General features: G+C 54.7%; 405 protein-coding genes, 1 tRNA gene and 1 riboswitch (2 of these 407 running past the window's edge). Of the genes, 147 read left to right on the top strand and 259 right to left on the bottom strand.

The features are described 5' to 3' along the window. The 5 genes in view from nirD to EV681_RS05700 are tightly spaced (at most 37 nt apart) and all read right to left on the bottom strand, a layout consistent with a single transcriptional unit that may run on beyond the window. On the bottom strand, positions 1-322 hold the 5' portion of the coding sequence (gene nirD / locus EV681_RS05720) for a nitrite reductase small subunit NirD (protein WP_128395792.1). 26 nt of this gene lie to the left of the window's left edge; the window shows 322 of its 348 coding nt (coding positions 1-322); it begins with the start codon at positions 320-322; its stop codon lies off the left edge, out of view. Next, positions 315-2,747, bottom strand: a complete 2,433-nt coding sequence (nirB, locus tag EV681_RS05715) for a nitrite reductase large subunit NirB (protein ID WP_130303491.1) — start codon at positions 2,745-2,747, stop codon at positions 315-317. Before nirB ends, nirD begins: the two co-directional genes overlap by 8 nt. Before the next feature lie 37 nt (positions 2,748-2,784). Further along, on the bottom strand, positions 2,785-3,642 hold the full coding sequence (locus tag EV681_RS05710; RefSeq protein ID WP_128395790.1) for an ABC transporter ATP-binding protein: 858 nt from the start codon (positions 3,640-3,642) through the stop codon (positions 2,785-2,787). A 3-nt stretch (positions 3,643-3,645) separates the two neighbouring features. Continuing rightward, entirely contained in the window at positions 3,646-4,467 is an 822-nt protein-coding gene (ntrB, locus tag EV681_RS05705; RefSeq protein ID WP_128395789.1) for a nitrate ABC transporter permease, read from the bottom strand. Between the two features lie 15 nt (positions 4,468-4,482). After that, on the bottom strand, positions 4,483-5,703 hold the full coding sequence (locus EV681_RS05700) for a CmpA/NrtA family ABC transporter substrate-binding protein (protein ID WP_130304028.1): 1,221 nt from the start codon (positions 5,701-5,703) through the stop codon (positions 4,483-4,485). Positions 5,704-6,215: 512 nt separating this feature from the next. Here EV681_RS05700 and EV681_RS05695 point away from each other — a divergent pair. After that, the gene (locus tag EV681_RS05695) at positions 6,216-6,782 is read left to right on the top strand and encodes an ANTAR domain-containing response regulator (protein WP_128395788.1); all 567 of its coding nucleotides are present in this window, start codon (positions 6,216-6,218) and stop codon (positions 6,780-6,782) included. Positions 6,783-6,833: 51 nt separating this feature from the next. Here EV681_RS05695 and EV681_RS05690 read toward each other — a convergent pair whose 3' ends face one another. Further along, positions 6,834-8,834 (bottom strand): aconitase family protein, encoded by a 2,001-nt coding sequence (locus EV681_RS05690; RefSeq protein WP_130303490.1) that lies wholly within the window; start codon positions 8,832-8,834, stop codon positions 6,834-6,836. Positions 8,835-9,122: 288 nt separating this feature from the next. Here EV681_RS05690 and EV681_RS05685 point away from each other — a divergent pair, with 288 nt between their 5' ends. Next, a complete protein-coding gene (locus EV681_RS05685; RefSeq protein WP_128395786.1) occupies positions 9,123-9,917 on the top strand; it encodes a bestrophin-like domain in 795 nt (264 codons plus the stop codon). A gap of 106 nt (positions 9,918-10,023) precedes the next feature. Further along, positions 10,024-12,846, top strand: a complete 2,823-nt coding sequence (gene ppc, locus EV681_RS05680) for a phosphoenolpyruvate carboxylase (RefSeq protein ID WP_242612217.1) — start codon at positions 10,024-10,026, stop codon at positions 12,844-12,846. A 52-nt stretch (positions 12,847-12,898) separates the two neighbouring features. Here the strand turns inward: ppc and EV681_RS05675 are convergent, their stop codons facing one another. The 6 genes from EV681_RS05675 to ispB all read right to left on the bottom strand — a co-directional run bounded on the left by EV681_RS05675 (position 12,899) and on the right by ispB (position 19,128). Beyond that, complete coding sequence (locus EV681_RS05675; protein WP_207227010.1) at positions 12,899-13,621, bottom strand: flavin reductase family protein; 723 nt, start codon at positions 13,619-13,621, stop codon at positions 12,899-12,901. Between the two features lie 105 nt (positions 13,622-13,726). Next, positions 13,727-15,586, bottom strand: a complete 1,860-nt coding sequence (gene ilvD / locus EV681_RS05670) for a dihydroxy-acid dehydratase (protein ID WP_130303488.1) — start codon at positions 15,584-15,586, stop codon at positions 13,727-13,729. 40 nt (positions 15,587-15,626) lie between these two features. Further along, the gene (glnQ, locus tag EV681_RS05665) at positions 15,627-16,355 is read right to left on the bottom strand and encodes a glutamine ABC transporter ATP-binding protein GlnQ (protein ID WP_130303487.1); all 729 of its coding nucleotides are present in this window, start codon (positions 16,353-16,355) and stop codon (positions 15,627-15,629) included. Beyond that, complete coding sequence (gene glnP, locus EV681_RS05660; protein ID WP_128395782.1) at positions 16,352-17,062, bottom strand: glutamine ABC transporter permease GlnP; 711 nt, start codon at positions 17,060-17,062, stop codon at positions 16,352-16,354. Before glnP ends, glnQ begins: the two co-directional genes overlap by 4 nt. 136 nt (positions 17,063-17,198) lie before the next feature. Then, complete coding sequence (glnH, locus tag EV681_RS05655; RefSeq protein WP_128395781.1) at positions 17,199-17,960, bottom strand: glutamine ABC transporter substrate-binding protein GlnH; 762 nt, start codon at positions 17,958-17,960, stop codon at positions 17,199-17,201. 202 nt (positions 17,961-18,162) lie between these two features. Further along, positions 18,163-19,128: an octaprenyl diphosphate synthase gene (gene ispB, locus EV681_RS05650; RefSeq protein ID WP_128395780.1), complete on the bottom strand. Its 966-nt coding sequence runs from the start codon at positions 19,126-19,128 to the stop codon at positions 18,163-18,165. A gap of 140 nt (positions 19,129-19,268) precedes the next feature. Here ispB and EV681_RS05645 point away from each other — a divergent pair, with 140 nt between their 5' ends. Together EV681_RS05645 and EV681_RS05640 are read left to right on the top strand one after the other, a co-directional pair. Continuing rightward, the gene (locus EV681_RS05645) at positions 19,269-20,189 is read left to right on the top strand and encodes an ATP-binding protein (RefSeq protein WP_130303486.1); all 921 of its coding nucleotides are present in this window, start codon (positions 19,269-19,271) and stop codon (positions 20,187-20,189) included. Continuing rightward, entirely contained in the window at positions 20,186-21,160 is a 975-nt protein-coding gene (locus EV681_RS05640) for a Nudix family hydrolase (protein ID WP_128395778.1), read from the top strand. The genes EV681_RS05645 and EV681_RS05640 overlap by 4 nt, the downstream gene beginning before the upstream one ends. A 159-nt stretch (positions 21,161-21,319) precedes the next feature. Here EV681_RS05640 and epsC read toward each other — a convergent pair whose 3' ends face one another. The 8 genes from epsC to EV681_RS05600 all read right to left on the bottom strand — a co-directional run bounded on the left by epsC (position 21,320) and on the right by EV681_RS05600 (position 33,736). Beyond that, positions 21,320-22,279, bottom strand: coding sequence for a serine O-acetyltransferase EpsC (epsC, locus tag EV681_RS05635; protein ID WP_128395777.1), 960 nt, complete (start codon positions 22,277-22,279; stop codon positions 21,320-21,322). Between the two features lie 179 nt (positions 22,280-22,458). After that, positions 22,459-23,895: an efflux transporter outer membrane subunit gene (locus tag EV681_RS05630; RefSeq protein WP_130303485.1), complete on the bottom strand. Its 1,437-nt coding sequence runs from the start codon at positions 23,893-23,895 to the stop codon at positions 22,459-22,461. Between the two features lie 19 nt (positions 23,896-23,914). After that, positions 23,915-27,040, bottom strand: a complete 3,126-nt coding sequence (locus tag EV681_RS05625; RefSeq protein WP_130303484.1) for an efflux RND transporter permease subunit — start codon at positions 27,038-27,040, stop codon at positions 23,915-23,917. Continuing rightward, positions 27,037-30,129, bottom strand: a complete 3,093-nt coding sequence (locus EV681_RS05620) for a multidrug efflux RND transporter permease subunit (protein ID WP_128395774.1) — start codon at positions 30,127-30,129, stop codon at positions 27,037-27,039. The genes EV681_RS05625 and EV681_RS05620 overlap by 4 nt, the downstream gene beginning before the upstream one ends. After that, positions 30,126-31,343 (bottom strand): MdtA/MuxA family multidrug efflux RND transporter periplasmic adaptor subunit, encoded by a 1,218-nt coding sequence (locus tag EV681_RS05615; protein ID WP_128395773.1) that lies wholly within the window; start codon positions 31,341-31,343, stop codon positions 30,126-30,128. Before EV681_RS05615 ends, EV681_RS05620 begins: the two co-directional genes overlap by 4 nt. A 153-nt stretch (positions 31,344-31,496) precedes the next feature. Beyond that, positions 31,497-32,300 carry a cell division protein ZapD gene (gene zapD, locus EV681_RS05610; RefSeq protein ID WP_242612149.1) on the bottom strand — a complete coding sequence of 268 codons (804 nt, stop codon included), beginning with the start codon at positions 32,298-32,300 and terminating at the stop codon, positions 31,497-31,499. Between the two features lie 88 nt (positions 32,301-32,388). Further along, the gene (gene coaE / locus EV681_RS05605; protein WP_207227009.1) at positions 32,389-33,015 is read right to left on the bottom strand and encodes a dephospho-CoA kinase; all 627 of its coding nucleotides are present in this window, start codon (positions 33,013-33,015) and stop codon (positions 32,389-32,391) included. Next, the gene (locus EV681_RS05600) at positions 32,969-33,736 is read right to left on the bottom strand and encodes a prepilin peptidase (protein ID WP_130303482.1); all 768 of its coding nucleotides are present in this window, start codon (positions 33,734-33,736) and stop codon (positions 32,969-32,971) included. Before EV681_RS05600 ends, coaE begins: the two co-directional genes overlap by 47 nt. Positions 33,737-34,030: 294 nt before the next feature. Here EV681_RS05600 and EV681_RS05595 point away from each other — a divergent pair, with 294 nt between their 5' ends. Continuing rightward, positions 34,031-34,678, top strand: coding sequence for a hypothetical protein (locus tag EV681_RS05595; RefSeq protein ID WP_128395769.1), 648 nt, complete (start codon positions 34,031-34,033; stop codon positions 34,676-34,678). A 91-nt stretch (positions 34,679-34,769) separates the two neighbouring features. On the opposite strand, the gene EV681_RS05590 is transcribed toward EV681_RS05595, so the two are convergent. From EV681_RS05590 to EV681_RS05555, 8 genes are all read right to left on the bottom strand, one after another. Beyond that, a complete protein-coding gene (locus EV681_RS05590; protein ID WP_242612148.1) occupies positions 34,770-35,027 on the bottom strand; it encodes a response regulator transcription factor in 258 nt (85 codons plus the stop codon). A gap of 81 nt (positions 35,028-35,108) precedes the next feature. Next, the gene (gene panC / locus EV681_RS05585) at positions 35,109-35,963 is read right to left on the bottom strand and encodes a pantoate--beta-alanine ligase (RefSeq protein ID WP_128395768.1); all 855 of its coding nucleotides are present in this window, start codon (positions 35,961-35,963) and stop codon (positions 35,109-35,111) included. A gap of 18 nt (positions 35,964-35,981) precedes the next feature. Then, a complete protein-coding gene (locus EV681_RS05580; protein ID WP_130303481.1) occupies positions 35,982-36,854 on the bottom strand; it encodes a segregation and condensation protein A in 873 nt (290 codons plus the stop codon). An 8-nt stretch (positions 36,855-36,862) separates the two neighbouring features. Beyond that, positions 36,863-37,054: a DUF3460 family protein gene (locus EV681_RS05575; protein ID WP_128395766.1), complete on the bottom strand. Its 192-nt coding sequence runs from the start codon at positions 37,052-37,054 to the stop codon at positions 36,863-36,865. Positions 37,055-37,145: 91 nt separating this feature from the next. Beyond that, positions 37,146-37,865, bottom strand: a complete 720-nt coding sequence (locus tag EV681_RS05570; RefSeq protein WP_165393025.1) for an amino acid ABC transporter ATP-binding protein — start codon at positions 37,863-37,865, stop codon at positions 37,146-37,148. Positions 37,866-37,909: 44 nt separating this feature from the next. Further along, positions 37,910-39,019, bottom strand: a complete 1,110-nt coding sequence (locus EV681_RS05565; protein WP_130303480.1) for an amino acid ABC transporter permease — start codon at positions 39,017-39,019, stop codon at positions 37,910-37,912. 2 nt (positions 39,020-39,021) lie between these two features. Continuing rightward, on the bottom strand, positions 39,022-40,194 hold the full coding sequence (locus tag EV681_RS05560) for an amino acid ABC transporter permease (protein WP_128395763.1): 1,173 nt from the start codon (positions 40,192-40,194) through the stop codon (positions 39,022-39,024). A 98-nt stretch (positions 40,195-40,292) separates the two neighbouring features. Further along, positions 40,293-41,315 carry an amino acid ABC transporter substrate-binding protein gene (locus EV681_RS05555; protein ID WP_128395762.1) on the bottom strand — a complete coding sequence of 341 codons (1,023 nt, stop codon included), beginning with the start codon at positions 41,313-41,315 and terminating at the stop codon, positions 40,293-40,295. Between the two features lie 212 nt (positions 41,316-41,527). Between EV681_RS05555 and EV681_RS05550 the strand changes: the two genes are divergently transcribed. From EV681_RS05550 to mutY, 3 genes are read left to right on the top strand one after another with little or no spacing between them, the layout of a single operon-like run. Further along, positions 41,528-42,196 (top strand): cell division ATP-binding protein FtsE, encoded by a 669-nt coding sequence (locus tag EV681_RS05550; RefSeq protein WP_128395761.1) that lies wholly within the window; start codon positions 41,528-41,530, stop codon positions 42,194-42,196. Beyond that, a complete protein-coding gene (locus EV681_RS05545; RefSeq protein ID WP_128395760.1) occupies positions 42,193-43,101 on the top strand; it encodes a cell division protein FtsX in 909 nt (302 codons plus the stop codon). Before EV681_RS05550 ends, EV681_RS05545 begins: the two co-directional genes overlap by 4 nt. Positions 43,102-43,104: 3 nt before the next feature. Then, a complete protein-coding gene (mutY, locus tag EV681_RS05540; protein WP_130303479.1) occupies positions 43,105-44,211 on the top strand; it encodes an A/G-specific adenine glycosylase in 1,107 nt (368 codons plus the stop codon). Positions 44,212-44,247: 36 nt separating this feature from the next. Here the strand turns inward: mutY and rodA are convergent, their stop codons facing one another. The 5 genes from rodA to EV681_RS05515 all read right to left on the bottom strand — a co-directional run bounded on the left by rodA (position 44,248) and on the right by EV681_RS05515 (position 50,042). Next, positions 44,248-45,402, bottom strand: coding sequence for a rod shape-determining protein RodA (gene rodA / locus EV681_RS05535; RefSeq protein ID WP_128395758.1), 1,155 nt, complete (start codon positions 45,400-45,402; stop codon positions 44,248-44,250). Then, a complete protein-coding gene (mrdA, locus tag EV681_RS05530; protein ID WP_128395757.1) occupies positions 45,395-47,464 on the bottom strand; it encodes a penicillin-binding protein 2 in 2,070 nt (689 codons plus the stop codon). Before mrdA ends, rodA begins: the two co-directional genes overlap by 8 nt. A gap of 13 nt (positions 47,465-47,477) precedes the next feature. Beyond that, the gene (gene mreD / locus EV681_RS05525) at positions 47,478-48,014 is read right to left on the bottom strand and encodes a rod shape-determining protein MreD (protein ID WP_128395756.1); all 537 of its coding nucleotides are present in this window, start codon (positions 48,012-48,014) and stop codon (positions 47,478-47,480) included. Position 48,015: 1 nt separating this feature from the next. After that, positions 48,016-48,921, bottom strand: coding sequence for a rod shape-determining protein MreC (gene mreC, locus EV681_RS05520; protein ID WP_130303478.1), 906 nt, complete (start codon positions 48,919-48,921; stop codon positions 48,016-48,018). Positions 48,922-48,998: 77 nt separating this feature from the next. Beyond that, positions 48,999-50,042 (bottom strand): rod shape-determining protein, encoded by a 1,044-nt coding sequence (locus EV681_RS05515; protein WP_128395754.1) that lies wholly within the window; start codon positions 50,040-50,042, stop codon positions 48,999-49,001. 223 nt (positions 50,043-50,265) lie between these two features. On the opposite strand from EV681_RS05515, the gene gatC reads away from it, so the two are divergent. Genes gatC through gatB form a run of 3 tightly spaced genes read left to right on the top strand, consistent with a single transcriptional unit; the run spans position 50,266 to position 53,548 of the window. Further along, the gene (gatC, locus tag EV681_RS05510; RefSeq protein ID WP_128395753.1) at positions 50,266-50,574 is read left to right on the top strand and encodes an Asp-tRNA(Asn)/Glu-tRNA(Gln) amidotransferase subunit GatC; all 309 of its coding nucleotides are present in this window, start codon (positions 50,266-50,268) and stop codon (positions 50,572-50,574) included. A gap of 2 nt (positions 50,575-50,576) precedes the next feature. Then, complete coding sequence (gene gatA / locus EV681_RS05505; RefSeq protein WP_130303477.1) at positions 50,577-52,097, top strand: Asp-tRNA(Asn)/Glu-tRNA(Gln) amidotransferase subunit GatA; 1,521 nt, start codon at positions 50,577-50,579, stop codon at positions 52,095-52,097. Continuing rightward, entirely contained in the window at positions 52,094-53,548 is a 1,455-nt protein-coding gene (gatB, locus tag EV681_RS05500) for an Asp-tRNA(Asn)/Glu-tRNA(Gln) amidotransferase subunit GatB (protein WP_130303476.1), read from the top strand. The genes gatA and gatB overlap by 4 nt, the downstream gene beginning before the upstream one ends. Before the next feature lie 95 nt (positions 53,549-53,643). Here the strand turns inward: gatB and pyrE are convergent, their stop codons facing one another. Then, complete coding sequence (pyrE, locus tag EV681_RS05495; protein ID WP_130303475.1) at positions 53,644-54,315, bottom strand: orotate phosphoribosyltransferase; 672 nt, start codon at positions 54,313-54,315, stop codon at positions 53,644-53,646. A gap of 59 nt (positions 54,316-54,374) precedes the next feature. Next, the gene (locus tag EV681_RS05490; protein WP_128395749.1) at positions 54,375-55,256 is read right to left on the bottom strand and encodes a LysR family transcriptional regulator; all 882 of its coding nucleotides are present in this window, start codon (positions 55,254-55,256) and stop codon (positions 54,375-54,377) included. 280 nt (positions 55,257-55,536) lie between these two features. Between EV681_RS05490 and EV681_RS05485 the strand changes: the two genes are divergently transcribed. From EV681_RS05485 to EV681_RS05470, 4 genes are all read left to right on the top strand, one after another. Then, the gene (locus tag EV681_RS05485) at positions 55,537-55,929 is read left to right on the top strand and encodes a DoxX family protein (protein WP_128395748.1); all 393 of its coding nucleotides are present in this window, start codon (positions 55,537-55,539) and stop codon (positions 55,927-55,929) included. 272 nt (positions 55,930-56,201) lie between these two features. Then, positions 56,202-57,011: a DODA-type extradiol aromatic ring-opening family dioxygenase gene (locus tag EV681_RS05480; protein WP_128395747.1), complete on the top strand. Its 810-nt coding sequence runs from the start codon at positions 56,202-56,204 to the stop codon at positions 57,009-57,011. A gap of 150 nt (positions 57,012-57,161) precedes the next feature. Next, complete coding sequence (locus EV681_RS05475) at positions 57,162-58,022, top strand: DMT family transporter (protein WP_128395905.1); 861 nt, start codon at positions 57,162-57,164, stop codon at positions 58,020-58,022. Between the two features lie 359 nt (positions 58,023-58,381). Continuing rightward, the gene (locus EV681_RS05470; RefSeq protein WP_128395746.1) at positions 58,382-59,185 is read left to right on the top strand and encodes an exodeoxyribonuclease III; all 804 of its coding nucleotides are present in this window, start codon (positions 58,382-58,384) and stop codon (positions 59,183-59,185) included. 232 nt (positions 59,186-59,417) lie between these two features. Here the strand turns inward: EV681_RS05470 and EV681_RS05465 are convergent, their stop codons facing one another. The 6 genes from EV681_RS05465 to EV681_RS05440 form a co-directional block, all read right to left on the bottom strand. Further along, positions 59,418-60,692 carry a c-type cytochrome gene (locus EV681_RS05465; protein ID WP_130303474.1) on the bottom strand — a complete coding sequence of 425 codons (1,275 nt, stop codon included), beginning with the start codon at positions 60,690-60,692 and terminating at the stop codon, positions 59,418-59,420. Continuing rightward, positions 60,689-61,585, bottom strand: coding sequence for a c-type cytochrome (locus EV681_RS05460; RefSeq protein WP_128395744.1), 897 nt, complete (start codon positions 61,583-61,585; stop codon positions 60,689-60,691). Before EV681_RS05460 ends, EV681_RS05465 begins: the two co-directional genes overlap by 4 nt. 9 nt (positions 61,586-61,594) lie before the next feature. Continuing rightward, positions 61,595-62,866 (bottom strand): AmpG family muropeptide MFS transporter, encoded by a 1,272-nt coding sequence (locus EV681_RS05455; protein ID WP_128395743.1) that lies wholly within the window; start codon positions 62,864-62,866, stop codon positions 61,595-61,597. Then, positions 62,863-63,483, bottom strand: a complete 621-nt coding sequence (gene metW / locus EV681_RS05450; RefSeq protein ID WP_128395742.1) for a methionine biosynthesis protein MetW — start codon at positions 63,481-63,483, stop codon at positions 62,863-62,865. The genes EV681_RS05455 and metW overlap by 4 nt, the downstream gene beginning before the upstream one ends. After that, positions 63,480-64,676 (bottom strand): homoserine O-succinyltransferase MetX, encoded by a 1,197-nt coding sequence (gene metX, locus EV681_RS05445; protein WP_128395741.1) that lies wholly within the window; start codon positions 64,674-64,676, stop codon positions 63,480-63,482. Before metX ends, metW begins: the two co-directional genes overlap by 4 nt. Continuing rightward, a riboswitch (SAM riboswitch) is annotated at positions 64,666-64,744 on the bottom strand. It overlaps the preceding gene by 11 nt. A gap of 36 nt (positions 64,745-64,780) precedes the next feature. Then, positions 64,781-65,254, bottom strand: coding sequence for a hypothetical protein (locus EV681_RS05440; protein WP_128395740.1), 474 nt, complete (start codon positions 65,252-65,254; stop codon positions 64,781-64,783). A 124-nt stretch (positions 65,255-65,378) separates the two neighbouring features. On the opposite strand from EV681_RS05440, the gene gshA reads away from it, so the two are divergent. Beyond that, positions 65,379-66,947 (top strand): glutamate--cysteine ligase, encoded by a 1,569-nt coding sequence (gene gshA / locus EV681_RS05435; RefSeq protein ID WP_423191197.1) that lies wholly within the window; start codon positions 65,379-65,381, stop codon positions 66,945-66,947. Between the two features lie 12 nt (positions 66,948-66,959). Continuing rightward, positions 66,960-68,051, top strand: coding sequence for an aromatic ring-hydroxylating dioxygenase subunit alpha (locus EV681_RS05430; RefSeq protein ID WP_130303473.1), 1,092 nt, complete (start codon positions 66,960-66,962; stop codon positions 68,049-68,051). Positions 68,052-68,324: 273 nt separating this feature from the next. On the opposite strand, the gene EV681_RS05425 is transcribed toward EV681_RS05430, so the two are convergent. From EV681_RS05425 to EV681_RS05380, 10 genes are all read right to left on the bottom strand, one after another. After that, the gene (locus tag EV681_RS05425) at positions 68,325-69,776 is read right to left on the bottom strand and encodes a glycosyltransferase family 2 protein (RefSeq protein WP_128395737.1); all 1,452 of its coding nucleotides are present in this window, start codon (positions 69,774-69,776) and stop codon (positions 68,325-68,327) included. A 91-nt stretch (positions 69,777-69,867) separates the two neighbouring features. Next, on the bottom strand, positions 69,868-71,001 hold the full coding sequence (locus EV681_RS05420) for a glycosyltransferase family 2 protein (protein ID WP_128395736.1): 1,134 nt from the start codon (positions 70,999-71,001) through the stop codon (positions 69,868-69,870). 134 nt (positions 71,002-71,135) lie between these two features. Beyond that, entirely contained in the window at positions 71,136-72,470 is a 1,335-nt protein-coding gene (locus EV681_RS05415) for a PIG-L family deacetylase (protein WP_128395735.1), read from the bottom strand. Then, a complete protein-coding gene (locus tag EV681_RS05410; protein ID WP_128395734.1) occupies positions 72,464-73,648 on the bottom strand; it encodes an acyl-CoA dehydrogenase family protein in 1,185 nt (394 codons plus the stop codon). Before EV681_RS05410 ends, EV681_RS05415 begins: the two co-directional genes overlap by 7 nt. Continuing rightward, positions 73,635-74,729 carry a glycosyltransferase family 4 protein gene (locus tag EV681_RS05405; RefSeq protein WP_128395733.1) on the bottom strand — a complete coding sequence of 365 codons (1,095 nt, stop codon included), beginning with the start codon at positions 74,727-74,729 and terminating at the stop codon, positions 73,635-73,637. Before EV681_RS05405 ends, EV681_RS05410 begins: the two co-directional genes overlap by 14 nt. After that, the gene (locus EV681_RS05400) at positions 74,726-75,661 is read right to left on the bottom strand and encodes a glycosyltransferase family 2 protein (protein WP_128395732.1); all 936 of its coding nucleotides are present in this window, start codon (positions 75,659-75,661) and stop codon (positions 74,726-74,728) included. Before EV681_RS05400 ends, EV681_RS05405 begins: the two co-directional genes overlap by 4 nt. 272 nt (positions 75,662-75,933) lie before the next feature. Further along, positions 75,934-76,698: an ABC transporter ATP-binding protein gene (locus EV681_RS05395; protein ID WP_128395731.1), complete on the bottom strand. Its 765-nt coding sequence runs from the start codon at positions 76,696-76,698 to the stop codon at positions 75,934-75,936. Between the two features lie 12 nt (positions 76,699-76,710). Beyond that, on the bottom strand, positions 76,711-77,421 hold the full coding sequence (gene hisM, locus EV681_RS05390; RefSeq protein ID WP_128395730.1) for a histidine ABC transporter permease HisM: 711 nt from the start codon (positions 77,419-77,421) through the stop codon (positions 76,711-76,713). Continuing rightward, positions 77,418-78,104, bottom strand: coding sequence for an ABC transporter permease (locus EV681_RS05385; protein ID WP_128395729.1), 687 nt, complete (start codon positions 78,102-78,104; stop codon positions 77,418-77,420). The genes hisM and EV681_RS05385 overlap by 4 nt, the downstream gene beginning before the upstream one ends. A 178-nt stretch (positions 78,105-78,282) precedes the next feature. Next, the gene (locus EV681_RS05380) at positions 78,283-79,059 is read right to left on the bottom strand and encodes a lysine/arginine/ornithine ABC transporter substrate-binding protein (protein WP_128395728.1); all 777 of its coding nucleotides are present in this window, start codon (positions 79,057-79,059) and stop codon (positions 78,283-78,285) included. Positions 79,060-79,165: 106 nt separating this feature from the next. On the opposite strand from EV681_RS05380, the gene EV681_RS05375 reads away from it, so the two are divergent. Then, positions 79,166-80,383, top strand: a complete 1,218-nt coding sequence (locus EV681_RS05375) for a DUF2817 domain-containing protein (RefSeq protein ID WP_242612147.1) — start codon at positions 79,166-79,168, stop codon at positions 80,381-80,383. A 134-nt stretch (positions 80,384-80,517) separates the two neighbouring features. On the opposite strand, the gene EV681_RS05370 is transcribed toward EV681_RS05375, so the two are convergent. Beyond that, positions 80,518-81,864 carry a dicarboxylate/amino acid:cation symporter gene (locus EV681_RS05370; RefSeq protein WP_130303471.1) on the bottom strand — a complete coding sequence of 449 codons (1,347 nt, stop codon included), beginning with the start codon at positions 81,862-81,864 and terminating at the stop codon, positions 80,518-80,520. A gap of 307 nt (positions 81,865-82,171) precedes the next feature. On the opposite strand from EV681_RS05370, the gene EV681_RS05365 reads away from it, so the two are divergent. The 4 genes from EV681_RS05365 (at position 82,172) to EV681_RS05350 (ending at position 85,729) form a co-directional block, all read left to right on the top strand. Beyond that, complete coding sequence (locus tag EV681_RS05365) at positions 82,172-82,558, top strand: tautomerase family protein (protein WP_165392951.1); 387 nt, start codon at positions 82,172-82,174, stop codon at positions 82,556-82,558. 200 nt (positions 82,559-82,758) lie between these two features. Beyond that, on the top strand, positions 82,759-83,712 hold the full coding sequence (locus EV681_RS05360; RefSeq protein WP_128395724.1) for a Bug family tripartite tricarboxylate transporter substrate binding protein: 954 nt from the start codon (positions 82,759-82,761) through the stop codon (positions 83,710-83,712). Next, positions 83,702-84,238 carry a tripartite tricarboxylate transporter TctB family protein gene (locus EV681_RS05355; protein ID WP_128395723.1) on the top strand — a complete coding sequence of 179 codons (537 nt, stop codon included), beginning with the start codon at positions 83,702-83,704 and terminating at the stop codon, positions 84,236-84,238. The genes EV681_RS05360 and EV681_RS05355 overlap by 11 nt, the downstream gene beginning before the upstream one ends. Then, the gene (locus EV681_RS05350; RefSeq protein ID WP_128395722.1) at positions 84,239-85,729 is read left to right on the top strand and encodes a tripartite tricarboxylate transporter permease; all 1,491 of its coding nucleotides are present in this window, start codon (positions 84,239-84,241) and stop codon (positions 85,727-85,729) included. Positions 85,730-85,870: 141 nt separating this feature from the next. On the opposite strand, the gene EV681_RS05345 is transcribed toward EV681_RS05350, so the two are convergent. Next, positions 85,871-86,758: a LysR family transcriptional regulator gene (locus EV681_RS05345; RefSeq protein WP_128395721.1), complete on the bottom strand. Its 888-nt coding sequence runs from the start codon at positions 86,756-86,758 to the stop codon at positions 85,871-85,873. Between the two features lie 89 nt (positions 86,759-86,847). Between EV681_RS05345 and EV681_RS05340 the strand changes: the two genes are divergently transcribed. From EV681_RS05340 to EV681_RS05285, 13 genes are all read left to right on the top strand, one after another. Further along, positions 86,848-87,669, top strand: coding sequence for an amidohydrolase family protein (locus tag EV681_RS05340; protein WP_165392950.1), 822 nt, complete (start codon positions 86,848-86,850; stop codon positions 87,667-87,669). Continuing rightward, positions 87,666-88,619, top strand: coding sequence for a Bug family tripartite tricarboxylate transporter substrate binding protein (locus EV681_RS05335; protein ID WP_242612145.1), 954 nt, complete (start codon positions 87,666-87,668; stop codon positions 88,617-88,619). The genes EV681_RS05340 and EV681_RS05335 overlap by 4 nt, the downstream gene beginning before the upstream one ends. A gap of 242 nt (positions 88,620-88,861) precedes the next feature. Next, positions 88,862-88,996: a hypothetical protein gene (locus tag EV681_RS22760; protein WP_278044075.1), complete on the top strand. Its 135-nt coding sequence runs from the start codon at positions 88,862-88,864 to the stop codon at positions 88,994-88,996. 423 nt (positions 88,997-89,419) lie between these two features. After that, the gene (locus EV681_RS05330; protein WP_128395718.1) at positions 89,420-90,328 is read left to right on the top strand and encodes a LysR substrate-binding domain-containing protein; all 909 of its coding nucleotides are present in this window, start codon (positions 89,420-89,422) and stop codon (positions 90,326-90,328) included. 126 nt (positions 90,329-90,454) lie between these two features. Continuing rightward, the gene (locus tag EV681_RS05325) at positions 90,455-91,492 is read left to right on the top strand and encodes an ABC transporter substrate-binding protein (protein WP_128395717.1); all 1,038 of its coding nucleotides are present in this window, start codon (positions 90,455-90,457) and stop codon (positions 91,490-91,492) included. Beyond that, positions 91,493-92,551: an ABC transporter ATP-binding protein gene (locus tag EV681_RS05320; protein ID WP_130303469.1), complete on the top strand. Its 1,059-nt coding sequence runs from the start codon at positions 91,493-91,495 to the stop codon at positions 92,549-92,551. It begins immediately after the preceding gene. Between the two features lie 14 nt (positions 92,552-92,565). After that, the gene (locus tag EV681_RS05315) at positions 92,566-93,429 is read left to right on the top strand and encodes an ABC transporter permease (RefSeq protein ID WP_128395715.1); all 864 of its coding nucleotides are present in this window, start codon (positions 92,566-92,568) and stop codon (positions 93,427-93,429) included. Next, the gene (locus EV681_RS05310; RefSeq protein WP_128395714.1) at positions 93,426-94,220 is read left to right on the top strand and encodes an ABC transporter permease; all 795 of its coding nucleotides are present in this window, start codon (positions 93,426-93,428) and stop codon (positions 94,218-94,220) included. Before EV681_RS05315 ends, EV681_RS05310 begins: the two co-directional genes overlap by 4 nt. Position 94,221: 1 nt before the next feature. Beyond that, positions 94,222-95,343, top strand: a complete 1,122-nt coding sequence (locus EV681_RS05305; RefSeq protein ID WP_128395713.1) for an NAD(P)/FAD-dependent oxidoreductase — start codon at positions 94,222-94,224, stop codon at positions 95,341-95,343. Then, the gene (locus EV681_RS05300; protein ID WP_128395712.1) at positions 95,340-95,681 is read left to right on the top strand and encodes a (2Fe-2S)-binding protein; all 342 of its coding nucleotides are present in this window, start codon (positions 95,340-95,342) and stop codon (positions 95,679-95,681) included. The genes EV681_RS05305 and EV681_RS05300 overlap by 4 nt, the downstream gene beginning before the upstream one ends. Then, positions 95,678-97,063 (top strand): FAD/NAD(P)-dependent oxidoreductase, encoded by a 1,386-nt coding sequence (locus tag EV681_RS05295; protein WP_128395711.1) that lies wholly within the window; start codon positions 95,678-95,680, stop codon positions 97,061-97,063. Before EV681_RS05300 ends, EV681_RS05295 begins: the two co-directional genes overlap by 4 nt. 26 nt (positions 97,064-97,089) lie before the next feature. Next, entirely contained in the window at positions 97,090-97,443 is a 354-nt protein-coding gene (locus EV681_RS05290; RefSeq protein WP_128395710.1) for a RidA family protein, read from the top strand. Positions 97,444-97,464: 21 nt separating this feature from the next. Further along, positions 97,465-98,583, top strand: coding sequence for an NAD(P)/FAD-dependent oxidoreductase (locus EV681_RS05285; protein WP_130303468.1), 1,119 nt, complete (start codon positions 97,465-97,467; stop codon positions 98,581-98,583). Positions 98,584-98,622: 39 nt separating this feature from the next. Here the strand turns inward: EV681_RS05285 and EV681_RS05280 are convergent, their stop codons facing one another. After that, positions 98,623-100,956, bottom strand: a complete 2,334-nt coding sequence (locus EV681_RS05280) for an acyl-CoA dehydrogenase family protein (RefSeq protein ID WP_130303467.1) — start codon at positions 100,954-100,956, stop codon at positions 98,623-98,625. Positions 100,957-101,128: 172 nt separating this feature from the next. On the opposite strand from EV681_RS05280, the gene EV681_RS05275 reads away from it, so the two are divergent. The 5 genes from EV681_RS05275 to EV681_RS05255 are packed head-to-tail and all read left to right on the top strand — an operon-like array spanning position 101,129 to position 106,102. Next, positions 101,129-102,085: a Bug family tripartite tricarboxylate transporter substrate binding protein gene (locus EV681_RS05275; RefSeq protein ID WP_128395707.1), complete on the top strand. Its 957-nt coding sequence runs from the start codon at positions 101,129-101,131 to the stop codon at positions 102,083-102,085. Between the two features lies 1 nt (position 102,086). Next, the gene (locus EV681_RS05270) at positions 102,087-103,040 is read left to right on the top strand and encodes a LysR family transcriptional regulator (RefSeq protein ID WP_130303466.1); all 954 of its coding nucleotides are present in this window, start codon (positions 102,087-102,089) and stop codon (positions 103,038-103,040) included. 21 nt (positions 103,041-103,061) lie between these two features. Then, a complete protein-coding gene (locus EV681_RS05265; RefSeq protein WP_242612144.1) occupies positions 103,062-104,033 on the top strand; it encodes a Bug family tripartite tricarboxylate transporter substrate binding protein in 972 nt (323 codons plus the stop codon). A 52-nt stretch (positions 104,034-104,085) separates the two neighbouring features. After that, positions 104,086-105,306, top strand: coding sequence for a CaiB/BaiF CoA transferase family protein (locus tag EV681_RS05260; RefSeq protein ID WP_128395705.1), 1,221 nt, complete (start codon positions 104,086-104,088; stop codon positions 105,304-105,306). Positions 105,307-105,325: 19 nt separating this feature from the next. Beyond that, the gene (locus EV681_RS05255) at positions 105,326-106,102 is read left to right on the top strand and encodes an enoyl-CoA hydratase/isomerase family protein (RefSeq protein WP_128395704.1); all 777 of its coding nucleotides are present in this window, start codon (positions 105,326-105,328) and stop codon (positions 106,100-106,102) included. A gap of 48 nt (positions 106,103-106,150) precedes the next feature. Here EV681_RS05255 and EV681_RS05250 read toward each other — a convergent pair whose 3' ends face one another. The 7 genes from EV681_RS05250 to EV681_RS05220 all read right to left on the bottom strand — a co-directional run bounded on the left by EV681_RS05250 (position 106,151) and on the right by EV681_RS05220 (position 113,504). After that, positions 106,151-107,095, bottom strand: a complete 945-nt coding sequence (locus EV681_RS05250; protein ID WP_128395703.1) for a hydroxymethylglutaryl-CoA lyase — start codon at positions 107,093-107,095, stop codon at positions 106,151-106,153. After that, complete coding sequence (locus EV681_RS05245) at positions 107,092-108,723, bottom strand: AMP-binding protein (RefSeq protein WP_128395702.1); 1,632 nt, start codon at positions 108,721-108,723, stop codon at positions 107,092-107,094. Before EV681_RS05245 ends, EV681_RS05250 begins: the two co-directional genes overlap by 4 nt. A 2-nt stretch (positions 108,724-108,725) precedes the next feature. Further along, on the bottom strand, positions 108,726-109,484 hold the full coding sequence (locus tag EV681_RS05240) for an enoyl-CoA hydratase/isomerase family protein (protein ID WP_128395701.1): 759 nt from the start codon (positions 109,482-109,484) through the stop codon (positions 108,726-108,728). Positions 109,485-109,495: 11 nt separating this feature from the next. Then, on the bottom strand, positions 109,496-110,482 hold the full coding sequence (locus EV681_RS05235) for a Bug family tripartite tricarboxylate transporter substrate binding protein (RefSeq protein ID WP_130303465.1): 987 nt from the start codon (positions 110,480-110,482) through the stop codon (positions 109,496-109,498). Between the two features lie 95 nt (positions 110,483-110,577). Further along, entirely contained in the window at positions 110,578-111,774 is a 1,197-nt protein-coding gene (locus tag EV681_RS05230; RefSeq protein ID WP_130303464.1) for a CaiB/BaiF CoA transferase family protein, read from the bottom strand. An 11-nt stretch (positions 111,775-111,785) separates the two neighbouring features. Further along, on the bottom strand, positions 111,786-112,511 hold the full coding sequence (locus tag EV681_RS05225; protein WP_130303463.1) for an enoyl-CoA hydratase/isomerase family protein: 726 nt from the start codon (positions 112,509-112,511) through the stop codon (positions 111,786-111,788). 48 nt (positions 112,512-112,559) lie between these two features. Then, the gene (locus tag EV681_RS05220) at positions 112,560-113,504 is read right to left on the bottom strand and encodes an NAD(P)H-dependent flavin oxidoreductase (RefSeq protein WP_130303462.1); all 945 of its coding nucleotides are present in this window, start codon (positions 113,502-113,504) and stop codon (positions 112,560-112,562) included. A 225-nt stretch (positions 113,505-113,729) separates the two neighbouring features. Here EV681_RS05220 and EV681_RS05215 point away from each other — a divergent pair, with 225 nt between their 5' ends. Then, positions 113,730-114,227: a MarR family winged helix-turn-helix transcriptional regulator gene (locus EV681_RS05215; protein WP_165392949.1), complete on the top strand. Its 498-nt coding sequence runs from the start codon at positions 113,730-113,732 to the stop codon at positions 114,225-114,227. A gap of 269 nt (positions 114,228-114,496) precedes the next feature. After that, positions 114,497-115,738: a CaiB/BaiF CoA transferase family protein gene (locus EV681_RS05210; protein ID WP_128395695.1), complete on the top strand. Its 1,242-nt coding sequence runs from the start codon at positions 114,497-114,499 to the stop codon at positions 115,736-115,738. Between the two features lie 63 nt (positions 115,739-115,801). On the opposite strand, the gene EV681_RS05205 is transcribed toward EV681_RS05210, so the two are convergent. After that, a complete protein-coding gene (locus EV681_RS05205) occupies positions 115,802-116,794 on the bottom strand; it encodes a Bug family tripartite tricarboxylate transporter substrate binding protein (RefSeq protein WP_165392948.1) in 993 nt (330 codons plus the stop codon). A 234-nt stretch (positions 116,795-117,028) separates the two neighbouring features. Here EV681_RS05205 and EV681_RS05200 point away from each other — a divergent pair, with 234 nt between their 5' ends. Beyond that, on the top strand, positions 117,029-117,937 hold the full coding sequence (locus tag EV681_RS05200; RefSeq protein ID WP_128395694.1) for a LysR family transcriptional regulator: 909 nt from the start codon (positions 117,029-117,031) through the stop codon (positions 117,935-117,937). Here EV681_RS05200 and EV681_RS05195 read toward each other — a convergent pair. The 10 genes from EV681_RS05195 to EV681_RS05150 form a co-directional block, all read right to left on the bottom strand. Next, on the bottom strand, positions 117,927-118,649 hold the full coding sequence (locus EV681_RS05195) for an amino acid ABC transporter ATP-binding protein (protein ID WP_128395693.1): 723 nt from the start codon (positions 118,647-118,649) through the stop codon (positions 117,927-117,929). The genes EV681_RS05200 and EV681_RS05195 overlap by 11 nt on opposite strands. A gap of 9 nt (positions 118,650-118,658) precedes the next feature. Continuing rightward, on the bottom strand, positions 118,659-119,354 hold the full coding sequence (locus EV681_RS05190) for an amino acid ABC transporter permease (RefSeq protein ID WP_130303461.1): 696 nt from the start codon (positions 119,352-119,354) through the stop codon (positions 118,659-118,661). Positions 119,355-119,362: 8 nt separating this feature from the next. Further along, positions 119,363-120,067, bottom strand: coding sequence for an amino acid ABC transporter permease (locus EV681_RS05185; RefSeq protein WP_130303460.1), 705 nt, complete (start codon positions 120,065-120,067; stop codon positions 119,363-119,365). 18 nt (positions 120,068-120,085) lie between these two features. Beyond that, the gene (locus EV681_RS05180) at positions 120,086-120,910 is read right to left on the bottom strand and encodes an ABC transporter substrate-binding protein (protein WP_128395690.1); all 825 of its coding nucleotides are present in this window, start codon (positions 120,908-120,910) and stop codon (positions 120,086-120,088) included. 26 nt (positions 120,911-120,936) lie between these two features. Then, positions 120,937-122,160: an aminotransferase class I/II-fold pyridoxal phosphate-dependent enzyme gene (locus EV681_RS05175; RefSeq protein ID WP_130303459.1), complete on the bottom strand. Its 1,224-nt coding sequence runs from the start codon at positions 122,158-122,160 to the stop codon at positions 120,937-120,939. Between the two features lies 1 nt (position 122,161). Continuing rightward, entirely contained in the window at positions 122,162-122,836 is a 675-nt protein-coding gene (locus tag EV681_RS05170) for an RraA family protein (RefSeq protein WP_130303458.1), read from the bottom strand. A 247-nt stretch (positions 122,837-123,083) separates the two neighbouring features. Continuing rightward, on the bottom strand, positions 123,084-123,968 hold the full coding sequence (locus tag EV681_RS05165) for a LysR family transcriptional regulator (RefSeq protein ID WP_128395687.1): 885 nt from the start codon (positions 123,966-123,968) through the stop codon (positions 123,084-123,086). Positions 123,969-124,030: 62 nt separating this feature from the next. After that, a complete protein-coding gene (locus EV681_RS05160) occupies positions 124,031-125,005 on the bottom strand; it encodes a Bug family tripartite tricarboxylate transporter substrate binding protein (RefSeq protein WP_341273433.1) in 975 nt (324 codons plus the stop codon). After that, on the bottom strand, positions 125,002-125,343 hold the full coding sequence (locus EV681_RS05155; protein WP_128395686.1) for an AtuA-related protein: 342 nt from the start codon (positions 125,341-125,343) through the stop codon (positions 125,002-125,004). Before EV681_RS05155 ends, EV681_RS05160 begins: the two co-directional genes overlap by 4 nt. Further along, positions 125,340-126,734 carry an acyclic terpene utilization AtuA family protein gene (locus EV681_RS05150; RefSeq protein WP_242612143.1) on the bottom strand — a complete coding sequence of 465 codons (1,395 nt, stop codon included), beginning with the start codon at positions 126,732-126,734 and terminating at the stop codon, positions 125,340-125,342. Before EV681_RS05150 ends, EV681_RS05155 begins: the two co-directional genes overlap by 4 nt. Before the next feature lie 196 nt (positions 126,735-126,930). Between EV681_RS05150 and EV681_RS05145 the strand changes: the two genes are divergently transcribed. After that, positions 126,931-127,446 carry a hypothetical protein gene (locus EV681_RS05145; RefSeq protein WP_165392947.1) on the top strand — a complete coding sequence of 172 codons (516 nt, stop codon included), beginning with the start codon at positions 126,931-126,933 and terminating at the stop codon, positions 127,444-127,446. 87 nt (positions 127,447-127,533) lie between these two features. Here the strand turns inward: EV681_RS05145 and EV681_RS05140 are convergent, their stop codons facing one another. After that, positions 127,534-129,624: a catalase gene (locus EV681_RS05140; RefSeq protein ID WP_130303456.1), complete on the bottom strand. Its 2,091-nt coding sequence runs from the start codon at positions 129,622-129,624 to the stop codon at positions 127,534-127,536. A 297-nt stretch (positions 129,625-129,921) separates the two neighbouring features. Further along, positions 129,922-131,295, bottom strand: coding sequence for an aminotransferase-like domain-containing protein (locus EV681_RS05135; RefSeq protein WP_128395683.1), 1,374 nt, complete (start codon positions 131,293-131,295; stop codon positions 129,922-129,924). Positions 131,296-131,492: 197 nt separating this feature from the next. Between EV681_RS05135 and dctP (EV681_RS05130) the strand changes: the two genes are divergently transcribed. From dctP (EV681_RS05130) to EV681_RS05115, 4 genes are read left to right on the top strand one after another with little or no spacing between them, the layout of a single operon-like run. Further along, entirely contained in the window at positions 131,493-132,536 is a 1,044-nt protein-coding gene (dctP, locus tag EV681_RS05130) for a TRAP transporter substrate-binding protein DctP (RefSeq protein ID WP_130303455.1), read from the top strand. A 52-nt stretch (positions 132,537-132,588) separates the two neighbouring features. Continuing rightward, complete coding sequence (locus EV681_RS05125; protein WP_130303454.1) at positions 132,589-133,098, top strand: TRAP transporter small permease subunit; 510 nt, start codon at positions 132,589-132,591, stop codon at positions 133,096-133,098. Next, positions 133,095-134,408 (top strand): TRAP transporter large permease, encoded by a 1,314-nt coding sequence (locus tag EV681_RS05120; protein WP_130303453.1) that lies wholly within the window; start codon positions 133,095-133,097, stop codon positions 134,406-134,408. The genes EV681_RS05125 and EV681_RS05120 overlap by 4 nt, the downstream gene beginning before the upstream one ends. 29 nt (positions 134,409-134,437) lie before the next feature. Beyond that, entirely contained in the window at positions 134,438-135,709 is a 1,272-nt protein-coding gene (locus EV681_RS05115) for a hydroxymethylglutaryl-CoA reductase, degradative (protein WP_128395679.1), read from the top strand. 53 nt (positions 135,710-135,762) lie between these two features. Here EV681_RS05115 and EV681_RS05110 read toward each other — a convergent pair whose 3' ends face one another. The 13 genes from EV681_RS05110 to EV681_RS05050 all read right to left on the bottom strand — a co-directional run bounded on the left by EV681_RS05110 (position 135,763) and on the right by EV681_RS05050 (position 147,986). Beyond that, positions 135,763-136,560: a transporter substrate-binding domain-containing protein gene (locus EV681_RS05110; RefSeq protein WP_165392946.1), complete on the bottom strand. Its 798-nt coding sequence runs from the start codon at positions 136,558-136,560 to the stop codon at positions 135,763-135,765. A 44-nt stretch (positions 136,561-136,604) separates the two neighbouring features. Then, positions 136,605-137,333, bottom strand: coding sequence for an amino acid ABC transporter ATP-binding protein (locus EV681_RS05105; protein WP_128395678.1), 729 nt, complete (start codon positions 137,331-137,333; stop codon positions 136,605-136,607). After that, positions 137,317-137,967 carry an amino acid ABC transporter permease gene (locus tag EV681_RS05100; RefSeq protein ID WP_128395677.1) on the bottom strand — a complete coding sequence of 217 codons (651 nt, stop codon included), beginning with the start codon at positions 137,965-137,967 and terminating at the stop codon, positions 137,317-137,319. Before EV681_RS05100 ends, EV681_RS05105 begins: the two co-directional genes overlap by 17 nt. A 2-nt stretch (positions 137,968-137,969) precedes the next feature. Then, positions 137,970-138,737: an amino acid ABC transporter permease gene (locus EV681_RS05095; RefSeq protein ID WP_130303452.1), complete on the bottom strand. Its 768-nt coding sequence runs from the start codon at positions 138,735-138,737 to the stop codon at positions 137,970-137,972. A gap of 53 nt (positions 138,738-138,790) precedes the next feature. After that, positions 138,791-139,648 (bottom strand): NAD-dependent epimerase/dehydratase family protein, encoded by an 858-nt coding sequence (locus EV681_RS05090; protein WP_130303451.1) that lies wholly within the window; start codon positions 139,646-139,648, stop codon positions 138,791-138,793. Positions 139,649-139,733: 85 nt separating this feature from the next. After that, positions 139,734-140,552: an HpcH/HpaI aldolase/citrate lyase family protein gene (locus tag EV681_RS05085; protein WP_130303450.1), complete on the bottom strand. Its 819-nt coding sequence runs from the start codon at positions 140,550-140,552 to the stop codon at positions 139,734-139,736. Further along, entirely contained in the window at positions 140,549-141,799 is a 1,251-nt protein-coding gene (locus EV681_RS05080) for an MFS transporter (RefSeq protein ID WP_128395673.1), read from the bottom strand. Before EV681_RS05080 ends, EV681_RS05085 begins: the two co-directional genes overlap by 4 nt. 24 nt (positions 141,800-141,823) lie before the next feature. Next, the gene (locus EV681_RS05075) at positions 141,824-142,600 is read right to left on the bottom strand and encodes a GntR family transcriptional regulator (protein ID WP_130303449.1); all 777 of its coding nucleotides are present in this window, start codon (positions 142,598-142,600) and stop codon (positions 141,824-141,826) included. A 54-nt stretch (positions 142,601-142,654) separates the two neighbouring features. Next, a complete protein-coding gene (locus tag EV681_RS05070; protein WP_130303448.1) occupies positions 142,655-143,866 on the bottom strand; it encodes a CaiB/BaiF CoA transferase family protein in 1,212 nt (403 codons plus the stop codon). After that, positions 143,863-145,026: an acyl-CoA dehydrogenase family protein gene (locus EV681_RS05065; protein ID WP_130303447.1), complete on the bottom strand. Its 1,164-nt coding sequence runs from the start codon at positions 145,024-145,026 to the stop codon at positions 143,863-143,865. The genes EV681_RS05070 and EV681_RS05065 overlap by 4 nt, the downstream gene beginning before the upstream one ends. Further along, positions 145,026-146,414, bottom strand: coding sequence for an MmgE/PrpD family protein (locus EV681_RS05060; protein ID WP_130303446.1), 1,389 nt, complete (start codon positions 146,412-146,414; stop codon positions 145,026-145,028). The genes EV681_RS05065 and EV681_RS05060 overlap by 1 nt, the downstream gene beginning before the upstream one ends. 10 nt (positions 146,415-146,424) lie before the next feature. Next, positions 146,425-147,396 (bottom strand): Bug family tripartite tricarboxylate transporter substrate binding protein, encoded by a 972-nt coding sequence (locus EV681_RS05055; protein ID WP_130303445.1) that lies wholly within the window; start codon positions 147,394-147,396, stop codon positions 146,425-146,427. Between the two features lie 80 nt (positions 147,397-147,476). After that, complete coding sequence (locus EV681_RS05050; protein WP_128395667.1) at positions 147,477-147,986, bottom strand: MaoC family dehydratase; 510 nt, start codon at positions 147,984-147,986, stop codon at positions 147,477-147,479. Positions 147,987-148,329: 343 nt separating this feature from the next. Here EV681_RS05050 and EV681_RS05045 point away from each other — a divergent pair, with 343 nt between their 5' ends. Further along, positions 148,330-149,295 (top strand): Bug family tripartite tricarboxylate transporter substrate binding protein, encoded by a 966-nt coding sequence (locus EV681_RS05045; protein WP_130303444.1) that lies wholly within the window; start codon positions 148,330-148,332, stop codon positions 149,293-149,295. Positions 149,296-149,395: 100 nt separating this feature from the next. On the opposite strand, the gene EV681_RS05040 is transcribed toward EV681_RS05045, so the two are convergent. The 6 genes from EV681_RS05040 to EV681_RS05015 form a co-directional block, all read right to left on the bottom strand. Continuing rightward, positions 149,396-150,355, bottom strand: a complete 960-nt coding sequence (locus EV681_RS05040) for a Bug family tripartite tricarboxylate transporter substrate binding protein (protein ID WP_128395665.1) — start codon at positions 150,353-150,355, stop codon at positions 149,396-149,398. Positions 150,356-150,382: 27 nt separating this feature from the next. Then, positions 150,383-151,264, bottom strand: coding sequence for an isocitrate lyase/PEP mutase family protein (locus EV681_RS05035; protein ID WP_130303443.1), 882 nt, complete (start codon positions 151,262-151,264; stop codon positions 150,383-150,385). 33 nt (positions 151,265-151,297) lie between these two features. Then, entirely contained in the window at positions 151,298-151,960 is a 663-nt protein-coding gene (locus tag EV681_RS05030) for a GntR family transcriptional regulator (RefSeq protein WP_130303442.1), read from the bottom strand. Positions 151,961-152,147: 187 nt separating this feature from the next. Next, a complete protein-coding gene (locus tag EV681_RS05025) occupies positions 152,148-153,113 on the bottom strand; it encodes a Bug family tripartite tricarboxylate transporter substrate binding protein (protein ID WP_130303441.1) in 966 nt (321 codons plus the stop codon). A gap of 134 nt (positions 153,114-153,247) precedes the next feature. Beyond that, positions 153,248-154,015, bottom strand: coding sequence for an enoyl-CoA hydratase/isomerase family protein (locus EV681_RS05020; RefSeq protein ID WP_130303440.1), 768 nt, complete (start codon positions 154,013-154,015; stop codon positions 153,248-153,250). Positions 154,016-154,028: 13 nt separating this feature from the next. Continuing rightward, the gene (locus tag EV681_RS05015; RefSeq protein WP_130303439.1) at positions 154,029-155,237 is read right to left on the bottom strand and encodes a CaiB/BaiF CoA transferase family protein; all 1,209 of its coding nucleotides are present in this window, start codon (positions 155,235-155,237) and stop codon (positions 154,029-154,031) included. Positions 155,238-155,374: 137 nt separating this feature from the next. Between EV681_RS05015 and EV681_RS05010 the strand changes: the two genes are divergently transcribed. Genes EV681_RS05010 through EV681_RS05000 form a run of 3 tightly spaced genes read left to right on the top strand, consistent with a single transcriptional unit; the run spans position 155,375 to position 157,588 of the window. Further along, on the top strand, positions 155,375-156,295 hold the full coding sequence (locus EV681_RS05010) for a LysR substrate-binding domain-containing protein (RefSeq protein WP_128395659.1): 921 nt from the start codon (positions 155,375-155,377) through the stop codon (positions 156,293-156,295). Between the two features lie 56 nt (positions 156,296-156,351). Next, entirely contained in the window at positions 156,352-156,708 is a 357-nt protein-coding gene (locus tag EV681_RS05005) for a nucleotide pyrophosphohydrolase (protein WP_242612142.1), read from the top strand. After that, complete coding sequence (locus EV681_RS05000) at positions 156,689-157,588, top strand: aminoglycoside phosphotransferase family protein (RefSeq protein ID WP_242612141.1); 900 nt, start codon at positions 156,689-156,691, stop codon at positions 157,586-157,588. The genes EV681_RS05005 and EV681_RS05000 overlap by 20 nt, the downstream gene beginning before the upstream one ends. A 16-nt stretch (positions 157,589-157,604) precedes the next feature. On the opposite strand, the gene EV681_RS04995 is transcribed toward EV681_RS05000, so the two are convergent. From EV681_RS04995 to EV681_RS04970, 6 genes are all read right to left on the bottom strand, one after another. Continuing rightward, complete coding sequence (locus tag EV681_RS04995) at positions 157,605-157,811, bottom strand: dodecin (RefSeq protein WP_130303437.1); 207 nt, start codon at positions 157,809-157,811, stop codon at positions 157,605-157,607. A gap of 211 nt (positions 157,812-158,022) precedes the next feature. Next, positions 158,023-159,384, bottom strand: coding sequence for a four-carbon acid sugar kinase family protein (locus tag EV681_RS04990; RefSeq protein WP_130303436.1), 1,362 nt, complete (start codon positions 159,382-159,384; stop codon positions 158,023-158,025). Next, complete coding sequence (locus tag EV681_RS04985) at positions 159,381-160,655, bottom strand: ribulose-bisphosphate carboxylase large subunit family protein (RefSeq protein WP_130303435.1); 1,275 nt, start codon at positions 160,653-160,655, stop codon at positions 159,381-159,383. The genes EV681_RS04990 and EV681_RS04985 overlap by 4 nt, the downstream gene beginning before the upstream one ends. Continuing rightward, the gene (locus tag EV681_RS04980) at positions 160,652-161,191 is read right to left on the bottom strand and encodes a VOC family protein (RefSeq protein ID WP_128395654.1); all 540 of its coding nucleotides are present in this window, start codon (positions 161,189-161,191) and stop codon (positions 160,652-160,654) included. Before EV681_RS04980 ends, EV681_RS04985 begins: the two co-directional genes overlap by 4 nt. A 72-nt stretch (positions 161,192-161,263) precedes the next feature. Continuing rightward, positions 161,264-163,147: a TRAP transporter large permease gene (locus EV681_RS04975; protein WP_207227007.1), complete on the bottom strand. Its 1,884-nt coding sequence runs from the start codon at positions 163,145-163,147 to the stop codon at positions 161,264-161,266. Between the two features lie 19 nt (positions 163,148-163,166). Next, positions 163,167-164,186, bottom strand: a complete 1,020-nt coding sequence (locus tag EV681_RS04970; RefSeq protein ID WP_130303434.1) for a TRAP transporter substrate-binding protein — start codon at positions 164,184-164,186, stop codon at positions 163,167-163,169. A 110-nt stretch (positions 164,187-164,296) separates the two neighbouring features. On the opposite strand from EV681_RS04970, the gene EV681_RS04965 reads away from it, so the two are divergent. After that, positions 164,297-165,343, top strand: coding sequence for a LacI family DNA-binding transcriptional regulator (locus tag EV681_RS04965; protein ID WP_128395651.1), 1,047 nt, complete (start codon positions 164,297-164,299; stop codon positions 165,341-165,343). Positions 165,344-165,418: 75 nt separating this feature from the next. Here the strand turns inward: EV681_RS04965 and EV681_RS04960 are convergent, their stop codons facing one another. Together EV681_RS04960 and EV681_RS04955 are read right to left on the bottom strand one after the other, a co-directional pair. Then, the gene (locus EV681_RS04960) at positions 165,419-165,994 is read right to left on the bottom strand and encodes a carboxymuconolactone decarboxylase family protein (protein ID WP_128395650.1); all 576 of its coding nucleotides are present in this window, start codon (positions 165,992-165,994) and stop codon (positions 165,419-165,421) included. A gap of 177 nt (positions 165,995-166,171) precedes the next feature. Then, positions 166,172-167,062 carry a dienelactone hydrolase family protein gene (locus EV681_RS04955; protein ID WP_130303433.1) on the bottom strand — a complete coding sequence of 297 codons (891 nt, stop codon included), beginning with the start codon at positions 167,060-167,062 and terminating at the stop codon, positions 166,172-166,174. 186 nt (positions 167,063-167,248) lie between these two features. Here EV681_RS04955 and EV681_RS04950 point away from each other — a divergent pair, with 186 nt between their 5' ends. Both EV681_RS04950 and EV681_RS04945 read left to right on the top strand, forming a co-directional pair. Continuing rightward, a complete protein-coding gene (locus EV681_RS04950) occupies positions 167,249-168,301 on the top strand; it encodes an asparaginase (RefSeq protein ID WP_130303432.1) in 1,053 nt (350 codons plus the stop codon). A gap of 413 nt (positions 168,302-168,714) precedes the next feature. Continuing rightward, a complete protein-coding gene (locus EV681_RS04945) occupies positions 168,715-169,284 on the top strand; it encodes an AAA family ATPase (RefSeq protein ID WP_130303431.1) in 570 nt (189 codons plus the stop codon). A gap of 55 nt (positions 169,285-169,339) precedes the next feature. On the opposite strand, the gene EV681_RS04940 is transcribed toward EV681_RS04945, so the two are convergent. The 10 genes from EV681_RS04940 to EV681_RS04895 all read right to left on the bottom strand — a co-directional run bounded on the left by EV681_RS04940 (position 169,340) and on the right by EV681_RS04895 (position 182,460). Continuing rightward, complete coding sequence (locus EV681_RS04940) at positions 169,340-170,008, bottom strand: OmpW/AlkL family protein (RefSeq protein WP_128395646.1); 669 nt, start codon at positions 170,006-170,008, stop codon at positions 169,340-169,342. A 255-nt stretch (positions 170,009-170,263) separates the two neighbouring features. Continuing rightward, positions 170,264-171,796 (bottom strand): glycine betaine/L-proline transporter ProP, encoded by a 1,533-nt coding sequence (gene proP, locus EV681_RS04935; protein ID WP_128395645.1) that lies wholly within the window; start codon positions 171,794-171,796, stop codon positions 170,264-170,266. 689 nt (positions 171,797-172,485) lie between these two features. Further along, on the bottom strand, positions 172,486-173,676 hold the full coding sequence (locus tag EV681_RS04930; RefSeq protein ID WP_128395644.1) for a porin: 1,191 nt from the start codon (positions 173,674-173,676) through the stop codon (positions 172,486-172,488). 448 nt (positions 173,677-174,124) lie between these two features. Next, entirely contained in the window at positions 174,125-175,510 is a 1,386-nt protein-coding gene (locus tag EV681_RS04925; RefSeq protein ID WP_165392945.1) for an amidase, read from the bottom strand. A 10-nt stretch (positions 175,511-175,520) separates the two neighbouring features. Further along, positions 175,521-176,774: a Zn-dependent hydrolase gene (locus EV681_RS04920; RefSeq protein WP_130303429.1), complete on the bottom strand. Its 1,254-nt coding sequence runs from the start codon at positions 176,772-176,774 to the stop codon at positions 175,521-175,523. A gap of 42 nt (positions 176,775-176,816) precedes the next feature. Continuing rightward, entirely contained in the window at positions 176,817-177,824 is a 1,008-nt protein-coding gene (locus tag EV681_RS04915) for an ABC transporter ATP-binding protein (protein WP_130304022.1), read from the bottom strand. Between the two features lie 33 nt (positions 177,825-177,857). Then, positions 177,858-178,919, bottom strand: coding sequence for an ABC transporter ATP-binding protein (locus EV681_RS04910; protein WP_242612140.1), 1,062 nt, complete (start codon positions 178,917-178,919; stop codon positions 177,858-177,860). Positions 178,920-178,923: 4 nt separating this feature from the next. Continuing rightward, positions 178,924-179,820 (bottom strand): ABC transporter permease, encoded by an 897-nt coding sequence (locus EV681_RS04905; protein WP_130303427.1) that lies wholly within the window; start codon positions 179,818-179,820, stop codon positions 178,924-178,926. 4 nt (positions 179,821-179,824) lie between these two features. Continuing rightward, on the bottom strand, positions 179,825-180,772 hold the full coding sequence (locus EV681_RS04900) for an ABC transporter permease (RefSeq protein WP_128395639.1): 948 nt from the start codon (positions 180,770-180,772) through the stop codon (positions 179,825-179,827). A 62-nt stretch (positions 180,773-180,834) separates the two neighbouring features. Continuing rightward, positions 180,835-182,460: an ABC transporter substrate-binding protein gene (locus EV681_RS04895; protein WP_242612216.1), complete on the bottom strand. Its 1,626-nt coding sequence runs from the start codon at positions 182,458-182,460 to the stop codon at positions 180,835-180,837. A 439-nt stretch (positions 182,461-182,899) separates the two neighbouring features. On the opposite strand from EV681_RS04895, the gene EV681_RS04890 reads away from it, so the two are divergent. From EV681_RS04890 to EV681_RS04880, 3 genes are all read left to right on the top strand, one after another. Next, positions 182,900-183,526, top strand: a complete 627-nt coding sequence (locus EV681_RS04890) for a TetR/AcrR family transcriptional regulator (RefSeq protein ID WP_130303425.1) — start codon at positions 182,900-182,902, stop codon at positions 183,524-183,526. Between the two features lie 69 nt (positions 183,527-183,595). Next, on the top strand, positions 183,596-184,579 hold the full coding sequence (locus tag EV681_RS04885; RefSeq protein WP_130303424.1) for a Bug family tripartite tricarboxylate transporter substrate binding protein: 984 nt from the start codon (positions 183,596-183,598) through the stop codon (positions 184,577-184,579). A gap of 2 nt (positions 184,580-184,581) precedes the next feature. Next, positions 184,582-186,048 (top strand): carboxylesterase/lipase family protein, encoded by a 1,467-nt coding sequence (locus EV681_RS04880; RefSeq protein WP_130303423.1) that lies wholly within the window; start codon positions 184,582-184,584, stop codon positions 186,046-186,048. Between the two features lie 104 nt (positions 186,049-186,152). Here the strand turns inward: EV681_RS04880 and EV681_RS04875 are convergent, their stop codons facing one another. Beyond that, positions 186,153-187,100: a LysR family transcriptional regulator gene (locus EV681_RS04875; protein ID WP_130303422.1), complete on the bottom strand. Its 948-nt coding sequence runs from the start codon at positions 187,098-187,100 to the stop codon at positions 186,153-186,155. Between the two features lie 285 nt (positions 187,101-187,385). On the opposite strand from EV681_RS04875, the gene madL reads away from it, so the two are divergent. The 9 genes from madL to EV681_RS04830 all read left to right on the top strand — a co-directional run bounded on the left by madL (position 187,386) and on the right by EV681_RS04830 (position 194,659). Beyond that, positions 187,386-187,787, top strand: a complete 402-nt coding sequence (madL, locus tag EV681_RS04870) for a malonate transporter subunit MadL (RefSeq protein WP_128395633.1) — start codon at positions 187,386-187,388, stop codon at positions 187,785-187,787. Between the two features lie 14 nt (positions 187,788-187,801). Continuing rightward, entirely contained in the window at positions 187,802-188,563 is a 762-nt protein-coding gene (madM, locus tag EV681_RS04865) for a malonate transporter subunit MadM (RefSeq protein WP_130303421.1), read from the top strand. 21 nt (positions 188,564-188,584) lie between these two features. Then, positions 188,585-190,240, top strand: a complete 1,656-nt coding sequence (mdcA, locus tag EV681_RS04860) for a malonate decarboxylase subunit alpha (RefSeq protein ID WP_130303420.1) — start codon at positions 188,585-188,587, stop codon at positions 190,238-190,240. 5 nt (positions 190,241-190,245) lie between these two features. After that, a complete protein-coding gene (gene mdcC / locus EV681_RS04855; RefSeq protein WP_128395630.1) occupies positions 190,246-190,560 on the top strand; it encodes a malonate decarboxylase acyl carrier protein in 315 nt (104 codons plus the stop codon). After that, entirely contained in the window at positions 190,557-191,471 is a 915-nt protein-coding gene (locus EV681_RS04850; protein WP_130303419.1) for a biotin-independent malonate decarboxylase subunit beta, read from the top strand. Before mdcC ends, EV681_RS04850 begins: the two co-directional genes overlap by 4 nt. Further along, positions 191,468-192,178, top strand: coding sequence for a biotin-independent malonate decarboxylase subunit gamma (locus EV681_RS04845; protein ID WP_130303418.1), 711 nt, complete (start codon positions 191,468-191,470; stop codon positions 192,176-192,178). Before EV681_RS04850 ends, EV681_RS04845 begins: the two co-directional genes overlap by 4 nt. A 10-nt stretch (positions 192,179-192,188) precedes the next feature. Further along, positions 192,189-192,878 (top strand): malonate decarboxylase holo-[acyl-carrier-protein] synthase, encoded by a 690-nt coding sequence (gene mdcG, locus EV681_RS04840; protein WP_130303417.1) that lies wholly within the window; start codon positions 192,189-192,191, stop codon positions 192,876-192,878. Continuing rightward, positions 192,868-193,734 carry a triphosphoribosyl-dephospho-CoA synthase MdcB gene (mdcB, locus tag EV681_RS04835; RefSeq protein ID WP_130303416.1) on the top strand — a complete coding sequence of 289 codons (867 nt, stop codon included), beginning with the start codon at positions 192,868-192,870 and terminating at the stop codon, positions 193,732-193,734. Before mdcG ends, mdcB begins: the two co-directional genes overlap by 11 nt. Positions 193,735-193,831: 97 nt before the next feature. Further along, complete coding sequence (locus EV681_RS04830; protein WP_165392944.1) at positions 193,832-194,659, top strand: acyltransferase domain-containing protein; 828 nt, start codon at positions 193,832-193,834, stop codon at positions 194,657-194,659. Between the two features lie 245 nt (positions 194,660-194,904). Here EV681_RS04830 and EV681_RS04825 read toward each other — a convergent pair whose 3' ends face one another. The 3 genes from EV681_RS04825 to EV681_RS04815 all read right to left on the bottom strand — a co-directional run bounded on the left by EV681_RS04825 (position 194,905) and on the right by EV681_RS04815 (position 202,455). After that, on the bottom strand, positions 194,905-195,711 hold the full coding sequence (locus EV681_RS04825; RefSeq protein ID WP_128395624.1) for an OmpA family protein: 807 nt from the start codon (positions 195,709-195,711) through the stop codon (positions 194,905-194,907). A 75-nt stretch (positions 195,712-195,786) separates the two neighbouring features. Further along, on the bottom strand, positions 195,787-201,288 hold the full coding sequence (locus EV681_RS04820) for a YadA-like family protein (protein ID WP_165392943.1): 5,502 nt from the start codon (positions 201,286-201,288) through the stop codon (positions 195,787-195,789). Positions 201,289-201,663: 375 nt separating this feature from the next. After that, positions 201,664-202,455 carry a helix-turn-helix domain-containing protein gene (locus EV681_RS04815; protein ID WP_130303413.1) on the bottom strand — a complete coding sequence of 264 codons (792 nt, stop codon included), beginning with the start codon at positions 202,453-202,455 and terminating at the stop codon, positions 201,664-201,666. Positions 202,456-202,995: 540 nt separating this feature from the next. On the opposite strand from EV681_RS04815, the gene EV681_RS22895 reads away from it, so the two are divergent. After that, complete coding sequence (locus EV681_RS22895; protein WP_130303412.1) at positions 202,996-203,472, top strand: glutaredoxin; 477 nt, start codon at positions 202,996-202,998, stop codon at positions 203,470-203,472. A gap of 90 nt (positions 203,473-203,562) precedes the next feature. On the opposite strand, the gene EV681_RS04805 is transcribed toward EV681_RS22895, so the two are convergent. Genes EV681_RS04805 through EV681_RS04775 form a run of 7 tightly spaced genes read right to left on the bottom strand, consistent with a single transcriptional unit; the run spans position 203,563 to position 210,319 of the window. Continuing rightward, a complete protein-coding gene (locus tag EV681_RS04805) occupies positions 203,563-204,363 on the bottom strand; it encodes an ABC transporter permease (RefSeq protein ID WP_165392942.1) in 801 nt (266 codons plus the stop codon). Between the two features lie 9 nt (positions 204,364-204,372). Further along, positions 204,373-205,248, bottom strand: a complete 876-nt coding sequence (locus EV681_RS04800) for an ABC transporter permease (protein ID WP_130303410.1) — start codon at positions 205,246-205,248, stop codon at positions 204,373-204,375. Further along, entirely contained in the window at positions 205,241-206,287 is a 1,047-nt protein-coding gene (locus EV681_RS04795; RefSeq protein ID WP_130303409.1) for an ABC transporter ATP-binding protein, read from the bottom strand. The genes EV681_RS04800 and EV681_RS04795 overlap by 8 nt, the downstream gene beginning before the upstream one ends. After that, on the bottom strand, positions 206,284-207,366 hold the full coding sequence (locus EV681_RS04790; RefSeq protein WP_165392941.1) for an ABC transporter substrate-binding protein: 1,083 nt from the start codon (positions 207,364-207,366) through the stop codon (positions 206,284-206,286). Before EV681_RS04790 ends, EV681_RS04795 begins: the two co-directional genes overlap by 4 nt. 22 nt (positions 207,367-207,388) lie before the next feature. Beyond that, positions 207,389-208,627 (bottom strand): NAD(P)/FAD-dependent oxidoreductase, encoded by a 1,239-nt coding sequence (locus EV681_RS04785; protein WP_130303407.1) that lies wholly within the window; start codon positions 208,625-208,627, stop codon positions 207,389-207,391. After that, entirely contained in the window at positions 208,624-209,022 is a 399-nt protein-coding gene (locus EV681_RS04780) for a RidA family protein (RefSeq protein ID WP_130303406.1), read from the bottom strand. Before EV681_RS04780 ends, EV681_RS04785 begins: the two co-directional genes overlap by 4 nt. Position 209,023: 1 nt before the next feature. After that, complete coding sequence (locus EV681_RS04775; protein ID WP_165392940.1) at positions 209,024-210,319, bottom strand: NAD(P)/FAD-dependent oxidoreductase; 1,296 nt, start codon at positions 210,317-210,319, stop codon at positions 209,024-209,026. A gap of 154 nt (positions 210,320-210,473) precedes the next feature. On the opposite strand from EV681_RS04775, the gene EV681_RS04770 reads away from it, so the two are divergent. Together EV681_RS04770 and EV681_RS04765 are read left to right on the top strand one after the other, a co-directional pair. After that, on the top strand, positions 210,474-211,490 hold the full coding sequence (locus EV681_RS04770; protein WP_130303404.1) for a LysR family transcriptional regulator: 1,017 nt from the start codon (positions 210,474-210,476) through the stop codon (positions 211,488-211,490). A 271-nt stretch (positions 211,491-211,761) separates the two neighbouring features. Further along, positions 211,762-211,950 (top strand): hypothetical protein, encoded by a 189-nt coding sequence (locus EV681_RS04765; protein WP_128395621.1) that lies wholly within the window; start codon positions 211,762-211,764, stop codon positions 211,948-211,950. 156 nt (positions 211,951-212,106) lie between these two features. On the opposite strand, the gene EV681_RS04760 is transcribed toward EV681_RS04765, so the two are convergent. Beyond that, complete coding sequence (locus tag EV681_RS04760; RefSeq protein WP_130303403.1) at positions 212,107-212,967, bottom strand: LysR family transcriptional regulator; 861 nt, start codon at positions 212,965-212,967, stop codon at positions 212,107-212,109. Positions 212,968-213,144: 177 nt separating this feature from the next. On the opposite strand from EV681_RS04760, the gene EV681_RS04755 reads away from it, so the two are divergent. From EV681_RS04755 to EV681_RS04745, 3 genes are all read left to right on the top strand, one after another. After that, complete coding sequence (locus EV681_RS04755) at positions 213,145-214,272, top strand: mandelate racemase/muconate lactonizing enzyme family protein (RefSeq protein ID WP_128395619.1); 1,128 nt, start codon at positions 213,145-213,147, stop codon at positions 214,270-214,272. A 128-nt stretch (positions 214,273-214,400) separates the two neighbouring features. Then, on the top strand, positions 214,401-215,372 hold the full coding sequence (locus EV681_RS04750; protein ID WP_130303402.1) for a Bug family tripartite tricarboxylate transporter substrate binding protein: 972 nt from the start codon (positions 214,401-214,403) through the stop codon (positions 215,370-215,372). Positions 215,373-215,435: 63 nt separating this feature from the next. Beyond that, on the top strand, positions 215,436-216,353 hold the full coding sequence (locus EV681_RS04745; protein ID WP_128395617.1) for a dihydrodipicolinate synthase family protein: 918 nt from the start codon (positions 215,436-215,438) through the stop codon (positions 216,351-216,353). Positions 216,354-216,527: 174 nt separating this feature from the next. On the opposite strand, the gene EV681_RS04740 is transcribed toward EV681_RS04745, so the two are convergent. The 4 genes from EV681_RS04740 to EV681_RS04725 all read right to left on the bottom strand — a co-directional run bounded on the left by EV681_RS04740 (position 216,528) and on the right by EV681_RS04725 (position 221,420). Next, a complete protein-coding gene (locus EV681_RS04740; protein ID WP_128395616.1) occupies positions 216,528-218,369 on the bottom strand; it encodes an ABC transporter ATP-binding protein in 1,842 nt (613 codons plus the stop codon). A gap of 677 nt (positions 218,370-219,046) precedes the next feature. Beyond that, on the bottom strand, positions 219,047-219,463 hold the full coding sequence (locus tag EV681_RS04735) for a RidA family protein (protein ID WP_130303401.1): 417 nt from the start codon (positions 219,461-219,463) through the stop codon (positions 219,047-219,049). Beyond that, positions 219,450-220,610, bottom strand: a complete 1,161-nt coding sequence (locus EV681_RS04730) for an alanine racemase (RefSeq protein ID WP_130304021.1) — start codon at positions 220,608-220,610, stop codon at positions 219,450-219,452. The genes EV681_RS04735 and EV681_RS04730 overlap by 14 nt, the downstream gene beginning before the upstream one ends. 168 nt (positions 220,611-220,778) lie before the next feature. Next, positions 220,779-221,420, bottom strand: a complete 642-nt coding sequence (locus tag EV681_RS04725; protein WP_130303400.1) for an HAD family hydrolase — start codon at positions 221,418-221,420, stop codon at positions 220,779-220,781. A gap of 102 nt (positions 221,421-221,522) precedes the next feature. On the opposite strand from EV681_RS04725, the gene EV681_RS04720 reads away from it, so the two are divergent. Further along, positions 221,523-222,452: a LysR substrate-binding domain-containing protein gene (locus EV681_RS04720; RefSeq protein WP_130303399.1), complete on the top strand. Its 930-nt coding sequence runs from the start codon at positions 221,523-221,525 to the stop codon at positions 222,450-222,452. A 419-nt stretch (positions 222,453-222,871) separates the two neighbouring features. On the opposite strand, the gene EV681_RS04715 is transcribed toward EV681_RS04720, so the two are convergent. Next, positions 222,872-223,243, bottom strand: a complete 372-nt coding sequence (locus EV681_RS04715; RefSeq protein WP_128395612.1) for a winged helix-turn-helix transcriptional regulator — start codon at positions 223,241-223,243, stop codon at positions 222,872-222,874. A 134-nt stretch (positions 223,244-223,377) separates the two neighbouring features. Here EV681_RS04715 and EV681_RS04710 point away from each other — a divergent pair, with 134 nt between their 5' ends. Further along, the gene (locus EV681_RS04710; RefSeq protein WP_130303398.1) at positions 223,378-224,373 is read left to right on the top strand and encodes an NADPH:quinone reductase; all 996 of its coding nucleotides are present in this window, start codon (positions 223,378-223,380) and stop codon (positions 224,371-224,373) included. 547 nt (positions 224,374-224,920) lie between these two features. On the opposite strand, the gene EV681_RS04705 is transcribed toward EV681_RS04710, so the two are convergent. Continuing rightward, positions 224,921-224,995 (bottom strand) — tRNA-Arg (locus tag EV681_RS04705). A 265-nt stretch (positions 224,996-225,260) separates the two neighbouring features. Between EV681_RS04705 and EV681_RS04700 the strand changes: the two genes are divergently transcribed. Then, positions 225,261-226,334 (top strand): c-type cytochrome, encoded by a 1,074-nt coding sequence (locus EV681_RS04700; RefSeq protein WP_130303397.1) that lies wholly within the window; start codon positions 225,261-225,263, stop codon positions 226,332-226,334. A gap of 218 nt (positions 226,335-226,552) precedes the next feature. Here the strand turns inward: EV681_RS04700 and EV681_RS04695 are convergent, their stop codons facing one another. The 5 genes from EV681_RS04695 to EV681_RS04675 form a co-directional block, all read right to left on the bottom strand. Next, complete coding sequence (locus EV681_RS04695) at positions 226,553-227,776, bottom strand: CaiB/BaiF CoA transferase family protein (protein WP_130303396.1); 1,224 nt, start codon at positions 227,774-227,776, stop codon at positions 226,553-226,555. Positions 227,777-227,938: 162 nt separating this feature from the next. Beyond that, on the bottom strand, positions 227,939-230,002 hold the full coding sequence (locus EV681_RS04690) for a UvrD-helicase domain-containing protein (RefSeq protein WP_242612138.1): 2,064 nt from the start codon (positions 230,000-230,002) through the stop codon (positions 227,939-227,941). Positions 230,003-230,006: 4 nt separating this feature from the next. Beyond that, a complete protein-coding gene (locus EV681_RS04685) occupies positions 230,007-232,058 on the bottom strand; it encodes a primosomal protein N' (protein ID WP_130303395.1) in 2,052 nt (683 codons plus the stop codon). 346 nt (positions 232,059-232,404) lie between these two features. Continuing rightward, on the bottom strand, positions 232,405-233,478 hold the full coding sequence (gene hemE / locus EV681_RS04680) for a uroporphyrinogen decarboxylase (protein WP_128395607.1): 1,074 nt from the start codon (positions 233,476-233,478) through the stop codon (positions 232,405-232,407). A 126-nt stretch (positions 233,479-233,604) separates the two neighbouring features. Then, positions 233,605-234,597: a response regulator gene (locus EV681_RS04675; RefSeq protein ID WP_242612137.1), complete on the bottom strand. Its 993-nt coding sequence runs from the start codon at positions 234,595-234,597 to the stop codon at positions 233,605-233,607. 243 nt (positions 234,598-234,840) lie between these two features. Here EV681_RS04675 and EV681_RS04670 point away from each other — a divergent pair, with 243 nt between their 5' ends. After that, complete coding sequence (locus EV681_RS04670) at positions 234,841-235,071, top strand: hypothetical protein (protein ID WP_128395606.1); 231 nt, start codon at positions 234,841-234,843, stop codon at positions 235,069-235,071. Between the two features lie 716 nt (positions 235,072-235,787). Here EV681_RS04670 and EV681_RS04665 read toward each other — a convergent pair. Continuing rightward, positions 235,788-236,783 carry a Bug family tripartite tricarboxylate transporter substrate binding protein gene (locus tag EV681_RS04665; RefSeq protein ID WP_130303394.1) on the bottom strand — a complete coding sequence of 332 codons (996 nt, stop codon included), beginning with the start codon at positions 236,781-236,783 and terminating at the stop codon, positions 235,788-235,790. Positions 236,784-236,905: 122 nt separating this feature from the next. Between EV681_RS04665 and EV681_RS04660 the strand changes: the two genes are divergently transcribed. From EV681_RS04660 to EV681_RS04650, 3 genes are all read left to right on the top strand, one after another. Further along, positions 236,906-238,594, top strand: coding sequence for a thiamine pyrophosphate-binding protein (locus EV681_RS04660; RefSeq protein ID WP_130303393.1), 1,689 nt, complete (start codon positions 236,906-236,908; stop codon positions 238,592-238,594). Between the two features lie 298 nt (positions 238,595-238,892). Next, positions 238,893-240,356: an MFS transporter gene (locus tag EV681_RS04655; protein ID WP_130303392.1), complete on the top strand. Its 1,464-nt coding sequence runs from the start codon at positions 238,893-238,895 to the stop codon at positions 240,354-240,356. Positions 240,357-240,436: 80 nt separating this feature from the next. Next, positions 240,437-241,588 carry a M20 aminoacylase family protein gene (locus EV681_RS04650; protein ID WP_130303391.1) on the top strand — a complete coding sequence of 384 codons (1,152 nt, stop codon included), beginning with the start codon at positions 240,437-240,439 and terminating at the stop codon, positions 241,586-241,588. 91 nt (positions 241,589-241,679) lie between these two features. On the opposite strand, the gene EV681_RS04645 is transcribed toward EV681_RS04650, so the two are convergent. From EV681_RS04645 to EV681_RS04600, 10 genes are all read right to left on the bottom strand, one after another. Then, positions 241,680-242,108: a F0F1 ATP synthase subunit epsilon gene (locus EV681_RS04645; protein ID WP_014749581.1), complete on the bottom strand. Its 429-nt coding sequence runs from the start codon at positions 242,106-242,108 to the stop codon at positions 241,680-241,682. Between the two features lie 9 nt (positions 242,109-242,117). After that, on the bottom strand, positions 242,118-243,518 hold the full coding sequence (gene atpD, locus EV681_RS04640) for a F0F1 ATP synthase subunit beta (protein WP_128395601.1): 1,401 nt from the start codon (positions 243,516-243,518) through the stop codon (positions 242,118-242,120). 55 nt (positions 243,519-243,573) lie between these two features. Next, entirely contained in the window at positions 243,574-244,485 is a 912-nt protein-coding gene (gene atpG / locus EV681_RS04635; protein WP_128395600.1) for a F0F1 ATP synthase subunit gamma, read from the bottom strand. Between the two features lie 67 nt (positions 244,486-244,552). Then, positions 244,553-246,094 carry a F0F1 ATP synthase subunit alpha gene (gene atpA / locus EV681_RS04630; RefSeq protein WP_128395599.1) on the bottom strand — a complete coding sequence of 514 codons (1,542 nt, stop codon included), beginning with the start codon at positions 246,092-246,094 and terminating at the stop codon, positions 244,553-244,555. A 34-nt stretch (positions 246,095-246,128) separates the two neighbouring features. Continuing rightward, positions 246,129-246,671, bottom strand: a complete 543-nt coding sequence (locus tag EV681_RS04625; protein WP_128395598.1) for a F0F1 ATP synthase subunit delta — start codon at positions 246,669-246,671, stop codon at positions 246,129-246,131. Positions 246,672-246,683: 12 nt separating this feature from the next. Beyond that, complete coding sequence (locus EV681_RS04620) at positions 246,684-247,154, bottom strand: F0F1 ATP synthase subunit B (RefSeq protein WP_024005178.1); 471 nt, start codon at positions 247,152-247,154, stop codon at positions 246,684-246,686. 145 nt (positions 247,155-247,299) lie between these two features. Then, positions 247,300-247,542 (bottom strand): F0F1 ATP synthase subunit C, encoded by a 243-nt coding sequence (gene atpE / locus EV681_RS04615; protein ID WP_014749574.1) that lies wholly within the window; start codon positions 247,540-247,542, stop codon positions 247,300-247,302. Between the two features lie 128 nt (positions 247,543-247,670). Then, positions 247,671-248,558: a F0F1 ATP synthase subunit A gene (atpB, locus tag EV681_RS04610; RefSeq protein WP_128395597.1), complete on the bottom strand. Its 888-nt coding sequence runs from the start codon at positions 248,556-248,558 to the stop codon at positions 247,671-247,673. 65 nt (positions 248,559-248,623) lie between these two features. Next, a complete protein-coding gene (locus EV681_RS04605; RefSeq protein ID WP_128395596.1) occupies positions 248,624-249,070 on the bottom strand; it encodes an ATP synthase subunit I in 447 nt (148 codons plus the stop codon). 257 nt (positions 249,071-249,327) lie between these two features. Beyond that, positions 249,328-250,107, bottom strand: a complete 780-nt coding sequence (locus EV681_RS04600; protein ID WP_130303390.1) for an enoyl-CoA hydratase — start codon at positions 250,105-250,107, stop codon at positions 249,328-249,330. Between the two features lie 137 nt (positions 250,108-250,244). On the opposite strand from EV681_RS04600, the gene EV681_RS04595 reads away from it, so the two are divergent. After that, complete coding sequence (locus EV681_RS04595; RefSeq protein WP_130303389.1) at positions 250,245-252,026, top strand: M61 family metallopeptidase; 1,782 nt, start codon at positions 250,245-250,247, stop codon at positions 252,024-252,026. On the opposite strand, the gene EV681_RS04590 is transcribed toward EV681_RS04595, so the two are convergent. From EV681_RS04590 to gpmA, 4 genes are all read right to left on the bottom strand, one after another. Then, positions 252,023-252,778, bottom strand: a complete 756-nt coding sequence (locus tag EV681_RS04590; RefSeq protein ID WP_130303388.1) for a HesA/MoeB/ThiF family protein — start codon at positions 252,776-252,778, stop codon at positions 252,023-252,025. The two genes, EV681_RS04595 and EV681_RS04590, sit on opposite strands and share 4 nt — an antisense overlap. Before the next feature lie 3 nt (positions 252,779-252,781). Then, positions 252,782-254,455, bottom strand: a complete 1,674-nt coding sequence (locus EV681_RS04585; RefSeq protein WP_130303387.1) for a S41 family peptidase — start codon at positions 254,453-254,455, stop codon at positions 252,782-252,784. A gap of 29 nt (positions 254,456-254,484) precedes the next feature. Continuing rightward, positions 254,485-256,110 (bottom strand): murein hydrolase activator EnvC family protein, encoded by a 1,626-nt coding sequence (locus tag EV681_RS04580; protein ID WP_130303386.1) that lies wholly within the window; start codon positions 256,108-256,110, stop codon positions 254,485-254,487. A 62-nt stretch (positions 256,111-256,172) separates the two neighbouring features. Then, positions 256,173-256,925 carry a 2,3-diphosphoglycerate-dependent phosphoglycerate mutase gene (gpmA, locus tag EV681_RS04575; protein WP_128395590.1) on the bottom strand — a complete coding sequence of 251 codons (753 nt, stop codon included), beginning with the start codon at positions 256,923-256,925 and terminating at the stop codon, positions 256,173-256,175. A 180-nt stretch (positions 256,926-257,105) separates the two neighbouring features. Here gpmA and EV681_RS04570 point away from each other — a divergent pair, with 180 nt between their 5' ends. From EV681_RS04570 to EV681_RS04555, 4 genes are all read left to right on the top strand, one after another. Then, positions 257,106-257,522, top strand: coding sequence for a rhodanese-like domain-containing protein (locus EV681_RS04570; RefSeq protein WP_242612136.1), 417 nt, complete (start codon positions 257,106-257,108; stop codon positions 257,520-257,522). 72 nt (positions 257,523-257,594) lie between these two features. After that, positions 257,595-257,855, top strand: a complete 261-nt coding sequence (gene grxC, locus EV681_RS04565) for a glutaredoxin 3 (RefSeq protein WP_128395893.1) — start codon at positions 257,595-257,597, stop codon at positions 257,853-257,855. 39 nt (positions 257,856-257,894) lie between these two features. Beyond that, on the top strand, positions 257,895-258,431 hold the full coding sequence (gene secB / locus EV681_RS04560) for a protein-export chaperone SecB (RefSeq protein WP_128395588.1): 537 nt from the start codon (positions 257,895-257,897) through the stop codon (positions 258,429-258,431). A 6-nt stretch (positions 258,432-258,437) separates the two neighbouring features. After that, positions 258,438-259,478 (top strand): NAD(P)H-dependent glycerol-3-phosphate dehydrogenase, encoded by a 1,041-nt coding sequence (locus EV681_RS04555; protein ID WP_128395587.1) that lies wholly within the window; start codon positions 258,438-258,440, stop codon positions 259,476-259,478. A 75-nt stretch (positions 259,479-259,553) separates the two neighbouring features. On the opposite strand, the gene EV681_RS04550 is transcribed toward EV681_RS04555, so the two are convergent. Continuing rightward, positions 259,554-260,471, bottom strand: coding sequence for a methyltransferase domain-containing protein (locus EV681_RS04550; protein WP_130303385.1), 918 nt, complete (start codon positions 260,469-260,471; stop codon positions 259,554-259,556). A gap of 80 nt (positions 260,472-260,551) precedes the next feature. On the opposite strand from EV681_RS04550, the gene EV681_RS04545 reads away from it, so the two are divergent. The 6 genes from EV681_RS04545 to hutG all read left to right on the top strand — a co-directional run bounded on the left by EV681_RS04545 (position 260,552) and on the right by hutG (position 265,539). Next, on the top strand, positions 260,552-261,361 hold the full coding sequence (locus tag EV681_RS04545) for a ComF family protein (RefSeq protein WP_128395585.1): 810 nt from the start codon (positions 260,552-260,554) through the stop codon (positions 261,359-261,361). Between the two features lie 285 nt (positions 261,362-261,646). Next, positions 261,647-262,402: an IclR family transcriptional regulator gene (locus EV681_RS04540; RefSeq protein ID WP_130303384.1), complete on the top strand. Its 756-nt coding sequence runs from the start codon at positions 261,647-261,649 to the stop codon at positions 262,400-262,402. A 19-nt stretch (positions 262,403-262,421) separates the two neighbouring features. Then, positions 262,422-263,156, top strand: coding sequence for a transporter substrate-binding domain-containing protein (locus tag EV681_RS04535; RefSeq protein ID WP_130303383.1), 735 nt, complete (start codon positions 262,422-262,424; stop codon positions 263,154-263,156). Then, positions 263,153-263,821, top strand: a complete 669-nt coding sequence (locus tag EV681_RS04530) for an amino acid ABC transporter permease (RefSeq protein ID WP_128395582.1) — start codon at positions 263,153-263,155, stop codon at positions 263,819-263,821. The genes EV681_RS04535 and EV681_RS04530 overlap by 4 nt, the downstream gene beginning before the upstream one ends. Positions 263,822-263,829: 8 nt before the next feature. Beyond that, positions 263,830-264,573, top strand: coding sequence for an amino acid ABC transporter ATP-binding protein (locus EV681_RS04525; RefSeq protein ID WP_128395892.1), 744 nt, complete (start codon positions 263,830-263,832; stop codon positions 264,571-264,573). A gap of 15 nt (positions 264,574-264,588) precedes the next feature. Next, entirely contained in the window at positions 264,589-265,539 is a 951-nt protein-coding gene (gene hutG, locus EV681_RS04520; protein ID WP_130303382.1) for a formimidoylglutamase, read from the top strand. Positions 265,540-265,650: 111 nt separating this feature from the next. On the opposite strand, the gene EV681_RS04515 is transcribed toward hutG, so the two are convergent. The 7 genes from EV681_RS04515 to rsmB all read right to left on the bottom strand — a co-directional run bounded on the left by EV681_RS04515 (position 265,651) and on the right by rsmB (position 274,182). Continuing rightward, entirely contained in the window at positions 265,651-266,115 is a 465-nt protein-coding gene (locus tag EV681_RS04515; protein ID WP_128395580.1) for a tRNA (cytidine(34)-2'-O)-methyltransferase, read from the bottom strand. A 45-nt stretch (positions 266,116-266,160) separates the two neighbouring features. Further along, complete coding sequence (locus EV681_RS04510; RefSeq protein ID WP_130303381.1) at positions 266,161-267,630, bottom strand: TrkH family potassium uptake protein; 1,470 nt, start codon at positions 267,628-267,630, stop codon at positions 266,161-266,163. Positions 267,631-267,639: 9 nt separating this feature from the next. Then, complete coding sequence (trkA, locus tag EV681_RS04505) at positions 267,640-269,016, bottom strand: Trk system potassium transporter TrkA (protein ID WP_128396122.1); 1,377 nt, start codon at positions 269,014-269,016, stop codon at positions 267,640-267,642. After that, positions 269,013-269,729: a response regulator gene (locus tag EV681_RS04500; protein WP_128396121.1), complete on the bottom strand. Its 717-nt coding sequence runs from the start codon at positions 269,727-269,729 to the stop codon at positions 269,013-269,015. Before EV681_RS04500 ends, trkA begins: the two co-directional genes overlap by 4 nt. A 78-nt stretch (positions 269,730-269,807) precedes the next feature. Next, positions 269,808-272,087: a sensor histidine kinase gene (locus EV681_RS04495; RefSeq protein WP_165393021.1), complete on the bottom strand. Its 2,280-nt coding sequence runs from the start codon at positions 272,085-272,087 to the stop codon at positions 269,808-269,810. After that, positions 272,087-272,737, bottom strand: coding sequence for a DUF4390 domain-containing protein (locus EV681_RS04490; protein ID WP_128396119.1), 651 nt, complete (start codon positions 272,735-272,737; stop codon positions 272,087-272,089). The genes EV681_RS04495 and EV681_RS04490 overlap by 1 nt, the downstream gene beginning before the upstream one ends. 101 nt (positions 272,738-272,838) lie before the next feature. Next, complete coding sequence (gene rsmB / locus EV681_RS04485) at positions 272,839-274,182, bottom strand: 16S rRNA (cytosine(967)-C(5))-methyltransferase RsmB (protein ID WP_128396118.1); 1,344 nt, start codon at positions 274,180-274,182, stop codon at positions 272,839-272,841. A gap of 559 nt (positions 274,183-274,741) precedes the next feature. Between rsmB and rimO the strand changes: the two genes are divergently transcribed. Both rimO and EV681_RS04475 read left to right on the top strand, forming a co-directional pair. Beyond that, a complete protein-coding gene (gene rimO / locus EV681_RS04480) occupies positions 274,742-276,070 on the top strand; it encodes a 30S ribosomal protein S12 methylthiotransferase RimO (protein WP_128396117.1) in 1,329 nt (442 codons plus the stop codon). A 22-nt stretch (positions 276,071-276,092) separates the two neighbouring features. Further along, positions 276,093-276,722, top strand: a complete 630-nt coding sequence (locus EV681_RS04475) for an HAD-IA family hydrolase (RefSeq protein ID WP_423191196.1) — start codon at positions 276,093-276,095, stop codon at positions 276,720-276,722. Positions 276,723-276,850: 128 nt separating this feature from the next. Here the strand turns inward: EV681_RS04475 and fmt are convergent, their stop codons facing one another. Further along, entirely contained in the window at positions 276,851-277,810 is a 960-nt protein-coding gene (gene fmt / locus EV681_RS04470) for a methionyl-tRNA formyltransferase (protein WP_130304019.1), read from the bottom strand. A gap of 79 nt (positions 277,811-277,889) precedes the next feature. Between fmt and EV681_RS04465 the strand changes: the two genes are divergently transcribed. Further along, positions 277,890-278,867, top strand: coding sequence for a cation diffusion facilitator family transporter (locus EV681_RS04465; RefSeq protein WP_130303378.1), 978 nt, complete (start codon positions 277,890-277,892; stop codon positions 278,865-278,867). A 229-nt stretch (positions 278,868-279,096) separates the two neighbouring features. Here the strand turns inward: EV681_RS04465 and EV681_RS04460 are convergent, their stop codons facing one another. The 4 genes from EV681_RS04460 to dprA all read right to left on the bottom strand — a co-directional run bounded on the left by EV681_RS04460 (position 279,097) and on the right by dprA (position 282,525). After that, positions 279,097-279,576 (bottom strand): hypothetical protein, encoded by a 480-nt coding sequence (locus tag EV681_RS04460; RefSeq protein WP_128396114.1) that lies wholly within the window; start codon positions 279,574-279,576, stop codon positions 279,097-279,099. A gap of 8 nt (positions 279,577-279,584) precedes the next feature. Then, complete coding sequence (locus EV681_RS04455; protein ID WP_128396113.1) at positions 279,585-280,496, bottom strand: hydroxymethylglutaryl-CoA lyase; 912 nt, start codon at positions 280,494-280,496, stop codon at positions 279,585-279,587. Between the two features lie 12 nt (positions 280,497-280,508). Next, a complete protein-coding gene (locus EV681_RS04450) occupies positions 280,509-281,087 on the bottom strand; it encodes an NADPH-dependent FMN reductase (protein ID WP_128396112.1) in 579 nt (192 codons plus the stop codon). Positions 281,088-281,247: 160 nt separating this feature from the next. Then, on the bottom strand, positions 281,248-282,525 hold the full coding sequence (dprA, locus tag EV681_RS04445) for a DNA-processing protein DprA (protein WP_242612135.1): 1,278 nt from the start codon (positions 282,523-282,525) through the stop codon (positions 281,248-281,250). Positions 282,526-282,699: 174 nt separating this feature from the next. Between dprA and def the strand changes: the two genes are divergently transcribed. Continuing rightward, positions 282,700-283,212, top strand: coding sequence for a peptide deformylase (gene def, locus EV681_RS04440; protein ID WP_128396110.1), 513 nt, complete (start codon positions 282,700-282,702; stop codon positions 283,210-283,212). A 263-nt stretch (positions 283,213-283,475) separates the two neighbouring features. Further along, positions 283,476-284,189 carry a lipoyl protein ligase domain-containing protein gene (locus EV681_RS04435; RefSeq protein ID WP_128396109.1) on the top strand — a complete coding sequence of 238 codons (714 nt, stop codon included), beginning with the start codon at positions 283,476-283,478 and terminating at the stop codon, positions 284,187-284,189. Between the two features lie 13 nt (positions 284,190-284,202). On the opposite strand, the gene EV681_RS04430 is transcribed toward EV681_RS04435, so the two are convergent. The 7 genes from EV681_RS04430 to EV681_RS04400 form a co-directional block, all read right to left on the bottom strand. Continuing rightward, positions 284,203-285,501, bottom strand: coding sequence for a phenylacetate--CoA ligase family protein (locus EV681_RS04430; protein ID WP_128396108.1), 1,299 nt, complete (start codon positions 285,499-285,501; stop codon positions 284,203-284,205). A 9-nt stretch (positions 285,502-285,510) separates the two neighbouring features. Further along, positions 285,511-286,362, bottom strand: coding sequence for an ABC transporter ATP-binding protein (locus EV681_RS04425; RefSeq protein WP_128396107.1), 852 nt, complete (start codon positions 286,360-286,362; stop codon positions 285,511-285,513). Between the two features lie 82 nt (positions 286,363-286,444). Beyond that, positions 286,445-287,776, bottom strand: a complete 1,332-nt coding sequence (locus EV681_RS04420) for an ABC transporter substrate-binding protein (protein WP_128396106.1) — start codon at positions 287,774-287,776, stop codon at positions 286,445-286,447. Positions 287,777-287,849: 73 nt separating this feature from the next. After that, positions 287,850-288,914 (bottom strand): branched-chain amino acid ABC transporter permease, encoded by a 1,065-nt coding sequence (locus tag EV681_RS04415; protein ID WP_128396105.1) that lies wholly within the window; start codon positions 288,912-288,914, stop codon positions 287,850-287,852. A 17-nt stretch (positions 288,915-288,931) separates the two neighbouring features. After that, positions 288,932-289,861 (bottom strand): branched-chain amino acid ABC transporter permease, encoded by a 930-nt coding sequence (locus EV681_RS04410; protein ID WP_128396104.1) that lies wholly within the window; start codon positions 289,859-289,861, stop codon positions 288,932-288,934. Positions 289,862-289,866: 5 nt separating this feature from the next. Further along, positions 289,867-290,667: an ABC transporter ATP-binding protein gene (locus EV681_RS04405; RefSeq protein WP_165392939.1), complete on the bottom strand. Its 801-nt coding sequence runs from the start codon at positions 290,665-290,667 to the stop codon at positions 289,867-289,869. Then, complete coding sequence (locus tag EV681_RS04400) at positions 290,664-292,634, bottom strand: AMP-dependent synthetase/ligase (RefSeq protein ID WP_242612134.1); 1,971 nt, start codon at positions 292,632-292,634, stop codon at positions 290,664-290,666. The genes EV681_RS04405 and EV681_RS04400 overlap by 4 nt, the downstream gene beginning before the upstream one ends. A 173-nt stretch (positions 292,635-292,807) precedes the next feature. Between EV681_RS04400 and EV681_RS04395 the strand changes: the two genes are divergently transcribed. Further along, positions 292,808-293,476, top strand: coding sequence for a Crp/Fnr family transcriptional regulator (locus EV681_RS04395; protein WP_128396102.1), 669 nt, complete (start codon positions 292,808-292,810; stop codon positions 293,474-293,476). A gap of 75 nt (positions 293,477-293,551) precedes the next feature. On the opposite strand, the gene EV681_RS04390 is transcribed toward EV681_RS04395, so the two are convergent. From EV681_RS04390 to EV681_RS04380, 3 genes are all read right to left on the bottom strand, one after another. Next, positions 293,552-294,244 carry a YggS family pyridoxal phosphate-dependent enzyme gene (locus EV681_RS04390; protein WP_130303376.1) on the bottom strand — a complete coding sequence of 231 codons (693 nt, stop codon included), beginning with the start codon at positions 294,242-294,244 and terminating at the stop codon, positions 293,552-293,554. Between the two features lie 28 nt (positions 294,245-294,272). Further along, entirely contained in the window at positions 294,273-295,205 is a 933-nt protein-coding gene (locus tag EV681_RS04385) for a glycosyltransferase family 9 protein (protein ID WP_130303375.1), read from the bottom strand. A 169-nt stretch (positions 295,206-295,374) separates the two neighbouring features. Next, positions 295,375-296,652 (bottom strand): O-antigen ligase family protein, encoded by a 1,278-nt coding sequence (locus EV681_RS04380; protein WP_130303374.1) that lies wholly within the window; start codon positions 296,650-296,652, stop codon positions 295,375-295,377. Between the two features lie 218 nt (positions 296,653-296,870). Between EV681_RS04380 and EV681_RS04375 the strand changes: the two genes are divergently transcribed. Next, a complete protein-coding gene (locus EV681_RS04375; RefSeq protein WP_128396098.1) occupies positions 296,871-297,746 on the top strand; it encodes an acyl-CoA thioesterase in 876 nt (291 codons plus the stop codon). 266 nt (positions 297,747-298,012) lie between these two features. Here EV681_RS04375 and EV681_RS04370 read toward each other — a convergent pair whose 3' ends face one another. The 7 genes from EV681_RS04370 to EV681_RS04340 form a co-directional block, all read right to left on the bottom strand. Beyond that, the gene (locus EV681_RS04370) at positions 298,013-299,998 is read right to left on the bottom strand and encodes an acyltransferase family protein (RefSeq protein WP_128396097.1); all 1,986 of its coding nucleotides are present in this window, start codon (positions 299,996-299,998) and stop codon (positions 298,013-298,015) included. Between the two features lie 319 nt (positions 299,999-300,317). Then, entirely contained in the window at positions 300,318-302,663 is a 2,346-nt protein-coding gene (locus EV681_RS04365) for a glycosyltransferase (RefSeq protein WP_128396096.1), read from the bottom strand. 20 nt (positions 302,664-302,683) lie between these two features. Continuing rightward, positions 302,684-303,430 carry an ABC transporter ATP-binding protein gene (locus EV681_RS04360; RefSeq protein ID WP_128396095.1) on the bottom strand — a complete coding sequence of 249 codons (747 nt, stop codon included), beginning with the start codon at positions 303,428-303,430 and terminating at the stop codon, positions 302,684-302,686. Positions 303,431-303,432: 2 nt separating this feature from the next. Further along, positions 303,433-304,227, bottom strand: coding sequence for an ABC transporter permease (locus EV681_RS04355; RefSeq protein WP_128396094.1), 795 nt, complete (start codon positions 304,225-304,227; stop codon positions 303,433-303,435). Between the two features lie 367 nt (positions 304,228-304,594). Beyond that, positions 304,595-305,881, bottom strand: a complete 1,287-nt coding sequence (locus EV681_RS04350) for a hypothetical protein (protein ID WP_128396093.1) — start codon at positions 305,879-305,881, stop codon at positions 304,595-304,597. Beyond that, the gene (locus EV681_RS04345) at positions 305,856-306,269 is read right to left on the bottom strand and encodes a GtrA family protein (protein WP_128396092.1); all 414 of its coding nucleotides are present in this window, start codon (positions 306,267-306,269) and stop codon (positions 305,856-305,858) included. Before EV681_RS04345 ends, EV681_RS04350 begins: the two co-directional genes overlap by 26 nt. Next, a complete protein-coding gene (locus EV681_RS04340) occupies positions 306,266-307,213 on the bottom strand; it encodes a glycosyltransferase family 2 protein (protein ID WP_130304017.1) in 948 nt (315 codons plus the stop codon). Before EV681_RS04340 ends, EV681_RS04345 begins: the two co-directional genes overlap by 4 nt. A 264-nt stretch (positions 307,214-307,477) precedes the next feature. On the opposite strand from EV681_RS04340, the gene EV681_RS04335 reads away from it, so the two are divergent. Further along, a complete protein-coding gene (locus tag EV681_RS04335; protein WP_130303373.1) occupies positions 307,478-308,308 on the top strand; it encodes a glycosyltransferase in 831 nt (276 codons plus the stop codon). Between the two features lie 2 nt (positions 308,309-308,310). Here the strand turns inward: EV681_RS04335 and EV681_RS04330 are convergent, their stop codons facing one another. The 3 genes from EV681_RS04330 to EV681_RS22675 all read right to left on the bottom strand — a co-directional run bounded on the left by EV681_RS04330 (position 308,311) and on the right by EV681_RS22675 (position 313,041). Beyond that, positions 308,311-309,582 carry a polysaccharide pyruvyl transferase family protein gene (locus EV681_RS04330; protein WP_130303372.1) on the bottom strand — a complete coding sequence of 424 codons (1,272 nt, stop codon included), beginning with the start codon at positions 309,580-309,582 and terminating at the stop codon, positions 308,311-308,313. Continuing rightward, positions 309,575-311,659 carry a glycosyltransferase gene (locus tag EV681_RS04325; RefSeq protein ID WP_128396089.1) on the bottom strand — a complete coding sequence of 695 codons (2,085 nt, stop codon included), beginning with the start codon at positions 311,657-311,659 and terminating at the stop codon, positions 309,575-309,577. The genes EV681_RS04330 and EV681_RS04325 overlap by 8 nt, the downstream gene beginning before the upstream one ends. 107 nt (positions 311,660-311,766) lie before the next feature. Continuing rightward, positions 311,767-313,041 (bottom strand): sugar transferase, encoded by a 1,275-nt coding sequence (locus tag EV681_RS22675; RefSeq protein ID WP_130303371.1) that lies wholly within the window; start codon positions 313,039-313,041, stop codon positions 311,767-311,769. A 294-nt stretch (positions 313,042-313,335) separates the two neighbouring features. Between EV681_RS22675 and pgi the strand changes: the two genes are divergently transcribed. Together pgi and EV681_RS04310 are read left to right on the top strand one after the other, a co-directional pair. After that, positions 313,336-314,868, top strand: a complete 1,533-nt coding sequence (gene pgi / locus EV681_RS04315; RefSeq protein ID WP_130304016.1) for a glucose-6-phosphate isomerase — start codon at positions 313,336-313,338, stop codon at positions 314,866-314,868. Beyond that, entirely contained in the window at positions 314,865-315,974 is a 1,110-nt protein-coding gene (locus EV681_RS04310; RefSeq protein WP_130303370.1) for a glycosyltransferase, read from the top strand. Before pgi ends, EV681_RS04310 begins: the two co-directional genes overlap by 4 nt. Positions 315,975-316,027: 53 nt before the next feature. Here the strand turns inward: EV681_RS04310 and galE are convergent, their stop codons facing one another. The 14 genes from galE to EV681_RS04245 all read right to left on the bottom strand — a co-directional run bounded on the left by galE (position 316,028) and on the right by EV681_RS04245 (position 328,451). Then, a complete protein-coding gene (galE, locus tag EV681_RS04305; RefSeq protein WP_128396086.1) occupies positions 316,028-317,062 on the bottom strand; it encodes a UDP-glucose 4-epimerase GalE in 1,035 nt (344 codons plus the stop codon). A 353-nt stretch (positions 317,063-317,415) separates the two neighbouring features. Continuing rightward, positions 317,416-318,396 (bottom strand): lipoyl synthase, encoded by a 981-nt coding sequence (gene lipA, locus EV681_RS04300; RefSeq protein WP_128396085.1) that lies wholly within the window; start codon positions 318,394-318,396, stop codon positions 317,416-317,418. Between the two features lie 292 nt (positions 318,397-318,688). Next, a complete protein-coding gene (lipB, locus tag EV681_RS04295; RefSeq protein ID WP_130304015.1) occupies positions 318,689-319,315 on the bottom strand; it encodes a lipoyl(octanoyl) transferase LipB in 627 nt (208 codons plus the stop codon). After that, the gene (locus EV681_RS04290; RefSeq protein WP_128396139.1) at positions 319,315-319,590 is read right to left on the bottom strand and encodes a DUF493 family protein; all 276 of its coding nucleotides are present in this window, start codon (positions 319,588-319,590) and stop codon (positions 319,315-319,317) included. The genes lipB and EV681_RS04290 overlap by 1 nt, the downstream gene beginning before the upstream one ends. Next, positions 319,590-320,456: a D-amino acid aminotransferase gene (locus tag EV681_RS04285; RefSeq protein ID WP_130303369.1), complete on the bottom strand. Its 867-nt coding sequence runs from the start codon at positions 320,454-320,456 to the stop codon at positions 319,590-319,592. The genes EV681_RS04290 and EV681_RS04285 overlap by 1 nt, the downstream gene beginning before the upstream one ends. 18 nt (positions 320,457-320,474) lie before the next feature. After that, positions 320,475-321,782, bottom strand: coding sequence for a D-alanyl-D-alanine carboxypeptidase family protein (locus EV681_RS04280; RefSeq protein ID WP_128396083.1), 1,308 nt, complete (start codon positions 321,780-321,782; stop codon positions 320,475-320,477). Positions 321,783-321,867: 85 nt separating this feature from the next. After that, the gene (locus tag EV681_RS04275; RefSeq protein WP_128396082.1) at positions 321,868-322,539 is read right to left on the bottom strand and encodes an alpha/beta hydrolase; all 672 of its coding nucleotides are present in this window, start codon (positions 322,537-322,539) and stop codon (positions 321,868-321,870) included. After that, positions 322,539-322,700 carry a hypothetical protein gene (locus EV681_RS22480; RefSeq protein WP_165392938.1) on the bottom strand — a complete coding sequence of 54 codons (162 nt, stop codon included), beginning with the start codon at positions 322,698-322,700 and terminating at the stop codon, positions 322,539-322,541. The genes EV681_RS04275 and EV681_RS22480 overlap by 1 nt, the downstream gene beginning before the upstream one ends. Position 322,701: 1 nt before the next feature. Continuing rightward, the gene (locus tag EV681_RS04270; RefSeq protein WP_165392937.1) at positions 322,702-323,502 is read right to left on the bottom strand and encodes a type III pantothenate kinase; all 801 of its coding nucleotides are present in this window, start codon (positions 323,500-323,502) and stop codon (positions 322,702-322,704) included. A 4-nt stretch (positions 323,503-323,506) separates the two neighbouring features. Continuing rightward, positions 323,507-324,367, bottom strand: coding sequence for a biotin--[acetyl-CoA-carboxylase] ligase (locus tag EV681_RS04265; RefSeq protein ID WP_128396080.1), 861 nt, complete (start codon positions 324,365-324,367; stop codon positions 323,507-323,509). Positions 324,368-324,370: 3 nt separating this feature from the next. Next, positions 324,371-325,723 (bottom strand): 3-deoxy-D-manno-octulosonic acid transferase, encoded by a 1,353-nt coding sequence (locus EV681_RS04260; RefSeq protein ID WP_242612133.1) that lies wholly within the window; start codon positions 325,721-325,723, stop codon positions 324,371-324,373. 77 nt (positions 325,724-325,800) lie between these two features. Further along, complete coding sequence (waaC, locus tag EV681_RS04255; protein WP_128396078.1) at positions 325,801-326,754, bottom strand: lipopolysaccharide heptosyltransferase I; 954 nt, start codon at positions 326,752-326,754, stop codon at positions 325,801-325,803. Positions 326,755-326,990: 236 nt separating this feature from the next. Then, the gene (locus tag EV681_RS04250; protein WP_128396077.1) at positions 326,991-327,800 is read right to left on the bottom strand and encodes an endonuclease/exonuclease/phosphatase family protein; all 810 of its coding nucleotides are present in this window, start codon (positions 327,798-327,800) and stop codon (positions 326,991-326,993) included. Positions 327,801-327,809: 9 nt separating this feature from the next. Continuing rightward, positions 327,810-328,451 (bottom strand): site-2 protease family protein, encoded by a 642-nt coding sequence (locus EV681_RS04245; protein WP_242612132.1) that lies wholly within the window; start codon positions 328,449-328,451, stop codon positions 327,810-327,812. Between the two features lie 351 nt (positions 328,452-328,802). On the opposite strand from EV681_RS04245, the gene ypfJ reads away from it, so the two are divergent. Beyond that, positions 328,803-329,672, top strand: coding sequence for a KPN_02809 family neutral zinc metallopeptidase (gene ypfJ, locus EV681_RS04240; protein WP_130303366.1), 870 nt, complete (start codon positions 328,803-328,805; stop codon positions 329,670-329,672). A 59-nt stretch (positions 329,673-329,731) separates the two neighbouring features. Here the strand turns inward: ypfJ and EV681_RS04235 are convergent, their stop codons facing one another. The 6 genes from EV681_RS04235 to EV681_RS04210 form a co-directional block, all read right to left on the bottom strand. Further along, entirely contained in the window at positions 329,732-330,901 is a 1,170-nt protein-coding gene (locus EV681_RS04235; protein ID WP_128396074.1) for a patatin-like phospholipase family protein, read from the bottom strand. A gap of 8 nt (positions 330,902-330,909) precedes the next feature. Further along, a complete protein-coding gene (locus tag EV681_RS04230) occupies positions 330,910-331,707 on the bottom strand; it encodes a 3-hydroxybutyrate dehydrogenase (RefSeq protein ID WP_014749496.1) in 798 nt (265 codons plus the stop codon). 205 nt (positions 331,708-331,912) lie between these two features. Further along, complete coding sequence (gene aspS, locus EV681_RS04225; RefSeq protein WP_128396073.1) at positions 331,913-333,706, bottom strand: aspartate--tRNA ligase; 1,794 nt, start codon at positions 333,704-333,706, stop codon at positions 331,913-331,915. Between the two features lie 88 nt (positions 333,707-333,794). Beyond that, positions 333,795-334,094 carry an FmdB family zinc ribbon protein gene (locus EV681_RS04220; protein ID WP_128396072.1) on the bottom strand — a complete coding sequence of 100 codons (300 nt, stop codon included), beginning with the start codon at positions 334,092-334,094 and terminating at the stop codon, positions 333,795-333,797. Positions 334,095-334,218: 124 nt separating this feature from the next. Next, a complete protein-coding gene (locus EV681_RS04215; protein ID WP_128396071.1) occupies positions 334,219-335,520 on the bottom strand; it encodes a putative Na+/H+ antiporter in 1,302 nt (433 codons plus the stop codon). 112 nt (positions 335,521-335,632) lie between these two features. Further along, complete coding sequence (locus EV681_RS04210; protein WP_128396070.1) at positions 335,633-336,133, bottom strand: GAF domain-containing protein; 501 nt, start codon at positions 336,131-336,133, stop codon at positions 335,633-335,635. Positions 336,134-336,418: 285 nt separating this feature from the next. On the opposite strand from EV681_RS04210, the gene ubiA reads away from it, so the two are divergent. Both ubiA and putA read left to right on the top strand, forming a co-directional pair. Continuing rightward, positions 336,419-337,333: a 4-hydroxybenzoate octaprenyltransferase gene (gene ubiA / locus EV681_RS04205; RefSeq protein ID WP_128396069.1), complete on the top strand. Its 915-nt coding sequence runs from the start codon at positions 336,419-336,421 to the stop codon at positions 337,331-337,333. A 351-nt stretch (positions 337,334-337,684) separates the two neighbouring features. Beyond that, on the top strand, positions 337,685-341,509 hold the full coding sequence (gene putA / locus EV681_RS04200) for a trifunctional transcriptional regulator/proline dehydrogenase/L-glutamate gamma-semialdehyde dehydrogenase (protein ID WP_130303365.1): 3,825 nt from the start codon (positions 337,685-337,687) through the stop codon (positions 341,507-341,509). Between the two features lie 118 nt (positions 341,510-341,627). On the opposite strand, the gene dctP (EV681_RS04195) is transcribed toward putA, so the two are convergent. Genes dctP (EV681_RS04195) through tssJ form a run of 7 tightly spaced genes read right to left on the bottom strand, consistent with a single transcriptional unit; the run spans position 341,628 to position 353,353 of the window. After that, positions 341,628-342,833, bottom strand: coding sequence for a TRAP transporter substrate-binding protein DctP (gene dctP, locus EV681_RS04195; protein ID WP_130303364.1), 1,206 nt, complete (start codon positions 342,831-342,833; stop codon positions 341,628-341,630). A 41-nt stretch (positions 342,834-342,874) separates the two neighbouring features. Continuing rightward, a complete protein-coding gene (locus EV681_RS04190; RefSeq protein WP_130303363.1) occupies positions 342,875-345,742 on the bottom strand; it encodes a hypothetical protein in 2,868 nt (955 codons plus the stop codon). 49 nt (positions 345,743-345,791) lie between these two features. Beyond that, complete coding sequence (gene tagF, locus EV681_RS04185; RefSeq protein ID WP_128396065.1) at positions 345,792-346,535, bottom strand: type VI secretion system-associated protein TagF; 744 nt, start codon at positions 346,533-346,535, stop codon at positions 345,792-345,794. A gap of 2 nt (positions 346,536-346,537) precedes the next feature. Next, complete coding sequence (tssM, locus tag EV681_RS04180) at positions 346,538-350,149, bottom strand: type VI secretion system membrane subunit TssM (RefSeq protein WP_130303362.1); 3,612 nt, start codon at positions 350,147-350,149, stop codon at positions 346,538-346,540. Then, positions 350,146-351,459 carry a DotU family type VI secretion system protein gene (locus tag EV681_RS04175; RefSeq protein WP_128396063.1) on the bottom strand — a complete coding sequence of 438 codons (1,314 nt, stop codon included), beginning with the start codon at positions 351,457-351,459 and terminating at the stop codon, positions 350,146-350,148. Before EV681_RS04175 ends, tssM begins: the two co-directional genes overlap by 4 nt. 2 nt (positions 351,460-351,461) lie before the next feature. Next, a complete protein-coding gene (gene tssK / locus EV681_RS04170; protein ID WP_128396062.1) occupies positions 351,462-352,805 on the bottom strand; it encodes a type VI secretion system baseplate subunit TssK in 1,344 nt (447 codons plus the stop codon). A gap of 20 nt (positions 352,806-352,825) precedes the next feature. Continuing rightward, positions 352,826-353,353 carry a type VI secretion system lipoprotein TssJ gene (gene tssJ / locus EV681_RS04165; RefSeq protein WP_128396061.1) on the bottom strand — a complete coding sequence of 176 codons (528 nt, stop codon included), beginning with the start codon at positions 353,351-353,353 and terminating at the stop codon, positions 352,826-352,828. Positions 353,354-353,876: 523 nt separating this feature from the next. Here tssJ and EV681_RS04160 point away from each other — a divergent pair. Both EV681_RS04160 and EV681_RS04155 read left to right on the top strand, forming a co-directional pair. Beyond that, entirely contained in the window at positions 353,877-354,344 is a 468-nt protein-coding gene (locus EV681_RS04160) for a TssQ family T6SS-associated lipoprotein (RefSeq protein ID WP_128396060.1), read from the top strand. Positions 354,345-354,402: 58 nt separating this feature from the next. Next, positions 354,403-355,485, top strand: a complete 1,083-nt coding sequence (locus EV681_RS04155) for an FHA domain-containing protein (RefSeq protein WP_130303361.1) — start codon at positions 354,403-354,405, stop codon at positions 355,483-355,485. Between the two features lie 132 nt (positions 355,486-355,617). Here the strand turns inward: EV681_RS04155 and tssH are convergent, their stop codons facing one another. After that, a complete protein-coding gene (gene tssH, locus EV681_RS04150) occupies positions 355,618-358,245 on the bottom strand; it encodes a type VI secretion system ATPase TssH (RefSeq protein WP_130303360.1) in 2,628 nt (875 codons plus the stop codon). Between the two features lie 202 nt (positions 358,246-358,447). Beyond that, the gene (locus EV681_RS04145) at positions 358,448-359,176 is read right to left on the bottom strand and encodes a class I SAM-dependent methyltransferase (protein ID WP_130303359.1); all 729 of its coding nucleotides are present in this window, start codon (positions 359,174-359,176) and stop codon (positions 358,448-358,450) included. 426 nt (positions 359,177-359,602) lie between these two features. Between EV681_RS04145 and tssG the strand changes: the two genes are divergently transcribed. The 3 genes from tssG to EV681_RS04130 all read left to right on the top strand — a co-directional run bounded on the left by tssG (position 359,603) and on the right by EV681_RS04130 (position 363,786). Next, positions 359,603-360,637, top strand: a complete 1,035-nt coding sequence (gene tssG / locus EV681_RS04140; RefSeq protein ID WP_128396056.1) for a type VI secretion system baseplate subunit TssG — start codon at positions 359,603-359,605, stop codon at positions 360,635-360,637. A 388-nt stretch (positions 360,638-361,025) separates the two neighbouring features. Beyond that, positions 361,026-362,525, top strand: a complete 1,500-nt coding sequence (gene putP, locus EV681_RS04135; protein ID WP_128396055.1) for a sodium/proline symporter PutP — start codon at positions 361,026-361,028, stop codon at positions 362,523-362,525. Positions 362,526-362,838: 313 nt separating this feature from the next. Then, entirely contained in the window at positions 362,839-363,786 is a 948-nt protein-coding gene (locus EV681_RS04130; protein ID WP_130303358.1) for a LysR family transcriptional regulator, read from the top strand. A 217-nt stretch (positions 363,787-364,003) separates the two neighbouring features. Here EV681_RS04130 and EV681_RS04125 read toward each other — a convergent pair whose 3' ends face one another. Beyond that, entirely contained in the window at positions 364,004-364,984 is a 981-nt protein-coding gene (locus tag EV681_RS04125) for a DMT family transporter (protein WP_130303357.1), read from the bottom strand. A 458-nt stretch (positions 364,985-365,442) separates the two neighbouring features. Between EV681_RS04125 and EV681_RS04120 the strand changes: the two genes are divergently transcribed. Further along, a complete protein-coding gene (locus EV681_RS04120; RefSeq protein WP_130303356.1) occupies positions 365,443-366,801 on the top strand; it encodes a GntP family permease in 1,359 nt (452 codons plus the stop codon). Positions 366,802-367,126: 325 nt separating this feature from the next. Here EV681_RS04120 and EV681_RS04115 read toward each other — a convergent pair whose 3' ends face one another. The 7 genes from EV681_RS04115 to EV681_RS04085 all read right to left on the bottom strand — a co-directional run bounded on the left by EV681_RS04115 (position 367,127) and on the right by EV681_RS04085 (position 374,283). Then, positions 367,127-368,137 (bottom strand): aldo/keto reductase, encoded by a 1,011-nt coding sequence (locus tag EV681_RS04115; RefSeq protein ID WP_130303355.1) that lies wholly within the window; start codon positions 368,135-368,137, stop codon positions 367,127-367,129. A 40-nt stretch (positions 368,138-368,177) separates the two neighbouring features. Further along, positions 368,178-369,179, bottom strand: coding sequence for an asparaginase (locus EV681_RS04110; RefSeq protein WP_130303354.1), 1,002 nt, complete (start codon positions 369,177-369,179; stop codon positions 368,178-368,180). 421 nt (positions 369,180-369,600) lie between these two features. Further along, the gene (locus EV681_RS04105; RefSeq protein ID WP_130303353.1) at positions 369,601-370,692 is read right to left on the bottom strand and encodes a tartrate dehydrogenase; all 1,092 of its coding nucleotides are present in this window, start codon (positions 370,690-370,692) and stop codon (positions 369,601-369,603) included. Between the two features lie 82 nt (positions 370,693-370,774). Further along, positions 370,775-371,569 carry an ABC transporter permease gene (locus EV681_RS04100; protein ID WP_128396048.1) on the bottom strand — a complete coding sequence of 265 codons (795 nt, stop codon included), beginning with the start codon at positions 371,567-371,569 and terminating at the stop codon, positions 370,775-370,777. A 1-nt stretch (position 371,570) separates the two neighbouring features. Next, positions 371,571-372,380, bottom strand: coding sequence for an ABC transporter ATP-binding protein (locus EV681_RS04095; protein WP_128396047.1), 810 nt, complete (start codon positions 372,378-372,380; stop codon positions 371,571-371,573). A gap of 4 nt (positions 372,381-372,384) precedes the next feature. Next, on the bottom strand, positions 372,385-373,422 hold the full coding sequence (locus EV681_RS04090; protein WP_130303352.1) for an ABC transporter substrate-binding protein: 1,038 nt from the start codon (positions 373,420-373,422) through the stop codon (positions 372,385-372,387). A gap of 363 nt (positions 373,423-373,785) precedes the next feature. Then, on the bottom strand, positions 373,786-374,283 hold the full coding sequence (locus EV681_RS04085; RefSeq protein WP_130303351.1) for a DNA-deoxyinosine glycosylase: 498 nt from the start codon (positions 374,281-374,283) through the stop codon (positions 373,786-373,788). 128 nt (positions 374,284-374,411) lie between these two features. Here EV681_RS04085 and EV681_RS04080 point away from each other — a divergent pair, with 128 nt between their 5' ends. Then, positions 374,412-375,194, top strand: a complete 783-nt coding sequence (locus EV681_RS04080; protein ID WP_130303350.1) for a transporter substrate-binding domain-containing protein — start codon at positions 374,412-374,414, stop codon at positions 375,192-375,194. Positions 375,195-375,365: 171 nt separating this feature from the next. Here the strand turns inward: EV681_RS04080 and EV681_RS04075 are convergent, their stop codons facing one another. Beyond that, entirely contained in the window at positions 375,366-376,301 is a 936-nt protein-coding gene (locus tag EV681_RS04075) for a LysR family transcriptional regulator (RefSeq protein WP_128396043.1), read from the bottom strand. Between the two features lie 334 nt (positions 376,302-376,635). Here EV681_RS04075 and EV681_RS04070 point away from each other — a divergent pair, with 334 nt between their 5' ends. The 5 genes from EV681_RS04070 to EV681_RS04050 all read left to right on the top strand — a co-directional run bounded on the left by EV681_RS04070 (position 376,636) and on the right by EV681_RS04050 (position 385,149). Next, positions 376,636-377,634, top strand: coding sequence for a Bug family tripartite tricarboxylate transporter substrate binding protein (locus tag EV681_RS04070; RefSeq protein ID WP_130303349.1), 999 nt, complete (start codon positions 376,636-376,638; stop codon positions 377,632-377,634). 40 nt (positions 377,635-377,674) lie between these two features. Beyond that, complete coding sequence (locus EV681_RS04065; RefSeq protein ID WP_278044074.1) at positions 377,675-378,115, top strand: PaaI family thioesterase; 441 nt, start codon at positions 377,675-377,677, stop codon at positions 378,113-378,115. Between the two features lie 75 nt (positions 378,116-378,190). Beyond that, the gene (locus tag EV681_RS04060; protein ID WP_130303347.1) at positions 378,191-381,508 is read left to right on the top strand and encodes an acetyl-CoA carboxylase family protein; all 3,318 of its coding nucleotides are present in this window, start codon (positions 378,191-378,193) and stop codon (positions 381,506-381,508) included. Positions 381,509-381,521: 13 nt separating this feature from the next. Continuing rightward, complete coding sequence (locus EV681_RS04055) at positions 381,522-384,017, top strand: CaiB/BaiF CoA-transferase family protein (protein ID WP_242612131.1); 2,496 nt, start codon at positions 381,522-381,524, stop codon at positions 384,015-384,017. A gap of 124 nt (positions 384,018-384,141) precedes the next feature. Continuing rightward, positions 384,142-385,149, top strand: coding sequence for a tripartite tricarboxylate transporter substrate binding protein (locus tag EV681_RS04050; protein WP_130303346.1), 1,008 nt, complete (start codon positions 384,142-384,144; stop codon positions 385,147-385,149). A gap of 224 nt (positions 385,150-385,373) precedes the next feature. Here the strand turns inward: EV681_RS04050 and EV681_RS04045 are convergent, their stop codons facing one another. After that, entirely contained in the window at positions 385,374-385,772 is a 399-nt protein-coding gene (locus EV681_RS04045; protein ID WP_165392935.1) for a helix-turn-helix transcriptional regulator, read from the bottom strand. A 127-nt stretch (positions 385,773-385,899) separates the two neighbouring features. On the opposite strand from EV681_RS04045, the gene EV681_RS04040 reads away from it, so the two are divergent. The 21 genes from EV681_RS04040 to EV681_RS03940 all read left to right on the top strand — a co-directional run bounded on the left by EV681_RS04040 (position 385,900) and on the right by EV681_RS03940 (position 415,180). Further along, positions 385,900-387,057, top strand: coding sequence for a tyrosine-type recombinase/integrase (locus EV681_RS04040; protein ID WP_130303344.1), 1,158 nt, complete (start codon positions 385,900-385,902; stop codon positions 387,055-387,057). A gap of 10 nt (positions 387,058-387,067) precedes the next feature. After that, positions 387,068-388,678: a hypothetical protein gene (locus EV681_RS04035; RefSeq protein WP_130303343.1), complete on the top strand. Its 1,611-nt coding sequence runs from the start codon at positions 387,068-387,070 to the stop codon at positions 388,676-388,678. A 2-nt stretch (positions 388,679-388,680) separates the two neighbouring features. Beyond that, on the top strand, positions 388,681-390,519 hold the full coding sequence (locus EV681_RS04030) for a tyrosine-type recombinase/integrase (RefSeq protein WP_207227005.1): 1,839 nt from the start codon (positions 388,681-388,683) through the stop codon (positions 390,517-390,519). Then, a complete protein-coding gene (locus tag EV681_RS04025; RefSeq protein ID WP_207227004.1) occupies positions 390,509-390,922 on the top strand; it encodes a TetR family transcriptional regulator in 414 nt (137 codons plus the stop codon). Before EV681_RS04030 ends, EV681_RS04025 begins: the two co-directional genes overlap by 11 nt. Before the next feature lie 354 nt (positions 390,923-391,276). Beyond that, positions 391,277-391,555 (top strand): HigA family addiction module antitoxin, encoded by a 279-nt coding sequence (locus EV681_RS04020; protein ID WP_130303342.1) that lies wholly within the window; start codon positions 391,277-391,279, stop codon positions 391,553-391,555. A gap of 445 nt (positions 391,556-392,000) precedes the next feature. Then, positions 392,001-393,098: an ABC-three component system protein gene (locus tag EV681_RS04015; protein WP_130303341.1), complete on the top strand. Its 1,098-nt coding sequence runs from the start codon at positions 392,001-392,003 to the stop codon at positions 393,096-393,098. Then, positions 393,091-393,582, top strand: a complete 492-nt coding sequence (locus tag EV681_RS04010; RefSeq protein WP_130303340.1) for an ABC-three component system middle component 2 — start codon at positions 393,091-393,093, stop codon at positions 393,580-393,582. Before EV681_RS04015 ends, EV681_RS04010 begins: the two co-directional genes overlap by 8 nt. Continuing rightward, the gene (locus tag EV681_RS04005; RefSeq protein WP_130303339.1) at positions 393,579-395,405 is read left to right on the top strand and encodes an AAA family ATPase; all 1,827 of its coding nucleotides are present in this window, start codon (positions 393,579-393,581) and stop codon (positions 395,403-395,405) included. Before EV681_RS04010 ends, EV681_RS04005 begins: the two co-directional genes overlap by 4 nt. Before the next feature lie 1,418 nt (positions 395,406-396,823). Then, positions 396,824-397,183, top strand: a complete 360-nt coding sequence (locus EV681_RS04000) for a hypothetical protein (protein WP_130303338.1) — start codon at positions 396,824-396,826, stop codon at positions 397,181-397,183. Positions 397,184-398,254: 1,071 nt separating this feature from the next. Further along, the gene (locus EV681_RS03995; RefSeq protein ID WP_165392934.1) at positions 398,255-398,914 is read left to right on the top strand and encodes a purine nucleoside phosphorylase YfiH/LACC1 family protein; all 660 of its coding nucleotides are present in this window, start codon (positions 398,255-398,257) and stop codon (positions 398,912-398,914) included. Positions 398,915-398,948: 34 nt separating this feature from the next. After that, complete coding sequence (locus EV681_RS03990; RefSeq protein ID WP_130303336.1) at positions 398,949-399,191, top strand: phosphopantetheine-binding protein; 243 nt, start codon at positions 398,949-398,951, stop codon at positions 399,189-399,191. A 13-nt stretch (positions 399,192-399,204) separates the two neighbouring features. Next, positions 399,205-400,335 (top strand): MupA/Atu3671 family FMN-dependent luciferase-like monooxygenase, encoded by a 1,131-nt coding sequence (locus tag EV681_RS03985; RefSeq protein ID WP_130303335.1) that lies wholly within the window; start codon positions 399,205-399,207, stop codon positions 400,333-400,335. A gap of 3 nt (positions 400,336-400,338) precedes the next feature. Then, positions 400,339-402,018, top strand: a complete 1,680-nt coding sequence (locus tag EV681_RS03980; protein WP_130303334.1) for a condensation domain-containing protein — start codon at positions 400,339-400,341, stop codon at positions 402,016-402,018. After that, on the top strand, positions 402,008-402,892 hold the full coding sequence (locus tag EV681_RS03975) for a S66 peptidase family protein (protein WP_130303333.1): 885 nt from the start codon (positions 402,008-402,010) through the stop codon (positions 402,890-402,892). The genes EV681_RS03980 and EV681_RS03975 overlap by 11 nt, the downstream gene beginning before the upstream one ends. A 94-nt stretch (positions 402,893-402,986) precedes the next feature. Then, a complete protein-coding gene (locus EV681_RS03970; RefSeq protein ID WP_130303332.1) occupies positions 402,987-403,739 on the top strand; it encodes a thioesterase II family protein in 753 nt (250 codons plus the stop codon). A gap of 29 nt (positions 403,740-403,768) precedes the next feature. Next, the gene (locus EV681_RS03965; RefSeq protein ID WP_130303331.1) at positions 403,769-406,783 is read left to right on the top strand and encodes a non-ribosomal peptide synthetase; all 3,015 of its coding nucleotides are present in this window, start codon (positions 403,769-403,771) and stop codon (positions 406,781-406,783) included. Continuing rightward, positions 406,776-408,506, top strand: coding sequence for a non-ribosomal peptide synthetase (locus tag EV681_RS03960; RefSeq protein WP_130303330.1), 1,731 nt, complete (start codon positions 406,776-406,778; stop codon positions 408,504-408,506). The genes EV681_RS03965 and EV681_RS03960 overlap by 8 nt, the downstream gene beginning before the upstream one ends. Beyond that, a complete protein-coding gene (locus EV681_RS03955; protein WP_130303329.1) occupies positions 408,496-411,630 on the top strand; it encodes a non-ribosomal peptide synthetase in 3,135 nt (1,044 codons plus the stop codon). Before EV681_RS03960 ends, EV681_RS03955 begins: the two co-directional genes overlap by 11 nt. 58 nt (positions 411,631-411,688) lie before the next feature. Further along, positions 411,689-413,047, top strand: coding sequence for a beta-ketoacyl synthase N-terminal-like domain-containing protein (locus tag EV681_RS03950; protein ID WP_130303328.1), 1,359 nt, complete (start codon positions 411,689-411,691; stop codon positions 413,045-413,047). A gap of 59 nt (positions 413,048-413,106) precedes the next feature. Beyond that, a complete protein-coding gene (locus EV681_RS03945) occupies positions 413,107-414,354 on the top strand; it encodes an MFS transporter (protein WP_130303327.1) in 1,248 nt (415 codons plus the stop codon). Positions 414,355-414,475: 121 nt separating this feature from the next. Then, entirely contained in the window at positions 414,476-415,180 is a 705-nt protein-coding gene (locus EV681_RS03940; RefSeq protein ID WP_130303326.1) for a 4'-phosphopantetheinyl transferase family protein, read from the top strand. Positions 415,181-415,305: 125 nt separating this feature from the next. On the opposite strand, the gene EV681_RS03935 is transcribed toward EV681_RS03940, so the two are convergent. The 8 genes from EV681_RS03935 to EV681_RS03900 form a co-directional block, all read right to left on the bottom strand. Beyond that, on the bottom strand, positions 415,306-416,271 hold the full coding sequence (locus tag EV681_RS03935; RefSeq protein ID WP_165392933.1) for a purine nucleoside phosphorylase YfiH/LACC1 family protein: 966 nt from the start codon (positions 416,269-416,271) through the stop codon (positions 415,306-415,308). 965 nt (positions 416,272-417,236) lie between these two features. Then, positions 417,237-417,896 (bottom strand): hypothetical protein, encoded by a 660-nt coding sequence (locus EV681_RS03930; protein ID WP_130303324.1) that lies wholly within the window; start codon positions 417,894-417,896, stop codon positions 417,237-417,239. 269 nt (positions 417,897-418,165) lie between these two features. Continuing rightward, entirely contained in the window at positions 418,166-418,945 is a 780-nt protein-coding gene (locus EV681_RS03925; protein WP_130303323.1) for a 2-keto-4-pentenoate hydratase, read from the bottom strand. Positions 418,946-418,955: 10 nt separating this feature from the next. Continuing rightward, positions 418,956-420,272, bottom strand: coding sequence for a mechanosensitive ion channel family protein (locus EV681_RS03920; RefSeq protein ID WP_130303322.1), 1,317 nt, complete (start codon positions 420,270-420,272; stop codon positions 418,956-418,958). 389 nt (positions 420,273-420,661) lie between these two features. Next, positions 420,662-422,029 carry a 4Fe-4S binding protein gene (locus EV681_RS03915; RefSeq protein ID WP_130303321.1) on the bottom strand — a complete coding sequence of 456 codons (1,368 nt, stop codon included), beginning with the start codon at positions 422,027-422,029 and terminating at the stop codon, positions 420,662-420,664. Positions 422,030-422,147: 118 nt separating this feature from the next. Further along, positions 422,148-422,993 carry an FTR1 family iron permease gene (locus tag EV681_RS03910; protein WP_128396034.1) on the bottom strand — a complete coding sequence of 282 codons (846 nt, stop codon included), beginning with the start codon at positions 422,991-422,993 and terminating at the stop codon, positions 422,148-422,150. A gap of 24 nt (positions 422,994-423,017) precedes the next feature. Beyond that, positions 423,018-423,374: a cupredoxin domain-containing protein gene (locus EV681_RS03905; protein ID WP_128396033.1), complete on the bottom strand. Its 357-nt coding sequence runs from the start codon at positions 423,372-423,374 to the stop codon at positions 423,018-423,020. Positions 423,375-423,376: 2 nt separating this feature from the next. Beyond that, complete coding sequence (locus EV681_RS03900) at positions 423,377-423,916, bottom strand: iron transporter (protein WP_128396032.1); 540 nt, start codon at positions 423,914-423,916, stop codon at positions 423,377-423,379. 136 nt (positions 423,917-424,052) lie between these two features. On the opposite strand from EV681_RS03900, the gene EV681_RS22475 reads away from it, so the two are divergent. Next, positions 424,053-424,253: a hypothetical protein gene (locus tag EV681_RS22475; protein WP_165392932.1), complete on the top strand. Its 201-nt coding sequence runs from the start codon at positions 424,053-424,055 to the stop codon at positions 424,251-424,253. Positions 424,254-424,301: 48 nt separating this feature from the next. On the opposite strand, the gene phnP is transcribed toward EV681_RS22475, so the two are convergent. The 15 genes from phnP to EV681_RS03820 all read right to left on the bottom strand — a co-directional run bounded on the left by phnP (position 424,302) and on the right by EV681_RS03820 (position 437,963). Continuing rightward, positions 424,302-425,060, bottom strand: coding sequence for a phosphonate metabolism protein PhnP (gene phnP / locus EV681_RS03890; protein WP_130303320.1), 759 nt, complete (start codon positions 425,058-425,060; stop codon positions 424,302-424,304). Then, the gene (phnN, locus tag EV681_RS03885; protein WP_130303319.1) at positions 425,057-425,638 is read right to left on the bottom strand and encodes a phosphonate metabolism protein/1,5-bisphosphokinase (PRPP-forming) PhnN; all 582 of its coding nucleotides are present in this window, start codon (positions 425,636-425,638) and stop codon (positions 425,057-425,059) included. Before phnN ends, phnP begins: the two co-directional genes overlap by 4 nt. After that, on the bottom strand, positions 425,638-426,783 hold the full coding sequence (locus EV681_RS03880) for an alpha-D-ribose 1-methylphosphonate 5-triphosphate diphosphatase (protein WP_130303318.1): 1,146 nt from the start codon (positions 426,781-426,783) through the stop codon (positions 425,638-425,640). Before EV681_RS03880 ends, phnN begins: the two co-directional genes overlap by 1 nt. Further along, entirely contained in the window at positions 426,773-427,477 is a 705-nt protein-coding gene (gene phnL / locus EV681_RS03875; protein ID WP_128396028.1) for a phosphonate C-P lyase system protein PhnL, read from the bottom strand. The genes EV681_RS03880 and phnL overlap by 11 nt, the downstream gene beginning before the upstream one ends. Before the next feature lie 34 nt (positions 427,478-427,511). Continuing rightward, a complete protein-coding gene (phnK, locus tag EV681_RS03870; RefSeq protein WP_128396027.1) occupies positions 427,512-428,342 on the bottom strand; it encodes a phosphonate C-P lyase system protein PhnK in 831 nt (276 codons plus the stop codon). Then, positions 428,339-429,193: an alpha-D-ribose 1-methylphosphonate 5-phosphate C-P-lyase PhnJ gene (locus EV681_RS03865; RefSeq protein WP_130303317.1), complete on the bottom strand. Its 855-nt coding sequence runs from the start codon at positions 429,191-429,193 to the stop codon at positions 428,339-428,341. The genes phnK and EV681_RS03865 overlap by 4 nt, the downstream gene beginning before the upstream one ends. Next, the gene (locus EV681_RS03860; protein WP_130303316.1) at positions 429,190-430,443 is read right to left on the bottom strand and encodes a carbon-phosphorus lyase complex subunit; all 1,254 of its coding nucleotides are present in this window, start codon (positions 430,441-430,443) and stop codon (positions 429,190-429,192) included. The genes EV681_RS03865 and EV681_RS03860 overlap by 4 nt, the downstream gene beginning before the upstream one ends. A 9-nt stretch (positions 430,444-430,452) precedes the next feature. Then, entirely contained in the window at positions 430,453-431,037 is a 585-nt protein-coding gene (phnH, locus tag EV681_RS03855; RefSeq protein WP_130303315.1) for a phosphonate C-P lyase system protein PhnH, read from the bottom strand. Beyond that, positions 431,034-431,483 carry a phosphonate C-P lyase system protein PhnG gene (phnG, locus tag EV681_RS03850; RefSeq protein ID WP_128396023.1) on the bottom strand — a complete coding sequence of 150 codons (450 nt, stop codon included), beginning with the start codon at positions 431,481-431,483 and terminating at the stop codon, positions 431,034-431,036. Before phnG ends, phnH begins: the two co-directional genes overlap by 4 nt. Next, positions 431,480-432,199, bottom strand: coding sequence for a phosphonate metabolism transcriptional regulator PhnF (gene phnF / locus EV681_RS03845; RefSeq protein WP_128396137.1), 720 nt, complete (start codon positions 432,197-432,199; stop codon positions 431,480-431,482). The genes phnG and phnF overlap by 4 nt, the downstream gene beginning before the upstream one ends. A 33-nt stretch (positions 432,200-432,232) precedes the next feature. Beyond that, a complete protein-coding gene (phnE, locus tag EV681_RS03840) occupies positions 432,233-433,051 on the bottom strand; it encodes a phosphonate ABC transporter, permease protein PhnE (protein WP_207227002.1) in 819 nt (272 codons plus the stop codon). A gap of 57 nt (positions 433,052-433,108) precedes the next feature. Beyond that, complete coding sequence (gene phnD / locus EV681_RS03835) at positions 433,109-434,104, bottom strand: phosphonate ABC transporter substrate-binding protein (RefSeq protein WP_128396021.1); 996 nt, start codon at positions 434,102-434,104, stop codon at positions 433,109-433,111. 23 nt (positions 434,105-434,127) lie between these two features. Continuing rightward, on the bottom strand, positions 434,128-434,970 hold the full coding sequence (gene phnC, locus EV681_RS03830; RefSeq protein WP_128396020.1) for a phosphonate ABC transporter ATP-binding protein: 843 nt from the start codon (positions 434,968-434,970) through the stop codon (positions 434,128-434,130). Positions 434,971-435,593: 623 nt separating this feature from the next. Continuing rightward, the gene (locus tag EV681_RS03825) at positions 435,594-436,973 is read right to left on the bottom strand and encodes a YbfB/YjiJ family MFS transporter (protein ID WP_130304011.1); all 1,380 of its coding nucleotides are present in this window, start codon (positions 436,971-436,973) and stop codon (positions 435,594-435,596) included. An 18-nt stretch (positions 436,974-436,991) separates the two neighbouring features. Then, complete coding sequence (locus tag EV681_RS03820; protein WP_128396019.1) at positions 436,992-437,963, bottom strand: threo-3-hydroxy-L-aspartate ammonia-lyase; 972 nt, start codon at positions 437,961-437,963, stop codon at positions 436,992-436,994. A 139-nt stretch (positions 437,964-438,102) separates the two neighbouring features. Here EV681_RS03820 and EV681_RS03815 point away from each other — a divergent pair, with 139 nt between their 5' ends. Next, positions 438,103-439,344: an NAD(P)/FAD-dependent oxidoreductase gene (locus EV681_RS03815; RefSeq protein ID WP_242612128.1), complete on the top strand. Its 1,242-nt coding sequence runs from the start codon at positions 438,103-438,105 to the stop codon at positions 439,342-439,344. Positions 439,345-439,405: 61 nt separating this feature from the next. Here EV681_RS03815 and EV681_RS03810 read toward each other — a convergent pair whose 3' ends face one another. From EV681_RS03810 to EV681_RS03795, 4 genes are all read right to left on the bottom strand, one after another. Next, a complete protein-coding gene (locus EV681_RS03810) occupies positions 439,406-439,924 on the bottom strand; it encodes a class IV adenylate cyclase (RefSeq protein WP_130304010.1) in 519 nt (172 codons plus the stop codon). A gap of 210 nt (positions 439,925-440,134) precedes the next feature. Beyond that, the gene (locus EV681_RS03805; protein WP_128396016.1) at positions 440,135-441,118 is read right to left on the bottom strand and encodes a Bug family tripartite tricarboxylate transporter substrate binding protein; all 984 of its coding nucleotides are present in this window, start codon (positions 441,116-441,118) and stop codon (positions 440,135-440,137) included. A 10-nt stretch (positions 441,119-441,128) separates the two neighbouring features. Continuing rightward, a complete protein-coding gene (locus EV681_RS03800; RefSeq protein ID WP_130303312.1) occupies positions 441,129-442,082 on the bottom strand; it encodes an SMP-30/gluconolactonase/LRE family protein in 954 nt (317 codons plus the stop codon). Continuing rightward, the gene (locus EV681_RS03795; RefSeq protein WP_128396014.1) at positions 442,066-442,863 is read right to left on the bottom strand and encodes an SDR family NAD(P)-dependent oxidoreductase; all 798 of its coding nucleotides are present in this window, start codon (positions 442,861-442,863) and stop codon (positions 442,066-442,068) included. The genes EV681_RS03800 and EV681_RS03795 overlap by 17 nt, the downstream gene beginning before the upstream one ends. Before the next feature lie 112 nt (positions 442,864-442,975). Here EV681_RS03795 and EV681_RS03790 point away from each other — a divergent pair, with 112 nt between their 5' ends. Then, positions 442,976-443,881 (top strand): LysR family transcriptional regulator, encoded by a 906-nt coding sequence (locus tag EV681_RS03790; protein ID WP_128396013.1) that lies wholly within the window; start codon positions 442,976-442,978, stop codon positions 443,879-443,881. 492 nt (positions 443,882-444,373) lie between these two features. On the opposite strand, the gene gorA is transcribed toward EV681_RS03790, so the two are convergent. Next, positions 444,374-445,720, bottom strand: coding sequence for a glutathione-disulfide reductase (gene gorA / locus EV681_RS03785; RefSeq protein ID WP_130303311.1), 1,347 nt, complete (start codon positions 445,718-445,720; stop codon positions 444,374-444,376). Positions 445,721-445,965: 245 nt separating this feature from the next. On the opposite strand from gorA, the gene cuyB reads away from it, so the two are divergent. Both cuyB and EV681_RS03775 read left to right on the top strand, forming a co-directional pair. Next, positions 445,966-446,793 (top strand): cysteate racemase, encoded by an 828-nt coding sequence (cuyB, locus tag EV681_RS03780; protein WP_130303310.1) that lies wholly within the window; start codon positions 445,966-445,968, stop codon positions 446,791-446,793. A 2-nt stretch (positions 446,794-446,795) separates the two neighbouring features. Continuing rightward, the gene (locus tag EV681_RS03775) at positions 446,796-447,440 is read left to right on the top strand and encodes a VOC family protein (RefSeq protein ID WP_128396010.1); all 645 of its coding nucleotides are present in this window, start codon (positions 446,796-446,798) and stop codon (positions 447,438-447,440) included. 29 nt (positions 447,441-447,469) lie between these two features. On the opposite strand, the gene EV681_RS03770 is transcribed toward EV681_RS03775, so the two are convergent. From EV681_RS03770 to EV681_RS03735, 8 genes are all read right to left on the bottom strand, one after another. Continuing rightward, on the bottom strand, positions 447,470-448,294 hold the full coding sequence (locus tag EV681_RS03770; protein ID WP_130303309.1) for a M55 family metallopeptidase: 825 nt from the start codon (positions 448,292-448,294) through the stop codon (positions 447,470-447,472). Positions 448,295-448,386: 92 nt separating this feature from the next. Further along, positions 448,387-449,490, bottom strand: a complete 1,104-nt coding sequence (locus EV681_RS03765; protein WP_130303308.1) for a DmpA family aminopeptidase — start codon at positions 449,488-449,490, stop codon at positions 448,387-448,389. Positions 449,491-449,533: 43 nt separating this feature from the next. Next, positions 449,534-450,436 carry a glutathione ABC transporter permease GsiD gene (gsiD, locus tag EV681_RS03760; protein WP_128396007.1) on the bottom strand — a complete coding sequence of 301 codons (903 nt, stop codon included), beginning with the start codon at positions 450,434-450,436 and terminating at the stop codon, positions 449,534-449,536. A 10-nt stretch (positions 450,437-450,446) separates the two neighbouring features. Next, positions 450,447-451,367: a glutathione ABC transporter permease GsiC gene (gene gsiC, locus EV681_RS03755; RefSeq protein ID WP_130303307.1), complete on the bottom strand. Its 921-nt coding sequence runs from the start codon at positions 451,365-451,367 to the stop codon at positions 450,447-450,449. Between the two features lie 78 nt (positions 451,368-451,445). Further along, entirely contained in the window at positions 451,446-452,996 is a 1,551-nt protein-coding gene (gsiB, locus tag EV681_RS03750) for a glutathione ABC transporter substrate-binding protein GsiB (RefSeq protein WP_130303306.1), read from the bottom strand. 58 nt (positions 452,997-453,054) lie between these two features. Then, positions 453,055-454,929, bottom strand: coding sequence for a dipeptide ABC transporter ATP-binding protein (locus EV681_RS03745; protein ID WP_130304009.1), 1,875 nt, complete (start codon positions 454,927-454,929; stop codon positions 453,055-453,057). Between the two features lie 87 nt (positions 454,930-455,016). Continuing rightward, positions 455,017-455,991, bottom strand: coding sequence for an isoaspartyl peptidase/L-asparaginase family protein (locus EV681_RS03740; protein WP_130303305.1), 975 nt, complete (start codon positions 455,989-455,991; stop codon positions 455,017-455,019). After that, positions 455,988-456,857 carry a MurR/RpiR family transcriptional regulator gene (locus tag EV681_RS03735; RefSeq protein WP_128396003.1) on the bottom strand — a complete coding sequence of 290 codons (870 nt, stop codon included), beginning with the start codon at positions 456,855-456,857 and terminating at the stop codon, positions 455,988-455,990. The genes EV681_RS03740 and EV681_RS03735 overlap by 4 nt, the downstream gene beginning before the upstream one ends. Between EV681_RS03735 and EV681_RS03730 the strand changes: the two genes are divergently transcribed. From EV681_RS03730 to EV681_RS03720, 3 genes are all read left to right on the top strand, one after another. After that, entirely contained in the window at positions 456,856-457,179 is a 324-nt protein-coding gene (locus EV681_RS03730; RefSeq protein ID WP_130303304.1) for a hypothetical protein, read from the top strand. The two genes, EV681_RS03735 and EV681_RS03730, sit on opposite strands and share 2 nt — an antisense overlap. 21 nt (positions 457,180-457,200) lie before the next feature. Beyond that, positions 457,201-458,310 (top strand): NADH:flavin oxidoreductase/NADH oxidase, encoded by a 1,110-nt coding sequence (locus EV681_RS03725; RefSeq protein WP_130303303.1) that lies wholly within the window; start codon positions 457,201-457,203, stop codon positions 458,308-458,310. Between the two features lie 125 nt (positions 458,311-458,435). Further along, a complete protein-coding gene (locus EV681_RS03720) occupies positions 458,436-458,933 on the top strand; it encodes a C40 family peptidase (RefSeq protein ID WP_130303302.1) in 498 nt (165 codons plus the stop codon). Between the two features lie 164 nt (positions 458,934-459,097). Here the strand turns inward: EV681_RS03720 and EV681_RS03715 are convergent, their stop codons facing one another. Further along, the gene (locus EV681_RS03715; RefSeq protein ID WP_130303301.1) at positions 459,098-459,634 is read right to left on the bottom strand and encodes a VOC family protein; all 537 of its coding nucleotides are present in this window, start codon (positions 459,632-459,634) and stop codon (positions 459,098-459,100) included. Between the two features lie 371 nt (positions 459,635-460,005). Between EV681_RS03715 and EV681_RS03710 the strand changes: the two genes are divergently transcribed. After that, the gene (locus EV681_RS03710; RefSeq protein WP_128395998.1) at positions 460,006-460,449 is read left to right on the top strand and encodes a MarR family winged helix-turn-helix transcriptional regulator; all 444 of its coding nucleotides are present in this window, start codon (positions 460,006-460,008) and stop codon (positions 460,447-460,449) included. Between the two features lie 76 nt (positions 460,450-460,525). Here EV681_RS03710 and ppk2 read toward each other — a convergent pair whose 3' ends face one another. Then, positions 460,526-461,373, bottom strand: the 3' portion of a protein-coding gene (gene ppk2, locus EV681_RS03705) for a polyphosphate kinase 2 (protein ID WP_128395997.1). It continues 349 nt past the right edge of the window; only the last 848 of its 1,197 coding nucleotides appear in the window; its start codon lies off the right edge, out of view; the stop codon is at positions 460,526-460,528.

The raw sequence follows: 461,373 nt of genomic DNA, 5'->3' as shown, positions 1-461,373 counted from the left end.
AGACCCGGTCCTGATCGATTTTCACTGCAATCGTTCTGACGCACCCCTCGTCCGGCGCCTGTACTTGTCCGGTAGGCAGATCAATGACCATGCCATGCAGCGGGCAGGTAACCGAGGTGCCATGCACCAGTCCCGCAGACAGGGGGCCGCCTTTGTGGGGGCATTTGTCAACGATGGCGTAGACCGCGCCCTGGCCGCTACGGAACACGGCGATATCATCAAGGCCGTGCCGGCGAATGACACGCGCACCGCGCGCTGGAATCTCGTTGGTGGCGCACACAGGCGTCCATTTTTCACAGACTTTCATCGTGTCCTCACACATTCAGGGTTTCAAGTTCGGGCGCCGCAATCCGCTTCTCTACACGGTCCTGCCAGGGGTCCTGCTCGAAGGACAAGGCAAAGCGCAGCCGGTCATACAGCGCCGCGCGATTGTCGGCATTGCCGATAACCTGTTCTTTTGCATGCTCCAGACCAACCCGCGCCAGGTAATGGACAGTACGTTCCAGGTAATAGGCCTCTTCGCGATACAGCTGCAAAAAGGCGCCACAATACTGCAACACTTCTTCCTGGGTTTGCACCTTGACAAAAAATTGCGCGACTTCCGTTTTAATGCCACCGTTGCCGCCGACATAGATTTCCCAGCCGGAATCGACCGCAATAATGCCGACATCCTTGATTCCGGATTCGGAACAGTTGCGTGGGCAGCCGGACACAGCAAGTTTTACTTTGTGCGGGCTCCACATCCCTACCAGATCTTTTTCAAGTGCAATACCCATGCCGGTGGAATCCTGCGTGCCAAAGCGGCAGAATTCGCTGCCTACGCAGGTCTTCACGGTACGCAGGCTCTTGCCATACGCATGGCCTGAGGGCATGTCCAGGTCCTTCCAGACACCCGTCAGATCTTCCTTGCGCACCCCAAGCAAGTCAATCCGCTGTCCGCCGGTTACCTTGACCATGGGGATGGCGTATTTATCTGCCACATCTGCAATTTTTCTGAGCTCCGCAGAATTGGTTACCCCACCCCAAATGCGGGGTACGACGGAATAGGTGCCATCCTTCTGGATATTGGCATGCATGCGTTCGTTCACCAGACGCGAGGCGCCATCATCGACGGCTTCGCCCGGCCAGGTGGACAGCAGATAATAATTGAGCGCTGGCCGGCAGGTTGCGCAGCCATCAGGCGTTCGCCATTCCATGAAATGCATGGCATCTGCAATGGTGATCAGATGTTGCTGGCGAATCACCTTGCGCGCCTGTCCATGTGTCACATCAGTGCAGCCACAAATGGACCGTGCCGATTTTGGTTTTACATCGGCGGCGCCGCCGACACAATTGATCAGGATCTGCTCTACCAGCCCGGTGCATGATCCGCAGGAGCTGGCGGCCTTCGTATGTTTTTTGATGTCATCAACAGTAAACAGGCCCTGTTCGCGAATCGCCTTGACGATAGTGCCCTTGCACACGCCGTTACACCCGCAGACCTCTGCGCTGTCGGGCATGCCCGCCACCTTATTCTCGCCGGCGTGCCCGGTATCGCCTATCGCCCCTTCGCCAAACATCAACTGGTCGCGAATTTCATGAATCGATCTGCCTTCGCGAATCAACCGGAAGTACCAGGCACCATCTGCAGTGTCGCCATAAAGGCAGGCACCCACCAGCTTGTTGTCGTGCACCACCAGTTTTTTGTATATCCCGCCTTCGGGATCGGCCAGCGTAATGCAATCGGTTTGCGCATCACCCATGAAATCGCCGGCTGAGAACACGTCAATACCCGTCACTTTCAATTTGGTGGAGGTCACACTGCCCTCATAACGCGCGATGCCATACATGGCCAGATGATTGGCCGCCACCTTGGCCTGTTCAAAGAGCGGCGCAACCAGACCGTAGGCAGTGCCGCGATGGCTCACGCACTCGCCCACCGCATAAATACTCGGGTCATAAGTCTGCATGGTGTCGCTGACCACAATGCCGCGATCAACATGCAAGCCGGCGCTCGCAGCCAGTGCAACGTTGGGACGAATGCCAACGGCCATGACCACCAGATCGGCAGGCATCTGGTGACCGTTGGCAAAACGGATCGCCCCGACCCGCCCATTGCCATCATCCACGATTTCGCTGGTCTGATGCGCCATCAAAAATTGCAGGCCCCGCGCTTCCAGGCTGGCGCGCAGCATGTTGGCAGCCTGTGCATCAAGCTGGCGATCCAGCAGCGTGTCGCCCAGGTGCACCACCGTAACCGTCATGCCACGCACGGCCAGGCCATTGGCCGCCTCCAGTCCCAGCAGGCCACCGCCGATCACCACCGCATGGCGCCGTACCCCTGCGGCTTCAATCATCAGGTTCACATCGTTGATATCACGAAACGTCACGACGCCATCCAGCGTATGGCCTGGCACCGGCAGAATAAACGGATTGGAGCCGGTCGCCAGCAGCAGCCGGTCGTAAGGCACGACTGTGCCGTCCGTGGTGTGCACCTGCCGGCGTACCCGATCGACGGTGGTGACCGACTGGTTCATCATTAAATGGATATGATTGTTGTCATACCAGGACTGGTCGTTCAGGATAATGTCCTGGATGGTCTGTTCACCCGTCAGCACCGGCGACAGCAGTATCCGGTTGTAATTGGGATAGGCTTCGCTGCCAATAATGGTAATGTCATAAAGCTGATCGTCCAGTTTGAGCAACTCTTCGATGGTGCGAACACCAGCCATCCCGTTGCCGATCAGTACCAGTTTGCGTTTTTTCATGATATTGCCTGTCTTCATTTGTGATTGACCAGGGGTCTTAAGCGACGACTGCACTGTCCTGTTCCTGGGCAGCCTGCTCAGCCTCCACCAGCGCAAGACGGGTGCCCTGCTCGGGATTCGAATAGCGCTGATGCAAAAATTTCATCACCGCAGCGCGGTATTGCAAGTAGCGCGGATCGGCAGCCAGTGCCACACGGTCACGACGGGCCGGCAACTGAATCGCCAGGATCTGGCCTATCGTGGCCGCAGGTCCGTTGGTCAGCATCACAATCCGGTCCGACAGAAGCACGGCTTCGTCTACGTCGTGGGTCACCATCACAACGGTGCTTTGCGTGCGCTTGACAATGCGCAACAGGGCATCCTGCAAATGGGCGCGTGTCAGCGCATCCAGCGCGCCAAAGGGCTCGTCCATCAGCAAGACCTTGGGTTCGATGGCCAGCGCCCGCGCAATGCCGACGCGCTGCTTCATACCGCCTGATATTTCACGGGGATACTTGCTGCTGGCATGGGCCAGATCGACCAGCTCCAGGGCCGCTGCCGTGCGTTCACGCAGGCGCACTTTGGTTTCGCTGGCGCCGAAAACGCGTTCCACTGCCAGATAGACATTTTGAAAACAGGTGAACCACGGCAGCAGCGAATGATTCTGAAAGACCATGGCCCGATCCGGTCCGGGTCCGGCAATTTCGCGCTGATCACAAATGAGCACGCCGTTGCTGGGCTTGCTCAAACCGGCAATGAGGTTGAGCAGCGTGGATTTGCCACAACCCGAATGCCCGATCAGCGAGACAAACTCTCCCTTGCGGATCGCCAGATTGATGTCATTCAAAGCCGTGAACGGCCCGTGGGCAGTATCGAAAACCTGACTGACCGATTCAACTGCAACATATTTTTCCATGCGTTACTCCTCGGTAAAGGCAAAGCGCCTGGCCAGGGCCAGCAAAGCGGCATCAAGCAGCAGTCCGACCAGGCCGATAATGAAGATTGCAATAATGATGTGCTGCACATTCAGGTTGTTCCATTCATCCCAGAGCCAGAAGCCGATACCGGTTCCACCGGTCAGCATCTCTGCAGCCACGATCACCAGCCAGGCGGTACCGATAGACAGCCGCACGCCTGTCAGCACATAAGGCAGGACCGAGGGCAGCAGAATACTTGTCAGCACCTTGCGCTCAGACAGATTCAGTACCCTGGCAATGTTCAGATAATCAGCAGGCACCCGTGCCACGCCGTCTGCCGTATTGATGATCATCGGCCAGATGGAACAGATGAAGATGGCCCAGATTGCAGCCGGCTCGGCAGCCCTGAACATCAGCAGCCCCAGCGGCAGCCAGGCCAGCGGTGACACCGGGCGCAACAGACTGATCACCGGCGCCGTCATTTTGCGTATCGGCGCATAACGCCCGATAATGAAGCCGGCCGGAATGCCGACCAGCGCAGCCAGGCCAAACCCGACCCCGACACGCCATAGCGACGCCAGCACGTTCCAGCCGATCCCCACGTCGTTCGGGCCGTTACGGTAAAACGGATCCTGGAACAGCGTTATCGCCGCCTGCAAGGTGGCCAACGGTGTGGGGATACCGGGAATTTTGCCTGCAATCATCTCCCAGACAATGACAACTGTCATCAGTCCAATGAGGGGATAACCCAGTCGGCCCAGCCATGCCATGATCGGCAATCCGGCCCATGGCTGCGTGGTGACTGCCTTTGTTGCTGTGTTCATCCGTTTCTCCCGCAATTACACGTGAACGGCAAAGCCGTCGGCGTAAGCCGCCGGATCGCTGCCATCCCAAGGTACGCCATCCATCAGCGTTGAGGACCTGTTTTCGCTGGCAGGCAAAGGCGTACCACTGGCCTGGGCGGCGGCCTTGTAGATGTCGATGCGATTGATTTTTTTTGCCACTGCCAGATAATCGGGGTGCGATTTGAGCAGGCCCCAGCGCTTTTGCTGGGTCAGGAACCACATGCCGTCACTCAGATAAGGGAAGGTTGCCGCCCCGTCGCCATAAAACCGCATGGGATGCGCGCTGTCTGCGACCTTACCGATACCGTTGTCGTACTTGCCCAGCATGCGGCCAATAATCACGTCGGCCTGTGTGTTGACATAGGACTTGGCGGCAATGACCTTGGCCGTTTGCTCGATATTGGCCGGCGAGCTGTCGATCCACCTGGCGGCCTCAAGAATCGCTGCCGTCACCGCCCGGGCGGTATTGGGGTACTGGTCTGCAAACCTGGCCGTTGTGCCCAGCACTTTTTCCGGATGGTCCTGCCAGATTTCCTGTGTGGTCACGGCGGTAAAGCCAATTTTATCGATCACCGCCCGCGCGTTCCATGGTTCACCCACGCAGTACCCGTCCATATTGCCAATCATCATATTGGCCACCATTTGCGGGGGTGGCACTGTAATAACACGCACATCGTTAAATGGATGAATGTCATGTGCAGCCAGCCAATAATAGAGCCACATGGCATGCGTGCTGGTGGGAAAAGTTTGTGCGAAGGTCAGTTGCCGACCCAGCGTTGCCATGGCTTTTTTCAGTGATGCGCCATCCGTTACGCCGCGCTCGTGCAATGCCTTGGCAAGCGTAATGCCCTGCCCGTTCTGATTGAGCCCCATGAGCACGGCCATGTCGGTTTGAGGACCGCCAATCCCTACCTGCAGGCCGTAAATCATGCCGTACAATGCGTGCGCGCAATCCAGATTGCCATTGATCAGTTTGTCGCGCACTGCGGCCCAGGACGCTTCCTTGCTCGGAATAATCTTTATCCCGTATTTTTTATCGATACCCAGCTCGGCCGCCATGATGACCGACGCGCAGTCGGTCAGGGGGATGAAACCGATCTTGACTTCGGTCTTTTCAGGCGCGTCCGAGCCGGCGGCCCAGGCGCCGTTGCGCAAAAAAGGATCCGCCAGACCAAGTGCACCAATGCCTGCCGCCGAGCGTGCCACCGACAGCATCCATTGCCGTCGATACACGCTGCCCGGCGCAATTGCATCCTGTGCCGCGTGGCTGCGGGCCCGTATCCCGTCCGATTTGCCTGTTGCGTTCGTTTTCTTCCGACTGTTCATCATTACCCCAAATAAAAAGCGTCCTGCGGATACGTTTTGAAAACGTACCTGCAGGACGCCGTTGTCCTGAATGCTGTCATTGATTGATGACGACCGCCATTGGCCTTCACGACAACTTAAGCAAGTTGCATGCCAATATACATTCCACAGAGTGGCAGACCGCGTTGACAGACTGCAGCAGCGCGTATTTTTGTCTGTGGGCAGACTGATCGGCCACGCCGACGCCATCGAAGTTGGGCCTTAAGGCTGCCGCGGCGCACAATAACGGTGCATGGCCGGCTTGTTGCCGCCAATCGGCCACCTCACCGGGAGCAGGACGCACTCAAAACGGGCACCGTTTGTGGATGCTGTCGGCAAAAAGCGGCACGCCTTTTGCTTTATCTGAATCAAGAGGAAAGAAAATGCTGAATGTGATGTTGATCCGTGATGAACAGAACGATGCCCTGCGTGACAAACTGCAGGCTGCCGGCATTCACGTGGTGGCTGAAATATCGCCGCTGGCCGATTTTGCCGCGGCGCTGGCCGGCATCAAACCGGATGTCGTGCTGGTCAGCTCGGATGCCTCGTGTCGCGATACGCTGGAAGGGCTCTGCATGCGCTCGGATGACAGCGCACTGCCCGTGGTCATGTTTACCAATGACAATGATCGCAGCTTCATGCAGGCATCAATCAGGGCGGGCGTTGCCGCCTATGTCGTGGGCGAAGTTCCTTCGGCGCGCCTGCTGTCGCTGCTGGACGTCGCCATTGAACGCTTCGCGCTTGAACGCTCGCGCCGGCTGGAGCTCAATGACACCAGGCGACGGCTGGCCGAACGCCAGGATGTTGAAAAAGCCAAAGGCATTCTGATGAAAATGCATGGGGTAGACGAAGACCAGGCCTATCGCATGCTGCGCAAAAAGGCCATGCAAACCCAGCGCCGGATCGGCCAGATCGCAGCGGCGTTGATCGAGGCGCATACTTTTCTGTAGGCATATCAACGTTGCCGCTAGACGTATAGACGCCAGCCGCGGCAAATTCCCCTAAGACTGGATCCGGCCTGCCGTTATCTGCTTTTGCAACTGGAAAAACGAACAGATATGGCCCGCCAGCGCGCTGGCCATGACCGTGGCAGGGCTGCCCAGCCACACGTTACCCGGCCCGGAACGCCCCGGAAAATTGCGGTTGATCGCACTGATGGTGGTCTGGCCCGCGTCGGTCGAGGAACCAGGCCCACAGTTGGCGCAGGCCCCGCAAGACGGTTGCAATATTTTTGCGCCCATGCGTTCAAAGACCTGGTCATAGCCTTGTTGCACGCAATAGTCGCGAACCGCCGTGGTGCCGTACTGTAAATACAATTGTACATGTGGCGCCACATGCAGGCCTTGCTGCAAACCCCAGGCCAATACGGCGTAATACTGATCAAAATCTTCGCGCTTCCCGGCAGTACAGGAACCGCCATAGGCAATGTCAATCGCCACGGTTTCTTCCAAAGAGCCCACCGCCCGCCCGTTACCTGGGTCGCCAGGCGCAGCCACCAGTACGTCCAGCACTGAACAATCCACCGTAATCTGCTGTTCGTAGCTGGCGCCCGGGTCGCTACACATCCAGTCGTCCAGTTCAAAATCCACGCCCCGGCGCTCCCTTAGAAACTGCACGGTTCGGGCATCGGGGGCAACAATGCCGGTAAAGCCGCCCAGTTCTGCACACATGTTGGTCAGCGTCGCCCGTTCGTCCACAGACAGGCAGTCGATGACTTCGCCGGTAAACTCGAACACCCTGCCCACCCCCTTGCCGGCCCGTATTTGCGGCAGCGCCAGCAAATGCAGGACGATGTCCTTGGCCGCCACGCCGGCAGGCAGGGTGCCCTGCAAGCGAACCAGAATGCAAGGCGGCACCGTGATGCGTACGGCGCCAGTCATAAAGGCATTGGCCATATCCGTCGTACCCACCCCGAAGGCGACACAGCCCAGGGCCCCGCTATGCGGGGTATGCGAGTCTGTTCCAACCACCACCTGCCCGGGAAGGGCATAATGTTCGGCCATCATTGCGTGTGAAATACCTGCCACGTTGCTGCCTTTATCCTGCAGGGCTTCGTTCTCGGTCAACGTTCGGTGCCAGCGCAGGCCGGTTGCCTTGACAAAATCACGATGGGCCTGGCACATACGCAGCATATTGGGTACCAGCCCCTGACGCAGATGCGCTGGACTCTCGTGTATATAGGAAGTGTGATCCTCGAAGGCAATGATTTTTTCAGTATCAAACAAATGCAGCGGCGCGCCATAGCTCTGGTACAGCATATGCGCCGCCATGCCGGTGTAATACTCGTGGATGAAACGCCAGTCGGCACGCAGGAAGATCCCCGTGCCTGGCGTCAGGTCTGTTCCGGTCTGCTCCGTGCGCAAAACATGCCGCGCAATGATTTTTTCAAACAGCGTCTGCGGCTTGTCGCTGGCAGCAGCCTGCGGACGGCTCCTGGCAAGATAACGTTTGCCATAATTGAGCAGCCCGCCGCTACGCAGGATGGCCTGGGTCAGCACATCGCGTTCCTGCAGGATCTGTTCAAGCGTAATGCTGTGCCCGGCCCGCAACTGCGCCAGCAACGCAAAATTGGTGGATGTCAGCAACCCGATATTGTCGGCATTCTGCCGGTAGATCCGCTCAAAGCTGCGCGCAAATACCAGGCGCACGCCTGCATGCTGTTCGGCTGCCGGGCTATGCTCGCGCGAAGACCCCTTGCCATAACGGTTGCCCGCCACAACCACCTGGATACCAGCCTGTCTGACAGCATGTCTTGCGATGGGCGTGCGACCGCCTGCCTGTAATCCGGTATAGGCAAACTCACCAAGCGTGTCGTCATAGTGCGACATGATGGCCACCGGCGTGATTTCGTCGGTAGAAATATCGTCCCGTAACTGGATGTCGGCGTGCGCATCGGGCAGCACGGCAGCGCCCGGTTGCAGACAGGCTTCGATCACCTGCGGATCGTCGGCAAGATACAGAAATCGGTCAAAGGCAAGAGAGGCAATCGTAGACTCATTCATCACTGCAATTTCCAGAGGGTTACACACTATTGTTTCAACTGCCATTATCGCGCATCGCGCGGGCAATGTGAGGGCTGCCACGCCAAGGCTGCCGTTTTTATCCCTTCGCCACTGGCGCCCGCGGGAAATATCGTCAGCGCTTATTTTTCAATTGCAATTGACCCCATATTTGCCGCGTGCAGACAGCAGGTAGAATACACAAGGCCATAAAACCGGGTAGACCGTCTTTTATGACGCCTTACAGAATGGATTACATTATTTGCGCTGCTGCCGCCCGTGAGGAAAGTCATGCATTTTTACAATCTGCTGTTCGATATACCCATTTTTCTGGCCTGGGTGCTGTGCACTGTATTCTTTCTTGGCCTGTCAGGCCTCATTGTCCTGATTATTCGCCGACAGCGTAGCAACAGTACGTCCCCGCGCAGCAGCGCCCTGAGCCATACGCTTATTTCAGGTTTGCTGGTGCCCATTGGCCTGAATATGGCGTTCATGGCCAGTGACGTATGGAAGGAAAATGAAAAAGGACAGGCGGCCACCGAGCAGGAGGCCGGCGCGGTGCACGATGCGCTCAGGGTGCTCAAGCACATGCCCGAGCAGATCAATGCAGATCTGCGCGCCCGTCTGCTGGCCTATGTAAACGCCGCCGTTCAGGATGAATGGCCGCGCATGGGGCATGACCAGGTCAGCGAGCAGACCGAATCGGCACTGGATGTGCTGACCATCAATGCAGCCAAAACCGCCATCGAGGTCCGCGATGACCCTTATGTCAGCTCGCAGATGGCGCTACTCAATACGTATCTGAAGCAGGTCCGGGAAGCTCGTGATAATCGGCTCAATGTTGCTACCTATCACATCAACATGCAGAAGTGGCTGGTGCTGCTGATTCTTCTGACCGTCTGCATGTATGTGATATACGATATTCATTATCACACCCGTCATGAACTGCGCAAGGCCGTCGTGCTCATTTCAGTGAGTTTTGCCAGTATCTCGTTCCTTATTCTGGTCAACGACCGACCATTTACCGGCAGCAGCATCATTGAACCGGATCATCTGCGCCAAATCCAAAAATCGCAGTTGCAGTAAACTGAATACGGCACCGAAAAAACCTCCTACAATGAAAATAACTCAATCCCTTCAACCAACCGGAACAAGAGATAACGTGGACAACGCAAGCACAGACAAAAATGAAATGCAGCAGGACATCCGCCTGCTGGGCAGGATCCTTGGGGCCGCCATTCGCGAATCGGAAGGCCAGCCGATTTTTGACATCATTGAGACTGTGCGCCGCGCCGCGGTACGCTTCAAGCGTGAAGGCATTCAACAGGAACGCGATACGATGATCGAGAAGCTGACGGCCCTGTCCGATGACCAGGCCAACACCCTGTCGCGCGCCTTCAGTTATTTCCTGCACCTGGCCAACCTGGCCGAGGACCGCGATCAACAAAAGCGCCAGCGCTTGCGCTTACTGAGCAGCAACGACGCCCAGATTGGCACTCTGGGACATACACTGGCAGAACTGGAACGCCATGGTGTGCAGCGTAACCAGGTTCGCGATTTTCTGGCAAAAACCATGATTGTCCCGGTTCTGACGGCCCACCCGACGGAAGTACAACGCAAAAGCACACTGGATCTGCACCGACACATCAGTCAGTGCCTGGTGGCCATTGACAGCCGCTTGACCGAAGAAGAAAGCCATCAACTGGCGCTGGAGCTGACCGGCTATATCAAAACGCTTTGGCTCACACGCATGCTGCGTTTTAACAAGCTGACGGTCAATGACGAAATTGAAAATGCGGTGGCCTATTTCAGCACCACCTTCCTGAAAGCCATTCCGAATTTGTACACCACATTCGCACGCAATCTGGGTGCGCAACCGGACAATGCGGCACTGGTGTCGACCTTCCTGAAAATGGGTTCGTGGATTGGCGGCGATCGCGACGGCAATCCCAACGTGAACGCCGACACGCTCACGCACGCGATGAATCGCCATGCCACCACACTGTTCGAATACTATCTGGCGCAGGTGCATCTGCTGGGTTCCGAACTGTCGCTGAGCACCTCGTTGACGCAAGTCTCGCCAGAACTGGCCAGCCTGTCGGAGATCAGCCCGGATCAGTCACGCCACCGGCTGGATGAGCCCTATCGACGCGCACTGATCGGCGTGTACGCCCGCCTGGCAGCAACGGCAAAACACCTGACCGCCCACGATCTGGCCCTGCGCAATACAGTCGCGGCCGATCCTTATAATGAGCCGGCCGAATTTGCGGCAGATCTGGCGGTCATTGCCCGATCGCTCTGCGATAATCACGCCGGCGCCGTCGTGCCCTTGCGTTTGCAGGAGCTGCAACAGGCCGTCGCCGTGTTTGGATTTCACCTGGCAGCGCTTGATCTACGGCAAAGCTCGGATGTACACGAACGCATTCTGACCGAACTGTATCAGCGTGCGGCCATCAAGCACAACGGTCAGCCGGTTCAATATGACCAGCTTGATGAAGAACAGAAAATTGCCGTGCTGCTGGCCGAACTGGACGATAGCCGCCCCCTGGTCTCGCCCTGGCAGCAGTACAGTGAAGAAACCCGCAAGGAACTGGCTATTTTGCAGGCGGCCGCTTCCGTGCGGCGCCATTACGGACACAATGCAATTACCCAGTATATTGTGTCCCATACAGAAACGCTCAGCGATCTGCTGGAAGTGCTGGTCTTGCAGCAGGAAACCGGATTGATCTCGCAACAGCGCGACGACGCGGGTCAACGCTTGCCTGTTGCGCCCGGCGATGGCCTGATTGTCGTGCCGCTTTTTGAAACCATCCCCGACCTGGAGGCAGGGCCGGCCATTATGGACCGCTGGCTGTCGCTGCCGCAGGTGCGCGAGCGCGTCACCCATGCCCAGGACAATATCCAGGAAGTCATGCTGGGCTATTCAGACAGCAACAAGGATGGCGGCTACCTGACCTCCAACTGGTCTTTGTATAACGCCGAATTGCAACTGCTTGAGGTCTTCCGTCGTCATGATGTACGTTTGCGCCTGTTTCACGGCCGCGGCGGTTCTGTCGGCCGCGGTGGCGGCTCCAGCTTCGATGCAATCCTGGCGCAACCGCCAGGTACGGTCGACGGACAAATCCGGCTGACCGAACAGGGAGAGGTGATCCAGAGCAAATACAAAAATGCCGAAAGCGGACGCATCAATCTGGAATTGCTTGTTTCGGCAACGCTATTGAGCAGCCTGGCGCCACATGAGGAAACGCGCAAGGATGCCGACACGATGCAGCGCTATACACAGGCCATGGCCTGGCTGTCGGACGCCGCCCAGCATGCCTATCGTCGGCTGGTGTATGACACTCCGGGTTTTGTCGATTATTTTTTTGCAGCCACGCCCATCAATGAAATTGCCGGTTTAAATATCGGCTCGCGCCCGGCCTCGCGCAAAAAGGGACAGCGCATCGAAGATCTGCGCGCCATCCCCTGGGGCTTTTCCTGGGCGCAATGCCGGTTGATGATCACCGGCTGGTATGGCGTGGGCACGGCAATCGATACGTTCATCCGCCTGGGTACCGGCAAGGACGACGGCAGCACCCAGCAATCACGCACGCAATTGCTGCGCGACATGGCCGAGCACTGGCCGTTTTTCCAGACCGTGCTGTCCAATATGGAAATGGTCCTGGCCAAAACCGATATGGACATCGGACGCCAGTACAGCGAACTGGTTGCAGACCAGGAGATACGCCGCAGCATTTTCGGAATGATCGAACAGGAGTTCGGATTAACACGTGATGCCCTGTACAGCATCAAACAGCAGGATCTGCTGGCAGACAACCCCACCCTGAAAGCCGCTTTGCAAGAGCGCTTTGCCTATACCGATCCGTTGAACTATCTGCAGGTCGAGGTCATCCGGCGCCAGCGCGCGCTGGAGGATGCTCAGCAAGAGCCGTCCAAGCTCGAACAGATGCGCAGCCAGCGCACCATCCATCTGACCATCAACGGCATCGCCACTGGCCTGCGCAATTCGGGTTAGCCCAGGCAGGCGGCAGGCGCTACGGCGCCGCCGCTTACCTGCATCCGGATCGCTACAGTACTTTGGTAAACAGGCTGCGGCGGCTGATGACGTTGCCAGCCACCATGAAGACGCCATCACCGGTATAGTGCAGCGTTTCCGGGTGTGCCGGCCGGACGGCGACATGCGCCTTCACAATCTCGAAGATGAAGTAATTGTATTTTTCGACCAGCACATCGTCATGCAGCTTGCATTCGAAGGCGGCATGGCATTGCTCGATAATCGGCGCACTCACCCGTTCTGCCGGGCTGGCGGTCAGGCCAAATTCGGCAAATTTGTCCACCGCGCTGCCGCTGCAATTGCCAATGCGGCAGACAATATCAGTGAGCGCAGTGGTAGGCAAATTGATGACGCATTCCCCGCTGTTGCGGATCATATCGAAACTGTGATTGCCAGATGAAATCAAGCAGCCGAACAATGAGGGCGCAAACTCCAGAATGCAATGCCAGCCCATGGTCATGATATTGTGGTGACCCTGCCAGTGCGATGAGACCAGCACGATGGGCCCCGGTTCAAGGTAGCGCCGCGCCTGGCTCACCGGAAAGTCCCTTTTGCGTGGTTTGCTCAGGCGCCTCTTGATTGCCGGGCCGCCATGCGCGCTGTTGCCTGCATCCAGTGTCGCAGGCTCGGTTCTCTTGAGGCTGCGCCCGGACTGATCTGCAGCCGGCCTGCGTGACTGGCGCTTTGCCGTGCTATCGGCTTTCCCACTATCTGCTGCTTTGTCTGCCTTTGTCATACGTGTCTCTCCTGGTTTGTGAATACAACAGGAAAATGCGCAACAGCGGTGACGGCCTGTGCAAAGAAAAACGGCCGGATAAACCGGCCGCATGCTTGCTTCGCTTTATTTTATCAGCTGACTGATGTCGCGCACTGCACCGCGATCGGCTGAGGTAGCCATCGCAGCATAGGCTTTGAGCGCCTGTGATACGTAACGCTCACGATGTACCGGATGCCAGGCGCTTTGACCGCGATTTTCCATCTCGGCACGGCGACGCGTGAGTTCGGTTTCATCCACCGCCAGGTTGATTGTACGGTTTGGAATATCGATCTCGATCACATCATCGTCATGCACCAGGCCAATGGTGCCCCCTTCTGCCGCTTCCGGTGAGGCATGGCCGATGACCAGCCCCGAAGAGCCGCCCGAGAAACGGCCGTCTGTCAGCAACGCCGCCTTGGAGCCCAGCCCCTTGGATTTGAGGTATGACGTGGGGTACAGCATTTCCTGCATGCCCGGGCCCCCTTTGGGCCCTTCATAGCGAATAATGACAACGTGACCTTCTTTTACCTTGCCATCCAGGATACCTTCGGTCGCATCTTCCTGGCTTTCGAACACAATGGCCCGGCCGGTGAACTTCAGGATACTTTCATCCACACCTGCGGTTTTAACGATACAGCCATTTTCCGCCAGATTACCGTACAGCACCGCCAGACCGCCATCCTGCGAATAGGCATGGGCCTTGTCACGGATACAGCCTTCGGCACGGTCCAGATCCAGTTCGGCAAACTGCCGGTCCTGGCTGAAGGCCACCTGAGTGGGCACCCCGCCAGGAGAGGCTTTGAAGAACGTCTTGACCTCTTCCGTGGCATGACCGCTGTTAACATCCCACTGCTCAATGGCCTTGCCCAGCGTACCGCTGTGCGCGTTGCCAGCATTCAGATCCAGCAGGCCCGCGCGACCAAGTTCGCCCAAAATGGCGATCACGCCGCCGGCACGATGTACATCTTCGATATGGAATTTGTTGGTCGCAGGCGCCACTTTGCAGACACATGGTACATGGCGCGATATACGGTCAATGTCGGCCATCGTGAAATCAACCCCAGCTTCCTGAGCAGCAGCCAGCAAATGCAGCACCGTGTTGGTGGAACCGCCCATGGCCACATCCAGTGTCATGGCGTTTTCAAAGGCCGCCTTGGTTGCGATGGCACGCGGCAACACAGAGGCATCGTCCTGCTCATAGTAGCGCTTGCACAGTTCAACCACCAGATGGCCGGCGCGTTCAAAAAGTGCCCGACGACGGGCATGGGTAGCCACGATCGTACCGTTGCCCGGCAAAGATAAGCCCAGCACTTCGGTCAGGCAATTCATGGAATTGGCGGTAAACATGCCTGAACAGGAGCCACAGGTCGGACATGCATTGCGTTCAATTTCATCGGTTTCGGCATCCGACACGGTCGGATCGCCAGCCTTGATCATGGCGTCGACCAGATCCAGCTTGATCACCTTGTTGGTTTCCGGAGCAAGCACCTTACCGGCTTCCATCGGACCACCTGAAACGAAGACAACCGGAATGTTCAGCCGCATGGCAGCCATCAGCATGCCCGGCGTGATCTTGTCGCAGTTGGAAATGCAGACCATGGCATCGGCGCAATGCGCGTTAACCATATATTCGACCGAGTCGGCAATGAGTTCGCGCGATGGCAGCGAATACAGCATGCCGCCGTGACCCATGGCAATACCATCGTCAACCGCAATCGTATTGAACTCCTTGGCCACACCGCCCGCTGCCTCGATTTGCCGTGCCACCAGTTGCCCCATATCTTTCAGGTGCACGTGTCCCGGAACAAACTGGGTAAAAGAGTTAACCACGGCAACGATCGGCTTGCCGAAATCGCCGTCTTTCATGCCTGTGGCGCGCCACAAGGCACGCGCGCCAGCCATATTACGACCATGGGTCGAGGTTTTGGAACGATATTGGGGCATTTCTGACTACTTCCTGGAAAAAACGAGGGAACCTTGTAATTTACACCACATGTTGCAGAAAGTCTTTCAAACGCTGGCTTGGCGGTGAAGACAACAGCTCTTTCGGTTTGCCGTCGTGCGCAATTTTGCCGTTATCGATAAAAAGCAGGCGACTGCCGACCTTGCTGGCAAAATCCATTTCGTGCGTCACCACCACCATGGTCATGCCCTCTTCGGCCAGATCCTTCATCACTTTGAGCACCTCATGGCGCAGCTCCGGATCCAGAGCTGAGGTAGGCTCGTCAAACAGCATTAGCAGCGGTTTGACCGCCAAGGAACGCGCAATGGCCACCCGCTGCTGCTGGCCGCCGGACAGCTCGCTCGGATAATGGTTCATTCTTTCAGCCAGTCCGACCTTGTCCAGCAATGCGATGGCTTCGGTACGCGCCTGCTGCTTGGATACACCACGCGACTCCAGCGGACCGAACATGACGTTTTCCAGCGCCGTCAGTTGTGGAAAAAGATTGAACTGCTGAAACACCATACCTGCTTCGCGACGCAGCTCGCGCACCTCAGCCTGAGTGCCGCGCACACTGAGCTCGCCCACCCGGATATCGCCTTCCTGGATGGTTTCCAGGGCGTTGATGCAGCGCAAGAACGTGCTCTTTCCCGAACCGGAAGGCCCGACCACCACCACTACTTCGCCCTTTTCAATGCTCAGGCTGATGTCGTTCAAAATCGTATTGTCGCCAAACTTTTTGACGACGTTTTCAAATGTGACCATACTCATACGTTACGCATCCTGTGTTCCATGATTTTCAGGGCCAGTGCGATCAGCCCGTTCAGAATCAAGTAAATGACGGCGACAGCGCCCCAGATTTCGACCGCGCGAAAGTTGGCGGCCATGATTTCCTGGCCCTGACGGGTCAGCTCGGCCACGCCGATCACGATAAAGAGCGAGGAGTCCTTCAGACTGATAATGCACTGGTTGCCCAATGCGGGGATCATGCGGCGAAACGCGACCGGCCAGATAATCTTGAGCAGAATCCTGTGAAAGGACAGGCCCATGGATTGCCCGGCCTCGAACAGCCCCTTGGGAACCGACTGCAGCGCGCCGCGCACGATTTCTGCAATATACGCCCCGGAATTGATAATCAAGGTGGCAATGGCGGCAGACATGCCGTCCACGCGCAGGTCCATGAGCAACGGCAAGGCAAAATAGATGAACATCACCTGCACTACGATGGGCGTGCCCCGTACCACCAGTACATAAAGCTGAGCCAGCAGGCTCAGAAGCGGGCCAAGGATGCCGGCGACCGGATTGCGGCGAATGGTTTCAGCGCAAAACAGGGACGGGATGTAGGCCCTGATCACACCTGTGATAGCGCCGAGCAGCACCCCGCCAAAAAGCCCCCAGAATGTAATCTTGATTGTGACCCAGGTGCCCGCCATCAGGCTGGGCAGGGCGTCTTGAACAACGGAAAAGTCAAAATCCATGTGTGAGTCCTGTTTGAATATTGTGACCGCAAAAAGCAAAATCCGGTGACTGTATCCGCAGGGAAACAATCACCGGATCGCAATTTCGGCGATGCAGCACCCGCAATGCATTGTCATACATGGGGTGCGCAGGCAATTACTTCACTGCCTGACCAAACCATTTGGTGTAGATTTTGTCGTATTCGCCATTCTCTTTCAGTTTCTTGAGTGACGCGTTAACTTTCTCGACCAGGTCGCTGCCTTTGGAAAAGGCAATGCCATAGAAGTCGCCGCTTTGTACGGAGCCGGTCACCAGGACCTTGCCCTTGCCACCTGTATTGGCGTAATACTGTACGTTGGGGGTATCATGCACGACGGCATCGACGCGGCCGGTGGCCAGGTCAAGAAACGCGTTGTCGATATTGGGGAACAGTTTGACTTTGGCGTCCGGCACTTCCTTTTTCAGGAAATCAACCGTCGCAGTGCCTGTTTTTGCCGCTACTTCCTTGCCGGCCAGATCTTTGGCTGTCTTGATGGTGTCCTTGTTCTTGACCGATGTCAGGATGGCAATACCGCTTTCGTAATAAGGATCAGAGAAATCGATGACCTTTTTGCGCTCATCCTTGATGGTGATGCCAGCGAGCGCCACGTCGATATTCTTGGTCTGCAGACCGGGAATGATGCCGTTAAAATCCATGGGCTGCAGGCGGTATTTGACGCCCATATCCTTGGCCAGCGCTTCCCACAATTCAACGTCGAAACCCACATATTTGCCGTCCTGCTTAAATTCGAAGGGCACAAAAGCGGTATCGGTGGCAACCACAAGCTCTTTGTCCTGTGCTTGAGCAACGGTAGTTGCCGGCACAGCCAACGTGATGGCAAATCCCAGTAAGGCTGCTTTCAGTTTGCTCTTGATCATCTTGAACCTCTAAAAAATTATTTTTTAAATTCAGGCCGTACGCCGTTGGCTGGCCGTGAACACGGTTTTACCAGACAACTATAACCCAATTTTTTATCGGGCGCGCGCGGGCAGAATCGCGACTCAGGTAAACCCTGAGCGGCATAATTAATATCAAAATGCAGAATTATGGTGGCCGATGCGCAAATGGCATCGGCATGGGTCAGCGGTCGCGTTCGGTGGCGAACGTACAAAATGCCAGCAGCGATTCCTTAAACTCGGAGTCGGGGAATGCCTGCAGCGCAGTGCGCGCACGTTCAGCCTCTTCGCGGGCAACCTGGCGGGTGTATTCCAGGGCATCGGTGTCGTTGATGGCGCGGGCCACATCGGCAAAATCGGCCTCGCCCGTTTCAATCGCCTTGTGGATGAGGGAACGTTGCTGTGGCGTACCCACCTGCATGACGCGAATAAGCGGCAGCGTCGGCTTGCCTTCGCGCAGGTCGTCACCCACATTTTTACCCAGCGATTCTACGTCACCCGTGTAATCGAGCACGTCGTCAATCAGCTGAAACGCCGTGCCCACGTAGCGACCATAGTCGGCTGCCGCGCTTTCCTGCGCCGACGTTGCCCCGGCCAGCAAGGCGCCGGTCTGCATGGCGGCTTCGAAAAGCTTGGCCGTTTTGTAGCGGATCACCTGCAAGTAGCGTTCGACAGAGACGTCCGGATCATGCACATTGAGCAACTGCAGCACTTCACCTTCGGCAATCACGGTGGTGGCGGCTGACAGCACCTGCATGATTCGCATCGAGTCGAGCTCGACCATCATCTCGAATGACCGTGAGTACAGATAGTCGCCGACCAGCACGCTGGCGGCATTGCCGAATACGGCATTGGCGGTTTCGCGGCCGCGACGCATATCAGACTCGTCAACGACATCGTCGTGCAAGAGCGTGGAAGTGTGGATAAACTCAACCACTGCTGCCAGCGTGTGATGGGCCTGCCCCTGATAGCCAAAGGCACGGGCCGCCATAAGCACCAGTGCGGGCCGCATGCGTTTGCCCCCTGCCCCGATGATGTAGTCACCAATGGTACGGATAAGAACAACGTCAGAGTCGAGTTTGTTGCGGATTACGCCATCCACGGCGCGCATATCATCGTTGATGGGACGGATAATCTCTGGGAGGTTCAAGGCAGATCCTGAAGCAGAAAAGGGAATTAACTCACGGCAAGCTGTGATTATATTCCAGCCCGCAACAAGAAACAGACAAAGGCCTTTTTTTGATGATAATGTATGCATTTTGACCGCTATTGACCACATAGGACACGCAAGTGAGCAGCCCCGATTCCCGTCCCGACCTCTCCTCCCTGATCGAACGTGCCGACCAGGTCCTGCGCCAGTTGGCCGCCTGGCTCCCGCCGGCGCCCCCGCCGATAGACTGGAGCGCCCATGCCTTTCGCTGGCGCCGCAAGGGATCAACCGGCTGGCTTGAAGCGGTCAAGCATATCTCCACCATCCAGAAGGACGACCTGCTGCATATCGAACGGCAGCGGGACACGATCGATCGCAACACCCGCCACTTTCTGCAACAAAAACCGGCCAACAATGTGCTGATGACCGGCGCCCGCGGCACCGGCAAAAGTTCCCTGGTCAAGGCCATGCTGGCAGAATACGCAACGCAGGGCCTGCGCCTGGTAGAAATGGACAAATCCGACCTGGCCGACCTGACCGATCTGGTCGATATCGTTGCCGACCGTCCGGAAAGATTCATCATTTTCTGTGACGATCTGTCGTTCGAAGAAGGTGAAGCCGGCTACAAGGCCCTCAAATCGGTACTGGACGGCTCCATTGCCTCGGCCGGCGACAACGTGCTCATTTACGCAACGTCCAACCGCCGCCACCTGATGCCCGAATATATGAACGAAAACCTGTCCACCAAGCATCAGTCCGACGGGGAAATCCACCCGGGTGAAACCGTGGAAGAAAAGATCTCGCTGTCCGAGCGCTTCGGCATCTGGCTGTCGTTCTACCCTTTCCGCCAGGACGATTACCTGGATATAGTCGCGCATTGGCTGCGCGAGCTGGGCTGCCCGCCAGAGTCTATCGCCGCAAGCCGAACCGAAGCCTTGCAATGGACAATCGAACGCGGCTCGCGCTCCGGCCGCGTGGCCCGGCATTTTGCCCGCGACTGGGCGGCCAGGCAGATGACGGCGGAATCCGGCGCACAGGCTGACAGCGGAGCTGGTCAATGAGCGAAACAAAACCGTATATCAAAGTCGTGGTCGGTGTCATTCTGAATGAGCAAACCGGAGAGATTCTGCTGGGCCAGCGCCCCAAAGGCAAACCCTGGGAAGACTGGTGGGAGTTTCCCGGAGGCAAGATCGAAGAGGGTGAATCCCAGAAACAGGCGCTGGTGCGCGAACTCAAGGAAGAGCTCGGTATAGACGTACATACCTGCACCCCGTGGGTGACATTCACCTATGAGTACCCTAAAACCATTGTCAACCTGGCCTTCTGGCGGGTTACCGGCTGGCAAGGCACGCCCAGGTCGCTGGAAGAGCAGCAACTGGCCTGGACGACGCCCGACAATGCGGGCAAGCTGGGAGAGTTGCTGCCAGCCTCCCTGCCCCCGCTGCGCTGGCTGGCACTGCCGGAACACTATGCAATCTCGAACATTCAGACGCCTGAGAACAGCCAATCGTGGCTGGCTGGCCTGCAACAGCAACTGGATAATGGCTTGCGACTGGTGCAATTGCGTGAACCGGCCTGGCCCGATGGTCCTGCGGCAGCCAGCCTGAAAACCATATTCGAACGCGCCATCGACTGCTGTCATGCTGCCGGCGCCCGGGTGCTGGTCAACAGCGTGCATCCCAAAGCGTGGTGGAAGCTGGCTGACGGCGTGCAATTGAGAGCGCAGGACGCCCTGCTCGCAGAGGGCCGTCCGCTGCCCGAAGAAAAATACCTTGTCGGGGTCTCGGCGCATAATACGGCCGATGCACTGTATGCCCAGGTACTGGGCGCAGACTTTGTGGTGCTGGGGCATGTGCTGGAGACTCCGTCGCATCCGGATCAGCCGCCGCTGGGCTGGGACGGTTTTGCCAGCATCGCCAGCGAAGCGGGCCTGCCGGTGTACGCCATCGGCGGGCAATCGGCGGCAACCCTGGCGGTGGCGCGCGAACACGGCGCACACGGCATTGCTGCCATCCGTGGGCTGGTCGGTTGATAGCCGGTTAATGGCCAGCTCGTTTTAGCAGGCCCGCCGTTGCCCTGCCGCCCTCAGCAAACAAGATGACAGCGCACAGAAGCAAGCGCTGAAACACAAAAAAAGCCTGTATGACTTTGTTCATACAGGCTTGGCGCCGGCATTTAGCCGTGGCGCGGTTTAATCACAGTTGCCATTGAACAACGCTTCCTTGTTGCTGGCAGATGCCTGACGCACGAAACAGCCCGGGGCCACATCGTGTGTGAGCCACACGTTGCCGCCTACCACGGCGCCCTTGCCGATGGTCACCCGGCCCAGCACCGTTGCTCCGGCGTATATAACCACATCATCTTCCACGATCGGATGACGGGCAATACCCTTGCTCAGATCGCCATTGCTCTCGGTTGGAAAACTCTTGGCGCCCAGGGTCACGTTCTGATACAGCCGCACCCGTTCGCCGATAATCGCGGTTTCCCCAATGACCACGCCTGTTCCGTGGTCGATAAAGAACCCGGCGCCAATTTGCGCCCCCGGGTGAATGTCAATGCCGGTCTGGCCATGCGCCAGCTCAGCGGCAATGCGCGCCACCAGGGGAACCCCGAGCGTATACAGGCAATGGGCCAGCCGATGGTAAACCATGGCAAGCACTCCGGGATAGCACAACAATACCTCATCCACGCTCTTGGCAGCCGGGTCGCCGGAATAGGCCGCGTAGACATCGGTATCCAGCAAGCGGCGTACACCAGGTAACTTGCGGGCAAATTCCCGCACGATCCCGACGGCCTTCTCTTCCAGGCCCGCCGGATCAGCGCTGTCGTTGCGGTGCTGGTGGCGTACTTCAAGGCGCACCTGGGTCAGCAGCGTGTTTAACGCAACCCCGATGGTGTGGCCGACATAAAAATCTTCGTTTTCCTGCAACAGATCGTTCGGACCCAGACGCATGGGAAACAACGCGCCAATTACCAGCTCCAATGCCTCGTTGATGGTATGAGGCGACGGCAGATGGCGACCGCCCATTTCCTTGAGGCGGTTCTGGTCGGCGCGCCATTTGAAGCGTGCTTCGCGCAGGCCCATCACGATTTCATCGAGCGGGAACGTCTGGGGATTGACCGAGGAAGATTCACATTTGTAAATAGGCATAGCAGTAGAACCTGTATGAAAACCGGGATAAAAACAGCAATAAGAATATAACTATTTTTACCACACTATTTCGATCGTGCCGGAAGAACCCTTGTGCCATCAGGGCATTTACGATCACATCAGAAACCCTGATGATTTATCCGGTCACCCCGTTGTCGCTTATTGTCGTCCCGCTGCCGTTACGGCGCCGTCCGGGCTTGTAGTGCCTGCCTGTCCCAGCCTCCGCCAAGCGCGGCAATCAATTGCACACTGGCCTGCAGACGCTGGCTTTCCAGTTGCAGGGCAGTTTGCTCTGCCGAGTAGGCAGTTGACTGTACCTGGGCCACACTCAAATAATCGACCAGTCCGGCCAGATACTGGTTCTGGGTGATGGCCAGCGACTGGCGGGCGGCAGTGAGGGCGCGCATCTGTGCCGCCTGCTGGCGCTCCAGTACCCGCAGCGTGCTGATAGCGTCTTCCACTTCCTGCAGGCCGGTCAGCACGGTTTGACGATAGGTCGCCACTTCGGCACGATAGGATGCCCTGGAAGCATCCACCGCCCCGGCGCGCGCGCCGCCATCGAGCACAGTCATGGCCAGCGCAGGGCCGAGCGACCAGAACTGCAGCGGCGAGGCCAGCCACTGCGCCAATGTGGCCGTAGTATTGCCTACCGAGCCACCCAGAGTCAGATCAGGAAACCAGGCCGCCTGGGCCACGCCGATCTGCGCGTTGGCCGCGGCCACCCGTCTTTCGGCTGCCACGATGTCGGGACGCCGCAACAACAGCGTAGAGGGCACATCCACCGGAATGGAGGGGAAGTGAACGTCGTAGGCGGTCGCTTCGATGGCAAACGACGCGGGTGGCTGACCAATCAGCACCGCGATGGCATGCTCCAGCACATTGCGATCTGCTTCAATGGCAATGGCAGAAGCGCGCGCGCCCTCAAGCTGCGCCTGGGCGCTGACCACATCGGCGCGGGCAGCCACACCCTGATCATAACGATTCTGGTTGATCTGTACCGAGCGTTCGTAAGCGCGCACATTGGCCTGCAGCAGGCGCTTGCGTTCATCCAGCATGCGCAGGGCGAAATATTGCTGGGCCAGGGTCGATTGCATGCTCAGACGCGCGGCCGCTACCTCAGCCCTGCTGGCCTGCTCATCACTTCTGCTGCTCTCGTATTGCCGGCGCAGTTTGCCCCACAAGTCGGCTTCCCATTGCAGAGACACCGAACCGTTCACCGAATTGCCAATGCCGGCAGCCGATTTGGCCCGATCACCCGACAAGCTGAAACCGGTCGTGGGGAAAAATGACGAGCGTGACTGCGCTGTCGCTGCCACCGCCTGATCGTAACGCGCCACGGCCTGGGCCAGCGTCTGATTGGAAACATTCAGGCGTCCGACCAGCTCGCTCAGCAAAGGGTCCTGATAACGCTGCCACCAGCTATCGCTGGCCAGCGGAGCACCCGGCCGGGCCTGCACCCACCCTTGAGCCGATTTGAAACCGACCCCGGTGTCCTGTTGCGGAACAACGTAATCGGGGCCCACCGCACACGCTGCCAGCAGCAGCAAGGCAGCCGCCGCTACGCTCAGGCGCAATGGTCTGGTTAAGGGTGACACAGCATTTCTGGTGTTTTTCATAAGAGAGAATTCACGACTGTTATTGACCTGGACGGGGCGTCACTTCGCGCCCGCCGGCAGGTGTGCTTTTGTTTTTGCGACGCCGCTCGAAGGTGTGGCGCAGCCTATCAAGGTAAATATACACGACCGGCGTGGTAAACAAGGTCAGGATCTGGCTCAAAACCAGGCCGCCCACAATGGCAATCCCCAGTGGCTGGCGCATTTCGACGCCGGCGCCGGTCGCCAGAATCAGCGGCAAGGCGCCGAACATGGCCGCCATGGTGGTCATCATGATGGGTCGGAAGCGCACAATGCAGGCGTCATAAATGGCCTCTTCGGGCGGGACATCTTTTTCCCGCTCCAGCGCAAGCGCAAAGTCCACCATAATAATGGCATTTTTCTTGACGATGCCGATAAGCAGGAAAACGCCGATCAGGGCGATCACCGTAAATTCCATATCGACCATCAGCAGCGCCAGCAGCGCCCCCACACCGGCAGACGGCAGGGTCGACAGAATCGTTAGCGGATGCATATAGCTTTCGTAAAGCATCCCCAGAATCAGATACATCACTACCAGCGCCCCCAGGATCAGCAGCGGCTGCTGGGACGAAGACTGCTGAAACAGTTGTGCGTTGCCACCAAAGCCGGCCTGGATTTCATTGGCTGGCAGCCCAATGCGAGCCACCGCATTTTCAATCGCATTGCTGGCCTGTTCCAGCGACACGCCTTCGGCCAGGGAAAAGGAGACCGAATCGGACGCCATCAGCCCCTGGTGCGACACGGACAGGGGCGAGGTGCCGATTTCAAACGAGGCGAAGGCCGACAGCGGCACCAGCTTGCCATCCGAGGCAATGATCTGCACCGTCTTGAGCACTTCAGGATCCTGAGCGTATTTGACATCGATGCCCATGACCACCTGGTACTGGTTCAGCGCGCTGTAAATGGTGGAGACCTGCCGCTGGCTGAACAGATTATTGAGCACACCGGCAATCGTCGCCATTCCCACATTCAGGCGTGTGGCGCTTTCCCGGTTGATCACCAGTTCAATACGCCGCCCTTTTTCCTCGGCCTCGGACTGCACATCCACCAGTTCAGGCAACGTCGCCATGGCTTGTCGCACTTGCGGTACCCATTTGCGCAGCGTATCCAGATCGCCCGACAACAGATCGTACTGGTACGAGCCGGCTGAATCCCCACCCCGGCCGGCGCTAATATCCTGCTGCGGCACCAGCGAGAGGCGCGCGCCCGGAATCGTCGGCAGCGACTTGCGCATATCGTTGATAATTTCCGTTGCCGACTGCGACCGTTCGGCAAACGGCTTGAGCTGGATCAGAAAGAAACTGTTGTTGCTGCCGCCGCGCCCGCCCGAGTATCCCGAGACCGTGTCCACATTCGGGTTCTGTACAATCGCCTTGCGAAAGGCTTCCAGCTTGGGCACCGTGGCGGCAAACGACGTGCCCTGGTCCGCGCGAAAGAACCCCTGGATCATGCCCGTGTCCTGTTCGGGAAAGAACCCTTTGGGTACGGCAATATAAAGGTAGACGTTCAGGACCACGGTGGCCAGCAGCGTGAGCAGCGTCAGAAAGCGAAAGCGGATGGCAAAGCGCAACATGCGCCCGTAACCACTGACCAGCCGATCAAAAAACGAATCCCAGATCCGCTGCGCGCGACCTTTTTTCAGGTTCGGTTCATGCCTGAGCAACTGCGCGCACATCATGGGCGTGAGGGTGAGCGAGACAAGCAGCGACATGGCAATGGCGATCGACAAGGTCATGGCAAATTCGAGAAACAGTCTGCCGATCAGGCCACCCATGAATAGCAGCGGGATAAACACGGCCACCAGGGATACGCTCATGCTGACGACAGTAAAGCCCACTTCGCGCGCACCCACCAATGCCGCGCGCATGGGGTGCATGCCGCGCTCGATATAGCGCATGACGTTTTCCAGCACCACAATCGAGTCATCGACCACGAAACCGGTAGCGACGATCAGCGCCATCAGCGAGACCGTATTGAGCGAGTAGCCCAAAAAGTACATGAAGATAAATGTGCCCATCAGCGAGACAGGTACCGAGATGGCTGGTATCAGCGTGGCGCGTAACCTTTGCAGAAACAGCATGACCACCAGGATCACCAGCAGCACGGCGATAACCAGCGTAAGCTCGGCTTCGTGCAACGTCGCCCGAATGCTGGGCGTACGATCCTGAGCCACGTCCAGGTTAACTTGCGGCGGCAACAACTGGGTCAGGTCAGGCAACATGTCTTTGACCGCATCCACCGTCTCGATGATATTGGCATCGGCCTGCCGCCGCACCAGCAGCACCACGGCCTGTTTGGTATTGTAAAAACCCCTGTTGTACAGGCTTTCTGTCGAGTCATACACGTGCGCGACATCACGCAGGCGCACGGCAGTACCGTTTTTCCAGGAAACGATAAGATTCTCGAAATCTTTGGCATAACGCAATTGCCCGTTGGTTGCCAGTTGCCACTGATATTCGTTATTGTCCAGAAACCCCTTGGGCCGGACCGAATTGGTCGCGGCCAGCGCGTTGCGTACCGTATCCAGCGAAATGCCCATGTTGTTGAGCATATTGGGGTTCAAATCCACGCGCACGGCCGGCAGGGAACTGCCCCCCACGGTAACCTCCCCTACCCCGCGCACCTGCGCCAGTTTCTGCGCCAGGATCGTGGATGCAAGGTCATATAACTCGCCCTGTCCAAGCAGGTCCGAGGTCAGGGCCAGCACCATGACCGGTGTCGAAGACGGGTTGACATTACGGTAGGTGGGTGGCTGCTTCATGCTGCTGGGCAACAGTGGTCGTGCCGCATTGATGGCTGCCTGAACTTCCCGGGCAGCCGTGTGCACATCCTTGTCCAGGTCAAATATCATGAAAATGGTGGTGGAGCCCTCCGAACTGCTGGACTGCATCAGGTCTATGCCGGCAATATTGCCCAGCGAACGCTCCAGCGGCGTGGCCACGCTAGAGGCCATGGTTTCCGGGCTCGCGCCCGACAATGACGCGCGCACCACAATCACCGGCGAATCAAGTGTGGGCAGCGGCGACACCGGCAGCAGGAAAAAGGCGACCATGCCCATCACCGCAACCGCCAGCGCCAGAAGTGACGTTGCTACCGGTCTAAGGATGAACGGGCGGGACAAACTCATATTTCTGCCTGCGCTGCCACATCGGATGGCTTCGGTTTTTTAACCAGCCGGTCAAACATGAGGTAAATGACCGGAGTGGTAAACAGGGTCAGCAACTGGCTGCAGATCAGACCACCCACCATGGTCAACCCCAGAGGCTGGCGCAATTCGGCGCCAGTACCGGTAGAGAGCATAAGTGGAATCGCGCCAAACAGTGCCGCCAGCGTGGTCATGAGGATTGGCCGAAAGCGCAGCAGCGCGGCCTGATGAATCGCCTTGACTGGCGGCATGCCCTGGTGGCGCTCGGCATCCAGCGCGAAGTCGATCATCATGATGGCATTTTTCTTGACGATGCCGATCAAAAGAATAATTCCGATAATGCCGATCATGTCCAGCTCGTTGCCCGAAAGTATCAGCGCCAGCAGCGCGCCCACGGCAGCCGATGGCAGCGTTGACAGAATGGTCACCGGATGAATATAGCTTTCGTAAAGCACGCCAAGCACAATATACATGGTGAAGATGGCGGCCAGCAGTAACCATAACGTGCTCGACAGCGAAGATTCGAACGCCTGCGCCGCTCCCTGGAAACGCATTTCCACGGTCGGCGGCAAGGCAATATCGGCCTTGATCTGGTTAACACGTTGCACCGCTTCAGACAGCGATGCCCCCGGCGCCAGGTTGAAAGACACCAGGGCGGACGGGAACTGATCGACACGCATGATCTCCAGCAACTCCTGGCCGGGTAAAATCTGCGCCAGCTGTGTCAGGGCAATCGGCGCGCCGTCGGCGGTCTTGATATACACCTGATCAAGGTCCGCCGGATTATCGCGAAAATGCTCGGCCACTTCCATCACCACCCGGTACTGCGCCGACTGGGTAAAGATCGTGGAAACCAGACGCTGGCCAAAAGCGTTGTACAGTGCATCATCAATCTGCGTCATGGTAATGCCATAGCGCGCCGCCGCATCGCGGTCCACTTTGACCAGGGTCTGCAGGCCATTGAACTGAAAATTGTCCGTGACGCCAGCCAGCGTCTTGTCGGCCGCCAGATGTTCAACAAATATAGGAACCCATTCGCGCAACTGATCGGCATCCAGGCTGGACAGACTCAATTGATATTGCGTGCGCGACACTCTGGCATCAATGGTCAGGTCCTGTGAGGACTGCAAATAGACTTTCATGCCCTGCACCTTCGAAGCGCGCTCTTGCAGGCGTTGCATTACCTCTGTGATATTCTCACGATCGGCGGTGGGCTTGAGTTCAACCTGCATCCGTCCGGTATTAAGGGTGGCGTTAGAGCCGTCCACACCGATGAACGACGACACCGAAGCGACCGCCGGATCGGCCTTGATTGCCCGGGCAATCTGCACCTGACGTTCGGACATCATCTTAAACGACGACGATTGCGGCGCTTCGGTAATGACCTGAATCATGCCGGTATCCTGTTGCGGAAAGAACCCCTTGGGTATCCACATATACAGCAGGATCGTCAACACAAATGTGGCCAGTGCCACCAGCAGCGTCAATGTCTGGTGTCGCAGTACAACGGTAAGCATGCGATCATAGCCGTGAATGACGCGATCGATGGCGTCGCCCATTTTACGATGCAAGCGATTACCCTCGTACGCCGACTCGGGCTTGAGCATGCGGGCGCACATCATTGGCGTCAGCGTCAGGGAAATGACAAGTGAAATAATGATGGCAGTGGCCAGCGTAATGGCAAACTCACTGAACAGCCTGCCGATCACGTCGCCCATAAAAAGCAGCGGAATCAACACGGCAATGAGCGAGACGGTCAGCGAAATCAGGGTAAAGCCGATTTCGGCAGCCCCCTTGAGCGCGGCCTGCATGGGGGTTTCGCCATCCTCGATATGACGGGCGATATTCTCAATCATGACAATGGCGTCATCGACCACAAAGCCGGTGGCAATGGTCAGCGCCATCAGCGTCAGATTATTCAAGCTGAAGCCCAACAGATACATCACGCCGAAGGTGCCGACAATGGACAGCGGCACCACAATCGAAGGAATCACGGTGGCGCTGAAACTGCGCAAGAAGGCATAGGTCACCACGATCACCAGCAGGATCGCCATCAGCATTTCGTTCTGCACATGGCTGATCGATTCTCGAATGGTCTCGGTGCGATCAGCCACCGTATCGACTTGCAGCGAAGCCGGCAAGGCCTGTCGCAACTGCGGCAACAGCTTTTTCACGTTGTCGACCACATCGATCACATTGGCGCCAGGCTGACGCTGGATATTGAGCAAAATGGCCGGTTTATCGTTGATCCACGCGGCCTGGCGCACATCCTCGGCCGCTTCGATCGTGTTGGCCACATCCTTCAGGCGCAAGGGCGCGCCGTTGTTGTAGGCAAGGATCAGGTTGTTGTATTCGGCTGCAGTTTTGACCTGGCTATTGGCATAAATGGTCGTGCCGCGGCGCGGGCCGTCAATGTTGCCGGTAGGCTGGTTGACATTGGCCGCGGTAATGGCGGTGCGCACATCGCTTAACGCCAGGCCATTGGCCGCCAGCGCCGTAGGGTTCACCTGGATGCGCAACGCCGGCCGCTGCCCGCCCGCTATACTGACCAGACCCACACCCGATATCTGCGACAGTTTCTGCGCCATGCGGGTTTCGACCAGATCGCGCGCCTCATGCAAAGGCATGTTTTCAGACGAGATGGCCAGCGTAACCACGGGCCGGTCTGCCGGGTTGACCTTGTTATACACCGGCGGCATGGGCATATCCGAAGGCAGCAGGTTCGACGCGGCATTGATCGCCGCCTGCACCTCCTGTTCGGCCACGCTCATTTGCACATCCAGTCCGAACTGCAGCGTGACCACCGAGGCCCCACCCGAGCTGGACGAGGTCATCTGCAATAAGCCGGGCATCTGGCCAAACTGGCGCTCCAGCGGCGAGGTCACCAGCGACGCCATGGTGTCAGGTCCCGCACCCGGATACAGCGACACGACCTGAATGGTCGGATAGTCGACTTCAGGCAGCGCGGAAACCGGCAGCAGACGATAGGCGACCAGCCCGCCCAGAAAGATGGCAATCATCGCCAGCGTTGTCGCCACCGGCTTCAGAATGAACAGGCGTGAGATGTTCACTTGACGATCTCGACTTTGGCCCCGTTACGCAGACGGTCAACGCCTTCGGAGACGACCTGCTCGCCTTCGGCCAATCCCTTGATGATCTGGGTATAACCACTATCGACCACGCCCAGTTCGATCTGACGGGTCTCAACTGTATTGTCTTTTTTCACCACATAGACATACGGGCCACGGGAACTGTTCTGAATGGCATCGGACATGACCACCAGCGCGTCTGGCACCTCGCGCACCTTCAGTTCGGTATTCACAAACTGGTTCGGAAACAACGTTTCGTCTTCATTGGCAAAGGTGGCCTTGAGCCGGACCGTGCCGGTTGTCGTATCGACCGCGTTATCCATGGAGGCAAGTTCGCCTTCGGCCAGTTGCACCTTGTTGTCGCGATCGCGCAAAATGACCTTGAGTTTTTCGCCTTTGTAGAGCGGACCAGCCACATCAGGCAACCAGGACTCCGGCATGGAGAACACCACCGCAATGGGTTGCACCTGGGTAATCGTGACGATCCCATCGGTAGAACCAGCAGACACCAGATTGCCCACATCGACCGTGCGCAGGCCCAGGCGACCACTTATAGGCGCGCGCACTTTGGTGTAGGTCAGCGACAAACGGGCGTCATCGACGGCGGCCTTGTTGTTCTGTGCCTGCCCCTCATACTGACGCACCAGCGATTGCTGCGTATCGACCTGCTGGCGGGCAATCGAATCCTGCTTGAACAGGGTCTGATAGCGTTGCAAGTCACGTTTGGCATTGGCCAGCAGTGCAGCATTCTGTGCCTGCGTGCCCTGCGCCTGCTGCAGCGCCACTTCGAACGAGCGCGGATCTATCTGCACCAGCAGGTCGCCTTCATTGACCTTCTGGCCTTCGGTAAAGAGAATTTTCTGGATCGGGCCGTCAACCCGGCTGCGCACCGTTACTGTATTGAACGCGGTGACCGTACCCAGGCCGCTGACACTGACGGTCAGGGATTTTTTCATGGCAGGGACAACGCTGACCGGTGTGGCGACGGCAGCCGGGCCATTGCGCCCGCCTCTTGCACCACCGCGTGCGCCCTGTGCCGGCGCTGTTGCCGCCTGTCCACCGGCTGCCGATTTGTCTGCCGGCTCTTGAGTGGCGCTGTGCTGCCAATAGTAATAGCCCCCACCGGCAAGCACGAGGATAACGATCAGGAGCAACAGTTTACGGGACTTTCTATGGGTGCTTGTGGGAGCCGGCATGGATGTGACAACGCTTCTTATTCGTGAAGCCCCTATTTTTACCTATTTACACCAACGCGGCATCCCTTTTGCCGGTACCTGTAATAAATCGCAACAGACCAGTTGTAACAGGAAGAGGCTGGAAAACACGCCAGATCGCCGCGACCGCTGCGTTCAGACGTTGCAGAACGACATTTTGAACGCCGTTGGCGTTGTGATCAGTTGCGTTTTGTATTGATTGTCCAATTCGGAAAACCGTACCCATACCACATATTTGTTCGCGCTGATTTCCGGATAGATCAGGCGCTCGCCAGATACCCAGACGCGCACCATCTGATAGATTTTACCGCCGAGCATTTCCTGGAATACGCCGCCTTCCTGCGTACTGGCATCGACCGGGCTGCCTGATTCGCGCAGCATTTTGAGCACGACGCTGACGCCGTCGAAAAGCGGCATAAACGGTTCGACCCACTGGGTAATCGCGCGCTGGCGATTGTCTTCAGCCGACAGTTGCCAGGCATGATAAGACGGGATATCGATCTGCGAAGTGCCACCGGGCACCGCGAACCGGTTCTTCAGGCTCATGAGCCATTCGTTTTCGCGCGCTGCCTGGCCAATGCGACCCTTGCCCATGAGGGCAGCGGACACACGATTCAAATCGGCGATGGCTGAATCGAGCGCGTTCAGATCAATGTTCGGATGGTGGCGGTAATTTTCCAGGTTGGCTTTCTGCCGGTCAACGTCCTGCAGGATTCCCGAGCGCACTTCCGCACGGTCACATGTGTCCATAATTTCAAACAGCAAGGACAAGGCGACATGCTGATGCATGGGACTGGTACCGCTGATAAATGCAAACAGTCGCTTGAACAGGTATTCAAGTCGCATCAGGGATCGGATACGCTCATTGATGGGATATTCGTATAAAACCAATTGACTGACCCTTTTGTTTTTTGATATCACATTAAGCAGGTGCTGCATGCCTGCTCACTGCTGCGGTGGATTAGGAGGCGGTAAGCGCCCCTGGCGCAGCCAGGCTGCGACGATAGACACCCGCGTTGCCGTCCTGCTATTGTTCCTTCTGTTGCCCGATCAACTGCAGCCAGTTCTCGTGCACCTGCCGCACCCGCTCTTCGAGCATGGCAAGTGTAATACCGATACCGTTGAAAATCACATCATCGGCGGCGGCCAGCCGTTGCTGGCGTGACGCCTGGGTGCTCATGATTTGTCTGACGGCCTGTACCGAAAGACCGCTGCGTGCCTGCACGCGCGCGATCTGTTCTGTTTCTTCACAGTCTACCACACAGATCCGGTTCATTATCGGGCGATATCTGGCCAGCGACTCAACCAGCAGCGGAATATCATAGACCAGATAAAGCCCGGTGGCCGCCGCGGCAGCCCCCTGCATGGCCTGACCGATAAGCGGATGCAATATCTGCTCGAGCTGGTGGCGCTTGGCTGCATCCTGGAAAACCTGCTGGCGCATATAGCCGCGATCCATGGCGCCGTCCGCTTGCACTGCCCTGCTCCCAAATGCCCGGGCAATGGCGGGCATGGCCTGCCCCCCCGGTTGGGTCAAGGACCGCGCCAGCGCATCGGCATCAATCACGCTGGCGCCCCAGGCCACAAGCAACTGTGCCACGGTGGATTTACCCGAGCCGATCCCCCCTGTCAGACCTATCCTGTACAACGCCAACTCCCGTGAAAAACAAGGCCGGGCGCGCAGCGCCTGGCCTGATCATGCAATATGTGCTGCCGTTCTCTGCCTGCGGGCAGTCGCAGGATACATGCGCAGCAAGCGCACCCAACGCCAGACAAGGGCCAAAAGCAATTGTCCGCGGGAGCACGCCGGTAATACATCGTATTACCAGAATGTACACCAGTCCTGAAAAACAGGCCACCAATAACACGACCAGTAATTGATTGTAAGGAAACCAGAGGGCCAGCACGGCAATCAGCTTGACGTCGCCCGCAGCCAGCCCAGGCCTACCGCCACCGGCTTGAACGACCATGCAAAGCAGGACAACCATCACAGCGCCCAAAAAAACCGGCAGCGCAAAACGCAGCGCTGGCATTTGCGGCAGGCCGGCAACCAGCGCGATTATGCCATCGGCCAGCAGCAAAACCAGAAGGTAATCGGGCAACAAGCGCATCTGCATGTCGGCCAGGGTCAGCAACGCCATTAGATAGAAGAACACCAGCCAGTGCTGCGCCTGGCCACGGGTGAGCAGATGCACAAAGACCGGCACTGCAATGCCGGCCACAAGCAGGCGCATGTACGCAAAGTCCCTGCTGTCTGCCACAATACAGTCAGCCACGGCATCGTGCCCGTAGCGCCAGCGCAAACCGGCGCACAGCAGTGCATATGCAGGCCAAAGGCTGAACGCCACCAGAACGCTGAACAAAAATGTTGCCATACCGCCGCGCCTGGCAACGCTTATTGAATCACGCCGCCGGCGGCGCGCGGCCAGACGCGGGGATCATCGCAGCGCATGCGCCCCCTGGCGATAGGTCCAGGCAGGACCCCATCATTCACGATGTGGTCAGCCCCATCGGAAACCCGATGGGTCGATCCGAGCCGATGGCCTGGCCAGATATGGATAGTGCCGTGGTAATATGCCGCTAGTTCGGTGCCTGCCCAGGCCTGTGGCGTCGCCTTAGCTTTACCTCGAACCGGGACCCCGGTCCTGTTTAATAGGAAAAAAACTGTCATGTCTTCCGTTCCATTCCGTTTTGCGCCGGCGCTGCTGTCGGCTTCCCTTCTGATCATGCTGGCCGGCTGCAGCAGTCCTTCGCAACAGGCTGCAGTGCCACAGACAACGGCAAGCGATACTGCAGCAACAGAGCGTGAGACAAGGCCAGCGCCTGTCTATAATCGCGGCGGACAGATCCAGATTCCCTTTGGCACCTCAGAGCCTACCCAGGCCGAGCTTCGTGCCGAACGTCAACGGCAGTCCACGACCCGGGGTCTGATTCCGGAAGGCAGAACCTATCTGGGCTCCATCCCCTGCGAAACGGCAGCGTGTACGGTACAGCGCGTCACCCTGACCCTGCTGCCCGACGGACGCTGGCGCCGGATATCGCAGCCGCTGGTCCCATCATCGGGTGCGCCGCGGACAGACGTCGGCTGCTGGAGACCGGAACCGGGTGCGCAACCGCTGATTCATCTGTTACCGGCCAGCGCCAATGGCAGCGGCGCCAGTGTGGCGTCATTACGCATGCAAAACCCCGCCGTGCTCAATGTACAGACGCTAGGCGGCAAGGCAGTGACCAGACGCTATACGCTCAACATACAGGCCGATACGGAATCGACCCGCGCATTGCAGAACGACACTTCGTTTTTCTGCCCGGCGCAATAACAACCACGTCATTGACCACATCATTGACCACATAAGATGACAACATCAACGCCAGATGCCGCCTGTACCTTGTTCGGCACCCCTGGCGGGCTCAAACCTGATGATTGTCGGAAATATGTGGGTTCAGGCGGGTAAACACCTGCCGCGCAAGCTCTGTGGCGTTGCGTACATTCATTTTGCGAAAAATGCGGGCCCGGTGCGCTTCTATGGTCCGTTGCGACACGCCGAGCTCGGCGGCCGCGACCTTATTTGGCAAGCCGCGTGTGACAAAAAAGAAAACCTCTTTTTCACGCGGCGTCAGGCACTGTATGAGTACATCCAGCCCTGGCATATTTTCCCCTGTTCCCATCTTGATTCCTCGTATTGCTTGTGAAGAAGGGACAAATTATAGTGATTATGCCAGCGGCCAAGAACTGTCAGCGCTGACAGTCTATGGTAGATATGCGAATTCCAGATTATCAATCAAACGGGTTGCCCCCAGTTTCGCTGCGGTCAGTACCACCAGCGGTTCGTTGGCAATAATCTCCTGCTGCGTCGGCGGGTTCAGATCATGCTGGCGACGTACCGAAACATAATCCACCTCCCACCCCCGGTCAGCCAGCTGCTTGCGACCGAATGCTTCCAGCGATTCCACAGAGGTATCACCCGCTTGCAGTTGGTTGCGCACCGCCTGCAGGGTCTGATACAGAATCGGCGCCTCGGCGCGTTCACTATCCGACAGAAAGCGATTGCGCGAAGACAAGGCCAGCCCGCTGTCCTCGCGTACGGTTTCATGGGCATAAATGGTGACCGGCAGTTGAAACTGGCGACACATTTTGCGCACAATCATCAATTGCTGATAGTCTTTTTTACCGAATACGGCCACTTTGGGTTGCACACAGGAAAACAGCTTGAGCACGACGGTCGATACGCCGGTAAAAAACCCCGGGCGAAACTCGCCTTCCAGAATGTTGCCCAAGTCATCAGGCGGCTGAATCTTGAAGCTTTGCGGCTCGGGATACATTTCCTTGACGGCAGGTGCGAACAGTACATAGACATCCCGCCGCTCTTCCAGCTTGCGAATATCGTCTTCCAGGGTGCGCGGGTATTTGTCAAAATCCTCGTTGGGCCCGAACTGCAGGGGATTGACGAAAATACTGGCCACAACCGGATCACCATGCTGGCGAGCCATTTTCATCAGGGCCAGGTGACCCTCATGAAGATTTCCCATGGTAGGAACAAAAGAGGCGCGTAACTGCCCGCGCATCTGGTCTCTGAGTTCTTCAATGGTATGTACGACTTTCAATCTTGTTCCTTTGACAGGTCAGGCCACGGCCTGGCTGCTGTATGAGAGGCGAATATAAATGGGGGCGTAGGGTTCTGCCTGCGTGATTTCCAGGAGTGTTTCGCGGGCCAGCTCCAGCATAGCCAGGAAATGAACGACCACGACTGCCGCCGGATCGCCTCCCTCCACCCGCTCAATGAACAGGTCCCGAAACTCCATGAATCGCACGTCAGACAGGCGCCGCAGAATATGCGTCATGTGATCCCGCACCGACAGCTGCTCACGCGTAATGTGATGATGCGCGTTCAGTTTGGCCCGCTTCATGATATCCAGCCAGGCCAGCCGCAGATCTTCGGCATTGACTTCGGGCAGCGCTCTCTCGGTGCTCAGATCCATATAGGCGCGGGCGCGCTCGAAGTCGCGGCCCAGCTGTGGTAACTCATTGAGCTTGGCGGCTGCCAGCTTCATCTGCTCGTACTCCAGCAGACGACGCACCAGCTCAGCGCGAGGATCTTCAACCTCTTCGCCGGTATCTGATTTCTTGACCGGCAGCAGCATGCGCGACTTGATCTCGATCAGTAAAGCCGCCATGAGCAGATATTCACCGGCCAGCTCCAGATTATGCTGGCGGATCTGATCCACATAGTTCAGATATTGCCGGGTCACTTCCGACATGGGAATATCCAGCACATTGAAGTTCTGCTTGCGAATCAGATACAGCAACAGATCCAGCGGGCCCTCGAAGGCCTCCAGAAAGACCTCCAACGCGTCTGGCGGGATGTACAGGTCCTGCGGAATATTAAAGAGCGGCTCGCCGTACAGACGAGCCAGCGCGACCGAATCGATGGTGTCGGGTGTGGAATCCACTTCAGGAGAGACCAGCGCGTTGAGCTGATCGGCAGGCACCGTCATGCGGGTGTTCAGCTATTGTTCGAATAGACGTAGGGCTTCTGGGGCACTTTGGCCTTTTTGAACCCATCAAGCAGGTCGGCATCCAGTGTTTTATCCCACAGGAGCCCGCGACCCTGCCGCTGCCGCTCTTCGGTACCAGGGTGTTCGTCCTTGTATCGTTTGATGAACTTGGTGATATCGGATTCGAAATTTTCTGCCATGATTTTGTAACCGTTGGTGTAAATAGCCGTAAACGGCTGCGTGGTGCCGCCATTTTACACCGGAATCCAGACAGGCATCCCGGCCTGGGCATTAGTGCAGAATCTGTTCCAGGAAATGACGGGTGCGTTCGTGCTGGGGATGATCAAAAAACGCATCCGGCGTGTTCTGCTCCACAATACTGCCCTGGTCCATGAACACCACGCGATCGGCCACCTTGCGCGCAAAACCCATCTCATGCGTGACGCACAGCATGGTCACACCCGACTCCTCGGCAAGATTGACCATGACGTCCAGCACCTCCTTGACCATTTCCGGGTCCAGCGCAGAGGTCGGCTCATCAAACAGCAGCACCTTGGGGTTCATGCACAGCGAACGGGCGATGGCAACCCGCTGCTGCTGCCCTCCGGAGAGCTGGCCGGGAAACTTGCTGGCCTGATCCGGAATGCGCACGCGCTCAAGGTACTGCATGGCGCTGTCCCGGGCCTGTTGCTGAGACTGCTTGAGCACCCAAATGGGTCCTAGCGTCAGGTTTTCGAGCACAGTGAGATGCGGGAACAGATTAAAGTGTTGAAACACCATGCCCACGTTTTTGCGCACCTGTTCGATTTTTTTCAGATTGTCGGTCAGCTCTGTGCCGTCAACAATAATCTTGCCTTCCTGATGGGATTCCAGCGCGTTGAGGCAGCGGATCAGCGTGGATTTTCCGGAGCCCGACGGACCACAGATCACGATGCGCTCGCCTGCGGCGACGTCCAGATTGATGTCGCGCAGGACATGGAACTGGCCATACCACTTGTTGACGTTTTCCATAAGGATGATAGTTTCTGACACAGATAAACTCCAGGGTCTGGCGGCTAACGCGAATATCCCGTATCCAGCTGTGTTTCAAGCCGTTTTGAATAGCGGGACATGGCAAAGCAAAACAGGAAATAAATCAGGGAAATGAATAAGTAGGCTTCAATACTGAACCCCCGCCAAATAGGGTCCGACAGGGAAGCCTTGGCCGACAGCGTCAGATCGTAAATACCGATAACGACCACCAGCGACGTATCCTTGAACAGGGCGATAAAAATGCTCACCAATGGCGGAATCACGATCCGAAGCGCCTGTGGCAACACAATTTTGCGCATGGTCTGCCAATAGTTCAATCCGATAGACTGGGCGCCTTCAATCTGCCCCCGGGGGATTGCCTGCAATCCGCCGCGGACGGTCTCTGCCACATAGGCAGAGGCAAACATGATAATAGCGATCTGCGCACGCAACAGCTTGTCAAAAGACATCCCTTCGGGCAGAAACAGCGGCAACATGACAGACGACATAAACAGCAGACTGATCAGCGGCACGCCGCGGATAATTTCAATATACACGACGCACAACGCCTTGATGACCGGCATATCCGAGCGACGACCCAGCGCCAGCACCACGCCAATGGGAAAGGCAAACGCAATGCCGAAGGTCGACAGGATCAGCGTGAGCGGCAGGCCGCCCCAGCGGGTATTTTCTACATAAGTGAGGCCCGCAAGGCCGCCCCACATCAGGCAGGCAACCACCGTCAATCCGGCCGCCCAGATGGCAAACAGCCGCATATTCCAGAAGCGACGCATCGCGCTGCAGACAATGACCGCCAGCAGCACCAGCGTGGCCAGCACGGGGCGCCACTGCTCATCGTAAGGATAGGTGCCGAACAGGATAAGCCGATATTTTTCCCGAATAAAGGCCCAGCACGCGCCGCCAGGCCCGGCGCGACATTCCTGGGCGTTGCTGGCGGTGAAATTGGCTTTGAGCAGGGCCCATTCCACAAGAGGTGGCAGCCCCATCAGCAGCAGCCACGCGATGAGTATGGTAATCAGGATATTGAGCGGTGAGGAAAACAGGCGCTCCCGCAACCAGCCGATCATGCCGCTTTTGCTCTTGGGCGGCGGCAATGCCGCTGCCACATCCGGCTCCCGGTTCGTGATACTCATGGCTATCGCTCCACCAGCGCAATGCGCCGGTTATACCAATTCATGAACAGGGAAATGGACAGGCTGACGGTCAGATACGCCGCCATGACAATGAGAATGCCCTCTATGGCCTGTCCCGTCTGGTTCAGTGTTGTGTTAATGATTGACACAATATCCGGGTAACCGATCGCCACGGCCAGAGAACTGTTTTTCATCAGGTTCAGATAGGTGCTGGTCAGCGGTGGAATCATGATCCGCAACGCCTGTGGCAACACCACCAGCCGCAGTGCGCGACGACGGCTCAGACCCACGGAGCCGGCTGCTTCCCACTGCCCGCCGGGCACGGCCTGAATCCCGGAACGCACAATTTCCGCAACAAAGGCCGAGGTGTAGATAACCAGGCCGCTTAGCAGCGCCGTTAGTTCCGGGGAGATACTGGCGCCTCCGGCAAAGTTGAACCCCTTGAGCTCAGGAATGCTGAAGGCCAGTTGTCCGCCACCGAAAAAAAAGCCGGCCACTGGCAGCAGGATAAAAAGCGCAAGGCCTATCGGCCACAGCGCCGTTTGTGTGCCGGTTTGGATTTGTCTGCGGCGCAAATACCGGCCCGCCGCCAGCGTCAGCAGCAGCGCCACCACGGCGCCGGCCACAATCCATACCAGGCTCTCGCCTTGCGCTGCGGGAAACCGCAGGCCCCGGTTCGACAGAAATACACCCGGCACCGGATGCATGGCCTGGCGCGGACCGGGCAACGTTTCCACAATCAGCGCGTACCAGAAAAAAAGCTGAATCAACAACGGAATATTGCGCAGCACCTCAACATAGACAGCAGCCAGCTTTGCGATCAGCCAGTTTTTTGACAACCGGGCAACGCCGATCACCACGCCCAGGAGCGTGGCCAGCACGATGCCGGCAAGGGAGACATAAAGGGTATTGAGCAGGCCCACCAGAATGGCGCGCCAATACGTATCGGTCGGCGAATAATCAATCAGCGACTCGCCTATGGCAAACCCGGCCTCGCGCCCCAGAAAATCGAAGCCGCTGCGGATATTGCGCACCTGCAGATTATGCATGGTATTGGAAACCAGATACCAGACACCGGCGGCCACCAGCCCGAGCACGATTATCTGATAGACGATCGAGCGAAACGTTGGATCACTCCAGGAAAAGGCCAGGCCTTTGGATTTGTTTTTCTTCATGCGTTACAGTCTCAGTCGGGGCCGGCATCAGCCGGCTCCGGGCCCTGCGATCAGGTGCGAATCAAAGGTCGAAACCACATCGTACCTGTTTTTGGCGTTCAGCGAACCGGCATGGCGTAAAGAATGCCACCATTGTGCCAGGTGTTGTTCAGGCCACGTTCCAGTTTAAGCGCACTGTCGGCGCCCACATTGCGGGCAAAGTTCTCGCCATAATTGCCCAGCGTTTTAATGATGTTGTAGGCCCATTTTTCATCGACGCCCAGATTTTTTCCCATGCCGGGACTGGTGCCCAAAATACGCTGAATATTGGGATTGGGCGATTTGGTCATTTCGTCCACATTCTTGGACGTAATGCCATACTCTTCGGCTTCGATCATGGCGTTGAGGGTCCAGCGAATCACATTGAACCACTGCTCATCGCCCTGCCGCACCATCGGCCCCAGCGGCTCCTTGGAGAAATTCTCGGGCAGGATCTCGTATTCGTCGGGTTTTTCCATCGTGGTTCGCACCGAGGCCAGGCCGGACTTGTCAGTCGTCAGCGCATCGCAGCGCCCCGAGGCGAAGGTGCGAATGACTTCATCGAACTTGTCGATCACAACGGGCTTGAACTCCAGCTTATTGCTGCGAAACCAGTCAGTCAGGTTCAGCTCGGTGGTGGTGCCCGGTTGAACACAGATGGTCGCCCCGTTCAGTTCCTTGGCGCTTTTGACGCCCAGGTCTTTTTTCACCATCACACCCTGGCTGTCATAAAAATTGACGCCAACCCCCATCAGGCCCAGCGTCGTATCCCGGGTCAGCGTTTGCGTGGTGTTGCGGGTGAGCACGTCTATCTCCCCCGATTGCAGTGCCGTAAAGCGCTGCTGGGTACTCAGGGGCGTGAGTTTTATTTTGCTGGCATCGTTGAACATGGTGATGGCGATCGCCTTGCACAAATCGACATCCAGCCCCGATGCCTCACCCTTGCTGTCAATGATGGAAAAGCCCGGGATACCGGTGCTGATACCGCATTGAACAAAGCCCTTGGCCTTGACGGCATCGAAGGTTTTGCCCGCCTGGGCTGGCGCCGCGATTAACGTAAAAGCGCCTGCAGCCAGCAATGCCGCTGTCCTGATCATTTTCATATCCATCCCCTGGTTAGGTAACCGTCCCTCCGTTTATAAACCCGCCGTGTATTCGATGGGAAACGGCTGCTGTCGATTTTTTGTCTGACGGTTTTGTCTTGCGGTATCCTAGAGTATCCATTCACGCATTGACAATCGTAAATACCCTAATGCGCCTGCAATTACTCTAAAATGTGCATGAACAGAACCGAATTTTAAGTAACCGGATCCACATGATTCAATTCCAGCATGTCTTCAAATCTTACGGACAGGGCGCGAATATCCTGGCTGATATCAATTTCAGCATTACGCCGGGCGAATTCGTATTCGTCTCCGGCCCGTCCGGGGCAGGCAAATCCACGCTGCTCAAGCTGATCGGCGGGCTGGAAGCGCCAACGCGCGGTTCCATTATCGTCAAGGGCCAGCGCATGGACCAGATCGGCAACCGTGCAAGGCCCTATCTGCGTCGTGCCGTTGGCGTCATCCTGCAAAACATGCACCTGCTGTATGACAGAACTGCTTTCGAAAACGTCATGCTGCCGCTGGCGGTCATGGGCCTCAATTCAGACAAGGCGGCTGCGCGCGCGCGGGCGGCAATTGAAAAGGTGGGACTGTCCGGCAAGGAGAAACTCAATCCGATCGCGCTGTCAGGCGGCGAACAGCAGCGCCTGGCCATTGCCCGCGCCATCGTCAACAAGCCCGCCATTCTGATCGCCGACGAACCAACGGCCAACCTGGATCAGGCCAGCGCACAGAAAATTCTGGAAGTCTTTCGTGACTTCAATCGCGTCGGCGTGACCACACTTATTGCTTCACATGACCTGGAACTGCTGCGCCGGCACGCCAACCGTACCCTGCTGATCGAACCGGGCCGCTTCAAGGATCTGGGAACACACGCATGAAAACCTGGATAAGACATCATTTTTACGCCATGCACATCGCCATCCGGCGACTGCTGGCTACGCCCTTTTCATCACTGACCAATATCGCCGTGATCGCCCTTGTGCTGGCGCTACCGTTGCTGGCCAGCTCCATCCTGGTTTCAATGGAACCGGTTGCGCGTAATGTCTCGGTTAATCCGGCCATCACCCTGTTCATGAAAGCGCAGGTGCCACTGGCAGAGACCCGCGAGCTGGGTGAGCAGTTGCAACAGGAAAACCAGGCCTACATAGAAAAACTGGAAGTGATCGACAAAAACGACGCGCTGGCAGGATTGCGGGCATCGGAATCCTGGTCCAACGCCCTGAAGGTGCTGCCCCGTAACCCCCTGCCCAATTCAATTGTCGTGACCATTAAAGCGACCGGCGACCAGGCCAGCAAGGCCCAGGAACTGGCGCAAACATGGAGCAGCCTGGACAATGTAGACACGGTGCAGTTCGACAGCGCCTGGGTTCAGAAGCTGGACGCCATCCTTTCCTTTACCCGCGGCGTCCTGCTGCTACTGGCCATCGGTGTGGCCGTCGTAGTGGTGGGCACGGTATTTAATACCGTGCGCATGCAGGCCCTGGTACAAAGGGAAGAGATCGCCGTTGCGCGCCTGGTCGGCGCCACCGAGTCATTCGTGCGTCGTCCGTTCCTGTATCTGGGCGCCCTGACCGGCATGGTTGCCGGCGTCTTGTCGCTGTTACTGACCACCTTCGGCCTGGCTTCGCTCAATGGCGCCATCGCCCGGCTCTCGCAGAGCTACGGCACCGACTTCGTCATCCGGCTGCCCGATGTCACCTGGCTGGGCACCGCCATTGTGCTGGTGATGATTGTCGCCGCGCTGGCGGCCCAATGGTCCATGACCCGGCACTCGCGTTTCTGATCCATGTCATTTGCCGGTACCGTCATTGATTGGCAGCGTGAACGCGGCAGGCACGACCTGCCGTGGCAAGGTAGCCGCGATCCCTATCGCGTCTGGCTCTCGGAAATCATGCTGCAGCAAACGCAGGTAGCTACGGTGATTCCGTACTATGCGCGCTTCCTGTCCCGGTTTCCCACGCTCAGCGCGCTGGCCCGGGCCAGCCAGGAAGAGGTCATGCCCTATTGGGCGGGGCTGGGCTACTATGCCAGGGCACGCAATCTGCATCGCTGCGCCAGGGTCGTCATGGATGACTGGCAAGGATCTTTCCCGGAAAACGCCCAGGATATTGCCCAGCTGCCGGGCATTGGGCCGTCCACGGCCAACGCCATTGCCGCCTTCTGCTACAACGCACGCCAGCCTATCCTGGATGGCAATGTCAAGCGTGTTTTTTGCCGTTACTATGGCATCGAAGGCGATACACAGAAGAAAGCTACCGAAAGTATTCTGTGGGAACGGGCCTGGCAGCATCTTGAGCTCGCCCCGGACGATGTCGATATGGCCGCCTACACGCAAGGCCTGATGGATCTGGGCGCGACCTTGTGTACGCGCAGCAGGCCCGCCTGTGAACGTTGTCCGCTGGCTGCCGGTTGTGTGGCCAGGCGCGAAGGCCGGCAGGCGCAGCTACCCACGGCTCGTCAGCGCAAGGTGGTCCCGCAACGCCAGGTGTGCGTATTGATTCTGGAACATAAGAATCGGATCCTGATGTATCGTCGTGCAGACAAAGGGATCTGGGGAGGGTTGCTGACGCTGCCCGAATTTGCCGACCGCCGGGCCTGTACCACCTATCTGCAACAAGCGCTCGGCGAGCACGCATTGCCCGTGCCGCTGGCGGCATTCGAACACGTATTTACCCATTTTCGCCTGCATATCGAACCGGCGCTGCTGCACGCATCCGAGCTGCCCGCCGTGCTGCCGCCCGTCGGAGAAGATGCTGATCAGGCCAGCCGCTGGCAGTGGGTTACCCTGGACGCGCTAGCGGATACGGCGTTGCCTGCGCCCTTGCGCAAACTGCTGACCGGGTATTTTGACGGAAACAGCACTCGCGCAATCGACACGCCCCGCCTGTTCTGACCCGGCTGCAGGCGACCAGCAACGCACCAGCGGTGGTTATTCCTCGGCCCGCTCCGACTTGCGGCTGGGGACGTAATTGGAAATGCTCATCAACAGACCGCAGGCGAAACCCAGCGTGACCAGCGCCGTACCGCCATAACTCATGAAAGGCAGCGGCACGCCCACGACCGGCAATATTCCCATGACCATCCCCATGTTCACGAACACATACATGAACAACATCATGGTCATGGCGCCTGCCAGCAAACGGCCGAACTGGGTGCGCGCCCGGATCGTGATCAGAAAGCCGCGCAACAGCAGCAAGGTATACAGCAGCAACAGGGTCACGCCACCGTACAGCCCGAACTCTTCGGCAAAGACGGCAAAAATGAAATCGGTGGTCCGCTCGGGGATAAAGTCAAGATGCGTCTGGGTGCCCAGCATGTACCCCTTGCCATACAAACCGCCCGAACCAATCGCAATCATGCCCTGGATAGTGTGAAAGCCCTTACCCAGCGGATCACTGCCAGGATCAAGCAATGTGCATACCCGATGCTTCTGGTATTCGTGCAGGACAACCCAGTCAAAATCCGGGCCGCACAGCACCGGCTCGTAGTACAGGATCAGCGCGATAGTCACGACACCCAGCACAAACACCGGCACTATCAGCTTGAACGACAGGCCGGCAAAATAAATGATGAAAAAACCGGTGCTCAACACCAGCAGCCCGGTCCCCAGATCAGGTTGCCTGATGATGAGCATAAACGGCACCAGCAGCAGCAAGCCGGCAACCAGAAAATCCACCACCCGCAATTCGGAACGGTGTTTATCGAAATACCATGCAAGCATCAATGGCACGATGATTTTCATCATTTCCGATGGCTGAATGACCGTCACACCAATATTGAGCCATCGCGTCGCGCCCTTGTTGGTAATGCCGACCAGCAGCACGGCTATCAGCATCAGCACGCCAATGACGTACAGGGGAATGGCGAACTTCATAATGCGTGACGGCGGAATCATCGCCACGAACCACATGACACCAAAAGCCAGCAGAAAATTGCGTGCCTGGCTGGCAAAACGCCAGTCTGTCCCGCCAACGGCAGAGTGCATGACGGTCATGCCCAGCATGCAGAAAATGACCAGGATCAACAGCAGCGGCCAGTCAAAGGCGCGGAAGGCGCGCAGGATCCAGTCCATCAATTTATTCATTATTCTGCCTTTGTTCGCCGCCATTGCGACCACTGCCATTGCCTACCGGCGCAAGAATATCAGGCAAATGCTCCGGCGCCTTGTCTTCGGGGTTGGCCGGCACCTCTTGCGGCACCATCACATCAGGCGACGTATCTTCGGCAGGCTCGTCACTGTCCAGCTCCAGTACAGGCACCGAATCGACCTGGGCCGAACGCGTTGGCGAGAGCCAGTAATCAAAGACCTTGCGGGCGATGGGCGCAGCAATGCTGGCACCCCAGCCACCGTTCTCTACAATCAGCGCCACGGCGATTTTCGGCTCGTTGGCTGGCGCAAAACCCATATAGAGTGCGTGATCCCATAGGGTGCGCTTCAAATTGCGCGCATTGTATTTTGATCCCTTCAGACTGAACACCTGAGCGGTACCGGTCTTGCCGGCAGACTCATAGGCGGCGCCGGCAAAACTGCGCTTGGCCGTTCCGCGGCGGGTGACGTCCACCAGCGCGTCCTTGACCAGGCGAATCGACGATTGGCTCACCGGAATTTGATAGTCAGGTTGCTTGACCGTTGGCGTACGCGTCTTGCTGACGGTGTTTTCCATTTCGCTGACCAGATGCGGGCGAATATACTTGCCGTCTGCCGCCAGCGTGGACGTTGCCTGTGCCAGTTGCATAATAGTAAATGAATTGTACCCCTGGCCCACCGCGACCGAAATCGTCTCGCCAGGAATCCAGCGTTGCTGGCGCGGGTCCTTGAAGGCTTTTTTCTTCCACTCGCGCGAGGGCAAAATACCAATTTTCTCGTAATCCAGATCAATCCCGGTCTTGCGCCCGAACCCGAACATCAGGGAAAAATCGTGCAGCGCGTCCACCCCAATCAACGGGCCCAGGCTGAAGAAGTACGTATCGGAAGACACCACCAGCGCCCGGTGCATGTTGGTCGGTCCGTAAGCCGCGCCACCTGCATTGCGAAAACGCTGATTGCCATATTCGAAATAGCCGGGATCGGGAATACGGGCATTGGGATCGCGCACGCCCAGCTTGAGCGCGGCCAGCGCTACAAAAGGTTTGTAGGTCGATCCGATAGGAAACGTGCCTGACACCGGACGATCAATCAGGGGATGTTCGGGCGAGTCGGCCAGCCGACGCCAGTTTTCCACATCAATGCCGTCAATGAACAGATTCGGATCATACGATGGCGCCGACACATAGGCCAGAACCTGCCCGTTGCGCGGATCAATGGCTACCAGCGCACCGCGCTCTGGCACGCCCTCCTTGACAAAGCCTTTGTTGTACAGGTCTTCAACCATTTTCTGCAGGCCAATGTCAATCGACAGATGCAGCGTATCTCCTGGTATCGGATCAATACGCTCCAAAACCTGTACGGGTTTGCCTGATGCCGCTACCTCCACCTCTTCCCAGCCCGTCTTGCCATGGAGCACCGGCTCATAACTGGCTTCAATTCCCTTTTTGCCGATCACATCGGTGCCACGATAGTTGCCCTCGACGCCATCGCGCTCCAGACGCTCCTGGTCTTTTTCGGAAATACGGCCCACATAGCCCACCACGTGCGCGGCCGACTCGCCCTGCGGATACTCGCGCACCCAGCGCGCACGCAAATTGACATCCGGAAAGCGAAAGGAGTGGGCGGCAAAAACGGCCGCTTCATCATCAGTCAGGTTGCCGCGCAGCATGACCGAGGCGTAGCGCGTCGTCTGGCCCATACGCCGCTTGAAGCGGCGAATGTCCAGGGGCGTCAGCGGAATGACCTTGCTGATCTGGCTGATCAGTTCGTCCAGGTTTTTTACCTGAGCCGGTACGATTTCCAGCGTATAGTCCCGATAGCTGCGCGCCAGCACCGTCCCGTTGCGGTCAACAATATCGCCGCGCCGTGGCGCGATGGGCACCAGTGCAATACGATTGCGGTCTGCGCGTTCGGCCAGTCCCTGGTAGCGTTCAACCTGAAGCACCCACAACCGGTCAATCAGCAGCCCGAAGCAACCGAGCACGAACACCAGCGCAACCAGTACGCGCAACCGGATTTTCTTTCGTTGTATGGTGGAACGTTTGCGGAATTCGAACATAGCCCGTTTCCCGTCAGTTCAGCGTTTCGTTATCGTCTACCGGTCGCAGCGGCAGCTTAAGAATCAGATCAGCCACCACCCACATCAAACCTGTAATCAATCCCGAGAGCAGCCATGTCCAGCCACCCCAGGCACCCTGCAGCCACGCGTTGAGCAGATGGCCGGGAAATGGTGCCAGAAAAAAAACGGGAAGCATCTGCAGCATCTGGCTGATGAAACCGAACTGCACCATCCTGCGCCGAAACACCATGGCGCCGAAGATCACCAGCACATAGCTGAGCGCGTGCTCACCCATGACATTGGCATCATGCACGTCCATCAGCAAACCGAAGATCAGGGCACTGGTCAAGCCGACTCCGCGCACCTGCTGCACGCACCAGAAAGCCAGCACCAGAATCAGAATATCGGGCGCGCCCTCCCATTCGCGCCAGGGAAGCAGCGAAGCCAGCCAGGTCAACACAATGGTGATCCAGGCGTAAATAGGGCTCGAACCGTAGAAGTAATTTGTCCGTTGCAGTGGTTCAAGCGCGGTCAGGCTACGTTTGGTCATCTCAGTTCACCCTGCCTGGCTCGGTGCTCTTCGAAGCGTCGGTCAGCGACGCCGGAATATCCGGCAGGTTATCCGTGGGGACCAGCAACACGAGAAAATGACGATAGCGCTCTGGATGCGCCGAAGGCAATGCACGCGCGCGCATGAAGCCTTCTGCTGAATTGTTGTCGACTGCCGCAATTTTCCCGACAGACAGGCCTTGCGGGTAGATGCCACCGATACCGCTGGTCACCAGATCATCTCCGGGACGAATATCGGCACCCAGCCCCAGATAGCGCACGTCCAGCCGGCCCGCTTGTCCCGAGCCAAATGCGATAACCCGCAAGCCATTGCGCAGCACCATGACCGGTACTGAAATTTTATTGTCGGTAATCAGGGTTGCCTCCGAGGTCATGGGTGTTACGCGCCGGATCTGGCCGACCACCCCGCCCTCGTCAATGACCGGCATGCCCGGGCGAATACCGTCGTTGCTGCCCTTGGTAAGCACCAGGGTCTGGTTCAGCGGATTGACCGAGGTGTATAGAATCTCTACCGCCACCGAGGGCGTCTGCACCGTTGTCTTGACAGCGAGCAGGCGTCGCAACTGGGCGTTTTCCGCCGCCATCTGCGCGGCGTGCGTCGACAGCTGGGCCAGCTCAATGCGTTGCCGCTGGACCGCCGCGCTTTCCTGTTTGGCAATGGTAATGGCATTGGACCAGTCGTACACCTGCGTGACCGCATCGCGCGGCCACATGGCGGTTTTCTGGAACGGATAAAGCATCACGGACACCACTTTGCGCACCGGCTCGAGATAGCGGGTTTGCGAATCGGCGATCATCAGGCCCACGCAAAAAATAGCCAGAAAAAAAAGTCTGACCTCTGCAGCTGGCCCGTGAGTGAAAAAACGTAATGAACTGTTTTGCTGCATAGGGCAACCGTAAACGGGAACGATCAGGAAGACAGCAGAAAAAGATGCAACGGGCGCGCTGCATCCTTCAGACAGGGTTAGTCGTCAATAAAAATCTGGCCGAGCTTGTCAATATGTTCCAGCGCCTCGCCACACCCGCGCACCACGCAGGTCAGGGGATCATCGGCAACCACAACCGGGATGCCGGTTTCTTCCTGAAGCAGACGATCCAGATCCTTGAGCAGCGCACCACCACCGGTCAGGGCGATACCCTTGTCGGTAATGTCGGCGCCCAGTTCAGGCGGCGTCTGTTCCAGCGCAATTTTCACAGCGGAGACGATCTGATTGAGCGGCTCGGTGAGTGCTTCGAGAATTTCGTTGGAAGACACGGTAAAGCTGCGCGGCACGCCTTCGGACAGGTTACGACCCTTGACTTCCATTTCCCGCACTTCGGTGCCGGGAAACGCTGAACCAATAGTTTTTTTGATCGCTTCGGCGGTAGGCTCGCCAATCAGCATGCCATAGTTACGGCGGATATAGTTCATGATGGCTTCGTCGAACTTGTCGCCGCCAACGCGTACCGACCCCTTGTACACCATGCCGCCAAGGGAAATGACAGCAACTTCGGTCGTGCCGCCGCCGATGTCGACCACCATCGAACCACTGGCATCAGATACATTCAGGCCGGCGCCAATGGCTGCCGCCATGGGTTCTTCGACCAGGAAGACCTGACGGGCGCCTGCACCCTGGGCCGATTCGCGAATGACCCGGCGCTCCACCTGAGTAGAACCGCAAGGCACACATACGATAATGCGCGGGCTCATGGTAAACAGGCTGCGCGGATGCACGATGCGGATGAACTGGCGTAACATCTGTTCGGTCACGGAGTAGTCGGCAATAACACCGTCTTTCATGGGCCGGATGGCCTCTATGTTGCCGGGCACACGGCCCAGCATCTGTTTGGCGGCATGACCGACGGCCTGAATGATCTGGCGACCGTTGGAACCGCCTTCGGTACGAATGGCAACAACCGATGGCTCATCAAGCACAATGCCTTTGCCGCGCACATAGATCAGGGTGTTGGCCGTACCCAGGTCAATGGCCATATCGGTGGATAAAAAGCTTCTTAGAAATCCGAACATAATCGCTCAGTTTAAAATAGGGTCAGAGGAAGGTTTTGCGGAGCGCAAAAGGGCTCAACACACGGGTTTGAACGAGTGAACACGTAATCATAACGTATAATTACTTTTCGATTGCGTGATTTATTGTTTTTGCAGACTGTTTTTCCCAAACCGCTGACTATTTTCAGACAACCTTCACGCGATGTATCGAGCGACTCAATTAATTTCTGAAAAACAAGCGTTTATGGCCCTTACCGAAAACGATGTAAACCGCATTGCCCGCCTCTCCCGGCTCGAACTGGATCCGGCAGAACAGGCGCAGGCGCTCACCGATCTGAACAGCATTCTTGGTCTTATTGAAAAGCTTCAGGCTGTGGACACCCAGGGGGTCGAACCGCTGGCCCATCCGCTGTCGGCCATCCAGGACATTGCCCTGCGTCTGCGCGAAGACGCCGTCACCGAAATCCCCTCCGAGACCACCCGCGCCCGGCTCATGGCCAACGCCCCGGCCCAGGAAGAGGGTCTGTTTCTAGTTCCCAAAGTAATCGAGTAACCATGACCGATATTTCCAGTTTCAGTCTGTCCGGACTGCGCCAGGCGCTGGACGGCAAACAGGTCAGTGCCGTCGAGCTGGCAGAGGCCGCACTCAATCGCGCTGGCCAACACGCCAGCCTGAATGCATTTTTACACATTGATCCCGAACTGACGCTCGCCCAGGCGCGTGCCGCCGACGAGCGCATCGCACGGGGCGACGTGCACGCCCTCACCGGCATTCCGATAGCCCACAAGGATGTATTCGTGACGCGCCAATGGCGCACCACGGCCGGCAGCCTTATGCTCAAGGATTATGTCAGCCCGTTCGACGCCACCGTTGTCACACAGCTGGCTAACGCCGGTGCTGTCAATATCGGCAAGCTCAATTGCGACGAATTTGCCATGGGTTCCGGCAACGAAAACTCGGCTTTCGGCGTCTGCCGCAACCCTTGGGACCCGCAAGCAGTGCCCGGTGGTTCGTCGGGTGGCTCGGCAGTGGCTGTAGCGGCCGGCATCGTGCCGATCTCTACCGGCACCGACACCGGCGGCTCTGTGCGTCAGCCTGCAGCCCTTTGCGGTGTCAGTGGCATCAAGCCCACCTATGGCACGGTCTCCCGGTTCGGCATGGTTGCCTTTGGCTCCAGCCTGGATCAGGCCGGCCCGCTTGCCCGTCACGCCAAAGATCTGGTCACCGTGCTCGATACCATCAGCGGCTTCGACCCCATGGATTCGACCAGCTTGCAGGACTGCCTGGGTACGCCCAATATCGCTGGACGTGTGCAGCAGGCCTTTGACAAGGCTCGCGCCGGCTACAGCGAAGGCGGTGCCCGGCCACTGCAGGGGCTGCGCATCGGGGTCCCGCGCGAGTATTTCGGCGCTGGCCTGAACAGCGAGGTTGCCGCTGCCGTTGAAGCCGCGCTGGTCGAACTTGAAAAACTCGGTGCGGTCAGGGTGGACATTTCCCTACCCAACACTGAATTGGCCATTCCTGCCTATTACGTGATTGCCCCGGCCGAAGCATCCAGCAACCTGTCCCGCTACGATGGCGTGCGCTACGGGCATCGCGCCACGGCCTATCGCAATATTGATGAAATGATCAGCCGCTCACGCGCCGAAGGCTTCGGCGCCGAAGTCCAGCGACGCATTCTTATCGGCTCATACGTATTGTCTCAGGGCTACTATGATGCCTATTACCTGCAGGCGCAGCGCATCCGTCGATTGATCGTGGATGATTTTCACCAGGCGCTTACCACCCAGTGCGACATCATTGTCGGCCCGGTCACCCCCGATGTTGCCAAGAATATAGGTGACAACAACGAGGATCCGACCGCCGACTGGCTGGCCGATATATACACCCTGGGCGTCAGTCTGGCCGGCCTGCCTGCCATGTCGGTCCCTTGCGGTTTTGGTCGCAACGGCACGCGCCCGGTCGGCCTGCATATCATTGGCAATTATTTTGACGAAGGTCGCCTGCTGGCCGTAGCCGACTGCTTCCAGCAGCACACAGACTGGCACACACGCACACCGGATATCCAATCATGAAGTGGGAAATCGTTATCGGACTGGAAACCCATACCCAGTTATCAACCCAATCCAAAATTTTCTCGGGCAGCAGCACCGCCTTTGGCGCAGCGCCCAACACCCAGGCCAACTGCGTGGACCTGGCCCTGCCCGGCAGTCTGCCGGTCATGAACCGGGGCGCGGTCGATCGCGCCATCCGCTTCGGCCTGGCGGTCGGCGGCACCGTATCGCCTCGCTCCATCTTTGCGCGCAAAAACTATTTTTATCCCGACCTGCCGAAAAACTACCAAATTACCCAATTTGAAATTCCGGTCGTCGTGGGCGGCAAAATCCGCTTTTTTGTGGGCGATGAAGAAAAAACCGTCAACCTGACGCGGGCGCATCTGGAAGAAGACGCCGGCAAGTCGCTGCACGACACGTTCAAGGGCCCGCAAGGCGAGCCGGCCACCGGCATTGATCTGAACCGTACCGGCACGCCGTTACTGGAAATCGTAACCGAGCCGGAAATGCGTTCCGCTGCCGAAGCGGTCGAATATGCAAAAACTCTGCACGGCCTGGTGGTCTGGCTGGGCATATGCGACGGCAATATGCAGGAAGGCTCGTTCCGTTGCGACGCCAACGTCTCGGTGCGGCCGGTCGGACAGAAAGAATTTGGCACACGTACCGAAATTAAAAATGTCAACTCGTTCCGCTTCCTGGAACGTGCCATTCTGTTTGAGGCTCGCCGGCAGATCGACGTTCTGGAAGATGGCGGCACCATCATCCAGGAAACCCGGCTGTACGATGACGTGAAAGATGAGACACGCAGCATGCGGACCAAGGAAGACGCGCACGACTACCGTTATTTTCCTGACCCGGACCTGCCGCCACTGATTATCAGCAACGAATGGATCGAACAGGTCCGCGCCGACATGCCCGAGTTGCCCGTGTTGCGACGCGAGCGCTACGAAACCGAACTGGGTCTGCCCGCCTACGACGCAGCGCAGCTGACCGTCACGCGCGGCGTTTCCGACTTTTTCGAAGCGACCATGACACGCCTGCCTGCCGAACAGGCCAAGCTGGCATCCAACTGGATCATGGGAGAACTGGCTGCATCCCTGAACCGGGAAGAGCGCGAGATTGCCGACAGCCCGGTCACGCCCGAAGACCTGGCCAGACTGGTTCAGCGTATTGCCGACGGCACGCTATCGAACAAGGCCGGTCGCGAGGTGTTTACCGCCATGTGGGCCGGTGAACATGAGCGCGATGTCTATGCCATTATCGAGGCGCGCGGACTCAAACAGGTGAGCGACGCCGGGGCCATTGGCACACTGATCGATGACGTGCTTGCCGCCCATCCCGCCATCGTCGAAGAATACCGCGCCGGCAAACAGAAAGCCTTCAATTCATTGGTCGGTCAGATCATGAAAGCCGGCAAGGGCAAGGTCAATCCGGCCCAGGTCAACCAAATGCTCAAGGAAAAACTCGGCTGACCGTTGCCGTACCTGCTGCAGTCTGGTCCATCAACCGACCGCAGCAGGCATCTGCGGCAAGCACCGCACAAAGCCCAACGGGCTTATTGCTGCACTCAGGCAGCAATCCCGTATTTGTTCCGATAGGCAGACACCGCCGCCTGGTACTGGGCAAATGTTACATCCTCATCCAGCAATTGCATGATATCGTCCAGCGACGCGATGCTGATGACAGGCATCCCGTACTTCTGTTGTACATCCTGCACTGCAGAATGGGCCGACAACGCATCATCGGCGCCAGCGCGCTCCATCCGGTCAAGCGCAATAAGCACGGCTGCCGGCGTGGCGCCCGCAGCGCGAATAATTTCCACCGACTCGCGTACCGATGTACCGGCGGTAATCACATCATCAATGATCACGACACGTCCCTGCAGCGGCGCGCCCACCAGCGTACCGCCCTCGCCATGCGCCTTGGCTTCCTTACGATTAAAGGCAAACGGCACATCGGCCGCTTGCGGCCCCTGACCGGCCAGTGCGATGGCCGTGGCCGCCGCCAGCGGAATACCTTTGTAGGCGGGGCCAAACAACATATCGAAACCCTGTCCGGAATCGCGCAATGCCTGTGCATAGAACCGACCAAGCTCACCGACCGATCTGCCGGTATTGAACAGGCCGGCGTTGAAAAAATAGGGACTAAGGCGCCCGGACTTTACTTTGAACTGGCCAAAGCGCAAGACCCCTTCCTGCGAGGCGAATCGGACAAAATCAAGACGGTTCTGAGAAGACATGGTGTTCCTGCTAAGAGATCGATATGTTGTAGACCCCGCAATGATAAAGCAAGCGCGCCCTACGACGCCATGGCTGCCGAGAAAAAATCAATAAAGCTGCGCACTTTACCTGTCTGATACTGGCGACTGATGTAGCTGGCAAAAATATCCAGCGGTGGGCTGTCATGGTCGGGCAGCAGGCGCAGCAGGCTCCCCTGGCGCAGGTCATCCTCCACCAGCCAGGCCGGTAGCATGGCAATGCCCATCCCGGCCAACACCAGTTCGCGACTCAACGTCGTGTCGTTCAACTTCATCAGGCCATGCAGCCTGAACTTCATCAGGCCTGCAGGACCCTGCAACAAATAATCATTACGCTCGCGATAATTGGGCATGACCGCGCCGTATCGCTCAAGATCCTGGACCGACTGTGGCTTGCCCATGCGTCTGATGTAGTCCGGGCTGGACACCAGCATCAGCCGGACTGTTCCGATCTTGCGCACGATCAATTGCGGTTCCGGCTCATGCGTAACCCGTATTGCCAGATCCATTCCGGCCTCGGCAAGTTCGATCTTGCTGTTGGTCAGGTAAAGATCCAGCACCACCCTGGGATATCGCTTCTGGTATTGCACCAGCAATTGGGCAATACGGTTGCTGGCAAACCACACCGGCGCGGTGACCCGCAGGACACCACTGGGTTCGCCCTGGCGATCACCCAGCGCCGCTTCAGCCTGATCCAGCACGTCCAGGGCATCAACACATTTGTCATAGTACAGCTGGCCGGCCTCGGTCAGGCTCAGCCTGCGACTGGTGCGATGCAACAGACGTGCGCCCACCTGCTGCTCCAGATGCACAACATGTTTGCTGGCCATGGGATTGGATATTCCCAAATGACGGGCTGCAGCCACAAAACTGCCGGCACGCACCACTTCACAGAACACCTTGATACTCAGTAGCGTATCCATACGAAAACTCCCTCATATCCAGTCCAATTGCATATCCAAGAGCGCTCGATTGCGCTTTTCCGTCGCAAATATGCTGCATTTATCATTTACTATCAAGAAATGGTTTATTAATAATATCAGCATATATTTCCTGATTAAATACGATTACACTGTTTCATACATTATCCGATGCGGTACCCGCCCTGCGAGTTCATTGTTCAATTGTGATTTTTTGCAATTACCGATAAAGTCATATCAGGCATCCGCCGTATCGATTATTTACCTGACTTAAGGATTAATCATGAAAACAGACCATCTGGTTCCCTACGCCCTTGCCCTGCTCCGTATCGTGTCCGGCTACACCCTGGTGTTGCATGGCACCGCCAAGTACTTCCATGTCCCTCATATTGCAATGTTCGACAACCTGCAGGCATTGTCCATGCCCGGCATCGCCGGCATGATCGAACTGGTTGCCGGAATTTTACTGATTCTTGGTCTGTTCACCCGTTCCGCAGCGTTCATCGCTTCAGGCATGACGGCAGTTGCCTATTTCTACGCTCATGCACCTCAGGGCAATGCGCTGTTCCCGCTCATGAATGGCGGTGAAACCGCTGTGCTTTACTGCTTTATCTTCCTGTTCATCGCTGCGGCCGGCCCGGGCACGTTCAGTATCGATAGCAGCCGCAAAGCCTAAACGGCCTTCCGGTACCCATGCCCGGGCGCAGCCGGTTCCGACTGCGCCAGGCCTGCCGGCTCGTCAATGCCCATCAGCGCGCCGGGCAACTGCATCCGCTCCCCGCAAGGGGTAGCGCAGCAGGTTTTTCTTTCCACTTTTTGATTTTTCGCCCAATTTATCGGGCGTATATGCGCGCGGCCATATCCTGTCCAGTCCGACGCAGCAAGACATCCTGCAGAGCGCAAAGATGAGCGATCTGCCCGCCTGTCCATTTAAGCTTACGGAGAATGATGATGACAATGCCTGTTTATTTTATTTCGCACGGTGGCGGCCCCTGGCCCTGGGTTGAGCAATGGAAACCCATGTACACCAAGTTGCATGAATCGCTGCAGCGCCTGCCTGCACAGTTGCCGGCAACGCCAAAGGCGGTGTTGATGGTATCGGCCCACTGGATTACAGATGAAATCACCGTGAGTACCGCCGCACAACCGGGCATGCTATACGATTACTATGGCTTTCCTGAGCATACCTATACGGTGCAATATCCTGCGCCCGGCGACCCGACACTGGCCGCAAGCGTGCAGACCCTGCTGCAGGCTGGCGGCATCCCTGTTGCACAGGACGCCGAACGCGGCTTCGATCACGGCGCATTCGTACCCATGGCCGTAGCCTTTCCCCAGGCAACCATTCCCATGGTGCAGCTTTCCATCCGCAAGGATTATGATCCGGCATTTCATCTGCAATTGGGTCAGTTGCTGGCGCCGCTCAGAGAGGAAGGCGTGCTGATTATCGGCAGCGGTCTGAGCTATCACAATCTGCGCCTTCTGGATGAGCGTGGCGCGCAGCCATCGGCGCAGTTTGACGCCTGGCTGCAGCATACTATCGTTGACAGCAATCCCGAGCAACGCGCAACGGGCCTGCTGCATTGGGAACAGGCACCCTCGGCCAGATTGGCTCACGCCCACGAAGATCACCTGATTCCCCTGATGGTCGCCGTCGGCGCCGCACAGCAGGATCCGGCCACACTGTCATACCACGAAGCACATGCCTTTGGTTCCATCACGGCGTCCAGCTTTCGCTTCAGCCAGACAGCCGCTTAAGCAGACTGCATGACCGGGGGGCTGCGCGAGAGCCTTGATCAATGGCAACAAGCCGTTTCCCGGCCAATGAACAGGATCACGCACCAATCGCTTGCCAAATGCCTTGCCGATCTCCACAATACGGGTTTGCCTGAGCGAACGCCCCCTGACATGACACCGCGACAAAAAGGCCTGACCAGCGCGCACATCGCCGCCGTTTTTTTCGGACTTACCGGCGTATTGGGCCATGTGATTCACGCCAGCCCCATGACCATTACATTCGGTCGGGCCCTGTTTGCCGTGCTGGCGCTGTATGCCGTTGCATTGTGCCTTAAAACCTCGATCGTGCGCGGCCTTGACCGCCGCAGCTACGTGTCCCTGTTTTGTTCCGGGCTGGCATTGACAATTCACTGGGTGACCTTTTTCATGGCCGTCAAAACCGGCGGCATCGCCATTGCCACCCTGGGCTTTGCCAGTTTTCCCGCCTTTATTACGTTGCTGGAACGACTGGTACTCAAGGACCAGGTCAATCTCATGGACTGGCTCCTGGTGGCATTGGTGATCAGCGGGCTGATTCTGGTGACGCCCGCCATAGACCTGAACAATGCAGGTACCATCGGCCTGTTCTGGGGCGTAATCTCGGCCATTACTTTTGCCGCACTTGCCCTCATCAACCGCACGCTTGGCCGGCTCAACGCCATACAAATTGCCTTCTGGCAGAATCTGGTCGTACTGGTTCTTTGTCTGCCGCTGGGGCTGGGTGGCATGGCCATGCTGTCCGATAGCAGCCTGCTATGGCTGATCGTACTGGGCGTGATCTGCACAGCGCTCTCGCATTTTCTATTTGTCCACAGCCTGCGCAGCATTCCTGCCCGCAGTGCCGGTCTTATTATTGCGCTCGAACCCGTTTATGCCATCGCCTTTGCCATGGTATTGTTTAACGAACAGCCCACGCTGAAAATGGCGCTGGGCGCTGTACTGATCATTACAGCCGCGGTATGGCCACGCAAGCAGACCGGGCACGCTGCCTGACCTGCATGCCTGCCAACCGGGCCGTCGCCGCGGATCAGGACCGGCGGTACTGCCTTAACGCCAGCGCCCTGCTGATCCTGCCGGAACAATCGCCTCGCCCCATGAGCCACCATGGCAATACGGCGCAGTTATTACACATGTCATCAACGCCCCATGCCATCGACACATGGCTGCTCGCCCCCCTGCCAGAGTCGAAGCGCTGGTGACGACACCTCCCTGTTGCGGTGAACTTGACGATCAAGATCACTTGGGCGCCAATCCTCTGCTAGCGCAAACAATGACCGGCGATCAGCGATTGTGGCAATCCAGCCTCAGGCGCTACAATAAGGCTTGCGCTGATTCATCAAAAAGGACTCCCCGTGCTTCGTGTAACCTCACTCAATGTTAACGGCCTGCGTGCCGCCTTCCGCAAGGGGCTGGCCCAATGGATGGAAAATCATAATGCAGATGTCATCTGTCTGCAGGAAATCAAAATCCAGGACGCGGACCTCATCGACGATCTGCGTCACCCGCTCAATTACACCGGCTACTTCTGCCATGCAGAGAAAAAGGGCTACAGCGGCGTGGGTCTGTATCTGAAACACGATGCCAATGTCAGTGCAGGCATGGCCTGCGATGAATTCGATCGTGAAGGCAGGATCCTGCGTGCAGACTTCAAGGACCTGACTATCATCAGCGCCTATCTGCCTTCGGGCTCCAGCGGAGATGAGCGGCAGGCCGCCAAGTTCCGTTTTCTGGAGCATTTCGGGCCCTGGGTCGACGCCATGATGGAAGATCACCGGAAAACCGGCCATAACTACATTATCTGCGGCGACTGGAATATCGCGCACCGGGAAATCGACCTGAAGAACTGGAAAGGCAATCTTAAAAATTCCGGCTTCACGCCCGAAGAGCGCGCCTGGATTTCAGATGTGTTTGACCGCCGCGGCTTCGTGGATGTTTTTCGCAAGATCAACGAAGAGCCGGATCAGTACACCTGGTGGAGTAATCGCGGCCAGGCCTGGGCAAAGAACGTAGGCTGGCGTATCGATTACCAGATCGCCACGCCAGGCATTGCCGAAAAAGCCATCGCCACCTCCATTTACAAGGATGAGCGCTTCTCGGATCATGCGCCGCTCACCATCGATTATGACTGGAAGCTCGAACCGGTAGCGCGCGGCTGACCGGCAGGCCGCGAGCTGTCTTACCGGCCGCCGCCGTCAGGGCATTGATACGAACCCCCTGAACGGCAGCGCCAATTTACGCGGCGCCAACACCGGTTGCAACGGCGACCGGTGTTGTATGCCGACGTCAGCAACCCACCCTGCCATGGCGACCAATCCAGGTCCGGTTGCACACACGCGCCGACCTTCAATTTAACGTCTGTCAACGCATCATCGGCCAATCTTATCGACCTCAATCCATATTGCGCACGCGATTGACGTCGCGTTGATTGACGCCACCCGATTCATTACCCCAGGTATTGCGAATGTAAGTGGCCGCTGCCGCAATTTCCAGATCGCTCAGGAAATGACGGAATGGCGGCATGCCGTAAGGTTGCGGGGTTTGAGCCGTCGTGGGCGTAAACCCGCCGTCCATGATCACCCGCAACAGTCCCGTCACATCGCGCCCGCGCACCAGACTGTTGCCGTCAAGTGCAGGCCACGCCTGTGCCACGCCCTTGCCATCGGCCTGATGACAGGCAGCACAATACTGTCCATAGATTTTTTTACCCATGGAATACAGCGTATTGTTGACCTCCCCGCTGCGCTCGGTTTTCAGGCCAACAGCAGGCAATGACTTCAGATAAACAGCAATATCGGAAACATCCTGCTGATTCAGATATTGAACCCCACGCAAGGCTTCGCTCATCGGACCAACCACGGCCCCATGCGCGGAGGCACCGGTCAATAATAATTGGGCAATATCCTGAGCACTCCATGCTCCCAGGCCACCATCGGTATCGCCGGTCAGCGCGGGCGCATACCATATGCCATCTGTCATTTTGCCACCCTGCAGGAAACGGCTTTGGTCCATGCCTCCCAGGCTATCGCGTGGCGTATGGCATTCTGCACAATGCGCCACGCCCTCCACCAGATGTCTGCCGCGCACCAGCGCATCGTCCGACGGCTCGGTGCGCGCCACGGCATCAGCCGGGCGGAAATACAGCGCACGCCAGAACGCCAGTAGAAAACGCATATTGAACGGCGGCTGCAGCTCATGAGCGGGCGCCTGGCGATCGCTGCCCGGCAAGGTTTTCAGATAGCTGTAAATGGCATCGGTATCGGCGCGGCTCAGATGCGAATAACTCTGGTACGGAAAGGCCGGATACAGCAACGAGCCGTCCGGCGCCTTGCCATTGTGCAATGCATGCCAGAAATCGTCGGCCGTCCAGTTGCCGATACCGTGTTGCGCATCGGGCGTAATGTTCGGTGCGAAAAACGTACCAAACTCGGTCTTCAAGCCGCTGCCACCGGAAAATTCCGGTGTATCCACTGCCGTGTGGCACCCGACACAATTGCCGATCTGCGTCAGATATTTTCCCCGTGCAATCACCGCCGCCGGCGCGTCACCCTCAGGCAATGCGGATGCTACCTGTGGACCATCGCGTGAACCCAGCCAATACATGGTGCCGGCCACAACCAGGCCGATCACCACTACGGCAGCAAAAATTCTTGATAGCCATTTCATTGCTGCACTCCCGAGACGGTCTGGATCCCACAGGTCACCGGCGTTTTGGCCGATTCATTAATCGTCCCCGGCAAACGGGGATCCTGGCTGGCCAGCCATGCCGAGACCGCCTGTACCTCAGCCGAGGTCATCTTCCGGGCAATATCGCCCATGCAATCGGGGTCTACGGAATGACGGATGCCATACTGCCAGGCTCCCATCTGCGCCGTAATATACTCATTGGTCAGGCCGGTCAGTCCCGGGATGCCCGGCTGCATGCCCTTAAGATTGTCACCGTGGCAGGCCACGCAGGCAGGAATGTCGCGCTCGGCAGCACCATGGCGAACCAGCTGTTCACCCTGCTGCAAAATAAGCGGCGATACACGCGGCGCAGACACTGTTTCGTACTCGGGTGTCTGCTGGCTGAACCAGACTGCAATTTCATACAAATATTCATCAGACAGGGTAACCAGAAGCCGTTGCATCGGCAGGTATTCACGCCGCCCCTCGCGGAAACGAAGCAGCTGTTGATAAAGATATTGCGCCGGCTTGCCGGAGATACGGGGATAAAAGGCATCAGCCCCCTGCACCCCGGTGGCTCCATGGCACATGGTACAGGCTGCCAGCCTGGCTTCCAGAGAGCCGGGCGAGCCCACCGGAATGCGGTTTTCACCGTTGACCGGTTTGGCCGGCGCAGCTGGTGTCGCTTTGGGTGGTTTGGCCGGAACCTGGGCATCCGGTATCTGCCCGGGGTCGGCCTGCGTGCCGCGGGTGGTCGAGATGCTGTTGGTGGGCTGGCCACCCGCAGCAGGTTCCGGCTGGGCAGGCGTCTGTGCCACCGCCGAAGAAAGCACCAAAATGCTGCACCATGGCATTGCGGTTTTAAGCAAGCCCCTTAAAATCAAGTTCATCATTCGTCTCGTTCAAATGCCGGTCTCGGGTTCCGGTGATGGATCTTTTTCCAGCGCCTTTATCTCGGCACGCATAAACCACAGGACCAGCAGTCCCGGCAATGCAATAAAGAAGGTAAATACAAAAAAAGCAGGCCAGCCATAAGCCTCGACAATCGGCGGCGTGAGCGGCCCCGCGACAAATACGCGACCAACGGCCGACAAGGCGGACAACAACGCAAACTGGCTGGCGGTAAATTGCACATGGCATAACGCCATCAACAGGGCGACAAACGCAGCTGTCCCCAGGCCGCCACAGAGATTCTCGAAACCCACGCCCAGCGCCATCAAAGGCAGATTCTGCGGATGCAGTGCGATCAACATATACATCAGATTGGACAGCGCCTGCAACAGGCCAAAAAGCATCAGGGAGCGGTAAAGCCCCAATTTGCCCATGATGCCGCCACCGATAAGCGCGCCAACAATGGTTGCAACCACCGCGAGAATTTTATTGACGGAGCCGACCACTTCCGGCGAAAACCCCGCGCCACGGATCAGAAACGTTGTCGACAACGCACCTGCAAAGGCATCGCCCAGCTTGTACAGCACAATCAGCGCCAGAATACTAATGGCACCCTTGCGCGAAAAGAACTCCTGGAACGGGACGGTAAACGCATCATACAAGGTGCGCGGCGCGACGTTGGCCCCTGCTACCTCGGGCTCAGGTGCCAGCCAGGTCAACACAGCAGCGCCGAACATCAGCAAGCCCATGAAGACATACATACCGCTCCAGCCCATCCAGACCGCAGCCAGCCAAATGGCCAGCCCGCCCGACACAACCATGCCAATACGATAACCCAGTGTCCGTATCGCCGCCCCTGCAGCGCGCTCCTCATGACGCAGTACATCGGCACTGTAGGCGTCAAATGCAATATCCTGGGTCGCCGACAAAAATGCCACCAGCGTGGCCAGCGCCGCAAGCCAGAACAGCGAGCGCGACGGATCCAGCAGGCCCATGCCGCAAATAGTCAGGCCCAGCAGGATCTGCGACAAGGCCATCCAGCCGCGACGCCGCCCCATGAAGGGCGGCACATAGCGGTCAATAAAAGGCGCCCACAAAAACTTGAATGTATAGGCGGCGCCCACCAATGTCAGAAAACCAATTTCGGTAAGCGGCACATCTTCGACCGTGGCCCAGGCCTGCAGTGTTCCGCCAGTCAGCGCCAGCGGCAGCCCGCTGGCCAGACCCAGCAACAACAGCGGATAGACTCGCGGGCTCAGGTACGGACGGATCAGATTTATCATGGCGTGGGCTTTCTATCGGTCTCGAAATGATAAACCGCCAGCGTACTGCGCAGACTGGGCATCAGGGAGATCTCGGTTTCTTCCCGGAAGGTGGCGCGCTCCAGTATCCGGAATCCAAGGCGCGTGGCCAGGTCCTCAAAATCTTTCAGCGTACATAAATGAATGTTGGGTGTGTTATACCACTCATAGGGCATCTGGCCGGTCACGGGCATGCGTCCGGTCAGGATGGACAAGCCATGCGTCCAGTGACCGAAGTTGGGGAACGACACCACGCCATAGCGCGCAACGCGGCCCATTTCCTTCAGAATATGTTCGGTGTTGACCACCGCCTGCAAGGTCTGGGAAAGCACAACCGTATCGAACTGCCGGTCATCGAACATGGCCAGCCCGTCATCCAGATCCTGCTGAATAACGCGTACCCCTTTGTTAACGCAGGCGATGACCTGGGCATCTTCCTTTTCCACGCCCACCGCCGTGACGCCGCGCCGACTCTGCAGATGGGCCAGCAGTATACCGTCACCGCACCCCAGATCAAGCACTCGGGAGCCGTCGCGAATCCAGCCGGCAATGCGCAACAGGTCTGCGCGTACTTTTTTTTGCTCTGTCGTAGTCGTCATGCTGCTTCCTGGTCAAGTTGCACCGCCGTCAGGTTCAGGCTGTCGGCAATGCGCTGATAGTAAGCTCGGACCACTGCATGGTAGCGCGGGTCGTCCAGCAAAAAAGCATCGTGTCCGTGCGGCGCGTCAATTTCAGCATAGGTAACCGGCTGCCCGTTTTTAAGCAGCGCCTTTACCAGTTCCCGCGAACGCTCTGGCGGAAAACGCCAGTCAGTGGAAAAAGATACCGTCAGAAATTCGGCCTGTGCCGGGCGCAGAGCCTCGGTCAGGTCGCCGCCATGTTTGCTGGCCGGGTCGAAGTAATCCAGCGCCCGCGTAATCAGCAAATAAGTGTTGGCATCGAAATACCGGGAAAATTTCTCGCCCTGGTAACGCAGATAGGACTCGACCTCGAACTCAACATCGTAGCCAAACCGGAACTGCCCATCTGCTGTCGGATTGCGTTTTGCTCGCCCGAATTTTTCTGCCATGTCGTCATCGGACAGATAGGTGATATGCCCCACCATACGCGCAACGGACAGGCCACGTGCGGGCACAGTATTGTATTCGTAATAATTGCCGCCATGGAAATCGGGGTCGCTGATAATCGCGCGCCGCGCCACTTCATTAAAGGCAATATTTTGTGCCGACAGGTTGGTGGTGCTGGCGACCACCACACAATGGGCGATGCGCTCGGGCAACTCTATGGCCCAGCTCAGCGCCTGCATCCCCCCCAGCGAACCACCCATGACCGCAGCAAACCGGTCGATGCCGAAGTGATCGGCGACCCGGGCCTGGGCCCTTACCCAGTCCTCGACCGTCACCACAGGGAAGGTTGATCCCCAGGGCTTGCCCGTCGCCGGGTCGATCGAGGCCGGCCCGGTCGAGCCGAAGCAGGAACCCAGATTATTGACGCCGATGACGAAATAGATATTCGTGTCTACCGGCTTTCCCGGTCCGACCATATTGTCCCACCAGCCTACGTCTTTTGCGTCAGTGGCAGACACGCCGGCAACATGATGCGACGCATTGAGCGCATGACAGACGAGCACGGCATTGCTGCGCTGGGCGTTAAGCGTGCCATAGGTTTCCACGGCGAGCGTGTACGACGGCAACACCTGGCCACTGCTGAGGGTGAGCGGTTGATCGAACTGAAGAAATTGGGGCGTAACCACGCCCACAGACTGCTGTGAAGTAGAATGTTGTGAGACCATACGGACCTTTTTAGCGGGATTTTTGAGGCGCCCGCAAGCGGATCAGACAAATCGGCGCCGACCTTTACAGCATTGTATCATTTTAAAAACAGGCAGACCGATCGCTATCGGAGCGTCATGCCGTTCAGAAATTCGTCCGCAACCGATTCTTTCAGGGTGTTGTCCTGACCGGCCGCATAGGCCTGAACAATCACGCCGCTGCCCGCAAATACCTTGACGTAGACGCTGGCATTCTCGTTACCCACGGCTTTGCGGAAAGTCAGCTTCTGTCCGAATGGCGGCAACGGCTCAGGCACCGGCTCATTCATGCTGGCGTATACCGAACGCAGCAGTGCCTCGCCCGCCTTGCGCGTGCTGGCTTCATCCTGCTTTTCCTGCGGCAGCAAGCTGTAGACAACCGCAAAGACCTGATCGTCCACCAGCGCCATGTCCATAGTAAACGGATATTGCACGCCTTCGATTTCCGTGGTGCGCGATTCGCTGCGCGGCTTATCAGGGAAAATCGCCTGCACCCGCCCACCAGCGGTGGACACTTCGCGCCAATCGTACTTTGGCGAACACCCTGCCAACAAAACCATGAAAAAAACAAGAGCCAGACGTTTGATCACCTGCACCACCCAAATTAATTAATTCGAAACAAACCGTTTAAAACTGAAAAGCTGCGGAACTCCCTTAAAATCAGCAATTATTGATTTCAGAGATATCTCAGGACGACTTGTGCAGCGCATGACCACACTACAGCAGCATCGAGATTCGCTAACTCATATTCTACGCGGAATTGAACGCGAAGGGCTACGGATCGACCGTGATGGCGCGCTCGCCACCACGCCGCACAGCACCCTTCTGGGCTCCGCCCTGACTCATCCGAATATCACAACGGACTATTCGGAAGCGCTGATCGAGTTGATTACCACAACCCATGCTTCAGTGGACGATCTGCTCGAAGAGCTGACCGACGTACATCGCTTTGCCACTCGGCAGTTCCCGTCCGAAAGCATCTGGATGCAATCGATGCCCGGGCATCTGCCTGCCGACGACCAGATTCCCATTGCGACTTACGGCAAATCCAATAGCGGCATGCTGCGTCATGTATATCGTCGCGGACTGGCCGAGCGCTATGGCCGCACCATGCAATGCATTGCCGGCCTGCATTACAATTTTTCACTGCCCGATTCGCTATGGCAGGTTCTTGATCTTGAGGGTACAACCGAGACCGAGCGCCAGTCTGTCGGCTATATGGGACTGATCCGCAATTTCACCCGTTATAACTGGCTGCTCATGTATCTGTTCGGCGCCTCGCCGGCAGTTCCCCGCTCGTTCCTGGGTGATCGGCCTAATCCATTGCGCGAGCTGGATCACGACACCCTGTATCTGCCCTACGCCACCAGCCTGCGCATGAGTGATCTGGGCTACCAGAACGATGCCCAGGCCGGGCTGAAAATGTGCTACAACGACCTGTCCACCTTCATCAGGAAAATGTATCACGCCGTCACGCAGCCCTGGCCTGAGTACCAGGCGCTGGGCACCCATCGCGACGGTCAGTGGATTCAACTGAACACCAATGTGCTGCAGATCGAAAATGAGTACTACTCAACGATCCGGCCCAAGCGCACGACCGCGCGCGGCGAAAGACCCATTACAGCGCTCATGGAGCGCGGCATCCAGTACGTCGAGATCCGCTGCCTGGACATTGATCCTTTCAGCGCTGTCGGCATCTCGAATGCAACCTGTCATTTCATGGATGCGTTCCTGCTGTTCTGTGCCGTGCATGACAGCAGACTTTTCCCTTATGACGGTTTCTGCGAGGAAAGCCAGGCCAATTTCACCGACGTGGTCAACCGCGGTCGCGACCCCGCATTGCGCCTAACGAGCAACGGTGAAGATATTTCCATCCCCGTCTGGGGCAATCAATTGCTCGACCAGATTGCGCTGTACGCCAAGGAACTGGATATCGCTTTCAGCACCACGCAATACAGCGCAGCGATCCAGGAGCAACGTCACAAACTGGATGATGTCTCTGCCACGCCTTCAGCCCGTATCCTGCAGGAGCTGCGCGACAGTGGCTTAAGTTTTGCCGACTATACCCAGTTGCAAAGCCAGCGCCTGTCCGACGAGCTGCGCTTTGGCGAGCTGTCTGCCGAAACCGAGCAGAAAATGCGCGCCAGCGTGAAAAAATCGCTGGAGGAACAGGCAGCGATAGAAGCGTCCGACAACGAAAGCTTTGACGAATATGTCGAGCGTTATATGGCGGCCCTAAAACGGCCGGAATAAACGGAGATTTTCATGTTTCTGAAGAACGCATGGTATGTCGCGGCATGGAGCCACGACATTGTCCATGAGCTTTATCCATTGCAGTTGCTCAATGAATATCTGGTGTTCTATCGCCAGCAGGACGGTCAGGTCGTCGCCCTTGAAGACGCCTGCCCGCACCGCAAACTACCCCTGTCTATGGGCCGGCTCATTGATGATGCCGTAGAATGCGGCTACCACGGGCTTACCTTCAACGGCCAGGGTACCTGTATTTTCGCGCCGGGCGCAAAAATCCCCCGTGCCGCCACCGTCAAGAATTTTGCCACAACCGAACAATACGGTCTGGTCTGGGTCTGGATGGGCGACGCAGAAAAAGCTGACGCTTCCCTGATCCCGCATATTGCAGAGTATGGTGATCCTGACTGGGGAATCAATCAGGGCGATGCAATGATGGTCGAATGCAACTACCTGTACATGACTGACAACCTGCTGGACCCGTCGCATGTGGCCTGGGTACACCGCAGCTCGTTCGGCAACAGCGCCTGTGTGAATGAACCCTTGAACACAACGGTAACCGATAACGGTGTCATCGTCTCGCGCTGGATGTACGACACTGAAGTGGCGCCCTTCTATGCGCAGTTCGTCAAATTTGCCGGCAACTGTGACCGCAAGCAGCATTATGAAGTGCGTTATCCCTCGCACGCCATCATCAAGGCCGTCTTTACGCCTGCCGGCACAGGCGGCGACGAAGCGGCGATCCATCCCGATGTATTTCTGATGGACTCCTACAATTTTCTGACGCCAGTCGACGAAAAGACCACTCGCTATTTCTGGTTCCAGCTTAGAAATTTCAGTCCTGATGATGCAGACGTCTCGCGCCAGTTTGCCGCGGGCGTACGCAAGGCATTTGAAGAAGATCGGATTGTGCTGAGCGCAGTACAAAAAGGCATGGACAATCGCCGCACGCCATTTATCAATCTCAAACTGGATGGCGGCCCGATCAAGTTCCGCAAGGGACTGGAGCGCCTGATCAACCAGGAACAGACGGTGGCTTCCGAAGTGGCGGCTCCAGACCGTCCAACGGTGATTCCCATTCAGGAAACCGCCATTGCCCAGTCCGATTGACCAGCGCCACTAGCCTGGCGGATTTGCCAGCCCTCGCAGGCAGGCTCAGGCGGGGCAGGTACGAGCGGCACTGTTGGCCGCATTTTGCCTGCCCGCCCCACGCAGCTGGTCGGCGGCGGTCATGGGATCAAACCGTTGTTGCGTCACCTGCCATGCCCCACGATGAATGCTCTCAGGAAAGTCTGAAACAGGGCCATCGACGTACCAGACAGTGACTCAGTCTTTGTTCTTGTCCTGTACGTGTTCCGGCGCACCTTTTCTAGAGCAGCGACATTAATGCACGCGAAAATGATTGCGATAACGCAGCAGCCGCCGACTGGTCAACCATTGAAAAGGCAGCATCAGCACTGACAACGCTCCCGCGACCACAACCCATGGCTGAGCCATCAGTAAACCTTGAAGAACTGCCATACCTCCAAGGACGGCAACCATCGCAGTGGTTGTGCTGTGCACTGCAGCCGATTCGTCACAAATGCTCTTGTTGGTACGATGAAAGATCCTGGAGGCTGGCAAGTTCCCGGTAAAGGTAGCCAATGAACTTCTACCGGCAAGGGCCCACGAAACAACAAACGTATCCAGCACTTCGGCCAGCTTTGTGCCCATAGCCGAAAGTCGAATAAAGACAAACCGTGATACGAAATCAATAATGATTGTTGCCGCCGATACTGCCAGCGCCCATGCTGCAGCGTTTGACAATGGTCGATAACCCGCAAATAGCGGAATCAGAAGCATAAAAACCATGGGTATCAGTAAAAAGGCAAACCAGGCTGACAATTGGGACAAAATCGGCACAAGATAGGTTTTTTTCACGGTCATAATACGCATGAAATAGCGGGTAAGGACCTGGAAATTACCGTGAATCCAGCGCTCCCTTTGCTTTTCCAAATCAAAAAAAGTAAACGGCAGCAAGCCGGCGCCGGCCGACTGTGCAATATAGCGACCACGGAAGCCGCGCATATGCAATTGGAGGCCGATTTCTGCATCCTCGGTTAGCGTGGAAGTTTTCCATCCGCCCAGCGTACGAAGCGCCTTGACCGCAATCACAGACAACGTACCGGTCAACAGCATGGTATTGGCTGCATCGGCGGCTCTGGTCACAGTGGCAAAATACAGGCCCAGCTCATATTTCAATCCTGCAGCCCCTTGCCCCCGATAAGATTGGGGAAACTGAATATAGTCGTATTCGTTCTGTGCCAGCAGGTTTGATGCACGACTTAGGAAATCTTTGTCCACGGTATAGTCGGCATCCACAATCACAATATGCGTTGCCCTGCGATTGCGCAGTTCCAATGCAATATCCAACGCCCCAGCCTTGGCATTGGTCACGTTCATGCAGTGATAGAACCGCAACCGCGCGCCCTTTTCCATACAATGATCACTCACCGGCATCCATAGATCAGGATCGCTCGTATTATTGTCAATCACAAGCAGTTCGAAATCATCATAATTGGATGCGAGAATGGAATCGATGGTCTTGATAACGATATCGGGCGGCTCATTGTGCGTGGGCAAATGGACAGAAAAATACGCTGTGCCACGACCGGCCGATGCTGCGGGGTAGTCTGCTCTTGTGGTGAGCGTCTCCTCGACTGGTGCCGCCGCTTGCTGCCTGTTTTTTCGCCAGTTAACAAACAATACAGACCATTTCAATCCCCAACTCACAACGAACACAAGTGTGTTCGCATACACTGCAAGAATACTTATAGCCAGAATCCACTTCATCATTATATTTCCTGATATCGGCGCGTTGAATGTCTGCAAATATGTTCACATTCGGTTTGCGTAAACGCTGAACAGGCGTACAAAAAAACGTTCTTCAAGCCAAATCGAACTGCTCCACTTGCATCAGCATGGCCTCAATTCTTTTGAGCTGAACGGGCAATTGGCTGTACAGCACACGTTCGGGCTCCAGGCAGCGAGCATGCTGCTCAAGCTGTTGCCAAAACATCCCGAATCGGCTGATGGTGTCCAGCGCGCGATAGCGTGACACATCGATACCCAGGAATGTATATAGATCATGACGGCTTTGCCCCTGCTGCCACACCCGCCGGGCAGACGCTCGTGTGCCTGCACGCAGTAACACCAGATGCGCCGGCTCCAGTGATTCATCAATCAGAAAATCCTCGCTGCCAGCCCTGATGCGCAACGCCTGGGCCATCCCGCCTTCCGCCCTCCCGTCCATGCGGCACGAGGTAATCACCCTTGCCTGGCTGCAATAGCAAATGCGATAGTCGTACAGCGCAACCCGCTGTGCCAAAGCCCGGTCTTCAGCCAACGGTACAGCCGGGACGCCACCAACGAAATCATGCACCTGTCTGCGAATAGCAAGGCTGGCGCCCGAAACCTGATTGTGGTGGGGCCAGGCATTATCCGGATCCGGATCCAGTTGATGTATCAGTTCAAGACAGGCCTGCCGATATTGTCCTTCCAGCGCGTTCTTGCGGTGAATGGCACAGATGTTCTCGTACTGCGGATCTGCTGCATCCAGCAAAATGTCGCCGCACACCAGGTCATAGCCGGCAGCAATCTGTGCCAGATTGGCCGACACCCAGTCAACCTGGGGTCGCGAGTCGGCATCAGTGCACAGGAGAACGCCATCGGACATGACAGAAAGCGCAGCCCATTGCATCGCCATTCTGCGGACAAAACCGGCCTGGGCAGCGTGGGCAGCTACCGTAATATTGATGATTTCCAGCGGACAGGCTGCTTCGCCTGCCCACGCTGCGGCCAGGCCCTGAGTGTCATCTGTCGTGTTATTGATCACAAGCACAATCTTGCCCATTGCCGCCGCCCGCTGCATGCTTTGCCAGCACGCATCCAGACAGGCAACGATTGTTGCCTGCTCATTCTTGGCCGGAATGGCAATGACATAAGAAAACTTGCCCGTTGCCAATTGCGGAACACTGCAGTAGTGATCGTTCAACTGCACGCCATCTGTTGTTGTAAGCATATTTTTTCCAGATAATTCGTAATCAATGCGAAATCGACCGCTGTCGTTCCCATCTTATAATTCGTCTGCGCGCATGGCGCGACGCTGACTGCATGGCAGCCTGTGCAACCGCCCTGGCCTTTGCCAGACCATTGCTACTCGTCGTTGCCGCCAACCCTGGTGAGCACCATCAGGCTATATTTCTCATGGCGCTGGCTCGAAATACATTCGATGCGGGCGTAACGGCTGATGGCCTCGCAGAATATCGTCGACGCCTGCTCGCCCTGCAATGCCTGGCGGGTATCTCCGGAAAAATTAACCACGATACAATCGCCATTTTTTTGCCAACTGCGTGCCATTTGCGCTGCCAGTTGATCGATCTGCGCGTGATCCAGAAAATAAAGAATTTCCGAGAGCACTATCAGATCTGCGGATTCGTCTGGCCACGCCTCAGGCAATTGCGCTTGCCGGAACTGAATCTGCGGGATGTGTCGGTTGCGGGAGCGTGCCAAATCAATGGCCACGCTCGATATATCCAGCCCGATCACCTGGTCACAACACGCGGACAATCTTTCGGTCAGTACGCCAATGGAGCAGCCCGCTTCGACTGCACACTGATAGTGAGACTGAGGCAGGGCAGACAACGTTGCCGCATATTTGTTTTTCTCGTATTCCGACGTAAGAAACTGCCACGGGTCAGGATCGGTCATGTACAGGGCATCAAACTCCAGCCTGCGCGCCGGTATGTCATATGAAATAAAGAGTTCAGGTGTCTCCAGAAAATGCGCCCGGGTCTCAGGCGCCATCACAAAGCCTTGCGGATCATCGTCAATAAGCGTTGTCGTTTGGGAACGGTAGCAATCGATCGCACGCGCCTTGCGGTCGCGGTCTCCCTCACCCCTTCCGGTAAATTGATACAGAGTGCCTTCAACGGCCTGTGCCTCGGGCAGGAAGCGACCCCATATGGGATACTTGAACAGCGTGAGTTGCGGCTGACGCGCTAGCAGCAATTCTCCCAGCCGGGCAACGCGCTGATGGTCACAATGAGGGTCCTGCTCCCAGGTCGTCCATATGGCAGTGATCTCATACTCACGTACCCATTGCTCCAGACGCTCAACACACTTTACCTGCTCGGCCACCGCATGTGGGGCGCACTGGTCATCGTAGTCCATAAACACAGGCACCACGCCAACGCCACCCAGGACATCCAGGGCCTCGATACATTCCTGCTTTCGCAGCGCTGCAAGCGCGGCCTTGGGGTAGCGCTGCGATTGAGGATGAGACAGATTGCCATTGGTGACCGCGACAACAATCACCTTGCGCCCCTGATCGCAGGCAGCGGCAATGGCCTGGGCACACCCCAGCGTTTCATCGTCCGGATGGGGAGTCAAAACCAGTATATTGGCGCGCCCTGCCAGTGCTTGTAGAGAAATCGCCGGCGCCTGCTCTGCCTGAACCAGCAAGCGGCCCCGATGCATGGGAGTTACCATAAGCGCGTCCTTTCTTCGGCCTGAACCAAATAGAGGCGGCCGGCATTGAGCAGCTTGCCGTCCGGGCCTGCCTGGCGCAGGTACATGGACAAATCCCGGCAGATTCTTTCCATATCCGATTGCGGCAAATGGGCCTCCACGCCCAGCGCTTTCCTGGCGTCGTTCATCAATACCACCGCCATCTCTTCGGTCATTTCCCGGCCCAGAAGCGCCATCTCCACCGCAGAATGCCGGTCATCTTCATTGATATTGCCTTGCCCGTCTTCACGATGACAGGTCTCTGCCTGCAGGCATACGTCTCGCAGCAGGCAGTAAACAGCCAGCAGTCGGGCACGTGCCCGGGCAAGGCGAGTCAGTTGTATCGGATCCTCGGCCCGCCCCTTTTGCTCCAGCCGGGTGCGCCAGAGCCGCACAATCTGCTCGGCAGCACCGTGGTGAGCGGCGCAATAGCGCCATATGCCGCCCTCGAAATAGGGTTCTTTCACATAATCGCCCGGCTTGCCGATCAGGGCGCAGGCATCAATCTGCACGCCCTCAAAATCATAGACGCCGGACCAGGTTGCTTTCATGCCGGAGACCTGCCAGGCCGACTTGTCTTGTCGCCGCTGCTCACTGACATCCACCAATGCCAGCACGACACCCTCGGCCCCCTTATTGAACGTCACGATGGCCTGATCCAGCAGGCCCAGCCCCGAGGCAAATGCTTTCTGTCCGTGCAGGACATATCTTGGCATGTGTGCCGGTGCGTCCGCCGCCAATGTTGCGCTCAGGGGTGTTTTACCATCTGCCCCCCACACGCCCCACAACTGGCCTGCAAGTATCAGGGGCAGCCACCGGGCTTTCTGCTCCGGGCTACCGTACAGCACCACCAGTTTTACCGCATTCATGTGCCCTTCGTAAAGGCGCGCCACCGACAGCGTCGCTCGCCCCAGCACGCGCAATACCGCAAAGGCGGCCAGCGCCGCATGCGTATCGTGCTCGCAGCCAAGCCCTTTACCGCCGTACGCGTATGGCGCACACGCGGCCAGCAAACCGGCGCTGCGCAACATGGCCATTTCGGTGTCCAGACCCAGGCCCTGTGCGTCCACATCTGCCGCCCTGGCATACAACGCCTGCTCAAGTTGCGGCAGGCTGGACAGAATGGGGTCATCAAGATTGAATGCATCAGGGTATAGCAAAGGATATCCTCCCCGTTTGTGACCGGCGCGTTTCAGGTGCGAGCATATTCGAATCGAGTAGGCTCAGCCACTCGGTTTTGATCGTTTCAAGGGCGAACGCCGGATTCATCGACAGTTGCGGTCGCAGGCCGCCGCGCCAGCGCATAATCACGTCGTGCACAGCCTGGGTATCGTTCACGTCCAGCGCCTGCCCATCTCCTGCGCCCACTACCTCGTCCACGGCGCCCAAACCGCGCTGCGCCACGACGGGAGTACCCACACTGTGAGCCTCGGCAAAAACCAGGCCGAAGGTTTCGGCAAAGGTGCTCTGGGCATTGAACAGGCACAGGCTGCGGCGCATATGCCCATGCACCTGGGCAGGCCGCAGCTTACCGGTATAGTGTACGCCATCACAGTACGGCGCCGAACGCTCAAGATAGCCCGGGTTACAGACCAGCAATGATAGTTGCGGGATCCGTTCCCGCAATTGCGTGAAGTTGTCCAGCACCTGATCCATTCCCTTGTGGGGCGAACTGGCGAACAATAACTGGTCAACATCCACGCTGCCCGGCAGCACCGGTTCGCCTTGAATCGGCGCAGTCACCACGGGGTTATATATCACGCCGATCCGGGCCGCGACGTCTGACGATTCTGCGATGCCCAGTGCCGCCATCGAATGGCGCCTGTGGCTGTGCGAAACGCAAATCATCTGCGCATTGGTTTCGGCCAACAGGTTCGCTGTATCCTTATGCGTAGCACCCATAAAATTGTGTCGCCACAAAATAAGGCGGGTTTGCGCAGGGGCATGCTTGTGCCACAGTGCGAGCAGTTTGAGCGAATTAATAATAATGACAACGTCAAAATTGCGCTGCGCCGCCAGCTTGCGCCAATCGCCGCCAGGCACATAGCGCACTCCTTGCGCACTGCATGTCACCTGCTCTCGACAGTGCTGCAGCACCACCAGATCATGATCGGCCGCAAGCGCTTCAGCCACACGCGCCGCTGTCAGCTCTGTCCCGCCCATGGCCTCGTGCTCCCATGTCTGCCCCTCATAGGGGCGCGGACAGAACCCATCAACAATGGCGATCTTCAGGCGCATCATGATGTGGCTGCGGCTTGCAATTGCCGTTGCAGACGTTCCCGTGTCGCAGGGGTCATCATCGCTTCAGAAACGCCAACCAAGGCCGGATTGGAAATAAAATCGATTTGTAAATCAGGCAGTTCAATGGGCTGCGGTACCACCTGTCCGGTTCGGCGCCATGCTGCAATATCCGCCCAGATCGCCGCGCGATCCACCTGGCGGCGTTCGCTGTGATAATTGGACGCCTCTGCCACCGTCAGCGAATCATCATATTCGAATTTACTCAGCAGAACCTGGGGTAGCAGATGCAGCACTTCGCCCGCCATCATCAGCCTGTTGCGCATATCCCTGTCTTCTTCGATACTGTTGCGATAGCCACCGTGACGAACAAACACCTGGGCACGGAAAAGACCGGCATTGATCAGGATCCAGTCACCAGACTGTCCTGATCCGCCCTGCATATTCGGGAAAAAATCGTCAACAAGGCTCAGGGCATGTTGCGCGGTCAAACGCGATCCATCCCACCGGATCAATTCGTGTTCTGTGAGAACCAGTGAAACCGGCAGCGCCTGCTGCGGCTCATATTCGAACGATGCCCAATTCATGCTACTGTCGGCAACCACAAGGGTATTGAAAAGGGTGCGCGCCTGCATCAGCACTTTGTCTGGTGCCGGTCGATCGTCGGAGTCATGAAAGGTAATGGCATCTGCCATTGATAGCGCTATGCCGACGTTCTTGGCCTGCGCCGTATGCATATTGCGCGCAAGACGAACATAGACAAAGTCCGGGTGATCAAAATAGGGTTGCAGCTTGCGACGCGTATCATCGGTAGATGCATCGTCGATGATCGTGATCTGTTTGTTCGGGTAGCTCTGACCCAGGGCGGCGTCCACTGCACCTGCAATTAACCCGGAACGGTTGAACGTTGGGATAATGATATTGACACGTTGCATACAGACTCTCTCTTAGAGAGAACAGGACTTCAGGGGAATGCGTACTGCTATTCCAAATTACATTTAATAATATAAACGGCCTGTAACCCACCCAATGTACACTAGTTGCAGGTAAACAATGTAACTGCAGCGGTTCTGGAAAATATGACTTTATCGCGCGCTATTGCTCATCGGGCAAAAAAACGGCGCCTTTATAACACGTAAATCAACTTAGGACACCTCACCCGGCTACTGGCCAGAGGCGCCCGAAAAACCGGGCCGATCGTCTTTTTCTACTTGAGATTTCCTGCCAGAAAGGTAGCCAGCCGCGCGCTTTTGGGTTTGGCCAGAACCTCGCCAGGGGCACCCTCTTCTTCGACCACACCCTGATGTAAAAACATGACATGACTGGACACCTGGCGGGCAAACGCCATCTCGTGTGTCACGATGATCATGGTACGCCCCTCCTCGGCCAGTTTCTGCATCACGCGCAGCACTTCTCCAACCAGCTCCGGATCCAGAGCCGAAGTGGGTTCATCAAACAGCATGACCTCAGGCTCCAGCGCCAGTGCGCGTGCGATCGCCACCCGTTGCTGCTGCCCGCCCGACAGGTGCACAGGGTACTTTTTCAAGGTATCCAGGCTCAGCCCGACCTTGAGCAGATTGCTTTCCGCCCTGGCAAGCGCTTCTTGACGCGACAGGCCCAGAACATTGACCGGCGCGGCTGTAATGTTCTCCTGCACAGTCATGTGCGACCACAGATTGAAATGCTGGAACACCATGGACAGCCGGGTGCGCATATATTGCAATTGGCGGCGGTCAGCCGGCACCAGCGTACCCTTGCGCTGAACGGTGCGCAGCTCTTGGCCATGAATGAATATTTTGCCCGAATCGGGCGTTTCCAGAAAATTGATACAGCGCAGCAGCGTGCTTTTGCCCGAACCGCTGGAGCCGATAATACTGATCACATCGCCCTTATTGGCCAGCAACGACACGCCCTTGAGCACCTCGTTGTTGCCGAAACGTTTGTGAATATCCTGGACGCGTAAATTTTCCATGGTAATGACCTGTTAAACAGCGGCGGGTTTCAGAAACCCGAGCCATTTTTTCTCTGCCTTGCGAAACAGCGCAACCAGCACCATTGCCAGAACGGCGTACAGGATGGCAGCAATGCCAAAGGCGGGTAAAGAATTGAACGTGGCGCTATTGACATCGCGCGCCACCTTGAGCAACTCGGGCACCGTTGCCGTAAATGCCAGCGAGGTGGAATGCAGAACCAGAATAACCTCGTTGCTGTAAAACGGCAGGGCACGCCTGAACGCGGAGGGCAGAATAATTTTTGTGTACAACCGGAAACGGGAAAAGCCAAAAGCCTGCGCCGCTTCAATTTCGCCATGAGGAATGGCCCGAATTGCGCCCGCCAGCACCTCTGTCATATAGGCACAGGTGTTGATTGTGAAAGCAAGAATCACACAATTGAAACCGTCACGGAAAAACGTGGCCAGCAATGGCGTGCCACGCACCACACTCAGGCTGAACAGGCCGGTGTAGACAAGCAGCAACTGCACGTAAAGCGGCGTGCCGCGAAACACAAAGGTGTACACCCGCACCGGCATGCTGACCCAGCGATTGGACGAACTGCGCCAGATTGCCATGGGGATGGCCAGTACCGTGCCAAACAGCACGGCCAGCAGCAATATCCAGATCGTCATGGCCAGCCCCGTCATGGGAAAACCAAACCCGAGATAGGCCTGCCAGTAGCGCTCGAGGATCTCGCTCACAGCCGGACCTCCCGCACGCCGGCCGAATAGCGTCGATTAAGCCAGGACAGCACGATCAGGCTGACCGCCGTCATGCACAGATAAATGGCCGCGGCCACCAGATTGAAGAAAAACAGCTGCTGGGTACTGCGTCCCGCCTGCTGCGTGACCGTCACAATATCGAGCAAACCGATAATGGAAACCAGGGCCGTTGCCTTGATAATAACCTGCAGGTTATTGTTCAGCCCAGGCAGGGCAAAGCGGATCAGTTGCGGCAACAGAATCAGGCGAAACACCGTCACTGGCGACATGCCTGTCGCATAGCCTGCTTCGAGCTGGCCTTTGGGCACAGCCTGGATCGCCCCGCGAAAGGTCTCTGTCATATAAGCGCCATAGATGAACGCGAGCGTTGTCACCCCTGCCGAAAACGCATCCATTTGGTATTGCGGCCAGCCAGCCCAGGTGCAAATGGCATTGATAAGTTCCTGCAGATTATAGAAAACCAGCAGCATGATCACCAGATCGGGAACACTTCGGATCACTGTCGTATACCCGGTGAAGGTCCAGCGCAATACCGGATTGGGAGACAGCTTGCACAAAGCCCCGACCATCCCGATAATGATCGAAAAAACCAGCGTCAACAGGGTCAGCAGACAGGTTGCGAGTGTACCGGCCCATATCTGGGATCCATAACCGTACAGCATCGGGTTCCTTAAATATCGTTATTAATAATAATGTAATAATGCAAATTGTCTGTCGGCGGCACGGCTCATGCCGTTGTATTGCGCCGACCACACAGCGCGGGCAGGCCGGGCTGCCCAAAAATGCAAACTGCGCGGCCACCGGCATAGAGCCGGCCCGCGCAGCACCGGTCAGGCACGCTTATTCGTGTTCCTTGATGCCGTATTTTTTGTAGGCTTCAAGTATTGTTGCGTATTCGCCGTCTTTTTTCATATCGGCCAGCGCCTTGTCGATTTTACCCTTCAATTCGGTATCGTCCTTGCGCAGACCGATGCCGTTACCGTTGCCGAAGACTTCTGCATCGGACACAGGCGTGCCCACCAGCTTAAAGTTTTTGCCGTCAGGGCTATCGAAGAAAATCGTGGCGGCTGCAGCGTCCTGCAGGGTGGCGTCAACGCGTCCCAGCGCCAGATCCTGCTTGGCCAGATCATCATTCTGGTAGGACACCAGATTAATGCCCTTGCCTTTCCAATGCTTGTCGGCATAGGCGGCCTGGGTGGTACCCTGAACAACCCCTACCGTTTTACCCTTGAGCGACTCGGCAGTCGTATCCAGCCCTTCACTGTTTGCCGGGACCATCAGGCGTGTGGAGCTGGCGTACATCACATCTGAAAACAAAACCTGCTTCTCGCGCTCTTTGGTGATGGTCATCCCAGACAGGATGCCATCTATTTTCTTGGCTTTCAGGGCTGGAATCACGCCGTCGAAATTCATGCGAATCCATTCGCAGTCAGCTTCAATGCGCTTACAGATGGATTTACCCATATCAACATCAATACCAACCAGCTCGCCTTGTGGATTGACCGACTCAAAAGGCGCGAACGTGGGGTCAATACCCAGACGCAGTTTGGCGGGTGCCGCAGACACCACTGTCGGTAACAATGCAGCCAGCATTGCCGCAACAAAAAGTTTTTTCATTCCTAACCCCGGGAAACATATCGTAAATAATTGAAGTAGTATAACGCCTTGTCCCTGGTTCACTGGTGTGATTGCAGGCAGGTTACAACGCGCGGACACGAGATTTTTGCATAAATTTCCCGCCCGCTTCCTGATTTTGTCCGAAACCCATGTTTTTCTTGCCTTTGGGCCCGAGAATTCGCTCATGACTCCCTTCGATTCCGCAGATTTGCCCATTTTCCGGCTGGCGCCTGGCCAGCTGACCTATTCGCAATTGCGCGCCTCGTTCCTGAAGGCCGCCCACCACCGGGGCGCCCACCTGCACGCTTACCCTCACCCGCTCAAGGGTGTGGAAAACGAGAATCTGTGCACCGACGTGGCCGTGGCCGGCGATCCCGACGCCGAAAAATGGATAGTGGTGGTGTCCGGCACGCATGGCGTCGAGGGTTACTATGGCTCCATCTGCCAGACCCGCTTTCTGCTGGAACAGGACGTTTCCCCGGCTGCCGGCGTAGGCATTTTGTTCATTCACCTGATCAATCCGTGGGGTACTTCCTGGAAGCGGCGGGTCAATGAAGACAACATGGATCTGAATCGCAATTATCTGGATTTTGACCAGCCGTTGCCGGCCAATCCGGGCTACGAAGCGGTTCATGAGCTATTTGCGACCGATATCCGTGACGCTGCCAGGCGCAAAGCGCGGGACCTGCGCTGGCGCCAGACTGTGCAAGAAAAAGGCTATGCTGCGCTGATGAACATTGTGGAAGCCGGTCAATATCGCCATCGGGATGGCCTGTATTATGGCGGCGAAAAACCCAGCTGGTCCAATCTCACGCTGCATAAAATCCTGAAAGAGCATCTGCCGGCGCACGCCAGGCAAGTCATCAGCTTCGATCTGCACACCGGCGCCGGGCAGTTTGGCCACCCCATGCTCATGGCCATTGCCGAACAGGAATATCCCGGCATCGCGCACGCCCAGTCCATATACGGCCCATGGCTGTATACCGTGATTACCGGCAGCAACAATGCCAGCGATACGGGTATCTCGGCCGCCGCCACCGGCTACACCTCGGCGGCCATGGTCAAGCTATTTAGTGACCGCCAATTTATTCAGCTGGTTGTCGAATGCGGCACCTATGACAGCCAATCGGTGGGGCAGCCGGCCTTGCTGGCCGATCATTTCCTGCATCTGCATGGCGACCCTGCCAGTGCCGAAGGCAAAAAGATCAAGCAGCGCCTGCTGGACTTTTTCTTCCCGGCCGACCCCGACTGGCAGGCGCTGGTGCAATTTAGAACCCGCCAGATCCTGGAACGCGCCGTTCACGCACTACGCAACGATCAGTAGCCGACTTGAATGAAATATGAAAGGGGCACGCTTATCGTGCCCCTTTTTCCATGAATGTTACGGATGATTCACCACCAACATCCGCCAGACGCCGTATCCAGACACGGTGTCTAAACGTGATACCGATTTCCTGATCAGTCTGCCGCCTGCGCGGCGCCTATCATATGGTCATCATCGACCTGTGCAGGCAATCGCTGGTTCAAGGCAGCATCCAGTTGCCGGGTGTCCAACTGATTCTCCCAGCGGGCCACCACGATAGTGGCGCAGGCATTGCCTACCAGATTGGTCAGTGCGCGACATTCGGACATAAAACGATCAATGCCCAGAATCAGGGCCATGCCTGCCACAGGCACATCAGGCACCACTGCCAGTGTAGCTGCTAATGTAATAAAACCGGCACCGGTCACCCCCGCAGCGCCCTTGGAACTGATCATGGCGACCAGCAGCAGCAAAACCTGTTGTTGCAGGGAAAGCTCGATGTTGCAGGCTTGCGCAATGAACAGCGCGGCCAGCGTCATGTAAATATTGGTGCCGTCCAGATTGAAAGAATAACCGGTAGGAATCACCAGTCCCACCACAGACTTGGCGCAACCGGCCCGCTCCATTTTCTGCATCAGCGTAGGCAGCGCCGCCTCCGATGAACTGGTACCCAGCACTAAAAACAATTCATCTTTAATGTAACGCACCAGTTTGAAAATCGAAAAACCGTTGTACCGTGCAACCAGCCCCAGCACAATCACAACGAACAACACGGCGGTAATATAGAACGTCAGGATCAAATACAGCAGATTGCCAATAGAGGCGATCCCGTATTTGCCAATGGTAAATGCCATGGCGCCAAACGCGCCGATGGGCGCGGCCTTCATTAAAATAGCCACCAGTTTGAATACCGGCCGTGACAGTTGCTGGAAAAAATCAAAAACAGGCTTGCCGTGTTCTCCGGTTGCAGCCAGCGCGATGCCAAACAGTACCGAAATAAACAACACCTGCAGAATATCGCCACTGACCAGCGGGCTGAGCGTGGTGTCAGGAATGATATTCATCAGAAACCCGACAATGGATGAGTCATGCGCCTTGGTTACATAAGTGGCCACCTTGCCGGCATCCAGCGTTTTCGGGTCAATATTCAGGCCGGACCCAGGGTGCAGCGTGTTGGCGACTACCAGACCGATGATCAGCGCCAGTGTGGAAAACGTGATGAAATAAAGCATCGCCTTGCCAGCCACGCGCCCTACCGTCTTCATATTGGTCATGCCGGCAATCCCCGTCACGACAGTAAGAAATATGACGGGTGCAATGATCATTTTTACCAGCTTGATAAACGCATCGCCAAGCGGCTTCATGCTTTCGCCAACCTGTGGATAGAACTGCCCCAGCAGCACCCCCAGGACAATGGCGATCACTACCTGTACATATAGAATTTGATACCAGCGCTTGGGCTGACGCGGCGCTTCGGCCGAAAGCTCTTCAGCAGACAACATTTGATTTGGTTTCCTGGAAGTGTATATTTTCGGTCAGCGCACTTGCTTGCCGTTGCCGATACGTAAATGATTTGAATGGACCCGCACAATGCAATCAGAACAGTCATTGACGCGGGGCGATCCGTGAATACAGCAACAGCGGTCACTGTCGTGTTTTCCATATATTAATTTTCGTGACCTTAAAGAAAACTGAAAACGCATCAATGGATGGCATCTGGCCGGCTTTCCGATACAATCGCAAAAGGCGATGGGTGCCAACCCTGCCCCTATTTCACAGCACATTCCATTCAAACGAGACATTTCTATCATGCCCATTCTTCAAGTTCAGGTCACTGCCGGCCGCAGCCAGCAACAGAAAACCGCCTTCCTGCAAAATGCCACCAAAGTCATAGAGCAAACGCTGAATGCGGCCTTGCCCAGCATCCGTATTTCCCTGCAGGAAATTGAACAGCAGGATTCGATTGTCGCGGGCCAGATCGGTGCCGAGTTCGTCAACATCGTGGCTTTCCTGCTCGCAGGCCGGGACGATGAACTCAAGGCCAATTTCATGGCTGCTATCAACAAGGCGGCCGTTACTACGCTGGACGTGTCGGACACCTGCATCCGCACGATGGTGATCGATGTCGCACCCGAGCATATGGGTGTTCAGGAAGGCCTGAGCGCCAAGGCGTTTCGCGCCAGAAGCACCAGTTGACCCGGACGTAACGGCGACAGACGCCTGCTGCGCATTGCCTTGCGGCTGGTGCCCCACCGTGCATCGCAGCAGCGCCACTATCCTGCATTTGAGCGGCCCCTGGCTGTCCGCTCCATTTCCCTTATTGACAATACATCCTGATCCAACCTATTCTTGACTGAAATCATTACCAATTACAACAAACCCCATTCGGAGCGGACATGAAACTATCAGCCATCCTGCGGTCGTGCATTGCGGCCACCACACTTTTTGCTGCAGCTGCCAGCGCACAGGTCAGCGTCATGCTGCCGGCCAATCCCGGCGGCGGCTGGGATGGAACAGGCCGGCAGGCCTTCTCGGCCATGAACAAGGCCGGCATTTATACCGGCAGCGTAAACTTCACCAACAAGGGCGGCGCCGGCGGCACCATCGGCTTGGCTGAATTCCAGAATGGCGCAACCGGCAAGCCGGATAACCTGGCCGTGTTTGGCGCCATTACCGTGGGTGCAATCACACTTAACAAATCGCCGGTCGATCTGTCCAAGTTCAAGCCAGTCGCACGCCTGACAGCAGAATACCTGGTGCTTGCAGTACGCCCAGACTCTCCTTACAAGACGTTGGCCGATTTTGCCAAGGCGCTCAAGGAAAATCCTGGTGGCACACCGGTAGGCGGTGGATCGGCCGGTGGCGTGGATCATATCGCGCTGGCTCTGCTGGCCCAGGCGAGCGGCGCAGCGGTTAATAAACTCAATTACATTCCGCAGGCCGGCGGCGCCGATACCGTCACCGGCATCGTCAACGGCACGCTCAAGGCCGGCATCTCGGGCATCTCCGAATTTCAGCAATTTGCCAAGTCCGGCCGCGTCAAAATACTAGGCATCACCTCGGCAGAGCGCATGAAAGGGCTGGATGCGCCCACCTTCAAGGAAGCCGGCTACGATGTGGAACTGGCAAACTGGCGTGGCGTTCTGGGTTCAGTGGACATGCCCGAAGAAAACTACAAAGTCTGGGTTGACCGGTTTACCAAACTCAATGAGAGCGATGCCTGGAAGCAGACCATGGCCACCCAGGGCTGGGACCAGTTCTTCATGGCCGGGCCAGAGTTTGGCAGCTTCATCAAAGACGAAAGTGACCGTATCAACAAAATCCTGAAGGACGCAGGTCTTGCAAAATAAGGAAACACCATCGCCGGCAGGCGTAACGCCGGCGGCCCCAGAGGCTGCGGCGCCTGGCGCCCGGCCCTGGTGGCTGGGCATTGCCGTCATTATCCTGGGCTGCATCTGCCTGTATGCCACGACCACATTGCCAGCGACGGCCCAGTACGCGGCTATCGGCCCCGGCATGTTTGTCACCATTGCCGGCGGTGGGCTGCTGTTGCTGGGCATATTGCTGTTGATCCAAATTGCGCGAGGTGAACGCTTCGAAGCGCAGGATACCGAAAATGCCACCGGCAACCTGCCCATGGACAAGCGAGCCTTCTTTACCGCGCTTGCTGCTACCATCGTACCGGCACTCACCATGGAAGCACTGGGCTTGCCCATTACCGCCATGCTGTCGTTCATGCTGGTTGCGCGCGCTTTTGGTTCGCACAAGACACTCATCGACCTTATCACCGGTGCCATACTCGGCTCGGTGTGCTGGTTTCTTTTTTCGCGCCTGGGTCTGCAACTGGGCGGTTTTCTTCCCCTGGCGGGCTTCTGAATGGATACCTTCGGCTTATTAATGCAGGGCTTTGATATCGCCCTGCAACCCATGAATCTTTTCTGGGCGCTGGTCGGATCCGTGCTTGGCACTGCCATTGGCATCCTGCCCGGCATCGGCCCGGCACTGACCATTGCGCTGCTACTGCCGGTAACCGTATCTGTGGGGCCGGTCTCGGCCTTCATCATGTTCGCCGGCGTTCTCTACGGCGCGATGTACGGTGGCTCCACCACCTCGATTCTGATCAATACACCCGGCGAAGCCGGCTCCATGATGACCGCGCTGGAGGGCAACAAAATGGCGCGCTCCGGTCGCGGAGCGGCGGCGCTGGCCACCGCGGCGGTGGGCTCCTTCGTGGCCGGCACCATCGCAACCCTCCTGCTGACCTTTGCCGCGCCCTCCATTGCCGAGCTGGCGTTCTACTTCAAACCGGCAGACTATTTTGCGCTGACCGTACTGGCCTTCACGTCCGTTGCGGTGGTGATGGGAACCTCACGGGTTCGCGGCTTTGTTTCCCTGTTCATCGGCCTGGCACTGGGCGTCATCGGCATCGACAAGATGACCGGGCAGCCGCGCATGACATTCGGCGCCAGCTCGCTGCTCGATGGGATGGAGCTCACGGTGGTGCTGGTGTCGCTGTTTGCAATCGGTGAAATTATTTATGTCGCAAGCCGCTACCGACATCAAAGCGACGACATTTTGCCGATCAAGGGCGGCATCTGGATGACAAAAGAGGAATGGAAACGCTCTTTCATGCCCTGGTTGCGTGGTACCGCCATTGGCTTTCCCATGGGCGCCCTGCCCGGCGGTGGTTCCGAGATTCCAACCATGCTGTCCTACACGCTGGAAAAGAAACTGTGCAAAAAGAAAGAGGAATTCGGCACCATCGGCGCCATTGAAGGCGTTGCCGGTCCAGAAGCGGCGAACAACGCTGCGGCCGCCGGAGTGCTTGTACCCCTGCTGACGCTGGGACTGCCAACTTCTGCCACCGCGGCTATTTTACTGGCGGCGTTCCAGAACTTCGGACTGCAACCCGGCCCGTTTCTGTTTACCTCCAACCCGGAACTCATCTGGGGCCTGATTGCCTCCCTGTATGTTGGCAACGTCATGCTGCTGATTCTGAACCTGCCGCTGGTGGGCATGTGGGTCAAATTACTGCTGATTCCCAAACCGCAACTGTACGCCGGCATTCTGGTATTTGCCATGATTGGCATCTGGGGCGTGTCAGGATCGACCTTTGACCTGGCCTGCATGGTCGTTGTGGGACTAATGGGCTATGCCATGCGCGTCTATGACTTTCCCATTGCGCCCATCCTGATCGGCCTGATCCTGGGTCCCATGGCCGAGAACCAGTTGCGCACGGCGCTGGCAGCTGCCCAGGGCAATCCGGCAGTGCTGGTTGAAACACCAATTTCAATTGTCATTCTGACCGTATCGGCACTGTTTCTGCTCGCGCCCATTGTTTTGCGCAGGCTGCGCAAGGCTGCGTAACGCCACGCTATTGTTGCCTGCTACCGTTGTCAGCGCCTGTCAGGCCTGGCAACGGGGCAATCACAAACGCCGGGCGCCTCTGGCCCCGTGCCCTCTCCATCTTCAGGTTCCTGCACACGATGCTTGCCACTGCGCAAGCGGCTAGCTGGCTACGGCCCCCACACGATCGCCAAACATGGCCCGCACAATCGGCTGATGCTTGGCCGTGAACAACGCCACCAGATCCAGGTCCGGCAATGCCTCATCGGCCACGTCACAAAAGCGCACGCCATCAAATCCGATAGACCTGATCCAGTTAGGCAACAGTCCGACCCCCAGGCCTGCAGCAACACAGGCCAGTACGGTCAGGGTCCGATTTGCGTATTGGTTCACACTGACTGTCAGACCGGACCCGGTAAACGCATTGAGAATATCAGTATGCAAAACCGGCAATTGCGAGGCCGGATAAAGCACCAATCCGTGACGGGCGATTTCCTCCAGCCGGATACTGTCCTTGCTAAAAGTGACTGCACTTTCGGGTATCGCAGCGATCAGCTTTTCACGGCATACAGTCAGTTGGTGAACACGCCCTTCCAGGTTGACAGGCGAGTGCACCAGCGCAATATCCAGACTGCCTTCGTGAATTTGCCTGACCTGTTCCTCATTACTGAGCTCCAGTAAGGTTACATGCAACTGTGGTGCAGTCGCCTTCAGTTTTCGCAGTGCTGCCGGCAGGATATTGAAAAGCGCAGACGACACAATCCCGATATTCAAATTGCCGCTAAAGCCGGATCTGGCCATTTGCACTTTGTGGCTGACCTGGTCAAGAAAAAAACTGCCCTTCTTAAGATCCTCATAAATCAGGCGGGCAGCGTCTGTTGGCATTGCTCCACGCCTTGATCGCACAAAAAGCGCTACGCCAAGCTTTTTTTCAAGGCGGGCAATCGACTGACTCAAGGCGGGCTGCGCCATACCCAGTGCATCGGCCGATTTACTGATGGAACCGAGCTCGAAAACGGATAAAAAATATTTAATCTGACTTATTTCCATATCATTATGTTATGAATAATTATCATAAACATAATATATCAATATGCGTTCATTCTCTAGAATAGCCGTCATATCAATTGGGAATGATCATGCCGCAAGCAGTTATTGACAGCCATGCACACGTTTTTTCCAGGGACCTGCCACTGGCGCCCGGGCGTCGTTATGCGCCCAACTACGACGCTACGCTGGAGCAGTATCTGGCATTACTGGACCAGCATCAGGTTGCATATGGCGTGCTGGTTCAGCCCAGTTTTCTTGGAACCGATAACAGCTACATGCTTGAGGCACTGCACAAATCAGCGGGCCGTTGTGTCGGTGTGGCGGTGGTGGATCCGGCCTGTCATCTCGAAGAACTGGTGGCATTGAGGGCGCAGCGCGTCAAAGGCATACGCCTGAACCTGTTTGGCGCAGGCACTGTGGACTTGCACCAGGCTCACTGGCAGCAACTGTTTGCGCACATCAAAGCGCTCGATATGCACGTAGAGCTGCATGCACCATCGTCGATGCTGGAGCGCTATATTGCGCCAATCATGGCCAATGACGTTGCGCTGGTCGTAGATCACTTTGGCCGCCCGGCAATGGATCAGCCATTTCAGATAGACCCGCTCGCCTATCTTTTATCGCTTGCCGATAACGACAGGATTTTTATCAAAGTCTCGGCCATTTATCGCATCTTCAGGCAGCCGCAGGCCGATTCGCTGAACAGGCTCCTGTCACTTTTTATCCGTACGTTTTCATCAGAAAAACTCATGTGGGGAAGCGACTGGCCCCATACCCAGCATGAAACCGAACATCGGTTCAGCGACAGCCTTAATTGGGCCTTACAGCACATCCAGCAGCCGCGAGACAGACAGAATATTCTGTACCGTACGGCCGCAGCCTTCTATAACATCAAAGGAGATGACAAATGAAATTATCCAAGACGGTACTGGCAGCCATCACACTGTCTTTGGGCAGCGCTGTGCATGCAGCCTACCCTGAAAAACCCGTGACGATGGTCGTAACCTATCCACCGGGTGGTACGGTTGACGCCGTAGCCCGGCTCATCGGACCCAGCCTGAGCAAAGCCCTGAGCCAGACCGTGGTTATTGAAAACAAAGGCGGCGCCGGTGGCATGATCGGCGGCGCTTATGTTGCGCGCGCCAAACCGGATGGCTACACAATCATGCTGGATGCCTCGAACTTTGCACAGAATTTTGCGCTGCGCCAGAAAATGTCATTCAGCGCAGCAGATTTCGAACCGGTTTCGTTGCTGCTCAAAGTGCCCAATGTGCTGGTGGTCAACCCGCAGAGCGAATATCAAAATGTCGCCGACGTGATTGAAGCCGGGCAGTCTGCCCAGCCTGCCCACTTTGCTTCCGCAGGCCCCGGTTCGGCACAGCATTTGGCAGGGGAACTGTTCAACCTTAAGGCAAAAACTCACCTGTCGCACGTCGCGTACAAGGGCGGTGGTCCGGCGATGACAGACGTCATGGGGGGCCAAGTACCCATCATGTTTGCCAGTCTGGGTTCGTCGTGGCCGCATATCAAGGCAGGCAAACTGAAGGTTCTGGCTACTGGTGGCGACACGCCCTCGGCCCTGCTGCCCAACATTCCCACTCTTGACAAAAGCGGTGTCCCGGATTTCTCATCCTATGAATGGAACGCAGTATTTGCGCCAAAAGATACACCGGCCGACGTCATACAGATACTATCGACGGCGATAACGAAAGTACTTCAGGACCCGGACATTGTCAGCCGGCTCAAGGCATTGGGAGCAGATATTGAAGCCTCTACACCGCAAGCGTTGCAGGCATTCGTTGCTGCAGAGGAAACCAAATGGCGTACGGTTGCCAAAGAGGCCCGTATCACATTGGACTGACAAGACAAACAGCGGTGGCCGGAAAACGTGATGCCGGCACGTTCAAACAAAGGGTGTTCGGCCTGTATCGCTCGCCCTGGCGGCGCACTGGCCACCGCCAATAAATAGCCACGTCGGCCACGCACAAAAAACCAGCTGCCGATGGCATCTGCAACACGCCTTCTATCGGCAAACAGAGGCCGGCATGCAGCGGCAGCAGCCGGTTAACGCTGCTGCTCTGCACGAAACCGGATGAGCGACTCATGATCGCGGGCATCCCGGCACAACAACAACAACAACAACAACAACAACAACAACAACCAGTGTTGGGGATGCTTTCCATAAAGAGGGAAAGCCCGGCGAAACCGGCAAGGGCTTCACCTTTACTGGCTCAATGACTGCGTGCCCAACTATTACTGACTTAATTATTACTTGCTTGATTATTTCCCGCTCCCAGGCCTGCCAATCTGCCAGATGCACACTTGATTTGGCCTAATCTGGCATGAGAGACAACACAATAGGCGAACAACATGGCACGATGAATCACTCATGCACGCGCTTTCGTTGCCGTTTTATAACGATATTTTCACGGCCGGCACCATGTATCACCTGAATCGGGCACGTATTTGCGATGAAAAGAACAAAACATTGGCGTTAGCACAACGAATACGTCTCACGTACGAGCCCTGCAATCTAGGTGTTGTCCCTAGGTGAATTGGTATTATCCCTAGGACAACGATACATCAATACCCCCCTACACTTATCGTCCCGGCCGGGTCATCCCGGCACGATTCATCGATTTTTACCAGTTCGAGCAGGCAATGACACTAAGACAACTCGAGGCATTCCGCGCCCTCATGATCAGCCGTACCGTTACGAAGGCAGCGGAGTTTCTTTCCATCTCACAACCTGCCACCACGCGTTTGATATCAGATCTGGAAGCCTCGGTCGGCTTTCCGCTATTTGAGCGTCGCCAGGGCCGTCTTTTTCCGACACACGAAGCAGAAGAACTGTTCAAGGAAGTGGAGCGCAGTCTGGTCGGCGTTCAGGAAATTGCCTATGCAGCCAGCCAGATCCAGAAAGCGCAAAAGGGCCAGTTCCATATTGCCGCCGCACCCTGTCTGGCCTCTGCCGCATTGCCTTTCTTGCTGCACAACTTCATGCAAACCCATACCGACCTGTCGGTCAAACTGACAACCCATGCCTCTACCACCATCATGGATATGGTGCAGAATGCCAAGTGTGATCTGGGTATGGTCATTCTGTCCAGTGAGTATCCCAGCCCGCTAGGCGAGCACCTGTTCTCCCTGGATTCGAAGATTGCCATTCCGCGCAATCATCCGCTGGCTCAAAAGAGTGAGATCCACGTCACCGATCTTCAGGGACAGACCATGATACTAGGCTCCCACGACATGGACACCCGCCAGGCGTTTGGCCTGTTGCTGGTGTCCCATGGCATCAAGGTGTTCTCAAGCGTTGACACCAACACCTCGCAAACCATGTGCTCGTTTGTGGAATCAGGCAATTGCCTGGCAATCGTGGACCCCATCACAGTGATAACCTATATCGGAAACAACATTGTGTTCAGAAATTTTTCACCGCGACTGATGGTCCACTTCAGTGCACTTTATCGCGCTGACAAACCGGCTTTGCGCGTGCTCAAGGATTTTGTGCACTACGTCAAAACAAATGTGACCATGGCAATCGCACAAAACGGCAAGCTGCTTTAACGTGGTGAACAATCGTGAGCATGCCATAACACCATATTATGGACGGACTAAAAAAAAGCATTTTACATAGCGGGCAGTGTTCTCTATTGTTATCCGTAAGTTGTTCCCCCCACCACGGAGAAAATGATGAAACGCAAGCTTATGACAATTGCCATAGCAGGTTTACTGGTTCCGGCAACCTCGATGGTATATGCGCAAACGCCCACGTTGTATCTCGGGTCATATGGCGGTTCAACGCAAAAAGCGTTTGAGGAAGATGTGCTCCCCGCTTTCGAAAAGGCCAACAACGTCAAGGTCGTTTATGTTCCGGGCAACTCAACCGATACACTGGGAAAACTTCAAGCTCAGAAAAGCAATCCTGAACTGGACGTGGTCATGCTCGATGACGGCCCCATGTATCAGGCAATGCAATTTGGCTTTTGCGACAAAATCGACAAAAGCGCACCCGTATTCAAAGACCTGTACCCGATCGCTGACCTGGGACCCAATGCCCTGGGTATCGGACTGGTGGCCACCGGGCTGTTCTACAACGAAGAAGTCTTCAAAAAAGAAGGCCTGACGCCGCCGACATCATGGCACGATCTGGAAAATCCCCAGTTCGAGCAGCGCATGGTCATACCGCCGCTGAACAACACGTACGGCCTGCACACGCTGGTGAAATTTGCCAAACTCAATGGCGGCAATGAAAAGAACCCCGATCCCGGCTTTGATACCATTATCAAAAAAATCAACCCGAATGTGCTGGCCTGGGAGCCCTCGCCCGGCGGCATGACCTCGTTGTTTCAGAACGGTGAAGCCATTATCGGTGTGTGGGGCAACGGCCGGGTTGAAACGTTCAAGTCTACCGGCTTCCCGGTCAAATTCGTTTATCCGAAAGAAGGGGCCATGGCACTGTTGACAGCCGCCTGTCCTGTTGTCAAAAGCAATGTGCCTGAGCTGGCCCAGAAACTGGTGCAATATCTGGCAACACCCGAAATACAGGTGGTTTTTGCGCGCACCCAAAGCTGGGGCCCGGTCAACAAAACGGTGACGCTGCCCGCAGAGGACGCGCAACGCGTGGTGTATGGCGAGGCGGTCGACAAATTGGAAAAGACCGACTGGGACACAGTCAATGCCGTGCGCACGCAATGGAATGATCGCTGGAACCGAACGGTGGAGCGGTAAATGAGTTTTCTTTCTGTCAGAAACCTCGGCAAAGACTACGGCTCGGCGAGTGTGGTCAAATCCATGAATCTTGAAATCGAGCGTGGCGAGTTTGTCTCGCTGCTGGGCCCGTCGGGTTGCGGCAAGACGACCACGCTGCAAATGATTGCCGGATTCACCGATCCCACTCGCGGCCAGGTCATTCTGGACGGCACCGACCTGACCGACATGCCGCCCGAAAAACGTGATATCGGCGTGGTATTTCAAAGCTACGCGCTGTTTCCCCATATGACTGTCCAGGACAACATCAGTTTCGGCCTGGAAATGCGCAAAATGGCCAAAGCCGAACGGCGCGAGCGTATCGACCAGGTGCTTGACATGGTCAGTCTGACCGGGATGGGCGAGCGCTACCCTGCCCAGCTCTCCGGGGGCCAGCGGCAACGAGTTGCCATCGCCCGTTCACTGGCCATCCGGCCCAGGCTGCTCCTGCTTGATGAACCCATGTCCAATCTGGATGCCAAACTGCGCGAGAACATGCATATCGAGCTGCGCCGAATCCAGCGCAAATTGGGCATTACCACGATTCTGGTTACACACGACCAGACCGAAGCGATGACCATGAGCGACCGGATTGCGCTGATGAACGACGGCTGCATTCAACAGCTGGCGCCACCACTCGAGGTATACCATAACCCCAGGACACTGTTTGTATCCGGGTTTCTGGGGCGCGCCAATGTTTTTGAAGGCACGATTGCCCACAGCGAGACCCAGGGCTATCAAGTCAGCAGTGATGGCCTGACTTTCGCTGTCTGCCTGCCGGAAAACCATCCCTTTTGCGCAGGCACGGCCAATATTATGATCCGCCCGGAGAATGTCAGTTTTGCAGGCCCCGGCATGGCCGGTAAATTACCGGGCACGCTGTCCGAGGCCGTGTTTCTGGGCACGCACTGGCTATGTGAAGTCAAAACGCCACTGGGCATGTGGTTTGTCTCGATCAAGACACTCACCGCGCAACCCGGTGAGACGGTGACGCTGGACTGGCAGGACTGCGATCTGCGCATTATCGCCGAGCAGCAGTAGGACGGGTGGCTCACATGCGTAAAGAACCCTTTGTCCTGCTAACCCCCGCGCTCCTGCTTTTTTGCGGCATGCTCATCATACCCATGCTGCTGGTTGCGGTGCTGTCGTTCTATGCTTTTAACGGCACCACCGGCATCATCCCGGATTTTTCGTTTGGCAACTACATAACGATTTTCTCCGACCCTTACTACGGGGAGATTTTCCTGCGCACCGCCGGCATGGCCCTGCTGGTCACCGTGATCTGCCTGGTCCTGGGCATTCCGGAAACGCTCATCCTGGCGCGCATGCGTGCCCCATGGCGCGGTATTTTCCTGGTCATGGTGCTGGGACCGCTGCTGATTTCGGTTGTGGTGCGCACGCTGGGCTGGTCCATCCTGATGGGCCGGCAAGGCCTTATCAACGATACCCTGCTCCTGCTGGGCCTGATCGATTCACCCATCCGCCTCACTTTCACGTTTACCGGCATGGTCATCGGCCTGGTGCACGTCATGGTTCCCTTCATGATTATTTCCATCTGGGCAACCTTGCGCAAGCTGGACCCCACCGTGGAGTATGCCGGCCGCTCGCTTGGCGGCTCGCCCCTGACGGTCTTTCGCCGGATTATTTTCCCGCAACTGATGCCCGGGATACTGTCGGGCTGCATCATCGTTTTCGCCCTGTCGGCCTCGGCGTTTGCCACGCCTGCCATTCTGGGCGGACGCCGCCTGAAGGTGGTGGCCACGGCGGCCTATGACGAATTTCTCAGTTCCCTGAACTGGCCGCTGGGCGCCGCCATTGTGATCCTGCTGCTGATCGCCAACATTATTATTATCATGGGACTGAACCGCTACACCGAAAGAAAGTACCGCATGATTTTTTCCGCCGGAGAAAATGGATGAAACGCAATAGAACGCTCTCGCTGCTTTTTCACGCCGCTTTCATGCTGTTTCTGCTGGCGCCCCTGCTCATCGTGATCGTCGTGTCGTTCACAGACAAAGGTTTCATTTCCTATCCAAGCGATGGGTTGTCGTTGCGCTGGTATCGGGCGGTGCTGGACGAACCCCGGATTATGCAATCGTTCTGGCTGTCCCTGAAACTGGCCTCGTTTGCATCCACCATTGCCGTTTGCCTGGCGGTGCCGGCAGCGCTGGCGCTGACCCGTTTCCGTTTTCCGGGACGCGACACCGTCAGCGCATTTCTGATGTCGCCGCTCATGATTCCAAATGTGGTATTGGGCGTGTCGTTCCTGCGATTTTTCAATATCGCCGGGCTGTCGGGTTCAGTATTCTGGCTGACAATGACACACGTCATTTTCATTTTTCCCTATTCCCTGCGCCTGGTTCTGGCATCGGCGACCGGCATGGACCGGGAAGTTGAAATGGCGGCAAGATCGCTTGGCGCGGGCAAACGCCATGTGTATGGCCGTATCATACTGCCATTGATCCTGCCTGGCCTGACCGGCGGCTGGCTGCTGTCCTTTATCCAGAGTTTCGATGAACTGACCATGACAGTATTCGTTGCAACACCGGGCACAACGACACTGCCGGTCTGGATGTATAACCATATTGCGCAAACCATCGATCCCCTGATCACCTCCGTATCGGCAATACTCATTATTGCAACGGTAATAATGATGATCATCATGGACCGTCTGGTGGGCCTGGATAAAGTGTTGATTGGAAAAGGTTGAAATGTACAACACAGATATTATTGTGATAGGCGGCGGCATCGTCGGCTCAAGCGTCGCTTACGGCCTGGCCCGTCAAAATGCGAAAGTACTCATGCTTGACGAAGGCGACATCGCCTTTCGCGCATCCAGGGGCAATTTCGGACTGGTGTGGGTGCAGGGGAAAGGCCACGGCTTTTCTCCCTACACCCGATGGACCCTGCAATCGGCCCGCAACTGGCCGGCGCTGGCCAGCGAACTGACCGAACGCACCGGCATCGATCCTTATCTGCAGCAGCCAGGCGGCTTCGTATTTTTTACCAGTCAGGCCGAGATGGATGCAAGGCAGCAACTGATGCGCGACATCCAGGCCTCGGTAGACGAAAAGTACGACTACACATTCATGTCACCGGGCCAGTTGCGCAAATATATTCCTGCGATCGGCCCCAAGGTGATCGGCGCCTGTTATACGCCCATGGATGGCCATGCCAACCCATTGAAACTGTTGCCGGCATTGCAGCGAGGTGCGCGTCAGCTCGGTGTGGACTATCGCTACAACAACCCTGTTGAGCATATCGATTATCAGTCGGGCAACTTTATTGTGACCACACGCGCTGGTGAAACATATACCGCAAAAAAAGTGGTGCTTTGCGCTGGCCTGGGCAACAAGCGACTAGGCCAATTTGTCGGACTGCACGTGCCGGTCGAGCCGAATCAGGGCCAGGTCATGATCGGCGAACGCTGTGCCCCGTTCCTGTCCTATCCCACCATGCATGTGCGACAGACCAATGAAGGTACGATACAGATCGGCGACTCGCTGGAAGACGTCGGGTATGACGATACAACACGACTGTCATTACAGCAGGGCATCGCCCAGCGGGCCATCGATTATTTTCCGGCGCTGGCCGACATGCGAATCATTCGATGCTGGGCGGCGCTGCGGATCATGTCGCCCGATGGAATGCCGATCTATCAGGAGTCGACCGAGATGCCCGGCGCCTACGTAGTGACCTGCCACAGCGGTATCACACTGGCGGCCAATCACGTTTTCACGATTCCCGACTGGATTCTGCGCGGCACCGCTGCGCAAACCATCGCCCCATTTTCCAACCAGCGCTTCTGCAATTCGAACCGAGAACAATCATGAACACAGTACTTTTCAGAACCGTGCACACCGACAGTAGCGAGGCATCGGCCCAGACTGTTTCCTTTGACTTCGAAGGTCGGCAACTGAACGCTCCCAAAGGCATCACCGTGGCAGCAGCACTGATGCAGAACCAGGTTTTGCATTTTCGTGACTCGCCCGTCAGCGGCCAGCCCCGCGCACCTTACTGCCAGATGGGCGTCTGCTTCGAATGCCTGGTGCAGATCGATGGCGTGCAAAACCGGCAAAGCTGCATGACAACCATCCAGGACGGCATGGTCATCCGGATGCAGCAGGGTCAGACCACGTTTACGGTGATCCAGACAGGTGAACAACAATGAGTACACACACAAATGTCGCCATCATCGGCGCGGGGCCTGCCGGTATGATGGCCGCGGCCAGGCTGGCAAGCCGCAATCACTCGGTTATCCTTCTGGATGAACAGCCCCAGGCCGGCGGGCAGATCTGGCGCAATATCATGGGCACCACGACCGGCCTTGCCGGCATTCTGGGACCAGACTACGCTGCTGGCGCGACCGTGGCCGGGCAGTTTACCGCCAGCGGCGCGCAACACCTGCGCGGCGCAACCGTATGGAACCTGACTCGCGAGCGCCAGCTTCATTATCTGCACGAGGGGCAGACCCATACGCTGACGGCCGATGCAGTGATTCTGGCCACGGGGGCCATGGAGCGCCCCTTCCCCATTCCGGGCTGGACCCTGCCTGGCGTCATGGGCGCCGGCGCCGCTCAGGTATTGCTCAAGGGGTCCGGCACCGTGCCGGCCACACCCGTTGTCATTGCCGGTTGCGGCCCCCTGCTCTATCTGATTTGCTGGCAGTATTTGCGGGCCAATGTGCAGATTTCCGCCGTACTGGACACCAGTTCGGGCAGGGATATATTTCAGGCGAGTCCGGCTCTGCTCAACGGGCTTGCTGCATTCAAGGATATCCGCAAGGGCCTGTCCATGATCAACGCCATCAAGGAAAAAAACATCCCCTTCTATCGTGGCGTGAAAAATTTGCAGGTGCAAGGCGAAGCCAGCGTGAGTTCAATCGCATTTGAACATCAGGGACAAACCCATGAGCTCGATACCAATCTGGTACTGCTGCACCAGGGAGTCGTTCCCAATACACAATTTACCTGGCTATTGCGAGCCTCACACGACTGGTCCGAAGCAGGCGCCTGCTGGATTCCCAAAGCAGATGCCTGGGGCCGGCTGCACGAGATTGAAGGTATTTATCTTGCCGGCGATGGCCAGGGCATTGGCGGCGCCCAGGCTGCCGTTACCCGAGGCGAGCTTACCGCGCTGGCGGTAGATGCACAGTTAAACACGGTGCAGGCAGATTTGCTTGAGAGCCGCAGCGCGCCGTTGCAAGCACGGCTGAAAAAGGACATGGCGCTACGCCCGTTTCTGGATGCCGCTTACATGCCCAAACGCGAGAACCGGATTCCACAGGACGACACGATTGTTTGCCGCTGCGAAGAAGTCACCGCCGGGCAAATCCGGGACTTTGTCAGGCAAGGCTGCATGGGACCAAATCAGGCCAAATCGTTCAGTCGCTGCGGGATGGGCCCCTGCCAGGGTCGCATGTGCGGGCTCACGGTAACCGAAGTGATTGCCGACCAGTTAAAGGTTGCGCATGATCAGGTCGGCTACTACCGGGTCCGCGCACCGCTCAAGCCGGTTACACTGGCGGAGCTGGCCAGTGCCACCAATTCCTAATTTTGATTTTTTCACAGGAGTAAACGATGTCAACAATAGAACGTTTCGAAACCAACAAGCGGATGAGCCGTGTCGTCAAATACAACGGCATTCTTTTTCTGAGTGGCCTGACAGGCGATAATCCGGACGAGGACGTACAGGGACAAACCCGCAGCATTCTGGCGAAAATTGAAAAATATCTGGAAGCACATGGTTCATCCAAAGACAAGATCCTCACTGCACAGATCTGGCTCAAGGATATCGACCGGGATTTTGCAGGCATGAACGAAGTCTGGGACAGCTGGTTGCCCGAAGGCACTGCGCCCACACGCGCCACCGGTGAATCCAAACTGGCTGCGCCCAAACTGCTGGTTGAGATCATCGTCTCGGCGGCCGTGTAACCATACGAACCAGGGCAACCCATGAGTCACCATGCCAAATGTGATGTCATCATTGTCGGTGGAGGCATTCATGGTGTTGCCGCAGCCTATTTCCTGGCAAAGAAAGGCCTCTCGGTCGTCTTGCTTGAGAAGGAGTTCTGTGGCCGTTGCGCCTCTGGCGTCAATGCCGGTGGCGTGCGAACCCTGGGACGGGTGTTGCCGGAAATCCCCCTTTCCCTGGCATCCTCGACACTGTGGCAAACACTTGATTTTCTGCACGGTTTTGATGGCGCCTTTGTGCGAACGGGGCAAATCAAAGTTGCCGAATCCGAGCAAGACATGCAAATTCTGCGCGAACGCCGGGATCTGCTTGCTCAACACGGGTTTGATCACGAAAAACTCATAGACAGGGACCAGGTGCGTCAGATCGTGCCTGCCATTGCCGAACACGTTCAGGGCGCCCTTTGGGTCAGCACAGACGGCTTTGCCTTTCCCTATCTGATCGTACAGGAATTTGCCCGTCAGGCCCGTAAACACGGCGCACAGATACACGAACAATCGCCCGTCAATGCAATAGAAAATAGCGGCAATCACTGGCGCGTACGCACGCCAGAGCACACCATTACCGGCGAGAAACTACTGCTGTGTGCCGGTGCCTGGACCGCCGAGCTGGCACGCCTTTGCGGGGATGATACCCCGGTCACGCCTGGCGGCCTGATGCTTATGGTGACCCAGCGCGTGCCGCATTTTATCAATCCGGTCCTGGGGGCCACCAGTCGCGGCCTGTCCTTCAAGCAGTTTGGCAATGGCACCGTGGTTATCGGCGGCGCGCTGGAGTGTGAGGCCGACGCCAGGCAAAACCATGCCGAGCTGGAATTTTCACGGCTGGCCAACAGCGCGCGCATCGTGACCGACCTTTTCCCATTTCTCAAAAATGTGAGTATTACCCGAGCCTGGTCCGGGATTGATGGCTATGCGCCGGATCACACCAGTATCATCGGGCCCAGTGCGTCGGTGGACAATTTGTATTACGCTTGTGGTTTTTCATCCAGCGGCTTTCAACTGGGGCCGGCATCGGGCCAGTACCTGGCAGAGCTGATCGCGGACAATGCTGCGAATCCGCTGCATCGCGGCCTGTTGCCTGCACGTTTTTCCGCATAGCGGCAAAGCCGACCGGCCTTGCCGTCTTCCCGTTTTGTGTCATACCGGCAGGTTCAGAACGTGCCTGGCAACAATATTGCGCTGTATCTCATTGGTGCCGCCATAAATGGTCGTCACCATCGAGTGTGTAAAAGGCGCCAGACTGTTGATCACCGTACCATCCTCATAATGAGTGTCGTCAAACTGGCCGCCGTGCTCGTCTGCTGAACGGGCAAGTTCCAGGCCGATTCTCATATAGGTTTCGGTAGCCCATATTTTCAGCAACGATATCGAAGGCGGCAAATCCGCCCCATTTTTCACATACCCGGCAAACATCGAAAATAGACTTTCCAGATCTGCAATATCCATTCGCAATTGTGCATAGCGTTGCAAAAAGAATTCACTTGTAAACAGATTTTCCTTGCGTGCAAGTGTTGTCAGTATCGAAAAAGCGTGGTGTGACTGTTGCGGGCTCCCGGCAAAAATACGCTCGAACCCCAGCAGAGCCTTGGCGATTGTCCATCCTTCATTGAGACGGCCGACAAGGTTGGCTTGCGGCACCCTCACATTATCGAAAAATACTTCGCAAAACTCCTGATCGCCCAGCAAATTGGTAATGGGTGACACGGTGATGCCGGGGCAAGACAGATCGATCAAAAGAAAACTGATCCCCGCCTGCTTCTTGACGGTCTTATCTGTTCTTACCAGGGCAAAGATATGCGTCGCATTATGCGCCAATGTTGTCCAGATTTTCTGGCCGTTAACGATAAAATCATCGCCGTCGGCGAGCGCTTCGGTTTTCAGGGAAGCCAGATCAGACCCGGCGTTAGGCTCCGAATAGCCCTGGCACCAAATATGTTCCCCCGAAAGAATTTTTGGAAGATACGCCTGCTGTTGCTGCGCGGTGCCATATTTGATAAGCACGGGTCCCAGATTGATGATGCCCTGGTCCGGCAGCCGGGCCACGCCGTATTTTTCCATTTCCTCAAAGAAGATGAGCTGCTTCTCCGGCGAAAGCCCCATGCCGCCGAAGGCTTTGGGCCAGGCTGGTGCCAGCCAACCCTTGCTGGACAGCAAATGGTACCAGTCCTTGACTTCAGACCAGTACAGGCGCCGGGCAACATGCCGCAAGGACGATGGGTAGTGATCCACCAGAAAGCGGCGGACCATGCAGGCAAAGTCCCGGTCGGCCATGGCATTCGGATCCTCATGATGATCGGTTGCGGCCACATTCTCATTTTTACTGCTATCGCTGCTATTGCTTTGTGCATTGAGCTGGTCTTTGATGTACCGAAGACGGTGCCGGTCCTCGTTGCCCAGCCACGCAGACAAATGAAGGGCACGTTTCAGGTAGAGCCCGACGTCAAGCTCGTCCGTGTATCCGATCGCTCCGTGCAGCTGGACCGCCAGCTTTGAGACGGATACCGCGACCAGATTGGCACGGGCTTTGACCAGACTAGCCACGGCCGAGAGCGTGATATCACCTTTGCAATAGGCAGTCCAGGTTTCCTTCAGAGACGCCGACAATAGCAGAATATGCATATAGGCATCGACCATCCGATGCTGTAAAGCCTGATTGGCGCCTATCGGCTTACCAAATTGTTCTCTGGTTTGCAGATAGTCCAGTGTCATGTTGAATGCCTGTGCAGAAATACCCAGCAATTCGTGGCTAGCAACAAACCGACCCGCGTCAAGCGCTTTGTCCAGTGCCGACCTGACTTTGCTGCCACTGGCGACAATACGCTCCTGGGCAACGGCAACGTCAAACGTCAGGTGAGCCACGAACGAGCCGTCAATCCGACGCACACGCTCTATTGTCACGCCCTTATCGGCACAACTGACCCAAACCAGGACGTCATCGTCGCCCCGTGAACACTGTACTAACCAGCCGTCAGCGCCATTGCCAGGGCTGACCCATTTTTTACTTCCTTTTAACCTGAACAGCGCGTCCTCTCGCGTAAGATAGGTGGCAGCATCGCTTACATTTAGCTGGCCTGCCTTTTCCTGCCAGGCCAGGCCGCAAATCAGCTCACCCTGCGCGATACGCGCCAACAGATTGTTGACCGATTCCGTTGCTTCCAGCTCAAGCAAGGCGATGGCAGGCATGATTGCGGCGGCAACGTACGGCTCGGGAATGGGCATTTGGCCGATCACAGTCGCAATGGCTGCGGCAGCATCAAGTCCGAGCCCCAGGCCACCTCTTTGTTCCGGGATAAAAATCGAGGTCCAGCCGGCCGCAGCAAGTTTGCCCCACATCGGCTTATCAAAACCCGGAACGCTATCTCTCAGGCGCCGCAATCTGGCCAAAGATGATTCGCTCTGAATCAGGCCGCGCGCGCTTTCGGCAAATTCCCGGTTCGACTCCGCAATGAGCTCATTTATTTCAAACGCCATGAATATTTGTCTCCTGTTGCCATCAAGCTATTCTGTTTGTGTCCGTCTATAGTAAATCGATTCAATTGCCCAAGGTATAACAGAAATCGTCATTCAGATATCACACATTTGACATATCAAAACAGCCACACCTGAAATAGAATCGATAAAAACAATCATATTGGAGACAGACATGACAAAAGCCATTCGCTTTGCTGCAATGATGCTGTTCGTACCCACTGCAGCGGTGCAGGCAGCTTCTTTTCCCGAAAAACCGGTCACGCTTCTTGTCCCCTATTCTGCGGGTGGCATCACGGATCAGATCGCACGCATACTGGCCGACAAGCTCGGCAAGCAATGGGAGCAGCCTGTAGTCGTGGAAAACAAACCCGGCGCCGGCGCAGCGATCGGCACTGCGGCAGTGGCTAACGGCAAGGCAGACGGCTATCAGTTCCTGATAGGAAGTGTGGGAACTGTGACCAACCAGTTCATGCTCAAGTCTCTGCCGTATAAAACGCAGGATCTGGAGCCCCTGCTGCAGATTTCAGAAGCGCCCAATGTGCTTTACGTCAGATCATCCTTACCGGTGAAATCTGTTACTGAACTGGTGGACTATGCCAAAAAGAATCCGGGCAAACTCACCTTTGCCAACTCCGGAATCGGATCCAGCCCGCATCTTGCCGCTGCGCTATTCCAGGATAAAGCAAAAATCAGCATTACCAATGTCCCCTACCGCGGGACCTCGGCTGCGATTGCGGATTTTCTGGGCGGCCAGGTAGACGCGTATTTTGACACCATGCAATCGATGCCTTATGTGAAACAGGGCAAACTCACAGTCCTGGGCGTCGCCGCTCAGAAACGCGTACCCAGCCATCCGGATGTTCCAACTATCGCCGAATCGGGTATCGCGGATGTGCTGGCCAGCAGCTGGTTTGGCGTATTCATTCCGGCCAAAACCCCTGACGCAATCAAGACTGAAATCAGTAAGGCCATTACAGAAGCGATGCAAGATCGGCAGACAACACAGAAAATTGAGAACCTTGGAACCGTGATTCAAGTTCGCGATAGACAGCAGTTCAAACAGTTTTTTGACAAGGAAACGCAACGATGGGGGGAGCTTATCAAACGCCTGAATATTGCGGGCAGCTAACATGAACACAACAATCAGTGAAAAAGCGTCCCGCATAGCCGGCGACAGCCCTGTTAACTGGGATATCAAATCTTTGCGCATTTTTATTCTTGTGGCCCGCATCGGAAATCTCACCAAGGCGGGTGTTGAGCTGGGGATGTCGCAGTCGGCGATCAGCCGGTATCTGTCCACGCTTGAAAAGCGGGCTGGCGGCTACCTGTTCCAGAGACACGGCAGAGGCGTTTCACTTTCCGAGCTGGGGCAGCGCATCTACCCAGTTGTAGAAAAGGTGCTGGCAGACCTGGGCACACTTTCAGAAATAGTCAGCGAAGAAGCTGAAAGACTCAGCGGTCTGGTGCGTATTGGCACGCTACCTTCGTTGTCTCGCGACATCTTCGTGCCACTGTTTTTCCTGATGCAAAAAGACTTCCCGGGTGTGCGACTGAAAATCCAGGAGGGCTCCGGCGGACAAATCGACAATTGGTTATTGACCCAGCAGATAGATATCGGCCTGCCCTATCGAAACAATAACGAAAGCCAGTACGCCGACGAGTCTATTATTCAAATGCAGTCCTACCTGGTTGGCCCTATCGGCGACAAGCTCACCAGGGGCTCGACCATCCCGTTCAAAAAAATGCATCAGATCCCGCTTATCCTGCCGAGCAAGCCCAGTGCCGTGCGGATGAAGCTGGACGAATTGGCCAGAAAAGAAAAGATACACCTGAATGTCGTTCTTGATGCCGATTCAGGGTTGATGCAAAAGTGCATTTCCGAACAACAAGGCGGCTACACCGTTTTGCCGTGGCATGCCATCAAGCAAGAAGTCGAGAACCGACAGATTCAGGCTGCTCGCATCGTAGAACCGGAAATTGCGCGAAACATTTCAATTGTGGTGAACAACAATCCTTCCAAAGCGACCCGGACAGTTAGCCGAATCATACGGTCATTGTTCGATAAAAGTCGTATCCACCAGTAAACCGCCTCCCGAGGAGACAACATGAAATCGATTCTTTCCATCTCGTCTGTCATGGCAGCATTGCTGCTCTGCACAGGTGTGCACGCAGCCGATACCCCGTCATTTCCGACTAAACCGCTAAGAATGGTGGTGCCGTTCGCCCCCGGAGGCGGCGCGGACATGACTGCCAGAATCATCAGCGAAACACTGGCCAAAAAGCTCGGACAGCCAGTTGTTGTTGAAAACAAGGCCGGCGCAGGAGCAACCATCGGCGCAGCCTATGTCGCCAGGTCCGCACCCGACGGCTATACGATCCTGTACACAACGCCGGGACCGCAGATTACCAACCCGCATTTGATGAAATCCCTTCCTTACGAACCTGATGATCTGAAGCCGGTCTCCAAGGTATCCATTGCTCCCAGCGTGCTGGTCATCAATAGCAACTTACAGGTCAAATCGGTGGACGAATTAATTGCGCTAGCCAGGAACAAGCCTGGCCAGATTCGTTACGCCAGCGCAGGCATCGGCGCCAGCAGTCACCTGAACGGCGAGCTGCTGCAGACAATGGCCAAGATCAAGCTGCAACACGTTCCCTATAAGGGAACCGGTGAAGCGCTCAAGGACTTGGTCGGCGGCAATACAGATATGGCCATCGACACGCTGGCCGTGTATATGCCATACATCAAGTCCGGCAAACTCACCGCGCTTGGCGTAACCACGCCCACGGAACTGTCCCTGCTGCCGGGTATAGCGCCAATTGGAAAATCGCTTCCCGGATATGACGCTTCACCCATGAATTATCTGTCCGTTCCAGCCAAAACGCCTGAGGGCATCGTCAACATACTGAACAAGGCCGTCAACGCCGCCATCAAAGAACCTGAAGTCAAAGACAAACTACTGCAACAGGGCATTCTGGCCGAAGGCAGCAGCCAGCAGGAAATAGAGGCGTTGATCAGCAAAGAGCAGGTCAAATGGCAAAAAGTCATTGTCGGCGCAGGCCTGTCTGCGAAGTAGATCGCCCCGCAGTCAGTTTGTTTAAATGAATGAAATCAACAGGAGTATAACGTTGTCAAACCCGCTTTCCCATATCACCGTACTGGATTTGAGCCGAGTCCTTGCCGGTCCCTGGGCCAGCCAGATTCTGGCCGACCTTGGCGCCAATGTCATCAAAGTTGAACGTCCGGGCGCCGGCGATGATACGCGCGCGTGGGGCCCGCCCTTTTTGCAGGATGAACAGGGAAACGACACCCGCGAGTCGGGCTATTATCTGATTGCCAATCGGGGCAAAAAGTCTATCTCGGTCGACATAAAATCTGCAGAGGGCCAGGAAATCATCAAAATGCTGGCCAGACAGGCAGACGTTGTGCTGGAAAATTTCAAGGTCGGCACGCTTGAAAAACTTGGCCTGGGCTACGATGACTTGCGCAAAATAAACCCGCGGCTTATCTATTGCTCGATCACCGGATTCGGGCAGTCGGGTCCCAGAAAATCCCAAGGGGCCTACGACTTCATGATCCAGGCCATGGGCGGCATCATGAGTGTGACCGGCGAGGCGGATCACAAGCCGGGAGGGGGGCCGCAAAAAATCGGCATCCCCCTCATTGATCTCATCACGGGCGTATACGCCTCATCTGCCATTCTTTCGGCTCTGGTCCATCGAAACGAAACCGGCGAAGGCGAATATATCGATATGGCCATGCTTGATGTTCAGGTCTCCCTGCTGGCCAATCAGGCAATGAACTATCTTCTTACTGATCAGATTCCGGTACGACGGGGCAACAACCATCCCAACATTCAACCGCAACGCGTCTATACCTGCAAAGATGGACAAATCATCCTGGCTGTTGGCAGCGATAGTCAATTTGCCAAACTGTGCCAGATCCTTGGCCATCCTGACATGGCCGAATCAGACAAGTTCAGGACGAATGCCGCGCGTGTTGTCAATTTGCCCGAGCTGGATCTGTTTCTGGATCAGGCACTGGCCAAACAGGATAAGAGCGTACTGCTCAAGGCCCTGGAGGCGGCCGGCGTGCCATCTGGGCCCATCAACAATATTGCTGAAGTATTCAAAGACCCCCAAGTAGAACATCGCGGGCTTCTCAAGAAATTCGCGCATCCGCTGCGCGCTCAGATCCCCCAGGTTGTCAATCCATTCCGGTTTCGCAACACCGAACTCAAGCTTGACCGAGCGCCCCCTACACTGGGCCAGCACAACCTGGAAGTGCTATCGGCTCTCGGGTACTCCGACAGCGACATTACACGATTGAAAGAACAGTCTGTTATTTAACCCCAATCAAGGACACACTATGAATCAACTGGAAGCCCTGGATATCCAGATCAAGGATCACATCGCACTCGTCTATCTGGACAATCCCCCGGTCAATGCAGTCAATACATCCATGCTCAATAGCCTGGCATTGGCCATGGATCAGTTTTCGGATGACGATAACGTACGGGCCGTCGTGCTGACAGGCAAGGGCAAAGTCTTCTGCGCCGGCGCCGATCTTAAAAACCGAGCTGAAATCACCGCCAATCCTGGCGGTTTGCACCAGCACTCGCGCCGTACGCGCGAAGCATTCCACGCAATACGGGAATGCTCAAAGCCAGTGATCAGTGCGATCAACGGCGCGGCACTGGGCGCCGGACTTGGCATCGTGGCCTCAAGCGATATCCTGGTTGCAGCAAAATCGGCAAAGCTGGGCCTGCCCGAAGTAGACGTCGGCCTGCTCGGAGGCGTTCGTCATGCACAACGGCTGTTTGGCCATTCCCGCTTGCGCCGAATGATGCTCACTGGCATGCGTGTAAGCGGCGACGAGCTGTACAGGCTCGGCATCGTCGAGGCCTGCGTGCCCGATGAAGCACTGCTTGAGACAGCAATGGACATCGCCCGGGTAATCGCCGAGAAGAGCCCGCTCTCCATTCAGCTTCTGATACAAACCGCCAACGCGATTGAAGACATGAGTTTGCGCGATGGTTATCGCTACGAACAAGATATGACCGCTGCCATCGCGAAAACAGAAGATGCGCAAGAGGCCCGGGCGGCGTTTCTGGAGAAACGCAAAGCTGTATTCAAGGGGCGTTAAATTCATCAGTGGCACAGCGGCGGCCTGCACCGCAGGCAATCGCCGCAGTCAGTTGGCCGGCTTTTCGTTCGACTCCAGCAACGGGTTAAGCCCGCTTAAGGCCACTTTCGAATGTAATGGCCGGCCCAGTACAGACTCGCAATAAGCAGACGCATCCAGCATGCGCTGCAGATCAACGCCGGTGTTCACTCCCATGGACTCAAGCAGATTGATCCAATCTTCGGTACACACATTGCCCGTAAAGCCTCCGCCATATTTCACCTTGGATGGATGGCCGCCTACGCCACCCATGGAGCAGTCAAAATAGCGCACGCCGCTCTCATAAGCAGCAAGGTAATTGACCATGCCGGTGCCTCGGGAGTCATGAAAATGAGCGACGGGTACCACTTGCGGGAACTCGCTGATCACTGCGGCAAAAAGCCGCTGGGTTGCTGCCGGCACAGCCATGCCCGTGGTATCTCCCAGGGCCACCAGTTGCACGCCTGCATTGCTGAATTTTTCCACGTCGCGCAGCACCTCAGATTCGCTCACCCGTCCTTCGAAAGGACAACCAAACGCCATGGAAATCGTTCCTACCAGACGATATTGCCCGCTGGCCGCGACAACCATATCCGCAATATTCTTCCACTGATCCGCACGTGTGCGCTTCAAGTTCTTCAGCGAATGGCTATCCGTGGCCGACACCAGCAAACTGATCTCATTCGCGCCAATCCCCTTGTCCGAGTCTATCAGCGCACGCTCCACAGCCCGTACGTTGGCGCACGTGGCCTTGTAAAACACGCCAGGTCGTCTTTGTATACCGCCGAGCACCTCGCTGGCATCGGCAAACTGCGGAATCACTTTTGGGTTTGAATAGGAGGTCGCTTCGATTCGTGTCAGTCCCATCTCGGAAAAGCGGTCGATCAGCGCGATCTTGGTCGCCAGCGGCAGCATCACGGGCTCATGCTGCAGACCGTCCCGGGCGAAGCACTCACAAATAACGATATCGCTCATTTTGTCTGCTCCGTCAATCCAAGCACGGCAATGGCATGCGCGCGCAGTTTGTTTTTCTGCACCTTTGAACTGCCGGTCATGCCGATTTGATCAAAACTGTCGACGAACCGAACGTAACGAGGCACCTTGAAATTTGCAATGCGCGGCTTGCACCATGCAATAAGCTCGTCGGGTGTGCAGCTATGCCCTTGTTTGAGGATAACGAAAGCGGCCGGTACTTCTCCGAGCCGCTCGTCGGGTACACCCACCACCTGTGCCAGTTCAATGGCCTCATGCATCAGAATAAATCCCTCGACCTCCGTGGGAGCCACATTCTCGCCACCGACACGAAAAATATCCTTTAACCGGCCAACCATCTTCAGGCGCCCGGCCTCATCCATTTTGCCAAGATCGCCTGTCTTGAGCCAGCCATCCTCGGTGAAAGTCCGAGCTGTTACGTCTGGCATGTTGTAGTATCCTCGCATAACACTCCACCCCTTTACCTGAATCTCGCCGGCCTCACCCGCGGGCAATATTTCATCTGTGTTGGTATCCATAATCCGCACCTGCACGCCGGTGTGGGGCAATGCCCAGCCTTCTGTGCGCAATGGCAGTGGGTCGTCCCAGCCGGACATCACCACATTGGGAGAGGCTTCAGATAGGCCATAGGCATTGCACAGGTTTGGCACTTTCATCTGGTCGTGGATTTTCTGCATGACCTCGGGGCCTGCAGCGGCCCACCCGCCGCGCAAATGCAATGTCGATGCGTCAAAATCCGGATGCGCCATGAGCATAAGAAAAATCGTGTCGTTGCCTGAAGTCAGGGTGCACTTTTCCCGCTGCAGCATGGCCAGGGCAAGCGATACATCAAATTTGGGCAAGGTCAGAAGACAACATCCGGTAGTCAGGGACACCAGTATCGATAAGGTGGACCCGGCCACATGGAAAAAAGGCCGGATACTGAAATAACGATCCTCTGGCGTAATGCCCATGCGCAGCGACACGGCATAGGCATCCGAGAGCATATTGTCATGGCTGAGCATGACGCCTTTAGGGAACGACGTCGTGCCAGAGGTATATTGGATCAGCAGGATATCATCCGGGTTGGCGCTGCCGCATTGGCTGTAGCAGGCATTGATGTCTTCATCGCTTACACTCGCAATCAACTGGTCAAAGTCGACGGCCCCGGCCGGCACCGATGCCGTATCAAACATCAGTGCCTGAGTCAGTTTTGGCAATACCTCTCCGGGCAAACCCGCGGCCAGCGCCGGCTCTACCTGGCCCAGCAATGCCGAAAAATCGATGCCCAGGAATTGTTCCGCCAACACAATGGCCTTGACATCGGCCTGCTTCAGACAAAAGGCCAGCTCTTCCTTCTTGAAGCGCGTATTGATGGGGACGGTTACGGCGCCGATCCTGGCGCATGCAAAAAATGTCTGCAGCCATTGCACGCTATTTCCCAGCATCACCGCCACGTGATCGCCTTTGCGAACACCGCATTGCCACAACGCTGCTGCCGTACGGTCCACCTTTACCGACAAGGTCCGCCAGGTCTCGCGCGATTCGTTATCGATAAAAGCATCTTTGTCGGGATACGCAGCCACGGTCTGGGCCAACACCTCGCTCAGGATCATGCCTCTGGGCAACATGGTCACTCTCCTTTTCCGCTGCCGAATGTGGATATGGCGGACTTCCAGTCGCTGTTGCGCAGGTTTTTTTCAATTGCCAGCAGTTCAATCGCCATGGCGCCCTCGCGGGTCGTCTCAACGCCGGCATTGATGCAATGCTTGGTCAGCTTGACGGTCAGCGGTTTTGCATTTGCAATATCCCCAGCCATCTGCATCAGCTGTTCTGCGATCGTATCCTGCGGGACAATCCGGTTGATCAGACCGTACTCACGCGCCTCCTGCGCATCGAAAACACGACCGCTAAAGAGCAGTTCCTTGGCAATGCGAATTCCGGCAATCCGGCTGATGCGCTGGGTGGCGCCCACCGTACCCCAGCTCACTTCCGGGTAGCGGAAGGTAGCCTCGGGCGTTGCCCAGGCAAAGTCGCACGCGGCGATAATTTCGCAACCGGAACCAAAAGCCGGACCGTGCACCAGCGCAATGGCGGGACGCGATAGTTTTTCAATCGCATCATAGGCAGCAAAACCCGCTACCCGTCTGGCCGTCATATCGGACAATGTCATATCCTTGCGCTCTTTCAGATCCGCACCCGCACAAAACGCCGGGCCCGCGCCACGAAAAACCACCACGCGAATGCGTTCGTCCTGCTCGATCTGCTCAGTGACGCTGACCAGTTCTGAACACATTCTCACGTTCAGCGCATTTCTGCTTTGCGGACGATTCAACAGCACAGTGGCCACACCATTTCCCTCTACCGTCAGTTCAATCGTTTCATATGACATTTGTCGTATCCTTATTTGCTGGTAATATTGGCCGCCTTCAGCAGCTTTTCTATTCTTTCACGGTCCTGAACAACGAAATCGCTTGCTGTCTTGCTGTCCATCAGGAACGGCTCAACGCCCTGCTTCTCATACATACTGATCGTTTCAGGATTTTCCGAGACTTTTTTCAATGCCGCGTACAAGGTGTCGACCACTTCTTTGGGGGTATCGGCCGGTACGGCCATGCTATACCAGCTCGAGCCCTTGAAGCCGTCGTAACCCAGTTCGTCCATGGTCGGAACCTCGGGCAAGGCGGGAGAACGCTTGTTGGCGGCAATCGCAAGCGCGTGCAACTTGCCTTGCTTGATGAACGGCAACACCGCGGGTAAATTCAGAAAACCGACCTTGACCAGCCCGCCGGCCAGATCTGTTGATGCAGGCGCCGCCCCCTTGTAGGGTATGTGCAATAGTTTGGCCTGCGTTTTCTGTTTGAAATTTTCTCCCGTCAGATGGGGGGAACTGCCGTTGCCAGCCGAAGCATAGGTATATTTTTCCGGGTTGTTCTGGCTATCCTTAATCAGTTCATCGACCGATTTCAAACCCGAATCGGCCGCCACGGTTAACACATTCGGAATATTACCGACCATGCCGACAAAAGTGAAATCCTGGATACCGTCATACGGCACTTTTTGCATCAGGGGTGTCACCACATGCGCGGCTGCTGTGCCAAACAGCACGGTATAGCCATCGGGTTTGGCGCGGGCAACATACTCGGCGCCAATGCTGGCGCCCCCACCCGGTTTGCTCTGGATGATAATGGACTGGCCCAGCACATCACTCATTTGCTTGGCCACAATGCGTGCCAGAATATCAGCCGGCCCACCGGCAGCATATGGGTTGATGAACGTAATGGGTTTATCCGGAAAGCCGGCAGCGTGCGCCGTATGCATGACGCCCGCCGCCAGTAGCGTTATGGCACCGGCAAACAGCCGGTTGCGGCTGAAAAAGTGGTTGGACATATCTGTCTCCTGTATTGCTGATTTTTGCATCAGTCGAAAATGGCGCTGTAATGGCAGACCCGCGAACAACTCAACCGGATATGCCAGCCGTAATATCAAATTGCCTTCAGTTGCCTCAAACCCAGGATTTGTTCTTCAGTCAGCCCGAGTTTTTCCATCAGAATCAGATCTGTATGCTCGCCCAGCAGGGGTGGCCGTCCCATGACCGGGTTGTCGTATCCTGTAAACTTGAACGGGACTGCGATTCCTTCAAATTCGCCTACCTGGGGGTGGGCAAAGCGCTGCACCAGCTCCCGGCTTGCCACATGGGCGTCGGCAAAAATCTCATCGACCGACATAATCGGTCCGGCCGGCACCCCACGTTCGTCGCACAACTGGCAAAGGCGGGCGCGGTCAAGCTTGCCAATGGCCTGCTGCAATCCTTGCATGACTTCTGCGCGCCGCCGCACCCGCTCGGCATTCTTTGCCAGCCCGGCGTCTGCCGCCCATTGATCCAGTCCCAGCAGCTCGCACAGGGGCTTCCAGTGCTGGTCGCTGCCGGTAATCTGCACCCACCTGCCGTCAGCGCATTCGAATGCCGCAGAAGGCACCCGCCCGGGATGTTCGGTGCCCAGCCTGGCCGGCACCTCTCCCAGCGAAAAATAGCGGGCGGCAGCCAGTGACAGCAAGCCAACCTGCCCGTCGAACATGGAAAAATCCACATGGCAACCACAACCTGTTCGGTCTTTGCCGACTATGGATGTCAGTATGGCGATCACAATCCATAAGCCCGAAGTCAGGTCAGCGACCGGCAAGCCGGGTTTGACGGGACCGCCGTCACGCTCTCCGGTCAGACTCATGATGCCGCCCATCGCCTGGAAAACCGTGTCATAACCCTTGCGCGGCGCATACGGCCCTGTCATGCCAAAGCCTGTGCACGATACATAGACGATGTCATCGTTCTGTTCTTTGATGGCATCGTAGTGCAGATTGTATTTTTTCAGGGTATTGACCGGAAAATTCTCCAGGAACACATCGGCCTCGCGCGCCAGTTCCCGGATGATTTTCTGTCCCTCTTGCGAGCGCAGATTGACGGTGATCGATTGCTTGCTGCGGTTAAATGCAAAAAAGTAAGCCGACTCGCTGCCATGCTCTCCTGTCACGCGCGGCTCGAAATGGCGCGTTTCGTCACCTGTGACCGGCTGCTCCACCTTGATTACCTGCGCGCCCATTTCTGCAAGTATCATAGAGGCAAACGGGCACGCCAGTACCCGTGACAGATCGAGTATTTTCAGCCCTTCCAGTGGTCGCATGCTATTGCCCTTCATGGTTTGCTGAACCCGCGCATCATGACGTTGGCATCTCGGCCCACAGCCAGCGCCTCTTCAAGGGCCAGGTCCGCCGCGCGATAGAATGTGCGTTTGGTCGTCGCCATCGCCACAGGGCTCCAGCTGGCCAGTTTCTCTGCATAGATCCGGGCCTCGCCCAGCACGTCTGCGGCCGGGCAGACTCGATTGACCAGATCAAGTTCAAAGGCACGCTGACCGCTCACCGGTTCAGCCATCGCCACCAGTTCGAAGGCTTTTTTCTGCCCCAGCTGGCGCACCAGATTGGCCAGCACCACGGCAGCAACAATGCCGTGCTTCAGTTCAGGGTAGCCAAAACGGGCATCTTCAGCCATCACGACCAGATCACAGGCCAGCGCCAGCCCGGCGCCGCCGCCCAGCGCATTGCCATGAACGGCAGCAATAATCGGTTTGGCAATTTTTGAAAATGACAGATGCAATGCCGTTGTCAGATCCGCACGGTCCAGTACCTGATCAGATGCGTCCGGCGTCAGACTGCTGAACTCTGTCGTGTCGGCTCCTGCACAGAAAGACTTGCCATTGCCATGCACAATAATCGCCCTGACCTGGGGATCGCGCTCTGCATCTTTGAGGGCATCGAGCAGCGCCTGTGTCAGCGCCGTATTCAGGGCATTGTGTTTTTCAGGCCGGTTCAGACTGATGGTCAGAACATTGTTTTCAATTTCAGTCAGCAAGACAGACATGCGATTTCCTTCCGTTCGTAAAATTCATATTCCACTTCATAGTGCACTTCATATTTCACTCAGGGCGCGCCGGGCGTCATTCAATTCAGCCACCAGCTGCTGCATAAGCTGGCTTACCGGCACAATGCTGTCGACCAGTCCGGCCGATTGGCCAAGCTCCACTTTGCCCCATGCAACATCGCCGTCCAGCGCCGCCTGCCTGAGCGTACTTTTTCGAAATTCAGCTTCGTACTCCTGTTTGTCGCAAGCCGACAAATCGATCTGCTGCATATGCGCAGCGAAATCATTGCGAATCATCCTGACCGGCAGCCCCTTGCGGCCGACCAAGTCGGTGCCATCCACACCCGTTGCCAGCGCCACGGACTTGTAGGCATCATGGACACTGGCTTCCTCTGTCATCAGAAAGCGGGTGCCCAGTTGCACGGCATCCGCACCCAGTGCAAGCATGGCGGCAATGCCATAACCGTCAGCAACACCGCCGCCGCCTACGATCGGCAGCGCAAAATCCCGGGCTGCCTTGCGAACAATAACCAGCGAACTCACTTCATTGGCCGGCGGATGCCCGCCAGCCTCTGCGCCCACCACGGCCAGGGCGTCAACACCCGCGGCAGCGGCCTTGCCGGCATGCTCCAGAGTAGACACGACATGGACCCACTTGGTCCCTATCTCCCGAAAACGGGCCAGGTGAGCTTTAGGTCCGCCCTGCGATGCAAAAATGACGGGAACCCGAAACTCATAGGCCATGTCCAGAAAAGCCTGAGCCCCTGGCCGGTATAGCGGAATATTGACCGCAAACGGTTTATCGGTGCCGGCGCGCACCGCTTGCAGTACCTTGCGAAAATCCTGCTCATACATCGGTCCGGCAGCAATCATGCCCAGTCCGCCCGCATTGGAGACCGCTATCGGCAAAGCTGCGCTGGACGATGCCCAGCTCATGCCAGCCTGGATAATCGGATATTCAATATTCAACATTTGGGTAATACGGGTTTTCATGCAGTGTCGACCTGAGAACAATGAGTAGGAAAGAATAGGTGTTGCCTGATATTTGCCGCCAGACCAGACAGCCGCCAGAGCAAAATTAATGAAAAACTAGTTGATTTTTTCAACCATTATGCAGATCGTAAACCATATAGTTTCTTTATTCAACTATTTTTGTTGATTTTTTTTATCATATCCCGCATGATTCAGTACATTGGAAATACAAAGACGATGATCATCATGAAGCAACCTGAAAACATCAAAGAACTGTTTTCGTATCGCCTGAACCGGTTGGCGTTTTTAAGCAGCACGCTGGCCGAATCCATCAACCAGGATCTGTTCGGCCTGGACAAGCAGAGCTGGCGCTTTATCGGCCTGCTGGCCGCCTTCGCGCCCATGTCATTGAAAACGCTGGCAAAGGAAGCAAACATCGACAAAAGCCGCGCCAGCAAAGCGGTGGCCAGTTTGTCAGAGCGGGGGCTGATCCAGCGTAAAAACAGCGACAGCGATGGCCGCAGCATCCAGCTGTCGCTCTCGGAAGAAGGGGAAAAGCTCTATGCCAGCGCGTTTCCCATCGCCCTGCGCAGGAACAATGAAATCCTGGATGTACTGACGCCGCAGGAAAAGGAGCAGTTTGACGTAATTGTGGACAAGCTGATTTTCCGCACAAAAATCCTGATGGATCTGCATCCAGGCCGAAAAAAAGACGCCAGCCAGACACCGGACCGTAAGCCGTAAGCACAAAACAGGTGGCAGCAAGCCGCCGCGCTTTTGTGCTGCACCGCCTGGCAATTGCTTGCCCCCTTTCCCGCGCACGCGTCGGTCCCGCGCTTAGTCGGGTACAGGGCAAAACGGCACGATCAGCATCGCTGCAATTTCCCCAAACGTGATATAGTTTCATTTATCAACCATATAAGGTTGCGATTTATAACTATATGCACAAGAAGGAATGACAATTGTGAAACAGTCAGCACTATTGCCTGCAGGGTCGGGCGCGGTCGATTCCCATGGATAAAAAGACACCACGCCCTTTACCACTAGCGGGTATACGCATTCTGGACCTGACCTCAGCCGTTGTCGGGCCCTATGCCACGCAGACGCTGGCAGACTACGGCGCAGATGTCATAAAACTGGAGCAGCAATCGGGCGACATCATACGCTGGATCTCCGGCCATTCCCCCACCCCCGGCATGTCGGGCAAGTTCATGCACATGAACCGTAACAAACGCAGCATCTGCGTAAACCTGAAAACGGAACGGGGCAAGTCTGCGTTCATGAAACTTGCCGCACAGTCGCATATTGTTATCCATAATATGCGAACAGACGCCATGACCCGGCTGGGCATTTCCTTCAGTGCCCTCAGCAGCGTCAATCCCAATCTGATTTATTGCAATATCGTCGGCTTCGGCAGTCAGGGGCGCTATGCCAATCGTCCTGCCTATGATTCTATTTTGCAGGGTGCGACGGCGCTGGCGTCTCTGTTTGCTCAAAATGGCAACGAGCCACGCTATGTGCCTTATGTTGTGGTAGACAGAACCGCTGCACTCATGGTGGCCAATGCCATTATGGTCGCGCTCTATGCACAAACCCGGGATCCTGGTCCGCGGGAGATTGAAGTTCCGATGTTTGAAAGTTATGCCACGCTGGTGCTCAGCGAACATCTGTACGGCGAATCCTTTGATCCCCCGATCTCACCCAGCGGCGACAAACGTTTGCTTGACGAAAACGCGCGCCCGGTCAAAACCAGCGACGGCTATATCTGTGTCACAACCAATACCGATGCCCAGGTACTGGCGCTGTTCGATGCCATGGGTACGCCGCAGCTTAAGTCGGACCCCCGTTTTAACCGGGCGCTGAACAGAATTGATCACATTGCCGAGTTTTTTTCGCTGCGGGCCCAGGAAATGGCCAAACACAGTACGCAATACTGGCTGGATCGGCTCACACAGTACGACATCCCCTGCATGCCCTGCCATACCATCGCGTCCCTGCTGGCCGATCCGCATATTGCAGATGTGGGCCTGGTCCAAAAGCGACAACATCCCACGCAAGGAACGATACGACATCTCAATGTGCCGGTCAGCATGACTGGTTTTGCGCCGACGCTGCGCCATCACGCCCCGCATATTGGAGAGCACACAAGGCAGATTCTGGCCGAGGCCGGCTTTGGCCAGGACGACATCTCGAACATGCTGCAGGCTGGTGAGGCTTACCAAAGCGATCCGCAGGACAGTGCCGCCGGCAGCTGAACACGCCCCAGGCAATCGCTTTGCCCGGCGCCCTCATTGAACAGCGCCCGGGCATGCCGGCAATTACTCCGGCTTGGCGCCTGACATTTTCACCAGTTCAGCGTAACGCGTTATTTCAGATTGAATGAACGCGCCAAACTCAGCTGATGTGTTATCCCCTTCTACAACCTGCGCGCCCATGCCCTCGAGCTGGGCGCGGATTTGTGGATCTTTCAGTGCATTATTGACCGCCTTATTCAAGGTATCGACGACATCTGCCGGGGTGCCCGTTGGAGCAACAATGCCATACCAGGCAGAAGCCACCATATCCTTGATACCCGCTTCTTCAAACGTAGGCACGTCGGGCAGAAACGGGATGCGTTTTTTCGATGCCACAGCCAGCGCATTCAGGTTCCCGCCCTTAACCTGCGCCATAGAGCCGGTATCAATCATGAAATCAAGCTGCTTGCCCAGCAGATCGCTCACCGCAGGACCACTGCCCTTGTATGGAATATGCGTAAAGCTGGCGCCCGTAGTGTGTTGCAGTAGCGATGTGGCAAGGTGCTGGGAAGAGCCCACGCCAGCAGAACCGTAATTGAGCTGGCCCGGGTTTTCTTTGGCAAATGCCAGCAGATCGCCCACTGAGGTAAAACGCGAACCCTTGGGTACTTCAAGCACATTGGGAATATTGGCCACAAATGCAACCGGGGCAAAGTCCTTTTGCGCGTCAAAACCCAGTCGCTTGTATAAATGCGGATTGGCCGCATTGGTCGAACTGGTGGCCACCAGCAGCGAATAACCGTCCGCTTTTTCACGCACAAAGGCGCTTGTGCCGATATTACCGCCGGCGCCGGCCTTGTTTTCCACAACCACGGTCTGCTTCAACTGAGCCGTCAGCCCTTTGGCCAGGATGCGCCCCAGCACATCGGTTGCACCACCTGGCGACCAGGGCACAACCAGCTTGATCGCGTGCTCCGGAAAGGCCTCTGCATAGACCGTTGCCGGCGTAGCGACAGACAGTAGCGCGCCGGCCAGGGCAGGTGCACACAGCTGCCTGAGTTTGTTGCTCGTTTTCATAAATCATCTCCTTAGTTAGGGTGGCAGTCAGCCACGATTCCATGTCAGCTTGCACGGCCTATTGCGGCCAGACGCTGACTAATAACCGTTATGGATGCCAATGCATTCATAATTGAATTTGAAAAAAATTAATATTGATTGATAATAATGATTCTTTTTAGGAATCATTTGTCTCCCTCTGCTCTTACCCGCCACGAAACATATCGTGTCCATACAATTCACCCCTGAGTCGCGATGCTTACATTCAAACAGATCGAAGCCCTCTACTGGGTAGTGCAGCTTGGCAGTTTTGCCAGTGCAGCCCAACGCCTGAATACAACCCAATCGGCCATTACCAAACGCATCCAGGAGCTGGAATCGGATTTCGACGTCAGCATTTTTGATCGCAGCGGCCACAAGGCAACCCTGACACCCAAAGGCCAGGAAATGGTTGAACTGGCTTCCGAACTGCTGACGCAGCGCGACGTGATGCTTATGAAGCTCAAGGGCCACCACACGTTTTCAGGCATATTGCGACTGGGCATTACCGAAATCACGGCAATGACCTGGCTTCCCGATCTGATTGCGCAATTGCGCATTCTCTTTCCCAAACTAACCGTCAGTCCCAAAACAGGCATGGCAGCGGAGCTGCAGCAGAACCTGCTCAAAGGACAGTTGGATATGGCCTTTTTGCACAATGAATTCAAATCCCCATTGCTGGAACAGTATCCCCTTGACTACGTTCACTTCGCCTGGGTAGGCAGCCCCAGCATTATCACCAGTGACCGGGTCTACACACCGCAGGAAATTTCCGAGATGTCGCTAATCCGCCAGGATATGGAATCGGGCCTCAATTCCCTGTATGACGATTGGCTGCAACCGTATACGGCAGAACAAAACCTGTTTACGATCAACAGCTTGCTGGCCATGGCAGGGCTGACGGTCGCCGGTTTCGGCATCTGTTGCCTGCCGATTGACTATTTCTACCCGCTGGTCACCAGTCGCAAGCTGGCCATTCTGAAAACCACCAAAGCCCCGCCCAAATCTCTTTACTGCGCCATGTATGCAAAAAATGCCAATGCCATGCTCTACAAGGAGGTTGCCATGCTGGCCAAAGATGTCTGCAATTTCGGTATTCCTTATGGCAGCGGCATCAATGCCTGATATCGGCCAGGAACTTGCGAGCGCGCTCGGTCCGGGCCCGGGTAAAGAACTCGGCCGGCGGCGCCTGCTCGACAATGGCCCCGGCGTCCATGAACCAAACAGTGTCGGCAACATCCCGCGCAAAATTCATTTCATGCGTCACGCAGATCATTGTCATTCCTTCCAATGCCAGCGACTTCATCACCAGCAAAACCTCATTGACCATCTCGGGATCCAGCGCGCTGGTGGGTTCATCAAACAGCATGATCTTCGGGTTCATTGCCAGCGCACGAGCAATGGCGACCCGCTGCTGCTGTCCGCCTGAAAGCTGCCCGGGGAAGGCATCGGCTTTATGGCCAAGACCCACCCGCTCCAGCAGCGACATAGCCTTCTCGCGCGCAGCCGCTTTATTGCTACGCTTCAATATCACCGGCGCCATCATCAGGTTATCGCGCACGCTCATATGGGGAAACAAATTGAACTGCTGGAACACAAACCCGATATGACTGCGCAGCTCGTCTATTGACTTGCAGGCGTTGACGTCCTGCTCATCTACAACAATCGAACCAGCCTGTATCGGCTCAAGCCGATTGACGGTGCGAATCAGCGTGGACTTGCCTGAACCGGACGGGCCACACACCACCAGCACTTCGCCCTGGGACACTTTTGCGGTCACGTCACACAAGGCCTGGTATTGCCCGTACCACTTGGACACGTTGTTAAACTGAATCATGCGAAACTCCTATCCCTCAAATGCTATACGGCTGTGTTCAATTCGCGTCTCAACCACCTTGACCAGCCCTACCAGAATCAGATTGAGAAAAAAGTAAGTCAATGCCAGCAAGCCGAATACTTCAAACGGCCGGGTCAGCAATATATTGTTGATCTGGGTGGCGGCAAAGGTCAGTTCATGCACGCTGATCACAAATCCCAGAGACGTCTCTTTCACCGTTGAAATAAACTGGCTCAGAATGCTGGGTATCGTATTGAACAGCGCCTGCGGCAGAATGATTTTGCGCATCGTCTGAAAATAACTCAGGCCCAGCGAGCGTCCCGCTTCCCGCTGTCCGGCAGGCAAGGCCTGAATACCACTGCGGACAATCTCGGAAATGTAGGCGCTCTCATAGAACACCAGCGCCACCACCATGGTCGTCGTACCGGCAACCGGGCGATTGATAATCACCGGCACCATGAAATATGCCCAGAATATAAACATGATCAACGGCAGGCCGCGCACCACATAGACCACGGCTGTGGCGGGCCAGTACAGAATACGCACCGAACCAATCCGGCACAACGCCAGCACAATACCCAAAGGAAAAGAGAAAACCAGACTGAGCACGGCCAATACGATGGTGGCAGCCAGTCCGCCCAGCGGTCCTTGGGGGTATTGACCAACCAGCAGCAACAACCAGTTATCGGAAAGTATTTCAAACATGCTGTTTCCTAAGACCGTTTTTCACTGAAGGCGGCCTTTCTGGACAGACTGGCACCGACAAACATCAGGCATAGCGAAATAACCAGATAAATCACAGTGACTATTAAATAAATTTCAAACGTCTTGAATGTTGCCGACTCGATCTCGCGCCCCGCGCCCGTCAGCTCGATTAAACCTATTGCCATAGCAAGACTGGTATTTTTAAATAGCAACAGGGTCTGGTTGGTGAGCGTGGGAATGGAGACAACAAATGCCTGCGGCAAAATCACTTTGCGCATCGATTGCAGATAATTCAAACCCAGGGTCCTGGAAGCCTCCATTTGCCCTGTCGGTATCGAACGAATCGCACTGCGCAAATCTTCGGTCACGTAGGCGGCAGTGACCAGGCCGATGGCAATCGTCGAATAGAAGAACTCGCCGCCGATGACATTGATTGCATCGTTGATCGCTTCGGGCACAATCGAGGCCACGCCAAAATACCAGAACAGGATATGAACCAGCATGGGTACATTACGGTGAAAGGCAACATATAAGGCAATCAGGTAATTGATCACCCGGATATTGAGCGTACGCACGACGGTCAGGACACTGCCAAGGCCAAAAGCAATCAGCCAGGCCAGCAGGGTCATTTTCAACGTCGTCACTACGCCCTGGAGCACAAGCCACGGATACTGGCCGTCAAGCAGCGAAGCGAAATCCAATGTGTAGTTCATATACCGGCTACCTGCGCCCTAACCTTTGATCTCTTCCATCTTGAATACCCGCTTGGTATGAAACTGGGTCTGGGGGCCGAACCAGCGATCGAATATCTGCTGGGCTTTCCCGGATTGCTCAAGGCCGGCCATCGTCTCATTAATTTTGCCAAGCAGCGCCTTTTCCCCTTTTTTGACGCCAAGGCCCCACGGCTCGGTAAATAGCGGATCTTCAATCATGGTCAGTTTGACCGGTGTCTTCTGTGCCCCTTGTTCAAACTTCAGAAGCATCAGCTCGGACCCAACGAAACCATCCACTTTTTTCTGTTGAAGTGCGACAAATGCCGTCGGTGGATCTTTGAACGTGACCGTTGTGACATCCGGGATCAGGCGTTTTGCGCCTGCCTCGGAAGATGAACCGCTTACAGCGCTCACGCGCTTGCCCGCCAGATCTGCGGTTGTCTTCAATTTATCGGCATCAGCCTGGCGGATCAGAATCTTCTGCGGGCTGACATAGTCGGCATAACTGTAATCAATTTGCTTGGCCCGATCCACAGACCAGCCCAGGTTAGCCGCTACAACGTCCACACGACCTGCCGCCAGTTCGGGAATGCGTGCGGCCACCGAAATCATTTTGACTTCGAGCTTGACGCCGATACTGTCAGCGATTTCTTTGCACAGGTCCACTTCATAGCCAACCACCTGGCGCGTTTTTTGATCCTGGAAACTGAATGGTTCAGAAGTGCCAAGCGTGCCGCATACGAGTGTGCCCCGCTCCTTGATGGCGTCCAGCGCGTCGGCCTGCGCAACATTGGCGCAGGCCATGACAAATGGCAAAATGGTCAATAGGTTTTTCAATTTCATGATAACTTCCCTGGAAAATTTCATTGTTAGACAAGTTGTCTGCAAGCAGATGCAATCTTTTCACACCCTTTCCTGATAATATCCAAATCGGTAGCAAAGCTGATTCTTATAAAACCCGGCGTACCATAGGCTGTGCCATCGAGCACCGCCACACCAGCATGGTCCAGCAGGTAAAGCACAACATCCAGATCCGTCGCAAGGATCTTGCCATCGGGCATGCGTTTGCCCAGCAGCCCTTTGACACTCGGAAATACATAGAATGCACCTTGCGGCACCGCGCAAGTTATGCCCTCGATCGCATTGAGCAACGGCACAATCACATCACGACGTTCACGAAAAATGCGGCTGGCCTCTCGCACGCAAGACTGGTCCTGCGTCAGCGCCGCCACAGCAGCACGCTGGCTGGGCTCGCTGGCGCATGATGTTGTCTGCGATATCAGGGTCGTCATCGCCTTGATCAGAACCGCTGGGCCTGCTGCATAACCGATACGCCAGCCGGTCATGGCATACGCCTTGGAAACACCATTGACCACTAATGTGCGGGCTCTGAGCGTTTCGCTGTAGGTAGCCAGTGATACATACACATCGTCATAGCTGAAGTGTTCGTAGATCTCGTCTATCATCAGATAGACTTGCGGATGCCGCTCCAGCACTGCCGCGATTTCGCGAAACTGCGCTGCCGTATACATGGATCCTGACGGATTATTCGGACTATTCAACAACAGCCACTTGGTTTTGTCTGTAATGGCCCGTTCCAGTTCTGCTGCTGAAATTTTGAATCCCGATTCGGCAGTGCTTGCCAGCATGACCGGCGTACCACCATTGAGCGTGACCATGTCGGGATAAGACACCCAGAATGGTGTCGGAATGATGACCTCATCGCCGTCGTTCAGTGTCGCGGCCAGCGCCGTATAGATCAACTGCTTGGCGCCGGTGCCCACAATGAGCTGATCTGTCGCATAGTGAAGGCCGTTTTCGCGCTCGAATTTTTGCGCAACGGCCTGCAGCAATTCAGGCACACCGGCAGATGCCGTGTATTTGGTCGCGCCGTGCCGGATCGCCTGCACGGCGGCGGTTGCAATATGTTCCGGCGTCGCCAGATCGGGTTCACCAATCGTAAAATCAACAATCTGTTTGCCGGCCGCCCTGAGCGTGTCTACTTTCTTTTTTGCCGCCATGCTTGGCGAGGCCTTGATGCGCTGCATCCGCTGCGCCAGCAACTGGTTCGGGCTTGTCATCACTGTCGTCATCTCAAGACAGTCCTTTGGCCGCAAGCACCGGATGCAGCCAGCTTTGTTCTTTAGCGCCAGACGCAATTTCATTCATGATTTTTTCTTCTTTGTCCGCATGCGCCCTGGCCGCAGCAATCAGTGCCTCTGCCTGCCCGACAGGAAAACAGACAATACCATCTTCGTCGGCAACAACCACATCTCCCGGCGCGATCACCTGCCCGCCGATACTGACCGGCACATTGATCTGGCCCGGGCCTTCTTTGTATGGCCCGCGGTGCACATTGCCCCGTGCATAGCAAGGGAAGCTGTCGTTCTCAAACGCGGCCACATCGCGAATGGCCCCATTGACAATAATGCCGGCACATCCGCGTTGCTGCAGATATTTCTTCATGATCTCGCCAATGCAGGCATTGCTCACATCGCCGGCTGCGTCTATGACCAGTACGTGACCGGGTTCAAGCATGGTCATCGCCTTGTAGATATACAAGTTGTCGCCTGCACGCGTTTGTACGGTAACGGCGGTCCCAACCAGTTTTCCAGTCCGGTTGTAACGCGTGAGTCCGACAACGCCTACCTGCCGATGAAGATTATCACTCAGGTGTGGAGTGACTATTTGCTGCAGAGCAGCGGCAATGCCCGGTTCAAGTACAGGGCTGGACGGATTGATTTGGATCGAAAGGTCTTGCTGTGTCATCTTGTTTACTCCTTGATGACAGCATCATGCCCAGTCCGTCTTTTTTCTCAAAGGGAATTTAATGCGTGATTGTTTATTCCTAAAAGGAATGTATACGCCACCTTGCGCTTTTTACTCGCAGCACAAGAACTATATTGTTCGATATTTCAAAAGGTTAACCAGCCGGCACGCTTGACGGCTCATACAAAGTTCGCCGCCCTAATTTGGTGCAGACAGACCATTTCGCGATACAGCCCTAGGGAAAATCCTAGGCACGAATCGTCTCTTTCAAATGTGTGATCAGCGCCTGCGCCGCCACCGATTGCACCCGATCGCGCGCCTGCACAAGGCAAATCATGCGATTAGGTACTTCCAGTTCCAGCGGAATAATGGCAATGTCCGGCTTGGTGTAAAGAAACAGCGACAGGCCTGGCACAATTGAAATACCCATATTGTTTGCCACCAGGCCTGCCACCGTGGACAAATTGGACACTTCCATATGGGTAATGAGTTTTTCCGGATAAAACGAAGCATCCAGATGTTGCCGAATACTGGTGCTGCGCACGAACTGGATCACCGGATGCGCCAGTATGTCTTGCTGGCGCAGCTTTTTGCTCGCGGCCAGCGGGTGGTCAGTTGAACAAACCACATAGAACGAATCGGAACATAAGGGCTGACTGATCAGCTCCGGATGGTGTTCACCGACGAAGGTCACGGCAAAATCTGCCTTGCGCGTCTTGACCAAACTCAGACACTCATCGGCCGTCACATCAATAAAGGCCACCGACACGCCCGGGTAAATACGGTTAAATTGCGCGACCGCCGGAATCAGGCTGCCCACAGCGACCGATGGCAAAGCAGCCACCGTCACGTGACCCGCCTTCTTGGACACATGCTGGCGCAATTCGCTTAGCGCGTGCTCGAAGTCATCCAGCAGTTTGTCTGCGAACGCGTCAAACAGCAACCCTTCGGGCGTGAGCATGACGTTGCGCGTATTGCGCTCGAACAACTTGGCGCCCACCTGTTCTTCCAGATTTTGGATAAGCACGCTAAGCGCAGGCTGCGTCAGATGGCACTGGCTGGCCGCCTTGGTAAAGTTTTTTTCGGTTGCCAGCGCCTTGAAGGCTTTCAGGTGTTTAGTGGAAAGATTCACAAATGTAATGGATAGCCCGGTAGTTGGTTGGGAGGCGCCCGCGGCAGCCACCCCGACAACTGCTATCGTACTTCAACACCGGCCTTGGCGACGATATCTACCCACTTTTCGGTTTCTGCTTTCTGAAAGTTGGCCAGTTCTTGCGGCGTACTGGCCTGGGCTTCAATACCCTGGATCTGAAGATTTTTCACAATTTTCGGATCGTTCAGGGTTTTGACGAATGCCTGATTCAATGTCTTGATCACTTCATCGGGGGTGCCGGCAGGTGCGTACGAGGCAAACCATGCAACCATCTCATACCCTTTGACACCGGTTTCGGCCAAGGTCGGCAAGTCCGGGGCAATATCGGTACGCTTGCTGGTCGAGACGGCCAACGCACGCAGCTTGCCGTCACGCGCCAAAGGCAGTGTGGTTGCCGCATCTGCAATCATCATCTGAATCTGTCCGCCGACCGTATCCACCACAGCCTGCGGATTACTTTTGTAATCAACATTGCTGATCTTGGTGCCCGTCAGGATTTTGAACAATTCCCCGCCAATTCTGGCAGAGGTGCTGCCACTGCCGAAAAACACTTTATCAGGATTTTGTTTCAGGTGCTCAATGAATTCCGGTACGGTTTTGGATGGAATGCTTTGCGGGTTCACCACCAGCACCAGCGGAATATTGCCTAATTTGGAGATGGGGGCAAAATCCTTCACCGGATCATACGGCAGTTTCTTGAACAGCGCCGAATTACTGGCGTGGGTCGTATTGGAGGTCACAAAAATGCGATAACCGTCAGGCTTGGCCCGGGCAATGTCCTGCGCGGCAATAAAGCCACTGGCCCCGCCCTTGTTTTCCACCACCACCGTCTGCCCGACCTGTTTTGACACTTCCTCTGCCAGCACCCTGGCCAGCTTGTCGGTGCCACTACCCGCGCCAAACGGCACGACAAAGGTGATTGGCCTGTCGGGATAGGCTGCCATGGCGCTGCCTGCAGCCAGTGTCATTGCGGCAAGCGATAAGATAACTTTGGATTTGAAATTATTCATTGTCATTGACTGTCTCCTTTTTTAGTCCCGATCTGTATCGACATATCAAGCAGTCGGAACGAATTTGATTTACCATGTTTATCCAGATTCAGGCTGGTGTTCACGCCCCCTTCAAGCACGTTATCAATAACGAAATTCAATGCCTGTAGATTGGGTAACTCGTAGCGCACAACTTGCGTTGCACCGCGGTGGGCAAACCATGCCTTAACTTTTTCCGCACTTACCTGCTCCAGCAATAGCGGCCAATGCACCGGGTCATACGGAATCAGACTGATGTTCAGACGATTACCCTTGTCCCCCGCCCTTGCATGTGCAATCTCATGCAGCTTTATTAACGTGCTCATTGTGCCTCTCCCGCAACGTATCGCCAGCCTTCCTGCACCTGATCACGGGGAACCAGATACGACACCGTGCGCACACTGCTCTTGACACTGGTTCGTACGCCTCCGCCGCCGGCTGGCCCGCAACAGTACAGCGCATTGACTTCATGCATCATTCGTTCGACTGTCATTTTGTCCGGCGCATTGACAGCCAGCCGCAGACGCACGTCCGTGATCTGATCAAGCGGCAGACTGTCACGCAGCACCCCTGTATCCGAATCCAGTACGCTGACCACGCCAAGCAGATCACGCCGAAAGCGGCATGGCCCCTTCAGCAACTTTGCCCGCGCACCCAATACGTCTGCAGCCAGCTTTGCGCGTTCCCCGGCATTGGGGCCGGCATAGGAAATCTCTCCTTCGCCGAACCAGTCGCCCATGAACGAGACAGTCGCCTTGAGCGTGTCTGGCCTGGGAGCACCGCGGGCGCCGGTCACTTGCACCTGATCGGGCGCGATCTGATGAATCTGTACCTGGGAAATATCAAGAATGACATCTGGCGTCATATAGCATGCGGGATCATGGATTTCATACAGCATTTGTTCTTTCACTGTCATCAGGTTGACCGTACCGCCCGTATCATCAGCCTTGCCTATAATAATCCGGCCGTCTTCAAAGATTTGCGCAATGGGAAAGCCGACATTGGCCAGATCCGGTACGTCCTTATAGCCCGGATCGGCAAAATAGCCACCCGTGACCTGCGAGCCGCATTCGAGCAGGTGCCCGGCCAGTGTTGCTGCAGCCAGCCGGTCCCAATCCTGCCAATCCCAATTAAAATGCGCCATGGCGGGCCCCAGCGTGAGCGCCGGATCGGCCACTCTGCCGGTAATCACAATTTGTGCGCCATCGGTCAGGGCCTCTGCAATGCCTCTGGCGCCCAGATAAACATTGGCCGCGATCGGATCGCCGGCGCCGGCAGCCAATTCACGATCCCCTTCCCAAATCTGCAGTCTGGAGATATCCACCTTCGCAAGGATATCGTCGCCTTCTACTACTGCAATTTTCAATCCTGCCAGATTCTGTTCAATGGCCAATGCCTCAATGGCTTTGGCTGCTGCAACGGGATTGGCTGCCCCGAAATTGCTGACGATGGGAATATGATGGGCGATACAATCATTCAGAATGGGCGCCAGCACCTCCTGCAGCAATGGTTCGTAGCCGCGCTCCGGATCCTGATTTTTGGCCAATTGACCCAGGGCCAGCGTACGCTCGGCCAGCATCTCGAAGATAAGCACAGCGGGCTGCCGGCGCGCAATCAACGTCTTGACAACCGCCTGGGCAGCATCTATGCGGTCGCCCGAAAATCCGGCGCCACAGCCTATGAGCAGACTTTGCATCTGTCCTCCCTGATCACTCATGAAATAGCCTGGAATTCATTCTATTGAATTTCAATTGAAAAATTAAATTAATTATTTTGATCAATTGATAAATAAATAGTATTAATAGGATACGCCAGCATGGCGATGATCTGTCTTCAAATTGTCATATCAGGGTTAACCTCCTGTATACTTTTTCAAAAGACTTATTCAAAAAAGCGACTGATTGGGATTGATGATGCATCCATTTGTTGAAGGTGGCCTGCAGAACGTCTGGCTGAGCAATGGTTATCGGATAAAGGAGACCAGAAATGGCAGGAGCATCGTCGTCCATAATCCCCAGGGGCTCAAAAGAACCATTTGCAGCGCGCTCTGCGTAAAAAGCGTAGCGCTATCGGGCGCCGAATTTCGCTATCTGTGCAGGGAACTGCAAATGACTTGCGCAGTGCTTTGCAAGCGGCTGGCACTCACTGAATCACAATTGCAAGAATGGGAATCGGCCAGGCAGGTTCCCCGGCATGCCGACACCTTTATTCGCATTATGTATGCCGTGCATCTGGACCGCCCAGAACGGGTGCAACGCCTTGAAGCGCGCTCGGTGGCGCGTGACCAAACCGTATATTTCCTGCTGCGCCATACAGACCGTGGCTGGACCCTGCAGGAAACGCTGGAGCCACCGGCCACCGCCACGTCAGTCACGCAGTCAAAAGGCCAGGATCCAACGCTGGCCACTGACTGGGACTCCCTGGCCTGACACCAGTTCAGGCAGCCAATCTAACAGCAACAAGACCACGTGGCACACGACCCGTGGTCTTGTTTTTCTCATGGACGGATCAAGCGGTCAGGCCAATGTCCGCAACGTTGGTTCCCGCTTCCACTGCCGTGTTTTTGCCAGTTTGATAAACGCCTTGATGTCTTCCGGTGCGACCACGCCCGCATCGGGCTTGATGCCGGCCGCTTCCAGAATCTTGTGCGTTCCCTTGCACGCGGCAATGGCTTTCAAGTGCCCAAAGGCATCTCGGAACCAGTCTACGGCGGCCGCCTCATGCACCAGCTTTTCCGCTTCGGCCATCGGCAAAATACTGACCACCCCATCGAACACAATCGATGGTGTACCCGCCAGTTGCCCATCAGCTGTCACGTAGCTGCCATCCTTGAGCGTCACACCGCGTTTTTGCGCAACCAGCTTCACCGCCGCGCCGGCTTTATCCAGTGCGCTCTTCATCGCGTTGATACTCTCGTTGTTGGAGCCGTCGGCAATCAATATGCCGATGGTTCGCCCTTCGAGCGTATCTTTCATTCGATCAATAAGACGCAAAGCTGGAGACAAATCCAGGTCCTGAACGGGCACCACAGGCTTGACCGCTGCCGGCAAAGCTTTGAGGCCCAGCCCATCTGCAACGCGTTTTGCCAGGCTCTCGTCTATAGTGCGCAACTGGCTGACAACAGCCAGACGCACATGTTCGGTCTCAACCTTGGATAGTTCGAAAACCAGTGCCGAAGCCAAATGCGCCTGCTCCACCTCGGACTGACTACGATAAAACATCCGTGCCTGGCTGTAGTGATCGGCAAAGCTTTCCGCACGAATACGGGACTTGGCGCCTTCTGTCTGCAACGCAGCGCTGTGAAAGCCTGTTTTCAAACTGGCACGCGTGGCATTGGGATCCAGGCTTTGCGGATCGTATGCGGTTCGCCCTTTTTGCGACTGCATCTGCATATGCCCGTCGCGTTGCGTGTTCTGGAAGGGGCATTTAGGAGCATTAACCGGGATCTGTGCAAAGTTCGAACCGCCCAGTCGAGACAACTGTGTATCCAGATAGGAAAACAGTCGTCCCTGCAATAGTGGGTCATCGGAAAAATCAATACCGGGGACAATATTGGCGGGACAGAATGCGACCTGCTCGGTTTCGGCAAAAAAGTTGTCCGGCCAGCGATTCAACACCATGCGGCCAATGATTTTCAGTGGCACAAGCTCTTCGGGGATCAATTTGGTTGAATCCAGGTGATCGAACGGGAAGGCATCGGCCTCTTCCTGGGTAAACAGTTGGACACCCAGCTCCCACTCTGGAAAAGCACCATTCTGAATCGCCTCAAAAAAATCACGGCGATGAAAGTCCGGGTCAGCACCTGCCAGTTTGACCGCTTCATCCCACACAGTAGACTGCAATCCGATTTTCGGACGCCAGTGGAACTTGACGAAGGTACTGTTTCCATCCTTGTTCACCAGCCGGAAACTGTGAATGCCAAAGCCTTCGATCATACGCAGGGAGCGCGGAATCGCCCGATCGCTCATGGCCCACATGACCATATGCATAGACTCGGGCATGAGCGAGATAAAATCCCAGAACGTATCATGCGCGCTGGCCGCCTGTGGGAAGCCGCGATCCGGTTCCATTTTGACAGCATGAATCAGATCCGGAAACTTCATGGCGTCCTGTATGAAAAACACAGGAATGTTATTGCCGACTAGATCCCAGTTGCCTTCCTGTGTATAGAACTTTACGGCAAAACCGCGCACATCACGGGGGGTATCCACCGAGCCGCTGCCGCCAGCCACGGTGGATATTCGACAGAAAACCGGTGTCTGGACATTTTTTTCGGTAAGAATTTTTGCCGTTGTATATTTCGACAGTGATTGGGTCAATTCAAAATACCCATGAGCACCGGTGCCACGGGCATGAACAATTCGCTCGGGAATTCGTTCATGATCGAAATGCGTGATTTTCTCTCGAAGCACGAAGTCTTCCAGTAATGTCGGACCTCGAGGGGTTGCGCGCAAAGAATTCTGATTATCGCTGATGGTCAGACCCTGCTGAGTGGTCATAACCGGATGCGTGCCGCCAGCCTGTTGTTGTAACTCTCCGGCATTGCCAACTTCGTCTTTGGCCCCATTGGCGGGGCGGGAAACCGATTTTTTCGAACTTGACTTCATTAGTATCTCCTTAGAACAGGACTGGAATAATGATCAGTTGAAACGGAAAAACGGGACAAGAAATTATGATTTTATTTGATTAGGAATTTCTAGATTGGGTAATCAGTATGCCATATTTCCTGACCATTGTATGTGCGCATTGTAAAAGGACAGGTGTAATAAATTTGTAGAAAAATTTGCATGATATGTTCTTAACAAATATTTACTTTGTCATATACAGTACGTTACCAGCTATATCCCATCGCCTTTTGCGCCTGGCAACACCGTAGCGTCGCATTCACACCAGGCTCGGGGTTTCTATTCGTTCCCGACGGCGCCTGCGCGCAATTTTCTGAGGAACGTCAGAAAATCAGGATCATTGGCATAAGCAACATTAATTCGCAGCGCCGGTTTTTGGCTGGATTTTTTTTCTGGGTAGAACACCGTACCCGGGGCAAGGAATATGCCCTCTTCGGCCGCCTTTCGAGCAACTTCGATATCGTCCAGGTGGTTGGGCAATTCGAGCCACATGTAATAAGTGCCTTCAGACTGATAAGGAACATGAAACCCCAACGATGAAAAATTGTTCAACGCCAGAGCGCTCGCCTGTTCGACCATTGGCCGAAGCCGTCGCAAGTGCTTCAGATATTGTCCGTTGGCAATCAAACTGTAAAGCCATCGCTCAAGATAGTCCGACGATGTGACCACGGTCAGCATCTTAATATTACAAAGAGAATCAATCAGCGCCTGTCTGCCAGCAACATAGCCGACTCGAAAACTGGCCGATAGCGTCTTGGAAAAAGTGCCTATATACAAGACGCGATCCAACTGGTCCAGCCCCGCCATACGCGGTATACCTGGTGGCAACAAGTCTGCAAACGCATCATTCTCGACAACCCTGAAATCATATTTTTCGGCCAGCTTGAGCACCTGATATTGCGCGGCCAGGGTTGCGCAGCCGCCAGTAGGATTGTGGCCCAGTGTTTGCGTGAAAAACAGCTTTGCACGATGCACTCTGGCCTTGTCCTCAAGATCTTCGGTATCGGGGCCCGTGCCGCCGCGCCTGACGCCAATCATTTTAATTTTGTACAGTTTGAGTTTGGCAAATAAAGGATAGTACCCAGGACTATCAACAAGAACCGTATCCCCCGGGGACAGAAACTGTTTGATAATCAAGTCCATCGCGTGGTTAGCGCCGTAAGTGAGCAGAACCTGATCTGCCGACGCCTGAATAGATCTCTCAATGAGATTTTGCGCGATCGCCTCGCGCAGCGGTTCGAAACCCATGGGATGTCCGTAGCCATATTTACTATCACTGGGTATTTTAAGCCGCATATCAAAATCGAATTGGCTCATCCATGAGGACGGAGGCCTGCCATCTCCGACCCGGACACGATAGGTCTGGTTTAACTGCTCCCGCAACAATGATATCGCATCCACCGCTTCTGCTATATGCGTGGTGCTGCTTCTATTTTGCTTTTTACTTAATGTGCTGACGTAATAACCGGAGCCTGGCCTGGCCGTGATATGCCCCAATGAAACGAGTCTGTCATAAACATCGATCATGGTATTTTTTGACACATTGAAATGTTCACGGGCAACCCGTATGGACATCAACTTCTGACCACTTTTCAGATTTCCATTCTGTATGGCAAGAAGCATGTGCTCGACAATATTATTGACTTTACTCATTAGCGTTCCGATGTATGGTGCTTCGCACCATAGGTGTACCCCTACACATTCAGGCACAGTATCCGCACATTTCGATGCAACCGTACCTTGTTTAATTTCCCATAACTTAGCATCATAGCGAACAAGAGAATAAATATATATATTTATACCGTACCCACTACTGTACCTATATATCTTAAAAAATCAAGGAGACATGAATGAAAATCCTACGCCGCGATCTGCTTAAAAAACTGGCATCAGGAACTGTTGCGGGCATCGGTGTCCTGGGCATACCTGCCGTAGCACGGGCCCAGGAAGTCGTGAAATGGAAGATGCAATCATTGTGGGACGGCGGCACCACACCGCAAAAGTTTGAAGCGCTTTTTGTCAAGCGTGTGGCAGAACTGACTGACAACAAATTCCAGATTCAACTTTATTCCGCGGGTCAGCTTGTGCCAGCCAATCAGGCATTTGATGCCGTGCGCGGCGGCGCCTTTCAGATGATGAAAACATTTGACGGCTATGAGGCAGGAAAAATTCCGGGGCTGGCGTTTACCAGCACTGTTCCTTTTGGATTTCCCGAACCAGACCAGTACGAAGCCTGGTTCTACGAGAAAGACGGACTGGCCCTGGCTCGAGAAGCCTATGCGCCCGCGGGATTGTATTATGTCGCCCCCACTGTATACGGACCAGAGCCCATACATTCACGCGTACCAATCAAATCGCTCGCAGATCTGAAAGATAAAAAAGGGCGATTCGTTGGACTGGCCTCAACTGTCATGGGAGCGCTTGGCGTATCGGTCACGACGCTGGCAACAAACGAAGTCTATTCTGCTTTGGATAAGGGCGTGATCGATTTTGCCGACCGAGGCGATCTGACTGCCAACCTTGAAGCCGGCCTGGCCGAAGTAGCCAAATACATTGTCATGCCTGGCCCGCATCAGCCTACAACAGCAACAAGTTATGTGGCCAATCGCGGCGCATACGAAAAACTGTCTGCACCAAATAAGGCGGCCCTGGCAACCGCAGCCCGGGAAATTTCCGGCGCCCTGCGTCAGCATATTCTCGTGGCCGACACGCTGGCGTTGAAAGCCTTCCAGAGCAAAGGCGTAGAAGTGACCATGCTGAGTGCGGATGAACTGGCGCAGGGCCGGGTACAGGCGGTAAAAGCGTGGGAGTCGGCAACCAAAGGCAACCCCCTGGCCAAAAAAATGATGGACAGCCAAATTGCATTTATGAAGGATCTCGGGCTGCTGTCTTGAATCTTCAATTGAGATAGTCGTTATCTGCAACATTGTTTTTTGGATTTATCCCATGCCTGCTTTCGTGTCCGCCTACATTTTGGGTATTACCCGCATCAATAAATTCTTTTTCAATATTGCATCAGCGCTTATTTTCCTGATCGTATTTTCAATGTTGTACGAAGTGATCAGCAGATATGTATTCCATGCCCCGACAACCTGGGGCATGGAGCTTGCAACCCTGCTGTTTGGTCCATACTTTCTGCTTGGCGGGGCCTATTTGCTGCACATGCGCGGTCATGTCAGCCTGGATTTGCTGCAAAAAAAGCTCTCTGCGCAAAATCAGCGACTGCTCGATTTATTCAGTTTTTTGATCATTATTGTGTTCAGCATCATCATGTTTTCCTATTCTTTCTCACCCGCAATGCAAGCGTGGGAGTATAAGGAAACATCGTTTTCTGCCTGGAATCCACCCATCTGGCCCGTCAAGTTTGCCATACCCATATCGGTTTTATTACTGGGACTTCAGAGTTTTGCGGAAATGCTGACCGTTCTGTACAAAGAACAGGATCAACAATCATGAGCGCGAATATTATTCTGGTCATCATGTTTGCAGGGTTAACGCTGTTCATGCTCACCGGCTTACCCATTGCCTTCGTACTTGGCGGCTTATCGCTTCTGATTACGGTGACCCTCTGGGATGCAAATGCAGTTGTGATCATGGTACTGCAGATTTTCGATACCATGCGCTCTGAAGCGCTGCTGGGCATTCCCCTCTATATCTTCATGGCAGCAATTTTACAGCGCACTGGCGTTATTGAAGAACTGTACGGCGTCATGGAAATCTGGTTCGGTCGCCTGCGAGGCGGGCTGGCCATTGGCACTGTCCTTATTTGCGTGCTGATGGCGGCGATGACAGGGGTTGTGGGCGCAGCAGTCACCGCGATGGGGCTGCTGGCCATGCCAGAGATGCTCAAGCGCGGATATGACCCGAAACTGGTTACCGGCACGATATGCGCCTCCGGCACGCTTGGCATTCTTATTCCACCGTCCATTCTGACCATTGTATATGCCGTCACCGCTCAGGTATCGATCGGCAAGATGCTCATTGCCGGTATCGTGCCAGGACTGATTCTCGCGGTTTTCTACATTCTGTACATTCTTTACATTGCCTACGCACATCCTGAACGTGTTCCGCAATCCCAGCGCGAGCGCGTCCCCTTCCTGACCAAACTGCGAAGCGTAAAAGGCGTTATTTTTCCCATTATCCTTGTCATATTGATACTGGGCTCAATATTTTTTGGCATCGCCACCCCCACAGAAGCGGCTGCAGTTGGCGTTGCGGGTGCGTTCATCATTGGGATGCTCAAACGCAAACTGGACTATTCCGGCATTCGCCATGCAACGTTCGAAACCGCGAAAGCCACCACAATGATTCTGTGGATTACCATTGGTGCAAAAGCCTATGTCTCTGTATTTACCGGCCTGGGTGGCGCCGATACCCTCCTGAGCCTGATCCGCGACATGCAGGTTCACCCTTACGTCATATTGGCTGCGATGATGCTGATTCTGATTTTTCTGGGAACTGTCCTGGACGAAATCGGAATCATCCTGCTTACGGTGCCGGTCTTTTTGCCTATCGTCAAATTACTTGGCTTTGATGAAATCTGGTTTGGCGTCTTGTATGCCATCACGATACAAACTGGCTATATCAGCCCTCCTTTCGGATACACCCTGTTCTATATTAAGGGGCCGTTACCCGCGCACCTGGGCATGGGTACGGTATACAGGGGCGTTCTGCCATTCATGCTATTGCAAATGGGCGCGCTGATATTCTGTGCCGCCTTCCCGGATCTTGTCACCTGGCTTCCGTCCTTGATGGACAGACGTTGATTTTTTATTTTCACACGGAACGAAACACCATGCCTGAACTCAGCTCTCGAATTGCCGGCTTTCACAAACTGGGAATACAGGGTCGCCTGGATATTTTGAAAGAACGCTGCAATCTGGACCCGGAAACGGTCCAAGCCATGCTCAACACCGGCAATTTGCCCGCTGACACTGCCGATCATCTCATTGAGAATGTCATTACCACCATGAATATTCCGGTGGGCATTGCAACGAACATGAAAGTCGATGATAGTGATGTCCTGGTGCCGATGGCTACCGAAGAATCCTCGGTGGTTGCCGCGGTTTGTAATGCCGCCAGGCAGTGTTATGACAACGGCGGGTTCACCACGTCCATGTCGGGCTCTCAGATGATTGCCCAGATTCAGTTGGTTAACATCACCAATCCGCAATTTTGCAGAATCTCTATTCTGGAGCAAAAAGCGCAGATAAAGAAACTATGTGACGATTGCGACCCCATTCTGCTTTCATTGGGCGGCGGTCTGCAGGATATCGAAGTGCGAATCATTGACTCCAGTATCGGGCCTATGGTCATTACACACCTGATCGTTGACACGCGTGATGCCATGGGAGCCAACGCCGTCAATACCATGGCAGAGAAACTGGCGCCGCTGATTGAGCAGTGGACTGGCGGCAAGGTATATCTGAGAATACTTTCAAATCTTGCTGACCGGCGCCTGGCCCGGGCGCGTGCAACATTCACTTGTGATGCGATTGGCGGAGAAGCAATCCGCGACGGCATTATGAGCGCCTACCATTTTGCCGAATCGGATCCTTATCGTGCAGCAACCCATAACAAGGGCATCATGAACGGCGTCTCGGCCGTCGTCCTGGCTACCGGCAATGACACGCGCGCCGTGGAAGCCGGCGCTCACGCTTATGCCGCACGTAATGGACACTACTCAAGCCTGACACACTGGGAAATCAACAAAACCGGGGATCTGGTCGGCAGCATCGAAATTCCAATGGCCGTAGGCCTGGTTGGCGGGGCAACCAAACTGCATCCTATGGCAAAAGCCAATCTGCAAATACTTGGCGTAAAGAGCGCAAGTCAATTGGCCCGAATTATTGCTGCTACAGGACTGGCACAAAATTTTGCCGCATTAAAAGCATTGGCAACGACGGGCATTCAAAAGGGACATATGGCCTTGCATGCTCAAAATGTTGCCATGATGGCCGGAGCAGTTGGACAGCAAATTGATCAGGTGGCCAATGCCTTGATCGCTCAGGGAACCATACGGATAGACGTCGCGCAGAGCATACTTCAGGATCTCAAGACCGGCTGATCAATCGCGTCCTGGCACACATCGCTGGCGTGCCAGGACAACGCTGATTGATTTTACGACTGTTGATTGACCACTTTCGGTGAAAGCGCATTGCCGTGATATTTTTTATAAATATCATTAAGCTTGCCGTTTTTCAGGTTTTCAAGAATCCACTTATCCAGCCATGCCTTGAGTTCGGGATTGTTTTTCGGCATGGCAATACCCAGCATGAATTCATGCTGGACAAATTTTATCTCAAAGGGATTGCTGGTCTGCTTCTTGTTTATTTCCGCAACAATAGGCCATTGGGAAGAGACTGCCTGAACCTGCCCTGATACACCGGCGGTCACCAGTGTAGCGTCATCCTCGAAACGACGAATATTGGCGTCCTTCGCATTCTTGGTCACATCGGCGTCATTGACCGTTGCGCGCGTCACGCCCAGGCGCAGGCCCTTGAGGTCGGCATAGTTCTTGATTTGCACATCCTTGGGCGCAGCGACAATGGTCTGCAGCGACGCATACGGAACAGTGAAATCCACCACTTTGGCGCGCTCAGGCGTAATCGACAGGCTCGAGACCGTCAGGTCTGCCTTGCCGGTCTGAATGCTGGGAACCCGCGCCGCGTTGGTAATTTGCACCAGATCCAGTTTGACACCCAGATCCTGAGCCAGCAGTTTGGCCGTATCTACATCCGAGCCTTCGGGTTCCATATTGGCATTGGCATAGCTGAACATGGGCACACCCATTGCGACGGCCACGCGGATCGTGCCATTTTTCTTGATGGTATCCAGGGCATCGGCATGGCTGGCCGCACAAACACCCATCAGGCCCAGACCGAGGCCGAGCGTTTTCACTGTCTGCATTAATTTCATTTGTCGTCCTACCTTTTATAAATATAGTGAACTGCGATGAACTGCTATAACCCGGTGCCAATAAACTGCTGCAGCTCACGAGTTTGTGGGTTGGTCAGGATTTCCGGGCCACCGGTTTCCCATACCATGCCCTGATACATATAAATTACCTTGTCGGCAATTCTGCGAGCGAAAGACATTTCGTGGGTGACCAGCACCATCGTCATTCCCCCTTTGGCCAGATCTTCGATCACCCGGAGCACCTCACCTGTCAATTGCGGATCCAGTGCGGAGGTCACTTCGTCAAACAGCATCACTTTGGGTTCCATGGCCAGCGACCGGGCAATCGCCACTCGTTGCTGCTGGCCGCCCGACAGCTGTTCCGGATAGCTTTCTGCCTTTTCGGCGAGGCCCACTTTTTCAAGTACGTACTGCGCCTTGCGGCTACATTCGTCGCGCGATAGTTTGCGCACATGCTTTAACGCAAGCATGATGTTTTGCCGGACTGTCAGGTGGGGAAACAGGTTGTAGCTCTGGAACACGATGCCCACATCCTTGCGCAATTGGCGCAGGTCGACCGTACCCGTACCAAGCTCATGCCCGCAGACCGAGATGGAACCGCTGTTAATGGTCTCCAGATGATCCATGCAGCGTAGCGCCGTACTTTTGCCCGAACCGCTCTGCCCGATGATCGCCACGACCTGGCCGCGCTCTATTTCAAATGAGACGCCCCTGAGCACCTCGTTCTCTCCGAATTTCTTGTGCACATCCCGCACATCAACGATTGCCGACATTCAGTTTTCTCTCCATGGCCCTGCTCCATAGCGACAATGGATAACAGAGCACAAAATAAAAGGCGCCCACCAGCACGAAAACCAGAAATGGCTGGAACAGCGAGTTATTGATAATCTGACCGGCGCGCGTCAGTTCCACGAAGCCGACAACCGATGCGAGTGATGTCAATTTGATGACCTGCACCAAATAACCTACCGAGGGCGGCAATGACATACGCAATGCCTGTGGAATAATCACAAGAATCAGCGATTGCCAGCGCGACAGGCCCAGGCACTCCGATGCCTCCCATTGGGTTTTCTCTATGGCCTGCACGCTGCCGCGCCAGATCTCACCCAGAAATGCGCTCACATGAATCATCAGCGCGATGGCCGATGCCACCAGTGGCGCGACGTTGATGCCGAAAATGCCTACTCCGAAATAGACAATAAAGAGCAGAACCAGCAAGGGAATGCCCTGAATAATCTGAATATAAGCAGATGTGATCACTCGGACCGGTTTGTGAACCGAGACGCGTGCCAGCATTACCGCGAATCCCGCCAAAGAGCCAAGCGCAAATGAAATAAGTGACAACACCAGCGTCCAGCCCACGCCCTTGAGCAGATACAGCAGCTGTACAGTAGAAAATGAGTCCATGGTTACCCCCTGATCGTCACTGCGGGCAGCTTGCGCGACACCGCCTTTCGCTTGCGGGCGGCCGCATTGCCCATGGAGGCCGAACGACGCTGCGCCTGGGCAATAACACGCTTGCGCCGAAACAGCAGTTGCTCGGCCAGCCAGAAAAGCACCCGCAATACGACCGCCAGCAGCAAGTAAAGGGCAGCAACCACGATGTAGGATTCCAGCGAGAGAAACGTTTCCGACTGCACATTATTGGCCACCGCAGTAAGCTCCTCGGTGGAGATCTGTGAGGTGATGGACGACATCAGCATCATCAGAATGAACTGGCTCGTAATGGATGGGTACACTTTCTCAAAGGCCGGAAGCATAATGACATGCCAGTAGATGCGAGGCCGGGACAGCCCAAGACATTCGGCGGCCTCAATCTGCCCCCGGGGGATGGCGTCCATGCCGGCGCGGATGATCTCCGAAGAATAGGCGCCGACATTGATGACCATGGCAATGACCGCAGCCACCGCGGCCGGCATCTGCAACCCGATACTGGATAGCCCGAAATAGAAAATGAATATTTGCACCAGAAACGGCGTATTGCGAATCGTCTCAACGTAGACCGCACAAACACGGTTTATCCAGCGGTACCGGCTGCGAGTGCCGATCGAGCAAAAAATACCGATAGCCAGGCCAAATACCGTCGAGGCCAGGGTCAGCTCAAGCGTCAGCAATGCGCCTTCAAGAAACGTATGCCAGTAAGGAAGCAGACCCGCGAAATTAAAATCATACCGCACTTATATCTCCCATCCACGCCGGCCGGTTTTATATAGTCCAGCAGTCATTGGAATTACTCAAACGGGCCCTGGGCGGTGAACGCGCCCCCTTGATAGACGGTCACGGGATCATCGGCTGCAGGCATGGGCTGACGCTCAACCTGCTCGCGGAATATTTCTGAGGTATCCTGCGCCACAAAGTTAAGCCTGGCTGCCAGGTGATTGGCCCACCACACCTGCTTGTTATCGGACATGCCATACACAATCGTATGCCCCACTTTCTCAGTTACCAGCGCGCAACGAATGAGTTCGGTCAAATCGCGGGCACTGATCCAGGTGTGCATCATGCGCCGGTCTTTCGCAACCGGAAAGCAGGATCCGATACGGATGCTGACCGTTTCAATGCCATAACGATCGAAATAGAAACTGGCCATTTCTTCGCCATAGGCTTTGGATAAACCATAATAGCCATCGGGTCGGCGCGGCACGCCGGCATCAATGACTTGATCCTGCCGGTAAAAGCCGATGGCGTGATTCGAACTGGCGAAAATCACCCGTTTGACACCATGACGTCGAGCGCCTTCATAGATATGAAACACGCCCTTGATATTTGCTTCAAGGATTTCTTCAAAAGAACGCTCAACCGAGACCCCGCCCATATGCACGATGGCATCGCAGCCGGCCACCAACTGCTCTACCGACGCCTTGTCGGCCAGATTGCAAAGAATGAGCTCTTCACCGGTTTCCGCCTGAGGTTTGTCAGCAGGAGCAATGATGTCCGACAGCCTTATGGTGTCGGCAAAGGGTTTCAGAGTTTGGCGCAGCACGCTGCCCAGTCCACCGGCAGCACCGGTTAACAATAGGCGTTTAAAGGGTTTTGTCTCTGGCACGAATATTCCAACTGAAATACAGCGTTTATTTATGAGCCTCATTGTTGTATGTTATCTGACATCTTTAAATTGTGGTTTACCCTAAAAGCAGCCACAAAAGTGTTTCAGACTCTCGCCTGCCAACACGCTACTGGTGACACGCCTCCATGATTTTTTGAGCGCGCAGCAGCAAGGGCTTGTCTATTAATTTTCCGTCTACGGCAATCGCACCGCCACCCTTTTCTGCCACTGCCAATATCACCTTTTCGGCCCAGGCAATGTCTGCCGGCTCCGGCGCAAAACCAGCGTTCACAGCTTCAATCTGCGAGGGATGGATACACAGTTTTGCTCCGAATCCGAATTTTCGCGATTGTGATACGTCGCGCTTGAGTTGCTCCTCATTACGAAAGTCGACGCTTACCCCGTCAATGGGCGGCGCGACGCCGGCCAGCCTGGATTGCAGAACCAGCGAGGTGCGCACAAAGTTCAATTGTTCTCCATCCTCGGCAATACCTGCATCAATGCAAAAATCCACAGAACCAAAAGCCAGTCTGGATACGCGAGCCACAATCGCGATATTGCGCGCACTATCCCATCCGGCTACCGTTTCAATCAGAGGGATCAGCTCCTGATCCGGACGCAGCATGTCAGATAGCGCTGTCACTGCCTGAACCTGCTGCGCTTTCGGTAACATGACTCCCGCAATAGACGGGTCGCGCAGCAAAGCGCAATCGCGCTCGTACCAGGGGGTATTAACATCATTCACCCTTATGAACAACCGCGGCAGGCCGGCCAGATTACGTTTGCGCTGAAGCCAGGTGCCGATTGTCGCAAGGGCAAGGTCTTTGTTCTCAGGCGCAACGGCATCTTCCAGGTCAAGAATGACTACACTGGCTTTCGTACCCATGGCCTTGTCAAAACGCTCGGCACGGTCCCCCGGCACGAACAGATAGCTTTTGTCTCTCATTTATCCCCCTGAAAATGTCTTTTGGTCCTGCCCAGCAAGATGATTGAAGCGATGGTGGGCAATAACAACGACAAAAAGCCGTAACCGAATCCACCTGTCGCCTGTGATACCAGGCCGATGGCCGGAGGCCCTAAAACGACGCCCAGATAAGTGACCGCCAGCGTAGCACCAGTGACCGAACCCGATTTCCCCTCGGGCGCACGCCTGGCCACTTCTGCCAGATACACGCCGTTCCAGCCAATGGCAGTGGCACCGAAAACGGCAAACACAAATATGATCCACCACTGACTTGAATCGGCGTCAATATAAAAGACGCCAACGGCAGACAAGAGCATGCCAGCAGCCAGCAGCAGCAACATGCTCCAGGTGGAAAAGAAATTATCAGCCAGATAACCCCACAAAATCCTCCCGATCACGCCTGCTGCCTGGGAAACTGACAGAAAAACCCCTGCCAGAACTAGCGACATGCCAACCTCGTTATGCAGGAAGGTAATGGCATATGTCATTAACGTGAGCTGGCATACAGAAAAGCAAAAGGAACATACGGCCAGCGTCCGCAAGACAGGAACGCGATAAATCGTTCCAAGCGCACCAAAGAACTCTTCCCTGAAAGAGCGTCTGATGCCGGTTGCGTCCGGCTCCCAGGAACGTGGAGCAAAAAGCGACACCACCGCGCAAAAGAACAGCACCACGCAAACAACACCCAGGGCGCTATGCCAACCGACCATTTGCTCCAGGCTGGGCATGATCATGGCGGCCAGCACCCCACCAAGCGGCACACCGGTTTGCTTGATGGAAAAAATCAGGCTCAGCCGGTGCATGGGCGTATTCTTAATCAGTATCTGCGAGCTGCACGGCGTTACCGGACCATATCCAAGACCGATGAAGACGCCGGCCAGCGCGAGCGTCCACACAGACGGAGCCATCACGAACAGTGTCAGGCCGGCGGCCGAAGACATCAGACACAAGGCGCTTAGCCGAATCGGACCTACCATGGTCAGCATCGCGCCTGCGCTCAGGCTGCTTAACATCGCAGACAGATAGGCCACCGCAATATAAAAGCCGATATAGCCGGCAGGCACGCCCAGCTGATCTGACAGCACGGGCGCCATCACTGGCGGCACCAGCAGCACCATGGTCGCCAGCGCCTGAATGGTCAATGTCAGGATAAGCACCATCCAGCCTGCGCGACTATCCTGTTTTTTTCGGATAGGGTTGGACTGATTATTCGTTGTTGTGTTTGTCATAGCCCACTCGTCTGCAAGAAATCGTTATGCCTGACCACGCCATTCCCGATTAAAAACAGAATGGTAGCTGTAGCGATCTGCGGCATGCGTGCTGACGGACACCTCGATAAGTTCGCCTTTTCGATTGCGATATTTTCTGACGATCCTCAAGCTCGGACCGCCAACCCGGGACTGCAATTGCGCAGCCTGGCCTCGGGTCAGGCAAATCGCCTGGATTTCCTGCTCGACAGTTGCAATGGTTTCGCCAAACTGGTGTTCGATGTTCGAGTGAATAGCCTCGTGCTGCTCACCCATGACGCCGCGAATAGACCGAAACGCCGGATGAATCCAGATCTCGGTCACACAAATAGGCAAAGGACTATCGCTCACAAACCGTTTGCCCTGCAAATGCAGCCAGGTTTCTCCGGCCGTGCCTTGCACCAGTTCACTTTGCGCCTCGCTCAGGGAAACGATCTCCTGTTTCTCAATGACAAGTGTCGTATCGGTGGCATATTGATACAGATCGGAAATGCCCGCCATGTTCTGGCTGTATGCACTGTTGGCCTTGTTAGAAACAACCTTGGTGCCCACACCCGGCTGACGCGTGACCAAACCCGACTGAACCAGCTTTTTCAATGCTTCCCTTGCCGTAAAGCGGCTGATGCCGAACTGCGTGCATAACTCCTGTTCGGTCGGCAGCAGATCGCCGACAGCGTACTTGCCATCGGCAATTTCGGCGACCAGCGTCTTTGCCAATTGCATATATCGGGGCTGGCTGGTATTGAGCAACGAATCGTGAATAGTGTCAGCTGACCTGGCCATATTCCACCTGCCTCAAAAAACTTCTATTATAGTGAGCTGGCATTGGCAACTTTGCTAAATCACTGCGCTTTCCAGGAAAGACTGAATCTGTGCATCGCTATAACCCAACTCAGTCAGCAGTGCCTGATTATCCTGCCCCATCGCGGGCGCAGCCTGCACAGGATGCGGACCGGCCCGCACTGGCGAGGCAATCGCCCGCACTTTCGCGCTCGGATGCGCCAGCTCCAGAATACGTTCCTGTTCATGAATAAAATCATTGTCCAGCGCCTGTGCCACATCGTAAACGGGCGCCGCTGGTACCTTGCCGGCAAATCGGGTCATCCAGTCCTGGGTCGTATGGTGCGCCAGCACGCTTTCAAGTTCCTGTTTCAACAGATCGCGATTGGCCAGCCGGCTTTTGAAGTCCTTGTATCGGTCGGCGGCGATCCACTCAGGCTGCTCAATGGCTCGGCAGAGTACGCCCCAGAATTTCTCTTTATTGCACATCAGGAAGATCCAGCCGTCGGCCGTCTTGTAGAGCTGGCTGGGTGTGAGCGAAGGATGGCTTGAGAACTGTTCGCGCTTGAGCGAGAAACCTTCATTGAGGTACCAGGTGCCCACGTAAGCCAGATTATGGATGGCTACATCATACAGGCTGACATCAATATCGCGACCGATACCGGTTGCACGTGCACCCAGGATTCCGGCCAGCAAGCCCATTGCCGCCGTGGTGCCCGTCATCAGGTCGATAATGGACAAACCCATGCGACTTGGTGGTCCTTGTGGTTCTCCTGTCAGGGACAGATAACCGGCTTCGGCCTGCATCAGATAATCGTAGCCCGGCCAGGATTTTCTGGAACCCTGCCGCCCATAAGCGGACAGATGACCGCAGACAATCTGCGGATTCAGATGTTTGAGGTCCTCGTAGGTCAGCCGCAGCTTCTCGGGCAAATCACCACGCAGATTGTTGAATACCGCTGCGGCATTGCTGACCAGTCGATGCAGGATTTGCATACCCTGTTCCGATTTCAGGTTCAACGTCATACTACGCTTGTTGCGATTGAACGCCTGGTAAAAGTGGCTGTCATTCTCGTCAAAATAGTAAGGCCCCACATGCCTGCCGACATCGCCACCATCGGCCCGGTTCTCAATCTTGATGATTTCCGCGCCAAGATCGGCCAGGTGCTGGGTGCCAAACGGGCCTGCGCCGTATTGCTCGACCGCAATAATGCGTACGCCGGCCAGCGGCAGTCCCGCTGCCTGGCTGTTTTCTGTACTGCCGCTCATACCCGATTCCTTTCGATCATTTGTTTGGCGATAATGATGCGCTGCATCTCGTTGGTGCCCTCGCCGATAAGCAGCAAGGGAGCATCGCGATACAGTCGTTCGACGTTATACTCCTTGGAATACCCATAGCCGCCAAAGATACGCATCGCCTCGAGCGCATTCTCCATGCCGGCTTCGGTCGCAAAAAATTTGGCCATACCAGCCTCGGCGTCGCACCGTTCACCTTTGTCATACGCGGCAGCGGCTGAATAGACCAGCAGGCGGGATGCCTCCGTGCGAGTGGCCATTTCTCCCAATTTCAGTTGTATTGCCTGATGTTCACAGATCGGCTTGCCAAACGTTTTGCGCGTTTGCGAGTAGGCCAATGCTTCTGAGAGCGCGGCCTGCGCCACGCCCAGGCCACGTGCCGCCACATTGATCCGGCCCAGCTCCAGGCCATTGAGAATCTGCTGCAATCCCTTGCCTTCGACGCCGCCAATAAGACGCGAAGCATCTACTTCGTAGTCATCAAAATTGAGCGCGCAGGTATCAATACCCTTATAGCCAAGCTTTTCCAGCTTTTTGCTGACAATAAACCCCTTGCCTTTTTCTGCAATAAGCAGGCTCATGCCGCGGTGTCGTGGGTTCGCCTGCGTATCGGTCTTGACCAGGAGTGCCAGGCAGTTGCCATACATACTATTGGTGATCCACATCTTGGCGCCGTTCACAACATACTTGTCGCCCTGTCTGCGCGCCACCGTTCTGATCGCTTGCAGGTCCGTACCGCAGTCCGGTTCGGTCAGCCCCACGCCACCACGCAGCTCCCCGGTGGCAAAGCGCGGCAGAAACTCCCGTTTCTGCTCCTCGGTGCCGTTACGCTGTACGGTCATTGCCATGATGACGTGTGAATTAATGATGCCTGAAATGGACATCCAGACCGCAGACATGCGCTCAATAATTTTGGCGTAGGTCACGGTGGACAAACCAAGTCCGCCATATTCCGGAGAAATCAGGCAGCCAAATAGCCCCATCTCTTTCATTTTTTCAACAATCTCTTCGGGATAGATATCATCATGTTCCAGCTTGTGGACATGCGGTTGAACCTCTACCGCCAGGAAGCGGTCCAGCATGTCCAGAATCAACTGCTCCTGCTCGGTATCGTATGCGTTGGCTGTATGCATTACTTCTGCGCTCCCTTGCTCATGCCGTTCATCACTTCACGGGCGTTATGTTTTTCAATATTCCGAATCAATGACTCAACCTGGTCGATTGCGTCAGCCTGTAGCACAGTCGCCGCATTCTCGCGGAATTTGACGACGATTTCTTCGTTGGTAATAGGTCGCGTATCTGCACCGCGATTGATATGTTCACGATGCGACAGTCGACGCCCGTCCTGCAACTCCACGATGACTTCGCCGGAGTAATATTTGGGGAAATCGGCATCGGGATCTGCCTGACTTTCGACTTTCTCGGCGATGGCAAGTGTGGTTGCGTCGGTGTACGCGGCCTCTTCAAGTGCGTCCAGACCAAAACGGCCGTAGCGCAAGCCTGTTGCCACAGAATATGGAATACTAAATTGCGCCTCGTAGGCATTGGCCGGCTTTTTCTTGTTTTCAACCGGTTCGCACACCGTTTTCATAACCCCGGCAGGCACCTTTGCCACAATCCGGGCAATCTCCTCCAGCGCCAGGTCTTTATGCAATACCGCGGCGGCATCAACACTGGCATGGGTAAAATGACACGCAGGAATTGGCTTGATGGCCACATTCATCAATTCCCATACGGTACCGATGGTATTGATGCTCTCTTGCAGGCCATCCAATTGAAATTGCTTGCCCAAATGACTGGCAAACAAGCCGAATCGTCCTTCATAAGTTTCTCTGGGTCCGACAAATCCGTTTTTTGCCAACGTAGCTGCCGTAATGGCGCATTGCGCTGCCCATCCGGGGTGAATTCGCTTGGTCCAGGCCCCGTCCTGCAGAAATTCCATGCTGCCGGCTGCAAAAGACAAGGTGATGCCCTGCGCATGCGTCAACTGCGCTTCGGTCAGGCCAAGTAGCCAGCCTGCAGCCGCGGTGCAACCAAAGGCCCCGATCAGGCCCGTAGGGTGAAACCCGACCTGGTGAAACTCACCATGCGCTGCGGCTCCCAATCTTGTGGCCACTTCGATACCCAGCACATAGGCGGTAAGCAGATCCTGCCCGGACGTATCCTGTTTGTAGCCCAGCGCAGTTACTGCCGTGATAACCGACGCGGTGGCGTGAATGATCCCGCTCGGGTGTGTATCATCGTAATCCAGCCCATGAATCAACAGACCGTTCATGACAGCCGCATCCCGCACGGGCAGACGCGCATCCATGCCAACAACCGGAACGTCGCCAGTCGTCCCTTCGCTCAGCATTTGCAACCCGTCAAGCGTGTGTCTGGAAAAATCAAAACGGGTAGAGGCAAATGCAATGCCGAAAGCATCCAGAATCAGGTGCCGTGCCCGTTCGCGCACTTGCTGTGGGATGCCATCATAATTGAATGCTTTGCTCTTGTTGCTAATTATCTGTGAAATCGTAGTCATAGCTTCCTCTTCAGTTTACTTGTGCACCGGACAGGTCCACGGCGACTTTCCATTTCTTTATTTCGTCTGAAATGTACTGACGAAAGGCTTCGGGATCCTTGAGCACCGCCTCGGAACCCAGCCCATTGAGCACTTTGATATTTTCCGGCGACTTCCAATGGCCTTCGAGCGCCTTGTACAGCGTATTGATAATTTCAGGCGGAGTGCCTTTGGGCGCGCCCAGCCCAACCCATGCCGGCGTTTTCAGATCGCCAATGCCAGCCTCTTTGGCTGTTGGCACCTCCGGCACGGCAGCATTGCGTCTGTCGTTAAGGGTTGCCAGAATACGGATATCACCACGCCGTGCGACCGGTAGCAATGCTGGCCCCGTATCAACCATTGCCTGAACATGCCCGCCAATCAGATCGGCCACAGCGGGCGGGCTGCCCTTATATGGCACGTGGCGAATATCCATATCCTGATTGTGCTTAAGCAGTTCCATGGCCAGATGACTGGTCACACCACTGCCGGCAGACCCGTAATTGAGCTTTCCCGGATTGGCCTTCACGTAGCTGATGAATTCGCTGGCCGTTTTTACAGGCAGTTTCCCGTTCACCGCAAGAAACAATGGCACTTCCGACAGCTCGGTAATCGGCTCAATGTCCCGCAACGGATCGTAGGCCAGCTTGGTATACAGACTGGGATTGATTGACAACGTACCGCTGGACCCCACCAGCAACGTATAGCCATCAGGTGGCGCACGCACCACGTCCATAGTGCCGATAATGCCCGATGCACCTGGCTTGTTTTCAACATAGACAGACTGCTTGAGCGATGTCTCCAGCGCCTTTGCTGCCAGCCTGGCCACAATGTCCGTTGCCTGCCCTGCAGGAAAACCGACAATAATCCGTATCGGTTTTTCCGGGTAGGCGGCCAGCGCCGGGGTGGCATGCAATACTGCCAGGGACAGCGCCAAGACGCCCCCAATCAATTTTTGTCTCATCTCTATCCTTTAAGTGGTATGGCTGGCCGCTGTGTTTGTTGTTTGTCTGGCCGTGGTTTGCGCCAATACTGCCGCTGATATCAGCCGGCAACCGTTTCTGATTGCGGTTTGCGACCGACCAGAAAGCTGCGTTCAAATACCATGATCTGTTCATCGCGCTGATTAAAGGCCTTTGTCCGGACCGTCACGATACCCTGATGCGGTCTGGACTTAGATTCCCTGACCTGCAGCACTTCAGACTCTGCATACAACGTATCGCCGGCAAAAACCGGATTGGTCAATTGAATATCTTTCCAGCCCAGATTGGCGATGGCCTGCCCGCTGACATCATTTACCGACATGCCCAGCACAATGGCCAGTGTCAATCCGCTACTGACCAGCAGCTTGCCAAATTCACTTTTTTTGGCAAATGCCTCATCGCAATGCATGGGGTGATAATTCATGGTGAGCAGAGAAAACTGGATATTGTCGGCATCCGTCAGCGTTCGCCCGGGCCGGTGTTCGTATATATCGCCAAGCGTGAATTCTTCCAGATAGCGTCCGTAACGGGCGCGAAAGCGATTGGGTGCGATCTGTTCAGGCGTGAGCATATTATCTTCTTTATATGTTTGTCCGTACAATATGAAATAATCATAAGATCATTTTTATTTTGTGTCAATATTTTTGTCCGTAACGACGACCTAATGACCCGAAATAACGGGAATCTCCACCGACAGTAGAGCTGTAAGTCCGCAATAGAAAGCCCCGAAGAAGATGATGCATCAATTTTAAAACGCACCCGCTCTTGCGGAAATTGACAGAACAATCGATTAATGTCACCATTTATACGGACAATATATCAAACCATATTTAATGAAATTGACAGACGATATAGTCAGCCAATCACTGGCACTTTCCATTCCTCTAAAACAATAATCCCATCCGGAGACAGACATGAATAAATTGCATTACAGGTTGTTGGCTTCGCTCTGGCTTTTTCCCTTTGCAGTCACTGCCCAAGCATACGACTTTAGCGGCAAGCCAATCACAATTGTGGTTCCATATAATCCTGGAGGCGGTACCGATACCATTGCCCGCAGGCTATCGAACCAGTTGGCCAAACAGTTGAATACAAATGTCATTATCGAAAACAAGGCGGGGGCAGACGGCATTATTGGCACCTCTGCGGTCGTGCGGGCCAAACCCGATGGGCATACCTACGCGCTCGTAGTCAATACCCATATTGTCAATCCCCTGTTTCACAAAACGATGCCGTATGACACCTTCAAGGATCTAACCGGCGTGACAATGATTGCCAAATCGCCGCTGGTGCTGGTGGTTCCCAAAAGCCTGGGCGTGACTACACTGGACGAACTGATAAAACTCGTTAAGAAAGCGCCTGGAAAATATGCTTACGGCAGTTCTGAAAATTTCACAAAACGGGTAGGCGCCAGATTCGTCAAGGAACTGGAGCTGGATATGATCAACGTACCCTATAGCGGCGGCGCCCCGCTGATGACCGATGTCGCAGCCGGCACCACCACCCTGGGGGTCGGCAGCATCCTGGCGGCGCATGCCTATATTTCATCGGGAAAGGTTGTGCCCATTGCACTGACCGGCGACAAGGCAGATGATTCCCTGCCTGGCGTCAAAACGCTCAAAGACCAGGGCATGAATCATTTTTCAATGTACGTCACTTATAGTTTATTTGCCCCGGCCAAGACACCGAAACCGATCGTACAGGCTATGCAGCAGGAAGTACGCAAGGCGGTCTTTGCCCAGTCAGTGAAGCAGGCTCTGCAAGCGCAGGTGGCCGAGCCGGTCGCCAACCCGGTTGAACAATTCAATAAAGAATTGCTCAGCGAGTACGCCCAGTTGGACCAACTGGCCAAAAGCATCGGCATGAAAGCCGGGGGCTGAACAGAGAGCGGGCCTGGCGCGGCCGATTGACGCGGCCGCGCCTTCTGGCACTGATCGTTCACGTTACAAGAAGCATAGCGACGTATGATAGCCAGCGCGCCTAGCGGGCCGTGATGCCGCCCTTGTTGGCAACCTGCTGCCATTTATGCTTTTCATTTTCCAGAAACTGTCTGAACGCGGCCGGCTTGTCCAGCGTCACCGTTGCGCCCTGCGCCTTGAGCTGCGCTGCGATCTTTGGATCCTGTGTTGCGGTCAGCAAACTATCGTTGATTTTCGAAACAATGGCAGCTGGCATATTTTTCGGGCCAAAAAAACCATACCAACTTAACGACTCAACTTCGGAGTGACCGGTTTGAGCAAATGTCACGGCATCCGGAAAGACATCCAGAGGTTTGTCTGCGGCTACTGCGATGACTTTAAGTTGCCCTGATTTGACATAGGGCAGCACCGTCAGCACGCTGGTTACGCCAGAATCCACGTGACCACCCACAATATCCACCATCAACGGCGATCCTCCCTTATACGGTACCGGCACTGCCTTTACCGCTGTTGCCTGACGGATCAGCTCTCCGGTCAACTGGGTCTGCCCTTCCGAATAGCCAATGCTCACATCCTGTTTCTTTCCCGCTTCGATAAAACCGGGCAGATCTGCGAATTTCCCGTCACGCTTTACTGCCAGGATAGACGGCGATACCGCAAACCGGGTGATAGGCGTAAAATCTGTCTGTGGGTCATAGGGCACGTTTTTGGTCAGAATTTTATTGATAATATGCGATCCCACGACCAGCATGATTTTGTATCCATCAGGCCGGGCACGCTTGATTTCGGCCGATCCGATAATACCGTTGGCGCCGGCCTTGTTTTCCACAACCACGGTCTGCTTCCATATTTCAGACAGCTTGGCGCCGATCATCCGGGCCAGAATATCGGTGCCGCCTCCGGGAGAATACGGCACCATCAGTACAACGGGTTTTTCTGGCCATTTGTCTACATCCTGGGCAATTGCGGCCGCTGGCGCGGCCAGCGCGCATACCAGGGCTGTCTTCATTAATAATTTCATGTTGTCTCCTTCTCCTTTTCGGATGAATTATTGTGCGCTATCGAGCTCTCTATATTTGTCATCAAAGTCCCATACCTTCTGGAACCCCATCAGCTTGCTGAATGCTTCAAAGTCAGCCAGCTCTGTATACCCCAGCGAATCACCAGTCTTGTTCAAATGCCCGTAAGCGGCCTGCAGCGCCCGCCCCATTGCCAGAAAGCCAAGCCCAGGGTGAATGGCCAGCGAAAAACCCATCTGCTCCAGCTCCTGTGCCGTTGGCTGTGGGGTTTTTCCGCCTTCCACAATATTGGCCACCAGCGGCACATCAAATCGGCGGCCAATTGCTTCCAGTTCATCGCGCGACTCAGGCGATTCTACAAACAGCACGTCAGCGCCGGCGTTCAGATAACACTCTGCACGACGCAGCGCTTCATCCAAACCCAGCGAGGTACGCGCATCGGTTCTTGCAATGATCAGAAATTCACTCCGAGTGCCTCGCGTGTCAACAGCGACCTGGATTTTTGCCGCCATTTCACTTGCGCCAATCACTCGACGCCCTTTGGTATGACCGCATTTCTTGGGGAATTGCTGATCTTCCAACTGGATACCGGCGGCACCAGCCCGGATATAACCCTCGACGGTATGCGCCACATTGAGCAGCCCTCCATATCCGGTATCGCCATCGCAGATAATCGGTGTTGTTGTCGCTGAACAAAACGCCTGCACCCGGTTGACCATGTCCGAATAGGTTGCAAGACCGGCATCGGGCAGTCCCAGATAAGAGGCGACCGTTCCGTACCCGGTCATATACAGGCATGGGAATTTGAACTGATCGGCTATTTTCAGGGACACCAGATCGAAAATACCGGGTGAGACCACTAGCTCTTTTTGATTGAGCAATGTTTTGAGTGAGACTGCCTTGTTCTGCATGGATACTCCTTTTGTTAACCAAAGTTGTGATTGTCAGCGCCCTGCCGATTCAACCTGCGATGCCAGTCGTGATTTCACGGCATTTTTTGCTGCCAGGATATGGTTGAGCATTACGCTTTCGGCCCAGCATCCATCCCTGGCGCCTGCGGCCTGCACGATTTCGTAATGATGATCGTTGCTTCTGTTGGTCTGCTGCGGCGTGAACTGGCGAAATGTCCAGATCACCAGCGGCAACTCCACCAGATTGTTCAGAATGGCAACTGCGCGCGGATTACCGGACGCCATCAAGAGCGTGTTATGAAATAGGTGATTGGCCTGGGTGCGCTTTTGAATCGCCACCTCGCCCGCCGTATTGGAATAACGGGCGAAATCATCCGCATACCCTTGGAGAGCCAGCAGTTGGGTCGTATCGAGCCTGTCAACTGCACAACGCGTCAGGTATGGCTCCAGTCTCACCCGAATATCAAAAATGTGTTCCAGATCGGCCAAAGACCATTTGGCCACGCGGACACCCTGATTAGGTATATTTTCCAGCCATCCTTCAGAAATCAGGCGTCCAAATGCCTGTCGCAGGGGTGTACGACTGACGCCGTACTTGCGGGCAACGGCAACTTCCTTGATTCGTTCACCGGGTCCGTAGACCTGGTTCAGGATGTCCAGGCGCACGCCCTGATAGGCAATTTCGGTGGAAGACATGGATATTCCTCAAATATCAAAAATCGATTGATTTTCAATATTGTATACATTATCGAGAAATATACGACTTTTTTTCCTATAAATCTATTAATTATTAATTTTTGTATACAAAATGACAAAGAGACGCGTTGCAATGAATGGCGGGTGGATAGCGGGCCCCGCCTGCGCGACAGACCCCGCCTTGTGCTCAGTTCTTTGTTTGCAGACTCTCCCGGGCCAGATCCAGACCAAGCTTGCCTTCGGTGCGGGCAAACTGAACAAACTCCTCCTGGCTGGCAGACGGGTTGACCTCTTCAAAGTTTGCCGTCAAGTTCTTTTTAACAGCCGGCTCAGCCAGGACTTTGCCGGTAGCTGCAAATAGCGTTTCAATAACGGACCTGGGTGTGCCAGCCGGAACGAAAATTCCCCACCAGTTGGTGATGTCGTATCCTTTGAGCCCGGACTGATCAATGGGTTTATATTGGCTGATCACACTGGAAGGCGTCTTTGAAGTAATCGCCAGCCCTTTGACTTTGCCGGTATCGATCATCGCCTTGGCCGATGGCGCCGTCGCAAACGATATGTCGGTGTCCCCGGCAGCCACCGACTGGGTCGCCGGCGCGCCTCCCTTGAATGGCACATGCAACAGGTTGCGGCCCGACAATCTCAGAAATTCAACGCCTGCCAAATGAGTAATGACACCGTTACCAGAAGAGGCAAAGGTCAGCTTGCCCGGCTCCTTCTGCGACTTTTCCAGCAGATCCTGAACACTACCTATGCCTGACTTCTTGCTGGCAATAAGAATCATGGGCGACGTGGTAAGCCGACTGACCGGGATGAAACTATCCGGTGTATAAGCCACTTTGTACAACACGTTGTCGCTACCCATGACACTTGAATTACCCATGAAAATTGTATAACCATCAGGCTTGGCCCTTGCTACATGGGCTGCAGCAATAGTGGAGCCTGCACCTGGCCTGTTCTCTACAATGACCGGCTGCTTCAGGGTTTTGGCCAGATAGTCTGCATAGACTCGCGCTACGTTGTCGGCACCGCCACCTGGCGGAAATCCGATAACAAGTGAAATCGGCTTGTCAGGATATCCTGCCGCCTGGACGTTTGTGCTCAGAGCCAGTAAGCTTGCCGCAATCCAAATCGCTTTTTTTCCAATCATGTTTGTCTCCTGATACGGTTTGACCTTCGTTGTAATCGCTTCTTTATGAGCGCCACTTTATTAGTGCTTCTTGTTAGCGCTTCTTGTTAGTGCTTCTTGTTAGTGCTTCTTGTTTATCGCTACTTTATTGTCGTTTAACGCCCGGTAAACACGGGGGAACGCTGCTCCCTCCAGGCCGCGGCGCCCTCTTTCATATCCTGCGAACTCTCAGAGCGCAATACGGCTTGGGTAATTTCCTCTGTTCTTATTTCCTGTCGGGCGATCAAATTCAAGTGCTTTTTGATTCCCAGCAGGGCTTGCGGCGCCATGGCAGCAAGATGGGACGAAAGCTCATCAGTACGCAACTGCAGGCGCTCTGCCGGCACCAGCTCGGTAAGAAACCCCATATCCAGCATTCGGGCAGCATCGGCTTTTTCAGCTGTCAAAAACAGATACTTCGCATTATTCAGACCCAGACGCGAAATATAGCGCTGCATGCCGCCTGGGTAAAAATGCAGGCCGAATTTCACAGCCGGCATAAACATATTGACACGGTCTGTACCCAGACGAAAATCACAGGCCAGGCACAGATCTGTACCACCGCCGTATACGCCTCCCTGAATGGAGGCGATAGTGACTGCACGACACTGTTCTATGGCATCGACCACTTCACCGAAATACAGCGAGCTGGGCGCTTCTTCGCTAGCCAGAGAGGAAATGTCATAGCCGCTGCAGAAATATTTTCCTGATGCAATCAGACGCAGCACCAGAACGCCTTCGCTATCGTTGACCGTTGCAATATGCTGTTCGATCGCTTTGAGGTCAGCAGGCGACAAACGGTTGGCATACTCGGCTTTGTTCAGTTGCAGTGTGGCTATCGCACCCTCGACGTGCAGGGTTGGCGTTTGCAAGTCTTCTGTCATGATCACGACCTTTTTAATTTTGCCTGTCGGCCTGGTACAAAACGCCGTCGGCAATCAATTGCTCGACCTGGTCCCTGTTCATCCCCATGTCAGCGGCTACCCGCAGGGTATCCTGCCCGAAAACAGGCGGAGACGAAACAACGCTATTGCTATCGTGATTGCTCATATGCACGGGCAAGGCCACTTGCCGCAACTGCCCCAGACGAGAATGCTCGACTGTCTGAACCAGATTACATGCCAGAACCTGCTCATCGCGGAAAACATCTTCCAGCGTATTGATGGGTCCGGCAGGAATGCCCTGCTCAATCATGATCGGTGTCCAGTGCATGCGCGGATGCTGTTTGAGCGCGCCCTCAAGAATATCCTTGAGCGCATGGCGATTTTTCATTCGATCTGCATTTCGCACAAAACGCGGATCGGCGACCAGTTCATCCAAATTCAGGACGGAACACAGGCGCACCCACATATCCTGCGTGGCAGGCGCCAGATTGATCGGGCCGTCGCTGGTTTCAAAGGTGCCGTAAGGCGCGATCACCGGATGAACGTTACCGCAAGGTTGCGGCACCTCTCCCACGCTCAGATAGCGCTGCCCCTGAACCGATAGCAGGCTTAGCAGACTGGCCAACAGTGACGTTTCCACGTGCTGCCCCTGTCCGGTCGATTTCATCTCGATCACCGCCGCCAGTACGCCGATCACCGCCCACATCCCGGCTGTCAGGTCGCCGATAGCAGTACCGACCCGTGTCGGACCCGATTCGGGTGTGCCGGTCAGACTCATGAAGCCAGAGTACCCTTGAGCAATCTGATCAAAGCCGGCCCAGTTTTTTGCCGGGCCAGTGCTGCCGAATCCTGAAATGGAGGCCATGATCAAAGATGGCTTGTCCTTGCTGAGCGACTCAAATGACAGACCCATGCTGGCCATGGTGCCCACTTTGAAGTTTTCCACGACGATGTCCGACTGCTGAGCAAGCTGCCGAATAAAAGCCAGCCCTTCAGGCTTGCGAAAATCAACGCCTATGCCCTTCTTATTTCTGTTGGCGCTCAGATAATAGACACTGATATCCTCGTCGAACGGCCCCCACTGGCGAATCATATCGCCATTAGGCGTGGGTTCAACCTTGATTACCTCCGCGCCAAGATCGGCCAGAGTCATGGTGCTAAACGGTCCGGACAACGCGCGGGTTAAATCCAGGACGCGCAAACCGGCTAATGGTCTTGTCATGATTGTCTCCTTTTGCATGCTATTCTATGCAATAAGATTTTCCAATCAAAATACTGTTTATTTATCGTACGATCATTTTTTCTTATTGCTATTTTTCTTATCGACGCACGACATCAGCATGCAAGGACGAGGCCGCCATGAACACACGTCAAATGCGCTATTTCATCAAGGTGTTTGAATTGGGAAATATGACCAAGGCAGCGGCCACGCTGCATATTGCGCAACCTGCCCTGACACAGCAGATACATCTGCTCGAGGCAGAATTGGGCGTCACTCTTTTTTTGCGATCTACGCGCGGCGTCAAGCCGACAGAAGAAGGCACCCTGCTTTACAAACATGCCCAAACCATCGTGCGTCAGATTGACAATACCAAGGCAATATTACATCGGCACGATAACCCAGTCAGCGGCACAGTCTCCATTGCGTTAGCTTCCAGTACGGCACGCATGCTGGCGCTGCCCCTGATCCATCAGGTCAAGCAGCGCTACCCGTCAGTAATTCTGGAGATTGTCGATCTGCCCAGCGCCGATCTGACCCGTCAGGTTCTCCAGGGACGGGTTGACTTTGCCCTGACGCCGGATCAGCAGGAAATCAAAGGCATGGTGCTCAAGCCGTTTCTGGTTGAGGAATTGCTGCTGTTGTTGCATGCACAGACAAGCATTAAAAAACGTCGCGTCAATATCGAAGATATCAAGGATGTCCCTCTGATTCTGCCCAGTTTGCCCAACCGTTTGCGCTCACGGATCGATCACGCCTTCCTGGAGCGACGCCTGCCGTATGAGCTGATCGCAGAGGCCAGTACCTCTGCGATCCTGATTCCCGCGGTCAAGAACGGGCTGGCTGCGACCATTCTTCCATATTCCGCCGCCCACGAAGAAATCCATGACGGTACAATCACTATGCGGCGGTTCGATTTTGAATTTTTCCGCGAAATTTTCATTTGCCATACAAATAACATCATGCGCAATGATGCCGTCGATTGCGTCATGGACGAATGCGAAAAAACGGCCGCAAGCCTGATCGCAAAAAACGTCTGGAAACATACCAGATTGCTCTAAGACAGCCTGCCGCAACCCCTAACCCATAACCCGAAATTCACTTCATGCCGGATATTATGAAACCAACCTTAACCGCCATTTGCGAACAGCTTGAAGCCTTTGCCAAAGCCCGCGACTGGGATCAATACCATTCGCCCAAAAATATAGCCATGGCGCTTTCGGTGGAAGCGGCAGAGCTGGTCGAAATATTTCAATGGAAAACAGAAGCAGAATCGGCCACACTAAATGAACAAGACCAACTGGCAGCCAGACATGAAATTGCCGATGTGCTGCTGTATCTGCTGACCATCAGTCGGGTCCTGAACATTGACATTTTGCAGGCCGCCCAGGAAAAATTGGAACTGAATGCCCAAAAGTATCCAGTGAAAAAAAGCAAAGGCAGTGCAAATAAATATGACAAGCTCGATGACTGAAGGCAAACCGGGTTCCGGACCTGCGCATCATCAGCACGCACAAGTGGGGGCTGATGCGGATATGGACGTGTTTGTGCCGTGGATGAAAAAATGGAACCTGGTCCAGGACGGCAAGCCCATTGCGACCCCGGGCAGCAGTCTGCTGCCGGTGAAAATGAACAGCGCCATGGCAATGCTCAAGATTGCGCGCGATGAGCACGAAATACGCGGCGGCAAAGTGCTGCAATGGTGGGATGGCCATGGTGCTGCCAGGGTATTTGCCCGTAACGCCAATGCCTTGGTAATGGAACGGGCCCGGGGCAGGCAGTCCCTGATGCATATGGCATTGCACGGCCAGGACGACAATGCCAGCCGTATTGCCTGCGACACGGTGGCGCAATTGCACGCCCACGCACGGCGCGTTTCGGGCCGACTTCAATTGGTTCCATTACAACTGTGGTTCGCAGACCTGTTCGCAGCGGCCGGTAGCAACCCGGTGCTACAACAATGTGCAAATGCCGCGCATCGGCTGCTGGCCGAGCCCGAAGAGATAACCGTACTGCATGGCGACATCCACCACGACAATATTCTGGATTTTGCGGATCGTGGCTGGCTGGCCATCGACCCCAAGGGGCTACTGGGCGAGCGGGGCTTTGACTATGCCAATCTGATTCTGAACCCCGACCTGCCCACCGTGACCGACCCGGTTCGCTTTGCTCGCCAGGTTCAAGTCGTATCGCAGGCAGCCAACCTGGATCGTCACCGCTTGTTATGCTGGGTCTTGGCGTTTGCCGGCCTGTCGGCGGTCTGGTTCATCCAGGACGCAAACGAAGCGCAGGCGCAACAGGACCTGAACGTAGCGCGCCTGGCAATACAGGCCCTGTCACTGAGCCCGAATTGACTCGCGCGCCGCTTATTCATTCCAGCGTAAAACCTGCCTTGATGCTGACCTGCCAGTGGGCCACTTTGCCGTCGACAACGTGTCCTCGCGTCTCGGTAACGGAAAACCACTGAATGTTCCTGACCGTCTCATTGGCTTTGGCCAACGCGTTGCTTACTGCATCTTCGATGCTGTTTTTTGATGAACCTGTCAGTTCAATATGCTTATAGACATGATCGTTCATGGCGCTGCTCCCTGTAGTATGGATAGGCACTTACCATGTTACGGCGATTAAACTATTTATGCAATTGGGCAGCACTCAATCTATTCGTTATTTTTATTGCTATTACAGCAGGCATCTGCCGAGTCAGTCTTCACAGCGACCTGCGCCGGATGCACCACACGGCCGATTCAGCGCAGGAAAGGCAACACACCACGTTCCGGGGATGGGCAACTTAGCAGTTTAGCGGCACTTGCAGCAATTTATCAAAAATATCCTCGCTGCCCATCTGCCCACCCTTTAACATGACGGCCAAGCCGTCCAGTGCAGGATTGTCGCTATGCATTGAGCAAATGGTTACTCCGGGCGACAATACACTTGCATAAGACAAGGCCCATACATCCAGTTGCGCGATTGCCTGGCTGGACGTATCACCACCCGCAATGCCAAGCTGTCCCAGGCGTATACCCTGCTCTGCCAACAACTGCAGCGTCGAATGTACAAACCGGGCCGTAGCCGCCGCCAGGTCCGCTGAATGTATTGCGCAGTCGCGCCCGTTTTGCTGGTCGACATAGGCCAGAACATGACGGTTAGCACTCAACTCATCACAAATGTGCTGACATTGTGCAGCCCGGTAGGCGGCATCATTCAACAACGAGCGCGCCTGCAGCGGCAGCTTTACATACCCATCGGCTGCCCGCACCTGCGCAGCGGTAACCGGAGACAGACTTCCCGCCAACACGAAGGTCGGACCGCCGTGTTCCGGGTGCTGCCTGTCTTCGATCACGTGGCCCGCAACGCTATCGGCGTGCGTGCCGACATTTTCTGCCGCCGCCACTGCCTGCAACACGACGCTTGAGCCCAGAACCAATGCTGTTTTATGGTCATTGGCAATACGCAGAATCTGTCGTCCGACGCTTGCAAGCTGCGTACTGTCAGAAACATCGAAGAGCACACCCGTGTCCATCTTCCCCGTGGCGCTGCCACAGCGTTCAATAGCCCGATCCACCAGCGCATCAAGCACGGCTGGTTGCTGTTGATATGCAGTATAAGGAATGCTAATGACATCGGCCATTGCCTGCGATTGCAGATGCAATCTCAGATCAGCTTCATCCATTGGTGTCACCGGGTGGCAATGCATGGTTGGGTGCCGGTCAATACGATGCACCTGGCCGCAATCTCCGGCAGCAGCAAAAAGATTGCCAAAGCAGCAGTAACGGCCAATATCGGGCTGACCACCCACAAACAGCGCAAACGGTGCTGGCACATAGTCGCCCAGGATCTTGACTGCCGCCCCAAGGCTACCCGTGTGCACGGCACTATCAAAGGTGGAACAACATTTGTAATGCAGCACCCGAACCTGCTGATCCTGGAAAAAGCGCCCGATCTTGGGCAGACTGGACTGCATCTGTTGCGGATTCATGCTGCGTGCCGTACCGGCTATTCCTATTGCTTGCAGTGGGCCGATACGCGCCAGTTGCGCGTCGGTGGGTACGTCCAGAAACAGGATGCTGCGCAGATTGGCGCGTGCTGCAACGGCCAGCGTATCGGTCGCCCCGGTAAAATCATCGCCATACCAGCCGAACGTCAGGCTCATGATTGCTTGTCGCCAAAAAACGCCAATGCAGCCTTCAGCTCAGGCATATTACAAGCGAAATCTTCCAGCGTTGCTCCTTCCTGCTGCGCTGCCCAGGCCTGGCGAAGGCTGACCACGCCGGCGGCCGCTCCCATAGGATGGGCCAAAATCCCGCCACCCGACATGAAGAGCAGGTCCTGGCTTTGAATCGACTGCCAGGTCACCGGAACCGTACCCGCCCACTGGCCCGAAGAAAATACCGGCAACACCCGGTCGTCGACCGTGTCGGACATGCGCGCCAGGGAGTCGGCTGCTGCACTTATCACCTCACTATCGGGCTGCGAGAATTTGCCCTGCAAGCCATGCACATGCATGTGATCCACCCCTGCCAGGCGCCACATCGTCTGATATGGCTGATATGCCATTCCAAGCAACGGGTGCCGCGAGACAGCTCCAAAGCCGTTACGATGACCATGGATAGCTAGCGGCGTACTCTTTCTGAGGCTTTCAATTGCAGAGAACCCACAGTAATTGAGACTGGCCATCACGCAGGTGCCTTCTTCCTGCGCCACCAGGTCTGCGTGACGCCGCATGGAATCCAGATCATCGCTGATATTGAACGCCATCATGACCTTTTTGCCGGTGCGCTGTGCATGCTCACGAATGACGGCCATCACCGCAGGTACGCGCTGGGCCAGCGGTGCATGGTCCGGATTGGCGCACACTTCATCATCCTTGATGAAATCAACGCCCGCCTCGCACAAGGTTTTTACCAGCGCTGCCGTTTGCGCTGCGCTCATGCCGACATTTGGCTTGATAATTGTGCCGACCATAGCGCCGGCAGCCACACCAATACTGGCGCGCGTGCCGGCAATGCCCAGGCCAGGCAAGGCAAACCGCATACGAAATGACGCGGGGAGCGTCAGCGACTCAAGACGCAGGCCGGTCACTTCTCCCAAGTCGTAAAGATTGCCCGAGACCGTTGCGGCCAACGTGGCCAGGTTTGCGCCAAAGTTGGCTATCGGAAATGAAATATCAATGTGGGCACGACGCCATGGGCCGTGAACACCTCTGCGTTCGAGCCAGGCATTGGGCAGACTGGGCGCTTCGCCGGCAGGCAACTCGTGAACCGCAGTTACCGTGGCACGAGCTCGGTCTCGCAACTCATCGGTTTCACCAGCAACACGGGTAAAGGTCCCGCAGGACTGCTCGCCCGCCATGATCTGGGCCACTTTGGCCGGATCAAAAGGCGTTTCCACCACATACCGGGCTTGTACTGCAGTATCGCTCATAATGTATCCAGGTCTGGAAACGGCCGGATGGCCTGTTGGCCATTCCAGCCTTCCGACGTCGCACGAATCAGGTCAAACAGACGGCCCTTGGGGCCGGCTACTTCCGACAGTTCGATGACTGTGCCCGGATGATATTCAGTATCAAAATAGATGAACCTGCCCTGTTCGCCCACTTCTCCGCTCATGCGTGGTTTGAAACCCTGCTTGAGCAACCGTTCAAGATCGGCATCATAATGCTCGGTCCAGTAAGCAACATGTTGCAGGCCGGTGCGACCCGCTTGCAGAAAATCGCGGTACATTGACGGAACGTCGTTGCGCGTTTGTATCAGCTCGACCTGCACGAAACCGGAATTGGCCAGCGCCACTGAATTATGCGGCTCGTAGGTCTGGCCGTCATATTGATAGTTGCGGATCGGCACCTTCGGGTTGTAATACCACGGGCCCACGCCCAGCGTGTTGCTCCAGTAAGCCATTGCCGCTTCGATATCGTCGACAACATATCCCAGCTGACGAATTTCGCCAAAGAATGTACTCATATTGTATTCCAGCTTTTTGATAAAAATGATGCCTGCAAAAACAGGCACCATGAACCTGTATGGCGAGATGATTTATTTGATAAAACCGGTGGATATCCAGGGAACAAATGTCACGATCATCAGCCCGACAAACAGCGCAACAACGTAACCCCAGATATAGCGCATGCCTTCAGACGGATTGACCTTGCCGATTGCACACGCGCCGTAATAACCCACACCGAACGGCGGAGCGAACAGCCCGATACCCATCGCAAAAATGACAACGATCGAATAGTGCACATCATGGATATCCAGGGCGCGAGCGACCGGAAAGAGCAGGGGCCCGAACAGCACGATGGCCGGAATACCTTCCAGAATGCTTCCCAATATGATGAACGCAAATACCGAGATGATCAGAAAGCCATAACCACCGCCTGGCACGTTCGCCATGAGCGCTGCCAGATCACTGGAAAAACCAGATTGAGTCAGTGCCCAGGCCATGGCTGTTGCGCAACCGATAATCAGCATAATGGCGCCTGACAGCGTCGCCGTTTCTACCAGAATCGGCGTTACGCGCTTCCAGTCAAACTGCCGGTAGACCAGCAGGCCCAGAAGAATGGAATACACCACCCCAATGGTAGACACTTCAGTTGCGGTCGCAATACCCTCGACTACGGCAGCGCGGATCACGAAAGGCAACGAAATCGCAGGCAAGGCAATCAGCAGGAAGCGAAAAATATCACGCTTGGGTACTTTGGCAACCTTTGACAGATCTTCGCGGCGATAGCGCCAGCCGACCACGACACACAGACACAAGCCAAGAACAACAGCCGGCAATATGCCTCCGGTAAACAGCGCGGCAATGGATACGCCGGTAACCGAGCCTATGGTGATAAGCACAATGGATGGCGGAATAGTCTCGGTCTGCGCGCCCGTGGCCGACAGCAGCGCAACAAGTTCACCCTTTTTGGCGCCGCGCTTTTCCATCTCTGGAAACAGTACCGGCGTGATGGCAGCCATATCGGCAATCTTGGAACCGGAAATGCCGGAAACCAGATACATGGCGCCAATCAATACATAAGAGAGGCCACCGCGAACATGCCCAAGGCAACTGGCCAGGAACTGGATCATGGCCCGCGCCATACCCGTCATCTCTATGAGCGCGCCCAGGAAGATAAAGAGCGGAACAGCCAGCAGAATCAGGTGCGACATGCCTTCATTCAGGCGGCCCACCATCACAACAATGGGGGTCTGGGTCGTTAACGTCAGATAGCCGAAAGTGGCCAGCGCAAACGAAAAGGCAATCGGCACACCGGAAAAGACGCAAGCGGCCACCACAAAGACGAAGAAAATCACCAGATTGAATTTGCCAAGCCCCATCAACACGGGATGCGCCAGCCAGAACACGGCCAGCAATGCCAATGTAACGCCCATACTGACCCAAAGTTGCTTGCGATCGGCGGTCATGGCCATACGAAAGACCGACGTCAGTATCATGAGTGCAATACCCACCGGCAATGCGGCAGCGTGCCATGCATTACTGATTTCCAATGCCGGAGTCACAATATAGGATTCTTCGTAGGCATACTCGAATGCCGGATACAGAAAAAGCGCCAGGAAGGCCAGTGATGCAGACGACGCAAAGCCTTCAAGCAACTGACGCCGATTGGCGGAGACACGGTCAATAAAGGCGGTCATGCGCATGTGTTGCCCGCGCCGCAATGCGATGACCGCGCCCAGCATGGACAGCCAGAGAAACAGGATAGAGGCCAGTTCATCGGTCCATACCAATGGCACATGCAATACGTACCTTGCTGCGACGCCCGAAAACAGGATCACAACTTCCAGAATGATCAGCATCACGGCGACCAGCTCAATACTGCGGCCGAGCGCTTTGTCTGCAGCACGCAACAACTTGCCTGCGCTGGAAACAGTGGTTGTGGCGGGCGTTTTCATCGCCATCGCAGAGTCGGTCATTATTGCAGTTTCCATAACACTAAACCAGTTTACCTACCGAGGCCTCAAGCGCGGCCCAGGCTTCATCACCAAAACGGCCTTTCCACTCTTTGTAAAAGCCGGCATTGCGCAGTGCTGCCCGGAATGTGTCGGGAGATGGCGCATTGAAAGTCAGCCCCTTCGATTGCAGATCGTTCTGCACCGAATCATTGAGCTTTCTGATATCTTCGCGCTGACGCATACCCGCGCCATTAATACCATCGGCAACGATTGTCTTCAGATCATCGGGCAATCGATCCCACGCCGCGCCGTTGGCAATAAACCAGAAACCATCCCAGATGTGATTGGTCTGAGAGCAATATTTTTGTACCTCGTACAGTTTTGCCACCTGGATAATGGGCAACGGGTTTTCCTGAGCATCCACAATTTTGGTCTGCAAAGAAGAATACACCTCGCTGAACTGAAGGCTTGTCGGGGCGGCGCCCAGACCTTTGAACATGGAAATGGACAGCGGGCTGACCGGCACGCGGATTTTCAGATCTTCCAGATCGGAGGCCTGCTGTATTGGCCCTTTGCTGCTGGTCATCTGGCGAAAGCCGTTGTCCCACATTTTGTCAAAGGCATACAGGCGTATCTTGCGAATGGATGAGCGCACATGCGCACCCAGATCGCCATCCATCGCTTTCCACACCTGGGCATAATCACTGAAAGCAAAACCCAGCGCATTAATGGCCGCAACCGGCACCAGCGTAGCAATCACAAGTGAAGACGGCGTAAAGAACTGAATGCCGCCGGAGCGCACTTGCGACAACATATCGGTATCGCCGCCGAGCTGATTGTTGGGGAAAATGGCAATATCGACCCGTCCGCCGGATTTTTCCCGGATTTCATCGGCCGCTTCCTTGGCGCGAATATTCAAGGGGTGAGACAGCGGAAGGTTGTTGCCATATTTATAAGAAAATTCGGCAGCACGCGCCATCTGTGGCAGCGCGCTGACAACACCTGCCAGCGGCATGGCGGACAGGGTGCGCAGCATGCTGCGGCGAGAATACTTCTGCATATTTGTCTCCAGACGTTAAATGATGTTTTTTGATTTTATTATTTTTCTAACCGCAACGATATAGTGATAATATACCAGCGTCAATCAAATTAAATGATGGTTTTTGATGTATGAAAAGCTCAGAGAAAGCCGCAAGCAGGGCCAATATTGCTGATATTGCCAAACTGGCTAACGTCTCCACCGCCACTGTAGACCGCGTACTGAACCACCGATCGGGCGTGCGCGAAGCCACGGTCCAGCGCGTATTGCGAGCCGCCGCCGAACTGGCCTATCTGCCGGAAAATGATCTGTACGCGGCACTTACACCCAGCGCCATGCGTATTTCATTTGTGCTCCCCAAAGGTACCAACCGCTTTATCAGGATGCTGGGCGACACCATCACTTACTCCCAGGACAGCTGGACGCCCTATAACGTGAAATGCAGAGTCGACTATGTGGAAGGCTTCAATCCCGAGGCCCTTGCCACTAGCCTGAAAAAGCAGGCAGAGCGCGCTGACGCCATTGCTTGCATGGCCATTGAGCACCCGCTGGTGCGCGACGCCATCGAAGAACTGGTCGATAAGGGCAAGCATGTGATAACGCTGATTACCGATATTTCCAATACGCGCCGCGCCGCCTATATCGGCCTGGACAATCGTGCAGCCGGCCGTACTGCGGCGTACCTGATTGCCCGCTTCATCGGCGCGCGGCCAGCCAAGGTTGCCATGATCGCGGGCAGCCTGAGCTATCGCGCTCATGAGGAGCGTGAAATGGGTTTTCTGTATATGTTCAAGGAACTGTTTCCCACTGTTGAAGTAGTGGGCTTACGCGAAGGTCTCGATAGCGCCGAAGAAAATTATCGGCTCACGCGACAACTGCTGGAACAGTCTCCAGACCTGGCAGGCATCTACAATATTGGCGGCGCATCCGACGGCGTGGCCAAAGCACTCAAGGAAGCAAGCCTGGCGCACAAAGTGGTGTTTATCGGTCACGGACTCACACCCGATACGCGAGCCCTGTTGATCGACGGAACCATGGACGCCGTCATTACACAGAATCCACAGTCCGCGACCATGAACTGTATCCGCATCTTTGCCAATCTGCGCGATCGACGGCCGGTAATGAGTGGCATCGACCCCGTGCAAAGCCAGATCATTTTCCGGGAAAACCTGCCCTGATCACACTGGTCGGGGTCAGTTCGCCGCCCGCCTTGCAATCTATTGCAAGCGCAATAGCAGGTTCGCCCGACAACGCTACACGGCAGGCATGACAGTCAGCGGCTGCGCTGAAGTGGCAGGAACCGGTGTCCTGGCTACATTCATGACCATCGATAGCAGCGAATAATAGCCATTGATTCCGACAAGGTCCATCACCCCCTGCTCGCCAAATTGCTGCAACGCGCGCTCGTAAGTGTGATCGCATACCGACTGATTGCGAAATAGTTCGGTCGAGAATGCATAAAGTATTGCCTCATCTTCAGGCAAATCTTCGGGCTTGCGGCCTACTCGTATGGCCTCGATGGTATGTTCAGATACGCCTTCACGCAACGCTATCGGCGCATGAATCGCCCACTCGACCTGCTGAGACCATTGCCGCGAGGTAATCAGGATCGCCAGCTCCGACAGGCGCTGCCCCAGGGCGCTGCGATACCGCAGGTACTCTCCCATACGACTGGCGTGGGCCATGAGTTCAGGGCTACGCATCAAGGGAATGAAGGGCGACAAAAGCCCACCGCGCGGGCCGTTGATAATTTCCTGTGCGTACTGTTTCTGGTCGGCGCTCCAGGCTTCTGGTGCAAGGGGGGCAAAACGGTCCGGATACTGGTTCATGATGGCTCTAGAATTTAAATAAAAGGAATTGAGTAAGAACAGTCTTTGCAACTATACCAATTCCCTTATCCCAACAACAGCGCAATCGCCAGATGTCCCTGTTAATCTAGAAGTAAAGGCAAGCGGCGGGCGTCCCAGTTCCGTCCCTTATCCCATACTCAGGTCAGGACCAGCACATTAGCCTTCCAGGTTTGATTTGAAAAACGCCAAGGTCCGGGACCACGCCAGCTTTGCGGCTGCTTCGTCGTAACGAGGCGTCGTGTCGTTATGAAATCCATGATTGGCCCCCTCATACATGTGCATTTCATACTTCTTGTTATTGGCCTTGAGCGCGGCTTCGTAATCCGGCCATCCCGCGTTGATGCGCTCGTCAATGCCGGCATAATGTATCAATAGCGGCGCATTGATTTTCGGCACATCAGCAGCCGCAGGCTGACCACCATAGAATGGTACTGCGCCAGCCAGATCCGGCATGCGAACAGCCAGCATATTGACCACCCCGCCGCCATAGCAAAATCCTACTGCGCCAATCTTGCCATTCACGGTTTCATGCCCCTTCAGAAATTGCGCTGCCGCCACCATATCTTCGGTGCGCTTGGCCGGATCCAGTTTTGCAAAAAGCTCGCGCGCTTTGTCTTCATCTCCGGGGTAACCGCCGGCCGGCGTAAGCGCATCGGGTGCAAAAGCAACATAATTCTCAACGGCCAGTCGTCTTGCCACGTCCTCGATATACGGATTGAGCCCTCGGTTTTCGTGAATCACTACCACACCCGGCAACTTGCCCTCGGCATCGGCTGGCTGCGCCAGATAGCCTTTCATGGTGCCATTGCCCTGGGGAGACGGATATTGAACGTAGCCAGCTTTAATTCGTTTGTCATCGGGCGCAATTTGCTGCGCCCAGGCAAAATTCGGTGCAAGACTGCTGAGAATCGCAGAGGCAGTGACGCCACCTACGGCATAGCGCGCTGAACGATCCAGAAACTGCCTGCGACTGATACCGCCATGCACATAGGCATCAAACAGCTTAAGAACATCGGGATGAAAATCACTCGCGTTTTTTCGATTCATGTTGCGGACTCCTTGACAGGCGGGCCATCAGACCCGGATGAGCTGAGAAAGGAACTGATGGAGAAATTGCGTGAACAATGAAATGTGAAACCCGATGCTGGTACCATATGCTGGCGCAGGAAGGCTTTGTGCCGATCCTGAACAGGATCACATTCATGTTAATTAAATCACAATAAGGAGACAATCATGAAAAAAATCTCATTTGTATTAGCCGGACTGTGCGCAACACTGATCGGCGCTGCCCACGCCCAGGAAAAGCCAACGGTTCAATTCATTGCCACTGGCGGGACAATTGCCATGAAAATTGATCCGGTCAAAAAGGCGCCCGTGCCAGCCATCTCCGGTGATGATCTGCTGGCAACGGTGCCCGGCGTGGCCGAGTTCGCCAAAATAGAAGTCAACAATCTATCGAATGTGCCGTCAGACTATATGGATCCGCCGCGCTGGATTGAGCTGAGCAAGGCGGTCAGTACAGCCGTGCAAAGGCCGGAAGTATCGGGGGTTATTGTGTCACATGGCACAGATACCCTGGAAGAAACCGCGTTCTGGCTGGATCTGACGGTGCAATCGGACAAACCCATCGTCTTGATTGGAGCCCAACGCAATGCCTCTTCGTCCGATTTTGACGGCCCTCGCAATCTGCTCAACGCGGTGCGTATTGCCGTCGACGAACAGGCAAAGGGCAAAGGCACCATGCTGGCCATGAACAACCAGATCAATGCCGCACGTCATGTCACAAAAACCCATACAGCCAATGTAGAAACATTTCAATCGGGCGACTATGGTTTTCTGGGCGAGGTCTATCCTGACCGTGTGATATTTGCCCGGGAACCATTGCGTCGCCAGCATATCGCCATCAGCGCTGAGACCATGCCAAGAGTAGATATTGTTGCCATGTATGGTGGCGCCGACGGCAGCCTGCTGCGCAGCGCCGTAGATCAGGGTGCAAAGGGCATCGTGGTGCAGGCGCTGGGCATGGGAAATATGAACAAGCCGATGTTTGAGGCAGTGAAATATGCACTGGAAAAGCAAATTCCAGTTGTGATTTCCACCCGTGTCTACAACGGTCGCGTGATGGCCAACTACGGGTTTGAAGGCGGTGGTAAAACGACAGCAGACGCAGGCGCAGTGATGGCGGGAAATCTGAGTCCGCAAAAAGCCCGTATTCTGCTGATGCTTCTTCTGCAAAGCGGAAAATCGGGCAAAGAAGACCTGCAGGCCGCATTTGACGCCATGTAACGGGATTGAGTAAAATCCCATCAATAAATATATCAATGCATGGATATGGATGTATTCATATCGATGCTTTGATGTATTTGGCGTATCAATAAAGATTGGTGCGATATGTAAAGCCTGTGCTGTACATATCTGCCGATCCGCTGCCAACCGCTCTGGCCAGCCCTCACCCGACACCCGCAGCAACTGTCTTGCAGGTTCCATCGCTCAGTTTTCTGGCACCCTCTTCTTGCTGTACTTTCCCACGTGATCTACTGCTGCAGCACCAACTGACGCATCAGTTCGATCACTCAAGCCAACGCCCTCGCCTTTTCCCCCGACAAAATCAGCCTTCATGTGTCGACACCCTGTCGGCGCGTTAAACGCGATGCACTCGTTGGTGCATCCCTAATTAATAAATCAGACCCTCATCAGAAATGAACCCTCAATCAGCCAAATTTTTTGTATTGACCGGTGGACCCGGCGCCGGCAAAACAACACTCATCAACCATCTGGCCGATTTGGGCTACCGCTGTGTGCCCGAAGCCGGTCGGGCCGTGATACACCAGCAGCTTAGTAGCGGCGGCGTTGCCCTGCCATGGAATGACAAAACCGCGTATGCCCGGTTTATGTACGAACGCGACATGGCGGCTTACCAACGTGCATGCGATATGAACGGTCCGGTTTTCTTTGACCGCGGTATTGTGGATACCATCGCATATCTGCAACTGGAGCAATTGCCAGTTCCAGAATCCCTGCAAACAGCGGCGTCCCGTTGTCGATATCATACGACAGCGTTCATTATGCCGCCCTGGCCGCAGATCTACCGTAGTGACCAGGAACGACTGCAGGACCTGTCCACCGCCATCGCAACCTATCACGCGATGATAAAGACTTATTCACAATATGGTTATGCACTGGTGCATGTGCCCCGCCTGCCGGTAGCACAGCGGGCGGCGTTCATCCTGAACGCCATCGCTTGCGGCCATGGCAGAAAAAAGGACTGACAGCCCGGTTGATTGAGCAAATCGCAGCACGCCACTTGTGATCACGTAGTGCGAATCAGAAACGATATCCTACGCCGACAGTGGCAACCCAGGGATTGATTTTTGCTGTGCCGATTTTAGTGCCGTCAAGCCGAACGCTGGTCTTGATATCAATATAGCGAACACTGGCATTCAAAAACCAGTTATCGTTGATTTTCACATCAGCGCCCACTTGTGCGGCCAGCCCCCAGGAATCTGAAAGCTTGAGTTTTTCAACGCCAAGATCCCGTAACGCGCCTGTCGGTTTTGTATGAAAGAAGGTTGTGTAATTGAGTCCAACACCAACATACGGCTGCACCCGGGCGTCGGGCAAAAAATGCCACTGAACGCTAAGTGTAGGAGGCAGATGCCGGGTGGTACCAATCCTGCCAAGATCGCCGCCCAGATCGGCGGCGCTGCCACGGATATCATGCTTGAACGGCGCAGCAGCCAGCAATTCGACCCCAAGATGACGGGTTGCCATATACGTCAGGCTGAAACTGGGACGCGTGCTGTCATTGACATCCAGATCAATGCCGCGGGGGGCTATACTTTTCCCGACCGTTCCATTACCCGACCTGGGCATCACACTTGTAATGCCGGCTTTCACTATCCAATCCCCCGCTTCGTGCGCAACAGCTGGCAATGTTGAGAGTGCACCCAGCGCAAGCGAGCCTGCGACGACTATATCACGAATGACATGCATTTTTTCTCCATCAGTACTTGTTAACGAACTGACAGAATGCAACAAAAATCACAAATGAATATTGCGTTTACGCAAGCAACAGCAACTGCGCAACGTTTAAATTTGATTTAAATCAAACATCATGCATTGAACCCAAGACGATCAATGCCAACAATGCGATTGAGCAGGCGATACGTTTTTTCATGGACATGCCTCACACGACGATGGTCGCAGTCGCCCGGTGCAAATCATGACACCATCCGGGCCACATTGCCTTTAGTCCATGTGAGGATGACGATCCACCAAGCGCTGGCGACGTGCCTTGAGCGCTTCGAGTTGCTCCTGCACAGCGGTAATTTCCTCATCCACATCGGCAACAGTTTGTTCGATATTCTCGTACGCTTCCTTGAGCAGCGCCTTGGCCTCGTGCTTGTTGGATGCCGTGGGTGTGTCGCCTCGCATCGGCTTATTCGCGGTCTCGGGAAGATAGAACGAGGTAATGATCCCGATGACTGCAGCAACCATCAAATAATAGGCTGGCATCATCAGATTCCCCGTTTCTTCCACCAGCCACGCGGCCACGGTTGGCGTGAGCCCGGCAACAATAATGGCGACATTAAAGGAACTTGCCAGCGCACTATAACGGATACGCGTCGGAAACAATGCCGGCAGTGTCGAAGCCATTACACCCGTCATACAATTGAGTACGATTGCGATAAACAAAAGCCCGAGAAAAATCAAACCGGTATTGTCGCTACCAATAAAATGATAAGAAGGTATTGCCAACAACAGCAAGCCAATGCTACCGATTCGCAGAAAGGGCTTTCTGCCGATTTTGTCGCTGAAGAAACCGACAACCGGCTGCACGAACAGCATCCCGATCATGACCACCACAATAATCAGTACTCCGTGCTCTTCGGTATAGCCCAGGCTGCTCGACAGATAGGTGGGCATATAGGTGAGCAACATGTAATAGGTAATATTGGTCACCAGAACCATACCGATGCTGATCAATAATGCCTTGCGATATTTGGAAAAAATCTCGCGAAAGGACACCCCAGGCCTTTCCTTGATAGCATCCTTGTCTTCTTTCTCCATCTTTTCAAGCTGTTGCGTAAATGCGGGGGTCTCTTCGGCAGCGTGACGCAGATATAGCCCCAGCAACCCTAACGGACCCGCAACAAAGAAAGGCACCCGCCAGCCCCATTCCAGAAAGGTGGGTTCTTTGAGGATTGTTTGCAACAACACCACCAGGCCTGCGCCAAGCACGAAACCGGCAATTGAGCCAAAATCGAGCCAACTGCCCAGAAACCCTCGCCGCCGGTCGGGCGCATATTCGGCAACAAAGACCGCCGCTCCCGTATATTCGCCGCCCACCGAAAAGCCCTGAGCCAATTTACACAGCAACAAAAGAACAGGTGCCCACAAACCGATAGTTGCGTAGGAAGGAATCAGCCCGATGCAAAAGGTACTGATGGCCATGATAATAATGGTCAGCGACAGCACTTTCTGTCGCCCGAAACGATCACCCATCACGCCGAAAAACACCCCTCCCAGCGGTCGGACCAGAAACGGGACAGAGAACGTACCCAGCGCAGCGATGGTCTGCACCGCAGGCGAGGCATCAGGGAAAAACACTTTTCCCAGCGCATAGGCCACAAAACCATACACGCCAAAATCAAACCATTCCATCGCATTGCCAAGTGCCGCGGCTGTCACTGCCTTCTTGAGCTTGGTGTCGTCAATAACGGTGATATCGTCAATTTGTAAGGGCTGATTTTGTTGCGATGCTGAAGTTGACTCTGTCATTATCTGCGTCCCCGGGCTTCCCATTGTTACGAACCATGGTGCCATAATGCCTATCACCTTGCAAACATTTCCTGTTACTCGCTATCTGCACATTGACTAATAGATTGCGCGGAGCGCTTGTTTTCAAATTGTCATAAACAGCGTGAAAATCCTGCAGGCGAGGATAATCACACCCGTGATAGCGCTTCTGGCAAACCACCTGAAGCAGCCACAAAAACCCGATATCAACCGCCACGCATGAGAAGAAGCTGCGTGACCGGATGGCACAATCGATGGCGCCAGTAAAACGAATTTATGATGTGGGGAAACCTTACTGTTCCCTTCAGATAGTGCATCCAGCAGACAGCCAAAGGCCTGCAACTGATGGTAGCCAGCCACCCGTACGATACAGATACAGTATGTCAGCTGTGTTATGGCCTTGTAATTAGACGGATGATCTGTACGGAAACGCCCAGGCAAAACGAAAAACCCCAGAAGCGACAGGCGCCCTGGGGTTCAAACTACGGAGTTGATGCAAGGGCCGGGAGTCCTTGATACGTTGCCAGGCAACCGCACGTCTTGGGTGAATAGTATGTTGGAACATCTCTAGTCACTACGGTTGGCTGCAGACTCCAAGCCTTTATTCTACTGCATCTAGCCGCGCTGGCAATAACGACGCCAGGCGCCGCATTGCCAGTAGCGACAAGTCATCAGAAGCGATGATTCAGACCGACACCAACCAGTGTTGATTTCAGCTTGACGTTTTCTGTGTTGTCAAACTTCAGTTTGCCTGTACCGTAAGATGCGATGGCATAAACAGCAGTGCGTTTGGACAGTTTATGCTCGTAACCCAGGCTGAAAATATTCAGTTTGCCTTTCACACCATCAAATCCGTCGTCTTTGTTTTTGGTAGAGCTGCCCTGATACGAGAACATGAGTTTGCCGTCGTCGCCAATAGGCGCTGACAGGCCTGCCATCCAGGCTTGTTGACGGTAACCTTTGGTTTCTGCGTAAGTGAATCCATCAGCATTGGTAGCGAAATCATCCAATGCACCGGTCAAACCTGTACTTCCGACACCGCTAGCTACGATAACATCGTTGGCCATTGAACCGCGAATCTGACCATAACCCAGGAACAATTTGACGACCTCAAAATCATAGGCGCCGAACAGGTTCCACATGTGGGTCGTACCCTTCTCGCCTGCACCATTGGATAGGCGCACGTCGGTGCGGAAGCGATCGTATGAAACGCCGACAGAGACAGGGCCGTTATCATAAGAGGCACCAGCCGTGATCCAGTTGGAAGTATCACGTGCCTCGAAATCTTCGAAGCCGTCGCTGCCGGTGGTTTTGGTGTTTTTGCCAGCATAGCCGACGCCAACTTTAAAGCCGGACAGATCAGGACTGATATATTTGATCGAGTTGTCCATGCGGGCGTATGTTGAGGCACCGAATGCGCCAGACAGCACACCAGCCTGCATGTACGCAACGCCGAAAGGATTAAGCGACGAGACTGTGTCTGCCGCAACGTTAAGTTGGCGACCCAAAGTCAGCGTACCCCAGTTGGCGCCGGTCAGACCGACATAGGCATGACGACCAAACAGACGGCCACCCTGTGCGGATTTGCCGTTGCCCAGGTCAAAGCCGCTTTCCAATTGGAAAATGGCGCTTGTGCCGTTGCCCAGGTCTTCAGCACCCTTCATTCCCCAGCGATTACCGTTTCTGACGCCGTTGATCAGGCCAATATCACGAGTCTTGGTATAGGCATCGCCCTGCGTCACTTTGGTCTGTTGATAGCCAATACCGGCATCGACAATACCATACAGGGTTACGGAAGTTTCTGCGTGGGCTACGCCGGTAAAGCCGACGGCCAGTGCTGCAGCAAGCAAAGTCTTTTTCATGTATCAAATCTCCTCAGGGATGGGTCATCATTCTTCTTACCCGAATGGTTCAGAAACGATTCAGATTTGAAGCAATATAAAGATTAGATACATTTATGTAAAGGAACCGCCCACCTCGGAAAATGGCCTTCCCGGCGGTTCGTACACTTAGCAGCGACAGCGTTTTAATCACGATTGCAGCATTTATATTGCGTATGGTAATAATCTAAGTGCAATTGAATTAGTCCCAGTTTTAAACGCAATTACATTTGCAATCATAGGGTTAAAGGGGCACCTGCCAACAAAGGTAGATCCGGCGGGTTTCGTTTACTGATACGCAAAGTTGGCACGATTCTTGCCCAGGCAATCATTTTACCCTCTTAGGTCATGAGGGTTTTCCTTCATAGTGAATACGCTTAGCGTTTTTATTACATTTGTGACATATATGCGACATTTGTGTGCAACCGCGCTAACCGACCGTGGGCGTGTAGGAGTGCCAGGCCGTCAGAGATTGAATCGTACTGCCGATGCGCAGTAGCATAAGTTCGTCTCCCGCCTTGCCGGCTAGCTGTACGCTGACTGGCAGGTTGGTTTGGTCAAAACCGGCGGGCAGCGCCAAAGCGCAACCGTTGACCCAGTTCACAAAACGGGTAAAGTAGCCCAGTGGTGTGCCGGACTCGTCCACCTGTGCAAGCGGTATCGGGCCAAAAGGCGTGGTGGGCAGCAACAAGGCATCTTTATCGGCCATCCATTGCGTCCAAACGGCCTGCATATTCAGATGGGCGCCCAGCAGATCCTGGTATTGCATATCCGATATGCTTTTTCCGGCCATAAGGCGATCGCGCACAAAAGGCCCGAAATGCTGGCTCGGGTCCTGGATGTAGTCCTTGTGCAGACGCCATCCTTCGGCCGCGATCAACTTCCCGCAATCGCTCATGGCCTGCTCAAAGCTAAATGGAGGCGCCTCGCGTACGATGGTTGCGCCGGCCATCTCGACCATCCTGACCATATCCCGCGAACCCAGGCGTACAGCACGCTGCACTTGCACACCATAGTCATCCTCGGGCAGCACGCACACTCGTACTCCCGCCAACTCGTCGGCATTATCCTGGGCCAGGTACGTCATGCTTTGTACTGTCTGCCCCGGCGCATTCGTTAACGCCTGCAGCAGCAAGGCGGCATCATCTGCGGTCCTGGTCATGGGCCCCACGCTGTCCAGCGTCCGGGACAATGGATACACGCCGTCGGCGTTGATCGCGCCAACTGTCGTCTTCAAGCCAGTAATCCCGTTGAGCGCGGCAGGAATCCGCACCGATCCGCCGGTATCGGTACCCAGCGCTCCCGGCACCAGGCCGGCAGCAACCGCAACGCCCGAACCGCTTGAAGAGCCACCGGGCACGCGATGAAGGTTCCTGTCCCAGGGATTGCGAGGCGTTCCCAGCAAAGCATTGGTTCCCCAGCCGCCAAACGCAAACTCTACCGTGTGCGTCTTGCCAATAATGACCGCGCCATGGGCTCGCAAGCGATGCACCGCATCGGCGGTTAGGGCACTAGTCCGGGTTTCCCACTGCCTGGAGCCGCAGGCCGTTACCGTACCCTCGATATCACACAAGTCTTTGATGCCCAGCGGTATGCCATCAAGCATACCCAGCGCCCGTCCCTGTTGCCGCCGTTCATCGGACTGACGTGCCTGCGCCAGCGCCTGTTCCGGAAAGACACGCGCAAAGGCATGCAATACGGGATTCAACCTGTCTATACGGTTCAAAAAGTAGTTCGTCAGCGACTCGGCAGTCACGTTGTTCATTGCCAGGCTGCGGGCCAGCTCTGTGATCGAGGCGAAGGCATACTGTTCCATAATATGTCCTTTACACCACACCGGCTTCATCAAGCATGCAATGGAGCAGGACGTTGCATCCGGCTTCCACATGCTCCGGCAAGGCATCTTCGATTTCATTGTGACTGATGCCATCCTTGCAGGGGATGAAAATCATCGCTGCCGGGCATATTCGCGCCAGGTATACAGCATCGTGACCTGCGCCGCTAACCAGCCTGGAATGCCCATAACCCAATCGGGCGGCATTTTTTTCCACAGCAGCAACTTGCGCCGCGGCAAACGCCTGAGGAGGAAAATAAACCACTTCTTCGGCATGAATCTGTACCTGATACGTATCGGCCATGGCATCGCAATAGCGCTGGAAATCGGCAGACATCGCAGACAGGTCGTCGTCGGTCAGTGCGCGCAGGTCCACAGAGAACCGCACCCGTCCCGGAATGACATTGCGCGAATTGGGATATACATCAACCCAGCCAACCGTACCACGTCCATCTTCTCCGTAGCGACGACCAATCTCGTTGACTTCGTTCATGATGCGCATTGCGGGCAATAATGCATCCCGGCGCAGCTCCATGGGTGTCGTACCGGCATGTGACTCTACCCCCTGCACCTGGACATCATACCAACGCTGTCCCAGCGCGCCCGTTACTACGCCGATGGTATGCGAGCGCCGCTCCAGCACCGGTCCCTGCTCAATGTGAGCTTCAAAATAACTTTTCACGGGTGTCGCCCTGCACGGCACAGCACCATCGTAACCAATGTCCGCGAGCGCGGCGGCAACACTAATACCCTTGGTATCGGTACTGTGCAATGCAGTCTGGGCAGAAAATGCCCCGACATAGACACCCGACCCCATCATGACAGGCACAAAGCGAGAACCTTCTTCGTTGGTCCATACCACGACCTCGAGAGGCGCTCGCGTGCGGATCTGCAGATCATTCAGCGTGCGTAGTACCTCAAGCCCGGCCAATACGCCATAATTGCCATCAAACTTGCCACCGGTCGGCTGCGTATCGATATGGCTACCGGTCATGACTGGCGGCAATTGCGGGTCCTGTCCCTCGCGGCGGGCAAAGATATTGCCCAGTTCATCCACACGGATGGTGCAGCCGATGTCCTTTGCCCACTGAACAAACAGATGACGGCCTTCCTTGTCCAGCTCGGTCAATGCCAGACGATTTACACCGCCTTTTTCCGTGCCGCCGATGCGAGCCAACGTCATCAGCGAGTCCCAAAGTCGCGCGCCATTGATGCACCCGACGCTACTGTGTTCATTCATATCCATTATTCGTTACCTGTTTAAAAATTCGTTGATACGGGATCACTATCAGGCAGCGGCCAAATGGCACTGCACCTGATGACTTTGACTGATCTTGGTCGTCTGCGGCACACTTGTTGTGCAACGCGCCAGCACATGGTCACAACGCGCAGCAAAGGGGCAGCCAGGTGGCAAATTGGCCAGATCGGGTGGCGAACCACGTATCACATCCAGCGGCTTGCCTCGCTCCATGCCATGACGACGGCTCTTGAGCAACGCCAGCGTATAGGGATGGCGGGCATCCTGCAAAATTTCCCGAATGCTGCCCTCTTCGACGATTCGCCCGCCATACATGACGGCGACCCGGTCCGCCATTTCCGTTGCCGCGCCAATATCGTGAGTGACAAAAACAATGGCCAACCCTAATTGCTTTTGTAATTCGCGCATCAAAATCAACACCTGTATCTGCACCGTGGCATCCAGGGCTGTGGTCGGTTCATCGGCCAGCAACACTTCGGGCTGGGCGGACAGTGCCAGCGCAATCATCGCCCGCTGACGCATGCCACCTGACATTTCATGAGGGTATGCTGCCAGGCGCTTTTCCGGGCTCGGGATGCGTACTGCTTCCAGCGCCGCGATCGCACGGGCACGCGCATCCTGGGCGCTAATCTGATGATGCGTGCGAATGCACTCGATCATTTGCTGCCCCACTGTATAGACCGGGTCCAGGGCTAATAGCGGCTCCTGAAATACCATCGCTATTTTTTTGCCTCGCAGCGCGCGCAATTGCCGCCGGTCCATCTGCAGTACCTCTTGCCGATTGATCTGGATCGAGCCGCTTTGCCGGGTCTGTCTTTCAGGATGCAGGCGCATCAATGCCCGCAACGTCACGCTCTTGCCCGACCCCGATTCGCCAATAAGCACCAGGGTTTCGCCTTTAGCTACGTGAAAAGAGACGCCGTTGACCGCCCGTATCGTCTTGCCCGCGCGTTCGAACGCGACCGTCAGGTCTGTCACTGAAATGGCGTTGCCGGGTTGATCGCCTGTGACGGGATGCCCGCTGTTGTGTTCGTCCATAGGCGTAATCGCTTGTGTATTCATGGTGTCCTCTTAGATCGACATATCTGCAGATTCGCGCTGAACCATGCTCACGCTTTGGCCAATGCGGTCGTTAACGCGAACGCACGCCACCTGATGTCCAGGGCGATGCGCCAGCAACAGCGGCATATTGGATTTACACTGCGAGATCATCTGGCTGCACCTCGGATGGAACCGGCAACCGGCAGGCGGCTCTATGGGATTGGGCGGATCCCCGGCCAGCGGCGCCTTTTCAGTGCGCCGATCCGGGTCTGTCGTGGGTACCGACGCCAGCAACGCCTGTGTATAAGGATGAGCAGGCGTATTGAGCACCTGCCGCGTCGTGCCCAGCTCTACCACCTTGCCCAGATACATGACCAGGACCCGATCACACAGGTATTCGATCACACTCAGATCGTGGCTGATGAAGACAAATGTGAGGTTGTATTTTTTCTTCAGGTCCGATAGTAGATTCAGTACCTGGGCTTCCACGGATTTATCCAGCGCCGATACGGCCTCATCAAGAATAATCAAGCGTGGCTTGAGGGCAATTGCCCGCGCGATATTGACCCGCTGGCGTTGCCCGCCGGACAATTCATGCGGATATCGTCCGGCAAAGCGTTGCGGGTCCAGGCCCACATTCTCCAACAGCTCTAGCGCCTCACGCTCGGCTTGCCGAGGGGACATGCCATGTACGATCGGGGCAAAGGCGATGGTATCCAAAATGGTCATGCGCGGATTCAGGGATGAATAACTATCCTGGAAAACCATTTGCACCTGACGCCGGTATGATTTCATCGGCAACTGCGCACTACCGACAGTCTGTCCGTCGAAAATCAGTTCGCCGCGGTCCTGCTGCAACAGTTGCATCAGCAGCCTGGCCGTTGTCGATTTACCGCAACCAGACTCCCCGACAATACCGAGGGTCTCGTTTTTCATGACATCGAAACTGATATCGTCTACAGCCTGTACTGCAGCGGTGGTACGACTGAAAAACGGCGTTTTCAAAGGGAAGTGCTTCAGCAGGTTTTTCACAATAAGCAAGGGCTGGGCCGGTCCGCCAATATCCTGCGGCTGGGTCAATGTCGTTGTCACAATATTACTCCTTGATATCCATCGCCTGGCGCAGCCCGTCTGAAAAGACATTGAAGGAAATCGATGTGATGAAAATCATCAGACCCGGCAATGCTGCGATTACCGGCTGGGTGTAAATGGCCGTGCGCAGGGTATTGAGCATGAGCCCCCATTCGGGCTCAGGTGGTTTGACGCCCAGGCCCAGAAAGGACAGTCCCGAAGCCAGGATCATGGAGACGGAAATCAGACTGGTGGAAAAAACGAAAATGGGTCCCAGCACATTATTGAGCACCTGACTGAATACGATTCTGACCGGCGATGCGCCCGATGTTCTGGCAGCATCCACAAACTCCTGAGTGCGCATTTGGGTGGTCACGCTTTCGGCCACGCGAATGATTTGCGGGATGAACACCACGGTCAGCGACAACAGGGCGTTGCCAGTACCGGCGCCCAGCGTGCCCGAGAGCGCGATCGCCAGCAACACAGAAGGAAAGGCATACAGCACATCGGTCAGGCGCATAATTACCGCGTTGATCCGCCCACCGGCATAACCGGCAATAACGCCTATCGTTCCACCAATTGCAAACGCAATTATTACGGGTGTAATACCCATAAATAGCGACAGCCGCGCACCCAGGATCAGGCGCGACAGCATATCGCGCCCCAGCTCATCGGTGCCCAGCAGATAGTTTTCCGTGCCTATCGGCTTGAGCCGATGAATAATCGAAGATTTATAAGGATCTGCCGGCATGACCCACGGCGCAAGGATCGCCATCAGCAACAGGGCCAGCAACAGACAGGCAGCGAACATCGCAACCTTGTTGCGGCGCAGGTTGAGCATGACGCCGCTCCAGTATCCCGCCGAGCGGTGCGTCTGCACGAGCAGCAAATCTGCGTTCCGGTTAAGGGAATAATCGGTCATTTTGTTACCTTTGAATACGGGGATCAAGCCAGGTCTGAACGGTGTCGACCAGCAGATTGAGCAGCACGAAAAAAATCGCCATGATCAGGATCGTGCCTTGCAGCAGGGGAAAGTCTCGCTGGAACACGGCTGAATTGAGCAGAAATCCGGCGCCGGGCCACGAGAAAACGGTTTCGATCAGGATCGAGCCGCCCAGCAGATAGCCCAATTGCAGCCCCATCACCGACAGGGCCGTTGGCGCCACGTTCTTGACCAGATGCATGAACATTCGGCCGCGGCCCAGACCTCGCGCCTGCAGCCCGACCATGAACTCTCGCGACAGAATATCGCTGACAAGGGCACGGATGGTACGAGCCACAATCCCCATGGGAATCACTGACATCGTGATTGCAGGCAGGATCATGTATTGCACGTGATCCCAGTCCCAGCGCCAGCCAGTGCCATCGCCCGCAGCCGAACCCGTCGCGGGGAACCAGTTCAGGTACACCGAAAACACAATGACCAGCACCATGCCCAGCCAATAGTGCGGAATACTGACGCCGAATATAGAGCTCAAAGATGCCAGCCGATCCCATATGGAATTTCTGGCATAGCCGGAAATCATGCCAAATACGACCCCCAGCGAAAAACCGATTAGCACAGCTATCACGGCCAGCCGCAAGGAATTGCCCACCGCCGCGATCACCTCTGCGGCCACGGGGCGACTGGTCGCAATGGACATGCCCAGGTCACCATGCAAAGCCCGCCACAACCAGTTCCAGAACTGAATCAGGAATGGCTGATCAAACCCGTAGATGCTCATCATCTGGCTGCGCAACGCTTCGGAAGCGTCGGGAGGCATGACCGAAATCAGTGGATCGCCGGGAGCGATATGGATCAGGGAGAAGCACAGGAACGCCACTCCCAGCAATACTGGCAACGAATACACGAGCCGTCTCAGAAAATACATCATGATAATCAGGCTTCAAAAAGAGGAAATAAGGGTCGCGCCGACCACTGTCGTGGTCGGTCAAATCACTCCTTGGACATGGTCGCAATATCAATGAACCAGCTTTGTGGCTGGACTACGCCCTTGACCTTGTTGGAAATGGCTCTGGGGCCGACATCATGCGCCACATAAAGAAACACGGCTTCGTCTACCATCCGGGTATGCAGCTTGGCCAGAGCAGCATCACGCTGTGCCGGATCAAAACTGGTGCGCGCCTGGCGGATATAGTCGTCGAACGTGTCGTCGATCACATAGCCCCAGTTATTCGAAACGGGCGGCAACGCTTTGCTGCTGACAAAACGCACCATGGCAAAGAACGGATCCATAGTTGCCGCACTAACGTTGGTCGCCTGTGCTCCATGTGCACTGGCGTCCTTGGCGCCCAGGCGCCAACTGTTGAACAGGGTATTCCATTCAACAACATCGAACTGAACATCGAAAAAGCACTCTTTCAAATTCTGCTGTATGTACTCATTCATCGGCAGCGGCTGCATCTGACCCGAACCCGACGCTGAAATCTGCACTTTGACTTTGACCGGTTTACTCTCGGAGAAACCGGCCTCTTGCATCAGCTTGCGCGAAGCGTCCGGATCATATTTGATATCGAATGTCGGTGTGCCCCACCAGGGACTGGATTTGGCTACAACGCCCTGCGCCGGCGCCATCAGGCCGCCCAACATGCCTTTCATGCCCTCGCGATCCACGCAAAGGTTGGCTGCCTGCCGCACCCGCTTATCAGCCCAGGGAGAGCCTTCGGTCAGGGAAAACTGCCAAGGCCAAATATGCGGTTGTACATTTGTATAAATGGTATTGCCACGTGCCTTGATAGGCTCGAGCGCATCGGGTGCCGGCGCCTCTATCCAGTCCACCTGCCCCGACATGAGCGCAGCAGTCCTGGCGCTGGCTTCCGGCATGGGAATCAGCACAACCTTATCCAGCTTGGGTACGCGCGCAGGATTCCAGTAATGATCATTTTTGACTATTTCAAGCCTGGATCGCGGCACCAGCCGGGATAGCTTGAACGGGCCGGTACCGGACGCTTCGCTTGCGAATGCATTCCAGGCCTGTTTTGATCGCTCCAGCGGATCCTTCACCGCAGCGGGCACGGCATCGAATTTCTTTTGCCATTGCACAGGCGAAGCCATGAACAGGTTTGTCAGGTTATACGGCAGGAACGCATCCGGTTCTGTCGTTGTTATTTCAACCGTCATAGCATCAATTGCTTTGGCTGCCTTGAGCGTGGGCATTCTTGATACCGTAGCGCCCACTTGTGCCGGATCATATTGGGCAGCAGACTTGTCCAGTACTTTGCCGACATTCCACACCACCGCCTCGGCATTAAATGGTGAACCATCATGAAATGTGACATCTGGACGCAGCTTGAAAATCCATTTAGTCTTGTCCGCCTCGTCAACGGTCCAGCTTGTAGCCAACCCCGGCGTCAGCGGCGTTGCGCCTTTATCTGATGACAAATCCCACCCGACGAGCGCGTCGTACATGGGAATACCGGTAAAACGATTGCCCTCGAATCCCTGATCAGGCTGGCCCGAAGTCCGGGGAATATCGGCAGCGGTCATGGCAATACTCAGCACCGACTCCGCGTTGGCAGCCAGAGGCATGGCGCAGGCACTACAAAATACAGCCAGTGTCATGGCCGTGGATAACGTGTTCTTGGAAAAAGATGGGATCATGGCGTGTCCTTGAAAGTTACCAGAGCTCTCAAGCAAAAGACGTGCCAATATCAGATCCATGCGTTCTGCGCTGTGCGGCACGCTGGTCGCGGCAAACAGAATGGGGTTGTCGCACCAAAATAAGGCACGCCTGTGCGTTGCTAGACGTGCACGCGAGAAAACGCGCCTGGAAGCGACGCTAATCGTTCAACGTAAGCGACGCAGATACGACAGATCCCGCAAGTGCGTTCACATTTCCATATAGTGAAGAACGACTCGGCGGGTGCGCTCACCGTGTCTTTTGACGGCAGCCCAGTCAACACCTGAGCTGCACTTTTGCAGCGTACTGCTCTGGAAAACCCGCATTGCAGTTATCATCAGCACATTTACAATATGACCATAATGTAAATGAAAACAATCTATGTCCCCCTCTTCTACTTCCTCGCGCCGCCGGCAGGCGGACCGCAGTAAAACCACGCAGCAGGACGTGATCCTCGCGGCGATCCGCATTATCTCTAACAGGGGACCAGAGGCCGCATCCATGCAGGAAATTGCCCGTGAGGCAGGCGTCACACCGGGCGCGATCCAGCATCATTTCCAATCCAAGGCAACGCTCATGATGCATGTGCTTGCCACCCTGGTTGACGAGAACATTGACGCCGGAAAATTCTGGCCCCCTGTTGACATGCCGATCGACAAGCGTGCACAAACCTTCGTCTCCAATTTGTGGACACTGTTTTATAAACAGCCACGTTTTATCTCGGCCTGGGCAACGTATCTTAGTTGCCGTAACCAGCCTGTACTGCTGGCACATATATCAGAGCTACGCAAAGTCCTGCAAATGCGCCTGCACGCTACTTTCCCGACAATATTTCCTGAACTGGCCAACGATCCCGCACTAGGTGCTTTCATCAACCTGGTGTTCTCCACGTTGCGTGGCCTGGGGTTATTGGAAATGTTTGCTGCTGCACATGAGGGAACCCAGGAACAACTCGATTGCCTGGCAGAGCTGATCGCGCAGCGATGTTACAGCCAAAACGCACTATAGCCGTACAACCAAAATCTGCAGCCCCCCAAAAAAAACCTTAGAAAAGCAATCTTCCGTCAGGAGACATTCATGCCGTGCAAACAGGCCACCCCGCATTTGAATACCCTATTTACTGCCCTAACAATCGGTTTTTCCGGCTCGGCCTTTGCCGCCTATCCCGAGTCGCCGATCACAATAGTGGCACAGCAGCCGCCGGGTAGCGGCTCAGACGCGATGACACGTGTTCTGGCCGATTGTCTGGCAAAACAGCTTAAGCAGCCTGTCGTTGTGCAAAACAAAGCGGGTGCAAATGGCATTCTGGCCATCAATTATCTGAAAGGGCAACCAGCCAATGGCTACACGTTAATGACAATCGGCATGTCGCAGATGACCATTACTCCTTATGTATACAAAAGGATGCCCTACGATCCGCAAGCCGACTTTACGGGTGTAACTGTTTTCGGTACGTCACCGCTGGTGCTAACGGCGTCTCTGAATTCCGGCGTGAAGGTGCTTGGCGATTTGGCCGTGAAATTTGCAGGCAAGGATGGCGGCGCCAATTTCGGCTCGCCAGGCAAGGGGAGCCCCGCCCATTTGCTCACCACCGCACTGCTGGAACGATTGAAAGTGCCAGGCACACATGTCCCATTTACGGGTGAGTCTGCAGGGGCCACGGCACTTATCGGCAATCAGATCGATATCATGACATTGGTTTCGGGCACCGCATTGCCGCAGATAAAAGCGGGTAAGCTTGTGCCGTTGGCGGTCTTTGATGGCGCACGGTCACCTGCGTTTCCTGACGTGCCTACCATTGCCGAACTGTTGGGCGACCAGGAACTGGCCCGTGGGTCATGGATCGGCCTGGTTGCCATCAAAAATACGCCAGCGCCTATTGTTCAAACATTGAATCACGCCGCCGGCCAATGCATCCAGGACCCGGCCTATGTAAAGCGCTTTGCGCAAATGAACGCCAAGGCGATCGCCACTTCAGGGACCGACGTAATCGACCGCGCCAAAGCGGATTCCGATGTCTGGCGTCCCCTGATCAAAAGTCTGAATCTGACCGTGGACTAAATATGACCGATCACTCTCACCTGACGACCCAGGACATTAGTACAAACGTAGGCACTGTGCGCTGCGTTGTCCATCATGGGCTATGCGTTTTTCGAGGCTTGCGTTATGCCCGTGCATGCACCACCGCCACACGCTTTGCCCCGCCCCAGCCTTTACAAGAAACCTCTACGCTCATGGACGCGCGCAAGTTCGCGGCGCCACCGGTTCAACCGGCGCGTAGTCCGAACCCGGAGAACATATATGGCAACATTGATTGCCTGAACCTGAATATCTGGGCTCCAGAATCGTCTTTGAAAACGGGTGGACTGCCTGTAATGGTATGGATACCTGGCGGCGGATTTATGCGTTGCGATGCCAACGATCCGCTGTACGACGGTTCTCACTTTGCGCATAAAGACATTATTTTTGTCACGGTGAACTATCGCGTGGGTGTGGAAGGCTTTCTGCAATTGCCAGGCATGGCCGCTAACCGCGGGCTGCAGGACCTGTTACTGGCGCTCAATTGGGTGCAGCAGCATATTGGCAACTTCGGCGGGGACCCGGCCCGGGTAACCGTTGTCGGGCAATCGGCCGGGTCCGGCGCAATTGCGTGCCTGATGGGCATGCCACAAGCCAACGGCTTATTTCATCAGGCCATATTGCAAAGCCCCAGTACGCTGGTGCAGACGATGGCAGAAGCGCAAACGGCGGCATATGCGATCGCCGACTTGGCCAACTGCCCCGCCACGCTTGAAGGACTGGCATCCATCAGTCCGGAAAAGGCAGCAACGGCGCTGGCCAAACTGTCGCTGGATGGCAAACTGCGGCAACGATACGGCCTGGGTGCACATCACCGCTTCGCCCTGCGCCCGGTAATCGATGGCCAAATTGTTGCCAGCTCACCATTACAGGCGATCAAGCAGAACAACACCATGCCAAAAACGATACTGGCCGGAGCAACCAGGGAAGAAGCCCGTCTGTATCTGGTTCCTGGCGGTAGTATTTCGAAAATTTCCGCAGAGGATGTAAACAGCTTCATCACAGATGCAAAGCTGCCGCCGAACACCGCAGAGCGTTATCGACAACAACTTGCTGCCGATAAACAAAGCAACGGCGAGATCCTTTGCGCTATTCAATCTGATTACTATTACCGCGAACCAGCCCGGCGCATTGCCGAGCATGCGGCAGATCGTGGCACAAAAGCCTACTCCTACGAATTTTGCTGGCAATCGAACTTATACGAAGGTCAGCTTGGTGCTGCCCACGGCGTTGAGCTTCCATTCATGTTTAACAATCTGCATAACGATACAGCACGTCATTTTATCGACGTTGATAAACCTGTTTCAAACGCACTGGTCTCAAGCATGCATCAAGCCTGGGTGAGCTTTGCCAAGACGGGAGAACCAGGCTGGCCTGCACAGGAAAAAGGTCAGCGCAGCATGATGCTCTTCGGAGATGGTGAAAGCATAGAGCGCCTGGTCTCTTATTGATCAAGCACAACGGTGATCAAGCAAAACGGGGGCCCTGCCGCTAAAATGCGCGCCCGCCCTCTCGCCGCTTGATCTGAGATCGCCATCAATACTGGCCAACCGATTCATTCGGTCTCTCCCAACATTGGGAAATCTGCACCTTGCAACAGGCGGCGACTGTAGGTGCGACCTTCTGCGGCCAGGGCTAGCAAATTGCGATCCTGTTCCCGGCTATCCAGAAACAACAGTGCAATGTGTTGGGAATAAGTATGATCAGGACTCAGGGGTATCAACTTGATACGCGGCGTAAAGGATGCAATTCGCCCGGGCAGCAAACTGATTCCCATGCCGTTGCTCACCAGGTTGATCAGCGAAAAGATATCGCCCACATGCATCCCTATCACCGGTGAAATTCCTGCATGCTCCATCATCCGGTTAAAACTGAACGATGTTATGAACCCGTCGGCCAGGGTCACAAAATTCTCGCTGGCCAGCTCCTGCAAATCAACTGTGGTGCGACTCGCATAGGGCGAATCCAGTGGTACCGCCAAAAACATTTCGTCTGAAAATAATGGCACCGTAATCAGGCGCTTGCTGTCGATACCGTCATGCACTCCTATAACAATCGCATCGAGCCGACCGTCTTGCAGCTTTTGCAGCAATTCGTCATTAGAGCCCAGCGTCAGCTCTATATTGAGCCCGTCCTTGCGCAACTTGGTGCCGACAATCAAATGCGGAATGCAATGCAACGTGAGTGAATAGATGGCGCCCAGCCTGAGCCGGGAGGCATTGATTCCGGCCATATCTCGCACTGCGTGGATGCCATCTTCGCACTCGGCCACGACTCGACGGGCAGATTCGGCCAATCGTCGCGCTGTATCTTGCGGGACCAGGTTTCTTCCTTCCAGCTTGAACAGTGGGCAGCCGATGGCCTGCTCCAGCGAATGCAGGGCGCGGTGTACGCTGACAACGCTCTGCCCGAGATCCTCTGCAACACGGGCAAGATTGTTGCGCTCCATGAAAGCCAGAAAGACTTCCAGTTTTTTCAGGGTAATGGATTCATCAATGGCCATGGGTTTGACTCACAGGATCTTTCATGATGGCTAGGGTAAACGATAGGTCAGGCCAGAAGACCTGGCTGTTGACTATAGGAATGCATTCGGCGACGACGGAATATTTAACCTCAGGCTAAACGATTGTACATGCAGGTTGATTGAAAAGCCCGCCAGCCCTGTCTATTGTCTGTCTTACCAAAAGGAGTCATAGCGGCGTTCGCAACACCTTCTATGCCAGACTGATTCCATTTCGGTACTAACAACGCTTAACAATCCATCATAAAAACATCCGGAGACAACACCATGATTATTTACGGTACTGCCATACTGGCAGCATGCCATTTACTGGGAGTCTACATCGGCGACCTGCTGGGCATGCTGATCGGGGTCAAAGCCAACGTGGGCGGCGTCGGCATCTCCATGATGCTGCTGATCGTAGCCCGCACCTACCTGCACAAGAAAGGACTCATGCCCGCCACCACACTGGCCGGCGTAGGGTTCTGGTCGGCCATGTATATTCCTATCGTGATCGCCATGGCCTCGCAGCAGAATGTTGTGGCCGCACTCAAGGGCGGCCCGGTCGCCATACTGGGCGCCATCCTGACGGTGGTGCTTACTGTATGCGTTATCGCGGCGATCAATCGCCGCGGTCCTGAGGATGCCGGCGCTACCTGGCAAGCCAGCCTCGCTGCTGACCGCGCGTAAAGGGAGACATGACTATGGATATGTTGAAACAGGCAATTATGCAGAACAATCTGATCGCCGCGTTCGCTTTCGTCGGTCTGATCATATGGATTTCTGGTCATCTGTCAAGACGACTGACCAATGGGCGCGTACATGGTTCGGCCATTGCGATTGTGATCGGTTTAATTCTTGCCTACTGGGGCGGAATAGAAACGGGTGGCACCAAAGGGCTGGCTGACATCAAGCTGTTTGCCGGGATAGGGCTCATGGGCGGCGCCATGTTGCGTGATTTTGCCATCGTCGCGACGGCATTTGACGTACAGGTAGAAGAAGTTAAAAAGGCAGGACTCATCGGTATGGTTTCCCTGATGCTGGGTATCGTGCTCCCGTTCGTTGTGGGGGCAAGCGTTGCCTATGCATTCGGCTACCGGGACGCGGTATCCATGGCGACGATCGGTGCCGGTGCGATGACCTACATTGTGGGTCCGGTTACCGGCGCGGCCATCGGCGCCAGTTCAGACGTCATTGCCCTGTCCATTGGCGTGGGCCTGATCAAGGCCATTCTTGTCATGGTCTTTACCCCTGCCACGGCCCGCTTCATGCGTCTGGATAATCCACGTTCGGCAATGGTCTTTGGCGGCATGGCAGGAACCACCAGCGGCGTTGCCGCAGGGCTGGCGGCCACAGATCCGCGTCTGGTGCCTTATGGCGCGCTGACAGCAACCTTTTATACCGGCCTGGGCTGCCTGATGGGGCCCTCTGTTCTGTTTCTCGCAACAAGAGCGTTATTCGGTTAATTTAAGCAACAGGAATACCCTATGAATCACACTGGCACCTCCAAAGTCTGGGACACACGAAAACGCGGGCGACAGCGACGCCTGGAACGTGCTGCCAATCTGGGGCTGGCCCCTCAAATTACACAAGAGCAGATCACCCAGCTGCTGCAAGCGGTTATTGAACCAGGCGATCGCGTGTGCCTGGAAGGCAATAACCAGAAGCAGGCCGATTTTCTCGCTGACTCGCTGGCCGCTTGCGATCCGCAACAATTGCATCATCTGCACATGGTTCAGTCTGTGCTCGCCCTGCCCAGTCATTTGGATCTTTTCGAAAACGGCATTGCCAGCCGACTGGATTTTTCTTTTTCAGGTCCGCAAGGGGCTCGCCTGGCGCGACTGGTACAGGACAAACAGATCGAGATCGGCGCCATCCATACATATCTGGAACTATTCGGTCGCTACTTTACCGATCTGACTCCCAATGTCTGCCTGATTGCGGCGCAGGCGGCGGACGCTGCCGGCAACCTGTACACCGGCCCGAATACCGAAGATACACCAGCCATCGTAGAGGCCACGGCGTTTCGCAGCGGGATCGTGATCGCTCAGGTCAATGAACGAGTGGATACATTGCCACGGGTCGATATTCCGGCGGACTGGGTCGACTTTACCGTAGTGGCACCACGTCCCAACTATATTGAACCGTTGTTCACCCGCGACCCGGCTCAGATTACAGAAGTGCAGATATTGATGGCGATGATGGCGATCAAAGGCATTTACGCCGAGTATGGCGTACAAAGGCTCAATCATGGAATCGGCTTTGATACCGCTGCAATTGAATTGCTGCTACCCACATATGCAACCGAACTTGGCCTGAAAGGAAAAATCTGCACCCACTGGGCCCTGAACCCCCACCCCACCCTGATTCCCGCCATTGAATCCGGTTGCGTGCAATCCATCCACAGCTTCGGCTCCGAAGTTGGCATGGAGAACTACATCGCCGCCCGCCCGGACATATTTTTCACCGGCCGGGACGGCAGTATGCGTTCAAATCGTGCTTTGAGCCAGACGGCGGGCCTGTATGCCTGCGATATGTTCATCGGCTCAACACTGCAAATCGATCTGGCCGGAAATAGTTCGACCGCAACAACCGGACGCATTACAGGCTTCGGCGGCGCACCCAATATGGGTTCAGACCCACATGGCCGGCGACACGCCTCTGCCGCCTGGCTCAAGGCGGGCAGAGAGGCCGCCGGACCCGACGCGATACGCGGGCGCAAGCTGGTTGTCCAAACGGTAGAAACGTTTCGCGAACATATGACGCCGGTATTTGTAGAGGAGCTGGACGCCTGGCAGTTGAAAGCGGCCATGGATGCCGAGCTGCCTCCCATTATGATTTACGGCGACGATGTCACGCATATCGTGACCGAAGAAGGCATCGCCAATCTGCTTTTATGTCGCGGCGCCGAGGAACGCGCCCAGGCCATTCGCGGCGTTGCCGGCTTTACACCTGTAGGCATGGCACGCGATAGGCGCATGGTTGAAAATCTGCGCGATCGTGGCGTGGTTCGCCGTCCCGAAGATTTGGGCATTGACCCTCGCCTGGCAACGCGGGATCTGCTGGCGGCCCGCTCGGTCAAAGATCTCGTCAGATGGTCTGGCGATCTTTACGCGCCCCCTTCCCGATTCCGCAATTGGTGAACTCCATGGAAAAACTTGAATATCATTTTTCAACACCCACTATCAAACCCGCTAGTGGTGCAGTGCTTTGCGGCGTGGTTGGCTCGGGCAACCTTGAAGTGCTGGTGCGGCCCGCAGATACTGCCGCGTCCTGCACAATAGAGATAAAGACCTCTGCCCGCGGATTCGGGAATATCTGGCAGGCCGTTCTGGCAGAGTTCATATCCCATCATGCCGTGGGTGGCACGCACATCGCCATTAACGATATGGGCGCAACACCTGCGGTGGTCACGCTCAGACTCGGCCAGGCAATCAGTCAATATGCAGGAGGTTTGCGATGACCACGGAAAATAGCTCTGCGCACTCGTTACGCCATAGTTACTTCGAAGCCACTGCCCGACAGCGACTTTCCTGGATACTGGATAAAGGCAGCTTCCGGGAACTGATGCCGCCGACAGAGAGCTCACCAAGCACACATCTGGCGGCACTGGACATTCCCGGCGCCTTCGATGATGGTGTGATCATTGGCGAAGGCCTCTTGAATGAAAAACCGGTCTTCATTATCTCCCAGGAAGGCCAGTTCATGGGCGGGTCTGTTGGTGAAGTCCACGGGGCCAAAATTGTCGGTCTTTTACGCCGCGCCATACGCGACAAACCCGCTGCAGTCCTGTTTCTAGTCGACTCCGGTGGCGTCAGGTTACATGAAGCCAATGCCGGATTGATTGCCATTTCCGAAATCATGCGCGCCATACTGGATACGCGTGCCGCTGGCATACCGGTAGTGGCACTGGTGGGAGGCAGTTGCGGCGCGTTCGGCGGCATGGGCATTGTGACCTGCCTTTGTTCCGCAATCGTCATGTCCGAAGAAGGCCGTCTTGCCCTGTCCGGCCCCGAAGTCATCGAAACCGTGGCCGGTGTCGAAGAGTTCGACTCCCGTGATCGGGCCCTGGTGTGGCGCGTGACTGGCGGCAAGCACCGTTATCTGATGAACGATTGCGCCGCTCTGGTAGAAGACGATCCGTTTGCATTCCGGGATGCCGCCAGGCAGCTGCTTGCAGATAAGCAATTTGCGCCACCTGATCTGGCTGCGCAGAAGCAGAACCAGTCGCGCCTGCTGGCTCGAATGGACAATTTCAAAGGTATGCGCGATGGGCTGCAAGTATGGCAAGCCCTGGGCATCCAGGCGCCCGCCGACATTCCCATGATGAACTGTGCGGACCTGACCGAACTGCAGAAGGAACTTTACACATGAACCTGACAACTATTCTGGACACCTTGTTTCCGGCCGGACATCAAGTTCGAATCGACGGTCATCAATTGGGCGGAACAGCAAGCACCGCCGCTGGCGACGTTACGGTACTGGGAACGACGGACGCTGCCGCCATCGACCACGAGATTGCACTGTACCTGGCCCAGCAGATATTGATTACGATCCAGGCGCATCCGCGTCGACCACTGATATTTCTGGTCGACACCCAGGGTCAGGCATTATCGCGTGCCCAGGAGCTACTTTGCCTCAATGGGAGCCTGGCGCATCTGGCGGCCTGCGTCGACCTGGCCCGACGCCTTGGCCATGTCAGCCTGAGCCTGGTCACCGGAGAGGCGGTCAGCGGCGGCTACCTGTCTTTCGGACTCATGGCAGACCGCGCCTACGCGCTGGCCAGCTCGCAAGTGCGGGTCATGGATTTGAAAGCCATGGCGCGCGTGACCAAGATAGATCATGCAAAACTGGTGCAGCTTTCAGCCAGTGCCCCCACCTTTGCACCTGGCGCGGAAAATTACCAGCGCATGGGTGCTATCGAGGATATATGGCCGGCACCCTCCGCCACACTGCTCGAAGCTGCGCTTGCCGGATTATTAAAAGACCAGGCTGGACCAGACCTTCGTATGCAGACAGGCCAGGACAGAACCGGACGGGTGCAGGCGGCCAGCATTGTCGATCAGATCCTGGCCGCATAGGAAATAAATCATGCGTCGCCATGACCTTGCCTATCTGTACCCGACCGCAGATTACCAGTTGCTCAGCCCAATGCGCAGCCCCGCCGCTCACGCAGCCCTGCAGCGCTGGCTGCAGGCTCGGCAGCCGCTGGTGGTGGCCCGGCAACCTGCGGCCGCCGGCGCCCAGATTTTGTTGGGCCTGACATTGCCGCCGGGTACGGAGCCCAGGCGAATAAGCGTCTCGGTCAATCCCGATGCAATCTGCGCAATCGCGTCACCGCTTACGCTCGCTCATTGCGTAAATACCTGCACTGCAGCCGTTGCTGAACCATTGAAACGTTTGCTGCAGCAATGTGAATCGCACGATATTGTGGTCAGCGTGTACGGATCGCTCGCGTGGGAAATGCTAAGCGGAACCACATATAGACATAGTGGGTCTGACATTGATCTTGTCTGTGATATTGCCCGTACGCCTCAGCTTGCTCCCTGCATTGAAGCCCTGCAACAGGCCCAGCAGGCGCTGCCCTGCTCGCTGGATGGTGAAATACGCTTTGCCGGTGGCGCGGCCGCCAACTGGAAGGAGCTTGCCCAGGCCTTGTCTCAACCGACGCAACCGACACAACAGGCGACAAGGGTTATCGTCAAGAAAAACACCGACGTTGCATTGCTGAGTCTGACTGAACTGCTATCGCATTTAAAGGAACACGACCATGTTTGCTGAATCCATCAAGCCAGAGCAAAGCATTGATCATGCGTCCCGTGCAACATTGACACCGGAAAAAATTGGCCGGCTGGCAATCGGCGCGCTGTATCGGGAGGTCGCGCTTGCGCCTAAACCTGGCCTGGTCAACCCCGTGGACAGCGGCAGCCACACCGACATGGATTTCAGTACCTTTGTGCGAAGCCTTCAGGCGCTGCGCGGGTATTTCCCGGCGATATCTCGCCTGGGCATGCAAACGCCCACTTATGCACAGTTGCAATGTTGCGGAGTGGATGCAGAGCAGCGCATGCTGCAGGCCACCAATGGTATTAACACTCACCGCGGGGCAATTTTCAATTTGGGGTTGCTGTGTGCGGCCGCGGGTGCTGACATTGCCCTTGGCGGTTCGTGCTCGGCCGAATCGGTCAGTCGGCGCGTTGCAGACCTGTGGGGGCCTGCCATTGTAGCCAGCGCAAAACCCGGCAACGATAGTCACGGTGCTGTCGTTCAACGCCGTTACGGCAGCGGGGGCGCACGCACCGAGGCTGCCGCCGGCTTTCCCTCGGCCATCAGCATTGGCTTGCCGGCCTATCGTGCAGCGCTTGCACAAACACATTGCCCGCAACAGGCAGCAGTCCAGTGTTTCTTTGCACTGATGGCCGAACTAGAAGACACCAATCTGCTTTGGCGAGGCGGTCATCCGGGCCTGGATTTTGCCCGCAAAGCCGCAACAACATTTCTTGCCCGCGGTGGTGTACATGCCCCAGACTGGCAAAATCACGCCCAGGCCTTGCATGCCAAGTTTGTATCCCGTCGGCTCAGTCCTGGCGGATCGGCCGACTTGTTAGGTGTCGTCCTGTTTCTGGAGTCACTCTGATATGCGCCTTGCCATCGTATTCAGCGGCCAGGGACAACAATCTGCTGAACATTTTCAAACACTGCAAACGATGGTGTCGCCAGAAACGGCAGCACAAATGTCAAAACAGCTGCCTGATGTCTGGCATAACGCTGCAGTCCATTGCGAGACACTTGGACAAAACAGGATTGCCCAGCCGTTTATCTTTGCATTTCAACTGCAATGGTGGCATGAACTGCAACCGTTGCTGCCGCGACCGATTTGCGCAGCAGGATATTCCCTGGGAGAGCTGGCAGCCTGCAGCGCAGCCGGCGCTTTCGATATGCAGCAGGGAATCACTTTGGCAGCACAACGGGCTGCCTGCATGGACGACTGCATACAAACACCGGCAGGCCTGATGGCCATCATGGGCTTGTCCCTTAATGATATCGAAAAGATTACCACTAGCAGCAACACGCATCTGGCCATCATCAATCCAGAGCAGCACTATGTTATTGGTGGCCTAGAACAAGACTTGCAGCATGCCGGGCAATTGGCTCACGAGCACGGCGCCATGCGCGTTGTCAGGCTGTCTGTTCAGACACCTTCGCATACCGCGCTGCTGCAGTCCGCTACACCGGCATTCGCTCGTCACCTTGCGCCCTATCGCAATAAGGCGCCCCTGACATTCAAAGTGCTGAGCGCCATGGACGGTCGCGCAGCCATGCTGGCGGCGCAGGCGCTGGATGCGCTGGCTGATCAGATAAGCCATGCCATGGATTGGGTAGCCTGCCTGCAGGCCATTCGTGAACTGCAACCGGATGCCGTGCTAGAGATCGGGCCGGGTCGCGCCATGGCACGAATGTGGAATGCCATCTATCCAGATATACCAGCCAGAGCGATCGATGACTTCCGCTCCCCGCTCGGCATACAAAAGTGGGTTGATAATCTGCTGGTGCGCCGTTGATACCGATTAATGCACAGACGCCGAAAATCCCTTCGGCCGTTGACGCCGGAACATTATAGGGCGGCAATTACAATACCGGTACTGCGCCCCTTTCAGGCAGAGCGACGGAACGTGCCTGCCCTGCGTTATCCCGGCATATAGGTGATGCATGGGCACGCCCCTCTGCTGCATGTTTCTGCAAGAGAGGGGTGTTATTCAAATCACTCGGACGTATACCGCAAGCGGCTGCGCGTCGGACACATCGCTCATTTTTCCACCGTCACCTCGACACGGCGATTGGGCGCCAGACAACGGATCAGTGCCGCCTCGTTGCCGTTATTACATTGCGCCACCGGCTGAGCTTCCCCCATGCCTCGACTATGGATCAGATCGCCAGCAACACCGTTCTGGATCAAATAGCCGCGTACCGTATCTGCTCGGGCTTTAGACAAGCGCTGATTATACGCATTCGAGCCCAGTCTATCGGTATGGCCTGTAACAGAAATTGAGCGGATGCCTTGCGTGCCACGCAGACTTTCGGCCAGCTTGCTCAGCGCCTGCCGGCCTGACGTCACATCGCTAAGCGTGGAACGGTCAAACTCAAATAGCGCATCGGCGCTCAGGGTATAGGTTTGCGGCGCAGCACCAGGAGGGCAGCCTGCGCCCTGGTCGCCAACCGGCTTCCAGTACATATTGCGGGCCAGGTGATCTGCATCGAATAAAATCTTGAACTGGCAGCGGGTCACGTCATTTTCGCCCTGGCCAGCGCCGGGAAAATGCATGAGATAATCCCATTCGTTACTGCCAAATCCTTCATTAAAGTGCGGACGACCCAGCAGATGATAAAGCTGGTCCCTGGTCATCCCGGCGCGAATCAATGAAATGCTTTGCTGTGTCGGATAAATGCCCTGTTTGTTATCGAATGTAATACGGTTTACGTCGGGCCACACCACATTGTCACTGGAGCCGTCCGGTTTAACGTCACTTAGCGTCGAGCAGCCTGCCAGGAACACAGTCATGAGTGCTGTCACGGCGAAGGCCGCCCGAGTGGCTTTGAAATTTTTGTATCGCATCTTAAGTATCCCTTTAAACCATGGTGATTCTTCTCCGGTGCATGCGTACATGCACCGGCGTGTTCTATAGCATTCTTACCATTGGTATCCGACACCAACCGTGCCGCCAACCTGACCGCGACTGGAACTGGTGACCGAGCCTTTCAGGACCCATTTACCATTACCCGATACGGTGGACAGGCCCATGGCGACGCCAGACTCTCCCTGAAACACACTGCCGGCCACCGCGAACATGCTTTTGCCGGGCAAATATGCCTGAGGTAAACCGGCGACCGCCATTGCCGCAGCAGTGCCGGCTTCGGCCCGTTTTTCGGCGCGATTAATCCGCGAGTTCAGATTACTCTCGACGCTACTCAATTGGCGTACGTTCACCGCATCCATCGGGGCGGTACCATTTGCGACCTGATGGATCTGGTTGCCGCCCATGCTCACGTTGGTCTCCGGCCTGATCTCAACCGATTGTGAGTTGGCCACGAAGGCGCCTCCCCCTATGTTCACACTATTGAAGGTCGGATTATCATCAACTGCAATGGTCACGTTTCTGCCGTCGCGTGTGATATTGACGTTACTGCCGTCGTTGAGTTGAACTGTATCGTTGTTCAGGACCTTGGATGGCGTGTCGCCGTTGGTTTGCAAGTTCCAGCCCACTGTTTTGACTTCGCCGATAATGTTGTACAACTGGCTGCCATTGACTGCATCCTGGCTGGTCGCGCTAATGTCTCCTGCTCCCACATTAGTAATTTTGTTGCCCGACATATTCAGTGATCCACCTATGGTGGTATTGCCGGCAACCGTCAGCTCCTGAAATACCGGAGCTTGCGCCATCTGGACTTTGACTTCATTGCCCTCCACCACAGTACGGATATTAGCTCCGCTATATGTGCCAGCCGTCGTCGCTTCGCCGGTGATCTTCAATTGCTGCCCAAGCTTGCGATCAACCGATCCACTATTGCCGGTAAATGTAATGGGCAGATTGCTCAGTTGGCCGATTTCCTGTTGCACGCCGAACAATTGACCGCCATTGACGGCGTCTTTACTGCCGCTCGCAACCAACCCGTCTGAAACACCAGTAATTTTCCCGGTGCCCCCGGCATTCACAGTCACCGCCCCAAACACTGGAGATTCGGACAACATGATATTCATTGCGCCGGTGTCTGGGTCTACTTCGGTACGAATATTTTTGTTGGAAGCCGTTGCCAGCGGATCAAGTCCACCCTGGATGACCATCGTTGAACCAAGATCACGGTGGACAGCACCCACATTACCCGCAAAATTTAAGCCCTTGGCTGTCAACTCGTCGTCCTGGTCCTTCAACTGGCTGACATTGACCGCATCCATGGGATCTACACCGGCCGCCACATTATTGATCCGGTTGCCGCCCATATTCACAATCGTGCCAGGGTTGACGGTCAGACTGTTGCCAATAACCGCACCGCCGTTGAATGTGCTCAGGCCCATGACGGACAGCGTGCCAGCCAGATCCACATTATCATTCAGATTGACTTTGATCTGGTTACCCGTTTGCACTACGTTGGTGTTGGTGCCACCGATAAAGTCCGCACTGCCTCCCGGAGCGATGTTTTGCGTGGTCGCACCGTTATTGGCTGTCAGGTTCCAACCTTTGTTAGCCGTTGTCTGTACACCAAACAGCTGGCTACCGTTGACAGCTTCGGTACTGAACTCGGTTACTGCGCCGTCCATGACACCTGTGATCTTGCCGCTGCCGCCATCGTTGATCACAACCCCACCGAACTTCGGTGAATCCGCCATCTGGATACGGATCGCGCCCGCATCATTGAAGGTTTGCACGTTCTGACTTGAGTAAGTGCCTGCGACAGGTACTGCGCCCCCAACAATAGACAGCGTCTGGCCCAGATCCTTGTGCACCGGCAATGCATCATTACCCACAAAGTTCAGGCCCTTGGCTGTCAAATCATCTCCCTGATCGGTCAACTGACTGACATTGACGGCGTCCGTGCCCACAACTCCCGCGGCTACGTTATTAATCCTATTGCCACCCATATCCACAGTCGTGCCAGGATTCACCATCAGACTGTTGCCGATCACCGCGCCGCCATTGAACGTGCTTAGACCCATCACTGACAACGTTCCTGCCAGGTCTACATTATCATTAAGATTGACCTTGATCTGGTTACCCGTCTGCACCACGTTGGTATTGGTGCCGCCGATAAAGTCTGCACTGCCCCCCGGAGCGATGTTCTGCGTGGTCGCACCGTTATTGGCTGTCAGGTCCCAACCTTTATTGGCAGTAGTCTGCACACCAAACAACTGACTGCCATTGACTGCGTCGGTACTCAGTTCGGTAACGTCGCCATCAGTGACTCCTGTGATTTTGCCGCCGCCGGCATCATTGATTACAACCCCACCGAACTTCGGTGAATCCGCCATCTGGATACGGATCGCGCCCGCATCATTGAAGGTTTGCACGTTCTGACTTGAGTAAGTGCCTGCGACAGGTACTGCGCCCCCAACAATAGACAGCGTCTGCCCCAGATCTTTATGTACCGGCAACCCGCCATTACCCACAAAGTTCAGGCCCTTGGCTGTCAAATCATCTCCCTGATCGGTCAACTGGCTGACGTTGACTGCATCGGTATCTGCAACCCCTGCGGCCACGTTAGTGATCTTGTTACCGCCCATATTCACGGTCGTGCCCGGATTGACAGTCAGACTGTTGCCGATCACCGCGCCGCCATTGAACGTGCTTAGACCCATCACTGACAACGTTCCTGCCAGGTCTACATTATCATTAAGATTGACCTTGATCTGGTTACCCGTCTGCACCACGTTGGTATTGGTGCCGCCGATAAAGTCTGCACTGCCCCCCGGAGCGATGTTCTGCGTGGTCGCACCGTTATTGGCTGTCAGGTCCCAACCTTTATTGGCAGTAGTCTGCACACCAAACAACTGACTGCCATTGACTGCGTCGGTACTCAGTTCGGTAACGTCGCCATCAGTGACTCCTGTGATTTTGCCGCCGCCGGCATCATTAACTGTGACAGCGCCAAAAACGGGGGACTCGGACAACATGACATTCATGGCACCTGTCCCGGCATCCACTTCGGTACGGATGTTTTTGTTGGAAGCCGTTGCCAGTGGATCAAGTCCGCCCTGGATCACCATCGTTGAGCCAAGATCCCGGTGAACAATGCCTACGTTACCGGCAAAATCCAGGCCCTTGGCGGTCAGTTCATCTCCCTGGTCTTTCAACTGACTGACATTGACTGCATCGGTATTGGCCACACCGGCCGCCACATTATTGATCCGGTTACCGCCCATATTCACTGTCGCGCCGGGATTAACGGTCAGGCTGTTGCCAATGACTGCGCCACCACTGAATGTGCTCAAGCCGGTCACAGCCAATGTTCCAGCCAGATTCACACTGTCATTCAGATTGACCTTGATCTGGTTACCCGTCTGCACCACATTGGTGTTGGTGCCGCCGATAAAGTCCGCGCTGCCTCCGGGAGCAATCGTTTGCGTGGTTGCCCCGTTGTTGGCTGTCAGCTTCCAGCCGGCGCCTGCAGTGCTTTGCACGGCAAAGAGTTGACTGCCGTTGACTGCATCGGTACTGAACTCGGTTACTGCGCCGTCCATGACACCTGTGATCTTGCCGCTGCCGGCATCATTGATCACAACCCCGCCAAATTTAGGCGAGTCAGCCATCTGAATGCGGATCGCGCCCGCATCATTGAAGGTTTGCACGTTCTGACTTGAGTAAGTACCTGCGACAGGCACTGCGCCCCCAACAATAGACAGGGTCTGGCCCAGATCCTTGTGTATCGACAACGCATCATTACCCACAAAGTTCAGGCCCTTGGCTGTCAAGTCATCACCCTGGTCGGTTAACTGACTGACATTAACTGCGTCGGTATTGGCGATACCCGCTGCCACATTGTTGATCCGATTACCGCCCATATTCACCGTCGTGGCAGGATTCACTGTCAGGCTATTGCCGATCACCGCACCGCCGTTAAATGTGCTCAGGCCCGTCACAGACAATGTTCCCGCCAGGTTTACGCTGTCGTTGAGATTAACTTTGATCTGGTTACCCGTTTGCACCACGTTGGTGTTGGTGCCGCCGATAAAGTCGGCACTGCCTCCGGGGGCGATATTCTGTGTGGTGGCGCCATTATTGGCGGTCAGATCCCAGCCTTTGTTGGCTGTTGTCTGAACATCAAACAGCTGGCTTCCATTCACTGCGTCGGTACTTAGGGCAGTGACATCGCCATCGGTGACACCTGTGATCTTGCCTGAACCAGCATTGTTAATAACCACATTGCCAAATTTCGGCGAATCCGCCATCTGGATGCGGATGGCTCCGGCATCGTTGAACGTTTGTATATTCTGGCTAGTGAAGGTACCTGCTACCGGCACTGCGCCACCCACAATAGAAAGTGTCTGACCCAGATCCTTATGTACCGGCAATGCATCATTACCCACAAAGTTCAGGCCCTTGGCTGTCAGATCGTCACCCTGATCGATCAACTGGCTGACATTAACTGCATCGGTATCCGCAACCCCTGCGGCCACGTTATTGATCCGGTTACCGCCCATATTCACCGTTGTAGCCGGATTCACTGTCAGACTATTGCCGATCACCGCGCCACCATTGAACGTGCTCAAGCCGGTCACCGACAGTGTGCCTGCCAGGTTCACGCTGTCATTCAGGTTGACCTTGATCTGGTTACCCGTTTGCACCACGTTCGTGTTGGTACCGCCGATAAAGTCCGCGCTGCCCCCCGGAGCGATGTTCTGTGTCGTCGCGCCGTTATTGGCTGTCAGGTTCCATCCAGCGCCGGCGCCGGTGGCCAGGCTTTCAACTGCCTTCAACTGGCTGACGTTGACCGCATCTGTATTCTGCGTACCACCAGCGACGCCTGTAATTTGACGCAATTTTCCTGTCGCGGGATCGCCAACACTCAATGCTCCTAAGGAGCTCGTTGTTGCATTGACGGCAGCAACTGACGGCACGGAAGCACCCGCCGGTGCGTACGGTGCGATACCCGCGGCCGTATTGGCAATCGAACCCGCTCCCAGCGCAATGCCGTTAGCCACTGTCGTTGTTGCTCCCAGCCCCAATGCAACGCCGCTGGTGGCTCCTACGCCCACCGAAGCGTTTTTACCGATAGCAATCCCGTCTGGAGCGACTGCACCATCATTGTCAACGTTTCCTCCTCCAGTAGAATTTACGCTGAAATATTCCAATGGGTTGTCGACCAGGCCTTGCAACGCTTCAGCACAGACTAACGTATCGGAGCTCCCGGTACCCTCGCCCTTGATCGTTATCGTGCCGCCAGTATCATTCCCCCAGGAAAATGTACATTCTGACGTGGTGAGATCCCCTGCGGCCAATGCCATTGGCGGAAACAGGGCAATGGCGCCCGTGAATAAGACCGGAAGCAGCGCCTTGACCGCAAAATCATGAAAAGGCAAGCTGCCAAGCTCTGTTTTGTCGGTGCCAGCGCCAGTTTTGCGTCCTCTCTTTGTATTTTCGGACACAGCAACAAAAGTGCCTGTTTTTTCGCACCAAATAGACCTGTATATACGATTCATTTTCCCACTCCCCATTGAAATCCATAACATTTCATATATTTACTAAATGTTATGAAACGAAAAATTTAGTATTTATTTCGTAAGCATCATAGAAGAGTGGAAGGCCAGCATTTTATCTATAAGTACAGAAGTTTCATGAAAAACAGAAATTGGGATGGGAAAGAAAAGTTTTAAGAATTATTTAATATTTACTAACAATTATTTAACTTTAATGTTGTTTAAACACTTCATTTTGGAAGTTTTATACAAAAATGATTAAACAAATTGCTGTGGCGAGCGCGCAGATGTACCCAGCGTCAGGCTGTCTCGCAGCCCGGCCGCATTTGACCAGCACGATATTTCTTGCGGGTTGCAATAGTAGATGTGCCCGAGATATCAGCTCATCGTTTTTCTGTAAGCAGTAGGCGGCATACCGTACTGTTTGCTAAAAGAAGATGTAAATGCAGAAAGAGAAGTAAAGCCGATTTCTTCGGCAATATCTGTAATACTGAGCTGCGTTTCCCTAAGCAGCACTTGAGAATAGTCCAGGCGCAGTCGACTAAGGTAGTCGTATATCGTTTCGTGCATATGCGCCTGGAACACGCGCGCGAGTTTTTTCTTATGTACTCCCAGCTCGCTTGCCAACTGATCCAATGTCGGGGGATCGTTAAGATGCTCGGACAAATACAGTTTTATGCGGTTAATTGTGGCTTCTCTGTTTTCCTTGTGCAGCGGCAAGGTCTGATGTACCTTCTGCCTGGCGTAGGCCAAGTGAATGTTCATCCTTGCCACGACCTCCTCTATCGTGTATTGCCCATAGATAAAATCCGAAGCACCGTGTTGCAACGCATGAAGGCGGGTCTGTAATTCCGATGATTTGCACAGTATGATAATTGGAATATATTTGGTCAATAACGAACTGCGCAGGATATCAAACAACTCAAAACGGTTGCGGCTTTCAGTCATGTTAAAGTCAAGCACGATCAGATTGGGGCATTGTGTCGCAGCGCATTCGTATCCTTTAACGTTATTTTGCGCAGTACTCAAATGAAATCCCAGAGCTTCCAGACTATCGCATAACGTGGACAATGAACTCTGACAAACGCTGACGATAAGGATGTGCTGGCTATTGGAGTTAATATAATTATTTGTTCTTTCACACCATATTGATTTATATGTCTGGTTCATTTTTTTGCCTCACCACAGCTTATTAATTATTCTAATGAATACTAAATGTTACTAAACAAAACATTTTGCAGTAACAGAGCAGATCATATCTGCCCGCAAGAACACTGTTTTATCAAAAGAGACATAAGTTTCATCTTAAGTTTAATTTTCCCTGTTTAGTTGTAATTTTTAAAAAAAAGAATTATTTAGTTACATAGGGTGTTGCTATTTTCATAAAATCCGGCAAAAAAGCACATTGCGCAACGACTTTTCGCATGAGCCGCCCTCTTTGTGTCCCTAAAAAAATGAATAGCCCCACCGGGGGGACAGAACTCCCTCCAAAAGCACATCTTTGTAACAGCGACATTATTCCACCAAGAATACAGGCCTTTTCTCCTGGAAAAAGGCGCTTTGCAAAATATATATAATGAAACAACATGGCATTACAAGAGCAGATCACTCCAGCCGTTATGCCTGGGCACTGGCAGCCAGTCAAACAGGATGCCGCTTGAATTTACTTCTTGCTATTACCCTCATATCCAGCATTGTCAGGAGACCGAGATGGCCAGAAAAATGCAGCCCCTCAGAAAAGCCGTTATTGATCGCATGGTCATGGACGAGCACACATGCCCCTATGGCCTGAAAGCCAAAGCCCTGTTGCGGCGCTCCGGTTACGACGTGGAAGATCATTGGCTGACTTCGCACGAAGAGACAGAGGCTTTCAAGGAACAACACGCAGTACCGACTACACCGCAGATTTTCATTGACAAACGACAATTGAAATGCGCCTGCGTTGGCGGGTCAAGCATCGTACCGCTGGGCTTCATCTCGCTGACCGAAAACCCTATGATGATTGCAATGGCGATCTGGATGGCTATTGTTGCTTGGGGAAACGGCGGGCACTACGGCTTAACTCCGATTCGGCAAGACGTGCAGCACACAAATGCAGAGAACAAGACCACGTTGCGCAGCACAGTTCACTGCCAAGGCTCGTGCCTTGCACGATGGCCATTGGTGATCATTTTTATGCACAGCTAGCGTAGCTAGCCTAGCCTTGTTTGCACGCCCTGACCGCACATGCAATACCAGCGCGGTCAGGGCATCTAAATGCCAATAAAGGAAACCGGGTTACTGCCCTGCCATACCGGATCGGCGTGCGCGGGATTTTCGCACAAGCAGCTCAAGCAGCAGCAAGACAACGGTAACGGCAATCAGAAAGGTACTGATGGCCGCAATAACTGGCTCCATATTCATCAACAGACTGTTCCAGATCCGAACCGGCATTGTTTCGCTTTCCAGGCCTGATAGGAAAAGCGACACGATAAGTTCATCAAATGAAGTCAGGAAACTGAAAAAAAGAGATGACAAAATGCCCGGGACGGCCAACGGGATCACGATATGCATAAACGTATAGCGTTTACTGGCGCCAAATACTTCTGCGGCACGTTCAATTGATATATCGATATTTTGCAGGGAACTGATCAGTATGAGCAGTACCACAGGAATAGCAAGCATGGCATGACAAATGGCAATCCATAACTTGGAGCCAACCAGTTCCAGCGGTACTGATGCAAAATACAAGGCGACCGCAGTAATGATGGTTGGGATAATAAGAGGCAGCAGGCAAAAGGAGATCAATAATTTCTTGTTGCCATAATCGCCTCGCACCAGCGAATAGGCGCCCAGAAAACCCAAGGTGGTGGCAATCAGGCTAGCCAGGATCGCAATAATGAAACTGGATAGCAGCGAACTCATCCATTCAGAACTGGAAAAGAACTCACCGTACCAGCTGAGGGAAAACGCCTGTGGCGGAAAGGTCATATAGCTGCTCTGCCCAAAGGACATGATGACAACGATAAGGATCGGTGCAATCAATATCATGCAAAGCAGGAACGAAATAAAGTTAACAATTCTTATAGGGTTGCGCATCATAAATTCCTATTTCCCCAACATTCTGTCCAGGTCTGTGTACCTGCAATACAGCGTGTAAACGATGAGCGTAATGAGCAGCAGAAACAGCGATAGAGCTGAAGCCAATGGCCAATTGACCGAAACCTCGATATTGCGCTGAATGAGCATGGCCAGCATGGTGTCATTAGGCCCCCCCATAAGTGCAGGCGTTACAAAGAAGCCAATAGCCAAGATGTAAACGATAAGAAAGCCGGAAATGATGCCCGGCATGCTTAGGGGAAAAAATATGCGACGAAAGATGTAGAAATTGGAGGCCCCCATACCGCGCCCGGCGTGCAACAACCACAGGTCGATACCTTTCATTGCGGAAAACAGCGTAAGCACAAAATAAGGCAGTAAGACATAGGTCATGCCGATGGTCACTCCGGTCATGTTGTACATCAGGCCCAGCGGCTTGTTTATCAATCCAGTGTGCATCAGAAAGGAATTGACCACCCCATTGGTTCCCAGGATGATCATCCACGAATAAGTCCGCACGATGATAGAGGTGAAGTAAGGCACGATGACGCAGATAATGATCAGCGTAAATTTGAACGATCCTGCCCGGGTCATTGTATAGGCTATCGGATATGCACATACCAGAGAGAGTAATGTCACGACCAGCGATAGCCAAACGGTTTTCCAGGCAACCGCCAGAAAAAGCTTAGAAGTGAATGTCTGATACAGCATGAACAGGAAGTTGCCCTCGTAATCAAGCGCAGATTTGATAAAGAACCAGCCAATGGGCAGGACAAAGAAGATCAACAGGAATGCCAGCACCGGATACAACAGCATCTTGTTATTGAACGCCAGCTTGTTGTCGGACGCACTGTGGCCGCCAGGCAGGACGGATACGTTATTCATAACGGATAATCCTTATGTCGTCCCGGTTACGCCAGCCCAGGCGGACGGCATGACCGATGTCAAAAACCTGCATGTCCGCAGCATTGGTCATATCGGCATAAACCTTGATCTGATCATTGATCTTTATCTGATACCTGACAATATGCCCCAGGAACGAGACATGGACGACTTCTCCGGACAGGCCTGGCTTTTCACCTGGCTCTTTTCCTGTGCCATCTGCCAGGGTCACACGTTCGGGGCGAATGAACAGACAATCGCCGCTTTGCATATTCATCTGTTGGCGACTGAGTTCATCCAGATCATCAAAAGCCAGCAGATTCGCTTCTCCCAGAAACCCTGCTGCAAATACGTTACATGGAGACTCGTACACTTGCCTGGGTTCGCCCAACTGTTCGATCCGCCCGTTGTTCATGATCGCGATGCGGTCCGACATATTCATTGCTTCTTCCTGATCATGCGTGACAAATACAACTGTCATATTCAGCCGGCTTTGCAGTTCCTTGATTTCCATCTGCATTTGATAACGCAGATTTTTGTCGAGCGCCCCCAGTGGCTCATCCATCAACACCACCTCCGGGTGAAACACAATCGCACGCGCCAGCGCCACCCGCTGCTGCTGGCCGCCGGACAGGGCCTTTGGCAACCGTTGCTCAAAACCGGACAGTCGCACCATCTCGATCGCCCACCTGGCGCGCTCGACGCACTCTTTTGTAGCAATCTTGCGCACCTTGAGCGGAAACATGACGTTGTCCAATACACTCATATGGGGAAATAGTGCGTAATTCTGAAAGACCATCCCAAGATTGCGCTGTTGCGGACTAAGTGTGCTGATATCCCGACCGTCGAGCAATATCTGCCCTGAGTCGGGCAAAACAAAGCCAGCCAACATCATCAGGGTGGTCGTCTTGCCGGAACCACTAGGGCCCAACAGTGAAAAAAACTCTCCGGGAGCGACCTCCAGGCTGATATCGTTGACCACACGCTGCGCGCCAAAAGCCTTGCTGATTTGGCGAAACTGGATATGTCCTTTCTGGTTCATGTATTTAGCACCCAATTTGCCCACTCCTTGCCGACATCGGCACGATTCTTTGCCCACCAAGCCGCATCAATCAGAAATCCGTGCTCGCGCGTACGATCTCCACCCGGAATTTTCTCCCGGGTTGCAGCAGTCAATGCCTCGTAACCTGCTTTGGTCACGGGACCACTATTCCACAATGCGCTGAATTGACTCTGGATTTCAGGGCGCAGGCAATAGTCAATCAACTGCTGGGCTTGCTCCTGATTTTTTGACTTCTTCAAAATAGCGTACGCCTGCACTCGTACACCATGCTGGTTCCAATTGATGGCCAGCGGCGCCTTGTTCTCGATACCCTTGAGGATACGAGTGCTCCACACCGGACTGATATCGGCGTCTCCGGTACTGAGCAATTGAACCGAGAGTGCGCCGGATGTCCAGAACTTGGCCACGCCCGGCTTGATTCGACTTAATGCCTTGAAGGCGCGTGGTATATCCAGCGGATAGAGTTTGTTCATTGGAACCCCGTCGGCGAGCAAGGCAAATTCCAGATTGGGGCCGCCGGTATCTATATCGGCCAGGGCGCGAGCGCCAGGAATGCGTTTGTAATCCCAAAAGTCAGCCCAAGTCTTCGGAACCGAGGCCTGGTTGAATTTCCCGGTGTTGTAACCCATGACATCGCCGTAGACGAAATTGCCTACATAGTTGGAATGGCGATACTCGGGCAGGATATCGTCTGGATCGGTGAACTTAAAACGCTTGTAATCCAGCGCGGCCAGTTCATTTTCCCATTGCAACAGCACGCTATCGTCGTTATCGATAATGTCGATCTCAATATTGCCGGAGCGGATCATGGCTTCCAGCTTGCCGGTAGTGGTGGCTACAGGAATAACCCGGATCCCTGTCTCCTTGGTAAAGGGCTCATATATCAACTTCTTGCGAATATCGTCATATGCGCCACCGGGTGAACGGATGACCACGCGATCTTGCGCTGCCTGTACGTTCTTTATCCAGACTGCAGGCGCGACCAAGGTAGCGCCCGCCATTTTCAATACAGTGCGACGGCTGAATGCGTCATTGCTTTTATCGTCTTTGTTTTTCATGTTTGTCTCCCAAAAAGAGCTGCTAAAAACGATCGAGCCCATATGGCGTAATATCCACGTCATTGGGTGTGTTGGTTATCAGATTGGCCAGAATCTGGGCCGATTTGGGCGCCCCGGTGATGCCGGTATGTCCGTGACCGAATCCCAGGTACAGTTCCGGCAATTTATCGACCGTCCCCAGGATGGGCAGGCTGTCCGGCGTCGACGGACGAAAACCAAGCCAGAAGTCCTTCTTTTTCTCCAGTTCAAGATCCGGAAAAAGCATTTTTGCCTGCTGCATAAGCACTTTTTCCCTGGCCATATCCGGTGCGGCATCCAGCCCGGCAATTTCCACAAATCCCGCAACACGCAAATTGTCGACCATGGGTGTGACTCCAAACGCCCGTTCCTTGTGCAGAACCGGAATAGACAACTGCAGCGCATCGGGTTGGAAGCAAACGTGGTAGCCACGTTCGGTTTCCAGTGGAACGGCAACATGCAAACCACTAAGCACTCTTTTGGCCCAGGCTCCCGCACAGACGACCAGCCGAGAAGTACTCAGGTCCTGTGCCGCCAGAATGATGCGATATTGTCCCGAAGCGTCATCCCGACTGATGCCATTGACTTTCTGACGAATGAACTGTCCGCCATTTTTCAGAAATAGCTGGAACAAACTTTGTACCAACTGGTACGGATTGCTGGCATGGCCATTTTTTTCGTACAACTCGCCGCGTTTGACCTTACGGGATATATGAGGCAATAAATCCTGTATTTCCTGCGCATTGAGCATTCTGGGCGTCACGCCATTGTCCGCACGTATCTGACGTCCCAACGCGTCGTTATCCTGTTCGCTTTCCCAGATATGAAGCTGTCCGGTCATGTGAAAAGCCTGCGCGAACTCTTTCGGTCCCAGCAATTGCAAATAGAGCTGGTCCGCATCCCGATGCAGGACACGCAAGGCGCTCGACAAGCGTCGCACACCGGATTCACTAAACCCTGCCTTGAGCCATTTGAGCAACCACGGTGCTGCCGTGGACAAATAGGCCGGTCGCACGCTCAAGGGTCCTTCCCTGTCGCTCAGCCATTTGGGAATTTTTTTGATCATTCCAGGCATGGCTATCGGCATGCAGCTATCGACGCTAAGCAGACCTGCGTTGCCATAGGAGGTCCCGGTTCCCGGCTCGCGCTCATCAATCAACCGGACTGGTATTCCACGTTGTTGCAGCGTCACGGCGGTGCAGATGCCGACAATGCCCGCACCAATGATGGTCACTTGGTTCATGCGGCAACCTGTTTTCGCATGGCCTGGACCACGATTTCAATCAGGCAGTTGGGACCAAGCAATTGCTTGACGACAACTGTAGCCCGGTTCGGATAGGGAGCAGTCGGAAAATAGTGCTTGTATACTTCATTCATGCCGGCAGCATCATCCTGATTTACCAGGTAGATAGTCATTTGCGCTACATGCCGCATGTCCGAACCGGCGCACTCGAGCACGTGAGCCAGTTGCGAAAAAACCCGATCGGCCTGATGCCAAATATCCCCGTCTCCGCTAGGTCCAAAGGTATCCGGATCACGCGGCACTTGTACCGTATAGACCATCATGCCCGCCAGCACGGCATTGCTGATGGGAGTATCCGGGTGATTGACAATACTGCTTTTGACGGTTTCGATCATCTTATTTTCCTTGATTGGGCTGCAACTGCCGCTTTAGCTTTTGCAGGTTGAGATTGACGGCGACTGTCCGAAAGGGTTCTGGAGGAATGAAGCCAGGACGACAGTGAAGCTGGCTTTCCTGCAGCAGGGGCGAGTCAAGATCACAGGCCATGTCGGCCAACAGGCTGCCAAGTGCTGTCATCTTCAATATGCCCGACGCATTACAACCGGATACCCCGTAGAGACGCCGCCCTAATTGCCCGAAAACGGCATCACCGTTACGCGTAAGACTGACGGCTCCGCCCCAGGCGTGCTCAAACATATCGACCGGCGCATCGGGATAGCGTGCCCGCAATTTCGCCTGCAATATTTGCCTTACCTGATCGGGAGCCAACTCTGATTTGTAAGAAAACCCGGCACGCAGCAGCAGACGATTGTCCGCTGTCTTGCGGCTGGTCGCCTCAAGCTGCTCCACCGGGGTGACTCCCCATTGCTCTTGATTACCCAGCAATGTGCGATACTGCTCGCCCAGCGGCCTTGATAGTCCGGCATAGGTATACATGGCAAGTTGCCGGTATTTCGCATGGCCGAAGGCCGCAAGCATGGTATTGACGGCCAAAAAAACCGTATCGGCGCAGATCTGGTTCGTGCCTGCCTTTACGACATGGGGATTGTTGCCAGTAATGCCGGATACCGGGCAGCCGAAATAGCTCTGTACATTCTTGGGCAGACTGCCGACCAAACCATGGATGAGCTCCGCCGGCTGAACCAGCGAACACTGGCTTATCCAGATTGCGTCCAGATAGTGGGTAGTTCCAAGTTCATTTCGGATGTCGTCGGTAGACAACCTGCGGGACGCGATCCGGTTAACGGCGAGGGTCTGGCGCAACTGCTGTAACTGCGCAACGCCAAATGCTGTCGTTGCCGCCTTGTAGTGTCCAACCGTATGCCAGTCGCAATCGATCGCATGATGGGTTATCGTCTGCTCCAGCAATTGCTGGCCCATTGACATGATTCGGGTTTGCCACTGGCTTTGGGCAGTGCTGGCGCTGGTGCGGATTTTGGCAAACGGCAGGTTAATCATAAAGCCGGAGTTACGCCCGGAGCTATTCTGGGCCGGCTCAAGCGCATCAATGAGTGCAATGGATTCATCAGGATAGCGGCTCGCAAGGCGCCGGGCGATAGCCAATCCTGCGAAACCGGCCCCAACCACCAGGAACCGGACCTTAAGATCGCGTTGCAAACGTGCGCCGACAACACGATTGCGTGCCACCGCATTCCAGCCACTGGGCGTGTTGTAGCCACCGTTATTGATCACTGGCCTGTCTCCAATTTTCTGTTTGCCACAGAATTATTTGGTGCTGAAAATCGGAACAAAACATTCCGCTTACCGCATCATTTAGACAATATACCAGTTGCTCCTGATTCTATATAATGAATAATTCGGAGGACGGTGATGAATAAAATTCATAATGAACTTTAAACAATTGAACCATATTGTGGTGCTGTCAGAGACACTGAATTTCAGCAAGGCGGCCGAACGCGTGTTTCTGAGCCAATCGGCCCTGAGTAAAAGCATTCAGGCCATCGAACAACAAATCGGGATTGCGATTTTCGATCGAAGCAAGAATTCCGTGCTTGTAACCCCAGCCGGCAAGTTCGTGGTCGACCACGCCAGACACCTGCTGGCGGAGATCCGCAACTTTCACAAGAATCTGGACTATCTAAAAACGGGAGAATACGGGACCATCAAGGTGGGATCGGGCCCTTTCCCCGCCAAATGTTTCCTGCACACTGCCATAAGGCAATTGCAAGCGAATTATCCGAGAATTTCCCTGGATATCCGCATAGACAACTGGACTAACCTGCTGGTGCAATTGAAAGAAGGGGCGATCGATTATTTCATTGCCGATATCCGCAATCTTGAGGATGATCCATTCCTGAAAGTTACCCCCATTGGCGGCCTGACAGTCGCTCTGTTTTGCGATGCCAATCATCCACTGATCCGGCTCGACCGGTCAAGACCAATAGCGCCAGTAGAAATCCTGGATTACACCTTTGCGTCAGTCAGCCTGCCCACCCTGGTTTTTTCCGAGCTCAAGCACAGTCTTGGCCTGGACCACAACGACCTGTTCTCGGTCAATTTCAAATGTGATGATATTTCGCTGATCAATCGCCTGGTCCCGGACTCGGACATTATTTTTGTAAGCAGCAACCTGATGATGGAACAGGCGCTGCAAGAGGGACATGCTGTCCGCCTGAACATCCCCATGACACGCAACCGGTTCGGCGAATGGGCGCTGGTTCAGATCAAGGACCAGAAACTGGTTCCCTGTGCGGAAATTTTTGCAAGAATGCTGATTGATATCGTGCGCGATGGCAGCCTGCAGGACGATGATAAATATGGACTGGCGGGCAACGGGCCATTGAATTTCATAGCCAACAGCGCGCGCGCTGTTGGCAACGGCACTGGCTCTGTCGAACGATAAGCAGGTTCGCCAATTGCGTAAGCAACAAGAGCCAGCGCCGTATCAAGCGCCTGCGAATCCGAGTATTTCGCTTACCTGACAAGAGCTGATTGCGCAAGGCAGCGCGATCCGGGCCCACATAAATATACTTGCAAAAAAGATAACGCATTAGCCTTGCATATATGTGTACGGCTCTATTCACACCCTGCCCCCTGACGATAAGATAATGCACAACACGCAAAATAGAGATAATATGCCGTCTCATCTATTTTTATAACAAGGACTATTTCTTATGCAACTTATGAATCCGGCCAGCATTATCGGCATTGCTATTGGCGCGTCATTATTTACCCTATTCTCAAAGAAAAACAAAGATAAGACAAAGTTGCACAGGTTCGGTCTTTTTATTGCCAGTTTTTTTGGTGTTCTGGTTGTCCTGCTGGCCGTTAACTTTGGTATCTATTATTTTCAGCGGTATTGAGTATAAGAAGCCCAAGGGCATTAGTCGGCTGGCTCGTCAGCAGATTTCAATATGAAGCACACCTGTCTCGCATCACAGACAGGCACCCCGATCTCTCGTATAGGACGCTAACGTCGCCTCGTAAAGCAGCAAGGCGGCCAAGTAATGCCCGGTTCCTCAATCGGCCAGCGCCAGAAAAGCATGAATCAGCTTTTCCCTTACATTGGAACGCAACCACATGATGCCCAAATTGCGGGTGGGCACCGGCCCCGGCAACCGATGCCGGATCAGGCCAGGATCGTATTGATTGCCATAACTCCAGTCGGGTACGACAGATACCCCAAGATCGGCTTTGACCAGATCGGAAATATAGTCCAGCCCATCCAGTTCCAGCCAGGGCTCAGGATAGACCCCATGCAATTTCAGGTAATCGTCGGCCATCTTGCCAGCGACAACACGTCTGTCATAGCGGATGAATGGATATTTTCTTAAAATTGAAAACGGGTCCTGTCCCTGCAACCGGGCCGGTGCAAGCAGGATCAGCGGCTCTTTCCTGAGCTGCTTCCACAAGACTGTTTTTGGCACCTCGAATAAGGGGTGTACCAGGATGGCCGCATCCAGCTCCCCTTGCAACAAGCGCTGGTAAAGCACGGTGGATGCTGCCGGCTCTATCAGAATCTTGGTACCTTCATATTTGCCAAGCCATTTTCTGAGCATCCCGGGAAGCATGCCCTTGACGACCGAGGGCGTGGCGCCAAGCGTCAGCGGTCCGGCCGGCAACTCGGTATTGCTGGCCAGCGAACTAAAGTTTTTTACTTCAGCCAGCACCAGCTTGGCCTGGCGCAATGCCTTGCTGCCCGCCTCGGTTGGCATCATTGTGCGGCCCACACGCTTGATTAGCGCTGTGCCAACGTCAGCTTCCAACGCCCTGAGCCTGAGCGATACGGCGGTGGGCGTCAAATCCAGCTGCCTGGCCGCCGCAGCCACGGACCCCAGCTCGACGACCTGCACGAAGCTTTCCAGAAATCGGGTGTCCACATCTGTCCTTTCAGTTGTAATAAACGCCAACCCGATCCAGGTGAGTCGGGGTCTCAAAAACTAGTTTTTGTTATTTCTGAACCCAGCAAAACAATATTGTTCTGATGTTACGAACTTCCAATAATAGCATTATGTGTTCACTTCATTTCACTCGTCATCAACAGTAAAAAGGATCCTATGCCAATTATCGAATCGATACAGGTATGCGCGCCGGTCGTGCCGCTTGACAAAGTCACCTCGTTTTCCAACCGCACAGTGAGCGCGCGCCATTACGGCCTGGTCAAAGTGACCTCGACCGACGGGGTAACGGGCATTGGATTTTGCTACGTAGGCAGCGCCGGCGGCCCGCTTTTTACACAGGCGGTAAGCCAATTGCTGGCGCCAGTATTGATCGGGCAGGACTCCTATGCAGTGGAGGGGCTGTGGCAGACAATGTACCAGGAATCGTTGTTGCAAGGCCGGTCCGGCACCGTGATGCGTGCGCTCAGCGCGCTCGATATTGCGCTGTGGGATCTTAATGCGAAAACCCATCAGCTGCCCCTGCATAAGTTCCTTGGCGCTGTCGCCCTGGAGCGGGTGCCGGCATACGCCAGCGGTGGCTATTACCTGGACGGCAAGACGCCCGGGCATCTGGGTGAAGAAATGGCCAGTTACGTTGCCAAGGGATTCAAGGCGGTGAAAATGAAATCCGGGCGCTTATCGCCCAGAGAAGAAGAACAGCGCCTGAAGGCAGCACGCGAAGCAGTAGGACCAGACGTTGAGCTGATGATGGATATGAATAATGCCTGGTATGACACCACCCAGGCTATGCAGTATGTCAGACGCTTCGAACAATACGACCCTTATTTTATCGAAGAGCCCTTCTTGCCGGACGACCTGGAAAACCACGCCCGTCTGGCTCGCATGACGCATATACCGATAGCCACCGCCGAGATCGGCTACGGCCGTTGGTACCACAAGGCTCTGATGGACCAGGGCGCGGCCTCGATCCTGCAGACCGATGCGGCGGTTTGCGGCGGCATTACGGAATGGCGCAGAATTGCCCAGACCGCGGCCAGTTTTGGCCTGGTCATGTGTCCGCACTGGTTTCATGACCTGCATGCGCCACTGGTGGCCAGCACGCCCAACGCCCGCTACGTAGAGTATTTCTGGGACGACCAGGTGCTTAACTTCCGGCGCCTGGTAGACCGGCAGTTATCGCACAAGGATGGTCATGTCATCCTGCACCAGGAACCTGGCCTGGGCTTCGAGTTCGATGAAAAATACCTGGCCAGTCTGGCTAAATGGGAGTTAATAAAAAAGTAATAAGGAATGAATGGGGAAGCACCACGCAAGTCATCAGGCAGAACTGGCCAGGGAGATCACCAGATAACGAGTCAGAGCAGACAGCAGCATTTTCGCAATATGGCCGTACACGTTCCAAGGAGACAAACGTGAACAAAATTCAATATGCAATTGCAGCAACGACGTTAGTGGTGGCCTCTTTTCCCGGTTTTGCCTGCGCACAGGATGCGTGGCCGAACAAGGCGATTACCTATGTTGTACCGTTCCCGGCAGGCAGCAATACCGATGTCCTGGGCCGCATCATTGCCGACGAACTGGGCAAGCGACTGAAGGTCCCCGTGGTGATCGAGAACAAACCTGGCGCCACCGGCATGATCGGCTCGACCTACGTAGCCAGGGCCAAAGCCGACGGTTATACCATCATGGGCGGCAGCATCGCCTCGCATGCAATCAATGCCGGACTGTTTCCGAATATGCAATATGATCCGGCCGGTGATTTCAAGCCCATTACGATTATCGGTTTCAATGCCAATACGCTGGTGGTCTCCAACAAAAGCCCGTTCACCGACCTCAAGGCGATTATCGCAGCGGCCAGGGACAAGCCGGACACCATCACCTATGCATCGTCGGGAATTGGAACGACACAACATTTGTCCGGCGTTCTTTTCGGCCAGCAAGCTAATGTCAAAGTCGTGCACGTCCCTTATGGCGGCAAGGCAGCACTACCGGACGTGATGGGTGGGCAGGTCAGCATGATGTTCGAAGGGCCGACCGTCATCCCTCATGTACAACAAAAGACAGTCAGAGCCCTGGCGGTCACTTCCTCAACCCGGCTGGCCGGCTTGCCTGATGTGCCAACCATGAAGGAGCTGGGATTGCCCGACTATGAGATGCGTTCATGGCAAGCCATTTTCGCCCCCAAAGGCACGCCTGACCCCATCGTAGAAAAACTGTACTCGCAGATCAAAGCCATTCTGAACACCCCGCAGATTCGCAAAAAACTTGATACCATGGGTGTTGAGCCGTCAGGCATGCCACCCGCCGAATTTGCTGATTTTCAAAAGCAGGAAATAGAAAAATGGCGCGCCGTCATAAAAAGCGCGAATATCAAGATTCAATGACCGCACGCCCCCCGTGTCCTGTCAGACCCGGGTTTTACAACCACACCCCCAACAGGAGACATGATGTCCGATCGAATTAAAGGTGTACTCTCCCCCGTCGTTACCCCATTTGCCGAAGACGCAACGGTTGATCTTGCAAGATTTACCGAACAATGCAAATGGCTGCAAGCCAATCAGATCGGCCTGGCCTTTCTGGGCACTAACTCGGAAGCAAATTCGATTTCACCCGATGAACGCATCGCCATGATTGACGCGGTCATTGACGCCGGGCTGGATCCCAAAGGGATGATGCCTGGCACCGGCAGCTGCGATCTGCCAACAACCGTGCGCCTGACCCGACACGCTGTCGAGAACGGTTGCGCCGGCGTGCTGATGCTACCGCCGTTCTATTATAAAGGGGTATCTGACGAAGGCCTGTACCGTTACTTCTCTGAGGTTATCGAGCAGGTTGGCAATGAGCAGCTTAGAGTCTACCTATATCATATCCCGCCGGTTGCGCAGGTGGGCATCAGCCTGCCCCTGATCGAGCGGCTGCTGAAATCGTATCCTTCCGTTGTGGCCGGCGTCAAAGACTCCTCCGGAGACTGGAATAATACCCAGGCCATGCTGACGCATTTCGCGCCAGAGGGCTTTGACGTCTTTGCCGGCAGCGAAACCTTTCTGCTGCAGACGCTGCGCGGCGGTGGCGCCGGGTGCATCAGTGCCACTGCCAATGTGAATGCGCCAGCCATTCATGCCTTGTACAACAGTTGGCAAGGCCCCGATGCCGACAACCAGCAAAGGGATCTTGATAAAATCCGCCAGATATTCCAAAGCTATCCGATGATACCTGCGCTCAAATCAGCCATCGCTCATTGGAGTGCACATCCGTCCTGGACCCGTGTACGTCCACCGTTGGTTCAACTGGAGCCGCAGCAGCATCGTAATCTGATTGAGCAACTGCAAGCCGCCGGCTTCAGCATATCAGGCCTGGAAACATGATAGGCACCTGACACAATTAGAAGTCAACCTGCGTCAGAGGCACCAAGATACAGACAGGCTGGTCGAGGCCCATCAAGGCTGTCGTTGATTCCTCTGGGCAGGGCTTTCGGCGAGCAAAGTGGCGCGTGCCCTGGTCGCGCTGTTGGTAAACAGGCGCGGACCAGGTGGCGATCATCAACTGACTTCAGCGACCGAGGCACGAGGCGGGGTCTGCTCGTGAAAGCCTTTGGTCAGTTCCAGCGCCTGTCGTTCGAACAACCGCCGATACAAGCCGCCTTCGAGCCGGATCAGGGCTTCATGCCTGCCCTCTTCAATGACCGTACCCTTTTCCAGCACCAGCAATCGATCCAGCGTGCGAACCGTGGACAACCGGTGGGCAATGACAAGCGTGGTACGGCCAACCATCAGGCGTTCCATCGCCCGTTGAATGAGCACTTCGCTTTCACTATCCAGGCTGGCCGTTGCCTCATCCAGGATCAGGATCGGACAATCGGCAAGAAAAGCGCGTGCAATGGCAATACGCTGACGTTCGCCACCGGACAATTTGACCCCTCTTTCTCCGACCAGCGTTGCATACCCTTTGGGCAAGGTGGTAATAAAGTCATGGGCACTGGCCAGCCTTGCAGCCATCTCAATCTCGGCTTGGCTGGCATCGGGTCTCGCATAAGCAATGTTTTCCGCCAGCGATCGATGAAACAGGATGGGCTCCTGCTGCACAATGGCGATCTGATTGCGCAATGATGCCTGCGTCGCGTGCGCAATGTCCTGCCCGTCAATGCAAATACGCCCCTGATTCAGGTCGTACAGCCGCTGAATCAGTTTCACGAAGGTTGATTTCCCCGAACCCGACTGGCCTACCAGGCCGACCCGTTCGCCTGCGGCGATCGTCATCGAGAAGTTGGCAAACAACGGCGTTACGTGATCGCCATAGCGAAACGAAACGTTCTCGAAGCGGATCTGGCCGTCCCGGATAACGATCGGAACCGACTGTGCACTGTCGTCCACACCAATAGCCTGCGCCTCAAGCGCGACCAGCTCTTCCATGTCGTTAACTGCTCGTTGCAAATTGCGAATGTGCATGCCCACGTCACGCAAGTACCCTTGCAACATGAAAAACATCGTGAGTGCAAATGCAATATCGCCGACACTGGCCTCATTCCTTCCCCAGAGAAACAATGCCACGCCGAGAATCGCCGTCTGCAGGACAACCAGCATGAAGCCTTGCACGCCGCCATTGATCGTGCCGCGTATCCAGGTACGGCGCGTGCGATGCCGCCATTTGTCGATGACACGAATAAGTCGTGCTTCCTCCCTGTGCTCGGCGCCAAATGCCTTGACAACTGAATTGCAACTGATCGCATCGGCCAGCGCCCCGCCCATCCTGGTATCCCAGGTATTGGCCAGACTGGCGGCTGGCGCCACATAGGCCAGCGACAGGAAAATGGTCACACCGATATAGATGACCGAACCGAGCCCGACCACCAGACCCATAATGGGCCATTGGATACTCAGCAGAAAGGTTGAGCCCACCAGCATGGCGATAGAAGGCAATAGCGCTACCAGCAAGGTGTCGTTCAACATATCAATCGCCCACATGCCACGAGTAACTTTTCTGACGGTAGATCCGGCAAAGCTGTTGGCATGCCAATCCGTGGAAAAACGCTGCACACGGTGAAAGGCGTCAGAGGCAATTTCACTCATCATTTTCAGAGTGAGTGCGATGATATTCAGGAACGTCAGTTCCCGACACAGGGTTCCGCTCAGACCCAACGCAGTCAGCACCCAGAACGCCAACATAGCGGCATCCCAGGCAATGGTGGCGTTTTGCGCATTTGAGGCGACCGCGTCGATCAGCCGCCCCGCATACAATGGTGTGAGTACATCGGCCACGGCAGACAGCAGCACCAGGCCCGCTATCAGCAAGATACGCAAGGGCTGCTTGCGCCAATGAGAAAGAGTAAAAGACAACACGCTTCGAAAAGCGTGACCACGAAAATCAAGTTTTTTCTGAATCATTGATGACACCCCGGACGCCTTGTGGGCCTCCGGCATTCCATAAGTGAGAATATTGACGACGACAGGCAATCGCTCCGAAAACATCGGAGTGCAGAATGCTGCGCTTTAAATTTGAGGCTGCGTCTTGGAGATGAGCGCCGACCTAAATGAGAAGCAACTTAATGTTGCAGATCCCAGAGCGGGAAAAAGTTATGTGCTGCTGCCATCGACTGACTCCCTTTAGGTGGTATTTGAAAAATAGAAATGGCCAATTTTTTATATCGGTCTGCGGATATTAGCTGAGTAATTGTTGCCTGACAACCCCTGCGCCAGGGTTGGCGTTGTCTGCGCGCAACGGACCAACCCGATCGGGTTTGGAAGATCACCTGCCTAGAGTCCATTCCAATTCAAAAGACGCGGCGTCATCAGCGTCAATAGAGTACATATTCCAAGGACTGTGTTGTCGGCAAACAGGCGGTCATCAGCGCACATGATAATAGGTTTTTCATTGACTCGAGCTCCCATGAGTGAACATCGTTTTTGTAATGGCACACTATCGATTCAAGGAGGGAAATGATCATTAAACGATAGCGTGGCGTGTAACTCCAATTGGCCAAACTCGAAAATAAGTCGGAATAAATCAGCAGTCGGGCAACACTACGAATAATTATTGGCGTTGCCGCGTTGGTAAATTGTTTTCACCTACTAGCGCTATCTCCGTTGCGGAGCGCAATCGCTTCAATTTCGATCAGCGCCCCAAAGTGAAGCGCCGGAACAGGAACCACTGTCCTGGCTGGCTTGAATTCCCCGACATATGTTGCATAAACTTTATTAAACAATGGCCAGTTATCGACGTCTGTAATATAAGCAGTAATTTTGAGTACGTGACGCCAATCGCATTGCGCGGCCTGCAGTGCAGTAGCAACATTCTTTATCGCTAATTCAGTTTGTTCTGCGAATCCGAGATATGTACACGGCTCGCCTGACTCGTTGATAGGCAGCTGTCCTGAAATAAAAACCAATCCGTCCGCGACCACTGTGTGAGAGTAATGCCCGCCAGGCATCGACATTCCCTCAATGACAGAATCTCGATGAATTAACTTAATTTTTGACATGGACTGACCCTTCCCATCCACTGAACCTTGCCCATTGCGCTTCGATCTCAGGCCCCCCGGCAACTACTTTATAGCTCTCATGTTGAGCAGCCGTAGAACATGCATGATTTGGAAGGAGTCGAAGCTGCGTTCCGACCGGCAGCATGGGGGTCTTCTTAGGATCCTGACGATGCATTATTATCCCATGTTCTTGATTTGCTTCGCACATGACCAAATCATTCATTACCACTCCATCCAGATTGCAAACCAAACCATAACCTTGATCGACCCGTTGCTTTGCGGTTCCCCTATCTCTAGACATTGCCATCCATCCTGCATCGGTTATCATCCAGCCTTTTTCTTTCTGGTGTCCGATAACAGTGCACAGTACCGATAAAGCAATATCCGTCACATTACAAACACCTAAACCTGCCATGACCAGATCGAAAAAGACAAAGACGCCTGCGCGAACTTCAGTCACACCCTCCAGCGAGCTCGCAAAATGTGCCGTGGGCGTGCTGCCGACGCTAACAATTGGCGCATCGAAACCCACCGCCCGCAGTCGCTGTGCGGCGTTGACGGCCCCCTTTCTCTCCAGTTCGGCCAGCGCCACAATCGAAAGCGTATCTTTACAGTTGTAAGAATCTCCGGCATGCGTCATGACGCCTGCCAACCAGGCACCAGAATCATCTTTGGAACGACAAAAAAAACCGGCGACATCCAGCAACGCATCCGAATCCGGGAGAATGCCGGACCGATGTCCGTCTGTATCGACCTCCAAAAGAACGGGCAAAGACAACTTCCTGTCACTGCAAAACTGCGCAAGTGCTGAAGCTGTTTCCCGATTATCCAGAATGACAGTCATTTTCGCACCACGGTCCACCAAGTTGGCCACATGCGCGAACTTGTTGGCGGCGATACCCACGGCATAAAGGATGTCGTTCCAGCCATGCTCCAGAAAATACTCCGCTTCTTTTAAAGTGGAAACAGTCACCGGCCCACCACTCTGTGTCATGTAACGTGCGACATCGGCAGATTTGCAGGTTTTCAGGTGAGGGCGAAACAAAACATTAAAAGGTTTCAGATGCTCACGCAGTCGCTTGATATTGTTTTCCATCTTGATCCGATCAAGCACGAGCACCGGAGTTTCCAGTTCATTTAGCTGCATTTTTATATCCAGGAAATTAGTTAATTTGAATTTTTTCAAGCACCGACTTCAGGCGTCGAAGCTCGCTCCCGACTAGCTTCGACAGATTTTCGAACGCATGGCGCGCATAATAAACAATAGTGCAAAGCGTCGTTTTAATCGCACCATGTCTGCTTAAGACGCTTATAGCTATTTTTGCAATCCTTTATTGTTTGCAAGCTGACACAGCGGTGCCAGACTATCCGATTCCAACATTGCCGGCGGCGCCCCGTCGGGGCGATCCAGACCTACCCTGTTGTGCCAAAAGGTATCAATACCAACTGCTTCAGTACCAAATAGATCAAACCCTGAACCAGCAACAAATAGGGTATTGGAGGGTCGGGCGCCCAGCTCGTCCAGTGCCATCTGATATGGCTTTGGATTGGGTTTATAAAACCCAGCCCGCTCTGAAGTCACGACCACATCGATTGTCACTGGAAGCCTTTGTACCGCGAGATGACCAAGGCGTTCCGAACAGTTTGTAACCACCCCTAAACGATGCGTGCGTTTTAGTTCCAGCAACGTTTCATCAACACCACTCCAGGGCTGAAGGTTACTCCAGCTGTCATCCAGTCGTTGAGCTACCCTCGTACCCAACCCAACCTCTTGCGCCGCCTCCAGTACTAACGTTTCATATGGACGATACGCGCCGCATGCGTAAGTTCTTCGCAGGTAGGCAGCACGCCATGCGCGTCCAGCCGACTCGCTGCCCGCCGCTGTGTTCCACAGGCTCCAGGAGTCTAGAAGAGCGGTCAATAAGTCAAATAGAACAAAGTCATACTGCCGATTCATAACCATTCCTTCAATTGGCTGAGTGAGCTCTCAGTATAAAAATAATTAAACAACAATAGGTTAATCAAATATAATTACTTTATTAACCTGTGAGTGAATAATATGAAAATTGAGATTGCTGATCTGAAATTCATTTTGCAGTTAAAGCGCATTGGTAGTCTGGCGGGATTGGCCCGGGAAGAGAATGTCACTCCTCCTGCCATCACCAAACGACTTCACCAGCTTGAATCACGCATAGGTGCACGATTAGTCATGAGAACCACGCGACGTTTTCATTTGACTCATGAGGGTCATCTTCTAGCACAGAGAGCGACGGTTGTATTAAATGAAATGCGCTCAATTGAAGAGGCGCTAGGCGAGAGAACACAAGCCATTGCAGGAAAGCTGAAAGTCCACGGACCTTTCGGATTTGGACGTAAATATCTGGCTCCACTGATGGCGAAGTTCCATTCAAACCACCCGAAAATCGAAGCCCAACTTGTACTTTCAGACAATTTGATATTGCCGAGTCACAATGCTCAAGACAGCGATGCTTTCGATATTTCAATAAGCATTGGCAATATTCCAGATTCGCGTTGGGTAGCACATCCTATTGCGAACAATAAGCGCATATTGTGTGCTTCACCAACTTATCTCGCTTGCTCACCCCAGTTGAACATCCCAAGTGATCTAATTGAGCACGCATGCCTGGTGTTAAGAGAGAACGCAGAAGATGTCACGCTCTGGCACTTTGCAAGAACAGGATCAAAAAAGTATGAACATATACGGGTGAACGCCATGATGGAGAGCAACGATGGCGATGTGATCCGTCAATGGTGCGAAGCCGGAAAAGGAATTATGGTACGTTCAGAGTGGGATGTTGCGCCGAGCATATCAGACGGAACGCTAATAGAACTGCTTCCTCAATTTCGCTTACCCGACGCTAATATTGTGGCACTGGTTCCGCAATCACGGGTCACTTCGGCGCGAGTAAAGCTGTTCATCGAATTTTTGCGAACAACATTTCATCCTAGACCTCCCTGGGTATCGTAAGGCGTCTTGCTGATAGCACAGTGGTTTGGTATATCTTCGCACTCCGAAAGATTGTTATTGGCCTGGCAGAGTAAGTGCGTTGAAGAATTTGCTAAAGGAAATGGACCAATGAGCTGTATCGACGCCGACGAGCAGAGCAAAGTGATGGTATTCCAATACGACCTTGACGCCTCAAGAAACGAAATAGTGAAGCCAAAAGTCAAAAAGACGCCGATCTGTGTACCGTGTAGTTGGTTCGGTCTTATGGTTTCTATCGCCACCAAGGATGGGTCCGCGCTGGTGAATTAGATTCGTTGGATGACGAAACACTTGAATTTGAGCTACTGTTACCCGGCCCTATTGCGGGCCATTGATAAAAATTGCTTTATTTAATGTGGCACATCTTGTCTGTCACTGACAGAAGGTGCAGGGAGTTCAGATTAACGAGCATTACCAGCGCTTTGATCGGCACACTGTTTCTCAATCTCTAGATGGTCAATGTAGTTATCACCCCAAAGTTTCATTGCTTCAAGTACAGGAGCAAGTGTTAGTCCGAAGGGCGTGAGCGAATATTCCACACGCGGGGGCACTTCCGCAAAAATTTCCCTGGAGATAATGCCATCGGCTTCCAGTTCGCGAAGCTGCAATGTCAATGAACGTTGGGTTACGCCACCGATCAGCTTGCCGAGTTCGCCAAACCGCTTGGTACCACTCAGCAGGTAATAAATAATCAGCGCCTTCCATTTTCCACCCGCGACTTTCACGGTGGCCTCCACGGCGCATCGATACTGGGTTTTGGTTTCAGTTTTCATGGCTCAATAGTATACAAAATGTACCTACATATCAAATTTGTGCTTACTTGTTAAAAATATCGTTGCCTCATATTATGTGACTTGACCTGAAGGCCCACGCCTTCAACTACTGATCTTTTTACTGGAACGAAAACATGAGAGCAGCCTATTACAATCGGCAGGGACCTGCTGAAGAAGTATTGATCCTTGGGGAAGTTGCTATACCTGAGCCAGCACCGAATGAGGTGCGCGTGCGGATTCACGTCTCCGGAATCAATCCAAGCGATATCAAAGCCCGCACCGCGTTTTCGGCAGCGATGGCGTTTCCACAGATCATTCCACATCAAGATGGCTCTGGTGTGATCGAGGCCGTCGGTGATAAAGTTCCGGCGTCTCGGCTTGGCGAGCGGGTGTGGGTCTACGAGGCACAGTATGGTCGTGCTAGCGGGACAGCGGCCGAGCTCGTCGTCGTACCGTCGGAGCAGGCGATTCCTCTACCCGACAACGTTTCGTATGAAGTGGGTGCCGCTTTGGGCATTCCCGCATTGACAGCACACCGTTGTCTATTTGCCGATGGTGCGTTAAAAGGTCAACGCGTCCTGGTGCATGGCGGAGCTGGGGTCGTCGGAACGGCGGCAATACTGCTTGCAAAATGGGCAGGGGCGTGGGTCGCGACTACCGTCATGGATTCCAAACAGGCCATCGTTGCGAAAGCTAACGGCGCGGATCTGGTCATCGACAGGTCAGAAAAAAATATTGTTGAGACATTGAGTAAGGCTACGGACCGGCTGGGGATCAACCGAATTGTTGACGTTAATCTAAAAGCTAACCTTGACATCAATATGGCGTGCCTCGCACAAGGTGGTGTGATCAGCTCATATGCTACATCGAGCGCCACGGAAGAGCTGTCGATACCGCTGCTGCAAGCAATGGTACATGGCTGTGTATTTCGTTTTGTATATATTTATAACGTACCAGTAGAGGCCAAACGTTTGGCTATCGCAGACATCACCGCATGCCTGCACACCGGTCAGTATTTACCCCAGATCGCCATCAACCTACGCCTTGACCAGATCGCCGAAGCGCACGCATTGCTGGAGTCAGGCAAGGCTATGGGCAAAGTGCTGGTTCACACCGGTTCTAGTAGGTAATCAGCAATGATCCTGCTGTGGACACATCCGCGAACAAATCCGCGTTGATGCGGCCCGTGTGCTAGCTCGCGACAAGGGAACGACGACCAACAGGATCAGATATGTGGATTTGCAAACGCCCGCAATGAAAGCCCTTGAGTGTAAGCTTGCTCTGACGTGGTCGCAAAATGGCTATGTTTTTATCAATCCAAGGACCGGACAACGGTTCGCGGATTCGAGCCGACCGCAGCACAAGGCGTTGAGATGAGTAAATATTAGAGAGTGAGGCGCTAAGCAGACCTGGCACACGTACGCTACGCTGTACCTGCATGAATTCCACTTACGTCTGGAGGCAAATGGGCCAAGCTAGCGCCAAGATTAACGCCAGATATTGGCCAAGATGTTTTTTTGAGGTGTATTCAGGCTGGATTGACGGTGATGCCAATACCCGGAGAAGAGCCAAAATGGACGCTTATCTTGAAGCAATCCCCTCTTTAACCCACCACCTGGAGCTGCAAAGTGCAGAAGTGGCTTAACGAATAACCGCTAATAACCACTAAATATGCAATGGTGCCTCCGACAGGAATCGAACCTGTATCAAGAGCTTCGGAAACTCTTATTCTATCCATTGAACTACGGAGACATTCAACCAAGTCCGTTATTTTACCCTATTGTGCAGATTCCTGTAAGGCCCAGACGGTATACTTGCACAGTTAATTTCTGTTTAAAATAAGACACTTTCACCTGTTGCGGGGCGTATTGACGTACAAAACAGGGTGACAATCGTTATAATCCAACATTACTTATTATTTCACTTTCGGGGGAAAGGGCATGGTCCGGCAGTATGCGAGTCATTTGGCTTCTTTTTTTCCATTATTTAACATTGCAATGACCTGTAGGATGTATCTATGAGCGATCAAACAGAACACCACGAAGAACACGATGAACATGTAAGCCCGATTAAAACGCCCAAACAGCTGATTGTCGTCGTCGTACTCGCGTTCATACTCCCTGTACTGATTATTATCCTGCTGGTCAATGTAGTCAGCTCTTCAAGTAGTTCCGGCGCAGGTAGCGATTCTCTGACTGAAGAATCCATTGCCGCCCGCATCGCGCCCGTTGCCCAATACAACACCGCTCCGGTGATTGTTGCCGCTGCCGACGCCGGCCCGAAAAAACTCAAAACTGGCGAAGAAGTGTACAAAAGCCTCTGTATGGGCTGTCATGACACCGGCGTTGCCGGTGCACCTAAATTCGGCGACAAGGCTGTCTGGGCACCACGCCTGCAAGCCGGTCAGGCTGAAGTGGTCAAAATCGCCATTCATGGCCTGAACGGTATGCCACCGAAAGGCGGCGATCCAAGCCTGAGCGATCTTGAAGTGGAACGTGCCGTTGTGTACCTGGCCAACCACTCCGGTGGCTCGTTCAAGGAACCCGCCGCGCCTGAAGGCGAAGGCGCTGCTGCTCCTGCCGAAGGTGCCGCTCCTGCCGAAGGTGCTGCTCCTGCCGAAGGTGCTGCTCCTGCCGAAGGTGCTGCTCCTGCCGAAGGTGCTGCTCCTGCCGAAGGTGCTGCTTCTGCTGAAGGCGCTGCTCCCGCCGAAGGCGCTGCTCCTGCCAAAGACGCTGCTCCTGCTGAAGGCGCTGCTCCTGCTGAAGGTGCTGCTCCTGCTGAAGGTGCTGCTCCTGCAGCAGCTGCGGGTGCTGCAGCCGGTGCCGCAGCGGCGGCTCCGGCAAATGACAAACTTGCCGAAGGCGAAGCGCTGTACAAACAGATTTGTTTCGCCTGTCATGACGCTGGCGTTGCCGGCGCACCAAAACTGGGCGACAAAGCTGCCTGGGATGCCCGTATTGCAACTGGCATGGACAAACTTTATGACGCTGCTCTGCACGGTTTAAATGCCATGCCGCCCAAAGGCGGATCGTCAGCATCAGATGAGGTCGTCAAGGCTGCAGTTGATTACATGGTCAAATCAGTAAAGTAATCCGCGACATTTTCGATTGACGTTAAAAAGCCCACTTACATAAGTGGGCTTTTTGTTTTGGGTAAAGACTATTATTACCCGTGATGCTTATTGCTGGTTGGCGGTATGCCACTTGCTATTGGCAGGATGCAACGCATCCGGGGCCGCCCATCTTTTTCCCGTCAGCAAAATCACGCAAGGCCAGACAGCAGGCATACAGCGTGCCCGCGCCGTGCCGCTTACTTGCCCAGTAATGTCGCGATCTGTTCGTCGCTCCACCCTAATTCCTCTCGGAGGATATCCTCGGAATGCTGCCCCAGCATGGGCGGTGCACTGCGATACTGAATGGGCGTATCAGAAAAACGCATGGGACTGGCCGTCATGGGCGTGGTTCCCGCCGCAGGGTGCGGCAGTTCCAGTTTCATCTGGCGCGCGATCACTTGCGGATCTGCGTAAACCTGGTCAATCGTATTGATCGGTCCCGCCGGGATATTGCTGGCCTCCAGATCAGCCAGCCAGGTATCGCGCCTGCGGGTTTTCATCACCGACGCCAGCAATGGAATGAGCGAATCGCGATTGACTACCCGGCCGGCATTTTTCCGGTAGCGCTCATCTTCGACCAGTTCCGGCATATTGATCAGGCGACAGAACGAGGCAAACTGCGTGTCGTTGCCTACCGCCAGAATAAGGTGGCCGTCTTCAACTTCAAATACCTGATAAGGCACCAGATTCTGATGTGCATTACCGGCACGTTTGGGCACCTGACCAGAGGTCATGTAATTGAGATTCTGGTTGGCCAGCATTGCCACCTGGCAATCGAGCAGCGCCATGTCAATATATTGTCCCAGACCGCTGCTGTGGCGCTCATTTAACGCCGCCAGAATGGCAACGCTTGCATACATGCCTGTCATCAGGTCCGACACCGCCACGCCGGCCTTCTGTGGACCGCCACCTGGCAAATCGTCATGTTCTCCAGTAATGCTCATGAGACCACCCATGCCCTGAATAATATAGTCATAGCCCGGGCGGGTGGCGTACGGCCCCGTTTGTCCGAATCCGGTAATGGAACAGTAAATAAGTCGCGGATTGATCTGCTTGAGGCTGGCGTAGTCGAGCCCGTATTTTTTTAAACCACCCACTTTGTAGTTTTCCACGACAATATCGGCTTTGGCCGCCAGCGCCAGAACGACCTCTCGCCCCGCATCCGTAGTGAAATCGAGCGCCAATGAGCGTTTATTGCGGTTCGCGGAAAGGTAGTAGGCCGCCTCGCTGGTGTCCGCCCCGTGTTCATCTTTCAGGTATGGAGGCCCCCAACCACGCGTGTCATCGCCGCTGCCCGGGCGCTCCACCTTGATGACATCAGCGCCCAGGTCGGCCAGGTTCTGGGTACACCATGGACCCGCCAAAACGCGTGTCAAATCAAGTACCCTGATGTTCGCCAATGGCGCCATACGCTGTGTCATTTTCCTGCTTCTCCGTATTCAAATTTCAGATTATGCTGACGCCGCCGGCCAACATATGTCAAACGTGATAAATTTCCAGAATCGTCCACCAGCCCTGCACGGCGCAAGTTATATGATGAACGGGCAGACGAACCAGCGGCCCGGCTGCCTGGGGCTTACATTCTACCCTTTTTTCTGCAGCATCTCTTTGAGCCGGACCAGCCGTTCCTTGGGAGTCATGCCGCTGAACGGATCCACCACGGTTTTGACGCCGCTCTCAAGACCCATTTCACCGATAAACCGCGAGGGTTCACGAATCAGGTCTTCGCGGGCCTTGCGACGCTTCTTGCACCAGGTCAATGTCAGATGAAATTGCGCTCGGGTAATGCCCACATACATAAGACGACGCTCTTCCTGGATGCGCACTTCCAGCGCCTCAGCGTCCTTGTTCGCATCGCCATATTCGTCGTCTTTGCCAAAATGGGGTAGCAACCCTTCCTCCACGCCAACCATATGCACATAGGGATATTCCAGGCCTTTAGAGGCATGGATGGTCGTCAGCCGCACGGCATCGGGATCTTCATCGTCTTCGCTACGTTCCAGCATGGTGATCAGGGCAATATGCTGAACCAACTGCGCAAGCGTCAAGCCGTCTTCCTGTGCCTTGCGCTTGAGCCAATTGGTCAATTCAAGTACGTTTTGCCAGCGGGATTGTGCCGCACGCTCTTCCTGCGTGTCATATAAATAGCGCTCGTAATCGATGTATTTCATCAATTCGTCCAGCAGCTCGGTTGCGCCTTCGGCCGGTGTGGCCGCACCGCCATCTGTCCTGCCGCGTCCGGAACGCCATTGGATCTTTCGGATGAAATCAACAAAAACCTTCAGGGGCTCAAGCTGACGCGGTGCGATACGAGTGGCGGCCAGTTCATCATGAACGGCATCGAACAGCGAACAATTGAGCTGCGTGGCCGTGTCCCCAAGCGCTGTCAGGCTGGCTTGCCCCACACCACGCTTGGGCGTGGTAACCGCGCGAATGAATGCAGGATCGTCCTCTTCGTTGGCGACAATACGCAGGTACGCAATAATATCGCGGACCTCGGCCTTGTCGAAAAAGCTTTGCCCGCCGGCAATCACGTAGGGAATCCGCAGCTCGCGGAATGTCTGCTCGAACAGGCGGCCCTGATGGTTGCCACGATAGAGCACGGCATAGTCCTTCCAGCGGGCGTTGCGTTCGAAACGAGACGCCGAGATACGCATGCCCACCGATTCGGCCTCGGCCTCTTCATTGTCCATGACCACCACCTGAATGGGCTCACCCTGCCCCAGCGTAGACCAGAGTTTTTTACCAAACAGATTGGGATTGCGACTGATGACCTGGTTGGCCGCATCCAGCACGGTCGCGACCGAACGATAATTCTGCTCCAGCTTGATAATGCGCAGCGCCGGATAATCCTGGGGCAGCTTGGCCAGGTTTTCGATAGTGGCGCCGCGCCAGGCATAAATAGCCTGATCATCGTCACCTACCGCCGTAAACATGTCGCGCAGCCCGGTCAGGGATCGCACCCATTGGTATTGGCAGACGTTGGTGTCCTGGTATTCGTCCAGGAGCATATAGCGACAGCGCCGCTGCCAGCGCTCGCGCACCTCATCGTTGGTGCTCATCAGCGTGGCCGGCATGACAATCAGATCGTCGAAATCCACCGATTGATACGCGCGCAAGGTTGCATCGTAGCTGCGGTACACGCGAGCAGCGTCCATTTCGTCAGGGGTCTTGGCGATTTTTTCTGATTCATCTGGCGTAATCAGCGCGTTTTTCCATAGCGATATCTGCTGCTGCACGCTGCGCAACCGGCCCTTGTCGGTAGTTGCCAGCAACTCCTGAATTACGCCCAGCGCGTCAGTAGAGTCCAGGATGGAAAACCCGGGTTTCAACCCCGCCAGCACCGCCTCTTCCCGTAAAAAACGCACGCCCAGCGCATGAAATGTGCTGATCGTCAGGCCTTTAAGCCGTTTCTTTTCCACGCTTTGCTGAATACGTTCAGCCATTTCGCGCGCCGCCTTGTTGGTAAACGTCAGAGCTATGATACCGCGGGCATCGTAGCCGCATTCATTGATCAGATAGGCAATTTTCTGGGTGATAACACGGGTCTTGCCGCTGCCGGCGCCAGCCAGCACCAGGCATGGACCATTCAGGTACAGCACCGCCTCTCGCTGCGCGGGATTCATCGATTGCAGTGCATTGCTCATTAATTTATATTTCCAGTGGGTCTACTTCGATGAAATAACGCATGCGCTGCTTTTGTCCGATCGTTTGGACCTGTGGCAGCCACTGCTGCAGAAAACGCTGCAGTGCCGGCCTTGATACCGATTCGACCAGCAATTGTGCCCGCTCAACGTGGGCGACGCGCAGGATCCGCAAGGGGACAGGATCGTAGAGGCACACAGCCTCGGGCTCACCGTCACCAGAGAGGACCAAAGCAGCGCACTCCCGGATGTCCTTTAGAAAGGCCAGCGCCAATTGCACACTTTTGGCTTCGGCGGTGATCAGGGCCTGAAAGGTAAAGGGCGGCAGGCCCGTGTCCTGGCGCTCAGCCAGCAAGTCGTCGGCAAAGGCCGGGAAGTCGTTGTTAAGCAGTGTCTGATAGACAGTATGATCGGGATAGCCGGTTTGAATCAGCACCTGCCCCCCTTCCGTATGACGCCCTGCCCGACCGGCTACCTGCAGCAATTGGGCAAACAGACGCTCAGGGGCGCGGAAATCGGCGGAAAACAGCATGGAATCTGCATTGAGCACCGCAACCAGACCAAGGCGCTTGAAGTCATGCCCCTTTGCCACCATTTGCGTGCCTACCAGAATATCGATATTGCCGGTATGCACTTCATCAAATAACCGCAGGGCACTGCCCTTCAGGCGAGTGCTGTCGGCGTCGATGCGCTGGATTCGCGCTACGGGAAACGTTTCCTGCAGAAACTCTTCAACTCGCTGGGTGCCACGCCCCAGCGGCTGCAAATCCTGGTTACCGCAATCGGGGCAGATGGACGGGACACGACTGTGGAAACCACAGTGGTGACATTGCAACTGATAGCCGCTGCCAGGGGGGCGATGTAGTACCGTATGCACCGAACACCGCGGGCACTGGCTGACCCAGCCACAAGCGGCGCAATGCATGACAGGGGCGTAGCCCCGACGATTCAGAAACACCATGGACTGTTCGCCGCGTTCGAGTCGAGTGCGGATCGCTTCCAGCACGCTCGGTTCGAACCCCTGGTTAAGCTTGGCCTTCCGGGTATCCACAAGACGAATATCAGGGAGAAAGCGGGTTCGGGCGCGCTGCTCCAGGCTCAATCGGGTATAGCGGCCACTGAGCGCATGATGCCAGGTTTCCAGTGAAGGCGTAGCCGATCCCAGTATCAGCGGAATACCGGCATGATGTGCGCGCCAGACCGCCAGATCGCGCGCCGAATAGCGCAATCCCTCTTGCTGCTTGTATGAAGCATCGTGTTCCTCATCGACAATGATCAGACCAGGATTGTCCAGCGGCGCAAAAATGGCCATGCGCGTGCCCAGCAGCACCTTGAGTTTGCCGCGCTGGGCGTCTGCCCAGGCCTTCAGACGCTCGCCATCGGCCAGCCCGCTGTGAAATACGGCAATTTCCTCGGGGGCCACAATATCTGCAAAGCGGGCCCGCACAGCTGTCTCCAGCTGTGGGGTCAGATTAATTTCCGGCACCAGCATCAATATCTGCTGGCCCCGCTGCAAGAAAGTGAGCGCCGCGTGCAGATACACTTCTGTCTTGCCACTTCCGGTCACGCCATGCAGTAGATAGGCCGCATATCCGTCTGACTGGCATATTTGCTGCACGGCCTGCTGCTGCTGGGCATTCAATACGATCGGGGAGGCAACTGCCGGGGCGACTGCACTGCGTTTTTTGCGATCGGCCCGTGCCACCGGGCCGCCAGCGGACCGCTTGCCCAAATAAGCCGCCGGCTTTCTTAAGCCGTTAGGCAACACCGGGAGAATGACCTCACCCAACGAGCGCTGATAGTAACGCGATGCAAAATGGGCCAGGGCCAGCCAGGAAGCTGAAAAAGCAGGAAGATCGTCCAGGACCTGCTCCACATCGCGAATCTGATCAGGATCCAGCGCTGGCTCCGGCAGCAATTCGATGACCACGCCGATAAGCTGTCGTGAGCCGAAAGGCACAATGACGCGCTGTCCTATTTGCACCGGATGCTCGCATCGATAGTCGAATGCCTCCTGTCGGGGAATATCCAACACGATACGAACCCAGCTGACTTGCACGCTTAATTCCTGAAAAATGTGAGGACAGACGGCAGCAAAACCATCTGTTTGAGTATTACCTTTAAGTTACATATCCATGTCAACACTTAAAGTAGTTTCGCAGGTATCCGCGTTAAAGCATCTGCCCGAAACCACTTATTAAATAATTGACTTTGCCTGTGGATAACTTTGGGGAAAACTATATTACAAAAAAACTATTGAAATGAATTGAAGGATCAAATTTTTTTCATACCCGAAACTTCATAAACTAATTTCTTAAAATTCAATAACTTAAAACGCAAGCTCATTGTGTTACAACAGTTTGTCCAAAAACAACAGCTACTTGACATCTGTGCACAACTTGGCCTTAAGCGTGTTTGCTTGCGCTATAGCTGTGCACTTCATCGACCAGGAATGACACATTTTGGGGCGGTGTAAATTGTGAAATTCCGTGACCAAGATTGAATACATGCCCCCCATTTGTTACCGGACCGAAGTCGTCAATGACGCGCCGCACTTCCTGGCGAATGCCGTCTTCTGTTCCAAACAGCGCCATGGGATCGATATTTCCTTGCAATGCAACACGATCGCCTACCCGCTTGCGCGCCTGCTTCAGGTTGACCGTCCAGTCAAGCCCGACCGCATCGCAACCACTGCTAACGATGTCTTCCAGCCACAAGCCGCCGCCCTTGGTAAACGAAATGACCGGCACCGTAACGCCATCATGATTGCGTTCCAGCTGGCTGATTACCTTGGTGATGTATGCAAGCGAAAATTGCTGATATAGGCCATCGGCCAGGACACCGCCCCAACTGTCAAAAATCATGACGGCCTGCGCTCCCGCGCGGATTTGCTCATTCAGATACTGTGCAGTCGCCTGGGCGGTGACTTCCAGAATACGATGCAGCATCGCAGGCTGCGCATACATCATAGTTTTGATTTGGCGATAATCTGAGGAACCTCGCCCTTCTACCATATAACAGGTAACGGTCCACGGGCTGCCGGCAAAGCCGATCAGGGGTACGCGACCATTGAGCGACTGGCGGATCTGGCTGACAGCGTCGAACACATAGCGCAACTGATTCATATCAGGAATGGCAAGCTGCTCGACATCTTGCTGCGTGCGCAAGGGACGGGCAAATTGCGGACCTTCACCAGCCACAAAACCCAGCCCAAGACCCATGGCATCGGGCAACATGAGAATATCGGAAAACAGAATGGCCGCATCCAGGGGAAACCGATCCAGAGGCTGCAAAGTGACTTCTGTGGCGAAATCCGGATTTTTGGCCAGCCCCAGAAAAGACCCCGCCTTGGCGCGAGTCTCGTTATATTCAGTCAGGTATCGTCCAGCCTGACGCATCAACCATACAGGCGTATAGGGAACATGCTGGCGCTGCAGTGCGCGCAGGAAAACATCGTTCTGCAAAACCGGGAAAGCCATCGGGTACCTTTAATATCTATAAATCTATGATTTTCTTACCGGACAGATTGTATCGTACCTGGTGTAAGAATGGCCGCTGACCGTCGCCCGGCCGTCAAGCGGTTCGCGCTCAGGCACGACTGCTATTCAAAAATCATTGTCTCGAAACGGTTGCGCACTAATCTGGTGTTTGCGCATGAGCGCCCAGAACGCCCGGCGATGTTTATGGGAATTGCGGGCCGCCAGCGCGATGTTGCCCTTGCTACGCGCTAGTGCGTGCGTAAGATAAGTACGCTCAAACTGGGCAACCACCACTGACTTCAATTGCTGGAAGCCTTCGGGAAATTGTGCTATTTCCTGACAGCAGACCCGCGGGACGCTCAGGTGAGCCGGATGGACACCGGCCGGTTTGTTCCCCTGAGGCAGGGTACTGCCGATTCCCCGAAGAAGCGAAACGGGTGACAGGAAACGGCCAGCGCCCGGGCTGACCCCTACCGTTGTGGCAGCCGTCGCAAGACCGGCAGATCGCTCGAACGCCGGCACCAACGGTAAACCAGGTCTTTCAGCGGTCAGGGGCCGCGTGCCGGCTGGGGCGTAAGCGGGTGCTGAGGTCGGGACTGACGCATATTCGGCCGGGCGCGGAATCGCCGCGTCATGAACCGCATACTGCTGCGTATTGACGCTGTCGCCCAGCAGTGACGGAAAGCGGGACTGAAGATTACGTAGTTCGTGCAGGGCACGCAGCAGCCTGACGCGGATTTCCTCTGGCTCGCATGGCCATAAGGCAAAATCGACAACACCGAGTTCGAGCAGATCAATCAGGCCAATGGGGCGCAGCGACAACCCCAGTACAAAAATGGGACGATGCTGCTCTATACGGGTTTGCTGCAACAATAAACGCGTCCAGACCAGCGAGGCCGACGATACAGGCAGGCAGATAGCATCAAAATGACGCAGGGAGTACGTCATGTCCTGCAACAACGAAACCGATGGCAACGTGCCATCCCCCGCCCCGGGGGACGTTTCCACCAGACTGAAATGAAGACGACCGTTGTGCAAGCGATCGTATTTGAGCAGCGTTTCTGCGAGCGCTTCGCAGCCGGGAATACTGATAAGGGCGCAGTCCAGTCGTTCTTTCACCTTTAGGCCTTTTCCATGTAACAAAACGTACAGGATAAATGGGCTCTTTGTGAGCGGCAATTCGCATTTGTCACACTAGGGCAATTACTGTTAAGTTACTGTTTTTGCTGAAAAAACAACGGAATTGTTGCACTGCATGACATAAAGGCACACTACCCTTGCTTATTGCTAGGGTTAACCCTATAATGGTTTATACCTAGTTTTTACAGTCACTTTAAAGAGCCCAACACCATGAACCTGTCTATGAAAAACGCCCTCGCAATGAGCGATACCCCTGAACTTGCTTTCAGCGACTCCATGGAACGCGAATTGATCCATAAAGCAATCAACGAAGAACGTGCACTGAGCCTGACCGCTCTGGCCAAAGCCGTCGCTGCCTCTGTGGCCGCAGCCTGCATCATGATGTATGACATGATCAAGGAAACAGAAAAAGCGATTGATGACACCGATTCCGAAGGCGGATTCAGCTGGTAATAGCTGACCGTGCCTGCTGCGACACGCGGGTACACGAAATCGAAGTGTAGTAATGAATGTGGCGGACTTGATCGTACGCCAAACGGGTGATTGACTGACGGCTCATCTGCCTGCAATTGAACCCACAGCGGCCAGACAGTTGCTGTGATGCAGGTAGATGACACGCCGATTCGGTGACCTGGCAGTACAGATAAGGGCACAAACGCGACCCTAATCCATTGATTTACCCTTCTAAATATATTTCCCGTGGCATACTGCCTGCAACAGGCAAGCGATACCCCATCGCAATCGCTACCGCACTCCCCGTCTTTTAACGTCATTGTTCGCACAAAACACGGACATCGCATGGCTATTCTGTGCCAAATGTCATATTGTTGACGGCAACGCTGAGCACTCAGTCACAAAAATAAAAATGAGTGGCGCGTACACTTTTCTTCCGAAAGCGTTTGGCAGTCAGGCTCAACACAAAACCGTGCTCAATCCGATCCGTCTGCGTATATTGCGGTTGCGTTACTGGCAATTCGCTTTGTCACGCCTGGCAATAAGCATCCATTCCAGAAGAGCGATCTGACATTGACTAGATTCCCAATGAGCACTATGAGGCAATGATGCGGCAACATAATGAAAAACGGCAACAGGTGCCTATGCCCCTGCTGCCGTTTCTGTTATGTGCTGCCGCGAAATGCTTCGGCCTTCGCGCAGCACCTGTTGCTCAGTTATTCAATTGAAATATTGCCCTTGCGGATCACTTCACCCCAGGTCTTGGTTTCATCAGAGACGAATTTCGCAAACTCTTGGGGCGTATTCTTTTCTGCGATCGCGCCCAAACTGTCAAGCTGCTCGATCACTTCGGGCTTGGCCAGAATTTTCTCTACAGTTGCATTGATTTTATCGATGATAGGCTTGGGTGTACCTTTGGGAGCAACCAGGCCGAACCATGAAGACACGTTAAACTGAGGATAACCGGACTCCTTGAGCGTAGGCACGTCGGGAAATGCATCCGAACGCTTGTCTGTCGTCACGGCAAAGGCCTTGATTTTGCCTGCCTTGATTTGTGGTACGGCGGCCGGCATATTCTCGAAAACCACGTCGGTCTGACCACCGACCAGAGCCGTCATGGATGGGCCACTGCCGCTAAATGGAATGTGCAGCATGTCGATACCGGCCTGCTGTTTGAACAGTTCGCCTGCCAGGTGGATAGAGGTGCCTGCGCCAGAAGAACCATAATTGACCTTGCCAGGATTGGCCTTGGCATAGTCAACGAACTCTTTCAGGGAGTTATAGGGGGTATTTTTGCTGGCAACCAGAATATTGGGTACTTTGGCAACCAGAACGATGGGTTCGATATCCTTGTCAATATTGAACCGGGCGTTTTTGTACAGCGTCTGGTTGATTGTGGTGGTCACAGCCATCATCATGAGGCTGTAGCCGTCTGCTTTCCTGCGCAACAATTGGTCCGTTGCGATATTGCTGCCGGCGCCCAGTTTGTTCTCGACCACGAAGCTCTCGCCAAGTTCGTCGCCCAGGCCCTTGGCTACGATGCGGGCCAGCACGTCTGTTGTACCGCCGGCGGCGAAGCCGACCAGTACCGTCACCGGTTTTGAAGGATATGCTTCTTCCTGCGCAAACGCGGTATTTACAGCAGCCAGCAATCCCAAGCCAGCCGCGATCGAAAAAGCGCGCGGGAAAAAACCTTTCGGAGTCAAATTCATATTCAATATCGCCTATACTTTACAATGATAATGTTGTCTGTGATTGTGCGTGCGACACAAGCGACACGCTGATTTGGAATCATGGACAGCATTCCTTTCACAACTGAAATTATAGAACACTCATGCAAAACAATAGCCAGAGTCGTCCCGGTGGAGAAATTATCGTCGATCAACTCGTCCGTCAGGGCGTGGATCATGTCTTTTGTGTTCCAGGTGAAAGTTACCTGGCAGTTTTAGATGCTTTGCACGACGCCAGCATCAACGTCACGGTGTGCCGTCAGGAGGGTGGCGCGGCCATGATGGCAGAAGCCCACGGCAAACTTACGGGCCGTCCCGGCATCTGCATGGTGACCCGCGGCCCGGGCGCCTCCAACGCGCTGGCGGGCATTCACATCGCCAAACAGGATTCCACCCCACTGATCGTATTTGTCGGGCAGATCGAAACCGGTATGCGCGAGCGTGAAGCCTTTCAGGAAGTGGACTACCGCGCCGTTTTCGGTACGCAGACCAAATGGACAACGGAAATCGATGACGCTGCGCGCATTCCCGAACTGATCGCGCGCGCCTTTCATGTCGCTATGTCCGGTCGCCCGGGTCCGGTTGTGATCGCCCTGCCGGAAGACATGCTGGTCCAACTGGCCACGGTCGCCGATGCGCCACGTGTGGAACCCGTGGAATCGGCACCGACTCCCGAACAAATGGCACAACTGGCAACGTTGCTGGCCGGGGCAAAAAATCCGCTGGCGATTCTTGGTGGTTCACGCTGGACCGAAGACGCAGTCAACGAATTTGTGCACTTGGCCGAGAGGCAGCAGCTTCCCGTTGCCGTCCAGTTTCGCCGCCAGCATCTGTTCCCTTCTTCACATCCGAATTTCGTTGGTGATATCGGCCTTGGCAGCAATCCAAAACTGCTCAAGATGGCGCAGGAAGCCGACGTGATTTTGCTGGTAGGCGGCCGAATGTCGGAAATCGCCTCGCAAAGTTATACCTTGCTGGATATTCCCGTCCCCCGGCAGAAGCTGATTCATGTACATCCCGATAGCCAGGAACTAAATCGCGTGTATCAGGCAGCGCTGGCCATCAATAGCACCCCGCTGCAGTTTGTGCGGGCGGCCAGCGAACTGCCCGCCGCTGCGCAGGCCGTTCGCAAAACCGATGTGGATAACGCCCATGATGCCTATCTGGCCTGGAGCAACCCCGAGTCTGTAAGTACGCCGGGAGCACTGCAGATGGGCAAGGTCATGGCCTATCTTGAAACGCATCTGGAACCGGACGCCATTATGACAAATGGCGCAGGAAACTACGCGACCTGGCTGCATCGCTTCCATCGTTTTGACCACTTCAATACCCAACTGGCGCCGACGTCGGGCTCCATGGGCTACGGGGCGCCTGCTGCAGTGGGCGCCAAGCGCGTCATGCCACAGCGTCAGGTTGTCTGCTTTGCCGGCGACGGCTGCTTCCTGATGCACGGTCAGGAATTTGCCACGGCCGTGCAGTACGGGCTGAATATTATCGTGCTGATATTTGACAATGGTATGTATGGCACAATTCGCATGCACCAGGAGAAGCATTATCCTGGCCGGGTCAGCGCAACCAATCTGCAAAACCCCGATTTTGCAGCCTATGCCGTAGCCTTCGGTGGGCATGGGGAACGCGTAGAGAAAAACGAGGATTTCGGTCCCGCGTTTGAACGGGCCGTAGCCAGTGGCAAACCGGCTATCCTGCATTGCCTGATTGATCCACAAGCCATTACACCCACAGCCACGCTCGATCAGTTGCGCGCTGCTGCAGAAAAATCACAATCGAAGTAAATTTCCCGAAGATGCTGACGGTTTGGTGCATGCACCACCATCCCATCAGCATCCGGGCATCCTCTCTCCGCACAATCCCCCATCCGCTTACCTCTCAGCCATCCCCCTGAGCACCTCAGTCGCTCATCGGCAGGTTGACATCTGTGATAATTCCGAAAAAGGTCAAACGCCTCACCCAGCTCTGGTCAACAATATGTTGATAAATATTAAGTTGATTTTGCAAATAAAAATATATAGTGACTTTTGCTTTGAGACTGTCAGTACAAGCGCAATTAACAACCTCGCTTAAGGATCACGCATGAGTACACAAACGAGCACACCGTACCAGGGGAGCGACCGTCTCCTTTTCGGTATTATCATGGGGGTACTGGCCTTCTGGCTATTTGCCCAGACCACATTGAACATTTCACCGCTGATGGCGCGGGACCTGGGCGTGCAGCCGACGCTGATGAACATTGCCGTGTCCATCACCGCCCTGTTCTCGGGCATTTTCATCGTTGTCATGGGCGGACTGGCCGACCGCTTTGGCCGGGTCAGGGTTGTCCAATGGGGCTTCATATTCTCGATAGTGGGTTCACTACTGGTCGCACTGGCGCCTGCGGGCGCAATGGGATCCACCTTTCTGACACTAGGCCGTATCTGCCAGGGACTGTCCGGCGCCTTCATCATGCCGGCTTCCCTGGCGCTGGTAAAGGCGTATTGGGACGGCGCGGGCCGCCAGCGCGCCGTGTCCCTGTGGTCAATGGGATCATGGGGCGGTTCTGGCTTTGCCGCCCTGTTCGGCGGCCTTATGGCACAAAATCTGGGCTGGCGCTCGATCTTTTTTGCCGGTGCCGCCATTTCTGTCATCGGCATGCTGATGGTCCGAGGCACGCCGGAAAGCCGGGCGCAAGCCAAAACAGACTATAAGCTTGATCTGGGTGGCATCGTGACGTTCATGATTGCGATGGTCGCATTGCAAATTTTCGCCACCCAAGGTGCAAAATTCGGCTGGGGCAGCGCGCTATCTCTGAGTCTGTTAGCGCTGGCGGCTGTTTTCGGTATTATTTTCTTTCTTCTCGAACGCAACAATCCAAATGCGTTCGTCAATTTCGGACTGTTCCGAAATATGACCTACACCGGCGCCACCCTTTCGAATTTCCTGCTCAATGGCGTGGCTGGCATTCTGATCGTATCAATGACATTAATGCAGCTGGGCGGCAATATGGACGCCCAGCAGACCGGTCTGCTGACCATCGGCTATGCCATTTCGATTGTTCTGTTTATTCGGGTCGGAGAAAAACTGCTGCAGCGCTTCGGGCCGCGCAAGCCGATGGTCTGGGGCACGCTCATTGTGGGTGTATCCATCGTGCTTTTGATGTCGACCCATCTGTTGCTTGGCACCTATAAAATCCTGGCCATCATATCGTATACCCTGTTTGGCCTGGGTCTGGCCTTTTATGCCACGCCATCGACCGACGCAGCCTTGTCCAATCTACCCGCAGACCAGGCGGGCGCAGGATCAGGCATTTACAAAATGGCCTCATCGCTGGGTGCCTCTTTCGGCGTCGCCATATCAGCCGCCGTGTTTACAGCGCTCGCGGCGGACAACAGCGCGGTGGCCTGGATAGATGGCGTCATCTCCTATGTGGGACGACAGGATAATCTGGCGGTGCGCGAAGCCGGCTTTTTTGCGCTTGCCGTCAATCTGGTCATGGTATTGGCGGCCATCATCTCTATTGTGAGCACGGTACCCAAAACATACGCTCGCGATAAGCAGTAACCAGAAGGCCGCGCTGTACGTACATGACCAACGTACATGGCCAGCGGCCAGATACCAGAAACACTTGAAGGAAAAACACAATGAATGCGATTATCAAAGAACTTGATCAGACCAGTATGAAGCAATGGTTTGAGCATCTGCATGGCGCTCCCGAACTGTCGATGCAGGAAGAAAAGACCGCTGATTACATTGCAACCATTCTGAAGGAGCTGGGCTATGACGTCGAAACGGGTGTCGGCGAGCACGGGGTGGTTGGCTCTCTGACCGTGGGTGACGGCGAACATGCCATCGGCCTACGCGCCGATTTTGATGCCTTGCCGATCCAGGAAATCAATGCCCTGCCTTACAAGTCCCGAGTGCCGGGCGTGTCCCATCTCTGCGGGCATGATGCTCATGCAACCATGTTGCTGGGCGCAGCCAAATATCTGGCCCAAAAGAGAAGTTTCAATGGCACTGTCCGCATGATTTTCCAGCCAGGTGAGGAAACCATGCAAGGCGGGCCAGCCATGATCAAAGACGGGCTGTTCGAGCGCTTCCCCGTAGATGCTGTATTCGGCATGCACAATATGCCGGGGCTTGAGTCGGGCAAGCTTTACTTTACCCCTGGTCCCACCATGGCTGCCGTAGACAACTGGGAAATAGAAATTACGGGTAAAGGCGGGCACGGCTCCATGCCGGAACTCTCGATCGACCCTATCGTGGCAGGCTCCGCCTTGGTGATGGCGCTGCAAACCATTGTCTCACGCAATGTGAGCCCGGCCAGTCGCGCCGTTGTAACTGTGGGTGCCTTTCTGGCCGGCAACGCCGGCAACGTGATTGCCCATAGCGCCATCCTGCGGCTATCCATCCGAACCACCACGGCCGAAGATCGCGACATGGTGCTGAACAATATCCGCCGACTGGTGTCAACGCAGGCAGAAGCGTTTGGCTGCACATCTGAAATACGTACAGGCGTGCCAGGCGCGGTATTGATCAACGATCAGGCTGAAACCGAGAAAGCAGCCGCTATTGCTCGAAAGACGTTTGGTCCGGAAAATGTGGTCTATCCCGGCCCGACGTATCTGGGGTCAGAGGATTTTGCGTTCATGTTGCAGAAGAAAAAGGGAACCTACTGTTTTCTTGGCAACGGCGATACAAAAATGGTCCACCACCCAGAATATGTCTTCAATCAGGATAATCTGCTGACTGGTGCTGCCTACTGGGTGGCGTTAACGGAAAACTACTTACGCTAAGATGGCCCCGATAAACCTGGGGATAAAAAGCAAAAGACGCCGCGAGGGCGTCTTTTGCTTTTACTGACAGTACCGCAGCAACAATGAAGAATCAGTGACGATTTTTCATGTTGGCCAATCGGCGAGCAGCAGCAACCTGCGCTGCCAGCATGGCCAATTCAGCTTCGACAGCGGCAATATCCTGCTTGTCGTGTGCGTTCTCGAGTGCTTCCAGCGCCTGCTGGCGAGCCTTCTCGGCCTTGGCTTCGTCCAGATCTGCCGCACGGATTGCCGTGTCGGACAGGACTGTAACGCCAAATGGTTGCACTTCAAGAATACCACCGGCTACAAACACCAGCTCTTCTGTTCCGTCTTCACGTACGATTTTCAACGTACCAGGACGGACCTTGGAAATCAGCGGCGTGTGGCCGGGCAGAACGCCCAGTTCACCGCTTTCACCTGGCAAAGACACAAACTTGGCTTCGCCCGAGAAGATGGATGCTTCAGCACTGACAACATCTACTTTGAGTAAAGTAGCCATAGCTATTCCTTATTTTAAGCTTTTCGCTTTTTCAAAGGCTTCATCGATGGTACCGACCATGTAGAAAGCCTGTTCAGGCAGCGCATCGCATTCACCGTCAACAATCATCTTGAAGCCGCGAATGGTTTCAGCCAGCGGTACATACTTACCAGGAGAACCGGTAAATACCTCGGCAACGTGGAACGGCTGAGACAGGAAACGCTGGATTTTACGTGCACGGGCAACAGCCTGCTTGTCTTCAGGAGACAGCTCGTCCATACCCAGAATCGCGATAATGTCACGCAATTCCTTGTAGCGTTGCAGGGTCTGCTGAACACCGCGCGCCACTGCGTAGTGCTCTTCGCCAACCACTTGAGGATCCAGCTGACGGCTGGTGGAATCGAGCGGATCAACCGCTGGGTAAATACCCAGAGAAGCGATGTCACGCGACAGCACGACCGTAGAGTCCAAATGCTGGAAGGTTGTGGCAGGAGACGGGTCGGTCAAGTCATCGGCAGGAACGTAAACGGCCTGGATCGATGTAATGGAACCTGTTTTGGTAGAGGTAATACGTTCTTGCAGTACACCCATTTCCTCGGCCAGTGTTGGCTGATAGCCCACAGCAGAAGGCATACGACCCAGCAGCGCAGATACTTCCGTTCCGGCCAGGGTGTAACGATAGATGTTATCAACGAAGAACAGAATGTCACGGCCTTCGTCACGGAATTTTTCGGCCATTGTCAGACCGGTCAAAGCCACGCGCAGACGGTTGCCTGGAGGTTCGTTCATCTGACCGAACACCATGGCTACTTTATCCAGAACGTTGGACTCTTCCATTTCGTGATAGAAGTCGTTACCTTCACGAGTACGCTCACCCACGCCGGCAAACACGGACAAACCGGAGTGCTGTTTAGCGATGTTATTGATGAGTTCCATCATGTTAACGGTTTTGCCCACACCGGCACCACCGAACAGACCCACTTTACCACCTTTGGCAAACGGGCAGACCAGGTCAATCACCTTGATGCCGGTTTCCAGCAGCTCGACCGAAGGAGACAGCTCGTCAAACTTCGGTGCAGGCTGGTGAATGGCACGTCTTTCCTCGGTAGCAATAGGACCGGCTTCGTCGATAGGACGGCCCAGTACATCCATGATGCGGCCTAGCGTGGCTTCACCGACAGGAACGGAAATAGCAGCGTTGGTACGGCCAACGGCCATGCCGCGACGCAGACCGTCACTGGAGCCCATTGCAATCGTACGCACAACACCGTCGCCCAGCTGCTGCTGAACTTCCAATGTCAAACCTTTCTCGGCGAATTTTGATTCATTGTCCGCCAGGACAAGGGCTTCATAAACTTTTGGCATGTTGTCGCGTGGGAACTGAATATCCACGACGGCGCCGATGCACTGAACGATGGTACCGTTACTCATGTCGATTCCTTACTTAATAACGATTGAAAGATGCCGGTTGGTGTTAGCCCGAAGGTTACACAGCCGCGGCGCCCCCCACGATTTCTGAAATTTCTTTGGTGATGGATGCCTGACGGGTTTTGTTGTAAACCAGTTGCAGCTCTCCAATCACTTTCTTTGCATTGTCCGATGCAGCCTTCATCGCCACCATCCGTGCCGACTGCTCTGACGCCATATTTTCCGCAACTGCCTGATACACAAGACCCTCAACGTAACGGGCCAGCAGATCGTCGATCACCGATTTGGCATCGGGCTCGAAGATATAGTCCCACTGATAGCTCGATTCGATTGCCGCCTCTTCGTCCTCGGCTTTTGCAGCACCGGCGACAAACGGATCTTTCAAGCCATCCGGCAACGGCAACAGGCGCATGATCGTTGGCTCCTGCTTCATGGTGTTCACGAAATGCGTGGACGCCACATAGAGGGCATCGATCTTGCCATCGAGGTAATCGTCAAGCTGTACCTTGAGGGCGCCGATCAGGCGTTCAAGATGCGGCTGATCACCAAGCTGCACTTCGTTGGATACCAGATTGCTACCGATACGCGTCAGCAGGCCCAACCCTTTATTACCCAGGGCAGTCGTCTGGACCTTGATACCCTTGGCTTCAAATTCCTTGAGACGCGCCAGCACCAGCCGGGAGATATTTGTATTCAGGCCACCGCACAGACCTTTGTCTGTGGTAACCAGCACTACACCCACTGCCTTGATATCTGTACGTTCTTCCATGTACGGATGGCGGTAGTCAGGATGCGTTTGCATCATGTGTGCAGCGATTTCGCGTACTTTCTTGGCATAGGGACGGCCGGCACGCATTCTTTCCTGCGCCTTGCGCATTTTGGATGCTGCCACCATTTCCATGGCCTTGGTGATCTTGCGCGTGTTTTGCACGCTCTTGATCTTCGTACGAATTTCCTTGATTCCAGGCATTTCGCTTTCCTGTTAAACCAATTTCAGGAAGGTGCACGGCAACAGGCCCTGCACCTCACGGACTTACTTAGTATGAACCACCAGTTTTGAAGCCGGCAACGATATCTTTCAATGCAGCTTCGTCTTCCTTGGACAGTTCTTTTGTATCTTCGATACGGCCGATCAGATCAGCGTGCTTGTTCTTCAGCTCGTCTTTCAGGCCTTTCTCGAAGGACAGAACCTTCTCGACTTCAACGTCATCCAGGTAGCCATTGTTCACGGCGTACAAGGAAACGGCCAGTTCCCAAACCTGCAGAGGTTGGTACTGAGGCTGTTTGAGCAGTTCAACCACGCGTTTACCACGCTCGAGCTGACGGCGTGTTGCGTCGTCAAGGTCGGAGGCAAACTGGGCAAAGGCCGCCAATTCACGATACTGGGCCAGGTCGGTACGAATACCACCGGACAGTTTTTTGATGACTTTGGTCTGCGCTGCACCACCAACCCGTGAAACGGAGATACCGGCGTTGATCGCTGGACGTACACCGGCGTTGAACAGATCGGTCTCAAGGAAGATCTGGCCGTCGGTAATTGAGATCACGTTGGTAGGAACGAAGGCAGAAACGTCGCCTGCCTGGGTTTCAATGATAGGCAGCGCAGTCAGAGAACCGGTTTTACCTTTCACTTCACCTTTAGTGAATTTTTCTACATAATTTTCGTTAACGCGAGCGGCGCGCTCAAGCAAACGGGAGTGCAGATAGAACACGTCACCAGGATAGGCTTCACGGCCAGGCGGGCGACGCAGCAACAGGGAAACCTGACGGTATGCCCAGGCCTGTTTGGTCAGATCATCATAAACGATCAGGGCATCTTCGCCGCGGTCGCGGAAATATTCACCCATGGTACAACCGGCATACGCTGACAGATACTGCATGGCAGCAGAGTCAGATGCAGTCGCTGCAACAACAATGGTGTATTCCAGCGCGCCCAGTTCTTCGAGCTTGCGCACAACGTTATTCACGGTAGACGCTTTCTGACCAATAGCAACGTAGACGCAGGTTACGTTCTTGCCTTTCTGGCTGATGATCGCATCAATGGCAACAGCGGTTTTACCTGTCTGGCGGTCACCAATAATCAGTTCGCGCTGACCACGGCCGATTGGCACCATGGAGTCGATTGATTTGATACCGGTTTGCAGAGGCTGGGAAACAGACTGGCGCTCAATAACGCCGGGAGCCACTTTCTCGATAATGTCCGTTGCTTTCGCGTTGATCGGACCTTTACCGTCGATGGGCTGACCCAGTGCGTTCACCACGCGGCCGCGCAATTCGGGGCCAACGGGTACTTCGAGAATACGACCGGTTGTTTTGACTTGGTCACCTTCGGATACGCCGGTGTAATCACCCAGAATAACGGCACCCACGGAATCACGCTCGAGGTTCAGAGCAAGACCGTAGACGTTATTGGGAAACTCCAGCATTTCGCCTTGCATCACATCGGAAAGACCGTGGACGCGTGTGATACCGTCGGTTACGGAAACAACCGTACCTTGCGTACGAACATCGGCAGAAGCGCCCAGGCCTTCAATACGGCTTTTGAGCAGTTCGCTGATTTCTGACGGATTGAGTTGCATGTTCAGACTCCTGAAATCCTGTTATGTATGGCGCTTAGTGAGCCGCCAGTGTGTCGCGCAGGCGGCTCAACTGAGCCTGCACGGAAGTATCTAATACCTGATCGCCTACTGTTACGCGAACGCCACCGATAAGCGATGGATCAACGGTAACAACCGGCTTCAGTTTAACGCCGAATCTTTTCTCCAGCCCGGCAATCAGTTCCTGCACCTGGGCTTCGGACATCTCGAAAGCACTGGTGATATCTGCCTGAGCAGTTCCATCATTGCGGTTTCTGAGCGCCTCGAACTGCTCGGCGATTTGTGGCAGGAGCAAAAGACGATCGTTTTCGATGAGCAGGTCGACGAAATTGCGCATTGGCTGCGACAAGGACGTTTTGAGCAGGCCCAGAAAAACGTCTTCTTTTGTTTTTCTTTCCAGTTGCGGATCTGACATCGCTTCACGCACATCTTTCATGCTTGAAAGCTGCGCGAGCTCATTGACGGCATCCGACCATGCAGCAAGACCTGCCGGATCATTTTTCGCAGAGGCAAAAAGCGCCTCGGCGTACGGACGGGCAACGGTTGATAGTTCTGCCATGGTATTTCCGAATTAAAGCTGTGCCTTGAGTTGGTTCAGCAACTCGGCATGCGTCTGAGGATTGACTTCGCGCTTGAGAATCTGCTCTGCGCCTTTGACGGCAAGGGCAGCTACTTCATCACGCAGGCTGTCCCGTACACGCTGCACTTCACGCTCGGCATCCTGTTGGGCCTGAGCGATGATGCGTGAACGTTCAGTTTCGGCTTCTCCGCGGGCAGCATCAACAATCGATGCAGCATGTTTTTCAGCGTCCTGCAAGCGAGCATGTGTTTGCTGCTTGGCATCGGCTTCGATCAGACTGATACGAGCCTGGGACTGAGCGAGATCCGCTTTGCCTTTGTCGGCTGCAGCCAGACCATCGGCAATCTTCTGACGACGTTCTTCAATGGCCTTGATCAGCGGAGGCCACACGAATTTCATCGTGAACCACGCCAGCACAAAAAAAACGAGCGTCTGGAAAAAGAGCGTCGCGTTTAAATTCACGGTCGTTTCCCTTCAATAATGGGCGGTTTCGCCTGGGCGAAATCCTGAAATTTACTTGAACTTTTGTCATTGGCGAACCCTGAATCTCAGGGTTCGCTATTCCATCTTGTTCACCACCATCCGAAGATGGCCTTACGTCTTGTTATCAGGCACCAAACGGGCTTGCGAACGCGAACAGCATGGCGATACCAACACCGATCAGGAACGCAGCGTCGATAAGACCAGCCAACAAGAACATTTTAGTTTGCAAAACGTTCATCAGTTCTGGCTGACGAGCGGATGCTTCGAGGTATTTACCGCCCATGATACCGATACCGATACATGCGCCGATAGCGCCCAGGCCGATGATGAAAGCGCAAGCAAGAGCAACGAAAGCTGCTGTGGTCATGACAACTCCTTGTGGTTATGAACCTAAAACAATTTAAAGATGGAAAATTACTGCTTAAAAACTGGCAGACCGGTTATTCATTTCCGATCTGCCGACTACGGCATAACAGAATCTGCTATGACGAAACCTTAGTGGCTCTCATGCGCCTGACCAAGATATACCAGGGTCAGCATCATGAAAATAAAGGCCTGGAGCAGGATGATCATGATATGGAAAATAGCCCATATTGATCCGGCCAGTACCTGGCCGATGCCAAGCCCGATATTCATTGCGGAAAAACCAGTCCACGCGCCGCCCAGCAGGGCAATCAGCATGAACAACAGTTCACCGGCGAACATATTACCGAACAACCGCATACCGAGAGAAACGGTTTTGGCAGCGTATTCGATGATATTGAGCAACAAATTGAAAGGCGACAACAGGACAGCGGCAAAGCCATGCGCATGAAACGGCGCAGTAAACAGGTCTTTTATGAAACCGCCGGCGCTCTTGATTTTGATACCGTAGTAAAAAGACAGCAGCAGCACAGCCAGGGACATTCCCATGGGAACGTTCAGGTCGGCAGTAGGAAGAATACGATGATAATACAGGGGACCATGCGCATCATGGTCACCGGTCAGGCCCAGCCAGCCGAAAATGGCGCCAGGCAAATCAACCGGAATGAGGTCAAGCGTGTTCATCAGCGTGACCCACAAAAACACGGTCAGCGCCAATGGCGCGATGTACTTGCGTGATACTTCATTATGAACAATGCTTTTGGCCTGGTCGTTGACCATATCAACAACCATTTCGACGCCGGCCTGAAAGCGACCAGGTACGCCATTGGTTGCGCGGCGGGCTGCCAGCCATAGAAGGAATACGACAACCAGACCCGTGGCCAGAGACCAGAACACGGAGTCGTAATTGATGACACTCATATCCAGAATGCTGGTTTGAGGATGACCCGTATTGTTCAGGTGCGCCAGGTGATGCTGGACATAAGCTGACTGAGGCGATACTTCGGCAGATGCAGCCATTTAGTACGTACTCCAAATTCGCAGCCGGTTCAGGCTGCATTTTGATTTATCCCATTTATGTCTGACTACCTGAGTTTATTCAACACAAGCAGCAGGACATACCCCTTCAATACAACAACAAGCCCAATCAGCAATGCAGGCCAGACAAGGTAGGTTCCCGCGAACCTGACCACCAGAGCCAGCAATGCCAGCGTGCCGCCAATCTTCAGCGCTTGCGTCCAGAAGAACGTAAGCGCACCGGTGTTAGCCTGACTGTAAATCTTTACAAGCATATGAAGAGCAGCGAACGAGGATGGGATCAGATAAATCAACCCCCCGGCCAGCGCCGATAGCGCTGCATAGCCCCCCGCGACAAGCCAGCTTATCAGTGCCGTTACCAGCAGCAAAGCTGCTTGCGCCAGCACCAGATTAACCAGGCCCCTTGCCGCCCTTGCGTTCATTCTGGCCCGCTCTTGTGGAGTCAGACTCAGTGGACGCGCTTCCTGTGGCGTTGCTTGTGCTTTTTCTGACATTACCGGCGCAGCCTTTCCTACTGCGGTGTGTTGGTTATTGGCAACGGGTGTATCTGTAGATAACCCGGACTGCAAAACCGACCTTTCCGGCAAATGCTTCGTACGATCTGGCCCGATGGCTTTCGCTGGATGATTCATGCCGATGGATGATTCATAAGTAAAGCCCCCGCGCCGTTCATGACGGTTTTTAGCATTCAGTTAAGCCATAGAAGTATATCGTATATTTCAAGTCATAGGCAAGACGCGGGGACGTTTTCTTACATATTATTGAAGGCAGGTGCACGCTTGTTAACGAAGGCGTCCATTCCCTCTTTCTGGTCCTTTGTCGCAAACGTTGCGTGAAATACACGGCGCTCAAACAACAATCCCTGCTCAAGTGTTGTTTCCAGCGCCACATTGACGCATTCCTTGGCCATCATGAGCGTGGTTTGCGACATGCTGGCCATGCCCTGTGCGATCTTGATCACTTCGTCGAGAAAATTCTCGACCGGCAGGACACGGGCAACCAGCCCGGCGCTTTCTGCTTCCTTGGCGTCCATCATGCGGCCGGTAAGCACCAGATCCATGGCTTTGGCCTTGCCCACGGCGCGAGTCAGCCGTTGCGTGCCGCCCAGACCGGGAATCGTACCCAGCTTGATTTCGGGCTGACCGAAGCGGGCGCTCTCGGCCGCATAGATGGTGTCGCACATCATGGCCAGCTCGCAACCGCCGCCCAGGGCATAACCGGAGACCGCCGCGATGACTGGCTTGCGAATGACATTTTTCATGGTTTCCCAATCGCCGCCAATGTAATTGCTCTTGTAGACATCCATATAATCCCAGTCTTTCATGGCAGAGATATCTGCGCCGGCAGCAAATGCCTTGTCGGAGCCGGTCAATACAATGACATTGACGCTGCTGTCTGCCTGCATGGCCAGCAGGGCCTGGCTGAGCACCTGCATCAGTTCATTGCTAAGCGCATTCAGGACCTTGGGACGATTGATGGTAATGACGCCGACAGCGCCTTCGACACGTGATACGACAAATTCTTCTGACATGTTTCGGTCTCCCTGTGAGTATTCGGATATTCACTGAAATTGTGTCGAATATTGTAGCCACTGAATGGTCAGAAAACGACAAACCTTCGGTTTTTGCTATAGTTACTTACTTAATCTTCCAATTTTACAGAATCAGCATGCCCACCGTTTCCTATCAGATCACACCCGCAGACCCCGCCGCTCATTATTTTGATGTTCAGGTCACCATTGACAACCCCGACCGTCGGGGCCAGGTTGTGTCGCTGCCGGCATGGATTCCCGGCAGCTATCTGATACGGGATTTTTCCCGGCATATTCACAGCCTGACTGCCAAGACCGGCAGATCTGCGCTGGCCATAAAAAAACTGGATAATCACACGTGGCAAGTGGCGCCCTGCTCCCGGCGCCTGACGCTCTCTTATCGGGTGTACGCCTGGGATCTATCGGTGCGCTGCGCCCATCTGGATCAGACACACGGCTTTTTCAACGGCACCAGCGTTTTTCTGAAAGTACATGGCCGCGAAAAGCAACCATGCCAAGTGACGATTGAACCGGGCAGCAGCACCCGCCACTGGCGCGTTTATACCAGCCTGCAACCGGCACGCCGGGGCCGACAGACAACCCTGCCCCACCGCTTCGGGGTCTATCAGGCACCCGATTACGATGCCCTGGTGGACCATCCGGTCGAGATGGGCACGCCGCACGTGGAAACGTTCACCGTATGCGGGGCCAAACATGAAATGGTGTTTACCGGCGTGTTGCCCAACGTCGACTTCAAACGCATTGCACGCGATACCGCGAAAATCTGCGAAACCCAGATCCGTTTTTTTGAGCCGCGCAGCCAGCGCGCACCGTTTCTGGACAGCGCCGACCGCTATGTATTCATGACTTATGTGACCGGAAAGGATTATGGCGGCCTGGAGCATCGCGCATCTACCGCGCTGGTGGCGTCCCGCCAGGACCTGCCCGTGATCGGCAACGATGAACGCAGCGAAGGCTATACCGGTTTTCTCGGACTGGTCAGCCACGAGTATTTTCACACCTGGAATGTCAAGCGCATCAAGCCGCAGGCCTTTGTTCCCTATGACCTGTCCCGGCCCAATCTGACCAGCCTGCTGTGGATTTTCGAAGGATTCACGTCGTACTACGATGACCTGATGCTGCTGCGCGCCGGTGTTGTGGATGAAAACGACTATCTGCGACTATTGGCCAAGACCATTACCGGGGTGCATCGGGCGCCGGGGCGCTTTATGCAAAGCGTGGCCGACAGCTCCTTTGACGCATGGAATCGCTATTACCGCCAGGACGAGAGCTCCATCAACAATATCGTCAGCTACTACACAAAGGGGTCCCTGGTTGCGCTGGCGCTGGATTTGAGCATTCGCAACGCCACCGGCAACCGCAAATCGCTGGACGACGTCATGCGGTTACTGTGGGATCGTTATGGCCGCCGCTTTTACCAGTCACGCCAGCGCGGCTTGCAGGAGCATGAATTTGCTGGCCTGCTCAAGCAGGCGACGGGCGTGGATTTGCAGCCATTCATTGAGGCGGCCACCGAACAAACAGACGATTTGCCGCTGGCCTCGTTGCTGCAAAAACAAGGCATCAACCTGTCCTGGCAGACCGAGCGCCGAGCGCCAGGCATTGGCGCCACCCTGCGGGCCACGGCTAGCGGCGAACCGGGCCTGGCGCAGGTACTTGAAGGCGGCGCAGCGCATGCAGCGGGCCTATCGGCCGGTGATATTCTGCTGGCCATGGACGGGCTGCGCATTGAAACGGCAAACTGGGACAAGCTGCTGGACCGTTACCAGCCGGGACAGCAAGTCCTTATTCATTATTTCAGACGTGATGAACTGCGCAGTACGCAACTGACGCTGCAGGCGCCAGCTAATGACAAGTGCAATTTAATCAGGCAAACACCCGGCCAGGACAGCAATTAACGATCGCGTGCTGCACATACGGGGCATGCGGGATTGCGCTCCAGCAGCAGCGTTTGCCATTGCATGGTTAGCGCATCGAGCATCATCAGCCGACCGCGCAGGTTCTCGCCCGCATCCAGCAGCGTTTTGATGGTTTCTGCCGCCTCTACGCTGCCGATGATACCAACCAGCGGCGCAAAGACGCCCATGGTGGCGCAGTTATCCGTCGGTAAATTGTCAGAGGGAGGAAATGCGCAGGCGTAACAGGGCGAGTCTGCGTGGCGTGTATCAAACACCGTTACCTGGCCGGCAAACCGGATAGCCGCGCCCGACACAAAGGGCTTGGACTGCGCAACGCACACTTCATTGATGGCCTGGCGCGTGCGGAAATTATCGGTGCAATCCACGATCATATCGACCCCGGCCAGCAGTTGCCCCAGGCGATCGGTATCGACCCGCTCGACGACCGTATCCACCACGCACTCGGGATTGATCTGGCCAATGGCTGCAAGCGCTGATTCTGCCTTGCTCTGGCCGATACGCGCAGTGGTATGGATGATCTGACGCTGCAAATTCGACAGCTCGACCTGATCATCGTCGACCAGCACCAGCCGGCCCACGCCGGCAGAGGCCAGATACGCAGCCACTGGCGAGCCCAGGCCACCGAGCCCGAGGATCAGCACAGAACTGGCAAGCAGCTTTTCCTGCCCCGCGATGCCGATGGCCTCAAGCATCAGATGTCGCGCATAACGCAGCAACTGGTTATCATCCATTGGCTATTTTCCTGCAGGCTGCGCGGGTGCTGCTGGCTTGACAGCATCGGCCGGCGCCTTGCGATCGGCTGGTGGTGGCGCAGAAGGCGCGGCCTTGTCAGGCTGATCTGCATCAGCGGGCTCGCGCTTATCGGGTTCGTTGCTCACTGGCTTGTCACCCTGATCCTGTCCCGGTTTGCCGGCATCACCAGAAGCCGCGTCAATGGACTTTTTCTCTGCCTGCTTTTCCTTCTCGCTCAACTGCTTCTCGGCAACCGGCGCACCGCCTTTGACCGGTTTGCCCAGTAGTTTGTTCACCGCCTGCGCTAACTGAAAATCATCCGCCGAGCCAAACTCAAAGACTTGCTGGTCCTCTGCCTTTTCATCGGGCTTAATGGAGGTGGTGCCCTTGACTTCACCGTTTTCACCAGCCTGATCATTGCTCAGATGCTCGGCCAGGTCGGCCTCACGTGGGAAGCTGAACAGATCGCCCTTTTCAGTGTCCGTCACCACAAGATCCGGAACAATGCCGGTGGCCTGGATGGACCGGCCGGAAGGGGTGAAATAACGTGCCGTCGTCAGCTTGAGCGCTGTGTTGTCATCCAGCGGCATGACTACCTGGACCGAGCCCTTGCCGAAACTGCGGTTCCCCATTACCGTGGCACGCTTATGATCCTGCAGCGCACCGGCGACAATTTCCGCAGCTGACGCCGAGCCGACATTGATCAATACCACCATGGGAACCGTTTTGGTCCAGGCTGGCAGATCTTTCAGATAATCACTTGAATTGTGAACATAGTCCCGTGCATCGGCCTTGAACACATGCGAATCCTGATCGTCACGAGACTTGGTGGACACCACATTGATGCCAGGCTTAAGAAATGCTGCCGACACCCCGATGGCGCCGGTCAACAACCCGCCCGGATCGTTGCGCAAGTCAAGCACCAGGCCTTTGGGCTTGCCCTTGGCGTCCAGCTGCTTCAAGTGCGTCGCCAGATCGGGACCGGTACGCTCCTGGAACTGCGATACACGCACATACGCGATGGCTTCGGGCAGCATTTTGCTGCGCACGCTTTGCACCTTGATCACAGCGCGGACCAGATCAAAATCCAGCTGTTTGCCTGTGGATGAGCGGCTGACTGAAAGCTTGATCGACGTACCCACGTCTCCCCTAAGATTTTTCACCACATCGTTCAGTGGCTTGCCTTCCATGCTTTCGCCATTGATGCCGGTAATGATGTCGCCTGGCATGATGCCGGCCTTGGCCGCTGGCGTATCTTCAATGGGCGAAATAATTTTCACAAAGCCCTTTTCAGGACCGATCTCAATGCCCAGACCACCGAACTCGCCATCGGTGGACACCCGCATCTCTTCATACTCAAGTTCATCCAGATAGGCCGAATGCGGGTCCAGGTCCTGAACCATGCCCTTGATCGCAGACTCGATCAGCTTCTGGTCCTCTATCGGCTCTACGTAGCTGTTTTTGATCGCGGCATATACGCGCGCGAAACGCTGCAATTCGGCAAATGGCAACGACTCTTCGGCAGGCAGCGGGGCGTGAGTCTCGGGTGCGGGAATCTGCCGCACCGGATTGGCCGGCTTTTGCTGAGACAAAGCCACCGGCGAATAGGCGATGCCAGCCTGAATCAGCCCGATGATAATTACATATGACAACTGGCGCACTGCAAACAATTTCATAGCGTCTTCCGGATAAATGCGCGGCACCGTTACCGGGCCAGCCAGCTCATGGGATCTACCGGAGTAGACCCTTGTCTGATTTCAAAATAGAGGCCAGGGTCAACCTGCCCCCCCGTAGCGCCGACACGGGCAATGGTCTCGCCAATGCGTACACGGTCGCCCACCCTTTTGCTCAGGCTCTGATTGTAACCATACACACTCAGATACCCATTCTGGTGATCCACAATAATGAGATTACCAAACCCCTGAATCCATGACGCATAAACGACGCTGCCGCTGCCAACCGCCTTGACCGGCACGCCGTTGCCCGCCCGAATCAGAATACCGCGCCAGACATCGCCCGTATCTGGACGCGGCGTGCCGAAGCGACCCTGCACACTGCCACGTACGGGCCAGGGCGCACCACGCTGCAGACCGGCATTGCCAGACGAGGCTTCTGCAGCGGCCTTGCGCTCATCTTCGCGCGCTTTCTGGGCCAGCCGCACTTGCTCTTCAGCCTTCAGGCGCGCCAGACGGGCCTTCTCGCGATCGATTTCCAGATTTTCCCGCTGTATCCGCGCCAGCGCCAACTGCTCCTGCGCCGCTGCCGCAGAACGGCTGGCGGTGTTCAGGTCGGGCGAAGGCGGTACGCCAGCGCCGGCTGAGGGTGCGTTTTCGCGGGCGCGCCGCAGTGCCTCGGACTGCTCTTCGGCCGTCATATAGGCGCGTTGCTCTGCTTCCCGGGCCGCCTGAGCCTGACGCGCCGCCTGTTCGGCGCGCCTTGCCGCAAGCGTCGCCTGCCGCGCGGCTTCACGCGCGGCCTGCTCACGGGCCTGTTGCAGCGCCTTGCGTCGCGCGGCCTCACGGGCCTCGCGCTCGATCGCGGCACGACGAATGGCCTCGCGCTGTTTGACAATGCTGCCCTGAATATCATCAATAAGCGCGTTCAGGCGCTTGTCGTCCCGCGCCAGCTTGCCAGCCTGGGACCGCCGCGCTTTCAGATCTTCTTCAACTCTGGCCAGGACCGCCGCGTGCTTTTGTTTTTCCTGCTCCAGATCAGCCTTGCTTTTTTCTGCATCATCAGCCAATTTCTGCAACGTTTTCTGGTGATCCGCCACCTTCTTTTTGACCGCATCAAGACGGGCGATTTCAGTGTTGAGCGCTTCAACAGCCTGAGTTCTGGCCTTGGCCACATAACTGAGGTAGGTCAGATCACGGCCGATTTTCTGCGCATCATCGCCGGAGAGCAGCGCAGCCCATGGCGAAACGCCGTGGGTGTACTGGGACTTGAGCTGCTCTGCCAGTTCCTGGCGGCGTTGCTCCATGAGCGCCTGCTGTCCAGCCTGCTCCTGGCGCAGCTCGTCCAATTCCCTCTCGGTCTTGTCTCGCTGGCTGTCCAGATCATCAAGCCTGGCATTGAGCCGGGAAATTTCGGTCTCGGACTGACGCAGCGATTCGGTGACATCCTTGCGATCGCTTTCAGATTCATCGATCCGCTTTTGCACTTGCGCGATTTTTTCCTGAAGGTCGCGACGCAATTGTTCGGCATTCTGCTGCTGTTTGGTCAGCGAAGAAATGGACTGCGCCCCCGCCGGCTCGCCGGCAAGCAGCGCCAGGCAGGCAAGCGTTGCACTGCCGAGCAAACGCAATGACGGCAAGGGGCCGGGTCCACTCATGATGCCTTCCCTATGACCGGCATGCAGACAGAAGACGCAACTTGCGTAAGACCCGGATCACGTCAGTCCTTTTTGGCCTTTCCCTGGGCCGCAACAGCTGCCATGGCCGCAGCGATGGCTTCCTGATCGCCCAGATAGTAGTGTTTAATGGGCTTGAGGTTCTCATCGAGCTCATAGACCAGCGGCTGGCCGGTAGGGATATTCAGATTGACGATATCGTCTTCAGAGACCTGATCCAGGTGCTTGATCAACGCCCGCAGACTATTGCCGTGAGCCGAAATAAGCACATTGCGGCCGGCCTTGATCGCCGGCGCTATGGAGTCGTTCCATAAAGGCAAGACCCGCTCCACGGTATCTTTCAGGCATTCGGTTGCCGGCAGATCGGCAGGGGCAATGCGACCATAGCGTGCATCAAAGCGCGGATGACGTTCGTCATCGCCGTCCAGCGGTTCTGGCGCAATGGCATAGGCCCGGCGCCATACGAGCACCTGCTCATCACCATATTTTTGTGCTGTTTCCGCCTTGTTCAAGCCCTGCAACGCACCATAGTGCCGTTCATTCAGGCGCCAGCTGGGATGCACAGGCGTATACATGGCATCCATGGCATCCAGAGCAATCCAGAGGGTGCGGATCGCGCGTTTTAACACAGATGTGAATGCCAGATCGAAGGTGTAGCCTTCTTTTTTGAGCAACTGACCGGCTTCCCAGGCTTGCTGGCGGCCGGTTTCAGTCAGATCGACGTCTTTCCAGCCGGTAAACCGGTTTTCAAGATTCCACTGGCTTTCGCCATGGCGCATTAACACTAGCTTATACATTATTGATTCCCGCAAGACAAACTGAAAAACTGTACCGGGTTGAAAATCGGCCCGCCGCGTGCCTGCGGCCCGGGTCAACCATTAATTTTCCTCTATTTTACAGAAGTCTTATCGCGAATAGGCGAGCTATTTTATAATCAGTAAATTCAGCGTTTGAAAAACGCATTTTCAGGATTCATTGTGGATTTTCTTTTTTATCAGAACTCGATTTACTTTCTCATTTTTCTGCTGGTCTCTGGCGCACTGCTGGCTTTCCCCCTGCTGCGCAAACAGGGCAAGGGCAATACCGGGCTGAGCGTTAAAGACGCGGTCAACCTGGTCAACCGTGAAAATGCGGTGTTTGTCGACCTTCGTCCCGCCGATAGCTATCGCAGCGGCTCTATTCCTTCTGCGCGCAATCTGCCTGCAGCCGACTTTGATCAGAAAGCCGGCACCCTGCCGCGCAATAAACCACTGATCCTGGTATGTGACAATGGGCGTGAATCGGCCAAAATGGCAGATGTGCTGCGCAGCAAGAACACCGAAAACGTGTACTCGCTGGCCGGCGGCATGGGCGCCTGGAAGGCCGACGGCATGCCCGTCAAGCAACACAGCTGATGTCATTGCCGCGGTCGCCAAGGCGACGGCGCACCGTATCCATTGCTACACAAAGAACAGATAAGGCTCATGATGAAAAAAGTGACCATGTATTACAAGCAGACCTGCCCCTACTGCGTGCGCGCAGAAAAATTATTGCGTGAACGCGGCGTGAACGATCTGGAGAAAATCAGCATTGACACAAACCGGGAGCAGCGGGCTGCTATGATTGAACGATCCGGCGGGCGCACAACCGTGCCGCAAATCTTCATCGATCAGGCGCATATCGGCGGCTGTGACGATCTGATGGCCCTTGACCGCGACGGAAAACTGGTTACCATGCTGGGTGCATGACCCGCTTATTTTTGAAATTTACATCATTTAGGAAGTTATATGGCTGACGAAAACAACGCTGCATCGAACAACGACGCGACAGGAACAGATCCGGTATTCGCGATGCAACGCGTCTATCTCAAAGACCTTTCGCTGGAAATGCCCAACGCACCGCAAATCTTCCTGGAACAGGAAACACCGAACGTTGAAGTGTCTCTGAACGTCGGCGGCGAGCGCCTGGCCGATACCGTTTTCGAAGCGACAGTAACCGTGACAATCACAACCAAGATTGGCGACAAGACACTGTATCTGGTCGAAGGCACGCAAGCAGGTATTTTTGAAATTGCCAATGTACCTGAAGAACAGTTCGAGCCGCTCATCGGCATTGTCTGCCCGACCATGCTGTTTCCTTACCTGCGCGCCAACGTAGCCGATGCCATCAACCGCACCTCACTGCCCCCGCTGCATCTGGCCGAAGTGAACTTCCAGGCATTGTATGAGCAACGCGCTCAGGAAGCACAAAGCCAGGCTGGCGGCAATGGCGCGCCAGACAGTGGTTCAGGCATCTATGTGCCTCCCGGTACAACACGTCAATAAACGCTCATGACGCCTGCGCCCTCGCCGTTGTCATTGCGCGTGCTCGTTCTTGGAGCAGGCAGTTGGGGCACAGCGCTGGCGCATACCGCCTGCAATAATGCCCAGACCATGGTCTGGGCGCGTGACCCGGAAACGGCACGACACATTAACCAGCAGCATCGCAATCCGCGATATCTGCAGGATATTCCCCTACCGCCCGGCCTGCTTGCCAGCGACAATCTGGACCAGGCGTTTGCGTTTCTGCAAGAGGCGTCAACCTCCCTGATTATCCTGGGCACCCCTGTGGCCGCCATCGCCCACACCTGTACTATTTTGCGCGAGCGCCTGCCTGCTGCCGGCCTGCACACAACGCCTGTGCTGTGGACCTGCAAGGGATTCGAACAACAAACTGCGCGGCTGCCTCACGAAGTGGTGCAGGCCATTCTTGATGATATCGTCCCTTATACCGGCGTGCTGTCCGGCCCCTCGTTTGCGCGTGAAGTGGCGCAGGGTCTGCCGGTTGCACTCACTGTGGCCAGCCGCCATGAGTGCGTGAGGGCACGCGCCACCGAAGCCCTGCATGCGGGCAATACCCGCATTTACCGAAGCCAGGACGTGGTTGGCGTTGAAGTGGGCGGCGCCATGAAAAACGTTATTGCGATTGCGTGTGGCATTGCCGATGGCCTGGCATTGGGCATGAATGCGCGCGCGGCGCTCATTACCCGTGGACTGGCTGAAATGAGCCGCCTGGGTCTGGCGCTGGGCGGCGAGGCCGCCACCTTCAGCGGGCTGACCGGGCTGGGCGATCTTGTCCTGACGGCAACCGGAGACCTGTCGCGTAACCGCCAGGTGGGCGTCGCGCTGGGCCAAGGTCAGGACCTGGAGGCGATCCTGTCATCAGGCATGACCGCCGAAGGCGTTCGCTGCGCCCGGGCCGCCCTGACCCGCGCACGCGGGCTGAATATTGATATGCCTATCACCGAAGCCGTCTGCGCTGTGCTGTTCGACAAAGTATCCCCGCTACAGGCCGTATCCCGGCTGTTATCGCGCGAATCGCGCAGCGAATAGCGCAGTAGCTCCAGCGCCGTCGGCTGGCAACGTTATGATCACATTTGCCATCGGGCTGCATCGCAGCGCGCATGCTTAACGTACCGCCCGCCGGATGGCGCTGACCGGCACCAGGGTCTCGCCCGCCGCATTTTGTCTTACCGGCTTGCACCAGGCGTGTCCATACGCCACCTCTAATGACAAGCGTAATAATCCATCTTCTGCGCGCCCGGCCTCAAGGGCCTCGCGCAAACGCCGGTACCACGCCCGCCCCTTAAGTCCGTCGCCACGCGCTTCGCTGGGATTCCCACCCAGCCCGCGCACATCCTTGAGCAGCGCATCTACAGTGCGATAGGTCAGCGTAATCACTTCCTGATCCATGACCGGATCCATAAACCCATTTTCCAGCAGAATATCGCCGAAATCATGCATATCGACAAATTGCATGGTCTGGGTCTGGATACCCGCTGCCGCTACGGCGCTGCGCACTTCGCGAAAAGTGCTAGGACCAAGACAGGAAAACATGGCCAGACCGCTATTGCTCAGGACCCGACGCCATTCACGGATGACATCATGCGGTTGCTGATGCCAATGCAGCGCCAGATTGGACCACACCATATCAACCGACTCAGCAGCCATGGGCATGGCTGCCATATCGGCCAGCGCGAAGGAAAAACCTTGCCGGCCCTTGATTTTTTGTACGATAGACTTGAGCCCTTTGGGTACATAATGGCTCTGACAATGTTCAATAAAGGGCGCACAATGATCCACGCCGATGATTGATGCCTGCGGGTAGCGCGCCGCCAGCAGATAAAGCGCATTGCCGGGGCCGCAACCGGCATCGACGATCCGCTCGGGCGCCACTTTGATATAGCCCAGGCGGTCGATCATGCGCGTGGCGATTTCATCATAGAAAAAGCGCGCGTCTTCCAGCGTGCCACGACGGGCAAACTGCTGACGAACATGCGTCATGTTGATGGGCAGCCGGGAAGCCGAATGAATTAGCTGGGACATTGGTATCACAAACCCGATTGATGCCAGAACTGCAATCTGGCAGATTATGCAATCTGCCATTGTAATGAAGGTGACCAGTCATGACTGCCGCCAGGCCGTTTTCCCCACGATTTTCCCATTTGCGCGCGCGCCTGCCCGCTGCCATCGGGGCCGCGTGTGCACTGTGCAATGGCCCGGCGCCAATCGGGCAACTCTGCTCGGGGTGTACGCGCGACCTGCGGCATTCCATGCGTCATCACCCGTGGCGCTGTGCCCGCTGCGCTTTGGCATTGCCGGCGCCGGGCCCATGCCCGGACTGCGCCGACCAAAGGCCATCGCTGGAAAAAGTCATTGCCGCCTTTGACTATATTTACCCGGCAGACAGCCTGATTCTGCGCTATAAAAACGCCCGTCAGTTTCAGCTGGCCGCCGCTTTCGCGGCGCTGGCTGTTGATGCCATACAACTGGCAAGCCCGGGGGGCGACTGCCCACCATGGCCTGCCCTGACCCCGCTGATCCCGATCCCCGGCAGCCACCGCTCGCTGCGAAGGCGTGGCTTTAATCCGGCCGGCGAGTTCGCTAGCAGACTGGGCCGGTTGTTAAACATGCCCGTGCTGCACTCACTGCTATACCGGGAACCCGACCACCTGAAGCAAAGTACGCTGAACCGCCGGCAGCGACGCGCCAATACCGCGCATCTGTATTATTGCGCTCGAAATATCCGTATGCCGTATGCGGTTCTGGTGGACGACGTGCTGACCACGGGCAGCACACTCAATACCGCCGCCAGGGCGCTCATCGCAGCTGGCGCACAGCGGGTATTTGCCGTGGTCATCGCCAGAACACCCTACGTCGCCCGCGACGAGCCCGAAGGTAGCGGTTTGCCGGATACCCTTTCGAGCCCGGACTGATCAGCGCACGACTGACGGCGCAGCGAAGCGGCACGGCGCACGCATCCGTCGCACTCCTGGTGGAGCCTGGTCAGTTGCCGAAAAGCCAGCCGATACCCCGACAAGGTCTGCCAACGCCGCTGGCTTCTATCGGATGCCCTCCGTATACCGCAGCTAGAGCGGTGCCGCTACCGTGTCTTTTGAATTGGGGTTTTCCATTATTTTCTCAATAGTCAGGAATACGTTATTTAACTATTGAGAAATTGACGTTATTCTGCGTTTCTCTTCTTCTTTTCCAGCAGGCACATGCTTTCTCAATCAGACAAAGGCGGCGCCGATCGCGCGCTTTACATTCTGTCGGTTTTCGCCAAAATCGAACGGCCAGTTACCGTGGCCGAGTTGATCACGCTTACTGGCTTGCCACAGAGCACGCTTTACCGGCAACTGACGCTACTGAAAAAGTGGGGGTTTGTTTTCGAGTCACAGGGCCAATACATGCCCGGCCCCGCATGTCTGCCGTTGGCGTGGGGATTCAGTCAGTCGTCTTTTCTTTTGCAACATGCACGCAGAGATATGCTGACCCTGTCCACCCAGACCGGTGAATCGGTCGGCATACTGGTTGCGCTGGATGCAATGGCGGTCTGCCTGGATATGGTCGAAAGCACAAATTCCCTGCGCTGTTCGTTCGTCAAGGGGCGCTCGCTGCCATTGGTCCGCGGAGCATCAGCCAAATCCCTGCTGGCCTTTCTGCCCGCAGCCAAACAGCAGGTGATTGTGCAGGAAGCCGTACAGCAGAATTTGCTGACCGGCACGCAGGCTGAGCAATTGGCGACAGATTTGCGCCAGATTCAGCTGCAAGGTTTTGCGGTATCCGAAGGTGAAGTCGATGACGGGGTCTGGGGCGTCAGCGCCCCGCTCTTTCAGCACAAACGGATCGCGCTTGGATCCATTACGCTGATGGCGCCCACTGCCCGGGCCCTGCCACGAAGTCAGCAACTGATTGATGCAACCGTGAAGGCTGCAGCCAATATTTCAACCACGCTTAAAGCGCTCCTGGTTTAACTCACGTGAAGGAACTTCCATGAAGACATTTTTTCTTAGCGGTCTGCTGGCTCTTGGCCTGGCAGCACCCACCCTTTCTGTCGCTGCCGATGCGCCATTGCGCGTGGTCACCGACGCCACCTTTCCACCCATGGAATTTTTCCAGGACGGCAAACCTACCGGTTTTGATATCGAGCTGATTCATGCGCTGGGCAAGGAAATGAACCGCCCGATAGAATTGACCAACATTGACTTCAAGGGCCTGATTCCTGCTATTGTGTCCGGTCGCGCAGATGCAGCCATCTCAGGCATCTACATTACGCCCGAGCGTAAAAATGTGGTGGACTTCACCGATTCGTACTACGCGGGCGGCCTGGTCGTACTGACCAAGAAAGACAACAATATCAAAAACATCAAGGACCTGGATGGCAAGAAAGTCTCGGTCCAGGTAGGGACAAAATCGGTCAACTATCTGACCGAGCACTTCCCCGAAATCAAGCGCGTCGAAGTGGAAAAGAATGAGGAAATGTTCAACCTGGTCAAGATCGGTCGCGCCGATGCGGCAGTGACCGGCAGGCCGGCCGCCAAACTCTACGCCCAGCACAATCCGGACTTCGTCGTTCTGGACGAGCAAATCACCACTGAAGAATACGGCGTTGCCGTCAGCAAATCACAATCGCAAGTGCGTGATGCGCTGAACGCAGCGTTAAAGAATATCCGTGACAACGGTACCTACCAGAAGATCGTGGACAAATGGTTTGAGGCCAAATCATGAATCTGGATTTCTCTCCTGTCCTCTCCGGCTGGGAACCGTTGTTGCGCGGAACCCTGGTGACCATTGAGGTCACTGCCGGTGCATTGCTGCTCTCGTGCATCGTCGGTCTGCTCATCGGTATCGGGCGCCTGAATCCCGAGCGCAAATTTATCTATATGCTGTGCAGTACTTATCTGACGATTTTCCGCGGCACGCCCCTGCTGGTGCAGCTATTTATCTGGTTCTTCGGCCTGCCGCAATTTGGCATTCTTTTGCCGGCCTACCTGTGCGGCGTACTGGGACTGGGCATGTATTCGGCCTCGTATGTCTCCGAAGTGGTGCGCGGTTCCATTCAATCGGTGGACAAGGGCCAGGGCGAAGCGGCCAGATCACTGGGCATGTCCGCGCGCCAGGCCATGCGCAAAATCATTCTGCCGCAGGCGCTGGTCCGCATGATCCCGCCATTGGGCAACGAGTTTATCGCGCTTATTAAAAACTCAGCCCTGGTGTCTTTGCTGACGATTCACGATGTGATGCATGAAGGCCAGAAAATTATCAGCGTGTCATATCGTTCGCTTGAAACGTATCTGGTCATTGCCCTCATTTATCTGGTGCTGACCGCCACCGCAATGTTCATATTGCGCAAAGTAGAAAACTCACTCAAAGCCGGAGGAATGGTTCAATGACGCCATCCATGATTCATCTTGATCGCGTTGAAAAATTCTACGGCGATCATCAAGTGCTCAAGGGCGTCAGCCTGGATATTGCTCGGTCCTCTGTCGTGGTCCTGATCGGGCCCAGTGGCTCGGGCAAAAGCACCCTGTTGCGCTGCTGCAATGGCCTGGAAACCGCGCAAAAAGGCAATATCACGATCAACGGACAAGCGCTGCTCAAGGACGGCAAACTGATTGCCGAAAAAGACCTGAATGCATTGCGCATGAACGTTGGCATGGTGTTCCAGTCGTTCAATCTGTTTCCCCATCTGTCGGTACTGGACAATGTCACGATTGCGCCCAGGACGTTGAAAAAAACCACCGATGCCGATGCGCGAAAACTCGCATTGTCATTGCTGGAAAAAGTCGGCTTAAAGGAAAAAGCCCAGGCGATGCCGGCCAGCCTGTCCGGCGGCCAGAAGCAACGCGTGGCCATCGCGCGGGCGCTGGCCATGGAGCCGGAGGTCATGCTGTTTGACGAACCCACCTCGGCGCTGGATCCCGAACTGGTAGGGGAGGTACTGCAGGTCATGAAAATGCTGGCCAGCGAGGGCATGACCATGCTGGTCGTTACCCACGAGATGGGCTTTGCCCGCGATGTAGCCGACAAGGTGGTGGTCATGGATCACGGCGTGATCCTTGAAGAAGATATCCCCTCTGTCATCTTTACACAGCCGGCGCATGAACGTACCCGTTCATTTTTGCAGGCAGTGCTGAACGCTTGAATTTCACTTATCATAATGACAAAAGCAATATTTTCCTGGCACGGCAGAGTAGATGCTGCCGAACGTGGCGATACCTGCCGGCTTCACCAGATTGCCCAGCCACTGGGCGATACCCTTCCTGACTCCCTGAACGGGCAAGCCGTTGTTCTGGGGTTTTGCTGCGACGAAGGCGTCAATCGCAACCATGGCCGCATGGGCGCACGCCAGGCGCCAGATCATGTGCGTCGGGCGCTTGCGGGCCTACCAGCCCATAAACTGCAACGTCTTTACGATGCAGGCGATATTGGCTGCGACGATAATAATCTGGAACTGGCACAAAGCCGGCTGGCAAACAGGATCGGCACGCTATTGAACACATCCGCACGCCTGGCCGTCATCGGCGGCGGCCATGAAATTGCCTACGGCAGTTACCTGGGACTGGATCAGCATTTGCAGGCAACGGCGCAGCCGGGGACCGTGCTGGTGCTGAATCTGGATGCGCATTTTGATTTACGCACCAGTCGGCCCGGCAGTTCGGGCACCCCGTTCGATCAGGTATTGGAACATGCAACACAACACGGCCGGTCTGTTCGTTATTGCTGCTTGGGCGTCTCGCTCCTGTCCAACACGCCTGCCCTGTTCGAGCGTGCACGGGAACTGGACGTTGCCTATCTGGAAGACACGCAGATGCAGGAAAGCCAGTTGCCGCAGATCCGGCAATTTGTGGCTGCGCAATTGCAAGAGGTATCTCATCTTTATCTGACCATTGATATGGACGTGCTGCCGGCCTGGCAGGCGCCCGGTGTATCGGCGCCAGCCGCTTACGGCGTCAGCCTGACGGTCATCGAAGCCATCCTGGGTATGGTCAAGGAGTCGGGCAAGCTGCGACTACTGGATATCGCGGAGGTCAACCCTGAGTATGACCATGACGGGCTGACGGCAAAAACCGCTGCAAGGCTGATCTGGCGGTATCTGCAACCGGCATGATGCAAAATATCAAGGCGCTGCAGGCCGCAACGGGCTGGCAGTGCCAGTAGCACCAGGTTCAACGACGGCGGTCTCTTGCTTTTTGTGGCCGGTATTCAGGCCGCATCAGCGTTAGCTGCCCGATGCAAACCCCAATTGTCGCCATGCTTCGTAACTGACAATGGCCACGGCGTTGGACAGATTCAGGCTCCGGTTATTGGGCAACATCGGGATTCTCAGGCGTTCGCTGTCGGCAAAGGTGGCCATGACTTCGGGCGCCAGCCCGGTGGTTTCGGCGCCAAAAAGCAGCACATCGCCATCCTGAAACGCCACATCGGCATAAGCGCGCGTGCCTTTTGTGGTGATGGCAAAAATCCGCTGGCCACGCACGCTAGCCGCAAACGCGGCGTAGTCCGGGTGAATCGTCACCTTGGCCAGATCGTGATAATCCAGCCCGGCGCGGCGCATTTTTGCGTCATCAATACGAAATCCCATGGGCTCAATCAAATGCAGCCAGCAACCATTGTTGGCGATAAGCCGGATAATATTACCGGTATTGGGTGCAATTTTAGGTTCGAACAGGGCGATATGAAGCATGGGCGACGTCAGCTAAGGAATAAGTATGCGGGCCAAACAGGCGCCCTATTTTTTCCAGAATCCCGGGGTAAAAAGCACCAGAACGGTAAAGAACTCCAGCCGGCCGATCAACATGGCAAAGGTGCACACCCAGATCTGAAAATCGCTCAGGCCGGAGTAATTGCTCATGGGCCCGACGGTGCCCAGGCCCGGGCCGATATTAGACAGGCTGGAAAAGACCGCCGATGATGCAGTGGTGAAATCCAGGCCGGACATCACCATCACGCCGGTGAGCACCAGGTTCATGATAACAAACACCAGCACGAACGCCATGATGGATGAAATAATGGCCGGCGGCACGATCCGCCGGTGCAACTTGACGGGACAAACGGCATGCGGATGCAACACCTTGCGCAGTTCAGCACCAATTTGCTTGAGAATCACAATGACCCGAATCAGCTTGATCCCACCGCCGGTGGAGCCGGCGGACGAAGAAAAACTGCCCAACATCAGCATCAGAACAGGCAGCAATACCGGCCAGTGCAGATAGTCGGTATTGGCAAAACCGGTGGTCGTGGCCAGCGAGATAGTGTTGAACATGCCGAAACGCAGCGCTTGGAGCATGCTTGGATAGATGCCATCAAAGTACAGCCAGGCACTGACGCCCAGCCCGCCAAGCACCATAATACCGACGAATACTTTTGTTTGCGGGCAGGTAACGTAATAGCGCAAATTGCGGTGTCTCAACACGTTGTAATGTGTGGCAAAACTGATACCGGCCAGAACCATGAATACACAGGCTACCGCATCGACCATGGGCGAGTCATAATGCAGGAAACCTTCATCGTAAATCGAGAAACCGCCCAATGCCATGGTGGATGCTGCATGACACCACGCGTCAAACCACGACAAGCCGGCCAGCCGATAGCTGATGACGCACAGTGTCGATACCGAAATATAAATGGCATACAGCGCCTTGGCCGTCCCGGCAATGCGAGGCGTCAGCTTTTCTTCTTTCATGGGGCCGGGAATTTCACCACGCATGATCTGGTAACCGCCCACGCCCAACAGCGGCATGATCGCAACGGCCATGACCAGAATACCCATCCCGCCCACCCAAATGAGGGTGACACGCCAGATATTGACCGAAGGCGGTAGCGCTGAGATATTGTTCAACACCGACGAACCGGTAGTCGTAATTCCCGACATCGCTTCGTAATACGCATGGGTAAAGGTCAGAGAATACCCTTCTATGCTGGCGTCAATCACAAATGGCAGCGAGGCGATCAGCGGGAATACCAGCCAGACCAGCGACACCAGCAGCAGCCCGTTGCGTGCGTTAATTTCGTCCTTGGAGCTGCTGGTGAGCTTCCACAGCACGGCCGAGATCCCCAGGGAAATACCCAGGCTGATCAGAAAGGCATTGTGTGCGCCGTCTTCAAAATAAAGCGAGACAGCCAGCGGAAACAGCAGGATGGTGGAAAAGCCAAGCATTGTGAGGCTGAGCGCATGCAGGACATTCAGAATATTGCGCATGTAGGCTGCCTAGAAGAAAAACACGGAAACCTGGAAGAGTTTTTCGACCCGCCGCATATCGTGCCGATTACCGGCAAAAACCACCACATGATCGCCCGGCTGGATAATGGTTGCCGGTTCGGGCAGAATGACTTCGTCTTCACGCAAAATAGCCGCCACGATGGCGGTTCTTGGCAGTTTCAATTCGGCAATGGACTTGCCCACGACCTGGGAACTCTTATTGTCGCCATTGACTTCAAACTCAATGGCTTCGGCATTGCCCCAGCGCAGCCGGTGTCCGGTAACCACAGCGCCCTGGCGCACATCGCGCAGCAAGGCGCCAATGGTCGCCTGGGAAGGCGAGACAGCAATATCGATCAGGCTGCCTTCCATCAATTCGCCATAGGCCTTGCGATTGATCAGCGCAACAACCTTGCGTGCACCCAGCCGCTTAGCCAGCAGGGACGACATGATATTGTCTTCATCATCATTGGTGACGGCCAGAAACGTGTCCATCTCTTCGATATTTTCGTTATCGAGCAGGGCCTCATCGGTCGCATCGCCATGCAGGACCAGCACTTTGCTGGGCAGCAGGGTTGCCAGGGTTTCACAACGCTCCCGATTGCTTTCCAGGATACGCACGTTATAGCTACCCTCGGACAGCTTGCGAGCAAGCCGGAAGCCGATATTGCCACCGCCGGCAATCATGACCGTACGCACCTTGCGCGACGCGTACTGCAACTTGGCTACCGCCTCCTTGCCTTCCTGGGTATCAACAGCGACCACCAACTCGTCTCCTTGTTCAATGGCAGACTGATGGTCCAGCGCCACCGAGGCGCCATTGCGGAAGATTTCCAGCACACGGGCATTGAGGTTCGGTAAATTGTGACCGGTCTGATTGACGCGCACATTGATCAGCGGACTAACCCGGCCGATGCGGATGATCAGCAGGCTTAAGCGGCCACCGCCGAACTCCACCACCTGCAGGGCTTCGGGAAATTCGATCAGGCTGTGCAGATAGGTCGTGACACTGTTTTCGGGACTGATCACGGAGTCAACGCCGAAGCTCTCCTTGATCAGCTCCGGATTGCTGGAAAATTCGTAACTGCGGACTCGGGAAATACGGCGCGGAATATTGAAGACGTCTTTGGCTATCCGACAGGCAACCAGATTGACCGGATCGGTAGCCGCACAGGCGACCAGCAGATCGGTATCGTCGGCTCCTGCCGCACGCAGCACTTCGGGCATGGACGCATCGCCCTGCACGCCACGAAGGTCAATGCGATCCTGCAGGTAGCGCAGGCGCTCGCCATCGGTATCGACAATCGTAATATCGTTTTTTTCAGAGACAAGATTCTCGGCGACGCTCGCACCCACACGTCCCGCGCCAAGGATCAGGATCTTCATGAATTGCGTTTGCGTGAGGAATCAATACCCAGTTGGCGCAGCTTGCGATACAGGTGCGTGCGTTCCAGGCCGGTTTTTTCCGAGACCCGGGTCATGCTGTGATTTTCGCGGCCCAGGTGATATTCAAAATAGACGCGCTCGAATTCGTCCCGGGCGTCGCGCAGTGGCTGGTCAAGCGAAATGCTGCCCAATTGCGACCCTTGCACCGGCGCTTCCGGCTCAGCCGCAACCGCCGTACCCTGGACTGTCGCATTGGCAGGCGCCGCCACCGTACCAGGTCTGGCAGCAGGTGCAGCAGCCGGCGCGCGATTGGTGCCGTTGGTTGCAGATGCCAGGACCTGTTTGGCGTGCGGCCGCATCAGGCCGGCCTGCACGGTTTTGAGCAGCTTTTGCAGCGTGATGGGTTTTTCAAGAAAATCCATGGCGCCAATGCGCGTAGCTTCAACCGCAGTGTCTACCGTCGCATGCCCGCTCATCATGATGACTGGCATATCCAGCAAACCCTGGGAGCCCCATTCCTTGAGCAGGCTGACACCATCGGTATCGGGCATCCAGATATCAAGAAGCACCAGATCGGGCCGGTAGCGCAGGCGAGCGGCACGTGCCTGCGAAGCGTTCTCTGCAAGCTCTACGGTGTGACCTTCGTCGTATAAAATTTCCGACAGAAGTTCGCGTATACCAATTTCATCGTCAACCACCAGAATTCTGGCCATATCTTGTCACCTATTACTTTCTGACTGCATTTTGGTACTGATCAAAGTTCCGGGTTCAATTATAACCACGGGAATGCGCTAATTGCCTTTTTTCGGAGTAAGCCGCGTGAGTAATATTGAGACACGGGCTCCACCGTCCTTGCGATTGGCAATATCAATTCGGCCACCGTGCTCCTCGATTATTTTACGCACAATTGGCAAACCCAGCCCCGTACCATGCGCCTTGGTCGTGACATAGGGTTCAAAGGCCGTCTGCAATACCTTGGCAGAAAACCCACCGCCTCTGTCCTCAAGTGTAATACGAATTGCCTGCCCGTCCGTGCTCTGATCCTTCTCGGGACGCGTAAGCGTGGTGCGAATGGTGATCCCTGGCTCATCGCCTTCGAGTTCCAGCTCGGCCATGGCATCACGGGAATTGGACAGCAGGTTGTTCAGAACCTGGCGCAACTGGGTCGGGTCGGCTTCAGCCAGCGGCAGGCCTGGCGCCAGGTCCAGGCGGATGTGGCGGTACAACGGCTCGTCATGATGCCCGTTGCCTTCCGGGTCCCAGCCATACAGGATAGCCAGATCGGAAATCAATGCATTGATGTCCACGTGCTGCATTTGCGCGGGCGGCGTTCTTGCGTACTCGCGAAAATCATCCACCATTTTTTTCAATGACGAGACCTGATTGATAATAGTATTGGTCGAGCGAGCCAGGATCCCGGCATTGCGCTCGTCCAGGTGCCCTTCCAGCTTCATGGCCAGGCGTTCGGCCGACAGCTGAATCGGGGTCAGCGGATTCTTGATTTCATGCGCCAATCGTCGCGCGACTTCACCCCAGGCGCGGGCCCGGTTCGCCGAAATCACTTCTGAAATATCGTCGAACACCACGACATACCCCGTGGGCCGCCCGTCAATGCGCAGCCGGGTACCGCGCATTAATAAGGTGACATCGTCAGTTTCGTCGCTTTCACTACTGGTCGACAGGGTGATCTGCTCCTGCCAGTAATGCCGCTCAGACCCGACGGCAGCGTGATCGGCAAATGCCTTGCGAATCTGCCGGGTAAATTCAATCAGCGAATCGATCACCTCCAGTGGCCGCCCCGGTACGGATCGCAGGTCGACATCCAGAATCGATTGGGCGCCTTTGTTGACTGTGGTTACATTGAAGCGCTCATCGAATACGATCACCCCGGAGGACAACCCGGCCATCACACTTTCCAGGTACGCATTGGAGCGCTCCAGCTGGATACGATTGCTTTCCACCTGACGGCGCGCTTCATCAAGCTGGCGCGTCATGGCATTGAACGAGCGGGTCAGCAGGCCGATCTCGTCCATGGCCGTAGGTTCGGGCAACGGCCGGTAGTCGCCAACAGCCACAGCCTGGGTTCCGGAAGCCAGCGTCAGCAGCGGCTTGACCAGGCGGCGCGCGATGGCCAGCGCCACGGCAATGGAGGTAAACAGCGTGACCAGTAGCGCCAGTGTCAGGGTAATGCCATACAGTTTCTGGATGCCCTGGCGCGACAAGGCCAGTTCCTGATAATCCCGGAATCCCTTTTGCACCTCATTCAGATTGCTGCCAATATTTTCCGGCACCAGCCGCGTCAGCTGCAGCAGATACGGTTCAGGCGAAGCACCCAGGGGCGCGTCAAGCTTGAAGGAATTGGAAAACACCGGCACGATGACGCGAATGCGCAGTTGCGGATTTTCGAAATCAGTGCCTTCGACCGCTTCGGTACGGGCATATGAGCGCGACAGCCGCAGCTGGTTCAACACCGACACTGGCGGCATTTGCGGCAACAGGCTGCCGAAGGAGGAACTGGAAAACCCCACCACCCGGCTGCCAGAGATAGTAAACACCAGGGCATCGCCCACCGTGGTATTTTCACGCAAGCGGGTCAGGGCCACCGACAGTTCCTGATCGGGAACGGTGGACAGATCATCGGCCATCAGCCTGGCGCGCGACAGCAAATCGCCCACCTGGCTATCGAGCGATGCCTGCCCCAGCGTCAGGCCCGATTGCAGGGCGCTGTCAACCCTGACGTTAAACCAAGATTCGACCGATCGCGACATGAACTGCACGGACAGCAGATAGATCACCACGCCGGGAATAATCGCCATCACAGCAAACGCCAGTGCAAAACGGAACGTGAGCCGCGCGCCGAATTGCCTGGACCGCAGTTGCCGGATCAGCCGGATGGTCAGCATCGAGACCCAGAGGAATAACGCAAGCGCCAACACCCCGTTGAGCAGCAGCAGCAGATCGTACTGTTGCGCCAGCCTTGAGGAATTGCCTGTAGAGCGCACCAGCAGCCCCATAAGAACCAGGGCCGCGAGCACAGCGGCAATAAATACCAGTCGCACAACCCACTTGATCAGGGATTGGGCGCGGTTGCCGAAAATTGAAATGCGAAATTTTTCCATGGTGTCGATAAGGCCCAGGCACGACCGCCCAGGGCGTCCATCTGAAAGGGCCGCGGTAAAAGAGAGGTATCCAGTTTCATGCGAAACTGCGCTTCATAATGCTGGTCGGGATCCAGGTCCGTGAACGGTCCCACCGGCCAGTTATAGATTCGTGTAATGGTTTGCAGGGCATCGTCCAGAGACATTTCTGGTACGGAGTAGTCGCCCGAGGTGACGCGCCACTGACGCACCAGCGCATTGTAGGCCACACGCCAGGTTTGCGACTGATCATACACTTGCCGGTCAAACCACCACCAGCGTGGCTGCACCAGCTGGAATTCGACCGTAAAATAAAGTGGCACGCCATGCTGGGCAGCCACCTGCAACTCGTGCGACAGCGGCAGGTCAACGTCGGCATTCAGGACATAGCCATCAGCCTGCTGCTGAATTTCAACACTGTTGATGGTCGCCACGGCAGCAGTGCCAGTACCTGCGGCGCCGGCATCTGCGGCGGTGGTCTGCGCGTGCAAAGCGGCGCCACCACTGACGGCCAGGCCCAGCAGCACGACCAGCGCAAGCCTGAGAATTATTGCAATTGAAATGGAAACGGGCTGGGTTTTCATCCGGAATGGGTCATTGGGGGTTGGCAGCACCGGTGCTTGCGGTGCCCCTATAATACCCCAACCCAACCGGCACAAGCAGCTCAAATGCCCGCGCCGGTCGTTCAGCCCTGTTTGCGCAGCAATGAATAGAAAAAGCCATCATGTTCCTGTCCCTGCCCGGGCAAAAGCTGGCCGGGTGCCGGTAGCGCAATGGCGCCCTCAAGCGTCTGCTGCATCCATTGATCCTGTTCAACCCCTTCCTGGGGGAAGACCGAACATGTGACGTACAGTAGCGTCCCGCCTGGCTTGAGCGTCTGCCACAAGGAAGACACAATACGCCGTTGCAATGCGACGGTCTCGGCAATATCCTGCTCCTGACGCAGCCACCTGATATCAGGATGCCGACGCACGATCCCCGATGCGGTACAAGGCACATCAGCAAGAATGGCATCAAAAGGCTGACCATCCCACCACGATTTCAAATCAATCGCATTGCCGGCACGCAGCACCACGCCTTCATCATGCAAATCGAGCCGCTGCAGGTTCGAGGCGACCCGTTCCAGGCGGCCCTCGTCGATATCCAGCGCCGTCAGCTGCAACCGGGCCTGCATCAACAAGCCCGCCGTTTTGCCGCCCGGCGCCGCGCAGGCGTCCAGCACCCGCATGCCGTCTGTGACCGGCAATAGCTGGGCGGCCAGTTGCGCACCCGCATCCTGCACCAGCCACCAGCCTTCTTCGAACCCGGGAATTCTGGCCACGGGCAGCGGCTGATCCAGAATCACGCCGTGATCCCCGATAGCCGAGGCGTCAATGCCTTGCGCCTGCAGCACGGCCAGCAAGGCTTCCCGGCTGGTTTTGCGTGTATTGACGCGAAGGGTAAGCGGCCCCGCCTGAAAGCTGCTGGCCAGGATGGCTTCCCATTGCGCCGGGTAGGCCTGGCGAACCCGGCCGATCCACCACTTGGGAAAGCCCCAGCGCACATTGCTGCGGCGGTATGCTTCGAGCAACAGCGCTTCGCGCTCCCGTTCAAAGCGTCGCAGGCAGGCGTTGATCAGCCCCTTGAAGCCGGCTGTTTTGCGGTCCAGGCCAGCGGCAGCGACGGCCTGACTGACCAGGGTGTAGGCCTCATAGACCGGCACTCGCGGGTTCTCGCGCACTTCGCTCTCGTCTACTGACAACAGGGCCAAGGCCGTGATCAGAAGACTATCGGCCAGCGAATTGGGTGGACTGCGCTCCAGGAGCAGGTCTGCCAGCGCGTGTCCGCGGGCCAGCTGGCGCATGACATAAAATGACAGTGACTGCACCGCCGCGCGCCGGTTTGCCGGCTCGGCATTCAGTATATCGGTCAGGGAACGGCCTTCGCCGACTCCCTCAACTGCGTATGCCGTTGCCAGCAAAAGCTCGCTTAAGGGCGGTGTGACCGACGCCGCTTGCGGCGAGAGGGTGGGCTGGGCGGGACGGGTCATTGACTGAAATCCCCAAGCTTAAAAAATTGACTGTGCATATACACCGTTAGTGAGCGAAAATGGTAAAATTGCCTGATTATTCATTGCGATAGCAAACAACCGGCGGCAGATGACAGGCTGGCAGACCAAAAACAAGCCTTGGCAGTTCCCGGTGCCCTGTCAGAAATACGGTCTCTTTGGCAAGCTTTTGTGAGCGTTACCGGCCAGCAACCGGCGCGTAACAGCCCTGCCCTGCAATCCCGTGCTGTACTGTAAGTTACAGACTACAGCAGGACAGGCAAAACCGGCAGCGCCAGCAGCCTTGCTACAGTGCTTGGGTCAAATGGCGCAAGCGCCCCTTGACCTGACGAACCTGGCTGCCGACCAGGATAAACCTGGCAGAAATTTGTTGATAGGTGCCGCGCCTTTACCGAAACAGGGCAGGCAACAGGATCCGTTTCGATCTGCCGCAAGAATAAACCGGACGCCTCGGGATAAGGTATTTTACTGCCCATACCCCTTTGGCGCGCGTGACTTCCCATTGTTTCGTATTTATTCTCTATATTATTAAAGGTTTTCTATGTCCGCTCCCCGCGTTGGCTTTGTCAGTCTGGGCTGCCCGAAGGCACTCGTTGACTCTGAACGCATCCTGACCCAGTTGCGCACTGAAGGTTATGAGATTTCTCCCTCCTATGAAGGCGCCGATGTGGTCGTGGTCAACACCTGTGGCTTCATCGACAGCGCCAAGGCCGAATCGCTTGACGCAATCGGCGAGGCCATCTCCGCCAACGGTAAGGTAATCGTGACCGGCTGTATGGGCGTAGAGGAACAGGTCATTCGCCAGGTTCATCCTCGCGTGCTTTCCGTGACCGGTCCCCAGCAATACGAAGAAGTGGTCCGCGCCGTCCATGAAGCGGCCCCCCCTTCGATCGACCATGATCCCTATGTTGACCTGGTGCCGCCACAAGGCATTAAGCTGACGCCCAGGCATTATGCCTATTTGAAAATTTCCGAAGGCTGTAACCATCGCTGCAGCTTCTGTATTATCCCGTCCATGCGCGGCGACCTGGTCAGCCGCCCGGTGGGCGATGTGCTGCAAGAAGCGCAACGCCTGGCCAATGCGGGCGTCAAAGAACTGCTGGTCATTTCGCAGGATACCAGCGCCTACGGCGTCGATATCAAATACCGTAGCGGTTTCTGGAACGGACGCCCCGTGCGTACCCGCATGACTGAACTGTGTGAGGCGCTGTCCGAACTGGGTATCTGGGTACGTCTGCATTACGTTTACCCGTACCCCAGTGTTGATGAAGTGATCCCGCTGATGGCCCAAGGCAAAATCCTGCCATATCTTGATATCCCGTTTCAGCACGCCAGCCCCAGGATCCTCAAGGCAATGAAACGCCCAGCCTTTGAAGACCGCACGCTGGCGCGTATTCACAAATGGCGTGAAACCTGTCCCGACCTGACCATCCGCTCTACCTTTATTGTGGGGTTCCCTGGCGAAACAGAGGAAGACTTCCAGTATCTGCTGAACTGGATGACAGAGGCACAGCTGGATCGCGTAGGCTGTTTCCAGTATTCGCCGGTAGAGGGTGCACCCGCCAACGCATTGGGCGACCATGTGCCCGATGACGTCAAGCAGGATCGCTGGGAGCGTTTCATGGCGCACCAGCAGGGTATTTCTACTGCTCGTCTGGCGCGCAAGGTGGGACGCGAAATTGACGTTCTGATCGACGAAATTGATGAAGATGGCGATGCCGTTGGCCGCTCTCACGCAGATGCGCCGGAGATTGACGGCTGCGTGTTTATCAGCAGCCCTGAAAAACTGCAGCCTGGCCAGATTGTGCGCTGTACGGTGACAGACAGCAACGAATACGATCTGTGGGCAGATCATAAACCACTATCATGATTGTGATTTACCGATGAAGCCTCTGCCTTATCAGTTGCTGGCCTTTGACTTTGATGGCACGCTGGCCGATACCCTGCCGTGGTTTGATACGGTGTTGGCCAGTGTGGCGCAAAAATACGGGTTTCGCAACCCGGCCGAAGACGAGAAGGAACAGTTGCGACACCGCGATGTACGCCATATTCTGAGCACACTGGATATCCCCTTCTGGAAAGCGCCCGCCATTCTGATGGAATTTCGTCAACGCATGCAGGAGGCCTCGCCGGATGTGCATCTGTTTGAAGGCATTGAGCAGGTCCTGGCTGCGCTCAAGCACGCCGGCTACCAGATCGCTGTCCTGAGCTCGAACAGTGAAGTCAATGTGCGCCGCACGTTGGGCCGGGCAACCGAATTTATCGACCAGTATCGCTGCGGCAGCGACCTGTTTGGCAAAGCATCCAGGCTCAAGACCCTGTACCGCCAAACCGGCTGCGCGCCCGAAACCTGTTTGCTGATCGGCGATGAAATCCGCGACATCGACGCCGCGCGCGAATCGGGCTGTCATGCCGCCAGCGTGGCGTGGGGCTATAACCATCCAGAGGTGTTGTCTGCAAAAGGACCGCAGTTTCTGTTTTGCACCCCGGATGAGATCCGGACCCAGTTGCTGCCCGCCTGACGGACCGACTCAAAACGGATCATCGCGGTCCCACAACGGGCTCAAAGCGAACCCTCAGCGGCCCCACAAACACGGCGCATGCTCCAAGCGCGCATCGCTTGCCGGCCACACCGGTCAAGGCCCGGGGGTCAGCCCTGTGGCGGCTTCCACCCTGTGACAAAAACCGCTACAGGTTGACGCTTGCCGCCCGCTTTCTGCAATTGCAATAGCCGCAATGTGCCATTACCCGTAGCGAGATCAATGCCCTCGGGCGTCACAGCCAGCACCTGTCCGGGCACTGCCGAAGCAGATGCCCCTGCGGCACCTTCGATCGCGCAGGCATCCCACACCTTGACCGGGCTGTCCAGTCCCGGCAGCATCACGCTGGCTCCCGGTGCAGGGTTAAATGCACGGACACGGCGCGCCAGTGTAACGGCATCTTCTGATAAATCCAGCGCCGCTTCGCGTTTGTCCAGTTTAGCGGCATACGTGACGCCGGCCTGTGGTTGCGGGCTTGAGTGCAGCACGCTGTCTTTGTCCAATGCCTGCAGCACCGCGACAATTTGCCGTGCTCCCATAACGGCCAGTTCATCGTGCAGTTGCGCTGCATTCTGGTCCACAATGGACAGGGTCTCGCTGGCGATGACATTGCCTGTGTCCAGGCCAGCATCCATCTGCATGATTGCAATACCGGTCTGGCTGTCGCCGGCTTCGATCGCCCGTTGAATGGGCGCCGCACCGCGCCAGCGCGGCAACAGGCTGGCATGGATATTCAAGCAGCCATAGCGAGGCAGATCCAACACCCACTGCGGCAGAATCAAGCCGTAGGCGGCCACCACCATGACATCGGGCTGCAGTGCTTGCAGCGTCTGGCGGGCACTGGCGGCCTCGTCGGGATACTTGCCATCCAGGCGCAGACTGACAGGCTGGATCACAGGGATGTTGTGTGCAACCGCCTGCTGCTTGACCGGGCTGGGCGTCAGCTTCATTCCCCGGCCCGCAGGACGATCGGGCTGCGTCATGACCAATGGCACCGAAAACCCCGCCTGCAGAATCGCTGCCAGCGCCTGGCGCGCAAATTCGGGCGTTCCCGCAAAAACAACATTCAGCATAATCGTGTTACTTGGAAAGTGATGGACAATTGAGTAGCATACCTTAAAGACGCTTTTATTTTCAGCCCCAACCGACATGACACATCAACATGATCATTCTGCGGTACCTGCGCGCCGGCTTGCCTCCTACCAGGCATCAGAACCCGGCGCAGAAAGCGAACGCTCGCAGGTAGCCCGGCGCAGCACCTGGATCAGCGTCGTCGTCAATATCATCCTTGTGATATTCCAGATCATTGTGGGCGTGTTCGCCCACTCACAGGCATTGATTGCAGACGCCATTCATTCGCTGTCCGACATTCTTTCCGATTTCGTGGTGCTATTTGCCAATCGCCATGCCGCCAGGGCGGCCGATGCCAGCCACCCTTTTGGACACCGCCGATTTGAGACGATCGCATCGCTGGCCATCGGGCTGATCATGCTTGGAGTGGGGTTGGCCATGGTATGGAGCGCGGGGCTGCGCCTGAGCAATCCGTCAACGATCCCCACCGTGCATCTGAGCGCGCTGTTTGTCGCCATCAGCGTGCTCATGGCTAAGGAACTGCTGTTTCGCTATATGTTGCGCCAGGCGCAGCGCGTGCGCTCTGCCCTGCTGGTCGCCAATGCCTGGCATGCGCGCTCGGATGCAGCGTCATCGCTGGTTGTCGGCATCGGGATTCTGGCAAACATTGCCGGGTTTCCCATGGCCGATCCGCTTGCCGCGCTGCTGGTGGGCGCCATGATTGCACGCATGGGCGGCAAATTCTCCCTTGCCGCCTTGAGCGATCTTGCCGATCACGCAGTGGACGATGAAATCGAACAGCAGATTCGCCAGGCCTTGCATGACACGCCTAATCTGCTGGGATTTCATGATCTGAAGACCCGCAAGAGCGGCGACATGATTCTGGTCGAAGTCCATCTTGAATTTCCGTCGGACATGACCATCCTGGCGGCGCATGAAATTTCCGAGCTGGCCTGCGCGCGCATTATGCAGATCGATGATATTTTGCAGGTGACGACGCATTTTGATCCGGTGACTGTCGCCCCCGCAGGCCCTGACAACGGGATCAGTAAATAAGTGATGTTGAACTTCTGATATGACACATATACATTGAGCGGCGACGTTGACCGATGCGTTGCAGCCAACAGATCGGGTTTTCTGCATTTTTCAGTGAAAACAGGCAGAATGATAGAGGCCAATCACGTCTGGCATAGGGGCCATGTCGATTGCGATCGTTATATTCGTCTGCCCAAGCGCCTAATCGGTGCAATACCCGCAAGCATTGCATGCCCACAGCTGTCTCGCATCACACCTTGCGGTTCTTGAACGCCAGCGAAATTTTTGCAAACGCCACCTGCAGATCCTGAGTGCCACCCTGGAACACCACGGGTTTGCCTTTTTTTGTGAAGACCACCAGCCGCTTGGACGCGAGCATTGGCACAAACTTGGCAAAGGTCACGTCTTCCCAGGCCACTTCACGGCGGGTCAGCCAGCTTTGCCGCAGCCCCTGTGAATCTATCGTGGTGACAGAGGTCTGCATATAGCGGGTCGTGACGGCAAGTGCCAGGAAAACAACCAGCAGAATCAGTCCTGTCATGGAAAACAGCACCTGCACCCCGGCCTTGTTGAAAGCCACAAGCGACTGCAATACGATAAGACCCAGAATACCCCAGGCGACTGTTTTTACCCAGGCAGGCCAGGCCGGCCCGCGAATGGGCAAGGGTTCGATCGAAGCGAGCAACTGGTCGCGTTCGGACTCGGAAAGCGGCAGGAAATTGATGACCATAAATGCGCTTACGCCGCCTGTCGTTTGGTAATAATGGCCTTGCCGGCACGACTGGAATTGGCGCGCTGCAGGTAATCGGAGATCCACTGGCCGGTGCTGATGACCTGATCCAGGTCGATACCGGTTTCGATGTCCATGCCATGCAGCATATACAGTACGTCTTCAGTAGCGACATTGCCGGTCGCACCCTTGGCATAGGGGCAGCCGCCCAGACCGGCCGCAGACGAGTGCACAATGGCAATCCCCGCTTCGAGCGCGGCCAGAATATTGGCCAGCGCCATGCCATAGGTATCGTGAAAATGCGCAGACAACATGGCAGGATCGGCCACCGCAGATACGGCGTTCATGACTGCCGTCACCTTGCGCGGCGTGCCCACCCCAATCGTGTCTGCAATATCAATTTCATTACAACCCAGTGCCAGCATGCGCTTGACCACATCGGCCACCGCAGCCGGCGCGATCTCGCCCTCGTACGGACAGCCCAGCGCGCAGCTGATGCTCGCACGCACGCGCAGGCCGGCCTCTTTGGCCGCACTGGCCACCGGCTCGAAACGCGCAATGGATTCGGCAATGGAGCAATTGATATTGCGCTGAGAAAAGGATTCACTGGCTGCGCCAAAAATCACCACCTCGTCGGCGCCGGCGGCAAGCGCCCCTTCGAACCCTTTCAGATTCGGTGTAAGAACGGAATAAATGGTGCCTGGCCGGCGCTCGATGGCAGCCATGACCTCTGCGCCATCGGCCATTTGCGGCACCCACTTGGGCGATACGAATGAGGCAGCTTCCACATTCTGAAAACCGGCAGCCGACAGGCGATTGATCAGCTCGACTTTAATGTCGGTTGGAACAAATTGCTTTTCATTCTGCAGGCCATCGCGAGGCCCCACTTCAACCACTTTTACGCGTTCCGCAATTGCCATGACTATCTCCGATCAGGCTTGATTCTGTTTTTGATGATGCAGCTCGAGCATGCGAGCCAGTTCCTTCAGATTATTGCCAATGAAGGTTAGCGTCGTTTCGTCGGTAATCTTGCCTCCTTCGCCTTCAGTTTTGTTCTGTACTGTGCCGACCATGATTTCGGGCCGATTGACCAGATGTATATTCATCGCAACCAGGATCTGGCGCAGGTGATACTGCATTCTGGCCCCGCCGATGGCGCCGCCCGAGGCCGAAATGATTGAGCCTACCTTGTTGTCAAACGGCAGCGGACGCAGGCGCGATACCCAGTCAATCGCGTTTTTGAGCACACCAGGCACCGAATAGTTATATTCAGGCGTCACAAAGATCAGGCCATCGGCTGCAACAATGGCGTCGGCAAACGCCTGGACTTCCTTGGGAAACCCGGCATCCTGCACGTCCTGGTTATAGTGAGGTAACGTGCCAATGGAAGGAGCGTAAACCAGTTCCAGATTATCCGGCGCCAGCTCAGCCAGTTGCCGGGCGATCGCCGCATTATAGGATTTTTCACGAAGACTGCCGATGATGATCAGAACTTTGAACTTGGTGCTCATTAAGCGCTCCTGTTTGGGCTTGGATATAAGTAGAACCTGGCTGGCGCATTGTTGCCGCCCCCCCTATTTTTGGGGACTGCTGCGGTGGCAATGGCCGGCACGGAGGTACCGGACGAACACCGCTATGCCATCGGTGACGGCATCGACTCTGCTGCGCTGTTTATTGTAAGTGATTCACCCGTTGCAGATAGCGTCCGTCAGGCAGGCGCACGATTTTACCGGTCATTTCTAGTTCGTTCAGCAAACCCGCCAGCTTGCCCACCGTCGTGTCAAGCCTGACCAGCAGCAAATCCATGGAAACCGGGTCAAACCCCATCTGCTCCAGCAGTTGCTGGTGTGCCGCATTGCGGGTGCCCGTGGCCACCACTGGCGTGCTACCCGCGCCGTCCGGTTGCGCCTCCCGCGGCACGACAGGCATTTCGGGGCTTCTGGACGTTACGGCGCTCAGAGGCGCCTGGGGTCTGCCCGCAAGCTTCGAACCAGGCAGCGCCTCCTGCCGGGATTCACGGCCCGAACCGCTGCCAGCCTTGGGCGCTGAACCGCTGCGCGCAAGCTCCTCCAGGATGTCTTCGGCCGTTTCCACCAATTTGGCGCCCTGCCGGATCAGCGCATGGCAGCCACGTGACAAGGGCGAATGAATGGAACCCGGAATGGCAAACACTTCGCGACCGTTTTCCCCGGCCAGACGCGCGGTAATCAGCGAGCCGCTGCGTTGCGCAGCTTCGACCACCAGTACGCCGAGCGAGAGCCCGGCGACAATGCGGTTGCGACGGGGAAACTGGTGCACCACCGCCGCGGTATCCAGCGGCAACTCGCTGACCAACGCCCCCTGCTCCCGGATCCGCATGGCCAGCCCCTTGTTGGCTGCGGGATAGACGCGATTGATGCCCGTTCCCATGACCGCAATGGTGGCCGGCGCCGCGCCGCTGGCCAACGCGCCCTCGTGAGCGGCCGCGTCAATGCCCTGGGCCAGGCCGCTGGCGATGGTCCAGCCGGCATCGGCCAGATGCCGTGCGAAAGCGAAGGCATTATCGGTACCGCCAGCCGTGGCCGAACGCGCGCCCACCATGGCAAGCACGGGCCGGGACAGCGCCTGGGGATCCCCGTCCACATAAAGCAGGGACGGCGGATCGGCAGTATCCAGCAACCGGGCAGGATACAGTTCATCGGCCAGCGTCACGATATGATGGCCGGGGCGGGCCAGCCAGTCGAAAGTGCGCTCGATCAGGGTGTGGGTAACCGGGTCGACCGCCGCGGCCAGTTGCACCGCCTGTTTCTGGGGCACCACCTTCATCAGCGCTGCAACCGAGGCGCCAAAAATATCCTGAGGCAACCCGAAGGCAACCAGCAGATGACGGGCAGTGACCGGGCCTATCCCGGGTTCCAGCGTGAGACGAATCCACGCGTACCGCTCTTCATCTGACATTGCCATAACCATCCGCTTGAATTTGTGAGAAAACACCCTATTATAGGAATATAGCCGCATGAGAATGATGATTTTTCTGCGACACCCCCAGGATTCCGATTCATCATGCAATTTGACCCGCTGCGCCAGAGGCGCCCGACGGGCTGAGAACCCCAAGCAGCATCGATTTCAATTATAATATTGGCCATGGCACTCTTACCTATTCTTCAATTTCCCGATCCCCGGCTGCACACGGTAGCAAAACCGGTAGCCCAGGTGGATGACCGCATTCGCCAGCTTGTCCGCGACATGGCTGAAACCATGTATGCTGCGCCCGGCGTGGGGCTGGCTGCGACCCAGGTCAACGTGCATGAGCGCGTGGTGGTCATTGATGTCTCCGAAGAAGGCGACGACCTGCTGGCGCTCATCAACCCTGAAATTATCTGGAAAAGCGACGATAAACAGGTGTATGAAGAAGGCTGCCTGTCGGTGCCCGGTGTTTACGACAAGGTGGAGCGCTCGGCCAGCATTCGCGTACGTGCGCTCAACGAGCAGGGAGAAACCTTCGAATTTGACGCAGAAGGCCTGTTGGCCGTATGCGTCCAGCACGAACTGGATCACTTGCTGGGAAAGGTATTTGTGGAATATCTGTCGTCCTTAAAGCAAAGCCGCATCAAGACCAGGCTTAAAAAGCAAGCCAAGGAACAGGCCGAGGCCTGATTGAGCAGGAACGGCCGGATGCAGACTCGCAAAGGCCGCCGCTGTCCTCAGAATCGGGCCTGTCTGGACTCATCCGGATCGCAAGCGCGCCAATCACCATCGCCAATGAGCAAGCGCCCATGGCCGATCTCCAAATATAACCGTCCAGATCTTTCCAGCGCTCTCACAATCCTTTTCTACCGACCGGTAGTTAGCCACTGTGCGTTGGCCCCTTCTGCCCGCCGCCTGGACCGACATCAGTTGCGACAGGACTGCCAGCCAACATGAATACGCCCTTTTTTGCCTTGCCGCCCAGTACCATTTTTGAAGATGGATGCAGCCGTCGGGATAGCGAGACGCGTCTGCTGGATCGGGTCGACCAGCAGGGTCAGCGCCTTGCGGTCATCCACCAAGCCAGCCGCGGGATCAGCGTACCGCGCAGTTATCAGCGCCACCCGCGCTTTGAAGCGGCCAGCAGACAATTGGCCGCAACCGGCCTGCCCGTAGATGTCCGCCTCTCCGGCGGGGGTGTGGTGCCCCAGGCGGCCGGGGTAATCAATTTACACCTGGCCTACCCGGTCCAGGCCAATTATCCGCTGCAACAAGTCGAAGCACATTACCTTGGTCTGTGTGAACTGATTGCCCAGGCGCTGGTCGCTTGCGGCATTCATGCAACGCCCCAGCCGGTGCAGGGCTCATTCTGCGACGGTCGGTTCAACCTGGCCGTTGCCGGTAAAAAAATAGCCGGCACGGCCCAATACTGGCGGCGCAACAGAACGGCAGCAACGCCCACCTTTTCGCTGCTGTCGCATGCAGTGATTCTGGTCAATGCCAACAGCGCCGAACTGACCGACATGGCAAACCGTTTTGAAGCGGCGCTGCACAGCCCGGTACGCTATCTGCCCGAAAAAACCACCTCGGTGATAGAGCTGCTGGGCAGCCCTGCAAGCGACTTTGAACCGACCCTGTTGCAGGCGCTGCGGAACCCGCCCCTCTGAGACCGGTTCTTTTTTATTCGTAAGAGCGGCTATCTTCAATGACCTTGCCGTCATTGGCCAGTTCGCCGACCCCGACAAAAACAATGGTGGCACGCAGCTTGGTCTCCTCCCGCACCACATTGCCCAGTTTTTCCTGCAGGCCTGCGACAGGTTCTCCGTCCACTTCCACAAACAGGGTCATGTCATCGCGCCCGGTTTCACCGGAAACGACCAGCCTGGCCTTGTTCACCTGCTCAAAGCGGGCAACGATCCTGGCCACTTGCTCGGGATGCACAAACATGCCCCGCACCTTGGTCGTCTGGTCGGCACGTCCCATCCAGCCGCGAATCCGCTTGTTGGTGCGGCCGCAGGCCGAATGCCCGGGCATGATCGCCGAGAGATCTCCGGTACCAAAGCGCAGTAGCGGATAATCGGGATTGAGGGTGGTCACCACGATTTCCCCTACCTCGCCCTCGGGTACCGGCTCATTGGTGCCGGGCCGCACAATCTCCAGCACAATATCCTCACCAATGATCAGCCCGTCCCGCGCTTCGGACTCATAGGCGATCAGACCCAGGTCGGCAGTGCCATAGGCCTGATAGCCGTGGATCCCGCGTTGTGCGAACCAGGTCTGCAACGACGGCGGAAATGCTTCCCCGGAAAACAGCGCACGTTTCAAAGAGGGCAATGCGATCTGCATCTCGTCGGCCTTCTCCAGAATCAGTTTGAGAAAGCTGGGCGTGCCTGCATAACCCTCGGGCTGCAGATCGTGGATGGTGGCGACCTGCATCTCAGTCTGACCAACTCCGCCCGGAAACACCGTGCAGCCGATGGCCAGCCCGGCGGTTTCAAACATGGAACCGGCAGGGGTGAAATGATACGAAAAGCAGTTGTACAACAGCGTGTTGGCTCGAAAGCCTGCGGCATACAGGGCGCGGCCAAAACGCCAGTAGTCGGCCCGTTTGCTCTCGGGCTCATAAATGGGACCGGGAGAGGCAAATACGCGCGCCGCATCACCCCAGCCAATTGTTGAAAAGCCGCCAAAGACGCGTTGCACCACAGTGGCAGCACCAGGGCCCGCGTGGGCGGCCTTTTCACCGGCCTGCTTGCGTTGCTCTTGCTGTCGCTTGAGCAGCTCGGATTTACGCAATACCGGAATGGCGGCCAGCGCCTGGCGACTGGTGATGCGGTCCACCTGCACATCCTGCAACTGTGCGGCAATCGCCGGCGCACGCTCGCGTGCCGTCGCCAGCGCCGCGGGCAACGCGGCAAACAGATCGGCCTCGCGCTGCGTCTGATCGCGCACTTCCAGAGCATCGAAATACTCAGTCATTCTTTGCTCCTAAGCCAGCCAACGCTTGCGGCGGCGATAAAATTTTGTATCGCGAAAGTTTTTCCGATCACCGCTTTCAATGCCCAGATAAAACTCTTTCACGTCATCGTTGCTGGCCAGTTCCTGGGCCGTGCCGTCCATCATCACCCGACCGCTTTCCAGAATATAACCATAGTCGGCGTAACGCAGCGCGATGTTGGTGTTTTGCTCGGCCAGTAGAAAACTCACCCGTTCACGGGTATTGAGGTCACGTACGATTTCGAAAATTTCCTCGACAATCTGTGGCGCCAATCCCATGGAGGGTTCATCCAGCAAAATCATTTTAGGGTCAGCCATCAGGGCGCGCCCAATGGCCGCCATCTGCTGTTCGCCACCCGAGGTATAGCCTGCCTGGCTGGTGCGACGCTGCTTGAGCCTGGGGAAATATTGATACACCCGGTCCAGTGATGCCTCAATCTCGCCCTTGCTCACCTTGCGCGTATAGGCGCCGGTAAGCAGGTTTTCCTCGATGGTCAGGTGGCCGAAACAATGGCGCCCTTCCATGACCTGTATCACTCCCCGTTTGACCAGGTCAGCCGGCGTCATGCTGTCGACGCGTTCGTCCTGGTAATGAATCGTCCCCTTGGTCACGTCGCCGCGTTCGCTTTTGAGCAGGTTCGATACGGCACGCAGGGTTGTCGTCTTGCCGGCGCCGTTAGCGCCAAGCAGCGCGACAATCTTGCCTTCCGGCACCACCAGCGAAACGCCGCGCAGTACAAGAATAACGTGGTTATAGATCACTTCAATGCCGTTGACGTTCAGCAGAAGCCGTTCAGGTTCCGGCTTGGCGGCAGCGTCTGCTGCAGTTGGCGTGGTTTGCATATGGGTATCCCGCTATGTGCTGTCTGATGGGTTGCCCATCCCCCGGCACCGTACCGCGCCGGGGGTGGACGTGCCTCATCCCTCAGGAAGAAGTCTTACTGCAGTCACGAGGCGTGACTTTCTTTGATTGTGCATATTTTTCTGCTTCAGACTTGACCAGCGGTCCCACATATTTCTGGTCAGCCTGATACAGATCGGAAGCTGGAACAAATTTGCTGCCATCCCATTGAACGATCCGGGCCCAATCCTCACCGACGTGGTTGGCGCAAGAGGTCTTGAATGGTTTGACGATTTGATCAAAGCCAATTTCTTTCAAGCGCGCTTCGGTCAGGTCCAGGTTTTCGAAACCCCAGCGCACCTGCTCGGACGTCATATGCTTGCCCTTGCCGTATTTTTCCTGGGCAGTGCGAATGGCTTCAACCTGCAGCATGGAAATGACCAGGCCGCGAGTGTAAGCAATCGTGCCCAAGGTGTTTTTGCTGGAGCCATTGCCCTTGTCAAACAGGTGCGTTTTCAGATCGTCGTATACCTTGCCCTTGGCTTCACCGGTATTGTGAATCGTAATGGCGTTGTATCCCTTGGCCACCTGGCCCAGATCCTTCACATCGCCCTCGGAGCCGGCCCACCAGATGGCATACATCTTGTCGCGGGCGTAGCCGGTAGACTGCGCCTCACGAATGGCCGTTGGCGTCATGATGCCTGCACTCCACAGCAATACGTAGTCAGGTCGTTTCTGGCGGATTTGCAGCCAAGTGGATTTCTGTTCAACGCCTGGCGCCGTTACCGGATAAAGCTGCAGCTCAAAACCGTTGGCTTCGGCGCGCGCCTTAAGCAACGGGATCGGCTCTTTGCCGTAGGGCGAATCATGATAGACAAGTGCAATTTTCTTGCCTTTGAGCTTATCTTCGCCACCCAGTTTTTTGGCAATGTCCTGAATCATGACATCAGCGGCGGTCCAGTAGGTGCCCAGCAATGGAAAATTCCACTCAAATACAGAACCGTCTGCAGATTGCGACAAGCCATAGCCCACCGTTTCGATAGACACCTTGTCTCCCGGCGCCTTGTCGGAAACCGCAAATGTGATACCAGTGGATTGCGAATCAAAGCCCGACGCGCCGCCATGAGCGGCCTTCAGCCGCTCGTAACACTCTACCCCGCGGTCTGTTGCATAGGCGGTTTCACATTCTTCATAGGCGATTTTGACGCCGTTGATGCCGCCGTCGCGCGCATTGACCAGCTTGAGGTAGTCAATCTTGCCATCGGCCCAGGGAATACCCAGCGGGGCGAACGAACCCGTACGATAGGTCAGCAACGGGATAAATTGTTCATCGGCGGCCTGCACCTGTAACGGCAGCGTACCCAGTACACCGGCAACACCCAGCGCGGCTATCCATTGTTTCATTTGCAATTTCATGTCTCTCTCCTCGGATTCTCATCCAGATAGGTTTTATTTGTTCAATACATCCAGCACAGCAAACCGAACACAACTAGTGCGGAAACGGCCATATCCGCAATTTTTCTTTCGCAATACTCCACAAGCGCGCCAGACCATGCGGCTCGACAATCAGGAAAAACACAATCAAGGCGCCAAATACCATATGCTCGATATGCGCTGCCGTATCCACGCCCAGCGACAGCCCCAGCATTTCGGGAATCCGGTTCAGCGCAATGGGCACCAGCACGATGAAGGCCGCCCCGAAAAAACTGCCTACGATGGATCCGAGCCCGCCGATAATCACCATGAACAGCAACTGGAAAGAACGGTTCAGATCAAAGGCAGAGGGCTCCCAGGAACCAAGATGGACAAAGCCCCACAAGGCGCCGGCGATGCCCACAATGAAGGAGCTGACGGCAAAAGCGCTGAGCTTGGCATACATGGGGCGGATGCCGATAACAGAAGCGGCCACGTCCATATCGCGAATAGCCATCCACTCGCGACCGATGGCGCCGCGCACCAGGTTCTTGGCCAGCACGGCGATCACAATCACAAGTGCAAGGACGAACAGATATTTCTGCAACGGCGTTTGTATCGGCAAGCCGAAAAAGTCCAGCCGTGGCACCGACACGCTACCCGACGATGAGTTATTGGTGAAAAAGGGAATGCGCAGGAAGGTCCAGTCTACAAAGAACTGCGCCGCCAGCGTGGCCACCGCCAGATACAGGCCGCGAATGCGCAGGCTGGGAATCCCGAACAGAATGCCGACCAGAGTGGCAAAAACGCCGCCCATCAGAAGTTGAAAGATCAGCGGCAGCTCCGGAAAGCGTACCCCAAAGTTCCACGCGGCATAGGCGCCCACCGCCATGAAAGCGCCGGTACCCATAGAAATCTGGCCGCAATAGCCCACCAGAATATTCAAGCCGATAGCCGCCATGGCCAGGATCAGGAACGGAATCATGATCCCGCCCAAAAAGTAATTGGTAGACAGCAGCGGTACCACGACAATAGCCGCTACCAGCAGCAACCCGATAAAGATACGGTCCTGCCTGATCGGAAAAATCTGCTGATCCTGCCGGTAACTGATTTTGAACTGACCGTTTTCACGATAAAACATATGGATTCCCTTGCCTTTTATACGCGGTCAATGATTTTTTCGCCGAACAGTCCCTGCGGACGGAACAACAGGAACACCAGCGCCAGGACATAGGCAAACCAGATCTCGATCCCCCCGCCGATGAACGGACCGATGTAGGCTTCAGACAACTTTTCTCCGACGCCGATAATCAGGCCGCCGATAATGGCGCCAGGCACCGATGTGAGCCCACCCAATATCACAACCGGCAATGCGCGCAACGCGGCAGTGGACAGCGTAAACTGCACGCCGAATTTCGACCCCCAGATAATCCCGGCAACCAGCGCTACAATGCCGGCAACCACCCAGACAATGACCCAGATGCGGTTCAGTGGAATCCCGATAGATTGCGCGGCCTGGTGATCATCGGCCACGGCACGCAAGGCGCGCCCGGTAGCCGTGTACTGGAAAAAGAACGCCAGCAGCGCCACCATCACTGCCGAAATAACCGCAGCAGTCAGGTCTTCCAGGCTGATCAGAATGCCGCCCTCGAACACAGAGTCCAGGATGAAAGCCGGATCCTTGGGCATGCCGACATTGATGGAGTAAACCGAGCTGCCGAAAATAATCTGACCCAGTCCGTCCAGAAAATAACTGATGCCCAGCGTGGCCATCAATAGCGTGGTGCCTTCCTGGTTGACCAGGTGGCGCAGCACCAGCCGCTCCACCAGAATGGCGATCAGCACCATCACACCGGCGCTGACAATGAACGCCAGGATATTTGCCAGCAGCAGATTTTCAAATCCCAGCCATTGCGGAATCCATACCGAAAACCGGGCCATGGACAGCGCGGCAACCAGCACCATGGCGCCCTGGGCGAAGTTAAATACCCCCGATGCCTTGAAGATAAGAACAAACCCAAGTCCGACCAGCGCATAAAGCATGCCGCCCATCAGACCACCAAAAAGCGTTTCAAGAAAGTAAGCCATGATGATCAGTGCTCCACACCCAAATAAGCCCGAATCACATCTTCGTTCGAGCGCACTTCCGACGGCGTACCATCGCCGATTTTTTTACCATAGTCGAGCACGACTACCCGATCGGAAATGTCCATCACCACACCCATATCGTGTTCGATCAACACAATCGTCGTACCAAATTCGTCGTTCACATCCAGAATGAAGCGACTCATATCCTGTTTTTCTTCGATATTCATGCCCGCCATGGGCTCGTCCAGCAGCAGCATGCGCGGCTCCATGGCAAGCGCCCGGCCCAGGTCCACGCGCTTTTGCAAACCGTAAGGCAGCCGTCCGACCGGGGTTTTGCGATAGGCCTGGATCTCCAGGAAATCAATAATGTTTTCCACGAATTCGCGATGGGCGATTTCCTCTTTTTCCGCACCGAATATGCGGAAGGCTTGCGAGAGCAGCCCGCTTTTCATGCGCAGATTGCGGCCGGTCATGATGTTGTCCAGCACACTCATCCCCTTGAACAGCGCAAGGTTCTGAAAGGTGCGCGCCACCCCCATCTCTGCCGCGCGACGCGGCGTCATCCGGCTAAACTGTTGGCCATCGAAGTGGATGCTGCCATCCTGCGGCACATACACCCCGTTGATTACATTGAGCATGGAGCTTTTGCCGGCACCATTGGGCCCAATAATCGCACGAATCTCATGTTCCTTTACATTGAACGAAATGTCGGACAGTGCCTTGACGCCACCAAACCGCAGCGAAATATTCTGCATATCAAGGATCACCTTGCCGATTCTGGCTTGACGTTCGTCACTCATGCTCATGCGGCCTTTTTCAAAGTATCGGATACAACGACGGCGGGATGAATTTTGAGCTCTGCAGCAATTTTCCCGGTTCGTCCATCTTCATATTTCACTTCGGTTTCGATGTACTGGCTCGGTTTACCGGCAAACAGCGCATCGATCAGTACACCGTAGCGTTCAGCGATGAAAGCGCGACGCACCTTGCGGGTACGCGTAAGCTCACCGTCATCAGGGTCCAGCTCTTTGTGCAGTATCAAAAAGCGGTGGATCTGCAGGCCCGATAACTGCGGGTCCTGCGCCACATCTGCATTAACCTTGCTGATGCAATCTGCGATCAACCCATATACCTCAGGACGCGAGGCCAGGTCGGTATAACCGGCATAGGCCAGGCTGCGCCGCTCGGCCCAGTTGGCCACGGCTTCCAGATCGATATTGATAAAGGCTGTGACAAAATCACGATCTGCACCAAACGCCACTGCTTCCTTGATAAACGGGAAGAACTTCAGCTTGTTCTCCACATATTTTGGCGCGAACATACGCCCGTCGCTTAAACGGCCCACGTCCTTGGCACGATCAATAATCCTCAGTTGCCCCTGGGCATCAACAATGCCGGCATCACCGGTGTGATACCAGCCATCTTCGGTGAACGATTCACGCGTGGATTCGGGATTGCGATAATACTCGCGGAACAAGCCGGGGCTTTTGACCTGCACTTCTCCACTGTCTGCAATGCGCAGTTCGACGCCTGCCACGGGTGGTCCAACGGTGTCGGCCGATACCTGTCCGTCGCTCTGGACACAAACAAACACCGAGGTTTCGGTCGACCCGTAGAGCTGCTTCAGATTGATGCCGATCGAACGGTAAAAGCGAAACAGGTCAGGACCGATGGCCTCGCCAGCGGTGTAGGCAACGCGCACTCGGTTCATGCCGAGCGTGTTGCGTAGCGGTCCGTAAATCAGAATATTACCGATTGAATATTTAATACGATCCAGCGCGCCGACCGCTTCGCCATCCAGGATACGCCCGCCCACGCGATGGGCCAGCTTCATGCAGGTATCGAACAGCCATTTTTTGAACCGGCCGGCGTCTTCCATGCGAATGGTTACGTGTGTCAGCAGGTCTTCAAGAATACGTGGTGGCGAAAAATAATACGTTGGCCCGATGTCGTGCATATCGATCGCCACGGTCGCCGGTGATTCCGGATGATTCACGGTAAAGCCAGTGGCCAGCAATTGCGTGTAAGAGAACATATTCTGGCCGATCCAGGCCGGCGGCAGATAGGCCAGCACCTCTTCCCTGTCGGTCAGATTTTCCAGTTCCTGAATCACCCGCGCCCGATCAATCAGAGCGGCATGCGTGAGCACCACGCCCTTGGGCTTGCCTGTGGTGCCCGAGGTATAAAACATCGCGGCCGTGTCATCTGGCTGAACGCGGTTTACTGCATCTGCATAGGCATTGGGTGCCCCGCTCGCGTACTGGTCGCCCAGTTGCTGCAGGTCTTCCCAGGACAACAGTTGCGGATCACTGTAATGGCGCAGGCCGCGCGGGTCGTCATAAATGATGTGAGCAAGCGTAGGCACCTGTTCACGCACCTCGAACATTTTGTCGACCTGCTCCTGGTTTTCCGCAACAACAATTCGCACACTCGCATCCTGGAGCACGTAAACCATCTCCTGCGCAACGGCGTCCTGATACATGGGAACAGGAATCGCGCCAACTGCCTGCGCAGCCATCATTGCCATATACAGCCTTGGCCGGTTCTCGCCCACAACGGCAATATGTTCGCCCGGCTGCACCCCAAACTGCAGATAGCCGTTGGCAACGCGCTGCACCTGGGCAGCAACCTGCGCCCAGGTATAGGTCTGCCAGATGCCCAGGTCTTTTTCCCTGAGCGCCGGTCGGCCTCCACGAACTGCTGCATGATGCAACAACAGCGCAGGAAAGGTCTGCGGCATGGCGGCATTCGTGCTGTTTACTTGTTGCGGCATGTTGTCTCCTTGCCTGTGTCTTCGGGCCCTGATTTATTTGTTCTGCCCGTCCCGGTCCGGATATCCCGTCTTGGCGAAAAGCCCCGGAAACTTTATGTGTTGCTAAGTTAACGGTTTGATTGTAAGCTAACTGTCGCCATCACGACATTCTATGATTTTCTAGGGTAAGTCCTATGTCATCTTTTTCCCCAGAGGCCGCGCAGTGGTTCAATCTGCTCGCGCCCGAGCACCAGCGACGCGTACTGCAGGATGTAACTGTTGCCCATTACGGAAACGGCGCCCTTATTGCGCGCAAGGGCGAGACCGCAGATCACTGGATCGGCGTCATGGATGGCCTGATTCGAATTTCGGTGGGTAATGCCGATGGCAAGGTGGCCTCCCTTACCGGCATTCCGGTCGGCGGCTGGCTGGGAGAAGGAAGCATTCTGAAGAAAGAATGCCGCAAGTACGATGTCGTAGCGCTGCGCGATTCCTACGTGGCCAGACTGCCCTCCCGCACCTTCGAGTGGCTGCTGGACAATAGCATTCCATTTAACCGCTATCTGCTGGATATGCTGAACGAGCGCGTAGGACAGTTCATCGGTCGCGCCGAACATGACCGGCTGCTCAACGCCGATGCCCGTGTTGCCCGCTGCCTGGCCGAACTGTTCAATCCCCTGCTGTATCCCGGCCTGAAACAGCGGCTGGCCATCACGCAGGAGGAAATGGGTTATCTGGCCCGAGTATCGCGCCAGCGCGCCAATCAGGCGCTCAAGAAACTGCAAAGTGAAAAATTATTGCATGTGGAATACGGCGCCGTATCCATTCTTGACCTGGAAGGGCTGCGTCGCTACGGCGCGTGATCGAGCCATTCACCCCAGGTTACCCCACTGACTCATTCCACCGTGAATGTAGCTCACGGGCTCTCAACGACCGCATCAGCGCACGGGGGGACGCTGGCCGAACAGCGCAGATCCAATACGCAACTGGGTCGACCCTTCCTGTATCGCCAGCTCAAAATCGGCACTCATACCCATGGACAGAACCGGCAACGCCTCGCCCAGTTCATTCTGGCATTGGTCACGCAACTGGCGCACACGTTCAAAACAGTGCCTGACCCGTTCCTGCACGTCGGTGTTTTCCGCCACGGTCATGAAGCCCTTCACATTCAGGGTGTCATAGTCGCGAATGGTTTTGAGAAATTGCGGCACCAGCTCGGGCGCCATGCCGGTTTTACTATCCTCGTTGCTGGACTTGACCTGCACCAGCACATCCAGACGACGACCGGCCTGTTGGAGCCGTTTGTCCAGCGCCTGCGCCAGCTCCAGCCGGTCCAACGATTGCAATTGGCTGGCATAACGCACCACTTCCTTGACTTTGTTGGTCTGCAAGTAACCAATGACGACCCATTCGATGGATGAGTCATTCAATGCCAGCGCCTTTTCCTTCATTTCCTGGACCCGGTTCTCTGCAAACTGGCGCTGGCCCAGCGCCATGGCCTGACGCACCACCTCATGCCCAAAGGTCTTGGAGACCGGCAAAATGCAGACCTGCTGCGGATCCCTGCCGGCGTGTTCACATGCCAGACGCACCTGCTCATTGACGGCGGCAAACTGCTCGGCCAGACTCATTGTGTACCCCCTGTTGCAACAGCCTGAATCAGGCCGCTTCCTTGGCTTTCATGTTGGTGTCGGTATCGGTGGCCGCTGCCGCCTCTGACCGCAATTTGCCGAACGCCCACATCACGTGCTGTGGTGTGAGCAAAATACGCCAGTATCGGTCGCGCAACCGCCCCCCTGGAATATACCATGGCGCAACAATACGTGAGATGCTCCAGGCCGGCCGCCACGCCCGGGTACGCTTCATGCGACCGGTCAGCGTGAGCACCGGAATACCGGCAGCCGAAGCCAGATGGCCAATGCCCGACTCATTGCCAATAAACCAGCCCGATTCGCGGACATAGCGGGCAACCCCACTGAGCCCATGATTATCCGGCAACGCTGCCCCCACGCCAGTGACCCATTGCCAATCAGTGCGTTCGTCTGGTGACACAATAAAGGCAGGTTCAAAACCCGCCTTGATCAGATCTGTAGCCAGTCGGCCAAAGTGCTTTGGCGCCCAGCAACGCAATGCACCCGTGGAGGTCGGATGGATGGCGACCCGCCTGGGATAGCGATTCTTTTGAACGCCGCCTGGCGCGACCATGCCGTTGCCATGCGTGCATCCGGTAAGTCCAAAATAGTCGCGACAAAAATCGCGCATCTGATAGGCCTTGACAAAGCCCTTGCCGGTAATGACCACATGCTCGTCGTAGATGACTGCATTCGGATGTTGTTCAGTCAGATCGAACGGCCACCCTGGATGCATTTGTATGGCCTGATCAAAGCCGCTGAGCGCCGCATGCGCCTGCTGCGCCGCTAACGAACGATGAATGGCAAAGCCCGGGAACCAATCGCGCAATTGCCAGATATAGTCACCAAAGATGGAAACCTGAGCGCCATTGTTACGAAAATTATTGGCAATCACCATCATGAGCAAGGAATCGCCCAGACGCGGCGCCATCAAAATGGCTACCTTTTTTTGTCCGCCCATATATGTCTTTCAATCCCCATAATCAGACAACATCGTTATTGTACTGTTGTCTGATTTGCCACATGACGGCGCGACACCAAGTGCGCCAAAAGTAATAGACGCCCAGAAGCCCCGATCTGCCGCCCCGTCCTTAACGTATTTGACAAAACTGCGTAAAATTTCGCCGTGTTTAATGTTCAACACCCCGGATTCTTGTGGACAGGGCCAGATATACGGCCACGATAACGGTATAGAACCCCATGGTGCGCAGGCCGCGGAACATCAGCTCCGAAAGCCCGAAGACGGCAAAACCGACACAGACCGCCGCCCCCATTGCCGCATAGGTTCTTAATTCTTCATTGGTTGTGCGCAGCATTCGCTTAACAAAAACGGCAGCCGGCGCAAAGTAAACCAAAAACAGGCCCAGCACCCCAAACAATCCGTAACTGCTTAGCGCCTGCAACCAGTCGTTATGCGGTTCTCCCCATTGGTTAGCCACCACTTCGGAAACCAGCCCGCGCTGCACGCCGTCTGTTTTCATGAATTCAGAGAAATACTTGTTGGCACCGGACCCAAACAACGGATTGTCTTCCCAGATGGCAATGGTTGAACGCCACAACTGCAAGCGGATGCAGATGGAGGACAGCTTGGTGCTATCCGTGGTGATGCATTCCTTGAACTCTTTCTCGCCCAGTTGCACCCTGTCCTTGATACCAGGTACGGTCAGGGTCACGGCTGCGGCAAGAACCAGGCCAACCAGAAACACGCCCGCCAGCCTCATGCGGTTATTTTCCCGCATATGAATCATGATGCCAAACAGCAGGAAAAAGGGCACTGCCACCCAGCCGCTGCGGGTTTGAGTCAGCACAAACGCTGCGATACCCAATATCCCCAGAACGATCTTGAGGATTTTTTCTGTTCTGGCAAAACGTGTGAACGTCACATTACAGGAATACAGCGTGATCACGCTAAGCAGAAAAGTAAGATCGCCATAGCCCACGGCATTGTAAACGGCGCTGGTTTCCGGTCGAATGAAATCGGGCAAGGCCAGATTGACAATGAATACAATAGCAAATACCAGGGCTGCATAGACACCGAATACAGAATAGGATAGCCAGCGACGAGGCGCGTAGCAGCAGGCAGCGACCAGCAGGGGCAGGCCGGCGGAAAAACGCAGCGCTTTTTCAAACCCGGCGCCATCGCTACGGCCATTGACCAGTTCAGATGCCACTACGGCTACAACAAAGACGGCACATAGGGCAAACAGCCACGAAAACGTCTTGAGCCTGAAGGTGTTTTGTGCCGGGCGCAGTGCAACCACAATAAACAGCGACAAAACAAGCAGTAAATAAAAAAGCGGACTGGGAACGCGTTGTGTACTCATGATGGCAAGTGGCATGGCCACCAACGCCAGTATGAATGTCAGAAAAACAGGGCTTGCCAATTTATTCTGGATGAAATGTGGCATTCGGTGTTCCTTTTCCGTAAAGCATATGACAAAGCGGGGACTTAGCGTCACCGGAATTATAAAGCGGGTTATTAAGGCCTGTCCAAATTTGTATCAAGCTGCAAAAACTATTGGCTGCAATTGTGTGACAAGGCCATAATAATCGCCGATCGGCACGCTTTGGCCCGACCTCTTCTGCTAGAATCAGACTTCCCTCTCATTTGTCAAAATGAACATCTATGGATAATCAGAACGTACTGCCAGACCTCATTGAGCAACTTCAGGTCGAGTCACTGGGTAATGACGTTTTCAATGGTATCAGCACCGACATCTTTGGTACAGGCCGCATTTTTGGCGGGCAGGTGCTGGGGCAATCCCTGATGGCAGCGTCACTGACGGTCAGCCCGGGTCGCGCCGTGCATTCGCTGCACTCTTACTTCCTGCGTCCGGGCGATACCAGCAAACCGATACGTTTCGAAGTGGAACGCACCCGGGACGGGGGCAGTTTTTCGGCCAGGCGTGTTATCGCCTCGCAACTGGACCAGCCCATTTTCATTATGAGCAGCAGCTTCCAGGGCGAAGAGCCGGGTTTTCAACACCAGACCCCTGCACCGGTTGTCACACCGCCGGATTCGCTGAAAAATGAAAAACAACTCATTGCCGACTTTGAGCATAAGCTGCCCAAACGCCTGGCCAGCCTGGTCGGTCGCGATTTTGCCATTGAGATGCGGCCAGTCGAACCCACCCAGATGCTCAAGCCAGGCAATTACGACCCGCAGGCACACATCTGGTTTCGTGCTGCAGACAAACTCCCCGACAACCCGCTGCTGCACCGCGCCATGCTTGCCTATACATCAGATTTCTACCTGCTGTTCACGTCGCTGCTGCCGCATAACCAAACGCCCTTTTCCAAAAGCATGCAAATGGCCACTATTGACCATGCCATCTGGTTTCACCGCGCGTTCCGTATGGACGAATGGCTGCTCTACTCGCTGGAGTCGCCCAGCGCCAGCAATGCACGCGGGTTTTGCCGGGCGCACGTATACAACAGCAAGGGGGACCTGATCGCTTCCACCACCCAGGAAGGGCTGATCCGCAAGGTACAGGAGCACTAAGTACGGCAACTGCAAACCTGCTGGCTAAGCGCCGGCTGTCCATGGGGACTGGTTTCTGACAGAATGTATCGAAAAGCGGCGCACCAGCCGCTTTTTTTTACCATCGGAAAAGCCAGTCGCCTTGCAGGATTAACCGCAAGAAGCTATCTGCGCCCGCTGGTGGCATTTGTGCCCGCATTCGGACCTGGACGCGGCCTCTTACTCAGGCACAAGCATCCGTTTGCCGTGCAGCACGCCCATTATGCTATGGACCGCCACCATTCGCGTTACTTCTCGAAAATAGCCTTGAGCCGGGGCCACAGACCCTGTATGACGAATGCCGACCCCTGCTTGGACAAATGGGTTCCATCGGAATAAAGAAACTGTTTGCGCTCGATCATGGTCACGCAGCGCCCCTCTTTGCACAATACCGAATAGGGATTGATGAATTCGACGTTTTTATGGCTTTGTGCGTATTTTTCCAGACTGCGGTTCAGCGCATAAGCGTTGCCCTTTTCTTCATTGAGTTCCAGGTATTTGGCGCATACCAGCGGCAGGTAGCCGGGCCGGTCAACACATGAAGCCAACCCTACCTGGGAGCCCGCTCCAGGCGGCGTACCGATAATGACAAGTGTATTAGTCAGGCCAATCTGCTCATGAATGGCATCGAAGTTTTTTTCCAGAAAGCTGATATAGGCCTCTGTATTGGGGAAATCCACGCGCTTGCCGTCGGGCGTGCCCATGGTTTTCTGGTAATTCTGATAGCTGACCGCGTACAGCAGCGGCACCTTTGACAACTTTGCCTCTTTCAGGGCATAGTCCAGCCGTTCCACACAATCCTTGCGCGGCACGCCATCGAGCAGGCGGGTGTAGCCAGGCCCAAAAAAGCAGCCATCTTCGAATGAGGTATCCACCCATTTCTTGTTGGCTGCCAGGATCTGGTTCAAGCCGAAGGCGTACTGCCTGGCATAGCTGTCACCCAGAAGGACGGCCGATTTGCGTCGACCATTGGCATCCCCCAGTACCTGGCTGCCCATGGCAAACCCCTCTCCTCCGTATTGTTCTTCATGAAACCGGGGAGAATTGGCCATATGCTCGGCGAAATAATCATTCATCCGAAAACTCATGCCGTTACTGGTCATGATCATCAGGGCCGGCACCAGAATCAGTGCCAGCGCGCACACGCGCTGGATGGTTTGGCTGAAATACCAGCTGTACAGATCTACACGGCGATACCGGTTTTCCACCAGTACGTACATCAAATAACCCAGAATGAACGGCGCAATCACCAGCGCCCATCTTTCGGACAACAGTAGCGGCCGGTAAATATAGTACTTGTAGAACACAATCAGCGGCCAGTGGATCAAGTACATTGAGTAGGAGATCAGCCCCACCGTGACCATGGCGCGATTTCTGAAGATATTGCCCAGATACTTTGCCGGGCTGGCATAGATACACAGCGCTGCGCCAATGGCCGGCACCAATGCATGCAGCCCCGGGAAAGTCGTGGTTTTATCAAAAACAAAGATGCTGTACAGCAGCAGTGCAATGCCCAGCGCCATGATGATTTCGTACAGGATCACGCCTGGTGTATGCCGTTTGCGATAATCCACCGCGAACACCATCAGGCCGCCGATGGCGAACTCGAACACCCGAAAGGGTGTCAGATAATAATTGGCCGAAGTGTCTACCGACAAATACCATTGCGACAGCGCCAGCGACACTGCGCCGAGCGCCAAAAGCACCCACGGCAGCAAGGCACGATTGAGCCGGTATACCAGAAAAATCACAAACGGCCAGATCAGGTAAAACTGCTGTTCGACACCCAGCGACCAGGTATGCAGCAACGGATTGGTTTCTGATGACGTATCGAAGTATCCCGAGACCAGCCAGAATCGGAAATTGGACACTGAAAACAGGGCGAATACGCTGGAATCGGCCAGCGCGACGTAGTCATCCGGCGAAAACAGCAGGAAACCGGCAATCAGGCATAGCACCAGTGTCAACAGCAGGGCCGGATACAGGCGTGCAACACGCCGCGCCATAAAGCGCAAAAACGAGAATTTGCCTTCAATACAACTGTTGAGCAAAATCCCGGTGATCAGGTAACCCGAAATGACAAAGAAGACATCAACCCCGACATAACCGCCACTGAACGCCTGAAAGCCTGCATGGAAAAACAGGACGGCAATCACCGCAAGGGCGCGAAGACCATCAACACCAGGTTCGTAGGATGCGGACTGCGTTTTGGAGGTCGTGGAAAACAGGGACATCAGGGCCTTTCTTTATTGAATAACCGGGACTATGTTAATACAAATCGATGACGGCACATCCCTGGTGCTGTATATGCATCTGTAAATATTGTGTGGATTCCTTATCAATTGTTCCCTTCCGTACCGGACCGGCACTGCGCCTGTTTCCAATTGCAGCAAATCAATTGCCACAGGGCACACGCCACGCGCGCATGGCGCAAGTCCCGCTTCGCCTATCGGCCCCCGCCACCCCAAGCGGCGGGTCGGCTTCAAAGGGGCGCATATTGTGTCCGTATGAGGAGACGGGCAACAGCTGATTCTGTGCCCGGAAAAGCATCACTCAGTGCCTGGCGACAGCGCCCGCCTCAGTCGGCGTCGCACCAGACGGAGCAGGTACGGGCTTCGCTTGTCGTTCCTGCTCAAGCGCCAGGTAAAAGCCGTCCATCAGCTCGGACCATTGCGCATTGTACTTGGGCACAAAATCCTCCAGCAACGACTGGATATGCGCCTTGTTGGCCAGCACGCGCTTCATCCTGACATAGATGGCGTAGGCATTATCCACGCAGGGCTCGACCAGATATCCGGCCAGCTCATCGGAAATGCCCGAGAAAATATCGCCAGCGGGCCCGACAATACATGGCACACCCAGCGCGCTGCATTCGAGCACCACCATGGGCGAGCATTCGGTATTGGTCACATACAGGTTCACATCCAGCGACGCCAGCAGGGCGATAAACTGTGGGCGCGGCAATTGTTCATAGAATTGCATCCTGCCCAGTTGCCGAAAATCCAGATCCCGGAAGGTAATACGCGGCACATTGGTATGCAGGGTCCAGTTCTCTTGCCCAAGTGTGGCCAGCAACTGCACAAACGGATTCTTGTACCAGGAACTGACGGCGGAAAAAACGCCTATATGAGCCACCCCATCATCGGTGCGCCGGGTAGCGGGGAGCGTGAACTGACGACGGATATCCGGGATCGGATTGATCAGCCCGAAGCTTTTGATGCCAATCACGTTCAAAATTTTGTCCAGGTCAGGCTTGACCGATATCACACCATCGATAACACGATTGTTATATAGCTTGTGCCACAAGTTAAAGTGTTCCAGTTGGCTGGGCTCGACCCATTGCGCCGGCGAACCATGCCACAGAAAGTACTGCTGAATGTGCGGGGCGCGTTCACGGACTTTCTCCGCCATGGTCAGGTGAATGACTGACCCGCCACTATAGATAATCTGCGTGGGCAAATACTCAAGCAGTGTGTCGACTGCCATATCCAATTGCGGATGATTGACCACCTCCGGGTATTCGTCATCAAAATAAGGAAACCGGAACCTTCCATCAGCAAACAGGCTTTCAGTGGAAGCGGCCACGCCCTTCCACATGGGAGCGTAGACCACCACCGGACGATCCGGACTGCGCTGCTCAAGCGTGGCCCTGTAAGCCTTCTCTACAGTTTCATATTGGGCCGCGCGGTGAGCGGCGCTGGCACCAAATATCGATGCGCTATTGCCGTGCAAAAGGCGGTTATACCATACGGCAGCTTTGGGAAACACGCGATCAATTGTTCGCACCAGACCTGCTCGCTTGAGAAAAAACACGAATGTTCTGGCGCCATTGATGGCATATTGTCGCAACATACTACGGTTGATACTGTAGCTTTTCTGTCGAGTGGCCAAAGGTATCGACCTGGCAGCCGCCGCCTGCAGAAACTGCAACCATTGGGCCCTGAGCGGCCCTGTTGGGGAAAACTGTTCCTGGAATGCCTGCAGATTGGCCTGTTTCATCGCAGAAATGCGATCCCGCGACTGCACCAGCGATTTGAGCGTCATATAAAACTGCTCGGCGCTGCGCTCGATTACTGCCTCTTTCATATATTGGTCAGGCAGTACTTCCCTGGCGATGCCCACAGGTGTAGAGACAACGGCGACGCCAAGACTCATGGCTTCGATCAGCGTCAGCGGCGTTCCTTCGGCCAACGAGGCAACCAGAAGAATATCCTGCTGCGCCAGCGTTGCCAGTACTTCATCGCGTGAGCGCTTCTGCTGTGCCGAATCGATCACTGTCAGCGCAACCGGGAAACCTTCCTGTTTGAGCCGCTCGATTGCCGGTTTAATAATTGACTCGAGCCCCTTGTAGTCGCGATAGCCCGCATACTCACCCCATTTGGAATTGCCGGTCCACATGATTTTGATGGGACCGTCGGCAGCAACCGGCGTGGCCTGCCCGCCAGATACGTCCGCCTGGCTGATCGGCCAGTCGATGAGTATACCGTCAGGTTTGGCGAAAAAATCCTGGCTGTCATAAATCTGTTTGAGATCGGCATTGGTTACGAAGTAACCATTCACGAAATCAAACACCAATTTTCGCTCGATCAGCTCATCGGTCGAGTGGTAAAGATAGTCCGGGATATGCGTCGTAACGACAAGGCCATTCAGGTGCGCCGCCGCTTTGGACTTTGCCCCTACCGTTTCAAAAATGACCTTCAGGTGCTCCCGGAAAAAAAAGTGCGCATGCGCAATACCATCGCCTGCCATTTTCTGCAGAAGATGAGAGGCAATCGGATAGTCGGCCCAGTAATACAGACTGACCTCGTAATCATCCGACAGCTGCTGCTTGACATGGCTGGCAATAATATCAAATGCCCAGCCCCGTATATCAACGACAAACGCCAGCTTCTTTTTCATATCTATCCCGGGCCGCACATTCAAAACGACTGCTCGTAGGCAGAGATTACCTCTTCTACCGGCCCCACCATCATTTGCTTGCCGCCATCGAGCCAGATCGCCTTGTTGCACATATCACGGATGACCTGGTTCGAATGCGAGGCGACAAAAACGATCTTTGCACGCTGCTGAAATTCCTTGAGGCGCTTGTTGGCCTTGTCCAGAAAGGCAGCGTCGCCAACGCCAATGACTTCATCGAGTAGCAGGATTTCCGGATCGAGTGCCGTTGAAATGGCAAACGCCAGCCGGATACGCATACCCGATGAATAGGTGCGGATGGGCAGGTACAGATAATCGTTCAGATCGGTAAAATCGGCGATCTCCTCGGTTTTTTCCTTGATCTCGGCAGTGGACATCCCCAGCAGCGTACCACGCAGGCGAATATTGTCATAGCCGCTGAGCGTCTCGTCCATACCCAGGCCCATATCGAGCAGCGCCACCGCGCGACCCTTGGTGATCAGGGTACCGTTGGTTGGCTCATAAATACCTGCCAGGACCCTGAGCAGGGTCGATTTTCCCGCGCCATTGCGTCCGACCAGACCGACCCGATCGCCATTGCCAAATTCGAAATGCAGATCCTGCAGCGCCTTGACAACTGTAATACCGTGATCGGAGCGCAGACGATCGTTCTTGAGCGAACCCAGTACGCGCAGTTTCATGGAACGACCGCTAAGGTCGTACACCGGCATCTCGACGTTAAGATTTTCTGCTTTTATGTATGCGGTCATGATTACACCCAGAAAGGAACGCGGGCACGGTAACGACCGTGCATGAAAATAGCCAATACGGTTCCGGCCACCGCCATCACCAGGCAGACAATCCAGTTTTCAATACTGGGGTACTCGCCCAGCAACGGCGAGCGGATGATTTCGATCAGATGGGCGAACGGGTTGAAATCAATGATCCATGGGTATTTGTCCAGCATGTCCTTTTTGAACAGGATAGGCGTGATATAAAAGATGACCTGCAAAATACTGATAACAATCTGGGGCACATCACGAAAACGGGCGCAGACCAGAGAAGCCACGGTGCAGATCCACCATAGGTTCCACAATAGCAACAGCATGCCCAAGACAAACAAATGCAAGGTGTGCCAGAACGAGATCTGAAAACCGATTAGCACCAGTATCACAATCACGAAGTTATGCGCCAGTACAATCAGGTTACGCCAGATTGTCTGCAGAATGAAAATGGATCGAGGCAGCGAGATCTGCTTCAGATAATTGGTCGAGGCAATATAGGTATTGCAGCCATCGGTAATGGTCAGCGATATAAAAGACCAGATCACCAGTCCGATAGCCAGCATCGGCAGGTAATCGCGCAGATTCATCTTGAACAGCGCGCCGTAGATGACGCCCAATGCCGCAACCATGACGCCCATACTGATGGTCAGCCAGAATGGGCCTATTTTTGACCGGTTATAACGCTGCTTAATTTCAAGCCAGGCCAGTAGCATCCAAATGTGATGATGCTGAAGGCCCGCGCGGATATCGCCCAGACCCCGATTGATATTGAACAAAAACATGTAATGTAAACTCATCCAAAAAAAGCCAGATTCGCCATATATCGTGCCGAATTGCCTGACGATGGGCGCTGCAGGCCAATTGCCCGCCAGCGGAATTATTTGTCTGTTCACGCCCCGCCCACAGACAGGTGCAGGCAGACATACGCTGCAAGTGCAAGGGCGCCGTGCGAACATCGCAACTTGCAATGCCGGACGCGCAAAGGGCTTCCTGAGCGCTGACAGGGATGGATTTTACAATATGTCCCCTGGATAACGTAAAACCCGTGAGCAGTGCAGCAAATATTGGGGCTGTACTGATTACAGCAGGTTTCAGTCTCCAGTGCCACCTCGCGCAGGCATCTGAAACCTTACAATCTGCTGACATACATCACGCCATTTGCCTGCGTTGCCGGAAAAATCCGAGCAAAAGCAGAAAGATGGCGAGCGAGTCCGCTACGATACTCCAGTAGTAGTACCGGAAAAAAGGGGCGTTCGCCACCAGCAGATAGGACATCAGGTTGATACCTGCCGATAATGATAGGGCAAGGGTCACTGTGCGATGCGGCAACCTTGAGGCCAGGCTCAGACAAAACGTGACCGCCGCCACCGCCAGCCAAAATACCCCGGTAAAGAAAACCGGGGCCAGCACTGCAAGCGTCTTGACATACTGGCCCAGCATTTGACGTATACCATTGGTCTGGCTGCTCTGGTAGGAACTATCGAGCCAATACCCGTAGCTGGGCTTGTCCAGCTGGAACGGGGGTGCCAGCGAAAACCCCAGAAAGCGCAAGAAGACTTTGCCGCGAAATTGCAGATACATCCACGGATGATCGCTTACTGCCGCTTTCCAGCTGGCCTTGACAGCCTCATAATCGAGCACATGGCTATAGCGGAAGATATTGTCGCTCACTGACACCTGCGAACTGCGGGTCACCGTCGCCAGGTCTACCCCCGGCACCAGAGAATGCCCCCTCTGTGTGGACATGTAAGCCAGATCATCCACCATAATGACAATTTGCGGCGTGCCTTTGGTGGTATTAAGAAAATGATAATTGAACAGGTTCAGGCATGTCAGTTGCGCTATAAAAAATACGCAAGACAGGGCGAGCACGCGCGCCCATTTATAGGAAAGCTGACGGTTTGCAAACTGTTGCCAGAAATAGGCCACGATCAGTGGCAAGCAGGAAAAAAGCGAATTATAGCGAATGCCAATGGCAACGAAAATGAACAATGAAAACAGCGCAAAACGGCCGCGCGATGGTGGGTGAAGCAGCACAATGGTCGCCCACATCAGCGCATAGGCGGTTGCCACATCCTTCCAGATCACACCGGAAAGATTGATCACGAACGGCAAAAATCCCAGCACGTAGACAAATGGCGCGTAGCGATGATCGACACGTCGATTGATGCAGTACAAGCCGAACCACAGCAGGAACAGATCAAAAAAAAGAAAGCCTGACGATGCAGGAAAAACCCGATTCAACCCTGACCAGAGCCAGGCCATCATGGGTGGATGCCAGTCATTGAAGGATTGGGCATTGGCCTGAGCAAGCTGATCCAGGGTATCCGGGGTCATGATGCCCGGATAAAAGGCCAGTGCGCACACAATGAAACCCAATACAGGAATCAGGTCGCACCAATGCAGCGGTTTACCGGGAAATGGCGTTTTTATCATATTTATACATTCCCAGCCGCAATTGCAGATAATTGACGAACATGCCGGCCAGGCTGCCCGCCGCGACCCCGAGAACGGGAAACTGACCTACCGTGGGCGACCAGGTGACCAGAGCGGCATAGGTCAGATAATTGACCGCACCACCGGCAATCATCATGGCAAAATAATGCACAAACTCAAGCCATGGCGCCTTGTTGGAAGACTTGCTGCGAAAGGTCAGGTTGCGGTTCAGTATCCAGGTGACGAACACGGCGCAGGGAAAGGAGATAGCCCTGGCCCAGTAATTGCCCACACTGTCTCTGAACAGGTACAAAACGGCCGTGTCGGCGACAAAGCCTGCCGCGCCCACCATGCCGAACAACAGGAACTCCCGCAACAACGGCTTCATTTTGGCGTTCTGAATAAAATGGGAATGGCCAGATAGGCAAACCGGCGCATTTCCCGCCGGCTTTTACCGATGGAGTCCAGGATAATGCCGGCAACAAAGAGCTGCATGGCGAAAATAGACAGGCCAGTAGCTGCGACCGCCGTGGGTAGCCGGGGCACCATCCCCGTCTCCAGCCAGGTCAGAAACAGCGGGATGGTCAGGCCAAGTGCACACAATGCAAAAGCAGTCGCCAGAATGGACAGACACGCCAATGGCCGCTCGAACATGTACAAACGCACGATGGTTCGGGCAATGCGAATGCCATCCTTATAGGTACACAACTTGCTATCCGACCCTTCGGGTCGCGCACCATAAGGCGTATCCATCTCGCCGTAGGGCATGGCGTTTTCCAGTGCATGCACGGTCAGTTCGGTCTCGATCTCAAAACCAGAGGACAAGCTGGGGAAGGATTTGGCAAACCGCCTGGAAAAGACCCGGTAGCCGGAAAGCATATCGGTAAACTGGCCACCGAATATCTGCATCACCGAACCGGTCAGCATGCGGTTGCCGAATCGATGCCCCTTGCGGTAGTTCGCTTTTGCGCCTTCATCAATACGACACCCCACCAGCATATCCAGATGCTCGTCCAGCAATTTTTCCACCATGGCCGGCGCCGACGGTGCATGGTAGGTTGCATCGCCATCGACCATGATATAGATATCGGCCTGCACGTCGGCAAACATGCGCCGAACCACGTTGCCCTTGCCTTTTTCCCTGACATGAAACACGTGCGCGCCGGCTACCCGGGCCACTGTGGCAGTTCGATCCCGGGAATTATTGTCAAAAACGTAAATGTCCGCCAGGGGCAGCGCCGCCGCGAAATCTCGGATGACCTGACCGATAGCGGCCTCCTCGTTGTAACACGGTACAATGACAGCGACCGTCGGAGCTGTGGGTTCGTTCAAAGTCGCCACTGGCTGATTTCCTTTTAGTTTGGATATTACAAACCGCAAATCTGGCCCCCTGGCGTAGTCGGAAGCCCGGGATTGAGCAAATTGTGCTGCAGACAGTTGGCCGAATACTCCCTATGCGCTGAGTCAATCACGACATGACGCAACATACATTTACACCCGGATACACTTATTCCGTTTATAGCATAATAGCGGGTTATCTCGCCTGAAAAATACCATTACTGTTGTACGCTTACGATACTGACACTGCTACCGCCAATGACACCCTCCATCCCATTTTCGCTGCTGATGGCTGTCTATAAAAATGACAGTCCCGATTTTCTGGCGCAGGCGCTAGACAGTGTGGTTGCCAATAGCTGGCAGCCAACCCAGGTCGTGGTGGTCAAGGACGGTCCGGTCACGCCAGAGCTCGATCGCGTACTTGAGCAATATTCAGAACACCTGGCGCTGGATCTGGTCTCCTTGCCGGTGAATCAGGGCCTGGGGCCGGCGCTTCATGCCGGGGTCCTGGCGTGTCGGGAAGAATGGATCGCCCGCTTTGACAGCGACGACATCTGCAGCGCGACCCGTTTTGAAGAGCAACTGACCTATATTGCTGCGCATCCGGAAACCAGCCTGCTGGGCGGTCAGATCCAGGAATTCGAAACCCATCGGGAAGACGCTTACGCTTCTCGTATTGTGCCGGTGGCGCAGGCAGCGATTTACCGATTCGCCAAGAGGCGCAATCCGTTCAATCACATGACGGTCATGTTCAGAAAATCGGCCGTCCTTGCTGCGGGCAACTATCAGAATGATCCGCTTTATGAAGACTATGCATTATGGATTCGCATGATAATGCAAGCACGGTCGGTTGCCAATCTGCCCTCGGTACTGGTATATGCGCGTGCCGGCAATAATATGTTTCGCCGGCGCGGAGGCTGGAAGTATGCCTGGAACGAAATTCGTTTCCAATATGGGTTTTACCGCAAGGGATTCCTCTCCATGCCACAACTGGCAGTCAATATTGCCAGCCGGGTACCCGTCCGGCTAGTGCCAAATCAAGCCCGGGCTTTTATCTATCGGCAAGTATTGCGCCGACCGAACCAGTAGCGCTATTTCAGAATGCCAAGCTCGCGCAGGATGCGTCCACCGGCAGACCTCAGTTTACGCAAAGCGGGGCCTGTGCGTTCATTCTCATATAGCCGGTTATAGCGCACCCACAGTCGATAGCCTCGTGACTCCAGAAAAGCCTGCTGCTGTGCACTGGGTCGCGCTTCGATTAATGCCTGGGCACTTTCTTCCAATTGCTTTGACAGCGCGTCAAGCCGGTAAGCATAATTGAGATTTCTATCCCTTGTGTCCTGCAGTTCTTCGTTCAGCATGCGATACCTTTCTGTCAGGCTGGCCAGCGACTCATTGACCGCTTTCATATCGGCTGCTGTATTTTCAATGGCTTGCAGATCCTGCGGATCTCGCACGCGCGATACACTGCCAGGTTTCTCGCCTTCGTCCGGCTTGCTGTCGGTAAAAGTCACATTCTGAAATCGCGACAGGGAGTAATCATAAACCGCCCTGTTTTTGAAATAGCTGCTGGGATGCATGGTCACATTGCAGCCCATCAGAGCACCCAGAATCGACATATGCAGCCTGTCAGAATGAATTTGCTCAAACTGCGACATCAGTTCGACCAGGGGCGATAGTCGTCTGAGGCACATATCCTTGTCGAACCAGGATTGGCTGTTCCACAGCAGTGACAAGTCATAATTATGGGTGTAATGGGCCGCGTTTCGGGCCTCCTCATCTTCACGAAACAGATTCAGTCGTCCGCTGCGTTGTTCGACCCCGTAAATCTTGAATGCCGAAAAATCGGTGGCAAATGCCAGATCATGACAGAGAAACACCCGATCCTGCATGCCGTCGATAGCCTTCAGATGATCGTAGGAAACACGCTCTCTGGCAAAGATGGTGATCTGGCTGGCGTACTTTTCAAAGAAGGCCTCAAAGCCTTTTACCGTGCTTGGAAGTATTAGCGCTTGTCCACCTTGTGCCAAATAGCCATCGAGTATTTTTGCGTAGTGATTCCAGAGCCCGTCAAGCCAGCCTCCGCCGCCCCCAACAATAATATGTGAGGCTTGTGGCAGCCCGGGATTGGCCAGGATATCCTGTGTTCTCGGGTTGATGCCGATTTTTTCGAAGAGGCACAAGGTACCCAGTCCGATCAGCCCATCGCCAAAATTTCCCGCACTGGGTAAATAAACGGCATTGTTTTCCGCAAATTTTTTCAGGTTGCTGATTAGCGGCTCACACCCTGTGACCTCGGCCTGAATTTCAAGCCGTTTTTCGATAATACCGTTCTGCTGTGCGCTACCTGACTGCTTATTCATGTGATCCGTCCGCCAAATGAAATATTTCTTTTACACGTTTCATATATGTCTGTTCGCTGTGACGTTCCAGAACAAGAGACAGCGCGCCTTTTCTTAACTGATCAATATCAATGGAATCGTCATAAAGTTTTTGAATCGCATCCAGATAACGATCAGCCATTGCCGCATCGTCAAAATCGTTGTCGATCAGCAGTCCTGTCTCATCACGGTATACAATCTCGCCAATACCGCCCACATTTGGCGCAATCACCAGCAGCCCGTCCGCCATGGCCTCAAGCAATATGTTCGGCAAACCATCAAACCGGCTGGTGTAGACCAGCGCATCGTATTGGCTGGCATTCAATTCTGCAAATCGTGCGAACCCTCCCCTGTACGTAACGTTGGGAATGGTAGCCAGTTGATTACTGTTTTCAACAAATACGCTTTGCCCATAAACATCCAGCATAATATCCGGGTCATATTCAAACAGCCTGGCCGCAATTGACGGGATCAAATCTGGACGTTTTTCATAATCGAGTCGCGATGCCCAGAGCAGACGCTTGACGGGAGAGAACGGTTTCAGGCTGTCCAGCCGTAAACTACTGGCACATTTCGCAAACAGCGTTTCGCGCTTAAGGCCATCGATGTCGAGCCGTTGCTCCGCGTAGCGGATGGATGCAGGCTGATCCGAAACAATGTGCGAAAGATTGGGGGCAAATTCTGAGATGAAATACAAACTGCTACCATCAGTAAAGTTGACACCCCGATCCGGATAAACAGCATTGCTGAAATAATAGAATACCGCCTGATTGGTCAATTCAGCGGAAAACCGTTCAAAGAACGTAAACGCATAAGGGCACGACTTGATGTGCAACATGCTGGCGCCGGCCACCGCCTGGATTATCCTAAGTGTAATAATATGGATATCGCTTAGCTGCCAGCGCGAACATATGGCATACAAATCTATAAAAGTGCACTGTTCGGGCAGCAAATGCAGCGCATGCTCCTCGTATTTTTCTCCGCTAAGAATCAGGATGCGCTTGGACGGATCCAGCTTTAGCAAAGCTTTTACCACATCAAGAATGTATTTTTCCCCACCGCCCCTGGACACAAACGGAAATAGCACAACGTCGGTAAACTGCGTATCGTCCAGGTCCTTGACCGCCTCGTAATAGGCGCAGCCTGGCGAGAGCGGCCCGCCCTTTGAAGAACCCACATTGAGCCGCCGTACGAGCTCCAGATCTATTTTTGGCTCTATATAATTGGCAGCGGCAAATGCTTCGAGTATCACCTCTGATGCCAGCAGCCGTTCACGCATGCGTTCGCTATTGAATCCGTCGAACCATTTTCTGCCACCAATTCTGTGATAATCATCAGCACATCGCTGCACGAACACACTCGGAATGAAAAGCCTGGAAAATGGAATAATACGCCCGTGGGATGTGGTCATAATGCTATTGCGACGTTGTCTATAAAACAAAATCGTATCGCTGGCCACATCAAACCGATACCCGGCGGCCACAGCTTCACAATTGAAATGCCAATCCTCAAATGCCTTCATGCCGCCACGCGCGTCGATAAACTGCAGATTTTCAAATACCGACCTATGGCAGCCAATGCGGGAAACATATGAATTAGCCCCGAACAGCATAATATTGGTCACATCCTCGCTGGACGTATATTGCCCCCAATAGGTACGGTCGCCAAACGAGCAGACATGCTCAGGGCAAATAATCGTATCGGGGCCGTGTTCAAGCAAGGCCTGATGCATCTGGACAAAGAAATTATACGACACCAGATCGTCGGCATCTGCCGTCGTAATATACTCACCGCCCGCCGCCGCAATGCCATCATTGCGCGACAATCCCAAGGACCGGTTACTTACGTGCAGAACCTTGTACGAATCGAACTCTGAATAGTCGGCTTTTTCGACCCACTTGCGCGTAGCGTCATCGGCGCTGTCCAGCACCAGGACAAGCTCGGAGGTAAGCCCTTTATGGCGGGCAAACTCTGCCGCCTGGGCAAGCGAGCGCAACGTCCTTTTCAGGTATGGTGCCTCGTTGTGTAAATTGAGAACAATTGAATAATCAATAGTCATGTACTTCCCGTTACGCCTCAGTAGAAAAACAATGAACGGTTTTTGCCGTTGCTATTGGCTGCCAGCAACCCGCATACCGTTTCATGCCAATGGCCAATATGCCCGTATCATCGAGCGCCATATCCTGTCAGCATCGTCTTGACCGTCAGAAAAATTATATAAATATCCAGAGCAAAAGAGGCGTTCTTGATGTAATAAAAATCATGTTCTATCTTGATCTGCGTTTCATCGACGTCGGCCGCATAACCGGACCGAACCTGTGCCCAGCCAGTGATGCCGGGCTTGAGTACGTGCCGATAGCTATAGAACGGAATCAGCTCATCAAACTGTTCGACAAAACTGGGCTGCTCCGGTCGCGGACCGATCAGGCTCATTTCGCCACGAATCACGTTGATGTACTGCGGCAATTCATCGATGCGCAGCATCCGGATAACACGACCCACCCGGGTAATGCGGCCATCGTCTTCCCGCGCAAAGACCTCGGTCGTGTCACCCGTACAGGCCATGCTGCGAAACTTGTATACGATAAATGGCCGGTTGCCGCGACCAATGCGGGTTTGGGTATACAGGATCGGGCCAGGACTGTCCAGCCGGATACACACGGCGGTAACGGCGCACACAATAAGCACCAGCGGCAAGGTAAGCAAAACAATAACAATATCGAACAGGAACTTCAGACGTTCGTAATTGCGGCTGGGCAACAGCGACCCGATATCATTTTCAGACATTTTACGGATCGAGACCCTGCCAGTGAGCGATTCCAGCAAATGCTTGGCATTGTAGACGGCGGTGCCCTTGAGCACACAACGCGTCAGAAAGCGCTCCCAGGTGCCGTCAATGGCGTCGAAATCGGCAACCACGCCGTCATAGCGAACTTCCTGGAGATCTGGCGCCTTTAGAATACGGGTGTCGATGAAGGGAATCTTGGTCAGTTCGGCGGCGCGACCCATGTCGATGACCGCCAGTTTGACCTTTTTCAGGTGCTGCAGCGCCATAAATTCGATATGCAGCCAGAACAAGGCCACAATACCGCTGGCAAACAGCAGATATCGTGATACTTCCAGACGAAACACCAATACGATCAGTGACAGGATTAGATAGATCGCCAAAACCTGAGGGGCGACCAGGGCAACATTGCGCCCACCAGGGTAACGGGTTAACAGGCGGAAGACTGCTACGTTGGACAGGACCAGCGCAAGCGTGGTGACCGCAGCCGCCGTGACCTGGCCATTATCGGGCGACCAGACCGCCCGCGGCCCCCACATCAGCACGTAAGGCAACGCAACGCTCAAACTCCAGCCGATCGCAATTGAGAACACCCGTGAGAACAGGAGTTGCTCAAAAAAACGGTCAAATCGGCGGGTAGGAATTAGTTCATTCACGTTTCAGGACTGGTCCATAATAATATACGACACGCATTACACTACGGATCGGAAAATAAAGCAGCTAGTTTACCGCTTAAAAGTCACACTTCACCCTTCAAAAATTAAAGTATTGAAAAGGGTTGTATAGACTGCGACACCGTATTTCAGGGCGTTTCTGAGATAAAGAAGAATCATTCTCATAAACTCATTACGGTATACTTGGCGCTATCGCCCGACAGGCTTTAACCCTGAACTGTTTTTGGCAGGAACAACTTGAATACTGAACCGGACTTTCACAAACCATTGACACAAATGCCACAATGGCACGCTTACGTCAAGGCAATCAACGCAGCGCCTCGTATGGCCCCTGCGCCAAGGATTGTCGAGGCCGGTGGCATGCAGATCGACCTGACTGCCCAAACCTATAGTCCGGAGGTGCTCGACACCGCCACCGCCCTGCTCCAGGCACGCAACTTTAATGCTGCCCGACAGGCGCTATTTGACGGCGAACCCGTCAATACTACAGAGAACCGGGCCGCCTGGCACACCCAACTGCGTGCCCCTCGCCCTATCGAAGAAGTGGCCGAGGAGCGCAAGCGCGCGCTGGAATTTGTTCGGCGCAGCGACAGCGAGCGACGCTGGCGTAATATTGTTCATATCGGCATTGGTGGCAGCGACTGGGGCGTGCGCCTGGTCGTGGGCGCCTTTGGCTATGCCAGCATGTGGCGCAATATCCGTTTTGTTGCCAATATCGATGGCCATGCCGTCGAGGGGGGGCTTGCCGGTCTGGATCCGCGCGAAACACTCATCGTCGTGGCCACAAAGTCGTTCAAAACGGCCGAAACCCTGGAAAATGCCAAGCGTGCTATTGAATGGATGCAGGCGGCAGGCATTACCAAGCCGCTGAATCAGGTGATTGCCGTTACGGCCAACCCAGAGGCAGCCCAGGCATGGGGTTTGCAGCAAAGCCAGATATTCCGGTTCTGGGACTGGGTGGGGGGGCGCTTTTCCATCTGGTCGGCCGTGGGTGTCGCCGCCGGCCTGGCGGTGGGACCCGATGTGGTTGCGGGGCTGCAAAGCGGCGCCAAGGCCATGGACGACCATTTTTTGACCTCCCCCATCCAAGAGAATGCGCCGGTGCAACTGGCCATGGCCGGCATTGCCAATCGCAGTATCCTGGATTATGGCTCGCTCAATATTTCGGCGTATGATTCCCGGCTGGCCAACCTGATTCCCTATATCCAGCAGCTGGAAATGGAGTCGCTGGGCAAATCAGTCGATATCAATGGACAACCGATCACCGTACCTACCGGACCGGCTGTCTGGGGGATGCCGGGTACCGATGCACAACATACGTTTTTCCAGTGGCTGCACCAGGGCAGCGATGGTGCACCGGTCGATTTCATTGCCTGCCAGCACGAAGATCATGCCTGGAAAGAACACCACATCCAGTTGCTTGCGCACTGCCTGGCCCAGCGCGAAGCGCTGATGAACGGCAAGACGTTCGAACAGGCGTTGCGTGAAAACATGGAGTCCGGGATGTCGGAAACCGACGCCCGTAAGCTGGCAAAACACAAGGTCCACCCGGGCGGCCGTCCGTCCAACCTGATTATGATGCCCAGCCTGACACCTTTTTCGCTGGGCGCCCTGCTGGCTCTGTATGAACACAAGGTATTTGTCCAGGGACTGGTGTGGGGCCTGAACCCATTCGATCAATGGGGGGTGGAGTACGGCAAGGTGCTGGCAACGGACATTACCGCCGAATTGAAAGGCGCAGCAGCGCAGGCGCCGCACGACGCCTCTACCCGTTACTGGATTGAACGCATTCGCTCGCAAATGGAATGAAAATCCTCTTTACCAATTTTCACAAGCGCAACGGCGGCGGGCACGTAACTTACATTCTGAACCTGCTGCAACAGTTTGCCGACCATGACTGCTGGCTGGCCACGCCCGGCACCAGCAGGCTGTTTCGTTATGCCCGCGCGCTGGACGGCGTGACGGTCACGGAACAGGCCTTTAACTCCCGTATCGGCAAACTGATTCCGGAAGTACGCCAGTTGCGACAATTGATCCGACAGGAGCAATTTGACATTATTCACGTCAACGCTTCTGCGGATCACCGGCACGTGATGCTGGCCTGCCTGGGGTTGCCGCGGCAACAACGCCCGCGCATTGTCTTTACCAAACACAACGACCATTCTGTGCATACGCTCGGGCACCGGCTGCGTGCCTGGCTGGCCACCGATGCCATCATTGCCGTCAGCAACTACGTGGCCGAATTGTTCGCAGACAGCGCGTACTCGTGCTTTCCCATACACGTGATTCATCACGGCATTGACGTGCAGCACTTTGCACCACCCACCCGTGCTGAGCGAAGCGCGGCTCGCCAAAGTCTGCTGGGCGTGGATGATCCGCAACTGATTGTCTTTGGCAGCACCGGTGGTACAGATTATGAAAAGGGCTGGCTGGAACTGGTGTATGCGGTGGCAGGGTTGCCCGATGCATTACGCAGACGTTGCCGTATCGTGGTAGCTGGCGACCCACCACCAGACGATATTATCCTGAGTATTAACGGGCTGCAGATGCAGGACCAGGTGATCTTTCCGGGATTGCTGGATGACACGCGCCCCGTGCTGGCCGCCAGCGACTTGGGGTTTGTTCTGTCGCACCGGGAAGCACTGTCTTATGCTGCGCGTGAAAGCATGGCTTGTGGGCTGCCGACCATCGTGAGTGATGCGGGCGGCCTGCCCGAGAACCTGGAGCATGGCGTCTCGGGCTGGGTAACGCCAACACAGGACGTCACCGCATTGCGCGCCCTGCTTGCGCAGATTCTGCCCGATGCGGCTACCTTGGCAACCGTGGCCCAGCATACGCGGCAACGCGCCGAAGTTTTGTTCAATCTGTCGGTCTTTGCCAACAGCACCATGAACGTATACAAAGACGTGCGCTAGCCTTGTTGTCCCAGGTTGGGACGCGGCCTGTCGAGCCGTCCGGGCGCCTGCCGCTATTGTGAGTCGCTATCGTCGCTTCGATAGCCCTGTGGGTTGTTTTTTTGCCAGCGCCAGCTATCGGACATCATCAATGACAACCCCCGCCTGGCCGTCCAGCCCAGTTCCCGGCTTGCCTTCTCGGGGTTGGACCAGCACTCGGCTATATCGCCTTCGCGCCGAGGTGATAAGGTATAGGGTATGGACACCGCCGTCGCCTCTTCAAATGCCTTGACGATATCCAGCACGGAGTACCCTTTGCCCGTACCCAGATTCCAGATATGGGCGCCGGTTTTATCCTGAATGAAATTTAAGGCGGCCAGATGACCCTGAGCCAGGTCCACCACATGGATATAGTCACGCACACCGGTGCCGTCGGGCGTCGGATAATCACTACCGAATATGGCAAGTTTTTCCAACTTCCCTACTGCCACCTGGGTAATGTAAGGCAACAGATTGTTGGGAATGCCGTTGGGATCTTCGCCGATAAACCCGGATTCGTGCGCCCCGGCAGGATTGAAATAGCGCAGAATCGCCACAGACCATCGCGGATCGGACGTTGCCAGGTCCTGCAGGATGCGCTCAACCATTAATTTGGAACTGCCATAGGGATTGGTGGGATTGCCCACCGGACAGGTCTCGGCAATCGGCATGGTCTCCGGCTCGCCATAGACGGTCGCTGAGGAGCTGAAAACGATGCGACGAACCCCGGCATCGGCCATGGCTTCGGTTAGCGTGATTGTCCCACCCACATTATTGTCGTAATACCGCAATGGCTGCCGGACACTTTCGCCTACGGCTTTCAGGCCGGCAAAATGCACCACTGCATCAATATTGTGCGCGCCGAACAGCGCATCCAGCACAGGCCGGTCGCGAATATCGCCCTCAACAAAAATGACAGACTTGCCGGTGATTTTCTCTACCCGGTTCAGCGATGTGACCGAGCTATTGGACAGATTATCCAGCACGACAATCTCGTGTCCTGCACTCAGCAATTCGACAACGGTGTGTGAGCCAATAAACCCGGCTCCGCCGGTAATCAAAAGTTTCATGCCGGGATTCCCACTATGCAGATTCAGATCGGAGTATATAGACCGGATTATAGTGCAATGTCCGGCACAAAACCGGCGGGGCAACCGACTGAAAAGGGCAGATGGAGGGATAATTGATCGGAAAACGACAGACCGGCCCAGATTATCAGCATCACCCGCCTGGCAGAGCAGGAGCCAGGGCCGCAACCATGCCGCCAGGCCTGAGGCTTTGGAAACGTCGTCAAAGCGATTAAGCGCCAGTCAGACCCATGACGGCATCACAGGCCATGTTGCTCAAATCAAAAAAAAGCGCAGTCCTCAAAAAAAGGAACTGCGCTTTTTTGCAAACTGCCACGACAATTGCGTGACTGCGATCAGTAGCCGGCCGCGTGAGCCTGTTCGTCGGCGTGGTAGGATGACCGCACCATGGCACCAACCGCGGCGTGCGTAAAGCCCATTTTGTAGGCCTCTTCCTCGAACATTTTGAAGGTATCGGGATGGACGTAACGCAGCACGGGCAAATGGTGCTCTGAGGGTTGCAGATACTGGCCAATGGTCAGCATATCAATATCATGATCGCGCATGTCCCGCATGACCTGCAGGATTTCCTCGTCAGTTTCGCCCAGTCCCACCATCAGGCCGGACTTGGTCGGTACGTTCGGATAGCGCTGTTTACAGTCGCGCAACAGTTTGAGCGAGTGCATGTAGTCAGCACCGGGACGGGACTGTTTATACAGGCGGGGAACCGTTTCCAGATTGTGGTTCATGACATCCGGCAGGCCGTTGCCGAAAATGTCCAGCGCCTTGTCCAGGCGGCCACGAAAATCGGGAACCAGCACTTCAATCTGGGTCTTGGGAGAGCGGCTACGTGTCTCGTTGATGCATTCCACAAAGTGGGCCGCGCCGCCATCACGCAGATCATCGCGATCAACCGAAGTAATGACCACGTAGTTCAGGCGCATCGCGGCGATAGATTTGGCCAGATTGGACGGCTCGTTGACATCCAGCGGATCGGGCCGACCGTGGCCCACATCACAGAACGGACAGCGACGGGTACATTTGTCGCCCATAATCATGAAGGTCGCCGTACCCTTGCCGAAACACTCGCCGATATTGGGGCAGGACGCTTCCTCACAGACCGTGAACAGATTGTGTTCGCGCAGGATTTTCTTGATGTCGTTAAAGCGCGAATTGGGCGCCGCCGCCTTGACACGAATCCATTCGGGCTTTTTCAGGCGCTCGACCGGAATAATCTTGATAGGAATCCGCGACGTTTTGTCGAAGGATTTCTGCTTCTTGGTTGCGTCGTACTGTTCGTCTTTGACAGTCGGAGTTACTGCTGTGTTTGTAGTCATAGTGGTGTCACGGCCCTTATGGGAATGGACGTTACGGCAATAAGGCAGGTTGTATTGACTCACGGTGGTTTATGAAAACCGCGTGAAATTTCAGCTCATTTTAACGCTTAATAGAGGCTTATCCGCAAAAACCCTAAGAGCGCCATAAGTTTAGGCGTTGCCAGCGCTTCTGGACGATGGGGACAAGCGAAGATTCACCGGGGGGAACGTCCCCGCCCCCTACCCCGCCAGGCCACGACCTGGCTATGTCCCGATCTTATAGCAAACACATTGGGGCAACCCCCGACGCGCATCAGGAAAACCGGGGCAACAGCCGCTCAAGCACGCGCATGCCAACTTCCTGCACAGTCGTATTGACGCCCATGGTTTTCAGATCTACGGTTTGCAAACCCGCGTAGCCACAGGGGTTAATGCCGGCAAAGGGTTGCAGGTCCATATCCACATTCAGGGCCAGACCATGATAGGCGCAGCCCTGGCTGATTTTCACGCCAAGCGCTGCGATTTTGGCCAGACTGCCGTCCTGTAACGGCACATAGACACCGGGCGCCCCGGCCTTGCGACAGGCCTGTTGCAGGCCGAAACTGGCCAGGGTATCGAGCACGACATCCTCGATCAGCGCCACATATTCCTTGACGTAAATGCCCTGGCGACGCAAATCGACCAGCGGATAGACAACCAGTTGCCCCGGGCCGTGGTAGGTAACCTGTCCACCACGATTGCACTGGACGACCTCGATCGCCCCGGTATTGAGCAAATGTTCCGGCTTGCCGGCCTGTCCCAGTGTATAGACCGGACAGTGCTCTACCAGCCAAATTTCGTCTGGCGTCTCTTTATGGCGAGCTTCGGTAAACGACTTCATGGCCTGCCATACCGGCTCGTAGGGCGCAGGCCCGTCCAGATGACGTACCTGTACTTGCATCACAAAACGATTTTGACCAGCGCATGTCCGTGCAGCGCACGATACAGATTATCGAGCTGCTCTCGGGAGGTGGCGCGCACGGTGAATGTCAGGCCGATGTAGTTGCCCTTGCTGCTTGGACGCATTTCCACCGTAGCCGGATCAAACTGCGGATCGAACTGCAACACGACGTCGGTCAGCAGTTGGGCCAGCTCGGGATGCTGAACACCCATGACCTTGATCGGAAAATCGCTGGGATATTCAATCAGCGATTGCTCTGGTGGAATGTCTTTCATCATAATCGGGAAATTTCCTTGTCATATTCAGCCCTTACCTTTCTGTATATGGGGCCGGGCTGGCCATTTCCAACCGGTGCGCCGTCCAGTTCCAGAACCGGCAACACTTCCTTGGTCGCCGATGTGACAAGAATCTCATCGGCGGCAAAGACTTCTGCGCGGGTAATGTTGCGGGCCTCAAACGGCACCCCTGCCCGCTCGGCTAGCGTTGCCAGCAGACCGTAGCGGATGCCTTCAAGAATCAGGTGGTTTTTGATGGGCGCCAGCAAGGTTCCATCTTTGACCACCCACATGTTGCTCAGCGAGCCTTCCGTCAGGAAATCATTGCGAAACTGGATAACTTCATCCACGCCACGCTCGGCGGCCGCCTGGCGCGCCAGAACATTGCCCAGCAACGACACCGATTTGATATCGCAGTGCAGCCAGCGCTCATCCGGGCCAGAGATCACGCGAATACCGCGCTCGCGCTGCTCTGCCGTTGGCCGGATAAACGGACCGCTGGAGCAGAAAATGGTGGGTGTAACCGCAGGCACTGGGAAAACATGCTCACGTTTGGCAACGCCACGCGTAACCTGCAGATAGATAAAGGAATCGTCGGTTTTGGCGCGGTCGATCATGTCCTGCATGAGGCCCGCCCAGAACTGGGGGGTTTTGCCGGATGCCAGGCCGATAGCGTTCAGGCTGCGCTCCAGGCGCTGCACATGCTCGTTCAGCCGGAACGGCTTGCGATTATAGGCCGGCACCACTTCATAGACGCCGTCCCCAAAAATGAATCCCCGATCGAATACCGAAATTTTTGCCTCGTCGGCCCGCACATACTCACCGTTAAGATAAACGATGCTGTCGCTGTCTATACCCTGTATCACCACACTCTGCCCGAAAGATTAACTATTGAAACTGCTCAGGACCTTGTCCCACATGCGTCCGAAGAAGCCGGCCTGCGGTACATCTTCTAGAACGGTGAGTGACTCCTGCTTGAGGACTTTGCCATTGAGCACGAACTGGACATTGCCCACTGTCTGGCCCTTGGCCAGCGGTGCAACCAGCTTGCCGTTGATCTGCGTAATGGTCTGGACCTTGTCTTCCATACCGCGCGGTACGGTCACGCTGACGCCGTCGACAGCACCCAGTTTGGCCTCTTTCACAGTGCCTTCCCAAACGCGCGGGCTGATGAGCGGCGCATCAGCCGCAGCCACCTGTTTGGCGGTAAAGTTCTGATAGCCCCAGTCCAGCAGGTTCTGACTGACCTGTTCGCGTTCGCGCACAGTTGCCGCACCAACGACAACTGAAATAAGGCGACGATCATCGCGCTTGGCTGCTGCGATCAGGCAATAGCCAGCATCTTCCGTATGCCCGGTTTTGAGGCCATCCACGCCAATATTGCGGGACAGCAAACCATTGCGGTTGTGCTGGCGAATTTTGTTGTAGGTAAACTCAGGCTGGCTGAAATAATGATAATACTTGGGGTGATCCTTGATCACATGCTGCGCCAGCACCGACAGGTCGCGCACTGTCGTGTAGTGTTCCGGTGCCGGCAGGCCGGTCGGATCCGTAAAGTGGGTGTTGTTCATACCGAACAGCGCCGCTTCCTTGTTCATCTGGTTCACGAATACATCTTCGCTGCCGGCCACGACTTCGGCCAGTTGAATGGTGGCATCGTTGCCAGACTGCACAATCATGCCCTTGATCAGGTCATCAACAGTCACCTGTGTATTGACCCGGATGAACATGCGCGAACCACCGGTGCGCCAGGCTTTTTCCGATACGGTCACTTCCTGTTCAGGCCGGATGCGGTTTTCGTCAAGTGCCGAGAAGACCAGGCTGGCAGTCATCAGCTTGGTCAGTGAAGCAGGCGACACTTTCAGGTCCGGTTCCTGGTTGCCGATAATCTGGCCTGACGTAGCATCAATCAGAAACCATGCCTTGACATTAGTTTGCGGCGGCGTCATACCGGCCACCTCGGTAAGCACCGGCGTACTGGCGTTGGTTACCGGCACGCTGGAGCGTGATTCCGGCTTGGGTGGTGTCGTAGGAGCAGGCTGCGCAGCGGATCCGGTCTGCGTCGTATCCGAACCTGTGGCTGTCTGCGTGCTGCCCGAGGGCGCGCTATTGTTGGTTTTATTGAAGAAGACATAAGCACCGCCTGCGACCAGGACGATGATCAGGATAAGAACAATACGACGTAGGAACATGGAAACGGATCCGGATAGAAGAAAGGATTTGAGAAGAGGTGGGCCTGCCAGTTAGGAATTATAAGCGCTTGCAGGACAAAATGCGTTACACGGCGGTTTCGGCGGACATCTGCTGCAACGCGTCGAGCGCCAGTTTTTTCAATTCGATCAGATAGCCATGAAAAAAATGGGTGGCGCCGGGGATAACCGTAACGGCAATGCGATAGCTGACGATCCAGTCAAAAACTTCCTGCAGCGGTACCACTTCATCGCGCTCCCCATGAATGACCACTGTGTTTGCAGGCAATACCACCTCGCGCCAGGTAAACCGTTTTACTGCCGTGCCCACCAGGGTCAGCAAATGTGGCAGAGGCTGGGTTTGCTCTTCGCGTAACACCGAGTACAGCTGCGCCGCCACCGAGGTTCCAAACGAAAAACCGGCCAGCAGCCACGGCTTGCCGTCCAGTTGGGGATGCGCAGTCAAAAACGCCTGAACCAGATGCTGCATGTCTGCGGTTTCGCCGCGCGCCTGGTCAAAACTGCCTTCAGATTTGCCAATACCGCGAAAATCAGGGCGCAGCACGGCGTAGCCTGCCTGCGCGTAGGCGCGCGACAGGGTCGTGACCACTTTGTTGTTGCGCGTGCCGCCATGCAGCGGATGCGGATGCAGAACCAGCGCCCAGCCCAGTAGAGGCTGGTCTGGATCTGGCCAGTCGACAAGGCAATCGATGCGGCCGGCCGGGCCGACGGTCTCAAACGGTTCAGTCTGGATAGCCATTAGCGGATAGGCCCTACTTCAATGGCGCCTGGGCGAAATTCGGTGGGGGTTTTGACAGCCGCTCCCAGACGCGATTCGCCCGGCTTGAGGCCAAACCAGCCTGCGCCCAGTCCGTAAGTAAGGACATTGGCCAGGACGACAATAAAGAAAAGCGTGCGCATATCAGGCGTCCGTTGAGTGCTGTGCAAGCGCGCGCAGGCCGTCAAGGACCGGCGACTCGCTCTCGATGAGTGGTATTGTACCAAATCCCATATCGACGCTGAATGAATCGATGCGCGCCTGCAGTTCCGGCATGATCGCCGCGCGCGCGCCCCCGGTGACAAAAACCAGCGGCGCGCGGCCCAGATGTTCGGTCACCTGCTGCCACTGCCTGATCACGCCGCCCGTTTGCGCAGCCACAATTCCGGCGGCAATGGCCGCCTGGGTGTTTTGCGGAAACGACGGCCAAACCTGCGCAGGCATTGGGGCAACAGGCAGGCGGGCCGTCCCTGCGCCCAGCGATGATTGCATCATGCTCACACCAGGAAAAATAACCCCGCCCAGAAAAGTTTCATGATCATCGATCGTATCGACCGTGGTCGCCGTCCCGAAGCTGACCAACATCATCGGGCCGTCAATGGGTCGCGCAGTCATAATACCCAACAGGCCAAGCCAGCGATCGGGCCCCAGCTCGGCCGGGTTGTAGTAGCGGTTTTTAAGCCGCAGCAGTCGTGCTTCCGGGGTTTGCCACTGGATCGGGCAAGGCGCAAGAATGGCGTCCAGTTCCTGCCGGATTGCCTCGGTGGTGACACTGACGCCCAGCGCCCTGGCGGGCACCTGCGGCAGTTGCCTGATCAGATCGGCCAGGGCATTTAAGTCTGCGGCGGCAAAGGCATGCACGCCTGTGTCGGCAGACCGCTCTGCCGAATCGAAAAGGGACACTTTGATGCGCGAGTTGCCGGCGTCAATCAGAACGGTCAGCATAAGGTCAGCCCTGGCCTTCAGGCCGGATGGAAATATCACCAATCGTAATGGGGTGCTGCTGCCCTGCGCACTCAACCAGCAGGCAGCCATCCTGATTCACACCACGGGCGGCGCCGGACAGGACGATCCGCTCATCCTGGATCACATTGACCTGCTGCTCGCGTAGTGCATCGACCTGCGCATGACGCGCCATGAAAGCGGCAAAACCCTGCTGTTCATACTGCGCAAAGGCGTCACGCCACGCCCGGGCAATGCGGGCAACCAACAAGGCGATGTCTTCCGAACGACCGGCATCATCGCTCATATCGCCCAGCACCGACGTCCAGTCGGCAACCTTGCGTCCCAGATGCTGGGTCAGCGCTACTGCGCTGGATAAATTCATTCCCATGCCAACGATGACCACATGGTGGTGCTGCGATTCGCGTTGCAGCGGCCGGGTCGATTCGACCAGCAACCCGGACAGCTTGGCCTGATCATACAAAATATCATTGGGCCACTTCATGAGCAGGCGATCCTGCACGGCCGGGCCGGCGATTTTTCGCAACTGTTCACAAGCGACAATCCCCACCACCGGAGCCAGCATGGGCAGGCGCGCAGGCGGCACAAATACATCGTAAGCGCAGGAAAACATCAGCGTGGAGCCTGGCGTATCCTGCCAGCGCCGTCCGGCCCGGCCACGTCCACTGGTCTGGGTATGGGCACCCAGCAGCGCCGGTCGGCCCATGGCAGATTGTGTATTTCTGACTTCCTGCATCAGATTGACGTTGGTCGAACCAATCTGCTCAACCCACGCAATACTGGCAAAGTCTGGCAATGCCGAATAAAGGGTCTTTTGCAGGACGGAGGCACTCGGTAACAGGGACATGGTTTACTTCAAATAAGGCTGCAACGCAGACATGATTCTATCGGTAGCGCCCTCGTGCAGGGACAGCCATTCTTTGGCAGCGCGACTCATGCCCAGGCGCAATTCAGGATTTTCCAGAATCCGCAATGCCAGGCCAATGGCCTCGGACGGCGTCTGGGCGCGGCGGGCAGCGCCCTCGGCCAGCGCATCTTCCACCGATTGCTGAAAATTGCGGGTATGCGGACCCACGATGACAGGCAGGCCAAGCGCGCTGGCTTCGATATGGTTCTGGCCACCCAGCTCGGCAAAACTGCCCGCCACGATGGCCACGTCAGCCAGACCATAAAAGAAAAACATTTCCCCAACCGAGTCGCCCAGCAATACATCGGCGGTGCGCAACTCGTTATCAGTCGGAAAGGCGCTGCGCCGGCAAACACTCAGGCCATCATCGGCCAGATAGCCGGCGACCAGATCAAAGCGTTGCGGGTGCCGGGGCACCAGGACAAACAGCGGCATCCGATTGGGGGCGATGCCCGATGCGCCTTGCCGCTCTGCTCCGCCCTGTTCGTTCCACTCGGCCTGATAGGTCTTTTTTACCTCGGCTATGGCGCGGGTAAACAACTCGTCTTCGCCTTCCCGGGTGCTGGCAATCACAATGACAGGCCGCCCGATATGACGCCGCGCCACCTGTCCCATATGCGACTGCTCGGGCGAGATGCGCAGGTCAAACTTCAGGTTACCCACCACGCGCGTGCGCTTGACGCCGATTTCCGCAAGACGCGCTGCGTCAATGTGGGTCTGGGTAAGAATCAGATCAATACTGGTCAACGCCTTGCGCAGCACGCTGCCCAGCAGTTGTCCGCGGCGCAGCGACGCCGGTGAAAAGCGCGCACTGGCCACAATAACGGGAATGTTCTGCTTCTTGGTCTGAGCCACCATATTGGGCCAGATTTCGCGTTCGATCAGAATACAGCAGCGTGGCTTCCAGTAATCGAGAAATCCTTGCACGGCTTCGGGAAAATCGTAAGGCATCCACGCCTGGCACAATCTGCCGGTATTGATGGCCGGCGCAAATAGTTTGCCGCCGATTGACCTGCCGGTTTCCGTAAAATGCGTCAGCAGGACAGGCAACCCCTGGTCCAGTAGCGCCTGCACCAACGGCTGGGCGGCCCGCGTCTCGCCCAGGCTGACGGCATGCACCCACACCGGCCGGGCAAAACCAAACACCGATTCTGCATAACCCTCATCTTCGTCATGCGGGCCGGCCTGTTGTCTTTCGGTATAGCGACCAAATCGCTCGGGACCGCGGATATCCCAAACGCCGCCAGCCTTGCGCGCACGCCGTTGCAGCCACCACAGCAGCAAAGGTGAGGCCATTCTTAGGGTTGCAGTATAAAAAAAGCGATTCATGTTCTGATTCTAGGTACCGGGACGGCCACAAGGAAGGATCACTGTCAGGCCTGCAAAGCCTGCTTCAGTTTTGACACCACCATATCTCGCGTTGGCGGCAGGCCCCGGTCGCCCAGGCTGGCAGTAAAGCCTGCGCCTTCCAGCGGTGTGCGCACCGGCGTCGAGGCGCTGTAAATACCGATAGTGGGACGACCAAGCGCCGCTGCCAGATGCGTCAGACCGCTGTCAAGGCCGACCATAATTTTGCAGGCTGCCAACAGTTTAGCAACTTCGGTCAGGTTCATTCGGGGTAAAACTTCGGCATTATCGAAATCCCGTATAAGGGCGTGCGCCCTTGCCGCTTCGTTTTCGTTTCCGGCAAGCAGCTTGAGCCCCAACCCGGCCTGCTTGAGCAGGCCAAATACGACCTGCCAATCCTGTTCCGGCCATAATTTGTCTTCCCGGCTGGCCGACGGCATGATGACTGCATAATCCTGTATCGGCGTGTTGTCGGTAAAGGACTGCAGGCCGAAATCGGGATCGCCCGAGAAGGTATAGCCCAGCGCGGCAGAGGCCAGCAGGCGCTGACGACGCACGGCCGGCTGCCAGAATTCAACTTTATGACGATCATGATAAAAAAGCGAAGCCAGCGATTCGCGTGCCGAACGCCAGTCCAGGCCGTGGCGTCGGCCTTTTGCCTGGCGTACGACCCAGGCCGATTTCATCAGCCCCTGCATGTCCAGCACAATGTCGTAATCCCGCTTGCGCAGATTCTGAGCGAAAGCCCGCCGTTCGCGGCAGGCCTGCCGCGAGAGCCATTGCTTGCGCCAGCGGCGATGGGAAATGACGATCACCTCGTGTACGGCAGGATGCCAGGCAGGAATTTCCGCAAAATGTTCTTCCACAACCCAGTCGATTTGCGCGCCAGGCACATGCCGATGAATGTCGGAGATGGCCGGTAGCATATGCACCAAATCTCCCAGGGAAGACGAGCGAACAATCAGGATTTTTTTTGTCATCGTAGCGATTTTCGTACTGTGACATGCCCGAAGGTCTGCCACGGGGTAACTGAGTGCAATTTCAATGGGCAAGTCGCGGCAACCGCAGCCTGCTGTTGCGAGCGCCAGGCAAGCCCTGAGTATTGGTCGCTATTGTAGCGAAGAATGAGGTGTCGCTGCATTCGGCTCTCGCAAAACAGGCTGCGCCTGGGGCCAAACCCCGCAGATTGGGGGTAACCAGTCTCGAATGGATGCATTCAGGCCAGTTCCAGCTCGGCCAGAATCGGCGCATGGTCGGAGATACGCGCCCAGGGCCGCCCCTTGAGCACCTGCGCCGACAGGATAGTAAAGCCGCGTTGATACATGCGATCCAGCCGCAGCCAGGGGAACATGGCCGGAAAGGTACGCGGTGGCGCCAGTTGGTCCACGGCCATCAGACCGCGGCCATCCATCATACTGCGCAATGACGTTTTCAGACGCGGTAACTCGTTATCGATCCGCAGCGGGCTGTTGGCGAACACCTCGTGCAGGCCCAGCTCATGATCGAAATAAGGCGCCAGTTTTTCATTCCAGTCGTTAAAATCACCGGCCAGAATAAGCGGCTCATTATCCGGCACCAGCCGCTTGATGCGTTCGATGATGGCAACGACCTGGCGGCCGCGACTGGCGGCAAATAGTCCCAGGTGCGCGACAAAACAGTGAACGGTTCTGCCATCGATTTCTACCCGTGCATGCAGCACGCCGCGCTGCTCCAGACGATGGTCGGAAATATCCTCGTTTTCGTGCTCCACAATGCGAAACCGGGAAAGCAATGCATTGCCGTGATCGGTGTCGGTGCGCACGGCATTGCAGCCATAACAGACATCCATCGACAAATGATTTGCCAGCATATCCTGCTGCGCGTGCAACGATTCGAACCGGCTGTTGCGGCCCTGCACTTCCTGCAAGAACACCAGATCTGCACTCAGTTGCGTCAACCCGGACTGCAGATCGGCAAGCGACACCCGCTTGCCAAATGCTGACTTGCCTTTGTGAATGTTATAGCTGACAACTTTAAGTGTAGTCATGATTTATTCTTATCCGAACAGAAACAGACGCCCAAGCAGTTCAAGCACCACACTGATAACCGGCAAAAGCACAACCTGCAACAGACCAAAAGCGATCAGGCCAAGCACAATGAAAAACCCGTAGGGCTCCAGCCGCTGATAGGCAATGGCCCACTTCGGCGGCAGGAATCCGGCAATGATGCGGCTGCCGTCCATAGGCGGAATGGGCAGCAGGTTAAAGACCATCAGGAAGATATTGAGCGTAAAGCCGGCGATTGCCACCTTCCACCAATAACTGTCCAGCAGACCAAAGCCCAGCAGCACACGCGCCGTGATCACCCACAAAATGCCCATCAGCAGATTGGCCAGCGGTCTGGCCAGCGCCAGCAGGATACTGTCGCGCTTCGGGTTGGCAAAGTGCGACTCGTTCACCGGAATCGGCTTGGGCCAGCCCACCACAAAACCCGGATTGGCGGCGATCAGCAACAAGGGCACAAGAATGGTGCCGATGGGATCGATATGCTTGGCAGGGTTAAGGGTAAGACGACCCAGCATCATTGCCGTGCGGTCCCCCAGCTTGTGGGCGACAAAGCCGCGTGCCGCTTCGGCCAGCGTAATGGCAAAAATCAGCGGAATGGCGTAAATGGTAATGGCACGGATAATGTCACCCATGATGGCGGCGCCCCTCATGGCAAAGGACTGGCCGCTCGGCAACGATGGCCTGTGGCCAGGCCTGCCAGCATCCACCATTCACATAACGATCGCCCGGAGAACCCGGCGCGCCAACAACAACACAATTGAACATATTTTTCATGTTCCTATTTTAATCGTGAAAACCCGCAAAAGAATGACAACCGGGCACCCCATGCGATTTGAGCTGCGCTGCAGATCTTGCATTCGGTTACGTGATTTGCCGCAATTTACCCTGCGTTCCCGTATAAAATCGGGGCGCAGTCATAAAATTTCAAATAAAAAACAACCTGCCTGTTTCATTTGCGGTGGGCTTGCAACAGAGGGATCAAGATGCGATTAGACGATCAGGAACAAAGCAGCAATGTGGAAGACCGCCGTGGGTCCGGCGGCGGTGGCCGTGGTGGCATGCGGCTGGGAGGGGGCAAGATCGGCATCGGCACAATCGTCGTCGCACTGGCCGCCTGGTATTTTCTGGGCATCAATCCGATGACCATTCTGGGCGGTGGCGATATCATGCAAGAGCCCGCCGGCCAGTCACAGCAAGCCGGCCAGCCGGTTGCCAATGACAAGGACAAAGTATTTATTTCCAAGGTGCTCAAAACCACCGAAAACGTCTGGACTGGCATTTTCAAGCAGAATGGTGGCACCTATCAGAATCCGGCACTGGTACTCTACTCCGGCGCCACCCGCTCCGCCTGCGGCGTGGGTCAGGCAGCGATGGGGCCGTTTTATTGCCCTGAGGATCGCAAGGTCTACCTGGACATGAGCTTCTTTCATCAAATGGGCGCGCAAATGGGGGTTCAGGGCGACTTTGCACAGGGCTATGTACTGGCTCACGAAGTTGGGCATCATGTGCAGAATCTGCTGGGCGTCATGGATAAAATGGCCCAGGCGCGCAGCTCAATGAACGAGCGCCAGGCCAACGATCTGTCGGTGCGCGTGGAGCTGCAGGCAGACTGCTTTGCAGGTATCTGGGCACATGAGCTGCAGAAAGAAGGCACGATTATTGAAGACGGCGACATCGAGGAAGCCATGAACGCTGCCGCAGCGGTTGGTGACGATCATATCCAGAAGCAGGCCCAGGGTTATGTGGTGCCTGACTCCTTTACGCATGGCTCTTCAGAGCAGCGCATGAGCTGGTTCAAGCGCGGCCTGGCCGGTGGCGATATGAAACAGTGCAATACGTTTGCGCAGCAGTGACGCTACCGCTTTGATCATTTGAACATCACCAAGACGGGGCGTTAGGCCCCGTTTTCAATTCAGAATTTTTTCTTGCTGGCTGCTTCGCTTTGATTGCGATGAATGTCATGCGTCACAAATGAAATATCATTATCGGGCATGGCAAGATAGTCGGGATGCGATAGCGTATTGCGAATATCCTTAAGCCCGGATTTCCAGTGATCGCGCATTGCACTCACACCGAACTGATAATCCTTGTTGTACGACTCGTACTCGCGATCACGGTAAATAAGCTGAATCACATTGCAGTGCTTGCTGTCGGCAATGGCCCGGGCCATATCCAGGGTTTCCGCATCCAGGCTGTGCTTGTCTGGCAACTGCTCCAGCACTTTGGCCATGACCGAGCGCATGCGCTGCATACGTGCCCATTGATTAGTCACGAGCCGGGTACGGCTGGAGTACTGGATTTCCTTGACCCGGTCATAGACCTGCAGCATATTATCCGGCAAATGCCCGCGGGCACTCCATAAATCCACCTGGAAGACCAGGGTGTCGGCGTTCACTTGCGCGTCCAGCACATAGCCAAGCGGCGTGTTGGACATGATACCGCCATCCCAGTAATATTCGCCATCGATCAGAACCGGCGCAAAGGCTGGCGGCAATGCGCCGGAAGCCATGAAATGCGCCGCTGTCAGGCGGTGCCTGTCGTTGCAGAAATAGGTGAAGTTGCCGGTGCGCACGTTCACTGCGCCGACCGACACGTTCAGATGCCCCTGGTTGATCAGGTCAAAATCACACAGCCGTTCAAGCGTCTCGCGCAATGGCGCCATATCATAAAAACCGATGTTCTCGACACTGCCTTTCGTATACAGCGAGGGCGGCGGAAAGCGCGGCGTGAAAAAGCCTTTTTGCCCATCCATCATGGCAGACATGCCATACATGGCCGACAAACTGCTCCGGGCCAGGTCATTGAGCTGGAACAGGCTTTGCTCCACCCACGGCATCAGACCAAAACCATTATTGGGCTGGCAGATGGTATCCCAGAACTCACGCAGTCGTTGCGCGCGTTTACCCGGTGGGTTTCCGGCAATGATGGCGGTGTTAAGCGCGCCAATGGAAATGCCTGAAATCCAGTTGGGTTCTATCCCCGCCTGCTCCAGGCCTTCGAATACGCCGGCCTGGTATGCGCCGAGCGCACCGCCCCCCTGCAAAACCAGCGCAATCCGCTCGTACTCGGGCAACTGAACCATGATATGCCTTACTGCATGAACCAGCCGTGGCTGACCACGACCGATTGACCGGTAAGCGCGTTATTAGGAAACGCGGCCAGAAACAGGGCAGTCTGGGCGATATCTTGCGGCGTCGTAAATTCACCGTCCACGGTACCGGCCAGCATCACGTTCTTGACCACTTCTTCTTCCGAAATACCCAATTCCTTGGCCTGCTCAGGAATCTGTTTTTCCACGATCGGCGTGCGCACAAAACCAGGGCAAATCACATGCGAGCGCACATTGTGAGCAGCGCCCTCTTTGGCCAGCACCCGGGCCAGCCCCAACAGGCCGTGCTTTGCAGTCACATAAGGGGCTTTCAGTTTTGAGGCCTCATGCGAATGCACCGATCCCATATAAATGACCACCCCTTTTTTGGCCTTATACATGTGTTGCAGGGCCGCCTTGGTGGTCAGGAATGCGCCATCCAAATGAATGGCCAGCATCTTCTTCCACTTTGCAAACTCGAACTTGTCGATAGATTCGATGGTCTGAATGCCTGCATTTGACACCAGAATGTCCAGCGCGCCAAAGTGTGCGACAAGATCGTCCACACCCTTGTTGACCTGCGCCTCGTCGGTCACGTCCATGGCGATGCCGAAGGCTTTTCCGCCCGCAGCGTTAATTTGCTCTGCCACCTTGTTGGCACCGTCCAGATTCAGGTCTGCAATGCCCACTGCGGCACCAGCCTTGGCATAGGTTTCGGCAATTTCCTTGCCCAGGCCACTGGCCGCGCCGGTAACCAATGCCACTTTGCCGGCGAGTGAGGTTTGTACTTCGGTTGTCATTACGTCTCTCCTGAAATTTCAATGAACGGGTGGCGGGTACTCGCCCGAAAGCAAGTCCTTGCCACTGGCGTATAAACAAATAGGAACTGAACAGCAGAATAACAAAATTATAGGCCCACTGATCTGGTTACGCAGTGGCGCAACAGACACATGTCGCAAATGGACGAAAAAAAAGCCAGAATCAGATTCTGGCTTTTTTTCCGGCTTATTCGACGACTGTTTTATTACGCAAACGAATATGTAGTTCACGCAATTGCTTTTCGTCGACGGGCGATGGCGCCTGGGTAAGCAGACACTGCGCGCGTTGTGTTTTAGGAAAGGCAATCACGTCGCGAATCGATTCGGCGCCGGCCATCATGGTTACCAGGCGATCAAGCCCCAGGGCCAGGCCACCATGCGGAGGCGCACCATACTGCAGCGCATCCAGCAGGAAGCCGAATTTGGCGCGGGCTTCTTCGTCGCTGATGTTCAGGGCACGGAATACCTTGCTTTGTACTTCTTCACGATGGATACGGACCGAGCCGCCGCCGATTTCCCAGCCGTTGAGCACCAAATCATATGCCTTGGCGTAGGCCTTGGATGGATCTGTGTTGAGAAAATCTTCGTGGCCATCTTTCGGGCTGGTAAAGGGGTGATGCGCGGCGAAATAACGACCCTCTTGTTCGTCATACTCGAACATCGGGAAATCAACCACCCACAACGGCTTCCAGCTGTTTTCGAACAGGCCGGTAGACTTGGCAAAGTCACTGTGGCCCAGCTTGACACGCAAGGCGCCCATGGCGTCGTTCACGACTTTGGCCTTGTCGGCGCCAAAGAAAATGATATCGCCGGCGGCAGCGCCCGAGCGTTGCAGGATTTCAGTGATCGCGGCGTCATGCAGGTTTTTCACGATCGGCGACTGCAGGCCTTCGCGGCCCTTGGCCGGGTCGTTGACCTTGATCCATGCCAGCCCCCTGGCGCCGTAGATGCTGACAAACTGGGTGTAGTCGTCAATTTCCTTGCGTGACAACTCGGCGCCACCGGGTACGCGCAATGCGACGACACGTCCACCCGGCTGGACCGCGGCAGCAGAGAACACCTTGAATTCAACGTCTTTCATCACATCGGTCAGCTCGGTGAACTCCAGCTTGACACGCATGTCCGGCTTGTCGGAACCGAAACGGCGCATGGCTTCGTCCCAGCTCATGATCGGGAAGCGCGCATCCAGGTCCACGTTCTGCACCTGCTTGAACACATGGCGCACCATGCCTTCAAAAATCTCACGAATTTCTTCTTCGTTCAGGAATGAGGTTTCACAATCGATCTGTGTGAATTCAGGCTGACGATCGGCGCGCAGGTCTTCGTCGCGGAAGCATTTGACGATCTGATAGTAACGGTCAAAGCCGGCCACCATCAGCATCTGCTTAAACAGTTGGGGCGACTGTGGCAGGGCAAAAAACTGCCCGTCATGTACCCGTGACGGCACCAGATAGTCGCGGGCGCCTTCGGGGGTGCTTTTGGTCAGCATGGGTGTTTCGATATCGATAAACCCCAGCCCATCAAGGAACTTGCGCACTTCGATGGAAACCCGATAGCGCAGCATCAGGTTGCGCTGCATTTGCGGGCGGCGCAGATCCAGGACGCGATGCGTCAGGCGAGTCGTTTCAGACAGGTTTTCGTCATCAAGTTGGAACGGCGGTGTGACGGACGCGTTGAGCACTTCGACTTCGCGGCACAGCACTTCAATTTCGCCCGAGACCAGCTCCTTGTTGGAGGTGCCTTCAGGGCGGCGGCGCACCAGACCGGTGATACGGATGCAGTATTCGTTACGGATCTCTTCCGCTATTGCAAAGGCCTGCGCATTGTCGGGATCAAAAACAATCTGTGCAATGCCTTCGCGGTCACGCAGATCAATAAAAATCACGCCACCATGATCGCGACGGCGATGTACCCAGCCGAAAAGGGTAACAGTTTGATCCAGCTGATCAAGGCTGACTTGACCGGTGTAGCAGGTACGCATGAAAAATGCTCCGAAATTCTTTGATTTTGTGTAAACGCTTGAAGCGGCACAGGCCAGAGGCACTGCGCCGCCGCTGGCAGGCGGCAAATTATGCAGCGCTGCCTTCAGATGAGGATGGGGTCGGCGCGGCTGCCGGTGCAGCTGCGCTTTGACCGGCACTGCCCGTGTCGGACTTGGCCGCAGCGTTGCCGGCGCCATTGGTGCCGCCGCCGCGGAAATCGGTTACATACCAGCCAGAGCCCTTGAGCTGAAAGCCGGCAGCAGTAACCTGCTTGGAAAACGTACTCTGGCCACACTCGGGACAGGTGGTCAGTGGCGCATCGGACATCTTTTGCAGCACATCCTTGGCATGGCCGCAGGCGCTGCATTTATATGCATAAATAGGCACAACGAACTCGCAAAAAAACAGGTGAAAAGGGATACAAACCCGCAATGGGACGACCCCAAAAATGGGGCGCAAATGGGAAGCCCACGGGACTTATCCCCAAATTAACCCCTTATTTTATCGCAATTTACAAGCCTGTATTTCCCAGAAGTTGCACAGGCAGCAAAAACATGGCCGCGGCTACCAGCGTCGGAATCAGCGCTGCCAGCAGCAGGTATTTGGGCGAGATCGCCTCATCGGGAAAACACCCCTTGAGGATGGAAAAGCCCGCCGGATTGGGTGCATTGGCGATCACGGTCAGACCACCGCCGGTCACCGCGCCGGCAACCAGCATATAGCGCCAGACCTCGTTGGTGCCTTCCACCAGGGAGCCCAGATAGGTTAATGCTGCGTTATCAGTAATTGCCGTCAATGCCGTTGCGCCCCAGTACAGCATCGCGGGCGACAGCCCGGCAAGCAGATCCTGCAGCCACCATTGCTGCAGCCCACCCAGCACAATCAGGCCGGCCAGAAAGAACGCTACCATCAGTGCCTCTTTGATCATCAGCTTGTCCTGATAGTGTTCGTAGGCAGTGCAATAGCCAACAAACAGCATCATCAACCCGATGAACACAGCCGGATGGTGCGCGAAAATCACAATGCTGGCCAGAAACGCCAGATGAATCAGAATGACAAACCACGGTATTGGCGCACGTTCGTCGCTATTGCTCCGGGTCTGCTCATTCGCGTGCTCGCCGGCCACCACCAGCTCCTTGCGCATCAAGAAAGTAAGCACGCTGGCGTTGATCACCACCGCAAGCGCCGCTTTCCAGCCGAAATGGGTGGCCATGTACACGGTATCCCAGCCAAATGTGCCCGCGACCATCAGCACCGGCGGCGCGGCATAGGAAGTAAGCACTCCACCGATGGAAATATTGACAAACAGCACGCCCACGGCCATGTATTTGAACCGGGTATGGCTGCTGTGATCAAAGAACGCGCGCTTGAGCAGCAAGGCGGCCAGCGTCATCGCCGCCGGTTCGGTAATAAACGAGCCGGCCAGCGGCACCAGCGTCAGGGTCAGCAAAAAGGTGGCGATGGAGGTCTGCAGTGGCAGCACACGAGCCAGAAAGCGCACCGTTGTGCCGACCATGACCAGGATAGGCCGGCTGGCAGCAACAACCATGATCGCAAATACGAACAGCGGCTCGGTAAAGTTTCGGCTGTCCATATATTTGACGGCGCTGTCCAGGCCGCCGGTCACGCCCATGAAGATGATCAGAATGGCCGCCCACAAGCCGAATACGGCCTCCACTTCGGAAAAGGCATGCCACAAGCCTGAGTGCGGCCCGCCCCGATGTGCTCTTCTGGCAAAAAACGGCACCGAAAAGGTGTGCACAATGGCGATCGCAAACAGCACCGTTGCGATCAACTCGATCTTGTCCGGCATTATTATCCTTTATTTGTTACTAACGAAATGGGGGGATTTTACGGACATCTCCATGAACATTTCAATCGAAACACAGGCAAATAAGGGTTTATCTGTGCACGATCCGAGCAGGCTACGCTTTGGCGCCGCCGCAAGCATCCAGCCACACCTGGCACAGCGCCTGCATACCGGCTTTATCCTCTTGGGTAAAACGGTCGGGCTTGGGGCTGTCCACATCCCAGACACCGATCAGTTTATCGTCCCTGAACAAGGGAATGACAACTTCCGAGCGGGATGCCGCATCGCAGGCAATATGGCCAGCAAAGGCAAATACGTCAGGCACAAGCTGAGCCTGGCCGGTCGCGGCAGCCGTGCCGCATACGCCTTTTCCCATCGCAATACGCACACAGGCAATCTTCCCCTGGAACGGCCCCAGCACCAACTCGTTGCCGTCGTAAAAATAAAAGCCGGCCCAGTTCAGATCGGGCACGGTGTGATACACCAGCGCCGCCAGATTGGCCGCGTTGGCAATATGGCTGGGCTCGCCGTCAAACAGCGAGCGCGCCTGGGAAACCAGTGTATCGTACATGGCCGGCACCGACTCAAAGCCGGAAGAATGATCGAAACTGAACATAATCTGTTTTGGATAGAGTGAGCGCCGCAATTGCGAGAAGACCGACTCAAAGCGAGGCGCCCACGCACAACAGACGGCGATGTTGACTGGCAGGCATGACTGGCAACACCATACCGCGGGACTCTGATTGTATCCACAAAGCGGGCCCTGACAGCCAAAACCACTGCCAGCGTTGCAGGAAATTGCGCCGCATCACCCGCACAGCCCCCTTGGCCGGCAAAACCTTTAAAATCCTCTTTTCAGAATCAAATACCTCGCGAACCCTTGCGATGCTCAGCACATACAATGACCAGCACTCACTCTGATCTTAACGACATTCACCACAACGACTGGGTGGAACATTATCTGCCCACGGCCTGGCGTCCGTATGCGCGGCTGTGCCGACTGGACCGTCCTGTAGGCACCTGGCTCACGCTGTTGCCCTGCATCGCGGCACTGATCCAGGCCCAGCACGGCGTGCCCACACTGCTGCGCCTTGTGGTTTTCTGCCTGGGCGCCTTGCTCATGCGCAGCGTGGGCTGCACTATCAACGACATTTGTGATCGCGACTTCGACAAGCATGTGGAACGCACCCGTTTTCGCCCATTGACCAACGGCCAGATCTCGCTCAAACAGGCCATTATCTTTCTGGTCGCACAATTGGTGGCGGCCGCCCTGCTGCTGTTTTTCATCAATAGCTACAGCCGCTGGCTGGCTGTGGCCCTGGTGCCGCTGGTGTTCATCTACCCATTATGCAAGCGCTTTACCTACTGGCCGCAATTGGTGCTGGGCATCGCTTTCAATTGGGGAATGCTGATGGCCTGGTCCGACACCACCAATAACGTACCGCTGGCTGCCGTTCTCATGTGGATGGGCGCGGTCACGTGGCAGATCGGCTACGACACCATCTATGCCTATACCGATATGAAGGACGACGAACAACTGGGGCTGCGCTCCACCGCGCTGCGCTTCAGGGACCAGGGCTTGACCTGGCTCATCGGGTTTTACACCGCCACCGTTATCTTGTGGACCGTGCCCGGCATTATGTTGGGGTTCGGTTGGCTTTATTACGCATCCATGCTGGCTATTGCCGTGCATTTCTATTGGCAGCTGTCTACCTTTGACATACAGAAACCGGAGCGCAGCTTTGCGCTGTTTCGCGCCAACATCTGGACCGGCAGCCTGCTGGTAGCCGGCTCGCTGGGCGGTACATTGCTGTAAACATCAACCGGACAGACCGAAGATCGAGCCGCGACGGCCGGCCGCCGGGCCTGTCGAGCCCCGTGCCTGGCACGGGTGGTTTGCTTTGCGCCATGTGGGTTCGCTGGAGCGCGCCCACGCCCGATTCAGGACCCGCCTGGACATCCGCTCGCAACGATTTTGTCGCCACAACCGGCCGACACTAAGCAAGAGCCACACCTGTGGTTAACCCGCATCCCAATAAAAAAAATATCAACAAATAATTCAATAAATCCAATGGTTAACCAAAAATAAAAGGGTTAACCCTAATATTAATTTAGCCGCAGATTCGGTACGCTCAGCGTCATCACCCGAACCAGACTTGAGTTGCATATGGCTACGACTACTACACTAGGCATCAAGGTCGATACCGACCTGAAAAACCGCCTTCAATATCACGCAGACAAATTGAACTGTACCCCACACTGGCTGCACAAGCAGGCGCTGATTACGTATCTGGAACAGATCGAGCGCGGCCTGACGCCCGACGAGCTTCGGCATCTGGCCCCTGCCGCCACAGACAATGACGGCGCCGTAACCTATTTGCAGGACAACCGCAAGCCGCCCTTCTACGAATTCGGCCAGGACGTGCAACCGCAATCGGTGCTGCGCGCCGCCATCACTTCGGCCTATCGCCGACCCGAGTCCGAATGCGTGCCCTTGCTGCTGGAGCAGGCGGCACTGGTCAAGCCCGAACAGACACGGGAACTGGCGCTAAAACTGGTCAAGTCGCTCAAAGAAAAAAGCCCCGGCGGCGGTGTCGAAGGCCTGATTCAGGAATTTGCCTTATCCAGCCAGGAGGGCGTCGCACTCATGTGTCTGGCCGAAGCGCTGCTGCGCATCCCGGACCGCGCCACGCGCGATGCGCTTATCCGCGACAAAATCAGCCACGGCGACTGGAAGTCGCATATGGGCAGCTCTCCCTCCCTGTTCGTTAACGCCGCCACCTGGGGGCTTATGCTCACCGGCAGGCTGGTGGCCGTCAACAGCGAGCAGAATCTGTCCAAAGCCCTCACGCGCATGATTGCAAAAGGCGGCGAGCCGCTTATCCGGCAGGGCGTGAACATGGCCATGCGCATGATGGGCGAACAATTTGTCTCGGGCCAGACCATTTCTTCAGCCCTGGCCAACAGCCGCAAATTCGAGGCCGAGGGCTTTCGCTACAGTTACGATATGCTCGGCGAAGCGGCCACCACGGCGGCCGATGCGCAACGTTACTATGAATCATACGAACAGGCGATTCATGCCATCGGCAAAGCCTCCGGCGGACGAGGCATTTATGAAGGGCCGGGCATTTCCATCAAGCTGTCCGCCCTGCACCCCCGTTACTCACGCTCCCAGCGCGATCGCGTCATGAGCGAACTGCTGCCGCGTCTGATTGCGCTGACGCGCCTGGCCCGCTCCTACGATGTGGGCCTGAACATTGATGCCGAAGAGGCCGACCGCCTTGAACTCTCACTGGATCTGCTGGAAGCGCTCTGTGCGACGCGTGAATTCGAAGGCTGGAATGGCATCGGGTTTGTGATCCAGGCTTACCAGAAACGCGCCCCTCACGTGATTGATTATGTTATTGATCTGGGCCGCCGCACCCGCCACCGCCTGATGGTCCGACTGGTTAAAGGCGCCTATTGGGATACCGAAATCAAACGCGCGCAACTGGACGGCCTGGAAGGCTATCCTGTGTATACCCGCAAGGTCTACACCGATGTCTCCTATCTGGCGTGCGCCCGCAAACTATTGTCGGCGCCCGATGCCGTGTATCCGCAATTTGCCACGCACAACGCGCAAACGCTGGCTGCCATTTATCACCTGGCAGGCAATAATTACTACCCGGGTCAGTACGAATTCCAGTGCCTGCATGGTATGGGCGAAGCGCTGTACTCCGAAGTAGTCGGCAGCAAAAAACTGAATCGCCCCTGCCGCATTTATGCACCCGTCGGCACACACGAAACGCTGCTGGCCTATCTGGTGCGACGCCTGCTGGAAAACGGCGCCAATACGTCATTTGTCAATCAGATCGGCGACGATAACATTGATATCAATACCCTGGTTGCCAATCCGATCGACGTAGCCAGCGCCATTACACCGCTGGGCGCGCCGCACGAGAAAATTGCGCTGCCGCGCGATTTGTACAGTATCGATGGCAAACCCAGCAGACGCAATTCCAGCGGCCTGGACCTGAGTAACGAGCATCGTCTGGGCTCACTTGCCGCAGCGCTGCTCAATGGTGCCACCCAGCCCTGGCTGGCCGCACCCACGCTGTATAACGCCGACAGCGGCGAGGCCGACACGGCAAACCGCAAGCCTTTGCTGAACCCCGCCGATCATCGCGATGTGGTCGGGCAAGTGATTGAAGCGAGTACGCAGGATGTGGATCAGGCCATGGCCGCAGCCGCCACAATGGCGCCCATCTGGCAAGCCACGCCCATCGAAGACCGGGCCCGCGCCTTGCGCCGCGCTGCGCAGTTGCTCGAGTCGCGCATGCAGCCCTTGCTTGGACTGATAGTGCGCGAAGCCGGCAAATCGCTGCCCAACGCTATTGCAGAGGTGCGCGAAGCCGTAGATTTCCTGCGCTATTATGCCGACCAGATCGAAGACAACTTCAATGAAGACCATCATCGTCCACTGGGACCGGTGCTGTGCATCAGCCCCTGGAACTTCCCGCTGGCGATCTTTACCGGACAGGTCAGCGCAGCGCTGGCAGCCGGAAACACCGTACTGGCAAAGCCGGCCGAGCAGACCCCATTGATTGCCGCGCAGGCCGTGGCCATCCTGCATGAAGCCGGTATCCCCAAAGAAGCGGTACAGCTGCTGCCAGGCGCAGGCGAAACCGTGGGTGACCAGCTGGTGTCACACCCGGATATTCGCGGCGTGATGTTTACCGGCTCCACCGAAGTGGCGCGCATTATTGCCGGCAAGCTGGCTGGCCGTCTGGACAACCATGGGCATCCGATCCCGCTGATTGCCGAGACCGGCGGCCAGAACGCCCTGATCGTAGACTCATCTGCCCTGGCAGAACAAGTGGTCTACGATGTGCTCAACTCCGCGTTTGATTCTGCCGGCCAGCGCTGCTCTGCCCTGCGCGTACTCTGTATTCAGGAAGACGCAGCCGATCACGTACTGACCATGATCAAGGGCGCCATGAAGGAATTATCCGTTGGCTGCCCCGATCTGCTGTCTACCGATGTCGGCCCGGTCATCGACACGCAGGCGCGCCAGATTATCGAACGCCATATACTCAAAATGCGCCAGTCAGGACATGCAGTGGAACAACTGCCAATGGACGCGTCTACCGAAAAAGGCACGTTTGTCTCACCGGCAATCATCGAGCTCAATGACATCAGCGAACTTGAGCGCGAAGTATTCGGCCCTGTACTGCATGTTGTGCGCTACAAGCGACAGGAGCTTGATGCACTGGTCGACAAAATCAATGCGACCGGCTATGGCCTGACCTTCGGCATCCATTCGCGCATCGATGAGACCATCGCCCGCGTCAGCAACCGTATCCATGCCGGTAATATTTATGTCAACCGTAATATCGTGGGCGCTGTGGTAGGGGTTCAGCCTTTCGGCGGCCAGGGTCTGTCGGGAACCGGCCCCAAAGCGGGTGGTCCCCTGTACCTGTATCGCCTGCTCTCGCAGGGCAACGACGATATGCCAAGAGGCATTGATCTGCCGGGCATCAATCCTGCCGGCACGCTCTTGCCCGGCCCCACCGGAGAGACCAATGTCTACCGCCTGGTGCCCCGGGGCACGGTGCTGGCCTGGCCTGCATCAGTCGAAGGCGCACGCCTGCAGTTGGAGCAAATTCTTGAAACCGGCAACCGGGCCTTGTTTGTGGATGCACCTTCAGTACGGGAGTGGATCGGCGCAGTGGCCAATGCCGACAATCGTCAGCGCATTGAATTTATTGCCGAAGAGCGGATAGACGATGCCGTCCTGGATGCGGCATTGTTCGAAGGCGATGGCGACACCCTGCGTCGCTTGAACTTGCAACTGGCCACAAAAAAAGGGCCGATTGTTATTGCCCAGGGCCTGCAAACCGATGAAATCGCGCAGGGGCATCGCTATGCCATCAGCGGCCTGGTGCACGAACAAAGCATCAGCACCAATACCGCGGCGGCCGGCGGCAATGCAAGCCTGATGACAATCGCTTAGTAGTTGCGGCAGAGCCGGAGCAGCGGGCAAAATCTTCGTGCCCGCTGCTCCGTTCCAGGTCGAGGGACGACCGTTTGGTCCGACGCGCCATTGTGCTTTGAGAAGTTCTGCCTTGGTGTTAGCCGCCAGCGCCGGCGGGCGTGCTCCGCCCAGCATTATCCGGTTGGGCGCCGGTGGCCGCCGGGGCGGCCTCATCAACGGGCGGAGGTTCCGGATTCGGTGACGCCGGCACGCCGGACTGTGGAACGGCAGCCGGATCACTGGCCGGCGGCAACGTCGGCCCGCGTTTGATATCGGCATTGGCGATGGTAATCAGGTCCTGACCGATTCTCTCGGACCAGTTCTGCAGCACCCCGGCCGTGGCACTTTTGAATGCCGCCTTCTGAGGATCAGTCAACCTTGTCACTTGCACACCTGCCTGCTCCAGCTGGCCAACCGTTTCATCCACTGCCTGGGCTGCTGCCTGAGACGTCAAAATTGGCGCAGTTTCGCTCATGGCCTGCTCGGCTGCTTCGCGCACGCGTTGCTGGTCGTCACGCGACCAGTTATTCCAGACATTCTTATTGACTGCGATAAAGATCGGCTCTGCCGGATAATTCCACACCGTCAGGTATTTCTGACCCATTTCATTGAACTTGAAACCGGTAAACACCGATAGCGGATTGTCCTGGCCATCAATGGCCTTTTTCTGCAGCGCATCGGGCACCCCGGTCAGATTCAGTTGCACCGGCGCAGCGCCCAGGGCTTTGAAAAAGTCCATGAACAGTGGCAAGCCAATCACACGAATACGCATGCCCTTCAAGTCGGCAGGCGCCTGCACCGGCCGCAGCGCATTGGTTAGCTGCCGATAGCCCGACGTGCCCCAGGCCAGGGTCACAATGCCCGCCTTGTCCATATTGTCACGCACCAGGTTGCCCAGGTCACCGCGAATCAGTGCCGCGGTCCCGTCGATATCCGGAACAAAAAAGGGAAGAGAAAATATCGACAGCGCGCGAAACTGGCTTGACCAGTTGCTGGCCGAAGCGACAGCCATATCAGCCACCCCCTGGCGCACCGCCGTCGCTTCACGGGTCTGCTCGCCTTTGACCAGCGAAGCGTTGGGATACATGCGAATGTTTACGCGCCCTTCGGTTTTTTCTGCCACCAGCTCGCGCCAGCGCTTGGCGGTGCGCCCGATGGCAATTCGCTCATCAGATACAAAGGAGAGCGAATACTCGGGCTTATAGCCGCCGGCGCTTTGCGCCAAGGCCGGATAGGCATGCAGCAGCAAGAACGCAGCACAGGCTCCAGGAAGAAAAAACCTGCACAATACTACCCTTTTCATTCCGTGAACATCCGTATTAGTGATTGATCGTACCTCGCATGTTACTGGAATTGATGCACAACTGTGATATTTTCACCGGCCTTGACGGTAATCACCCGGACATAGCGCGGCAAGTCCCCGTTTGTAATCATGACATTATAAGTGCCGGGATCCAGCCGCAAGCTGCGAAATGGCGGGCTGGCGCCGCGAGAGCGTCCATTAATGAACACATTGCCCCACGGCCGTATCACAAAGGAAACCGTCCCTTTTGACGTACTGCGTGTAGTGCCTGCGCTGCGCTCGGCACGTGTCTCGGCGGCACGCCGGCGTTCGCGCTCTTTTTTCAGGCGCGCATCTTCCTGGCGGGCTTTCTCCAGCGCCGCCTGCTCTTTGGCCTGATTCGCCTCCTCTTCGCGTGCAGCATCCGCCGCTTTCATTTCAACGGACTCGTTTGCCCCGGAGGTTGGCGCCACGTTTTGCGCTGTGGACGATTGGTCCGCAGCAACCGCACCCGCTGCACCGGCGGCAGCACCGGCAGCAGCACTGGCTGTTGCCTGATTGTCCGTAGTCGCATTGGTATTGGCTGCGTTGTCAGATCCGGTAGTCGCTGGCGTGCCGCTTTCTGTCGGCGTCTCTGCTCCGGCAGCAGAACTGGTGCTACCAGCCGTGGCTAAAGGGGCATCCTGGGCAAACGTACTGGTGCGCCCCGACGAGGTGGCCGCAGTGGCTGCGTCAGGCGCTGCGGATGTGGCTGTATCAGGCGCCGCTGGTGTGCTCGCAGCTGTGTCTGCGGCCGCACCTGCTGCAGGCGTCGTCGTGGACGGCGGTTGTTGGCTTGCCGCAGCCAGACGCGCTTCTTCCGCCTTGGTTGCTTCTTCGATGCGTCGAGCCTCCTGTTCACGACGTGCCTGCTCTGCAGCGGCCTGATCGTTGGCAGCAGCGCTACCGGCAGCGTCTGGGGTCTGCGTAGCGGGTTCACCAGTGGCACTCAGCGCATTGCTTTGCTCGGTGGGCATGGGGCTTGCGCCCGTTGCCGACGGTGCAGCGCCGCCTGCTGCTGCCGACTGCGCAGTGCCTGAACCGGAAGCCGGCTCAGTAGTGGCAGGCGATGTGCTCGCCGCCGATTGCGCCGAATCGGTTACCGGTGCGGTATTGCTGACGGCCTGGTCCTGACCCGCAGCTTCTCCCGTTGGCTCGGATGCCGACGGAGACTGTCCGGTCGCACCCGGTGCAGCCGTGCTCTCGGTATTACCGGCATCTGTCGGCGCAGCATTATTTGCAGTGGTGGCCGCATCAGTTGCTGGCGCAGCCTCGGAAGGCGACGGCGACGTGCCTGAAGAAGGTTTGCCGGTCTGGTCGGCAGTCGCCGATGGGGTTGTAGCCGGCGCCTGCGGCGTCACTGGCTCATTGGAGGTTGCCACAGGAGGGGTGTCGGCCTCTTGCTGACCGCCAAAGCCGAAATAGGCGCCTGCTGCGATGGCTGCCAGCACAACGGCAATCAGCAGCACCGGCGCATTCTTTTTTTCCTTCCGCGGTGGTGGCGGGCTAGCAGAACCGCCACCATCGGCGGCATCCGGCGGCGAACCGGATCCGCCGCTGCTGCCTGTACCATTTGTCTGGGCACCATGATGACCAGCCGTGGCTTTTTGTTCGCCAGCGCCTGCATCCGTTGCTGCGCCCGAGCTAGTGCTCACGTTTTTGGCTGCCGCATTGCCGGCCGCTGCAGCCGCTTGATGATCGGCACTACCCTGTGCACTTGCCAAATGAGCCGCGCCCGCCGCACCAGCTACGCCGGCAGCCCCCATGGCAGCCAGTCTGGCGCGTTCACTTTCATCGTGGTCAGACTGCGTTTCATGTGCCCCCGCGCTCGCGGACGCAGCAGCGTCGCTACGCGACTGGCTTTGCGATTGCTTTGCCCTGGCTTGTTCTGCCCTGGCTTGCTCTGCCCTGACCTGTTCTGCCCTGACCTGTTCTGCCCTGACCTGTTCTGCTCTAGTCTGTTCTGCTCTAGCTTGTTCCGCCCTGGCCTGTTCTGCTTTTACTTGTTCTGCGCGGAGCTGCTCCTGTCTGGCCGCTTGCTCGCTGGCTTGCGCTTGTCGCGCCTGTTCAGCCTTTGCTGCTTCGGCCTCCCGGGCTTTACGCTGCGCCTCCTCCTGGGCCGCTTGCGCCTGTCGCGCCTGCTCTGCCTGGTGTGTCGATTCCTGCTGGGCAACTGATCGTTGCCCGCCTGGCTCACCCTCGTCTTCGCCCCTGCCACTGCCCGCTGCGGGGCTCAGGATTCCCTGAGCGGCCAGACCACCGGCGACCGCGCCGGGCACCGCTATGCCGCCCGGTGCCGAAGGCGCCACCGGCATACCCGGGCTGGCAGCCGACAATCCCATCATGGCCGATAGTTCATCGATCGATTGCAAACGCAAGGCAGACTGCAGCACTGTGCTTAGATCCACCGTGCGCAGAAACTGGCGCGAATAGCCCGCAGGCGCGGCTGCCGCCAACGGTTCTTGCGTATCCTTAACAAAACGACGCACCGGGCTTTGCGGCGTCTGGCCGCAAATCATGGCCCGCAGCAGTGCACCCAGGCCGTAAACATCAGTCCAGGGGCCGATACGCCAGGCCGCATCGTCTGTCTGCAACTCGATGGCGGAAAAGGACTCCGTGCCCGGCACAACGTGGTTCCCTTGTTTGACAAAAGGCTGGCTGACACCCGGCAGCAGCTTGGCGCGACCTACCGGATCCAGAAACACGGTTTGCATAGACCACAGGCCATAGGCACGCTGCTGTGCATGCAGTGCCTTCAGTTGTGGCAGCAAATCCAGCACCAGATCTTCCAGCTGCCCCTGTGATGCAGATCCTGTCCCCAATCCGGTCTTGTCCAGCGGCTGCCATGAGGGGTCGACGTTGCTTATAAGGTCCTGTAACGAGGTCGCCATAATGTTGTTTCCTATGCCAGGCTTGTCAAATGCATTAATCGGTAAATAGCTACAATCTGAAATTGGTATGCGTGATAAACAGCGAGTTGAACAGTGTAATATTCAACGCGCCGCCATGCACCATGGACTTTTGCGCCGCGCCATTGGCCTGGTTGGTCCACCAGTAACTGTTATGTGCATCGCTGTTAAAGCATAGCGCCAGCTCCGGCCAGCGCGAGTCGTTCTGGTCCAGCTTTTCAATCGGCGCAGTTTCATGGCCGCCGTTCAGGATATCCAGTATGTCACTGCTGCCATCGTCTTCTACCATTTGCGTAGAAGCGCGTGTCAGCATTTGCGTCAACGTGCCGCGAGCCCCCTGAATATTCTGCTCGAACTGGGTGGCCGAGCAACCATGCCCTACAGCAGCCAGCAGGCTGCGCCCCAGATGCTCGTAAAACCGCCCCGAACCCGACACCTGCTGCGCTTCGTACTGCGCTGCCGGCACATACAGAACGGCCAGCAATGGATAGGCACGCCCCACCCGGTCGCGGCTTGGCGCCAGACATCCCATCTGCACCATATCGCACCCCAGTGACGCGGGAATCAGGAAATTCCAGATGGGCGCGCTCAGGTATTCCTGCTCTGCCGACAGCAACACCGACTCATTCATGGCCACAAGACCCGAACTGAGCCAGCGGTGCCACCAGCCAATCACGCCCTGGTCGAGCCGACGATGCACAAAATCACCACTGGCGGGCATTTTGCCATACCAGCCCAGCGATTCGGATAGTTGGTCAATACTGATTTCGCCCATGTCTAGCCCTTCCCTGGACATCTGAAACTGCGCATATCGCTCAGGCGAAACGGGCTTTTGGCCGAATAGGCGGCGAACTCCAGGGTCACCCGACGACCACCGATATTGAAGGTGGCGACCGTCACTTCCGGCGAACGCCCCTGTCGCAGGCTGGCACGATCCAGCAGGCGGTTCAGCGCCCATGGACCTGATGCGGATATGCCTGAAGTGCCGATTTGCGGTTGCAGGCTGATACTGACCTGGTTACTGCCCTGTTTGCCAGGCCACTCCATGGTCGTCCCAACCTGCGGGCCATGGGCGTATGTCAACGTCTGCCCGTCCACTTCCACCACCATCTGTGTGATTTCCGGATCCATATCGATAGGACGAACCGCAACCTTGTACGACGGCTCCAGTTTTCCGGCAGCAAAATAGACATCACGGATGACCGCCGCTTTTTCAAAGGAATCCAAAAAGCCCGCGACGCCCCCCTTGTTGCCATCAATACCCGGCTTGAAGCGCCATTTACCGCCACTCATATCGACCAGACTGGCCAGGTTTTCGCGAAAAAACTGGTCCATCATCTGCTGGGGACCAAAAAAGCGCGCAAAGTCATTGGGCGCCACGTCCTTGGAAGAGTTGCCAAACGGATACCGCCCGGCAATCGAACGGCGACAGAAATTGCCAAGCACCGCATTCACATCTTCGCCCACCTTTTCCTGACGCACGCCGGCTACCTGGCGTGATGCGGTGACCGACAAATCTGTCAGCACGCCACCTACCGCCGGGGGCACCCGTCCCGCCTCGGCCTGCAGCTTGGTCAGGACATCTGCCGGGGGCAGCGGACTCTGGCTACGCAAAGCTGTATCGGCCGCGGTCAGATAGGTATACAGTTCATTGAGCAGCCCGGTCGTGCCCTCGATCGGTGGAGGTACGCCCTGGCCCGCGCTGCGGGCCAGTTCACGATACTGCACAAAATGGTTATCGACAATTTTTTCCAGCTTCTCCTCGGTCGCATCGCGGCGTATCGGATTGTCGATCCCGGTCGAGCCGAACATGGATTCGAGCGACTGGGTCGAGCCGGTCACCCGTTCCCGGGCCCGATCCAGCAGCGAGCGCTGATTCTCTTCATCCTCGCGCAGCAGTGTGGTCTCCAGGGCAACCCCTTTGACAAACTTGACCAGTGGTGAGTTGGACGAGGACAGGCTGCGGGCGATTTCTATGCTCTGCAGCATCGTCTGCGACTTGCGTACCGACACATCGGCCAGATAGTTGTCCCAGTACTGCACATAGTCGTCAAAGTATCTTTTTTTTACATCCTCGAACAGCTTGCGATTGCTGCCATCGGCAAAGCTGCCTGCCTTGACCTCCAGCACCCAGGTATCATCCTCGCGCAATTGCGTGGCAACATTCTCTACACTCTTGCTAAAGACGTTCCAGTAGCCATTATAGGTATACAGCCCGGGGATCCCCTCATTGAGGGGCTTGCCGCTTTTGCGAAAAAAAACCGTAGAGGCTTCGGCGCCGCCCAAAGTAATAAATGTGCTTTGTGTCAGGCTCTGGCCGGACAACAGGCGCAGCATGCGGCTGTACACCCGTTCGGCCAGCGCGTGACGATCAAGATTGCCGCGCACTCGCTCGATCAGCGCATCATTCTTGGGAAACGGCGAGGACATCACGCCGTTGTTGAACAGTCTGTTGATATGCAGTTTGAGTTGGTCATAATCCTGTGTGGTGTAGCCGGCCGGCAGAATTTTCTGCATATCGGACAGTACCCACGACTGCAAAAACGACGGATCATAATGCTCGGCATCGTACATCATCAGATAGGCTCGCAAGGCCTCGTATGAGTACTCCAGATCGTCGGGGGGTGCGTTTTCCAGCGCATTTTCAATCCGCCGTGACACTTGCGGCAACAGGACTTGCTTGATTGTCTCATCGTAAATACTGTTGGCCGCCGCAGCGATCTTGCTGCCCTGATACAGGCCGAAAGTATTCCAGACAGGCGGGCTCTCGACCGGAAAGTCTTTGCCATTGGGCAGCTCGGTCGTCGCGTTCATAAACGGTACCAGACCCAGCACATCGCCCGATTCGGTAATCTTGATATCCCTGCTCAGTTGATTATAGCCAGGCAGTTTATCTCCGACATGCTCCAGATAGTTCCGATTATTCCGGTAGCTGTTGAGCCACACCAACAGACAAATGGCAAGAATGGCAGTCAGCAGCACATAACCGCCCCACTGGATCGTGCGATAGCGGCGTTCCCATTTCAGGTTCAGGCCGGCCAGCATGGACTCGGGAAAGACCACGTCCTTGAGCAGATTATGCAGGAAGTAGCTTTTTCCCGTTTCCAGCGGAATGCCTGAGCCCTGGTCCCGGATGCCCTCGATCTTCAGATACTTCTTGAGCTGGCCCGTGACCCGATCGAACGTCTGGCCGCCCTGCGTACCACTGGTGAAATAAATACCCCGCGGAATCACCACCGATTCAAACTTGGAGCTGGAAAACACGTCGCTCAGGAAATGCCCCAATACCTGGCGCAAGCCGGCAAACTGTTGCGGCAGTAGATACGCCAGGGCGCGTCGCGTGTCATCCGGTTCCGCAGCCAGCACATCGGGCAGCGCTTCGTAAAGCCGTTTCTGCAGCAATTCGTACTCGGCATCATAGGCAGTCATCAGCTTGAAGTCTGGCTTTTGCGCCTGCTCATACGGAATCGTAAAGCCCCAGATCTGATCCAGCTCCTGTCGGCTGAAGGTTGCAAAATATTCTTCGAAGCCGGACAGCAAATCCGTTTTGGTTACCAGCACATATACTGGAAACTGAATGCCCAGTTCTTCGCGCAATTCCTGCAGACGACGGCGCAGCACGGCGGCGTGCGCCACCCGTTCCGTGTCGGTCGCACTCAGCAGATCGGCCACGCTCACCGTGAGCATCACGCCATTGATCGGCTGGCGTCCGCGATATTTGGTCAGCAGGTTCAGAAATCCCTTCCACTCCTGCTCATCACCCGTGGGGTCGCTTTCATGTGTGGTATAGCGGCCTGCCGTATCCAGCAACACGGCCTCGTCGGTAAACCACCAATCACAATTGCGGGTGCCGCCGATGCCTTTGAGCGCCACTTTGCCGAAGCGGTCCGCCAAGGGGAAATTCAGGCCCGAATTGACCAGCGCAGTGGTTTTTCCCGAACCCGGTGCGCCAATAAATACGTACCAGGGCAATTGATACAGATACTGCTTGGAAAAGCGCGCCAGCGGCGATTTATTCTCGCCGGCTTCAAAACGCGAATTGCGCAGCAGCGTAATGGCTTCGTCGAACCGCTCGGACAGGACCTTGATCTCGGCGCGCTCGGCTTCGGGCATCGCCTTGAGTTCAGCTTCGGGCCTGGGCTTGCGCAATTGCCCCAGCAGTTGCGCGTTAAGCCGCCCTTCACGCCACTTGCGCCAGATAATGCGCAACAGCCAGATGCCCCAAATGGTGCCGATCACCCAAAGACGCACCTTCTGGGAATCGAGCAAATACCAGTTATTGACCGACAGACTCGGGCCCACCGTCCAGATCAGAAACGATATGACCAGCAGTCCGAGAAAGACCCACAGGCCACGGCTGAACAGAAAACTGAAGAAGCGACTGATCATCGGTTCGCTCCCCGTTCGGGCATGGCAGACGGATCAGCCGGGGCAGACGAGCCCGGCGCAACAGGCGAAACAAGCAAGGTGATCTCCACGCGTCGATTACGCGCCCGGTTATCCGGCGAATCGTTCGGCGCCACCGGATCGGCCTCTCCGCGACCCTCCGCACGCACCCTGAGTTTATTGGTCAGGCGTTCATCCAGCAGCTTTTTGACGGCATCGGCGCGGGCCTGGGACAGTTCCCAGTTGGAGGGGTATTTAATGGTTTTGATCGGCACATTATCACTGTATCCGGTGACCAGAATATTGCCCTGAACGGAATTGAGCGCATCGGCCACGCGCGAGAGCACCGGCAGATATTGCGAGCGGATGGCATCGGCGCCCGATTCAAACAGACCGTCACCGCGCAGCACGATCACGCTGCGATCGGCTTCGTCACGCACGGTCAGCAAATTCTCGCGTATTTCAGGTGCAAGAAACGGCGCAATCCTGTCGGTTTTAACCGGCTCGCGCTGGACCTGCGGCGTGCTGATCTGCACAGTAGGCGGTTTAATTTTTATGACGTCCGCAAACAGTTTGTCCGAACGATCTCCCAGGCTCCACTGCAAGCCAAGAAACGACAGAAAGCCCAGCGCGGCGGCCAGCACAGCGAATACCCACAAGGGAATCGGCAGACGCCGCACCTTGTTTAAGATCGGCGCATCCTGCCAGTGCGGAGACAAGGCGGCGGCATATTGGCCACGCGCGTTGCGCAAGATAAGCAACAAGCGCTGGCGCAAGGTTTCCAGTTGCGAACGACCGTTGTCCACCACCCGATAGCGACCTTCAAAGCCCAGCACCAGGCAATAGTAAAGCAGTTCCAGCAAATCAATATGCTGCGCCGGGTTCTGCGACAGCTTGGCCAGCAACTGGAAGAACTTTTCGCCTCCCCAGGTCTCGTTATGGAAGGTAACCAGCAGGCTGTTGGCCGACCACATCCCGCCACCGCCCCAGGGCGTGAGCGCCGCCGCTTCATCCAGTGCCGTGCACAGGCAATAACGCGCGCCAAGAATCGTCTCGTTGCGTATGCCTGCATGCTGCGCGCGCAATTCAAACTGGCGCACTTCATCGACCAAGTGTTCGCGCAACTGGGCGGGCGACGGATGCGATCGGGTATTGCGAATTTGGGGAATCAGCACCAGCAGCGGATTGGCCGCGGCAACCAATGTATTGGAACCGCTAATGACATAGTCATCGGGCCGCAATTTGCCTGCATCGGGCACTGCGGTGGAGTTTGCCCAGGGACCAATCGGCGTCCCCGCGAAATTTTCTGCCATGTTTATCTATCCCGATCCTCTCTGACCGCCCAGAACTCAAGTGTCAGTCCCGGAAAGTCCCCGGCCAGATGCAGCGCCAGCGCGCCGGTGCGTTCCAGTTGCGTCCACATATCGCCGGTTTTTTCCAGAGAAAAATAAATATGCCCGGCACTGTACGGTAACTGACGCGGTACATTGGTGACGGGCTTGAGTGACACACCTGGCAACTGCAGATGCACCAGATCGCGGATACGTTCGACCGGCCCCAATTTGACCTGTGCCGGAAAGCGGGTTCGCGTGAGCTCGGCCGGCATATCGGCATGAACAGCAATAATAAATTCGGCAGACTGCAACAGGTGCGGATCGGTAATCTGCCCCACCCGTAGCCCCTGCCCTTTGTCGTGCAGCGGTATGCGAATGGCTTGCTCTTCCAGAATGGTCGTCAGCGCCCGGCGCAGCACTTGCATCAGCGGCTCAAAGCTCAGTCGCAAATTGTCATGCACATAAGCGGGGAACGTTTCCATTCGTTTTCCCGTACCGGTAAAGGTAGCCAGATCACTGGCCAGCATCAGAAAGTCGTGAAAGATGCGTTCCGGATGCAAGTTGCCAAGTGTGATCATATGCCATAAGGCGCCACGATAGCGATTGATGGTTTCCAGTATCAGGAACTCCGAGACTTCAGCAACGCCGCCGCGCCCCGGTTGATTCAGGCGCGCCGCCAGCAGTTCGCTACGGGCATTGAGCAGCCCGAAGAGTTCGCGGATAAAGCTGGTCAGGGCAAAACTCACACTGCTCGACAGAACCGGTGCGATATAGGTGAAGTCAAGAATCACCTTGTTGTCTGCGCTGCGTTCGGTAATCCAGGCCAGCGGCATGCCGATCCACTCGTCGCCAAAATCCGATTCCAGCATCAGTCGGAAACGCAACCGTCCGACCTGCACCACCGCCGTTCCAAGGGAAACCTCACAGGTATCGACAACTTCGTCTTCAATAACGCTATAGCGCGCCAGAGAGTCGGTCGTCTCTTCGAATACAACGTCCTCAGCGCCTTCGCGTACTCGCGGTATCGCCAGGTATACCCGTTTGTCCAGCGTGCCGGCTGGCACCTCAAGGGCAAATGGCGCCGACTCGGCATCAAAGCTAAATGGCGTGCCATCGGGAAACATGCCGGTGGCCTTTTTCAGCGCAACCTTGCCCAGCGCCAGAGCATCAATGTCTATATCCAGGTCCTGAAATCCCCAAAACACACTTGTGATACTTTCAATGCGTACCCGCAGGTTGTGTTCCAGAAATCGTTCGAACTGCTGAAAATGATGAGGGCGAAGAAACATCCCCTCCGACCAGACTACTTTATCTTTTATGCTCATAAAACAATCTGCAATTTAATTTATTTTGGTTCTGTTTTGTTGACGTTGACAGCGGCTCTCTGCACATCGATGCGAATACGCTTTTCGTCCGGAGAGAACTGCCAGAATTTGTAGAAATTGGTCGTCTCGGCTTCGGGCAGATCTACTACCAGGCGCCACTGACTGTTGTTCAGATCGCGGTACGAGGCAACAATGCCCAGCGCCTTGGCCTGGGTGCTTCCCGATGCCTTGATTTCTTCAGTACTGCCCGGCTTGATGATACGGGAATTGACTTCAAGCATCTGATCGCCAAGTACTGCGCGCGGGTCCTTCATAAGGGCAAAATAGTCTGCCGTATCAAAAGCATTGGTGGACTTCAGTTCATAGACCGTAACCTTAACCGGCGAAGGTTTGCCCGAGGCATTAGGGTTTACCTGACTATCAGCATTTAACTCTACGATATAAGGGACAGCCATTTTGGATTCAGTAGATGCGCATCCGGCCAGCACACCGGCGGCAATCAGGCCAACCGTCCCCAGCTTCATGATCTTGTTATAAATAAATGCCATTTGCCATGTCCTCATTCAAATAGTGTGCAAGTGCCTGACCATAACTGCATGACCGCCATAATGGCCGCCGTTAAGACGCATCTGCAAGGGCATTGTCTCCGCCTGGTCCTGTTTGCCAACGCCTGCACACCCGGCAAATTCGTCTATTTCAATTGTGTTTGTGACAGACCAAAACATCAAGCACAAAAACCTATACTCTTACTGAAATTAACTAACATGTAGTTAAATTAAACAGTATTTTTCCAAAGTTACCTATGTGTTACATAATTTACGTTTCTTAAGCACGACGCTGCCGAATTAACATGTTATTGTCATCTACAGGTATTAATATATTTAGTACGCAGTCCTGTTGCCCTAAACACTCCAATGAAGGACACTTCCTTCGCAGAAATGGCAGCACAGTGACTGATCGTGCATTTGTCTTGCGCCGTCATAAATCGGTATATTTCATTTGCATTAACAGGCTATGTCAAACAGCATTATTAAATATTTCTATTACACAAACATGTCTCAATTCAAAAAAATGAACGCTTCACGTGTATTTCTGCTGCCCGGTGTACTTGCTGCTGGTGTCCTCATGTCGGCCTGCTCCCTGTGGAGTAGTTCCGATTCAACTGCGCTGTCCTCGTCCGAAGAAGTACAAATTCGGCCGATACGTGAAAGTTTTATGGCAGGACAATACGACGCGGTCATTACACAAGTGACGAATACGCCAACACTGAACACCGGCTCGGTTGCGCTGCACACGAGTGCACTCAAGTACAAGGCATTCAGCGAGTGCCTGACCGAAGCCAAGCGCAGTTGTACCAGCACTTTTGAACAAATTCTGACACTGAATCCCAATTTCACATTGCTTCCCGCCGAGAAATCGCATCCCTCATGGGGCCCGGTTTTTGAGCGAGTACAGGCAGAGCATCAGCCCGGCAAAACAACAGGCCCGGGCACACCGGCCGGCGGCAGCATTACGCCCATCCGTCCTCTGACACAGTAGGTCGGCGCGGCACGACGGAGACGCCACAACCGTCTCCGGTCAAGGAGCAGAACCCATCATGAAACTGACCGTACAACATCTGCACAACGCCACTACGTTCACCTGTCAGTTGCAGCCGCCCGGCGGCACGATTGGCCGGGGCGAACAGAATGATCTGAACCTGCCCGATCCGTCGGGCGAGCTAAGCACCCTGCAGGCGATTGTCCGCATGCAGGAAGGCGGCGCCACAGGCACTGTACTCAATATGAGCAGCATGAGCCGCGTCGCTGTCAACGACACACCACTCGGACTGTCCCAAGAAGCCAGCGTAAACAACGGCGACCGAATTACCGTAGGTGATTATCTGATTGTTGTGGACGGACCAGTACCAGCAACATCCAGACCGGCTGCCATTGACGACGCCGTCCTGAGCGCGACCCCGTACGATACTGCAGCGTTTGTCGGCACGGCCGCGGCAGCGGGCGCGACGACAACAGCGCGCGCCTTCCAGGACCAAACGACGGCAACAGCCAACAATAACGAGCACCTGCCCACCTGGCATCCAGCCTATCAGGCTCCTGCCGAACACGCCGCTGACACAGCGCAGCAGGACCCCTATCCAGAAGAACATCCCCTTGGCACACCAATCAACAGGATGCCTCCGCCCGCTGCCGTACCCACCACCACGGTCGCGCCGCTAGGGGACCACACCACACTATCGCGCGCGTCGCCGGAAAATGCACAAGTGGTAGAGCCTGCCGATACAGGCAACACTCCTGCTGCCGCGCCGGTGCCCGAAGAAAACCCCGACGATATTTTCAAGGACCTGCTCAGCGGTCCCGGCGTGCTGCCCGTTGGCGGCACTGCGACTGATGAACGACATCCATTTGACATGGAATCGGCCACCAATCGTAATCACCATAATCCTGTCGAACTGCTCAGGCCGGAAGGCATGCATCATCCATCTATCGATGGCGACCCACTGGATGCATTGCCTAGCGACGGTGCGGATAAGGATCGCTACACCATCTTCAGCGACGACAGCCCGACTACCCTGAACAAAGATACCGCCCTGGACAGCCACAAGCAGGACAATATTCTGGACACGCTACAGCGCGCCGCGCATTCCGGATACAAAGACAAAGACCCGGACAAAAAATAAAGCGCAACGATACACCGCCTGGCAAGGCGGCCAATTGGCAGACGCGCAATGCCATGAGACTAATTCTCTTTAACAAAATGTCCGCTGCAATAGCGGGCATTTGTTTGATCGTAATTTCAACTGAATTGGTGCTCAGCTGTATTGATAGACAAACTCGCCGTCCTGCGCATCCAGGGACAACCGAGCGAGACTGCGGCCTTCAATGGTGCTCACAAGAATTTCCTGGCTCACTTTAGGCAATACCGTATTGGTCAGAATCGCATCCACCATCCGCCCGCCGGATTCCACTTCGGTACAGCGTCCAACGATCTGCGAGACTGCAGCGTCGGTAACCTCAAAATCAATATTGTGATTTTGCTGCAGACGCACCTTGATGCGATCCAGTTGCAGACGCACGATGCTACCCAGCATATCGTCCGATAGCGGCAGATACGGCACCACCACCAGACGACCCAGCAACGCAGCAGGAAACACACCCAGCAAAGGCTCACGCAAGGCGCCGGTCAGCCCTTCGGCATCGGGCATCAAATCAGGGTCCTTGCAAAGATCCACAATACGATCCGTACCTACATTGGAGGTCAGAATAATCACGGTATTTTTAAAGTCGATATAACGCCCTTCACCGTCTTCCATCCAGCCTTTGTCGAACACCTGAAAGAAAATTTCATGTACATCGGCGTGCGCCTTCTCGACTTCATCAAGCAGGACCACGCTATAGGGGCGTCGCCGCACGGCTTCGGTCAGCACACCGCCTTCGCCATAGCCAACATATCCGGGCGGTGCGCCCTTGAGCGCGGAAACGGTATGCGCTTCCTGGAACTCGCTCATATTAATGGAAATCAGATTCTGCTCGCCGCCATAAAGCGTTTCAGCAAGCGCCAGCGCCGTCTCTGTCTTGCCCACGCCACTGGGCCCGCAAAGCAGAAATACCCCTACCGGCTTGTTCGGATCGGTAAGTCGGGCACGAGAGGTCTGGATACGGCGAGTGATTGCATCCAGCCCATCACGCTGGCCAATCACGCGTTTTTCCAGAGAATCGGACAACTGTAATACCGAACTGGCCTCGTCCTTGACCATGCGGCCAACAGGGATACCTGTCCAGTCCGCCACCACAGCGGCGACCGCATTGGCATCGACCGACGGAAAAATCAGGGGCGCTTCACCCTGCTGGGCTTCCAATTGCTCCTGCACTTGCCGCAGCGCGGTCAGGGTCTCGTTACGCAGTTGCTCGCTGGTTTCCTCATCACGTAATATCTGGCGCAACTCAAACAACCTGGCTGCCAGTTCCTGCTCGGTCCGCCAGTTTTCTTCCAACTGAGTCAGTTTGTCACGTGCCACCGCCAAGTCGCTGTCAATATTGTCGATGCGCGCCTCGTTGCCGACGCCCACCTGCAATTCCCGCTGCGCAATATCGCGCTCGATCTGCAGATGCTCTATACGCCGCCGGCAATCCTCTACAGCCGGCGGCTGGGCATGCTGGCTGACCGCCACGCGGGCGCAGGCCGTATCAAGCAGTGCAACCGCCTTGTCGGGGAGCTGGCGTGCCGGAATATAGCGGTGCGACAGCCGCACTGCAGCATCGATCGCTTCGTCCAGAAGCAACACCTGATGATGCGATTCCAGCCTGCCGGCCAGACCGCGCAACATAATCAGCGCGCGGGCTTCAGCCGGTTCATGCACCTGCACCACCTGAAAGCGACGCGTGAGGGCGGGGTCCTTTTCGATGTACTTCTTATATTCAGCCCAGGTCGTGGCGCCGATCGTGCGTAACTGGCCGCGCGCCAGCGCGGGCTTGAGCAGATTGGCTGCGTCACCCGTACCTGCGGCACCGCCCGCGCCAATCAAGGTATGGATTTCATCTATAAACAATACAATCGGCTTTTCGCTGGCCTGCACTTCATCGATGACCTGGCGCAGGCGCGATTCAAATTCACCTTTCATGCTCGCGCCGGCAGACAACAGCCCGATATCCAGCAAATACAGGGACACCTCGCGCAACGACGGCGGCACATCGCCGCTAGCCAGCCGTAGCGCCAGCCCTTCGACCACAGCCGTTTTGCCGACACCGGCCTCGCCGGTAAGCAACGGGTTGTTCTGGCGACGCCGCATCAGGATATCGACAATCTGCCGAATTTCCTCATCGCGACCGGATACCGGGTCAATTTCATTGTTGCGCGCCCGGGCGGTCATGTCTACCGCATACTGTGCCAACGCAGACTTGCCGCTGGCCCCGGCAGCAGGCGCTGCTGCGCCACCCTCTGACAAGGCTGCGCTGTCCTGCTGTTCAACAGAATCCCTGACAATGGCCGGTAGATGATCGGCCAGCACATCCGGCGTGATTTTCTTGAATTCAGATGAGATACCGTAGAGCACATTGCGCAGCGAATGGGTCTTGAGGATGCCCAGAATCAGATGCGCACTGCGGATACGCGCTTCGCCATACTTGAGCGAACCATATACCCAGGCGCGCTCGGTTGCGTTATCCAAATGCTCTGACAGATCGGAAACGGACGAGGCGCCACGCGGCAGCTCGTCCAGGGTTGCGACAATGCCGCGCTCCAGCTGGTCGGAGTTCAGTTCAAAATAACGGATGATTTTCTGCAGATCACTGTCATGCTCATGCATGATCTGATGAAGCCAGTGCACCAGCTCCACATGCGGGTTCCCGCGAAGTTTACAGAATGCCGTGGCGCCTTCTAATGCGCGGTACAGCAGGGTGTCAAGTTTTCCAAATAGATCGCTGCGATTGATTTCAGACATAGTTGTTTGTTTTGCTTGCTGTCATTTGTGAATGGAAAAGCGTAGCCGAAAGATATGACCTGCCTGTGAAAATGATGTCCTGTATGTTACGTGTATCCGCAAAGGTTTTCGAACCCTAAAGTTTTGCCAAATGTAAGCGCGCCGATCCGGCCACCTCCCGGAGCCTGCCGCGGCACCAGCCGACTTTGCCCGCCATCACCCGCTAGGCTGTGGCCGACACAATCAGCATCATGGGACGCTCCAGTTCCTCTGCCAGTTGCGGCAACTGCCGAATCTGTTCGGCGGTGGGCGCAAACTCCTGCACCGCCTGAATGCGAAAGCCGGCAGCAATCAGCGCGTTCAATGTTGTGCCGATGGTCCTATGATATTTCAGTACGCCGGCGGCAAACCAGTTCGTGCGGCGCTCCCCTTCCCGGGCGTACCCGTTGACCGGCCAGATTTTGCGCCCCTGCTCGTCACTGATCCAGTGGGCGTCGGTGGCGGCCATGAAAATCGGATGCTCAATCGAGAAGACCAGATGTCCGCCCGGCTGCAGGCATTTATGGACCTCGCGGACAAGACGCTCAAAATCCTGCACATAGTGAAAGGTCAATGCGCTGTAGGCAAGATCGAAGCCGGCCTGGGCAAGCACCAGCGTATCCAGATCGGCGATCCGATATTCGATTGCGCAGTCTGCAGACTGCGCCCGGGCACGCTGAATCATGTTTCGCGACAGGTCCAGCCCCAGCACCGACTTTGCACCCTGCTGACGAAACCAACGGGCGGCCCAGCCGAAGCCACAGCCCAGATCAAGAACCCGTTTGCCGGTTGGGTCGGGCAACAGCGCCCGGATCGCAGGCCATTCCGGCGCGCCCTTCAGGCCCAGAACCTGTCGGGGCAATTGAATATAGCCGGCGAAAAAATCCGGATCATCGTAAATGTTCTGTGCCATTTATCTCTCAATGTATTGGAGCGTTGCGCTTATGCGCGATTGCCGCCCTGCCCTCAACAGGGTTGCTGCCGGCTTTCATCGGGCACCTGGTCTGCAGCAGTGGGCCGACCCCACGCCAGCGGTTGGAAGCAATAGCACAAGTGCAATAGAACGCTCGCAATAAAGCAATTGTATTAAAGCGGTTGTGTTAAAGCGGCGGCAATAGAGGTGGCGCGATCGTTCGGCGTGATTCTCATGCCAGCTTGCGCCAAGGCGGCATGCATCTTCTGGCCCTGCAGATACGGCTTTGTTTTCCGTATCTGATATCATCTGGGTTATTGCAACTGGTCGCCTTACGCAATATTAAGCTTTCGAGTACACTGGCGGCAACCGCCATGTCATTTCACCAAGATATCTTATACACCTTTTGACAGGTACCACAACCGCATGGATACACCTTCGGATCCTGTGACCCCAGCCAATACGCTGCCGCCAGACTTCTGGCAAAAGCTTGAAGCGGACCCCTATCGTTTCGGTCTGTATTATGTGCTGCGCTGGCTGGACGCACGCAGTGGCACTCGCAAGCCGCTGGGCCGCGATTCGTTGCCGTCGCGCGAACCGGTGCGACTGCGCCAGGAACCGTCCATGGCGTTTGCGCCATCGACCATTTGTGATGTCAATCGTGATAAAGATGGCCCGCCCGTTGTCTCCATTCTGAGTTATGGCCTATTCGGCCCCAACGGCCCACTACCCTTGCATCTGACCGAATACGTGCGCGAGCGGATCGTGCACCATCGGGACCACACCCTCTCGGCCTTTGCCGATATTTTTCATCATCGCCTGATTGCGCTTTTTTACCGGGCCTGGGCAGACGCGCAAAGCACGGTCAGCCTGGATCGTCCCGAAGAAAATTTCAGTCGTCATGTTGCCAGCCTGATCAACCAGGGACATGAATCGCTGAAGCAGCGTGATTCCATCATGGATCACGCCAAGTACTTTTTTGCCGGTCACCTGGTGCGCCAGACGCGCAATCCGGAAGGCATTATCCAGATACTGAAAACGTTCTTCAACATCAACGTCAGCCTAAAGGAGTTCGTACCGCAGTGGATCGAACTACATCCATCGCAGCAACTGGGTCTCAATGGCAGCATGGGGCTTGGTCAGGATACGATTTTGGGCAGCTCCGTACGCGATGCGCAGCATAAATTCCGCCTGTCGCTGGGTCCGCTAACCCGGTCCGAATTTGATCAATTCATGCCTGGCACGCGCAAGGCTAAACAGCTGACCCATTGGCTGCGGCATTATGTGGGGATCGAACTGAACTGGGATGCCGAGGTCGTACTCAAAAAAGAAGACATCAAGGGCATTCGTCTGGGCGAAGCTTCGCCGCTGGGACTGGGTACCTGGATGGGGTTGCGGCCCGAGGGCGCCGGCGACGCGCGCGATGTCGTCATTGACTACGAATTGCGCGAAAAGCTATAGATAGACGATTTACTACCTGCACAACCGCCAGGCATGGCGTGCCGGCTTGACTGCCGGACCATAGCGTTTGAACGCGCCACGTGTAGATCCAGGGGTCGGCGGTCGGAAACCGGCTCTGCGCATCAACGAGCCATCCGCCATACCGGCATGCGAGGCAGGTGCGCCTCAGGACAATTGCGACGCTGCCTGTCGGGCGATCGGATGACTGAGCAACCCGGCAATTGGGTAATCCTTAGGTTAACCCGGACAAAACACAAAAAAATACAAAACAATATTCATATCAAATCAAAACGTTAACCTCTATTTATAAGAGTTAACCCTTATATTCATCTGTTTTACTTTTCCGTAAAATCCAACACTTTCAACAGACAGACATAGGGAACGAGGAATGAGTGGCATAAATCCAATGATCATCACGTTCGCCATATATCTGATTGTCGTACTGGCAGTCGGGTTTATCGCCTACTTTTCAACACGTAATTTTGACGACTATATCCTGGGTGGACGCAGCCTGGGCAGTTTTGTAACAGCACTATCGGCTGGCGCCTCGGATATGTCGGGCTGGTTGCTCATGGGCCTGCCGGGTGCGATTTATCTGGCCGGTCTGTCCGAAGCCTGGATTGCCATCGGCCTGACCGTCGGCGCCTACTTCAACTGGCTGCTGGTGTCCGGCCGTCTGCGCATGCACACCGAATACAACAACAACGCACTGACGCTTCCAGAATATTTTCATCACCGCTTTGGGGCCGGCAATGTCATCATCAAGATCGCAGCCGCGGCCATCATTCTGTTTTTCTTTACCATCTATTGCGCCTCGGGCATCGTGGCTGGCGCCCGACTGTTCGAAAGCCTTTTCCACGTCGATTACGTTACCGCAATGTGGCTGGGCGCCGGCGCCACCATCATCTATACCTTTATTGGCGGCTTTCTGGCGGTTAGCTGGACTGACACGATTCAGGCTTCGCTGATGTTTTTTGCACTCATCCTCACGCCAATCATGGTGCTGCTTGGGATGGGTGATCTGTCTGCCGTCACCGCGACCATTGACCAGGCAGCTGCCACAGCCGGCAAGAATTACTCCAGCCTGATTTCGGGCACGAGTTTTATTGCAATCGTGAGCGCCGCGGCATGGGGCCTGGGTTACTTCGGCCAACCGCATATCCTAGCGCGCTTTATGGCCGCCGATTCGGTCAAAAGCCTTAAGGCTGCACGGCGCATTGGTATGACATGGATGATTCTGTGTCTGGCGGGCGCGGTCGCCGTGGGTTATTTTGGCATTGCCTGGTTCCAGTTGAACCCGGAACAAGCCGGCGAAGTCAACAAAAATAGCGAACGTATCTTTATCGAACTGGCCCAGATTCTGTTCAATCCCTGGATTGCAGGTGTGATTCTGTCGGCAATTCTGGCGGCGGTCATGAGCACACTGAGCTGCCAGTTGCTGGTATGTTCCAGCGCCATTACCGAGGATTTCTACAAGGGTTTCATACGGCCACACGCGAGCCAGGCAGAGCTGGTCTGGACCGGCCGCGTGATGGTACTCTTGATCGCTTTGATTTCCATCTGGATTGCGTCTGACCCCGAAAGCCGGGTACTTGGGCTGGTTTCATACGCCTGGGCAGGTTTTGGCGCCGCGTTCGGTCCAGTCATTATCCTGTCGGTCTTCTGGCGTCGCATGAACGCCGCCGGCGCACTGTCGGGCATGGTGGCCGGCGCGCTGGTGGTCGTATTGTGGAAACAGTACAGCGGCAGCGCCCTGTATGAAATCGTACCAGGTTTCATTGCAGGCATAATTGTGATCGTCGCGGTTTCTCTGTTAACCAAGGCGCCCTCACAGGCCGTGGTAGACAACTTCGACCGTGCAGATCGCGACTTCAAAAACGCGGTATAAACTGCAATTAACAATACTGCGGAGCCGGTCAGACAGGCCGGTTCTGTAGATAGCAATCAAACGCTCCCGTCCCAGCCAGGACCGGGGCGTTTTTTTATATGCCTCCTTTTTTTGGCATGACGGTTGCAATAGACGGCACATCTAAGTGCGATCTGGATGCCGAATGCCATCTGGCGTCATTTTTTTGAAACAGACGTCCAACACGTACGCTTTATACAACATGGTCAGTGATTTGCATGAATCCTGTCGGCAGAATACGGGTTAGGCCCTACAATCGACAATACCTGAACACTCGCACCCATAAGAGCACTTCTTGAAAATCCGCCAGCCGCTTCCCCCGCTGAACAGCCTCAAAGCATTCGAAGCCACTGCACGCCTCAAATCCATGGCGCTGGCGGCAAAGGAGCTGCACGTCACGCCATCGGCGGTGAGCCAGCAGATCAAGCAACTGGAACATCACCTGGGCCAGCGCGTCATTACCCAATCGCGCAGTGGGATCGTGCTGACCGCTTATGGGCGCGCCGCCCTGCCCAAGCTGTCTCAGGCGTTCGACCTGCTGGCCGGCTCCTTTCACCATCCACGCGATCCGCTGCTGGTGCGCATCAGTGTACTGCCTTCATTCGCACGCTTCTGGCTCAACCCACGCCTGCCTGCGTTCTTTCGCCAGCACCCGACTATCCGGCTGGACATAGACAGCTCGCCCAAATTGATTGATTTCACCTTTGACGACCTGGATCTGGCGATCCGGTATGGCAAAGGTAATTATGAGACGCCGCTGTGCGACAGCCTCATGAAAGAGGCCCATCAGGCCGTCTGTACACCGCGCCAATTTCCGGCATGGGCGCCGCTGGTCGAGTCTGGCGATTTCGCCCGTCTGCCATTGATAGGCGATCGGGGCATGCTGGGGGGCGATGACCAGGATGTAACCTGGCGGGAGTGGTTTCATGCAAAGGCGCCCGAGTCTACGTTGCCCGACTATCGCATTACCTATACCGATTCAGGCCTGTCGATAGACGCCGCGCTTGCCCACCAGGGCATGCTGCTGGGACGACTGGTGCTGCTCGATCCGTTGCTCAAGGAACAGAAACTGGTCGCACTGGATCCGCTGACATTGCGCTCGGAGCTGGGATATTTTCTGCTGGGACCGTCACTGGCCGGCCTGTCCGAAGGGGCGCAAAAATTTCGGCAGTGGCTGCTACAGGAAGCCGCGGCATACCAGACACTGCACCATACCCAGTCGCCGGGCTTTTCTGATCGGTAATCAGCCATGCCAGGACATCAACAGGGGCAATCCTCGTCACTCCTGTTGATGCCGGGCGCCTCGCACACCCATATCAAAACAGGCGCTATCGCTGCTGGCTGGCCAAACAATGCACGTTGCCTTGCCGCTCAGCACAGCACGTTCAGCGATCACAACTTGAGACGTCTTGCTACATGCGCCTTGTCAATTACCGCCATTGCGCCAACGCAATCGGATCTTATGGCGATTGTGTTCGCACCGGGGGCGGGATGTCTGCCTTGCAGGCAAGCTCGGCCTGTCCCTCTTGTTTGTTTTTCTGCAACGGGTCCGGCTGCGGCGCCCGTGCGCCCGAATTGCGCGCATTGGCAACACCGGCAGTAATAATCATGACAATGCCCAGCCATTGCCAGCCGCCCACTTCGTGGCCAAACGCGAAATAATCCGCAATCACCGCAACGATCGGATACACGTAGGACAGGATTGCAATTTTCCCCATCGGCAACGATTGATATGCAGAGTAGATCAGGATATACATCAGAAAGGTATGAAACACCCCCATGACAACGACACACAGCCATTGGATTGATGTTTGTGGCATCTGGTCAAATGCCATGATCGGCGCCAGGAAAACGAGCCCCACACCCAACTGGCACATCGCCACAACATGGGGTTTGATGCCGGTCAATTTTTTGGTGATAATGGTCACGCCCGAATACAGCATGGCGGCAAGCAAGGCAAAGCCAGCACCCTGCAGGAAAAGCAGATCCACTTCTACGCCAAGCAAAGCGGGCAGCACAATCAGTATCACCCCAGAAAAGGCCAGTATTGCCAGCAGCACCTGTTTAAGCGTAATGCGCTCACCAAATATCAGCGGTCCGGCCAGCAATAGAAAAAACGGCTGCGTATTGTAGATTACCGTGCCAACCCCGATACCCGCGTGCAGATAGGAAGCGAACAGCGCTGCCCAGTTCAGCACCAGCAACACGCCGCTGACAGCAAGCAATACCCATTGCATTCGTGATACATGCGCCAGCTTCAGATACCCTTTGGCAAAACAGAACATCAACAGGCATAGCCCGCCAATCAGGCAACGCCAGAACCCGACATTAAAGGGATTCTGCCCCGACCAGATTACGAACAGCCCAATGGTGCCCGACATGGCCATCCCTATGATCATCTGAAGCTGGCCTACGTTTTCGTTTTTTGTACTTTCTATCATTCTCTTTTCCTGAACTGCCCTAATTATGCCAAAACCGATGGCGTTGCGACAGGCGCCTGATGCAACTGCGAAACCACGCCGGCCGGCATAGATTCGAATTGACCTCCACAAGGCAAAACGCGCCGGCTCTGGCCAGCCAGCGTCGGCCTGCCAACCCGGCCGCGGCCAACGACCTTGTGTATGCCTGCAGCAACCGATGGACTGTACTCATTGTGAATAAACGACATCTGGCTGGCAAGCCACTTTTTCTTAATAGCCTTTACTTTTTCTGGTGAGCCTGTCTACTAAGGATGTGCAAGGCAGGCGCGTTACAGCGCAACACTGGCAACGCCAATGCCCCGGCACATGCGCCCACGCACGGGAAAGACCACAATATTCAGTAATAATTAAGATACAATCGCCGAATTATTGCTCGTTGTACCCCAACCATTTACCACAATTGAATTAGGACAACTGAAATGTACCTGGTCGCCATTCTTGCCATATTGATCGCGCTGATCGTACTGGCAACAACCAAACTCAAACTTCATCCGTTTCTGGCCCTACTGGCAGCGGCTTTTATTGGCGGCTTCATGTATCAGGTGCCGCTGCTGGATATTGTCAAACACATCACCACCGGCTTCGGTGGCATTATGGGCAGTATCGGGATTGTGATTGTACTGGGCACCATCATTGGCGTCATACTGGAGAAAACCGGCGCCGCCATTACCATGGCCGACAGCATCATCAAGCTGTTGGGAAACCGCTTCCCGACATTGACCATGTCTGTCATTGGCTATCTGGTTTCCATCCCCGTGTTTTGTGATTCAGGCTACGTCATTCTCAATTCGCTCAAGGAAGCGATTGCAAAACGCATGAATGTCTCGCTGATCGCCATGAGCGTCGCGCTGGCAACAGGTTTGTATGCGACCCATACTTTTGTGCCGCCGACACCGGGACCGATTGCCGCCGCCGGCAATCTGGGACTGGGTGACAACCTGGGTCTGGTCATTCTGGTTGGTCTGGTCGTGGCTGCCGTTACCGCGCTGGCTGGTTTGCTCTGGGCCAATATTTTCCTGAAAAAGGACATTGAACTGGAAGATCCCGTGGTTCCTGTCGGCCCGAATCAGGGCTTGATGAAAACCCGTGAAGAATATGGCGTGCTGCCAAGCACTGCCCAGGCATTCACACCAATTTTCCTGCCTATCATCCTGATCTGCATTGGCTCGGTTGTTGCTTTTCCCAGCAAGCCATTTGGTGAAGGCGTATTTGCCAACATCCTGCTGTTCCTTGGTCATCCGGTCGTTGCACTGCTCGCGGGCATGATCTCTGCCATGTTCCTGCTCAAGGGTACGGGCAAGCGTCAGCAATTTCATGACTATGTCGCCGAAGGGCTGACTTCCGCTGCACCGATTCTGCTGATCACCGGTGCGGGCGGCGCTTTTGGTGCGATTCTCAAAGTAACACCGCTGGGCGACTATATCGGCACGACCTTGTCGGCCATGGGCATCGGGTTGTTTATGCCCTTTATCGTATCGGCAGCGCTCAAAACCGCCCAGGGCTCGACCACCGTCGCGCTGGTCACGACCTCTGCGCTGGTTGCGCCGATGCTCGGTCAATTGGGTCTGGATAGTGAAATGGGACGTGTCCTGACAGTAATGGCCATTGGCGCGGGCGGGATGACCGTCTCTCATGCCAACGACAGTTTCTTCTGGGTGGTTACCCAATTTAGCCGTATGCGCGTATCAACCGCTTATTATGCGCAGACCATGGCCACACTGATTCAGGGCGTGGTCGGGATGATCACGGTATGGTTGCTGAGCCTGGTTTTACTGTGATATCTCACAGCAGTATGTACAGGAGAATCTCAGGATAAACCGGCACTGATAAACAACGGCAGCGATGCCGTTCAAAAGCAGCACCGTCGGCCGCTGAAGATCATGCGGCGATCAGGGCAGTCATTCGAGCATGGTAATAATCAGAGTGCTCGTTTGACTGCCCTGTTTTTTTCATGGCAGGATCAGAAAATACGGCGAAAAACCAAGACTTGCCACATGCTACCGGCCCGCGGCAAGCCATTTTGATGTCACACACCGCCCCGTCCGAGCACCCTGCTACCCTGCCAGCCAGGCGTGAGTATACGATATACCCCGTGAACCCTGTTTAAGCGCCTCTTGGCAGACGCCCCCGTACCGGATGTCCGGGATCGTTATAGCCGGGCGTGGAAGCATGACCTGGCGTAACCAGTGAATCGACCAGCGCCTCATCTTCGTCGGTCAACCGGTATTGCAGCGCGTTCAGATAAGACTGCCATTGTTCAAAAGTACGCGGTCCCACGATGGCCGAAGTCACATATTGGTTATTCAACACCCATGCCAACGCAAAATCGGCAGCCGATATGCCCCGCGCCTCTGCATGCGCCTTGATTCTCTGCGCCACCAGCAGCGACTCTGAACGAAATTCCGTTTGCTGAATGCGCTTGTCGCCACGACCTGCCCGGGAATCGGGTGGCGGGGGTGCATCTGCCGCATATTTGCCTGTCAATACGCCACGCGCCAGCGGACTGTAGGAAATCACACCGATGCCGTAGTTTGCCGCAGCTGGCAACTGCTCCACCTCGGCATTGCGTGACACCAGGTTGTATAACGGCTGACTGGCCACAGGACGGTCAATACCCAGTTCATCGGCCAGGCGAACGGTGTCGGCAATTTTCCAGCCACGAAAATTGGACACGCCGAAATAGCGCAGCTTGCCCTGGCGGATCAGATCAGCAATGGCGCGGATCGCCTCGCCCAGCGGTTCGTCGGGAATTTCGCGATGCATGTACAGGACATCGATATAGTCCGTGCCCAGCCGTTTCAGGCTCGCATCTACCGACTGAATAATCCATTTGCGCGAAATGCCCCGCTCATTGGGCCCCTCGCCTGCGGGATTGCCCAACTTGGTCGCCAGCACCCAGAAATCACGATACTCTTTGATAGCACGTCCCACCACACGTTCGGATTCTCCGCCGTTATAGACATCTGCCGTGTCAATGGAATTGATCCCCCGCTCCCTTGCGTCCTGGATAATACGGTGCGCTTGTGCTTCATCCGTTTGTCCGCCAAACATCATTGTCCCTAACGTGAGGGGAGAGATGCTCAATCCACTTTTGCCCAGATACCGATATGACATGACATTTCCTCGTGCAAATACGTTTGAAATAAACTGGTTTTTACTTTGACCAGGCGGTCAACAGCCGGCCTAGCGCCTCGTTGCTGAGCCCGTTCCATATGGCAGCGCAGAGCAGAAGTCGGGCCTTGCGCGGACACAACCAGCCGCCCATCAGAATACCGTGCTGCTGCAAGTCGATTTCCGCCCCCTTGTAACCATACACTGCCGTGGTGGTGCTGCCTGCGCCTGTACGGCTGCACATGATGACCGGCACCTGCGCTACCGCCGCCACCAACGCATCACGCAACGTTTCCGACACGTGGCCGGAACCAAACCCGGCGATCACAATGCCTGCGTATCCCGCGCCCAGTGCATAAGAGACGATATCAGGATCGTCATCAAGACTATGCTCAAGCAACAGCACTTTGTCGTCGTATGCAGATGGCACCGGTAAGCGTGGCGTTTCGGGCGTATCGCGCAAATAGCGCACCCACCCTTCCTGCACGACCCCGACAGGTCCAAACACCGGCGAGACAAATGCCTCAACATGGGTGGTATGCATTTTGCGCACGCGCCGCGCCTCGTGAATGTCATCATTCATGACCACCAGCACCCCGCGACCGCAACTATGCTGGTCGGCAGCAACTTGTACCGCAGCCAGCAGATTGGCGCTGCCATCGGCGCCGGGCATTTGCGGGTTGCGCATAGCTCCCATCAGCACCAGTGGCTCGCGCCGATCCCAGAATAGATCCAGCAGAAATGCCGACTCTTCCAGTGTATCGGTGCCCTGGGTAATGACCACACCCTGCGCGCCCTGATCAATCTGCTGCTGTGCCCACGCCAGGGTATCGAACAGATGCTGGAAACGGATCGAACCGCTGGCGATTCTGGCCAAGGTATGCAAATTAAGCGTGGCTGCCTGCGCCAGCCCTGGCACAGACTGGGCCAGCTCCTCTGCGCCAAGGTTTGAGCTCACTCCCTGGCTGCCCGGCGTGCCGGTCATGCTGATCGTGCCCCCCAGGGCGCCAATGGAAATCATGGGTTTGCTGTTGGTGTTACTCATGCTCATTCTTTTAAGAAAAGGTCTGGCAGTAGATTGTGCGTATCGGTTTACCGGTCAATACCGGTAACTGAAAGTCAGGTGCAGCACCAAGCCTTCCCAGCAGCGTTTGGCCTCAATTAGCCATGTCTGGAAAAAAATTGCAGATTGCTGGCGCTCCTGACTTCATCCGTTCGATTATCACACAATAATAGACAAAAAAATCGCCAGTACCGGCCAAGCCGATCTGACGATAGTACTTTTCAATAGCGTGTTGACAGAACCAGGGAAACGCGGTTCGTTGCGCGCATTGTGCTGCTGTCTGTACCGCGTATTGGCCAACGAATCAGCCAGCGTATGGGTCAGCGCATTGGCACGCACACGGTTCAACCGTTTATTGCTTAGCCCAGGCCAGCACAAAAACAGTTGGCTGGGCTTGCGTGCCCTACTGCTGACTGGCAACCAGTTGCGCGATCGCCTTACCCATATCGGTAGTGCCTGCCTGTCCACCAAGATCAGGCGTTTTTGGCCCATTAAGTAATGTTGCTTCCACCGCCTGCATGATGCTGTCTGCCGCTTTTTGCGCATCCGGGTTGTCAGCCGCAAAAAATTCCAGCATCATCGCGCCGGACCAAATCATGGCTACCGGATTGGCAATATTTTTGCCGAAAATATCCGGTGCAGAACCGTGCACCGGCTCAAACAGTGACGGGAAATCACGTTCCGGATTCAGGTTTGCCGATGGCGCGATGCCGATGGTGCCCGTGCATGCCGGTCCCAGATCAGACAAAATATCGCCAAACAGATTGGATGCAACCACGACGTTAAAGCGATCGGGTTGTAAAACAAAGCGCGCGCACAGGATATCAATATGCTGTTTATCCCATTTGACATCCGGGTACTGCTTGCCCATTTCCACGACACGCTCGTCCCAGTATGGCATGCTGATTGAAATACCATTGGACTTGGTCGCGGCCGTCAGCGTTTTACGTTCGCTCTTACTAGCCAGTTCAAAGCCGTATTTCAGAATACGGTCCACGCCCTTGCGGGTAAAAACCGACTCCTGCAGTACCACTTCCCTGTCGGTGCCTTCAAAAATCTTGCCGCCTACTGAAGAGTATTCGCCTTCGGTGTTCTCGCGTACCACCAGAAAATCAATATCGCCGGGCTCGCGATTGGCCAGCGGGCATGGCACGCCAGGCATCAGGCGCACCGGACGCAAATTCACATATTGATCAAATTCGCGACGGAATTTAAGCAAAGAACCCCACAGGGAAATATGATCGGGCACTTTGTCGGGCCAGCCGACTGCGCCAAAATAAATCGCATCGAAGAATTTGAGCGTTTCGAACCAGTCATCAGGCATCATCTGCCCATGCTTTTCATAGTAGTCGCAACTGGCCCATTCAAATTCGGTCACAGCAAGATTCAGACCGAATTTTTCGTTCACGGTCTGCAAAACCCGCAGTCCCTCCGGCATGACTTCCTTGCCGATACCGTCTCCGGGTATCGCAGCGATTTTAATCTGTTTGTTCATAACGACAAATTCCTGGCGATGCAACGCCTTGATATGTTAAGGATAATGAAGCGATTGTCCCGGGCACACCCGGGACAGATTGCTACAGCTTTTCGGTTTCACCCGCTGCCGGGCGCCAGGTGAGCGCATACTTTTCGGTAATGCTGACAATACCGTCAAGAATAAGGGCAAACACCGTAAGCACAATGATGCCGGCAACCACCGTGTTGATATCGAAGGTACCCTCGGCTTGCAGGATCAAATAACCTACGCCACTGGCAGAGCCCAGATATTCTCCGACAACAGCACCAACGAAGGCCAGGCCGACCGAGGCATGCAGACTGGAAAAGACCCAGCTGGTTGCTGAAGGAATATATACATGGCGCAGCAACTGACGTCGGTTGGCGCCCAGCATGCGCGCGTTATCCAGCAGCGTCGGGCTCACTTCGCGGATACCCTGGAAGACGTTGAAGAACACGATAAAGAACACCAGCGTAAAGGCCAGTGCGACTTTAGACCCGATACCAAGCCCGAACCAGAGCGCAAAGATGGGCGCAAGAATCACCCTGGGCATGGAGTTGAGCGCGGTCAGGAAGGGATCGAGCACCAGGCTTGCCGTGCGGGACAGCCCCAGCCACAGGCCAAAGCCCATGCCAAATACTGTACCAAGAAAAAAGGCCAGCAAGGTTTCGATGAGCGTGATGCCCAAATGCTTGTAGATGTCGGCATTGACAACGAACCAGTTCCAGATGACCTCGGCCACGCCCAGTGGCTGGCCAAAGAAGAACGCCGCTGTGTCATTCAGCGAAATAAGGTACCAGGCACCCAGCAGCACGATGACGATCAGCAACTGCCATACGCGGTAGTTTTTGGGTGAGGGTTTAATGGCGTTCCACATATTACTTCCGTTTTTGTTGATCGTAGCCTTTGAGAACTTCGTCACGCAGGACGCTCCAGATAGCCTGGTGAAGTTCAACAAAGCGCGGATGAGCACGAACCTCTGCCACATCCCGCGGACGCGGCAGATCGATGTGAAATTCGCCCATGATATGCGTTCCTGGTCCTGCCGAGAGCACGACCACCCGGTCGCTCATGGCGATGGCTTCGTCAAGGTCGTGGGTAATAAAGAGTACGGCCTTGCGCTGCTTCATCCAGATATCGAGCACTTCATTTTCCATCAGTTGACGGGTCTGGATGTCCAGAGCCGAGAACGGCTCGTCCATAAGAATGATATCGGGATCGCGAATCAGCGTTTGCGCCAACATGACGCGCTTGCGCATGCCGCCGGACATTTGATGCGGGTATTTATATTCGGCCTGGGACAAGCCCACGCGACGCAGCCAGTCCAGCCCCTGCCGCTTGGCTTCTTCCTTGGCCGTACCCGCAAACTCCAGGCCGGCGGTGACATTGTCCAGCGCGTTGCGCCAAGGCAGCAACGCTTCCCCCTGGAACATATAACCAGCCCGTTTGTTAATCCCCGACAAGGGTTGGCCGAAAACCCGCACCTGCCCAGATGAGGGAGCAAGCAGGCCTGCCCCCACATTGAGCAGCGTGGATTTGCCACAACCTGTCGGCCCGACTACGGAAACGAATTCCCCGGGCGCGATATGCAGTGTCGCATCCCGGACTGCGGTGTACTTCTGGTCACGGTCGTCCTTGGAGACAAACGTGCAGGTGATATTGTCCAGGCTTAAGGCAGCATCATTCATAGCATCAGGCATTGGCAGCTTTGTCGGTGAAATCATTGGTCCAGCATTTGGACAGATCAATGGCCTCGGCCTTGAATCCCGCAATATAGGCGGCCTGCGCCTTCAATGAGGTTTCTGCACCTAAAGGATCGATCCGGCCATCGGGAGAGAGCCCCTCGAAACTTCTGGTCAGCGCCAGCTTATACACGTCGGGGTTGCCCAACAAATAGTTCTTGGGTACCGTTTTCATGATTTCATCCGGCCCGGCTGTCTGGATCCATTTGTCAGCCTTGACCATGGCGTTGGTCAGCGCCTGCACCGTGCCCGGATTTTCATCAATATACCTTTGCGAGGTGTACAGGCAACCGGCAGGCATGGGGCCGCCGAAAATGGCCTGCGTATCTTTCATGGTACGCGTATCTGCGATGGTGAAGATATCACCGGTGCCGTCGAGCAGGCTGATCACCGGATCCAGATTGCTGAGCGCATCGATCTGTCCGGCGCGCAGGGCGCTGACTGCACCGGCACCGCCGCCCACGCCAATGATGGAAACATCGGAATCTTTCAGGCCGTGTTTGTCAAGAAAGAAGCTGACCAGCATATTGGTAGACGAACCCGGTGCAGTGACGCCGATTCTTTTGCCTTTGAGGTCGGCCGGCGATTTGTAGCCTGCCAGGGTTTTCTTGTTGCCCGCCAGAACGATCATTGGGGCGCGCCCCTGCAGCACAAATGCACGAAAAAACTGTTTCTTGGACTGCAGGCTGATCGTGTGTTCAAACGCGCCGGAGCAGACATCGGCGCTGCCGCCAACCACGGCCTGCAGGGCCTTGGAGCCGCCTGCAAAATCGGCAACCTTGACGTTGAGACCTTCTTCCTTGAAGAAGCCCTTTTGTTCTGCAATGGTCAGCGGCAGATAGTAGACCAGACCCTTGCCGCCCACGGCAATAGACACATCGGTTTTTTCCAACTTGGGTGCATTCTGTGCCAGACCAATGCCTGGCCAGACCGTTGCCAGGCCGGACAAACCGGCGGCCTTCAGTAAATGACGACGTGACAGACTCATGTGATGCTCCTTGGTTTTTTTTCTTGAAGATGGTTAATTTATGACAACTGGAGTTGCGTTATGCCGGTTCTAACAGTGCTGCGCGCCCGTCGCACAGGCCTGGCCGATTCACTCGGCAAGGCAAAACCCCAGGCGATTAATCGGCGATTATTCAGCGACTAACCTACGGATAACCGGCAGATAAGCAACGGATAAGCGGCGCAACTGTACAGCGGCGAACCGGGCTATTGTATCAGAACCCTATAGGGCAAAGACAATCGTGATTATTACCAAGTTGAACCGATCGGGCCAGCCTGATCAAGCCGTAACAAAGGCTACCTGGACCGTGGCCTGCCGATAGCGGCAACGCCGCCTGCCACTGTGTCAGGCCCGGCGCTGCGCAAAAAACTGCTGCCATTGCTGCAGCTTGGCCGCAAAGGCGAGCGTGTAGGCGGGGCTGCTTGAAGGCAAAGTCTGCGTCTGGATATGCGCAGGAATATGTCGCTGCCCCGCCTTGGCAGCCGCCTTGCCATTGAACCCTACATATTGCAAGCCTGGCGCGGCAGCAAACAGGGTGTGCAGTGGATTGAGCTGACCCCGACGGATGGCGCTGTCCAGGCTGCCGACACGCTCGCAGCCTGAGTACACATCCCAGAGCCCGATCCGGTGCGCCAGCAAAATGGCGGTCCGCGCCTCATAATCCAGGCTATCCATGGGTTCATTCAGAATTGCGCCCATCAGCCGCCAGAATTGATTTTGCGGATGTCCGTAATAACCCTGACGCGCCAGCGACGCTTCCGACGGGAAACTGCCCAGAATAAGATGGGTAATGTGCGGTGAATGAAGTGGCTCAAAGCCGGTCAGCCAGGGCGAGGTATTCATTGTGTCAATGTTGTAGATTGGGTATGCACCAGCCAGTGTACCCGTATATTGGGATAAGCCTGATTGTATTGCATCTGAAATTGCGCCAGACTTGCTGTTTTTCCCATTCTTGTCTTCGGAGCATAACCATGAAAAAAACCCTGCTGTCCGCCCTGCTTTGCACCTTGCCGCTTTCGGTACTAGCGCAGACGGCCCCCGATACGCTCAAACAGGTCAGTGACAGCAAGACCCTGCGCGTCTGTACGCCAGGCGATTACAAGCCGTTCAGTTTCGACCAGGGCGGGCACTTTGAAGGCCTGGATATCGATTTGATGAATGCCCTGGCCGGCACCCTGGGCGCTAACATGCAGGTTGTCAAAACCACCTGGGCCAACCTGATGGCCGATTTCACTGCCGGCAAATGCGATATCGGCGCCGGCGGTATTTCAGTATCTGTGGAGCGCCAGAAAAAAGCCTTTTTCAGCGCACCCTACATGGTAAATGGGAAGACGCCGATTGTGCGCTGCGAGGACAAGGAAAAATATCAGAGCATCGAGGCCCTGAACCGCCCGGAAGTACGGATTGTGGCCAATCCCGGCGGCAGCAATGAAAAATTTGCACGCACCATGCTGGCAAAAGCGTCGCTCACCATGCACAAGGACAATCTGACTATTTTTGATGAAGTTGCCAATGGCAAGGCCGATGCCTTTGTGACCGAAGCGGCCGAGGCCCGGGTCCAGAGCAAACTGAATCCCAAGCTATGCGCGGTCAATCCCGACCAGCCACTGCAATATGCCGAAATGGGATACCTGATCCCTGACAATGACATGCGCTTCAAGCTGTATGTCGACCAGTGGATGCACCTGCTCAAGGCCAGCGGTCAGTACGATCAAATGGCTGAAAAATGGATCCCGGCCGACCCTGCTAAGTAACTGGGCTCGCAGTAACAGCGCTGAACGGAACCAGTGCTGCTGTCATGAGCAGCAGCACTTAACATGACGCCTCGGGTTCATCATCGCCGTGCGCCCTATTGCGCATTTGTCCAGGCGTAATGGCATGGTGTTGGACGACCCGTCAGACCATGACTTACACTTTACCCATCATCATGGCGTATCAGCCAGCCACTCCACACCTACGCAACTGAATTGCTCAACGTACGGCCGAAGCAAACCGATCAGTTCGCCTTGAAGGGCGTTCACGGTATGTGGGTTGCGATTGATTACCGGACTGCCGATGATCACGGTCCGCCGGAGGTGAGGACTGACGATGGGTGCGCCGACAATGCGCTTGGCCTTGAGCATAGGAGTAATCGGCATGACCGGCAGGATGGTGTAGCCCACGCCGCGCTCAACCAGGTCCAGGATGACGGCGGTACTGTCTGACTCAGCCACCAAGTTCAAGTTAACCCCAATGATGGTGCACGCCCGGTCGATGGCGTTGCGCAGACTTTGCGCTTCCGGAACCACCATGGGCCTCTTTGCGACTTCAGCCAGGGGAACGGGATGGGATTGCGATAGTCCGCAACCAGGTAGGCCCACAACGTAAATGGGTTCGCGAAAAACCGGCGACGTCAGGAGCATCTCGGACTGCAGGTAGTCGCCCATGAGGCAAATGTCCAGCTTGCCATCTTCAAGGCCGTCTTGCAGGAAATCCGTAAAGCCGGTGGCGATTCTTACTTTCAGGTCCGGGTATTGCCGGCGCAGAGACGTGACCAGTGGCCCGGCCAGTGCAGCGGCCAGCCCTGGCAGCATCCCTACGGCAACAGACCCCATCAGATTCGCAGCCGCCGCTCCGATGTCAGCCTTGGCTTGATTAAGCCCTTTTAATGAAACCCGCACTTGGTCAACGAAGCGACGGCCCGGAACGGTCAGCACCATTCCAAGACGATTTCGCTCGAACAGTGGCGTACCCAGCTCATATTCCAGTTGCTTCAGTTGTCGGGACAACGCGGGTTGAACGACATGAAGAAGTTCAGCGGCCTTGGTCAGACTACCCGTTTCCGCAATAGCCAGGATGGTCCGAAGTTGTCTTAAGTCCATCGTCAGTTCACCCCAATTGAGATCTATGCCGAACCGCTATAGCTGTCAGAGAAAGATGTGAATTGTGTCACAGACTCACGGAAATTACTATTACACCACTGAACTGCACGCGCATGAGCACGACAAACCTTGCTTCTTTGACAAAGAGATTCGGCTGGTGTTAACCCGAACGCTTGCCATGTCTTCCAAAGGTCTGAAAAGTGCTAACACTGGCTCTTTGTTGATTTAACCGCTTCGGCAAACTCAGTTAAAAATTAAGCATTCAATAAAAACGCTCTGGCATCGTTATCAATAAGCGTAACGATGAATAAAGGGCAACATTTTCGGAGACAAAATGCTGGCACGTTACAAATTGAACCGCCGAGTGTTCTCGGTCGTTCCGATACTCATCGCTGCATCGACGCTGGGCTTTTCAACTAGCGCTTGTGCTACGGATTGGCCAAAAGGGAAACCCATCAACATCATCGTGCCGTTCGCTCCCGGCGGATTCACGGACCTGATTGCACGCCGCCTGGCGCTTGATCTGGGCAAAGCACTGAAGACAAGTGTGGTAGTGCAAAACAAAGCGGGGGCAAGTGGACAAATCGGCAGCGCGGTGGTTGCGCGGGAGAAACCCGATGGATATACGTTATTGGTCACGGCGACGCAGCACGTTATCTACCCGGCATTGCAACCAAATCTTCCTTATGATCCCAAGAAAGATTTCTCAAACATAGCAATTCTGGCGCTTGCGCCAAACGTGCTGTTGGTGCCGGCCACATCGCCTATAAACAACGTAAAAGAATTTGTCGATTATGTTAACAAGCAGCCGGCAGGCATCGCCTTTGGCTCAAGTGGCGTGGGTGGTTCTGCGCATTTGTCAGGCGAACTATTCAAACTCGTAACGAGCGCAAACCTGCGCCATATTCCCTATAAAGGTGCAGCACCTGCCATGACCGACCTGGTTGGCGCGCAAATCCCATCTGCATTCCTGGACGCAACATCAGCCTCCGCATTTATTCAAAATGGAAAGGCCAAGGCATTGGCGGTGACATCAAAGCTGCCATTGCCTTCATTGCCAGGCATTCCAACCATCGCTGAGTCCGGCTATCCCAGCTATGAATCTCAAGCCTGGGTAGGGCTGTTCGGTCCGCCCGGGTTGCCCGCGGAAATAGTAAGCAAGCTCAATCAAATCGCGAAACAGGCCAATGCAGCGAAGGCAAACATGAAATGGCTAGCCGACAACAACTGCATTCCCGCGCAGTTATCACCGACGCAGGTAACAGCGTTTATTAATGCAGAACTCGATAAGTGGCAGCAGGTCGTGAACAAAGCACACGTCACTGCCCAATGATCTTTGGATTATTTTTATGTGTACGTTAGAGGATTCAAGTTTGAGCAGTATAAAAAACCAGGAATTATCAATAGAGGCAGATGACTTGCAATTAGCGCACTTTGGAATTGATGTGCCATTCATGCACCATATTGGGCTCCAGAGTATCAGCCTGGAAGGTGATTGTTGCCGTACACATCTGACATTGAAACGCGAACTGACCAACAGTCGAGGCGATATTCACGGTGGCGCGTTGATGAGCGCACTGGATTTCACATTGAGTGTCGTGGCGCGAGCGCACGACCCGCTCAAAGTTGGATCGGCCACGATTGATATGTCAACTCATTTTTATACGCCTGCCAAATCGAACATAGACATTATTGCCACATGCAAACGGCGTGGCAAAAGCATCGCATTTTGTGAGGGCGAAGTTCAGGGCCGAGATGGCGTGGTTTTGGCTGTCGCGCGTGCCGTATTCAAACTGGTGCCGCGAACGCGGTAAACGTTTTAATTTACCGCGGTGGTGCAACTGCCAGTGGTGAGCAAGAGAACTATTAAGACAGGAAATCAGGACATTATGAAGAAAATTTTGGTTGCCAATCGTGGCGAAATTGCCGTTCGCATTCTTCGCGCCATACGTGATTTGGGAATGCTCAGCGTGGCGGTCTATTCGAGCGATGACTCCAATTGTCGGCATCGCATTCTGGCGGATGCGTCAGTTGCACTGAATGGGGCGGGTCCTGCGGCCTATATTGATATCGACCTCATTATCGCTGCAGCAAAAAGCGAGGGCTGCGATGCCATTCACCCTGGTTATGGCTTTCTGAGTGAACGACCGGATTTTGCTCAAGCGTGTACTACTGCTGGCATTACCTTCATTGGCCCCGAAGTCAAGCAATTGGCCTTGTTTGGCGACAAGGGCAGCGCACTGCGGCTTGCCAGGGAGTGCGGTGTACCTGTGATGCCAGCCACACACGGAGGAGCCACGCTGGAACAAATCGAGCAGTTCTTCGACGAGCAGGGCCGCGTGGGTATCGTCATCAAGGCAGTGGGCGGTGGCGGTGGTCGCGGCATGCGTGTCGTAAAGTCCAAGGATCAAATCGCTGAACTCTACGCTCGCTGCCGATCCGAGGCGATGTCTGCATTTGGCGTGGATGCCCTCTATGCAGAACGCCTGGTAAACCGTGCGCGGCACATCGAAGTGCAAATTGTGGGGGACGGCTCACATGTCGTCGCGCTGGGAGAGCGCGATTGCACCTTGCAGCGTCGCTTCCAGAAAGTGGTTGAAATCGCACCCAGTCCTGTTCTCAAGGCTCAATTGCGCACGGACATTCTTGCTGCCGCACGCAAGCTTGCCTCGAAGGTGAACTATCGCAGCCTTGGTACGTTTGAATTTCTCGTTGAGGAAGATGAAAGCGGCGTACAAACGGATTTTGTTTTTATCGAGGCCAATCCTCGCCTTCAAGTCGAACATACGATCACCGAACAAGTCACCGGGGTCGATCTGGTGGCGCTGCAAATCGGCATTGCACAAGGGCAGAGCCTTGATGCGCTGGGCGTGAATCCTGAGAACCCGCCGCAGATGAAGGGCTATGCAATCCAAGTGCGAGTGACAGCAGAGTCCACCGACGCCAACGGCTTGGCGCGACCAGCGCACGGTTGTCTGGAGCGCTTTGATCCACCTGCTGGCCCAGATGTGCGAGTGGATACGCATGCCTATAGCGGCTATTGTCCGGCACCGGCTTTCGATACGCTGTTGGCCAAGCTGATCGTGTCGAGCACCAGTGATGACTTTTCAAACGTCGTCAGGCGCTTGCGACGCAGTTTGGCTGAGTTCCGGATAGAGGGCGTTTCGACGAACATTCATTTACTGAAGGCGCTTGTCGATCGTGATGATTTCCTCCTGCAAAAAAACCATACCCGTTATATAGAATCGATTCTTGCGGACTTGGTCGCTACTGCATCTGCGCTCGAAAGCGAGCAGCAGGTGCAGGATCTGCTCATGAGCCAGACAACTCGTACTGCCACCGCACCGCCAGCCAAGAAAACCGTCGTACATGAAGTGCTTGACCAGGGGCTGGTTGCCGCTCGCGCGCCACTGAGCGGACGCATTGTCGAAGTCTGTGTTGAAACAGGCACTGCGGTTCTGAAAGGCCGGCTTATTGCGGTCATCGAAGCGATGAAGATGGAACACTCCGTTGTCGCTGAACTCAATGGGCGAGTCGTTCAAATACGGGCCGAGGGTGGTAGTCAGGCGGCTGAGGGCGATATCCTGGTGGTGCTGGAACCGGCGTTGGACGGTACAGACGCAGAGGTCGCCGTTGAAACCGTCGATTTGGCAGCCATCCGCCCCGATTTGCAGGCAGTACTTGATCGCCATGCCATTCTGTATGACGAGGCTCGTCCGGATGCAGTGGCCAAGCGACGCGCACGCGGACAACGAACTGCCCGCGAAAACCTTGCAGATCTATGTGATGACGGCTCCTTTGTCGAGTACGGCGCATTGGTCATTGCTGCACAGGCCAGCCGTCGCACGAAGGAGGATCTGATTGTAAACACCCCTGCCGACGGTATCGTCACCGGTATCGGCAACATCAACGGTGTCCAGTTCGGCTATGAACAGTCGTTAAGTGCCGTGATGGCCTATGACGCAACGGTTCTGGCCGGCACACAGGGCAAGAGAAATCACATCAAGACCGATCGTTTGGTGGAGCGTGCGAGCCGCGACGAGATGCCGTTTGTGCTGTTCGCCGAGGGCGGTGGTGGTCGTCCGGGAGATGTGGACTTTCCATTTGTTTCTGGCTTATACCAGCCTTCATTTGCGGCGCTAGCAGAACTCAGTGGGCAAGTTCCACTGCTGGGCATCGTGTCCGGCCGATGTTTCGCCGGCAACGCTGCATTCCTTGGTGTATGTGACGTGATCATCGCGGACAAGAATTCCAATATAGGCATGGCCGGCCCCGCGATGATTGAGGGCGGCGGCCTGGGCATATTCAAGCCTGAACAGGTTGGCCCTGCGAGTGTGCAATTTGCCAACGGTGTCATCGACATTCTGGTAGACAATGAGGCTCAAGCCGTTGAGCTCGCCAAGCATTACCTTTCGATGTTTCAGGGCAGAACGAAAGACTGGTCAGCGCCCAATCCGCTGCAACTGCGACACGTGGTCCCAGAGAATCGCCTGCGCGTCTATGACAGCCGCAAGGCCATTGAAGGCATCGCCGACGTAGGCAGCGTATTGATGCTTCGTTCGGGATTCGGGCACGGCATGCACACCGCGCTTGCGCGCGTTGAAGGCCAGCCGGTGGGCATCATAGCCAATAACCCACATCATCTGGGGGGGGCCATTGACGCTGATGCCGCAGACAAGGCGGCCCGGTTCATGAACCTTTGTGATATTCATGGCCTGCCGATCATTTCGCTGATCGATACACCCGGCTTCATGGTTGGCCCCGACGAAGAAGCGAAGGCTCAGGTGCGCCACGTATCCCGTATGTTCGTGACCGCAGCAAAATTGCGTGTCGCAATCCTGGCCATCGCCCTGCGAAAGGGCTACGGACTGGGTGCGATGGCAATGGCAGGCGGTGGTTTTCGTTCGGCCAGTTGCTCAGTGTCCTGGCCAACCGGCGAATTTGGTCCGATGGGGCTGGAAGGCTCGATCCGCCTGGGCTTCAAAAAGGAACTCGACAACGTTCCGGAAGGGCCGGAACGGCAAGCGCTTTACGAACAGCTGGTGGCCCGTGCATACGAACGGGGGCATGCCATCAACGTGGCATCAACCACTGAAATTGATGCAGTTATTGATCCGGCACAAACGCGAACATGGATTCGTCAGGGCATCGCTTCGGCATCGCTGCGCGCGGCTCGTCCCCGTCGCGCCTTTGTCGACGCCTGGTAATCACGGCACATAAATGAAGGAACAGACTGTGATTAAGCACGAATCTGCCAGCCAGCTCGCTCTTGCCGGACTGCGCGTCCTGGAAATAGGTAGTGGAGCGGCATTGGCCTATGCGGGAAAGCTCTTTGCAGACTTTGGCGCAGAAGTCATCAAGGTGGAGGATTCCGACGGAGACGCGCTTCGGATGGCGCCTCCGCTGCTGGAAAATTCAGATATCGAGCAGCAAAGCGCGCTGAACGCCTGGCTCAACACAAACAAACGCAACGTCACATTAGGTGGTAACCGTATCGAGGAACACGCATGGTTGGCGCGACTGGCGAAAACCTGCGACGTGGTGCTCGATGCCAGAGCGCTCAGTGAAGGCATCAAGGTTCTGAAGCGCCCTGTTTATGGCGCCAGTGAAGCGGCCAACAGCGAAAACGTGCCAATCGAGGTGTGTTTGACCTGGTTTGGGCAAAGTGGTCCGTACAGCAAATTAGTGGGAACGACTGCTGTTTGCCGCGCATTGGCCGGTGCTGTTTACGGTAGCGGCGCTGTGGAAGGACCTCCCCACCTGCCGCACGACCTGCAAACGGACATTGTTGCTGGCATCGGTGCTTTTTCGAGCGCGGTGTCAGCCTTGCTGGGGGAGTCAGACGGAAGCCGTCGATATGTGCTCAGCATTCATGAGCTTGCCTTCTCTGTTGTGGAGATGGAGGCCGGCATGGTGCAAGACGGGCGTCACCCCAAAGCGCGACTGGGTATCAACCGGTTTTGCACAACGCACCCCGGTGGTATCTACAACACCCGCGATGGCTGGATCGGGATTTTCGCACACACGGCTCCGCAGTGGGCTGCGCTATGTATGGCAGTGGGGCATCCTGAGCATGCCCAGGATCCTCGATTCGTGAACGGTCCGACACGCATGAAGCATGCTGATGAGATTGACCAATTCTTGGCCCCGGCGTTGCTGGCCAAGACGGCCCAGGAATGGTTTGAGCAGCTTGGCAAGGCTAAATTCCCGGCTGTTCTCGTGCCGACAATGGATGAACTGCTGGCGCAGCAGGTTCATCGTGAGCGAGGCGCATTTGTTCCGGTGAAGTCTGGGGCCAAACAGTTTGAAGGTGTGGTCGTGCCGTTTCCGCTCGACGATGCAGGACCGTTGCCGGGAGGCTCTGCGCCGGTGAAGGGTGCAGACAATCAATTCTATCGCACCGATGCAGGCCTGGCCAGGCGGGTACGCCGTACCCGCGCAAAAGTGGCTGTGCCGCCGCTTCGGAAGATTCGCGTGATAGATCTGACCATGGGGTGGGCAGGACCCCTGGCAGCGCGAACCCTCGCAGACTTTGGCGCCGAAGTCATCAAAGTCGAAGGGGCTCAGTATCCGGATTGGTGGAGAGGAACGCATTACACCGACGAGTTCTACAACGAGCGGCTGTACGAGAAGAATTCGAACTTCGCTCTGATGAACCGAAACAAGCTTGGCATTACCCTGGATCTGACGCGCCAGGAAGGGCGCGCCGTTTTACTCGAATTGGTAAGAACAGCCGACATCGTCATCGAAAACTATTCAACTGAGGTGCTCCCCAAACTGGGCCTGGATTACGCGGCTTTGTCCAAGGTGAATGAACGGCTGGTGATGGTATCCATGCCCGCGTTTGGCGGCGGCAACAAGTGGAGCACCACGCGGGCTTATGGCGGCACGCTTGAGCAGGCTAGCGGCTTACCGCATCACACGGGATTTGCACAGAATCCGCCCTCATTGACTTCCTACGCGTATGGCGATCCTATAGGTGGATGGAACGGCGGCGCGGCCGCCCTACTGTCGCTACTGGTGCAAACGCGTACAGGAAAAGGCAGGCACGTTAATCTTTCGCAAGTTGAATGCATGCTTTCAATGGTCGCCCCATTCATCGTGGAGCATTCCGTTTGCGGGAAAACGACGCCGAGAAACGGTAACGTGCATCCGATATTTTCCCCTCACGGTGTTTATCCATGTGCGGGCAATGACGAGTGGGTGGTTCTGAGCGTCACCAACGACACACAATGGCAGACCCTGGTCTACGTCATTGGTGCTCCCCACCTGGGCTCCGATTCGTCGCTGAATCAGGTTGGGGGCCGTCGTTCGCAACAACAACAGATAGATGCCCACATAAGCGCATGGTCCAAACAGCGATCGGCGGACAACGCCATGCGTGAACTGCAAATGGCCGGCATTGCTGCGGGTGTGGTAGAACCAGTCTGGCGTGTGTTGGACGATCCACACCTGAACGACAGGGGCTTCTTCAAAAAGATAGCGCGTACTTATCTTGGGGAGTATCTGGCCACGACGCCCTGGTTCAGAGAGACGGCTGCGCCAACGCAGATAGTACGTCCGGCGCCCACGCTGGGTGAGCACAGTCGTGAGGTCTTCTCCCGGGTGCTTGGAATGACTCGGCAACAGCAACAAGCACTAGAGGATTGCGGAATCACCGGAACCTCTGCAACCAGGAAAAAACTGCCTGGCGCAGGTGAAAAGCGTTTTTTTTGATTTTTCTCAAGTGGCCGTTCCTGTTGACACCGAATGGCTGGCTTGCGAGCGTTGTACAGAGCGATCCATAGATATCGCAACTTGAAGCTTTTATTTTTGTTCATCAAATTTTCGGAGACATAACATGGCAATATTGAGATCGCGTAGAGATTTTCTAGTCGCTGCCGCAGGCGTCGCGGGAGCGTCAGCGTTTGGGCTGAGTTCTCCCATGGCGTTTGCACAGGATAAAAAGTGGCCAGCCAAGCTGATTCGAATCATCGTTCCATTTCCAGCGGGATCCATTACCGATGCAATGGCTCGCCTGCTTGCCGACGGTCTTTCAAAGTCCCTAGGACAGTCGGTAATCGTGGAAAACAAAGGCGGGGCCAACGGCTCCATCGGTGCAACGGAAGTCGCTCGTTCGGCACCGGACGGCTATACCTTGTTGGCTACCAACAGCAGCAGCATTACCGGCAATCCGTTGATTTACAAAAACTCGCCATACAAGTCGACGGACTTTGCCTCCATCGCACTGGTGCTGGATGCGCCGTTCATCCTGAACGTCAATGCGGAGTGGGCAAATAAGCACGGCATTAATTCCGTAAAGGATTTGGTTGCGTTTGCCAAGAGCCACCCTTCTGAGCTCAGTTACGGCTCTGGTGGTGTAGGCAATCTCGCGCACCTGGCGTATGCAATGTTGAGCAATGACGGGCAGTTCAAGGCCACGCATGTCCCGTACAAGTCTGGATCGCAGGCGAGCATGGCGACGATGGCTGGCGAGGTGAATACGTTGTTCGACACCTTGGCCAGCGTTCCACAAATTCGCGCGGGAAAACTCAAGGCCCTCGCAGTCACACCCAAACAACGCATTTCCCAGATGCCCGATGTTCCCACGATGGCAGTAGCGGGTTTTCCCAGTATTGATTTAACGTTCTGGTTGGGACTGCTGGCACCCGCTGGAACCCCTGTCGACATCGTCGAAAAGTTGTACGAGCACGCAAGGCAAGCTATGTCTGTGCCGACAGCGAAGACAGCACTGAGTGCGCAAGGAACCATTGTCATGACGAACCCGAAGGATTTCGCCACGCGTATTGCGAACGAGACCAAGCAGTTGGCTGACGTCATCAAGCGAGATAACATCACGCTTAATTAATTCACTGAACAATTTCTCGAGGGTTCACCGCAAGAGTCGATCTTGCGGATCAGCGCCAAGCGCCAGACTGAATCCATATGCCGTTATGCCTTGCGTGAGGATGGTTTGCACCGAAACGGCCGAGGGAATGACCGAAACATGGATCCCGGCCGACCCTGCGAAGTAACTGGGCTTGCAGTAACAACGCTGAACGGAACCAGTGCTGCTGTCATGAGCAGCAGCACTTAACATGACGCCTCGGGTTCATCATCGCCGTGCGCCCTATTGCGCATTTGTCCGGGCGTGATCGAATGGTATTTTTTAAAAACCTTGCCAAAATGGGCCGAATCCGAAAATCCGCAAAGCCAGCCGATATCGCCAACGCTAAGATGCCCCAGTAACGAATCGCGCAGCATGTTTCTGGCGTTGCGCATGCGGATATCGTTCAGAAAACTGGCGAAAGTCGCTGAGTCATTGAACTCGTGAAACAGCTTGTGCAGCGTACGCACCGAAATGTGAAATTGCTGTGCTACCTTTGTGCCTGTCAGACTGGCTTCCCCGAAATTCAAGTAGAGCCACAGCGTGATGTCGGTGTACAGTTTATGCCGAGCCTGGCGTTGCTTATTGGGTACCCGACCCGCCAAACAATGATCTGAGGGGTTGACACCGTTAGTAAATCCTGTAGAGTCGGCATCAGCTTCTGAACCGCTCCGGAACAACCGTTTCTAGCCTTCTTGAGGCAATTCATTCGGAGTGGCTAAAGGCAGCGAAATGAGACTTGTATTCGCAACAAAAGACTTAACCCTGGCAGGTCGATCCTTCGAAGGCTTACCGTTGTTGATCGGGGCTGATGGGTGGCCGGTCGAGCCTGCACAAACCTTTCTTTGGCATACACTCGTCGAATCAGGAGAGTCTCTCAGCCATCTAACCTGGGAAGCCTACGGGCGGCGTATGTACGACTATTTTTCCTTCCTGGAAGCCAATGACTTGGCCTGGAACACGAAAAGCCCTGCCCACGGTCTGAGCGTTTTGTCGAGGTACAGGGATTGGTCTATTGGCGAGTTAGCACTTGATCCGGGCACGGTGAACAATCGCCTTGCTTTGATAGTGAAGTTCTACCGGTGGGCTAAGCAACGTAACCTGATAGTCGTGCTGCCATTCGGTGAAAAAAAGGTAAGGGTTACTCCCCATTCGGGTCTTCTCAGCCATGTTACTCAACGAGGATCCCAGAGCACGAAAGCTTCGGTGATGGTGCGCGACCGCCGGCGTCTGGCTAAATTCTTGACGAAGGAGCAAGTTAAGGAATGCCTTGCCTTGGATACCGACCCAAGCCACCAAATACTTTTCCATCTCATGGTGCGTACCGGTCTCCGCTCATGCGAGGCAAGGACTTTTCCTCTGAAGTATGTGTTCAGTCCAAGATTGAGGAACGGGCTCCAAAAAGGGCAAATGATCAGTATTGCTCTGGACCCAACAGACATGCACCTTAAGTACGACCGCCCTAGAACTATCGATGTTCCTTGGTCGTTGATGGAGAATATGTGGTCTTACTCACTCCACCAAAGAGAGGTGCGCAAGTCGCGCGGAGATCGCAATATTGATGCGCTCCTGCTCACCAATCGGGGCAGGCATTATTCAAAAGATTCGGTTGTGGACGTTATGAAGTCATATCAGCGAAAGTGTGGTTTCTATATTCGCGCGCATATGCTACGCCATACATATGGCACGTATACACTTCTGGCCCTTCGGAAGAGCAAAGATTTTGTGGGTGAACCCTTGTTGTACGTCAGAGACAGGCTGGGCCATTCAGATGTACAGACTACGATGATTTATCTTCATCTAATTAACCAGCTTGAGGCTCAATCCGTCCTTGCTCTCGAGGATGAAATTGACATGATGTTCATGGCTGATTCCGTTAAGCGCGTCTGAGGGAACTACATTGGCACAGAAAAAGAATTACAAGTCAGTTTTGCAATCCGTCACGAAAAGATTCGAGGCTGTTGAAGATGATATGAGGATTGAATGGCCTCGGAATCCGAGAAATCACAGACGGCTAAACCACTCGCAATACCTCGGTTTGGGCTTCGACGCGTGGGCAATTCAAAGTATCCTTGTAATCAGGAGATTACTACAAGGAGGCAATTTCTCCGTAGCCACGTTGATTGCCTACTCTGTAAACGGGCTGAAACCCTTTTTGAAGTTCTTAGGTAGTGGCGCCATGCAGTCACCCCCTGCAACACCAAACGCACTAACTAAACGCCACTTAGAGCGTTATATCTCTTGGCTGAAACTAAAGCACCCAAATGGTTCAACGGCCAAGAACTATTACTCCAGCATCAAATCATTGATCATCGTGCTGATTGATTATGGATACATCGAAGCCGACACTGATAACCTTTTTCCGCCCAATCCGTTTCCCAACAATGTGCAAAGCACTAAGAATGCTGATCCGCTTTCCATAGGTGAAATGCAGAGGCTGATGGGGGCATTGAAGTCTGACCTTATTGCCATCCATAAAGGCACATTTCTCGGTAATGGTGCTGAGGCAATGTCGGTAATGTTACTAATCACGGCAGCAAGATCCGGAATTAATACTACACCTCTTTTAGAGATGACAAGGGACGCTCTCACGCCTCATCCATTTGTGCCAAACCTCAGAGTGATAAATACTCTCAAACGCAGGGGCAAAGGCGCCCAGAAAAAGACAATACGGCAAACTAATCTGATAGATAATTTTAGCGCTATTCCACTCGATGGTGTTGCAGTCCTGAACAAGGCACTTGAAACCAGCAAACCGCTTGTAGCGCTAGCATCAGAGGAGATTCGTTCACATGTATGGTTGTACCGCTCGGGGCAACGAGGAGGTGAAAACAAAATTGTTAATCTTAAGCCTGGAGCTTTATATGTTTCGACTAAAAGCATTTGTGAACGTCATGCCCTTCAGGCCGATCGAGGTGGCCGCCTGCACGTAAATCTCAGTCTGCTACGAAAGACTATGGAAAGTCGTTTGTGGAAGCTGAGTGGTGGTGACATCCTGGAAGTTTCGTCCATCATGGGCCATAGTCCTAATGTTGCAGACAACCACTATCTGAAAATCAACGATGAAATCAAGGTTGAAGGCGCGACATTTGTTGGCGAGACGTTCCCGGACAAGCTGCGTGGCATTAACGTTACACCAACACCACCAGGCGGCTGTAAAGATAGCCTTTACGGTAGCCGAGCGCCCAAGGATGGCGTAAATCATTGTTCTGAGTTCATTCACTGCTTGAGCTGCCCAAGCTACGCGATTGTGGGGACGTTAGAGGATTTATACCGCCTGTTCAGCTACCAGCAATTCCTGTATGCCGAACTCGATTACGTCCTAACTGATGAGTGGAAGGCTTGGCGTAATCGACAGATTGCTTACATTCAACTGATCAATGAATTTACTTTGCGAAAATTTGATGCCGCTTTGATAAAGCAAGCAAAAGACAAAGCTGAATCAGCTCCGCACCCCTTCTGGGCCAATAAGATCAATTTCATGAAAAAGAAACGGGATGGTGCAATTTGAACATGAGACACACTAATGCGATGATGAGGGCATATGATGTCCTCGTCGCACAGCCAGTGACAGCGAATGGCCTGAGCCCCACTGAGCGGGATGCTATTGTTATCAGCGCTATCAAAAATGAACGTGGTGATACATTAATCCTTAGCAGGTTTGGCGATGCGCAATGGGATTTACGTCCATTTTTTGACCAGTCCAATGTTTCCGAATGCTTCAAATTCATTAGTTGGGATATGAGAATGCCTCGGGCGATCATTAACGACTGTAAAGCGGTCGCCTACGCTTGGTTTAAAAGAGGGCTCCCCGGTTCGAAGCCCCCTATTGCACGTGGCATAACTACCTTTGCTGTTGCAAGTATTATGCCGTTTATCCGTTGGCTGAACGGACTAGGTGTTTCTACTTGCTCCGATGTCCGGCCAATCCATATCAGTAACTATATATATCATTGCAAAGAGGAGTTGAAACTAAGGCCGCTCCCGCTCTATGGACGATTGAGGGTTATTGATATCCTTTGGGTATTTGCTGCTGATACGATATTCCCCCTTCAGAATTATCCTTGGGGCGACGCGTCGTTATGGCGAATTTGTGGAATTGGAAAAATAAAAGGTGTTGATGCTGTCGGCAAAAATGTTGGGCGTACAGATATTATCCCTCCTGAGGAACAATCCAAAATCTTCAATTACTGCGAAGATGTCGTTTGGCAGGCGAGAACCGAGTTAGCCGCCAATGGTATAGACTACCATCCCAGCGATGATCGAATGTCTATTCGCGTCCGGGATGCGGTACTCTACATAGTCTCAATAACTAGCGGTATGCGCAATGACGAAGCCATAGGGATTGAGCTTGGCGCCTGGCGCAAAGAATATAAGAACGGAGTTCTATTTTGCTGGGTCGCTACAATCGAACATAAAACCGGCAAAGGGCGCGTAGAATATCTTGTACCAGAGTTGACATTAGATGCGCTGGATCTTTTGGCTAGATACTCTGTTACTATCCGAGAGGAGCTTGAACTAGAGGTTCGAACTCTCGCAAGAACCATCGACGCCAGTACTCTCGCCGAACATTTTCTGAGGTTGGAAAAAGCTCGAAAGGACTCGAAAAAACTGTTTCTAGGGCGGCACGCCCAAGGCGGCAAACTCAAGGTGCAACATGTTGAGGCGATCAGCGTCCAGGCATCTAACCATGCATTTGATCGTATTGCTAAAGCCGCTGGAAGCGACTGGCCATTGAGGACGCACCAGTGTAGGCGTACATATGCAAGGTGCTTTGTAGAGTCTCGCATGGGTTGTACCTCACTGATCTGGCTTAAATGGCAGTTCAAGCACAGCAGTATGAGCATGACCCAACTGTATGCATCCAACCCACAGCAAGACTTGGCTCTTTTCGACGAGATTTCGCAACAAATGACGGAGTTTAAAGTTGATCTGATTGAGTCCTGGCTCGATGATCAGCCATTAGCAGGCGGCGCAGGCGAGAAAATTGTGGAGCTGCGAGCAATACCCATCAAAAATAGGGCTGCTTTGCTCGCCCAAACAGCTCCCCATGCCAACATTCGAGCGACAGGACACGGTTGGTGCATCGCAACGGAGCGAGGCTGCGGAGGTGCTGGCCTGTATGAAGCTACGCGGTGTCCGGGCTGCAAAAATTCGGTGATTGACGAGTTTTTCGCTAGCACCTGGCAGGATATTTACAGCCAGCAGCATGAGCTGATCAAAATCGAAGACGCTGGCCCTGCGGTAAAGCAACGTGCAGAGCGCGATTTGCAGGTTGCACTTGATGTCATCACCCGCTTGGGTCTTTCTCCTATAAACCACTATATGGTCGAGGCTGGCAATGGCGATTAAGCCCACTGAAGGTCAGGCCTCGGGTCGTTCAAGGTCGAAAACCCTAAATGCCCTTGATAAGGTCATTGATGGTCTTGTCGCAGGCAACGAAAAGCTTTCCATTGCCTCAGTTGCACGAGCAGCAGGTGTTACGCCTGGTCTCATTCATAACACCTACCCAGCGGTGGCGGAGAGAATTCGCACCCTGATGGGGAAATCAGTGCGCGTCCAACGTGACTCGAAGCATCAGGCGCTAATGCTAGAGAAGGAAAAATCGAAGGCGCTTCGCGCCGAGAATGAACAATTGTTGGCAGAGCTTGCCCGATTAGCGTCTGTGAACCAGCGCCTGCTTTTCGAATTGGCCGAGATAAAAGCAGTCTCCAGTGGGAAGGTTGTTGCACTGAGTCCGAAGAGAGGTAAATAGGCCTCTTGTAATTTATCAAAATAAATGCGACTTTAAAAAATAACTGCGACTCCAGATTTATAAGTATAATTTTCTGTCTATCAAGCAGCACAAACTGATTTATGTGGTCAATCAATTCCGTTGCGCAAATAATCAATGACGATGACATGGATACTCTCTACCTGTAGATCTACAGCGAAGGAAAGAGTATTGTTCGGGTTAAGCCGTCATGACTCTCGATCCCTTGTACTTTGGTTGCGAAAGTAAAATGCTCTGCAGTTTCGCGTAGAGACACGTTTTTTTCCGCATGAATAGAGAACTAAAATTTCTTTACACTTGAATAGCGAGTATTTCTATCAAAAGAAGGTTTTGTTAATGAAACGTCTTCCTCATCCTGGCGAACTTATTCGAGTCGATGTATTGCAGTCATTGGGGCATAGTGTAACGGAAGCTGCGATAAGGCTCGGAGTGTCCAGGGTAACTTTGTCTCGCCTGCTAAATGGCCACATGGGAATTAGCCCTGAAATGGCATTACGTTTAGAACGAGCTGGAGTCAATAATGCGCGCTTTTGGATGGCGGTTCAATCCGACTATGAGCTTTCGAAAGTCGATAGAAAAGGAATTGCAAGTGTCCGACCGTTGTTTAAATATTGAGCAGTTAGCCGCAAGTGAGGTGAAAGTTTTTCAGCATCATCTTGTTCAGTAAATTCCAATCTTCCGTTAATCATCTAGTTTTACAGTGCGTTCTTATCGACGAACTACTGAAGAAAACAATTAGAGCGTAAAAGACATATTAATAGATGATATTGATGCAAAAAAGAATGAAGTGTATGGCTGGGTAGTAATTCTGTTCCAAAAACATCTTTTACTTCAAATGGTAACCTTGTTCGATTATGTCGGTTCGCTGACCGAGTCTCATGGTGCGTTGCGCGTTGAGACTTAAAAAAGTCACTATGAGTTTATTGTGGGATACAATCAAGTTAGTAACTATATGTGTCTGATAGTTATAGTCTGGTATAACTTACCCTCGCATGCGACAGACGAGTACTTCAATGCCTAAGCAAAATTCATATCTTAATAAGAAACTGAAGAGTATCAAATGATTCTCGACTCTGACCTCAAGCAAATCCAGCCAAAAACTCCCGTCACGATATCATCTCCGTTGCATGTTCAAAACGGTTTACCAATCCCGAAGGCTATGCGAGTCCGGCTCTTCAGCCCCGATGAGTGGGAAGAGTTTACGGAAGAGTGGGCAAGCTCTTTGAAAGGAGAATATTCCCGAGTTCGGCGATTTGGTGGATCTGGAGATCTTGGGGTGGATATTGCCGGATTTTGCTCCGAGCGTGGCTTTGACGAAAAGTGGGATAATTATCAATGCAAGCGATATGACCATCCTTTACGAGCAGGAGATATTTGGGTTGAAATCGGAAAAATTATCTACTATTCGCACAAAGGGGAGTACACCCCCCCGCGCAAGCACTATTTTGTATGTTCTCGAGGAATTGGGACTGGCCTTGAAAAACTATTAAACCAGCCTGCAGAGCTTAAAGCAAAAATGATCGAGAATTGGAATAAGTACTGTTTGAATGGGATCACTTCAATGGCCTCCATACCCCTAAGTGACGAGTTAAAAAGCCACTTTGATGCATTTGACTTTACAGTTTTCTCATCTCGATCACTTGTTGAGCTAATTGAAGGGCATGCCAAAACCAACTTCCATTCAGTCCGATTTGGAGGTGGGCTCCCCGCTCGCCCGGATCCCGCTTCACCGCCTATTACGCCAACCGGGAGTGAAAGTCGTTACATTCGTCAGCTTCTTGATGCTTACGGCGATCATATTGGAATGAATTTGGCTGATACTGGCGCGCTCGATTCTTACAATCACCTCAAACGTGACTATCTACGGCAGCGCGAACGTTTCTATCATGCTGAATCGCTGAAGAATTTTGCTAGGGACACGGTCCCCGAGGGCACGTTTGATTCATTGCAAGACGAAATTTATCACGGCGTTATTGATGTATGCGAAAGCACTCATTCTAATGGGTTCGAGAGGATGAAAGCAACGGTAGTGCAAGCGTCAACGGTTGCTGGTACGTCAAATCCGTTGATTTCTTCTGTCAAAATTCAAGATCGCCAAGGAATTTGTCATCAACTGGCGAATGATGATCGTTTGAAATGGATGTCGGAAGATGACTAGCTCAGTGCATCCAATTCCGTTCAATAGCCCGCTTGAGACAGGATTACGTTCCCTGGCGATCCTTGTTGCCTCATTTCCGATAGCATTTGATCTACAGCGATTGGTCGAAATGGACTATCTTGTTGTCCACTCCGGCGATGCTGGCGGCCCGGATAGCTTACATGTACCACTTCCGTTGCGAGCTGGAGAGCTTTTAATAAGGCGAGGTCTGATTGAAAAGGGATTGATTTTAATGATGAGTCGCGGTCTTGTGCAGCAGATTCCGGCCCATGACGGGTTTAGCTATATTGCCGGAGAAACGGCAGCACCTTTCGTTGCATCCCTGACTGCGGACTACTCTTACCGACTTGTAGAGCGTGCAAAATGGGCTGTTAGCAGGTTTCAAGATGTGCCAACTGATGACATTCGGCAGATAACACATCGCCTGTTTCAACAATGGTCGAGCCAATTCCAAATTATCAAATCGACTGGGAAGCTTCGATGAGCGACAACTATTTGCAGCTTCGGAAAATTTTGTTTAGAGGGCTAAAAGATGAAGCTTTCTTAGATTTTTCTCCAGGAGTCAACGTAATTTGTGGAGCATCCGACACCGGAAAATCCTTTCTGGCCGAGTCCATTGACTATATGCTTGGTGGTTCGGATCTTCGAGAAATTACTGAATTGGTAAATTATGCGGAAATTGAACTTGATCTGAGTATCAGTGATGGTGAAATATGGCGCTTTCGCCGATCAGTATCTGGTGGAAATTTTAATCTAATCAATCTGAAAGAGCCAGACTCAGATGACCTGGTGCTCAAGTACAAGCACACTCAAGGAAAAACTGATAATCTTTCTGGATTTTTGCTTGATAAAATTGGACTTCTCGGAAAAAGAATCCTAAAGAGCAGTGCTAAATCAACGACTCAAAGCCTTAGTTTTCGAAATATCGCACGACTTATCTTGGTACAAGAGGACGAGATCCAACAAAGAGGATCGCCGTTCTGGAGCGGGCAGTTCACCACGAAGACTGCAGAATTGGCAACGGTCAAGCTCTTATTGACTGGCGTAGATGACTCCTCTGTTGTCTCGGCTATTGAACTCGGCCCTAATAATACTGAACAAATTGCCCTGATTGATGAGTTGCTCGCGGATCTTGCCTCCGAAATCGAAGACGTGGGAGAATCTCGCGACGAGCTTATATCTCAGCTCGGTCGACTCGAGTTCTCGATTGAAGGACAACGAGAGTCACTAACCGCTGTACAGCGGCAGCTTGATAGCCTGCTGGCACAAAGGCGTCAGATGCTTGAAGAGCGTAACGGCATTCTGGATCGTCTAGACGAGATTTCCGATTTACTTGTACGATTCAATTTACTTCAGACACATTACGCCGTCGATATCGACCGCCTAGAGGCGATCAGAGAAAGCGGCTCAATGTTTGCTCATGTCGATGCAATCACTTGTCCTCTTTGTGGCGCACCTCCAGACGCACAGCATCTAGAAGTGACTTGTGAAGGTGATGTGAGTGAGATTGTTGTTGCTGCAATCGCCGAGATCGTAAAAATTGAGAGGCTTTTAGAAGAATTGAAAGGTACTCTTACGGATCTTAATTTCGAAGAACATGAGTTTGGGGTATTACTTGCAGAAAAAGATGTAGTTTACCAACGACTAGAAAAGACGATTCAGGAAACGGTTGCTCCTGAAGTCAATGATATCCGTGCGTCATTTTCTGAACTCGTAGAAATGCGTGCCGTTGTTCAAAAAACTATCGATTTGTTCGCAAGAAAAGACAAATTGGAAAGCCGAAAACGCTCACTACAGGATGAAGGCGATACAAATGAGGAAAAAGGCGATTTGAAATCAGGTATCCCGGATGCAATTGCACACTCACTTTCTCAAAAGGTATCTTCTATTCTCCAGGCGTGGAGTTTTCCAGGCAACGGAAATGTTCATTTTGACAAGCTAACTGCAGATTTTGTGATTGACGGAAAACCTAGGGGAAGCCGCGGCAAGGGGCTACGAGCAATCACACATGCTGCTGTATGTATAGCATTACTTGAATATTGTCAGGAAAATGGTCTGTCTCATCCTGGGTTTATAGTTCTTGATTCACCATTACTTGCCTATTACAAGCCAGAAGGCGAGGACGATCTGGCCCTTAAGGGGACGGACCTAAAAGAACGATTTTACGATTATTTAGTAAAACACCATGGCTTAGAGAGTCAGATTGTAGTTATAGAAAATCAGCACCCACCAGAGAACATGAAAGATTGCCTCACCATGACAGTATTCACAAGTAATCCGAATGAGGGCCGATTTGGGTTTATCTGATAATTTAGAAGGAGCAACTAACGTTTTGTATGTATAACTGAGTCTTTCACTTAAATTTTGCATGGTTTATAGGTTAGTTATTTTTAACTTTCTTTTATCATTTGATGCTCGCTATGTTTGGATGCATCAAAAGTTGATTCAAGGGTCACATTCCGCATATATGAAGCAAGCAGCTGAAGCAAATAGATTGGTAGATGTTGGTATTATCGATCCTTGCTTGTCAGATGTGTTTTCTTGGGATGAATTGCCACTTGCTCATGTAAAGATGCGTGACAATAGGCTGTCCCCAAGCAATGCTGTAATTTTGGTTGGTGCTACACAGTAAAAAAATAAACTGTTCTAATTTTTAAAGAAGAAAAAATGCATATTAACGGTAACATGTGAGGATGAGTTTTCCCCTCTTCAATGAAAATCCAAGAGGATTCACATCAGGTCATATGAACTAGTGCAAATATACTTCGTGACTACTATGTGCTTAACTGGAGTAACAATCTACGGACATAGTGGCCATAAGTTGACAGTTTTCCAGTCATTCATATGGACGCACGAAGAAACCAACAATTCAAATCTATTGTCTCTGTCAGCCTCGTCCATGGCTAATCTATTCTGGGCTACCTGTTATACGAAGACTAGCCTCTTGGCAGACTATGATAATGAAATATCGCAGAGACATAAACGCCTGATGGTATCACACGTAAATCCTAGATTTTTTGCGTTAGACAACAAAATAACCTAACTGATACGACCATTCACGGAGGTTCTTATTCTGCCCTGTGTAGCATGTCCACGGTTTCTTTTCTCCGAATAATTTTGATAACCCTCTCTCCAATATTGGTGAAAATCCCCAAATTTTTACCGTGTTCTGGCTATATACTTAGTTAAAAAAGAATTTTTAAAATAGAAAACTCTAGAATATCTGGCACTAAATGATGATGTTGTTGTGACTTGGCCGTCATTAAACCGATTTCTGAAGAGGCATGCGAATATTGGGCCAATCTAAAAAAAACACGCGAACCTCTCTTAGTATGATGCCAACCACTCAAAGGGCTGATGTCTTACCTAAAGAGGCTGATGCTAAAACACCATCGAATGGTCGTTGTCGTTATGAGTAAATTCCAGGATTAGCAGCATACTTTCCATAATATGGGAAAAGCAAGCGATTTGCTATCCTATAGATCTAGGATTCTGTTATCAATTGACCAATTTCATTATTTCCTGCATGTAAAGTGCCTTGTGTCAATATCGACACAACGATCGAATTTTTTACATATTTGTACATTTTTATATTTACTTCTTGTAACATATTGTTTTATGGATTTTTATGCATTGTTTTCGAATTCAATCTTTTGGACAGTTGTCGTCATACCGCCTCTTGATGCGGTATGAAGCGCTTTTCCCTCACTTTTCGGATCTGCCGTATGGATAAGTATGAATTTCGCCGCCTTCAATTGCAGAGATTGGTTGACAAATATGGTGAAGGCTTTAAATCAAAATTCGCCAAGCGTGTTCAAATGCACCCTGCTTCTATCAGTCACATGCTTTATAAGCTTGGAATACCAGGTAAAAGATTGATTACCGAGCGAACAATCGAGCAGATCGAGAAAAAACTGTCATTACCAACCGGGTGGTTTGATAAGCCTTTAAAACACGAAGACGGACCATGGCCTTTTCAATTGATTACCTATCAACAATTTCTCATGTTAGATGAGCGTGACCATAGAGAGATAGAATGGATTCTTAAAATGAAGTTTGAAAAAAATGTCAACAATGATCTCTAAACTTCGTAGCTTTATGGACGGACCAATAATAAAGTTATTTTGAATAAATCAATGCTTATAAATAAATATTAAATACTAATAACTATTGATTTCAGACCACTGCAGAGATTTTTTCATCCGAAAATAAAACCATTACAAGTTGACTGTAAATCGGGATTAAGTGAAAAAGCGCCAAGCCGAATTTGCCGGAACCTTGTTATGTCTCTGAAAATAGGCCAAGCAAATACATATTCGTCGGAATATGCCTGGGAAGGGAATCACACTCCAGGATTGTTAAAGACGGCCAAATACTCTTTTTGAAGTACGCAGCTACCTTAGCTAATGAGTTTGATTAATATCAGTAATAGGCGGAAAGTGAAATCAATATAAAAGCGTTGTAGAAATCCGACTAATAAAGTAACCAATTTGTTTACCTTCTTATCGATCTTAATTAGCATCAGCTCGTGCTGCATAGAAACTGCTTCGCTCTGGTCACCGTTTGGTCTGTCTTGTCGATATTAATCCCAATTTAAAAGCAAACGGTTATCTGAAAGCCGCTCAATTCTTTTCTTATTTCGAACGGTTCAATACTCAACAGAATGTTAAATATGAAATCGCGTCGTCATACTAACAGATAACAATAGCGATATTACCAATGCATCTAGCTACACATCAACGTTTCTCTTACTTGCTATAAATTAATGTAAAAAAACAAACATAATGCATTTATATATTGCCTTTTATATTTTTGTTCGCTACGATATTCTTAATATTTAGGAATCGCCGGTCCGAATCAATCGAGATGACAGCGTAATGTGAAAGTGTCGGTTGGTCTCTCTATATGTCTCGTGGTTATTCCAAATAAGTAATAGATGAAATTTCTTTTCATCTAAAAAGTGTACTTATATCACGCAATCGCAGCAGCTCATGGCCTCTGTATCTGTAGGAATTTGTATACGTATCGGATGAGATAGCCTTAGCTCAGTGTTTTGTTTTTGATATGTTTTAGTCACGATCATTCAATCAAAGTCCCTGAGATGGGATTGCGTAATTAATACGATGGTCGATATAGGTGCGCGAATGGAATGTTCCTTGTTAAATACAATAAATGGTGTTCGGCATGGCTTTGGGTGCCGTGACGAACCTTTGCCTTCTTTTGCTGCCCAGTTTTGGTTGTCACGACCAACAAAAAAGCAGGTTCACGGGACTAAAATCGCCGTCGCCCTTCATACTAATCAATCAGTAGGAGAAGCCGATGGTTGGTACACATTACAAAAAAGAATTTTACTTACACTTGTGAACGCCGATTGTTATCCGGTTCTTTTTGCTCGAAAAGACGGTTCTGAAATAGCAGCTTTGCATGTTGGCTGGAGAGGGGCCTATCACGGGATAATTTATGGTTTGAACGACCTAATCCGCTCTAAAGGAGATGATATGGCGGGATGGATAGCGGCTATAGGTCCCGGAGCACGGGCGTGTTGCTATCAAGTGTCGGACACATTGCTAAAAGATTTTTCATCAAAATTTAATCTTCCAAACTCCACTTTAAGTCCGTCATATCGAATGTTGGACCTACCTGCTGTAATTGCTTTTCAGCTGCAGGAGATCGGCATTGGCGCTTTTGAAGATTTAAATCAATGTACGGTCTGCTCTTCAATTAATTCAATAAGCCCGTCGATACAACCTACCTATCATAGTTACAGAAGGGACCACACGAAAGAAGTACAAGTCAGTTTTGTCGTTATGGAATAGAAATCCTGTTTATCTCACATTAAGGAAATAAGGTATGAACACAACTACTGTTAATCAGGCGCGAGATATTGTAAAAAAATCAATTATTGATGTACTTGAGATCGAGGAAATAAACAATAACGACGATTTTTTTAATGTGGGAGGATGCTCTCTTACCGCTTTGGACGTGATCGAAAAAATTAACGAACAAACAGGAAAGAAAATTCCGTTGAGAGAGTTTTTGAGTGATCCCACTCCTGATGCATTAGCAGAAATTCTTTGTGACATGAAACAGTAAGGGACTATGCGCAATGTTGAAAACAAATAACGAGACGAGCATTTCTCAAGCAATAAGTGATAACAGTGCAAACCATAGAATTCCAAAATTTAGCGTTTTTTTCTTCTCTGGTGAGGCGCCTACAGTTTCTACAAGTGGCATTTATGACCTTGTAATGAATGCGGCAAAACTGGCTGAAGAGGCAGAGTTTGAAGCAATCTGGCTACCAGAACGGCATTTTCATGCTTTTGGAGGACTATTTCCGTCACCGGCTATCGTCGCGTCAGCAATTGCCGCTACTACCAAACGTTTAGGAATTCGGGCGGGCAGTGTAGTCTTACCTCTGCACAACCCTATCAATGTAGCTGAGGAGTGGAGTGTTATTGATAACATTTCCTCCGGAAGAGTTGGTATGTCGGTTGCTCCAGGTTTTCATCCCTCAGATTTTGTATTAAAGCCTGAAAATTATTCGGACAGGCGTGAGATTTTTCGGAACAATGTTACGGATCTACTTAAGCTTTGGCGAGGCGAATCATTTACGGGTAAAGATGGGTTGCAAAGAGAAACATCAGTGGTAACGCTACCCCGCCCGTACCAGAAGAGTTTGCCTCTCTGGATTACTGCATCTGAAAGCGAAGATAGCTTTAAATACGCTGGTGGGCAAGGTGCTAATATCCTCACCAGCTTACTAGCACTTGATAGAAAAACTTTAGCTAGTCGTATACAGAGTTACAGGGAGTGTCTCCAACCTAATTGTACTGATCAGGAAGGTGGTACGGTAACTTTGATGCTGCATACCTATGTGAGTTCAGATGAGAAAGATGTTGAGCAGCATGGTGTGCAACCATTAAAAAACTACCTAAAAGAACACCTTAATTTTGCAGCGCCCCGAGCAGATTACAGCAAAATTAACAAACTTAGTGATAGTGACAAGGACGCGCTGGTTGAACACGCTGCTCGCCGATACACCCGTGATGCTTCATTAATTGGTACCCCGGAGCATTGTCGTAAGGTAATAGATGATTTGATGAAAATCGGAGTAGATGAAATTGCGTGCTTGATTGACTTCGGCGTGCCAACAGAACAAGCATTGCAATCACTTAAGGAAGTGGCTGCGATTAAAGCCGAAATTGAATCTGAACATAAGCTTCACATAGGAGTATAAGTTATGGTCGTTCCTAAAAGAACGGCTGATTTATCGGCTGCTCAACAACGTTTGTGGTACATGAGTCAATTAGAGCCAGAAAGCCCGTATTACAACATTACTCTCGCGATAAAGTTGGGCTCCGATATTAATCTAGATTATTTGGCTAAGGCGTTGCAGAAATTGGTATTGCGACATGACATACTTCGCACATGCTACCCAATAGTTAACGGGGTAGTCCATCAGGAGGTCTTTCCTGCAAGTCACTGGATGGTCGAAGAGTATTGCTTCGAGTATGAAGGTATAGATGATGAAGAAAAATCGGCCAATATTGCCGATGCAATCGCGCAATTTCATATAGATGTCGAGAACGGGCCTGTCTTTCGTGCTTTTATTGTTTCTGTTTCACCAGCGCAAAATCTGCTTGTACTCCTCACGCATCATATCGCCACTGATCAGAACTCAATAAATGTAATGATGACGGAGCTTGATATGCTATACGAAATCGAGCACCAAGGAGAGCATAGGGATTTGATGCATGCGCCTGCTTATATTGATTATGTTTTATTTGAAAACACTAGGTTTCTTCAGCAGAAAGAAAAGCTATTCGCGTTCTGGGATAAACAACTGGCTAAAGGTTTAGAAGCTATTGCGTTACCTTATGATAAACAACCCAATCCTGATCGTTCCAGACTTGGTCGGGAAATAGCTTTTTTAATTGATGGAGATGAGCTTTCAACATTCAGATCATGGTGTCGGCGCGAACAGTCCACCGAGTTCGCTGGTTTACTTACGATCTGGGCACTTTTGCTCGGCTTGATTTCGAACAAAAGCAATTTTTTTATAGCCACAGCTACGGCCTTTCGAGAAAAAGTAAAGTTTAAGCGCTCACTGGGGTGCTTTATTAATACGTTGGCAATCCATCATAGTTTCTCCCTTGATGATATGGCATTCTCTGTGCTACGTCATAACGAAGCCAATATTATGGAAACATTTGAGCATCGTGCTATGACGTATGAAAAGTTAATCGAGCGCGCTAGATACGTCCAAAGAAAAAATATCGGCGATCCAGTGAATGCGTACATTCAGTATCAGCCTCGTAAAATGATGAAGGACTCTCGAATTAGTGAAAATTTCTCACCCAATTTGAATGTGCATAATGGAAGAGCGAAATTCCCCCTAATGATGAATATATCTGACTGGGACTCATATCTTCATTGCACTATAGAATATGAAAAAGAGCTTTTTACTGATAAAAAAATAGAAAAAATTAAGAATATTTTTTTACAAATCACCAAGCTTGTAACAAGTCAACCAGATATTCGAATTGGTGAACTCTTCAATAAAATACATAATGAGGAGGGGTTACATAAATGGAATACGCTTCGACAAGCCCCTGTTTTTGAAAAACCTCCAATTGCGATTGAGACACAGGCAATTGAAAAAAAGGGTGTTCAATATGAACTAAGTATTCTCTGGGCTAAATTACTAGGAAGTGAGTCAATAAAAGAAAAAGACGACTTTTTTCTAGAGGGTGGTAATTCGTTTCTATTGATCCGGCTACTGTGGCAAATAAACCAACAGTTTGGACTTCAAATACCCCTCAAAGATATCTATCAATGTACTCGTTTCGACTTGATGTCGGCACTAGTAGAAGAAAATATTTTTGACAAGGCAGAGAGCTTTGAAAACTATGGACGATAAGAAAATTGCTCTTATTTCGCCATCAAGTCCGGCTGATACAGACCTGTTGCAACAGAGTGTCCGTTTTATTGAGTCCTATGGTCATCGAGTAATTCAAAGTCCCAAGTTTAATCTTCGTAATTGGTACTGTGCGGGAACAGTTGAAAACAGAATACAAGATTTACTCTGGGCCATTAATGAAGCTGATTGTGACGTTATTTGGATAGCTCGTGGTGGATATGGGCTTCTACAGTGCTTGGACCACCTTTCTGACATACCTATGACAGAGAAAATTGTTATAGGAAGTTCTGACTCAACGATTCTTCTTGAGGCCCTTTATCGTACAGGGTCTCGTAAATTGATCCACGGACCAATGGTGGAAAAGCTTAGCGCCTACAACGATATCCAAAGCCAAAAATATGTAATGGATATTATTTCTAAAGATTTCCTGATTCCAGTGCGAAAATTTGTCCCAGCAAATGCGTTGGCAATACGCGATCATGTTATTGAGGGATCCGTTGCAGGAGGAAACTTGACAGTTATGGCGAGTTTGTGTGGAACGAAATTTCAATTTGATGGGACGGATAAAATATTATTTCTTGAGGACGTCAAAGAACCCCTTTATCGATTGGATAGAGTAATTCATCAGCTCTATTTCTCGAATGTTATGTCGGGTGTTAAAGCGATTGTTTTGGGTGAATTTATGGATTGTTCGTTTTCTGGCGATGAGGAACAGAAAGTCGAGCTGCTTGTGGCCAAGTTACTAGAGCCGTTATCGATACCTGTATTTTTCGGCGCTGAATTTGGTCATGGTCCTCATAATCTAGCATGGAAGTACGGTGCTAAAGCAACTCTTAGAAACGGGAATCTGACTTACATGAATACGAAACTATAAATATCACTGCATGTGAGTATCTGAAGGATTGATCCAATTGGAATGATTATTTGACGATTGATTTCGTTTTTTAGTAGGTAAGGTATTGCTCCGTATGAATGCGATTGATTTCAAGAAATGGTTTGTTTGTAGAAATGGCAATGAACGTCCATATCAACTATATATGTTCCCCTATGCTGGGGGAAACGTGGCATCGTTTATGAACTGGCAAAAGGATATTGCTAAACAATTCGACCTGATAGGAGTTCAACTTCCTGGACGTGGGTCACATTATTCAGCCGCATTCTCCGACGATATCCAAATTTTAGTACGAGAGATGGTGCCGCTTTTTGCCGGTGCTAGCAAACCGTTTGCCTTTTTTGGACATAGTTTGGGAGGCCTACTTTCGTTCCTAGTTTGCCGTCAACTCTATATTGAAGGGCACCAGGTACCAAATTGTTTGATTATCTCCGGCTGTAAAGCACCAGAGAAATTCAGCTCCAATACGAAGGAAGAACTAACCGATGCAGCATTGATTGCTATGTTACGAGAGTACGGCGGAACGCCAGAACAGGTTCTAAAAGATAACGATATGATGGAGTTGTTTATACCCACGATCAAGGCAGATTTGTCATTGGTAGACAGCTTTTCTTATCAACGTAGCGAGAAAATTAATGTGCCTATTCTTGTTCTTTCAGGAGTAGATGATGAGGCTCATGATTATTCGAAAGCTTTTGAGTGGGTAACAGAGACTATTGCTACTGTAGAGTTCAACGAATTTCCAGGCGGGCATTTCTTTATTAACAATAATAAAGATGAAATGTTTTCGATTATTAACGCATATTTAAATAAACATTTTTTGCCCTAAATTTTCAATTCAAATTGTAGGAGATCGTTATGTCTCACAGTTTACACGAGTTTGTTTTAAAGAAGGTCAGCGCTATACCGGACTTGATTGCTGTAGTTGATGAGCAAGGTATAACGCTAACCTATGCTGCACTATATACCCGCTCTACTATGTGGATGCAATTATTAATAAAAAATGGTGCATCAACTGGAGATCGGATTGGTGTGGCTGTGAAACGTAATACCGAATTGCTTTGTATCTTGTTAGGAGTTCTGAGAGCTGGTTGTAGTTGGGTTCCATTGGATCCAGCATACCCTTCCAAATGGTTGGATTTTGTTATTAAGGATTCGGGTTTAAAATTTTTGATCCAAGATAATGATCAGCTCACGGAAAATCAAAATCCGGGGTATGTGTCGCTTAGTATCGATGATATTGACAAGTTGAACCATAATTCCATTCCTACAGAAATTTCGGTTAAAGCTACTGACATATGCTATGTCATATACACTTCTGGCTCGACCGGAGTACCTAAAGGAGTCATGATTCAGCACAAAAATGCCGTCAATCTTATTGAATGGTCGCTTACCGCGTTTAGTCGGCAAGAGATGTCACGTGTTATTTGTAGTACGTCAATATGTTTTGATCTTTCTATATTTGAAATTTTTGGAACATTGGCTGCTGGTGGAACTTGTTACTTGGTGGAGAACGGACTCTCAATAATGTCGTTGTCTGAGGACACCCGGCCGACGCTTATTAATACAGTACCTTCTATAATGCGTGAAATATTGCGCCTTAATGCATTGCCACGAGAAAAACTTGTGGTTAACTTAGCTGGTGAACCGTTAGGTATAGACCTCGTCAATTCGCTCCGTGGCTTTCCTAATGTGGCCAGAGTCGTTAACTTGTATGGGCCTTCTGAAACTACAACATATTCGACATACACTGAAATTCAAGTTGGTGAGGATAAAGTATCTATTGGGAAGCCAATTCGAGAAACGCAAATTTTTATTCTTGATAAGCAAAAAAAAATGGTTTCATCAGGGGAAATCGGTGAGATTTATATCGCTGGACAAGGAGTTTCCGCCGGCTATATAAATCAGCCAGCCCTGACCAAAGAGAAGTTTGTTACTCTGGATTTAATCGATCAAAACTCTATACTAGCCTATAGAACTGGTGATATGGCACGCCAACTTCCTGATGGAAATTTGGAATACTTAGGCCGCATTGATGACCAAGTCAAAATCAGAGGGCACCGGATAGAACTTCAGCAAATAGAGGAAACGTTGTTAAATCAACCTCATATTCTTGAGGCTGCTGTCGTAGTTGCACATCAGAATCAAGAAAATGCACTACTGGTTGCATATATTGTTTTGGTATCTAATTGTCAAACGGATGTACAAACTATGCGGCACTCAATTGGTGAAGAAATGCCGCTATATATGATCCCCGGGCGCTGGGAGATTCGTGAAAGTTTGCCTAAGCTGCCAAACGGTAAAGTAAACCGAAAACAACTACGGTTGTGGTCAGAAAATATTCCTGCTCAACTAGTTGGAAACGAAAATGTCGCTTTAACCCGTTTAGAAACATTAATTTCGGAGATAATTTTAAGGTCTACTGGATTAAGTCATTTGGATAGTGATGTCGACTTTTTTTCTCTTGGAGTTAATTCCCTTTCTGCGCTTAAGATTGCTTCCTTGATCGGGGGAGCAATTGGAAAAACCTTACCCTCATCCATACTCTATCAGTTCAATACAGTTAATGCGCTGACTGCTTTTTTGAATACGATAGATTCGTCGGGCGTCTTAGAAAGTGAAATTAAAAGCACAGTTCCTGAAATTACTGATGCTCAACGCCAGATGTTGTTTCTTTCTATATTGACTGATAATAGCCCTGCTAATAATGTCGCTTTTGTTATCCATGTAAATGAGACATATAGCAGTAGTTATAAGTCTGAAAAACTAATAAATAGTTTATTTTTTTCGTCGCCGTTGATGCGCTGTCGATCTACGCTGGATGGCGAATGGGTCTATATTGAAGAAAAGCCCGCTGTAGATTATTATATCGGCGATTTTAGTGGTGCAGAAGTAGAAGCTATCACTCTTCGTGCTTCACAAAAAAATATTGATCCGACAGAGTCGTCATTATGGCGGTTAACGGTAGTTCTGAATAAATGCGCCCCTACGTTACTAATATTTAATTTTCATCATCTACTTATTGATGAAATTTCTTTAAACCTGTTAGTTGAGATTGTTCGGAAGAGCTTGACCAACAACGAGCGGATTCGTCTTCCGGTCATGGAATTTGGTAAAACAAAACGCTCTGTTCAAGACGAACATGATAATCGCAAATGGTGGCTCAAGAATTTGAATAAATTAGACTCTCATTTCCTTACAAAACTGCAGCCGTTAATGATCGATAACGTAACCGATACCCGGTCGCTTAGGTCTTCCTCTCACATTATTGGAAAGAATTACGAAACACTCGTATCCATTTGCCAAAAATATAACGTTACCCTATACGAATTTATGCTTTCTCTTGCCGCCAGAATATTGAGTGACTGGTTAGGGGCGCAAGCGATTTCCATTGGCACTATTATGTCGGTAAGACATAAGGAAGAGCTGCCAACTGGCGTCGGCTTTTATGGAAATCTTGTCCCTCTGTTAATTCAACATCAGTCTTCAATGAGTCGTGAAGAGTTTCTCTTAGAAGTTGTTCGGACGGTAAAGGACGCTAATAGACACAGTTCTGTTTCGTCTACCTGGTTGCAGCTTGAATTGCAAAAAAGAATGAATCAAAAAAATACTCTTCCAATTATGTATGGATGTATCCGTGCTCTCGATGATATGGCAGGTGATGCGATAGCAAAGGTGACAGAGGTTAATGTCCAACACTCTCACTCACTATTGAATTTTCAAGTTCGTTATAGCGAAAAGGAGATAGTCTTGTTCATTGATGGAAATGAAGATGCTTTTAATCAAAATACCCTTGATGATTTACTTAATAATTGGGTATCGAAGCTGATGGAAACAGTTATGGTCTTTGAGGGAGCCGAAATTTATGAATAACGCGAACAAATCCATCTTTTCGTTATTTGAAGATGTTTGCCAAAAATTTCCAGATAATATCGCCATTCGCCATGGCAATGTTTCAATTACTTATCGCGAATTACGCCTAGCAATTTTGAGCGTATCCACGATACTGGGGAAACATGAGAAACCTATTGGTATCCGCTGCCAGAATCCAATAAATGCGATTACGTCAATGATGGCGTGTTTACTTAATAAAATTATTTTTATTCCCCTTAGCCCTGATTGGCCCATAGGTAGAATCCAGGCAATTTGTAAAAATGCAAATTCGGACTCAGTCATTGTTGATAGCTGTTTTCAAACTACGACGCTATCTACCATAAACATAGAACATCTATCACTTGAAACAACATCGGTAGGGAAATCGATTAAGACGCTGCCTTCGAACGACGGCATAGCTTATATACTCTTTACCTCAGGTACGACGGGTACTCCGAAAGGTGTGGCGCAGAGTGAGTCAGCGTTACGACAACATGTGTTGCACTATATTGCGAGTATCAAAGCAGAGAGTCACGATCGCATCATAATGGTTGCTAGCTTTGGTTATGATGCCGCGCTGATGGATGTTTTTGCTTCATTGCTAACCGGCGCGACTTTATATCCGCTAACAATTCTTGACCATAGTACTTTAAATTTGCGTCAGATTATCTGTAGCGAACTGATTACGGTTTTTCATTCAACGCCGTCCGTATTTCGGCTGATATTTGGAGAGGAAACGGAGCAAAATACTTATGAAAATTTGCGGGTTGTAGTTCTCGGTGGAGAGGTTGCTCGCAGAGCAGATCTCAAACTCTTTAATCTCCTTTGCAGTACAGAGGCAATATTGATCAACGGTTATGGGCCATCGGAATCAACGCTAGCCATGCAAGCTCATTTCTCTCATGGTGTGCAGGCTTTTCATAATAGCTTACCAATAGGCATTCCAGTTCCCGAGGTGCGAGTAGATCTAGTCAATATTGAGACTACGGCTGAAGGGGAAGTGGGCGAAATAGTACTGTTGGGTCCGAACGTTTTTATGGGATATATACAAAGTCCATCAGATATAGTGAAGCTGAAACAAACTCGACGAAAAGTAGAGCATCATACTGGAGACCTTGCTTTACGCTTATCCAATGGTCATCTTCTATATTTAGGTCGTAAAGATAATCAAATTAAAATTTCTGGTGTACGCATTGAACTTGAAGAGATAAATTCTTTGCTGGTCGATATCGTCGGTGTTGATGACGTTGTAACGTGCGTTGTAGAAAGAGACAATGACAGTAAGCACTTGGTATCGTACGTTCGGCTTCCGGATGGCGAGCTACAAGAAGACTATGTTCGAGAATCTCTAGGGGAAAAACTTCCACAGGCAGCTATACCGTCGCGTATAGTTTCAGTTGATAGTTTTACATATCTGCCTAACGGGAAAATTGATTTTTCAGCTCTTCCGAAGCTGAATCATATTATTGATCAAAAACAAGATATTGATATATTTTCGCAAACAATATTGGATATCTGGCGGGTCGATTTAGGCCTGGATCATCCGATACACTTAGAGGATAGGTTTATTGATATTGGTGGTAGTTCGCTAAAAGCAATTTCTGTCATTTCACGCATTCAGAAAGGTATTGGTATTAGAGTACGACCTTCAGCCTTGTTACAGAACCCTACTCTTCGAGAGTTCGTTGCTCTAGTAAAAAAGGGAGCTGAACATGCGGTGTGATACGAATAGCCAAGATAGGATTAAAACGTTTGCGTTTACCAGACAGCAAAGCAGATTTTGGTTTGAGCACCAGCGTATGGAAGGAAAAGACAATAATGTTATTTTTTGGGGGGTTCAATTTAAAGAAACGGTCGATAGAGAACGGCTAAGTAGAATAGTGCAAGAGGCTTTCTATCGTCATCAAATACTGTTGACACGCATCTATCTTAATGACGTTTATCAGCCTGAATTTCGACAGACGCTCTCTGGAAAAATTGATATCCCTTGGTTCGAACAAGATAAATTTGTTTATCCCATTACGCTAGAAAATTTACCTGCAACGATCGGGGGCTCGTTTAATTTGATTGATGAGCGGCCATGGCGTATTGCTGGAATTTCGACTTCTGATGGTGATTATTTGTTTTTCGTTTTTCATCATATCATTTGTGATGAAACATCTGCACGTATTATCACTCGTGAAATAGATGCTGCATATTTCCAACAATCTTGTCTAGCTAATGAAACGAGTCCTTCTTTTCAAATTGACGACTTTTCACGTTGTGCCGCAGCAGTAGAGGAAGAGCAGTCACAACAAATCAAAGAAGGCGGGATTGACTTCTGGTTGAACGAGTTAAAGAATGTACCCACTGTACTCAATCTTCCGTGCGAGCCTGATCTTTCCGCAGAGTCGACTTGTTCCTTGCATAGATCAGCTATACAATGTTCGGCGGAGCAGACAGAATCTTTACAAGCATTTTGTAATAAATATAAGTTAACTGTGCCGATGGTGTTATCGGGAATTTTCTCAGCCGTTCTGTCGCGCTACATCGACGACAAAACAGTAATTATTGGAGTTCCCGTATCTACTCGAAATCAAATAGATACGCTCGATGCCATTGGCCCATTTCTGAATATTATCCCATTACTTTGTGAAGTAAACGAGGATAAGAGTTTTATTGAGCTGTGTGAGTCAGTGAAATCTAGATTGATTCATGGATTGGATTTTTCGGCGATTCCTTTTGACGAAATAGTAAAGAAACTACCCCATGAAAAATTAGTTAACCGTCATCCAATATTCCAAGCGACCGTTTCCTATCACGATTTGTCCGTATTGGGGCACGGAAGTCTCTCAGCGTGCACTGAGGTTGAAACGTGGTCTTCATCAATCAGTTGCGATATCTCATTAACTTGCGAAAATCGTTCCAATGGTTTAACACTATTCTTGGATGGTGATTTGGAGCGATTTTCACCAGCGTTCCTGAATCGACTAATAGAACAAGTGCACGTTGCATTGTCACTTTGCCTTTCTGACCCAGTTTGTTGTTTGAATACAATCTCTTATCTGCCGTCTAAGCAGGAAGACGAATTGATTCATGTTTTGTCGGGAAAAGAGCGTCAGCAAGACACATGCCCCATAATGCCTGCAATTGCGGCGCGCCTTAACGAGCATCCTCAAAAACTAGCCTTCTCGGGGCAATTACAATTAACATACCAGCAGCTTTTTCACCAAGCTGCGATCATTTCAGCAACTCTTCTCCAGCATGAAGTCTTGCCGGGTGATTTTGTTTTGGTTGTTATGGATGATAAAACTCATCCCGTTGCAGAGGTCTTGGGAATTATGCTAGCTGGAGCGGCATGGGTACCGGTACATTATGCTTGGCCAAAAAAACAGATAGAGCAAGTAACACAAAAAACAAATGCGAAATTTTCGCTAGGATTGAGTTTATCCATACCAAACGTTAAATCTATTTCGGAAATCTATAATACTAATCTAGAAAAAACTGACTATGTTGACGTTTTACCAGACTCGCCAATTTATGCTATTTCAACCTCTGGTACTACGGGCGAACCGAAAATTGCCGCGATACCATACAAAGGAATTTGCAATCGTTTTTCATGGATGACTTCGATGTTTGGTGATGAGGCGCCAGTCACACTAAAGACAACACCCTATATTTTTGATAGCTCAGTCTGGCAAATATTGTGGCCGTTGACGCGTGGCGGAAAGTGCGTGTTGCCTGCTAAGACTGAGATTTTTGACCCTTTCGCACTAGCTGCTCTGATTGAAAGAGAGAAAATCACTGTAATTGATTTTGTCCCTTCAGTGCTTAACCGTCTTCTGCCAGAAATGGAGAATTCTACCGAGATAAAACGTAAATTACAAGTTCTTCGATGGATCATAATTGGCGCAGAACGGCTACCACTTGCGACAGCAATACGCATTAGAAATCTTCTTCCTCAAGCTAAAATCATTAATTCGTACGGCCCGACGGAGGCATCAATCGGTTGTGTTTTTCAGCCGATTGATCAACATATCCAGGGCAATAAAGTTCCAATTGGCAGCCCAATCCCCAATGTACAGGTCGCTGTTTTAGATAAACTGGGTGGCCTGGCGCCTAGAGGATCCATAGGGGAATTGCTATTAATGGGCGAATGTGTTGGGATCGGCTATGTTGGAACCGAGGATCAGAGAGGATTTATTTCTGTGCGCATCCCTGGCTTTTCTCATGGGGCAGCTTATCGTACCGGGGATATGGTACGTTGGAATGAAAGCGGACAGCTTGAATATATTACGCGTCTTGATCGACAAGTCAAACTTAGAGGCGTTCGTCTTGAACTGGGTGCTATTGAGTATGAACTGGATCGGTGCCCTCAGGTTGCGGGAAGTCATCTGCAGATACTCCAGCTGCCGGACGGTAAAGAAACGTTAGTGGCATTTGTAAAAACATTTGAAGCTGACTCATTTGATAACGGCTCTTTGCTAGAGATGTTAAAGAGGTCTTTGATAAAAGCCTTTATTCCGGAACACTTCATTGCCGTATTAGAATTTCCTATCAATTCTTCAGGAAAAATTGATGAGAAAGCCCTTTCTGAACTTTTTTTTAATCAATGGTCGGCTCTGCAAAGCAAAAAAAATGCATTTGAGGTCAGCTCTGTAGAGTCGATCTGGAGCCGATTGTTAAGTTTATCCGATCCAATTGAACACGATCTAAACTTCTTTGACGCAGGAGGTCATTCGTTATTGATGCTCGATCTACAAAGGGAACTAAATAGTCAATTTCACGTTCAGGTTAGCATCGTGGACTTATTCAATCATCCAACTATAGCTGATCAAGAAAAATTAGTGGCGACAACACCTATTTAATTGCCACGTGCTGGTGAGGTCACTTGATGGCTTGCCACAATACTAACGGAGAATACGAATGCCATATAATACCGAGGAAGATATCGCTATAATTGGATACTGGTGCCGCGTCGCCGGCGCATCTTCGCCAGAAGAATTTCACCATTTACTTGTATCAAATAAATCGTCTATTCGAGAGGTTTCTGAAACCGAGTTGAGAGAAGCTGGTGTTCAGGAATCTACGTTTAGTCATCCAGATTATCGACCGTATAGGGCAATACTTGAAGATGCTGCTTATTTCGATAATGCGCTCTACCGCATCCCGCCATCTGAGGCACGGCTTACAGACCCACAGCATCGCCAGTTTCTTGAAATTTGTCATTTAGCGCTTGAAAGTGCTGGTATCGACGTTGGAGAGTATCCCTCTACCGGGGTGTTCGCTACCAAAAGTAGTAATAACTACGCATCCAGTTTTTCGGATATACCAGGAGACTCATTAAAACGCTTCAGTCTCGAAATCTTTAATAGTGTCTCCCATCTTGCTGCAAACGTCGCCTATCGCTTGGGATGTGAGGGTCCAACCTTAACGCTTCAAAATGCATGTTCGAGCTCACTAGCAACGGTTCATTTAGCGCGCCAAGCTCTATTGAGCGGTGATTGTGATATAGCTTTGGCTGGCGGTGTGTCTATCGGATGGCCTCAACATAAAGGATATTTGTATGTTCCTGGCAGTATTATGTCTTCCGACGGGAAATGCTGCCCTTTTAGCCAATCGGCAAGTGGTACAGTTCGTGGTGAGGGAGGAGGAGCGGTTGTTCTTTGCCGGCTTGCTGATTTTCGCAGTGGCGTTATCCGAGGAAATTTGAAAGGTATTATTCGCGGTTCCGCCATCAATAACGATGGATCTCGTAGGATGGGGTTCACTACGCCTGCTGCGCATGGGCAATTGAATGTAATCACCAAAGCTTTGAAAAACTCAGGTATCTCTCCGAAAGATGTGTCATGTATTGAAGCACATGGCACAGGCACCCTGGTTGGAGATGGCATCGAGCTTTCTGCGCTTGCAGGCGTTTTTGCTGAAAATCACACTTCATCAGTATGGCTTGGCAGTGTCAAAGCCAATCTAGGACATCTTGATGCTGCTGCTGGCGTCATTGGTTTAATTAAAATGGTGATGGCTTTGGAGAGGAAGACGATTTATCCTCTTTATGGATTTGAGCGGTTTTCCGAAGAATGTTCTGCTCATTCACCAAAGTTCCAAGTAGCTAAGGAAGCACAGCCTTGGGACACCGATGGTAAGCGCATCGGTGGAATTAGCTCGTTCGGGCTTGGGGGTAGTAATGCTCATATCTTACTGGAAGAGTCAAATCAACCTTTAGAGATCGGGGGGGGCACCAAGCAAATAATCAACCGTAACCCAAAATTGTTTACTCCTTGATAAAGTACTGTGGCTTTAAAGGTTTTTCAATAGAGTATATTTCCTAAGATAAGAAGACGATGCAATCAACCTATAATTTGCGCAATAAGATATCAGAATATAAAGACGCATTTTTGCTGAACCGAGTACATGCATTATTGATTGTCGTAATTTTTTTTATGGCACTCGGATCTTACGCAATTATTCCTTTCTATATTTTTTACATGACTAAAAATCTGGGGATATCCAGTTTTGAGATTGGTATCTTATTGTCAGTTAATGTTTTCGCGCATCGCGGGCTGGCATTATTAGCAGGATTTTTGATAGATAAATTTGGTAGTCGTCCGCTTATGCTTTGGGGTGTCTTTATAAGGATCGTATCCTATGTCTTTTTAGCGTTTGCTCAGTCTTTTGAAACGTTGATGATAGCTACATTACTCAGTGGTGTTGGCGTAGCTTTAGCTCAAACAGCCGGGAAAACGCTATTGATAAGTAGAGAGGGGGATATTGCAGCACTGCTGGCATCAAGAATCATTGCATTAAATTTGGGAATCATTCTCGGGCCTGCAGTAGGATATTTATTACTATCTTGGTCATTTCCTGTAATTTGTATATGTGTTGCTATTATTTTTACGTTAATCCTAACGTTGCTTTTTCTTGAAATTCCAAAAGAGGCAAAGGATAGTTTAGGACCCTCGGCTCCATTTGATTTAACTAGTTTCTTTAAGTTGATTTTCACGCCGTCTGTATTCGTAATTCTATTACTTCAAATTTGCTTTCATTTCTTTTATACATCACTTGAATTGGCTTTTCCTATATATGCAAAAGACAATTATAGCGTTGCCGTTGTTGGTGCTATTTTTGTCATTAATGCTATTGTTGCAGTTGTCTTTCAATTGCCGGCAGCTCGATTGATGAAGAAAAATACACCGCTTTCTGGGATCGGTTTAGCTCTTGTCACTCTGAGTTTCTTTTTCAGTGCTTTATCGGCACAAACCGTAGGGAATTTGTCTATAGCTTTTTTTATCGTTGCAATAATAATTTTCAGTTTGGCTGAAGTAGTTGTGATGTTGTTTGTTGACATTTGGTTGGCAAAAAATACAGAAAGCAGACAATTGGGCAAAATTTTCGGCCTCTCATCCTTTGCAGCAATGATCGGCGCTATTTTAGGAAATAGTTTGTTTGGCTATATGTTGTCGGGCGTTGAATCAAGCGCTAATTACTCGACGTTCTGGCTGACTCTTTGTATTAGCTCGTTTTTCGTTATGGTATTTTTTTGCATCCACGATCTGTTTCAGTTCAGAAAAATGAGATTGCAGAGTAATTAAGATTTTAATTGATGGACAGGTGCCTACAGGGTTACTGATTTGATATATTTTTTGGAAGAAACCATCGCATTTCGATTATTGAGCCATTCTAAGTAGTCACTTATCCATCGAAAATGAGAATATGGAAAATAAATTTATCGTTGAAATCTCCATTTATAGAAACCCAATATTATCGGTTAATGTCTATGGAGTCTTATGTGAATTTAATATTGATTACTATAGTGACAAATTGTTCGATGACTTTAGAGTAGTAAAACCTGCTATTTTCTATAAATTATCAGTGATAAGGAAGGCTGAATTTCTGGCGGGCAGAATTGCAGCGCTTTGTGCTTTGAAAAATATAGGAATAGAGAACTTTCCAATCGAGATTAGGAAAAATAGAGTCCCTTTGTGGCCACAGGGGATAGTTGGCTCGATTTCTCATACTTGTAATAGAGCAGTATCTGTTGTGTCATTAACGTCAGAGATAAAGAATATAGGTGTAGATATTGAAAATATTATGAGCATAGAAAACGCCAGTAAGGTATGCTCATATATAGCTAGCCGGAAAGAGTACGAGTTATTGATGTCAACCAATTTTTCATTTGAGTTGTGCTCGACTATTCTTTTTTCCGCAAAAGAAACGTTATTCAAGGCCATCTACCCAGTCGCTAATATTTTTTTTGATTTTGTTGATGTGGAATTATGCTCCGTTTCTTCAGGAGAGAATTTGCTATTTTTACAGCTAAATAGGGATATCAACACATTCTATGAAAGCGGTATGATTTTTGTTATAAAATTTGATGTGTTAGAAAATTATGTAATTACCTTTACGCAAATCTCTTAAAAAATTAGTCTTATAAGATAGATTTGTATTTTTATCTCTATATTGATGCTTTAATCTTGAATCAAAATAGAGGCTAATTGTCAGAGACTAGCGACTGTTCTCGACGTTGATTTGACGCGGTTTGTTTATTGTTTCGATAAAATCACATTACCCCCTTGTTCCATAAAAATATTGACCCATTCCGATAAATACTTTGAGTCTTGCGATATGTTCGTTATTCGCCGATTTTTTAAATCCGGATGCCTATGATAAAAAATTCTATCTGTCACTATTGAGACGATGGGGTTGGGTTTGATGTGGTAATTGATATTTGGAATCGAAACACCAATTCTATCTTTGGAAAAATCATATAGTCGCGGGTAAATATCCATCATGGCTTGTTCCCGGCTTCGGCTAATTTTCTCCAAATTTTGAGTTTTATTTGAAGAGTTTGAATGAATTACGATAGCTGATACTTGTGGCATTTGCGAGCCACTCCTTCTGAAGCTATGAAAAGCAGGTGTTCGGTTCTCGCTTTTTCCTGAACATATCGTACACTCACTGCCATTGCCAGTTAGTTGAAATCCTGAAACTGCTAGTTGATGCTGGATAATTACTGGTAGGTCTAATTTTCTATGCGTAGGTGAAATTTTTTCAGCTGATAAATTCCAGGCTCTTGAAAAATCGCTTATGATTTGATCAGTTACCTCGTAACAGCACGCGCATGCGCCTGGGCCAATAGCAACCTGCCAATCTGCAGGATCTTCCCTTTCATTAATAAGTAATTCTTTAAATTTTAAAATAATGCCACCTAATGCGCCACGCCAGCCGACGTGCAGCGCGGCGATCGCAGAACCATCGTGTTTTGCAAATAATAGCGGAAAGCAGTCCGCATTCACTAAGGTTAAGAGAAGGCCAGGAGTTCGAGTAAATACACCGTCGGCATTGCCAACGTCTTGACCGAAAGATTCTGCCAAAGCGATACGAGTACCATGCACTTGTGTTTTTTTAGCTCTATGCTTCCACAGTGCATAAGAAAACTCTGGGATTGGTTCATCCATATCGCCGAATCCGAATTGGATATTTTTTATGGCTGATAGCGTTGGATTCATCATAGTCCTTTTAGTCATATGTCCCTGTATGTCATAGCGTAAGGACAGTAAGGTTGTGTATTTCAATACAATGCACAAGATGGGTAAAAAAGCTATAGACCAATTGTTTAATGTGCCAGCTGCGCGTGCATACATCCATACGATCTTGGTCGAGCCTCGCGTGGCAACTGGTTCGCCGGTACAGCTCTAATTGTCGAAAAAATATTTCTTTTCTTATAGAATTATAAGTATATTTAAGACAGTCCTAAAGGGTAATTGTAGAATTAGCCATTTTAAATTACACATTTTTCTTACTTCGCGTGATCCCTTATAATGAGATCGGTCATAGGGGGTTCAACGGTTATGGCTCAATTGTCAGGCGAATTAGTAGTGTACTTTATCACTGGCTCGAACTCCGTTTAAGAAAATATTTTCGATCTTCGTATCGGCTTTTTGGAGTCGAGAGTCTCATCTTTCAGTTGAGTTGAACGATAGTCGGGAGCACATGTATTTACGTGTTTGAGTGGATAGGCCTTTTGCTTGCAGTACAAATTGGGAATTAAGGGTCAGTGAACTACAACTTTCTAGGTTATATCTGAATCATTAATTCTACGGCTAAAGGGACACTCGGAAAACCAAGTATGCAGTATCCAATACATGGTTTATTTTGTTACCGATTTCGAGTCGAAGCAGTTCTTCGAACAGAATAGTCCTGAATAGATCCTATACTAACTTTTCATGATCGGAAAGTAATGGCCCAGTAGATGGACGCTGTCGAGCTGAAAACGCTCAACGGTGCATTCGACTACAAAAAGCACTTGAGGGAATTTACGTTCATCACCAATACATTGGAGTTCGTATTTGCGGCCTCAGACCTGCTTGATCTAGGATGGACTTTGAAAACAAGCTCATAAAAAGCTAAAAATGTTAGTGATATAAATACTATCTACATCAATGACTTATACTTAACTAACTGTTATTATCATTCAGATATAATGATGGACGCTTTGCCCCAGCATCATGACTGCCAGCGAGAGGATCGTGTCCAGACATACGGCCTGATCTGACGGTACTGTGGCGATGCGCTCCATGAACGGTTCATTCAATTCGTGCAAGTGTGCCGACAGCAATCGCGCCCAACCGCTGTCTGCGCAAAAGTGCTGATTACATGCCTGCCGAAACAGCGTTTGACTGTATCCGACACAATGCTCCTGCAGGGCAATAATGGTACAGTTCAGATTGAGATGCGGACGCAGGGTGGCCGAACTGGAACTGTGAAGAAGCAGTAGATCGCCTGCCTGCAGTGTGCAGCTGTTGGCATTGCCGGTGAACTCGGCTGACTCCCATGCGCATAACAGAAACCATTGCTGGCTATTGCTGGTGGCAGGTACCAGCGCCGGCGGTGCCAATACCAGATCGGCATGGTGCGCCTGCAGCATGACTATGCTGGCCCTCGCAGTCAAGGAAAACGCAGACAGATTGACACCGAACGCAGGCGCCTGTTGTGCTGCGAGATGCAACTGGGCATTGGGCAGAACTTGCGGCAGGATTTGATTAAAGCGCGGCAGACTGATATCTGCCCCCGCCATGGCCGAATTCAGTCTGAATGGCTCCGACAGCCCATTGACAAAATCTTTGAAATGCATCGACAAGCCTGTACGACAAAGCAAAAACCCGCAACCATTTTGAAACAAATCATTCGAACTGGCTAGTCAATGCGCGCTAAAAAAGCATAATATTCGTGCCTTAAATCAAATTATCCATGTCAACCGCGACGCCTACGTCCCGTGTTGACGTGTTATCCACCTCCGTTTCGACAAGCCACGGCACATGGCCTCGTGTAACTGACGGCTGTCAGCGCCGGGGCTGTAGCGCCACGCCATCGTCTCTGAATCACACGGTACTGCGGATGCCGTTATGGTTCACAGCGAAATGATACCGATCCCAACCCTTCTAGTTCAAACGTGAACTGATCTCCTGCACTGGGAAATCGCACCGTCATCAGGTTACCGGTAATAAGCACTGCGCCGGCAGGAATGCTGCGCTGCTGTCTGGCCATAACCTTGGCCAACCAGTATACTGACTCCAGGGGGTTGACAATATCTGCCACGTTGCCCTGTTCGATCACTGCGCCATGCGCGCTAATAGTGATATTCCGATCAAAATCGGACACAGCAGACTGCCACTGGCCCAGAATTACGGACGTATTATTGACATTGCATGCCACCAGTGTCTGGGCATCGGGCGAGGTCTTGTCCGGGCAGCGGTCGTCCAGCACCTCGACCGCTGGCGCGACCGCATCAATCCAGTCAGCGGCCGCTTGCACGCTGTCCAAATCATCACCGGAGAGCTCCTTGCCTATGCGCACGGCCACTTCAAACTCAAATTTCATGTGCGTGTAGTCACTCATGGACAGCACTGCATCGGAAGGCAGCAACGCCGTATCCAGCAACTCGCCATAGACAGGCTCGGTCAGGTCATGCTTGCTCCAGGCGGCAGGTGCATTCAGGGCGATTTTCAACCCGGCCCGCCGGGTATTGTGACGCGCCATGCGAATCTGGACCAGTTGCTCCTGAACCGCATAAGCCTGCTCCAGACTCAATGGCCTGCCTTCGACCAGCAATGGGGAAAAATGCACGCGGGTATCAAATTGCTGCTGCAACTGCAGTGCCAGCTCACGAGGGGTTGGGCCCATGACGTCTCCTTTACGAATTGGGTTGTGCACCAGAAGCGCTGCCGCTTGTGTTGCCGTTGTTATCGATATTTGTATTCAAATTGCCGGCGATGGCCGATTTGAGTGCTGCCATATCATACCCGCTGGGCTGCTGGAATACGCGCAAATCGAATTCGCCGACCACGGCAAAGATATGATCGAACAGATCGGACTGGATACGTTCATACTCGGCCCAGACCACCGTTGTCGTAAATGCATAGATTTCTATGGGGACGCCCGTTGTCTCAGGTGCCAGCTGGCGCACCATCAGGGTCATATTCCGATGGATATGCGGATGGTTGCGCAGATAGACTTCCAGATACGCCCGAAAGGTGCCGATATTGGTGAGCCGCCGGCCGTTGAGCGCAGACGACAGGTCTTCGCTGCGCGACCGATTGTAGTCCTCTACCTCCCGGGATTTTTCCAGAATATATTGAGACAGTAGTCGGCTTTTGGTCAGGCGCTGCATTTGACTTTCGGTAATGAACTTGATGCTGTTGACATCGACGTGGATGGCGCGCTTGATACGACGACCGCCGGATTCGGACATAGCCCGCCAGTTCTTGAAGGAATCCGAAATGAGCGAATAGGTGGGAATGGTGGTTACCGTATTGTCCCAGTTGCGCACCTTGACCGTTGTGAGGCCGATATCAATGACCGCGCCATCGGCATTGTATTTGGGCATCTCCAGCCAGTCTCCGATACTGAGCATATTATTGGCGGACAACTGGATGCCGGCCACCAGACCCAGAATCGGGTCTTTAAATATGAGCATGAGCACGGCAGTCATGGCACCCAGGCCGCTGATCAGAATAACCGGAGACTGGCCGATCAGGACCGAGACTATGAAAATCACGCCGGTAATGGCTGCGATGATTTTCAGGCTTTGGACGATGCCCTTGAGCGGAAACTGGACAGCGACCTGTTTGCGAAAGCACCAGTCAAGCACGATGTCCAGGAATGCAAAAACCGCCAGAATGGTGTAGACCAGCATCCAGATGCGCGAAAATCCCAGCAAACCTTCATGGACCGAGCCGGGCGGCACCCACAGGCGTGTCAGCAAGCCAAGGGCCAAACCCTGCACCAGCATGGCGGCATAGCGAAACAGGGACGAGTGACCCACGAGCTTGATAAAGAGAAAACGATCATTGCGCATTCTGCCCCGCAACATGCGCAACACGCCATAATGCAGGACACCATGCAACAGCGCCAGCAAAAGCAGCATGACCCCGAGGGTGACGATTAACGTTGCAAAGGGAGAAAGCTGCAAACCGGCCAGAGCCAACCAGTCAGAAGGGGTTTCTTTCATGAGTTACCATCAGAATACTTAGAAGCATCACATAGTAGCAAACTGGCCCACGCTCGTCATCTGTGTAAAGTACCAGAACGACTCGAAGCAGTTGGGCCAGGATCTCGCCAAGTCACGGCAGGACCGCGACAATACGCACGATGTGGCGTCGCACGTATACACCACATCATACTGGCCCTGAACATATAAATGCTGACTACCCGTATCTAACCATTTATATCTTGACTCTGTCTATACGGCTTTTGCTATCCGGCTACGTATTTCTGATTTTATACTTTGGATTCTATGCTGCTGGCCGAATACATCTGCGCGCGATCTATGCGCTTAGACAGGCGGCGCCGGGCGGCAATGTAATGGATTAAGACTACCAGGCCTGGGCACCACGCTGCTTACCAGATCACAAAGAACAATAGCCAGGCATAAGTGAATGGCGCCAGGCCTGCCGTTAATAACAGCATACAGGTGACTCGCTGCCACAGCATCACCTGATGTCGTTGCAGAATTTTCCAGGCCAGGCGCAAAGACCACAGCAGGGAAAGAAACAACAACGTTAGGCGGGCCGGGCCCGCCCAGCCGGTGGCAATACCGTCATTGCGCAACAGGGTAATCGTGGTGGCGGACAATCCCAGAAAGACGCCGACGCCAGCCGCGGGAATCAGTGCCTGTGCGACGGTATCGACAGCGCCGATAAATGTTGCGCCCACCACTTTCTGTATGCATTGCAGGCTCAGCCACAACGCCCCCCCGGTAACCAGCGCAGTGCCAAAAATGAACAGCACGATGGTAAAGCCGTCGAGCCAGCTGAAAGCATCATTGACTTCCGGATAATTCGTCAGAATGAACCAGGGCGCGTTCTGTTCCAGAGGCCAGAAGACATCACGGTTGACCAGCCACTCGGCCATGGCCTGTTTGAGACTGACAAACCACGGGCTGGCGCTCCACAGGAAGGCGCCCACTGCAATGCCCATCAGCCCCCATATGATCAGGGCCGTCTGCCAGCCACCGGTTTGCGCCACATCAACGATTTCTTCCTCGGGTGAGCGGGAAGTGAGCGCAATGGCACCACGATAATCGGCACAACGTCCGCACATATGGCAATCGCTGGCCCCCTTCATATGCCGCAGGGGCACCAGTGGTGCGCAATTGATTCTCTCTATGCGGCGAACCGGGTGGCGCCAGGCGTCTTCACTGACCTTGTAATGCCAGGGCGCCAGTTTGGCCAATAGCTGGAACACCCCATTGACCGGGCACAGATACTTGCACCAGACGCGTTTATTGCGCCCATACAGGTAACCAACCACCATGGCCCCCACAGTAGATCCACCCAGAACAGCAAGCACCGCCCAGGGATATTGGTATACGCTGACCAGTTGGCCGTAAATCGTGGTCAGGGCAAAGGCAACAAATGGCCAGCCGCCCCAGCGCATCCATTTGGGAATGGCACGACCACGACCGTGTTCGCTGGCCCACTCGGTGAGCATGCCTTCAGGACAGAACCACCCACACCAAGCCCGCCCCATCAGGGGCATGGACACGAGCACGAAGGGCCACCAGATGCCCCAGAAGGCAAACTGGGCAAAAATGGTCAGGTTCGAAAAGATATGCGCGGAATTGCCCGGCAGCGGTAACGCAGCAGGAACAAGAATAAGGAAAAAGTAAACGCCGACCACGCACCACTGCAGATTACGCAGCAGCCTTTTATGGTCCCGCAGAAACGTCGAGAACCGATAAGCGAAAGATTGGAGCATGGCGCTCATGGAGCACACCCTAAAGGAACAAAGATACCGCTACAGACAGGAAAAGCGTGACGGCGCCATGTCCTGCCAACAGAGGCGCCTTTTTTAAAAACAGTCACAACACGTTCTGTTGCGCGCATCAGCCACGGGCAGCAATAGCGGCTCCCGCCGGCTCCGAGCGCAACATCTGGTACAGCAGAAAAACACCCAGCCAGTACAGAACGAAAATAATGACATGCATGAGAGAAGGCATTGCCCTGTAGCCGGCAAAATCGGCTAGCACCTTGCCAATACCACTGCTGTCATCAAGCACTGCACTGGTATCCCACACAGGATCCATTAACGTCGGAATGGCTTCAAGCGAGATCAGATGATCTATACCATTGACGAGCAGCGAGCCCGCCAGCAGCAGCAATAACACTTCGGTAATTTGAAAGAAGCGGCGCCAGGTAATAATTTTGCCACCCAATTGCAGAATATAGAATGTCAGCAACGCCAGCAGAAAACCACCCACACCAGCAGCGGCAAGCATCCATGCCTGATTCTGTTGCGCACCGGCCAATACCGTTCCCCACAGGAAAACCACTGTCTCGCTGCCTTCGCGCGCCACGGCGATCATGACCAGAACCAACAGACCCCACCAGCTGTTACGCTGGAGATTGGCCGAAGCACCACTGACCAAGTCGCTTTTGAGCTTGCGGCCATTTTTTTTCATCCACATGACCATCTGCACCACCAGCCCGCAAGCCACCAGCGCCATAATCGCCTGGAACCACTCCTGACCGGTATCAGACAGCCAGGTGGACACACCCATGAAGACCAGGGCCAGCGCGCCAGCCAGCAACAGCCCGGCAGCCACCCCGCCCCAGAGCCACGGCATACCGCGCCGACCTTCCGGAGAGGCTCGCAGCCAGGTGTACAGAATACCTACAACAAGCAGGGCTTCGACGCTTTCACGCCAGACGATAAATGCCACTTGATCCAATTGGATTCCTTGTGAATGAATATGCTATTGCGCGGGCTTGACCACCAGCGTTCCTTTTACGGACTGGTGAAAATCGTCGAAAAACGGATATTCGCCGGGTTTGGAAATAGTGAAAACCAGGAATGAAGACAGGCCCGGTCCCAGCACTTTTTCCTTGCGCAGCGGCAGGCTCTCGAATTCAACAGGCACCTTGCTTTCATTGATGAGGTTGATCTTGAAGCGACCAGCGGGCACTTCAAGCCGCTGCGGCTCGAACGTGCCGTCTTCCTTGAACGTGAGGGTAAAGGTTGGCGTCTCGGCCCAGGCGTGTTCCGCTAGCAACGCCTGGGTCAGAGTCAGGGAAAGCGCCAGACCAGCAATAGCCAGAGCGCGTTTGACCATGATCAATATCCGCCTTTTTTGCCTGTACCGGCATACGTGAATTCATACTCGACTTCAAATGGCTTCCAGAACGCTTCTACGCCGGTTTCCTTGTCGGTATGGTGACCAAAATGATTCATTTTATTGGCCTCGGGCGAATCAATAATGTAGGTGAGCTTGTATTTGCCAGGCCCTTGCAGCTTCACATTGTCGCCATAGTGCGGGCCGTCGTTGGCTACCATGGGCATGAACATGCCTTCCTGAACCTTGCCGCCTTCTTTTTCCAGCTTGTATTTAATGGTCAGATAGGGCATCCATGCGCCTTCCTCGAACCCGTTCTTGTTGTCGGCAGTTGCATGAATATCAGCTTCAAGATGAATATCCGAATCCTTGGCCTCGCGCATCATGCCTGCCGGCTCCATGGTGATGGGCTGCAGGTACACGGCAGCGATTTCCATGCCGTTTTTCATGTGAGGTTTGCCGATAGGATACTCGGCAGCCTGCGCAGACAGTGACAGAGCCAGCGCCATGCCGGCGCCGATCAGGGCGATTTTCTTGTTCATACTTGAATGTCCACCAATAAGATGAATAGGTAAATGAGAATATTTCTCGTTTATATTATTATATGTTGGCTGACAGTCGCCTTAATAAATATCAAAAGCACGCAGACATAGGCTCGTTTTTGCGTATCCGGTGTAGATGTCGGAAAAAAAGAGCCCAGGGCCCAATAGGCTGGCTGGCTGGCTGGCTGGCTGGCTGGCTGGCTGGCTGGATGGCTGGATGGCTGGATGGCTGGATGGCTGGCTGGATGGCTGGCTGGAATCGAGACAATCGCCGCAAGCAAGCAAGAACAGAATCAGGCCGCCAGCCATGACGCCCGGCAATCGCGCTGCCCTTTAATCTGCCGGGGCGAGGGCTGACGCCATTGGCGTCATGCCCTGCGTCAATTTATAATTGAATCTGGTCACCGTCAAAGGCCTGCCGCACATCCCCTGGGAGCGCCTCCGGGTGGGCCATCAGGTACCGGTCCAGTTCGTGCCCGGCATGGGTCAGCCAGGTGGTCCCAGCCCCAATGGCGGCATGGATCGCCAGCGCCTGATTCAGGTCGTTGTGATTGCGCCCGGGTTCTGGACGGGGCGGATAAGAGCAGTCGAGCACGCAATGGGCAGGACGCTGAGCGCGCAAAAAATGCTCTACCTGCTCTGGCAGGCCTTGCGTATCGGTCAGATAGGCGAGGCTGTCACCCTGATCGGGCCGGATCAGATAGCCGTAGGTCAAACGGGAATGTTGCAACGGCAAGGCGGTGATGCTGAAACCGGCAAACGGCCGCTCTTCAAAGGCTTCAAACGGTTGGGAAAAATCCAGAATGCCCGGATGCTTATACAGGTCTGCAAAACCAACCTCATCCGCAGGACCGTACACGGCAATACGCAAATTGACGCCCCAGCGCAGGTGCAACAGGCCCTGGGCATGGTCGGCATGATAGTGCGTCTGGAAGATGCCCTGCAGCGTGCCGGGCGCAAAGCGGGTCGTCAGGTCCGTCAACCCGCTGTCGATCAGCCATTGCCCGTCATCACCGTGCAGCAACGCACTACATGGCAGGCGCACATGGCGAGTATCACTGCGGGCCCGGGCACAGGCCACGCAGTCGCAGTTATAAACAGGCATCTGCGCCGAATTGCCGGTGCCCAGGAAAGTCAATTTCATTGCCGCTCCAGTGTCGTGGCCCGTTCAATTGTATCCAATAACTGCGTCACGGCGCTGTCCAGGTCGCCGGAGTTATCAAGCACCACCAGCCGCGCGCCCTGCTCCCGCAGGCTTTCCATGAATGCGGTATCAAGTGCGGTATTGCGCGCCAGCCGCTGAGTAATTTCCTGGCGGCTTTCTCGACCGCGCTGCAGCAGCCGTTGCAACAGCAATGGCGGATCGACCTGCACCAGTACCACCAGCACCGATTTGTAGCGTTGTACCGCAGACTCGCAATAGGCGCGGGAACCGTTGACCAATACGGTATGTCCCTGCGCCAGCAGGTTATCGAGTTCTATCGGGATGCCATAGGCCAGGCCGTTGGCACGCCAGCTCATGGCAAATTCGCCACGCGCCTGCATCGCATCGAAGGCTTCAGGCGACAGGGAGAAGGCATCTTCTCCCTCGGATTCGGCCGACCGGGTTATATAGCGTTTCATCAGTAGCAACTGCGATCCTGCACGGCTGGCAGCCAGTTGCAGCAGACTGTCTTTGCCCGAGCCGGAAGGCCCCATCACGTAAATCAGCTGACCCGACATCAAAATACCCGTTGACCTTCGCGCAGCACCTGCCGCACCACAAATTGCCCGCCCGTATCCTTGACCTGCACCAGATCGGCACGCAGTCCCGGGCTGATCTGGCCACGGTCCGGCAAATTGGCGGACCTGGCCGGCGCCAGGCTGACCATATTGACGGCCTGCGGCAGGCTGATTCCCAGGTCGGACTGGCTCAGGATACGCACCGATTGCAACATGCTTGCCGGGTAATAATCGCTGGACAGAATATCCAGCACTCCGTTGCGCGCCAGGTCGGTTGCCGCGATGTTACCGGAATGGGAACCGCCGCGCACCACGTTGGGTGCGCCCATCAGCACTTTCAGGCCCAGTTGGTGACTGAGCGCAGCCGCCTCATGGGTTGTGGGAAACTCAGCAATGGTCATGCCAAAACCGGCTGATTCGTGCACGTGCTCGCTGGTGGCATCATCATGGCTGGCAAGCGACAGACCACGCTCATGGCAAATATCCACGATACGACGGCGATAGCCTTCGCTGTAACGATCGGCATTCTGTTTTTGCAGCACGATAAAAGCATCCATATCGGCATCATTCAAATGATACTTGCCCTGATAGTATTCGCGGTATTTTTCATACTTGACGAACTGGCGCTGGCCCGGCGTATGGTCCATGACCGACACCAGATGCACCAGCTCATTGCCTACCAGGTCTTCGAAAATGCCCAGCGTTTTTTCATGACTGACTTCGCAACGCAGATGCAGTCGGTGCTCGGCGCGCGTGTGCCCCTGGTCGGATGCATGGGAAATGGCTTCCACCATTTTGGGTAACTGCAGAAGGCGTTGCCCTTTGGGGTTCACATCGCCAATAGAAAGCGCATCGAATACGGTTGTGATGGCCGCAGCAACGATTTGCGCGTCGTGCGCCAATACCGCGTTCTCCGAGGGCCAGTCTACGCCGGGACGCGGATTCATGTACTTCTCAAGGTTGTCGGTATGCAGCTCGATCAGTCCCGGAATAACGAAATCGCCCTGCCAGTCTTCAGCGGCAGGCAGGCTGCTTGTGCCTTCACTGACATCATGGATCAGTCCGTCACGCAGCGACACGGTGCCCCTGATGACTTCGCTGGCGGTGACAATCTTTGCATTTGTGATCACTCGTTCACGCAACATGTTTCATCTCCCGAGTCGCGATATCCAGGCTGCGGTCTGCCACTGCTTCACGCGCCGCCTTGTCATGAAATATGCCGATCAAGGCGGAGCCGGCTGCCCTGGCCTCGCCTATCATTTCCAGCACCACCTGACGATTTGCTTCATCCAGCGATGCCGTCGGCTCATCCAGCAGCATCAATGGCCAGTTGACCATGAACCCCCGGGCGATATTCACGCGCTGCTGTTCGCCGCCAGAAAAGGTATTGGGCGCCAGCGACCAGAGCCTTTGCGGAATATTAAGACGCGTTAACAGGTCGGCGGCACGTGCACTGGCCTGCTCTGCGCCCCAGCCGCGCAGCAGCGCCGGCTCACTGACCACATCCAGGCAGTTGACGCGCGGAATAACACGCAGGAACTGGCTGACGTAGCCCATTGTCTCCCGGCGTACCTGCATGATCTGGCGCGGCGCCGTGCCGACCAGTTCAGTCATGTTATCGCGGTGCAGCACGCGAATCGAGCCGCCACCAGGCAGATAGTTTCCATATAACGTACGCAACAGCGTTGATTTGCCGGCGCCCGACTGACCGTGCAGCACCACGCACTCGCCGGCATTGACCGAAAAGCTGATGTCTTCGAGCACATGCAGTTGCACACCCTGCTGTTGATGCAGCGTGAAGGTTTTGGACAGATTATTTACTTCCAGAACGGTATTCATTGTTTCTCCGAATGCGTTGATTACAACTGTACTATCACGGTTGCAATACGGATGAGACCAGCAGTTGCGTGTACGGATGTTGTGGGTCATCCAGGATCTGATCGGTCAGCCCGCTTTCGACCACGCGCGAGCGCCGCATCACCATCAGTCGGTCTGCAAGCAGCCGAGCCACAGCCAGGTCATGGGTCACAATAACGACGGCAAGACCCAGGTCACGCACCAATGCACGCAGCATATCCAGCAAGCGGGCCTGCACCGAGACATCCAACCCGCCCGTCGGCTCGTCCATAAACACCAGCCGCGGATGGGAGACCAGATTGCGGGCGATCTGCAGCCGTTGCTGCATGCCGCCGGAAAACGTGCGCGGCAAATCGTCAATGCGCGACTCGTCAATTTCCACCTGACGCAGCCAGCGCTCCGATTCGCTGCGCAGCACGCCGTAATTGCGTACTCCTTGCGCCATCAGGCGCTCGCCGATGTTGGCGCCCGCCGACACGGTCATGCGCAGACCATCGCGCGGGTTCTGTTCTACAAACCCCCACTCGGTGCGCAACAAGGTGCGCCGTTGCGCCTCCGAGGACGCATACAGATCAGTTACCGCGCCATCGGTCTGCCGATAATGAATTGTCCCTGCATCGGGCTGACTGCGGCCGGAAAGCACATTGAGCAGCGTAGACTTGCCGGACCCCGACTCGCCGACGATGCCCAGCACTTCGCCGGGATACAAATCGAAACTGACCGCCTGGCATCCCTTGTCCGGGCCAAACAAAAGGCCAATGTCCGATACCTGAAAAAGCGGTTCGCCGGCCAGTTCGTCCTGCACCGGACGATCCGCCTGATTGTTGCTTGCCTGCAATGCACTCATTGTGTTACCTCTGCTTGTGCCACGCGCTGCGCGCAGTAGTCAGTATCGGAGCAGACAAATTCCCGGCTGCCCTTGTCGTCTGTAATAATCTCGTCCAGGAACGATTCCGTGGATCCGCAAATGGCGCAACTGTGCTCCCATTTCTGTACCTCGAACGGATGGTCTTCAAAGTCCAGACTCGCCACATCGGTATAGGGAGGTACGGCATACAGGCGTTTTTCACGGCCGGCGCCAAACAGCATGAGCGCGGCGCTGCGATGCAGTTTGGGATTGTCGAACTTCGGTATGGGAGACGGGTCCATCACATAGCGTCCGGCCACCAGCACCGGATAGGCGTAGGCGGTAGCGATATGACCATAGCGGGCAATGTCTTCGTACAGCTTCACATGCATGACGCCGTAATCATTCAGCGCATGCATGGTTTTGGTCTCGGTTTCCGACGGTTCGATAAAACGCAGCGGTTCGGGAATCGGCACCTGGAACACCATGATCTGGTCATTGCTCAATGCCGTCTCGGGAATGCGGTGACGGGTTTGTATCACGGTCGCTTCGGTCGTATCCACTGTGGTGCGAACGCTCGCGGTACGTGAGAAAAAGCGCCGTATGGACACAGCATTGGTGGTATCGTCCGCGCCCTGATCGATCACCTTCAATACGTCATCGCGTCCCAGGATGGCAGCGGTCAGTTGCATGCCGCCGGTGCCCCAGCCGTAAGGTAGCGGCATCTCGCGTCCCCCGAAAGGCACCTGATAGCCGGGGATGGCTACTGCCTTGAGCAGTGCGCGGCGAATCATGCGCTTGGTCTGCTCATCCAGATAGGCAAAGTTATAGGGTTCTGCTATGGCGTTCATGCCCGTTTCTCCTTCTGCGGCGAGACCTGTCCCGCTTCTGTGTCCTGCTGCTGTTCGTGAGCGGATTCGGCCTGTGCGTCGCGTTTTCTCATTTTGCGAATCAGCTCAAGCTCAGCCTGGAAGTCCACGTAGTGCGGCAATTTCAGATGTGATACGAAGCCGGCCGCTTCGACGTTATCGCAATGCATCAGCACAAACTCTTCCTGTTGCGCCGGCGAGGTAATCTCCTCGTCATACTCGGCTGCGCGCAGCGCGCGATCGACCAGGGCCATGCCCATGACCTTGCGCTCGTTATAGCCAAAAGCCAGGCCGTAGCCGCGTGTAAACTGCGCAGGCTGGTCTTTGGAGCCAACAAACTGATTGACCATTTCACATTCAGTGACTTCGATATCCCCGGCCGGTACCGCAAAATCCAGTTCCTCAGGCTCGAGCCACACCTCGGTAAAACCGATGCGGATCTCGCCGGCAAATGGGTGGTTACGGCCATAGCCGCGCTGCGTCGAATAGCCCAGCGCAAGCAGAAACCCCTCATCGCCACGCGCCAGTGCCTGCAGGCGCTGCATCCGGTTACTTGGGAAATCAAGCGGCTCACGGGTAATGTCGGGAACCGGCTGGGCACTGTCCATTTCTTCGCGCATCAGTCCTTCCTGCGCCAGCAGGCCCAAGACGCGCGGAAAGTCCTGCCCTGCATCTTCGATGGCGACATCTGCCTGCGCGTTTTCATCCGGGAGCGTCGCGCCCGGCAATGTCGCCTGCTGTGCGGCTGCGGCCCCATCAGCGCCATCAACGGCGGCCTGAATCTGCTGCCCATCACTCTGCTGCAGCGCCTGGGGTTGTTCACCTTCGGCCTGCAGGGTAAAGTCCAGCAAACGGTGTGTGTAGTCGAAGGTCGGCCCCAGCAACTGCCCGCCCGGCAAATCCTTGTAAGTAGCGGAAATGCGTCGTTCCAGCTGCATGCTCTCGGTATGCAGGGGGCGGCTGACGCAGTAGCGACTGAGTGTGGTGCGGTAGGCTCGCAACAGAAAAATCGCTTCCAGTAGATCGCCCGCAGACTGCTTGATGGCCAGCGCGGCCAGCTCTCTGTCGTACAGCGAGCCTTCGCTCATCACCCGGGCCACGGCCAGCGGCATCTGTTGCGCGATCTGGGCCAGCGACAGAGGTGGTACGTCGGTCGCGCCACGACGTTTCTGATCAAGTAGTCTGTGCGCATTTTCGATAGCGGTTTCACCGCCTTTTACAGCAACATACATCGTATTCTCCTATAGGACGCTGGCCACGGTACTGCGTGGCAAAGCCATCAACTGGCGCTGGCTGGTCATGAAAAAGTCCAGTCCCTTGGGAAAATCGGTCACCAGACTGCGTGCCGACCAGAAACGTTCACACAGCGGCAGTGTTACGGCGCGCTGTGATTCGATGCCCGGCCCTTCAAGCACGACCTGGCGCCCGCCTTCCAGGCTGTCGAGCTGGACAATCACCGTACATGAGAGTTCCGGATCGCGATCGGTGCCGCAACGAAATTGCTCAAGATAGTCGACCTCGGCGGCGGTAATGATGGCCAGGTCGGCCTGCTGCGGATTGTTTGTCACAGGGCAGGCGCAATGAAACGCCAGGTTGGCCCGGACCATGGGCGTATCGAGCGCTGGACTGAGCCATACTTGCGTATCGTCATCAAACAGCGTCAGCGCCAGGGAAAAAGTAGCCGGATGCATAATATCCAGGGCATCGGCAAAATCGGCCTGGGCGATGATGCCGGGTTCGGACATGGCCTTGAGCGCAGCGCGAAAACTCATTTGCGCATTCAGCACAGGATCTTCAAAGGCAGGAACCAGAACAGGAGCAGTCATTCATTTTCTCCTCGGAGAAGGGTAAAGAAGTCAACTTTGGAAGCGGCCACCTGGGCTTGTCTGGCCAGACGCGCCTGTTGCTGACTGCGTGCAAGCGGCTCGATCACCGATTGCATGAGTTTTGCTTTCTCGTCCCCGAGCAGCAAGGCATCGGCCAGGGCAGCCAGCTCTGCATGACGCTTGTTGCGTCCGGCAATGTAGCTGTACCCGGCACGACCGTCCGGCAATTGCACGACGCAACGCGTGACCGTCATCTCTCCCAGGTTGAATGCCTGTCCGGTGCCGCCAGTGCGTCCCCGCACCATGGCCATACCAGTTTCCGGCTTGCGTATGCATTGATAAGGTACACCGCCAAGCTCGGATTCATACCCGGCCAGCGCATCACCTGCGCGCGCGAGCACCTGCATCCAGTGTTGTCGCTCGGTCGGAGCAAAGTCCGCTTTCATATGTGTTCTCCGTTTAAAACTACCTGATATTGAAAACGGTCGGCGCGGCTGACGGAAAACGTCAACTCCACGGGATGACCGTGCTGGTTTTTGGATAGGGTGGTAACGGTAAGCACCGGCGCCGATTGTGGAATCAGCAGGCGCGAGGCTTCGTCAATGGTGGGCAGCCTGGCCCCGATCACGCTGGAGGCGCGCTGCAGCTCACACCCGCGTTCTTTCAGATACTGGCGCATGGAATCACGTTTGTAATCTTGCAGCAAGGCTTCGTAGCCGGAAGAAAAAAAGTGCGTCATGACGCTGATCGGCTCGTTGTCGATAAATCGCAGCGTGCGATATTCAAGCACGGCGCTGCCCGGCGCCAGGGCCAGTTGCGTCAGCTCATCGTGGTTGGCTGGGCGGCGATACACTTTGAGCAATTGCGCCCGGGCGGTGTGACCCATGGCTGAAAACTGGTCGGTGTAGGCGGTTTTGGCCTGCACCGGATACAGCAGCGGCCGGGTCAGCACCTTGGTGCCCTTGCCCTTGATCCGGATAACATTGCCCTCTTGCACCAGCAGATCCAGCGCCCGCCGCACGGTATGACGATTGACATCAAAACGCTCAGCCAGTCGCAGCTCCCCAGGCAGCAGGTCTCCCGGTTTATACATAGACAACTCAGCCCGGATAGTGGAAGCCAATGTCTGATACAGGGGTTCGTCTTGTCTAGACAAGTTCATCATTTTAAAAAGGCAGTTGCCTGCCTTGTTCCATCACACGAAGAATTTTCTGAGTCGCTGCGAGACCACGTCGATCACGCTCACACACACAATAATGATGAGCAAAATGGCTGCGGTCTGCCCGAAAGCGAAGCTGCGGATTGCTTCCCACAGTAACACACCGATACCGCCAGCTCCAACCATCCCCACCACGGTGGCCGAGCGCACATTCGATTCAAACCGGTACAGTGCATACGACACCCACAAGGGCATAACCTGGGGAATCACACCGAATATCACCTCTTGCAAAGCGCTGGCGCCGGTGGCGCGCACCCCTTCAACAGGACCCGGATCAATCGCTTCCACGGCTTCTGCGAACAGCTTGGCCAATACACCTGTGGTGCCAAGAAACAGCGCCAGGGTGCCGGCAAACGGGCCCAGGCCCACGGCCACCACGAACAACATCGCAAAGACCATTTCATTGATGGAGCGCAAGGCGTCCATCAGGCGCCGCACCGGCTGGCAAACCCACCAGGGCACCAGATTGGATGAAGACAATATGCCAAGTGGAATACCAAAAATGATCGCCAGAACGGTACCCCAGACGGCGATCTGAATGGTCACCAGCATTTCCCGCGCATACATGCGCCATTCAGAAAAATCGGGCGGAAAAAAGTCCGCGGCAAAAGTAGCCATGTTGCCCGAATCGGTCCACAGCAGAACCGGATTCATTTCGGCGCCTTTCCAGGCCCAGGCCAAAAACAGCAGGAACAGCCCCCATCCCAGCATTTTTGCCCATGTCATGCGCGGCGGCTGCGCAAGCAGTGCGCCGGACATCGGGCTGGGGCTTGTCGTCAATACAGACATATTCATTTCCAGTTTATGGCAACCTGCAAACACAGCGCAGGCCGCCATCATGATCAACTCAAATTACGAGTTTTTACCTTCGATTGCTTTCATGCGAACAGAGATCTTGCTCAGCTCTTCGTCCAGGCTGGCGATCTGTTTCTTGCGATCCTGCTCGTCCAGTTTGCTGTCGCCGGCAATTTGCGAACGTTTTTTGAACAGTTCCAGTTGGCGGATAGGCAGCAACTGATCATTGCTTGAAGGCTTGAACTTGCCCCACGCCAATGCATTGAGTACTTTGAGCTCTTCGGGCTTGTCGCCATAATTGTCAAAGAATGTCTTAAGTTTTGTCTTGGCATCTTCAGGCAGATTCTTGCGCCAGACGATTGGGTCAGCCGGAATCAGTGGAGACTTCCAGATCACTTTTAACTCGGCAACCTTGGCTGGATTGGTTTTTTGCAAGCGCTCCATGCCTTCGGTATTGAAGGTGGCGACATCAACCTGTTTGTTTGCCACAGACAGTGCATTCACTTCATGGCTGCCATTGACCGAGCGTTTGAAAATCTTGTTGGCATCGACATTGTTTTCAGCAAACACATAATAGCCAGGCACCAGGTAACCGGAGGTGGAGTTCGGATCGCCGTTGCTGAAGTTCAGTGTCTTGGCGTTGTCCAGCATGTCCTTGACTGAATTGATTTTGCTGTCTTTATGGGCGATCAGCAGGCTCCAGTAGCCAGGTTTGCCATCTTTATCAACCGTCTGGTAGATCACTTCGCCATTGGCGCGATCCACGGCTTCCATGGCCGATTTGTTGCCGTACCAGGCAATATCGACTTTATCGAAGCGCATGCCCTGAATGATGCCGGCATAATCAGGCGCGAAAAAAGCCTTTACCTTGTAGCCGGTTTGTTTAGACAGATCGGCCAGAAACGGTTCCCACACGGTTTTCAGGTTCTGGGAAGATTCCGTAGAGATAATGCCGAAATTGAGTTCCTTGGATTCCTGGGCCTGAACCGCAGCGGCACTCATACCCAGCGCGAACAGGGAAATGCCAAGGCGGCGAATGGTCGATTTGAACATGAAAATTCCTAATGAAATAATGTTTAAGCTGCTGCCAGAACCAGGCGTGCCGGGTCTCTGGCGGGTGTTTTTTGTGCCTCCTGCTCTCCGAACAGAAGCGCCGTACCTATTTCCGAGCCGTACAGGTCGCTCAGAAATTCGTTGCTCAGCCCGGTGATGGGGCCGTCGAAATACTTCTTGCCGCCTTTGAGCGCTACCGCGTGGCGGCAATATTTGACTGCGTAATCCACCTGATGCAGCGTGACAATGACTGTTTTTCCGTCGCGCTTATTGATGTCCGCCAATGTCTCCATGACACGGCGAGCCGATTCCGGATCCAGTGACGCGATGGGTTCGTCTGCCAGGATAATTTCGGCCTTCTGGCACAGGGCGCGGGCAATGGCCACGCGTTGCTGCTGACCGCCCGACAGGGTCGAAGCGCGACGATGGGCATACTCAAGCAGACCTACCCGCTCCAGTGCCCGCAACGCGTTATTCACTTCTTCCTTGTTGAACAGACCCAGTGCGCCGCGTACCCGCGACATGCGCCCCAGGCTACCCAGCAGGACGTTCTTCAGGACCGACAACCGCCCCACCAGATTGAACTGCTGAAAGATATAACCGATGTCCGAACGCAACCGACGAACATTGCGGTTCAATATGCCGTCTTTCTGCATTTGCTGGCCCAGCATCTGTATATCGCCACCCACCTGGCGATCACCAATGGCCAGGCCGGCCAGATGACGCAATAAGGTGGATTTGCCGGAACCGGATGCGCCGATCAGCGCAACCATCGCGCCAGGAGCCACGTCCAGTTCCAGATCGTGCAGGACCTGTCTGGTGCCGAATGTCTTGTTCAAATTCTGAACCCGGATTGCCTGAGTCATCGTATTCCTCTATATATTTTGCAACTGCCGGGCCGATACACCGGAAAACGGTCGAGCGCAAGCAGCAGATGTCAGCAGTCGGCTAGCCATAGCGGGCCACTGCAGTTCAAGTGCCGTCATATTAAGGAATATGTGTGACAGTCCGGTTAATGCCGTCTTACAAGGCAGTGACAGTTTTGCCATTTTGGGGGCAATTTACTAGACAAGCCGGACAACGCCAGAAGAAATAATTCTTATAATTAATCAATGATTTGGCATTTGTGCCACACTATTTCACCTGCATAGCATAGACAAGTGAAAATCACCTGAAAAATGTAACAGCGGCGCCGAACCGGGCATAGGGATCCTTGCCAGGCGATGCGCCCGCCAGAGGCTGTCCTGCCGGCGGGCGTTGGAGTGATATTGAGGGGGCTATTTGAGGGGCGCGATGGTCGGGCCGGTGGCGCATGATTGCACTTGCAATCAAGGGCCGTCGCGCAGCGGCAGTGCGCTCGCCCGCCCTTATCCGCTTTTATCAGACATGCCCCTGCAAAAGACAGGGCGGGAAGAGGCAAAGCCAGATCGCCCGATCATGCACCAGGCGCGCAATCGCGCTAAGCCCGGACCAAGAACAAAAAAAGCGCTTAGCGTTGCGCCTTTGGTCCGGGAAACAGCATGACCATGACAAATGCAATGGCCAAAGCCGCCGCAGCCAGCATAAAAAGCAGCAGATACTGGCCGTTGGAATGCGCAAACACAAATGACATAGCGTAGGCAGCGGCTGCCTGCATAAGCGCAAAAGCGGTTGTCGCCCTGCTCCAGGCGGTTTTTTGCGCCGTCGGGGAATGCGGCAGCATCTCGCGCAGACGTCCCAGAACCAGCGGCACGATGCCCGGCGTGAATGCGCCCACCGCAAAGCTGGAAATACCAAGCAGAATGGGCGCAGTGCTCAGGATCGGCAGAATGACCATAAGCAGTTGCAGCAGCAACGCGCCACGCAAGGTCAATCCATAGCCAATGCGATCGGCTACCGCACCCGTGCACAGGGGTCCTGCCACGGCTCCCAGACCGTAAATCACCCAGAAAAACGACCCGGTATTCACACCCCAGCCAAGCCCGCGCGCCACATAATCGACCAGAAACACCATGTGCGCCACCAAGCCGACCGCGTTCAGGCCGTAGACTAGATACAGCACATACAGGCCACGACTGCCGGTTTCAGCGGATATGGGGTGCGACAGCGTCGCCTGCATACCCATCGGGTCGTCAGGCCCGCCCGCGCGGTGGTTCGGGTTCGGCGCAGCATCGGCGGGAACCGGTGCGACGACTGATGTAGATGTCGATGTAGACGCCGCTGCTGATGTTGTCGATATCGGTGTTTCTGGTGCGGATGCTGTAGATGTTGTGGATGCTGGTGGAACTGTTGTTGCTGGCGGCGTCGGAGGCCAGCTGGTCCAGGCCAGAAGCGTCAATAATAAAGACAGCCCTCCCAGTCCCAGCCATGTCTGTGTCAGGCCCAGTTGCAGGAGCATTGGCACCAGCGTGCCCGATGCGGCCACGCCCAATCCCACCCCGGTAAATATCACCCCACTGGCCAGCCCGCGCCGCGAGGGCAGCACGAAAGGCAGGATAGACGTGGCGGCAAGCACCATCAAGGCGCCGCCAGAGACGCCCGAGACAAAACGCCACAGAAAAAACCAGATAAACGATACCGGCAGGGCACAGGCAAAGAAAGCAAGCGTCGCCAGGACCATCATCAGCCGCAGGGCAGCACGTGTCCCGGTCTGCCGGGCGATGCCTACGCCCAGCAGCGCACCGGCCAGATACCCTGCCAAATTGGCTGCCCCCAGATAGGCGGCGGTGGAGGCAGAAAACCATTGTGCGTTGATAATGGCCGGCAGCAATGGCGTATAGGCAAAGCGCGCCAGCCCGATACCCACCAGGCTGGCACAAAGCCCTGCCATCAACATCCGCCATTCCGGCAACTGCGCAGGGGTATTAGCGATTGACTGTACGGTGCGCATCTTCAAAGCTTCGTTCCGTCATTCCGATGCGCTGCCGAGCAATGCGCAGAAATTGGCCAGGTCGACATTGCCGCCGCTGATAATAATGCCCACGCGCTTGTCACGCACCAACTCTTTTGCACTGCAGGCGCCGGCAAGCGACAGACACCCCGTGGGTTCGACCAGCATTTTCATGCGCTCGGCATAAAAGCGCATCGTGCGAATCAGCTCCTGATCGGTAACGGTCAGAATATCAGTGACTTCGCGTTGAATGATGGGAAAGGTGTAATCACCCAGAAACTGCGTCTGCGCGCCATCGGCAATGGTTTTTGGCATGTCGATGCGCACGATATGGCCGGCGCGCAGGGACAGCTGCCCATCATTGCCTGCTTGCGGTTCCACACCATAGATTTGGCATTCCGGGGCAAGGGCCCGCGCCGCCAGGGCCGAGCCCGACAACAACCCGCCGCCGCCCAGGCAGACAAAAAGCAGATCCAGCGGCCCGGTCTCCTGCATCAGTTCCATGGCAGCCGTCCCCTGGCCGGCGATGACATCAGGGTGATCATAGGGCGGGATGAGTGTGTAGCCGTGTTGCTGCGCCAAACTCGTAGCAATGGCCGCCCGGTCTTCAGTGTAACGGTCATATTGCACCACCTGCGCGCCATAGCCGCGTGTGGCTGCCAGCTTGGCAGCCGGCGCATCCAGCGGCATCACGATGGTGGCTTTGACATTGAGCACGGATGCCGCCAACGCCACACCCTGGGCGTGATTGCCTGAAGAAAAGGCAATTACCCCTGCGCGCTGTTGCGCTTGGCTCAATGCCGCGATCGCATTGAATGCGCCACGGAACTTGAATGCGCCGATGCGCTGCAGGTTTTCACATTTGAAATACAAGCTGGCGCCCAGTTGCGCGTCAATGGTCCTGGAACGCAGTACGGGCGTGCGGTGCGCGTAACCTTTGATGCGTTCGGCTGCGGCGACTACATCAGTATAAGTGGGCAATGTCTGCATAATGCTCCTGTTTCAGAAATGGCCCTGCCGCACAAAACGTCATGACCTTGCCGGTTTATCTCAATCAGCATATTCTACCCGCGTTTGAGCCGTTACAATGGACGCCATCATCAGGCCAGATCGAGAAGCATCCATGTCCATGCAAAACCACTCAGTTGCCATTATCGGCGCCGGCATTGTCGGCTTGTGCACCGCGCACGCCCTCAGAAAGGCGGGCTGGCAGGTCACTGTATTTGACCCGCAGGAACCGGGATCGCAATGCTCTTTCGGCAATGCCGGTGCCTTGTCCGAAGGGTCGGTCGCGCCATTGGCCATGCCCGGTGTCATCAAACAGGCTGCTTCCATGCTGCTGGACAGCACCAGTGCGCTGCATGTCCCGCTGGGCTACCTGTTACCGGCCATGCCCTGGTTTGCTCGCTTTATCGCGGCCTCACGCCCGGAACGCGTGCGGCAAATTGCCACTGCCCTTCATGATCTGCTGGCCGGATCAGTGCGTCATCACACGGAACTGGCCAGCGACATCGGCTGCGCCCATTTGATAAAAACTACAGGCCAATTACACCTGTACCCGGACGCCGGCAGTCGCGACAAGGACAAGGCGTCCTGGCAACTCAAGTCCGACTTTGGACTGGCCATGCAGCCGGTGGACCGTACCACCATTGCCGAACTGGAACCGGCCGTCAGCGACGCCTATCGCAGCGGCTGGTTTTTACCGGACGAAGGCTGGGTCAGCGACCCGTTCCAGTATTCGCAGGCGCTGGCCAGGGCGAACACTGACCAGGGCGTTGCATTTGTCAACGCCGGTATCAGTCACTTGCGTCGCGGCAATGACAAATGGCATTTAGTCAGTGGCGAACAATCATGGCAGGCCGATCATGTTGTCGTGTGCGCAGGAATGGGCTCGCGCGCGCTGCTGGCGACACTGAACCTGTCGGTTCCTCTGGAAAGCCAGCGCGGCTACCACCTGCAGGCGCCGCATCCGGGTGTCACGCTATCGCGCATTGTGGTGCTGGCCGATCGCAAGATCTTCATGAACCCGATGCAAGGCCAATTGCGCATCGCCGGTACGGTTGAATTCGGCGGCATAAACAAGCCGATGAACGAGCAGCGCGCGCTGCTGCTCAAGGACCACGCGCTGGCCGGTCTGGACAATTTAAATACCAGCGGCTTTACCACCTGGCTGGGCCATCGACCCTGCCTGCCCGACTCTTTGCCGGTCATCGGCCCTGTCGCAGATTTGCCAGGCCTGTGGACCGGATTCGGACATGGCCATCTTGGACTGACCGGCTCTGTCAACACCGGCAGACTGCTAGCGCGCGCCATGGCTGGCCAGGCAAGCGCCAATGAACTGGCGCCGTTTTCGCTGAGCCGTTTCTCCTGAGCCGTTTTCATTAAGCGCTTAACCGTCATGCCACTGCACATCATGTGGCTGACAGAACCGATTACAGACGCATACGGGCCAACAAATCGAAGTAGGAGCCCTCGATCAGCTGTGAACTGCTGATCCCCAATTGCTGCATCAATAATTCGGCTTGCTGCATGCCAATGGCGGTGGACTCGCTGTCTTCAAGCACAACCTCAAGCTCCATGAACTGGCCCAGCCCTTCTACGTGATCAAGGTGAACGCGCGTTCTGCCTACCATGTACAGCGTACGTCGCTTGATTACCCGACCGATCACACCATAGGCCAGTGATAACACTTCTCTGAGCGATTCAGGCGTCGCAGTTTCTGACAACACATAGAATGATTCTTTCGGCCCTGCCTCATCCGCTCGCCGATAAAAAATAAGCTGTCCTGTTCCGTCTGCGAATTGCCTGAGCTTGAGCCGACCTTCATCACACTTGAAAAACGTGTCGTCCTGGAATATGTCGCAAGGTGCTTCAGTTGCCAACGTGGCCGCCTGCTGCGCCAGATCACTGACACTCGCAATACGCGCCTTAATTTCGATATTTCTCGCCATTTTGCCATCTCGTACATGCATGTTTGCTGCGCCAGTACAACCCTGCTTCCGTACTGGCGCATGGGTCGGCCATTATAGCCCCACCCATGATGGTTCGAGATGGCTCCCCGTCGATCACTGTCGCGCACATTGATCATCGAAACCCTCAATGCGACAGTCATCTGCACTGGCAGTCAACGTGATTGGACGTCACCTGTTTTGGTGATCTCTCTATTGATTCATCTTGATATTTTCCGCCTTGATCAGATCAGCCCATTTTTTGGTGTCCTGATCGATCAGTGATGCAAATTGTGCCGGTTCCAAATCATCGGTGTCCAGGCCTGAGGTTTGCACGTATTGCGTGACCGCCGGTGTTTTCATGACCGCACGATAAGCCAGGTTCAGTTCCTTGATTTTCTCGTCAGGCGTTCCGGCCGGTGCAAAAACACCGTACCAGTTGGTCGCGTGAACATTTTTGATGCCCAGTTCGTCAAATGTGGGCACCTGCGGCAGCGCGGCTGATCGCTTGGCCGATGCCACGCCGATAGGCACCAGGCTGCCCTGCTTGATGTGCTGCACCAGGCCGGACACATCGCCAAAGAAGCCATCAACCTGTCCGCCTATGGTTGCGGTAATCGCCGGGGCTGCCCCGCCAAAAGGCACAATCAGCGTATTGGCTTTGGTGGCAATGCGAAACTGGGCAATCGCCATATGAGGCATGCTGCCCACCCCGGACGTAGACAGCGAGATGCCGTCGGGATTACTTTTGGCCTTTTCAAGCAATTCCTTCACACTTGTAATACCGCTTTTCTTGGACACAACCAGCACTTCGGGTGTGGAAACAAGCAGCGCTACCGGTTGCAGATCCTTTGCCGGGTCGTAGATCAGCTTTTTATAAAGCGCCGGATTGATGGCAATCGCACCGGTAGAGCTTAAAAACAGTGTATTGCCATCCGGTTTCGCGCGAGTGACCGTACTGGCGGCAATGGCACCATTACCGCCAGGTTTATTTTCCACCACCACCGTTCGCTTAAGCTGGCTCTCCAACTCTTTTCCGGTCACCCGGGCCAGCGTATCGCCGGGGCCTCCGGCTGGAAAGGCCACCACGACACTCACGGGAGATGCGGCCACAGCATGCTGGCTGACTGCAAGGCCCAGAACAGCAGCGGCAAATGGCATCACGTATTTAATATATTTTTTTCCGAATCCGGACATGTCTTGCTCCTTATGCCGTCAGGTACCCGCACCCTTGCGTATTGACGAACAGTGAATAAATGGACGTACACGACGCCATGAACAGGCGGTTCCGATGCAAACCGCCAAAACAAAGATTGGCACACCGCTCGGGCAAAGCAATGCGCCCCAGCAGCTCGCCTTGCGGGCTAAACACCCTGACCCCATCAAGGTCGGCAGTCCCCATTCCCCAGCCACACCACAAATTGCCATGGATATCCACCCGAAAGCCATCGGGCGTGCCTTCGCCTGCATCGAAAAGCACCCGTTGCCCAAGCAAACCGGTGCCGTCGGCATTCAGATCAAAGGCCAGCAGGTTACGGGGTTGGGCGCGTGATTCGACCACGTACAATTGTGATTCGTCGGGGGAGAATGCCAGACCGTTGGGGCCGTTAACCGCATCGGTCACCAATGCCACTTGCCCATTAACGGGGTCAATGCGATAGATGGCCGCAGGCAGTTGCTGCTCTGCCTGTTCCCCCTGATAGTAGCCAACGATGCCAAACGGCGGATCGGTAAACCAGACTGAACCGTCTGACTTGACCACCACGTCATTGGGAGAATTCAGGCGCTTACCCTGATAGCTGTCCGCCAGCACGGTAATGCGGCCATCCGGCTCCGTGCGCGTTACCCGGCGCGACAGATGCTCGCAGGTGATCAGGCGTCCCTGCCTGTCGCGTGTATTGCCATTGGCATAATTTGACGGACTGCGAAACACCTGGCTCTGACCTGTGGCGGCATCCCACCGCATGATGCGGTTGTTCGGTACGTCACTCCATAGCAAACAGTTCCAGTCGCCAAACCACACTGGCCCCTCGGCCCAACGGCTGCCGCCAGCGAGCCGCTCGAGCGCAGCCAGCGGCAGCGTCAGCGCATGAAAGCGGGGATCCAGGGCAATGACAGCAGGATCCGGATAGCGAATGGGGTTCTCAGTCGCAGCGTGCACTCATGCCTCCGTCCACGATAATTTCAGTGCCTGTGATAAAGCGCGCTTCATCGGACGCCAGAAAAAGCGCGGCATTGGCCGTATCAATGCCATCGCCCATGAATGGCAGCGGAATACGAGCCTGGCGCTGTGCCAGCAGCGTGCTTACATCTCCGCCGGCGCGTTGTCCGGCCAGACGCGTTTCTACCATGGGCGTGTGCATCTGACCCGGAACCACGGTATTGCACCGTATATTGCGCTTGGCATATTCCACCGCCACGACGCGGGACAATTGAATAATACCGGCCTTCGCGCTGGCATATCCAACCTGCGCCGAACCGGTCCAACGGATGCCGGATGTGGACGAAATATTGACAATAGCCCCGGCACCCTGTTGTTCCATAATAGGCAATACATACTTGCAGCCCAGAAATACACTCTTCAGGTTGAAATCAAGCTGGCTATCCCATGTTTGCTCATCCAGGGCAACCGGGCCACCCTTTTTCGAGCCACCGACATTGTTGACAAGAATATCGACTCGCCCGAAGGCCTCCTGGCAGGCATGCACCATCTGTTCTACAGCATCCGCCGAAGTAACATCTGCAGTCCATGTGCGGATTGTGCCGTTTACTTCATTGACCTTGGCTACGGTTTCATTTAACGCATCGGGGTTCATGTCCACGGCAAAAACCTGCGCACCCTCGCTGGCAAACCGCCAGGCAATCGCCCGACCATTACCCCAACCGGGCCCGACGCTACCGGCACCTGTCACAATCGCTACTTTGTTTTCCAATCGTCTCATTGTTCGCTGTCCCCTGTCATTATCTAATCACAGCCATGATGCGCGAGGGCCTGCGAATCATCAAGACCCGCCTTGCGACTTCTGATATTGAAAAAACGTATATCATTGCTACATGGATCTCAAACAACTTCAGTATTTCATCGTGATTGCAGAACAGCACAGCTTTTCCCGCGCTGCGGATATGCTCGATCTGTCGCAGCCGTCACTGAGTCGGCAGATCCAGTTGCTGGAGGCCGAGCTTGGACAGCATTTGCTGGTTCGCACGGGCCGTGGGGTAGAACTGACTGAAGCCGGTGCCCGACTGCTGGGTCATGCCAGGACGCTGCACCGGATGGCCACGCAGGCGAAGCAGGACCTGATGAATTTCCGGTCCGCTGCGCCGGGCCGGGTGCGGCTGGGTATTCCGCCGCGCATCGCCCGGCGTCTGGCGCCAAGTATCATGCAACAGTTCCGGGCGCTGTTTCCTGATTCGTCTATTACGCTGGCCGAAGGACTAAGTGCCCAATTGCGGGACTGGTTGCTCAAAGACAAGGTTGATCTGGCGCTGCTGTACGAACCGGCACCTTCGTCTCTCATGCAGGTCGAGTCGCTTTATCGTGAAAATCTGGTGCTTGCCCATGCGCACGCCAGTGGAATGCGGCTGCCGGGCCAAGTACAGGTGGCTGATCTTGGACAATATCCCCTGGTGCTGCCCAGTGCGCCCAACACGATCCGTACCCTTGTTGAACAGACCTGCCGGGATCGCAACGTGCAATTGAATGTGGTAGCCGAAGTAGATGTCGTACAGACAATCGTCGAAACCCTGAGTTATTCGCACGAACCTGTGTTTACGATCATTCCTCGTTCTGCCCTGGGCGACATTCCCGGGCAGGCCAATCTGAGCTGCGCGCCTATTGTCGAGCCTGCTATTCTCAATAATCTCACCCTTGCCATTGCCACCATGGCTGCAGAATCACGGCTGGTGCTTGCCGTTGCCGACATCATTCGTGGCATTGATATGCCCGGCAAGATGAGCTGAGACCAGCTCCACCAATCACACATGAAATACCACGCAACGTGGTACATAAGCGTCATCAATGCACACTCACACCTGATCCAGACATATTACGCTTGTCGAATAGAAGCATTTTCAGGTCGTTGATAGCTTGGGTGCATAGAATGGTTGCATTAAGCCATTAACGCTTGGCATGAATGAATACCCTGAATATTCCTTTACCCAACTTTCCCTGGCATGCCTTAACGCGACGTTTCGCATTGCCATGGATCGACAGATTCCGTGCCAAAGTTGAAATGAACGTGGTGTCCTGAGCGACGCCTCATGAGCGGGACGCAATGACAGATGTCATCACCGCGCGCTCATGCCTTCCTCGCCAGCGCAGATTGTCGGGCCATTTGCGCTGCCCTGCTGCTCCCTATTCCCGGCAGTTGTGATCGCCGGTCTGCCCCCCGGTAACAAACGGTGGCAGCCGATATCACAAAAGCAATAAAGCGAAAGCGCTTCTTGGGCGCCTTATCCGCGCATCGTCACAAACTCTTCTGCAGCCGTAGGATGGATGCCGATCGTGGCGTCAAAGTCCGCCTTGGTCGCGCCCATGCGCACAGCCACGGCAAACCCCTGCACGATCTCTCCTGCGTCATCGCCCGCCATATGCAAGCCCACTACCCGGTCTGATTTCTTATCGACAATCAGTTTCATCATCATTCTGGCAGTGCTGCCACTAAGCGTATGCTTGAGAGGGCGGAAATCCGAACGATAGATGGTGACCTCGCCATACTTCTCGCGCGCTTCGTGCTCACTATAGCCCACCGTTCCCACGTTTGGATGGGTGAAAATGGCAGTCGGAATAAATTCATAACTCATGCGGCGCACACCCTTGCCAAACAGATGATCCACCAGCACCATGGCTTCGCCCAGTGCAACCGGCGTAAGTTGAATCCGGTCGGTCACATCGCCCAAAGCATGGATGGAAGGGGCCGATGTCTTGTAGTTTTCGTCAATCTGAATGGCGCCATTGTGATTGACCTGCACGCCGGCAGACTCAAGATTGAGTTTTTGCACATTGGGCGCACGTCCTGTCGCATACAGCACCTGATCGGCCTGCAGCGTCGTTCCGTCATTCAATTTAACTGAAAGAACATCACCCGCTTTGTCAATGCCGTCCACTTTGGTTTCAAAGTGAAAATGCACGCCGGCTTTTTCCATTTCCTTGGCAGTGAACGTGCAGATTTCTTCATCAAAGCCACGCAGGATGCGATCGCGACGAATCACGATATGTACTTGGGCGCCCAGGCCGTTGAAGATCGACGCAAATTCACATGCAATATAACCGGCGCCGACCACGACCAGTCGTTTGGGAAACTGCGGGACATCGAAAATTTCATTTGAGGTAATCACATGTTCGCGCCCGGGGAAATCGGGCACAACGGGCCAGCCGCCGGTCGCGATCAAAATATGCTTTGCTGTGTAGGTCTTGCCGTCGTCCATGCGAACGGTATTGGGTCCTGCCAGTTCGGCCCAGCCGGTCAGCAGCGTTGCGCCAGCGTTGGTGATCAGCGAGTGATAAATGCCGTTCAGACGGGAAATTTCCTTTGCCCGGTTGGTTTTCAGAAGCGACCAGTCCAGCGTTGCCTCGCCGACACTCCAGCCAAAGCCGCGTGCCTCTTCAAAAGCGTCATGGTAATGCGCAGCATAACTGTAGAGTTTCTTGGGAATGCAACCAACGTTGACACATGTTCCGCCCAGATCGGATCCTTCTGCCACCGCCACCCGGGCGCCGGCCTGTGCTGCCATGCGCGAGGCGCGTACCCCGCCGCTGCCGCCGCCGATTACAAAAAAATCATAGTCGAAACTTTCCATGCTGACTCCAAGTTCAAAATGCGCAATATTGTCGGACCGCCATGCCAACCGCTAAGAAAACTGAATAATACTCCTGCATGCGGCGGCACTGCGGCTGCCTTGCGAGGATGCCACAGGCAGCCGCATCGTTCTGGCCCCGCCTGATTGTAACCTCACCGCCACGGCAACTGACGCAAAACCCTGCCCGCGAGTGCGTTGCCGGCCAGCCCTGGTCGTATAATCATGACTTACGGAGAGTTATAGTCATGTCACTGCTTCAAACAACCACGTTTTCGTCTTCCCTGACTGCCGCGCCACCGGTGTGGCCCGTGCTGGGTGTGCTGGGTGGCATGGGGCCGCTAGCCGGCGCCACGTTTGCTGCCAGGCTTGTGCAACTTACCCCGGTGACGGCAGACCAGGCGCACATCCCGGTGCTGCTGCGCAATGACCCGCGAATTCCTGACCGCAGCGCGGCCCAGTTGGCAGGCGGGCCAAGCCCGCTGCCGGCCATGCGCCAGGGAATGCAGGACTTGCAGCGCTGGGGCGCGCAATGCATTGCCATCCCGTGCAATACGGCGCATTTGTGGTTTGAGCAGTTGCGCGATAGTGTACAGGTGCCGGTTCTGCACATTGTCGAGTCAGTGATTCAGGACCTGCGCCGCAATGGCATCTGTGATGGTCCGGTGGGCATCATGGGCACCCCGGCGACAATGCAATTGGGGCTGTACCAGGACGCCCTGCGCGCGGCCGGGTATGAGCCGTTTACCGGCGACGACAATAGCATTCGTGATTGGTCCGTACTGGCCATCGCCGCCGTCAAATCCAACCAGAACGAGCAAGCCTTTGCCCCTGCGGCCGCCGCCGTCAATCGACTTGCCCAAATGGGGGCACGGGCCGTCATTCTGGGTTGTACGGAATTGCCGCTGGCCATCCCACCCTCGCGTCGGGACGCGTTTCCCGTCGTGATATCGGACTCGATTGATGCATTGGCGCGTGCCGTGCTAGAGTCCTTTTCACATAAGACCTTTTCGCATCATGAGCACGCCAGCGACCAAGCAGAACGTACTGCAGCAGCGGCTGCAAAACCGGAGTAGTCATGCCTGTACCAACCACTGTCATTGATCATCTTGTCGTGACCGCAAGCGATCTGGATGCAGGTGCCGCCTATGTACGCGACTGTCTGGGCGTTGCCCCGCTGCCGGGCGGAGAACATGCAAAAATGGGCACCCACAATCGGCTGTTGCGCTGTGGCAGGAACTGCTATCTGGAAGTAATTGCCGTCAATCCAGCCGCGCCGGCGCCCGCGCAGCCACGCTGGTTCGGGTTGGATGCTTTAGAGGCGCAGAGCGCCGCATCGCTGTCGGCGTGGGTCGTGCGTACAACAAGTATTGATACCCATGCGGCGGCCAGCACCCAGCCTTTGGGGCCGGTCACTGCCATGCAACGCGCAGACCTGAACTGGCTGATTACCATTCCCGAAAGCGGTGTGTCGCCCCTGGACGGAATGGCCCCGGCCCTGATCGAATGGCAGACCGCCGAGCTACCGGTATTATCCATGCCGGATATGGGTTTGTCGCTGGAAGCACTGCATGTCTATCATCCGGAACCGAAGGCGATGCAGGCACTGCTCGCAAGTCTGCAACTGGATGCCCCGGTCTCGGTATTTCCGGCGGCACCGGACAGCAAACCGGCCTTGCGGGCGATCATCCGTACACCTGCGGGTATTCGCGCCCTGGGCTGAGCAGCCCTGGCACCAGGACGCCCCGAATCCTAGCGCAACGCAGCCGACATGGTGGAAAACACATTCAATGTGCGGATCACATGCTCGATACTGTCTGCCTTAAATGTCAGGGTGACCCCATCCACTCGATCTGTGCCGGGCAGCACACAAAACGTATCGGCCAATGCAGGAGAATTGGTTTGTAGCCGACATTCATATGGCGCACCGATTACAAACGGTGTCAGCGCTTGCCTCATGCCAGTCTGAACCGCCCTGCACATGCCCTCGCGTATGCGCGCGCAGGCGGCCTGCGGCGTCAGCGTAGCGGCGCTGCCATGGCCCATGGCCTGTTTGGTTTCCACCCATACGGCGCCATCGAAAAAACCTTCGTTTTCTTCGATGAAATACTGGTCGCCGCTGCCGAAGATCACCGGCACACCGGCCTGACCAGCCAGCGCGCCATACAATCCCGGTTCGCCCAGTTCCATGTCGTTGACTATCACTCGGGCAAAGGCAAAACTGTTGATGGTGTGGGCCAGTACGCCGCGGCCCTGAGCCCTTGAGTGATGCCCGACCAGGGCGACAGCACTGACACCGAATTCCAGACCGGTCATCATGCTGTAGACCCGTGGCTTGCCGCTGATCAAAGTAGCGCGCGCATCAATGTCAGACGCAATCATATTGCGAAAGCCACCATGCGAATCGTTCACATAAACGGCGGTGGCGCCGCCATCGAACGCGCCGGCAATAGCTGCGTTGGCTTCGGCGGTCATCCACTGCCGTGCCCGTTCATACTCCACGTTGCCCGCACGCACCTGCTGCGCATCCACCACACCGGCGACGCCTTCAATGTCTGTTGATATTAGTACTTTCATTGATCACACCTTGTTATTCTTTGCCTACTGTTATTGCACATGCAATATTCATAATATTCAAAACTGCCTTTGCACGGCAGTAATAAAGCCGCCTAGTCGTGCAGCCAGTCAGTGACTGGCAGACGCGTATTGCCATCACGCCCGGTCACTGCAGTGGCGCGCCACAGCGAATTGACAATGGCCTGTTCTGTAGCCTCGGCGGCCGCATCAAACAACGATTCCAGCTGCAGCTCATGCAAGGGCGCCACCGGTATCTGTGCAGCCTGCACCTGCTGGCCGATGCGCATACCCGTTGAAAATGCAACGGCAATATCTCCGCTGCCGTGGCCAAAGTTCGAACCGGTGCGCGCCAGCCCGGCAGCCGCACGCATGCTCAACCGGCGCAGTTGCCGGGCGTCCAGCGGCGCATCGGTTGCCAGCACCATGATGATGGAACCCTTGTCGGGGGCATTTTCCGCGATATCCAAGGGCACTTGCGATGCCGTGCGCCGACGGGCCATACGCCTTTTTATGTCCTGACCCAACAGGCTGCCATTGACCCGAAACTGACGCAGTTTGCCAAAATTGGACAGCACCAACGCGCCCACCACATAGTCGGGCGCACTGCCTGCCAGTTCCCTTTCCTGTCGGGCAATGCGTGATGCCGAGCCAATCCCGCCTTTCAAGCCAAAGCAGCTCATCCCGCGTCCGGCACCTACCGCGCCCTGCTCCGGTTGCGCAGCCGCATTGGCGCAGGCGGAAAAGTAGTCCGCTTCGGTCACGGCCATGGCCTGAATATCGTTCAGATACCCGTCATTGCACTCGAGCACCAGCGGGTTAACGGTAGGCCAATCACGACCGATTTGCGCATTGGCCGCAATCGCCTGCCTGATTTGCGCTTGCGCCACCATCGGCACGGAAAAAGTATTGGTCAGCGCCAGGGGTGTTTCTATTGCCCCCAGCTCCTGCAACTGCACCAGTCCCATGCTTTTGCCGAAACCGTTGAGCACAGACACACCGGCCGCCACCTTGTTCACGAACAAGTCGTCCGTATGCGGATAGACAACCGTGACACCGGTCTGAATCGCACCACGCGCCAGGGTGGCATGACCCACCTTGACGCCGGATACATCGGTAATACAATTGTGCGGTCCGGCAGGCAAGATGCCCACTGGCGGCGCAGAGCGCGCCGCCGCCACAGTTGAAGAATCAGTCATATACGCTCATCGGTCAGTGCCACCTATCGATAACACAACGGGATTATTGCCGGTCAATCTTCGGATCCAGTGCATCCCGCAGTCCATCGCCCAGCAGATTGAACGCCAACACGGTCAGGAAGATGGCCAGCGACGGGAAAATCGCCACATGCGGGGCCAGCACCATATCGGAGCGCGCCTCGTTGAGCATCGCGCCCCATTCGGGCGTAGGCGGCTGCGCGCCCAGGCCGATAAACGACAGCGAAGCCGCCGTAATAATCGACGTACCGATACGCATGGTGCCATAGACGAGAATGGGTGAAATCGTGCCGGGAAGAATGTGTTTGAAAATAATGGTGAAATCCGAAGCGCCGATACTGCGCACGGCTTCAATGTAGGTCATGTTTTTCAGGGACAGGGTATTGCCACGCACCAGCCGTGCAAATGCCGGAATGCTGAATACCGCCACAGCGATCACCACGTTCACCATACTGGGGCCCAATACCGCGATCACGCCGATGGCCAGTAAAATACCGGGAAACGCCAGCAACACATCTGAAATACGCATCACAATGCGTTCCCACCAGCCTTCGTAATAACCGGCAAGCAGGCCCAGCACCGTGCCTACAACAGCGCCCAGCGCAACCGAAATAAAACCGGCAGCCAGGGAAATGCGTGTACCCATCACGATGCGGCTGAAAATATCCCGACCCAGCGAATCCACACCCAGCCAGTGCAGCACTGACGGCGCCTGGTTGATGCGGTCGTAATCGAAATAATTCTCCGGATCGAAAGGGACGATCCAGGGCGCCAGAATGGCAATAAATACAAGTGCAATAATAAAGAGCGCCGCGACGACAGCCAGATGCTGCTTGCGAAACTTGCGGATAAACTCCGTCATCGGGGTGCGGATGCGTTCCCGTTGTGGCGGCAGCGATTCTATCGGAGAAGAAGTTACTTGCGTCATGTCTGTCCCGTTATTTGTAACGGATAGTCGGATTGATCACGCCGTACAGCACGTCAACAATCAGATTGATCAAAATGAATTCAAAGGAGAACAGCAGGACCAGCCCCTGAATAATCGGATAGTCCCGCGCAGAAACGGAGTCCACCAGCAGTGTGCCCATCCCGGGCCAGCCAAAGACGGTCTCCACCACGATCGAGCCGCCCAGCAAAAAGCCAAACTGCAGGCCCATCATCGTAATCACGGGAATCAAGGCGTTGCGCAAGGTATGTTTGACGATCACTACTTTTTCAGACAAACCTTTGGCGCGGGCTGTGCGCACGAAATCTTCCTGAATCACCTCTACGAACGAGGCACGCGTAAAGCGCGCCATAATGGCCGCGACCGCAGCGCCCAAAGTAATGGACGGCAAAATATAGTGCTGCCAGCTGGTCGCGCCCACAGAAGGCAGCCAACCCAGGTTGACCGCAAAAATCTGGATCAGGACCATGCCCAGTGCAAAGGGCGGAAAGGAGATACCGGAAACGGCCAGCGTCATGAACAGGCGATCCGGCCAGCGGTTGCGCCATACGGCCGAGACCACGCCGATCACCAGACCGAAAATAACAGACCAGATCATGCTGGTAATGGTCAACAGCATGGTTGGTGTAAAGCGGGCAGCAATTTCAGTCAGCACCGGGCGCTTGGTGCGCAACGAGGTGCCCAGATCGCCCTGGCTCAGATTGAGCAGGTAATGGCCGAACTGCTGCGGCAACGGCAAATCCAGGCCCAGTTGCTTGCGTATGTTCTGAACCGTTTCGGCATCTGCCTCGGGCCCTGCGGCAAGCCTGGCCGGATCCCCGGGCAGCATATGTACAAACAGGAACACCACCACGCAGACCAGGATCAGCGTCGGTATCATTCCGAAAATCCGTTTAACCAGATAGGAAAGCATTTTTGAATCCATTGGGCCGCGACACCCCAGGGTGTCGCGGATATTTCAATTGCAATTGAACAGCGAAGCAGGACCGAATCAGTCCTTCAGGCTGACATCCCTGAAGTAGTAGGAAGCGTCAGGCATCACATGAAAACCATCAAGCTTTTTGCTGCGGGCCGCTACGGTATCGGCCGTATTCAGGAAGATCCAGGGCGCATCCTTATAGATCTGTTCCTGTGCATCTTTGTAGAACTTGGTTTTCGCAGTTTTATCGGTGGTTTTCAAGGCATCGGCCAGATCCTTGTCGACCTGGGCATTCTTATAATAAGAGAAGTTGCCGAAGGTGGGCGGCCATGAATCGCCCGCCAGCAAGGGGCTCAGCGCCCAGTTGGCCTCGCCCGTAGAGGCGGACCAGCCGATGTAATACATGCGCACCTTGGCGTCTTCAGGTTTCTGTACCGATTCAACCCGCTGAACGCGCTGTCCCGCTTCCAGCGCTTCTACGGACACCTTGACACCAACCTGGCGCAGTTGCTGCTGAATGAACTGGATGGCCTTCACCGACGTACCATCGTTATAGGCGCTCCACAGCGTGGTTTCAAATCCCTGCGGGTAACCGGCTTCAGCCAGCAGTTCGCGGGCTTTTTTCGGGTCATAGGGCCAGGGTTTCATTTTTTGCGAAAACTCGACCTTGCCCGGGACCACACCCTCGGCAACGCGCGCGTAACCGTTAAATACAACCTTGTTCAGGGCTTCTTTATTGATCGCATAGTTCATGGCTTCGCGCACTTTCGGATTATCGAAAGGCTTGACCAGATTATTCATGGCGATATAACGCGCAATAATGGACGGCTCTGCAAGCAAATCAAGCTTGTCATTTTTTTTCAGGATGGCCGCCTGCTCATAGGGAATCGGGTAGGTAAACTGAGCCTCGCCGGTCTGCATGACCGCGGCGCGCGTATTGTTGTCGGTCACCACACGGAAATTGATGGAATCGACTTTGGCCAGATGTTCCTTGTCCCAATAACCGTCGAATTTTTTCATTTTCACATTCTGGCCAGGATTCCATTCAGCGAACATGTACTGTCCGGTGCCGGTAGGATGCAGGTTGATATCCTTGCCGTATTTTTTCAGGGCGGTCGGAGAGATCATCATGGCCGAGGGGTGCGTCAGATTGTTGATGAACGCAGAGAACGGTTCTTTGAGCGTGATCTTCACGGTAGCCGGATCAATCACGTCGATTTTTGCAATACCCTTGAACTGGTTGTAGCGACCCAGAGCATTGTCGCGGTTCAATACGCGCTCAAAATTGACCTTGACCGCTTCTGCATTGAAGTCGGTGCCATCATGGAACTTGACGCCCTGGCGCAGCTTGAATGTATACGTGAGCCCGTCTTCACTGACCTCGTAACCGGTAGCCAGCAGCGGATGAATTTTGAAATCCAGATCGAACATGAACAGCCCTTCGTACCAGCCCTTGCCAACGGCCTGCGACTGTGTCGAATTGGTGTTATAGGGATCGAGTGAATCAAAACCGTAAGGAACCGCGACCGTGACATCTTTGGCCGCCAGTGCGGTGTGCGAAAAGGCCAGGCACGCCATCATGGCCGGGGCCAGCAGTGCTCTGCGAAGATAAATAGGCTTCATGAAAATCTCCCTGCGAAGGATAAATGGTTAAACGCCGTTTGACTAAACGAAATAAAAATCAGTAAATACCTATCTGATGACGGGCAACAAAATGATCCGCCCCCACCTGCTCCAATGGCATTACCACCGGCTCATCGCCGACAGCGCGCACCGGGCTGGGAATCTCTCCGGCCATCAGGGTGGCCAGTTTGTGGCGCCGCGCCGGATCAGCGATGGGAACAGCAGCCATGAGTTTTTGCGTATACGGATGCTGGGGGTTTTCGAATATTTCACGACGCGACCCCAGCTCAACCACCTGCCCGAGGTACATCACCGCCACGCGATGACTGATGCGTTCCACCACCGCCATGTCATGTGAAATAAACAAATATGAAATACCAAATTCTTTTTGCAGATCCATCAGCAAGTTGACAATCTGCGCCTGGATCGAGACATCCAGCGCCGATACCGATTCGTCTGCAATCACCACTTTGGGATTGAGCGCCAATGCTCGTGCAATACAGATGCGCTGGCGCTGGCCTCCGGAAAATTCGTGCGGGTAGCGCTGCGCCATCGCCGGCGGCAGGCCGACTTTTTCAAGCAGCCATTCGACACGGGCCAATGCCTCGCGTCCGCTGGCCACGCGATGGATCAGCAGCGGCTCCATAATGGAATAACCCACGGTCTGGCGCGGATCCAGCGAAGCGTACGGATCCTGAAAGATAAACTGGATATCGCGGCGGACTGCCTGCATATCCTGTGTATTGAGCTTGCTGATGTCGCGCCCCTGGAACAGGATCTGTCCCGAGTGCGCTTCGATCAAGCGCAGCAGGGAGCGACCGGTCGTGGACTTGCCGCAACCAGATTCCCCAACAAGGGCCAGTGTTTCTGCCGGATACAGATCGAAACTGACTTTTTCGACCGCATGCACACGCCTGACAACGCGATTGAAAATGCCGCTGGTCACATCGAACCGCGTTACCAGATCCTTGACCTGCAGGATCGGGCCAGCCTGGCGATCCGGCGTCAGCACCACCGGCTCGTGCGGGGTGACAGCTTCATCGGCACCTGCCTGTTGCAGCGACAGCAAGTCAAAATGAGCAGGCAACGACGTACCGTTCATGGAGCCCAGCCGCGGCACGGCCGACAGCAACGCTTTGGTATAGGGATGTTGTGGATTGTGGAATATTGCCTGGGCGCTGTTTTGTTCGACCTTGTTGCCCTTGAACATGACAAGCACGCGATCGGCCACTTCGGCCACCACGCCCATATCGTGCGTAATGAAGATCACGCCCATGTTCATTTCTTTCTGCAGTTCGCGGATCAGTTGCAGAATCTGCGCCTGGATGGTCACATCCAGCGCCGTCGTGGGCTCATCGGCAATCAGCAAAGCCGGTTTACAGGCCAGTGCCATCGCAATCATGACACGCTGGCGCATACCGCCGGATAACTGATGCGGAAACCGCGCCAGTACGGCACGCGCTTCAGGAATACGCACCTGATCGAGCATGCGCAAGGCTTCTGCCATGGCTTGCTGCTGGCTATGCCCCTGATGCAGGCGGATGGATTCTGCAATCTGCTCGCCCACCGAAAACACCGGGTTCAGCGAGGTCATGGGCTCCTGAAAAATCATGGCCATATCGGCTCCGCGAATGGCGCGCAGTTGTGCGCCGGGCAACCGGGCCAGATCCACCACCTGTCCCTGGCGCCGGCGAAAGAACATTTGCCCGTTGACGATGCGACCGCCACCGTGTTCGACCAGGCGCATGAGCGAGAGCGAGGTTACCGATTTTCCCGAGCCCGATTCGCCCACGATGGCCAGTGTTTCACCCTGACCCACCGTAAAGGACAAATCCTGAACCGCCTGCACGGTTCTTTCTGATCCGACAAAACTGACACTCAGATTGCGCACGTCCAGGACGTTGCCCGGTGCGAGTTCTCCGGTGCCATTCATTGGCGCCTTGTCGGCGTTTGCATTAATCACATTTGTATTCACTTACTGTTTTCTCCATACCGCTCACGGTGCCGCGCAGGCATCGGGCTAACGATAAATACCGACAACCGGATCCTGTCCGATGCGCCGGTAACCCCGATACATGCCTTCGGAATTGAACGGCAGCGCCACATTGCCCTGCGCGTCGATGGCAATCAGTCCGCCCACGCCACCGATAGCCGGCAGCTTGTCGAACACCACGTTATCGGCCGCCTGCGCCAGCGTGCGGCCTGCGTATTGCATTTGTGCAGCCACGTCATACGCGGCGACACTGCGAATAAACATTTCACCGGTCCCGGTGCTGGAAACCGCACAACTTTGGTTGCTGGCATAGCACCCGGCGCCAATAATGGGCGAGTCGCCAACCCTGCCGGGCTGCTTGTTAGTCATGCCGCCGGTTGAAGTGGCTGCAGCCAGATTGCCGGCCTGGTCCAGCGCCACCGCGCCGACGGTACCCAGTTTGCTGTCCTCATCCAGCGGCGCGGCCGCATGACCGGGTTGCACCTGCGCCACGGCATCGTGATCCAGTACAAAGCTGGCAGCGCCGGTTGCGCGGACCCGATCAAGTTGCTCGCGGCGCAAGGCAGTGCTGAAATAATCGGGCTCGACCATATCGAGCCCGGCGGCCGCCGCCAGCGCTTCGGCCGGTTTGCCGCAAAAGAAAACGTGCTCGCTGGTTTCCATTACGGCTCTTGCTGCCAGTACTGGATTGCGCACGGTTGAGATCGATGCAACCGAACCGCAGCCAAGCGTGGCGCCGTCCATGATGGCGGCATCCATTTCATGGGTCGCGGCACTGGTAAATACAGAGCCATGGCCGGCATTGAATAATGGGCAATCCTCCAGCAGGCGCACGGCCAGCGTCACGGCATCCAGTGCCGAGCCGCCCTTGTCCAGCAAGGCGCCGCTTTGCGCCAGAATGTCGTTCAATGCCGTCTCGTAAGCCGCTTGCTGTTGCGGTGTAATGGTTTCGCGAGACAGGGCGCCGGCCCCGCCATGAATGGCGATAATGGCAGTTGTCATGCCGAGGTTTCTCCGTGAATAAGCCAGGGGGTGATGGTTTCTGCCACTTCGGTGGCAATTGCAACTGAAAAGGGTGAGCGATAGTCCAGGGCGGCCATCAGCGCGTCGATCAGGGACAGTGCCACCGGGTCGCTATTGGTACCATAGACGCTGTCGCTGGAGGTATACAGAATGCAGTCACAGGCTGGCACGATTGGCGAAGTGGCCTTGTCGGTCAGCCCAAGTACCTTGGCGCCGCGGCCATGCGCTTTTTGCACGATCCTGACCGTGTCGGCCAGATACCGGGGGAAAGTGAGGGCGATGACCAGGTCGTTCTTATCGACCAGCGCCAGCCTGCGAGCCGCATAGGTCACCCCACCAGGGCCGGCCAGGCTGACCACCATATCGTTGTGCGAAAACAGGCGCCGCTCCAGCAGCCCCGACAAATAGCCGCTGGAGCCCAGGCCCAGTATGAAAATTCGGCGGGCGGCCAGAATCATGTCGACCGCCTTGTCACAGGTCTCTGCGCTTAAATTCAGGCGGGTCTTCTCCAGGTTGCGCTGCCCCTCCACCAGAACATTGGCCATGATTTCCTGATTGGTGGCCGGGTACGACTGTTCTTTTTTCAGGCGATTGACCGATTCCAGTACGCCTTCGAAGCCCTTGATAATGTTTTGCCGAAACTGGGCATACCCCGGGTAGCCCAGCGCCCGCGCAAAACGGTTGGCGCTGGCGCTGGACACACCTGCAGCCTGGGCAAACTCGTCGATCGACATGATGGCGACCTTAAACGGATGTTCAAGCACATAGGCGCCAAGCAGCCGCTGGGGTTTGGTCAGCTCTGGCAGCCGTTTGGCCAGCGCCCGTGTAAAATCGGTTTCAATCATGATGACAGAAGGTAAGGAGAGTCCGGATGGAGAAAACAGCACCTATAACGATGTAAGTAAACTTACTATTTTCATCTTTTATGAAAATATAATTACATTTTATGCTGCTTTATACCATTTTTTTCGGCAGTTTTGCTGTGCCAAGCAATATGAACCGCAGTGTGGCCCTGCCGGCCTTGTTCATGAACCCATTTTTCGGCGGGCAAATATGCGCCATCATTTCATCATCATGGTCATATACCGGTCACCGTTGGCCGGTATGGTAAAAACAGAACATAGCGCTGACAAAGGCTTGCCGGCGCCCATACTCCTCTCCCGATAATTTCTAAAGTGTGAAGACGCCATGACCGATTCGATCCTGTTCAGTCCCTTCAACCTGGGCAGCCTGCAGCTTAAAAACCGCATTATTGTTCCCCCCATGTGTCAATATTCCGCCATAGACGGCTGTATGCAACCCTGGCATCTGATGCACCTGGGCTCGCTGGCTGTGTCCGGCGCAGCGCTGGTGTTCATCGAGGCTACAGGCGTCGAACCGGCGGGCCGCATCTCGCCGACAGATGTGGGACTGTGGGACGATGTCACCCAGGAAGCAATCGCGCGCACCCTGCGCGATATCCGCAGCTTTTCCGATACGCCCGTTGCCATTCAACTGGCGCACGCCGGACGCAAGGCCTCATGCCGCCAGCCCTGGTTTGGCGGTGGCCAGCTGTCCCTGGAAGAAGGCGGCTGGCAAACCTATGCCCCGTCGCCCGTGCCTTTTGATCCCAAGGATCGGGCCCCTCAGGAGCTGGACCAGGCCGGGCGCACGCGTATTATCAATGCCTTCGTGCAGGCGGCCCGTCGCAGCATAGACCTGGGTATTGACGCCATCGAGCTGCATGGCGCGCATGGCTATCTGCTGCATGAGTTTCTGTCGCCCCTGTCAAATCAGCGCCAGGACAATTATGGTGGCTCCCTGGAGAACCGCATGCGCTTTGTGCTGGAAGTGTTCCAGGCCGTCTATGCAGAAGTGTCCGGCAAGGTGCCGGTGGGTGTGCGGATTTCAGCCAGTGACTGGGTCGATGGCGGATGGGACGTGCAGCAAAGTATCCGTCTGAGCCAGGCGCTCAAAGAGCGTGGCGCGGCATTCATTCATGTCTCCTCAGGCGGCCTGTCGCAGGCGCAACAGATCAAAAACGAACCGGGCTATCAGTTGCCATTTGCGCAGGCAATCAAAAATGCCGTCGATGTGCCGGTCATTGGCGTCGGCCTGATTACCGACCCCAAAATGGCCGAGTCAGTGGTCGCTTCGGGCCAGGCAGATCTGGTCGGCGTTGCCCGCGGCATGCTTTATGACGCGCGCTGGCCCTGGCATGCCGCGGCCGAACTGGGTGCACAGATTGATGCCTCGCCCCAGTTCTGGCGCAGCCAGCCCTCAAGATTAAAAACACTCTTCACAAACAACATCAGCTAATCTTATTAACCTGTTGTTTTTATGATTAATTTTTTATATTTTTCTTAAAAAACAGGCAAAATGCTTTTCCCGCCGCGACGAAATTGCGATACTGGTACCCAGAGTTTTTTCGCGTCGGGTAAGCTATGCTACGTTTCCATATTTCCATTGCAGCGGTGTTGACAGGCTGTCTGCTGGCAGGCTGCGCAAGCCGTGGCCCGGTGGCCGAGGTACCCGCCTCCTTTTCAACGCCTGCGCTTGACGCTGCCTACCGCGATCCGGTGCTCGAACGGGCGCTGACCCTGACCGGCACACCCTACCGCTACGGTGGCATGACCCCCGACGGAATGGACTGCAGCGGGTTTGTGCGCTACGTATTTCAGGAGTCCGCGGATTTCCGCTTTCCGCATAACACCGCAATGATCGCCAAATTGACCAAGCCGATTTCCCGATCAGAACTCAAAAAAGGCGACTTCGTCTTTTTCAATACCTACAAGCCCTATTCGCATATGGGCATTTATATCGGCAACAACGAATTTGTCCACGCTCCATCCAGCCGCAACAATGGCAAGGTCCGCGTCGATTCACTGGACAGCCGCTATTTCGCCGAACGTTTCCTGGACGCACGAACGGCATTTCAATGATCTGCAGGGCAATGCCGCAGGCTTCGGCATGCGTCCCCATCACACGGGACCGTTTGACAGCGCATACACACAATAACAAAGATGCAGACCGCCACCGTGGGCGATCTGCATCTGTTGGACCGGCCTGATTAATTCGCCCCATTCTGCAGGGCACGCAACCATTGTTACGCCTGGAACTCTTCTTCATGCAGCCATGCTGCGTGTTTGGGCGCACGCCGGGTCTTGCTCCATTCTTCCAGCATATCCCACTTGACCTCATCCAGCTTGCGGTTCATTTCCGGCGTGGCCGTGGGCGCGGCCAGTTCGACACGATGTCCGTTGGGGTCCCGGAAATAAATGGACTTGAACAGAACATGATTGGTAATGCCCACAACTTCAATGCCTTTGGCCTGCAACTTTTCTTTGGTGCGCTCCAGCACCTGCACACTGGGCACTTCGAACGCGATATGCTGAACCCAGTCTGGCGTATTTGCATCAAAGCCCATTTCTGGTGAATTAGGCAGTTCAAAGAACGCCAATATATTGCCCTGGCCGGCGTCAATGAAAACATGCATGTAGGGATCATTGGCCTTGGTCGAAGGCACGCGGTCCTCGGCAATGGCAAGCACGAAATCCATCCCCAGATTTTCCTTGTACCAGAGAACAGTTTCCTTCGCGTCTTTGCAGCGATAGGCTACGTGATGAATTTTTTGAATGTCCATGTCTACCCTTTTTGTCTGATATGCTGAATGAAATATTGCGCTTGAGCAGCGGATCGCAAAAACACAGTCGCCCCAAGCGCCTGCGCGACGCTTTGCAGTGCGAACCGACCATGGGTCATGCGCCCTATGCACAGGCCACGGTGCGCAAGTTCTGGTGCAACGTTTATGATGCAAAGTTTGTGTTTCGCAGGTCATCGATAATGGTAACCAACGTTACTATTAAATAGTATTTGCTTTTCCGCGTCAACTAATAAATTCATCAACCCTTTATTTTTTATGTGGTTTAACCTTATTCTATTTTTTATCCAGCCAAGTAAGGCTATAAAAATAAAGTATCATACGTTACCAAATGAATATTAAACGAGCTTTCCATGATTGATTTGAATGCTTTTTTGCCCTACCAATTTTCGCAGTTGGCCGACGTGGTCAGCCATTCGGTAGCCACGGTTTATGAAAGCCGGTTGGGCATATCGCGCGACGACTGGCGCGTGCTGGTTGCCGTCAATCAGGCACGGCATATGCGTGCGACCGATATCGCACAACACACCGCGCTGGACAAAATGCAGGTGAGCCGGGCCATTGCCCGGCTGGAGAAAAAGGGATTCTTGTCCCGCACCGCCGATACTGACGATAAGCGACAGCAGATTCTGGCGGTGACGCCTGCTGGCCAGGCTGCCTATCGGGAAGTGTCACCATTGATGATGGCGCGCAACGATTACCTGTTACAGGACTTGACACCCGCCGAGCGCGAGGTGCTGCAGCGCTATCTGGACCAGGTGCTGAACCGGGCCCAGCAATTGGTGGCGCGTGGATAGCTTCAATGGATATGTATGCGCCATGCTCCGATAACCGGCGCATGGCCGCAACAACGACACGCCGTGCAAACCACTATTAGCGCGTGTCCTGCTTAACCCCTGACGGGCTGTGCAATGCGTGTTCGCCCTGCTCGTAGACCACGTTGGAGCGACCCACAATCAGCGGGTCAATCTTGCCGATGTGCTTGGAGTCCTTATTGGTGTAATTGAACTGCTGCAGAACATAGCGCATGGCATTAAGCCGCGCACGTTTCTTACAGTTGGACTTGACCACGATCCAGGGTGCGTCGCTGGTGTCAGTATGAAAAAACATCGCCTCCTTGGCGCGGGTATAGTCATCCCATTTGTCCAGAGAGGCCATATCGATGGGAGACAGTTTCCACTGTTTGAGCGGATGGTGACGACGTTCCTTGAACCGGCGTTTCTGTTCATCCTGGCTGACCGAGAACCAGAATTTGATGACACTGATGCCGCTGCGAACCAGATTGCGTTCAAACTCCGGCGCCTGGCGCATGAATTCCATATACTGGGCATCGGTACAGAATCCCATGACCCGCTCAACCCCCGCCCGGTTATACCAGGAGCGGTCAAACATGACGATTTCACCGCTGGTGGGCAAATGCTCCACATAGCGCTGGAAATACCATTGGCCCAGCTCGCGTTCCGTTGGTTTCTGTAGCGCAACCACGCGGGCGGTTCGCGGATTCAGATGTTCCATGAAACGCTTGATGGTACCGCCCTTGCCCGCCGCATCGCGACCTTCAAAAACAATCACAACGCGCTGGCCGGTTTCCTTGACCCAGGACTGCAGCTTGAGCAGTTCAACCTGCAGGTCGTATTTCTGAAACTCGTAATTACGGCGCGACATGAGATATTTATAGGGATACCCGCCATCCTGCCAATTATCCTGCAGCTTGTAGTCTG

Source organism: Advenella incenata (genome assembly GCF_004217095.1).
GTDB lineage: Bacteria > Pseudomonadota > Gammaproteobacteria > Burkholderiales > Burkholderiaceae_B > Advenella > Advenella incenata.
Note: the sequence above shows the minus strand (reverse complement) of the source record. Positions and strands in the feature narration are given on the sequence as shown.

Bases quoted from the DNA above. Each gene is read 5' to 3' on its own strand.
- nirB (WP_130303491.1), bottom strand. From the start codon at position 2,747: ATGAAAAAACGCAAACTGGTACTGATCGGCAACGGGATGGCTGGTGTT.
- EV681_RS05710 (WP_128395790.1), bottom strand. From the start codon at position 3,642: ATGGAAAAATATGTTGCAGTTGAATCGGTCAGTCAGGTTTTCGATACT.
- ntrB (WP_128395789.1), bottom strand. From the start codon at position 4,467: ATGAACACAGCAACAAAGGCAGTCACCACGCAGCCATGGGCCGGATTG.
- EV681_RS05700 (WP_130304028.1), bottom strand. From the start codon at position 5,703: ATGCTGTCGGTGGCACGCTCGGCGGCAGGCATTGGTGCACTTGGTCTG.
- EV681_RS05695 (WP_128395788.1), top strand. From the start codon at position 6,216: ATGCTGAATGTGATGTTGATCCGTGATGAACAGAACGATGCCCTGCGT.
- EV681_RS05690 (WP_130303490.1), bottom strand. From the start codon at position 8,834: ATGAATGAGTCTACGATTGCCTCTCTTGCCTTTGACCGATTTCTGTAT.
- EV681_RS05685 (WP_128395786.1), top strand. From the start codon at position 9,123: ATGCATTTTTACAATCTGCTGTTCGATATACCCATTTTTCTGGCCTGG.
- ppc (WP_242612217.1), top strand. From the start codon at position 10,024: ATGCAGCAGGACATCCGCCTGCTGGGCAGGATCCTTGGGGCCGCCATT.
- EV681_RS05675 (WP_207227010.1), bottom strand. From the start codon at position 13,621: ATGACAAAGGCAGACAAAGCAGCAGATAGTGGGAAAGCCGATAGCACG.
- ilvD (WP_130303488.1), bottom strand. From the start codon at position 15,586: ATGCCCCAATATCGTTCCAAAACCTCGACCCATGGTCGTAATATGGCT.
- glnQ (WP_130303487.1), bottom strand. From the start codon at position 16,355: ATGAGTATGGTCACATTTGAAAACGTCGTCAAAAAGTTTGGCGACAAT.
- glnP (WP_128395782.1), bottom strand. From the start codon at position 17,062: ATGGATTTTGACTTTTCCGTTGTTCAAGACGCCCTGCCCAGCCTGATG.
- glnH (WP_128395781.1), bottom strand. From the start codon at position 17,960: ATGATCAAGAGCAAACTGAAAGCAGCCTTACTGGGATTTGCCATCACG.
- EV681_RS05640 (WP_128395778.1), top strand. From the start codon at position 20,186: ATGAGCGAAACAAAACCGTATATCAAAGTCGTGGTCGGTGTCATTCTG.
- epsC (WP_128395777.1), bottom strand. From the start codon at position 22,279: ATGCCTATTTACAAATGTGAATCTTCCTCGGTCAATCCCCAGACGTTC.
- EV681_RS05630 (WP_130303485.1), bottom strand. From the start codon at position 23,895: ATGAAAAACACCAGAAATGCTGTGTCACCCTTAACCAGACCATTGCGC.
- EV681_RS05625 (WP_130303484.1), bottom strand. From the start codon at position 27,040: ATGAGTTTGTCCCGCCCGTTCATCCTTAGACCGGTAGCAACGTCACTT.
- EV681_RS05615 (WP_128395773.1), bottom strand. From the start codon at position 31,343: ATGCCGGCTCCCACAAGCACCCATAGAAAGTCCCGTAAACTGTTGCTC.
- zapD (WP_242612149.1), bottom strand. From the start codon at position 32,300: ATGCAGCACCTGCTTAATGTGATATCAAAAAACAAAAGGGTCAGTCAA.
- EV681_RS05600 (WP_130303482.1), bottom strand. From the start codon at position 33,736: ATGGCAACATTTTTGTTCAGCGTTCTGGTGGCGTTCAGCCTTTGGCCT.
- EV681_RS05595 (WP_128395769.1), top strand. From the start codon at position 34,031: ATGTCTTCCGTTCCATTCCGTTTTGCGCCGGCGCTGCTGTCGGCTTCC.
- EV681_RS05590 (WP_242612148.1), bottom strand. From the start codon at position 35,027: ATGGGAACAGGGGAAAATATGCCAGGGCTGGATGTACTCATACAGTGC.
- EV681_RS05580 (WP_130303481.1), bottom strand. From the start codon at position 36,854: ATGACGGTGCCTGCCGATCAGCTCAACGCGCTGGTCTCTCCTGAAGTG.
- EV681_RS05575 (WP_128395766.1), bottom strand. From the start codon at position 37,054: ATGGCAGAAAATTTCGAATCCGATATCACCAAGTTCATCAAACGATAC.
- EV681_RS05570 (WP_165393025.1), bottom strand. From the start codon at position 37,865: ATGGAAAACGTCAACAAGTGGTATGGCCAGTTCCATGTCCTGCGCGAC.
- EV681_RS05565 (WP_130303480.1), bottom strand. From the start codon at position 39,019: ATGAGTATCACGAACCGGGAGCCGGATGTGGCAGCGGCATTGCCGCCG.
- EV681_RS05560 (WP_128395763.1), bottom strand. From the start codon at position 40,194: ATGAAGAAAAACAAATCCAAAGGCCTGGCCTTTTCCTGGAGTGATCCA.
- EV681_RS05555 (WP_128395762.1), bottom strand. From the start codon at position 41,315: ATGAAAATGATCAGGACAGCGGCATTGCTGGCTGCAGGCGCTTTTACG.
- EV681_RS05550 (WP_128395761.1), top strand. From the start codon at position 41,528: ATGATTCAATTCCAGCATGTCTTCAAATCTTACGGACAGGGCGCGAAT.
- EV681_RS05545 (WP_128395760.1), top strand. From the start codon at position 42,193: ATGAAAACCTGGATAAGACATCATTTTTACGCCATGCACATCGCCATC.
- mutY (WP_130303479.1), top strand. From the start codon at position 43,105: ATGTCATTTGCCGGTACCGTCATTGATTGGCAGCGTGAACGCGGCAGG.
- rodA (WP_128395758.1), bottom strand. From the start codon at position 45,402: ATGAATAAATTGATGGACTGGATCCTGCGCGCCTTCCGCGCCTTTGAC.
- mrdA (WP_128395757.1), bottom strand. From the start codon at position 47,464: ATGTTCGAATTCCGCAAACGTTCCACCATACAACGAAAGAAAATCCGG.
- mreD (WP_128395756.1), bottom strand. From the start codon at position 48,014: ATGACCAAACGTAGCCTGACCGCGCTTGAACCACTGCAACGGACAAAT.
- mreC (WP_130303478.1), bottom strand. From the start codon at position 48,921: ATGCAGCAAAACAGTTCATTACGTTTTTTCACTCACGGGCCAGCTGCA.
- EV681_RS05515 (WP_128395754.1), bottom strand. From the start codon at position 50,042: ATGTTCGGATTTCTAAGAAGCTTTTTATCCACCGATATGGCCATTGAC.
- gatC (WP_128395753.1), top strand. From the start codon at position 50,266: ATGGCCCTTACCGAAAACGATGTAAACCGCATTGCCCGCCTCTCCCGG.
- gatA (WP_130303477.1), top strand. From the start codon at position 50,577: ATGACCGATATTTCCAGTTTCAGTCTGTCCGGACTGCGCCAGGCGCTG.
- gatB (WP_130303476.1), top strand. From the start codon at position 52,094: ATGAAGTGGGAAATCGTTATCGGACTGGAAACCCATACCCAGTTATCA.
- pyrE (WP_130303475.1), bottom strand. From the start codon at position 54,315: ATGTCTTCTCAGAACCGTCTTGATTTTGTCCGATTCGCCTCGCAGGAA.
- EV681_RS05490 (WP_128395749.1), bottom strand. From the start codon at position 55,256: ATGGATACGCTACTGAGTATCAAGGTGTTCTGTGAAGTGGTGCGTGCC.
- EV681_RS05485 (WP_128395748.1), top strand. From the start codon at position 55,537: ATGAAAACAGACCATCTGGTTCCCTACGCCCTTGCCCTGCTCCGTATC.
- EV681_RS05480 (WP_128395747.1), top strand. From the start codon at position 56,202: ATGATGACAATGCCTGTTTATTTTATTTCGCACGGTGGCGGCCCCTGG.
- EV681_RS05475 (WP_128395905.1), top strand. From the start codon at position 57,162: ATGACACCGCGACAAAAAGGCCTGACCAGCGCGCACATCGCCGCCGTT.
- EV681_RS05465 (WP_130303474.1), bottom strand. From the start codon at position 60,692: ATGAAATGGCTATCAAGAATTTTTGCTGCCGTAGTGGTGATCGGCCTG.
- EV681_RS05460 (WP_128395744.1), bottom strand. From the start codon at position 61,585: ATGATGAACTTGATTTTAAGGGGCTTGCTTAAAACCGCAATGCCATGG.
- EV681_RS05455 (WP_128395743.1), bottom strand. From the start codon at position 62,866: ATGATAAATCTGATCCGTCCGTACCTGAGCCCGCGAGTCTATCCGCTG.
- metW (WP_128395742.1), bottom strand. From the start codon at position 63,483: ATGACGACTACGACAGAGCAAAAAAAAGTACGCGCAGACCTGTTGCGC.
- metX (WP_128395741.1), bottom strand. From the start codon at position 64,676: ATGGTCTCACAACATTCTACTTCACAGCAGTCTGTGGGCGTGGTTACG.
- EV681_RS05440 (WP_128395740.1), bottom strand. From the start codon at position 65,254: ATGGTTTTGTTGGCAGGGTGTTCGCCAAAGTACGATTGGCGCGAAGTG.
- EV681_RS05430 (WP_130303473.1), top strand. From the start codon at position 66,960: ATGTTTCTGAAGAACGCATGGTATGTCGCGGCATGGAGCCACGACATT.
- EV681_RS05425 (WP_128395737.1), bottom strand. From the start codon at position 69,776: ATGATGAAGTGGATTCTGGCTATAAGTATTCTTGCAGTGTATGCGAAC.
- EV681_RS05420 (WP_128395736.1), bottom strand. From the start codon at position 71,001: ATGCTTACAACAACAGATGGCGTGCAGTTGAACGATCACTACTGCAGT.
- EV681_RS05415 (WP_128395735.1), bottom strand. From the start codon at position 72,470: ATGGTAACTCCCATGCATCGGGGCCGCTTGCTGGTTCAGGCAGAGCAG.
- EV681_RS05405 (WP_128395733.1), bottom strand. From the start codon at position 74,729: ATGATGCGCCTGAAGATCGCCATTGTTGATGGGTTCTGTCCGCGCCCC.
- EV681_RS05400 (WP_128395732.1), bottom strand. From the start codon at position 75,661: ATGCAACGTGTCAATATCATTATCCCAACGTTCAACCGTTCCGGGTTA.
- EV681_RS05395 (WP_128395731.1), bottom strand. From the start codon at position 76,698: ATGGAAAATTTACGCGTCCAGGATATTCACAAACGTTTCGGCAACAAC.
- EV681_RS05385 (WP_128395729.1), bottom strand. From the start codon at position 78,104: ATGCTGTACGGTTATGGATCCCAGATATGGGCCGGTACACTCGCAACC.
- EV681_RS05380 (WP_128395728.1), bottom strand. From the start codon at position 79,059: ATGAAAAAACTTTTTGTTGCGGCAATGCTGGCTGCATTGTTACCGACA.
- EV681_RS05370 (WP_130303471.1), bottom strand. From the start codon at position 81,864: ATGTTGTCTGCTGAAGAGCTTTCGGCCGAAGCGCCGCGTCAGCCCAAG.
- EV681_RS05365 (WP_165392951.1), top strand. From the start codon at position 82,172: ATGCCCATTCTTCAAGTTCAGGTCACTGCCGGCCGCAGCCAGCAACAG.
- EV681_RS05360 (WP_128395724.1), top strand. From the start codon at position 82,759: ATGAAACTATCAGCCATCCTGCGGTCGTGCATTGCGGCCACCACACTT.
- EV681_RS05350 (WP_128395722.1), top strand. From the start codon at position 84,239: ATGGATACCTTCGGCTTATTAATGCAGGGCTTTGATATCGCCCTGCAA.
- EV681_RS05345 (WP_128395721.1), bottom strand. From the start codon at position 86,758: ATGGAAATAAGTCAGATTAAATATTTTTTATCCGTTTTCGAGCTCGGT.
- EV681_RS05340 (WP_165392950.1), top strand. From the start codon at position 86,848: ATGCCGCAAGCAGTTATTGACAGCCATGCACACGTTTTTTCCAGGGAC.
- EV681_RS05335 (WP_242612145.1), top strand. From the start codon at position 87,666: ATGAAATTATCCAAGACGGTACTGGCAGCCATCACACTGTCTTTGGGC.
- EV681_RS22760 (WP_278044075.1), top strand. From the start codon at position 88,862: ATGATCGCGGGCATCCCGGCACAACAACAACAACAACAACAACAACAA.
- EV681_RS05330 (WP_128395718.1), top strand. From the start codon at position 89,420: ATGACACTAAGACAACTCGAGGCATTCCGCGCCCTCATGATCAGCCGT.
- EV681_RS05325 (WP_128395717.1), top strand. From the start codon at position 90,455: ATGAAACGCAAGCTTATGACAATTGCCATAGCAGGTTTACTGGTTCCG.
- EV681_RS05320 (WP_130303469.1), top strand. From the start codon at position 91,493: ATGAGTTTTCTTTCTGTCAGAAACCTCGGCAAAGACTACGGCTCGGCG.
- EV681_RS05315 (WP_128395715.1), top strand. From the start codon at position 92,566: ATGCGTAAAGAACCCTTTGTCCTGCTAACCCCCGCGCTCCTGCTTTTT.
- EV681_RS05310 (WP_128395714.1), top strand. From the start codon at position 93,426: ATGAAACGCAATAGAACGCTCTCGCTGCTTTTTCACGCCGCTTTCATG.
- EV681_RS05305 (WP_128395713.1), top strand. From the start codon at position 94,222: ATGTACAACACAGATATTATTGTGATAGGCGGCGGCATCGTCGGCTCA.
- EV681_RS05300 (WP_128395712.1), top strand. From the start codon at position 95,340: ATGAACACAGTACTTTTCAGAACCGTGCACACCGACAGTAGCGAGGCA.
- EV681_RS05295 (WP_128395711.1), top strand. From the start codon at position 95,678: ATGAGTACACACACAAATGTCGCCATCATCGGCGCGGGGCCTGCCGGT.
- EV681_RS05290 (WP_128395710.1), top strand. From the start codon at position 97,090: ATGTCAACAATAGAACGTTTCGAAACCAACAAGCGGATGAGCCGTGTC.
- EV681_RS05285 (WP_130303468.1), top strand. From the start codon at position 97,465: ATGAGTCACCATGCCAAATGTGATGTCATCATTGTCGGTGGAGGCATT.
- EV681_RS05280 (WP_130303467.1), bottom strand. From the start codon at position 100,956: ATGGCGTTTGAAATAAATGAGCTCATTGCGGAGTCGAACCGGGAATTT.
- EV681_RS05275 (WP_128395707.1), top strand. From the start codon at position 101,129: ATGACAAAAGCCATTCGCTTTGCTGCAATGATGCTGTTCGTACCCACT.
- EV681_RS05270 (WP_130303466.1), top strand. From the start codon at position 102,087: ATGAACACAACAATCAGTGAAAAAGCGTCCCGCATAGCCGGCGACAGC.
- EV681_RS05265 (WP_242612144.1), top strand. From the start codon at position 103,062: ATGAAATCGATTCTTTCCATCTCGTCTGTCATGGCAGCATTGCTGCTC.
- EV681_RS05255 (WP_128395704.1), top strand. From the start codon at position 105,326: ATGAATCAACTGGAAGCCCTGGATATCCAGATCAAGGATCACATCGCA.
- EV681_RS05250 (WP_128395703.1), bottom strand. From the start codon at position 107,095: ATGAGCGATATCGTTATTTGTGAGTGCTTCGCCCGGGACGGTCTGCAG.
- EV681_RS05245 (WP_128395702.1), bottom strand. From the start codon at position 108,723: ATGTTGCCCAGAGGCATGATCCTGAGCGAGGTGTTGGCCCAGACCGTG.
- EV681_RS05240 (WP_128395701.1), bottom strand. From the start codon at position 109,484: ATGTCATATGAAACGATTGAACTGACGGTAGAGGGAAATGGTGTGGCC.
- EV681_RS05235 (WP_130303465.1), bottom strand. From the start codon at position 110,482: ATGTCCAACCACTTTTTCAGCCGCAACCGGCTGTTTGCCGGTGCCATA.
- EV681_RS05230 (WP_130303464.1), bottom strand. From the start codon at position 111,774: ATGCGACCACTGGAAGGGCTGAAAATACTCGATCTGTCACGGGTACTG.
- EV681_RS05225 (WP_130303463.1), bottom strand. From the start codon at position 112,511: ATGTCTGTCTTGCTGACTGAAATTGAAAACAATGTTCTGACCATCAGT.
- EV681_RS05220 (WP_130303462.1), bottom strand. From the start codon at position 113,504: ATGAAAACCCGTATTACCCAAATGTTGAATATTGAATATCCGATTATC.
- EV681_RS05215 (WP_165392949.1), top strand. From the start codon at position 113,730: ATGAAGCAACCTGAAAACATCAAAGAACTGTTTTCGTATCGCCTGAAC.
- EV681_RS05210 (WP_128395695.1), top strand. From the start codon at position 114,497: ATGGATAAAAAGACACCACGCCCTTTACCACTAGCGGGTATACGCATT.
- EV681_RS05205 (WP_165392948.1), bottom strand. From the start codon at position 116,794: ATGAAAACGAGCAACAAACTCAGGCAGCTGTGTGCACCTGCCCTGGCC.
- EV681_RS05200 (WP_128395694.1), top strand. From the start codon at position 117,029: ATGCTTACATTCAAACAGATCGAAGCCCTCTACTGGGTAGTGCAGCTT.
- EV681_RS05195 (WP_128395693.1), bottom strand. From the start codon at position 118,649: ATGATTCAGTTTAACAACGTGTCCAAGTGGTACGGGCAATACCAGGCC.
- EV681_RS05190 (WP_130303461.1), bottom strand. From the start codon at position 119,354: ATGTTTGAAATACTTTCCGATAACTGGTTGTTGCTGCTGGTTGGTCAA.
- EV681_RS05185 (WP_130303460.1), bottom strand. From the start codon at position 120,067: ATGAACTACACATTGGATTTCGCTTCGCTGCTTGACGGCCAGTATCCG.
- EV681_RS05180 (WP_128395690.1), bottom strand. From the start codon at position 120,910: ATGAAATTGAAAAACCTATTGACCATTTTGCCATTTGTCATGGCCTGC.
- EV681_RS05175 (WP_130303459.1), bottom strand. From the start codon at position 122,160: ATGACGACAGTGATGACAAGCCCGAACCAGTTGCTGGCGCAGCGGATG.
- EV681_RS05170 (WP_130303458.1), bottom strand. From the start codon at position 122,836: ATGACACAGCAAGACCTTTCGATCCAAATCAATCCGTCCAGCCCTGTA.
- EV681_RS05160 (WP_341273433.1), bottom strand. From the start codon at position 125,005: ATGACAATGAATAATTTCAAATCCAAAGTTATCTTATCGCTTGCCGCA.
- EV681_RS05155 (WP_128395686.1), bottom strand. From the start codon at position 125,343: ATGAGCACGTTAATAAAGCTGCATGAGATTGCACATGCAAGGGCGGGG.
- EV681_RS05150 (WP_242612143.1), bottom strand. From the start codon at position 126,734: ATGAGTGATCAGGGAGGACAGATGCAAAGTCTGCTCATAGGCTGTGGC.
- EV681_RS05145 (WP_165392947.1), top strand. From the start codon at position 126,931: ATGCATCCATTTGTTGAAGGTGGCCTGCAGAACGTCTGGCTGAGCAAT.
- EV681_RS05140 (WP_130303456.1), bottom strand. From the start codon at position 129,624: ATGAAGTCAAGTTCGAAAAAATCGGTTTCCCGCCCCGCCAATGGGGCC.
- EV681_RS05135 (WP_128395683.1), bottom strand. From the start codon at position 131,295: ATGAGTAAAGTCAATAATATTGTCGAGCACATGCTTCTTGCCATACAG.
- dctP (WP_130303455.1), top strand. From the start codon at position 131,493: ATGAAAATCCTACGCCGCGATCTGCTTAAAAAACTGGCATCAGGAACT.
- EV681_RS05125 (WP_130303454.1), top strand. From the start codon at position 132,589: ATGCCTGCTTTCGTGTCCGCCTACATTTTGGGTATTACCCGCATCAAT.
- EV681_RS05120 (WP_130303453.1), top strand. From the start codon at position 133,095: ATGAGCGCGAATATTATTCTGGTCATCATGTTTGCAGGGTTAACGCTG.
- EV681_RS05115 (WP_128395679.1), top strand. From the start codon at position 134,438: ATGCCTGAACTCAGCTCTCGAATTGCCGGCTTTCACAAACTGGGAATA.
- EV681_RS05110 (WP_165392946.1), bottom strand. From the start codon at position 136,560: ATGAAATTAATGCAGACAGTGAAAACGCTCGGCCTCGGTCTGGGCCTG.
- EV681_RS05105 (WP_128395678.1), bottom strand. From the start codon at position 137,333: ATGTCGGCAATCGTTGATGTGCGGGATGTGCACAAGAAATTCGGAGAG.
- EV681_RS05100 (WP_128395677.1), bottom strand. From the start codon at position 137,967: ATGGACTCATTTTCTACTGTACAGCTGCTGTATCTGCTCAAGGGCGTG.
- EV681_RS05090 (WP_130303451.1), bottom strand. From the start codon at position 139,648: ATGAGGCTCATAAATAAACGCTGTATTTCAGTTGGAATATTCGTGCCA.
- EV681_RS05085 (WP_130303450.1), bottom strand. From the start codon at position 140,552: ATGAGAGACAAAAGCTATCTGTTCGTGCCGGGGGACCGTGCCGAGCGT.
- EV681_RS05080 (WP_128395673.1), bottom strand. From the start codon at position 141,799: ATGACAAACACAACAACGAATAATCAGTCCAACCCTATCCGAAAAAAA.
- EV681_RS05075 (WP_130303449.1), bottom strand. From the start codon at position 142,600: ATGGCCAGGTCAGCTGACACTATTCACGATTCGTTGCTCAATACCAGC.
- EV681_RS05070 (WP_130303448.1), bottom strand. From the start codon at position 143,866: ATGAGCGGCAGTACAGAAAACAGCCAGGCAGCGGGACTGCCGCTGGCC.
- EV681_RS05065 (WP_130303447.1), bottom strand. From the start codon at position 145,026: ATGCATACAGCCAACGCATACGATACCGAGCAGGAGCAGTTGATTCTG.
- EV681_RS05060 (WP_130303446.1), bottom strand. From the start codon at position 146,414: ATGACTACGATTTCACAGATAATTAGCAACAAGAGCAAAGCATTCAAT.
- EV681_RS05055 (WP_130303445.1), bottom strand. From the start codon at position 147,396: ATGAGACAAAAATTGATTGGGGGCGTCTTGGCGCTGTCCCTGGCAGTA.
- EV681_RS05050 (WP_128395667.1), bottom strand. From the start codon at position 147,986: ATGCTCACGCCTGAACAGATCGCACCCAATCGCTTTCGCGCCCGTTAC.
- EV681_RS05045 (WP_130303444.1), top strand. From the start codon at position 148,330: ATGAATAAATTGCATTACAGGTTGTTGGCTTCGCTCTGGCTTTTTCCC.
- EV681_RS05040 (WP_128395665.1), bottom strand. From the start codon at position 150,355: ATGAAATTATTAATGAAGACAGCCCTGGTATGCGCGCTGGCCGCGCCA.
- EV681_RS05035 (WP_130303443.1), bottom strand. From the start codon at position 151,264: ATGCAGAACAAGGCAGTCTCACTCAAAACATTGCTCAATCAAAAAGAG.
- EV681_RS05030 (WP_130303442.1), bottom strand. From the start codon at position 151,960: ATGTCTTCCACCGAAATTGCCTATCAGGGCGTGCGCCTGGACATCCTG.
- EV681_RS05025 (WP_130303441.1), bottom strand. From the start codon at position 153,113: ATGATTGGAAAAAAAGCGATTTGGATTGCGGCAAGCTTACTGGCTCTG.
- EV681_RS05020 (WP_130303440.1), bottom strand. From the start codon at position 154,015: ATGACAGAAGACTTGCAAACGCCAACCCTGCACGTCGAGGGTGCGATA.
- EV681_RS05015 (WP_130303439.1), bottom strand. From the start codon at position 155,237: ATGACAAGACCATTAGCCGGTTTGCGCGTCCTGGATTTAACCCGCGCG.
- EV681_RS05010 (WP_128395659.1), top strand. From the start codon at position 155,375: ATGAACACACGTCAAATGCGCTATTTCATCAAGGTGTTTGAATTGGGA.
- EV681_RS05005 (WP_242612142.1), top strand. From the start codon at position 156,352: ATGAAACCAACCTTAACCGCCATTTGCGAACAGCTTGAAGCCTTTGCC.
- EV681_RS05000 (WP_242612141.1), top strand. From the start codon at position 156,689: ATGACAAGCTCGATGACTGAAGGCAAACCGGGTTCCGGACCTGCGCAT.
- EV681_RS04995 (WP_130303437.1), bottom strand. From the start codon at position 157,811: ATGAACGATCATGTCTATAAGCATATTGAACTGACAGGTTCATCAAAA.
- EV681_RS04990 (WP_130303436.1), bottom strand. From the start codon at position 159,384: ATGAGCCTGACGTTCGGCTGGTATGGCGATGATTTTACCGGGGCGACC.
- EV681_RS04985 (WP_130303435.1), bottom strand. From the start codon at position 160,655: ATGAGCGATACTGCAGTACAAGCCCGGTATGTGGTGGAAACGCCTTTT.
- EV681_RS04980 (WP_128395654.1), bottom strand. From the start codon at position 161,191: ATGAGTACATTCTTTGGCGAAATTCGTCAGCTGGGATATGTTGTCGAC.
- EV681_RS04975 (WP_207227007.1), bottom strand. From the start codon at position 163,147: ATGACCGACTCTGCGATGGCGATGAAAACGCCCGCCACAACCACTGTT.
- EV681_RS04970 (WP_130303434.1), bottom strand. From the start codon at position 164,186: ATGCAGAAGTATTCTCGCCGCAGCATGCTGCGCACCCTGTCCGCCATG.
- EV681_RS04965 (WP_128395651.1), top strand. From the start codon at position 164,297: ATGAAAAGCTCAGAGAAAGCCGCAAGCAGGGCCAATATTGCTGATATT.
- EV681_RS04960 (WP_128395650.1), bottom strand. From the start codon at position 165,994: ATGAACCAGTATCCGGACCGTTTTGCCCCCCTTGCACCAGAAGCCTGG.
- EV681_RS04955 (WP_130303433.1), bottom strand. From the start codon at position 167,062: ATGAATCGAAAAAACGCGAGTGATTTTCATCCCGATGTTCTTAAGCTG.
- EV681_RS04950 (WP_130303432.1), top strand. From the start codon at position 167,249: ATGAAAAAAATCTCATTTGTATTAGCCGGACTGTGCGCAACACTGATC.
- EV681_RS04945 (WP_130303431.1), top strand. From the start codon at position 168,715: ATGAACCCTCAATCAGCCAAATTTTTTGTATTGACCGGTGGACCCGGC.
- EV681_RS04940 (WP_128395646.1), bottom strand. From the start codon at position 170,008: ATGCATGTCATTCGTGATATAGTCGTCGCAGGCTCGCTTGCGCTGGGT.
- proP (WP_128395645.1), bottom strand. From the start codon at position 171,796: ATGACAGAGTCAACTTCAGCATCGCAACAAAATCAGCCCTTACAAATT.
- EV681_RS04930 (WP_128395644.1), bottom strand. From the start codon at position 173,676: ATGAAAAAGACTTTGCTTGCTGCAGCACTGGCCGTCGGCTTTACCGGC.
- EV681_RS04925 (WP_165392945.1), bottom strand. From the start codon at position 175,510: ATGGAACAGTATGCCTTCGCCTCGATCACAGAGCTGGCCCGCAGCCTG.
- EV681_RS04920 (WP_130303429.1), bottom strand. From the start codon at position 176,774: ATGGATATGAATGAACACAGTAGCGTCGGGTGCATCAATGGCGCGCGA.
- EV681_RS04915 (WP_130304022.1), bottom strand. From the start codon at position 177,824: ATGGACGAACACAACAGCGGGCATCCCGTCACAGGCGATCAACCCGGC.
- EV681_RS04905 (WP_130303427.1), bottom strand. From the start codon at position 179,820: ATGACCGATTATTCCCTTAACCGGAACGCAGATTTGCTGCTCGTGCAG.
- EV681_RS04900 (WP_128395639.1), bottom strand. From the start codon at position 180,772: ATGATGTATTTTCTGAGACGGCTCGTGTATTCGTTGCCAGTATTGCTG.
- EV681_RS04895 (WP_242612216.1), bottom strand. From the start codon at position 182,460: ATGACACTGGCTGTATTTTGTAGTGCCTGCGCCATGCCTCTGGCTGCC.
- EV681_RS04890 (WP_130303425.1), top strand. From the start codon at position 182,900: ATGTCCCCCTCTTCTACTTCCTCGCGCCGCCGGCAGGCGGACCGCAGT.
- EV681_RS04885 (WP_130303424.1), top strand. From the start codon at position 183,596: ATGCCGTGCAAACAGGCCACCCCGCATTTGAATACCCTATTTACTGCC.
- EV681_RS04880 (WP_130303423.1), top strand. From the start codon at position 184,582: ATGACCGATCACTCTCACCTGACGACCCAGGACATTAGTACAAACGTA.
- EV681_RS04875 (WP_130303422.1), bottom strand. From the start codon at position 187,100: ATGGCCATTGATGAATCCATTACCCTGAAAAAACTGGAAGTCTTTCTG.
- madL (WP_128395633.1), top strand. From the start codon at position 187,386: ATGATTATTTACGGTACTGCCATACTGGCAGCATGCCATTTACTGGGA.
- madM (WP_130303421.1), top strand. From the start codon at position 187,802: ATGGATATGTTGAAACAGGCAATTATGCAGAACAATCTGATCGCCGCG.
- mdcA (WP_130303420.1), top strand. From the start codon at position 188,585: ATGAATCACACTGGCACCTCCAAAGTCTGGGACACACGAAAACGCGGG.
- mdcC (WP_128395630.1), top strand. From the start codon at position 190,246: ATGGAAAAACTTGAATATCATTTTTCAACACCCACTATCAAACCCGCT.
- EV681_RS04850 (WP_130303419.1), top strand. From the start codon at position 190,557: ATGACCACGGAAAATAGCTCTGCGCACTCGTTACGCCATAGTTACTTC.
- EV681_RS04845 (WP_130303418.1), top strand. From the start codon at position 191,468: ATGAACCTGACAACTATTCTGGACACCTTGTTTCCGGCCGGACATCAA.
- mdcG (WP_130303417.1), top strand. From the start codon at position 192,189: ATGCGTCGCCATGACCTTGCCTATCTGTACCCGACCGCAGATTACCAG.
- mdcB (WP_130303416.1), top strand. From the start codon at position 192,868: ATGTTTGCTGAATCCATCAAGCCAGAGCAAAGCATTGATCATGCGTCC.
- EV681_RS04830 (WP_165392944.1), top strand. From the start codon at position 193,832: ATGTCAAAACAGCTGCCTGATGTCTGGCATAACGCTGCAGTCCATTGC.
- EV681_RS04825 (WP_128395624.1), bottom strand. From the start codon at position 195,711: ATGCGATACAAAAATTTCAAAGCCACTCGGGCGGCCTTCGCCGTGACA.
- EV681_RS04820 (WP_165392943.1), bottom strand. From the start codon at position 201,288: ATGAATCGTATATACAGGTCTATTTGGTGCGAAAAAACAGGCACTTTT.
- EV681_RS04815 (WP_130303413.1), bottom strand. From the start codon at position 202,455: ATGAACCAGACATATAAATCAATATGGTGTGAAAGAACAAATAATTAT.
- EV681_RS22895 (WP_130303412.1), top strand. From the start codon at position 202,996: ATGGCCAGAAAAATGCAGCCCCTCAGAAAAGCCGTTATTGATCGCATG.
- EV681_RS04805 (WP_165392942.1), bottom strand. From the start codon at position 204,363: ATGCGCAACCCTATAAGAATTGTTAACTTTATTTCGTTCCTGCTTTGC.
- EV681_RS04800 (WP_130303410.1), bottom strand. From the start codon at position 205,248: ATGAATAACGTATCCGTCCTGCCTGGCGGCCACAGTGCGTCCGACAAC.
- EV681_RS04795 (WP_130303409.1), bottom strand. From the start codon at position 206,287: ATGAACCAGAAAGGACATATCCAGTTTCGCCAAATCAGCAAGGCTTTT.
- EV681_RS04790 (WP_165392941.1), bottom strand. From the start codon at position 207,366: ATGAAAAACAAAGACGATAAAAGCAATGACGCATTCAGCCGTCGCACT.
- EV681_RS04785 (WP_130303407.1), bottom strand. From the start codon at position 208,627: ATGAACCAAGTGACCATCATTGGTGCGGGCATTGTCGGCATCTGCACC.
- EV681_RS04780 (WP_130303406.1), bottom strand. From the start codon at position 209,022: ATGATCGAAACCGTCAAAAGCAGTATTGTCAATCACCCGGATACTCCC.
- EV681_RS04770 (WP_130303404.1), top strand. From the start codon at position 210,474: ATGAACTTTAAACAATTGAACCATATTGTGGTGCTGTCAGAGACACTG.
- EV681_RS04765 (WP_128395621.1), top strand. From the start codon at position 211,762: ATGCAACTTATGAATCCGGCCAGCATTATCGGCATTGCTATTGGCGCG.
- EV681_RS04755 (WP_128395619.1), top strand. From the start codon at position 213,145: ATGCCAATTATCGAATCGATACAGGTATGCGCGCCGGTCGTGCCGCTT.
- EV681_RS04745 (WP_128395617.1), top strand. From the start codon at position 215,436: ATGTCCGATCGAATTAAAGGTGTACTCTCCCCCGTCGTTACCCCATTT.
- EV681_RS04740 (WP_128395616.1), bottom strand. From the start codon at position 218,369: ATGATTCAGAAAAAACTTGATTTTCGTGGTCACGCTTTTCGAAGCGTG.
- EV681_RS04735 (WP_130303401.1), bottom strand. From the start codon at position 219,463: ATGTCAAAAATTAAGTTAATTCATCGAGATTCTGTCATTGAGGGAATG.
- EV681_RS04730 (WP_130304021.1), bottom strand. From the start codon at position 220,610: ATGCAGCTAAATGAACTGGAAACTCCGGTGCTCGTGCTTGATCGGATC.
- EV681_RS04725 (WP_130303400.1), bottom strand. From the start codon at position 221,420: ATGAATCGGCAGTATGACTTTGTTCTATTTGACTTATTGACCGCTCTT.
- EV681_RS04720 (WP_130303399.1), top strand. From the start codon at position 221,523: ATGAAAATTGAGATTGCTGATCTGAAATTCATTTTGCAGTTAAAGCGC.
- EV681_RS04715 (WP_128395612.1), bottom strand. From the start codon at position 223,243: ATGAAAACTGAAACCAAAACCCAGTATCGATGCGCCGTGGAGGCCACC.
- EV681_RS04710 (WP_130303398.1), top strand. From the start codon at position 223,378: ATGAGAGCAGCCTATTACAATCGGCAGGGACCTGCTGAAGAAGTATTG.
- EV681_RS04700 (WP_130303397.1), top strand. From the start codon at position 225,261: ATGAGCGATCAAACAGAACACCACGAAGAACACGATGAACATGTAAGC.
- EV681_RS04695 (WP_130303396.1), bottom strand. From the start codon at position 227,776: ATGACACAGCGTATGGCGCCATTGGCGAACATCAGGGTACTTGATTTG.
- EV681_RS04690 (WP_242612138.1), bottom strand. From the start codon at position 230,002: ATGAGCAATGCACTGCAATCGATGAATCCCGCGCAGCGAGAGGCGGTG.
- hemE (WP_128395607.1), bottom strand. From the start codon at position 233,478: ATGGCTTTCCCGGTTTTGCAGAACGATGTTTTCCTGCGCGCACTGCAG.
- EV681_RS04670 (WP_128395606.1), top strand. From the start codon at position 234,841: ATGAAAAACGCCCTCGCAATGAGCGATACCCCTGAACTTGCTTTCAGC.
- EV681_RS04665 (WP_130303394.1), bottom strand. From the start codon at position 236,783: ATGAATTTGACTCCGAAAGGTTTTTTCCCGCGCGCTTTTTCGATCGCG.
- EV681_RS04660 (WP_130303393.1), top strand. From the start codon at position 236,906: ATGCAAAACAATAGCCAGAGTCGTCCCGGTGGAGAAATTATCGTCGAT.
- EV681_RS04655 (WP_130303392.1), top strand. From the start codon at position 238,893: ATGAGTACACAAACGAGCACACCGTACCAGGGGAGCGACCGTCTCCTT.
- EV681_RS04650 (WP_130303391.1), top strand. From the start codon at position 240,437: ATGAATGCGATTATCAAAGAACTTGATCAGACCAGTATGAAGCAATGG.
- EV681_RS04645 (WP_014749581.1), bottom strand. From the start codon at position 242,108: ATGGCTACTTTACTCAAAGTAGATGTTGTCAGTGCTGAAGCATCCATC.
- atpD (WP_128395601.1), bottom strand. From the start codon at position 243,518: ATGAGTAACGGTACCATCGTTCAGTGCATCGGCGCCGTCGTGGATATT.
- atpG (WP_128395600.1), bottom strand. From the start codon at position 244,485: ATGCCTGGAATCAAGGAAATTCGTACGAAGATCAAGAGCGTGCAAAAC.
- atpA (WP_128395599.1), bottom strand. From the start codon at position 246,094: ATGCAACTCAATCCGTCAGAAATCAGCGAACTGCTCAAAAGCCGTATT.
- EV681_RS04625 (WP_128395598.1), bottom strand. From the start codon at position 246,671: ATGGCAGAACTATCAACCGTTGCCCGTCCGTACGCCGAGGCGCTTTTT.
- atpE (WP_014749574.1), bottom strand. From the start codon at position 247,542: ATGACCACAGCAGCTTTCGTTGCTCTTGCTTGCGCTTTCATCATCGGC.
- atpB (WP_128395597.1), bottom strand. From the start codon at position 248,558: ATGGCTGCATCTGCCGAAGTATCGCCTCAGTCAGCTTATGTCCAGCAT.
- EV681_RS04605 (WP_128395596.1), bottom strand. From the start codon at position 249,070: ATGTCAGAAAAAGCACAAGCAACGCCACAGGAAGCGCGTCCACTGAGT.
- EV681_RS04600 (WP_130303390.1), bottom strand. From the start codon at position 250,107: ATGTCAGAAGAATTTGTCGTATCACGTGTCGAAGGCGCTGTCGGCGTC.
- EV681_RS04595 (WP_130303389.1), top strand. From the start codon at position 250,245: ATGCCCACCGTTTCCTATCAGATCACACCCGCAGACCCCGCCGCTCAT.
- EV681_RS04590 (WP_130303388.1), bottom strand. From the start codon at position 252,778: ATGGATGATAACCAGTTGCTGCGTTATGCGCGACATCTGATGCTTGAG.
- EV681_RS04585 (WP_130303387.1), bottom strand. From the start codon at position 254,455: ATGAAATTGTTTGCAGTGCGCCAGTTGTCATATGTAATTATCATCGGG.
- EV681_RS04580 (WP_130303386.1), bottom strand. From the start codon at position 256,110: ATGAGTGGACCCGGCCCCTTGCCGTCATTGCGTTTGCTCGGCAGTGCA.
- gpmA (WP_128395590.1), bottom strand. From the start codon at position 256,925: ATGTATAAGCTAGTGTTAATGCGCCATGGCGAAAGCCAGTGGAATCTT.
- grxC (WP_128395893.1), top strand. From the start codon at position 257,595: ATGAAAAAAGTGACCATGTATTACAAGCAGACCTGCCCCTACTGCGTG.
- secB (WP_128395588.1), top strand. From the start codon at position 257,895: ATGGCTGACGAAAACAACGCTGCATCGAACAACGACGCGACAGGAACA.
- EV681_RS04555 (WP_128395587.1), top strand. From the start codon at position 258,438: ATGACGCCTGCGCCCTCGCCGTTGTCATTGCGCGTGCTCGTTCTTGGA.
- EV681_RS04550 (WP_130303385.1), bottom strand. From the start codon at position 260,471: ATGTCCCAGCTAATTCATTCGGCTTCCCGGCTGCCCATCAACATGACG.
- EV681_RS04545 (WP_128395585.1), top strand. From the start codon at position 260,552: ATGACTGCCGCCAGGCCGTTTTCCCCACGATTTTCCCATTTGCGCGCG.
- EV681_RS04540 (WP_130303384.1), top strand. From the start codon at position 261,647: ATGCTTTCTCAATCAGACAAAGGCGGCGCCGATCGCGCGCTTTACATT.
- EV681_RS04535 (WP_130303383.1), top strand. From the start codon at position 262,422: ATGAAGACATTTTTTCTTAGCGGTCTGCTGGCTCTTGGCCTGGCAGCA.
- EV681_RS04530 (WP_128395582.1), top strand. From the start codon at position 263,153: ATGAATCTGGATTTCTCTCCTGTCCTCTCCGGCTGGGAACCGTTGTTG.
- EV681_RS04525 (WP_128395892.1), top strand. From the start codon at position 263,830: ATGATTCATCTTGATCGCGTTGAAAAATTCTACGGCGATCATCAAGTG.
- hutG (WP_130303382.1), top strand. From the start codon at position 264,589: ATGACAAAAGCAATATTTTCCTGGCACGGCAGAGTAGATGCTGCCGAA.
- EV681_RS04515 (WP_128395580.1), bottom strand. From the start codon at position 266,115: ATGCTTCATATCGCCCTGTTCGAACCTAAAATTGCACCCAATACCGGT.
- EV681_RS04510 (WP_130303381.1), bottom strand. From the start codon at position 267,630: ATGCGCAATATTCTGAATGTCCTGCATGCGCTCAGCCTCACAATGCTT.
- trkA (WP_128396122.1), bottom strand. From the start codon at position 269,016: ATGAAGATCCTGATCCTTGGCGCGGGACGTGTGGGTGCGAGCGTCGCC.
- EV681_RS04500 (WP_128396121.1), bottom strand. From the start codon at position 269,729: ATGGCCAGAATTCTGGTGGTTGACGATGAAATTGGTATACGCGAACTT.
- EV681_RS04490 (WP_128396119.1), bottom strand. From the start codon at position 272,737: ATGAAAACCCAGCCCGTTTCCATTTCAATTGCAATAATTCTCAGGCTT.
- rsmB (WP_128396118.1), bottom strand. From the start codon at position 274,182: ATGACCCGTCCCGCCCAGCCCACCCTCTCGCCGCAAGCGGCGTCGGTC.
- rimO (WP_128396117.1), top strand. From the start codon at position 274,742: ATGTCCGCTCCCCGCGTTGGCTTTGTCAGTCTGGGCTGCCCGAAGGCA.
- EV681_RS04465 (WP_130303378.1), top strand. From the start codon at position 277,890: ATGACACATCAACATGATCATTCTGCGGTACCTGCGCGCCGGCTTGCC.
- EV681_RS04460 (WP_128396114.1), bottom strand. From the start codon at position 279,576: ATGGTCATCAATTTCCTGCCGCTTTCCGAGTCCGAACGCGACCAGTTG.
- EV681_RS04455 (WP_128396113.1), bottom strand. From the start codon at position 280,496: ATGGCAATTGCGGAACGCGTAAAAGTGGTTGAAGTGGGGCCTCGCGAT.
- EV681_RS04450 (WP_128396112.1), bottom strand. From the start codon at position 281,087: ATGAGCACCAAGTTCAAAGTTCTGATCATCATCGGCAGTCTTCGTGAA.
- dprA (WP_242612135.1), bottom strand. From the start codon at position 282,525: ATGGTTATGGCAATGTCAGATGAAGAGCGGTACGCGTGGATTCGTCTC.
- def (WP_128396110.1), top strand. From the start codon at position 282,700: ATGGCACTCTTACCTATTCTTCAATTTCCCGATCCCCGGCTGCACACG.
- EV681_RS04435 (WP_128396109.1), top strand. From the start codon at position 283,476: ATGAATACGCCCTTTTTTGCCTTGCCGCCCAGTACCATTTTTGAAGAT.
- EV681_RS04430 (WP_128396108.1), bottom strand. From the start codon at position 285,501: ATGACTGAGTATTTCGATGCTCTGGAAGTGCGCGATCAGACGCAGCGC.
- EV681_RS04425 (WP_128396107.1), bottom strand. From the start codon at position 286,362: ATGCAAACCACGCCAACTGCAGCAGACGCTGCCGCCAAGCCGGAACCT.
- EV681_RS04420 (WP_128396106.1), bottom strand. From the start codon at position 287,776: ATGAAATTGCAAATGAAACAATGGATAGCCGCGCTGGGTGTTGCCGGT.
- EV681_RS04415 (WP_128396105.1), bottom strand. From the start codon at position 288,914: ATGTTTTATCGTGAAAACGGTCAGTTCAAAATCAGTTACCGGCAGGAT.
- EV681_RS04410 (WP_128396104.1), bottom strand. From the start codon at position 289,861: ATGGCTTACTTTCTTGAAACGCTTTTTGGTGGTCTGATGGGCGGCATG.
- EV681_RS04405 (WP_165392939.1), bottom strand. From the start codon at position 290,667: ATGAGCATGAGTGACGAACGTCAAGCCAGAATCGGCAAGGTGATCCTT.
- EV681_RS04400 (WP_242612134.1), bottom strand. From the start codon at position 292,634: ATGCCGCAACAAGTAAACAGCACGAATGCCGCCATGCCGCAGACCTTT.
- EV681_RS04395 (WP_128396102.1), top strand. From the start codon at position 292,808: ATGTCATCTTTTTCCCCAGAGGCCGCGCAGTGGTTCAATCTGCTCGCG.
- EV681_RS04390 (WP_130303376.1), bottom strand. From the start codon at position 294,244: ATGAGTCTGGCCGAGCAGTTTGCCGCCGTCAATGAGCAGGTGCGTCTG.
- EV681_RS04385 (WP_130303375.1), bottom strand. From the start codon at position 295,205: ATGGGCGGACAAAAAAAGGTAGCCATTTTGATGGCGCCGCGTCTGGGC.
- EV681_RS04380 (WP_130303374.1), bottom strand. From the start codon at position 296,652: ATGCCACATTTCATCCAGAATAAATTGGCAAGCCCTGTTTTTCTGACA.
- EV681_RS04375 (WP_128396098.1), top strand. From the start codon at position 296,871: ATGGATAATCAGAACGTACTGCCAGACCTCATTGAGCAACTTCAGGTC.
- EV681_RS04370 (WP_128396097.1), bottom strand. From the start codon at position 299,998: ATGTCCCTGTTTTCCACGACCTCCAAAACGCAGTCCGCATCCTACGAA.
- EV681_RS04365 (WP_128396096.1), bottom strand. From the start codon at position 302,663: ATGAAAAAGAAGCTGGCGTTTGTCGTTGATATACGGGGCTGGGCATTT.
- EV681_RS04360 (WP_128396095.1), bottom strand. From the start codon at position 303,430: ATGACCGCATACATAAAAGCAGAAAATCTTAACGTCGAGATGCCGGTG.
- EV681_RS04355 (WP_128396094.1), bottom strand. From the start codon at position 304,227: ATGTTTTTGTTCAATATCAATCGGGGTCTGGGCGATATCCGCGCGGGC.
- EV681_RS04350 (WP_128396093.1), bottom strand. From the start codon at position 305,881: ATGATAAAAACGCCATTTCCCGGTAAACCGCTGCATTGGTGCGACCTG.
- EV681_RS04345 (WP_128396092.1), bottom strand. From the start codon at position 306,269: ATGAAGCCGTTGTTGCGGGAGTTCCTGTTGTTCGGCATGGTGGGCGCG.
- EV681_RS04335 (WP_130303373.1), top strand. From the start codon at position 307,478: ATGACACCCTCCATCCCATTTTCGCTGCTGATGGCTGTCTATAAAAAT.
- EV681_RS04330 (WP_130303372.1), bottom strand. From the start codon at position 309,582: ATGAATAAGCAGTCAGGTAGCGCACAGCAGAACGGTATTATCGAAAAA.
- EV681_RS04325 (WP_128396089.1), bottom strand. From the start codon at position 311,659: ATGACTATTGATTATTCAATTGTTCTCAATTTACACAACGAGGCACCA.
- pgi (WP_130304016.1), top strand. From the start codon at position 313,336: ATGCCACAATGGCACGCTTACGTCAAGGCAATCAACGCAGCGCCTCGT.
- EV681_RS04310 (WP_130303370.1), top strand. From the start codon at position 314,865: ATGAAAATCCTCTTTACCAATTTTCACAAGCGCAACGGCGGCGGGCAC.
- galE (WP_128396086.1), bottom strand. From the start codon at position 317,062: ATGAAACTTTTGATTACCGGCGGAGCCGGGTTTATTGGCTCACACACC.
- lipA (WP_128396085.1), bottom strand. From the start codon at position 318,396: ATGACTACAAACACAGCAGTAACTCCGACTGTCAAAGACGAACAGTAC.
- lipB (WP_130304015.1), bottom strand. From the start codon at position 319,315: ATGCAAGTACAGGTACGTCATCTGGACGGGCCTGCGCCCTACGAGCCG.
- EV681_RS04290 (WP_128396139.1), bottom strand. From the start codon at position 319,590: ATGAAAGACATTCCACCAGAGCAATCGCTGATTGAATATCCCAGCGAT.
- EV681_RS04280 (WP_128396083.1), bottom strand. From the start codon at position 321,782: ATGTTCCTACGTCGTATTGTTCTTATCCTGATCATCGTCCTGGTCGCA.
- EV681_RS04275 (WP_128396082.1), bottom strand. From the start codon at position 322,539: ATGGCTATCCAGACTGAACCGTTTGAGACCGTCGGCCCGGCCGGCCGC.
- EV681_RS22480 (WP_165392938.1), bottom strand. From the start codon at position 322,700: ATGCGCACGCTTTTCTTTATTGTCGTCCTGGCCAATGTCCTTACTTAC.
- EV681_RS04270 (WP_165392937.1), bottom strand. From the start codon at position 323,502: ATGCTGACCGTTCTGATTGACGCCGGCAACTCGCGCATCAAAGTGTCC.
- EV681_RS04265 (WP_128396080.1), bottom strand. From the start codon at position 324,367: ATGTCCCTGTTACCGAGTGCCTCCGTCCTGCAAAAGACCCTTTATTCG.
- EV681_RS04260 (WP_242612133.1), bottom strand. From the start codon at position 325,723: ATGGCCTCACCTTTGCTGCTGTGGTGGCTGCAACGGCGTGCGCGCAAG.
- waaC (WP_128396078.1), bottom strand. From the start codon at position 326,754: ATGACAAAAAAAATCCTGATTGTTCGCTCGTCTTCCCTGGGAGATTTG.
- EV681_RS04250 (WP_128396077.1), bottom strand. From the start codon at position 327,800: ATGACTACACTTAAAGTTGTCAGCTATAACATTCACAAAGGCAAGTCA.
- EV681_RS04245 (WP_242612132.1), bottom strand. From the start codon at position 328,451: ATGGGTGACATTATCCGTGCCATTACCATTTACGCCATTCCGCTGATT.
- ypfJ (WP_130303366.1), top strand. From the start codon at position 328,803: ATGCGATTAGACGATCAGGAACAAAGCAGCAATGTGGAAGACCGCCGT.
- EV681_RS04235 (WP_128396074.1), bottom strand. From the start codon at position 330,901: ATGGTTCAGTTGCCCGAGTACGAGCGGATTGCGCTGGTTTTGCAGGGG.
- EV681_RS04230 (WP_014749496.1), bottom strand. From the start codon at position 331,707: ATGACAACCGAAGTACAAACCTCACTCGCCGGCAAAGTGGCATTGGTT.
- aspS (WP_128396073.1), bottom strand. From the start codon at position 333,706: ATGCGTACCTGCTACACCGGTCAAGTCAGCCTTGATCAGCTGGATCAA.
- EV681_RS04215 (WP_128396071.1), bottom strand. From the start codon at position 335,520: ATGCCGGACAAGATCGAGTTGATCGCAACGGTGCTGTTTGCGATCGCC.
- EV681_RS04210 (WP_128396070.1), bottom strand. From the start codon at position 336,133: ATGTTCAGTTTCGATCATTCTTCCGGCTTTGAGTCGGTGCCGGCCATG.
- ubiA (WP_128396069.1), top strand. From the start codon at position 336,419: ATGACCAGCACTCACTCTGATCTTAACGACATTCACCACAACGACTGG.
- putA (WP_130303365.1), top strand. From the start codon at position 337,685: ATGGCTACGACTACTACACTAGGCATCAAGGTCGATACCGACCTGAAA.
- dctP (WP_130303364.1), bottom strand. From the start codon at position 342,833: ATGAAAAGGGTAGTATTGTGCAGGTTTTTTCTTCCTGGAGCCTGTGCT.
- EV681_RS04190 (WP_130303363.1), bottom strand. From the start codon at position 345,742: ATGGCGACCTCGTTACAGGACCTTATAAGCAACGTCGACCCCTCATGG.
- tagF (WP_128396065.1), bottom strand. From the start codon at position 346,535: ATGGGCGAAATCAGTATTGACCAACTATCCGAATCGCTGGGCTGGTAT.
- tssM (WP_130303362.1), bottom strand. From the start codon at position 350,149: ATGATCAGTCGCTTCTTCAGTTTTCTGTTCAGCCGTGGCCTGTGGGTC.
- EV681_RS04175 (WP_128396063.1), bottom strand. From the start codon at position 351,459: ATGGCAGAAAATTTCGCGGGGACGCCGATTGGTCCCTGGGCAAACTCC.
- tssK (WP_128396062.1), bottom strand. From the start codon at position 352,805: ATGAGCATAAAAGATAAAGTAGTCTGGTCGGAGGGGATGTTTCTTCGC.
- tssJ (WP_128396061.1), bottom strand. From the start codon at position 353,353: ATGGCATTTATTTATAACAAGATCATGAAGCTGGGGACGGTTGGCCTG.
- EV681_RS04160 (WP_128396060.1), top strand. From the start codon at position 353,877: ATGAACGCTTCACGTGTATTTCTGCTGCCCGGTGTACTTGCTGCTGGT.
- EV681_RS04155 (WP_130303361.1), top strand. From the start codon at position 354,403: ATGAAACTGACCGTACAACATCTGCACAACGCCACTACGTTCACCTGT.
- tssH (WP_130303360.1), bottom strand. From the start codon at position 358,245: ATGTCTGAAATCAATCGCAGCGATCTATTTGGAAAACTTGACACCCTG.
- EV681_RS04145 (WP_130303359.1), bottom strand. From the start codon at position 359,176: ATGGCACAGAACATTTACGATGATCCGGATTTTTTCGCCGGCTATATT.
- tssG (WP_128396056.1), top strand. From the start codon at position 359,603: ATGGATACACCTTCGGATCCTGTGACCCCAGCCAATACGCTGCCGCCA.
- putP (WP_128396055.1), top strand. From the start codon at position 361,026: ATGAGTGGCATAAATCCAATGATCATCACGTTCGCCATATATCTGATT.
- EV681_RS04125 (WP_130303357.1), bottom strand. From the start codon at position 364,984: ATGATAGAAAGTACAAAAAACGAAAACGTAGGCCAGCTTCAGATGATC.
- EV681_RS04120 (WP_130303356.1), top strand. From the start codon at position 365,443: ATGTACCTGGTCGCCATTCTTGCCATATTGATCGCGCTGATCGTACTG.
- EV681_RS04115 (WP_130303355.1), bottom strand. From the start codon at position 368,137: ATGTCATATCGGTATCTGGGCAAAAGTGGATTGAGCATCTCTCCCCTC.
- EV681_RS04110 (WP_130303354.1), bottom strand. From the start codon at position 369,179: ATGAGTAACACCAACAGCAAACCCATGATTTCCATTGGCGCCCTGGGG.
- EV681_RS04105 (WP_130303353.1), bottom strand. From the start codon at position 370,692: ATGAACAAACAGATTAAAATCGCTGCGATACCCGGAGACGGTATCGGC.
- EV681_RS04100 (WP_128396048.1), bottom strand. From the start codon at position 371,569: ATGTGGAACGCCATTAAACCCTCACCCAAAAACTACCGCGTATGGCAG.
- EV681_RS04095 (WP_128396047.1), bottom strand. From the start codon at position 372,380: ATGAATGATGCTGCCTTAAGCCTGGACAATATCACCTGCACGTTTGTC.
- EV681_RS04090 (WP_130303352.1), bottom strand. From the start codon at position 373,422: ATGAGTCTGTCACGTCGTCATTTACTGAAGGCCGCCGGTTTGTCCGGC.
- EV681_RS04085 (WP_130303351.1), bottom strand. From the start codon at position 374,283: ATGAATACCTCGCCCTGGCTGACCGGCTTTGAGCCACTTCATTCACCG.
- EV681_RS04080 (WP_130303350.1), top strand. From the start codon at position 374,412: ATGAAAAAAACCCTGCTGTCCGCCCTGCTTTGCACCTTGCCGCTTTCG.
- EV681_RS04075 (WP_128396043.1), bottom strand. From the start codon at position 376,301: ATGGACTTAAGACAACTTCGGACCATCCTGGCTATTGCGGAAACGGGT.
- EV681_RS04070 (WP_130303349.1), top strand. From the start codon at position 376,636: ATGCTGGCACGTTACAAATTGAACCGCCGAGTGTTCTCGGTCGTTCCG.
- EV681_RS04060 (WP_130303347.1), top strand. From the start codon at position 378,191: ATGAAGAAAATTTTGGTTGCCAATCGTGGCGAAATTGCCGTTCGCATT.
- EV681_RS04055 (WP_242612131.1), top strand. From the start codon at position 381,522: ATGAAGGAACAGACTGTGATTAAGCACGAATCTGCCAGCCAGCTCGCT.
- EV681_RS04050 (WP_130303346.1), top strand. From the start codon at position 384,142: ATGGCAATATTGAGATCGCGTAGAGATTTTCTAGTCGCTGCCGCAGGC.
- EV681_RS04040 (WP_130303344.1), top strand. From the start codon at position 385,900: ATGAGACTTGTATTCGCAACAAAAGACTTAACCCTGGCAGGTCGATCC.
- EV681_RS04030 (WP_207227005.1), top strand. From the start codon at position 388,681: ATGAGACACACTAATGCGATGATGAGGGCATATGATGTCCTCGTCGCA.
- EV681_RS04025 (WP_207227004.1), top strand. From the start codon at position 390,509: ATGGCGATTAAGCCCACTGAAGGTCAGGCCTCGGGTCGTTCAAGGTCG.
- EV681_RS04020 (WP_130303342.1), top strand. From the start codon at position 391,277: ATGAAACGTCTTCCTCATCCTGGCGAACTTATTCGAGTCGATGTATTG.
- EV681_RS04015 (WP_130303341.1), top strand. From the start codon at position 392,001: ATGATTCTCGACTCTGACCTCAAGCAAATCCAGCCAAAAACTCCCGTC.
- EV681_RS04010 (WP_130303340.1), top strand. From the start codon at position 393,091: ATGACTAGCTCAGTGCATCCAATTCCGTTCAATAGCCCGCTTGAGACA.
- EV681_RS04005 (WP_130303339.1), top strand. From the start codon at position 393,579: ATGAGCGACAACTATTTGCAGCTTCGGAAAATTTTGTTTAGAGGGCTA.
- EV681_RS04000 (WP_130303338.1), top strand. From the start codon at position 396,824: ATGGATAAGTATGAATTTCGCCGCCTTCAATTGCAGAGATTGGTTGAC.
- EV681_RS03990 (WP_130303336.1), top strand. From the start codon at position 398,949: ATGAACACAACTACTGTTAATCAGGCGCGAGATATTGTAAAAAAATCA.
- EV681_RS03985 (WP_130303335.1), top strand. From the start codon at position 399,205: ATGTTGAAAACAAATAACGAGACGAGCATTTCTCAAGCAATAAGTGAT.
- EV681_RS03980 (WP_130303334.1), top strand. From the start codon at position 400,339: ATGGTCGTTCCTAAAAGAACGGCTGATTTATCGGCTGCTCAACAACGT.
- EV681_RS03975 (WP_130303333.1), top strand. From the start codon at position 402,008: ATGGACGATAAGAAAATTGCTCTTATTTCGCCATCAAGTCCGGCTGAT.
- EV681_RS03970 (WP_130303332.1), top strand. From the start codon at position 402,987: ATGAATGCGATTGATTTCAAGAAATGGTTTGTTTGTAGAAATGGCAAT.
- EV681_RS03965 (WP_130303331.1), top strand. From the start codon at position 403,769: ATGTCTCACAGTTTACACGAGTTTGTTTTAAAGAAGGTCAGCGCTATA.
- EV681_RS03960 (WP_130303330.1), top strand. From the start codon at position 406,776: ATGAATAACGCGAACAAATCCATCTTTTCGTTATTTGAAGATGTTTGC.
- EV681_RS03955 (WP_130303329.1), top strand. From the start codon at position 408,496: ATGCGGTGTGATACGAATAGCCAAGATAGGATTAAAACGTTTGCGTTT.
- EV681_RS03950 (WP_130303328.1), top strand. From the start codon at position 411,689: ATGCCATATAATACCGAGGAAGATATCGCTATAATTGGATACTGGTGC.
- EV681_RS03945 (WP_130303327.1), top strand. From the start codon at position 413,107: ATGCAATCAACCTATAATTTGCGCAATAAGATATCAGAATATAAAGAC.
- EV681_RS03940 (WP_130303326.1), top strand. From the start codon at position 414,476: ATGGAAAATAAATTTATCGTTGAAATCTCCATTTATAGAAACCCAATA.
- EV681_RS03935 (WP_165392933.1), bottom strand. From the start codon at position 416,271: ATGAATCCAACGCTATCAGCCATAAAAAATATCCAATTCGGATTCGGC.
- EV681_RS03930 (WP_130303324.1), bottom strand. From the start codon at position 417,896: ATGCATTTCAAAGATTTTGTCAATGGGCTGTCGGAGCCATTCAGACTG.
- EV681_RS03925 (WP_130303323.1), bottom strand. From the start codon at position 418,945: ATGGGCCCAACCCCTCGTGAGCTGGCACTGCAGTTGCAGCAGCAATTT.
- EV681_RS03920 (WP_130303322.1), bottom strand. From the start codon at position 420,272: ATGAAAGAAACCCCTTCTGACTGGTTGGCTCTGGCCGGTTTGCAGCTT.
- EV681_RS03915 (WP_130303321.1), bottom strand. From the start codon at position 422,029: ATGAGCGCCATGCTCCAATCTTTCGCTTATCGGTTCTCGACGTTTCTG.
- EV681_RS03905 (WP_128396033.1), bottom strand. From the start codon at position 423,374: ATGGTCAAACGCGCTCTGGCTATTGCTGGTCTGGCGCTTTCCCTGACT.
- EV681_RS03900 (WP_128396032.1), bottom strand. From the start codon at position 423,916: ATGAACAAGAAAATCGCCCTGATCGGCGCCGGCATGGCGCTGGCTCTG.
- EV681_RS22475 (WP_165392932.1), top strand. From the start codon at position 424,053: ATGTCGGAAAAAAAGAGCCCAGGGCCCAATAGGCTGGCTGGCTGGCTG.
- phnP (WP_130303320.1), bottom strand. From the start codon at position 425,060: ATGAAATTGACTTTCCTGGGCACCGGCAATTCGGCGCAGATGCCTGTT.
- phnN (WP_130303319.1), bottom strand. From the start codon at position 425,638: ATGTCGGGTCAGCTGATTTACGTGATGGGGCCTTCCGGCTCGGGCAAA.
- EV681_RS03880 (WP_130303318.1), bottom strand. From the start codon at position 426,783: ATGTTGCGTGAACGAGTGATCACAAATGCAAAGATTGTCACCGCCAGC.
- phnL (WP_128396028.1), bottom strand. From the start codon at position 427,477: ATGAATACCGTTCTGGAAGTAAATAATCTGTCCAAAACCTTCACGCTG.
- phnK (WP_128396027.1), bottom strand. From the start codon at position 428,342: ATGAGTGCATTGCAGGCAAGCAACAATCAGGCGGATCGTCCGGTGCAG.
- EV681_RS03865 (WP_130303317.1), bottom strand. From the start codon at position 429,193: ATGAACGCCATAGCAGAACCCTATAACTTTGCCTATCTGGATGAGCAG.
- EV681_RS03860 (WP_130303316.1), bottom strand. From the start codon at position 430,443: ATGTATGTTGCTGTAAAAGGCGGTGAAACCGCTATCGAAAATGCGCAC.
- phnH (WP_130303315.1), bottom strand. From the start codon at position 431,037: ATGACTGCTCCTGTTCTGGTTCCTGCCTTTGAAGATCCTGTGCTGAAT.
- phnG (WP_128396023.1), bottom strand. From the start codon at position 431,483: ATGAAAGCGGACTTTGCTCCGACCGAGCGACAACACTGGATGCAGGTG.
- phnF (WP_128396137.1), bottom strand. From the start codon at position 432,199: ATGAACTTGTCTAGACAAGACGAACCCCTGTATCAGACATTGGCTTCC.
- phnE (WP_207227002.1), bottom strand. From the start codon at position 433,051: ATGAATATGTCTGTATTGACGACAAGCCCCAGCCCGATGTCCGGCGCA.
- phnD (WP_128396021.1), bottom strand. From the start codon at position 434,104: ATGTTCAAATCGACCATTCGCCGCCTTGGCATTTCCCTGTTCGCGCTG.
- phnC (WP_128396020.1), bottom strand. From the start codon at position 434,970: ATGACTCAGGCAATCCGGGTTCAGAATTTGAACAAGACATTCGGCACC.
- EV681_RS03825 (WP_130304011.1), bottom strand. From the start codon at position 436,973: ATGCGCACCGTACAGTCAATCGCTAATACCCCTGCGCAGTTGCCGGAA.
- EV681_RS03820 (WP_128396019.1), bottom strand. From the start codon at position 437,963: ATGCAGACATTGCCCACTTATACTGATGTAGTCGCCGCAGCCGAACGC.
- EV681_RS03815 (WP_242612128.1), top strand. From the start codon at position 438,103: ATGCAAAACCACTCAGTTGCCATTATCGGCGCCGGCATTGTCGGCTTG.
- EV681_RS03810 (WP_130304010.1), bottom strand. From the start codon at position 439,924: ATGGCGAGAAATATCGAAATTAAGGCGCGTATTGCGAGTGTCAGTGAT.
- EV681_RS03805 (WP_128396016.1), bottom strand. From the start codon at position 441,118: ATGTCCGGATTCGGAAAAAAATATATTAAATACGTGATGCCATTTGCC.
- EV681_RS03795 (WP_128396014.1), bottom strand. From the start codon at position 442,863: ATGAGACGATTGGAAAACAAAGTAGCGATTGTGACAGGTGCCGGTAGC.
- EV681_RS03790 (WP_128396013.1), top strand. From the start codon at position 442,976: ATGGATCTCAAACAACTTCAGTATTTCATCGTGATTGCAGAACAGCAC.
- gorA (WP_130303311.1), bottom strand. From the start codon at position 445,720: ATGGAAAGTTTCGACTATGATTTTTTTGTAATCGGCGGCGGCAGCGGC.
- cuyB (WP_130303310.1), top strand. From the start codon at position 445,966: ATGTCACTGCTTCAAACAACCACGTTTTCGTCTTCCCTGACTGCCGCG.
- EV681_RS03775 (WP_128396010.1), top strand. From the start codon at position 446,796: ATGCCTGTACCAACCACTGTCATTGATCATCTTGTCGTGACCGCAAGC.
- EV681_RS03770 (WP_130303309.1), bottom strand. From the start codon at position 448,294: ATGAAAGTACTAATATCAACAGACATTGAAGGCGTCGCCGGTGTGGTG.
- EV681_RS03765 (WP_130303308.1), bottom strand. From the start codon at position 449,490: ATGACTGATTCTTCAACTGTGGCGGCGGCGCGCTCTGCGCCGCCAGTG.
- gsiD (WP_128396007.1), bottom strand. From the start codon at position 450,436: ATGACGCAAGTAACTTCTTCTCCGATAGAATCGCTGCCGCCACAACGG.
- gsiC (WP_130303307.1), bottom strand. From the start codon at position 451,367: ATGCTTTCCTATCTGGTTAAACGGATTTTCGGAATGATACCGACGCTG.
- gsiB (WP_130303306.1), bottom strand. From the start codon at position 452,996: ATGAAGCCTATTTATCTTCGCAGAGCACTGCTGGCCCCGGCCATGATG.
- EV681_RS03745 (WP_130304009.1), bottom strand. From the start codon at position 454,929: ATGAATGGCACCGGAGAACTCGCACCGGGCAACGTCCTGGACGTGCGC.
- EV681_RS03740 (WP_130303305.1), bottom strand. From the start codon at position 455,991: ATGACAACTGCCATTATCGCCATTCATGGCGGGGCCGGCGCCCTGTCT.
- EV681_RS03730 (WP_130303304.1), top strand. From the start codon at position 456,856: ATGATGACAGAAGGTAAGGAGAGTCCGGATGGAGAAAACAGCACCTAT.
- EV681_RS03735 (WP_128396003.1), bottom strand. From the start codon at position 456,857: ATGATTGAAACCGATTTTACACGGGCGCTGGCCAAACGGCTGCCAGAG.
- EV681_RS03725 (WP_130303303.1), top strand. From the start codon at position 457,201: ATGACCGATTCGATCCTGTTCAGTCCCTTCAACCTGGGCAGCCTGCAG.
- EV681_RS03720 (WP_130303302.1), top strand. From the start codon at position 458,436: ATGCTACGTTTCCATATTTCCATTGCAGCGGTGTTGACAGGCTGTCTG.
- EV681_RS03715 (WP_130303301.1), bottom strand. From the start codon at position 459,634: ATGGACATTCAAAAAATTCATCACGTAGCCTATCGCTGCAAAGACGCG.
- EV681_RS03710 (WP_128395998.1), top strand. From the start codon at position 460,006: ATGATTGATTTGAATGCTTTTTTGCCCTACCAATTTTCGCAGTTGGCC.